Annotated in this window: 341 protein-coding genes, 3 tRNA genes, 28 pseudogenes and 1 riboswitch (1 of these 373 running past the window's edge); of the genes and pseudogenes, 207 read left to right on the top strand and 165 right to left on the bottom strand. The window is 61.8% G+C overall.

What is annotated here, in order from left to right:
- Positions 1–343, top strand: a pseudogene (gene istB / locus ACVJ19_RS43470) (IS21-like element ISFK1 family helper ATPase IstB); the annotation flags it as partial.
- A gap of 122 nt (positions 344–465) precedes the next feature.
- Positions 466–768 (top strand): hypothetical protein, encoded by a 303-nt coding sequence (locus ACVJ19_RS43465; protein ID WP_304567185.1) that lies wholly within the window; start codon positions 466–468, stop codon positions 766–768.
- 404 nt (positions 769–1,172) lie between these two features.
- Here ACVJ19_RS43465 and hemN read toward each other — a convergent pair whose 3' ends face one another.
- Both hemN and ACVJ19_RS43455 read right to left on the bottom strand, forming a co-directional pair.
- The gene (gene hemN / locus ACVJ19_RS43460) at positions 1,173–2,510 is read right to left on the bottom strand and encodes an oxygen-independent coproporphyrinogen III oxidase (protein ID WP_453947774.1); all 1,338 of its coding nucleotides are present in this window, start codon (positions 2,508–2,510) and stop codon (positions 1,173–1,175) included.
- A gap of 1,649 nt (positions 2,511–4,159) precedes the next feature.
- Complete coding sequence (locus ACVJ19_RS43455) at positions 4,160–4,876, bottom strand: sulfite exporter TauE/SafE family protein (protein ID WP_011084806.1); 717 nt, start codon at positions 4,874–4,876, stop codon at positions 4,160–4,162.
- Between the two features lie 1,245 nt (positions 4,877–6,121).
- Here ACVJ19_RS43455 and ACVJ19_RS43450 point away from each other — a divergent pair.
- A pseudogene (locus tag ACVJ19_RS43450) lies at positions 6,122–6,259 on the top strand (LuxR C-terminal-related transcriptional regulator); the annotation flags it as partial.
- 347 nt (positions 6,260–6,606) lie between these two features.
- On the opposite strand, the gene ACVJ19_RS43445 reads toward ACVJ19_RS43450, so the two are convergent.
- From ACVJ19_RS43445 to nodD1, 9 genes are all read right to left on the bottom strand, one after another.
- Positions 6,607–7,332: an outer membrane protein gene (locus tag ACVJ19_RS43445; protein WP_014497822.1), complete on the bottom strand. Its 726-nt coding sequence runs from the start codon at positions 7,330–7,332 to the stop codon at positions 6,607–6,609.
- An 821-nt stretch (positions 7,333–8,153) separates the two neighbouring features.
- Positions 8,154–8,399 (bottom strand): hypothetical protein, encoded by a 246-nt coding sequence (locus ACVJ19_RS43440; protein WP_011084811.1) that lies wholly within the window; start codon positions 8,397–8,399, stop codon positions 8,154–8,156.
- Positions 8,400–9,362: 963 nt separating this feature from the next.
- The gene (locus tag ACVJ19_RS43435) at positions 9,363–9,725 is read right to left on the bottom strand and encodes a hypothetical protein (protein WP_014497821.1); all 363 of its coding nucleotides are present in this window, start codon (positions 9,723–9,725) and stop codon (positions 9,363–9,365) included.
- Positions 9,726–11,203: 1,478 nt separating this feature from the next.
- A complete protein-coding gene (locus ACVJ19_RS43430; protein ID WP_245283467.1) occupies positions 11,204–11,803 on the bottom strand; it encodes an ABC transporter substrate-binding protein in 600 nt (199 codons plus the stop codon).
- 100 nt (positions 11,804–11,903) lie between these two features.
- Complete coding sequence (locus tag ACVJ19_RS43425; RefSeq protein WP_014497820.1) at positions 11,904–12,302, bottom strand: ABC transporter substrate-binding protein; 399 nt, start codon at positions 12,300–12,302, stop codon at positions 11,904–11,906.
- Positions 12,303–12,618: 316 nt separating this feature from the next.
- Positions 12,619–13,332 (bottom strand): MerR family transcriptional regulator, encoded by a 714-nt coding sequence (locus tag ACVJ19_RS43420; protein ID WP_026312621.1) that lies wholly within the window; start codon positions 13,330–13,332, stop codon positions 12,619–12,621.
- 122 nt (positions 13,333–13,454) lie between these two features.
- Positions 13,455–13,664: a hypothetical protein gene (locus ACVJ19_RS43415; RefSeq protein ID WP_014497819.1), complete on the bottom strand. Its 210-nt coding sequence runs from the start codon at positions 13,662–13,664 to the stop codon at positions 13,455–13,457.
- Between the two features lie 586 nt (positions 13,665–14,250).
- Entirely contained in the window at positions 14,251–15,243 is a 993-nt protein-coding gene (gene nodD2 / locus ACVJ19_RS43410) for a transcriptional regulator NodD2 (RefSeq protein ID WP_011084818.1), read from the bottom strand.
- Between the two features lie 633 nt (positions 15,244–15,876).
- Entirely contained in the window at positions 15,877–16,821 is a 945-nt protein-coding gene (nodD1, locus tag ACVJ19_RS43405) for a transcriptional regulator NodD1 (RefSeq protein WP_018646994.1), read from the bottom strand.
- Positions 16,822–17,614: 793 nt separating this feature from the next.
- On the opposite strand from nodD1, the gene ACVJ19_RS43400 reads away from it, so the two are divergent.
- The 14 genes and pseudogenes from ACVJ19_RS43400 to ACVJ19_RS43335 all read left to right on the top strand — a co-directional run bounded on the left by ACVJ19_RS43400 (position 17,615) and on the right by ACVJ19_RS43335 (position 35,903).
- Positions 17,615–18,247, top strand: a complete 633-nt coding sequence (locus tag ACVJ19_RS43400) for a NodA family N-acyltransferase (protein ID WP_011084822.1) — start codon at positions 17,615–17,617, stop codon at positions 18,245–18,247.
- Positions 18,244–18,903 carry a chitooligosaccharide deacetylase NodB gene (gene nodB / locus ACVJ19_RS43395; protein ID WP_011084823.1) on the top strand — a complete coding sequence of 220 codons (660 nt, stop codon included), beginning with the start codon at positions 18,244–18,246 and terminating at the stop codon, positions 18,901–18,903. Before ACVJ19_RS43400 ends, nodB begins: the two co-directional genes overlap by 4 nt.
- A gap of 14 nt (positions 18,904–18,917) precedes the next feature.
- On the top strand, positions 18,918–20,375 hold the full coding sequence (nodC, locus tag ACVJ19_RS43390; RefSeq protein WP_011084824.1) for a chitooligosaccharide synthase NodC: 1,458 nt from the start codon (positions 18,918–18,920) through the stop codon (positions 20,373–20,375).
- Positions 20,302–20,931 carry a nodulation methyltransferase NodS gene (nodS, locus tag ACVJ19_RS43385; protein WP_453947773.1) on the top strand — a complete coding sequence of 210 codons (630 nt, stop codon included), beginning with the start codon at positions 20,302–20,304 and terminating at the stop codon, positions 20,929–20,931. The genes nodC and nodS overlap by 74 nt, the downstream gene beginning before the upstream one ends.
- Before the next feature lie 13 nt (positions 20,932–20,944).
- A complete protein-coding gene (gene nodU, locus ACVJ19_RS43380; RefSeq protein WP_014497812.1) occupies positions 20,945–22,654 on the top strand; it encodes a nodulation protein NodU in 1,710 nt (569 codons plus the stop codon).
- 1 nt (position 22,655) lies between these two features.
- Positions 22,656–23,576: a nodulation factor ABC transporter ATP-binding protein NodI gene (gene nodI, locus ACVJ19_RS43375; RefSeq protein WP_011084827.1), complete on the top strand. Its 921-nt coding sequence runs from the start codon at positions 22,656–22,658 to the stop codon at positions 23,574–23,576.
- A 3-nt stretch (positions 23,577–23,579) separates the two neighbouring features.
- Entirely contained in the window at positions 23,580–24,368 is a 789-nt protein-coding gene (locus tag ACVJ19_RS43370; protein ID WP_011084828.1) for an ABC transporter permease, read from the top strand.
- 255 nt (positions 24,369–24,623) lie between these two features.
- Positions 24,624–26,650, top strand: a pseudogene (locus tag ACVJ19_RS43365) (carbamoyltransferase family protein).
- A gap of 165 nt (positions 26,651–26,815) precedes the next feature.
- A complete protein-coding gene (locus ACVJ19_RS43360; RefSeq protein ID WP_011084832.1) occupies positions 26,816–27,928 on the top strand; it encodes a nodulation protein NodZ in 1,113 nt (370 codons plus the stop codon).
- A gap of 728 nt (positions 27,929–28,656) precedes the next feature.
- Positions 28,657–29,493 (top strand): SDR family NAD(P)-dependent oxidoreductase, encoded by an 837-nt coding sequence (locus ACVJ19_RS43355; protein ID WP_453947772.1) that lies wholly within the window; start codon positions 28,657–28,659, stop codon positions 29,491–29,493.
- 252 nt (positions 29,494–29,745) lie between these two features.
- Positions 29,746–31,494 carry a nif-specific transcriptional activator NifA gene (gene nifA, locus ACVJ19_RS43350; RefSeq protein ID WP_014497807.1) on the top strand — a complete coding sequence of 583 codons (1,749 nt, stop codon included), beginning with the start codon at positions 29,746–29,748 and terminating at the stop codon, positions 31,492–31,494.
- 517 nt (positions 31,495–32,011) lie between these two features.
- Entirely contained in the window at positions 32,012–32,878 is an 867-nt protein-coding gene (locus ACVJ19_RS43345) for an electron transfer flavoprotein subunit beta/FixA family protein (RefSeq protein ID WP_011084835.1), read from the top strand.
- Positions 32,879–34,089: 1,211 nt separating this feature from the next.
- A complete protein-coding gene (locus tag ACVJ19_RS43340; RefSeq protein ID WP_453947771.1) occupies positions 34,090–35,241 on the top strand; it encodes a GFA family protein in 1,152 nt (383 codons plus the stop codon).
- Entirely contained in the window at positions 35,226–35,903 is a 678-nt protein-coding gene (locus tag ACVJ19_RS43335) for a 2OG-Fe(II) oxygenase (RefSeq protein WP_014497804.1), read from the top strand. The genes ACVJ19_RS43340 and ACVJ19_RS43335 overlap by 16 nt, the downstream gene beginning before the upstream one ends.
- Positions 35,904–36,446: 543 nt before the next feature.
- On the opposite strand, the gene ACVJ19_RS43330 is transcribed toward ACVJ19_RS43335, so the two are convergent.
- The 6 genes from ACVJ19_RS43330 to trpD form a co-directional block, all read right to left on the bottom strand.
- Positions 36,447–36,914 (bottom strand): hypothetical protein, encoded by a 468-nt coding sequence (locus ACVJ19_RS43330; RefSeq protein ID WP_018647484.1) that lies wholly within the window; start codon positions 36,912–36,914, stop codon positions 36,447–36,449.
- Between the two features lie 469 nt (positions 36,915–37,383).
- On the bottom strand, positions 37,384–38,694 hold the full coding sequence (locus tag ACVJ19_RS43325) for a preATP grasp domain-containing protein (protein ID WP_453947770.1): 1,311 nt from the start codon (positions 38,692–38,694) through the stop codon (positions 37,384–37,386).
- Between the two features lie 27 nt (positions 38,695–38,721).
- A complete protein-coding gene (locus ACVJ19_RS43320) occupies positions 38,722–39,357 on the bottom strand; it encodes a hypothetical protein (protein ID WP_223153701.1) in 636 nt (211 codons plus the stop codon).
- Positions 39,358–39,497: 140 nt separating this feature from the next.
- Positions 39,498–39,758 (bottom strand): hypothetical protein, encoded by a 261-nt coding sequence (locus tag ACVJ19_RS43315; protein ID WP_133415003.1) that lies wholly within the window; start codon positions 39,756–39,758, stop codon positions 39,498–39,500.
- A gap of 872 nt (positions 39,759–40,630) precedes the next feature.
- Complete coding sequence (locus ACVJ19_RS43310) at positions 40,631–40,816, bottom strand: hypothetical protein (RefSeq protein WP_014497801.1); 186 nt, start codon at positions 40,814–40,816, stop codon at positions 40,631–40,633.
- A gap of 239 nt (positions 40,817–41,055) precedes the next feature.
- Positions 41,056–42,069 carry an anthranilate phosphoribosyltransferase gene (trpD, locus tag ACVJ19_RS43305; protein ID WP_014497800.1) on the bottom strand — a complete coding sequence of 338 codons (1,014 nt, stop codon included), beginning with the start codon at positions 42,067–42,069 and terminating at the stop codon, positions 41,056–41,058.
- A 1,196-nt stretch (positions 42,070–43,265) separates the two neighbouring features.
- On the opposite strand from trpD, the gene ACVJ19_RS43300 reads away from it, so the two are divergent.
- From ACVJ19_RS43300 to ACVJ19_RS43290, 3 genes and pseudogenes are all read left to right on the top strand, one after another.
- Positions 43,266–43,499, top strand: coding sequence for a hypothetical protein (locus tag ACVJ19_RS43300; RefSeq protein WP_014497799.1), 234 nt, complete (start codon positions 43,266–43,268; stop codon positions 43,497–43,499).
- Positions 43,500–45,007: 1,508 nt separating this feature from the next.
- A complete protein-coding gene (ltrA, locus tag ACVJ19_RS43295) occupies positions 45,008–46,252 on the top strand; it encodes a group II intron reverse transcriptase/maturase (protein WP_014497798.1) in 1,245 nt (414 codons plus the stop codon).
- Between the two features lie 176 nt (positions 46,253–46,428).
- Positions 46,429–46,539 (top strand): annotated as a pseudogene (locus tag ACVJ19_RS43290) (transposase); the annotation flags it as partial.
- A 98-nt stretch (positions 46,540–46,637) separates the two neighbouring features.
- Here the strand turns inward: ACVJ19_RS43290 and istB (ACVJ19_RS43285) are convergent.
- Both istB (ACVJ19_RS43285) and istA (ACVJ19_RS43280) read right to left on the bottom strand, forming a co-directional pair.
- A complete protein-coding gene (gene istB / locus ACVJ19_RS43285) occupies positions 46,638–47,399 on the bottom strand; it encodes an IS21-like element ISFK1 family helper ATPase IstB (protein ID WP_011090937.1) in 762 nt (253 codons plus the stop codon).
- Between the two features lie 18 nt (positions 47,400–47,417).
- Positions 47,418–48,959, bottom strand: coding sequence for an IS21-like element ISFK1 family transposase (gene istA, locus ACVJ19_RS43280; protein ID WP_060907903.1), 1,542 nt, complete (start codon positions 48,957–48,959; stop codon positions 47,418–47,420).
- A 173-nt stretch (positions 48,960–49,132) separates the two neighbouring features.
- Here istA (ACVJ19_RS43280) and ACVJ19_RS43275 point away from each other — a divergent pair.
- The 5 genes and pseudogenes from ACVJ19_RS43275 to ACVJ19_RS43255 form a co-directional block, all read left to right on the top strand.
- Positions 49,133–50,132 (top strand): annotated as a pseudogene (locus ACVJ19_RS43275) (IS3 family transposase); the annotation flags it as partial.
- A gap of 89 nt (positions 50,133–50,221) precedes the next feature.
- Positions 50,222–51,267: pseudogene (locus ACVJ19_RS43270) on the top strand (IS110 family RNA-guided transposase).
- Between the two features lie 938 nt (positions 51,268–52,205).
- A complete protein-coding gene (locus tag ACVJ19_RS43265) occupies positions 52,206–52,367 on the top strand; it encodes a hypothetical protein (protein ID WP_014497793.1) in 162 nt (53 codons plus the stop codon).
- Entirely contained in the window at positions 52,349–52,768 is a 420-nt protein-coding gene (locus ACVJ19_RS43260; protein WP_011084853.1) for a DUF7694 domain-containing protein, read from the top strand. Before ACVJ19_RS43265 ends, ACVJ19_RS43260 begins: the two co-directional genes overlap by 19 nt.
- A 610-nt stretch (positions 52,769–53,378) precedes the next feature.
- The gene (locus tag ACVJ19_RS43255; RefSeq protein ID WP_453947769.1) at positions 53,379–54,275 is read left to right on the top strand and encodes a YopT-type cysteine protease domain-containing protein; all 897 of its coding nucleotides are present in this window, start codon (positions 53,379–53,381) and stop codon (positions 54,273–54,275) included.
- Positions 54,276–55,514: 1,239 nt separating this feature from the next.
- Here the strand turns inward: ACVJ19_RS43255 and groL are convergent.
- The gene (gene groL, locus ACVJ19_RS43250; RefSeq protein WP_011084855.1) at positions 55,515–57,155 is read right to left on the bottom strand and encodes a chaperonin GroEL; all 1,641 of its coding nucleotides are present in this window, start codon (positions 57,153–57,155) and stop codon (positions 55,515–55,517) included.
- Between the two features lie 82 nt (positions 57,156–57,237).
- Entirely contained in the window at positions 57,238–57,552 is a 315-nt protein-coding gene (locus ACVJ19_RS43245; protein WP_011084856.1) for a co-chaperone GroES, read from the bottom strand.
- A gap of 949 nt (positions 57,553–58,501) precedes the next feature.
- On the opposite strand from ACVJ19_RS43245, the gene ACVJ19_RS43240 reads away from it, so the two are divergent.
- Entirely contained in the window at positions 58,502–59,149 is a 648-nt protein-coding gene (locus tag ACVJ19_RS43240; protein WP_028144322.1) for an FkbM family methyltransferase, read from the top strand.
- Between the two features lie 1,022 nt (positions 59,150–60,171).
- On the opposite strand, the gene ACVJ19_RS43235 is transcribed toward ACVJ19_RS43240, so the two are convergent.
- From ACVJ19_RS43235 to tnpA (ACVJ19_RS43215), 5 genes are all read right to left on the bottom strand, one after another.
- On the bottom strand, positions 60,172–61,338 hold the full coding sequence (locus tag ACVJ19_RS43235) for a flavin-dependent monooxygenase (RefSeq protein WP_453947768.1): 1,167 nt from the start codon (positions 61,336–61,338) through the stop codon (positions 60,172–60,174).
- 411 nt (positions 61,339–61,749) lie between these two features.
- Positions 61,750–62,400, bottom strand: coding sequence for a UPF0149 family protein (locus tag ACVJ19_RS43230; protein ID WP_063712394.1), 651 nt, complete (start codon positions 62,398–62,400; stop codon positions 61,750–61,752).
- Positions 62,397–63,947 (bottom strand): IS66 family transposase, encoded by a 1,551-nt coding sequence (gene tnpC / locus ACVJ19_RS43225; protein WP_035681142.1) that lies wholly within the window; start codon positions 63,945–63,947, stop codon positions 62,397–62,399. Before tnpC (ACVJ19_RS43225) ends, ACVJ19_RS43230 begins: the two co-directional genes overlap by 4 nt.
- Before the next feature lie 50 nt (positions 63,948–63,997).
- Complete coding sequence (gene tnpB, locus ACVJ19_RS43220) at positions 63,998–64,354, bottom strand: IS66 family insertion sequence element accessory protein TnpB (protein ID WP_018273742.1); 357 nt, start codon at positions 64,352–64,354, stop codon at positions 63,998–64,000.
- Positions 64,351–64,773, bottom strand: a complete 423-nt coding sequence (gene tnpA / locus ACVJ19_RS43215) for an IS66-like element accessory protein TnpA (protein WP_424578819.1) — start codon at positions 64,771–64,773, stop codon at positions 64,351–64,353. The genes tnpB (ACVJ19_RS43220) and tnpA (ACVJ19_RS43215) overlap by 4 nt, the downstream gene beginning before the upstream one ends.
- A 1,403-nt stretch (positions 64,774–66,176) precedes the next feature.
- Between tnpA (ACVJ19_RS43215) and ACVJ19_RS43210 the strand changes: the two genes are divergently transcribed.
- Positions 66,177–67,445 (top strand): IS256 family transposase, encoded by a 1,269-nt coding sequence (locus tag ACVJ19_RS43210; RefSeq protein WP_038952271.1) that lies wholly within the window; start codon positions 66,177–66,179, stop codon positions 67,443–67,445.
- A 366-nt stretch (positions 67,446–67,811) separates the two neighbouring features.
- Here the strand turns inward: ACVJ19_RS43210 and ACVJ19_RS43205 are convergent, their stop codons facing one another.
- The 4 genes from ACVJ19_RS43205 to ACVJ19_RS43190 all read right to left on the bottom strand — a co-directional run bounded on the left by ACVJ19_RS43205 (position 67,812) and on the right by ACVJ19_RS43190 (position 71,773).
- Positions 67,812–68,555, bottom strand: a complete 744-nt coding sequence (locus ACVJ19_RS43205; protein WP_026312601.1) for a carbonic anhydrase — start codon at positions 68,553–68,555, stop codon at positions 67,812–67,814.
- A gap of 8 nt (positions 68,556–68,563) precedes the next feature.
- Positions 68,564–69,277 carry a thermonuclease family protein gene (locus ACVJ19_RS43200; protein ID WP_014497787.1) on the bottom strand — a complete coding sequence of 238 codons (714 nt, stop codon included), beginning with the start codon at positions 69,275–69,277 and terminating at the stop codon, positions 68,564–68,566.
- A gap of 1,134 nt (positions 69,278–70,411) precedes the next feature.
- The gene (locus ACVJ19_RS43195; RefSeq protein ID WP_014497786.1) at positions 70,412–71,137 is read right to left on the bottom strand and encodes a hypothetical protein; all 726 of its coding nucleotides are present in this window, start codon (positions 71,135–71,137) and stop codon (positions 70,412–70,414) included.
- Between the two features lie 345 nt (positions 71,138–71,482).
- Entirely contained in the window at positions 71,483–71,773 is a 291-nt protein-coding gene (locus ACVJ19_RS43190; RefSeq protein WP_131234261.1) for a hypothetical protein, read from the bottom strand.
- Between the two features lie 351 nt (positions 71,774–72,124).
- Positions 72,125–72,326, top strand: a riboswitch (cobalamin riboswitch).
- Between the two features lie 101 nt (positions 72,327–72,427).
- Between ACVJ19_RS43190 and metE the strand changes: the two genes are divergently transcribed.
- The 14 genes from metE to ACVJ19_RS43120 all read left to right on the top strand — a co-directional run bounded on the left by metE (position 72,428) and on the right by ACVJ19_RS43120 (position 94,781).
- A complete protein-coding gene (metE, locus tag ACVJ19_RS43185) occupies positions 72,428–74,773 on the top strand; it encodes a 5-methyltetrahydropteroyltriglutamate--homocysteine S-methyltransferase (protein WP_011084864.1) in 2,346 nt (781 codons plus the stop codon).
- A 2,029-nt stretch (positions 74,774–76,802) separates the two neighbouring features.
- Positions 76,803–77,009 carry a hypothetical protein gene (locus ACVJ19_RS43180; protein WP_026312600.1) on the top strand — a complete coding sequence of 69 codons (207 nt, stop codon included), beginning with the start codon at positions 76,803–76,805 and terminating at the stop codon, positions 77,007–77,009.
- A gap of 702 nt (positions 77,010–77,711) precedes the next feature.
- Positions 77,712–78,584: a glycine amidinotransferase gene (locus ACVJ19_RS43175; RefSeq protein WP_197535737.1), complete on the top strand. Its 873-nt coding sequence runs from the start codon at positions 77,712–77,714 to the stop codon at positions 78,582–78,584.
- A gap of 2,302 nt (positions 78,585–80,886) precedes the next feature.
- On the top strand, positions 80,887–82,428 hold the full coding sequence (gene istA / locus ACVJ19_RS43170; protein WP_060907903.1) for an IS21-like element ISFK1 family transposase: 1,542 nt from the start codon (positions 80,887–80,889) through the stop codon (positions 82,426–82,428).
- Positions 82,429–82,446: 18 nt separating this feature from the next.
- A complete protein-coding gene (gene istB / locus ACVJ19_RS43165; protein ID WP_011090937.1) occupies positions 82,447–83,208 on the top strand; it encodes an IS21-like element ISFK1 family helper ATPase IstB in 762 nt (253 codons plus the stop codon).
- Between the two features lie 1,296 nt (positions 83,209–84,504).
- Complete coding sequence (locus ACVJ19_RS43160; protein ID WP_011084869.1) at positions 84,505–84,852, top strand: sulfotransferase; 348 nt, start codon at positions 84,505–84,507, stop codon at positions 84,850–84,852.
- A 201-nt stretch (positions 84,853–85,053) separates the two neighbouring features.
- On the top strand, positions 85,054–85,569 hold the full coding sequence (locus tag ACVJ19_RS43155; protein ID WP_244442032.1) for a NoeE-like protein: 516 nt from the start codon (positions 85,054–85,056) through the stop codon (positions 85,567–85,569).
- A 1,746-nt stretch (positions 85,570–87,315) separates the two neighbouring features.
- Entirely contained in the window at positions 87,316–89,223 is a 1,908-nt protein-coding gene (locus ACVJ19_RS43150) for a 2-aminoethylphosphonate--pyruvate transaminase (RefSeq protein ID WP_453947767.1), read from the top strand.
- A 45-nt stretch (positions 89,224–89,268) separates the two neighbouring features.
- Positions 89,269–90,029 (top strand): IS5-like element ISBj2 family transposase gene (locus ACVJ19_RS43145; protein WP_110115815.1). Its coding sequence is split into 2 segments (ribosomal slippage): positions 89,269–89,608 and positions 89,608–90,029, totalling 762 coding nucleotides; the frame shifts between segments, so codons are not numbered across the junction.
- Between the two features lie 42 nt (positions 90,030–90,071).
- Positions 90,072–90,563, top strand: a complete 492-nt coding sequence (locus ACVJ19_RS43140) for a PLP-dependent transferase (protein WP_231088513.1) — start codon at positions 90,072–90,074, stop codon at positions 90,561–90,563.
- Positions 90,564–90,594: 31 nt separating this feature from the next.
- Complete coding sequence (gene rtxC, locus ACVJ19_RS43135; protein ID WP_038959893.1) at positions 90,595–91,653, top strand: dhydrorhizobitoxine desaturase; 1,059 nt, start codon at positions 90,595–90,597, stop codon at positions 91,651–91,653.
- Positions 91,650–92,465: a gamma-glutamyl-gamma-aminobutyrate hydrolase family protein gene (locus tag ACVJ19_RS43130; protein WP_011084876.1), complete on the top strand. Its 816-nt coding sequence runs from the start codon at positions 91,650–91,652 to the stop codon at positions 92,463–92,465. Before rtxC ends, ACVJ19_RS43130 begins: the two co-directional genes overlap by 4 nt.
- A 163-nt stretch (positions 92,466–92,628) precedes the next feature.
- The gene (locus ACVJ19_RS43125; RefSeq protein WP_453947766.1) at positions 92,629–93,498 is read left to right on the top strand and encodes an EamA family transporter; all 870 of its coding nucleotides are present in this window, start codon (positions 92,629–92,631) and stop codon (positions 93,496–93,498) included.
- Complete coding sequence (locus ACVJ19_RS43120) at positions 93,495–94,781, top strand: ATP-grasp domain-containing protein (RefSeq protein ID WP_011084878.1); 1,287 nt, start codon at positions 93,495–93,497, stop codon at positions 94,779–94,781. Before ACVJ19_RS43125 ends, ACVJ19_RS43120 begins: the two co-directional genes overlap by 4 nt.
- A gap of 108 nt (positions 94,782–94,889) precedes the next feature.
- Here the strand turns inward: ACVJ19_RS43120 and ACVJ19_RS43115 are convergent.
- Positions 94,890–95,650 (bottom strand): IS5-like element ISBj2 family transposase gene (locus ACVJ19_RS43115; RefSeq protein WP_110115815.1). Its coding sequence is split into 2 segments (ribosomal slippage): positions 94,890–95,311 and positions 95,311–95,650, totalling 762 coding nucleotides; the frame shifts between segments, so codons are not numbered across the junction.
- Between the two features lie 113 nt (positions 95,651–95,763).
- Between ACVJ19_RS43115 and ACVJ19_RS43110 the strand changes: the two genes are divergently transcribed.
- Entirely contained in the window at positions 95,764–96,954 is a 1,191-nt protein-coding gene (locus ACVJ19_RS43110) for a glutamine synthetase (RefSeq protein ID WP_453947764.1), read from the top strand.
- Positions 96,955–97,111: 157 nt separating this feature from the next.
- On the opposite strand, the gene ACVJ19_RS43105 is transcribed toward ACVJ19_RS43110, so the two are convergent.
- From ACVJ19_RS43105 to ACVJ19_RS43095, 3 genes and pseudogenes are all read right to left on the bottom strand, one after another.
- A complete protein-coding gene (locus tag ACVJ19_RS43105) occupies positions 97,112–98,788 on the bottom strand; it encodes an outer membrane beta-barrel protein (protein WP_049813249.1) in 1,677 nt (558 codons plus the stop codon).
- A gap of 958 nt (positions 98,789–99,746) precedes the next feature.
- Positions 99,747–99,890: pseudogene (locus ACVJ19_RS43100) on the bottom strand (IS91 family transposase); the annotation flags it as partial.
- A gap of 37 nt (positions 99,891–99,927) precedes the next feature.
- Positions 99,928–102,606 carry a DUF5695 domain-containing protein gene (locus ACVJ19_RS43095; protein WP_453955051.1) on the bottom strand — a complete coding sequence of 893 codons (2,679 nt, stop codon included), beginning with the start codon at positions 102,604–102,606 and terminating at the stop codon, positions 99,928–99,930.
- 460 nt (positions 102,607–103,066) lie between these two features.
- Between ACVJ19_RS43095 and ACVJ19_RS43090 the strand changes: the two are divergent.
- A pseudogene (locus ACVJ19_RS43090) lies at positions 103,067–103,261 on the top strand (IS701 family transposase); the annotation flags it as partial.
- A 49-nt stretch (positions 103,262–103,310) separates the two neighbouring features.
- On the opposite strand, the gene ACVJ19_RS43085 reads toward ACVJ19_RS43090, so the two are convergent.
- From ACVJ19_RS43085 to ACVJ19_RS43045, 9 genes are all read right to left on the bottom strand, one after another.
- Complete coding sequence (locus tag ACVJ19_RS43085; protein WP_063712394.1) at positions 103,311–103,961, bottom strand: UPF0149 family protein; 651 nt, start codon at positions 103,959–103,961, stop codon at positions 103,311–103,313.
- Complete coding sequence (gene tnpC, locus ACVJ19_RS43080; RefSeq protein ID WP_035681142.1) at positions 103,958–105,508, bottom strand: IS66 family transposase; 1,551 nt, start codon at positions 105,506–105,508, stop codon at positions 103,958–103,960. The genes ACVJ19_RS43085 and tnpC (ACVJ19_RS43080) overlap by 4 nt, the downstream gene beginning before the upstream one ends.
- Positions 105,509–105,558: 50 nt before the next feature.
- Positions 105,559–105,915 (bottom strand): IS66 family insertion sequence element accessory protein TnpB, encoded by a 357-nt coding sequence (gene tnpB / locus ACVJ19_RS43075; protein ID WP_018273742.1) that lies wholly within the window; start codon positions 105,913–105,915, stop codon positions 105,559–105,561.
- Complete coding sequence (gene tnpA, locus ACVJ19_RS43070; RefSeq protein ID WP_424578819.1) at positions 105,912–106,334, bottom strand: IS66-like element accessory protein TnpA; 423 nt, start codon at positions 106,332–106,334, stop codon at positions 105,912–105,914. Before tnpA (ACVJ19_RS43070) ends, tnpB (ACVJ19_RS43075) begins: the two co-directional genes overlap by 4 nt.
- Positions 106,335–106,456: 122 nt before the next feature.
- Positions 106,457–106,915 (bottom strand): hypothetical protein, encoded by a 459-nt coding sequence (locus tag ACVJ19_RS43065; protein ID WP_456739517.1) that lies wholly within the window; start codon positions 106,913–106,915, stop codon positions 106,457–106,459.
- 748 nt (positions 106,916–107,663) lie between these two features.
- Positions 107,664–108,260 carry an anthranilate synthase component II gene (locus ACVJ19_RS43060; protein ID WP_014497769.1) on the bottom strand — a complete coding sequence of 199 codons (597 nt, stop codon included), beginning with the start codon at positions 108,258–108,260 and terminating at the stop codon, positions 107,664–107,666.
- The gene (gene pabB, locus ACVJ19_RS43055; protein ID WP_028144144.1) at positions 108,257–109,651 is read right to left on the bottom strand and encodes an aminodeoxychorismate synthase component I; all 1,395 of its coding nucleotides are present in this window, start codon (positions 109,649–109,651) and stop codon (positions 108,257–108,259) included. Before pabB ends, ACVJ19_RS43060 begins: the two co-directional genes overlap by 4 nt.
- A 153-nt stretch (positions 109,652–109,804) precedes the next feature.
- Positions 109,805–110,122 (bottom strand): Dabb family protein, encoded by a 318-nt coding sequence (locus ACVJ19_RS43050; RefSeq protein WP_011084888.1) that lies wholly within the window; start codon positions 110,120–110,122, stop codon positions 109,805–109,807.
- 135 nt (positions 110,123–110,257) lie between these two features.
- Positions 110,258–110,893, bottom strand: coding sequence for a GntR family transcriptional regulator (locus tag ACVJ19_RS43045; RefSeq protein ID WP_011084889.1), 636 nt, complete (start codon positions 110,891–110,893; stop codon positions 110,258–110,260).
- Between the two features lie 114 nt (positions 110,894–111,007).
- Between ACVJ19_RS43045 and bioB the strand changes: the two genes are divergently transcribed.
- The 9 genes and pseudogenes from bioB (at position 111,008) to ACVJ19_RS43000 (ending at position 119,753) form a co-directional block, all read left to right on the top strand.
- Positions 111,008–112,003 carry a biotin synthase BioB gene (gene bioB, locus ACVJ19_RS43040; RefSeq protein ID WP_453947762.1) on the top strand — a complete coding sequence of 332 codons (996 nt, stop codon included), beginning with the start codon at positions 111,008–111,010 and terminating at the stop codon, positions 112,001–112,003.
- Positions 112,004–112,053: 50 nt separating this feature from the next.
- Positions 112,054–112,407 (top strand): aspartate 1-decarboxylase, encoded by a 354-nt coding sequence (gene panD / locus ACVJ19_RS43035; protein WP_018646905.1) that lies wholly within the window; start codon positions 112,054–112,056, stop codon positions 112,405–112,407.
- A gap of 75 nt (positions 112,408–112,482) precedes the next feature.
- Positions 112,483–113,638, top strand: a pseudogene (locus ACVJ19_RS43030) (8-amino-7-oxononanoate synthase).
- Entirely contained in the window at positions 113,635–114,270 is a 636-nt protein-coding gene (gene bioD / locus ACVJ19_RS43025) for a dethiobiotin synthase (RefSeq protein WP_011084893.1), read from the top strand. Before ACVJ19_RS43030 ends, bioD begins: the two are co-directional and overlap by 4 nt.
- Positions 114,267–115,532, top strand: coding sequence for an adenosylmethionine--8-amino-7-oxononanoate transaminase (locus ACVJ19_RS43020; protein ID WP_018646903.1), 1,266 nt, complete (start codon positions 114,267–114,269; stop codon positions 115,530–115,532). Before bioD ends, ACVJ19_RS43020 begins: the two co-directional genes overlap by 4 nt.
- 1,246 nt (positions 115,533–116,778) lie before the next feature.
- On the top strand, positions 116,779–117,657 hold the full coding sequence (gene panB, locus ACVJ19_RS43015; protein WP_026312929.1) for a 3-methyl-2-oxobutanoate hydroxymethyltransferase: 879 nt from the start codon (positions 116,779–116,781) through the stop codon (positions 117,655–117,657).
- A 3-nt stretch (positions 117,658–117,660) separates the two neighbouring features.
- A complete protein-coding gene (panC, locus tag ACVJ19_RS43010) occupies positions 117,661–118,512 on the top strand; it encodes a pantoate--beta-alanine ligase (protein ID WP_453947760.1) in 852 nt (283 codons plus the stop codon).
- Between the two features lie 12 nt (positions 118,513–118,524).
- Entirely contained in the window at positions 118,525–118,884 is a 360-nt protein-coding gene (locus ACVJ19_RS43005; protein WP_011084898.1) for a hypothetical protein, read from the top strand.
- Between the two features lie 668 nt (positions 118,885–119,552).
- Positions 119,553–119,753 (top strand): hypothetical protein, encoded by a 201-nt coding sequence (locus tag ACVJ19_RS43000; RefSeq protein ID WP_014497761.1) that lies wholly within the window; start codon positions 119,553–119,555, stop codon positions 119,751–119,753.
- Between the two features lie 345 nt (positions 119,754–120,098).
- Here ACVJ19_RS43000 and ACVJ19_RS42995 read toward each other — a convergent pair whose 3' ends face one another.
- Entirely contained in the window at positions 120,099–120,302 is a 204-nt protein-coding gene (locus tag ACVJ19_RS42995; RefSeq protein ID WP_014497760.1) for a hypothetical protein, read from the bottom strand.
- 396 nt (positions 120,303–120,698) lie between these two features.
- On the opposite strand from ACVJ19_RS42995, the gene ACVJ19_RS42990 reads away from it, so the two are divergent.
- The 8 genes and pseudogenes from ACVJ19_RS42990 to ACVJ19_RS42955 all read left to right on the top strand — a co-directional run bounded on the left by ACVJ19_RS42990 (position 120,699) and on the right by ACVJ19_RS42955 (position 132,377).
- Complete coding sequence (locus ACVJ19_RS42990; RefSeq protein ID WP_018648581.1) at positions 120,699–120,977, top strand: hypothetical protein; 279 nt, start codon at positions 120,699–120,701, stop codon at positions 120,975–120,977.
- 732 nt (positions 120,978–121,709) lie between these two features.
- Positions 121,710–122,097, top strand: a pseudogene (locus tag ACVJ19_RS42985) (ectoine synthase).
- Between the two features lie 571 nt (positions 122,098–122,668).
- Positions 122,669–124,663 (top strand): non-ribosomal peptide synthetase, encoded by a 1,995-nt coding sequence (locus tag ACVJ19_RS42980; protein WP_453947759.1) that lies wholly within the window; start codon positions 122,669–122,671, stop codon positions 124,661–124,663.
- Positions 124,614–126,131 (top strand): condensation domain-containing protein, encoded by a 1,518-nt coding sequence (locus ACVJ19_RS42975; protein ID WP_453947758.1) that lies wholly within the window; start codon positions 124,614–124,616, stop codon positions 126,129–126,131. Before ACVJ19_RS42980 ends, ACVJ19_RS42975 begins: the two co-directional genes overlap by 50 nt.
- Before the next feature lie 151 nt (positions 126,132–126,282).
- Positions 126,283–127,824 carry an IS21-like element ISFK1 family transposase gene (gene istA, locus ACVJ19_RS42970; RefSeq protein ID WP_060907903.1) on the top strand — a complete coding sequence of 514 codons (1,542 nt, stop codon included), beginning with the start codon at positions 126,283–126,285 and terminating at the stop codon, positions 127,822–127,824.
- An 18-nt stretch (positions 127,825–127,842) separates the two neighbouring features.
- The gene (istB, locus tag ACVJ19_RS42965) at positions 127,843–128,604 is read left to right on the top strand and encodes an IS21-like element ISFK1 family helper ATPase IstB (protein WP_011090937.1); all 762 of its coding nucleotides are present in this window, start codon (positions 127,843–127,845) and stop codon (positions 128,602–128,604) included.
- 72 nt (positions 128,605–128,676) lie between these two features.
- Positions 128,677–129,846, top strand: a complete 1,170-nt coding sequence (locus ACVJ19_RS42960; protein WP_453947757.1) for an AMP-binding protein — start codon at positions 128,677–128,679, stop codon at positions 129,844–129,846.
- Complete coding sequence (locus ACVJ19_RS42955) at positions 129,843–132,377, top strand: condensation domain-containing protein (protein WP_453947756.1); 2,535 nt, start codon at positions 129,843–129,845, stop codon at positions 132,375–132,377. Before ACVJ19_RS42960 ends, ACVJ19_RS42955 begins: the two co-directional genes overlap by 4 nt.
- A gap of 103 nt (positions 132,378–132,480) precedes the next feature.
- Here the strand turns inward: ACVJ19_RS42955 and ACVJ19_RS42950 are convergent.
- Both ACVJ19_RS42950 and ACVJ19_RS42945 read right to left on the bottom strand, forming a co-directional pair.
- Positions 132,481–133,610, bottom strand: a protein-coding gene (locus ACVJ19_RS42950) for an IS3-like element ISRj2 family transposase (protein WP_085967575.1) whose coding sequence is annotated in 2 segments (ribosomal slippage) — positions 132,481–133,358 and positions 133,358–133,610 — 1,131 coding nt in all. Because the reading frame shifts where the segments join, the coding sequence is not laid out codon by codon here.
- A 168-nt stretch (positions 133,611–133,778) separates the two neighbouring features.
- On the bottom strand, positions 133,779–134,063 hold the full coding sequence (locus ACVJ19_RS42945; RefSeq protein ID WP_038945511.1) for a hypothetical protein: 285 nt from the start codon (positions 134,061–134,063) through the stop codon (positions 133,779–133,781).
- A gap of 862 nt (positions 134,064–134,925) precedes the next feature.
- On the opposite strand from ACVJ19_RS42945, the gene ACVJ19_RS42940 reads away from it, so the two are divergent.
- Positions 134,926–135,843 carry a TauD/TfdA dioxygenase family protein gene (locus ACVJ19_RS42940; RefSeq protein ID WP_011084919.1) on the top strand — a complete coding sequence of 306 codons (918 nt, stop codon included), beginning with the start codon at positions 134,926–134,928 and terminating at the stop codon, positions 135,841–135,843.
- A 909-nt stretch (positions 135,844–136,752) separates the two neighbouring features.
- Here ACVJ19_RS42940 and ACVJ19_RS42935 read toward each other — a convergent pair.
- From ACVJ19_RS42935 to ACVJ19_RS42920, 4 genes are all read right to left on the bottom strand, one after another.
- Positions 136,753–137,535, bottom strand: a complete 783-nt coding sequence (locus ACVJ19_RS42935) for a hypothetical protein (RefSeq protein ID WP_011084918.1) — start codon at positions 137,533–137,535, stop codon at positions 136,753–136,755.
- Positions 137,532–138,119, bottom strand: a complete 588-nt coding sequence (locus ACVJ19_RS42930) for a S1 family peptidase (protein ID WP_453947755.1) — start codon at positions 138,117–138,119, stop codon at positions 137,532–137,534. The genes ACVJ19_RS42935 and ACVJ19_RS42930 overlap by 4 nt, the downstream gene beginning before the upstream one ends.
- Positions 138,120–138,224: 105 nt before the next feature.
- Entirely contained in the window at positions 138,225–138,413 is a 189-nt protein-coding gene (locus tag ACVJ19_RS42925; protein ID WP_456739516.1) for a M12 family metallopeptidase, read from the bottom strand.
- Between the two features lie 203 nt (positions 138,414–138,616).
- On the bottom strand, positions 138,617–139,135 hold the full coding sequence (locus ACVJ19_RS42920) for a hypothetical protein (protein WP_011084916.1): 519 nt from the start codon (positions 139,133–139,135) through the stop codon (positions 138,617–138,619).
- A gap of 674 nt (positions 139,136–139,809) precedes the next feature.
- Here ACVJ19_RS42920 and tnpA (ACVJ19_RS42915) point away from each other — a divergent pair.
- The 5 genes from tnpA (ACVJ19_RS42915) to ACVJ19_RS42895 all read left to right on the top strand — a co-directional run bounded on the left by tnpA (ACVJ19_RS42915) (position 139,810) and on the right by ACVJ19_RS42895 (position 143,767).
- Positions 139,810–140,232, top strand: a complete 423-nt coding sequence (gene tnpA, locus ACVJ19_RS42915) for an IS66-like element accessory protein TnpA (RefSeq protein ID WP_424578819.1) — start codon at positions 139,810–139,812, stop codon at positions 140,230–140,232.
- Positions 140,229–140,585 (top strand): IS66 family insertion sequence element accessory protein TnpB, encoded by a 357-nt coding sequence (gene tnpB, locus ACVJ19_RS42910; protein ID WP_018273742.1) that lies wholly within the window; start codon positions 140,229–140,231, stop codon positions 140,583–140,585. Before tnpA (ACVJ19_RS42915) ends, tnpB (ACVJ19_RS42910) begins: the two co-directional genes overlap by 4 nt.
- A 50-nt stretch (positions 140,586–140,635) precedes the next feature.
- Complete coding sequence (gene tnpC / locus ACVJ19_RS42905; RefSeq protein WP_035681142.1) at positions 140,636–142,186, top strand: IS66 family transposase; 1,551 nt, start codon at positions 140,636–140,638, stop codon at positions 142,184–142,186.
- Positions 142,183–142,833 (top strand): UPF0149 family protein, encoded by a 651-nt coding sequence (locus tag ACVJ19_RS42900; RefSeq protein WP_063712394.1) that lies wholly within the window; start codon positions 142,183–142,185, stop codon positions 142,831–142,833. Before tnpC (ACVJ19_RS42905) ends, ACVJ19_RS42900 begins: the two co-directional genes overlap by 4 nt.
- Before the next feature lie 727 nt (positions 142,834–143,560).
- Complete coding sequence (locus tag ACVJ19_RS42895; RefSeq protein WP_011084914.1) at positions 143,561–143,767, top strand: cold-shock protein; 207 nt, start codon at positions 143,561–143,563, stop codon at positions 143,765–143,767.
- Positions 143,768–144,061: 294 nt separating this feature from the next.
- Here ACVJ19_RS42895 and ACVJ19_RS42890 read toward each other — a convergent pair whose 3' ends face one another.
- The 3 genes from ACVJ19_RS42890 to ACVJ19_RS42880 all read right to left on the bottom strand — a co-directional run bounded on the left by ACVJ19_RS42890 (position 144,062) and on the right by ACVJ19_RS42880 (position 146,678).
- Complete coding sequence (locus ACVJ19_RS42890) at positions 144,062–144,592, bottom strand: gamma-glutamylcyclotransferase (RefSeq protein WP_095425214.1); 531 nt, start codon at positions 144,590–144,592, stop codon at positions 144,062–144,064.
- Positions 144,593–144,637: 45 nt separating this feature from the next.
- Complete coding sequence (locus ACVJ19_RS42885) at positions 144,638–144,994, bottom strand: hypothetical protein (protein ID WP_223153695.1); 357 nt, start codon at positions 144,992–144,994, stop codon at positions 144,638–144,640.
- A gap of 554 nt (positions 144,995–145,548) precedes the next feature.
- Positions 145,549–146,678 (bottom strand): IS3-like element ISRj2 family transposase gene (locus ACVJ19_RS42880; RefSeq protein ID WP_085967575.1). Its coding sequence is split into 2 segments (ribosomal slippage): positions 145,549–146,426 and positions 146,426–146,678, totalling 1,131 coding nucleotides; the frame shifts between segments, so codons are not numbered across the junction.
- A gap of 103 nt (positions 146,679–146,781) precedes the next feature.
- Between ACVJ19_RS42880 and ACVJ19_RS42875 the strand changes: the two genes are divergently transcribed.
- On the top strand, positions 146,782–147,351 hold the full coding sequence (locus tag ACVJ19_RS42875) for a YopT-type cysteine protease domain-containing protein (RefSeq protein ID WP_304567195.1): 570 nt from the start codon (positions 146,782–146,784) through the stop codon (positions 147,349–147,351).
- Between the two features lie 583 nt (positions 147,352–147,934).
- Here the strand turns inward: ACVJ19_RS42875 and ACVJ19_RS42870 are convergent.
- Together ACVJ19_RS42870 and ACVJ19_RS42865 are read right to left on the bottom strand one after the other, a co-directional pair.
- Positions 147,935–148,716, bottom strand: a pseudogene (locus ACVJ19_RS42870) (IS5-like element ISBj2 family transposase).
- Positions 148,717–148,786: 70 nt separating this feature from the next.
- A pseudogene (locus ACVJ19_RS42865) lies at positions 148,787–148,956 on the bottom strand (IS5/IS1182 family transposase); the annotation flags it as partial.
- 457 nt (positions 148,957–149,413) lie between these two features.
- Here ACVJ19_RS42865 and ACVJ19_RS42860 point away from each other — a divergent pair.
- The 10 genes and pseudogenes from ACVJ19_RS42860 to ACVJ19_RS42815 form a co-directional block, all read left to right on the top strand.
- Positions 149,414–149,746, top strand: a complete 333-nt coding sequence (locus ACVJ19_RS42860) for a cytochrome P450 (RefSeq protein ID WP_269466507.1) — start codon at positions 149,414–149,416, stop codon at positions 149,744–149,746.
- Positions 149,747–149,762: 16 nt separating this feature from the next.
- Complete coding sequence (locus ACVJ19_RS42855; protein ID WP_018647443.1) at positions 149,763–150,968, top strand: cytochrome P450; 1,206 nt, start codon at positions 149,763–149,765, stop codon at positions 150,966–150,968.
- An 83-nt stretch (positions 150,969–151,051) separates the two neighbouring features.
- On the top strand, positions 151,052–152,341 hold the full coding sequence (locus ACVJ19_RS42850) for a cytochrome P450 (RefSeq protein WP_018647444.1): 1,290 nt from the start codon (positions 151,052–151,054) through the stop codon (positions 152,339–152,341).
- A 1-nt stretch (position 152,342) separates the two neighbouring features.
- Complete coding sequence (locus ACVJ19_RS42845) at positions 152,343–152,633, top strand: ferredoxin (RefSeq protein ID WP_018647445.1); 291 nt, start codon at positions 152,343–152,345, stop codon at positions 152,631–152,633.
- A gap of 4 nt (positions 152,634–152,637) precedes the next feature.
- Positions 152,638–153,483, top strand: a complete 846-nt coding sequence (locus ACVJ19_RS42840; RefSeq protein WP_018647446.1) for an SDR family oxidoreductase — start codon at positions 152,638–152,640, stop codon at positions 153,481–153,483.
- Positions 153,483–154,826, top strand: a complete 1,344-nt coding sequence (locus ACVJ19_RS42835) for a cytochrome P450 (protein WP_018647447.1) — start codon at positions 153,483–153,485, stop codon at positions 154,824–154,826. The genes ACVJ19_RS42840 and ACVJ19_RS42835 overlap by 1 nt, the downstream gene beginning before the upstream one ends.
- A gap of 154 nt (positions 154,827–154,980) precedes the next feature.
- Positions 154,981–155,979, top strand: coding sequence for a polyprenyl synthetase family protein (locus ACVJ19_RS42830; protein WP_026312706.1), 999 nt, complete (start codon positions 154,981–154,983; stop codon positions 155,977–155,979).
- 142 nt (positions 155,980–156,121) lie between these two features.
- Entirely contained in the window at positions 156,122–157,672 is a 1,551-nt protein-coding gene (locus tag ACVJ19_RS42825) for a hypothetical protein (protein WP_026312707.1), read from the top strand.
- Positions 157,669–158,571 carry a terpene synthase family protein gene (locus tag ACVJ19_RS42820; RefSeq protein ID WP_011084944.1) on the top strand — a complete coding sequence of 301 codons (903 nt, stop codon included), beginning with the start codon at positions 157,669–157,671 and terminating at the stop codon, positions 158,569–158,571. The genes ACVJ19_RS42825 and ACVJ19_RS42820 overlap by 4 nt, the downstream gene beginning before the upstream one ends.
- 103 nt (positions 158,572–158,674) lie before the next feature.
- Positions 158,675–158,961 (top strand): annotated as a pseudogene (locus tag ACVJ19_RS42815) (DDE-type integrase/transposase/recombinase); the annotation flags it as partial.
- Between the two features lie 1,104 nt (positions 158,962–160,065).
- On the opposite strand, the pseudogene ACVJ19_RS42810 reads toward ACVJ19_RS42815, so the two are convergent.
- Positions 160,066–160,546, bottom strand: a pseudogene (locus ACVJ19_RS42810) (transposase); the annotation flags it as partial.
- Positions 160,547–160,719: 173 nt separating this feature from the next.
- On the opposite strand from ACVJ19_RS42810, the gene istA (ACVJ19_RS42805) reads away from it, so the two are divergent.
- Both istA (ACVJ19_RS42805) and istB (ACVJ19_RS42800) read left to right on the top strand, forming a co-directional pair.
- Complete coding sequence (gene istA / locus ACVJ19_RS42805; protein WP_060907903.1) at positions 160,720–162,261, top strand: IS21-like element ISFK1 family transposase; 1,542 nt, start codon at positions 160,720–160,722, stop codon at positions 162,259–162,261.
- Positions 162,262–162,279: 18 nt separating this feature from the next.
- Positions 162,280–163,037: pseudogene (istB, locus tag ACVJ19_RS42800) on the top strand (IS21-like element ISFK1 family helper ATPase IstB).
- A 98-nt stretch (positions 163,038–163,135) separates the two neighbouring features.
- Here the strand turns inward: istB (ACVJ19_RS42800) and ACVJ19_RS42795 are convergent.
- The 3 genes and pseudogenes from ACVJ19_RS42795 to ACVJ19_RS42785 form a co-directional block, all read right to left on the bottom strand.
- Positions 163,136–163,945, bottom strand: a pseudogene (locus ACVJ19_RS42795) (IS256 family transposase); the annotation flags it as partial.
- Between the two features lie 988 nt (positions 163,946–164,933).
- Positions 164,934–165,539: a hypothetical protein gene (locus ACVJ19_RS42790; protein WP_131234258.1), complete on the bottom strand. Its 606-nt coding sequence runs from the start codon at positions 165,537–165,539 to the stop codon at positions 164,934–164,936.
- Between the two features lie 566 nt (positions 165,540–166,105).
- Positions 166,106–166,687 (bottom strand): hypothetical protein, encoded by a 582-nt coding sequence (locus tag ACVJ19_RS42785; RefSeq protein WP_131234259.1) that lies wholly within the window; start codon positions 166,685–166,687, stop codon positions 166,106–166,108.
- 168 nt (positions 166,688–166,855) lie between these two features.
- Here ACVJ19_RS42785 and ACVJ19_RS42780 point away from each other — a divergent pair, with 168 nt between their 5' ends.
- Complete coding sequence (locus ACVJ19_RS42780; protein ID WP_018647455.1) at positions 166,856–167,398, top strand: hypothetical protein; 543 nt, start codon at positions 166,856–166,858, stop codon at positions 167,396–167,398.
- A gap of 22 nt (positions 167,399–167,420) precedes the next feature.
- Here ACVJ19_RS42780 and ACVJ19_RS42775 read toward each other — a convergent pair whose 3' ends face one another.
- Together ACVJ19_RS42775 and ACVJ19_RS42770 are read right to left on the bottom strand one after the other, a co-directional pair.
- On the bottom strand, positions 167,421–168,461 hold the full coding sequence (locus tag ACVJ19_RS42775; protein WP_224516920.1) for an IS4 family transposase: 1,041 nt from the start codon (positions 168,459–168,461) through the stop codon (positions 167,421–167,423).
- Positions 168,462–168,682: 221 nt separating this feature from the next.
- A pseudogene (locus ACVJ19_RS42770) lies at positions 168,683–168,856 on the bottom strand (IS4/Tn5 family transposase DNA-binding protein); the annotation flags it as partial.
- A gap of 132 nt (positions 168,857–168,988) precedes the next feature.
- On the opposite strand from ACVJ19_RS42770, the pseudogene ACVJ19_RS42765 reads away from it, so the two are divergent.
- The 3 genes and pseudogenes from ACVJ19_RS42765 to ACVJ19_RS42755 all read left to right on the top strand — a co-directional run.
- A pseudogene (locus ACVJ19_RS42765) lies at positions 168,989–169,323 on the top strand (transposase); the annotation flags it as partial.
- 287 nt (positions 169,324–169,610) lie between these two features.
- The gene (locus tag ACVJ19_RS42760) at positions 169,611–170,765 is read left to right on the top strand and encodes an acyltransferase family protein (protein WP_231088510.1); all 1,155 of its coding nucleotides are present in this window, start codon (positions 169,611–169,613) and stop codon (positions 170,763–170,765) included.
- A gap of 145 nt (positions 170,766–170,910) precedes the next feature.
- Entirely contained in the window at positions 170,911–171,135 is a 225-nt protein-coding gene (locus ACVJ19_RS42755; RefSeq protein WP_018647460.1) for a hypothetical protein, read from the top strand.
- A gap of 81 nt (positions 171,136–171,216) precedes the next feature.
- Here ACVJ19_RS42755 and ACVJ19_RS42750 read toward each other — a convergent pair.
- Both ACVJ19_RS42750 and ACVJ19_RS42745 read right to left on the bottom strand, forming a co-directional pair.
- Positions 171,217–171,566: pseudogene (locus ACVJ19_RS42750) on the bottom strand (SOS response-associated peptidase family protein); the annotation flags it as partial.
- Positions 171,567–171,597: 31 nt separating this feature from the next.
- Positions 171,598–172,785: an IS256 family transposase gene (locus ACVJ19_RS42745; RefSeq protein ID WP_453955321.1), complete on the bottom strand. Its 1,188-nt coding sequence runs from the start codon at positions 172,783–172,785 to the stop codon at positions 171,598–171,600.
- A 572-nt stretch (positions 172,786–173,357) separates the two neighbouring features.
- On the opposite strand from ACVJ19_RS42745, the gene ACVJ19_RS42740 reads away from it, so the two are divergent.
- From ACVJ19_RS42740 to ACVJ19_RS42730, 3 genes are all read left to right on the top strand, one after another.
- Positions 173,358–174,422 (top strand): IS630-like element ISRj1 family transposase, encoded by a 1,065-nt coding sequence (locus ACVJ19_RS42740; RefSeq protein WP_039228620.1) that lies wholly within the window; start codon positions 173,358–173,360, stop codon positions 174,420–174,422.
- 527 nt (positions 174,423–174,949) lie between these two features.
- Positions 174,950–175,710, top strand: a protein-coding gene (locus ACVJ19_RS42735; RefSeq protein WP_110115815.1) for an IS5-like element ISBj2 family transposase whose coding sequence is annotated in 2 segments (ribosomal slippage) — positions 174,950–175,289 and positions 175,289–175,710 — 762 coding nt in all. Because the reading frame shifts where the segments join, the coding sequence is not laid out codon by codon here.
- 52 nt (positions 175,711–175,762) lie between these two features.
- Positions 175,763–176,065, top strand: coding sequence for a hypothetical protein (locus tag ACVJ19_RS42730; RefSeq protein WP_014497718.1), 303 nt, complete (start codon positions 175,763–175,765; stop codon positions 176,063–176,065).
- A gap of 426 nt (positions 176,066–176,491) precedes the next feature.
- On the opposite strand, the gene ACVJ19_RS42725 is transcribed toward ACVJ19_RS42730, so the two are convergent.
- The gene (locus ACVJ19_RS42725; protein WP_014497717.1) at positions 176,492–176,695 is read right to left on the bottom strand and encodes a hypothetical protein; all 204 of its coding nucleotides are present in this window, start codon (positions 176,693–176,695) and stop codon (positions 176,492–176,494) included.
- Positions 176,696–177,367: 672 nt separating this feature from the next.
- Positions 177,368–178,264: a LysR substrate-binding domain-containing protein gene (locus ACVJ19_RS42720; RefSeq protein WP_011084956.1), complete on the bottom strand. Its 897-nt coding sequence runs from the start codon at positions 178,262–178,264 to the stop codon at positions 177,368–177,370.
- 108 nt (positions 178,265–178,372) lie between these two features.
- On the opposite strand from ACVJ19_RS42720, the gene ACVJ19_RS42715 reads away from it, so the two are divergent.
- The 5 genes from ACVJ19_RS42715 to ACVJ19_RS42695 all read left to right on the top strand — a co-directional run bounded on the left by ACVJ19_RS42715 (position 178,373) and on the right by ACVJ19_RS42695 (position 184,113).
- Positions 178,373–179,122: an SDR family NAD(P)-dependent oxidoreductase gene (locus ACVJ19_RS42715; RefSeq protein WP_011084957.1), complete on the top strand. Its 750-nt coding sequence runs from the start codon at positions 178,373–178,375 to the stop codon at positions 179,120–179,122.
- A 24-nt stretch (positions 179,123–179,146) separates the two neighbouring features.
- Positions 179,147–179,998 (top strand): transketolase, encoded by an 852-nt coding sequence (locus ACVJ19_RS42710; RefSeq protein WP_011084958.1) that lies wholly within the window; start codon positions 179,147–179,149, stop codon positions 179,996–179,998.
- Positions 179,995–181,005: a transketolase family protein gene (locus tag ACVJ19_RS42705; RefSeq protein WP_014497715.1), complete on the top strand. Its 1,011-nt coding sequence runs from the start codon at positions 179,995–179,997 to the stop codon at positions 181,003–181,005. Before ACVJ19_RS42710 ends, ACVJ19_RS42705 begins: the two co-directional genes overlap by 4 nt.
- 193 nt (positions 181,006–181,198) lie before the next feature.
- Positions 181,199–182,224: a TRAP transporter substrate-binding protein gene (locus ACVJ19_RS42700; protein WP_453955050.1), complete on the top strand. Its 1,026-nt coding sequence runs from the start codon at positions 181,199–181,201 to the stop codon at positions 182,222–182,224.
- Complete coding sequence (locus ACVJ19_RS42695) at positions 182,221–184,113, top strand: TRAP transporter large permease (protein WP_018646980.1); 1,893 nt, start codon at positions 182,221–182,223, stop codon at positions 184,111–184,113. The genes ACVJ19_RS42700 and ACVJ19_RS42695 overlap by 4 nt, the downstream gene beginning before the upstream one ends.
- Before the next feature lie 45 nt (positions 184,114–184,158).
- On the opposite strand, the gene ACVJ19_RS42690 is transcribed toward ACVJ19_RS42695, so the two are convergent.
- The gene (locus ACVJ19_RS42690; protein WP_340671435.1) at positions 184,159–185,049 is read right to left on the bottom strand and encodes an SMP-30/gluconolactonase/LRE family protein; all 891 of its coding nucleotides are present in this window, start codon (positions 185,047–185,049) and stop codon (positions 184,159–184,161) included.
- A gap of 34 nt (positions 185,050–185,083) precedes the next feature.
- Entirely contained in the window at positions 185,084–185,422 is a 339-nt protein-coding gene (locus ACVJ19_RS42685; protein WP_340671433.1) for a P-loop NTPase family protein, read from the bottom strand.
- Here ACVJ19_RS42685 and mmsA point away from each other — a divergent pair.
- The gene (mmsA, locus tag ACVJ19_RS42680; RefSeq protein ID WP_340671431.1) at positions 185,351–186,544 is read left to right on the top strand and encodes a CoA-acylating methylmalonate-semialdehyde dehydrogenase; all 1,194 of its coding nucleotides are present in this window, start codon (positions 185,351–185,353) and stop codon (positions 186,542–186,544) included. The two genes, ACVJ19_RS42685 and mmsA, sit on opposite strands and share 72 nt — an antisense overlap.
- A gap of 507 nt (positions 186,545–187,051) precedes the next feature.
- On the opposite strand, the gene ACVJ19_RS42675 is transcribed toward mmsA, so the two are convergent.
- Positions 187,052–189,046, bottom strand: coding sequence for a PAS domain S-box protein (locus tag ACVJ19_RS42675; RefSeq protein WP_453955049.1), 1,995 nt, complete (start codon positions 189,044–189,046; stop codon positions 187,052–187,054).
- Between the two features lie 210 nt (positions 189,047–189,256).
- Between ACVJ19_RS42675 and ACVJ19_RS42670 the strand changes: the two are divergent.
- Together ACVJ19_RS42670 and ACVJ19_RS42665 are read left to right on the top strand one after the other, a co-directional pair.
- A pseudogene (locus ACVJ19_RS42670) lies at positions 189,257–190,778 on the top strand (ATPase domain-containing protein).
- Positions 190,765–192,447, top strand: a complete 1,683-nt coding sequence (locus ACVJ19_RS42665; RefSeq protein ID WP_453955048.1) for an ATP-binding protein — start codon at positions 190,765–190,767, stop codon at positions 192,445–192,447. Before ACVJ19_RS42670 ends, ACVJ19_RS42665 begins: the two are co-directional and overlap by 14 nt.
- A 438-nt stretch (positions 192,448–192,885) precedes the next feature.
- Here the strand turns inward: ACVJ19_RS42665 and ACVJ19_RS42660 are convergent, their stop codons facing one another.
- The gene (locus ACVJ19_RS42660) at positions 192,886–193,119 is read right to left on the bottom strand and encodes a response regulator (protein WP_014497706.1); all 234 of its coding nucleotides are present in this window, start codon (positions 193,117–193,119) and stop codon (positions 192,886–192,888) included.
- Positions 193,120–193,489: 370 nt separating this feature from the next.
- Here ACVJ19_RS42660 and ACVJ19_RS42655 point away from each other — a divergent pair, with 370 nt between their 5' ends.
- Complete coding sequence (locus tag ACVJ19_RS42655; RefSeq protein ID WP_014497705.1) at positions 193,490–194,686, top strand: sensor histidine kinase; 1,197 nt, start codon at positions 193,490–193,492, stop codon at positions 194,684–194,686.
- A 179-nt stretch (positions 194,687–194,865) separates the two neighbouring features.
- A pseudogene (locus ACVJ19_RS42650) lies at positions 194,866–195,068 on the top strand (transposase); the annotation flags it as partial.
- 741 nt (positions 195,069–195,809) lie between these two features.
- Here ACVJ19_RS42650 and ACVJ19_RS42645 read toward each other — a convergent pair.
- The 10 genes from ACVJ19_RS42645 to ACVJ19_RS42600 all read right to left on the bottom strand — a co-directional run bounded on the left by ACVJ19_RS42645 (position 195,810) and on the right by ACVJ19_RS42600 (position 202,449).
- Positions 195,810–196,106 carry a DCL family protein gene (locus tag ACVJ19_RS42645; protein WP_018646984.1) on the bottom strand — a complete coding sequence of 99 codons (297 nt, stop codon included), beginning with the start codon at positions 196,104–196,106 and terminating at the stop codon, positions 195,810–195,812.
- An 18-nt stretch (positions 196,107–196,124) separates the two neighbouring features.
- Entirely contained in the window at positions 196,125–196,568 is a 444-nt protein-coding gene (locus ACVJ19_RS42640) for a hypothetical protein (protein ID WP_026312617.1), read from the bottom strand.
- Positions 196,569–196,612: 44 nt separating this feature from the next.
- The gene (locus tag ACVJ19_RS42635) at positions 196,613–197,236 is read right to left on the bottom strand and encodes a hypothetical protein (RefSeq protein WP_370180461.1); all 624 of its coding nucleotides are present in this window, start codon (positions 197,234–197,236) and stop codon (positions 196,613–196,615) included.
- 83 nt (positions 197,237–197,319) lie between these two features.
- Positions 197,320–198,093 (bottom strand): IS5 family transposase, encoded by a 774-nt coding sequence (locus ACVJ19_RS42630; protein ID WP_014498128.1) that lies wholly within the window; start codon positions 198,091–198,093, stop codon positions 197,320–197,322.
- A gap of 7 nt (positions 198,094–198,100) precedes the next feature.
- Complete coding sequence (locus ACVJ19_RS42625) at positions 198,101–198,445, bottom strand: DEAD/DEAH box helicase (protein WP_453955047.1); 345 nt, start codon at positions 198,443–198,445, stop codon at positions 198,101–198,103.
- Positions 198,446–198,496: 51 nt separating this feature from the next.
- Positions 198,497–198,877 (bottom strand): hypothetical protein, encoded by a 381-nt coding sequence (locus tag ACVJ19_RS42620; protein WP_011084976.1) that lies wholly within the window; start codon positions 198,875–198,877, stop codon positions 198,497–198,499.
- Positions 198,874–199,752 (bottom strand): HamA C-terminal domain-containing protein, encoded by an 879-nt coding sequence (locus tag ACVJ19_RS42615; protein WP_340671410.1) that lies wholly within the window; start codon positions 199,750–199,752, stop codon positions 198,874–198,876. Before ACVJ19_RS42615 ends, ACVJ19_RS42620 begins: the two co-directional genes overlap by 4 nt.
- Before the next feature lie 453 nt (positions 199,753–200,205).
- Positions 200,206–200,280 (bottom strand) — tRNA-Val (locus ACVJ19_RS42610).
- A 148-nt stretch (positions 200,281–200,428) separates the two neighbouring features.
- On the bottom strand, positions 200,429–201,727 hold the full coding sequence (locus ACVJ19_RS42605) for a hypothetical protein (protein WP_453955046.1): 1,299 nt from the start codon (positions 201,725–201,727) through the stop codon (positions 200,429–200,431).
- Between the two features lie 116 nt (positions 201,728–201,843).
- Complete coding sequence (locus ACVJ19_RS42600) at positions 201,844–202,449, bottom strand: DUF1134 domain-containing protein (protein ID WP_453955045.1); 606 nt, start codon at positions 202,447–202,449, stop codon at positions 201,844–201,846.
- Positions 202,450–202,588: 139 nt separating this feature from the next.
- Here ACVJ19_RS42600 and ACVJ19_RS42595 point away from each other — a divergent pair, with 139 nt between their 5' ends.
- Positions 202,589–203,074, top strand: a complete 486-nt coding sequence (locus tag ACVJ19_RS42595; RefSeq protein ID WP_453955044.1) for a YHS domain-containing (seleno)protein — start codon at positions 202,589–202,591, stop codon at positions 203,072–203,074.
- On the opposite strand, the gene ACVJ19_RS42590 is transcribed toward ACVJ19_RS42595, so the two are convergent.
- Positions 203,068–203,895, bottom strand: coding sequence for a 3'(2'),5'-bisphosphate nucleotidase CysQ family protein (locus ACVJ19_RS42590; RefSeq protein WP_453955042.1), 828 nt, complete (start codon positions 203,893–203,895; stop codon positions 203,068–203,070). The genes ACVJ19_RS42595 and ACVJ19_RS42590 overlap by 7 nt on opposite strands.
- A gap of 185 nt (positions 203,896–204,080) precedes the next feature.
- On the opposite strand from ACVJ19_RS42590, the gene chpT reads away from it, so the two are divergent.
- From chpT to ACVJ19_RS42560, 6 genes are all read left to right on the top strand, one after another.
- On the top strand, positions 204,081–204,734 hold the full coding sequence (gene chpT / locus ACVJ19_RS42585; RefSeq protein ID WP_271583559.1) for a histidine phosphotransferase ChpT: 654 nt from the start codon (positions 204,081–204,083) through the stop codon (positions 204,732–204,734).
- 198 nt (positions 204,735–204,932) lie between these two features.
- Positions 204,933–207,713, top strand: coding sequence for a hybrid sensor histidine kinase/response regulator (locus tag ACVJ19_RS42580; protein ID WP_453955041.1), 2,781 nt, complete (start codon positions 204,933–204,935; stop codon positions 207,711–207,713).
- 27 nt (positions 207,714–207,740) lie between these two features.
- Positions 207,741–208,211, top strand: a complete 471-nt coding sequence (locus tag ACVJ19_RS42575) for a chemotaxis protein CheW (protein ID WP_283023883.1) — start codon at positions 207,741–207,743, stop codon at positions 208,209–208,211.
- A gap of 72 nt (positions 208,212–208,283) precedes the next feature.
- Positions 208,284–208,649, top strand: a complete 366-nt coding sequence (locus ACVJ19_RS42570; protein WP_007600538.1) for a response regulator — start codon at positions 208,284–208,286, stop codon at positions 208,647–208,649.
- 75 nt (positions 208,650–208,724) lie between these two features.
- Positions 208,725–209,924: a protein-glutamate methylesterase/protein-glutamine glutaminase gene (locus ACVJ19_RS42565; RefSeq protein ID WP_453955040.1), complete on the top strand. Its 1,200-nt coding sequence runs from the start codon at positions 208,725–208,727 to the stop codon at positions 209,922–209,924.
- Entirely contained in the window at positions 209,921–210,793 is an 873-nt protein-coding gene (locus tag ACVJ19_RS42560; protein ID WP_453955039.1) for a CheR family methyltransferase, read from the top strand. The genes ACVJ19_RS42565 and ACVJ19_RS42560 overlap by 4 nt, the downstream gene beginning before the upstream one ends.
- A 159-nt stretch (positions 210,794–210,952) precedes the next feature.
- On the opposite strand, the gene ACVJ19_RS42555 is transcribed toward ACVJ19_RS42560, so the two are convergent.
- From ACVJ19_RS42555 to ctrA, 4 genes are all read right to left on the bottom strand, one after another.
- The gene (locus ACVJ19_RS42555; RefSeq protein ID WP_453955038.1) at positions 210,953–212,113 is read right to left on the bottom strand and encodes a glutathionylspermidine synthase family protein; all 1,161 of its coding nucleotides are present in this window, start codon (positions 212,111–212,113) and stop codon (positions 210,953–210,955) included.
- Positions 212,114–212,116: 3 nt separating this feature from the next.
- Complete coding sequence (locus tag ACVJ19_RS42550; RefSeq protein ID WP_453955037.1) at positions 212,117–212,527, bottom strand: hypothetical protein; 411 nt, start codon at positions 212,525–212,527, stop codon at positions 212,117–212,119.
- Between the two features lie 15 nt (positions 212,528–212,542).
- Positions 212,543–212,947, bottom strand: coding sequence for a DUF350 domain-containing protein (locus ACVJ19_RS42545; protein ID WP_453955036.1), 405 nt, complete (start codon positions 212,945–212,947; stop codon positions 212,543–212,545).
- Positions 212,948–213,387: 440 nt separating this feature from the next.
- On the bottom strand, positions 213,388–214,089 hold the full coding sequence (ctrA, locus tag ACVJ19_RS42540) for a response regulator transcription factor CtrA (RefSeq protein WP_008138878.1): 702 nt from the start codon (positions 214,087–214,089) through the stop codon (positions 213,388–213,390).
- Positions 214,090–214,536: 447 nt separating this feature from the next.
- Between ctrA and fliI the strand changes: the two genes are divergently transcribed.
- From fliI to ACVJ19_RS42510, 6 genes are all read left to right on the top strand, one after another.
- A complete protein-coding gene (gene fliI, locus ACVJ19_RS42535) occupies positions 214,537–215,862 on the top strand; it encodes a flagellar protein export ATPase FliI (RefSeq protein WP_453955035.1) in 1,326 nt (441 codons plus the stop codon).
- A 133-nt stretch (positions 215,863–215,995) separates the two neighbouring features.
- Positions 215,996–216,415, top strand: coding sequence for a flagellar export protein FliJ (gene fliJ, locus ACVJ19_RS42530; RefSeq protein WP_011084990.1), 420 nt, complete (start codon positions 215,996–215,998; stop codon positions 216,413–216,415).
- Positions 216,416–216,732: 317 nt separating this feature from the next.
- The gene (locus ACVJ19_RS42525; RefSeq protein WP_453955034.1) at positions 216,733–217,278 is read left to right on the top strand and encodes a sigma-70 family RNA polymerase sigma factor; all 546 of its coding nucleotides are present in this window, start codon (positions 216,733–216,735) and stop codon (positions 217,276–217,278) included.
- A 37-nt stretch (positions 217,279–217,315) separates the two neighbouring features.
- The gene (locus tag ACVJ19_RS42520) at positions 217,316–218,374 is read left to right on the top strand and encodes an anti-sigma factor (protein ID WP_453955032.1); all 1,059 of its coding nucleotides are present in this window, start codon (positions 217,316–217,318) and stop codon (positions 218,372–218,374) included.
- A 343-nt stretch (positions 218,375–218,717) separates the two neighbouring features.
- The gene (locus tag ACVJ19_RS42515; RefSeq protein ID WP_453955031.1) at positions 218,718–219,677 is read left to right on the top strand and encodes an AraC family transcriptional regulator; all 960 of its coding nucleotides are present in this window, start codon (positions 218,718–218,720) and stop codon (positions 219,675–219,677) included.
- Between the two features lie 130 nt (positions 219,678–219,807).
- Complete coding sequence (locus tag ACVJ19_RS42510) at positions 219,808–221,034, top strand: NAD(P)/FAD-dependent oxidoreductase (RefSeq protein ID WP_453955030.1); 1,227 nt, start codon at positions 219,808–219,810, stop codon at positions 221,032–221,034.
- 66 nt (positions 221,035–221,100) lie between these two features.
- Here the strand turns inward: ACVJ19_RS42510 and ACVJ19_RS42505 are convergent, their stop codons facing one another.
- Positions 221,101–222,024: a LysR substrate-binding domain-containing protein gene (locus ACVJ19_RS42505; protein WP_453955029.1), complete on the bottom strand. Its 924-nt coding sequence runs from the start codon at positions 222,022–222,024 to the stop codon at positions 221,101–221,103.
- A 109-nt stretch (positions 222,025–222,133) separates the two neighbouring features.
- On the opposite strand from ACVJ19_RS42505, the pseudogene ACVJ19_RS42500 reads away from it, so the two are divergent.
- Both ACVJ19_RS42500 and ACVJ19_RS42495 read left to right on the top strand, forming a co-directional pair.
- Positions 222,134–222,223 (top strand): annotated as a pseudogene (locus ACVJ19_RS42500) (alpha/beta hydrolase); the annotation flags it as partial.
- Between the two features lie 88 nt (positions 222,224–222,311).
- The gene (locus ACVJ19_RS42495) at positions 222,312–223,130 is read left to right on the top strand and encodes an alpha/beta fold hydrolase (protein WP_271582596.1); all 819 of its coding nucleotides are present in this window, start codon (positions 222,312–222,314) and stop codon (positions 223,128–223,130) included.
- A gap of 1,121 nt (positions 223,131–224,251) precedes the next feature.
- Here ACVJ19_RS42495 and ACVJ19_RS42490 read toward each other — a convergent pair.
- The 8 genes from ACVJ19_RS42490 to ACVJ19_RS42455 form a co-directional block, all read right to left on the bottom strand.
- Positions 224,252–224,452, bottom strand: a complete 201-nt coding sequence (locus ACVJ19_RS42490) for a hypothetical protein (protein ID WP_453955028.1) — start codon at positions 224,450–224,452, stop codon at positions 224,252–224,254.
- Between the two features lie 293 nt (positions 224,453–224,745).
- Positions 224,746–226,887 (bottom strand): flagellar biosynthesis protein FlhA, encoded by a 2,142-nt coding sequence (gene flhA, locus ACVJ19_RS42485; RefSeq protein ID WP_453955027.1) that lies wholly within the window; start codon positions 226,885–226,887, stop codon positions 224,746–224,748.
- Positions 226,888–227,222: 335 nt separating this feature from the next.
- Positions 227,223–227,525 carry a copper-binding protein gene (locus ACVJ19_RS42480; protein WP_453955026.1) on the bottom strand — a complete coding sequence of 101 codons (303 nt, stop codon included), beginning with the start codon at positions 227,523–227,525 and terminating at the stop codon, positions 227,223–227,225.
- 16 nt (positions 227,526–227,541) lie between these two features.
- A complete protein-coding gene (locus ACVJ19_RS42475; protein ID WP_453955025.1) occupies positions 227,542–227,997 on the bottom strand; it encodes a cupredoxin domain-containing protein in 456 nt (151 codons plus the stop codon).
- Positions 227,998–228,029: 32 nt separating this feature from the next.
- The gene (locus ACVJ19_RS42470; RefSeq protein ID WP_453955024.1) at positions 228,030–229,367 is read right to left on the bottom strand and encodes a copper oxidase; all 1,338 of its coding nucleotides are present in this window, start codon (positions 229,365–229,367) and stop codon (positions 228,030–228,032) included.
- Between the two features lie 13 nt (positions 229,368–229,380).
- Positions 229,381–230,784 carry a TolC family protein gene (locus ACVJ19_RS42465; RefSeq protein ID WP_456739515.1) on the bottom strand — a complete coding sequence of 468 codons (1,404 nt, stop codon included), beginning with the start codon at positions 230,782–230,784 and terminating at the stop codon, positions 229,381–229,383.
- Positions 230,785–230,793: 9 nt separating this feature from the next.
- Positions 230,794–231,078 (bottom strand): hypothetical protein, encoded by a 285-nt coding sequence (locus ACVJ19_RS42460; protein ID WP_453955023.1) that lies wholly within the window; start codon positions 231,076–231,078, stop codon positions 230,794–230,796.
- Between the two features lie 73 nt (positions 231,079–231,151).
- Positions 231,152–231,595: a hypothetical protein gene (locus ACVJ19_RS42455; RefSeq protein ID WP_453955022.1), complete on the bottom strand. Its 444-nt coding sequence runs from the start codon at positions 231,593–231,595 to the stop codon at positions 231,152–231,154.
- A 151-nt stretch (positions 231,596–231,746) separates the two neighbouring features.
- Here ACVJ19_RS42455 and ACVJ19_RS42450 point away from each other — a divergent pair, with 151 nt between their 5' ends.
- Positions 231,747–233,012: an MFS transporter gene (locus ACVJ19_RS42450; RefSeq protein WP_453955021.1), complete on the top strand. Its 1,266-nt coding sequence runs from the start codon at positions 231,747–231,749 to the stop codon at positions 233,010–233,012.
- Here ACVJ19_RS42450 and ACVJ19_RS42445 read toward each other — a convergent pair.
- The 3 genes from ACVJ19_RS42445 to ACVJ19_RS42435 all read right to left on the bottom strand — a co-directional run bounded on the left by ACVJ19_RS42445 (position 233,009) and on the right by ACVJ19_RS42435 (position 235,747).
- Entirely contained in the window at positions 233,009–233,416 is a 408-nt protein-coding gene (locus ACVJ19_RS42445) for a DUF4864 domain-containing protein (protein ID WP_453955020.1), read from the bottom strand. The two genes, ACVJ19_RS42450 and ACVJ19_RS42445, sit on opposite strands and share 4 nt — an antisense overlap.
- Positions 233,417–233,917: 501 nt before the next feature.
- Positions 233,918–234,901 carry an ABC transporter substrate-binding protein gene (locus ACVJ19_RS42440; protein WP_453955019.1) on the bottom strand — a complete coding sequence of 328 codons (984 nt, stop codon included), beginning with the start codon at positions 234,899–234,901 and terminating at the stop codon, positions 233,918–233,920.
- Positions 234,902–235,108: 207 nt separating this feature from the next.
- Entirely contained in the window at positions 235,109–235,747 is a 639-nt protein-coding gene (locus ACVJ19_RS42435) for a TetR/AcrR family transcriptional regulator (RefSeq protein ID WP_453955320.1), read from the bottom strand.
- 239 nt (positions 235,748–235,986) lie between these two features.
- On the opposite strand from ACVJ19_RS42435, the gene ACVJ19_RS42430 reads away from it, so the two are divergent.
- The 3 genes from ACVJ19_RS42430 to ACVJ19_RS42420 are packed head-to-tail and all read left to right on the top strand — an operon-like array spanning position 235,987 to position 239,790.
- Positions 235,987–236,484, top strand: a complete 498-nt coding sequence (locus ACVJ19_RS42430; protein WP_027562563.1) for a (2Fe-2S)-binding protein — start codon at positions 235,987–235,989, stop codon at positions 236,482–236,484.
- Entirely contained in the window at positions 236,481–237,536 is a 1,056-nt protein-coding gene (locus ACVJ19_RS42425) for an FAD binding domain-containing protein (RefSeq protein ID WP_453955017.1), read from the top strand. Before ACVJ19_RS42430 ends, ACVJ19_RS42425 begins: the two co-directional genes overlap by 4 nt.
- Positions 237,529–239,790, top strand: a complete 2,262-nt coding sequence (locus ACVJ19_RS42420) for a xanthine dehydrogenase family protein molybdopterin-binding subunit (protein ID WP_453955015.1) — start codon at positions 237,529–237,531, stop codon at positions 239,788–239,790. The genes ACVJ19_RS42425 and ACVJ19_RS42420 overlap by 8 nt, the downstream gene beginning before the upstream one ends.
- A 44-nt stretch (positions 239,791–239,834) precedes the next feature.
- On the opposite strand, the gene ACVJ19_RS42415 is transcribed toward ACVJ19_RS42420, so the two are convergent.
- A complete protein-coding gene (locus tag ACVJ19_RS42415) occupies positions 239,835–239,987 on the bottom strand; it encodes a hypothetical protein (protein WP_453955013.1) in 153 nt (50 codons plus the stop codon).
- A 188-nt stretch (positions 239,988–240,175) separates the two neighbouring features.
- Positions 240,176–240,724, bottom strand: coding sequence for a cupin domain-containing protein (locus ACVJ19_RS42410; RefSeq protein ID WP_018646206.1), 549 nt, complete (start codon positions 240,722–240,724; stop codon positions 240,176–240,178).
- A gap of 148 nt (positions 240,725–240,872) precedes the next feature.
- On the opposite strand from ACVJ19_RS42410, the gene ACVJ19_RS42405 reads away from it, so the two are divergent.
- Together ACVJ19_RS42405 and ACVJ19_RS42400 are read left to right on the top strand one after the other, a co-directional pair.
- Positions 240,873–242,201: an aminotransferase class III-fold pyridoxal phosphate-dependent enzyme gene (locus tag ACVJ19_RS42405; protein ID WP_453955011.1), complete on the top strand. Its 1,329-nt coding sequence runs from the start codon at positions 240,873–240,875 to the stop codon at positions 242,199–242,201.
- A gap of 70 nt (positions 242,202–242,271) precedes the next feature.
- On the top strand, positions 242,272–243,537 hold the full coding sequence (locus tag ACVJ19_RS42400; protein WP_453955010.1) for a D-amino acid dehydrogenase: 1,266 nt from the start codon (positions 242,272–242,274) through the stop codon (positions 243,535–243,537).
- Between the two features lie 116 nt (positions 243,538–243,653).
- Here the strand turns inward: ACVJ19_RS42400 and ACVJ19_RS42395 are convergent, their stop codons facing one another.
- Complete coding sequence (locus tag ACVJ19_RS42395) at positions 243,654–244,298, bottom strand: helix-turn-helix domain-containing protein (protein WP_453955009.1); 645 nt, start codon at positions 244,296–244,298, stop codon at positions 243,654–243,656.
- A gap of 19 nt (positions 244,299–244,317) precedes the next feature.
- Positions 244,318–244,455, bottom strand: coding sequence for a hypothetical protein (locus ACVJ19_RS42390; RefSeq protein WP_453955007.1), 138 nt, complete (start codon positions 244,453–244,455; stop codon positions 244,318–244,320).
- Between the two features lie 24 nt (positions 244,456–244,479).
- On the opposite strand from ACVJ19_RS42390, the gene ACVJ19_RS42385 reads away from it, so the two are divergent.
- From ACVJ19_RS42385 to ACVJ19_RS42370, 4 genes are read left to right on the top strand one after another with little or no spacing between them, the layout of a single operon-like run.
- Complete coding sequence (locus ACVJ19_RS42385) at positions 244,480–245,238, top strand: ABC transporter substrate-binding protein (RefSeq protein WP_453955006.1); 759 nt, start codon at positions 244,480–244,482, stop codon at positions 245,236–245,238.
- A gap of 32 nt (positions 245,239–245,270) precedes the next feature.
- Entirely contained in the window at positions 245,271–245,924 is a 654-nt protein-coding gene (locus ACVJ19_RS42380) for an amino acid ABC transporter permease (RefSeq protein ID WP_135165066.1), read from the top strand.
- Positions 245,921–246,652, top strand: coding sequence for an amino acid ABC transporter ATP-binding protein (locus ACVJ19_RS42375; protein WP_211406609.1), 732 nt, complete (start codon positions 245,921–245,923; stop codon positions 246,650–246,652). Before ACVJ19_RS42380 ends, ACVJ19_RS42375 begins: the two co-directional genes overlap by 4 nt.
- 12 nt (positions 246,653–246,664) lie before the next feature.
- Positions 246,665–247,948: an NAD(P)/FAD-dependent oxidoreductase gene (locus ACVJ19_RS42370; RefSeq protein ID WP_453955003.1), complete on the top strand. Its 1,284-nt coding sequence runs from the start codon at positions 246,665–246,667 to the stop codon at positions 247,946–247,948.
- 49 nt (positions 247,949–247,997) lie between these two features.
- Here ACVJ19_RS42370 and ACVJ19_RS42365 read toward each other — a convergent pair whose 3' ends face one another.
- Both ACVJ19_RS42365 and ACVJ19_RS42360 read right to left on the bottom strand, forming a co-directional pair.
- On the bottom strand, positions 247,998–248,216 hold the full coding sequence (locus ACVJ19_RS42365) for a hypothetical protein (protein WP_453955002.1): 219 nt from the start codon (positions 248,214–248,216) through the stop codon (positions 247,998–248,000).
- 193 nt (positions 248,217–248,409) lie between these two features.
- Positions 248,410–249,999, bottom strand: a complete 1,590-nt coding sequence (locus ACVJ19_RS42360) for a gamma-glutamyltransferase family protein (protein ID WP_453955000.1) — start codon at positions 249,997–249,999, stop codon at positions 248,410–248,412.
- A gap of 116 nt (positions 250,000–250,115) precedes the next feature.
- On the opposite strand from ACVJ19_RS42360, the gene ACVJ19_RS42355 reads away from it, so the two are divergent.
- Positions 250,116–250,889: an enoyl-CoA hydratase-related protein gene (locus ACVJ19_RS42355; RefSeq protein ID WP_453954999.1), complete on the top strand. Its 774-nt coding sequence runs from the start codon at positions 250,116–250,118 to the stop codon at positions 250,887–250,889.
- An 87-nt stretch (positions 250,890–250,976) separates the two neighbouring features.
- Here ACVJ19_RS42355 and ACVJ19_RS42350 read toward each other — a convergent pair whose 3' ends face one another.
- Together ACVJ19_RS42350 and ACVJ19_RS42345 are read right to left on the bottom strand one after the other, a co-directional pair.
- Complete coding sequence (locus ACVJ19_RS42350) at positions 250,977–251,153, bottom strand: hypothetical protein (protein ID WP_453954997.1); 177 nt, start codon at positions 251,151–251,153, stop codon at positions 250,977–250,979.
- A gap of 10 nt (positions 251,154–251,163) precedes the next feature.
- Positions 251,164–251,397, bottom strand: coding sequence for a DUF6894 family protein (locus ACVJ19_RS42345; protein WP_183245921.1), 234 nt, complete (start codon positions 251,395–251,397; stop codon positions 251,164–251,166).
- 199 nt (positions 251,398–251,596) lie between these two features.
- Between ACVJ19_RS42345 and ACVJ19_RS42340 the strand changes: the two genes are divergently transcribed.
- The 3 genes from ACVJ19_RS42340 (at position 251,597) to ACVJ19_RS42330 (ending at position 255,784) form a co-directional block, all read left to right on the top strand.
- Entirely contained in the window at positions 251,597–253,669 is a 2,073-nt protein-coding gene (locus tag ACVJ19_RS42340; protein ID WP_453954996.1) for a PQQ-dependent sugar dehydrogenase, read from the top strand.
- Positions 253,626–254,564 carry an SMP-30/gluconolactonase/LRE family protein gene (locus ACVJ19_RS42335; RefSeq protein ID WP_453954995.1) on the top strand — a complete coding sequence of 313 codons (939 nt, stop codon included), beginning with the start codon at positions 253,626–253,628 and terminating at the stop codon, positions 254,562–254,564. Before ACVJ19_RS42340 ends, ACVJ19_RS42335 begins: the two co-directional genes overlap by 44 nt.
- Before the next feature lie 194 nt (positions 254,565–254,758).
- Positions 254,759–255,784 carry a histone deacetylase family protein gene (locus tag ACVJ19_RS42330; protein ID WP_453954992.1) on the top strand — a complete coding sequence of 342 codons (1,026 nt, stop codon included), beginning with the start codon at positions 254,759–254,761 and terminating at the stop codon, positions 255,782–255,784.
- A gap of 422 nt (positions 255,785–256,206) precedes the next feature.
- On the opposite strand, the gene ACVJ19_RS42325 is transcribed toward ACVJ19_RS42330, so the two are convergent.
- From ACVJ19_RS42325 to ACVJ19_RS42310, 4 genes are all read right to left on the bottom strand, one after another.
- The gene (locus tag ACVJ19_RS42325; protein ID WP_453954990.1) at positions 256,207–257,187 is read right to left on the bottom strand and encodes an LLM class flavin-dependent oxidoreductase; all 981 of its coding nucleotides are present in this window, start codon (positions 257,185–257,187) and stop codon (positions 256,207–256,209) included.
- Positions 257,184–257,915 carry a 4'-phosphopantetheinyl transferase family protein gene (locus ACVJ19_RS42320; protein WP_453954988.1) on the bottom strand — a complete coding sequence of 244 codons (732 nt, stop codon included), beginning with the start codon at positions 257,913–257,915 and terminating at the stop codon, positions 257,184–257,186. The genes ACVJ19_RS42325 and ACVJ19_RS42320 overlap by 4 nt, the downstream gene beginning before the upstream one ends.
- Before the next feature lie 246 nt (positions 257,916–258,161).
- Positions 258,162–258,332: a hypothetical protein gene (locus ACVJ19_RS42315; RefSeq protein ID WP_453954986.1), complete on the bottom strand. Its 171-nt coding sequence runs from the start codon at positions 258,330–258,332 to the stop codon at positions 258,162–258,164.
- A gap of 142 nt (positions 258,333–258,474) precedes the next feature.
- Complete coding sequence (locus ACVJ19_RS42310; protein ID WP_453954985.1) at positions 258,475–264,918, bottom strand: amino acid adenylation domain-containing protein; 6,444 nt, start codon at positions 264,916–264,918, stop codon at positions 258,475–258,477.
- Positions 264,919–265,054: 136 nt separating this feature from the next.
- Here ACVJ19_RS42310 and ACVJ19_RS42305 point away from each other — a divergent pair, with 136 nt between their 5' ends.
- The 3 genes from ACVJ19_RS42305 to ACVJ19_RS42295 all read left to right on the top strand — a co-directional run bounded on the left by ACVJ19_RS42305 (position 265,055) and on the right by ACVJ19_RS42295 (position 270,358).
- The gene (locus ACVJ19_RS42305) at positions 265,055–268,522 is read left to right on the top strand and encodes an ATP-binding protein (protein WP_453954984.1); all 3,468 of its coding nucleotides are present in this window, start codon (positions 265,055–265,057) and stop codon (positions 268,520–268,522) included.
- Positions 268,519–269,313, top strand: a complete 795-nt coding sequence (locus ACVJ19_RS42300) for a protein-L-isoaspartate O-methyltransferase family protein (RefSeq protein ID WP_453954983.1) — start codon at positions 268,519–268,521, stop codon at positions 269,311–269,313. Before ACVJ19_RS42305 ends, ACVJ19_RS42300 begins: the two co-directional genes overlap by 4 nt.
- Positions 269,314–269,407: 94 nt before the next feature.
- On the top strand, positions 269,408–270,358 hold the full coding sequence (locus tag ACVJ19_RS42295) for a DUF6492 family protein (protein WP_453954981.1): 951 nt from the start codon (positions 269,408–269,410) through the stop codon (positions 270,356–270,358).
- Positions 270,359–270,361: 3 nt separating this feature from the next.
- Here the strand turns inward: ACVJ19_RS42295 and ACVJ19_RS42290 are convergent, their stop codons facing one another.
- Both ACVJ19_RS42290 and ACVJ19_RS42285 read right to left on the bottom strand, forming a co-directional pair.
- Complete coding sequence (locus ACVJ19_RS42290) at positions 270,362–271,429, bottom strand: endo-1,4-beta-xylanase (protein ID WP_453954978.1); 1,068 nt, start codon at positions 271,427–271,429, stop codon at positions 270,362–270,364.
- A complete protein-coding gene (locus ACVJ19_RS42285) occupies positions 271,426–272,514 on the bottom strand; it encodes a glycosyltransferase (protein WP_453955319.1) in 1,089 nt (362 codons plus the stop codon). The genes ACVJ19_RS42290 and ACVJ19_RS42285 overlap by 4 nt, the downstream gene beginning before the upstream one ends.
- Before the next feature lie 262 nt (positions 272,515–272,776).
- Between ACVJ19_RS42285 and ACVJ19_RS42280 the strand changes: the two genes are divergently transcribed.
- Positions 272,777–274,213, top strand: coding sequence for a lipopolysaccharide biosynthesis protein (locus ACVJ19_RS42280; protein WP_453954975.1), 1,437 nt, complete (start codon positions 272,777–272,779; stop codon positions 274,211–274,213).
- Positions 274,214–274,435: 222 nt separating this feature from the next.
- Here the strand turns inward: ACVJ19_RS42280 and ACVJ19_RS42275 are convergent, their stop codons facing one another.
- Positions 274,436–274,699 carry a hypothetical protein gene (locus ACVJ19_RS42275; protein WP_456739537.1) on the bottom strand — a complete coding sequence of 88 codons (264 nt, stop codon included), beginning with the start codon at positions 274,697–274,699 and terminating at the stop codon, positions 274,436–274,438.
- On the opposite strand from ACVJ19_RS42275, the pseudogene ACVJ19_RS42270 reads away from it, so the two are divergent.
- A pseudogene (locus ACVJ19_RS42270) lies at positions 274,584–276,066 on the top strand (L,D-transpeptidase family protein). The gene ACVJ19_RS42275 and the pseudogene ACVJ19_RS42270 overlap by 116 nt on opposite strands.
- A gap of 150 nt (positions 276,067–276,216) precedes the next feature.
- Here the strand turns inward: ACVJ19_RS42270 and ACVJ19_RS42265 are convergent.
- The 4 genes and pseudogenes from ACVJ19_RS42265 to ACVJ19_RS42250 form a co-directional block, all read right to left on the bottom strand.
- A pseudogene (locus tag ACVJ19_RS42265) lies at positions 276,217–276,622 on the bottom strand (VOC family protein); the annotation flags it as partial.
- Between the two features lie 25 nt (positions 276,623–276,647).
- Entirely contained in the window at positions 276,648–277,616 is a 969-nt protein-coding gene (locus tag ACVJ19_RS42260; RefSeq protein WP_453954971.1) for a Bug family tripartite tricarboxylate transporter substrate binding protein, read from the bottom strand.
- A 13-nt stretch (positions 277,617–277,629) separates the two neighbouring features.
- Positions 277,630–278,523: an MBL fold metallo-hydrolase gene (locus tag ACVJ19_RS42255; protein ID WP_453954969.1), complete on the bottom strand. Its 894-nt coding sequence runs from the start codon at positions 278,521–278,523 to the stop codon at positions 277,630–277,632.
- A gap of 3 nt (positions 278,524–278,526) precedes the next feature.
- Positions 278,527–279,738, bottom strand: a complete 1,212-nt coding sequence (locus ACVJ19_RS42250; RefSeq protein WP_453954967.1) for an ABC transporter substrate-binding protein — start codon at positions 279,736–279,738, stop codon at positions 278,527–278,529.
- A gap of 139 nt (positions 279,739–279,877) precedes the next feature.
- Here ACVJ19_RS42250 and ACVJ19_RS42245 point away from each other — a divergent pair, with 139 nt between their 5' ends.
- From ACVJ19_RS42245 to ACVJ19_RS42235, 3 genes are read left to right on the top strand one after another with little or no spacing between them, the layout of a single operon-like run.
- Positions 279,878–280,576 carry a TetR/AcrR family transcriptional regulator gene (locus tag ACVJ19_RS42245; protein ID WP_453954966.1) on the top strand — a complete coding sequence of 233 codons (699 nt, stop codon included), beginning with the start codon at positions 279,878–279,880 and terminating at the stop codon, positions 280,574–280,576.
- The gene (locus ACVJ19_RS42240; protein WP_453954964.1) at positions 280,554–281,114 is read left to right on the top strand and encodes a carboxymuconolactone decarboxylase family protein; all 561 of its coding nucleotides are present in this window, start codon (positions 280,554–280,556) and stop codon (positions 281,112–281,114) included. The genes ACVJ19_RS42245 and ACVJ19_RS42240 overlap by 23 nt, the downstream gene beginning before the upstream one ends.
- Position 281,115: 1 nt before the next feature.
- A complete protein-coding gene (locus ACVJ19_RS42235) occupies positions 281,116–281,961 on the top strand; it encodes an SDR family NAD(P)-dependent oxidoreductase (protein ID WP_453954963.1) in 846 nt (281 codons plus the stop codon).
- A gap of 28 nt (positions 281,962–281,989) precedes the next feature.
- Here ACVJ19_RS42235 and ACVJ19_RS42230 read toward each other — a convergent pair whose 3' ends face one another.
- The 6 genes from ACVJ19_RS42230 to ACVJ19_RS42205 form a co-directional block, all read right to left on the bottom strand.
- Positions 281,990–282,508, bottom strand: coding sequence for a DoxX family protein (locus ACVJ19_RS42230; RefSeq protein ID WP_453954960.1), 519 nt, complete (start codon positions 282,506–282,508; stop codon positions 281,990–281,992).
- Positions 282,508–283,287 carry an HvfC/BufC N-terminal domain-containing protein gene (locus tag ACVJ19_RS42225; RefSeq protein ID WP_453954959.1) on the bottom strand — a complete coding sequence of 260 codons (780 nt, stop codon included), beginning with the start codon at positions 283,285–283,287 and terminating at the stop codon, positions 282,508–282,510. Before ACVJ19_RS42225 ends, ACVJ19_RS42230 begins: the two co-directional genes overlap by 1 nt.
- A complete protein-coding gene (gene bufB / locus ACVJ19_RS42220; protein ID WP_453954958.1) occupies positions 283,277–284,194 on the bottom strand; it encodes an MNIO family bufferin maturase in 918 nt (305 codons plus the stop codon). The genes ACVJ19_RS42225 and bufB overlap by 11 nt, the downstream gene beginning before the upstream one ends.
- A 45-nt stretch (positions 284,195–284,239) precedes the next feature.
- A complete protein-coding gene (locus ACVJ19_RS42215; protein WP_453954956.1) occupies positions 284,240–284,545 on the bottom strand; it encodes a BufA1 family periplasmic bufferin-type metallophore in 306 nt (101 codons plus the stop codon).
- A gap of 219 nt (positions 284,546–284,764) precedes the next feature.
- Positions 284,765–285,142, bottom strand: coding sequence for a hypothetical protein (locus ACVJ19_RS42210; RefSeq protein ID WP_453954954.1), 378 nt, complete (start codon positions 285,140–285,142; stop codon positions 284,765–284,767).
- Positions 285,118–285,642: a MarR family winged helix-turn-helix transcriptional regulator gene (locus tag ACVJ19_RS42205; RefSeq protein WP_212346909.1), complete on the bottom strand. Its 525-nt coding sequence runs from the start codon at positions 285,640–285,642 to the stop codon at positions 285,118–285,120. Before ACVJ19_RS42205 ends, ACVJ19_RS42210 begins: the two co-directional genes overlap by 25 nt.
- Before the next feature lie 94 nt (positions 285,643–285,736).
- Between ACVJ19_RS42205 and ACVJ19_RS42200 the strand changes: the two genes are divergently transcribed.
- From ACVJ19_RS42200 to ACVJ19_RS42165, 8 genes are all read left to right on the top strand, one after another.
- Positions 285,737–286,684: an alpha/beta fold hydrolase gene (locus tag ACVJ19_RS42200; RefSeq protein WP_453954951.1), complete on the top strand. Its 948-nt coding sequence runs from the start codon at positions 285,737–285,739 to the stop codon at positions 286,682–286,684.
- A gap of 37 nt (positions 286,685–286,721) precedes the next feature.
- Positions 286,722–287,930, top strand: a complete 1,209-nt coding sequence (locus ACVJ19_RS42195; RefSeq protein ID WP_453954949.1) for an ABC transporter substrate-binding protein — start codon at positions 286,722–286,724, stop codon at positions 287,928–287,930.
- Positions 287,931–288,030: 100 nt separating this feature from the next.
- Positions 288,031–288,615, top strand: coding sequence for a HutD/Ves family protein (locus tag ACVJ19_RS42190; protein ID WP_453954948.1), 585 nt, complete (start codon positions 288,031–288,033; stop codon positions 288,613–288,615).
- A 110-nt stretch (positions 288,616–288,725) separates the two neighbouring features.
- On the top strand, positions 288,726–289,916 hold the full coding sequence (locus ACVJ19_RS42185) for an adenylate/guanylate cyclase domain-containing protein (protein ID WP_453954946.1): 1,191 nt from the start codon (positions 288,726–288,728) through the stop codon (positions 289,914–289,916).
- A gap of 129 nt (positions 289,917–290,045) precedes the next feature.
- Entirely contained in the window at positions 290,046–290,843 is a 798-nt protein-coding gene (locus ACVJ19_RS42180; protein WP_453954945.1) for an adenylate/guanylate cyclase domain-containing protein, read from the top strand.
- 640 nt (positions 290,844–291,483) lie between these two features.
- A complete protein-coding gene (locus tag ACVJ19_RS42175) occupies positions 291,484–295,035 on the top strand; it encodes a DUF5801 repeats-in-toxin domain-containing protein (RefSeq protein WP_453954944.1) in 3,552 nt (1,183 codons plus the stop codon).
- 105 nt (positions 295,036–295,140) lie between these two features.
- On the top strand, positions 295,141–297,081 hold the full coding sequence (locus ACVJ19_RS42170; protein ID WP_453954943.1) for a type I secretion system permease/ATPase: 1,941 nt from the start codon (positions 295,141–295,143) through the stop codon (positions 297,079–297,081).
- Complete coding sequence (locus ACVJ19_RS42165) at positions 297,078–298,388, top strand: HlyD family type I secretion periplasmic adaptor subunit (protein ID WP_453954942.1); 1,311 nt, start codon at positions 297,078–297,080, stop codon at positions 298,386–298,388. The genes ACVJ19_RS42170 and ACVJ19_RS42165 overlap by 4 nt, the downstream gene beginning before the upstream one ends.
- Positions 298,389–298,436: 48 nt before the next feature.
- Here ACVJ19_RS42165 and ACVJ19_RS42160 read toward each other — a convergent pair whose 3' ends face one another.
- The 3 genes and pseudogenes from ACVJ19_RS42160 to ACVJ19_RS42150 all read right to left on the bottom strand — a co-directional run bounded on the left by ACVJ19_RS42160 (position 298,437) and on the right by ACVJ19_RS42150 (position 301,341).
- On the bottom strand, positions 298,437–299,435 hold the full coding sequence (locus ACVJ19_RS42160; protein ID WP_453954941.1) for an SIS domain-containing protein: 999 nt from the start codon (positions 299,433–299,435) through the stop codon (positions 298,437–298,439).
- 11 nt (positions 299,436–299,446) lie between these two features.
- The gene (locus ACVJ19_RS42155) at positions 299,447–300,397 is read right to left on the bottom strand and encodes an N-acetylmuramic acid 6-phosphate etherase (RefSeq protein WP_453954939.1); all 951 of its coding nucleotides are present in this window, start codon (positions 300,395–300,397) and stop codon (positions 299,447–299,449) included.
- Positions 300,398–300,416: 19 nt separating this feature from the next.
- Positions 300,417–301,341 (bottom strand): annotated as a pseudogene (locus tag ACVJ19_RS42150) (BadF/BadG/BcrA/BcrD ATPase family protein).
- A 118-nt stretch (positions 301,342–301,459) separates the two neighbouring features.
- On the opposite strand from ACVJ19_RS42150, the gene nagA reads away from it, so the two are divergent.
- Positions 301,460–302,638 (top strand): N-acetylglucosamine-6-phosphate deacetylase, encoded by a 1,179-nt coding sequence (gene nagA / locus ACVJ19_RS42145; protein WP_453955318.1) that lies wholly within the window; start codon positions 301,460–301,462, stop codon positions 302,636–302,638.
- Positions 302,639–303,841 (top strand): aspartate kinase, encoded by a 1,203-nt coding sequence (locus ACVJ19_RS42140; protein ID WP_453954937.1) that lies wholly within the window; start codon positions 302,639–302,641, stop codon positions 303,839–303,841. It begins immediately after the preceding gene.
- Positions 303,842–304,005: 164 nt separating this feature from the next.
- On the opposite strand, the gene ACVJ19_RS42135 is transcribed toward ACVJ19_RS42140, so the two are convergent.
- The 4 genes from ACVJ19_RS42135 to ACVJ19_RS42120 form a co-directional block, all read right to left on the bottom strand.
- Entirely contained in the window at positions 304,006–304,464 is a 459-nt protein-coding gene (locus tag ACVJ19_RS42135) for a nuclear transport factor 2 family protein (RefSeq protein WP_453954936.1), read from the bottom strand.
- 40 nt (positions 304,465–304,504) lie between these two features.
- Positions 304,505–305,374 (bottom strand): SDR family NAD(P)-dependent oxidoreductase, encoded by an 870-nt coding sequence (locus ACVJ19_RS42130; RefSeq protein ID WP_453954935.1) that lies wholly within the window; start codon positions 305,372–305,374, stop codon positions 304,505–304,507.
- A gap of 195 nt (positions 305,375–305,569) precedes the next feature.
- The gene (locus ACVJ19_RS42125; RefSeq protein WP_453954934.1) at positions 305,570–306,175 is read right to left on the bottom strand and encodes an isochorismatase family protein; all 606 of its coding nucleotides are present in this window, start codon (positions 306,173–306,175) and stop codon (positions 305,570–305,572) included.
- A 73-nt stretch (positions 306,176–306,248) separates the two neighbouring features.
- Positions 306,249–306,668, bottom strand: coding sequence for a DoxX family protein (locus ACVJ19_RS42120; protein WP_453954932.1), 420 nt, complete (start codon positions 306,666–306,668; stop codon positions 306,249–306,251).
- Between the two features lie 131 nt (positions 306,669–306,799).
- On the opposite strand from ACVJ19_RS42120, the gene ACVJ19_RS42115 reads away from it, so the two are divergent.
- Positions 306,800–307,666, top strand: coding sequence for a LysR family transcriptional regulator (locus ACVJ19_RS42115; RefSeq protein WP_453954931.1), 867 nt, complete (start codon positions 306,800–306,802; stop codon positions 307,664–307,666).
- Between the two features lie 65 nt (positions 307,667–307,731).
- On the opposite strand, the gene ACVJ19_RS42110 is transcribed toward ACVJ19_RS42115, so the two are convergent.
- From ACVJ19_RS42110 to ACVJ19_RS42100, 3 genes are all read right to left on the bottom strand, one after another.
- The gene (locus tag ACVJ19_RS42110; protein WP_453954930.1) at positions 307,732–309,153 is read right to left on the bottom strand and encodes an alginate export family protein; all 1,422 of its coding nucleotides are present in this window, start codon (positions 309,151–309,153) and stop codon (positions 307,732–307,734) included.
- A gap of 445 nt (positions 309,154–309,598) precedes the next feature.
- Positions 309,599–309,674: transfer RNA gene (locus ACVJ19_RS42105), tRNA-Ile, on the bottom strand.
- 55 nt (positions 309,675–309,729) lie between these two features.
- On the bottom strand, positions 309,730–310,041 hold the full coding sequence (locus ACVJ19_RS42100) for a hypothetical protein (RefSeq protein WP_453954929.1): 312 nt from the start codon (positions 310,039–310,041) through the stop codon (positions 309,730–309,732).
- A 302-nt stretch (positions 310,042–310,343) separates the two neighbouring features.
- Between ACVJ19_RS42100 and ACVJ19_RS42095 the strand changes: the two genes are divergently transcribed.
- Positions 310,344–311,144 (top strand): DUF3313 domain-containing protein, encoded by an 801-nt coding sequence (locus ACVJ19_RS42095; RefSeq protein WP_453954928.1) that lies wholly within the window; start codon positions 310,344–310,346, stop codon positions 311,142–311,144.
- A 58-nt stretch (positions 311,145–311,202) separates the two neighbouring features.
- On the opposite strand, the gene ACVJ19_RS42090 is transcribed toward ACVJ19_RS42095, so the two are convergent.
- The 3 genes from ACVJ19_RS42090 to ACVJ19_RS42080 are packed head-to-tail and all read right to left on the bottom strand — an operon-like array spanning position 311,203 to position 313,348.
- A complete protein-coding gene (locus tag ACVJ19_RS42090) occupies positions 311,203–311,850 on the bottom strand; it encodes a sensor histidine kinase (RefSeq protein WP_456739514.1) in 648 nt (215 codons plus the stop codon).
- Between the two features lie 42 nt (positions 311,851–311,892).
- Positions 311,893–312,639, bottom strand: a complete 747-nt coding sequence (locus ACVJ19_RS42085) for a hypothetical protein (protein ID WP_456739513.1) — start codon at positions 312,637–312,639, stop codon at positions 311,893–311,895.
- Positions 312,626–313,348: a response regulator gene (locus tag ACVJ19_RS42080; protein WP_453954922.1), complete on the bottom strand. Its 723-nt coding sequence runs from the start codon at positions 313,346–313,348 to the stop codon at positions 312,626–312,628. Before ACVJ19_RS42080 ends, ACVJ19_RS42085 begins: the two co-directional genes overlap by 14 nt.
- A gap of 222 nt (positions 313,349–313,570) precedes the next feature.
- On the opposite strand from ACVJ19_RS42080, the gene ACVJ19_RS42075 reads away from it, so the two are divergent.
- From ACVJ19_RS42075 to ACVJ19_RS42060, 4 genes are read left to right on the top strand one after another with little or no spacing between them, the layout of a single operon-like run.
- A complete protein-coding gene (locus ACVJ19_RS42075) occupies positions 313,571–314,737 on the top strand; it encodes an HlyD family efflux transporter periplasmic adaptor subunit (RefSeq protein ID WP_453954921.1) in 1,167 nt (388 codons plus the stop codon).
- Entirely contained in the window at positions 314,734–315,915 is a 1,182-nt protein-coding gene (gene devC / locus ACVJ19_RS42070; RefSeq protein WP_453954920.1) for an ABC transporter permease DevC, read from the top strand. The genes ACVJ19_RS42075 and devC overlap by 4 nt, the downstream gene beginning before the upstream one ends.
- An 8-nt stretch (positions 315,916–315,923) precedes the next feature.
- Positions 315,924–316,739 (top strand): ATP-binding cassette domain-containing protein, encoded by an 816-nt coding sequence (locus ACVJ19_RS42065; RefSeq protein WP_453954919.1) that lies wholly within the window; start codon positions 315,924–315,926, stop codon positions 316,737–316,739.
- A complete protein-coding gene (locus tag ACVJ19_RS42060; RefSeq protein ID WP_453954918.1) occupies positions 316,736–317,101 on the top strand; it encodes a hypothetical protein in 366 nt (121 codons plus the stop codon). Before ACVJ19_RS42065 ends, ACVJ19_RS42060 begins: the two co-directional genes overlap by 4 nt.
- Here the strand turns inward: ACVJ19_RS42060 and ACVJ19_RS42055 are convergent.
- Positions 317,091–317,384: a hypothetical protein gene (locus ACVJ19_RS42055; protein ID WP_453954917.1), complete on the bottom strand. Its 294-nt coding sequence runs from the start codon at positions 317,382–317,384 to the stop codon at positions 317,091–317,093. The genes ACVJ19_RS42060 and ACVJ19_RS42055 overlap by 11 nt on opposite strands.
- Before the next feature lie 395 nt (positions 317,385–317,779).
- Between ACVJ19_RS42055 and ACVJ19_RS42050 the strand changes: the two are divergent.
- Positions 317,780–318,541, top strand: a pseudogene (locus ACVJ19_RS42050) (Bug family tripartite tricarboxylate transporter substrate binding protein); the annotation flags it as partial.
- 37 nt (positions 318,542–318,578) lie between these two features.
- On the opposite strand, the gene ACVJ19_RS42045 reads toward ACVJ19_RS42050, so the two are convergent.
- On the bottom strand, positions 318,579–319,169 hold the full coding sequence (locus ACVJ19_RS42045; protein WP_453955317.1) for a TetR/AcrR family transcriptional regulator: 591 nt from the start codon (positions 319,167–319,169) through the stop codon (positions 318,579–318,581).
- Between the two features lie 124 nt (positions 319,170–319,293).
- On the opposite strand from ACVJ19_RS42045, the gene ACVJ19_RS42040 reads away from it, so the two are divergent.
- From ACVJ19_RS42040 to ACVJ19_RS41960, 17 genes are all read left to right on the top strand, one after another.
- Positions 319,294–319,782 (top strand): tautomerase enzyme, encoded by a 489-nt coding sequence (locus ACVJ19_RS42040; protein WP_453954916.1) that lies wholly within the window; start codon positions 319,294–319,296, stop codon positions 319,780–319,782.
- A 15-nt stretch (positions 319,783–319,797) separates the two neighbouring features.
- Positions 319,798–320,577 carry a crotonase/enoyl-CoA hydratase family protein gene (locus tag ACVJ19_RS42035; protein WP_453954915.1) on the top strand — a complete coding sequence of 260 codons (780 nt, stop codon included), beginning with the start codon at positions 319,798–319,800 and terminating at the stop codon, positions 320,575–320,577.
- 232 nt (positions 320,578–320,809) lie between these two features.
- Complete coding sequence (locus ACVJ19_RS42030; RefSeq protein WP_453954914.1) at positions 320,810–321,862, top strand: NAD(P)-dependent alcohol dehydrogenase; 1,053 nt, start codon at positions 320,810–320,812, stop codon at positions 321,860–321,862.
- 1,723 nt (positions 321,863–323,585) lie between these two features.
- On the top strand, positions 323,586–325,256 hold the full coding sequence (locus ACVJ19_RS42025; protein ID WP_453954913.1) for an aromatic/alkene/methane monooxygenase hydroxylase/oxygenase subunit alpha: 1,671 nt from the start codon (positions 323,586–323,588) through the stop codon (positions 325,254–325,256).
- An 84-nt stretch (positions 325,257–325,340) separates the two neighbouring features.
- A complete protein-coding gene (locus ACVJ19_RS42020; protein WP_453954912.1) occupies positions 325,341–326,381 on the top strand; it encodes a 2Fe-2S iron-sulfur cluster-binding protein in 1,041 nt (346 codons plus the stop codon).
- A 60-nt stretch (positions 326,382–326,441) separates the two neighbouring features.
- Positions 326,442–327,512 carry an aromatic/alkene monooxygenase hydroxylase subunit beta gene (locus ACVJ19_RS42015; protein ID WP_453954911.1) on the top strand — a complete coding sequence of 357 codons (1,071 nt, stop codon included), beginning with the start codon at positions 326,442–326,444 and terminating at the stop codon, positions 327,510–327,512.
- 6 nt (positions 327,513–327,518) lie between these two features.
- Positions 327,519–327,890, top strand: a complete 372-nt coding sequence (locus ACVJ19_RS42010) for an MmoB/DmpM family protein (RefSeq protein WP_194467787.1) — start codon at positions 327,519–327,521, stop codon at positions 327,888–327,890.
- Between the two features lie 135 nt (positions 327,891–328,025).
- Positions 328,026–329,048, top strand: coding sequence for an amidohydrolase family protein (locus tag ACVJ19_RS42005; protein WP_453954910.1), 1,023 nt, complete (start codon positions 328,026–328,028; stop codon positions 329,046–329,048).
- Between the two features lie 5 nt (positions 329,049–329,053).
- The gene (locus tag ACVJ19_RS42000; protein ID WP_453954909.1) at positions 329,054–329,887 is read left to right on the top strand and encodes an iron-sulfur cluster assembly protein; all 834 of its coding nucleotides are present in this window, start codon (positions 329,054–329,056) and stop codon (positions 329,885–329,887) included.
- 105 nt (positions 329,888–329,992) lie between these two features.
- Positions 329,993–331,624: a chaperonin GroEL gene (groEL, locus tag ACVJ19_RS41995; RefSeq protein WP_453954908.1), complete on the top strand. Its 1,632-nt coding sequence runs from the start codon at positions 329,993–329,995 to the stop codon at positions 331,622–331,624.
- 298 nt (positions 331,625–331,922) lie between these two features.
- Entirely contained in the window at positions 331,923–332,417 is a 495-nt protein-coding gene (locus tag ACVJ19_RS41990; RefSeq protein ID WP_453954907.1) for a hypothetical protein, read from the top strand.
- A 102-nt stretch (positions 332,418–332,519) separates the two neighbouring features.
- Positions 332,520–334,586, top strand: a complete 2,067-nt coding sequence (locus ACVJ19_RS41985; RefSeq protein ID WP_453954906.1) for a sigma-54-dependent Fis family transcriptional regulator — start codon at positions 332,520–332,522, stop codon at positions 334,584–334,586.
- A 15-nt stretch (positions 334,587–334,601) separates the two neighbouring features.
- Positions 334,602–335,051, top strand: a complete 450-nt coding sequence (locus ACVJ19_RS41980) for a hypothetical protein (protein WP_453954905.1) — start codon at positions 334,602–334,604, stop codon at positions 335,049–335,051.
- Positions 335,048–335,356 carry a hypothetical protein gene (locus tag ACVJ19_RS41975; RefSeq protein WP_453954904.1) on the top strand — a complete coding sequence of 103 codons (309 nt, stop codon included), beginning with the start codon at positions 335,048–335,050 and terminating at the stop codon, positions 335,354–335,356. Before ACVJ19_RS41980 ends, ACVJ19_RS41975 begins: the two co-directional genes overlap by 4 nt.
- Positions 335,357–335,364: 8 nt before the next feature.
- Positions 335,365–336,480 (top strand): WD40 repeat domain-containing protein, encoded by a 1,116-nt coding sequence (locus tag ACVJ19_RS41970; RefSeq protein WP_453954903.1) that lies wholly within the window; start codon positions 335,365–335,367, stop codon positions 336,478–336,480.
- Positions 336,481–336,527: 47 nt separating this feature from the next.
- The gene (locus ACVJ19_RS41965) at positions 336,528–336,710 is read left to right on the top strand and encodes a hypothetical protein (protein WP_212248849.1); all 183 of its coding nucleotides are present in this window, start codon (positions 336,528–336,530) and stop codon (positions 336,708–336,710) included.
- A gap of 50 nt (positions 336,711–336,760) precedes the next feature.
- Positions 336,761–338,044: a methyl-accepting chemotaxis protein gene (locus ACVJ19_RS41960; RefSeq protein WP_453954902.1), complete on the top strand. Its 1,284-nt coding sequence runs from the start codon at positions 336,761–336,763 to the stop codon at positions 338,042–338,044.
- A gap of 48 nt (positions 338,045–338,092) precedes the next feature.
- Here the strand turns inward: ACVJ19_RS41960 and ACVJ19_RS41955 are convergent, their stop codons facing one another.
- Positions 338,093–341,212 (bottom strand): ATP-binding protein, encoded by a 3,120-nt coding sequence (locus ACVJ19_RS41955; RefSeq protein WP_453955316.1) that lies wholly within the window; start codon positions 341,210–341,212, stop codon positions 338,093–338,095.
- Positions 341,213–341,616: 404 nt separating this feature from the next.
- Between ACVJ19_RS41955 and ACVJ19_RS41950 the strand changes: the two genes are divergently transcribed.
- The 3 genes from ACVJ19_RS41950 to ACVJ19_RS41940 all read left to right on the top strand — a co-directional run bounded on the left by ACVJ19_RS41950 (position 341,617) and on the right by ACVJ19_RS41940 (position 342,811).
- Positions 341,617–341,823 carry a hypothetical protein gene (locus ACVJ19_RS41950; protein WP_453954901.1) on the top strand — a complete coding sequence of 69 codons (207 nt, stop codon included), beginning with the start codon at positions 341,617–341,619 and terminating at the stop codon, positions 341,821–341,823.
- Between the two features lie 87 nt (positions 341,824–341,910).
- Positions 341,911–342,639: a sulfite exporter TauE/SafE family protein gene (locus ACVJ19_RS41945; RefSeq protein ID WP_453954900.1), complete on the top strand. Its 729-nt coding sequence runs from the start codon at positions 341,911–341,913 to the stop codon at positions 342,637–342,639.
- Between the two features lie 49 nt (positions 342,640–342,688).
- The gene (locus ACVJ19_RS41940) at positions 342,689–342,811 is read left to right on the top strand and encodes a hypothetical protein (RefSeq protein WP_453954899.1); all 123 of its coding nucleotides are present in this window, start codon (positions 342,689–342,691) and stop codon (positions 342,809–342,811) included.
- Between the two features lie 146 nt (positions 342,812–342,957).
- Here the strand turns inward: ACVJ19_RS41940 and ACVJ19_RS41935 are convergent, their stop codons facing one another.
- Positions 342,958–343,065, bottom strand: coding sequence for a DUF992 domain-containing protein (locus tag ACVJ19_RS41935; RefSeq protein ID WP_453954898.1), 108 nt, complete (start codon positions 343,063–343,065; stop codon positions 342,958–342,960).
- A gap of 87 nt (positions 343,066–343,152) precedes the next feature.
- On the opposite strand from ACVJ19_RS41935, the gene ACVJ19_RS41930 reads away from it, so the two are divergent.
- Positions 343,153–344,282 (top strand): IS3-like element ISRj2 family transposase gene (locus ACVJ19_RS41930; protein WP_109866565.1). Its coding sequence is split into 2 segments (ribosomal slippage): positions 343,153–343,405 and positions 343,405–344,282, totalling 1,131 coding nucleotides; the frame shifts between segments, so codons are not numbered across the junction.
- A 78-nt stretch (positions 344,283–344,360) separates the two neighbouring features.
- On the opposite strand, the gene ACVJ19_RS41925 is transcribed toward ACVJ19_RS41930, so the two are convergent.
- Positions 344,361–344,867 (bottom strand): DUF992 domain-containing protein, encoded by a 507-nt coding sequence (locus ACVJ19_RS41925; RefSeq protein WP_453954897.1) that lies wholly within the window; start codon positions 344,865–344,867, stop codon positions 344,361–344,363.
- A 268-nt stretch (positions 344,868–345,135) separates the two neighbouring features.
- Entirely contained in the window at positions 345,136–346,536 is a 1,401-nt protein-coding gene (opgC, locus tag ACVJ19_RS41920) for an OpgC domain-containing protein (protein WP_453954896.1), read from the bottom strand.
- A gap of 567 nt (positions 346,537–347,103) precedes the next feature.
- On the opposite strand from opgC, the gene ACVJ19_RS41915 reads away from it, so the two are divergent.
- Complete coding sequence (locus ACVJ19_RS41915) at positions 347,104–347,766, top strand: response regulator transcription factor (RefSeq protein WP_453954895.1); 663 nt, start codon at positions 347,104–347,106, stop codon at positions 347,764–347,766.
- Here the strand turns inward: ACVJ19_RS41915 and ACVJ19_RS41910 are convergent.
- Positions 347,761–349,881, bottom strand: a complete 2,121-nt coding sequence (locus ACVJ19_RS41910; protein ID WP_453954894.1) for an MASE1 domain-containing protein — start codon at positions 349,879–349,881, stop codon at positions 347,761–347,763. The genes ACVJ19_RS41915 and ACVJ19_RS41910 overlap by 6 nt on opposite strands.
- 818 nt (positions 349,882–350,699) lie before the next feature.
- Between ACVJ19_RS41910 and ACVJ19_RS41905 the strand changes: the two genes are divergently transcribed.
- Both ACVJ19_RS41905 and ACVJ19_RS41900 read left to right on the top strand, forming a co-directional pair.
- Positions 350,700–351,284: a hypothetical protein gene (locus tag ACVJ19_RS41905; RefSeq protein ID WP_453954893.1), complete on the top strand. Its 585-nt coding sequence runs from the start codon at positions 350,700–350,702 to the stop codon at positions 351,282–351,284.
- Between the two features lie 145 nt (positions 351,285–351,429).
- Complete coding sequence (locus ACVJ19_RS41900; protein ID WP_453954892.1) at positions 351,430–352,281, top strand: response regulator transcription factor; 852 nt, start codon at positions 351,430–351,432, stop codon at positions 352,279–352,281.
- Here the strand turns inward: ACVJ19_RS41900 and ACVJ19_RS41895 are convergent.
- From ACVJ19_RS41895 to ACVJ19_RS41875, 5 genes are all read right to left on the bottom strand, one after another.
- The gene (locus tag ACVJ19_RS41895; protein ID WP_453954891.1) at positions 352,278–353,750 is read right to left on the bottom strand and encodes an HlyD family type I secretion periplasmic adaptor subunit; all 1,473 of its coding nucleotides are present in this window, start codon (positions 353,748–353,750) and stop codon (positions 352,278–352,280) included. The genes ACVJ19_RS41900 and ACVJ19_RS41895 overlap by 4 nt on opposite strands.
- Positions 353,747–355,483: a type I secretion system permease/ATPase gene (locus tag ACVJ19_RS41890; protein ID WP_456739512.1), complete on the bottom strand. Its 1,737-nt coding sequence runs from the start codon at positions 355,481–355,483 to the stop codon at positions 353,747–353,749. Before ACVJ19_RS41890 ends, ACVJ19_RS41895 begins: the two co-directional genes overlap by 4 nt.
- Before the next feature lie 141 nt (positions 355,484–355,624).
- A complete protein-coding gene (locus ACVJ19_RS41885) occupies positions 355,625–356,083 on the bottom strand; it encodes a hypothetical protein (protein WP_018643963.1) in 459 nt (152 codons plus the stop codon).
- A 239-nt stretch (positions 356,084–356,322) separates the two neighbouring features.
- On the bottom strand, positions 356,323–357,627 hold the full coding sequence (locus tag ACVJ19_RS41880) for a hypothetical protein (protein ID WP_453954889.1): 1,305 nt from the start codon (positions 357,625–357,627) through the stop codon (positions 356,323–356,325).
- Between the two features lie 652 nt (positions 357,628–358,279).
- A complete protein-coding gene (locus tag ACVJ19_RS41875; RefSeq protein ID WP_453954888.1) occupies positions 358,280–359,173 on the bottom strand; it encodes a LysR family transcriptional regulator in 894 nt (297 codons plus the stop codon).
- A gap of 308 nt (positions 359,174–359,481) precedes the next feature.
- Here ACVJ19_RS41875 and ACVJ19_RS41870 point away from each other — a divergent pair, with 308 nt between their 5' ends.
- The 5 genes from ACVJ19_RS41870 to ACVJ19_RS41850 all read left to right on the top strand — a co-directional run bounded on the left by ACVJ19_RS41870 (position 359,482) and on the right by ACVJ19_RS41850 (position 364,170).
- Complete coding sequence (locus ACVJ19_RS41870) at positions 359,482–360,222, top strand: SDR family oxidoreductase (RefSeq protein ID WP_453954887.1); 741 nt, start codon at positions 359,482–359,484, stop codon at positions 360,220–360,222.
- 91 nt (positions 360,223–360,313) lie between these two features.
- The gene (locus ACVJ19_RS41865) at positions 360,314–361,216 is read left to right on the top strand and encodes an SDR family oxidoreductase (RefSeq protein ID WP_453954886.1); all 903 of its coding nucleotides are present in this window, start codon (positions 360,314–360,316) and stop codon (positions 361,214–361,216) included.
- A gap of 187 nt (positions 361,217–361,403) precedes the next feature.
- Positions 361,404–362,447 (top strand): alpha/beta hydrolase, encoded by a 1,044-nt coding sequence (locus tag ACVJ19_RS41860; protein WP_453954885.1) that lies wholly within the window; start codon positions 361,404–361,406, stop codon positions 362,445–362,447.
- A gap of 173 nt (positions 362,448–362,620) precedes the next feature.
- Complete coding sequence (locus ACVJ19_RS41855) at positions 362,621–363,208, top strand: Dps family protein (RefSeq protein WP_453955315.1); 588 nt, start codon at positions 362,621–362,623, stop codon at positions 363,206–363,208.
- Positions 363,208–364,170, top strand: coding sequence for a helix-turn-helix domain-containing protein (locus ACVJ19_RS41850; protein ID WP_453954884.1), 963 nt, complete (start codon positions 363,208–363,210; stop codon positions 364,168–364,170). The genes ACVJ19_RS41855 and ACVJ19_RS41850 overlap by 1 nt, the downstream gene beginning before the upstream one ends.
- Before the next feature lie 190 nt (positions 364,171–364,360).
- Here ACVJ19_RS41850 and ACVJ19_RS41845 read toward each other — a convergent pair.
- Positions 364,361–364,436, bottom strand: a tRNA-Ile gene (locus tag ACVJ19_RS41845).
- A 419-nt stretch (positions 364,437–364,855) separates the two neighbouring features.
- Positions 364,856–365,830: a Bug family tripartite tricarboxylate transporter substrate binding protein gene (locus ACVJ19_RS41840; RefSeq protein WP_453954883.1), complete on the bottom strand. Its 975-nt coding sequence runs from the start codon at positions 365,828–365,830 to the stop codon at positions 364,856–364,858.
- A gap of 107 nt (positions 365,831–365,937) precedes the next feature.
- Between ACVJ19_RS41840 and ACVJ19_RS41835 the strand changes: the two genes are divergently transcribed.
- The gene (locus ACVJ19_RS41835; RefSeq protein ID WP_453954882.1) at positions 365,938–366,903 is read left to right on the top strand and encodes a TAXI family TRAP transporter solute-binding subunit; all 966 of its coding nucleotides are present in this window, start codon (positions 365,938–365,940) and stop codon (positions 366,901–366,903) included.
- Between the two features lie 129 nt (positions 366,904–367,032).
- On the opposite strand, the gene ACVJ19_RS41830 is transcribed toward ACVJ19_RS41835, so the two are convergent.
- Both ACVJ19_RS41830 and ACVJ19_RS41825 read right to left on the bottom strand, forming a co-directional pair.
- Positions 367,033–368,247, bottom strand: a complete 1,215-nt coding sequence (locus tag ACVJ19_RS41830; protein WP_453954881.1) for an ABC transporter substrate-binding protein — start codon at positions 368,245–368,247, stop codon at positions 367,033–367,035.
- 104 nt (positions 368,248–368,351) lie between these two features.
- Positions 368,352–369,245 carry a substrate-binding domain-containing protein gene (locus ACVJ19_RS41825; protein WP_453954880.1) on the bottom strand — a complete coding sequence of 298 codons (894 nt, stop codon included), beginning with the start codon at positions 369,243–369,245 and terminating at the stop codon, positions 368,352–368,354.
- A gap of 328 nt (positions 369,246–369,573) precedes the next feature.
- Between ACVJ19_RS41825 and ACVJ19_RS41820 the strand changes: the two genes are divergently transcribed.
- Genes ACVJ19_RS41820 through ACVJ19_RS41805 form a run of 4 tightly spaced genes read left to right on the top strand, consistent with a single transcriptional unit; the run spans position 369,574 to position 374,701 of the window.
- Positions 369,574–370,407, top strand: coding sequence for a substrate-binding domain-containing protein (locus ACVJ19_RS41820; protein ID WP_453954879.1), 834 nt, complete (start codon positions 369,574–369,576; stop codon positions 370,405–370,407).
- 54 nt (positions 370,408–370,461) lie between these two features.
- Positions 370,462–371,568 carry a molybdopterin-binding protein gene (locus ACVJ19_RS41815; RefSeq protein WP_453954878.1) on the top strand — a complete coding sequence of 369 codons (1,107 nt, stop codon included), beginning with the start codon at positions 370,462–370,464 and terminating at the stop codon, positions 371,566–371,568.
- 1 nt (position 371,569) lies between these two features.
- Positions 371,570–373,531 (top strand): molybdopterin biosynthesis protein, encoded by a 1,962-nt coding sequence (locus ACVJ19_RS41810; RefSeq protein ID WP_453954877.1) that lies wholly within the window; start codon positions 371,570–371,572, stop codon positions 373,529–373,531.
- A gap of 42 nt (positions 373,532–373,573) precedes the next feature.
- Positions 373,574–374,701, top strand: coding sequence for an FAD-dependent monooxygenase (locus ACVJ19_RS41805; RefSeq protein WP_453954876.1), 1,128 nt, complete (start codon positions 373,574–373,576; stop codon positions 374,699–374,701).
- Here ACVJ19_RS41805 and ACVJ19_RS41800 read toward each other — a convergent pair.
- Complete coding sequence (locus ACVJ19_RS41800; RefSeq protein WP_453954875.1) at positions 374,668–374,889, bottom strand: hypothetical protein; 222 nt, start codon at positions 374,887–374,889, stop codon at positions 374,668–374,670. The genes ACVJ19_RS41805 and ACVJ19_RS41800 overlap by 34 nt on opposite strands.
- A gap of 110 nt (positions 374,890–374,999) precedes the next feature.
- On the opposite strand from ACVJ19_RS41800, the gene ACVJ19_RS41795 reads away from it, so the two are divergent.
- Positions 375,000–375,299, top strand: a complete 300-nt coding sequence (locus ACVJ19_RS41795; protein ID WP_453954874.1) for a hypothetical protein — start codon at positions 375,000–375,002, stop codon at positions 375,297–375,299.
- A gap of 5 nt (positions 375,300–375,304) precedes the next feature.
- On the opposite strand, the gene mobA is transcribed toward ACVJ19_RS41795, so the two are convergent.
- Positions 375,305–375,961, bottom strand: a complete 657-nt coding sequence (gene mobA, locus ACVJ19_RS41790) for a molybdenum cofactor guanylyltransferase MobA (RefSeq protein ID WP_453954873.1) — start codon at positions 375,959–375,961, stop codon at positions 375,305–375,307.
- Positions 375,942–376,833, bottom strand: a pseudogene (fdhD, locus tag ACVJ19_RS41785) (formate dehydrogenase accessory sulfurtransferase FdhD). The gene mobA and the pseudogene fdhD overlap by 20 nt, the downstream one beginning before the upstream one ends.
- 107 nt (positions 376,834–376,940) lie before the next feature.
- Between fdhD and mobB the strand changes: the two are divergent.
- The 10 genes and pseudogenes from mobB to ybaK all read left to right on the top strand — a co-directional run bounded on the left by mobB (position 376,941) and on the right by ybaK (position 390,418).
- Complete coding sequence (mobB, locus tag ACVJ19_RS41780) at positions 376,941–377,468, top strand: molybdopterin-guanine dinucleotide biosynthesis protein B (protein ID WP_211412841.1); 528 nt, start codon at positions 376,941–376,943, stop codon at positions 377,466–377,468.
- Positions 377,469–377,477: 9 nt separating this feature from the next.
- Entirely contained in the window at positions 377,478–378,734 is a 1,257-nt protein-coding gene (locus ACVJ19_RS41775) for a molybdopterin molybdotransferase MoeA (protein ID WP_453954871.1), read from the top strand.
- Between the two features lie 46 nt (positions 378,735–378,780).
- The gene (locus ACVJ19_RS41770; RefSeq protein WP_018643991.1) at positions 378,781–379,014 is read left to right on the top strand and encodes a sulfurtransferase TusA family protein; all 234 of its coding nucleotides are present in this window, start codon (positions 378,781–378,783) and stop codon (positions 379,012–379,014) included.
- Between the two features lie 128 nt (positions 379,015–379,142).
- Entirely contained in the window at positions 379,143–380,573 is a 1,431-nt protein-coding gene (locus ACVJ19_RS41765; protein WP_453954870.1) for a sigma-54-dependent transcriptional regulator, read from the top strand.
- Positions 380,566–382,590 (top strand): sensor histidine kinase, encoded by a 2,025-nt coding sequence (locus ACVJ19_RS41760; RefSeq protein WP_453954869.1) that lies wholly within the window; start codon positions 380,566–380,568, stop codon positions 382,588–382,590. Before ACVJ19_RS41765 ends, ACVJ19_RS41760 begins: the two co-directional genes overlap by 8 nt.
- Positions 382,591–382,934: 344 nt before the next feature.
- A complete protein-coding gene (locus tag ACVJ19_RS41755; protein ID WP_018643994.1) occupies positions 382,935–384,587 on the top strand; it encodes an OFA family MFS transporter in 1,653 nt (550 codons plus the stop codon).
- 88 nt (positions 384,588–384,675) lie between these two features.
- Positions 384,676–384,958: pseudogene (locus tag ACVJ19_RS41750) on the top strand (hypothetical protein).
- Between the two features lie 285 nt (positions 384,959–385,243).
- A complete protein-coding gene (locus ACVJ19_RS41745; RefSeq protein ID WP_453954867.1) occupies positions 385,244–386,947 on the top strand; it encodes an NADH-ubiquinone oxidoreductase-F iron-sulfur binding region domain-containing protein in 1,704 nt (567 codons plus the stop codon).
- Positions 386,944–389,712: a formate dehydrogenase subunit alpha gene (gene fdhF, locus ACVJ19_RS41740; protein ID WP_453954866.1), complete on the top strand. Its 2,769-nt coding sequence runs from the start codon at positions 386,944–386,946 to the stop codon at positions 389,710–389,712. The genes ACVJ19_RS41745 and fdhF overlap by 4 nt, the downstream gene beginning before the upstream one ends.
- Positions 389,713–389,944: 232 nt before the next feature.
- A complete protein-coding gene (gene ybaK, locus ACVJ19_RS41735; RefSeq protein WP_453954865.1) occupies positions 389,945–390,418 on the top strand; it encodes a Cys-tRNA(Pro) deacylase in 474 nt (157 codons plus the stop codon).
- Between the two features lie 9 nt (positions 390,419–390,427).
- On the opposite strand, the gene ACVJ19_RS41730 is transcribed toward ybaK, so the two are convergent.
- Positions 390,428–391,111 (bottom strand): GntR family transcriptional regulator, encoded by a 684-nt coding sequence (locus ACVJ19_RS41730; protein WP_453954864.1) that lies wholly within the window; start codon positions 391,109–391,111, stop codon positions 390,428–390,430.
- A 158-nt stretch (positions 391,112–391,269) separates the two neighbouring features.
- On the opposite strand from ACVJ19_RS41730, the gene tcuA reads away from it, so the two are divergent.
- The 5 genes from tcuA (at position 391,270) to ACVJ19_RS41705 (ending at position 395,639) form a co-directional block, all read left to right on the top strand.
- Positions 391,270–392,661, top strand: coding sequence for an FAD-dependent tricarballylate dehydrogenase TcuA (gene tcuA, locus ACVJ19_RS41725; protein WP_453954863.1), 1,392 nt, complete (start codon positions 391,270–391,272; stop codon positions 392,659–392,661).
- A 30-nt stretch (positions 392,662–392,691) separates the two neighbouring features.
- The gene (locus ACVJ19_RS41720) at positions 392,692–393,720 is read left to right on the top strand and encodes an esterase (protein ID WP_453954862.1); all 1,029 of its coding nucleotides are present in this window, start codon (positions 392,692–392,694) and stop codon (positions 393,718–393,720) included.
- 4 nt (positions 393,721–393,724) lie between these two features.
- Positions 393,725–394,831 carry a tricarballylate utilization 4Fe-4S protein TcuB gene (gene tcuB, locus ACVJ19_RS41715; protein WP_453954861.1) on the top strand — a complete coding sequence of 369 codons (1,107 nt, stop codon included), beginning with the start codon at positions 393,725–393,727 and terminating at the stop codon, positions 394,829–394,831.
- A gap of 72 nt (positions 394,832–394,903) precedes the next feature.
- A complete protein-coding gene (locus ACVJ19_RS41710) occupies positions 394,904–395,062 on the top strand; it encodes a DUF5993 family protein (protein WP_453954860.1) in 159 nt (52 codons plus the stop codon).
- A 10-nt stretch (positions 395,063–395,072) separates the two neighbouring features.
- Positions 395,073–395,639, top strand: coding sequence for a disulfide bond formation protein B (locus ACVJ19_RS41705; protein ID WP_453954859.1), 567 nt, complete (start codon positions 395,073–395,075; stop codon positions 395,637–395,639).
- Here the strand turns inward: ACVJ19_RS41705 and ACVJ19_RS41700 are convergent.
- Complete coding sequence (locus ACVJ19_RS41700; RefSeq protein ID WP_453954858.1) at positions 395,632–396,315, bottom strand: esterase/lipase family protein; 684 nt, start codon at positions 396,313–396,315, stop codon at positions 395,632–395,634. The two genes, ACVJ19_RS41705 and ACVJ19_RS41700, sit on opposite strands and share 8 nt — an antisense overlap.
- A 5-nt stretch (positions 396,316–396,320) precedes the next feature.
- Positions 396,321–399,725: an acyl-[ACP]--phospholipid O-acyltransferase gene (locus tag ACVJ19_RS41695; protein ID WP_453954857.1), complete on the bottom strand. Its 3,405-nt coding sequence runs from the start codon at positions 399,723–399,725 to the stop codon at positions 396,321–396,323.
- Positions 399,726–400,398: 673 nt separating this feature from the next.
- Between ACVJ19_RS41695 and ACVJ19_RS41690 the strand changes: the two genes are divergently transcribed.
- Positions 400,399–401,034: a TetR/AcrR family transcriptional regulator gene (locus ACVJ19_RS41690; protein ID WP_453955314.1), complete on the top strand. Its 636-nt coding sequence runs from the start codon at positions 400,399–400,401 to the stop codon at positions 401,032–401,034.
- Positions 401,035–401,044: 10 nt separating this feature from the next.
- Here the strand turns inward: ACVJ19_RS41690 and ACVJ19_RS41685 are convergent, their stop codons facing one another.
- From ACVJ19_RS41685 to ACVJ19_RS41670, 4 genes are all read right to left on the bottom strand, one after another.
- Positions 401,045–403,567 carry an autotransporter outer membrane beta-barrel domain-containing protein gene (locus ACVJ19_RS41685; RefSeq protein ID WP_453954856.1) on the bottom strand — a complete coding sequence of 841 codons (2,523 nt, stop codon included), beginning with the start codon at positions 403,565–403,567 and terminating at the stop codon, positions 401,045–401,047.
- Positions 403,568–404,026: 459 nt separating this feature from the next.
- Positions 404,027–405,340: a GGDEF domain-containing protein gene (locus tag ACVJ19_RS41680; RefSeq protein ID WP_453954855.1), complete on the bottom strand. Its 1,314-nt coding sequence runs from the start codon at positions 405,338–405,340 to the stop codon at positions 404,027–404,029.
- Between the two features lie 236 nt (positions 405,341–405,576).
- The gene (gene pncB, locus ACVJ19_RS41675) at positions 405,577–406,881 is read right to left on the bottom strand and encodes a nicotinate phosphoribosyltransferase (RefSeq protein ID WP_453954854.1); all 1,305 of its coding nucleotides are present in this window, start codon (positions 406,879–406,881) and stop codon (positions 405,577–405,579) included.
- A gap of 80 nt (positions 406,882–406,961) precedes the next feature.
- A complete protein-coding gene (locus ACVJ19_RS41670; RefSeq protein ID WP_453954853.1) occupies positions 406,962–407,891 on the bottom strand; it encodes a LysR family transcriptional regulator in 930 nt (309 codons plus the stop codon).
- A gap of 96 nt (positions 407,892–407,987) precedes the next feature.
- Between ACVJ19_RS41670 and pcaH the strand changes: the two genes are divergently transcribed.
- A complete protein-coding gene (pcaH, locus tag ACVJ19_RS41665; protein ID WP_212346785.1) occupies positions 407,988–408,776 on the top strand; it encodes a protocatechuate 3,4-dioxygenase subunit beta in 789 nt (262 codons plus the stop codon).
- A gap of 4 nt (positions 408,777–408,780) precedes the next feature.
- Positions 408,781–409,407 (top strand): protocatechuate 3,4-dioxygenase subunit alpha, encoded by a 627-nt coding sequence (gene pcaG, locus ACVJ19_RS41660; protein WP_212346783.1) that lies wholly within the window; start codon positions 408,781–408,783, stop codon positions 409,405–409,407.
- Positions 409,408–409,431: 24 nt separating this feature from the next.
- Here the strand turns inward: pcaG and ACVJ19_RS41655 are convergent, their stop codons facing one another.
- Positions 409,432–410,043, bottom strand: coding sequence for a LabA-like NYN domain-containing protein (locus tag ACVJ19_RS41655; protein WP_453955313.1), 612 nt, complete (start codon positions 410,041–410,043; stop codon positions 409,432–409,434).
- A 301-nt stretch (positions 410,044–410,344) separates the two neighbouring features.
- Complete coding sequence (locus ACVJ19_RS41650; RefSeq protein ID WP_453954852.1) at positions 410,345–411,250, bottom strand: helix-turn-helix domain-containing protein; 906 nt, start codon at positions 411,248–411,250, stop codon at positions 410,345–410,347.
- Positions 411,251–411,300: 50 nt separating this feature from the next.
- On the opposite strand from ACVJ19_RS41650, the gene pobA reads away from it, so the two are divergent.
- Positions 411,301–412,473 (top strand): 4-hydroxybenzoate 3-monooxygenase, encoded by a 1,173-nt coding sequence (pobA, locus tag ACVJ19_RS41645; protein WP_453954851.1) that lies wholly within the window; start codon positions 411,301–411,303, stop codon positions 412,471–412,473.
- Between the two features lie 47 nt (positions 412,474–412,520).
- Here the strand turns inward: pobA and ACVJ19_RS41640 are convergent, their stop codons facing one another.
- The 3 genes from ACVJ19_RS41640 to ACVJ19_RS41630 form a co-directional block, all read right to left on the bottom strand.
- Entirely contained in the window at positions 412,521–414,671 is a 2,151-nt protein-coding gene (locus tag ACVJ19_RS41640; protein ID WP_453954850.1) for a CHASE2 domain-containing protein, read from the bottom strand.
- A 19-nt stretch (positions 414,672–414,690) separates the two neighbouring features.
- Positions 414,691–415,359 carry a hypothetical protein gene (locus tag ACVJ19_RS41635; protein WP_453954849.1) on the bottom strand — a complete coding sequence of 223 codons (669 nt, stop codon included), beginning with the start codon at positions 415,357–415,359 and terminating at the stop codon, positions 414,691–414,693.
- A 188-nt stretch (positions 415,360–415,547) separates the two neighbouring features.
- A complete protein-coding gene (locus tag ACVJ19_RS41630) occupies positions 415,548–416,687 on the bottom strand; it encodes an HD domain-containing phosphohydrolase (RefSeq protein WP_453954848.1) in 1,140 nt (379 codons plus the stop codon).
- Positions 416,688–416,974: 287 nt separating this feature from the next.
- Here ACVJ19_RS41630 and ACVJ19_RS41625 point away from each other — a divergent pair, with 287 nt between their 5' ends.
- The 3 genes in view from ACVJ19_RS41625 to ACVJ19_RS41615 are tightly spaced (each overlapping or abutting the next) and all read left to right on the top strand, a layout consistent with a single transcriptional unit that may run on beyond the window.
- Positions 416,975–417,298, top strand: a complete 324-nt coding sequence (locus ACVJ19_RS41625) for an STAS domain-containing protein (protein WP_453954847.1) — start codon at positions 416,975–416,977, stop codon at positions 417,296–417,298.
- A complete protein-coding gene (locus ACVJ19_RS41620) occupies positions 417,298–417,663 on the top strand; it encodes a response regulator (protein WP_018644022.1) in 366 nt (121 codons plus the stop codon). Before ACVJ19_RS41625 ends, ACVJ19_RS41620 begins: the two co-directional genes overlap by 1 nt.
- Positions 417,660–418,951, top strand: the 5' portion of a protein-coding gene (locus ACVJ19_RS41615) for a chemotaxis protein CheA (protein WP_453954846.1). The gene runs 784 nt beyond the window's last position; only the first 1,292 of its 2,076 coding nucleotides appear in the window; its start codon is at positions 417,660–417,662; its stop codon lies beyond the right edge, outside the window. The genes ACVJ19_RS41620 and ACVJ19_RS41615 overlap by 4 nt, the downstream gene beginning before the upstream one ends.

Below are 418,951 nucleotides of genomic sequence, written 5' to 3'. Positions count from 1 at the left end.
GGCGCTCGCGCTCGCGCGCGGAGACGGACGTTACGCTCGGCTCCTCAAAAGCCTCGGCCGCGCTCAGCTTCTGATTTTGGATGATTGGGGACTATCGGTGCTCACCGCCGCGGAACGCCGCGATCTGCTCGAAATCCTCGAGGACCGCCATGGCCGCGCATCCACCATCGTCACAAGTCAGCTCCCCGTGGACACCTGGCATGGAGCCATTGGGGACCCCACGGTCGCCGACGCCATTCTCGATCGCCTCGTCCACAACGCCCACCGCCTCCAGCTCACCGGAGAAAGCATGCGAAAACGCAGCGCCAAAACCATCACCCTTGACGGCCAACCAGAACACTGACTCTATCTCCCATCGGCCGTAGCGGGCTGCTCACGATCGTCTGAATTCAGTGCTCACGATCGCGCGAAATCGATGCTCACGATCCGTGAAATCCGCACCTGCCACCGGAGGACAGGGCATCCTTGTCCGAGATAAAGTGGGCACAGCAGAAAAATGGTGATGAGATCGCAGAACTCAACCGCCGGATCGATGCCCAGCGGGATGTCCTCAAAGGGGTCCTGGATCAGATCACCATACTGACTTCGCGGATCGATGCGCTGCAGAGTTCAACACCTGTCCCTTCTGCTGCTTCCGAGCCTCCTTTGTCGCCAGCCCGGGCTGTTTCGAGCGCCGCCAGGAAACGCTTCGGGCGGTCCAAACCACAGGGACCTGTTTCCGTCGGAGGCGCGCCAGTGATCGCCGGACCGAAGACAGCCGAGCCTTGAGTCTGGGACGCTGCAGGCGTCGTCGAGTGTCCAACTGTGCTCGAGGAGGTGGACCGTAGCTTCGCAAAGCTGCCTCCAGCCGTAAATTTCCCGAAGCTGGTGCGGGCGCCGGCGTCTCCAGCGGCACGTCGCTGAGGCCGTCACCATCATCAAGAGCAGGGGGAGGTGGGGCAGAGCCCTTTCGGCATGATCGAGCCGTGGCCCTGAACGGCGGAATCCGCTGCGCTTCTCCTTCAAATCAGCTTCCCTTTAGTCAGCCCTCCCGGTTTGAGGCCATATCTGAAAGATCGTTGTCATGACACCGCCGCTGCATCCTCGAAATCTGGCCTGTCTGCCGGAGGTGCCTCTTCAGATCATTCCGTCGCGAAGAGCTTAAATGTTTGAGATCTGCTCACATGCGCGGCTTAGTTAATAGGGATACGGTCGAGATAGGTGTCGAATGCGGCAGCAACAGCACGAACGAGAAACCGGTGTTCCTGCTTGACCCGAATGAATCCCTCTTCAATGTCCACTATCCCGTCTTCGGCGAGCATTCCCAGCCGGTCGGCCGAATTGAGAAGAGGAATTGGATCAAATCCGTGAGCAGCACAGATCGCTGGTACGTCGGCCTGCAAATCGCACATCAGACGCTCGATAATTGCGACGCGGAGGCGATCTTCGGGGGAGAGGCAGTAGCCTTTTGAGGTTGCCGGACGACCAGCCTGAATGTGTTGGTGATAGGAAGCGGTTGCGCTCTCGTTCTGAACGTAACCCTCACGCAGACGGCCGATGGCTGACGGACCTAAGCCGATCACGGTTTTGCAGGTATCAGCCGAATAGCCCAGGGAGTTGCGGCGAAGCTGACCGGCTTTCTGCGCCAGCGCGAGCTCGTCGTTGGGCAGGGCGAAATGGTCGAGCCCGATCTGGCGGTAGCCAGCCGAGACCAGCGTATCTGCGATAGCCGCGGCTTGCTCGGCGCGGGCGAGATTATCCGGCAGCGCCGTCTCATCGATCTGGCGCTGACGTTTCATATAGGAGGGGACGTGAGCATAGCCGAAAACTGCAAGCCGGTCTGGCCGCATGGCCAGAGCCGTCCGTGTAGAGTCCACGCAAGATCGCACCGTCTGATGCGGCAGTCCGAAGAGGAGGTCGAAATTGATGCGGCTTATCCCATGCTGGCGAAGGCTTTCGACGACAGACGCCGTCTGCACCTCGCTCTGGACGCGGTTGACCGACCTCTGAACCACCCCGTCGAAGCTTTGCACGCCGATGCTCGCGCGATTGACGCCGGCCACTTGTAATGTTTCAACCATCTCGGCCGTGAACGCACGTGGGTCGATTTCTATGGCGATGGTAGCTGATTTGCTGAACGCGAAGCAGCGTCGCAGGAGTGCCATCAAGGCGAGAAAATCGGCCGGTGCAATAGTAGTCGGCGTCCCGCCGCCGAAATGCACGTCGCTTACCGGCAGCGCGCGAGGCGCTTGCTCTGCGACCAAACGTATCTCGGCATGCAGCGTCGCCAAGTACTTGCGGATCGGTCGCTCGCTGCGAGTGAGGCTTGTAGGGAAGCCGCAATACCAACAGATAGCACGACAGAACGGAACGTGGATGTATAGCGACACGGGATCGTCGGGCGGCAGCCGCCTCAACCATGTCTCACAAGTCTTGGCACCGACGGTCGCGGAGAAATCCGGCACGGTCGGGTATATGGTGTACCAAGGCAGGCGAGCGTCGCAATACTTGTTCAGGAGAGACGTCTGCAAAGCCTAACTTTCTCATGGTCGAGCGGCATAAAGCTGACCGATGCCCACTGTTATGTCTTTGCGTTATGTCAAACGCGTCTAACGGTTCCTGAGATCTGGCCTGCTCTCGACGTCACGGCCAAACGCAGCGTTGGGGTTCATGCCTGGAAGTGAGCGCCGCTCGTCCGCAATTATTCGGACGTTTATGGTGGCATATGAATTTCTACGAGGACGCTCGAATTAGCGCGGTGTACCGCGACTAGCCGTGCGCAGTATCAATCGCTCATCGGGCAGCGTCGTTTCCGCATTCCCCCTGGCGTGCTGCCTTTTTGCGACGGAAACAGGGATCTTAAAACCTCAGCAGGGCAGCTGAGCTTGTTGCTGGACTTCCGAGGAAAGGCCGACGTGGTTGCTCCGCAATCGACGGATGCCTCCCGTTCAAGGCCGGAGCGTCACGGAGATAAGTGACTTGCTAGAGCAGAGCGCGATGTGCGATGTGCGATGTGCGATTGCAGCACGTGACGCTGCGTGCGATTCAAGTCTTTTGTAGCAGCTCACGAAAAACTTTTTTGGTTTCCAGCATAAAATCAATGAGCCTCAATTCCGCCACGCTGCTTGTCTCATTGCCGCAAGCATCATCACGGATGTACTGATGATGTTGGGGTGGCCCCGGCGCACTTCACGCCCCCGGCAAAGTGCGTCGGGACGCCTTGGTTCGCCGGCGTCTCGTTCAGATCCAAATACATGTCACTAACTCACAACGAGTTGGACGTCGTGCTGATGGCAAACGCGAGCTCGGAACGATTTGCTGTACTTTCTATTCTGCTTCATCGGTTGAGGCGTTTTTTTTCTGATAACGCCGTTGCAGCTGTTGATCGGCCAGATCGCATATCTATGCAGCGAGTCTTCATTGGCGTCGCATCAATGCGATGGACCTCCAGATTCGGTTCCACATAAGTCGCCTGGTGAGGCGTCGATCATCCCGTCACAAAACATTCCTACGCTGCGAGCTGGAGGCCATGTATGCAGGAGCCGGGGTGTAAGGTTGTGCCTCATGATTACAGAAAATGGGATTCGCATCCTGGCGTTCCAGTCCATTCACACTGGATCGATAAAGTGTCTGTTTCGAAAACCAATCGAGCGTGGACATCATCTTCGTAATATTCTCCATGAGGACGCAGCCCACACGCGCGCGAGAAAGGAGATTGCGCGGCCTTGCAGAAATACTATATTGAGAGTTCATCGCCCTATCGCTCCTAACCAAGTCGAATGCGCACCCTGGCGCGGTCCTCAGGGTAGTGAGAGCTTGCCGGATCGCCATCGATCAGGTGCTCTTCGTCCGGCACGCTTGATTGAAGCGTCGCGCCAGGCCATAGCCGAGATCGGCGTACGCCTCGTTTGCTCGCCCGGCCTGCCCGACGTTGATCCTGCAGGTCGATTGGAAGCGCGAATCGGATGCGATCTAGTACTGACCGTCCGCCTCAGGACGATGCGGAGCGCGCTCGGATCCGCCTCACCCTCGCTCGACCCTACGGCTTTTCGCGATCGTGTTGGCGGCTTTCAGTGTTGGGCAAGGCGCTCGGACCAGGCTTGAGCCGCGGCTCGCAGAAACCTTGTACTTCGATCTGACCGCGCTGGGATCGCCCGCATGAAAGATGCGCGTTTCCACTTTAAGCGCGAACCAATTGAATGCCGGCAACGAGCAGAACGGCCGCCAGTATGAATCTGATGGCTGTCTGGCTCAACCATTTCAGGCCGATTACTGCTCCAGCGACCGCCCCCGCCAGCGTGAAGATAGCGTATAGAGCCAAATCCGGAGAGGGAAATTGCCCGGTGAAAAGAGCTCCGACGAAGCCGACTGTGGAATTGGCCAGGATAAAAGGGGGTGATAGCGCGACGGTCTGCCTCGGTGATGCCCAATTCAGTGCGATGAGCGTCGGGGCGAGGAACACACCGCCGCCCACCCCAGTCAGGCCAGAAACGAGGCCAAGGACCGCGCCAATGCTCACGCTTTCCCGGAGCGGAATTTCGCCGACGCGATCGACAGCTCGTCCCCGCTGCATGATCATCACTGCGCTCGCCAGAAGAAGAACGAGTCCGGTTAGTGTTTTGTACATGTGCTCCTCGAGCACAATCAAGCCACCGGCAAGCGACGCTGGCATTGACGAAAAGAGAAGAGGGCGCAGGATTGTCCAGTCAACGACCTTGTTGCGGTTGAACAGCCAAGTAGAATAAGCCGCGACGACAATGTTGAGACCAAGCGCCGTGGGGCGCGTCTCTGTCGATGACATACCAAAAAAAGCCATTAGCGAGAGGAATGCAGTCCCGCCAGCCTGGCCAACGCTCGCATATAGCAGGGAGATGATCGCGAAGAGCAGGGAAGTCATGCTTCACATATCTTGGCGACGATCTTCGCCCGTTTTATTAGCAAGCCCATCATGATTCGTGCATCTGGTGCGGCCTAATTGTATTTCCGCTCGGGGCGGATCTAAGCGGTTCGCCGGAATCGTGCGGCCGGAGGTGTAGTCAGTTCAAGTTCCTTAGCGAGTGCCATGTGTGGACCCTCCCATCAATTGCCGAGGTTGGTAGTTGACTGGGCCCCAATAGGGGGCGTTTGAGGCCCTGAGAGGACGGCACTCGAGGGGGCGGCCGAGGTGAGCTGCCGAGGTGAGCTGCATTTGTTGCTGTAGCTTACCCCGTGCCGCAGCTCGCAATGGTACTGTCGCCTTCCCTCCCCATGTCATGAATGCTTCGAGGCACCTACCTCGCAACCAACCGTCCGCATTCGAAGTCCTTTTGCGACGATTGATTTTGGCGAAATCAACAGTTGGTATGGCACTTGCTAGTCCGATCCGGGGGCCTCTCCTTCTGGAATGCGCATGCAAAGTGTCTTCCGCATCAAACAGGTTTCGCGACTGCGCCTATCGCTTGTTGCGTTTTTGACGTGGCCCATTTCTGTCCGTTCGGTTCGTTTGTACCGGGCCTGCCGGACGGGCCCGATGAAATGCCGGACAACGATGCGGGGAGTATGGCGTCTGCATCGGATCTTCCGTTCAGCTCATCGATCGCGTCACCGACGCTGTCACACGCCGAGAATCAGCGACAGGTTAGCGATGGATGATTCGCAAGATTGGGAAAAAAGATGACACTTCTGTTGTCTTCATCTCAAAGCAGGGAATTGGTACTGACAAGACGCAGATCGAGTCTCGCACTGAAAGGTGCGTGCTCTACCTTACGTGTAGTTCAGAGCCCAAGATCTCCTCGTGCTCGCCCGAGAGACAAAGCGAAGCACCGTTCGGACGCGACTGCGTTTTCTCGCCATGCAAGCTAAACCGACCCAAGCATCTAGCCGTGCGTGCGCTCGGTTCTTGTCGCCAGCACAGTCCCGGGGCCCTCGGCCCTTCTATCACTGCCGGCATGAGTAAGATGGAGCATCCTTGTGTTCGCATGGAGTCGATCCGCACGGACGACAGGCGATGATCTCCGAGTTCGCCAGCTCGCCATCAGCGAGCACTTTGTCGATCGCCTCGGAGCAAGGATGATGACGCTATTCGGTTGTTTGACGATGCGATCATCCTGGCGCAGTCGCCGGCAGAGCAACGAATGCGGCCAATGGCGTCAGAGAAGGAAAATCGTTATGGGAAATTGGGATGATCCTGGAAATCAGCGAGAATGCAGTCAATTTTCATGTCAAGAATACGATGGGAAAGCTGGGTGCGACCAGCCGGATTCAAGCAGTCGCGATAGCTATTCGCCTCGATGTTCTTTGAATTCAATTGAGGAACGACCGCCAACTGTCACATCTTTGGCTTCCAGCTTCTGGCAAGTTGAGCACGGTGCTTTCGGTGAACTCGCAGATATAACCCTCCTTTGGGCAAGTCTGCATCTCGCGCTGGGTGAGGTTCTGGGGCTTCGTAAGGTCGGTAAGATGTGGAATCGGCCGATCTAATGCTCACTGGTCGGAGCATGGCTCTCTCCACCAGCGGGTGATTCTTTGCTCAGATGAGCCCGCACCGCTTGCTCGGGACGTCGGACAGGGGTCTAGGGAGAGGAACAGCTGAGGAAAGAACCCCGACCGCGGGCCGGGGTCCCGATTCATCCAAACGCGTGGAGATCTTTATCTGGCGAACGGCCAGCCAAACTTGTAGTTGAGCCGTGCCGTGATGAGATCGACGTCCTGGTGCGCGCGATCCGCGCCAAGGGCCGCTGGGAAGCTTATGTTGCTGCGCTGCATGAACAAGTGGTTATACTCGACGCCCGCTGACCAGTTCGGCGTGAGGCTGACTTCGGCACCGGCGCCCAGCACGCCACCCCAACGCACATCATTGTTTTTGCCAAGCTCGGTGCCGGTTGCCACCGAGTTGACGTAATAGGTGTTGCTGGTCACCGCAGCACCGCCCTTGCCATAAAGGAGCACAGCATTGAACGCGTATCCGATATGGCCCGTGAGTAGGCCGAATGCATCTGTCGTGGTGCCAACGGTGTCTGTCGGGAAGGCGGTGCTGACATTGGAGCCGCGGAAGTCGGCCCAGTTGCCCTGGCCTTCGAGGCCGTACACCATGTTGAAGATTTGCCAACGATAGCCGATCTGGCCGCCAACGGTACCGCCAGTCGAATTATGGCAGCCCTCGGAAGTGATGCCATTGAAATCCCAGCAATTGTGGCTCGTTCCCCAGCCACCGTTTGCGCCCATATAGTAGCCGGACCAATCGATAATCGGGGCCGCGACCGGCAGCGGTGCCGCCTTGACCTTGACGGGCTGCCCGGCCAGATCCGTGCCGAATGAGGGGGCGGCCGCACAGAGTGCGCCGATGCATGCAGTCAGAATAAGAATCTTTTTCATTCGCGTGTTGTTTCCTTTAGGTGCCCCAGGCACCGTGCCGTTTAACAACATGAACGCGAATTGCTGTAACTGGCGCACAACATGTCTTGGAAAGAAACGTGCCCAATCGCCCGCGGCGTCAGATTGCGGAGCTCGCGGTTTCCGCTGCTTTGCTTCTACCGAGACACTGTGGCTCGGCAGTGGTCGCCTCGCGCGGATCATCCTCTTTGAAAATGATCGTTCATGATCACCTGCGACGCGGAGCAAAGCCAAAAGGTGTTCGGCTCCTTCCGTCGCTAAGCTGCGGCAACGCCCAGCCGCACTTACAGTACTGGATCGATGGCACGCCTCAGGCGCTTAAGGTCATTCTTCCGGCAACACGGACGTGCTATCGCTTGCAATCGCGAGCAACGCGATGCCGATCGATTGCAGGCTCGATCGCTTTGGCTCTGGAACGACCACAAGTCTAGCTCGATGGTCCGTCAACTTCGACCTTGATTGATGGGTCGGGAAGCCCACTGCGTGCTAGACAGTGCTCTTGCTTGAAGTTGCGCAAGATCGTGCCGAGCTCAAGGTCACCGTGGTCGGTTTCCTGGCGCGAGCGAATACCAGCGCGGCGCCCCGTCTCGCCGCCGTCTGGGCCTGGTGTTCAGCTTCCTGGTCTCGGCCGCCAGAGGAGCTGCAGAGGCAACAGCTTTCTCGAGCGCTCTCGTTTCAGCGGGGCCGCACATGATTAGAGAAAAGTCTGCTCGACCACGCACTGGCCCGAATTTTCCACCGTATGAGGCGCCCTAAATGCCTTAACGGCGCCGGATGCTCTCGCCGCAATAGGCACAAGCGAGTCATTGCCCGGTCGACGGTGCCAGTTCAGCCCGCAAGTTGCGTATCGCCTCGTTGGCCAGATTCAAAGCATTCCGTTCGCCGTTTCTTATCGAGCACTCGAGGTAAGTGCGCAATCGGCTATGAAGGACGGCCTTCAGATTATGTGCCAGCAGCGGATCCTTCTCGACAAAGCTCCAAGCCTTGTCAAATGCGACGCTCACAACGGCATCTGGCACCTGCACCTGCTCGGAAAAGATCTGATCCATCTCTAACGCTCCTCGACATCCTGATACAAGGAAGTACCTTCTCAAAAGCAACCGGATTGTGTTGCGTGTCTCAGCACGAAAGACATCTGCTCTTCAACCTCTTCCACGCTACTCCCGGGACTTCAGGAGAGGATATAGATGCTTGTTGAAGTTGCGATGACCGAACGCCGTAATGCCCGCGCAATTCGAAGAAATTCTGAAAAGAGTGAAGCGAGTACGAGTTGTCGTGCCCTTCATTGCCGTCGTGGGCCTCTTGGTCGGTCACCAAATTGTGGCTTTTCCTTCATTCGGAAGATCGGCCCCCACGGGTTGCGGTTAAAGCCCAGCATGATGAAAAAGGCCGCCTACTCTTTTCCCACTCTCAAGAAGCGTTCAAACCGCAATGGCGCTTGTGACGTCGGATTTGGGGTGATGTAGCCTGTTCCGGATGAGACTTGTCTGCTTTGCGACAAGTCTCGACGCCTATTGCCGTGTGATATTCACCTGCGCGTGGCTTTCTGCTCCGGCCGTGGTGTTTGTTACCGGTCAGGCGCCTAAGAGAGGGAACGAGATGCAAGGGCAATTGCACTTTCCCCACGGCGGATTCTTAGTCGTTTGGCAAAGAAGGGCCGGGCGCCGTCGGTGTGGGTTCAATACGGAGTTGCGTAGGAAAGCCGGCGCAGCGTGGGATCGGCGGCGCGCTTCCGAGCTTTGGATACTTGCAGCTCGTGAAAGGCGTCGAGGGACAGCAAGGCCCAGCTAGATCGAATGCGTCGCCGGCGGCGTGAGATAGAGCAAGCCTGATTTCGAAAGTGGTGGCGAACTGTTGCCATATGAAAGGCCAGCGGAAGCGGCGCGCTTACGGACGGTGAGCCCATAAACAGCAAATGTCGATCCCTGGTGTGTGCGGCCTAAGTGTAACTGTCAGCCCAGCCATAAACGTCCGCTCAACGCCATCAATCTCCAAAAAGCGCAAATGAAATCTCAGTCCGCTGCCGCACGTGAAAGAATGAGCTTGGCGATCGTCAATCGATTGGCGGAAGTCCGCAGCGCGGCCGGTAATGCCGCCACAGTCTGATCAAAAAGGCGTCCCAGAATCTGAAGGTCCTCGGGGTGGTAAACGCCACGGTCTTGCGACAATCGCATTCGTCCGTGGCCGGTTCTTGTATCGCCAAGCTGGCCGAGCTCCAGTTCCGCGGTGATCATTTGGCCTATGAGGGCATTAAGTAATCGGATCGCTTCCAGCTCGTTGCCTTCTTCGCGCATGAGCCCAGCCACGATGTCGAGTTGCAGGTCGACGCGATCCTCGAGGTTTTGTATGCGTGAATTGGAAGGGTCAAGTTCCACGGTATTTCTCCAAAGTGGTGAAATGCAAGACAGGCGGAGTAGAGGTATCGTTTCCCGTTCGCCAAACGGCGGACGCTTCGCTGGACAAATGACTGCTGCACAGGAGGCGCTTCCGGTCCCCTGGAAGAGGGGGCACATATGTGCCGCGAAAGGATTGCAAAAGTGCAATGAGCGTCTAGGGAAAAACGAAAAGCGTTGCCGATGGCGCGGGATTTGAATGGATTCTCGAGCCGCCCAGTGCGTTCGGCAACAGCGGTGACTCTGTTCGGGGCCACACAGCTGATTGTACTGCTCTGCTTGGAGCCGCGGCAACAGCGCCGGACTGTTGAGGCGACCCGCCTGGTCAGAGCGAAAGGTCCAGCCCGCACCCCTGCGAAGGCCAACTCACCTGCCCGAGTTCTACGCTGCGGAGGCATTTACCATCGCCGAGTGTGCGTGATAGCTGTCTTCTTAGAGCAATCAAGTATCATGCCCAAAGGGGCAGGCAACGTCGTGTAGATTGCGCGCCAACTGCGACTGGTCACCGCACTGCATTCGTGCCCCCACGTGTCTTGCCGTCAAACATTGCTCGAAGCAGCCAAGAAGCACGTGATTTGCTCTGCGACCAAGTGATCCATTATCACGCGACATTCGTGAACACTGCCTTCCGTAAGCCGGCGATCGACTTATGCGGTGTTTGGCTTCAATTAGTAAAATAGAAAGTGTTGATGGGATGCATCCAGTTCGTTGATAGCGCAGGCGAGCAATCTCACCGCCTTCATCGGAGCCGGTTGATTGGTTCTCCTGCTATCCGGGCTAGGAAGCATAGGGAATGCCCGGGCAGGCGGCTGAGCCGCTGATGACCCGCCATGCTTGAGAGCGCACGAAGTAGCGGAACGAGTAGCGTTGACTTGGACGCCAAAACCTTGGTGCCCCCGCGGCCAAGAGAGACATGCATCCCGGCGCCGGCTATCCACCAGTTCTCGCTACCCGTATACTCGGCTATAGTCTAGGTAGTGGGCCTGATTGCTTCGTGCCGTCCCGCTGTCTCTTCCATTCGTGGATCTGAGATTGCGCGATATAATCCAGGCTAGAGAATGCGTAGATGCTGGTCGGGCACGAATCTGACAGAAGGCGAACGTCTCCAACAAAATCCGTGCTTGTCCATAAAGAATCGTTAGCTTCGCTTTCCTAGTCCTCAACCTTCGATCACTGGCTGCATAAGGGGCATGCCTTCAAACCTAGCAGAACGGTAAATGGCCGCCTCCGAGGCCAGTGCTGCAGACGGGATCAGACAAGGGGGCTGCTATTTGTCTATCATCGGGCGTAGCACCTTCGGCAGGGCGGCGCTCGGTAGCTCTGCGAGCGCCGCAGCGAGCGCGAAAAACGCTGCAAAAGCAGCGAATATAAAAGCGCTAGCGAGCATTGCTGCGACAACGTTCTGAGGGCGTCTCATCATTCGAGATACTTCGCGTGGGGAATGCTGCGTTGCATGAAAATCAGTACTTCTTGACACGCTCGACATGACCGTCGCGCCAGCGATAAACCAAAAATCCAGAAGCCGAGTTGTCCCTCCTTTTGTCGAACCGGTCGATCGGTCGGGAACGAAGCGCGCTGGCGACCCGGTCAGCATTGAAGGAGCCGCTCCGGTTCACCGCCTCTGCCCAGGCTTGCACAGCGGCACAAGCGTATAGTGTGTAGCCTTCACCGGGCAGCCCGGAAGCTTTGAGTCCGGCGACCGCACTGGCAGCATTGGCGTTCCCAGCGGGGTTGGGCATGAAGGTAAACAATGTGCCATTCCCAGCGCTGCCGGTAATGGCCCAGAATTCGGAGGTCATCAGCGGATCGTTCGCCATGACCGTGAGGTCTGCTTTTGCTTCTGCTGCCTGGCGTACCAACAATCCGACTTCGGTGTGGTAGCCGCCGATATAGGCGACGCGCAGCCGGTCCTTCTCCATTCTTGAGAGCAAGGCTCTGAAGCCCCTTTCACCGGCAACATAGCTTTGCCGGCTCACCTGCCGTCCCAATCGATGAAGCCGGGCTTCAACCACGTCGACAATCCCCCTGCCAGCAGTCCTCTTGTCGTCCAGCACCGCGATTTTCTCGAGGCGATAATTCGTGTGAATGTACTCGGCGGCAACGGCTCCCTGTTGGTCGTCGGGCCGCAGATCCGAAAGACAGTCTCAAGGCCGTGCTCTGTTAGTTGAGGAGTTGACGAGCCTGGTAACACCTGGACGATGCCAGCTTCGCGTAGATGTCGGAGGCCGGGATCGACGAAGAGGAACAAAAATGGCCAACCACCAACAGGATCCGCTCTGTCGTGAGCTTATTCGCGACTGCGACAGCTTGCCTAGGGTCGCAGGCGTCGTCAGCGACGCTCAATATAGTTTTGGCATTATCGGGAAGCTGGCCTGAGGCGTTCAGGACCTCGACCGCCGCAGCCGCACCATCGCGCATTTGCGCGCCGAATGCAGCGCTGCTTCCGGTCATTGGGCCAGCCACGGCGATCTTTATTTCAGAGCCGCGCGCAGACGGAGCGACGAGAGCGCAGAAGAGAAGCGCCGCAGGCGCAAGAGAGGCATGCCGCTTATTTACCATTGTAGAGCTTCCAATGCTCACCTGAAGTGAACCGCAACTGGTTGTAGTCAACCACGCCTGTAGACAGGCGTTGCTTGCTGGGCAAACCTGCGTTGGCCGGGCGAGCCGCCAACTACGGTAAGATCTACAACTTGACGTTACGTGCGGATCAAGCCCTTTTGGGAAGAGCGATGGAGGCGTCAGGGACGCGGATCGACCGGCGGTGACAATCCTTCCGTTTGATTCCGTAAAACTCCAAGCCGCGTCGGAGAGCGGCCGGTTCACCTAGCGTTTCTTAGCTTGCCCTAACCGGCGTGTGGAACCCGCCATGAATGCGTCAGTAAGGCTGATCCTCCAATCCGCCAAGGGCAAGATCGAGATATTGCATTAGACAGGGATCCCAACCAGCCAGACTGCGGGGCGCGCTTAATCGTGCAAGTACCTTCAGGATCATCGAAACACGTGAATCGTCGCCGGCGATTTCGCTGATCAGCAAGCGTGCTGCAACCGCGACAGCCTTTGCGCGCTCTCCGCAAGGGTGCTCGCCCCCATCCATGCAGTCGCGAAGATCATCACGGATTCGCCGCCAGCGGTCCTCTCGCTCCGCAGCTAAATTGCAGGTGCACCGGGACGTCTGACTCCGCGTCTCGGCGCGCGACATGGCGTTCAGGGTGGCAGGCAGCTCATCCACACTTACCTGCGCCTCGCTGTCGATGGTCATGTTGCGCAAACGGTCGCGCAACAGAGTTGTGCGCGCGACTTGGACTTCTATGCGCTCTAGATGTTTGCGCAGCAAGTCCGTGAGTGAGGTCGTCCCCTCCATAGCTTTACGGATCTCCACGAGCGAGAAGCCAAGCTCACGCAGCGCGCGAATCTGATGAACCCGTTGCCCGCTTTCGCGGTCATACATCCGGTGACCGCCCTCAGTGCGCTCTGTCGCTGCTAGCAGTCCAGTGTGCTCATAATGGTGCAGCGTGCGCACCGTTACTCCGGTCGCCTCTGCAAGTTCGCCAATGCGCCATCGACGCCGTCTTGGTGTAGCTCTGTTCATGTTGTTCAATTTCAAAGCCTACAACCTGACGTCACGTATGATTCAAGCGGATTTCTAAGCTCCAGTTGAATCGCCTTTAATTCATGCGCGCGAGTGGTGACTATCCTTAGAATGGCGGCTGATCAACCCTCAGGAGAAAGGGTGATCAACAAGTTCGCCAGGCGTGCCAGTTCAGCCTCGCCAGCCGCCGTACGCTCCAGGATAAGTTTGGCGATTGCTGCGCAGTTTTCTGGACTCCGCATCGACGGAGGTAGCGCGTCGACGGCGCCGTCATAAAGCCGTCCGAGGGCAGATAGCTCTTCTGGATCGAACACCCCGCTGCAAAGCTTCAACGTTCAGCTCCTTGTTTGAAATTGAGTCAAGCGCAGCGCACGTCGTCAAGACGTTTGGCTGCGGTAGGGCCAAAAGAAGTCATACCTGCGGCGCAAAGCGATGAGGATGTGATGTGCTGCTGTGTGATGCGTTCAGGCCACACGCGTTCGCGATGCTAGCTTCGACGGCACGGCAAGTCCGACGATCTCTATGCTCACAATGAACGGTGGTAGGAATCCGAATAAGCTGATCATCTCCGTTCATCGGGAGCAACTACCGACCCAGGGAGTTGACGGCAAGAGCTCCGTGCCTGGCCTACCTTCTTGAGAGAGCTGCGCCCTGCCGCGGCCGTTGCAACGTAAACGCCTAGCTTCAGTGCGAAGGCATTGCTCCGTCGCTCGCCGGCCCCGTTCCGTTCCCGTCCCTAAAAGCATCAAGTCGGCAGTCTGCCGTTTCTCGCCCCCGAGGCGGAGGTGCGAAGAGCGAAAGCGCCTCTTGCCTGCCGCAAGGATCCTTTCCCCCGGCAATAAGAGCAAGCCAGGCGAGCAGGAATTGTGTGTTGAGACAAGTGTTGGAATGTGAGGTTCGTAGACTTCGCGAATGTGCTTACGGCAACGGTGAGACGGATCGCACGAAATGTCCCGGGGGCTCCGCGTCTTCCGGGCTGCTGGTCACACGGAGCTCTTGTGTAGTTGCCATGCGGGTGGCCTCCTGAAACAAAATGTCCCTCATCCACAGACTTCCCGGGTCGCTGTTGTGAAGTGAGGGCCATTGGACCGCCTCGGTGAAGGCGGGGAATGGATGCGGAAGCTCAACGATCCGAAGGGGCATCGTTCTTTGGAAATGCCTCACGAGCCCTAATGGCATCGTGCCTATGCGGTTCGTCCCAACTATGAGAGGCGGGATCATGCTGAAGCTCTGCACGAGGATGTCGATGCGCCGCGTGGGTCCGAGATCAGTCAAAAAGGAATGCTCAACTGGCGTCCGGGGCGCACCTCCGTGCTTAACTGCAACGTGACCCATCGACATATATCGATCGAATGTAAGCCGGGGTTGTAATTCCCTATTGGTGCAGCAGCCTACGCAGACGAGTCGCTCCTCGAATAGGGCCGCTCTGGGGTGCGTGCTGGACATGAAAAAATCTGGCCGGATAACAAAATCGACTTCACCGCGGCGGAGGAGCAGCTCGTGTTCATCGGTCGGCGCAGCCAATTCGAAGCTGACGGCGGGGGCTTCTCGCGTGACGCGTGCTACGACATTTCGGAAGAGCACAACTGTTACGAAGTCAGAAAGGACGATCCTGAATCGGCGGTTCAATCGAGCTGGGTCGAACGGATGTCGGGCCATAATCGAGAGTTCAATGTGCATCAGAGCCTCGCGCACAGGAGCCGCGAGCCCTTCCGCGCGTGAGCTCAAGACAAGTTCGCGCCCCCTCATTCCAAACAGTTCATCACGGAAATGCTTGCGCAGCCGGGCAACGGCTGCGCTCATTGCCGGCTGACTAAGATTGATCTTGCGTGCGGCTGACGAGAGGTTGCGCTCAGTTATTAGAGCATCCAGCGCGACCAGAAGATTTAGATCCAGACCTTTGAAACGCATCTCTTCCTATCCGGCACAAACGTCGTTGCTGCGCAATAGCGTGCGGTGGCGCCAGCGCCTGGAGCAATCGTCTTGGCCCGCCCCAATGGACATCGGCTCATTCCTGCGCCCGGGAAAGGAAGCTTGCGAGATGACCGCAACAATGGAGAGCAGGCGGAAAGCCGATCGGCAGCGGCGGGAAAGCGTCGGGAGCTCCAAGCTAATTGGTCTTGCCGGTTCCGGCCGGCCACGCAGCAGGGTCGTTCAGTCCGCTGATGGCAGATCAGCCCAGTGTTCGTCAGCGTGCCAAAGCGCGGTGTCGACAGCTGGGTCGTGCAGCGCTTGTCACGAGAGCAACCTACAACCTGACGCAATGTGCGGTTCAAGACATTTTAGTGATAGAGCCAAACATTTGCACGGCAGGCATATTCTTCTCCGATGGTTGCCGGACGTAGCCTGAATGCGTCGTGAGCGCATCAAACCGCACCTTCGAGGTCACCACGCGCACAACTGGAAAAGGCTTCGCGACCGATCGTCGCATTGCGCGTCTGTGGCTCCTTCTCACCTCCATACCCTGGAGAGACGAAAGAAAACGGGGCACGTCGAAGGTTCTACAGTGTGCCGGGGATGTTCAGAGCGCAGCTTAAGGTAAGCCTAACAGCGCCTGCGAGTTGGAGGCTCCTGGTCCCCAGATGCCATGTTGGATGCTTCCTCGAGCAATATCCGACGCATCCAGATGCTCGCGGGGTCGGTATTGTGGAATGAGGGCCACTGCAGGGCCTCTGTGAATGTGGGCAGGGGGAGGGGCGGTTGGATGATCCGCAACGGCATCCGCTTTTCGAAGTGCCTGGCCAGTCGTAAGGGCATCGTGCCGATACGGCTCGTGTCTAGCAACAGGGGCGGAATCAGGCTAAAGCCCTGCACGACGACCTCAATTCGTCTCCTCAGGCCGTGCTCAAGCAAAAACCATTCTTCGAGGTTCGGTCTCAGTGCGCGTCCGAACTTGGCAGTAACGTGCCCCATCGAGATGTATTGTTCGAACGTAAGCTGCCGGGATAGCTGCTTGTTCGCGCGGCATCCGACGCATACGAGGCTCTCGTCGAACAGCGTCGCCTTAGGGTGCGCGCTCGACATGAAAAGTTCCGGCAGAATGAGAAAGTCGACCTCGCCCCGCCGCAGCAGCTCATCCGGTTCATCAGAAAATGGCAGCAGTTCGAAGCGCACCGCGGGGGCTTCTTGCGCCATGCGGTCCACAATTCTGCGGAAAAAAACGATCGTCATGAAATCTGAGAGAATGACCCTGAAGCGTCGGCTCGATTGAGCAGGGTCGAGCGCGTCCCGCGATATGATTGAGAGTTGGATGTGCAGCAGGGCCTCGCGAACCGGACCTGCAAGCGCTTCCGCGCCAGGTGTCGGGACGAGTTCGCGACCTCTCATAGTAAAGAGTTCATCGCGGAAATAGGTGCGCAGCCGTGCGATCGCAGCGCTCATAGCAGGCTGGCTCAGATTGATTTTGCGAGCCGCCGCTGTGAGGTTGCGCGCCGTCATCACGGCGTCGAGCGCAACGAGAAGATTTAGATCAAGTCCCTTGAACCGCATGTGATGAGTCTATCCATCGTGTGGATGTGTTCTATCGAAACAATCGATTTTACCAAACTGGGGGAGGTTGGATAGCAAACTGAAGTTTGGAAAAAGCAATTAGACGCGCCACGATGGTTTCCGGTCGTTCACGTGAGCTAAGAGAAGAGCTCCCAGACGTGGGAGCGCACCATGGGCGCGCGTTGTTGTTTCTCCTTAAGCGTGGCCGTTCGAACGCCAAGCGCGTCCCGATAAACGTTGGTATGCGGATATCATCCGTTTCCATATTTCAGGTTTACCCGCGTACAATTGAGGGCGCGTTCAGCCTCATTCTAGTGTCGAAGAATAGAGGCAGACGCAGGTTGCGGATGCCAAGAATTCCAGGCGCCGTTCCAAATGGCTCGCCTGTCCAGTGCATGTGGGGCGTGTCGAAGATGTATAAAAGCCAGTGTGATCTGATGCCGCTCCGATGCGCCATCGATGAGGCTTGCGCGCCGATGGCCGGCCCTCAGACGTCAAAGCGCCGGAGGGCGATGCGACTGCAGGCACAAAAGCTCGCTGGTGCAGACAGGTTCTGGCTAGCCCAACCGCCTCGTCGGCAGCTTCCGAGTTATCGTGAGCGCGGCATCAACCGCACGAGGGTGCAATCAAGCGAACGCTCCGTCGCGCAAAGGCCAGCGGCGCGGAGTAGGCGAGCAGTGCCGAGCTCCGACAGAGCATGGCGGCGCATCTCAGCATTCATCGGCGGTTCGGCGAATAGCGAATTGACGTGACCATCCCCGCTCTTCATTCCACCGGCGCAAGGAAGCTCGCCATGAACATTGCCGTCTCCCCGACTGCGGAAGGATCTTCTGGGCGCGCTCAAGTGCAGTGGAGCCTTCGTTGGGAAAGTGAACTGCAGCTCGCCGATCATGCCGAGCTCGCGGAGTTCTTCCGCAAGAGTTACGGACCGACGGGTGCGTTCAATGCGCAGCCGTTTGAGCGGAGCCGAAGTTGGGCTGGAGCAAGACCCGAGCTCCGCGTAATTGGTTACGACGCGCGCGGGGTAGCGGCTCACATCGGGCTACTGCGCCGCTTCATCAAAGTTGGTGAAGTCGATCTCCCTGTGGCCGAACTGGGGTTGTATGCGGTGCGCCCCGATCTCGAGGGGCACGGGATAGGCCACGCAATGCGCGTGATGTATCCCGCACTCCAGGAGCTCGGCGTTCCATTCGGATTTGGCGCGGTTCGCTCGGCCCTCGAAAAACATTTGACCCGACTGGTCGAAAGGCAGGGGCTCGCCACCCTGATGCGTGGCATTCGCGTCCGCTCCACCTTGCCGGATGTCTATCCAAATTTATCGCCGACGCGCATCGAAGACGTGATCGTCGTGGTGTTTCCGGTCGGACGCTCGATAAGCGAATGGCCGGCCGGGACTGTCATCGATCGTAACGGGCCTGAGTTGTGACAGAGCGTTCCACCCTATCTACTGTCCGCTGCGACTACGCTGACGCGGGCGGAAGTCGAGCTGTCCATTTGACCTTTGACGATGGGCCAAATCCATTTTGTACGCCAGAGGTGCTCGATGTCCTGGCGCAACATCGGGTCCCCGCGACATTCTTCGTCATCGGGACGTACGCGACGGAGCATCCTGAACTCATCCGACGAATGATTGCGGAAGGGCATGAGGTTGCGAACCATACGATGACCCATCCTGATCTATCCAGATGCGGACCTACGGAGCTACACGACGAGGTGCTGACGGCGAGCGAAGCCATCCGTCTGGCGTGCCCGCTGGCCTCGCCCAGGCATATGCGAGCGCCTTACGGCATATGGACGCGAGATGTGCTCGCAGTGGCGGCGAGCGCTGGTCTCACGGCTCTGCACTGGTCGGTCGACCCTAGAGATTGGTCCCGCCCCGGGGTTGATGCAATTGTGAATTCCGTACTGGCGAACGTACGCCCGGGTGCAATTGTGCTCCTGCACGACGGATATCCTCCCGATGAGGAGGGATTGCCCAGTGGCTCTACGCTGCGCGATCAGACCAGGACGGCGCTGGCATATCTCATTCCAGCACTACAACGGCGCGGGTTTGTAATCCGTCCACTCCCTCAACTCCACTGAAAAAACGACACCCCATGGACCTGCTCGCGACGACCAGTGCTGCCGCCGTTTCATCTTATGCGCTCCTATCGACGATCTATAAGAGCGTGCAAGCGCTTTATGCTCAGCCGGCGATCAACTCATCGCTGGACAACCTTGGACAAGCCGAGGTGGTCGTTCCTGCTGTGGACGTGATCGTGCCGTGCTTCAACGAGAATCCGAACACACTCGCCGAATGTCTGGAGTCGATTGCCAGTCAAGACTACGCCGGAAAGATGCAGGTATATGTGGTCGATGACGGATCGGCAAACCGCGACGTTGTCGCGCCTGTACACCGGATATATGCGAGCGATCCGAGATTCAGTTTTATCTTGTTGGCGAACAATGTGGGAAAGCGCAAGGCGCAGATCGCAGCGATACGCAGCTCATCCGGTGATCTGGTTCTCAACGTCGATTCCGATACGATACTTGCTGCCGACGTCGTCACGAAGCTTGTATTGAAGATGCATGACCCGGGAATCGGTGCGGCCATGGGTCAGCTGATCGCGAGCAATCGCAACCAGACCTGGCTGACCAGGCTGATCGACATGGAATATTGGCTCGCGTGCAACGAAGAGCGCGCGGCACAGGCGCGCTTCGGTGCCGTCATGTGTTGCTGCGGCCCATGTGCCATGTATCGGCGTTCCGCGCTCGCCTTGCTTCTTGATCAATATGAAGCCCAATTCTTTCGTGGGAAGCCGAGCGATTTCGGCGAGGACCGCCACCTAACGATACTCATGCTCAAGGCGGGGTTTCGAACCGAATACGTTCCGGACGCCATAGCAGCCACAGTCGTCCCGCACAGTCTTCGGCCATATCTACGACAGCAACTCCGCTGGGCGCGAAGTACCTTTCGAGATACGTTTCTTGCTTGGCGCCTGCTGCCAGAGCTCGATGGTTATTTGACGCTAGACGTTATCGGGCAAAATCTCGGCCCATTGCTCCTCGCCATTTCATCACTTGCTGCGCTCGCACAGCTCCTGATCGATGGCTCTATACCCTGGTGGACGGGATTGACGATTGCTGCAATGACTACGGTCCGGTGCTGTGTGGCAGCGCTTCGTGCCCGCGAGCTGCGGTTTATCGGCTTCTCGCTCCACACGCCGATCAATATCTGTCTCTTACTGCCTTTGAAGGCCTATGCGCTTTGTACATTGAGCAATAGCGATTGGCTATCTCGGAAAGTCACCGATATGCCGACGGAAGAGGGGAAACAGCCTGTCATCCTGCACCCGAATGCCGGACGAAGTCCTGCTGGTGTAGGGGGGCGCCTGCTCCTATTCGTAAGGCGGCGTTATCGCAGCCTCCATCGAGCCTGGCGGCGACGGAGAGTGTTTCCGGTCGCGATCGTTCGACTGTCTACAAATAAGTGGTCGGCTGATGACTCAGGACGAAAACCATCAGTTATTAGAGCGAGAGTTGGCTGTCGACGACCCGTGGCGCCTCGACACTAGTGCGTTCGAGCAGCAGCGATACGCGCAAATGCTCCGGATGTCGCGCCGCGACGGAGATGCGGCGTCTGCGCTCGAAGTAGGATGTGCAGCCGGTGCATTCACGGAGATGCTGGCGCCGCTATGCGAGCGACTTACGGTCGTGGATGTCATGCCGCAGGCAATCGAGCGAACGCGACTGCGGACCGGGAAATGGTCACATATTAGTTGGGTGACCTGCGACATTCAGCGGTTCTCGACCACTAAGCAATTCGATTTGATTGTCGTGGCTGAGGTTCTTTACTACCTCAGGGACGTCGTCGAGATGCATGCGGCTATCCGCAACCTGGTGAGTATGCTTGCGCCAGATGAGACTCTCATTTTCGGGTCTGCGCGTGATGAAATATGTCAACGCTGGGGGCATGCTGCCGGTGCTGAGACGGTGATCGCTCTCTTCAATGAGAGCCTATCAGAGATCGAGCGCCGGCACTGCTGCACCGGGTCGGCGAGCGAAGACTGCTTGATCGTCCGGTTTCTGAAGCCGGGCGGCGCGTCGGCACAATCAAACGCCGGTCATTAGGCCAGGAGGACGTATGCGCATCTGCGGAATAAAGTTGACACATGACGGAGCAATTGCTGTCGTCGAGGACGGTCGGCGTCTTTTTTGCGTCGAGCAAGAGAAGCGCGGCAATGGTCCTCGCTATCAGTCCGTCGACAATCTCGATGCAGTCGTCTTCGCCTTGGCGGAGCATGGCCTGAATCCGCGCGACATCGATCAGTTCGTGATTGATGGCTGGGACGGGGAGAATGAATCGCAGTTCCAGCTCCTAAGCGGAGCGGTGCCGGTCGCGCTAAAAGGCGCGCCATATGTCGAGCGTCATGCTGAGGGCCTCCTTGATTCCGTCGACGGCTATGGCCTCCTCCTCGGAGGCGAGGAGTTTCCATATAAGAGCTACCCGCATGTCACGGGCCATGTCGCCTCAGCATATAGCACCAGTCCTTTCGCCAGCGCGGGGAAACCCGCGTTGTGTCTGGTATGGGACGGCTGTATCTTTCCACGCCTTTACTATGTCGAGCCCCAGGGCGCGCGGCTCATCGGATCGCTGTTTCCGATGATTGGCCATGCCTATGCCGCCGCGGGCCTTCACTTCGGCCCATACCGGCAGCCGAACCGCTCCAGTTGGGATTTGGGCATTGCTGGCAAGCTGATGGCCTACATCGAGCTTGGTTCCGTGGACGAAAGCATCGTGGAAGTGTTCCAGGAGCTTTATGAAACGCGCTCAGCGGCTGACACGGAGCAGGCTCGTCGCTACCGCGAAAACATCAACAATGCGGAAGCGTCTCTCGCAGTTATTCACGACTTCTTCGAGTCAAGCGCATTGCGCCTGAAGGCCAAGCGCGCGGAGGACGTCCTCGCGTCGTTTCATGTGTTTCTGGAACGTCTTCTCGTTAAGGAGATCGCGATGGTTCTGCTACGGCACTCGTCGCTTCCGGGAGCGCGAAATCTATGCATCGCCGGAGGTTGCGGTCTCAACATCAAATGGAACAGCGCGCTTCGCGCGACCGGATTATTCGATGATGTCTGGGTGCCGCCGTTTCCAAATGACAGTGGCTCGGCAATCGGCGCGGCGTGCGGCGCTATGGCAGCGCAAGATGGCTTCGAGCCGTTGGAATGGTCAGTTTACAGTGGCCCCGCCCTGCAGGAGAGCGAGGTTCCGCCGGACTGGGAGGCGGCGCCGTGCAGTCTGCCTGAACTTGCCTCGATTCTTGCTGACAACAAGCCCGTCATCTTTCTTTCCGGGTGTGCCGGGCTCGGGCCGCGGGCGTTGGGCGGTAGAAGCATTCTTGCGGCCCCAACGTCCCCGGAGATGAAGGATCATCTCAACGACATCAAACGGCGCGAACACTTCCGGCCGGTGGTGCCGATCTGTCTGGAAGATCGTGCGCCGGAGATCTTCAGCCCGGGTACGCCAGATCCTTACATGCTATTCGATCACCAAACCCGGGCGAATTGGCGCGACAAGATCCCGGCAGTGGTACATCTCGACGGCTCGGCGCGGCTGCAGACAATTTCCCGCAACTCTCCTCACAAAATTGCTGCGCTTCTCATCGAATTTGAGCAACTCACCGGCATTCCGCTGCTCTGCACCACGAGCGCCAACCTCCATGGACGGGGATTCTTTCCCGATGCTGCGGCGGCATGCCAATGGGGGCGCGTCGAGCATGTGTGGTGCGAGGGCATGCTCTGGAGCAAAACGGTCATCAAGAAGTCATCGCCTACGGAACGACTTCTGTCAGCCTAAGATGAACATGTCCAATATGGCGATCGACCTTGTCGGCGTGAGAAAGTCATTCGGGGACAAGGTTATCGTCAATGACCTGTCGTTCTCGGTTGCGCGCGGAGAGTGCTTCGGGCTGCTTGGGCCAAATGGAGCTGGCAAAAGTACGATTGCACGCATGCTCCTCGGCATGATTTCCCCCGATCGAGGCAAGATTACGGTCCTCGATGAGCCTGTGCCTTCCCGCGCTCGTGCGGCGCGCGTGCGCGTAGGCGTGGTGCCGCAGTTCGATAACCTTGAGCCCGAGTTCACCGTGCGGGAGAACCTGCTTGTGTTTGGCCGCTATTTCGGCATGAGCGCTCGCACGATCGAAGCGGTTGTGCCCTCGTTGCTTGAGTTTGCGCGGCTTGAAAGCAAGGCGGACGTGCGCGTCTCCCTTTTGTCCGGTGGTATGAAGCGGCGGCTGACGCTGGCGCGCGCTCTGATCAATGATCCACATCTACTCGTGATGGACGAGCCGACGACGGGGCTCGATCCGCATGCTCGCCACCTGATCTGGGAACGCCTGCGGGCTCTTCTTGCGCGCGGCAAGACGATCCTCTTGACCACTCACTTCATGGAAGAGGCCGAACGCCTTTGCGATCGGCTATGCGTGCTTGAGAGTGGATGCAAAATCGCCGAAGGCAAGCCAGACGCCTTGATCGACGAGCATATCGGCTGCAACGTGATCGAGATCTATGGCGGTGATCTAGATCAACTCCGGGAGCTGATCAGGCCGTATGCGCGGCATATCGAAGTGAGTGGAGAGACGCTTTTTTGTTACGCGCGATGTCCGGACGAAATCAGCGTGCACCTGCGCGGGCGAACGGACCTTCGCGTTCTGCAGCGCCCCCCGAATCTCGAAGACGTGTTTTTGCGGTTGACCGGGCGCGAGATGGAGAAATGAGCGATGGATGATGGTTATGCGTCGGTCATGCCGGCTAATGCGTACAATTGGACCGCGGTATGGCGTCGAAATTACTTGGCATGGAGGAAAGTCGCGCTTGCATCGCTTCTCGGCAACCTCGCAGATCCCATAACCAATCTGTTTGGCCTTGGCTTTGGGCTCGGACTCATTGTGGGACGGGTTGAGGGGACTTCGTACATTGCGTTTTTGGCGGCGGGTATGGTCGCGATTAGCGCTATGACATCCGCGACCTTTGAAACTCTGTACGCAGCCTTTGCTCGGATGGATGTCAAGCGCACCTGGGAGGGAATTTTGTTCACACAGCTCACGCTTGGCGATATCGTTCTAGGTGAGTTGGTGTGGGCGGCCAGTAAGTCCGTTCTAGCCGGGACAGCAATCGGGATTGTCGCTGCCACCCTGGGTTATGCATCCTGGACGTCGGTTCTTTGTGCGATACCGACAATCGCCCTTACGGGCCTTGTCTTCGCCAGCCTGGCAATGGTCGTCATATCTCTTGCGCCAACTTACGATTACTTCGTGTTTTACCAGTCGCTCGTCCTTACGCCCATGGTGTTCTTGTGTGGCGCGGTCTTTCCGACGAGCCAAATGCCCGACTCATTTCAGCACTTTGCCGGCTTGTTGCCGCTGGCACATTCGGTCGACCTTATTCGCCCAGTGATGCTTGAGCGCGGCGCCGACAATGCCGCCCTACACGTAGGCGCGCTCTGCGTTTACGCGGTCTTGCCCTTTTTCGCGTCGATCGCGTTATTTCGGCGCCGCCTGCTGCGTTGACGTGAGTTCAGCGAAACGGAGAAGTCAAAGCGATGCAGTGTCATGATGCGTTCCGCGGTAGCTCGCGAGTGACCTGGTCTGTCAGAGCAGCTTGTGAAACGGCCTTGAGAAGCCGCGATCGAGCCAGCTCTACGGCCGCCTGTTCGGCCGATCGGACCTTGCAAAGTCGTGTTGTGCTGCCTGGCACGCGCACCGGCTGCGCGTGACTGTACAGATTAGATCGGTGGGACGGCATGGCCTTCCATGGAGAACGGGATGTTGAGCATAGGACTGAGTGGCGGCCTTGACAGAATCTATGAAAGCTCTCCGGAGCTGCCGAATACATTTCTTCACGATGGCGCTGCGGTACTTGTGCAGGACGGCCGCGTAATTGCTGCTGTCGAAGAGGAGCGCCTCAACCGCGTCAAGCACTCCAACAAGTTCCCCAGCAATTCGATCCGATACTGCCTTTCTACCGCAGGAGTCGAGCTCGGCGACATCGACCGTATCGCGTTCTACGCGACTGAAGCTTACTGCAAAGCCATGCTCGAGCGCCTTTCTGTTTCTCAGCCCGTTCCGTTGGACCCCAAACTGTTGCTGCGGCAGCTGTTGGCACGGGAATTCGGGGCCGAGATCGATCCGTCCGGGTTTCCTTCGTGAATCACCACGAAGTACATGCCGTGAGCGCGTTTGCCATGTCCGGGTTCGAGCAAAGTCTGGTGTTTGCGATCGACGGCGGGGGCGATTTTCTCTCAGGCTTAATGGCGGTAGGGTCCGGGACCGTAATTGCGCAGCTTGTAAGTTTCCCGGAACACAACTCTCTTGGGCTGTTCTATCTCGAGACGATCCGATATCTCGGCTGCGGGATGTTCGACGAATACAAAGTGATGGGGCTTGCACCGTATGGTGATCCCGATCGCTATCGCGAGCTCTTCGCGCAGTTCTACGAGTTGTTGGACAGCGGTGGCTATCGCGTTCACCTGGATCGAATCGGACCAGCCCTTTTGCGCAACATCCAGGTTCGGCGAAAGGGAATGCCATTCACCCAACAGCATCGAGATGTCAGCGCGTCGCTGCAGGAAGCGCTGGAGCGGATCGTGTTTCACACCCTGCGGCACCATCGTAAAGCGACGGGCATGACACGCCTGTGCCTAGCTGGCGGGGTGGCCCATAATTGCACGCTGAACGGTAAGCTGCTTTATTCCGGGCTATTTGACGACATCTTTGTTCAACCCGCGGCGCACGACGCCGGTTGCGCACTCGGCGCTGCATTAATGGTATCAAGCGAGCTAGGCAGGCCAGCGCCGCGCGAGCGACTGCCGGACGTTTATTGGGGGCCCGATCTTGGGAACGAGCAAGCCACAGAGCTTGAGCTCAACGCATGGTCAGGCCACCTCGACATTCAACGAAGTGATGACATAGCATCCAGTGCGGCGGACTGGATGGCAAATGGCGCTGTAATCGGCTGGGTTCAGGGGCGCTCTGAGTTCGGCCCACGTGCGCTTGGTAACCGCAGCATTCTAGCGGACCCGCGGCCTGCGGAAAACAAGGATCGCATCAACGCGGTGGTCAAGAAGCGCGAGAGCTATCGCCCCTTTGCGCCATCTGCATTAGAGGAGGATGCGAGCGAGTTCTTTGAGCTCCCCGACGGCACGCGGCAGCTCCCCTTCATGAACTTCGTAGTTCGCGTGCGTGAAGCCAAGGGTAACGTGCTCGGTGCGATCACGCACGTTGATGGGACGGCTCGGCTGCAGACCGTATCGCGCAAGACAAACCCCGCCTACTGGGACGTCATTAATGCGTTCAAGAAGCGAACGAGCCTTCCGATTCTTCTAAATACCTCATTTAACAACAATGCCGAGCCGATCGTGCAGTCCGTGTCAGATGCGATCACCACGTTTTTGACGACTGATCTGGACGGACTTGTTGTTGGGCCGTTCCTCGTCAGGAAGCGGCCAGCATCACTGCAGGATTGGAGTGCGCTGGCTGCGTCATTGCCGCCGTACGCATCCCTTCATCGTGTTCGCTCCCACATAGCGCCAGATCGGCAGGAAACGGTCTGCGAGATCCGCATGGGACATTCCGCCCACTCTAGTATGCGTATCTCACCTGAGCTTTTCGAGATCTTGATGCGAATCGAGGGCGAGGCGTCGCTCGGGTCGCTTTTCGACACAGCCCTGCTGGACCAGGCCAAGCGTGAAGATCTTGTGAAGGAATTGCGGCTCGTATGGGAGCTTCGGGGCGTTCGCCTGCATCCGCTGCACGCGGCTTGCCGTCACGATAATGTACAAAGCGGAACATAGCCATGACTCATGCGCATGGCCACGCCCATGCGTGCATGTGAGGGGACCAGGCCATCCGATGCAGAGCGGGGCATCGGGCTTCGGGCTTCGGGCAGGTCGATGCAACACCGTTGAAGAAAGGACGATCGTATTGAGAGAACGCGGCCCGTCACGGATAGCCCTGCTATGAAGTTCTACCGATGCAGCTCGCCGGCACCGCGATTTCAGGCCGTGACGCCGGGCGAGAAGATACGCGAGACGTCTGTACTGACGTCTCTTGTCCAACCAGGAGCGCGCGAAAAGGCAAGGCAGATGGTTAGCGGTTCGAGCAATGATCGGTTCGTAGTGTCCCGGCGACGTACGGGGTTTGGCGACTGTCTGTGGTCACTCGCGGCAGCCTGGCGATTTGCAAAGCAGACAGGACGGACGCTAGCCATTGATTGGCGGGGATCTTGTTATCTTGATGAACCATTCACCAATGCCTTTCCAGTCTTCTTCGAACCGGTTGAAGACATTGGCGGAGTGCGAGTAATTTGCGATGACGACATCAATACGCGTTCGTTTCCAGGACCATTCTTTCCAACATGGTGGAACAAGCCATCTTTCGATTGCATCTATCGACCGGACGAGCAGATTTTCAGGGAACGCGATCAACTCGATCAACTGTTCCAAAGTCAGAGAGATAGTGACGCTAACACGGTTGTGTGTGATGCCTGCCTGATGTGGCGCTGCGATCAGGAAGCGGAACGCGAAATCTTCCGGAGTATTAAGCCGCGGCCTGAAATTCAGGCCCGGATTGATGCTATCTACCGCGAGCACTTTGAGCCGTACAGCGTAATCGGCATTCATGTCCGGCATGGCAATGGCGAAGATATTATGGGGCATGCCCCTTACTGGGCGGACACGGAGCGCGCCTTGCGGCAGATCTACAATGCCATTGATGAGGCCAGGAGTTTATCCCACGCAAAACCTGTGAGGGCGTTCCTGTGCACGGACAGTGCGCTCGTCCTCGAGCAGGTTTCGGTTAAATTTCCCGATGTCTTCGCGATTCCAAAGCAGTTCCAGGCGCCTCAAGCGGGCCCATTGCACCATCCCGCCCTCGGAGCTGAAGGCGGCTTTTCTGCCCTCACCGAGATGTATCTCCTTGCCCGCTGCGACACGGTGATCCGTTTTCCGCCAACGAGCGCTTTTACGCGCTATGCGCGTCTTTTCGCCCCACGCGTTATAGAATTCGATTTGAACGATCCGGGCCGGTTGATCCTGATTGAAGACAACTCGCAAGCGCTTATGGCTTCGTGAAAGTCGCAAACCCGCGTGATCGATCTCACCGCCGCTCTTTACGTCCGATAGCCGTGGAAGTTCTTCTCCGGGCGACGATTTTCTGGCCCGCGGGCTGTCATTGCCGCAACGTTCCAGGGGCGAAGAGAACGAAGCCGCGGCCGAATGCGTTCGGCTAAGGCGCGGCTTCGACAACAACGGCCCTAAAGTGCCGCTGCGTTTTACAGAAGGAGCACGCCTTCGTCTTCGCTTCGGGCGGGCCGCAGACGGAAGCTAAACAACGCTCAATCACGGATGAACATTTCAGCTCGCCAGCTCATGCTTGGAACTAGCGCCGCGAAATCCAGTGCCGCTCAGAGCATGGCGCGATAGATCAAAAGTGGCCGCCGACGAATCTAACGTGCAAGCTTGGTACATCAGTTTTATGTTGGGGCGGCTAATGGCCGTGGCCGTTATCCCCGGGCATTTTTCGACTTCGACGAGAGGCGCCGGCCAGCCGCAGGCTCGTACGGTTGTGCGATCGTGAAAGCGAACGCGGGCTGGGTAGCCCTTTCATGAAGCGGGCGAGTGCTCGCGAACTTACGTAGCAGAGTCACCATCGCTGTCAGAAAGCTCACCTCCGCTGTCTTGAATGCGCCAAGCATTCCGCGTGCGCGACATTAGGACGCAAAACGGAAGCGCATTTACGTACATCGCAGTGGCGCAAATCCTGCTACGCGTGCGCGGGCGCAAAAGTAGAGGAGGCGGCCGTGGGTCTCGATCTGCCAAATGACAATCTGATCCGAGGTCCGCTGCCCGAAGCACATTTGGATCGCCTCGTTGACGCCGTTAATGCGCGCGTTGATCGTGGAGAACCGAAGGTGATGTTACTCACCGGCGCATCGCGCGGAATTGGCCATGCCACTGCCAAGCTATTCTCGGAGGCAGGCTGGCGCATCATTTCTTGCGCACGCCAACCGTTCGACGGCGAGCGATGCCCCTGGGAGGCTGGGAATGACGATCATTTCCAGGTCGACCTCGGCGATCATCGAATGCTGCCGCGCGCAATCACCGAGGTTAAGAAACGCTTGGCCGGTGCGCCCTTGCACGCGCTGGTGAATAATGCGGGTGTGTCGCCGAAAACGCCCACAGGCGATCGGATGACATCGTTGACCACCTCAACCGATACCTGGATGAGGGTCTTTCATCTTAATCTGGTGGCTCCGATCCTGCTGGCGCAGGGTTTGTTTGATGAGCTAAGAGCCGCGTCAGGATCGATCGTGAATGTGACTTCAGTCGCGGGCTCGCGGGTGCACCCATTCGCCGGTAGCGCCTATGCGACCTCGAAAGCTGCGCTTGCGAGCCTCACACGCGAATTGGCCCACGACTATGCGCCGCATGGCATTCGCGTCAATGCGATCGCGCCCGGCGAAATCAGGACCGACATGCTGTCGCCCGACGCGGAAGCGCGCGTCGTGGCAAGTATCCCGCTGCGCAGAGTGGGTACTCCGGACGAAGTGGCCAAGGTCATCTTCTTCCTATGCTCGGATGCGGCGAGCTATGTTACGGGTGCCGAGGTGCCGATCAACGGTGGCCAGCATCTGTGAAGCGGCCGGCCCGGCGGCGAAGCTGACTTGAGCTTCCCAACGGACTCACGTTCTCCGCTGACCACGCGCATACAATCAACAGAAAATGAATCGAAGGCACACGGCAAGTTTACTGTCGTGCCATGAAAAAGTGTCACGGTTCGATGTCATCTCGTCAACACTTGGCGCTAGATCGAGAGTGACATGCAAAACGAACCTCGCCAATCCGGACATGGGTCCAGGGAGGATGATCAAGGAAACGGAGACAGGCTTATGCTGCATATCCCCTCCTCGAGCGAAAGACCTGCCTCGCAGCCGGAACCGGAGCGTGCCCCCCCGGGGGAGCCGTCGCATGAGAGCGCGCTGGCCGGCATCTACGAAATATCGAAAATACTAAATGCTCCCGGCCGGCTCGAAGTCACCTTGGCCAACGTTCTCGGTCTTCTGCAATCGTTTGTGCAGATGCGACACGGCCTCGTCTCGCTGTTCAACGATGACGGCGTTCCAGAACTTACAGTTGGCGCCGGCTGGAGCGAAGGCACTGACGAACGTTACCGGACGTGCGTGCCGCAGAAAGCAATCCACGAGATCGTAGCGACAGGCAGGTCTCTTATGGTCGAGAATGTAGCCGCCGAGACGGCCTTCAGCGCTGCCGACCGGGAGGTTCTCGGCGCCTCTGATAGTATACCGGTAGCGTTCATCGGGGTCCCGATTCGCGTTGATTCGACGGTCGTTGGTACGCTGACGATCGACCGTATCCCGGAAGGCAGTTCAAGTCTTCTCGAGTACGATGCGCGGCTGCTCGCCATGGTCGCGAACGTGATAGGACAAACGATCAAGTTACATCGCTTGTTCGCCGGCGATCGCGAACAATCGTTGGTGGACAAGGACCGGCTAGAGAAACAGACAGTTGATCGTGGGCCGCCCGCTCGCGAGCGCAAGCAGCTTCAGGCACACGGGATCATTGGCGACAGCCCGGCGCTGAGCGCACTGCTTGAGAAGATTGTCGTTGTAGCCAGATCAAACAGCACGGTTCTGCTGCGTGGCGAATCCGGTACCGGGAAGGAGCTGGTAGCCAAGGCCATTCACGAGTCGTCCGTTCGTGCTAAGCGGCCGTTCGTTAAGCTGAATTGCGCGGCGCTCCCCGAGACGGTCCTGGAATCGGAATTGTTTGGCCATGAGAAAGGTGCCTTTACCGGTGCTGTCAGCGCCCGCAAGGGGCGCTTCGAGCTTGCTGACAAAGGGACGCTATTTCTTGACGAGATCGGAGAGATCTCACCTCCGTTCCAGGCGAAGTTGCTGCGAGTTCTGCAAGAGCAGGAGTTCGAGCGCGTCGGCAGCAATCACACGATTAAAGTCGATGTTCGGGTGATAGCTGCAACCAACAGGAACCTTGAAGAGGCTGTGGCAAGGAGCGAATTCCGCGCGGACCTCTACTATCGTATTAGCGTAGTTCCCTTGTTGTTGCCGCCGCTTCGCGAAAGACGCAGTGATATTCCGCTGCTCGCAAGAGAGTTCCTCAGAAAGTTTAACAGCGAGAACGGCCGCTCTCTTACTCTGGAGGCGAGTGCGATCGATGTACTGATGAGCTGTAAATTTCCGGGAAATGTCCGCGAACTCGAGAACTGCATCGAGCGGACCGCGACACTCAGTGCCGGAACATCGATTGTAAGAAGTGACTTTGCATGCAGCCAAGGCCAATGCCTTTCCACGACGCTTTGGAAAAGCACATCGTATGGCAAGACAGACCCGGCGGCACCGATGCAACCGGTGCCTGCAAAGTCCATCATCCCGCTGGCTGAAACGGCCCCTCCGCCGCAGGCTGTCTGCGAACCGGGCTCATTGGCACCTTCCGGCACAGTTCTCGTTAGTGGTGCGAGAATGGCTGATCGCGAGCGGGTCGTTGCGGCTATGGAAAAGTCTGGCTGGGTGCAGGCCAAGGCAGCGCGCCTACTCGGGCTAACCCCGCGCCAAGTCGGCTACGCGCTGAGGAAATACGGAATCGAGATAAAGCGGTTCTGAGCGCCCCGCATCGGCCTGGACTGATTCCGCCAAATCGATAAGTGAAGACGGTCCGCGTAGTTAATCTAGCAATCTGAGGGGAATGGACCGCCGGGGGCGTCGGCTTGCCACGACCCCGAGAAGGGCTCAACTATTCAGCGACAGATGGGGCGGAGAGCCTCACTTGCGAGTCGCACAATCGCGAACCGCCGGTTGCTCGAAATGCAAAGAGCTATCATCCTTATCTCAATCAAGCCGGATTGGCGAACGCAATGCTTAATGACCCTCGACCGGTCCGGGCCTGCAGGGGATTAGCGGCAGTCAATCCGCAAGCAGTCCCGCCGCCACTTGCCAGCGTGGTGCTGCGAAACAGCGCTGTCCGAGCCTGCTTTGTGCCGGCATCCCTTTCAGGAAGCGCGGGGTAGAGAGGGCGCACTACCCGGTGTTAAGCCTTGTGACAGCGAGCGGTCCCAAGCGGCGGGGATGGTACAAGACTTGCTGTTCTCTTCCCAACTGACGTAACTTTAGGAGCAACACCTTGCATAATATTGTCTGCATCAAGCAAGTTCCGGACTCGGCGCAGATCCGCGTGCACCCCGTGACCAATACAATCATGCGTCAGGGAGTGCCGACCATCATCAACCCGTATGACCTATTCGCGCTCGAGGCCGCGCTGGGGCTGCGCGATCGGTTCGGTGGCGAAATTACCGTGCTTACCATGGGGCCGCCATCGGCAGAGGAGTCGTTGCGAAAGGCGCTGACTTATGGTGCTGATCGCGCCGTCCTACTTACTGATCGCTGCTTTGCGGGCTCGGATACGCTGGCCACTACGTATGCGCTTGCAACAGCGATCCGGAAAATTGGCAAGGAATATGGTCCGGCAAACCTCATCTTCACGGGAAAGCAGACCATCGACGGCGATACAGCGCAGGTTGGTCCTGGCATCGCGAAGCGACTGGGCGTAGGGCAGCTAACTTACGTTGCGAAGGTCAGATCCGTGGACGTCGCCAATGAAACAATTGAAGCGGAGCGGCGCTCGGAAGGCGGTGTGCAGGTTCTGCACACTAGGTTGCCCTGCCTCATCACCATGCTTGAGGCGACGAATCAGATTCGGCGAGGCGCGATGGCGGATGCCTTGCGTGCCGCGCGAGCCAAAATCGTGAAATGGAGCGCGCAAGATGCAGGTGTCGAAGACATCTCCAAATGTGGGCTCAAGGGCTCGCCGACTGTCGTCAAACGTGTGTTCGCTCCCCCTGCGCGGGCCGAGAGGGCGGCGCTGGTTGAGTCCGCCGAGCAGCCGGCGCAGGCGCTAATAGACGCAATCTTCTTGAATCAACCGAAGCTCGAAACCGATCTGGCGACACTTGCTCGTGACGCCCGATCTGGACTGTCCGGGCAATGTTAGCAACGCGCTCCAAGAAATGTATCAACGCTCGCACCCGAGTCGATGAGAGCGCAACATGTCGTTGTGCAACGCGGTAAGCTACCATAAGAGTTTGCTATGCCATCCGTCGATCTCGCCATCGGCTGAGGCCGCATGTTCCGTAGAGCACGTTATCGCTACGATCGAGTCCGGAGCCGCCCAGGATTGCCGGGGCACGGCCAAACAGGCCTGCGCATATTTCAGATCTTCCGTTTTGTCGTGTTCGACCGTGGAAGACCATTGCTTCCTCCGTACCGGTCGCGAGCAAAGACGGAATACGTCAGCAACCCGGGTCACCATGCTAGCGCTGCCGTCTGCACGTCCAAAGCCCTGTCGCTGGCTTTAAGGAGCAAAGCCAACCTATGCGGCGCCTTTGAAGCAATCCGCCAATTCAGCAGCCGTGTGTATGTGAACAGCCGCTGTTTCGTTCCTGACGGCGGTGCGCAGCCTCTCAAGTGCTATGCACTTGCTATGAGGATAGGTCACAAGTGTTATACCAGCTTCTTCGGAATCTGACGGAGCAAATTCAAGAGTTGGCATGATGGTTGCTGTTAGCCAGTAAAAATTAAGAGGGGGTAACCGCGAATGCGAAGAACAGGCGAGCGGCATGCCACGAACGACCTGAGGCCCTGTGAGGTCGGTAGGCACGAATTGGATTTCACAATGCTGTACCAAGTTGACAGCGGTTCGATGAAATGGCGGCAGCAGCAACCGCGAGGGCTTCATTCATTTGCTCAGGCAGCCAAAGCTGCACCGCGCGACTAGGCGTGTCATTCGCGCATGCGGCATTAGCATCAGAATGGCATGCGCGGCGAAGTATCCAAGACGATTCTCCGCGCGCATGCTCGCCGTGGCTGCCATTGCGGCATCGGATTGCTGCTGGACTGGAAGCCAACCGGATCCTCGCCGCTCCCTCAATGAACGAAGTCCCTTCGATGCGCATGACCAGGACAGAGAAGACCGCAATCTGCCGTGGCCAGGAGAACGACGAAAGTTTGCGTGAAAGGTGAACGCAACATTAGGCCCTTTGAAGCCAATGAACTCAGCGCGGTCAATAGTCGGCCCGGACATGAAGGTAGCTTCGTCAAGGACCGTTTCGCTTCTCATCTGCAGGGAGTCAAATGATATCTCAAGCGTCTCGATTTGCACCGGATCAGCCTCCGAAGTTATCCTGCGAGTACTTGACTGAGCGAGTGCGAGCCTTGTTCGGCCCGCATCCGTTCGCCTCCCAGATGTCCGGAGACCAGGTCGCCAGCCTGCTGCCTGAATACCTAGCGATGTCACAGGCGTTCCCGTACCTGCAGGCAGGGTCGCAAAGGGACCTCATATTCGATGCAATGCATCAAAATCGGGACATTGGGAGGGACATTGAACTGACCAGCGTGGTCGCGAATTTTATCTGCTGGGATGAGACCGGTGGCCATGGCGGGATTCTCCGGGGCGGCAAGGCGGCGTTGCCCGATATTCTTTTGACAGAAAACTTTCACTCCAACCTCTTGAGAAAGGATGCTGCACGACTACTCGGCAGAGCGATAAGGCCCAACTATAGCGACAGGACGAAGCAGTACCTGCATTCTCTCTATGCCGGATTGTCATCGAAAGACCCCCTGGTTCGTTGCGCCTACATGGTCGCCTTTGAGCTCCATGCTGCAGACATGATCCAGTCGCTGTGGACCACTCTGGTCAAAACCTTCAAGGCGCGGCCGGACGATCTTGAGTATTTTCGCGGCCATGTCGGCGGAGAAGATCCCGCGGAGAAGTACCACGGAGAAATGACAGGCCGGCTGATTGGTGAACTTGTGCAGCCTGGCCTTAATGATCGCTTTTTGAATGAATTCGGCCGAGCCTATCGGCTCAGCGTCCAGTGGTGTCGCGATCTGCTCGGAACGGCGGCGCGTACGGGAGATGATCACTCCGAGATGCAACATCATGGCCGTTGTCATTGCGGCGCTATCAAATTCTACGTCAATGCACCTCGAGAGCTCTCTGCAGTTCGATGCAATTGCTCAATTTGTCAAATGTCTGGATTTGTCCACTTGCTCGTACCTGGCGATAAGCTGCGCATCGAGTGCGGCGAAGAGTTCCTCACGACATACCAGTTCAACAAGAATATTGCGCGGCACACGTTTTGCCGGCTTTGTGGCGTAAAGCCATTCTATAGGCCGAGGTCGAATCCCTCCGGGTACAGCGTAAATATCCGATGTCTGGATAAAAAGACCATCGAGCATTTAAGAATATCTGAGTTCGATGGCGCGCATTGGGAGCAAGCATTCCTGTCAATGCAGCAGGACCCGGAGTCATGCTTCGAAGATCAAAGGAGTGAGCTCGAATGGCGCGCGCAATGAAAGATAAATCCTGTCTTCTTTCAGAAGAAGTCCTGACAAAGTACCGGATTGAGCTGCTAGTAAAGGGGTCCGTCGTAATCGCCCCGCAAATGTTATTCACTCAAGACGACATAGCCAGGATCGATCAGCTGCAGGCTGAGATTCCGGAAGAAGAAGTGCGGGAGGGAGATGCGGGCGACTTGCACAGCGTCTTTGTCCAGCGCGTGAGGGTAGACCCGCCCGGCCACGCGCCTAGCAACGTGAGTGGTACTGCTTCGGGTCAGATCATGGAGCTGCTCGAAAGTAGAGATCGCAGCTTCGCGCTAAGAAAGATCTTCGGAGCATCCGCAGATTACGTGGTTCGCCGATGCCAGATGCATCGTATGCCGCCGGGGTCCTTTATCGGCATTCATTTGGATGCGGCGAGTGATCCGGATTTCGAGTACTCGGTGATTGTGCAGCTAGCGAGAGACTTCGACGGCGGTGAATTCGTGGTATATCCAACCGGGTACGAACAACACGTATTCCGGCCGCCATTTGGCGCTGTGCTTGTCACAACCTGTAAGGTCCGGCATGAGGTAAAGCCGGTATCAAGCGGGGAGCGCCGATCCCTCGTATACTTCTGTTCAAAACGCAGCGGCGTGAACCGCCGGATCATCGAGGGTTCTAACGCTCGGCCCTAGCGTGCCGCGCCTGGTATGGGTCTCTGCAAATCGTGGGCTGAGCGAGCTCTCCGGGGAATTGATGGCTTTCCCATCTTGCGGGTCCTTCGTGAGGTCCGACACGAGTCTGGTCGCAAGCGATGGCTTACATTGATCGTACGCGTCCGGTGACGGCCCCTAGTTGGGCGTCTTGAGCGGATGGCCGACCTCGCTCATGGGGCATGAGCGACGTTCTGAGGTTACCAATTCCGGGCGTGAGTTCGTGGACGCGCTTGGCGAGATGATCCAGCAGGCAGGCCAGCACAAGCCTGTGGATCTAGGGCTTGGCTGTGGCGATGAAGTGATCGCTTTGGTCGTGTCATTGTTACTCCAAGCTCTGCGCCCCGATCCGGGCCTTTTCCTCGCCCGTCCATCGTCGGCGACGATCCCAGTGATCACCTCGACGCGACGATCACCTTGCTACTGGCTCGAGCATGGTATTTGCCATCGTTCCTCCTCCACGGATCCGCTCATGCCGAGCTGTATCGCGGGCGCCGAAAGGGGAGCGGTTGGGGCCTCACGCCGTTACAATGGGCCGAATATTTCCACCACAATCACCACAATCACGAGGAGAGTGGTCGCAAAGGCCATGATGACCATTCCGCTGCCCGCAGGTAGGAGGCTGAGAGGCGAGGCGATAGGATTGCAGATCGACGGCATCACACGGGGCGGGAGATTGAGCCTCTCAGTGCTATCGAAGATATAGCTAGTCGGGCGTCGGGACTCACGGACCACACATCCAAAGCTGGGTTGCATCCCCGCGGAATTGTCAGCCAGCTGGTCCCGACCGGGGTTGTCCGGCGGCTGCCCGGGAACGAGCGGCGTTTGGCTGTAGTAGGGACCACCATGCTTGGAGCTCGGTGCCACCTCGCGCAGAGCAGTCTGCCTGACAAATGCGGAACTTGCGCCAGCGGCCACATTCATGGCTTTTGCAACTCCAGATGCAAGCAGAATCAAAGCCAAGTCGAACAAGATCAATCGGATCAGCCTCATTGGGGCTCCGAAGATAGCTGCTGCGGCCGCGTTCTTTGCGGCAACTCCTGCTCCTATGCAGCAATTTACGTGCCGGCAAAGTGCGGTCTTTTGGGGCCGCTTATTTCATAGTGAAACTCGCATAAACCCAAGCCAGCGAGTGCAATCGCCCATCGTATTGTCGAGTTTCAACGTAGGCGTCGCAAATCGGCCAAGCAGGACGTGCAATGCGATTAGCTTTTGGGGTCGGCAACTGCGCTGGCAGCCTTACGCCATGACGCTCGTCGCTGTACAAGCTTCGGCGCACCGCTGGTCTCGTCCGGGCCGAACAAGAGCACTCTCATAGGGCCACCATTCATCGTCCGACCAAAGCTTGCTCGGTGATTGGGGCACCTTCGTCGCCACGTGAAGGAAGGGAGGCGCGCGTTCCCGGTGCGCGATGGTGTATCCCAGGCTTCGAAGCGATGAATTGAGCGGCTGACGATGTTTGCTACGACTTCAATAGTCGGTGTTGCTGATCGTGGGCCGCGGGCCTGTTCGGCGCAATCACAACGCACTCCACAGTGCCAGCCTTTTCATCGGCAGCAAGCGGGATCACGCCCTCCTTACGTGTGTGGTCGAATATAAGTCCATCCTTGACGAGACGATCATGCGCCGCCCGGAAGGATGCTGATCGCACATTTCTCACAGATAAAATAACGTTACAGCCGAAATAGTCGACGCCTAGCAGCCGGACGGCAATGTTGTGTAACACCGAGCCGCCACCCCAGCGGCCGTTCGCTTCATTGAACAGCAACCGCCCGTCTTGTGCGAAAATGGCGTCGATGTTGATCATTCCGCGATACCCCAGGTCTCGCGCGAGTGCCACAAAACGGTAGGCATGGGCCTGGGCAGCTAACAATTGCTCTTCCTCCAAGTCGCTTGGAAGCTCAAGTCCCGTCCGGATCAGAGCTCTTTCGGATCGGTCTGCGCTTTTACGCAGACGTATGCTTCCACTATTGACAAAAGCGATTGATGCATCATCCTGGATTGTATACTCGAGATAGAATAAAGATCGGGCCAAGTGGTACGATTCCACGACCAGCGTCTTACACGAGGCTGTTGTCATCTCAGACCACAATGCTTCGGGATCAAACGACGGCCACGAAACCCACCGAGTATCTCTGGCTCCAGGTAGCGGATCGCTCTTATTGCTGGTCAGGATGACGTTTCCAACTCCACCAGCTCCATTATCCAACTTTACAATGACCGTGCCGGTCTCGGATTTGAGGGAGGTGACGGCTTTGAACAGTCCATTTGGGTCTGTCGCGACTGATCCATGGGGGAGCGGAAGTGCAACGCTTGTTGCCAATTGACGGAAGTGGCTCTTGCGATTCAACAGATCAGGCCCGCGCTGCAAAGCGAAGTCGTCACCGGTCTTCGGTATGCCTAGAATGGCCGCCAAGCGTGCGACGCCTTCAGTAGAGTAGCAGGGATACAATTGCCAGTCTGATTTCTGGCGAATATGTCTTTTGAGCCGCTCGACAACAGTTTTGGACAGTAACGTACAATCATCGAGGATTGTCGATTGGCGGCTCGCAGGTACAAGCAGGCGAAGAGCCGATGAATGGAAATTGAGCGTTTCGCCAATGAAGGATAACAGATCGGCCGGGATCACTACCGGAGAGACTATCAGGTCGCCCTCCTGAGCAAACCACGCTGAACGAAATGCCGAGTTGGCGGCCAGCGAAAGTTGAGCTTTTGTTAGGTGGGCGCCCGACATCTGAGGTGTACCGGCATTCATAATCAGGATTCGCGGCATTCTCGACCTCCGGACATCTGGTCGTGATCAGGATGGGATCGTCATGGCAACCACGAAGTCGTTGCCATGCCGTGGCAAGGCTCTGGGAGAGGGGAGAATTTGCGCCATCTCGATGTCACCTGCGATGCAGCGGGAGAGAACGGCCCGCCTCGAATCTGCCGATCTCAATTTATGGCTCGGCCGCGTATGAAATGATCTCGCAGAGCCCGATAAACGGGCTCTGACCAAACATGGGCGATCAGCGCTTGCGCCTCGATCCGGCAGTCGCCGCCGCTTGGTCACATAAGCGGCGGGTGCGTCTTCCCATCGAGCAACGGCTCGACCGACCAGCATTCGGCTACATTTGGATGTTCCGTAAGCACTCGCTCTATTCTTGCTGGAAAGATATTCTCGCTTGAAATAATCGAGAGTTGTTTTGCCGCGGTGAAGCGGAATAGATCCATCGGCCTCGCAGTGTCCATTGTCGCCGGCGAGGCTGGGGATCTCGAGTCGGGCTCCTCTCAGGGCACCAAACTGGCTCTCCAAGGCGCGAGCGATCCGCTCAATGTATCGATTGAGGATGACATAGCTGGACGGCTTCCGTTCGAAATGAATCGCGGTCTTGTCAAAGGTATAGGTAGCGCTTCCCTCGGCCGGGGTGGAAAAATTCAGCTTGCTATTCATGCGTGTCAGGTCCGCGCATTCTGTTTGCGCCACCCGCAACGGCCTCCCAAATCCTGACGAGGCCCCGGTCATATGCTTCGGCTGGCGCTTGTACAGGCTGTGCTCACACGGTCTTGGCGGAAGCCTTCTTTTAATGGCTGTCATGGGGTGCGAACGATGGATATCGCTCGAGGGAAATCTGCCGATCGATCGATCACTCCGCTCTGCTCAGCTGCGGTGTGCATCTTCCGGTAATGATCGGCACACCACGAAGAGGTCTTCTTGCCGCGTTTTTGATATACAGGCTCGCCGCACATATAGGCCGCTCTCATATCTCCATCTTTGAAACCGATGATGCAACGGCACTGGCCTTCAACATGATGAACTAACAGGACCTTCTTAAGGCCATCGCGGTCTTTCAACTTGCTGCTCCAGCCTGCCAAACAATTTCTTCCGATGCCGCGCTGGTCACGCGGAGTCGCCCGCGCGGGCCACTCGTCGAAACCCGCGCGGGCTCACCATCTGCCAAACCTTGCACGGTCGAAACGCCTTGCCAGGTGCGGAAAGGAGCTTGAAGGTGGCGGGTTCGGCGAACTGAGTTTTGTGCGTTGCTGCGCGAGACGAGCAGCTTCAGGAAGCGGGCGCCACCTAAGCGCTTCCGATAGACTTCCACGTCGATCAATTCTGACCTTATCGGCTCCCGTGGCGAAGTGGCCGCCGGCGGCCATATTGTCAGGATCAGAAATGCCGAACCATTTAGAGCTACGTGCGAGCTCTGGCGCCGCGATCGGAACTCGCTGCACAGCCCTCCCGAGCGAGGGACTATAGACAATGAGGAGCATGACCGGCCATCGGTCAGCGGATATGACCAGCTGAGGCATTCGCAGTCCCTCACACGATAGGTGCCACGCCCGAGAGCGTACGATTTAACGTTACGTCAGATTCAAGCCCCTTTTTTGCGGCCTATGAAAACGTGACCAAGGTAATGCTGGCCCAAGCAGTCCCCCAAGGGGCTATCGCGAACATGTAGCGCCGCCGTGAGGGGGGCGAGCCCCAGTTAATGAGGGCCATTGAGGAGAGATCCAGCGAACGCGTCGGCGGCGTACCCAACGCACGTCGCCGCTCGCTTCCGGCGAAATTTGGAGTTGCTCAGGGGGCGTATGCGGGAATCACCATCGGCGGTCAGTCTGAGAAGGCGAGATATCGAAGCCAAGCTTGGCAAGTGTTTTTGGCGTTTGCGTAAAGCGCCACGCTGGCCTGCCAGTCTCTCGGCATGTAGGCGGCAACGGCGCACCTAATGCGCTCTCAGCAGAACACGTCGTTTTGCCTCGAAAAGATGCTCATCCAGGGTATCGTGCAGCGCACGCCGCAGCTCTGGCGGGATGGAGCTATCTGTATCGATCAATTCCCGAAACTTCCGGATGATGTGTTCTATTGTTGCGATCGTTCCCAGTGTTTCCATCCTCTGCCAGGGCATCATCCATTGTCTCCTTTGGCGCGTAACGCACGTTGCGCCGCGGGTCCTCACCTCAGCAACCGGGCCGAGAACAGCCTCTAGTCGGCAAAGGGGTGGCTGTCGGACACCTGCTCAGCGCGAGTTGTTTCGTCAGCGGCGCTCACTCAAATTCCGCAGAAGTGGCGCGCATTTGCAGCTGCAATATTCTTGCGCACGTAAGCTGCACTCTTGATCGCATTAGTCGAGCCTCAGCCAGCTCAGCTTTAGGCGTTTGAAACCGCAATCAAGCGAGTCAGCCGGGCGGCTGCAGCGCCGTGATCAAGTGATTCTTGGCCAAGTGCCACGCCTTGCTGTAGGTTCGAGGCACGACCGGCCACCACCAGTGCCGCCGCCGCGTTCAAAAGTGCGGCATCACGAAAAGGGCCTGGGAGGCCGTCGAGCACTTTCTCTAACGCAATGGCATGAGACTCGCAATCACAGCTCTCCAGCGCATCGGCGCGGTAGCGGGGGAGCCCGGCTTCTTCCGGCGTCACTTCGAACGTGCGGACTGTACCGGCCTCGACCGCAGCAACAAAGCTTGTCCCGGCGAGGGATATTTCATCGAGCCCGTCCGAGCCATGAACAACCCATACCGAATCGGCACCCAGGTTCTTCAAGACGTACGCCAATGGCTGCACCCATTTGCGAGCGAAAACTCCAAGGATCTGCCGCTTGACGCCGGCCGGATTAGACAAAGCCTCGATTAGATTGAACATTGTGTGGGTTCCAAGCACGCTTCGGATCTGGCTGATGCGCTGCATCGCAGGATAGCCGGCTGACGCAAACATGAAGCCAATGCCGGCTTCGTGCACACAACGTGCGATCGCATCAGGCTTGAGATCGACCTTTACGCCTAGACTCGCCAACACGTCTGCGGTGCTTGAACGCAAAGTCGCAGCGCGGTTAACATACTTGGCGACAGGAACGCCGGCCCCGGCGACGATGAAGGAAGCGCACGTCGATACGTTGAGCGGACGCATCGCCCCGTCGCTCGCACCAGTGATATCGATGGGGTCGCATTGCATTTCCACCTTGGGCATTAAATTCCGCATTGCGGACGCGGCGCCGGTGACTTCTTCGACTGTTTCGCCGCGGACTCTCATCCCAATCAACAAGCCACCGATCTGCGAGGGAGTTGCGTCACCCGACATCATGCTGTCGAACGCTGACGCAGCCTCCTCGCGCGTCAGTATGGCGCCCGTGGCAACTTTCGCGATGATCGACTTGAGCGGTTCCATCGAACTGTGCACGTCCCTTGTCCAATCTGAGCTGCGACCGTTCAGCCAGACGTCTTTGCAGCCGAGTGCCTTGTTGCAGCTGCCTGTCTATTCGCACTCGCTATGCCGCACTTGTCCAACAGGCGGCCGACAGATGAAACGTGAGCATCTGTGGCGACGCTACAACCTGACGCTACGTGAGGGTCAAGCCCTCTCCATTCGATGGTGCCCTAGATAGGACGCCGGCGGCTGGTCAGAGGACTGCAGTCGCTTGATACCAGAACAATAGCGTCGTCTCGAGCCTGCTTGCCGGCGATATTAGGAGGGTCACAAGGCTTTTGGCTTCCGGCGCCGCCGTGGCGGGGGCCGCCGGTTAACCTTCGTGCGATGTGCTGCACGTGAGCTGGGACGACTTCTGGTAAGGAGCCGGGCGGACAAGTCGTAGCACCTTCACTTCGATCTGCTGCTCTGATTGCCGATGTCCCGCCCGGAGATCACGTATCGGCATTGCTGACTGAGGCGATCTTGCTTGGATCTGAGGCAGACAGTGATAGCAAAGCGATCTGGTATATGACTACTACAAAGGCGTAACACGTCTTCCATACAGGCCTCTTTCTCCTCTGCGGTCGGCGCTTGATCAAGCGCGTTGGCTGGCGCGAGCATGACCGTTGTCATTGCCAGGCCAAGAGCGATGGCGCCGTAGCGAAGTCCGAGGTCCGAAGCCAACTTAGTTCGTTGTTTCTGAATCATAACATTCCTTCAATTCGGGTGGGGTGACGTTTTGTTCTTGCTGTGTGCGGAGCGCATCATCTGCCAACCGGAAAGCTGCGGATCTGCTTAGCTGGCTGTCGGCAAGCTCGTTATTCTACTTTGCGGTTCTCATTGTACGGAGCCCGTCATCCGCCGGGAATGACATTCGATGAATCGGGGGTAGGCCTGCACCGGATGGTGTTAGGCTCTCTATTTCGTCGTCCTGGGCTAGCGTACATATTTGAAGCATTCGCAAATGTCGTGATGTCAGGAATCCCCTGGCTCTCAGTGGTGATCCCCACTTGTCCCAACTCGTACAATCTAACGATGCATGCGATTCAAAGTCTCTTCATAAGACCGATGGTCTAAAGCTGTCGGGGGCTGTGGACTAGGGATCGACCGCTTCGGCAGCCGAGCCACGAGCGTCGCTCCTACGTGATGATACGGAGCGTAGGTGTCGCAATTGTTTGATCTACGAATTGCATGCTCTCGGCATGAATCCGAAAAGCAAACTCTACCAACCCGATCACTGGCGAGGCCGCGCGCAAGCAACGCGAAAGAAGGCGGCAGCGCTCGTTGACGGGAAAGCAAAAGACAGGTTGCTTAAGATTGCCTTCGAATACGACAAGTTAGCGCAGCGCGCCCTCGTGTGGCGGATGCGCAAAAATGAGGACGATACGTGGCCTGAGCAAGAGCTGTAAGCGCTGCTACGGCCAATCAAGGCTTCAGCCTTTTGAACTATACCCAACCCAAGGGCGAGGCTGATATCGCTCAACAAGCAAGTCAATCCCGCCTGCTCCGAGCGTTGCGGGAGCGAGGAGCGAGGCGGCCGGGCCGTCCTATGCCATAGGACGTGAGGGCGGAGCCGGCCGCTTGCCCAACGTTCCTTCAGGTCTCTTTGCTTCGTCAGCTTCTCGAAAGCTAGCTTTCACATAACGGTAATGCGGAGTACCAGTTCTCACTTGCAGTCAATCCGTTGCGCCTAACGAGGAAGCCCGGATGCCACCTGCGCGGTACGTCGAGCTGCTACTGGTCATTTTTGGCACTTAGCCGCGGCCGCAACGGCATATCAGTGTCTTTCATTTCAGACATCTGGGTTATGCGTCGGAATTCCTATTGCGGTCGCCGGAACAGCGCACTCTAAATCCAGGTCGCAGCGCGAATTGCGCGCCGGCATCAGGTTATTCGCAGCCGTGGCGGCTGCAGCATGCGATAGGCCCTAGAAGCCTCGCGCGGTCGCCATGCACGGGAGGCTGTCAGAAGAAGGCTGTGATGACCAAGTAGATTCCAGCCCAAAGCACCGCATTTATGAGAAGTGCGACGAGGAGCTCCCAGTTCCACCTTCTCTGCGGTTGCAAGGAGGGACGATCGGCGCCGAAATGCTTGATCATTGGGGGCTTTGTTGCGCGCGAATGTACGTCTCATTGCGCTGAGCGCCGGCCAACAGAAATATGCCAAGCTTTGCATGCCTCCTATCACTCATAAGCTAGCAGTCCTCTCTTCATAGGGCGGTAGGAGAAACGATGTTCGTTGCGTCGCGACCACTCGGCCGATTGATTGCTCGTGTATCTTCGGAACGGCAAGGTCGCGTTCGGCCCACGCAGCAAGCTACATGCCAGAAGGTAGAACTGTCGGCAGCGCCTTTCATTTGATGGGTTGGTCAAACGGAGCCGCTGCGCGACGTCGGAGTCGCGACATTCCTGTCGGAAACAAAACCCGCATTACCGTGTGCAACGAACACCGGCGGCGACGCCGGTGATGCTGTGTTGAAGATGGGAGTTTGGCCTCCCGGAGCCGGCCTTCAGGGGCAGGCTTCAAACCACCTCATGCTGCCGCGTTCAAAAGGCGCGGTGGTGAGCGATGAGGAAAAAGGCGGTGAATGAAACCGTCAGGTAAGTGACAAGAAGATGAGTGCAAGCGAACCGCCGATGACGTATCGAAATGGGTTCAAGATGCTGTCAAGACGGGCGTGGGGTAGTAGCGCTCGGAGGAGTGTGGGCGGAGCCTGTTTACGGCCCACGCGGCAGCCGGTGCATAGGCGGCATGATCTCGTCACAGGCTTCAACACGGAACGTCGGAACCTGACGCAATGCGTCAGGGGCGGAGCAACCCGTAATAGTGAGGAAGCGGCTGTAATGGCCGTGGAGCAAAGGGGTTGCGTTATCCTGCCGGCGTCACTGCGCCAACCGGGAAGACCGGGAGGAGCACGGTGAACTCCGGCAAACCGTTGCCCATCACCAAGCGGATGGTGTGGGAAGCCTATAAGCTTGTGAAGAAGGGAAAGGCGGCGGGCGTCGATGGCCAGAGTCTCGAAGACTTTGCCGGCGATCTTGAGAACCACCGCTACCGGCTGTGGAATCGGTTGGTGTCAGGAAGTTACTTCCCGCCACCAGTGCGGCGGGTCGAGATTCCTAAGGCCGGCGGTGGGATTCGTCCTCTTGGCATACCGACGGTCGCGGACCGTATCGCCCAGATGGTGGTCAAACGGTGTCTGGAGCCGGTGTTGGATGGAGAATTTGATCCGGACTCCTACGGCTACAGGCCCGGAAAATCGGCCCATCAGGCCATAGAGCAGGCGCGTAAGCGGTGCTGGCAGCACGACTGGGTCGTAGATCTCGACATCAAGAGCTTTTTCGACACGATCGATCATGAACTCTTGATGCGCGCGGTCTATCGACACACGAAAGCTGACTGGATCCGGCTCTACATTGAGCGGTGGCTTAAGGCTCCGGTCGAGATGCCCGATGGATCGGTTCGGGCGAGGACGACAGGCAGGTCTCAAGGGGGTGTGGTCAGTCCAATCCTGGCAAACTTGTTCCTGCACTACGTGTTCGATGTTTGGATGAAGGGGTCTTATCCCCACATTCCGTTCGAACGCTACGCCGACGACATCATCTGCCATTGCCGCACGCGGCAGGAAGCGGAGGAACTCAAATCGGCGCTGGAACGACGGTTTGCTGACTGCCATTTATTGCTGCATCCGGAGAAGACTAAAGTGGTCTACTGCGCTGACAGCAATCGACGGCGGTCCTACCCGCAGATCCATTTTGACTTCCTGGGCTTTAGCTTCCGCCCCCGTATGGCGAAGAACCGGTGGGGCAGGATCTTCACCTGCTTCCTTCCGGGCGTGAGTCCGAACTCTCTCAAGGAGATGAGGGCTCGCATTCGAGGATGGCGCTTGCCTCAGCACTCGCCGCTTCCGCTTGAAGACATCGCGCGTAGTCTCAGCCCCGTCCTTCGGGGCTGGGATCAATACTACGGGCGATTCTACCCGACGGAACTGCGTAGGCTCTATGAGTACTTCGATGAGCGCCTCGGCGCGTGGCTTCGGTGCAAGTACAAGCAACTGAAGGGCCATCGGGGACGGTCGTTGCGGAAACTCAACGAGATGGCGAAGCAAAATCCAAAGCTCTTTGTCCATTGGCAAAAGCTTGGACGGGCTACGGTTGGATAACAGGAGCCGGATGATGCGAGAGTATCACCTCCGGATCTGTGAGCGGCCGAGGGTGAAACTCCCTCGGCCTACTCGACAGCAAAAGGTGAGCGCCTCGCGAGCGTCATGCCGTATGACCTTGCCCCGTGGACTTAATCCAGATTGAAGTTCGCTCTGGCCGATATGAGGACCAGAGCATGAAGCGCAGCCGCTTTACGGAAGAGCAGATCATCGGGATTTTGAAGGAGCACGAAGCTGGCGTGTCGGTTGCCGATCTGTGCCGGAAGCACGGCGTCAGCGATGCCAGCATGCGGATTTCACGGATCGTGAGCATCGATTTCGCGCGATCGTGAGCACTGAATTCAGACGATCGTGAGCAGCCCGCTACGGCCGATGGGAGATAGAGTCAGTGTTCTGGTTGGCCGTCAAGGGTGATGGTTTTGGCGCTGCGTTTTCGCATGCTTTCTCCGGTGAGCTGGAGGCGGTGGGCGTTGTGGACGAGGCGATCGAGAATGGCGTCGGCGACCGTGGGGTCCCCAATGGCTCCATGCCAGGTGTCCACGGGGAGCTGACTTGTGACGATGGTGGATGCGCGGCCATGGCGGTCCTCGAGGATTTCGAGCAGATCGCGGCGTTCCGCGGCGGTGAGCACCGATAGTCCCCAATCATCCAAAATCAGAAGCTGAGCGCGGCCGAGGCTTTTGAGGAGCCGAGCGTAACGTCCGTCTCCGCGCGCGAGCGCGAGCGCCTCGAACAGCCTTGGAACGCGATGATAGAGGACTGATCGGTTGTCGCGGCAGGCCTTGTGGCCGAGCGCGCAGGCTAACCAACTTTTGCCCAGGCCGGTTGCCCCGGTGACGAGCAAATTCTCGTGGCGATCGATCCAGCGACCTTCGACGAGTTTGGCGAAAACGGCGCGGTCGATGCCCCGCGGGGTGCGCAGATCGACGTCCTCGACGCAAGCAGTCTGGCGCAGTGCGGCGATCTTGAGGCGCGTGGTGAGCCGCCTGGTGTCGCGTTCGGCGGCTTCGCGGTCGACCAACAGGCCGATGCGATCTTCGAACGGCAGGGCTTCGAGATCGGGCGATCGGCGCTGCTCCTCGAAGGCCTTGGCCATTCCGGTCAGGCCAAGCTCGATCAGCCGTTCGTGGGTTGGGTGGTTAAGCATGCCGGGTCTCTCCTTGCTTCAGTGGAAGTAGTCGCGTCCGCGGATGTTGCCGTGGCGCAGGGGCTGGTGCTCGAAAGATTCGTCGAAGAACGTGCGATCGAGGCCGTTCTGGAGGATCGATCTAATCGAGGCGACGGAGCGCGCCTTGATGAGGATGCCCCTCCGGCAGGCTGCGTCGAGGCGTTCGGCGCCGTAGCTTTTGACGAGCGCCAGAATGCCAAGGCAGGTTCGAAAGCCTTGTTCTGGATGGGGCCGGGCGTCGATCACGGCCTGGAAAAACGCTGCTGTCGAAGGACCGATCCGCTCGCCGGCGGCGATCACCGCGGCGGGGGTCCATTTGCCGTAGCGGCGATGGGCGCTGGGCATGTGGTCGGCGATGGTGGTGTGTCCGCGTCGGTTGGGCGCGCGGGCATGGCTGGCGATCCGCTGGCCCTTGTGGAAGATCTCGACCGTCCGATCGTCGATACGGGCATCGACCAGCTCGCCAATCAGACGATACGGCGCGGAGTACCAATGGCCGTCGACCTCGACATGATAATCGGGAGCGAGGCGGCAGCGCTTCCAGCGTGCGAAGGCATAAGGCTGATCTGGCAGCGGGGTTAGCTTGGGTTTGTCGAGTTCGGCAAACAGTTCGGCGCGGCTTGAGCCGAAGCCACGCATTTGACGAGCATTGAGTTCGTCGACGAGTGTCTTGATGGCGGCGTTGAGCTCGGCCCGGGAAAAGAAGCGCTGATTGCGCAGCCGGGCCAGAATCCAGCGCTGGGCGATTTGCACCGCGACCTCGACCTTCGCCTTGTCTTTTGGGCGCCGCGGCCGTGCGGCGAGAATGGCCGTGCCGTAATGGCTCGCCATCTCGGCATAAGTGCGATTGAGGCCGGGATCGTAGCGGTCGGGGTTGCTGACGGCGGCTTTGAGGTTGTCGCAGACCACGAACGTCGGCGTTCCGCTCAAAAACGTGAACAAGTTGACGTGGGCCCGGATCCAGTCGGCCAAGCTCTCGCTGGGGCAGGCCTCGGCGTAGGTGTAGTTCGAAGCGCCCATCGCCGCGACGAACAGCTTCATCGGCTGCACTTCCCCGGTCAGGGGATCGACGATGTCGATGGTGTCGCCGGCGAAATCCACGAACACCTTCTCGCCGCCCAGATGAATCTGCCGCATCGAAGGTCGGACCCGCCCCTTCCAGGCCTCGTAGGTAGTGCAGAACCACGTGTACCCGAAACCGTCGGGATTAACGGCGCGATACTCCTCCCAGAGCAGGCGACGGGTTACGTTGCGCCGGCGGAGCTCTTTATCGATGTAGCTCCAGTCGGGCACCGGCCGCTGCGGGCTCTGAGACGCTGGTCGTGGGGCCGGGAAAAGCAAAAGCTCCAGGTCTTCATCGGTCATTCCCTCCGGAAGCGGCCAGCTCAACCCAGCAGAGCGGGCGCGGCTCAGGTAGCTGTGCACAACGCCGTTGCTGACGCCCACGCTCCGCGCGATGGCCCGCTCTGGCAGGCCTTGAAAATGTTTTAACCGAAGGACTTCCTTGATCCGGCGCATCGACAATCTCTGGGTAGGCATTGGACTTCCTCGTTAACCACGAGGTCATCCCTAAGCCGGTTGAGTTGTCGGCCGAAGCGCTGCAAGGCTCCGAAAGCCTTGCTCACGATCCCGCGAAATCGTTGCTCACGATCGTCTGAAATCTCTGCTCACGATCCCCTGAAATCCGCGCTCACGATCCCGCGAAACGCGCAGCCAGCATCTACAAATGGAAAGCCAAGTTTGGCGGGATGGAGGTCTCGGAGGCCAAGCGGCTGAGGACGCTGGAGGATGAGAACACGCGGCTGAAGCGGCTTTTGGCCGATCGTGGACGCCCACGGGATGAGCGAACGGCGGGCGTGTAAAGCCATCGGCTGTTGCCGCATGACCATCAGATATCGGACGACCCGGGCGGACGACGCGGCCCTACGCCAACGCATGAGAGCGATTGCCGAGGTGCGCCGTCGCTTCGGCTATCGGCGCCTGCATGTTCTGCTCAGGCGGGAGGGCTATCTGGTCAACCACAAGAAACTGTTCCGGCTCTACCGGGAAGAGAGGCTCGCGGTCCGTCGCCGTGGTGGCCGCAAGCGGGCGCTCGGGACCAGGGCGCCGATGGTGGTGCCGATAGCGCCGAATGACCGCTGGTCGCTCGACTTCGTCTCGGACCAGCTCACCGATGGCCGCCGCTTCCGCATCCTGACCGTGGTCGACGAGTGCACGCGCGAATGCCTGGCGTTGGTGGCCGACACCTCACTCTCCGGCACCCGTGTGGCGCGGGAGCTGGACCGGCTGATGATTGAGCGCGGCAAGCCCAAAATGGTGGTCAGCGACAACGGCATCGAATTGACCAGCAACGCCATCCTGACATGGGCCGACCAGAGCCGTGTCGACTGGCATTACATCGCGCCCCGCAAGCCGACGCAGAATGCCTTCATCGAAAGCTTCAATGGCTGTCTCCGAGACGAATTGTTGAACGAGACGCTGTTCACGTCGCTGGCCCAGGCCCGCGTCGAACTCGGACATTGGCGGGCCGACTACAACGATACGCGACCTCACTCGCAACTCGGATGGAAAACACCATCGGAGTTTGCCTTCACCTGCAACCCGCGACGGGATCTGGCGCTGCGCTATGCCGATGGCTCCGCGCCAGCTCCCGCCGCTGCCACCGCCCAACCGAGCAAATCCAACAGCCGGGGCGAACTCAGGACCGGATAAAACTTGATGTGGTGGAACGGCCCGCTCCAACAGCATCAAAGTGCTAGAACGTGGTCGTTGTTCGAACGCCACAAAGGAGGGACCGTTCCGTGAAACAGGTTATCACCATCGGGCTGGATCTGGCCAAGCACGTTTTCCAGGTTCACGGGGCGGATGCCGAGGGCTCACCCGTGTTCAACCGGAAGCTACGGCGCAGCGAAGTTCTGCGTTTCTTTGAGAAGCTGCCAGCATGCCTGGTGGGGATGGAAGCATGCGGTAGCGCCCACTATTGGGCGCGCGAGATCGCAGCTCTCGGTCATGAGGTCCGGCTCATTCCGCCGGCTTATGTCAAACCCTTCGTCAAGCGTGGCAAGACGGATTCGGCGGACGCTGAGGCCATCAGCGAAGCGGTGACCCGAAAGACCATGCGCTTCGTGCCGATTAAGACGGCTGAGCAACAGGCTGCCGCGATGGTGCTGAAGACCCCGCGCTCTTCTAGTGCGGCAGCGAACGCAATCGGTCAACGCGTTGCGCGCGCATCTGGCAGAATTGGGGATCATCGCCACCGCCGGCCTGGCAAAGGTTGAGGCGCTGGTCGCAATCATACGGGATGAGACAGATGCACGCCTGCCCGCAGCAGCGCGCTTCGCGCTGATGGCTATTGCCGACGAGATTGAAGCTTCAGCCGACCAGATCGAGAGGCTCGAGCGCGCAATCGTCGCGGAGGCCAAGCACGACGAAGGACATGCGTCGGTTGACCACGATCCCTGGCGTCGGCGCCATTACAGCGGCGACCATCAAAGCGCTTGTGCCGGATCCCGGCGGGTTCAAGTCGGCTCGCCACTTTGCCGCCTGGCTGGGATTGACGCCGCGGCCTCATTCAAGCGGAGGCAAAGAGCGGTTGGGACGAATATCGAAGATGGGAAATCCAGAACTCCGCTCTATCCTCGTTGTCGGGGCAACGGCCGTCTTGCGGCTTGTCCGAAACGACGTTCGGGCGCGGCCGTGGCTGAAGGCGCTTCTCGCCAGACGCCCCTTCAAGGTTGCCGCCGTCGCGCAGGCCAATAAGACGGCGCGGATCATCTGGGCGCTCCTGGACAAGGGTGAAATTTATCGGCGTCCCGACCCATTGGCGATTGCCGCGGTGACGCAGTGACCGCCAAAACGATCTGACCGGCGCAGGCCGGCAGAGGGCGAGGTGCAACAACAGGCGATGAACCCATGGGACGAAATCCCGAAACGAGTGAAGCTACTGCCCCCAATGCGCTCAAGCGCGTAAACTTGATTTAGCTCCTCGTTCCGCGGATCTCATCGAGGCCAGCGGCCATATTGTGCCGCGCGCAAAGGCCGGACATATGACCGCACCGTTCCAATGTGTGAAATCGACTGAAAAAGCTCTTGCCTCGCGGGCCGTTCCACATATGGGGGCAAGGTCACGTAGCCAACGCGTTAAGGGCCGCATCTTAGTGAGGCCTATAAATCGAGCGATATTTGCAGTGGCAGCCAATGAGATCGGTTAATCATTGTTCCTGACCGTTAGCTGACGATCGAGGTCGCAGCGGTCCGCTGGATGTGCCAGCTAAGAAGTGCATTCCAGACGTCTGCGGCTATGTACGAGCCGATTTGGACGCCATAAAACTGAATGGTTTTCACATAATTGACGCATTAGGACTGTTCAGCCTTTGCGAGAAGGCCGCAAGGGATCAAGTACACTCCCGCAGAAGCAGCAATGTCGCCCGGAGCTATCTGGTGCGGCAACTGCGAGCATCATGAAGTCTGGATTCCGCCGCCAATAGGAGAGCATGGCATGATGAGGGACAATTCATTGAAGACGAGATGAGGCCTCAAGAGCCGCCGACTTCGCATGCTCAAGCGTGATGTGCGCTCTGCCGGCGATGAGCAGTGAATGCCTGGCACCGATCAAGACTGCTTCGCCGCGGAGAGGCTCAATGGCGGACTTACATAAGTAGCGGGAAGATTCGATCGGCGGGTCGCCTAACTCAACGTACAGATCGTGCCGCCGCCCGTCCTCAGGCAACCGGCGGCACCGAGCGCAATTCGAGCACCAGAGGCATAACTAGAGGAGCGTGAGTGATGATAGACATCTACCGCTTTTGCGGATGGTGCGTTGTAGAGTGGTTCAGGAAAGCTGGGCCGAGAATCGCGGAGGTTGACTTGTTGCGCGACAACGTCCTCTACGTAGAGTTCAGGGCTATCCGAGAGGCAAAGGAGCGGGCGTGCGAGCGCAGGTGGTAGACAAGCTGGAGGCGGGCCGGGTGCAGCATGGCCGGTTCGCGACTGCTCCGGGATCAGGCCCTTGCGGTCTCTTCTTTGTGCAGGGGCCTTGCGGGTGTGAACTAAAGATAAGTGCATTTGTCCGTCCTGGGTGGGAGCATGTCGCTGTTTCGACACCGCGGCGTTGTCCAAACTGGGAGGAGATGTGCTTTGTCAAAGACATGTTCTGGGATGAAGAAGAGTGCGTCATGCAACTGCATCCGCCACATTCGCGTTATGTGAATAACAGCCGATATTGCCTTCATTTGTGGAGACCCATTTATCGAGACATTCCGATGCCGTCTCCGAGCTTCGTAGGCGTCGTTGGATTGAGTCCCTCAGATGCGGCAACGTTGTTCGCGCGGATGAGCGCGACAGCATGACGGACTGAGTTTACAATATCCGAGCACAAGGTGAGGCCGAGCGGGTGCACAAGCACCGGTTCGGCGTCCCGATGAGATGTCACAAGCGGGTGTATGTCAGGCTCGCTCGGCCGTTGCGGCGTGCAAGGCGGGCTGAGATGAAATGCCGCTGTCAAACAGGAGCAGCCTCAGAGCGAACAACAGCATCTCGCTCGCTGATAGCCGATCACGGGGCGAACTGGGGACGCGAATTGCGCGCTCTTTGGAGGCGAAGTTTTGGGCGCCGGGCGGCGCGGCACGATGAGGGTGAGATCGATCTCAAGCCCACGACCGAGCCTGGTTTGGTGAAGGCATCGTCTAACGCAGCCATCATCCTGACTGAAGCTGAAATTACACGAGCGCGACCTCTTTCACTGTGCAAGAGTCACTAGCTGGTCGGCCACCGCCTCACACCTGCAGCAGCGCCCGGAAGCTGGGACTGTCGCACAGCCAATTTGCCATGACGGCGATAGCTTCCCTAAGCTTGTGTGGTGGCCAGCTCCTCGTCAGTTTGCCGCGATATCGGTCGCAGGCAAGATGTGAGCAGCGCGCCCTCTGAGGAGACGCACGCGGAAGAAGCCGGTGAACCAGCATGTATAATCGAGTCGATGGCGAATACGCACATACTGAGCAAGCTGAGGAATCGAGTTGGCCCGCAGACGGTAGCGAATGTGCCCAAACACTCACCGAAATCGCGCGGCTGGAGAGCCTGGCGCCCGGCGAATTGTTCGATAGAATGGGGCTCTGCTTCAGCAAGCCGCATACCTCAGATGCAATCGATGATAGTTCAAACACCTCGGGCCTCAGCACATCCTCTCTGTCCTCCAGCTCCGAGTTATCCGTTGCCACTAGCCCTGTCCGTCCTCTGTTCGATTACAGGACGGCGGAATTGCCCCAAGCCAATGTCAGTGGAATCTGTGTTGGATTGGCCGCGGAGTGGCTCCTTGATCTCCCAAGCAGCGCTTCCTCCCGAATGGGGGTTCTGCTCCCGGGCACGGAAAATCACCGCTCGGCGGCAAGACGGCAGGAACAGTCTGAAAAGCTTAAGACTCAATTGAAAGAGGATAAGGCGGAAGGGTCTCACAATTTCCAGGCAAAAAGCACAATCTTGCGTGACGCCGGCCTAGAACCATCTGCTGAAGAGACGCGATATAGGTTTGGTACATCTTCGTGCATCGACAAGATCGTAAACGAGCTTGCGCAGGATCCATCCGTCCATTTGGTCAGCTTGAAATTCGTCCAACCTGGCGCCGGCACCCACACGATTGCAACGGCAACGTCGAATGGAACGACGATCCTCTCTGATCCTAACTATGGCGAATTTACTGTTCCGTCAGATCAGGTCGGAGGGTTGTTTAAGAGTCTTGCCGAGCGCTATAGCACCCTGAACAAACGTGATATTTCGGCGGTCGTCACACAAAGGATCAGGTATGGGCATCCCAATGCAACGGACCTTGCCCTATTCCCGCGCGCGGAACCTCATCGGTAGACACGAGGCAGCCGCATCGCCCGCCTTGTTTCACCCGCCGCGGTTTCTGTGGATGTTCAATCGATGCTCTCGATGGAAGTTCTCTGGAAGTAGTGCAGAGAGGGGAATGTTTAGCGACATAGGTTCGCCGGTCACTGAGGTTTGTGAGCCCCGCGCCATCGCGTGTCAGAGCAATCGCCTGCGCTTCCTCTCAGGCCGGACCGGCGGCCCGTTAGGCTAACCTCCTCGTAGGGTTGCGTTACCCGACGCCCAATCGCGCTCAGGGGGCCGGTCGGCAACCAAGCATCCACAGAGTCGGCACTAGCTGGAGCCGATCTGCTTCGGAATCACCGCCAGCCGCTTTTATAGTGAACTCACCAACCAAATAGCTGCTGCCGGGGGCATCGGCTTGCCGTCGCACCGGCGCCTCAAAGCCAGTCATCGCTCGCCACGAGCTCCGCGACAATCCGCCTTCTCTCGTCGCTGGACTTGATTGACGGCTTCGGTGAGGACCTCATCCGCGATCTGACTCAGTGATATTGCAGCGCTGTGTTGTTCCAAGCTTCTCAATGGAATTGTGCGCCGAGCTGGAGCACTCTTTCACGGATTAAAGTGCCGAATAGTGCGAGTGACATCGCGAAGTTTGGACGAGGAGTTCCTGCGCGGAGCGCTCGCATGGGGGGTATTTAGCTAATTCGGATGACCGGCGCCCGGTAGCGTGGATCCGATTACGCGGGAAGCAGCGGGGGCGCTGGTCGGGTGGATGGATCAGACGCTGTCTCTGCCGCGCATGCGCGACTGGTTGAAGTTAGCAGGAGCGTGACTCGGCGCCGAAATCCCCACGCATACTCGGGGCGAGCGCTGTCCCTACCACGCGCCGCTAACTTCAAGAGTCATTGTACACCGAATAGCTGTCCAAAAGCTGACGAACCCGACGGCATGCATCCGGCGAGAGCGCCTGCGCGGGTTCATGCCCTGCTGCCTAGCACCCAGCCATCTGCCTAGTGGACGACCAACGTAAAATATCGTTAGCATAGACACATTCCATCCCCTCAGCGCGTCGTGCCGGACGCGGTCCTGTCGCCGCCAAGGAACGGTCACAAGCAAGTTGAGCCGGGGCCTGCCGCCGCGCACATGGATAGGCCGATAGGCCCATGGGCTGTATTCTTCGTCGACTGGCAGGCTACAGACCGCTCGCTGCAAAAAACCCTGACATTATCGCCAGGGTTTTGCATGCCATCGAGAATTTAAGGAGGCCGATCAGAAGTCCATACCGCCCATGCCGGGGGCCGCAGGCATTGCTGGACCAGCCGTAGCCTTCTTCGGCAGCTCGGCAACCATCGCTTCCGTCGTGATCAGCAGCCCGGCCACCGAAGAGGCGTTCTGGACCGCGATGCGCACGACCTTGGCCGGGTCAATGATACCCTTGGAAACGAGGTTGCTGTACTCGCCTGTCTGGGCGTCGAAACCAAAAGAGTACTGCTCGTTGTCGAGGACCTTGCCGACCACGATCGAACCGTCCTCGCCGGCGTTGATCGCGATCTGGCGGGCCGGCCAGGACAGCGCCTTACGCACAATCTCGACGCCGGTCTTCTGGTCGTCGTTCTCGGTGCGCAGACCCTTGAGCTGCTCGGAAGCACGGAGCAGGGCGACGCCGCCGCCCGGGACGATGCCTTCCTCGACCGCCGCGCGGGTCGCATGCATCGCGTCATCAACGCGATCCTTGCGCTCCTTCACCTCGACCTCGGTCGCGCCGCCGACGCGGATCACCGCGACGCCGCCTGCGAGCTTGGCGAGACGCTCCTGGAGCTTCTCACGGTCGTAGTCCGAGGTGGTCTCCTCGATCTGCGCCTTGATCTGGGCCACGCGCGCCTCGATGTCGGCCTTCTTGCCGGCGCCGTTGACGATCGTGGTGTTCTCCTTGTCGATCATCACCTTCTTGGCGCGGCCGAGCATGTTGAGCGTGACGTTCTCGAGCTTGATGCCGAGATCTTCCGAGATCGCCTGGCCGCCGGTCAGGATCGCGATGTCCTGCAGCATGGCCTTGCGGCGATCGCCGAAGCCCGGAGCCTTGACGGCCGCGACCTTCAGACCACCGCGCAGACGGTTCACGACCAGGGTCGCAAGCGCTTCGCCTTCGACGTCCTCGGCGACGATGACCAGCGGCTTGCCGGTCTGCACCACGGCCTCGAGCAGCGGCAGCAGCTCGTTCAGCGAGGAGAGCTTCTTCTCGTTGATGAGGATGTAGGCGTCGTCCATCTCAACGCGCATCTTGTCGGCGTTGGTGACGAAGTAGGGCGAGATGTAGCCGCGGTCGAACTGCATGCCCTCGACGACGTCAAGCTCGGTCTCGAGCGACTTGGCTTCCTCGACGGTGATGACACCCTCGTTGCCGACCTTCTTCACCGCGTCGGCGAGGAACTTGCCGATCTCCTGGTCGCCGTTTGCCGAAATTGCGCCGACCTGGGCGATCTCGTCGTTCGAGGTGACCTTCTTGGAGTTCTTCTGAAGGTCCGCAACCACAGCCTCGACCGCAAGGTCGATACCGCGCTTGAGGTCCATCGGGTTCATGCCGGCGGCAACCGACTTGGCGCCTTCTCGCACAATCGCAGCGGCCAGGACGGTCGCGGTGGTGGTACCGTCGCCAGCAGCATCCGCAGCCTTCGAAGCGACCTCACGCACCATCTGGGCACCCATGTTCTCGAACTTGTCGTCGAGCTCGATCTCCTTGGCGACGGCAACGCCGTCCTTGGTAATTCGAGGTGCGCCGAACGACTTGTCGAGCACGACGTTGCGGCCTTTCGGACCGAGCGTGACCTGCACGGCGTTGGCGAGAATGTCGACACCGCGCAGCATACGGTCCCGCGCGTTTACTCCGAACTTCACTTCTTTGGCTGACATAGAAAATTCCTTCAGTCCCTATTAAGTCATCCTTTGGCGCGCCCGATGGGCTCTCCTCAGGAGGGGTGAGCTTTGCTGTGAATTAGGCGGCTTTCTTCTTGGAGAAGACATCGGTGAGAACACCCATCACGTCGCTCTCCTTCATAATCAACAGGTCTTGCCCATCGATCTTGACCTCGGTGCCGGACCACTTGCCAAACAGCACGCGATCACCGACTTCGATGTCGATCGGAATTAGCTTGCCGCTATCATCGTGGCCGCCCGGGCCAACTGCAATGACTTCGCCCTGCGATGGCTTTTCTTTGGCTGTGTCGGGGATGATGATGCCGCCGGCGGTCTTCTCTTCTGCGTCGATACGCTTGACCACGACGCGGTCGTGAAGCGGACGGAATTTCATAGAGGTCTCCTGAGCGTCTGAACAAGTTGGAGTTAAGCACAATGTGACAAGCAGCCCGTAGCAAGAGTCAGGCCAGAAATGCGCTAAGCGATCTGCCCTTCCAGTTCCGCTGAAGCATTCAGCGGCTGCGCGTGTGTTGTCCAGAAGCAAACGCGTAGAGGTGCACCAGCCCGCCCGCTGTCGTGAAAATGACATTGCGTTTCTTCGAATACTGCTTTGATCCCGGGAACACTTCAACGCTGCTCCGGGGGCCGTTGGACAGTTCGGAAGACTGCGCGTGTTGGCGGCGGTGCCGGCATTGCACGTGATCGCCTGACGGCACCATCTAGCAGCTGTGGCGGACAAAGCGTGCGGTCCACAAGCGGTGTCCAGCGGCGGCGCTCAAACCCTATTGAATTCACCCTGGTCATCGTGCCGGCAGCACTTGAAGAAATTTGCACGCGCCGCGAAAGCTTGATTGCGCCGGACATCGCGTACCGCTGTGCTTTCACGGTTGCGTTCCTCGCCTGCGTTTCCGAGGAAGAGAGTGCCGGGAGCTACTATCTGAGATGGCGGCCATGAGCCGAGAGCGCGCATTTTTGCGCAATTGTCATCGAGATGAGGGGCTGTTGCTATGCACGAGGGGCCACTCTGCTCGGCACGTGCCATAAATCATATCCGGCAGGTGGCGCTTGAACCAAGGCGTTCTTTCGGCTGGCAAAAAGCCAAGACGGCGATCTGACTCACTGAGGCCGCATTTTCCGGCGATAGGGTCGAGAATTGCATCGCGAGGTGCTCGATAGACTCCCTCCTTTTGATGTCGATGGCATCCAAACAGCTGTCGAGGATCGAAGGGATTGGCGGATTTAAGAGCAATATACCTTGATATACGTTGTGCAGCTGCTTCCGGCGTGTGATCGACTTCCAAGTCAAAATTCATCCGATCTCCGCGCACCATGGAAGAGCATCTGTGTCGTCCGTAGAAGTACATCAGCACATCGTCTCACTTCTGCAGAAGCCGAATCCGGTCATCCTGGATATTGGCTGCAATGATGGGACTGATACGCAAAAGTTCCTCGAGCTGTGCCCGCAACCCGAGCTTTACTGCTTTGAGCCGGACCCCCGAGCGATCGCGCGCTTCAAGAAGAAGCTCGGTCCATCCCTCAATAAGGTGAAGCTGCTAGAAATTGCCATCAGTGACCGAAACGGGACGATCGACTTCCATCCGAGTAATGCAGATGGGGATGCGAAAGATTGGGACCTGTCCGGTTCAATACGCCGCCCAAAGAATCATCTTACCGAGTATGATTGGGTCCGGTTTGATCGGCCTGTCTCGGTTGAAACACGGCGGCTTGACGACTGGTGCAGCGAAGCCAAATTGGACGGAGTCGATTTCATCTGGATGGACGTTCAGGGAGCCGAAGCCGACGTTATCGCCGGCGGTATGCGGACCTTGAGCAACACGCGCTTTATCTACACCGAATATAGTGATCGCGAGCTCTACGAAGGGCAGTTGAGCCTGCAAGCCATTCTTAGCTTATTGCCATCATTTGAAGTGGCGGCTCACTATCCGCGCGCAGTGGAAGGTGATGTATTGCTCAGGAATACGCGTGTCTAGCAGCTACTCATATCTAGCGTCTCATTCATGCCGCGCCTGATCAACGGACTCTGTGATGGCCGCACCCGCACAACGGTGATCGTCAAGGCGGGCGGCTATCGTTAGCCCGATTGGTGTGCGGTTTCGGGCCGGCGTGAGCGCCAGCCGGTCCGTAGGGTGCGGCCAGCGCCATGGCAGTCAGCGGGTCCATCCGATCCTGAGGAGCTAAGGCCGTGGCGCCGTGGCGCTGCCGTGGCGATCGGACAGCCGATGTAGCAGCAAGGCGTTCGCACATTCATGACGCCGCTTCGTCGGTTCCGCTCTACCGGCAGTCGCCAGGATCTACTGCCGATCACGCCAATCCATCGCGCGGCCTCGTCGGCGCGCCCCAAACCGGGTCTAGCTTGCTAATGTCACTCCATCCCAACGGCAGAGGGCTGGCTGTATTGGAGGGCTGACATGGGTCTCTTCAGCCGGAAGATGGCCGGTTAGGCGATGCGCGATCTCATGCGGCCGCAGCGTCTCTTCCGCGCCGTCGATGCCGATCCGCCAGCAGCGGCCAAGAGCCAGATTGATCCATCATTCCGATGGAGGTGCACGGTACGCTTCACATCAATGTCGTACTGCCCTTGCCAGTGTCGGCGTGCCGCATCGATAAGCGGCAAGGTCGAGTGCCAGGATATTGCGCCGTGCAGTGCTGCACCGTGCGCCCAGGCGGCACAGCCCGCGAGAGTCGAGCCCCGTCGCTCGGTGATTTGGAAAGTTCGTCGGTTGAACCGCGAGCCGTTGCGCAGAAATTCAGGTAGATCCCGCTCGGCACGTCAATGATCGGGCAGGGGCGTAGAGGCTCAAAAAACATCGCCGTGTTTGGATGACGAACGAATGGTCCAGGATACGAGGTTTCGTTTTGAAGGAGGGAGAGCCCAGTAGTGTCTTTGTTCACATTGAAACAAGGTCGCCACGTCCTCAGCAGCAGACCACTTCATGACGCCGGTCCGGTAATCCATTCGCGTGGCCTGTTGCCCGCGCCTGATCCCCTTACTTCATGGAAAGCCGGGCTGTATTGCAGTTCCGAGCAGGGCGAGGCCAGCACTCTGAAGCGTTCCCTCGTTTAAAGCTGCGTGCTGGGCAACCACGAAGCTGTCGCACATGGCGCGTGCTAGATTGCTGCTGGTATAGAGCGCCTCAGTTCCAGCAAGACCGCTCGAGATCCTGCAGACCTCAGCGCCCTGCCGCGCGGCGTTCGTCGCGGCGAGCCGCACTTGCATCGTGGTGCTCAGATTTACCTCGCCCGTGAGCGCTTGCTTCCACAGCTCTTCCGTGGCCTCGTAAAAGAAGGAACGAGCGGAACGTAGCATGGATTCGGCTTTGGCGATTTCAAGTTGGACATAGCCGCGCTGAGCCATCACGGGCGCTCCAGTGATCGAGGCGCGGCTTCCGGCCATGGCGATCACCTCGTCTATTGCGGCTCGCGCAATCCCGATGCCGACGATCGCATGCGCTTGCGCAGCGAAAGCGACGGACGGATAACGATAGATCGGCCCATCAAGTGTCACCGGACCGCCGCGGATCAAGGTCCATTGCTCTGGCACAATGACGTCGCTGACGACAACGTCGTGGCTTCCGGTGCCTCGTAGTCCGATGACGTCCCAATTGGGCCGGATTGTCACCTTCTCTGCCGGAATCACCGCTACACGCGGGAGGTCTCCGGCCGGATCGTCTTCCAGTGTTATACCAACTCCTATCAAATCCGCCCCGGGCGAGCCGCTAGCGAATGGCCACACGCCGTTCACGACAAATCCGCCGGCGCATCGCCTGGCGGGCTGGAGCGGGAAGAGCGCACCCGCCAATACGACGTCAGGTCCATTGGCGTACACTTTTCGAAGCGTGTCGTCCGGAAGAGCAGCGAGGTAGCGAGCTCCATCCCCGAAGCTGGCGACCCAACCGGCGGATCCGTCGGCCTCGGAGATGCGCTCGATCTGGCGGCAAAATTCGGCTGGTGTTCGCTCCTCGCCGCCGAATCGCTTCGCGACCATAGCCCGATAGATACCGATGCGCCTGAAGCCGTCGATGATCTCTTTTGGAATTTCCTGCGCGGGGCCAAACTCGTTGCGACGCGCACGGATCTCGACAAGTAGCGGCGACAGATTATCCCAGGTCGCAGCCGCGGTGTGGGATACAGGACATTGCTTTTCGGGTGAAGCGTTCATAGATCGTCCTCCGCGTCTTGTGCCGACCATGGTCGTGCGTCAGCCATTGACTGCGCACGGGGCGAAGCTGGGTGATACGATACCGGCTGGAGGACATTCTCAGAGCTGTCGCAGTTGATATCGCTTGCATGAGATTGCGCACGGTAGCTTCCCAATTTAAGGGCCGGGAAGCCAGACTGAGATGTAGCTGTTGCCGTTGCATGGAGGCTGGCCGGCAAAACAGCCGGTAGACGGCGGCGCGACATCGGCCCGTGGTTGCCGGGCTGGATCTCCGGCGGCTGGTCGGGGGGGCATGCGATGTCATGTCTTCTCCATGGACGTGTGCTCATACGTCGGACAAGCCGGGTCGAGCCAAGTTTGGAGGTAAACGGTACGAGAGGCCCACGGAGCCACGGACTTGGTGCGGACGGCCTACGCACCGCGCTTGAAGCGTATAGGCATCCAGAACTGCCGGAGGGCCTCGACGGTTGCTGGAATGTTGCGCCAGGCGTTTTGGATGATGGGCTGCGTTCCCAGCGTGCGCCGGGCCGGGGGTAGCAAGGGTCGACCGGCGTCGTCGATGCAATGGACCAAGATCGGCCGCAGCATAAGGTGTTCGGTTCCATTCGGGGGGAGAAGCCGCGACCAGACGAGAAGCCGAAGCTTCATGACGGCGTAGAAGCCCATGCACCAGGGCTGCGGGTCGACTTCGCCGTCCGGTGATCGCACGAACAGCGGCTCGAAGCTCTCCGGTCTCGTCGACAGCGTCTCGCTGATAGCGTTGTGGCGCATCAGCGTGGCGGCGATTGCCGAGAACTCCTCGGTGTCGTGATTGAAGGCGTCGGGATCTACGCCGAGGAGCGGGCACACCCATTCCTCGGACGCCATCGAGACCGGCCCGGCGACGACCGCGGCCACCGCGCCATCGAGCATGGAGAGCGACGTCGCCCGCGGATGCCGAAGCGTCGGCGACCTGGCGCGCTTGCTGATCCATTGCCCGAGCCGTTCGAACGACATGGCATAGTCCGCCATCGTCGTCTTGCGTGCTTTTCGCGTTCCCCGCCCTTGCTTCGGCTTCGTCATGCCACGGCCCGCTTTTCGGCTTCGCGTGCGGCCTTCCAGTTCCAGGCCAGAAGTTCGTGAAGCTGGTTGGTCTTCGTGGCGCCGCTCACCATGCGATCGAGAACGTCGACGAGATACGCCTCGGGGTCGAGGCCATTCAATTTCGCTGTGTTAAGAAGCGAAGCGAGTATCGCCCAGGTCTCGCCCCCGCCTTCGTCACCACTGAACAACGAGTTCTTTTTTCCGATCGCAATTGGCCTGATCGATCGTTCGACCGTGTTGGTGTCCGGCTCGAGCCGCCCGTCATCCAGGAACGTCGTCAGGCCCTGCCAGCGTTCGAGCATGTAGTCGATCGCCTTGATGAGCGTCGAGCGGCGGGAGATCCCGTCCTTCACCGCGATCAGACGGGCCCTCAACGCCTCCATCAGCGGCTTCGTCTCGGCCTGTCGCGTCGCGCGGCGTTCCCCAGCATCGAGACCGCGGATCCTCTCCTCGATCGCGTAGACGGCCGCAATGCGCTCGATGACCTCCGCGGCGAAGGGTGAGTTCGTCGTCTTGTGCACCCTCACGAAGTTGCGGCGCGCGTGAACGAGACAATACGCCAGCTGGATCTGGCCCGACATCATCGCATCGCCCGCCAGCGAGGCGTAGGCGGCATAGCCGTCGACTTGCAGCACGCCTTCGAAGCCGGCTAACTGCGCCACGATCTCCTTTTTGCCGCGACCACCTGCGAACACGTAGGCGACCGCCGGCGGCGCCGGCCCCTTCCACGCCCGATCGTCCGTCGCGTGCGCCCAGAACTGGCAGATCCTCGTGCGGCCGCGTCCCGGATCGAGCACTGGCATCGGCGTCTCGTCGCAGAACAGCCGCTCGAAGCCGTGCATAGTCTTCAGTTGCAGATCGTAGAGGCCCCTGACCAGCCACGCCGCGCTCCCCATCCAGCGCGCCAGCGTCTGACGGTCGACGACGACACCCTGACCCGCCAGGATCTGCGTCTGGCGATAGAGCGTCGATTGCCAGGCATATTTGGCCGCGGCGATATGCGCGATCAGCGCCGTCGTTGCCATGCCGCCCTCGACGAGCCGCGCCGGTGCCGGGGCCTGGACAATCGGGCCCTCACAGGAGCGGCAGGCGTATTTTGGACGGATCGTGCGGAGCACGCGCAGCCACGCGGGAACCCGATCGAGCGCTTCGCTGCTCTCCTCGCCGATCCGATGCATCTGACCCGTGCAGCACGGGCACAGCGTGGACGCCGGCTCGATCACCCGCTCGACCCGAGGCAGATGCGCCGGCAGCGCGCCGATGTTGCGCTTCGCTTTGCGCCGCTCCGGCCGCGGCGCGTCCGGTTTGTCGTCATTGGCCGGGAGCTGTGAGCCGGCGGTCCGTTCCAGATCAAACGCGATCTGTTCGGCGCAGACGATCGCCGCGCGCTCCGATCGTGCGCCGAAGATCAGGCTCTTCAACGTGGCGATCTCTGCGCGCAGATCATCGTTCTCGCCTTCGAAAGCCAGCACCATCTCGGCAAGAGCCGCAGGGTCAGAGGGGAGATCTTCGGGGCGAAGCGCCATATCGCAGAGCTACACGAACGCACTCGCAATCGCCAGCAAAACAAGACGCTTCAGGCAACCTTCGTCGGCCGCTTCGTCACCTTCGGGACCACACGCGACCACTCCGCAAGACCTTCAATCAGCATCGCCAGTTGCGCCCCCGTCACCGGCATCGTACCCTCGCGAACAGGTGGCCAGGCAAAGCCCCCATTCTCCAGCCACTTCGTCGCTAGAACCATTCCCGAGCCGTCAAAAACCAGTAGCTTCAAACGATCCGATCGCTTCGATCGGAAGACATAAACGTCACCGCTGTAGGGCTTGCCGCCTAATCCCTCCGCTACCAGCGCGACAAGGCCATGAACGCCTTTACGAAAGTCAATCGGCTGCGTCGCGACGAACACACGGACCATTGGACCGAAAGAGATCATCGCGTCGATCTCACCGCCGCCAGCACGCGCTCCAGCGTCGCGGCGTCGACGCCGACGGGCACGCGCACCGTCGCGCCCGCGATCATCACCTCGATCCGCTCGGCCGGATCCGTCAGAACATGCGCCTTATCGATCGCGTTCGGCTGCGCCTCGACGGCGGCCTGGAGCCTGACTTGCACGAACTGCGGCGCTTCGCTCGACGCGAGCCGCGCCTGGCGCCGCCACACACTGAGCAGTCCCCGGTTCACCCCGTTGCGTCGAGCCACCTCGGAAATGCTCGTCTCCGGATCGGCACTCTCGGCCACGATCCGCGCCTTCTCCGCATCGCTCCAACTGCGCCGTCGCCTCTCCCCTGTGATCACCTCGATCCGCTGATAGGAGGCGGCATCATGCCCGTCTTGATGTCTGTCTTGATGCATGGAACGAGCGTCCCTCGCGTTGTCAAATCCACGCGCGAGTCTCGCTCATCCCGTCCACCTAAACGAGGTGGGGTCGTCGTACCGCTATCGTTTGGAGTTCCTGAGCTATGCTCGGGAGGGCGCTCAAGCCTGCGACTTAGTTTTCCATCGTCTCAGCAATCGGCGTGCCATTAAGCATGTCTGCCGGCCTTGTCCGAATCTCGCGAGATCATTCCGCCGCGCCGTGCCACACATGCTCGTGTCTTCGTGTATACTTTCCGCCAATGTCATTGACTCAACAAGCCGCAAGCAAACCGACAGAAGCGGACCTCGATCGCCGACCGGCCAGATTCAACGTTAGTGCCAAAATTAAGACCCGCTCCGATCTCCCGATGCTACCAACAGCCCAATAGCTGTTCGTGCGACTGCGGGGAGCGCCTGGTTAGAAGCGGACCTCCAGACAGCTGGTGTTCAGCAAACGCACGGAGCTCAAGACGCTGAATTACGCGATCAAATCTGTTCGAGGCACTGCAAGAGTACCCGGCTCATGCAAGCAAAGACAAGGCGCGCTTCGAAGAGGCCCCGGGGAGCTTAGGAGGCTCGTTGCAGCACACGAGCCGTCTACCTTCTGTCCTACAGGACGCAAGAAATTCGGGCAGAATTCTGACCTGTCGACCTCTTTTGCAGCCGCCGGCGCCTCCCTCTTCGGCGGTTTTCCAATGCTGAGATTTTGGCCGAGCTTGCCAAATTCGCGCAGCATGCCTGCGCCACGAGCGTTACGACTGATGAGGGATCCACGTTCTGAAGCTAGTCTTCTGTTTCCTACTGAGCGACGCCGTGGTTGAAGAGCTTGCTTGCCAAATCTATCGGTTGTTAGATGATTTCTGGCTGGCAGACGCGGTGCGCAACATTTGAATCATTGTTCTGGTATTCGCCTGGGCGGACAAATCTGGCACAACTTACTGTGTCCGCAGCGACTAACAACCTGATGGGTTTCGCGTACACGCTATGCAATTTGCGAGCTGCCAGTTTCGTCTCGTGTCGAACTCGTTATGGAGGACGGATAGTAAATTGTCCAAAGCGGGCGGGTCGCGCGACTGTGTGCAATATCAGGCAGCGCATGCGAGATCGTGGTGAAAACAACCATGCTTTCAACGGCCTTATCATTGCGGGCCGGGTCCTTGGCGGCGAACGAGACTATCATAACGAATGATGGCAGTCCTGCTGGTTGTTCTATGTGATCTGCAGCCCTGGCTGAGCTTGGTGATAAAGCAACACCATTCATGGCGTGCTCGATCGGAGCTAGAAGATCTCAGGATCGTCGCCGGAGCTATGGCGGAATCTGGGTGATGACGGTGTGAGGAAGGCGGCGTATCGAGGCGGGTGACGAGCCTGCCAGAACCTCTCGAGGAGAGCGATACGCCATGACCGAGACTACCAATGTTCTTGCTTTCCGTCAGCCGTCCGCGGTTGATGATCCACTGACCGATATCGTTCGTGCCGGCGCGCGGGACCTGCTTGCCAGGGCGATCGAGATCGAGGTTGGCGCGTTTCTGGCCAGCACGGCCAATCTGACGCTGCCCGACGGTCGAGCGCGCCTGGTCCGACATGGGCACGGTCCGGTGCGCGAGATTGCGACCGGCATCGGTCCGGTGGAGGTCGCTCGTCCCAAGGTCCGCGACCGCGGAGCGAGCGGGCCAGGCGACCGCCTCCGCTTCAGTTCGGCAATCCTGCCGCTATGGGCGCGGCGGACGAAGAGCCTGGATGCCTTGATCCCGGTCCTCTATTTGCGCGGCATCTCGACCGGCGACTTCCAGGAGGCGCTCTCGGCGCTGCTCGGCAAGGATGCGCCGAACCTGTCGCCTTCGGTGATCGCCGGCCTGAAGGCCGATTGGCAGGTCGAGTACGAACGCTGGCAGAGACGCGATCTGTCGGCGCGTCGCTATGTCTACATCTGGGCCGATGGCGTGTACCTGCAGGCCCGCATGGAAGATCACAGCGAATGCATGCTGGTGCTGATTGGCACCACGCCGGAAGGCAAGAAGGAGCTGATCGGCTTCCAGGTCGGCGTGCGCGAGAGCGCGCAGAGCTGGCGCGAACTCCTGATCGACCTGCGGCAACGCGGGTTACGGATTGCCCCGCAACTCGCCATCGGCGACGGCGCCCTCGGCTTCTGGAAGGCACTGGACGAGGCCTTTCCCGGCACGCGGCACCAACGATGCTGGTGCCATAAAGTGAGCAACGTACTCGACAAGGTCGCCAAATCCGTGCAGGGCCCCATGAAGAACGACCTGCGGAACATCTATCTGGCCCCACACCGGGCCGAAGCTGAAACCGCGATCGACGTCTTCGTCGAGAAATACCACGTCAAATACGGACGTGCGGTGGAGTGCCTGATCAAGGATCGCCATGCGCTGCTCGCCTTCTTCGACTTCCCTGCTGAGCACTGGATCCACCTACGCAGCTCGAACCCGATCGAGAGCGTCTTCGCCACGGTGCGCCACCGAACGGTGCGGACCAAGGGATCGCTGTCGCAACAAACTGCGAAGCTGATGGTGTTCAAGCTCATCGACGCCGCATCGAAGACCTGGCGGCGATTGAAGAGCACGAACCAGTTGCCGAAAGTCATCGCCGGTGTAAAGTTCATCGACGGAATCGAAGTCATTCCGAACACTGAAAGCCACGCCGCCTGATCAGGCCGCGTCACCCAAAATCAGCCATAGCTCTCGTCGCCGGCTCTGGAGTTCACAGCCAGGCAATGCGCTTCATCGCTATCTGCTACCGGAACCACGCTATTGGGTTTGCAACTCAATATGGAGGCATGAACGCTGTCGGACGCGTTAGGTGCGTTTCTTGATGCTCGCCGCGTGTTGCTAACATGAGTAGGTAGAACATGAGGAGAATCAAGACGCCACGCATACCGAAGGACTTCCCGAAGTGATCATTATTATGGAGCGGATGGTATCCGGGGCATTTGTCGCAGACGGTGGACCAAACAGCGGAACGGAAGGGCCGTATCACACGGCAGATGATTCGCCTCGGGTGTGAATGTGCTAGCGTCAGCTGACAATATCGACCTTACCGGTGCCGATCCGATACAGGCCTCCGACGACTTTCAGCCGGTTCTGCTCAACTGCAGCCGTCAGAATCGGGCCCGTCGATCTGAGTTTGTTCACATTGTCGATCACATTTTTTCGGGTTGCGTGGGCGGATATATCGCCGGCTTGCCCTAGAGATGCGTTCACCGCGGGAGCAAGTGCGGTCACCAGGGATGAAATGTGCCCTGGCGGCGGCTTATCTTGATGGAGCGACTTGATCGTAGCGTCTATCGCGCCGCAATGATCGTGGCCTAGTACGAGGATTAGCGGCGTGTTCAGTACTGCGACCGCATATTCCATACTGGCGAGCGTATCATCATTAGCGAAGTTGCCGGCGACGCGGCAGACAAACAGATCACCGAGCCCGCTGTCGAACACAAGTTCGGGCGCCACGCGAGAGTCGGCGCAGCTCAAAACCGCCGCATATGGATTTTGGCCTTCGACCAAAGCCGAACGCTCGCGCCTGAAATCGTCGGCTCGCGATGTACCCTGGACATAACGATCGTTTCCCATCAGCAGCCGCTTCAGGGCAGCATCTGGCGACAGCAGGTTATCTGGCTTGGGCGTGCCTTTTGCTTCCCTTGCATCGGCAATTTTATTGCCGAATCGTAGGAAAACTGTCGAAGCAGCAAACAACAACAGCGAACGGCGCGAACGCGCAGTGCTGGTTAAATGGTTCATATTTGGAGAATTGGCTGCATGCATGTGTCGCCTCATCGCACGGCCTTACGCCACCCGGTGGCTTCGGCTTCCGCTTCGCTACAAAGCCAGCGTTCGCTGCGCTTCTTCGTCATATCGATTAGTTCGTAGCTGGCTTGCCCTGGCAGGTGATAAATCCGCTCGCCGCTGCGCTCGACAGTGCCTTTTATCAGGCACTCGGGGGACGGTGGTTCCGACAGCAGGACTGATCCGAGCAGTACTTCCTGCGCGTCGATCGGAACCGACCACGCGCCGATGATCATCGTGCCCTTATTGCGGCGAGGCCAGTCCCACGGAGCGATGAACGCTCCCGACCACAGTCCGGCATGGGCTGTGCTTGCCGACAACTCATAGACAGCGTGAGATGCAGCAGCCGATAGTGCCCAGCCCGAGCGTACCATCCAGACATTCACATTCTCGCCTTCGATGAAGCAGTTACCGAGGGCTCGTCTGTACTCATCGACTCTCTGGGTGTGACAATCCCAGGTTCGCCCATTTGAATGCTTGATAAGCTCGTCGCGAGCAGCTACGCCGCAGGCCCATTTGCGACCGTTGGTGTCGAGACAAATCTGGTCCGTCTCAGGAGCTTCGATGCCTGAGAGCCGAACGTTGGTTTTCTCGATCTCGATCGTATTGCCGTCGAGGATGCGCGGAGCACCGCTGAGCGTCGCGGCGCAGACCGGAGATGTGACGAGAGCGAGCAATGCGAACATAATTCCGCGGTTCACCGACAATAACCTTTCGCTCCTGATCCACGTTTCACGCACGATACGGTGCCGATACATTCGACTGCTTGACAGCATTATGTGCGTTATTCCGCCGGCATTTCCGAGCGCTCTATGAGCGCTTCGCCGGAACGCGAACCTACGGCCTGACGCTGCGTAAGGATCAAGTGATTTCTTCGGGGCGGGCGGCGGTATTCTTCGAGCATCGGCTCTCTCACTAGGACCGCGCTGTACCCTCCACCTGAGGGGGAAATCCTCGCGGGCGGGCCGAACGGGCGATGCTGAACAAACCCGAACCCCGGAATGTTGTGTTTTGCAAAAAAGGAGACCGACTATGAAGCGCCGGCGCTCGCGGTGGAGTCAGGCGTTGAGGAGCAACCTTGTTCTGGTCGGCCACGGCTCCCAGCGGCAATCTTGCCGCTGCCGACGGTTCTGCGATGAAATTTCGCATTTCACACGAAAAGATGTGAAAAATCTTGTCTGGCTCGCTCTGACCGATTTAGAAGAAGACGCAATGGAGTTCAGCGTAGACGCCCGCGCATAACTTAGCTCCTTGCGCGAGCAAACCGCGCAAATCCGATGCCTTTTCCGCCCGGCAGGATGATCGTTGATGTCGACCAGGGCAGGTGGAGCACAGTTATAGAAGTGTTTTCCATGCTTCGAAATCCGGATCTATGACGTGCAGACGAATGGGTGCCAGATAAGCTAGGGCCGAGCCAGTCTGGTCCTCGACGTTCTTGCGTACGGCTCTGAGCTTCCCGGTCTGCACGCTCCGAAATGCGCAAGCGCCCAGCGGTATGCTGGGTTGCTACCGGTGAACGGTTTCCGGTAACTTCCTCGCCGGCTTCGTCTCAGCACTCATTTCCTGGTGCCTTCGACGTTGCTACGCAAACTGATGTCCTCACACCGGGTGGAGTGAAGGCGGGAAAACCACATCTCGCAAGCTCGTGCGCGCCGCTGACACTAGGCGGAACAAACGGAATCGCGCGGCCCGACCTTCTTGCGACGGGACGGACTGCTGCGAGAAAGGCACCCGGACCGTTGCGGATGCTAAAACAAAGCAAGTGTAGAGCGCGTATGTCTTGCAATAGGTTCGAGGCGCTCCGCCACTGCGGCAAGATGTTGCTCTGCGGCGGTTTACTCAGGCCTTGGCTCTCCTAAGTCTTCCTCTTCTTTTGGCTCGGTGCGTTGGAACCAGGAGCCAGGGGGAAATTTCGCGATGCGTTTGGCAAAGGAGGATTGTGGCTCCCAATCCTGTCCTTCTCTCTTCTCGAAAGTGATGACCCCGTTGTGTGTAAAATAACGTGGTCCTTGGATACTACAATTCACCAAGAGCAGAACGCGCCACACGCCACCCTTCTCGGCCGGTTTATCATTCCGCTTCGGTAAGTAGTCCACTCCAACTGGTTCAATGATAGTGCAGCGGCCCTGCCGCAGAAGATCGCCGAGCCGGCCTTGCGGGGTAGTCACAAAGTTGAAGTTGGCCGGATCATGCAGAAAGCGAAGATTTGCGTCCCTTTCGCCATCTGCGACTTCACTGGCGATTAGGGAGAGCGCCAGGGCGCGCCAGCCCAATTCCATCGGCTTCGCATAAGTCGACGCAAGTTCAAGCGTGCCGTCGAGGGCGATCTTCCAGGCGATAACGTACTGTTCGTCCGATTTGTTGTCCCGGTGTCTGGTCCACGAAACGAAAATAAAGTCGTTTTGGCCAAGTTCAACAACGCCCCACATTTGAGGCACGAACTGTGCCACCTTCGAGACATTGGAGATAATTTGTTCTATCGTCTCACCATCTTGCGCTCGCCAAGTTGACTTCAGTCGTTCGACAAGGGGACTGTCGCTGGCCCGAATATTATTGCTCATGGCAGCCGGCCAGGCGAGGCAGATTAAAAATCCGACCACGCTAAGCCATAGCGCGGGTCTTCCAGGCATTCTCTTCATAACCCTCGGCCTATCGCGTTTCATCCAAATATCTTGTGAAGCAGGCAACCTCGAACCTGCTATGCCATCGCAAGAAGTTTACGGGGATGCACCCGCTAGCTGTCCCGCGCGAGCAGGCGCTCCCCTCTATGTCATGCGCAGCTAACTTCCCCGGCAGCGACTGCGTCAATTGGCTGAGCTGGACCTGCCCAGAGGAGGAGACTGGGCATTCCGAGGGTCTGCATTCTTCGTGCCAGGCAATAGGCGGAAAATTTCACGGAGTTTGTGTCACTCTTGTCGACTTTCCGACCTTTGCATGTTTTCGATGTTTCTGTTTGGCGTATCCGCCGCAGCTTGTGCATCCATGTCCCGCACCGGATATTTAGCAGAAGAGTTGAACGCCTCGATGCCGGATGCCTGTGGACGGAAGTGGGTTTGCCGCCATTGAGCTGTGTGGTTCGCTATCGTGCCGCCCGCGTTCGAGCTGCGTGATTGCCAAGCACCAAGCCGGCTTGATCCCAGCTCTGAAGTCTGGGTGGCACGCAAATCAACCCCTCGCCAGTTGCTAAATTTCGCCACGTGCCTTGGCCTATTCGCCGCAGATCCTTTAGTTGAGCGAAGAGCTGGCTAGCTGAGGTGCTGGGCGAACCTCTGGAAATCGCAAAGCCGCATTGAAAGCGCTCTGATATAACGTCGGTACTCCCGCCGGCAGGCTGCTTCTGTCCCTTTCATCAATTTAGCGTGCGGCTCCGCCTCAAGGCAGCTCCGATGCTTATCCGGCATCTGAGAAGGATATGTCTGATTATGACATCTCTGATGAGAGAATGTTTCTAGATGGTGAAGTCACAGAGATGCACGGTCATTCGGCTAGCGGATGTCGCAGATTAGCTTGCACATAATCTGAGAGGTTGACGGAAGAGTTCTCCTGCCGATAATCCAAGTCGTCGAGGTTCTCCGGTTCCCATTGATCCGGAGCTAAGAGGGAAGCCGGTGCAAATGCCGGCTCTGCCCCCGCAACTGTGAGCGGCGAGCCGCTGTCCGACGATGTCGCTGAAGCCTGCACGGCTTCGGGAAGGCCGGACAGCAGCGATGACCAGCAAGCCAGGAGACCGGCCCCGACAATATATTGGTCCACGGGCGGGGTGTCTCGGTGGTGCGCCAAGCAGCCGTCGCACGCGCGACTTCTCCTGCCTGCGTCCGCCATGGCCTTTGTCCCCAACAGGGGTTAACGCTATGTCTCCTCTCTCTCTTCCAGTTGCTACGCTCGGAACGCCACGCATCGGCCCAAGGCGTGAGCTCAAGCTCGCTCTAGAAAGCTACTGGGCTGGAAAGATTAGTGAACAGCAGTTGCACGAAGACGCATTCGGCCTACGCGCAGCGAACTGGGCTCGTCAAAAATCGCTCGGCGTCACGATCATTCCGTCAAACGACTTCTCGCTGTATGATCAGGTGCTCGATACAAGCGTCATGGTTGGCGCAATCCCGGAGATCTACGCCGCGAACGGAGAATCCGTTTCGCTCCAAACGTACTTCGCCATGGCCCGCGGATCGCAATGCGGCGAGCAGGATGCGAGTTGCGCCCAGAGCCCGCGGGGATCTGGCGTGCCCGCGCAGGAAATGACCAAGTGGTTCGATACCAACTACCACTACATGGTTCCTGAGTTTTACCGGGGACAGGCGTTCAGACTGTGCTCTCGCAAACCCGTCGAAGAGTATGAGGAAGCGAGGGCTCTTGGCTTTCAGACCCGCCCTGTCCTGATCGGGCCGGTCACATTTTTAAAGCTCGGCAAGAGTACCGATAGTGCGTTCCAGCCCCTCTCTCTCCTCGATGATCTGATACCCGTCTATATCGACCTTCTGCATGAATTAGCCAAACGAGGGGCAAGTTGGGTTCAGTTTGACGAGCCCTGCCTGGTCCTTGATCTGGATGAGGCGGCGCGAAATTCGTTGCTGCACGCCTATAACCGGTTCGCAAAGGAGGGACCCGCTATCAAGATCATGCTTGCGAGCTATTTCGGCGCCCTAGGCGACAATCTGGATACTGCCTTGAGCCTGCCAATTTCCGGTCTGCACGTCGATTTGGTTCGAGCGCCAGAACTATTGGATCAGATCGTTGCTGACGGCCGAAGTGATCTCGTCATGTCGCTCGGTGTCATCGACGGCCGGAATGTGTGGCGGTCGAACTTGCCGTCGCTCCGTCAGCGGCTGAAGCCCTCGATTGCGAAGCTTGGCAGGCACCGTGTACAGCTCGCTCCATCCTGCTCGCTGCTTCACGTGCCGGTCGATGTTGAACTCGAGACCGGGCTCGCGTCCGACGTCAAGAGCTGGCTTGCTTTCTCGGTTCAGAAGATGCGTGAGCTTGCGATCCTGGCGCGGGTACTCGCAGGCGACCAGAATGTTGGGCTAGCTCTTGCCGAGTCGGAATGCGCTGCGACTGCCCGCCGGACCTCGCCGAAGATCCATAATGCCAACGTCGCTGTCCGAATGAGGGCGATCGATCAGACGATGCGCCAGCGCGCCACCCCGTTTGCCCGTCGTTCCGAGATCCAAAGGGAACGCTTTGGACTACCGGCTTTTCCCACCACGACGATAGGATCGTTTCCGCAGACCACAGCGGTGCGAAATGCTCGCGCGGCGCATGCGCGAGGTGCGATGAGCGAGGAGCAATACGACAGGTTCCTCAAAGAGGAGATAGCCCGCGCCGTACGTTGGCAGGAGGACATCGGTCTTGACGTCCTCGTTCATGGCGAATTCGAGCGTAATGACATGGTGCAGTACTTCAGCGAGCAACTCGCCGGCTTCGCATTTACAAGGAATGGATGGGTTCAGTCCTATGGTTCGCGCTGCGTTAGGCCCCCGATCCTGTTTGGCGATGTAGTGCGGCCGAAGCCGATCACCGTGGAATGGTGGCGCTACGCGCAATCACTAACTAGTAAGCCGATGAAGGCGATGTTGACCGGACCGGTGACGATCCTGAACTGGTCGTTTGTTCGCGATGATATTCCTAGAAGCGAGGTCTGCCGTCAGCTTGCGCTCGCGATGCGCGATGAAGTCCGCGATCTCGAGAATGCCGGTGCGGCGATGATACAGATCGACGAAGCTGCACTTCGCGAAGGATTGCCATTGCGCCGGTCGGACTGGAAGGCATATCTCGATTGGGCCGGAGATTGCTTCCGCATCTGCTCATCGGGCGTTACCGATCAAACGCAAATCCATACACATATGTGCTACTCAGAGTTTAACGACATCATCGGTGCGATCGCTGCAATGGATGCGGATGTCATTTCAATCGAGACGTCGCGATCGAAAATGGAGCTGCTGGATGCGTTCAGGAGGTACGAATATCCAAATCAAATCGGACCGGGCGTGTACGACATTCACTCTCCGCGCGTTCCCGAGACGGACGAAATGAAGGAGCTGATCGTGCTAGCTCGGACGCGCTTGCAGGATTCTCAGCTCTGGGTCAATCCGGACTGCGGCCTAAAAACGCGCAAATGGGAGGAGGTTCGGCCTGCGCTCGCCAACATGGTCGCTGCCGCGCGCGAACTGCGCGCTGCATCCGATCCGCAAATCCGTTGATCCCGAGCTCCGGTCTGTTCTCGACAAAGCTAATTGGGTTATGGTGATTTACGCTTTCCACATTATCGAGGCTATCCTTGCCGCTGACAAAATGCCCGGTCCACTTCGTGGACCGGGGAAGGTACGGTCTCGGAGAAAAGATGGTGACGCGTTACGCTAGTTTCGTCGGCCGCGGGAGAATTGCCGGCTGCTCGATCAAGGCGACGACATTCGCCGAAAATCTGCGACCCATTCAAGCAGAAGTGCCGCAGCTCAATCATGCCATGGTACGCGGCCGTCTAGGCTGTGATTTGTCGCTCATGGGCACGTTGGCAACGGCCGCGACAGCAATGAGAAAACTAATGCTTGACGGACACCGCAAGGCACCGGCGCGGATTCGGTCCGCTCGGAGATGCCGTCAGGCTCCCTCAATCAATCCACGCTAGATAGTTTCCGAAGAGAGGACGTCAAAGGCACTCCGTACCCCAACTCACGCCAATCCATTTGGAATAACGGCTATCCGGGCCAGATACGCCAATGCGTCGGCCGCACAGCGATTTGCTCTCCGGTATTCGCGTTGATCCATCCGCCGAAGATCCGGCGGCAAGGAAAGACCACCCGGTGAATTGAATTACCCTCGATCACGGCAATCTCCAGATCCTGATCGAAGGGCGGCGCCTTTCCAAGCTGCTCCCATGTCAGATCATTAGATGCTGGGCGGTGTTCATAGCTGCGGGGTGACAAATTCAGATAACCTTGTTAACACCGCGCACATCGCTTGGGTTCTGCGCGGACGGGCCCAAGCCGATAACGTTCGGATGGCCCGCGTTCTCGATCGCGTCAGCCGCGGCGGAGGGCTATCGGCCATGCGCTGTTGTGACGAAACATGATCCGCTCGCGAACTGAAATATTTAGATCTGCGCCACGAAACGACATCTGAGCTTTGGTCGAATTGATTTGGATCAGCTCAAGGCCTCGGCCGTTGATATTTGTAGCTGTGCTGCACAAGTTAGACTGGACTCCAGCTCCAGTAATCCGGCCCGGAGCAGGGTAAATGGTCCGGCCGTCTGTCATATCACGTCCCTTGTTGGTGAGACACATCTCCTTATCCTCCGGCGTCATCGTGTTGGTTGTGTGTGGGGGGCCTCCCTCACGCGCGCATTTTCTTAACACCGTTAGATGGGCGGCATCGCTCTGAGCCCATAGCAGGGCCGTCCCGCAGGCCGATAAAGTAGATGCCGTCGCAAGTCGGCGCAATTTATCATGTGGCCGGTCATTGGCCGCCGCGCGGCTGCGGCTGCGTCTGGTAGCAGTCCTAGGAACGGCAGCGGGTACCCGGGCAAGAAAGCATCATGGGCGTCAAGCATTTCGGTCCGCCGTGCGTCTGACCTTACTAGAAGACCACTTCTATCAGAGGCAGCCGCTGCAGCATTGATGCTTGTCAAAAAGTTGTGCGCGTCCGGGATCGGAGGCTCGTGACCGCTACCAGCCGCAGACGCTCGTCGACATGTTCCGAACTCGCGCTTCAGCCAGCGCCTCGCGTTCTCTGCAACAGACCAACGCGTTGAATTGAGGTGCAACCCACGCCCATGGCTAGGACAACTTTTCGCCATTGCTCCGTGCACGCCGACGGTCAATTGATGCTTCGCCTTTCACTCGGTGGCCTTGCCGGGCGCTGATAGACCTTAAGCTCCGGCGCTGAAGTCCTGGACCGGGCTTATCGAAACGTGGGCTAGGACAAGCGTGATGAGCGGCTTCTGCAATCGCGTCTTCAGGTGGACCGCCGATGCAAGTTCGGGGTTCTTGGTGCCCAGCGATCGCTTGCGCGCATAGCCGCCGGCGCATGGCAGAAATCAGCCCGCGATAAGCCTGCACTTGCGGCAGTCGTTCACAAGACTATCGCGGACAACTCGTAAAGTTCACGGCGGACTTTCTTGGCCTATCTTCGGAGGATCAGACAGACCTCTTGGGATGCTCCTTGAGGCAAATCAAATACTCCCCGCGCGAATGGCAGAATAGTGGATAAGCAAACCACACAAAGAGAGGGGGCATGCCTTCATTTAGCGTCCGGTTTATGAAGATCGTTTGCGACGATGCCGGCGGCGAGCATCGTGCGTGCCAGGCAGCATTCAAGGTCGATGCCGCCTCGCTGAGTGCTGCTGCTCAGCAGGCGGAGACCGATTTCTGCCGGCAAAGGCGGGTCCGCGATTGGACAATCTTCGCCGATGTACTGGAGCTTCGAACACCGCCTGCATGAGCCAATCCGTCCACATCATCTTCGAGCATTCCGCGAGGACGAGCTCTCCTGAGTTGCAAGGGCGTCGCACTTTCCGGGTTTCCAAGGAAGTTTAAGGTCTTCAACTCCGGCCAATGCTCTCAGTTCACGCCCGTGACATTCACCGGCGTCCTCGCCAGTCATGGTATTCTTCGGCTATGGCATCCGGCGCGACGACGTGTTCGTCGAGCATGCCTACGACATTGTGTCCGGCTCCGCGTTTCAATCGGATGAGACTTTGCCCTTTTACAGTGACCGGCGTCCACTTCGAACCTTGGCAGCGGTGCTCCGCATCAGCCTTACTTCCGCCCGCTGCCATTCCGTGCGGTAGCCTTACTGTGGCAAACGTTCCAATTATACAATTTGAACCACGCCGGCAGCCGTATATGGAATCCCGAAGGGACGGCAAATACGTCATCCGCCGGCGAACCTGCCAGGTCAGATAGGTTGAATTCGTGGTGTAGAGCACGTATCCGGCAATGGTGTAGAGCGCATCTGACCAGCCGGCCAAGGCGGGATCATCCCAGTGGGTAGAGAACAGACGATCGCGCTGCTCCGCGTCTGTCCTCTGCGGCAGCGGGCACACAAGCTGGCACGCGGGTCCGCCATCGGATCAAGGACCGCTACCTGGACGAACTGAATGAGGACGTCGAAGGAATTGTGAACACGTTGCGGAAGCTTAACGTGACCGTGCATCGACCGATGACACTCGATGCGTCCACCGTGGAGGTTCGCACCCTTGCTTGGTTGGCCGCAGTCGTGCCGCCGCTCAATGTCCGCGACATAGCGTTAGTGGTTGGAGACGAATTGATCGAGACCCCTCCTATGCTCCGCTCACGATACTTCGAGACGCAATTTCTCAAGCCAATCTTCGCGTCCTATTTCGACCGAGGCGCGCGATGGTCAGTGATGCCGCGCCCGTTGATGACTAACCGTTCATTTGACCGCTCCTACGCCCTGTCAACGACCGGTGGTCCAACGGAACCGATCCACCATCCCGGAACACATCCCTATGACGTTGGCCTCGAGATGATGTGGGACGGTGCGCAGTGTTTGCGTGTTGGACGCGACCTCGTCGTAAATATCGCTACCAAGAATCACGCGATGCCATGTGATTGGCTTGAGCGCCATTTGCAAGGACGATTTCGGATCCACCGTGCCTACAAGCTCTGCGATAGCCATATTGATAGTATGGTCATAGCGCTTGCGCCGGGGCCGCTGCTCGTGCGGTCTCGCGAGGTGGCGGACTATTTGCCAGAAGCAATGCGCAACTGGGACATGATAGTAGCGCCCGAGCCAACCAAAAATAGTTTTCCGGCTTACAACGACGACGATCTGCTGTTGTCCAGTCTTTACATTGATGTCAACGTCCTCTCGGTCGCTCCTGACGTCGTCTTAGTCAACGACGCCTGCCCCGAGCTGGCTCGGATCCTTGAACAGTTCAGCTTTCAGGTTGTCCCGGTTCGGCGCCGCCATAGACGGATCTTCGGCGGTGGGTTCCATTGCGTTACTCTCGACACGGTTCGCGAAGGCGGGCCGGAGGATTACTTCAGCTAGTACCGACGATCGTCTGCTTTCCGGGCAACGATCTGCTAAGCCGCTGCTTTGGGAGCCTCATACCTGGCAAAGCTTATGCTGCATCAGCTAGTTGGGAGAAAAATCGTAGCGTAGGCTGGCATTGCCGTAGTTGAGCCACCTAGATAGACTCTCCGCCGCGTTTGAGGTCGACATTGACGGGTGCCTCTCCGGGCGCCGTAAGTCGGGACGTGCACACGCTCACATCTTGCGGCACCATTGTGCGCGTGACCGTCTTCCCTTATCAGGACGGGAGCTTTTGAATGTCATTTGATCGTCCAGTGACTTAAAGGAAACTGTTGCTTCGATGTCACCAGATCGGTGAACAGCCGATCTACGCTTGTGCGAAAAAGAGCCACCACATGTTCGATATCTATTTGAACCAAAGAAACGATCTTTTGGTCGTGCCGAGAGGCTTTGCGATCCCCGCGGGATTGGGCGGGAATTGGAAACGAAAGAAGCGGGCGGTTCGTTTCGTGAGCGACGTCATTCGTCAGGATGTACAACGGCGTGGCTACTACCGACGTCGTTTGATCTCAAGTCGGTCGAAGTCGGCAGTCGAGACCACCTCACGCTCCTAGTCAACGCAGCTATCTAATGCTGAACCGTTCTTCGGAAGAGTCCTGGCAAGATGCAGTCGAAAAGCGTTGCTTACCGCGGCGACGGCAGGCGGGTGTCGTGCAATCGGCTTTAGGAGGAAGCTCTCTTTTGAAAAGCGGCTCGCAGCTCTGGAGCTTACCTCAAAATATGTAATATGGGCTTTTCCTTAAGTCGATGGCGTGCGCGAGTTTTCAGTTGTCGATACTGAAGATACTCGCCTGCAGCCGCACGGTCTGGCGAGTATCGAAGTCGTTAAGCAGCATTTGGCTATCTATTTTAGCAGCGGCCCGGAGTGGACGGACCGTATGAAGCGGATTGCGAGCCGCGCGACCCCACTCGATGTTTTCGGCCAAAAGCTGATCGAGCGGAAGGCCGGGTGCTGGATTATCACCGAAGAGGGAAGAGAGTACTTGAGGCGCTCGAAAACTTAGATCGGGGTACTATGCAGGCGCAGGTTGAGCGAGAGATCGCGCAAGAGCCGAAAGCTGAGCTGCCGCTCCCTTTGGTTTCTCGGCTGGAAGCGAACACGGGCAGAAAGCGTCCCACGGCATGCGATTGAGCCGACGTAAACCGATGTCGACGTGGAGGAAAGCCGCTTGAACCCTTGCTGGTGGTGATGCAGTTCGACTGGATTGCGAAGTTCAATCTAGAAACAGTGTCGTTGTAATCAGTGTTGTGGAGTCGTTGAACGCGACCAAAGATATTGACCTGAGGGACGAAGGATTTGGCCTCTTCGTGCACATCAGTGTCATCGAGACGGTCGGCTAAACTGATTTCCCGGAAGGCATCCGGGTCAAATACGAGAAGGGGACCAAGAACCCCATGTATTGGTTGGCGAAGGCAGCCGACGAAGGTCTCTGCTCGTCTTTAAGCGGTCTACGCCTGTGGTGTCCTGATCGGCGGTGGACGCCAGTCGTGCTGGATTTTCAGCAAATTTCTTATCCCGAAAATTGGGCATGATGATCTTGCACTGGAATTGAGGGCATCACTGGCAGCGGGCTGCACTCGGAGAACGAGCTCGACATATGAGCATTTTGGATGTGAGGCGCGGCGCGCGTGAACTTCACCAATAACCTACCACTTCAGTCGAGGCCATCAAGCGGCGGCGCTCTTTGCGCGAGTTGAATACGACCAAAAGCGAACTTGACAAAGAGCGCGTGATCAAAGGTGAGTGTGCCTTTAATCATTCTCGTCAGCCACCTCTCTAAGCAATATCGCGGAGACACAACATCTTTCCGTTCTCTGGGCGCACCTCCTTATTTGGACCTGTTGATCTCTATCGCGATTTGGCTCTCGCTTATTCGAGAGCGTGTCGGTTGTTTAGCTCCGGATATAAAGGCGTCGATTGGAACGCTATCAGAACGCGACGTGCGTATGAAGTTTACAATTGCGCAGCTGCAACAGTGCAGACACCTCGCTTCGGAAGACATGCCAAAGCTTACACTTGGCGCGATGTCCTATAATATTGTCTATTTTTTTACCGTCGTCGCGCCGAGAAAACTATGTTACAATGCGCGTTTCGCGGGATCGTGAGCGCGGATTTCAGGGGATCGTGAGCAGAGATTTCAGACGATCGTGAGCAACGATTTCGCGGGATCGTGAGCAAGGCTTTCGGAGCCTTGCAGCGCTTCGGCCGACAACTCAACCGGCTTAGGGATGACCTCGTGGTTAACGAGGAAGTCCAATGCCTACCCAGAGATTGTCGATGCGCCGGATCAAGGAAGTCCTTCGGTTAAAACATTTTCAAGGCCTGCCAGAGCGGGCCATCGCGCGGAGCGTGGGCGTCAGCAACGGCGTTGTGCACAGCTACCTGAGCCGCGCCCGCTCTGCTGGGTTGAGCTGGCCGCTTCCGGAGGGAATGACCGATGAAGACCTGGAGCTTTTGCTTTTCCCGGCCCCACGACCAGCGTCTCAGAGCCCGCAGCGGCCGGTGCCCGACTGGAGCTACATCGATAAAGAGCTCCGCCGGCGCAACGTAACCCGTCGCCTGCTCTGGGAGGAGTATCGCGCCGTTAATCCCGACGGTTTCGGGTACACGTGGTTCTGCACTACCTACGAGGCCTGGAAGGGGCGGGTCCGACCTTCGATGCGGCAGATTCATCTGGGCGGCGAGAAGGTGTTCGTGGATTTCGCCGGCGACACCATCGACATCGTCGATCCCCTGACCGGGGAAGTGCAGCCGATGAAGCTGTTCGTCGCGGCGATGGGCGCTTCGAACTACACCTACGCCGAGGCCTGCCCCAGCGAGAGCTTGGCCGACTGGATCCGGGCCCACGTCAACTTGTTCACGTTTTTGAGCGGAACGCCGACGTTCGTGGTCTGCGACAACCTCAAAGCCGCCGTCAGCAACCCCGACCGCTACGATCCCGGCCTCAATCGCACTTATGCCGAGATGGCGAGCCATTACGGCACGGCCATTCTCGCCGCACGGCCGCGGCGCCCAAAAGACAAGGCGAAGGTCGAGGTCGCGGTGCAAATCGCCCAGCGCTGGATTCTGGCCCGGCTGCGCAATCAGCGCTTCTTTTCCCGGGCCGAGCTCAACGCCGCCATCAAGACACTCGTCGACGAACTCAATGCTCGTCAAATGCGTGGCTTCGGCTCAAGCCGCGCCGAACTGTTTGCCGAACTCGACAAACCCAAGCTAACCCCGCTGCCAGATCAGCCTTATGCCTTCGCACGCTGGAAGCGCTGCCGCCTCGCTCCCGATTATCATGTCGAGGTCGACGGCCATTGGTACTCCGCGCCGTATCGTCTGATTGGCGAGCTGGTCGATGCCCGTATCGACGATCGGACGGTCGAGATCTTCCACAAGGGCCAGCGGATCGCCAGCCATGCCCGCGCGCCCAACCGACGCGGACACACCACCATCGCCGACCACATGCCCAGCGCCCATCGCCGCTACGGCAAATGGACCCCCGCCGCGGTGATCGCCGCCGGCGAGCGGATCGGTCCTTCGACAGCAGCGTTTTTCCAGGCCGTGATCGACGCCCGGCCCCATCCAGAACAAGGCTTTCGAACCTGCCTTGGCATTCTGGCGCTCGTCAAAAGCTACGGCGCCGAACGCCTCGACGCAGCCTGCCGGAGGGGCATCCTCATCAAGGCGCGCTCCGTCGCCTCGATTAGATCGATCCTCCAGAACGGCCTCGATCGCACGTTCTTCGACGAATCTTTCGAGCACCAGCCCCTGCGCCACGGCAACATCCGCGGACGCGACTACTTCCACTGAAGCAAGGAGAGACCCGGCATGCTTAACCACCCAACCCACGAACGGCTGATCGAGCTTGGCCTGACCGGAATGGCCAAGGCCTTCGAGGAGCAGCGCCGATCGCCCGATCTCGAAGCCCTGCCGTTCGAAGATCGCATCGGCCTGTTGGTCGACCGCGAAGCCGCCGAACGCGACACCAGGCGGCTCACCACGCGCCTCAAGATCGCCGCACTGCGCCAGACTGCTTGCGTCGAGGACGTCGATCTGCGCACCCCGCGGGGCATCGACCGCGCCGTTTTCGCCAAACTCGTCGAAGGTCGCTGGATCGATCGCCACGAGAATTTGCTCGTCACCGGGGCAACCGGCCTGGGCAAAAGTTGGTTAGCCTGCGCGCTCGGCCACAAGGCCTGCCGCGACAACCGATCAGTCCTCTATCATCGCGTTCCAAGGCTGTTCGAGGCGCTCGCGCTCGCGCGCGGAGACGGACGTTACGCTCGGCTCCTCAAAAGCCTCGGCCGCGCTCAGCTTCTGATTTTGGATGATTGGGGACTATCGGTGCTCACCGCCGCGGAACGCCGCGATCTGCTCGAAATCCTCGAGGACCGCCATGGCCGCGCATCCACCATCGTCACAAGTCAGCTCCCCGTGGACACCTGGCATGGAGCCATTGGGGACCCCACGGTCGCCGACGCCATTCTCGATCGCCTCGTCCACAACGCCCACCGCCTCCAGCTCACCGGAGAAAGCATGCGAAAACGCAGCGCCAAAACCATCACCCTTGACGGCCAACCAGAACACTGACTCTATCTCCCATCGGCCGTAGCGGGCTGCTCACGATCGTCTGAATTCAGTGCTCACGATCGCGCGAAATCGATGCTCACGATCCGTGAAATCCGCAGTTACAAGCCGCTCCGCTAAAAAGGAGCATTCATCGTGAAGAAAGCAACTAAGAAAAGCGTTAAGCGGCGCGAATGGACGAAGGCAGATATCAAGGAGCTCAAAGTCCACTCGAAGGCCAGGACCCCGGTGATAAAAATAGCAAAGATGACCAAACGCAGTGTCGGTGCGCTCCGCCAGAAGGCCTTAAATCTTGGAATCGGACTCGGACATCAGCGGTAGCTTGGGCCGCGCTGGTACTTGCACGGTAGGGCGGCTCGCAGGCCGCCCTCAGTGCCCATAGAAGGTTCTCTAGCAAATTGGGTTTGCCGATTCGCGCTGAGGGGTTTTTTGGATGGCGTTTCAATGTGGCGGTGGGGCTCCAGCATCCTCATTGATGGACTTTGTTAGAAAGTGTTGGTCTAAAAGGTTATGTCCGGTCGTGATTCATAATCGGCATTGAAGACATTGTCTTGCTCGTAGCCCTACCAAGGATGTTCCACATGAACGGCGGAAAAATCTCGTCTTCGTGAGTAGAGACGCGGCCAAGCGCGCTTGCTGATCGCGTTATCCCGTGGCATGTTGGATCAGGTCCGTCATTCAGCCTCCTTAGCCCCTGTCAGGGGAAGAGCGACGTTGCGGATCCGCTAACCCAAATACTTCGTGCGGCTTGGACGATTGCGCTTGTCGAAAGAAAGTTGGCCGGAGCTATAATCCAATGTGTTGACCGGCTAGCCGCGGCGCTCACTCAAGTGTGACCCCCGCGATATGACCTGATTCTTTGCAGCACTCCGCTCATATCCCGAAATGTCTTGGAGTATGCCGAGAATCAGCGAGGTGCAGTCGCATTTACATACGTAGCAACCTGCCATGTGCTCGCGCGGTCTTCGGCAAACGTCCGTATAGTTCTTTCCAACCTTCCTACATCCGAGTCAATCTTGCTGCAATTGAGCAGTTGCTTAATTTCGTTCTATTGGTCGAGCAATCGGAGGCGCGATTGCAGTTACCCTTCTGTGATCCCGCCCGATCAAAGTGAATGGGTCTTAGGTCATGAGTAGCAGCCAAAATTCTGTCGTTTCGTCGCTTTGTACGCAAGCTGTTGGTCCTCATGCGATCGGGCGGCTCGCTTTGCTTCGCCCAATCGAGCTAGCGCCGACAGGGGGGCGCGTGCCCAGCACGAGCGCCTGACGATAAGCGGACGTTTTGGTCGTTCACCTGAGTGTGCTTTCTCTCGGTCTTCCACGATCTGGGACCACACTCCTGGCTCATTTGCTGAAGCTCCATCCAGACATTGTGGCTCCGCCTGAACCCTGGTTAATGTTGGCGCTCGAGGCGTTTGGCAAGGTGGATCGGCGCCATCCGGGGGGCAGCGCACTGATTGAGGCCGCAACCTCCGAATTCTTAGGACGGATAGACCGCGCGATCGTTAGCCGCGCTTTTGCAGAAGCAGCATACGATCAGTATCTGGCAGAAGCGGGTAAGCGCATCATCATAGATAAGACACCACGCTATGGACGGTCCTTGACTTTGTTGAATCCGTCTATCCAGAAGCGCCACACATCCTTCTGATGCGCAATCCCTACGCCATCGCCGCTTCATTGAAATCGACCTGGGATTCCATGGCGGGCAGACAGCTCGCAGCCGGTCAGCGTTTCCAGTCTCACTGATCTCATGCTTCGTCTGCCCGATGGCATAATATCTTCACTCCCCGATTTGGTTTTGGGTCTTCCTAGGCTCGCCGAGCAACGTACTCGCCCGCAGGCCCATTTGGTGCAATACGAACTGCTCGTGGCGCGTCCGGACGAGGAAATCCAACGTGTACTGACAGGGCTCGGCTGTGATCCAGATGGCGTCGCATCGGCTAGCATAGGACGAGCAGATTATCTTCAAGCCAGCAGCTTTGGGGATCGAAAAAACGTGGAACGAAACGCCATCCACGGAAGCTCAGTCAAATCACGGCAATCTCAATTGTGCGTCGAGGAGATGCAAACCGTGACCGATCTGGTCGGTGCCGAGCTTTTGCTGGAACTCGGATATGAGCAGGAACTGCTGCATGCCCAGAAATCCGGAGTTCTAGACAGGGGGCGGGAGGTAACTGAACCCTATCGCCGTATATTCCGCACCTGGTGGGATATGCGAAGTACCAATGCGGGAGGATTGCCCGGCTCATCTTACGCTGGAGAGCCGGTCCACACTGCTTTGAACATTTCGGAGAACCGAGACGTGGCTATCGAGACGTTGCGAGGGGAGGTCCCGCGGCTTGAGCAGATCCTCAGCATCTCCTAAGGACGCTGGCGATGGTAACGTCTGGCAAGCTTTCTTCCCTTTTTGGCCGCCGCTCGTCGGCGAATACCTTCGGCGTAGGCCTGTACCTTCGCATCGCGAGGCAATGCTGTCACGAACATGCGCCATCCTGAGCTACGAAGCCCCGCCGCGTGTTCGGGTCATGCTCCGTTCCGCCTTTCCTGGTTGATCGCCATGAAGGCGCCATAGGCGCAGCCGAAAAGGAAGCGAAGCTCATCCTTGGCAAGCGACAGAGATGATCACTTGATGATCCGCTCTGGTCAACCGCTGGCGTGCTCGACCGCGCCCGTAGACCACGTCGGACGCGAGCTCGCATCAACGAGCCGGCCTGCAGAGGAGAGAGCAGGACAAGTACGAAGTGCGACCGTCGTCCAACCAGAGTGCCTCATCGGCGAGGTAGTTGCGCGCAACGAGCGCTGGGATGCCGGCAACTTTTGCTCGCCGCCCACGCCTTGGAACCGCCGTAAAACCGCACGCTCACCGCCGCCATATCGCTCGGTGAGACGTCCCGCGGCGAAGCGGCGTTAAGTAACTGAGATGCTGAAAGCCCAGGAATCGCTTCCAAGATAAAGCGCGCAACTTCATTGGACTTGGCTCGACGTACTCCCGGCAAATCGAGGCGACATGTTGTGTCACAAGGCCGCTCGCCAAAAGGTGTCGAACTGATTCCTGCTCGCGCAAGCATCCAAGATCGCTGGATCGCCATCAAGTGTGGCTCGCCGCGGGCTGCCAACGCCGCTCCATTGCGAGCGCAATGACGTGACACAACAGCTATGGCGGAAGGTTTAAACCGTCATGCACAGCATCCAGTAGGATCTCGCCCGGGCTGCCGAGAAGCTTCGTACCTCCATATGGCTCTTTTGGCCGGATTGCACGTAAACGGAACGATCCCGTCATTTCGCCGCAGAATCGCGCTCGCACGCGGAATACTCACGCTCGATCCAGATCTAACGTTCAAACTATTGAACCTCGCTGTGAATCCCTCGTACTCCGCTGCTTGCGTCGACTTGTCGCTGCCAAACGGGAGTACGTGAGGAAAAAGTCCCGCGAGAAAAATTCCGGAGAGGGTTGAAACGCCCGTAACGTCAAGTTGTACGATCTTCGAGCTCGCCCAGACAGCCATGTGCGTCCCAATCCCTCCACGAGCGACGGAGTGAAAATGTATCAAGTCCCAAGCAAACGCATTGGACACCCGCTGCGAACGAAGACTATCGAGTGTGCCTGCCTATCGTCCGGGCGCGACGATCTAGGCTGCATCGCCTTTCTGGCGGCAAAGCTTGCCTGACTGGGCAGTCTTACAGGTAGACCGCCGGCCGACCGGCGCCTCATAGCGCCAGAGGCGACCACGCCCAAGCCTGCACATGCGTGACAGTTGGATGAGAGCGAGCGTCGGCGCCCACTTGCGCCCGAGCGTTCAGCGCAAAAAGGCTATCTGGGAGGTCTGAAACGCATCAACGGGGAGCTTTGTGAAGGATTGCTCTCCATCCGCAATGAGAAATTGAAGGTTGTCATCCGGCGGCCTTTTGGAGCGGTCGACGCGAAACGAGACCGCGTTTCAAGGCGCTTCATTCGAAGCTATCGATGAGGAAGGCATACGCGCGCCTCCGGGGCGATGGCGCGCGTACGGCAGGTCATCGACGAACACAATGTAGGAGGAATGGTTTGACAAGACAGCGCTCTTTGCTGACGCCTGGTCCATTGTCGCTATCGTTGGCGGTGAAGAGCCAGATGCAGCTTGATCTCGCATCTCGCGATGACGAGTTCAAGGAGGTGACCGCCTGCATGAGGCGGCTGATGCTCAACTTGCTGGGAAACGCTAAGGACTATTCGGTGGTGCCCATTCAAGGAGGGGGCTCCTTTGCAATGGAGGCTGCCCTCTCTTCATTTGTGTCCCGAGCCGACAGGCCGCTCGTCTGCGTAAACGGCATCTATGGCGAGCGTGTTCTACAAATTTTGCGGCTGTGGGGGGTCGAAGCGCTGAAGCTCGTCAAGCGCGCAACCGATCCTTTGGATCCGCAAGAAATCGGCGAGTATCTGAGCCGAAATCCTGGCGTTACGCACCTGTGTTTCGTGCATTGTGAGACGACAACCGGAATCGTCAACCCTCTGCAAGAGATCGTGGAAGAGGCGAGGCGTTGTGGCGTAAAAACCATCGTTGATGGAATGAGTTCCTTCGGCGCTCTCAATATCGATCTGAGCCAGCGTGGACCAGACGTACTGGTCACATCGAGCAACAAATGCATAGAAGGGCCGCCGGGAGTAGCGTTTGTAATTGCGTCGCGCGAGCTGCTGGAGAATGCGGCTCAAGAACCGAGATCGTTTGTGCTCGATGTGAGAGATCAATGGCGCTCGCTCGAGCGCACGGGTGAGTGGCGGTCGACCCCTCCCACCCACATCGTTCAGGCAACGACAATGGCTTTGAAGATTCTGCATGAGGAGAGCATTGATGCCAGACGCTTCCGGTACGAGAAGGTCAGAGACGACCTCATCAAGGAACTCGAAGGGACAGTGTCTCCGCTGCTGTCCCCCGAGTTGCAGTCGCCGGTCTGCGTTGCGTTCAGTGCGCCGCCCGGCATAGTAGACCAGGAAGGATTCGATGGGCTGTATCGCCACTTGGCGGCCCACAATCTTTACGTCTACTCGAAGCTGCACCTTGCGACGCGAAGCTTTCGCGTCGGTTGCATTGGGGAAATCCAATCCAGCTGGATTGAGCGGTTGGGATGCGCTTTTCGTTCATATTTCCGGTCCGGTCAGGCCCGGTCAGCAAGGCCGGCGCCGGACCAAGAGGCATATGCCGCGCGCGTAAAGATGCCGGCTCAGGCAGTTGGAGACCGGCAGCTGCCGTTTTCCGCCGAGACTGCTGTTCTGCATGCGGGTTATCGGCGCGACCCGGTGACGAAAGCCGTCGCAGTGCCGATCTACCAGAATACAGCTTATGAACTCGATGGCGATCTCAACCACATCGCGGACGTCTACAACGTCAAGGCCGATGGGTTCACCTACACGAGGATTATCAATCCCACGACCCGCGCGCTCGAGAAGCGCTACGCCGCTGTCGATATGGGCAGCGACTCGCTCGCCGTTGCGTCAGGTCAAGCGGCGACGTTCCTTGCTATCGTCAATCTTTCAAGTGGCGAAGTAGGGGACAATGTCGTTGCCTCTCCATATCTATATGGCAATACCTGGAACCTGCTCCACAACACCCTAAAGCGTTTGGGAATCAGCGTGAGGACAGCAGATCCTCGAAGGCCCGAGACGTTCGAGCGAGCGATCGATGATCGCACCATCTGCCTGTTCGGAGAGGTAATATCGAATCCCTGTCTGATTCCGCTTCCCGTTAAACAGCTTGCGGAGATCGGCCGGAGGTACGGCGTGCCTCTGGTCGTAGACAACACGACTACGCCGCTGATATGCCGGCCGTCAGACCTGGGCGCTGCAGTTACAACGTACTCTGCAACAAAATATATCTCCGGCCACGGCACGACCCTCGGCGGACTAATCGTTGACAGCGGTAAATTTAGCTATCGCGGAGCTTCTCGCTTCCCCTTGTTCAATGGTCCCGACGAAGCGCATGGCGGAATTGTCTGGCACAACGCCGTGCGCGATGTCGATGACCTAGGGTCTGTACCTAAATAGCGCCACGTGATTCTCTTGCCTACGTGTTGATTCGGGGGCGAGAGAATGCGCGCTGGTTTGTTTTGGCTGAACGACAGGCAATGGGCGCGTATCGAACCGCATCTGCCGAGGGGACTGACGGGGCCGGATCGGGACGACGACCGACGCATCGTCAGCGGCATCATTCACATGCTGCAATCGGGTGCACGATGGCGTGATTGTCCACGTGAATACGGCCCTTACACGACGATCTACAATCGCTTCAATCGCTGGGCCAAGCGAGGACGATGGTGCGCAATCTTCGAAGCGCTGGCCAAGCCTGGCGAAGACGGCGTCGTACTGTCGCTCGACTCGACCTCGATTAAAGCTCACCGGTGTGCCTCCGGCGGAAAAGGGGGGAGCACAATCAAGCAATCGGCCGCTCGCGCGGAGGCCGCACGACAAAAATCCATGCGCTGAGCGATCCGCTCTGCCGGCCGGTCGTCCTGCATCTGACTCCAGGCCAGGATGCCGATATCGCTGCGGCTCCCGATGTCCTGGCGCTCGCGCCACCCATGAGCGTGCTCCTCGCCGACAAAGGGTATGATGGCGACAAGCTTCGCGGCGCAATCATTCGTCGCGGCGCCAAGCCCGTAATCCCCAATAAATCTAACCGTGTCGTCATCCATCGCTTCAACAAACGCGCCTACAAAGGACGAAATGTCATCGAACGCTGCTTTTGCAGGCTCAAGGACTTCCGGCGCATCGCCACGCGATATGACAAGCTCGCCCGTAATTTTTTGGCCGCTGTTCATCTCGCCGCTCTCGTCGCATATTGGCTCAATTGAGTCTGGACCCTAGGAAAGAGCGAGTTTCTCCTCAAGGCTCGCATGACCTGGTTACGCGATACCGGTGCAGCCATCTCCCCGTTTGCGAGCTTTCAACTGATCCAAGGGCTTGAAACGCTGCCGCTTCGCATGAAGCAGCACTGCGCCAATGCCAGGATCGTGGCTGGAGTTCTAAAGGAGCATCCAAAAGTGCGTCGGGTGTTTTACCCGGGTCTCTTCGAAGGCGCCGATCGGGAAATCGTCGAACAGACACTCAACACCGCATATGGACACGGGGCGATGGTCATGTTCGAGGTGGAAGACGAACTGGCCGGGCGAAAGTTCATCCAGAACATTGACTTGATGTATCACGTTTCCAATGTGGGAGACGCCCGCACGCTCGTGACTCATCCTGTCTCGACGACTCACACCACCGTCCCGCGGGAAAAGCGCGAAGCCGCCGGCATATTTGGCGGCTCAATCCGGCTTTGTGTCGGCATCGAAGATGTCAATGACATCTTGCGCGATCTGGACAAGGCGCTTTCCGCAATCTGACAACCTGCAAGGCAATTAGGAAGAGGTTCTCATGAATCAGGCAGACGCTTGGAAACTGAGGTCATCACGCTATGAGGCCGTTCAATTCAGCCGGGAGATCAATAAGCAACTTTCGGAGCTAAGGCCCGACAACATCACAGGGGCCGCCTACATTGCGAAAGATTACGCTGTTATCGCAGCGTGCACGCTTGCGACCGTGTCTGTTTCGTGGTGGCTCTACCCGCTGGCCGTTCTCCTGATTGGTGCCTATCAGCGCGGATTGACAACCATCGCTCACGATGCAGCTCACCGCACGCTCGCGAAGAACACCACCTGGAATTATGTTCTTGGCATTCTGTTCGCCTCCTATCCCTTGTTCCAGCGACACTGGGCCTATCGGATCTCACATGTCTACTTGCATCATCCCTATCTCGGCGACCCCGACAAGGATCCCGACCTGAAGTTTTTCCTGGCCAGCGGCGTTTATGACGTGCAGCGTCCAGAGAGATACGCTTTCAACATCATCTGGAAGCCGATCTTCGGCGGCGCGACAGTGGCCTATCTGAAGTATCTCTGGACCAACCGGTTTTCGGTCGAAGATACCGAGGATCAGAGCCGCTCAGGCATACTGATTGACAGGTATGGCTTCTATCTCTTCTGGATCAGCATCTTGGCCGGGTCATATGTTCTTGGGCTGCTCCATATTGTCGTCCTGTTCTGGATCGTGCCCTATCTCACCACATTTCAGGTCCTCGGCTGGTTCGTCGAACTCGCCGAGCACTCGCCAATGTGCGAAACCGAGACGCAGAACGTCTATCTCACCAGAAATCGGAAGGGAAGCTTCCTCGAGCGAGCCATTCTTGGGCAGAATCTGGATGAGTACCACCTTGAGCACCACCTTTCGCCCGGTATCCCGTTTTGGCTGTTGCGCAAGGCTCAGAAAATCCGAATGCAGGATCCGAACTACGCGAAGGTCGCCGCGACTTGGGGCGGGCTCTTTGTCAAGGGACCTCAAGGTCAGCCTAGCGTCATAAGTCAGTTGAAAGAGCGAAATCGACGGCTGTATGAGCAGTCCGTTGCCGCCGTCCGGACGCGGGGCCAGGTGGCGTGAGTCTGCAACAGCCCGAGCGCGCGCGAGCCGTTGTCGGCGTCACTTCGAACCGTCTTCTGGTCGACGGTGTGCATCGCGACTGGTTACGCCGTAAGTACGTGCAGGCACTCCATCGTCATGGGGGAGTTGCTTGCGTCGTATTGCCGACCGTCGACGCGGAAGATGCTGGGGAGGCGTTCGCCACGGCCATCATGCGCCGGCTGGACGGTGTGGTCTTGACAGGTGATGAATCGAACGTCGACCCCGCCGTCCTGTCAGCGCCTGCATCCTTAGTTGATCCTGATCGGGACGTTGAGGCTGGGATCCTTGACCGTCCTAGGGACCGGCTTTCTGCCGTAGCCATACAGAGCGCCATCGCGCTCGGAATGCCTATTTTGGGCATCTGCCGTGGGCTTCAGGAGCTCAACGTCTATTTCGGCGGCACACTCCGCCCATCGCTTGCGGAGTGGAGCCTCGAAAGCGGTGCTATGCATGCCGAGAAGCCAGACCGTCCCAGGGACCGTCAGTACGATGCCGCGCACAGCGTCAGGATATCTTCCGACGGCGCGCTCTTCCCAATCGCCCGGACGATCGAAGCCCAAGTCAACTCGCTGCACAATCAAGGCATCGAGGCGCTTGCCCCGGCGCTGAGGCGGGAGGCGTGGGCGCCTGACGGTCTTGTTGAGGCGGCTTCGGTGATTGGCGCGCCGACGCTGCAAATCGGGGTGCAATGGCACCCCGAATGGCACGTCTCAACCGATCTCCTCGGCAAGCAACTCTTCAAAGCATTCGGAGAGGCCTGTGTTGTGTACCGCGGAACGAAGAATCACTAGGGCAGATCGTGAGATTTCAAACCAAACGTGGTCAGTACAGGCCGAAAGTTGAATGCCTCAAAATCGATGCGCGCGGCCCGGTCCCTGCGAGGGCCGCGCCCCGTCGCGCGGGCACGGGAAGGGTAGACGATTGACGAATAGGTTCGCGCTGGGAGTGCTCTTTGTGGCCCTCTATGTCCTCGTGAGTGCGGCAGGCGAGGTTTATGCCGCAGCGTATTTTCAGCGAGCAGATGCGTTCGTCGCGCTCCTGCTGTCATTTACCGTGGTTTGTCTGACGTTCAATCTCTTGGCGCGCCACGACACAAGCAAGGCAGGAGTGGGGAATCGGTCCCTTTTGGTCTTCGCCGTACTCAACGTCGTGACAGCAATCAGCTGGATCGGCCTATTTATCGGCTTGAAATACGTTGAACCTGCGATCGTCGTCGCGTTCATGGTGGCGTTGGGGCCCACCGCAACTGTGTGGCTAAACGCCGTGATCAGGCGCCAGGGAGTTCCGCCAGCATCCGACATCGTCGTCAGCGCTTCGATCGCGATGATCGCGAGTTACATGATTTGGATCTCGGCCAGCGGCAACGCAGGCGTGGAGTGGGGGGCTCGATCGTCCTTTGGAATAGTCTTGGCCATCGTGGCCGGCCTATCGCTCGCCCTCACAAATGTACTTGTCAAACTGCTTTTCGACCGTGGGTTTTCCGGCCGGCAAGTGCTGGCGCATCGGTTCTATGGAACGATTATCTTGCTGCTGGGACTGGTGGACTATTCATCCATCGTGCCTGAGATCTCGCAGCATTGGTTTGCGATCGCAGCAGTTGGCGTTTCGACGATGATTGTTCCTTTGCTCTTGATCCAGCAGGGCATTCGTTACGTCGAGCCCTTCACCGTCAACATGGTCCTGTCCACCGCCCCTATCGTCACCTTCCTGTTCCAGTACTTCGATTCTCGCATCGTGCCTTCGTCACATACGTTCCTTGGAAACATTCTCATTACGGCTGTCGCCGTCAGCAACATCTACTTGCAGTATCGGAGATCCGCATGAAAGAACGGAATTGTGTAATCGTAGACGCATACTCTACCGGCCGATATCTACCGGAACAGTTCAAGCGCTATGGCATTGGAACCGTGCATGTGATGTCGGCCGCACAGATTCCACCCATATTCCAAGCGCACTTTGATGCTAACCTGTATGATGAAGTCATTCGCCCCAGCGAGCGCATGGGGTATGACGACATCGTTGAATATCATCTTCAGGCCCTCCATGGCAGAGAATTTGAGTTCGTTATCGCCGGCTGCGAGTCTGGAGTCGAACTCGCCGATTCGTTGTCGGAGCGGCTGGGCTTACCTTCAAACGGCACCGCTCTATCGGCTGCTCGGCGTGACAAAGCGCGATTGTCTTGCGCGCTGACCTATGCCGGTGTGCGATCGATCAGACAAGTCGTGTCTGACAATGCTGTAGAAATCGCAAGCTGGAAGCGCGAAGCGAACTTCGACGAGATCGTGATCAAACCTCTGAACAGTACGGGAACCGAGGATGTATTCTTTTGCACGACAGATGCTGACATTCAGCGGGCACTAAGCGCGATTGTCGGGAAGACCAACCGTGTCGGAGCGTTGAATCGTTTTGCCCTCGGGCAGGAAAAAATAAACGGTCAACAATACACCGTAAACGCCATCTCGATCCACGGGAATGCCTTCGTTACGGAGGCCTGGACGTATGACACCGTTCCTATCGAGCGAGCATCATCGGTCTGTTCACTCGAGAGATTGTTGGACGGCAGCGAACCAATCGTTCAGGAGCTGTCCGACTACCTGGAACGAGCGTTGCAGGCGCTTCAGATCGCCGAGGGACCGGCTCATGCTGAGATCATCGTCGATCATCGGGGACCAGTTCTGGTTGACTTCGGAGCGAGGCTTCAAGGGACCATGTCGGCAAAAGCACGAACGATGGCGTTGGGGCACAACCATATGACCCTGACGGCCTGGTGCTACGCAGATCCCAAGGGCTTTGGTGAATATATGAGGCTGCGCGGGCCCTACAAGCGGCAGGCTCACGCACTTTGCGTCTCGTTGATCTCAGATATGGGCGGTGTCGTCGCCGGTTACCCGGGACTCGAAGCAATCCGCAAGCTGCCGAGCTTCGCAGACGCCATTGCATTCGTTCCGATTGGTCAAGAGCTTGTTCCCACGATCGACTTGGCGTCGACACCGGGCATCGTTTATCTCGTGAATAGCGACTTGACTACGCTTGAGAATGACTATCGCAAGTTGCGAGCAATGCGGATGGACCAGGTGTTCGATTTAGTGATGCAGGATCGCGACTAATGCCAACTGATCCCAGGTTCACCGGAGCGAATCCAGCCCGCGCGGCGATGGTCGGCGTCAGCGACTTCGATGGCGTTCTGCGAGGCAAACACGTCTTAGGGTCCAGACTCAATTGAGCCAATATGCGACGAGAGCGGCGAGATGAACAGCGGCCAAAAAATTACGGGCGAGCTTGTCATATCGCGTGGCGATGCGCCGGAAGTCCTTGAGCCTGCAAAAGCAGCGTTCGATGACATTTCGTCCTTTGTAGGCGCGTTTGTTGAAGCGATGGATGACGACACGGTTAGATTTATTGGGGATTACGGGCTTGGCGCCGCGACGAATGATTGCGCCGCGAAGCTTGTCGCCATCATACCCTTTGTCGGCGAGGAGCACGCTCATGGGTGGCGCGAGCGCCAGGACATCGGGAGCCGCAGCGATATCGGCATCCTGGCCTGGAGTCAGATGCAGGACGACCGGCCGGCAGAGCGGATCGCTCAGCGCATGGATTTTTGTCGTGCGGCCTCCGCGCGAGCGGCCGATTGCTTGATTGTGCTCCCCCCTTTTCCGCCGGAGGCACACCGGTGAGCTTTAATCGAGGTCGAGTCGAGCGACAGTACGACGCCGTCTTCGCCAGGCTTGGCCAGCGCTTCGAAGATTGCGCACCATCGTCCTCGCTTGGCCCAGCGATTGAAGCGATTGTAGATCGTCGTGTAAGGGCCGTATTCACGTGGACAATCACGCCATCGTGCACCCGATTGCAGCATGTGAATGATGCCGCTGACGATGCGTCGGTCGTCGTCCCGATCCGGCCCCGTCAGTCCCCTCGGCAGATGCGGTTCGATACGCGCCCATTGCCTGTCGTTCAGCCAAAACAAACCAGCGCGCATTCTCTCGCCCCCGAATCAACACGTAGGCAAGAGAATCACGTGGCGCTATTTAGGTACAGACCCTAGGTGAAGATCTCTCGGATGGAGATAAAGTTATCAAGTTCTCTGAAGCGGTGCTGGCGTGGGATTGTACGGACCGGGTCATTCCGGCGAGTTTCACGCAAAAGCCGCTATCAGCGTTCGGAGATGCTGACCTGCGGATTCTATCAGGCACCGGCCGTTCGGTGTCTCATCTCGGCTCTCAATATCTCTACCTCGCGGAGTTCACGGGCGCGCATGAGAACATCTGCCCGCGCGGCGTTCTGCGTAAGGTCCTACGAAGGGCTGCTGACCACGGATACGACTGCACTGCCGGGTTTGAGTTTGAGTTTATACTATTTAAGGAGAACGCAGACACGATTGAAGAAAAGCCGTTCGGTGAATGGGCTCCTTTAACTCGCGGCCCGTTCGGCTACTCGATTGCGCGCTCTATCGCGCAACATGAGCTGTTCGGTGAGATCTTGGCGCTTTGTGAGAAGGCTAGAGTACCTCTCAGCGGACTACACTTTGAAACGGGACCTGGCGTGGTCGAAGCGTCACTTCGTCATTGTGATGCGCTGGAAGCCGCCGATCGAGCAACCATATTCAAGTCGATGATAAAAGCCTGGGCGCAAACGCGAGGCATGATGGCTACATTCATGGCCAAGGTTTCCGAGAAATGGCCTGGCCAGTCCGGCCATATTCACATCTCCATGTCCTCGGATAGTCAAAATGCGTTTTACGACGGTGATGCGTTCGGCAACGTCTCCGATCTTATGAGGCAATTTATCGCCGGACAACTAGAATACATGAATGAGTTCTGTGTGCTCGCTGCGCCAAACTTCAACAGCTACAAGAGATTGGTACCTGGCTCCTGGGCACCAATCTGTCCAAGCTGGGGAGACGACAACCGCTCCTGCGCGGTTCGCGCCATTCCGGGAGAGCCATCTGCCCATCGCCTGGAGTATAGGCTGCCTGGCGCAGACGCGAACCCATATCTCGCGCTAGCATGTGCGATTGGTTCGGGAATATTGGGCGTCGAGACAGGTCCGGCACTACCGGCTTCGATCGTCGGTGATGCAAGCGTGGAAATGTGTCGTCCGTCCGCGAGACTGCCTCAAAGCCTATCAGAGGCAACATCTCGGTTTGCAGAGTCTGCAGCGGCCAGTGATGTCTTTGGAGAAAGGTTTGTTGGAGCGTTTTCTTGCTCGCGCCATTGGGAGTGGCAAGCCGTTCAACATCGGGTCACCGACTTTGAACGTCGGAGATACTTTGAGATCATTTAGCTTGGGCTCTTCGACAGTTCTGGAGATCATTCTTCTGGCCGGTGCCGGCAGGGCTACTGCGGGGGTCTGTGCCGCTAATGTTGGAGTTCATGCAGAGAAAATGTGCGTTACTCGTAGCGTTGAAGACGCCCGGCGCTTGGTTTGAGGTGTGATCTTTTCAATCAAACTTATAGGAGGCCTGAAAGAACGTACCCCAGCGCTCCATGCTGTACTTCGCGAATATGGCCGGATCACCGACGCAGCCGCTGCTGCTGCACAAAGAGTCGCCCCGCTTTTTGGTCCACATGGACCAGTAGCGCCCGCCGACGCCGACGCTGAAGTTCTTGGTGAAGAAGTAGGACAGCACGCCTTCAACCTGGACGCCGCCGCCACCGTTGCCCCGCTGTTCATCGAAGGTGGTCTCGTCGCGCAAGAGATGGTGGTCACGCCCTTTGAAATCGGTCCAGGACAGGTAGGCGACATCGGTGTTTAAGCGCCAGCGCTCAGAGAGCATGGTTTCGGCGCTTAGGCCGACACGAGGTGCATTCCACTGAGTATTCTGGCTGCCGATGATAGTGTCTGGGTTCGCCGGACAAGTGTAGCGGGGGTGGGCAATCTGCGTGCAACCGATGGAGTCGGAACTCTGTTCGTAGTAGGTCCAGCCGATAAATCCGCCGACCTTGTAGTTGGCGCCGCGCAGGAAATCGTAACCTAAGTCTGCGGTAAAATAGGTGAACCGTCCGTTTCGTTGCCGTGATGCGTTGTTGATATAGGAGAGTTCCCGATCGGCGAGCCAATCTTCATTGTTTATGTTTCCTTTATCGAAGCGCCCGAGGCCAATGTTGCCCTTCAGGAACACTCCCGATGGGCTGTCGACACGGCCAAATAGCTCTCCCGAAAGTCCGTCAAGGCCATGATAGGTGAGCCTCGATACAAGGACGCTGGGGTCTAGAGGCAAGTAGGGCGCTACACTGTGGTCCCATTGGAATCGTCCGCGGCTGAGCCAGAGCCGCGATCCGCCTTCGAACGACCAACCATCCGAATAAGCAATCGGCGGCGCGCCGACTGGAGCCTTCGCGTACTGCGGCACATAGGACCATTGCGCCGTCCACGGGTCGGCGCCAAAATGGTAATTCAATCCAATCTTTCCGATGTGATAGTTGCTGGACGGGCTCGTTGTGTTCGCCGGAACAATTGCGAACGGCGGACCCTGCACCGTCGGAGGTGTCGCGACACTCGGGCCACCGAAATTCAGATAGTCATACTCAGCTGCGACCGACCATGCGGGCGTAAGCGCCTGCTCGACGCCCAGCCCGATGATGCCACCGATGCGACCGTAGTCGAAATGGGTTTTCTCCTGTGGCACGAGTCCGCCTTCATGGTTATTGATGACGTCGCCCTGATTGTTTTGCCAAGCTGCACCTCCCTTGAGATAGGCCAGCGTGCCACCCGACGCGCCAAACGTGTAACCGACACGACCGGTCGCGGTGGCAAAGATGTTCGGACCTGCCTTGCAGTTTGCACTCACGACAAAGCCGGACGACGCGAGGCAGGTATTTGTGCCGTCTGAGACAGCACCGCTGACATCGAGTTCGACGCCAAACACCCAGCCGTTCTTCTGCCAATTGTAGCCGATCTGGCCACCTGCGAGGAACGTCGGCGTATCGACTATGCCGCCATAGATTGACGGACCGTAGGGATTGCTGAAGGAGGTTCGGCCGTACCCGCCGCCGACGTGTCCACCAATATAGCCTCCGGACCAGTTCCACACCGCCGCGGGCAGTTTCACTTCCGGCTCAAGGTCTGCCGCATTCGCCGCACCATTTGCGACGAGCGCAATTGTCGTGGCTCCCAAAAGAAGAACTCCAGGTCGCATTCAACACGTCCCCTGCAGTTTCTCGGTCCATAACCGAGCGTCCATAAGCTATGGCCGCAGCAAACCGTCGGGGCGGAGCAGACGCTAACAGCGACACGCGCCGAGTCCGTCCCGAAGACCATCGCGCTGCGATTGGTGATGATGCCGCAAAGAGAGCAAGTCGCGTGCCGAAGTGAATTCGCAGGCTTTGCGGGCACTTCGTCGCGGCGTGTGTCGTCAAGCTGCTGACATTTGTCTCAATACCGACAGCCGCGCGGCCACTGCCCCACCAATACTTGGCTAGCGCGGTGTCATGGGCCGAAGCGCACGATGCGCCGGTCTCACTTTGGCTACCGGAAGCCTTGCTGCCTCAACAGGTGGAAAGACAGTGCGGAACGGGCTCGTCGCTTCGAAGATATTTGAGATCGATCTGTGCTCCCGAGCGCTCTCATCGAGAGCACTCTTCATTTGACGCCGCTCTAGTCTTCAGACGATATCCTTGCTCCTGCGGGTTGGGATCGAGGCTCTCACAGGTCTCTCCGGCGATTACACGTTCTGCGTCACTCCACAGAGTATCGGCACTGGCGTGTTTTCGGGGATAGATTGCGGCCCCTCTATACCAGCTCATCGGCTGTATCATTTATTGCGGTGTAGATTTCGTCGAGGTCTGCCGCTGTGACGCAAGACGGGGGCACGACGTAGATCGTATTCCCCAAGCGGGCGCAGCAGTAAATTTCGATCGTTTAAGAACGCCAGAAGCGGCACGCGAACGCGTAAGCCGACCGGGACCGATATTGGCGAGGTATCCTTCGTCAGCGACTTTCAGTTTAAGTTCTGTGATTCCAGGTGAACCGCGCGGACCTGTTTGCTGACGCGGAGATCGCCTTGCGCGGCCGTCGTCTCGTAGAGCGCGTATAGTTGGGCTAACGCAGCGCCGGTCAGGTCGTGGAGATCCGGCGCCTCCTCCGGCGAGAAAAGCGTCCACGGGCGCTGAACCCGAGGTATGCAGCACGGCGGTGATGCGGATACGTGCGCCGAGATGCTCGGGATTTGCCGGGATGATCGTCATCGGCTCGGAAGCCGCGTGGAACAGCAGGCCATAAGTGCCGATCGCACCCCATAATCGGCAACACTAGAGTCTAGCGAACCTGAACCCGCGGTAAGCGCGCCGCAGGCAAGCGGACGACGAGCTGGCTGTCCGTGATGTCGATGACTTCCTTGCGCTTTCTCCCGTCATCGTACCGCAATTCGAACGACACTCCCGATCCAGATGGGGCAAAGGGCTCAGGCGTAAGGCTGATCCACCCCGCCCCCAAATTCAGAATGATCGGTCGATCCGCCCGGAATCGCGCGTCGAGCAGCACCAAGTCCAATCGAAGAGACTGGAGCCGCACGTTGAGCCGTCGCCGCACGCCATCACGTGGCCAGATACGCAGGGTGTGAGCGAACGTCTCCATGATGCCACCGTGACAAACCTGCCCAAAGATGGGATCGTCGGCAACGATCGTCGCAGCAGCGCGGACCGCCCCACAAAATCCCAGGTCGATCTCGCACGAGTAATACCACGTTCCACGGTGATGCGGCTGACCGAGCCATGTGGTGCCGCTCGGCGCCGGCTCGAAGCCGCCACCGGCCGCGCCGTCATTCTCCTCGCCCGGATACCAATAGCCATGACCCGCCGACGCAGGGCCGCTGTTCAGCAAAGCCCACGCGCTGAGTTGTGAGGCATAGCCGAGACGAAGGAGCGGATGCGGGTCGTCTGCATCGTTCAGCGCATGATCAAGCAGCGCCCAGCCACCCATCTGCGCCATGTAAGTCAGCGTATAGGCGTCGCCCGCAGTGTGGCGATAATCGCTGCCCAGATAGTAATAAGCAGGTTCCAGCCAGCCACGGCAGAACAGATTTGCAGCGATCTGACGCTCCGAGAAGGCACGCGCCGCCGCCTTCGAAACCCCCATGGCGACAGGGTCGTCAAGGGCCGAGCGCGCCAGTGCCTGCGTTGATTCGAAGGCTGTGGAATCGAACGGATATTCAGACTTGAACAGGTCCGCCTTCGGATCGACGAAGGCGCGCACCTTACGCGCCCAGTGCGCCTCCAACGTCGCCGCCCCGCGTGTCAAGCCCGCCGTCGTGAGCGCCGAAACCAGTTCGGGGATCACACATTCGTTGTAGAAGCCGGTGCGGTAGGCAGACCACATCACCACGCGCATCGGCACCGTGAACATGGCCAGCGCCGTACCGTAGGCGCGTACCAAATAATCTCGTGCGCTCTGGCGGGTGGGTATCGCGGGATGGTCACGCGCGATGCGGTGCATGGCCAAATACATCGCGAAGATGTGCGGATAGTCATAAGGCCGCCAGATATGCAGGCGACCCTTCGGGCCGGGATCGCTGCTTTCCCTGTTCTGCTTCCAATCGGGTATGCCGTAGAGGCCGTAGGCGTATGCCTCCTGTGTGGTACGTTGCAGCCCGCCCCAGACGAACGTGTCTATATACCGATCCAGCGCCGCCACTTCCGCCACATCAGGATGCTCGGCATTCTTGGTCGCGAGGTAAGCGGGCTTGCTCAGCCCGGGATCATCACACGTCACCTCGTAGATGCGCCAACCCTTGATCCGGTCGTAATTGTCCGGGCCAAGCAGGACCTGCGTCTCCATATTCCACTCGCCAAACAAACCGTCGTACCATTTGGACGGGTCACGATGCTGCCGCTTCACGATGAAGGTTGCGCGCTTCTTCATCATCGTCTCGACGGGCTCGGTAGCGGAGAATTCAAGAAATGTCTGGCGCGCACCCGGCTGGTGCAGGGTCAGCCGGTTCTCGCCCAATCGCGAAAAGCGAACCCGCCACAGGCGCCTGCCAGCCCGATCCGGCAACCGTTGCACCACCGTGTCGCCGGTAAATTCCGCTTCGATTCGCTCCACCGGAATGGAGGACGCGAGCGCGATGTCGACATGCAGGTCATTGGGAACCGTCATGCCCGGCATCACTTCCACGTCCACCAGACCGGCGTCCGCGATAGCCCTGCGCGCCGCCTCGTAATTGGCAACCCATTGGAAGCGGAGACGGTAACGCCGTTGCTCGGCCGGCGACAGGGACAGGGAATGCGTCGGCTGTCGCCAGCGAGTCCCCGCCGCCACTGCCTCGCCGGCGGCCGCTCCGCCCAAGATGTAGGCGCACCACGTCCCACTGGCTTCGGCCGAATCCTTGTGGACATCCCAATATTCCAGTGACGTGTCCGCTTCCGGTAAGAGCATGAGGAAGGGGCCGGTGCTGTTGCCGCGAATCCAGAAGATGTGCGATCCATGCCCCGAGACGAAGCTGTGCTTCAAAACAGCCACCGATGCCGGTTGCCCTGCCGGAAATTCGGTGTTCATCGGCATGGGAAAATAGAGGTCGCCAACCTCCACGCTCGCCATGCCGTCGTTCCGCAGCATGATCTCCCACGTCAATCCAGCCTCGTCGACTGCGAGGCGGGTCGTGAGAAGGACGCCGGCATCGCGGGCTGCTAGTTCAAGGGCCGCGCTATGCATCGGCTTCGTTGCATCAACGCCGGTTCGAAGCGTATGCCACTCGGATCCGGCACGCCGAACTCTAGCGTGAGCCGTCCCCAGCACGGCTCCAGGCAGAACATAATCCGTGTCATACGCATCGTTACGATAACGCAAGGAGGTAATGCCGTCTTGTGTGCACCCAACGACGAAGGGAGAGTCGACCGCCTTCAACACCATGGCAACCTTGCGCTGCGGCCGATTGGGTGTAGGCAGCGTAACGCCCCCGAAAAACGCGCTACCCAAGAAGCTACTGCCCAACAGCATCGTACGACGCGTATACGTCCAGGCTTTAGACATGGCTTTAGACTTCGTCATCAACCGTATCCGGGATCGCTCCATACGGATGATCAAGGCGTGCCGTTTCCCGCCGTAAACGTCAACGCGACAAAGCGACATACGTTCTCAAGTACCCAGCGTTCGGTTGCCACCGCTTCGTCACCATCGGTCCTCACGGTGCCCTTGGACACCAGAGCTTGCTCGCAAGGAGGCCAAGCTGCTCTTGGGCCTAGTTGCCAATGGCAAAGACCCGGTCGATGACAAAGTTCACGGCGCGCCTGAGGCATTCGGCCGAGCGCCGCCCCTCGACATTGCGCGGCTTCCACTGCCTGCTCACTACTGCGTAGTCTTACTTAATCAGAGTGTCGCGGCTTTTACCGAGAAGATTCCTATTTTTGAGAAGACTCATCTATTCGGCGTGCGGAGAGGCTGAGATGGGTCGGGTAAAATGGGGGACGTCGCGTCGAGGTTTTCGGCGTATGTTGAGGGTTTTACGAGCGTGATCGGGGACGGAGGCCGAGCCAAACCGCTTCGCGATTACTCCGCCGGTCTGATGATGCCTTGCGATCGCAAGAGTGTCGAGCCGATGGCCGCCATCACGGCTCCTGAACGGAGAGCAGCGCAACACCAGTCGTTGTTACATTGTAAACGGTACGAGAGGCCCACGGAGCCACGGACTTGGTGCGGACGGCCTACGCACCGCGCTTGAAGCGTATAGGCATCCAGAACTGCCGGAGGGCCTCGACGGTTGCTGGAATGTTGCGCCAGGCGTTTTGGATGATGGGCTGCGTTCCCAGCGTGCGCCGGGCCGGGGGTAGCAAGGGTCGACCGGCGTCGTCGATGCAATGGACCAAGATCGGCCGCAGCATAAGGTGTTCGGTTCCATTCGGGGGGAGAAGCCGCGACCAGACGAGAAGCCGAAGCTTCATGACGGCGTAGAAGCCCATGCACCAGGGCTGCGGGTCGACTTCGCCGTCCGGTGATCGCACGAACAGCGGCTCGAAGCTCTCCGGTCTCGTCGACAGCGTCTCGCTGATAGCGTTGTGGCGCATCAGCGTGGCGGCGATTGCCGAGAACTCCTCGGTGTCGTGATTGAAGGCGTCGGGATCTACGCCGAGGAGCGGGCACACCCATTCCTCGGACGCCATCGAGACCGGCCCGGCGACGACCGCGGCCACCGCGCCATCGAGCATGGAGAGCGACGTCGCCCGCGGATGCCGAAGCGTCGGCGACCTGGCGCGCTTGCTGATCCATTGCCCGAGCCGTTCGAACGACATGGCATAGTCCGCCATCGTCGTCTTGCGTGCTTTTCGCGTTCCCCGCCCTTGCTTCGGCTTCGTCATGCCACGGCCCGCTTTTCGGCTTCGCGTGCGGCCTTCCAGTTCCAGGCCAGAAGTTCGTGAAGCTGGTTGGTCTTCGTGGCGCCGCTCACCATGCGATCGAGAACGTCGACGAGATACGCCTCGGGGTCGAGGCCATTCAATTTCGCTGTGTTAAGAAGCGAAGCGAGTATCGCCCAGGTCTCGCCCCCGCCTTCGTCACCACTGAACAACGAGTTCTTTTTTCCGATCGCAATTGGCCTGATCGATCGTTCGACCGTGTTGGTGTCCGGCTCGAGCCGCCCGTCATCCAGGAACGTCGTCAGGCCCTGCCAGCGTTCGAGCATGTAGTCGATCGCCTTGATGAGCGTCGAGCGGCGGGAGATCCCGTCCTTCACCGCGATCAGACGGGCCCTCAACGCCTCCATCAGCGGCTTCGTCTCGGCCTGTCGCGTCGCGCGGCGTTCCCCAGCATCGAGACCGCGGATCCTCTCCTCGATCGCGTAGACGGCCGCAATGCGCTCGATGACCTCCGCGGCGAAGGGTGAGTTCGTCGTCTTGTGCACCCTCACGAAGTTGCGGCGCGCGTGAACGAGACAATACGCCAGCTGGATCTGGCCCGACATCATCGCATCGCCCGCCAGCGAGGCGTAGGCGGCATAGCCGTCGACTTGCAGCACGCCTTCGAAGCCGGCTAACTGCGCCACGATCTCCTTTTTGCCGCGACCACCTGCGAACACGTAGGCGACCGCCGGCGGCGCCGGCCCCTTCCACGCCCGATCGTCCGTCGCGTGCGCCCAGAACTGGCAGATCCTCGTGCGGCCGCGTCCCGGATCGAGCACTGGCATCGGCGTCTCGTCGCAGAACAGCCGCTCGAAGCCGTGCATAGTCTTCAGTTGCAGATCGTAGAGGCCCCTGACCAGCCACGCCGCGCTCCCCATCCAGCGCGCCAGCGTCTGACGGTCGACGACGACACCCTGACCCGCCAGGATCTGCGTCTGGCGATAGAGCGTCGATTGCCAGGCATATTTGGCCGCGGCGATATGCGCGATCAGCGCCGTCGTTGCCATGCCGCCCTCGACGAGCCGCGCCGGTGCCGGGGCCTGGACAATCGGGCCCTCACAGGAGCGGCAGGCGTATTTTGGACGGATCGTGCGGAGCACGCGCAGCCACGCGGGAACCCGATCGAGCGCTTCGCTGCTCTCCTCGCCGATCCGATGCATCTGACCCGTGCAGCACGGGCACAGCGTGGACGCCGGCTCGATCACCCGCTCGACCCGAGGCAGATGCGCCGGCAGCGCGCCGATGTTGCGCTTCGCTTTGCGCCGCTCCGGCCGCGGCGCGTCCGGTTTGTCGTCATTGGCCGGGAGCTGTGAGCCGGCGGTCCGTTCCAGATCAAACGCGATCTGTTCGGCGCAGACGATCGCCGCGCGCTCCGATCGTGCGCCGAAGATCAGGCTCTTCAACGTGGCGATCTCTGCGCGCAGATCATCGTTCTCGCCTTCGAAAGCCAGCACCATCTCGGCAAGAGCCGCAGGGTCAGAGGGGAGATCTTCGGGGCGAAGCGCCATATCGCAGAGCTACACGAACGCACTCGCAATCGCCAGCAAAACAAGACGCTTCAGGCAACCTTCGTCGGCCGCTTCGTCACCTTCGGGACCACACGCGACCACTCCGCAAGACCTTCAATCAGCATCGCCAGTTGCGCCCCCGTCACCGGCATCGTACCCTCGCGAACAGGTGGCCAGGCAAAGCCCCCATTCTCCAGCCACTTCGTCGCTAGAACCATTCCCGAGCCGTCAAAAACCAGTAGCTTCAAACGATCCGATCGCTTCGATCGGAAGACATAAACGTCACCGCTGTAGGGCTTGCCGCCTAATCCCTCCGCTACCAGCGCGACAAGGCCATGAACGCCTTTACGAAAGTCAATCGGCTGCGTCGCGACGAACACACGGACCATTGGACCGAAAGAGATCATCGCGTCGATCTCACCGCCGCCAGCACGCGCTCCAGCGTCGCGGCGTCGACGCCGACGGGCACGCGCACCGTCGCGCCCGCGATCATCACCTCGATCCGCTCGGCCGGATCCGTCAGAACATGCGCCTTATCGATCGCGTTCGGCTGCGCCTCGACGGCGGCCTGGAGCCTGACTTGCACGAACTGCGGCGCTTCGCTCGACGCGAGCCGCGCCTGGCGCCGCCACACACTGAGCAGTCCCCGGTTCACCCCGTTGCGTCGAGCCACCTCGGAAATGCTCGTCTCCGGATCGGCACTCTCGGCCACGATCCGCGCCTTCTCCGCATCGCTCCAACTGCGCCGTCGCCTCTCCCCTGTGATCACCTCGATCCGCTGATAGGAGGCGGCATCATGCCCGTCTTGATGTCTGTCTTGATGCATGGAACGAGCGTCCCTCGCGTTGTCAAATCCACGCGCGAGTCTCGCTCATCCCGTCCACCTAAACGAGGTGGGGTCGTCGTACCGCTATCGTTACATTTTGCCGGTCAAGGCGACTGGTTGGGTCAGCAAGTAAATTTTGTGATTTGTAGTGCGTCGGAAGGACTGGATGTAGGCCAGCTTGGGACATGAGGAACATTAATCGTGAGCTCCGCGCTCGCGAGGGCGCCATTCCGGCACCAGCGCGAGGCAGGCTGAGCGTCGACGACTTCTGTGCCCTCAAGGAAATCACCAAATATTGCCGATGCGGTTGCGGAGGCAGCGCGCGCTCTCTGCCGCGCAATCGTCTGATGCTTTGCGACGTCACCACGACTTTCACGAGATGGGCCTGCCGACATTTCGATGTCGTCGAAATCAACACTCTCTTGGGCCGAAATCTTCCGGACCTGGAAGCTCTCGCCGTTGCACAAGTGCAACGACATTTCTCTGCGATCGGCGAGGCAGACGAACGCTGGGTGGGCGATGGTATGCATCGCATCGAGGGCGAAGAGACTGAGATCTGTCCCTTCTGCGCTCAGGACCATGCGAATTCGCCGCGCATCGAGACTACCGCGCGTACTTCAGTGAGGGCTAAAGACGGCGGAGCAGAGCAATATTGTTGAAAGATACAAAAAGAGAAGGAAGGTTTATCGCGAAATGACAAGAACGCGTAGTCAAATAGCGGACCAAAGTAATGTGTTTAGTGAATGAGTGAAGGACTTGATTCCCTTTCCAGAAAGAACAAATGTTGCCGAGAAAATACAAGAGATTCTAACAAGCGCGGCGAACCGGGCGCCGGAGGAGCCTATTTTTTGACGAATATCGAAACGTTTGCGAGGCGCCGCCGGCGCACGAAGTCGTGCCTCGCGCGCTTTGCTTGTCACCTGAGCATAGGGACGTCCTTTTATGGATCCAATCAGGGCAGCAGAAGACAGCCGATGAAATTGCCGAGCTCAATCGCAACGTCGATGCGCAGCAAGCCGAGCTAAGGCGGATCTCGGATCAGATCGCAACCCTGACCCAAAGAATCGAGGGGCTGCAGAATCCGGCGCCTGTTGCTTCTCCTGCTCCTGCTGCTTCTTTGCCCCCCGCGCGCACCACATCCAAGCCGGCCAAGAGAGACGTCCGGTCCTCGAAACCGCAGGGGCTGGTTTCCGTCGGAGGCGGGCCGCTGACTGCAGAGCCAAGCACGGAACAGCGCGGATTACCACAAAATGCCTGCCATATGAGGCTTCGCCTTCCAACCACGTCGAAAACCGACGGTCCACCATCTTGATTGGCAGGCCGAGCCTCTCATTGCTCCGCGCGGTTTCGGAAATCCTGTGCGAGTCGCAAGAAGTTCTTAAGCAGGACGTGCCCCTGTGAGGTAAGTATCGACTCGGGATGGAACTGGACCCCATAGGTGGGATAATAGCCGTGCGTGAGGGCCATGATCTCGCCTTCCTCCGAACGCGCTGTCACTACGAGGTTCTGCGCACATGACTGATCAAGCGCGACGATAAGAGAATGGTAGCGTCCGACGTCAAGCGGGGTTGGCAGTCCCTTGAATAACCCTCGGCCGTCATGCGCAACGTATGAGCGCCGACCGTGCATGGGCCGACGCGCACGCGCCACCCGTCCTCCGAAAACGCTTGCAATACACTGATGTCCAAGGCAGATGCCGAGAATTGGTACGCGTCCTGAAAGTTCGCGAACCACTGCTGTCGATATTCCTGCCTCAGTTGGGGTGCAGGGGCCGGGCGATATGACCACCGCGCGCGGGTTGAGACCAACGAGCTCGCTGATGCTGATAGCGTCGTTTCGGATCACTTCCGTTGCTTCACTGAGCTTGTGGAAATAGCGGGCAATATTGAACACGAAGGAATCGTAATTATCGACGATGACAATCAAAATGCACCAGCTGGTTCAGTACCAAATGCATCAAAGATTCGCTCTGCCTTGGTGAGCGTTTCCTCGTATTCGGCCTCGGGCTTCGACAGGGCCGTTATACCGCTGCCCGCATGAAACACAGCCAGGTCGCCGTCGATCGTGACAGTGCGGATCGCAATACTGGTGTCCATGTGCCCGTTGAAGCCGATGAAGCCGATCGCCCCACAATAGACCTCTCGCGCTATGCGCTCGATTTCTGTAATAATTTCCATCGACCGCGGCTTTGGCGCTCCCGTAATGGAGCCGCCGGGAAAGCAAGCGCGGAGCAGGCTAACGGCGTCTTCGTCTCCGGCAAGTTTCCCCGTAACGATCGACACGAGATGGTGCACCGAGGCATAGGACTCGAGATTGCATAGGGCCGGAACCCCGACCGAATGCGCAGTGCAAACGCGTGACAGATCGTTACGCAAAAGGTCGACAATCATCGTGTTCTCGGCCTGATCCTTTTCGGAAGCGAGGAGAGCAGCCGCACGGCGGTGGTCTTCCTTGGGATCAGGCGAACGCGCTATCGTGCCCTTGATGGGGCGTGTCTCGACTTGTCGCCCCTCAAGTTTCAGGAATCGTTCCGGCGAACTTGATGCGATGGTCAGCTTTCCCCATCGCAGCAGGGCCGCAAAAGGCGCCGGATTCAATGATCGTAGCTGGCAATAGAAGGCGAGCGGATCAAACGAGGTCGACAGGCGGGTGCTGAAACGCTGCGCAATATTTGTCTGGAACACGTCACCCGCGAGAATCAAGTCGATCACGCGTTGTACCGCCGCAATGTAGCCGTCGCGGCTGAAGTTCGAGCGCCACGCGCCCGCTTTGCTGGGACAACCCTTCTGTGGCGCGTTTGGACCGGCAAGCAATGCTGCAAACTCGTCGGCTCGACGAAGCGCTCGTTCGCTCCGTCGCACGCGATCCTGCTCCGGCCATCCGGTCGAGACGATCCAGCATTTGTTATCCCGGTGGTCGAAGCTGATGACCACGTCATAGAAATGCAGGATGGATTGGGGCAAACCCAGACCGGCAATTGGCGGGGCAGACAATCGCTCCAATGTCCTGTTCATGTCGTAGGCAAGGTAGCCTGCCGCTCCTCCCTGGAATGGCGGGAGATCGGGACGATGCTCTTGCGGGTACTTCGCGAGTAGCGTGCGAAGGACCTTCCATGGATCGGCCTCGAGAGTCAGTCCGTTCCAACTGGCTTGGCCGTTCGCGACCCTGTAGGTGCTGAAGGGGTCGCACGTTAGATATGAGTAGCGCCCAAGCAGCTCGTGCCTTGCTGCGCTATCGAGAAACGTGAGATGCGATCGATGCCCAAGACGTCGCATCGCTGTGACAGGTTCAACCCACTGCAACTCGCGAACGTACATCGGGTTATCGGTCACAGGCGGCTGACGTCGTGAAAGTGCCGTTCCATCTGTTGCCCCACCGATGAGAATGACTCTTATCTGTGCTGGGCCGAAACATGAGGCCCATTGCCAAGTTACGCCGGCGGCGGACTTTTTGCTGCGACAGCACCAGGATCATCCTGCCGTGGAGGCGAAAGGGGTATCTGTTGATACATCGTAGTCGGCCGCGAACCGCAGCTCGCGGAGCGGTCGGACCCGTTTAATCGATTCCTGGTAGAGATCGTGCGCTTTGTACGCTGCGAGCTCTGTCTCGCTGTCGAACTCACCATAGACCACGATGTCGATATCGTTGCCGAGCTGATCGGTCTTGCGGTTACGGGCAACCTCAAGCCGGCGCGCATGCGGTATCGTGCTGAGAAGCGAAAGACCTTCGATGATCTGGTGGATATGCGCCTCGTCCTTGGCGCTGAAGAAAACGATGTGACGAATCATGGCCGTCCGTGGAGATGTCGCTAGCGGGTGCCATAACTATCTGGGAATAGATTCGGTTGCAATGAGGCTAGTCGCTTGCCGCATGATCGTCGCTTGCAACCGTCGGCGATCTGCAATGGAGCTTGCCAGATTTGCTCAGGACGCCGGAAGGGCAAGTCGCTCAATGGTTTGAATGTGCCGCGTGAGCAGGTTACAGGCGTGATCGACGTTGCGCGTTCGCAGGGCTTGCAGAATCAGGCGGTGATCTTGATTGGAGCGCGGTCGCCAGCCCACCGATCGCGCCATCGCGAACACCAATCGAGAATTGGCAAGCTGCAATCCATCGAGGCTCGCGAGCAGACGCGGCATTCCGCACGGCGCGACCAAGGCTTGGTGAAAGGCGCGGTTGGCCATCTCAAACTCCTCGATCGTCTTTGCATTGTCTCCTTCGATTAGGGCGAGCTCGATTTGAGCCAAATGAGCTGTTGTCAGTCTTGGCCCCGAATGGCGCAATGCCACCACCTCGAGCGCGGCGCGCATTTCGGCGATCTCCTTCACTGAACGGGTATCGAGCGGGGCAACCCGAACACCGCGACGCGGCACAGCGACAACAAGATGTTGTGCCTGCAGGTGCCGAAAGGCCTCGCGCACGGGGACGTGGCTGGAATTGAATTCTCGTGCAACGTGATCCTGACGGAGTGGTGCGCCTGGCGCTAAGGCGCCGCTGATAATGCGCTCAGCGATTGAGTCCGCGATGCGCGCGACCATCGTCATGTTGTCAGCAGTGATCATAGATTATCTACCGCAATAATCGGTGCATTTGCGAGGCAGCTCGATTAGCATCTCTTCGAGGGCGATGACTATAGATAATTCACGCGATTATCTACAACTGAGCGAGATTGGGTTATGGATGCTGCTGTGCAAGTCCAACGAAAGAAAGCTAGCAACGGGGCGCAGGTTCGTAATCATTGGAACGTCGAAGAGGCTAAGGCGCTCTACGACCTTCCTTTTGCCGACCTGATGCTTCAGGCGCAGCGCGCTCATCGCAAGAACTTCGATCCAAACCACGTCGAAACTGCGAGCCTGCTCAGCATCAAGACCGGCGGCTGTCCGGAGGACTGCGGCTACTGCTCGCAAAGCGCGCATTACGCGACCGGCCTGAAAGCGACCCGTCTGATGCGTTGCGCCGATGTGGTTGCGACCGCACAGCGCGCGAAGGATGCCGGCGCTACGCGCTTCTGCATGGCCGCGGCCTGGCGCACGCCAAAAGATCGCGATCTTGATACCGTCTGCGACATGGTCAACGCGGTCAAAGGTCTCGGCATGGAAACGTGTGTCACGCTCGGCACGCTGACACCGAAGCATGCCGCGCGCCTCGCCGAGGCCGGCCTTGACTTCTACAATCACAACGTCGACACATCGCCCGAGTTTTACAGCAAGATCATCACCACCCGCAGCCTCCAGGACCGCATCGATACGCTGGCGCATGTGCGCGATGCCGGCATCAAGATCTGCTGCGGCGGGATTATCGGCATGGGCGAGCGCGTCGAGGACCGCCTAGGTATGCTCGTGTTGCTCGCCAATCTTCCCAACTATCCCGAAAGCGTGCCGATCAACCTGTGGAACAAGATTGAGGGCGTACCGGTGGAAGACACCGCGGAGCCTCCCGATCCGATCGCGCTGGTCCGGCTGCTGGCGACCGCGCGGGTCATGATGCCGAGGAGTGTGGTTCGCTTGTCCGCCGGGCGGCAATACATGACCGATGAATTGCAGGCGCTTTGCTTCTTGGCCGGCGCAAATTCAATCTTTGTCGGCGACGTGCTCTTGACCACCAAAAACCCGAAAGTTGATCGCGACGCGGATTTGCTGGCCCGGCTCGGCATCACGTCCGGGCTCGCCTGACGGAAGCAGTGCGCGCAATATGTTGCCCCTACATCCAGCCTAGGTGAGAAATGCAGATAACTTTGATGAAGGGCGAGATCCATCGCGCCTCATTGACCGAAGCCGATCTGCACTATGAAGGCTCGATCTCGATAGATCGTACGCTCCTGGAGGCAGCAGGAATGGTGATCAACGAGCGCGCCGAAATCTACAATGTCGAAACGGGGACGCGCTTTGCCACCTACGTGATCGAGGCGCCGCCGATGTCTGGCACGATAAGCCTGAACAGTGCGGCCGCCCGACTGGTGATGCCCGGAGACAAGATCATTATCGTTGAATATGCCTCATTCGACGAGGCCGAAGCAAAGATGTTCAAGCCGCGCATTGTGCGTGTGGACCGAGACAATCGCATCCTGGCAAGTTGAACCTAACGGGCCATCCTTCCTTCTTAAACGGCCAACGCATTTTTGCGCGATTTGATGCGATCCTCGGAGTGATGAATGCGGTCGATCCAAATAGCTAGACTTAGTCCCTACGTCGCAGCGTTGAATGCCTTGAATGAAGATGAACGGCTGCGCTGCCTCAAGCCGCGCGTGGGGATCGATTTCGCATCGAACGACTATCTGGCGCTCGGGAACGCCTCGCGCATCAAAAAGGCGATGGTCGCCGCGCTCGAGGCGGGCACTCCGGTTGGAGCCGGCGGGTCGCGGCTTCTGCGCGGCAATTGCGAGGAGCATGAACGGCTCGAAACAGAAGCGGCTCAGTTTCTTTGGCGCGGAGGCAGCGCTTTTCTTTGGAGGCGGCTACATCGCAAATTTTGCCCTCCTGACAACGCTCCCGCAGCGCGGCGATCTGCTCGTTCTCGATTCGCTCGTGCACGCCAGTATTCACGAGGGGGCGCGGGCCGGTCGCGCAGAGTGTCGAATTCACGCGCACAATGATCCCCAGTCAGTCGAAGACGCAATTCGCGCCTGGCGAAACAAAGGTGGAGCGGGCCGCGTGTGGATTGTGGCCGAAAGTCTCTACAGTATGGATGGCGACTTCGCTCCACTCGAAGAGCTAGTGGCAATCGCCGATCGCCAAGACGCGTTTCTGATCGTGGACGAGGCACATGCCACAGGCGCTTACGGGCATCAAGGACGAGGGCTCACGGCCCCTTATGACAAGCGCGAAAATCTCATCGTCGTTCATACCTGCGGCAAAGCGCTCGGTGCGGCGGGTGCACTTGTTACGGCCTCCGGCATCTTGCGCGATTTCATGGTCAACCGCTGCCGTCCGTTTATTTTTGCCACCGCCCCATCACCATTGATGGCCGTTGCCGTTCGAGAGGCACTCCTCACCCTGCAGAAAGAGCCGGAGCGGCAGCAACGGCTGGCCAAACTCGTTGCGTTCGCGCATCGGCAGATCACCTCGCTTGGTTTGCGCACACCATCGACCTCTCAGATCGTGCCCTACATCGTAGGTGACAATGCTCATGCAATGCGACTTGCCTCTGCTCTGCAGGCGCGCGGCTTCGATATCCGCGGAATTCGGCCGCCAACCGTCCCTGCAGGCACCGCCCGCTTGCGAATTTCGTTGACACTCAATGTTGGCGAAGCGGACGTGCGCGCGATGCTCGATGCGCTGGTTGAGGTGACGAGGGGCTCGTTTCGATGAATAAACGGATCGTCGTGACTGGTACGGACACCGGCGTCGGCAAAACGGTATTCTCCGCAGGGCTCGCCGGGCTTCTCGGCGCGAATTACTGGAAGCCGGTCCAGGCTGGACTCGAACAAGAGATCGACTCCGAGTGCATCCGCCGCCTCGGTGGCCTCTCGTCCGATCGGATTGTCCCGGAGCTCTATCGACTTCGGACGCCCGCGTCGCCCCATCACTCAGCGGAGATCGACGGCGTTCGCATAGATACAGAGACGCTTGGACTGCCGGACAGCGGCGAGCGGCGACTCGTGATCGAAGGCGCCGGCGGACTCATGGTGCCGCTGACAGCGCGCACGCTTTACATCGACATCTTCGAGCGCTGGCAGCTTCCCGTCGTGCTTTGCGCAAGGACGGGACTGGGCACAATCAATCACTCCCTGCTCTCCATAGAGGCTCTGCGGAAGCGTCAGATTCGAATCCTTGGGATTGCGTTCATTGGCGAAAGAAACGCCGAAACTGAAAGCGCGGTTTGCGAGATCGGGAGAGTGCGTTGGTTGGGACGGCTCCCGTGGCTTGTTCCCCTCACAAACGATAGGCTGCAGGCCGCTTTCAAAGACTCCTTTGTTAGCAGCGATTTCCTGAACCTATGAAGACAGCTAAGAGGTCGCCGATCTGGCATCCGTTCACGCAGCATGCTCTACAGCGGGACATGACGAAGGTGGTCCGGGGAGAAGGGGCCTATCTCTACACCGAAGATGGCCGACGCCTTATCGATGCAATCTCCTCCTGGTGGGTCGTGACCCACGGCCATTGCCATCCATGCATCGTGAACGCGATCCGAGAACAGGCAGGCAAGCTCAACCAGGTCATCTTCGCCGGATACACTCACGACCCGGCTGAGCAGGTTGCGACGGAACTATTGAAGGTCACCTCCGCAGCGCTCGAACATGTGTTCTTCTCCGATAGCGGGTCCACCAGCGTCGAAGTCGCGCTGAAAATGGCGCTCGGCTACTGGCGCAATACCGGAAGAGAGCGAACCAAAATTGTGGTGATGCAGCACTCGTACCATGGCGACACGATCGGGGCGATGTCGGTAGGTAGCCGAGGCATCTTCAATGCGGCCTACGGGGCGCTGATGTTCGAGGTGACCTCGATTCCGTTCCCGGCAAGAGATTGTGAGCAAAGAGCTCTCGATGCGCTTGAAAACGCGTGTCGAAACGAACATCCCGCAGCCTTTATCGTGGAGCCCCTGATATTGGGTGCCGGTGGAATGCTGATGTATTCGCCCTCGGTGCTAAGAGAGATGAAGCGGATTTGCGAAGCCTTTGACGTCCTGTTCATTGCGGACGAGGTCATGACAGGCTGGGGCCGGACGGGTACCTTGTTTGCGTGTGAGCAGGCCGATGTCACGCCCGATATTGCTTGCTATTCGAAAGGCCTCACGGCTGGGGCGCTGCCGCTCGCCGTCACACTGTGTCGTGCCGATATTTTCGATGCGCATTATTCTGAAGATCGCACGCGTACGTTTTTTCATTCGAGCTCATATACGGCCAATCCAGTGGCCTGTGCCGCCGCCAAGGCTAATCTGGACCTATGGCAGGATCAGGAGTATCGCTGGCGGCTGGCATCCTTGGCGAGGATGCAAGAACAGGCACTCGCGCCGTTCCGCCTCGATTCACGGTTCGCAAACGTGCGGCGCACAGGAACAGTCACAGCGGTTGAACTCAACACGCGCGATGCCGGCTATCTGGCGGACATCGGTCCGAGGCTTTTGGCTTTCTTCCAAGCGCGGGATCTGCTGTTACGCCCACTCGGTAACACGATCTACGTGATGCCGCCTTACTGCGTTACGGCGGCCGATCTTGATGAAATCTATACTGCCATCCGCGACGCTGCTGACTTGCTGATGTGAGATGCACGAGACTGTGCGATCGTCTGCAGTGACAGGATCTTGGAAGGGAAAGTGCCCGTATTGCTGCTTTTGATAGTGCAACGAGGATGCAGCCCCCAACTTAAGCGCTCCCGATCCAACTGCCGCAGTAATTCTGCGGGCTAGTCATGCAAGGCGCAGCATTTGACCGAAATGTCGAGCGAATTGCGTAAATCACGATAGAGAAATCAATTATCTTGACCAAATTCTCGGCGAGGCTATCTGCGGAAAGTACTGCTTCGCGAGGCAGCCGCACATCAGAGTCAAGGCTCTTGATGGCTGCAACAACCAGGAAGACGGACCGCCGGGCGGGCCGCACCTTCGGTGCGCGCGTGGTGCTGTGGTCAGAGGGCAGCGGGGCTTCCCAGGTAAATGTCTGACAGGAGGCGAGAATGCACATTGGCTTCCGTAATTCCCTCGACCATTCAGCCACTTGCTGCGCGATATGCGGCGGAAAGTTTGGGCTGATCCGCCATTACTGCTGGCGAACGGCTCTTTGCTCGAAGAGATGCGTCAACCGCTTCAAGGCGCGGCGGGAGGCCGATCAGAAATGGCTTCGTTGGCTTCGAGCGGCTTAGGAATGGACTGAGTTGTGCCGGTACGGCCCTGGTCAGAGAATTCGAGTGGCCCTCTAGAGCACGTGGAAATCAAGTGACAGAAACATCGGCGAAAATAATCGACTTCACGGCCTACAGGGCCAGCAGGCTGGCGCGGTCTGAGCGCGTTCGCGACGACATCTACTCGACCGCGACTCTCGCTGCGCTTACGGCGGCCTGTCACCTTTGGACGTTCCTGGCCTGCCATCCGTTTGCTTTGCTCGGTGCGCAGGCGCCGAAGCAGGAGTCTCACGAGTCCCCCTAGCGGGCAGACACGGAGATGTGCCCTAAAGACGAAGTCCCCACTGCGCGCATCTGCGCTCGGTCCGGTCGCCGTCACCGTTTGGAGAGACTGCAATCAGCCCAGAAACGCGTGCAGATGGTGGCTCGTCGCGAGCGCCGCTCCTCGATTGAGGGCGCGGCTGGCATAGCCGCTGAAACTGCACGTGAAGACGAGCCATCGGGTGGTGAAATGGATGAGGAAGGTCTTGTCTCATGGTTGCGCGACCATTGGACTGTTTTTGCGCTGTTCCCCAGTTCTAGACAACTGGGATCTCCATCCTCCATGCCATTGACAGGTTTCTCCCGCGTTCTCTAGGAAGCGCCGACGGTGTGTGCGGAGCGGATTCAATATGAGCCACAGTTCAGAGCAGCCTCTAGAGCGTGTCACGATTCCGGCACTGCAGCAGTGGAAGGATAAAGGACGGCGTGTCGTGATGACCACCGCCTACGATGCGGTTGCGGCGCGCATCGCGGATCCCATTGTCGATATCATCCTGGTCGGCGATAGCGTTGGAAACGTCTGCCTGGGATTCGACAACACGCTGCCCGTCAGCGTGGCCATGATGAATCATCACCTGGAGGCTGTTGCGCGCACGAGGCCTCATGCCTTGCTTGTGGCCGACATGCCCTTTCTCAGCTTTCATGTCGGTTCTGAGGATACGATTCGCAATGCAGGAGGTTTTTTACAGCGTGGCGCCGATGCTGTGAAACTCGAGGGTGGTGCCAAACGCATCGAGATGGTACGCGCCTTGGTCGATTGCGACATTCCTGTGATGGGACATCTCGGTCTGACCCCGCAGAGCGTCAACGTCATGGGTGGATTCAAAGTGCAGGGAAGGACAACAGATACCGCCTTGCGGTTGCTCGATGACGCGCACCGTCTGCAGGAAGCCGGTTGCTTCGCGCTTGTCCTGGAGGGCATTCCTGCCGAGCTCGCGGCGCGAGCGACCGAATCTCTCACGATACCCACCATCGGGATCGGAGCAGGACCCGATTGCTCGGGCCAAGTGCTCGTGTTTCATGATGTCTTGGGGCTAACCGAAGGCCATCGCCCCAAATTCGTTCGTGCCTATACAAATGGATTCCAGTTGTTCCAGGAGGCGCTGTCGCGCTGGGCTGCCGATATCCGCAAAGGGGCGTTCCCGGGCTCAGAGGAGTGCTATCGGCTTCCTGATCAGCTTCGGCATGCCGTCGCCAACTGGGTGCCCTCCAGTTCAACCTCAAGGTAAGAAATGAAAGTAATTACGAAGGTGGCTGAGCTGCGTCGCGCCCTTGCAGACGTTCGCAATGCCGAAAAGCGCATCGGATTCGTTCCGACGATGGGATACTTGCACGGCGGCCACCTGGCCTTGATCTCGGCCAGCCGGGAACACTGCGACGTCACTGTCGTTAGCATCTTCGTCAACCCCACTCAGTTCGGCCCAAATGAGGATCTCAGCAGGTACCCCCGCGACTTCGCGCGCGATGAAGCGTTATGCGGCAGTGCCGGGGTCTCCATCATCTTCGCGCCAAGTGCAGAGGAGATCTATCCGGCTCAATTTGAGAGCTTTGTCGAGCCGGGCGAACTCGCAAAGCCGCTCTGCGGAGCTTTCAGGCCTGGACATTTTCGTGGTGTAGCGACCGTCGTCTGCAAGCTATTCAACATGGTGCAGCCGGACGTCGCGTACTTTGGACAGAAGGATTTTCAGCAATGCGCGGTAATACGCCGCATGACGGTTGATCTGAATCTTCCGATCGAGATTGTCACTGTGCCAACCGTGCGGGAGCCAGATGGGCTGGCAATGAGCAGTCGCAACCGTTATCTCTGCCCGGAAGAACGTGATCGGAGCTTGGCGATCAGCCGTGGCTTGTTCGCCGCAGCGCATGAGTTTGCCTCAGGGGAACGCGACGCCGCAACGCTGATTGCGCTTGCAAGAAGGCATTTGGAAAGGGTCGATCGACTACAGTACCTTGAGCTTGTCGACCCTGGGACTCTAAGGATTGCTGACAGCCCTCTGCGCTATCCGGCGGTGCTCTGTGTCGCAGCGTACGTCGGCTCCACGCGGTTGATCGACAATGTAGTCCTGTCCTGGTCGCCATCGTAGCGAGATCCGCAAGTGATTGCGCTCAGGAGCAGTCGAACCGGATGGGCTGGCCCTGAAATCCTCAACATCCTGGAAGAACTCTCGAAGACGATCCGGAACTGCCCTTTGCGTGCTGAACAACTCCCCCACGCTCGAGCTCATGATGTCGGTTGGAGATTGGCTCTGCCGCTGACGGGGTGGAGCGAGGCGGGGCCGCTCCACGCTGCCGAGATCATCCGCCTGCAAGCGGGCATCGCCAAAGGAGATTCGCTCAAAATCGTGTGCTGCCAATACGTGCGATTATGGATCAACAACCACGCGCCCATGACCATGAAATTACTTCACGATGGCGCAGACGACCTCGTCAAGCTGCAAAAAGCCGAAGCTCCCTAAGAGCGGCCAGGGGCGAGTCAAGGGGGCAGTGAAGCGCGGGCGCCGGATCCTGGCCCGATTTCGTCGCCAGACGTCGGGCGGGCGCTGGTTTTTGACGCAAAGATATGCTTCACCGCAAGAATTGGTCGCGATGTCCCTCTACAGTGTAGGATGCCAGGCGCTCGGGTTTGGAGCCGATAGGTGCCGTCTTGTGAAACGACATCGGAGCAGTGGCAAGCTATTTCTACCAACTCCATCGGGGCAGGTATGCCGAAGCGCAGCAGGCGCGATAAACGGCAAATCCTCTGGCCGCAATTGAACCTGATGAGGCTCGGCAACGAGCTAGCACCGTGCGAGCATTGGCCTGCGGCAGCCGCCCAGTCAGTCCGGCGCGCAATAGATGGCCGAGCATGCTGTACATCATCGCAGAGCATGATCGCAGGGAGCTCACATTGGCCTCTGAGCTCTAGCAAGCTTGTCTGCTAGGCCCAGACGGCCGACGAGAAGACAAACGCAGGCCGATCAAGCGAGCTGCCGCAATGGATCAGCGATCGCAGAGGTGCTGGACATTGCACCGCGCTGGAAATCGGCCGACCGGCAGTCGCGGAGGCTCATGCGATCCGATGTACTTGAGTTGCGGTCCAGCAAATGCCCATTATCTTCCCCGATGGTATGAGGGAGATCTCTCAATGCTGGACGTTGGCACGATCACGCTTCTGCGCACGATCCTGGATGAGGTTTGCGTGAGCGTCCCACCGTATGACGCCGGCGTCCGCGCCTACGTTGCCTCCAGAATCCTGGAGGCCGCCACCAGAGGTGAGACGCGCCCCGATCTGCTTAAACAGATCGGTCAGGAAGCTCTTTCCAGAGCACCAACGATGTGGCGATAGATCTAGGACATGGCTTGTCATTGAGGTGAATTTCCAAGTCACAGTGCTGAAGATCCAGCTCGCAGAGTGTATCGTGGTCGCAAATCGATGGTGGCCTAACGTCACCCAAGACGCGGCGTTATCTGATGTGAATCGGTTGGCGCGCTGCTCGGTGCCCGGCCGATCCTTGAAACGAGAGAGCAGCTCGCACAGCAGACGCCGCATCCAAGCCTTGGCGCACGCACCCTTGCGCGCCACGATGCCGGTGAGGCGACGCTCCAATAACCTTCGTCCGGAAACGGGGGCGAAGTCAGTGTTCGGCGCCGGAGCGCCGTCAACTCACGCGAGCCGGTGCGCCGTTGCTGTTTACTCCTGTGTGAGCGCCGCAAGTGCCCTTTCGATCACTGTGATGTCTTGACTGACCTGAGCGATCGCTGGCTTCGGATCAATGCCGGTAACGCAGTTCAACTGCTGCAGCAACTCCCGCCGATGCGCCAGAAGGTTCTCCAGCGCGCTGCGGTTGTTTAGTTTCACATAGCCGTCGACAATCAGTCCAATCGAAAGAGACATCGAAACTCTCAAACAAAGCTGTTCTCAACGAAGATGCGTATAGCACATCGGCAAACGATGTTCAGCTCCTCGGAAGAGAATACTGACGGGCGAGCTTGTTAGCGACAAGCGTCCGGCGCCGGGAGCGTGACCGACTATTCCTTGCGCCTTCCAAGCGCCCAGCTCTGTTTGAGCGACTAGCCGAGCAGAAAGACGGCGTATGGTGAGCCAAGAACGCTGCGGGTCGTGGCGATGGAAATGCTACGCTAGCGGAAGGAGTGTTGTCACGAACTGCCATTGTCCTTATCTGCCCGCCGAACGGCTTCCGAGATGCGATGGCGGGTGGCGCGTTGATCGACGACATGCTCGCCTGAATATCTCTTCGTAGAGATTGCGACGACCTCAGGAGCGTCCAGGATGCTCGATGAATATTTGGCCCGCATTCGTGCTCACCGCACAAACATCCACCGCTATCGTCGCCTGCTGAAGTCGAACCTGTCGGATGTCGAACGTCAGTTCATCGAAAAACGCCTCACCGAAGAGCAGACCGCGCTGGAGTTGCTTTCAGCCGAGACCTTCCCGCTCGCGTTTAGCCTCCGGAAGGGGCGGACATGCCGGCAAACTAGTCGCGGAGCCGCGAACGACGCGCGCGTTCCGGGCGGCCTGATCCGAGGCGCGGTGGGACCCCACGGCTGACCCTCCCAGCTGCGCATCCTCAAAAACCGCTCTGTACCGCGGGCTGTACCTAATTTGCGGGTTCTGATCGCGGCGGGCTTTGTCGAGTCCGATCGCCAAACACTTTCGAGCAGCATCACTGACTTCAATCCGGGACCTCTTCACCAGCGGATTAAAAAGCACCACTGTTCGACCGGTTCTCGCTCAGGACTTGTTTGTACTCGGCCATATCTCGGCAGTTTGTTAGATTGGCTACACGCCTAGCCAAATCGTTCTCACTAGCCAGCTGAGACAGCCACAACTTCATCGTTCATCGGTCTGCGACCACGGCATGAGATTTGCTCTGCTGGCTGAAACGCTGCGGAACCGTATTCGCGGCGAGAGGCACAGCAAGGAAGGAAACGACTTGCCAAATCTGCGAGTGGAGACAGTTTATGTCGGCGGCAGTATCTCCAGCAGCATTCTGGTGAATACACAGGCAAGCGGCGGTACCGCCCGAGACGTGGTACATCAAGTTGGTACGCGCCGATCGGCTGCGAAATACCCTCGTACCGATATTTTTACTAGTCGCCGTCGGGCAAATGGCAGGCCTTTTGCGTGTAGCCGATCCCGTAGGACTACTGCCCAGGTTCTCCGCGGCCGACGGTCGGTTGTTTCGACGGAGACCGCAGTCGGCCGCGCGACAGGGAAGGCGCCGTTCCGGAGCAGAACAACGGCCTCCAGCTTTTGGATCAATCAGAATCGGGCAACACCATGATTGTGCGTAGTCTGCACGACATTGAAGCAACCGATCACTTCGTCGATTGGGGGCAATGGTACGAGCCACCGCCTTCTGACGGATAAGGACGGCATGGGTTTTAGCATCTGCCACACCATCGTGCGCGCTAACACCGTTTCTCTTCTGCAATACCGGAATCATCTCGAAGCCTGCTTCTGCATCGGTGGAGAGGGCGAGGTCGAGGACATGGACGGCAATGTCTTTCCTATTCGCCGGGGCGACATGTATGTGCTTGACAAGCATGACAAGCATCTCCTGCGCGGGGGACCGGACAAGGACATGATCCTCGTTAGCATCTTCAACCCGCCCCTCACCGGAACCGAGCGCCACAAGCTGGACGACCCGGCAGGCTCCACATATTGAGCGATGCGAAGAAACGCCAATCCAATATGAACTGCCGCTAATTGCGAGAAACATTTACTCGAGCGATCCAGCACTGGCTCGTACCGCACGCGCGGACTTTTTACGAAATGCCCACGCGATGCGGTTAGGTTGAGCTGACAAATTTACTTTGGCATTCCAGGTCCCTTTTTTTCTTGTCCGGAATACCCGGCGGGCGGGGTCTTGTGCGATTGATAGCGCGCTCAGTTGTACGATGTCTGGCGACGCTGTTGGACAGCTGACACAGCACCGCTGTGGCTATCGCATTGATTGCACTCGATTTCACCTTTGGCCCGATACATGCGTAATCGTCTAAAGGGCGCCATAGAGGAGAAGTCGTTCGATGAGAACGCTTACCAGAAACGCTGACGCGCTTGAGTAGCAGCTGCGATACCGCCGCCACCATATTTGGTGGTGCGGAACGTTGGCGGAAGATTGAGTGATCCGCTTTGGCGAAGGGTTTCGTCACATCAATGCAGGCCAGCCAAAGCCCGAAAACAGATCCGAACCGATGTGAGCGATTTGCGTGAATCAAGGAAGACGCCTTCCGATCTTGAGCGATGATCAGGTGCAGAGCATATCTGCCGCGGATGAACTGCGGGCGCGTGGGGAGGAGTTTTGGCGACGGCGGCTCGAGCAGTTTAGCAGATTGCATCCTCCTTTCGTGTCATCGTCCGTGGCTGCGGCGCCGTCCCGATGGCAGTCGAGTTCATGGTTTAGCCCAAGCGGTTTGGCTATTTCCCCACAAGATCGCTCGGAATATTTGGTAGCAGCTTGGCTGATCTATCTCGCTCGGATCATGGGGCAAAAAGAGTTTCAACTGGGATGGAAGACTGCATGGGACCGATTGCAAACTGGCTCCAAACTCGTGATGGCCTCCGTCGTGCCGATGGATGTTCGCATTGAGCTTGCTCATGATTTTGAAGAAGTGCGCAAAACCGTAGCGGCCGAAGTCGCTCAGCTGAGGGCGCACGCAAGCTTTGCCCGAGATCTTATCGCGCGCTACCCGACATTGCGAGGAGTGGAGGCACTACGGGCGCGCCAGCCTTGGCCGATTGGCATTGCAATCACGACAGAGAGCTGTCCCGTCGCTGATGCTCTGACGACGAACCGCAAAGCTGGTCATGCCTTGTGCGGCGATTTGCTGACCTTTGAGGTTTGCGCTCTGGATGGGACGTTCCGCTGGCATTTTGATGCCGCTCGATTAGCTCCGAAGCAGATCGACCGCATGACGCAGCATTTGCAAACTTTGCTACGCGGCGTGATGGCCGATGCTGGTCAGCCTGTCGGCCGAATAGACATTCTGGCCGCCGACGAACGCACGTATCTACTTGAGGATTTGAATCGGACGGCGGCGCCTTATCCGTTTGAGCTATGTATCCATGAGCTGTTCGAGGCGCAGGTGCAAAAGGCACCGGAAGCGGTGGCGGTGGTCTATGAGAAGGAGAGACTGAGCTATGGCGAGCTCAATGCGCGGGCCAACCGGCTGGCGCATCATTTGATCGAGCTCGGGGTCAAGCCGGACCAGCCGGTGGCGATCTGCCTCGAACGCAGCCTGGCGATGGTAGTTGGTCTCTTGGCGATCCTGAAAGCGGGCGGCGCGTATCTGCCGCTAGATCCGGCTTATCCGTCGGCGCGGCTGCGGCAGATTGTTGGCGATGCAGAACCGAAACTGCTGCTTTGCGATGTCGCCGGTCGAACCGCATTGGGTGCCGAAGCCGTGGCCGGTGTGACGGTGGTCGATCTGGAGACGGCGACCCCGACTTGGGACGAGCGGCCGCCTTCGAACCCGGACCCGGGCGCGCTTGGCCTCACATCGCGCCATCTCGCCTATGTCATCTATACCTCCGGCTCAACCGGAATCCCCAAGGGCGTGGAAATGTCCCATGGCGCGCTTGTGAATTCGCTTGCGGGGATTGGCACGTCAAAACTGCGCACACTTCAATTCGCGACCCTGAACTTCGATGTGTCCTGTCAGGAATTGTTCATCTGTTGGAAGGACGGCGGAGTGCTTGTGCTCGTGCGGGAAGAGACCCGGAGGCACTTCTCCGACCTGCTGGAGTTTATAGAGCGGGAGGCGATAGAGCGGCTTTTCCTCCCGTTCGTGGCATTGAATCATTTTGCGGAAGTCTGGAGCGCGCAGCGCGTGCAGCTGCCCTCTTTAAGAGAGCTTTATACAGCCGGCGAGCGATTGCAGGCCACTCCACTGCTTAGGACGTTCTTCGAAGCACATCCGAACGCGAGATTGATCAATCAATATGGGTCCACGGAAATCAGCGTCATTTCCGAGCACCACCTTGCAGCTGATCCGTCATGTTGGCCCCAGATGCCTCACGTCGGGCGTCCAATCGTCAACACGCGGGTGTACCTGCTGGATGGCCATGGCGCGCCCGTGCCGTTCGGTGCGGTCGGCGAGCTTTACATTGGCGGGGCGGGGGTGGCACGGGGCTACCTGAACCGCCCTGAGCTGACCGCCGAGCGGTTCATCGCCATTCCCTTTGTCGAGGGCGATCGGCTGTACCGGACCTCGGGCGCGCAGACCACATAGGCGATCAGATGCTTGTGGCTGGCGCGCCAGAACGGCGCTGGCGCAGATCTGGGCCGAGCTCCTTGGTGTCGAGCGCATCGGGCGCAACGACCACTTCTTCGAACTGGGCGGCCACTCGCTCTTGGCCGTGCAGATGTCGAGCCGGCTGTCACAGGCTGTCGGGGTCGAACTGCCACTGTCGACGCTGTTCGCAAGGCCAGTGTTGAGTGACCTGGCGGCAAGCATCGTCGAGCTGTTGAGCTGCTCGGGTCCGCAAGAGCTGCCGTCGATTGCAGCCGTGTCGCGGCATGAGCCGCTTGTGCTGTCGTTTGCGCAGCAGCGGCTATGGTTTTTGGCTCAGCTGAACGAAGGCAGCACCAACTATCACATTCCGCTGGCCTTGCGATTGCGCGGGATGCTCGACCGCAGCGCCTGGCAGCGCAGCCTTAACCGTCTGTTTGCACGTCATGAGGCGCTGCGCAGTGTGTTTGTCGCGACCCAGGGCAAGCCCCGGGTTGAGGTTTTGCCGCCGGACGCGGGTCTGCCAATAGTTGAGCATGATCTGCGGGAGAGATCGGATGCGGAAGCGGCATTTTTGGATCTGTGCCATGATGAGGGGCGCACGCCGTTCGATCTTGCGCGCGGTCCGCTGATCCGCGGTCGGCTGATCCGCACCGCCGACGAGGAACACGTCTTCCTGCTGACCCAGCATCACATCGTCTCGGACGGTTGGTCGATGGGCGTGCTGCTGCGTGAACTTAGCCAGCTCTACCGGGCATTCCAGGCCGGGCAGGACGATCCTCTGCCGCCGCTTGCGATCCAATATCCGGATTACGCCGCCTGGCAACGCCAATGGCTGTCGGGGGAACGGTTGCAGCAGCAGGCGCAGTATTGGCGCAGCGCGCTGGCGGGCACAGCCCGTCTTGTCTTGCCGACGGACCATGCGCGGCCTGCCCAGCAGTCGTTTGCCGCGGCCGCGGTCCCGATCACCGTCGATGCGGATTTGACGCGGGAGCTGAAGCGGCTGAGCCTGCAGCATGGCTCGACGTTGTTCATGACGGTGCTGGCGGCCTGGGCGGCGGTGCTGTCGCGTCTGTCCGGGCAGGACGATCTTGTGATTGGCGTGCCGAGCGCCAATCGGGGGCACCGCGAGATCGAAGAGCTGATCGGCTTCTTCGTCAACACTCTGGCGCTTCGGCTGGACCTGTCGGGCAAGCCGCGCGTGTCGGAGCTTCTGGAGCGGACGCGGCGCACGGTGCTGGCTGCGCAGGAGCATCAGGACCTGCCGTTCGAGCAGGTGGTGGAGATCGTGCAGCCGCCCCGGGCTCTTGATCACACACCGTTGTTCCAGGTGATGCTGGCCTGGGAGAACAATGCGGTTGGGCCATTGGACCTGCCGGGGCTGAGTGTCGAAGCTGCCGGGGAGGAGATTGATCAGGCCAAGTACGATCTGGAGCTGAGCCTTGGTGCGCGTTTCGCGGGATCGTGAGCGCGGATTTCAGGGGATCGTGAGCAGAGATTTCAGACGATCGTGAGCAACGATTTCGCGGGATCGTGAGCAAGGCTTTCGGAGCCTTGCAGCGCTTCGGCCGACAACTCAACCGGCTTAGGGATGACCTCGTGGTTAACGAGGAAGTCCAATGCCTACCCAGAGATTGTCGATGCGCCGGATCAAGGAAGTCCTTCGGTTAAAACATTTTCAAGGCCTGCCAGAGCGGGCCATCGCGCGGAGCGTGGGCGTCAGCAACGGCGTTGTGCACAGCTACCTGAGCCGCGCCCGCTCTGCTGGGTTGAGCTGGCCGCTTCCGGAGGGAATGACCGATGAAGACCTGGAGCTTTTGCTTTTCCCGGCCCCACGACCAGCGTCTCAGAGCCCGCAGCGGCCGGTGCCCGACTGGAGCTACATCGATAAAGAGCTCCGCCGGCGCAACGTAACCCGTCGCCTGCTCTGGGAGGAGTATCGCGCCGTTAATCCCGACGGTTTCGGGTACACGTGGTTCTGCACTACCTACGAGGCCTGGAAGGGGCGGGTCCGACCTTCGATGCGGCAGATTCATCTGGGCGGCGAGAAGGTGTTCGTGGATTTCGCCGGCGACACCATCGACATCGTCGATCCCCTGACCGGGGAAGTGCAGCCGATGAAGCTGTTCGTCGCGGCGATGGGCGCTTCGAACTACACCTACGCCGAGGCCTGCCCCAGCGAGAGCTTGGCCGACTGGATCCGGGCCCACGTCAACTTGTTCACGTTTTTGAGCGGAACGCCGACGTTCGTGGTCTGCGACAACCTCAAAGCCGCCGTCAGCAACCCCGACCGCTACGATCCCGGCCTCAATCGCACTTATGCCGAGATGGCGAGCCATTACGGCACGGCCATTCTCGCCGCACGGCCGCGGCGCCCAAAAGACAAGGCGAAGGTCGAGGTCGCGGTGCAAATCGCCCAGCGCTGGATTCTGGCCCGGCTGCGCAATCAGCGCTTCTTTTCCCGGGCCGAGCTCAACGCCGCCATCAAGACACTCGTCGACGAACTCAATGCTCGTCAAATGCGTGGCTTCGGCTCAAGCCGCGCCGAACTGTTTGCCGAACTCGACAAACCCAAGCTAACCCCGCTGCCAGATCAGCCTTATGCCTTCGCACGCTGGAAGCGCTGCCGCCTCGCTCCCGATTATCATGTCGAGGTCGACGGCCATTGGTACTCCGCGCCGTATCGTCTGATTGGCGAGCTGGTCGATGCCCGTATCGACGATCGGACGGTCGAGATCTTCCACAAGGGCCAGCGGATCGCCAGCCATGCCCGCGCGCCCAACCGACGCGGACACACCACCATCGCCGACCACATGCCCAGCGCCCATCGCCGCTACGGCAAATGGACCCCCGCCGCGGTGATCGCCGCCGGCGAGCGGATCGGTCCTTCGACAGCAGCGTTTTTCCAGGCCGTGATCGACGCCCGGCCCCATCCAGAACAAGGCTTTCGAACCTGCCTTGGCATTCTGGCGCTCGTCAAAAGCTACGGCGCCGAACGCCTCGACGCAGCCTGCCGGAGGGGCATCCTCATCAAGGCGCGCTCCGTCGCCTCGATTAGATCGATCCTCCAGAACGGCCTCGATCGCACGTTCTTCGACGAATCTTTCGAGCACCAGCCCCTGCGCCACGGCAACATCCGCGGACGCGACTACTTCCACTGAAGCAAGGAGAGACCCGGCATGCTTAACCACCCAACCCACGAACGGCTGATCGAGCTTGGCCTGACCGGAATGGCCAAGGCCTTCGAGGAGCAGCGCCGATCGCCCGATCTCGAAGCCCTGCCGTTCGAAGATCGCATCGGCCTGTTGGTCGACCGCGAAGCCGCCGAACGCGACACCAGGCGGCTCACCACGCGCCTCAAGATCGCCGCACTGCGCCAGACTGCTTGCGTCGAGGACGTCGATCTGCGCACCCCGCGGGGCATCGACCGCGCCGTTTTCGCCAAACTCGTCGAAGGTCGCTGGATCGATCGCCACGAGAATTTGCTCGTCACCGGGGCAACCGGCCTGGGCAAAAGTTGGTTAGCCTGCGCGCTCGGCCACAAGGCCTGCCGCGACAACCGATCAGTCCTCTATCATCGCGTTCCAAGGCTGTTCGAGGCGCTCGCGCTCGCGCGCGGAGACGGACGTTACGCTCGGCTCCTCAAAAGCCTCGGCCGCGCTCAGCTTCTGATTTTGGATGATTGGGGACTATCGGTGCTCACCGCCGCGGAACGCCGCGATCTGCTCGAAATCCTCGAGGACCGCCATGGCCGCGCATCCACCATCGTCACAAGTCAGCTCCCCGTGGACACCTGGCATGGAGCCATTGGGGACCCCACGGTCGCCGACGCCATTCTCGATCGCCTCGTCCACAACGCCCACCGCCTCCAGCTCACCGGAGAAAGCATGCGAAAACGCAGCGCCAAAACCATCACCCTTGACGGCCAACCAGAACACTGACTCTATCTCCCATCGGCCGTAGCGGGCTGCTCACGATCGTCTGAATTCAGTGCTCACGATCGCGCGAAATCGATGCTCACGATCCGTGAAATCCGCAGCCTTGGCGAGCATGGCGAGGAGATCGCCGGAACGCTGGGTTATGCCACGGCGCTGTTTGATCAGGCGACGATCGAGCGGCAGCGTGGTTATCTGCTGGCGCTGCTGCGGGCGATGGCAGCCGATGCGCAGCAAGAGGTCCACCGGATTGAGCTGCTCTCGACTGCCGAGCGCACGTATCTGCTGGAGGAGCTGAACCGGACGGCGGCGCCGTATCCTGCGGAGCGGTGCATCCACGAGCTGTTTGAAGTGCAGGTGCACAAGGCGCCGGATGCGGTGGCGGTGGTCTGCGAAGATGAGCAACTGAGCTATGCCGAGCTCAATGTGCGGGCCAACCGCCTGGCGCATCACTTGATCGCCCTCGGGGTCAGGCCGGACCAGCCGGTTGCGATCTGCGTCGAGCGCAGTCCGATGATGGTGGTGGGGCTTTTGGCGATCCTCGAGGCCGGCGGGTCGTATATGCCGCTGGATCCGGCCTATCCGTCGGCGCGGCTGCATCAGGTGCTCGACGATGCGGCGCCGCCGCTGCTGCTGGCCGATGTGGCCGGCCGTGCCGCCTTCGGCGCGGATGTGCCGGCCAAGGTGAGCGTGGTGGAGCTCGATGCTGCGGCGCCGGCCTGGGCCAGCCTGCCGGAAGCGGATCCTGATCGGCGCGCGCTCAGCCTGACCTCCCGCAATCTCGCCTATGTGATCTACACCTCGGGATCCACCGGCAGGCCAAAAGGGGCACAGAATGAGCATCGGGCTATCGTTAATCGCCTGATCTGGATGCAGGACGCCTATGGTCTGAAACCAACAGACGTCGTGTTGCAGAAGACGCCATTTAGCTTCGATGTCTCGGCCTGGGAGTTCTTTTGGACTTTGCTTGAAGGGGCAACGCTGGTACTGGCGCCGCCCGGTGCGCACAGAGATCCCGATACGTTGGTCGACTTGATCGTCAGCCAGCGCATCACGACGGTTCACTTCGTGCCATCCATGCTGGTCAGCTTTTTGGATGCGAAGAGTGTTGACCGCTGCACATCGCTGCGGCAGGTTTTATGCAGCGGCGAGGCGCTCCCTGCCGCCAGTGTGTATAGGGTTCGGCGCGTATTGCCCTGGACGCCCTGCACAATCTTTACGGTCCGACTGAAGCCGCGATCGACGTGACATCCTGGAGCTGCCCGGCTGAGTTTGATGAGGCCATCGTCCCGATTGGCCGCCCTATTGCCAACACGCGGGTCTACTTGCTGGATGGTCATGGCGCGCCTGTGCCGTTCGGTGCGGTGGCCGAGCTCTGCATTGGCGGGGCGGGGGTGGCGCGGGGCTACCTGAACCGCCCTGAGCTGACCGCGGAGCGGTTCATCCCCAGTCCCTTTGTCGAGGGCGACCGGCTGTACCGGACCGGCGACCTGGCGCGCTACCTGCCGGACGGCAATCTGGAGTTTTTAGGGCGCAACGACGACCAGGTAAAGATTCGCGGCTTCCGCATCGAACCGGGCGAGATTGCGGCGCGGCTTTGCGAGCATGCCTCCGTGCGCGAGGCGGTGGTGGTGGCGCGCGAGGATGGTGGCGGCGAGCAGCGGCTCGTTGCGTATGTCGTTGCCGCCGGAGCTGAGGAATCTGATCTTGCCGGCGGTTTGCGGGCGCATGTGAGTGCGGGGCTGCCGGACTACATGGTCCCGAGTGCGTTCGTGCGGCTGGCGGCGCTTCCGCTGACGCTGAACGGCAAGCTCGATCGAAAAGCGCTACCGGCCCCGGGCGACGAGGCATATGCGCGGCGGACCTACGCGCCGCCTCAGGGCGAGATGGAGACGGTGCTGGCGCAGATCTGGGCCGAGCTGCTGGGGCTGGAGCGGGTCGGACGGCACGACAACTTCTTCGAACTGGGAGGGCACTCGCTCTTGGCGGTGCAGATGATGGAGCATCTGCGGCGGCGGTCACTGCGCATCGAGGTGCGCACCTTGTTCGTCAAGCCAGTGCTCGCGGATCTGGCCGCACGCCTGGGCCGCCATCACGAGGTGGCAGTCCCGGCCAACCTGATCACCGAGCGGAGCGTGGCGATAACGCCGGAGATGTTGCCGCTGATCGAGCTCGCGCAGGACGAGATCGACCGGATCATCGCCACGGTACCCGGCGGGGTTTGCAACATCCAGGACATTTACGGTCTGTCGCCGCTGCAGGACGGCATCCTGTTCCATCATTTGCTAGCGGCAAAGGGCGATCCATACCTCCTGGTGTCGCAGATGGCGTTTGCCGAGCGTGGGCTGCTCGCGCGCTATCTTGCCGCGATCCAGCGGGTGGTAGATCGGCATGACATCCTGCGTACCTCGTTTGTCTGGGAGGGGTTGTCGCGGCCGGTCCAGGTGGTGTGGCGGAAGGCGCGACTGGAGGTGATCGAGGTCCAGCTGGATGGCGCTGATGGCGCTGGCGCTGAGCAGCTCAGGAACCGGTTTGATCCGCGCCGGCACCGCATCGAGCTCGGCCGGGCGCCACTGCTGCGGTTTGTGATTGCGCGCGAGCCCGGCAGCGCGCGCTGGCTGTTGCTGGAGCTGCAGCATCATCTGATCGGGGATCACGCAACCCGGGACGTGATGCATGCTGAAGTCCGGGCCAAGCTGGAGGGGCGCGAGCATGAGCTGACGGCGCCGCAGCCATTCCGCAATCTGGTGGCGCAGGCGCATCTACGCGGTGATGCCAAGGCGGATGAAGCGTTCTTCCGGGAGCTGCTGGCCGGCATCGACGAGCCGACCACGCCCTTCAACTTGAGCGAGGTGCGCGGCGACGGCGGCGGGGTTCGTGAGGCGTATCGGATGCTGCCGCCAGCGCTCCATGCGCGGCTGGCGGAACAGGCGCGGCGGCTGGGCGTGAGTCTGGCGAGCCTGTGCCATCTGGCGTGGGGGCAGGTGGTGGCGCGCAGCAGCGGCCGCGAGCAGGTGGTGTTCGGCACGGTGCTGCTGGGCCGCCTGCAGGGCAGCGCCGGCGCCGACCGCGCCATGGGACTGTTCATCAACACCCTGCCGCTGCGGCTTGATCTTGATGGGACCGCCGTCGAGGCGAGCGTGCGGACCACGCACGCCCGGCTGGCCGAGCTGCTGACACATGAGCATGCCTCGCTGGCGCTGGCGCAGCGCTGCAGCGCTATTGCGGCGTCGGCGCCGCTGTTCAGCACGCTGTTGAACTATCGTCACAACAAGGCGCCGGCTGTGCCCGGCTCCGGGACGGATGATGTCTTGTCGGGTATGGAATGGCTGGGCGGGGAGGAACGCACTAACTATCCGCTGACCCTGTCGGTTGAGGATTTTGGCGAGGCGCTGGGCCTCACTGTGCAGGTGGCGGAGCCAATCTCGGCGGATCGGATCTGCGGCTACATGCAGCGGTCGCTCGAGCAGCTGGCAGAGGCGCTGGAGCATGCCCCGGATACGCCGGTACGCGAGCTCGACATCTTGCCGGCTGAGGAGCGCACCTATCTGCTGGAGGATCTGAACCGGACGGAAGAGGCCTATCCAACAGAGCAGTGCGTCCATGAGCTGTTCGAGGCGCAGGTGCAAAAGGCGCCGGAGGCGGTGGCGCTGGTCTGCGAAAACGAGCGGCTGAGCTATGGCGAGCTCAACGCGCGGGCCAACCGGCTGGCGCATCTTCTGATCGAGCTTGGGGTAGAGCTGGCCCCGGTTGTTTGGACAGCGCCCCGCTGGATTTAAGTGGATTCCTGCCGGGTTATGCTGAACGCGGGGCTTTACGATTTTGTCGTTGCGTCGGGAGGGCGTAGCCCGACCAGAGCGACGACAAAATCGTCGGCGACGGTCATGCGGCCATCACCATAGCTTGCGTGCCGAAGTAAGCCTCGTCGGGCGTGCGCCCGTCAAGGCTCGAGTGAGGGCGTCCCTGATTGTAGAAGGCCAGATACTTGGCAATTGACGCTCGCGCCTCGGACACGCTGTCGTAGGCGCGGAGATAAACTTCTTCGTATTTGACCGTGCGCCAGAGCCGCTCGACAAACACGTTGTCGCGCCAGGCGCCCTTGCCGTCCATGCTGATGGCGATCTTCGCGTCCAGCAGCACATCGGTGAACTCGAGGCTGGTGAACTGGCTGCCCTGATCCGTGTTGAAAATCTCGGGCCTGCCGTGCTTCGCCAACGCCTCCTGGACCGCTTGGACGCAGAAGGCCGCCTCCATTGTGATCGAGACGCGATGGGCCAGGACCCGTCGGCTGAACACATCGACGACCGCCGCGAGATAGACGAAGCCACGCCGCATCGGAATGTAGGTGATGTCCATTGCCCACGCATGGTCGGGCCGCTCGATCTTCAATCCGCGCAACAGGTACGGGTAGATCTTGTGACCCGGAGCCGGCTTGCTCGTGTTCGGGCGACGATAGACCGCCTCGATCCCCATGCGCTTCATCAGCGTCGCGATGTGGCGGCGACCGGCGTATACCCCCTCCCGCCGCAGCAACGATCGCAGCATCCGCGCTCCCGCGAAGGGATAATCGAGATGCAGCTCATCGAGCCGACGCATCAAGGCAAGGTCCTCGGCCGAAACTGGCCGAGGTTCATAGTAGACCGTGCTGCGAGCCAGCTTCAGGACCTTCGCCTGGCGCACGATAGAAAGATCATGACCGCGGTCGATCATCGCTTTGCGCTCAGCAGGCCCGCCTTGGTGAGCGCGCCGGACAAAAAATCGTTTTCCAACGCCAGCTCGCCGATCTTGGCATGTAACGCCTTCAAATCGACCGGCGTCTCGGCCGATGTCTTGTCATGCCCAAACACGCCGGCGGCGCCTTCCAGGAGCTGGTTTTTCCAGATCGTGATCTGGTTCGGATGAACATCAAACAGTTGCGCCAGCTCCGCCAGTGTCTTGTCTCCTTTGACCGCAGCCAAAGCAACCTTCGCCTTGAATGCCGGAGAATGCGTCCGGCGGCTCTTCTTCGTCATCTTCGCTCCTGATTCGCAGCAAGAATCCTCGCCGCTGTCAGGCAGAAAATCCACTCAAGCTACTGTCCGAATTTGCGGGGCCAGCTCTATATCGCGAGTAAGCTAGGTCACATTGTCCGCGTACGGAAAGAACACTACCGATCCGGCGACACTCTGTGAGTTGGGTCTTCATCGATATTTCTGCTCGGTCTCTCTTGGATAGCGCCGGATAACATTTTGGCGTTCCTGACTACGTCCGCGAAAACTCTTCGTAGATATCGAGTTCTTCATTGATTTTGCCCCGAGCTTGCGGCCGGCCTCGTCGAGGTAGAGCTGATTGATCAGGCCGCCGTTGTGGATCAGAAAATCGCGCGAAGCCTTCATTTCAACGTCGGTCGCGACAAGATCGGGCTTGAGCTGGATCGAAAGCACTTCCGCCGTCTTCGCCAGATACTCGGATGGATTACCGAACATCAGATCCTGGCACCGCAGGGCGATATAGGCTTCTTCTCCAAATAGCGGTACAGCGCCAAGGCGTCTTCTTCGACGACGCCAATGTGGCCGCGGAGAAGCACTTGCTCGAAAACCATTTCCACAACCAGCTCAGGGCCAGGCTACTTGGCTGCGAGGCGATCACCCAGCTCGTGCGCAGACCGCCATTGCCCCGCGCGAATACCTCAACAGCAAGGGCGAGCTTTCCCGCAAGATGCAGGATGACGCACCGTCGCGTGGAATCTCACGACTGGTGTCTATTACAAAGCGGGCGAGAAGCCGTGGTCTCTTGCCGACATCCGGGATGGCGTCTGCTACACAGTCCTCGTCTTCAAGCGTACAAACAACCCGGTCGAAGCGAAGGAGGCGTGCTGTGGCGCGCAGATGTTCCCTCATACCGGCGAAGGCATCGAACGCCGCGGCTGCGAAGACCGCCCCCGTCAATGGCCCGAACCTCGGCCGGCGTTCTCCGGACGCTGCCGTTCTATCGACGTTTTGCGGCGAGGAACGGGCAGCTCTTAGGGGACCTCTTATCGCTTCGGTGTCAGTGACCGTGCATTCGAACAGATTCCTATTCATCGGGCAGCGGACGCAAGAGCAAACGCTCAGCGAAATACAACGCTTTCGCCGCGGTCAACTACCACTGCTAGCAATTGATCGAACTAGGGATTTGTTCAATATTCGATGAAGCGGATGCTGCGGTAACCTTTTCGAAGTCGCGTGAGTTCAAACGGGAGCCACTCGCTACCCATAGATGATGACGGATCCAGCTAGCGGTCGCCGCTCGCGCTGGTCTGCCTGGTCGAGCGGATAGTGTGGCCTAGGGGCTACGCAAGATGGGACCATGACTGCAATGATCTTGTCGGACAATGTCATTCCTCGCGCCGATGTCATTAAACGCGCAGTGCGCATCGGCGCAGAAATCCGAAATGTCAAACTGTCAGGCGATTTACCGGAGCAGACGATTGCCTCGATCAATGGGCTGCTTTTGGAGCACAAGGTCATCTTCTTTCGCGGCCAGCTCCACCTCGATGATGCGGAGCAGGAGAGCTTTGCCATTCGTTTCGGAGAGTTGACACCTCATCCAACGCTCGGTGCGATCAAGGGAACAGCGTCGATCATCGAGCTTGATTCCACCCGTGCAGGTAGCCGGGCGGATCTCTGGCACACTGATGGAACCTTCGTCGATGCCTACCCTAAGATCGCCGTGCTGCGAGGCATTGTGATGCCACCTTTCGGTGGCGATACGGTCTGGTCAAACACCGCCTCGGCCTACCTCGACCTAGCGCCGCCGCTCCAAGGGCTTGCAGACAGGCTATGGGCCGTTCACAGTAATGCCTTTGACTACGCAATACTTGCCCGCGTCAGCGAGCTCGACAAGAAGCACTTGGACGAAGTCTTCACTAAAACAATCTATCGGACTGAGCATCCCGTTGTGCGCGTGCACCCGGAGACTGGCGAACGCACGCTCGTGCTCGGCGCTCTGGTGCAAAACTTCGTTGGCCTGCCGAAATACGATGGCCAGAAGCTGTTCGATTTGTTTCAGTCTCATATCACTGCGCTCGAAAACACTGTGCGTTGGAGTTGGAGGGATGGTGATGTAGCGATCTGGGACAATCGCGCTACACAACATTATGCAGTGAATGACTACGGCGACCAACATCGCCTCGTTCATCGCGCAACCGTCGCCGGTGAGGTGCCAGTCAGCATCGATGGTCGGAGTAGCGTAACGCGCATAACGGGCGACCACCAAGCTGTCTAGATAAGCGACAACATTGGCTACGACACGCACAATGGAAACTCTGCGGTTGTGCGCTCAATCGCTCTCTGCAATATTCGGCAGCTAGGTTCCCGTCGCAGTCAAAATATGAACCCGATGCGGCGCCTCTCAACTTGAAAAGCAACAACTGTTCTTCACAGGCCGCAAGAGGTTCAGCAGCTGCTCGTAGCGGTACAATAATCATTAGAGCGGCCGGGGAGTGTTCTCGTCGGCAGATGCTGAGTCTCGATCGGCCACATGGCCGGGGGCCTTTCCAGGAATGCTCCGCTCGTACGTTTTTGAGCAATCCCATACGATCTGTCCTTTCTTGGGGTAATGGCCGCGACATTATAGCTGGTTAGCACCGCGCTTTATCGTGCCTTACAACGCTAAGGAAGTTGGGATGCAATATGGATCTGCCTGCACCAGCATGCGTGAGGGATCTACCGTCTCGCCATCCGCAACAGTTTACTCTTACACCGATCGGTTCCTCCTCATGAACGCGGCTGGCGCACTTTCCCGCGCATCCTCAAAGCCGCAGCCCAAGGTCTCAGCGCCCAGTGACCACCCATCGTCTCGGAAGAGTTCTGGCGCAGACGCGCCTGCTTCCCTCGGCTCGGTCGGAGGAACGTCTAGCTGGTTATTGCCCGTTACGACCGTATCTGAGAGAGGCGGCTCAATTTATCGAAGATGAGGTCATCCACCTCTACAAGCACCACAGTGGCCGCCTCGCGTCTTATGGCGGTCCGCAAATGGCGTGCAGTGTTAAGCGTGAATTGCGGTTCCTCGATCAATAAGACTGACTTGTTGACCACAACGTCGGACCCGGTAGTGCTCTTGTCGGGAGGTGCCTCCTCGCTCGCCTCGCCGGCGGTGGGCCGCCACGTCCGATAACCATGATAGCGCCGAAAATCATGGTAATAGCCGGGGTCGTAGCGATAGCCATATCCCCTGAACGCGCTCACATGTTTCTGTGGTGCTTTGTGGATATGCGGCTTCGCCGGCTGCGAAGCAGGACCCTGGTGGGCGCAACCGGCCGCAAGCGCGCAGAAGAGGACAACGAGTATCGCCTGAACCTGCCGGAAAGCGGGGCCGAGCCGATGCAGCCCGTTGGAAGCGCAGGCCGGTAAGGAAAGCATGACCATCGATCGGCACCTGCGTCGCAAGGATCTGGGAAACGTTGACAGTGGCGCCGAGCCATCCGCGGTATCTGTCGACGGCAGGTCCGCTCGTGAGCTTGTAGGTGAAGCGAGCCTGCGCGCCGGTATCGTTGACCGCACAAGCGATATTGCTGGCGCCGTTTCCGGTCTCGACGTGCCACGTGCACCCTGCAATGCGATAGCCGGGCTCTGCAGGGAACGTCTCGGCATAGTCTGCAGTATGCTCTGCAAAGACGACGGGGTGGTCGTCCTTGGTTTTATCCACCGTATAGGAGCGCTCGATCTGCTTCGGTTCGTCAAGCTGTGATACCGGCACGTTCACGATAAGGCGGCGGTCTTCGGGCAGTATCGTGTGGATCGCTCCGGCAAGAATTTCGGGGATCTTCACCCCAGCGTTGGCTTGGGTCTGCACATGCGTGGAGTTCAGCTTGCTCCAGTTCTCAAAGAAGATCGTCGTGTCAACCCATTTCGTCCAGCAGACAGAGGGTTGTGGTAGGGCTGCGATCATGCTGTAGAGCGGGCTTGCGGTGATCACGGTCGCTGGAATGATGAAGTTGACACCGGAAACCTGCGCCTCGTTCCACTTGACGATGCCGCCACGCCGAACTCGTTGAATGCAGGTCCGCCGCTGTTGCCGACATTCATGATTGTGTCGGTCTGCCGTCGGCCGTTCGGGCTCGTCTGGCTGCTGATCAGACCGCTCGAAATGCTCAGATCCAGATCGAGAGGATAACCTAGCAAATAGATCGGGGCCTGCTGGTTGTCGTTGATCACAGGCATCGGGCAACGAGAGGCGCCACGGCTATTGCCGGCGGACTGCGACAGCTCCAGAAGAGCCAGGTCCCTGGCATCGTCGCGATGAACCGCAGTGACCTTGATGGGATTCGCATTGCGCGACCCGAGGCGGGCATTGACGTCGAAGCTCTTGTAGTTCTCCTCGCGTCCGATCACATGGCTGTTGGTCAGCACGAGGCTGTCGCCGATGAGCAGCCCGGAGCCGCCGCCGACTTCCTGGTTGTCGTTGTACATCACGCCAACGTACTGGACGTGAACCGTCCTGACATTGTAGCGCGCAGCAATCTGCACCGCCGCGCGATCGGCCAGCGCGGGCGCGCCCATGGATAGTAAGAGACCGAGTGTCGGGAGGGATAGAATTTCCTGACGGCGGCGATATCGAGTGGGCTGAGTTGTCCTTTCCGTTCCATGCTGGATTACAATAGTTCATTATTGAATCGAGATCGTATTGGGTGTGACCTTATAATCGCCGACCGAGCCGGAAGCTTTTTCGTTACGGCACGCCTCCGGCGCATCGTCGCGGTTCTGTTCATGCGTAAAACCGAGGGCATGTCCGAATTCGTGGACAGCGACAACGCGAATGCAGAACTCGCGCCGATCTCGGAGCCTTTGCTCCAATGATTGAAGCTGAAATTGAGAGTCATGCCTGACGGCTTGCGGTCGAGATACTCCACCCTCCTGTATACTGGCACCAAAACCAACCTTTGGACCCCCAGTATGGGTTGCTGGCAGTGCGTGGACGCGGGCAGACCGGGATCAGACGCACAGCCGACAAGCTTCAGGCGGAATTGGTTGAGGCGGAGATCCCCCAAGCGCTTCCGTCAATGCTGGCCAGATCCTGGCTCAGGGATCAGCGGCGCGCCGCCAACGGAAATTGGCCCTTCTGGCTTAGAGGGCTGGACCGCTCTTTTCGCCAGCTTCGAAGCTGATTGGGCTGCAGGCGGAGAAGAGACTGGCGGCGCAGACGCAGCAGCGAGTGAACTCTGCAAGGATTCGATCTTCGCGGTCAACGCTTCGATTTGGTCCGTCATCCGCTTCAAATCGGCTTGCTGCGCACCGATATTGCGATTGAGTTCTGCGATTACATCGCTCGCCCGTTGTTGCTCGGATCGAACCTCCAGCAGAGCTTCCCTAACCTCAGGTGACAAGCCATGCATCGGCGCGGGCCCAAGCACTTGCGACCTCGCCAAAATTGTCTCCATGTTAGTCCAAACACAGGCTGCCGCGGCACACAAACCAAAGAAGACCAAGAGGACGAGAATCCAAGACGAGCGCCGGGAGGATTTGTGCAAAATGCGCGGTAACTCCGAGGCGTTCGCCTCAGCAACCACATCCATCATTCTCAGCTGCCATTCCCAAATTTTGACGCCTCTCGTTCACGCAATAATGGGCATCAGTCAAGAGCTGCGGGCGAGGTACGATACTGAGCGCAAGCTCGCCGGAAGTCCCGCTATCGCTGTCGGCAATCGCCTTTCGCGTTTTTAGATCGGACTTTCGACCGAGCAGCTTACCGACCGATCATGGCTCGGGTCCGGCTGCTTAGGCCGACAGGCTAGCGGATGCAGGGCCGTGAAGCTGAAGCGGCGTCGAGATCCAGCATGAACTCGCCCATATGCGCCGCAATCCTTTGCTAAACGGGGGATAAGAGCAGGCAACGTCACCTCAGATTGTACCAGGCTCGACATCCGAATTACGATTTTGGCGAACACCTTTGGGGCATCCATTCGCGTTCGTATGGACGCGGCGACACTAGATCGAACACTCGTCCTCGAAACCTGTCTCTTTGAGAGGCGCAAACTCCGTTTTGCCAAGCTTTGGGCTGTCCATGATCAGGCCGGTTCGACGCTTGACAGCCCGACAGCCTTGCAGGAACGAGCGAGGAATAGAATCAAAGGGCCTCCCCAGCTCGACAAGGACGGTCTACAGATAGCGGTACGACGACCCCACCTCGTTTAGGTGGACGGGATGAGCGAGACTCGCGCGTGGATTTGACAACGCGAGGGACGCTCGTTCCATGCATCAAGACAGACATCAAGACGGGCATGATGCCGCCTCCTATCAGCGGATCGAGGTGATCACAGGGGAGAGGCGACGGCGCAGTTGGAGCGATGCGGAGAAGGCGCGGATCGTGGCCGAGAGTGCCGATCCGGAGACGAGCATTTCCGAGGTGGCTCGACGCAACGGGGTGAACCGGGGACTGCTCAGTGTGTGGCGGCGCCAGGCGCGGCTCGCGTCGAGCGAAGCGCCGCAGTTCGTGCAAGTCAGGCTCCAGGCCGCCGTCGAGGCGCAGCCGAACGCGATCGATAAGGCGCATGTTCTGACGGATCCGGCCGAGCGGATCGAGGTGATGATCGCGGGCGCGACGGTGCGCGTGCCCGTCGGCGTCGACGCCGCGACGCTGGAGCGCGTGCTGGCGGCGGTGAGATCGACGCGATGATCTCTTTCGGTCCAATGGTCCGTGTGTTCGTCGCGACGCAGCCGATTGACTTTCGTAAAGGCGTTCATGGCCTTGTCGCGCTGGTAGCGGAGGGATTAGGCGGCAAGCCCTACAGCGGTGACGTTTATGTCTTCCGATCGAAGCGATCGGATCGTTTGAAGCTACTGGTTTTTGACGGCTCGGGAATGGTTCTAGCGACGAAGTGGCTGGAGAATGGGGGCTTTGCCTGGCCACCTGTTCGCGAGGGTACGATGCCGGTGACGGGGGCGCAACTGGCGATGCTGATTGAAGGTCTTGCGGAGTGGTCGCGTGTGGTCCCGAAGGTGACGAAGCGGCCGACGAAGGTTGCCTGAAGCGTCTTGTTTTGCTGGCGATTGCGAGTGCGTTCGTGTAGCTCTGCGATATGGCGCTTCGCCCCGAAGATCTCCCCTCTGACCCTGCGGCTCTTGCCGAGATGGTGCTGGCTTTCGAAGGCGAGAACGATGATCTGCGCGCAGAGATCGCCACGTTGAAGAGCCTGATCTTCGGCGCACGATCGGAGCGCGCGGCGATCGTCTGCGCCGAACAGATCGCGTTTGATCTGGAACGGACCGCCGGCTCACAGCTCCCGGCCAATGACGACAAACCGGACGCGCCGCGGCCGGAGCGGCGCAAAGCGAAGCGCAACATCGGCGCGCTGCCGGCGCATCTGCCTCGGGTCGAGCGGGTGATCGAGCCGGCGTCCACGCTGTGCCCGTGCTGCACGGGTCAGATGCATCGGATCGGCGAGGAGAGCAGCGAAGCGCTCGATCGGGTTCCCGCGTGGCTGCGCGTGCTCCGCACGATCCGTCCAAAATACGCCTGCCGCTCCTGTGAGGGCCCGATTGTCCAGGCCCCGGCACCGGCGCGGCTCGTCGAGGGCGGCATGGCAACGACGGCGCTGATCGCGCATATCGCCGCGGCCAAATATGCCTGGCAATCGACGCTCTATCGCCAGACGCAGATCCTGGCGGGTCAGGGTGTCGTCGTCGACCGTCAGACGCTGGCGCGCTGGATGGGGAGCGCGGCGTGGCTGGTCAGGGGCCTCTACGATCTGCAACTGAAGACTATGCACGGCTTCGAGCGGCTGTTCTGCGACGAGACGCCGATGCCAGTGCTCGATCCGGGACGCGGCCGCACGAGGATCTGCCAGTTCTGGGCGCACGCGACGGACGATCGGGCGTGGAAGGGGCCGGCGCCGCCGGCGGTCGCCTACGTGTTCGCAGGTGGTCGCGGCAAAAAGGAGATCGTGGCGCAGTTAGCCGGCTTCGAAGGCGTGCTGCAAGTCGACGGCTATGCCGCCTACGCCTCGCTGGCGGGCGATGCGATGATGTCGGGCCAGATCCAGCTGGCGTATTGTCTCGTTCACGCGCGCCGCAACTTCGTGAGGGTGCACAAGACGACGAACTCACCCTTCGCCGCGGAGGTCATCGAGCGCATTGCGGCCGTCTACGCGATCGAGGAGAGGATCCGCGGTCTCGATGCTGGGGAACGCCGCGCGACGCGACAGGCCGAGACGAAGCCGCTGATGGAGGCGTTGAGGGCCCGTCTGATCGCGGTGAAGGACGGGATCTCCCGCCGCTCGACGCTCATCAAGGCGATCGACTACATGCTCGAACGCTGGCAGGGCCTGACGACGTTCCTGGATGACGGGCGGCTCGAGCCGGACACCAACACGGTCGAACGATCGATCAGGCCAATTGCGATCGGAAAAAAGAACTCGTTGTTCAGTGGTGACGAAGGCGGGGGCGAGACCTGGGCGATACTCGCTTCGCTTCTTAACACAGCGAAATTGAATGGCCTCGACCCCGAGGCGTATCTCGTCGACGTTCTCGATCGCATGGTGAGCGGCGCCACGAAGACCAACCAGCTTCACGAACTTCTGGCCTGGAACTGGAAGGCCGCACGCGAAGCCGAAAAGCGGGCCGTGGCATGACGAAGCCGAAGCAAGGGCGGGGAACGCGAAAAGCACGCAAGACGACGATGGCGGACTATGCCATGTCGTTCGAACGGCTCGGGCAATGGATCAGCAAGCGCGCCAGGTCGCCGACGCTTCGGCATCCGCGGGCGACGTCGCTCTCCATGCTCGATGGCGCGGTGGCCGCGGTCGTCGCCGGGCCGGTCTCGATGGCGTCCGAGGAATGGGTGTGCCCGCTCCTCGGCGTAGATCCCGACGCCTTCAATCACGACACCGAGGAGTTCTCGGCAATCGCCGCCACGCTGATGCGCCACAACGCTATCAGCGAGACGCTGTCGACGAGACCGGAGAGCTTCGAGCCGCTGTTCGTGCGATCACCGGACGGCGAAGTCGACCCGCAGCCCTGGTGCATGGGCTTCTACGCCGTCATGAAGCTTCGGCTTCTCGTCTGGTCGCGGCTTCTCCCCCCGAATGGAACCGAACACCTTATGCTGCGGCCGATCTTGGTCCATTGCATCGACGACGCCGGTCGACCCTTGCTACCCCCGGCCCGGCGCACGCTGGGAACGCAGCCCATCATCCAAAACGCCTGGCGCAACATTCCAGCAACCGTCGAGGCCCTCCGGCAGTTCTGGATGCCTATACGCTTCAAGCGCGGTGCGTAGGCCGTCCGCACCAAGTCCGTGGCTCCGTGGGCCTCTCGTACCGTTTACGGTCTACATTTGCGTCCCAATCTGCCGGATCCGCATCAGCATTTGTTTTGAGGTTCTTGTTTTAAAGTGGAGCGCGGGGTCCGGCAGGTGCCGCTAAGATTTGCGGCTTTGGTGCTACCGCGTTTGGTTGGAGAAAGTGAGTTTTCAGGTCTCGATACTTAGGATTCTCGCCGGCCAACCGGAGGGCCGGGCGAGCCTTGCCGTCCTCAAGGATTACCTGGCGGTGTTCTACACCAGCGGTCCGGAGTGGACGGATCGTACGAAGCGATTGGCGGCGCAGACGCCGGATCTCAATATTTTCGGACAAGGGCTGGTTACGCGGGAACCCGGACAATGGATCATAACGGACAAAGGGCGGGCCTTTCTTGCTCTTCTGGAACAGAAGAGCGTACCTGACTCTCAGGAGCGAACGCTCGAAGGCATGGTTGAGAAACCCCTTGCAAGTAGGCTTCCCGCGCTTGCGCCGGGCCGACAAGACCACAGTGCCAGTCGCCGGCACCTCCGCCGGAAGCCGCTGAGGGCGCGCGATGGGCGTTCCAGCTAGCCCCTCCCTAAGCTCACGCCCGGCGACGATGTTGCTCCATATCGTGCCGGAGCAACATTGCATACCCCGCGCACCGGCTTGATGCCCTTCGCAAACCATACTTAGATCGCTGTTGTTTGAGATGGAGACATTGTAGTGGCAACCGGTATTGTGAAGTGGTTCAGCGCGACAAAGGGTTATGGATTTATCAAGCCCGATGATGGCGAAGCCGACGTATTCGTGCACATCAGGTCAGTCGAGAAGGCCGGATACACCTCCCTTGCTGAGGGGGCCCGGATCAGCTTCGAGCGCAAGACCGGCAGCTCCGGCAAAGTGTCCGCAGACAATCTGCGTATAGGATAGCCTTCTTTCGCGACGAGGGGAGACATGGTTCTCTAAGGACCAAGCCACCACGATTCGAGACGGATGGTAATCGACGCAAGCAATTGAGATATCGTCACTAAATCAACGTAGAAATATTTCTGTGCTAGCATTTGTGCTAAATCAGCGACTTAGACCTGCCTGAATGTGATAGATGTCACACTTTGAGGCAGCATTCTTGACGAGGCCCCAGCCGGGACGGATGGTCTGCTATCGCCTCGCTACCGAGCTCATCTGCCGGAGCTATACCCTCTCCCATACCCTCAAAGGCAAATCCTAGCCCCGGAGAGCCTGCACTGCTTGCCATAGCTCGGTAACGGCCGGATCTTCTAAACCCACATCGTGCAGGCCTTCAAAATTCCTCCTCACATAATCCAGTGCACTGCCACTAGTGCCTCGGGCCTTGAGGATCATCTCTGCCTTCTTGGCAGTGCTTATCGTCGAACCGAGCGGGTTTACTCCCTCATAGATGTATACCTTGGCGTCTACCGAGCGCCCGTCGGCCAACAGCACCTGCAGATCTGTCGGATCACACGCTTCTCTTTTTCGCAGAGCACGTAAGAGGACCGGTATTTTGTCATTGTCCGGAAACTCAAAAGCGGCTCCCTCACAGCTGGCCCCATCAAACGGCTCCAGATTCAGCGTGATGCCAGGGTTCTCTTTGGTCCCCCAGTTAACCACTGACTTCTTATTGAAGGTTCGACGATAGCCACGAAGCGTTGCGCGCTGAGACCCCGCGCAGCCGAACTCGGACTGCCATCCATCAAAGGTGAGAGACCCGAAGCCAAAGACCCAGACCACGATCACGCCTCCATCTGGGCCAAGGTTTGCTCGAACAGCATACTCACCAGTCTAGTCCCGATAGGGCGTGCAAAGGTCGGAGGCTAGCTGATCAGACACGCCTGTAACCCGCTTCTGGATAAACTCCGGAGTGAAATCCTGAAACCTATCGCTATTCGCTCGCAGCTTAATGATCGCCTCAGGGTCAATCTTCAGAAGTTCCTCCACATAGCCCAACACCTTCACATAAGAAGGGGCGTTCACGTGCCTTGGCCCAACCAGGTTTGCAAACAGGGTGGCAATTCCCTCCTCAATGTTAAGGGCGGCGCCACCCCCGTTCGGGGTAAGGAGGTGCACTATTTCCTGAGACAGTTCGAAACGCGCTTGCTCTTCATTCGACTGACAAGTGTCGCTCAGATGAATCACCACGCATCTGCTTTCCTGCGAGTACTGCGGAAACCAAACACCAGGGCGAGGGCCTCCCACCTCAATTCCAAGGATCGTCCAGCTCCGATCACGCGTGCCGAATTGCCTCTCTGCCTGATTCAACCAATCCCCCAGTAAAGTTGTGAGGGTGTATGTCCAGCGCTTAGACTCCTCCTGCCAAGTCCTAACGAATCCAACCGTCGGCGACGTAAGCATCTATTCAGCCTCCCTTTTAGGGAACCCTACGCTAAAGCTCCGCAGCGGCCAACAGAGATACCCCTCAATCTGCGCACGCACTTGGGACGAAAGGCCGGACTTTACCCACTCGCTCAAACCGAAGCCCCACTCGTAACTCCCGATGCCTTCCTCTTCGCTTTCGCCCTTAGGATGGGAACAGGCGACACGATGGTTAGAGCTGGCCCCGGTTGTTTGGACAGCGCCCCGCTGGATTTAAGTGGATTCCTGCCGGGTTATGCTGAACGCGGGGCTTTACGATTTTGTCGTTGCGTCGGGAGGGCGTAGCCCGACCAGAGCGACGACAAAATCGTCGGCGACGGTCATGCGGCCATCACCATAGCTTGCGTGCCGAAGTAAGCCTCGTCGGGCGTGCGCCCGTCAAGGCTCGAGTGAGGGCGTCCCTGATTGTAGAAGGCCAGATACTTGGCAATTGACGCTCGCGCCTCGGACACGCTGTCGTAGGCGCGGAGATAAACTTCTTCGTATTTGACCGTGCGCCAGAGCCGCTCGACAAACACGTTGTCGCGCCAGGCGCCCTTGCCGTCCATGCTGATGGCGATCTTCGCGTCCAGCAGCACATCGGTGAACTCGAGGCTGGTGAACTGGCTGCCCTGATCCGTGTTGAAAATCTCGGGCCTGCCGTGCTTCGCCAACGCCTCCTGGACCGCTTGGACGCAGAAGGCCGCCTCCATTGTGATCGAGACGCGATGGGCCAGGACCCGTCGGCTGAACACATCGACGACCGCCGCGAGATAGACGAAGCCACGCCGCATCGGAATGTAGGTGATGTCCATTGCCCACGCATGGTCGGGCCGCTCGATCTTCAATCCGCGCAACAGGTACGGGTAGATCTTGTGACCCGGAGCCGGCTTGCTCGTGTTCGGGCGACGATAGACCGCCTCGATCCCCATGCGCTTCATCAGCGTCGCGATGTGGCGGCGACCGGCGTATACCCCCTCCCGCCGCAGCAACGATCGCAGCATACGCGCTCCCGCGAAGGGATAATCGAGATGCAGCTCATCGAGCCGACGCATCAAGGCAAGGTCCTCGGCCGAAACTGGCCGAGGTTCATAGTAGACCGTGCTGCGAGCCAGCTTCAGGACCTTCGCCTGGCGCACGATAGAAAGATCATGACCGCGGTCGATCATCGCTTTGCGCTCAGCAGGCCCGCCTTGGTGAGCGCGCCGGACAAAAAATCGTTTTCCAACGCCAGCTCGCCGATCTTGGCATGTAACGCCTTCAAATCGACCGGCGTCTCGGCCGATGTCTTGTCATGCCCAAACACGCCGGCGGCGCCTTCCAGGAGCTGGTTTTTCCAGATCGTGATCTGGTTCGGATGAACATCAAACAGTTGCGCCAGCTCCGCCAGTGTCTTGTCTCCTTTGACCGCAGCCAAAGCAACCTTCGCCTTGAATGCCGGAGAATGCGTCCGGCGGCTCTTCTTCGTCATCTTCGCTCCTGATTCGCAGCAAGAATCCTCGCCGCTGTCAGGCAGAAAATCCACTCAAGCTACTGTCCGAATTTGCGGGGCCAGCTCTAGTCCGGCCACCTCCTTGTTCGAATACAGAACGGCCGACCTGCGTGATGCGAATGTGGACGGCATCTGCGTCGGGCTGACTGCGGAGTGGTTCCGCAATCTTAGCAACAGCCCATCAACCCGAATGAGTGCGCTTACACCCGGATCGCAAACGCACGCCTCAGCGGCTGAACGGCAGCAGCAATATCAAGGTCTTAAGGATCAGTTACGAAGCAGGGGAGCAGGATCTTCTCAGGCCGACCTTCAGGCACAAAATACCATTTTGGAGGAAGCAGGCTTGGAACCGGCTGGAGAAGAGAAGAGATTCGCATTCGGCAAGTCTTCGAACGTCAAGTCCATGGTGAACGAAATCAATGAAGACGGATCGAACCATTTACTCAGCTTGTATTTCGCTGAAGGCGGCGCCCACACAGTGGCGACGTCGGCCTCGAATGGAACGACCACGCTTTTCGACCCTAACTATGGAGAATTTACTGTTCGATCAGATCCTGACCAGATGGCTTCATTGTTACAAAGCCTCGCCAATCGTTACAGGAATCCCAACGGGCAGCATTTGTCGACAATCACGACGCAAAGGATGCAGTGAGTTGGGCCTTCAGGCCGCGGTGATTGACGCCTTCTGTGAAGGCGCGGATGCGTCGGCCGGCGCTTGCGTTCGGTCGCGGCGGGGGCAAATCTGCAGCGGATAGGCGGCTGCGTGCCGGCTTGCGATTGTGCCGGCATCGAAAGCGGGGGGGCGGCACCCCGCTATCCATGACGGTCGGCACAAATTGCAATTCTGTTTCGCAATGGCCGCCTGCGGTTTGCTCAACTGACGTCGCCAAGAAACAATTGCTGCGGCGACAATCCATGCCGTCCGCTATCGAACCACGCGCTTGATCCAGACCGACTGTGCGCAGAATATGACTTTCCACGACATCAACTTTGAAGCACGCAAAGCCGGCGCATCGATATTGGTCCAGCTGTGACTCTTACAAGCAGCTTCATCCTGAAAAGCCAAAGTCTTGATTGACAAGGCACCTTATCTTCGAACGGTGAAAGCGTCGGAGTTTTCCAAATTGCCAGGGTGCTCCCTGCAGGACCTGAGGGGCGCGACTCCAGCGATTGCGCCGCTGCGGGCGGCGCCACAGAATGCACCCCGGCGCTGGTCGCTAATCTAGGGTCCAGACTCAATTGAGCCAATATGCGACGAGAGCGGCGAGATGAACAGCGGCCAAAAAATTACGGGCGAGCTTGTCATATCGCGTGGCGATGCGCCGGAAGTCCTTGAGCCTGCAAAAGCAGCGTTCGATGACATTTCGTCCTTTGTAGGCGCGTTTGTTGAAGCGATGGATGACGACACGGTTAGATTTATTGGGGATTACGGGCTTGGCGCCACGACGAATGATTTCGCCGCGAAGCTTGTCGCCATCATACCCTTTGTCGGCGAGGAGCACGCTCATGGGTGGCGCGAGCGCCAGGACATCGGGAGCCGCAGCGACATCGGCATCCTGGCCTGGAGTCAGATGCAGGACGACCGGCCGGCAGAGCGGATCGCTCAGCGCATGGATTTTTGTCGTGCGGCCTCCGCGCGAGCGGCCGATTGCTTGATTGTGCTCCCCCCTTTTCCGCCGGAGGCACACCGGTGAGCTTTAATCGAGTCGAGTCGAGCGACAGTACGACGCCGTCTTCGCCAGGCTTGGCCAGCGCTTCGAAGATTGCGCACCATCGTCCTCGCTTGGCCCAGCGATTGAAGCGATTGTAGATCGTCGTGTAAGGGCCGTATTCACGTGGACAATCACGCCATCGTGCACCCGATTGCAGCATGTGAATGATGCCGCTGACGATGCGTCGGTCGTCGTCCCGATCCGGCCCCGTCAGTCCCCTCGGCAGATGCGGTTCGATACGCGCCCATTGCCTGTCGTTCAGCCAAAACAAACCAGCGCGCATTCTCTCGCCCCCGAATCAACACGTAGGCAAGAGAATCACGTGGCGCTATTTAGGTACAGACCCTAATGCGCCCTACGCTAAAGGCCAGAACCGAGAGGCATCTCCGTAGCTACTTTTGGAAGCGTTTGGTTCAAGAATTGCGTCGCTCCCATGCGAGCCTTATCGTGCCGAACGGATGCTCGACTGTCTCGCGATGCTGGCGCATCGCCTCTGTGTTTGCATCAAGGCGCTGCTGCACGGCCTTGAGCAGACGCTCATGCTTGCGTGCTTCCAGAGTGCCGATCTTGTCCTTCAACTTCGCTGCCGGCACCCCCTCAAGGATAGCTTGAATCGCCTTATCTAGCTCGCGCTCAGTCCACTCCCGGCATCGTGACGCTGCGACCGCGCCCCGTCCCCGAGCTTCCGCATCTAGGTAACCAGAGCCACGAAGGCGGCGAGGTCTTGCCCTCCGGACAGGCTGACGCGATCGCGTTCGATGACCCCGGCGGCATCGGAGTGGTTTCCGGCGAACCACACCTGCTGCAGCCAATCCAGATGCTTGAAATTTCGCGCAAGGGCTGCCCCGCACATTCAGCGCGAGAGCAGGCCTTTGTCGGGCACTTGCTGCGCCCGTTGTCGGCATTGAGACTGAATGCCAGAAACCTGACACTACGCGCAGCTATGTAGTGCCTGCTGAGCCTGCGAATTCACTTCGGCACGCGATTTGCTCTGTTCACGGTGTGGGACTGGTCCGGAGGCTATATTGGCGGACACATCGGGGGCACGGTCGAACCTCCTTCACCAATCCGTACGGTCAGTCGATCTATGGCGATGCCGACAGGTTCGATGTCACCCGGCGGCGCAACCCGCACCTGTCGTTCGGCCAGGGGCCGCATTTCTGCCTGGGCGCAGCGCTGGCGCGTCTAGAATTGGGCTGCGCCTTCCCCGCGCTGTTCGTGCGGCTGGAGCATCTGGCGCTGACCATCGCCGCGGAGGACGTCGTCTACATGCCGTCTTACGTCATTCGCTGCCCGCAGCGCCTGCCGGTCACCTTCCGCCCTTCCATCGCTTAGAGAGTGAAGTGCCACCATGTCCGAACAACAACCCTTGCCGACGCTGCCGATGTGGCGCGTCGATCACATCGAGCCCTCGCCCGAGATGTTGGCGCTACGCGCCAGCGGTCCGATCCACCGCGTGCGCTTCCCCTCCGGGCACGAAGGCTGGTGGGTGACAGGCTATGACGAGGCCAAGGCGGTGCTGTCCGACGCGGCGTTCCGGCCCGCGGGAATGCCGCCGGCGGCATTCACCCCGGATTCGGTGATTCTCGGTTCGCCGGGGTGGCTGGTCTCGCACGAGGGGCGCGAGCATGCCCGGCTACGCGCGATCGTGGCGCCGGCCTTCAGTAACCGCAGGGTGAAGCTGCTCGTGCCGCAGGTCGAAGCGATCGCCGCGCACTTGTTCGAGACGCTGGCGGCCCAGCCCCAGCCCGCCGACCTGCGGCGCCACCTCTCCTTTCCGCTTCCGGCCATGGTCATCAGCGCGCTGATGGGCGTGCTCTACGAGGATCACGCCTTTTTCGCCGGGCTGTCCGATGAGGTGATGACGCACCAGCATGAAAGCGGCCCGCGCAGCGCGTCCCGCCTGGCCTGGGAAGAACTGCGCGCCTACATTCGCGGCAAGATGCGCGACAAGCGCCAGGATCCGGACGACAACCTGCTGACGGATCTGCTCGCTGCGGTCGACCAGGGCAAGGCGAGCGAGGAAGAGGCGGTTGGCCTGGCGGCGGGCATGCTGGTGGCGGGGCACGAGAGCACCGTCGCACAGATCGAATTCGGCCTGCTAGCCATGTTCCGCCATCCGCAACAGCGCGAACGCCTGGTCGGCGATCCGTCCCTGGTCGACAAGGCGGTAGAGGAAATCCTGCGCATGTACCCGCCGGGCGCGGGCTGGGATGGCATCATGCGCTATCCGAGGACCGACGTGACCATCGCGGGCGAGCATATTCCCGCGGAGAGCAAGGTGCTGGTCGGCCTGCCGGCAACGTCGTTCGATCCGCACCATTTCGACGACCCGGAAATCTTCGATATCGAACGCCAGGAAAAGCCGCACCTGGCTTTTTCCTACGGGCCGCACGCGTGCATCGGCGTGGCGCTGGCCAGGCTGGAGCTCAAGGTGGTGTTCGGTTCGATCTTCCAGCGCCTTCCCGCGCTGCGCCTGGCCGTGGCGCCGGAACAACTGAAGTTGCGCAAGGAGATCATCACGGGCGGGTTCGAGCAGTTCCCGGTGCTCTGGTGATGTCGCGGACGCCACGGGCGATCTCGATCTTCTCCGGAATCTGCCGCGCGCCGGTCAGATCAGCCCGCCAACAGGTAACCAGGATGGACGTGCAAGAAACCACGGCAGCATGCCGGGACGCCTTCGCCGAACTGGCGTCGCCAGCGTGCATCCACGACCCGTATCCGTTCATGCGATGGTTGCGCGAGCACGATCCGGTGCATCGCGCGGCGTCGGGCCTCTTTTTGTTGAGCCGCCACGCCGACATCTACTGGGCGCTCAAGGCCACGGGCGATGCGTTTCGGGGTCCGGCGCCCGGCGAACTGGCGCGCTATTTCTCGCGTGCGGCGACCAGCCCGTCGCTCAATCTGTTGGCGTCCACGCTAGCGATGAAGGACCCACCGACGCATACGCGTCTGCGCCGGCTGATCTCGCGCGATTTCACCATGGGCCAGATCGACAACCTGCGGCCGAGCATCGCGCGCATCGTCGCAGCGCGCCTGGACGGCATAACGCCCGCGCTGGAGCGCGGGGAGCCGGTGGACCTGCATCGGGAATTCGCGCTGGCCTTGCCCATGCTGGTTTTCGCCGAACTGTTCGGCATGCCCCAAGACGACATGTTCGAGCTCGCTGCCGGCATCGGCGCCATTCTGGAAGGCCTGGGCCCACACGCCAGCGATCCCCAGCTCGCCGCGGCGGACGTGGCCAGCGCCAGGGTGCGGGCCTACTTCGGCGACCTCATACAGCGCAAGCGCACCGATCCCCGCCGCGACATCGTGTCGATGCTGGTCGGCGCACATGACGACGATGCCGACACACTGTCGGATGCGGAGTTGATCAGCATGCTGTGGGGCATGCTGCTGGGCGGTTTCGTCACCACTGCTGCGAGCATCGACCATGCGGTCCTGGCGATGCTGGCGTATCCCGAACAGCGGCACTGGCTGCAGGGAGACGCCGTGGGGGTGAAGGCATTCGTCGAAGAAGTCCTGCGCTGCGACGCGCCCGTTATGTTCAGCTCCATCCCGCGTATCGCCCAGCGCGACATCGAACTGGGCGGCGTGGTGATTCCGAAGAACGCGGACGTGCGCGTGCTGATCGCGTCCGGCAATCGCGACCCGGACGCCTTCGCCGATCCCGATCGCTTCGATCCCGCGCGGTTCTACGGCACCAGTCCAGGCATGTCGACCGACGGGAAGATCATGCTGAGCTTCGGCCACGGCATTCACTTCTGCCTCGGTGCGCAACTGGCCCGGGTGCAGTTGGCCGAGAGCCTGCCGCGGATCCAGGCCCGCTTCCCCACGCTGGCATTTGCCGGGCAGCCGACCCGGGAGCCCTCGGCGTTCCTTCGGACGTTCCGCGCGCTGCCGGTGCGGCTGCATGCGCAGGGGAGCTGAGATGCGCGTCATGGTCGACCAGGATCTGTGCGGAACCAGCGGGCAGTGCGTGCTGACGCTGCCGGGCACCTTTCGCCAGCGCGAACCGGACGGCGTGGCCGAAGTGTGCGTGGCGACGGTCCCGCATGCGCTGCACGCCGCCGTGCGGCTCGCGGCCAGCCAGTGCCCGGTCGCCGCCATTCGGGTCATCGAAAGCGACGCTGGCGATGGCGAGCCCGCCAGCGCCGACCCTGCGCCTTCTCCAGCGGAGGCCGAGCGGCATGCCGCGAAAGACCAGCACAATCTAGGATGACACGATGGGACGGTTTGAAGGCAAAGTGGCCGTGGTGACCGGCGCCGGCGCCGGCATCGGCAAGGCATGCGCCCTCGCCATCGCGCGCGAGGGCGGCAGAGTGGTGGTGGCCGACATTGATGGCTCGGCGGCTATCGCCTGCACCGCGCAGATCGCGGCCGAAGCGGGCCACGCGCTCGCCCTGGCGATCGACATCGCCGATGCGCAGGCGGTGGCAGCGCTGTTCGAGACGGCGGAGCGGCACTTCGGCGGGGTCGACCTGCTGGTGAACAACGCGAGCGCGATGCATCTGACCCCGCGCGACCGCGCGATCCTCGAGCTGGAGCTAGCGGTCTGGGATCAGACCATGGCGACCAATCTGCGTGGCACGTTGCTCTGCTGCCGGCAGGCCATCCCCCGGATGATCGCCCGCGGCGGTGGCGCGATCGTCAACATGTCGTCGTGCCAGGGGCTCAGTGGTGATACCGCACTGACATCCTACGCCGCGTCGAAGGCGGCGATGAACATGCTGTCGTCCTCACTTGCCACCCAGTACGGTCATGCGCAGATCCGCTGCAATGCGGTTGCGCCGGGTCTCATCATGACCGAGCGACTCCTCGCCAAGCTGGACGCGTGCATGCAAACCCATCTGCGCCGTCACCAGCTCCTGCCGCGCATCGGCCGCCCCGAGGACGTGGCCGCGCTGGTGGCGTTCCTGCTCTCCGACGATGCTGCGTTCATCACTGGCCAGGTCGTGTGCATCGACGGCGGCATGCTGGCGCATGTGCCGACATACGCCGACGGTGGCAACAGCCGCGCCGCGCGGCCTGCCGGCGAGACCGCAGAAGCGGACGCGGCGCCGCGCTGCTGATGGACATGCTGCTCAACCCGCTGAACCGTCGGCATCGGCTGCGGCACGACATCCCGGTCGTGCCCGGCGCTTTTCCCTTGGTCGGGCATCTTCCCGCCGTCGTCTGCGACCTGCCGCGCCTGCTGCGGCGTGCGGAACGGACGCTGGGCAGCCACTTCTGGCTAGATTTCGGCCCTGCCGGACACCTGATGACCAGTCTGGATCCGGATGCTCTCGCACTGCTCCGGCACAAGGACGTGTCCTCGGCGCTGATCGAAGACATCGCGCCCGAATTGTTTGGCGGAACGTTGGTCGCCCAGGACGGCATCGCGCACCGGCAGGCGCGCGATGCGATCCAGGCGGCGCTTCTGCCCAAGGGGCTGACCCTGGCCGGCATCGGCGAGCTGTTCGCGCCCGTCATCCGGGCGCGCGTGCAGAGGTGGCGGGAACGGGGCGACGTCACCATCCTGCGCGAAACCGGCGATCTAATGCTCAAGCTCATCTTCAGTCTCATGGGAATCCCCGCGCAGGACCTGCCGGGATGGCATCGCAAGTACCGGCAACTGCTGCAGTTGATCGTCGCGCCCCCGGTCGACCTGCCCGGACTGCCCTTGCGGCGGGGCCGCGCCGCCCGCGACTGGATCGATGCGCGGTTGCGCGAGTTCGTCCGCGCCGCGCGCGAACATGCCTCGCGCACCGGGTTGATCAACGACATGGTGAGCGCCTTCGATCGCAGCGACGATGCGCTTTCCGATGACGTCCTGGTCGCCAATATTCGCTTGCTGCTGCTTGGTGGTCACGACACCACCGCCTCGACGATGGCCTGGATGGTGATCGAGCTAGCGCGGCAGCCTGGGCTGTGGGACGCCCTGGTCGAGGAGGCGCAACGCGTAGGCGCGGTGCCGACTCGGCACGCGGACCTGGCGCAGTGTCCGGTCGCCGAGGCGCTGTTCCGCGAGACGCTGCGCGTGCATCCGGCGACGCCGCTCCTAGTGCGTCGCGCACTGCGTGAATTGCGACTCGGCCAACAGCGCATTCCTACGGGCACCGATCTGTGCATCCCGCTGCTGCATTTCTCGACCTCGGCGCTGCTGCACGAGGCGCCTGATCAGTTTCGGCTGGCGCGGTGGCTTCAACGCACCGAGCCGATCCGGCCGGTGGACATGCTGCAGTTCGGTACCGGCCCACACTTCTGCATGGGCTACCACCTGGTATGGCTGGAACTGGTGCAGTTCTGTATCGCCTTGGCGCTGACCATGCACGAGGCCGGGGTGCGGCCGCGGTTGCTGAGCGGCGTCGAAAAAGGCCGGCGCTATTACCCGACCGCACATCCGTCCATGACTATCCGCATCGGATTCTCATGAGCTGGCATCGCATGCCCCGTGTGGTGAGGCAGCGGCGCCGGCGACGCGCGGCATTGCTGCACTCGGCGCGCGCGCTCGGTGCGAGGCCGGCAACACCGCGGCGGCTCGCCGCTCGCCGTGGCCGTCTCCTGGCAGGTACAAGGACATGAACAACATGCAGACTGGTTCCACGCCACACGACGACCGAGCTGGCGTTTCCGCGAACGGCATATTGGGCGCGCAGGCGCGCGGCGCATCCGGCAGGCTGCTGCCCGAGATCTGGATGCAGGACGGCGCAAAGCGGGTCGAAGAGGCGCTGGCGCGTCTTCTCTGCGCCGAAGACGACGGTGAGACCGAGCTGATGGCGGCGATGCGCTACGCCACCTTGCATGGCGGCAAGCGCACCCGCGCCTTGCTCTGTTTGGCTGCCGGCGCACTGGCCGACACGCCGGCGCACATGCTCGATGACGTCGGTGCCGCCATCGAGATGATGCACGCCTGTACGTTGGTCCACGACGATCTGCCCGCGATGGACGACGACGTGCTTCGCCGCGGCCTTCCGACCGTGCACGTCAAGTTCGGCGAAGCCACCGCGATCCTGGTCGGCGATGCGCTGCAGGCGCACGCCTTCCTGACCCTGGCGAGCCTGAATGCGCCGGGCGACACCCCTATCGCGCTCGTGCGCGAACTGGCGCAGGCGGTGTCCGCCGAGGGGGCCGCAGGCGGGCAGGCCATAGATCTGTCGCTGGTTGGAAAGCACGTCGAGCTGGACAGGATCGTGGCGATGCACCGGATGAAGAGCGGAGCGCTAGTGCGCGCGTCCGTTCGCATGGGCGCGCTATGCGCTGTCGGCGTGAATGCCGCGCACGCTGCACTTTACTGTGCGCTGGATCACTACAGCGCCTGTTTCGGCCTGGCGTTACAGGTGATCGACGACATTCTCGACGTGACAGCGGATACCGCGGCGCTGGGCAAGACCCCCGGCAAGGACGCGGCGGCGCAGAAGCCGACCTGCGCGTCGATCATGGGACTGCAGGAAGCACGCCAGTTCGCGCTGGATCTGTTGCGCGATGCCGGCGAGGCCATCGCGCCGCTGGGGCCGCGTGCGGAACGGTTGGCGCAACTCATACAGTGGGCCAACGCGTATCTGTTCAAACACGCGCCACGCGCATGAGCGCGCCCGTCCGCATCGAGTCGCCCCTGTGCCGCTGCGATCGGCCGGCGGCAGAGTGCATCCTGCACTGTGTCCGAGTCCGCGGCGCCGATCGCAGCGGTTGCCCGCCGCGGCGCACGTTTCTGCAAACGGAACATCCCGCGTGAACGCGCTGTCCGAACATATCCTTTCCGAATTGCGCCGCCTGCTGAGCGAAATGAGCGATGGCGGCAGCGTCGGTCCGTCCGTCTACGACACGGCGCAGGCGCTGCGCTTCCACGGCAACGTCACCGGTCGGCAGGACGCATACGCGTGGCTCATCGCGCAGCAACAGGCCGACGGCGGATGGGGAAGCGCGGACTTCCCGCTGTTCCGCCATGCGCCCACGTGGGCGGCGTTACTGGCATTGCAGCGTGCCGATCCTCTTCCCGGAGCTGCGGACGCAGTCCAGACTGCAACGAGGTTCCTCCAGCGCCAGCCCGATCCCTACGCACATGCGGTGCCAGAAGACGCGCCGATCGGCGCGGAGCTGATCCTGCCGCAGTTTTGCGGTGAGGCCGCATCCTTGCTGGGTGGCGTAGCGTTTCCGCGCCATCCTGCGCTGTTGCCATTGCGGCAAGCGTGCCTGGTCAAGCTGGGGGCGGTGGCGATGTTGCCGAGCGGCCATCCGTTGCTACACTCCTGGGAAGCCTGGGGGACGTCGCCGACCACCGCATGCCCGGATGACGACGGCAGCATCGGCATCAGTCCGGCGGCCACCGCCGCGTGGCGTGCCCAGGCCGTGACACGGGGGAGCACGCCGCAGGTCGGGCGCGCCGATGCGTATCTGCAGATGGCATCGCGGGCGACGCGCAGCGGCATCGAAGGTGTCTTTCCCAACGTCTGGCCGATCAATGTGTTCGAGCCATGCTGGTCGCTGTACACCCTGCATCTGGCCGGGCTTTTCGCGCATCCCGCGCTCGCGGAGGCGGTTCGCGTGATCGTCGCGCAGCTCGACGCCCGTCTGGGCGTGCACGGTCTGGGCCCGGCCTTGCACTTCGCGGCTGATGCGGACGACACCGCCGTTGCGTTGTGCGTCCTGCACCTTGCAGGCCGTGACCCGGCGGTCGATGCGTTGCGCCATTTCGAAATCGGCGAGCTGTTCGTCACCTTCCCCGGCGAACGCAATGCCTCGGTGTCGACCAACATTCATGCCCTGCATGCGTTGCGACTGTTGGGAAAGCCCGCCGCGGGCGCCAGCGCGTACGTCGAGGCCAATCGCAACCCGCACGGTCTATGGGACAACGAAAAATGGCACGTTTCGTGGCTGTATCCCACCGCGCATGCGGTCGCTGCGCTGGCGCAAGGCAAGCCCCAGTGGCGAGATGAGCGCGCGCTGGCGGCGCTGCTGCAGGCGCAGCGCGACGACGGTGGCTGGGGCGCGGGTCGCGGGTCCACGTTCGAGGAAACCGCCTATGCGCTGTTTGCGTTGCACGTGATGGATGGGAGCGAAGAGGCGACAGGGCGCCGGCGCATCGCGCAGGTGGTGGCGCGTGCGCTGGAGTGGATGCTCGCCCGCCATGCGGCGCATGGATTGCCGCAGACGCCGCTGTGGATCGGCAAGGAACTGTATTGCCCCACTCGGGTCGTGCGCGTGGCCGAACTCGCCGGGTTGTGGCTGGCGCTTCGTTGGGGGCGGCGCGTCCTGGCCGAGGGGGCAGGAGCGGCGCCATGATCCAGACTGAACGCGCGGTGCAGCAGGTGCTGGAGTGGGGACGTTCCCTGACCGGATTCGCCGACGAGCATGCCGTGGAAGCGGTCAGGGGCGGCCAGTACATCCTGCAGCGCATCCACCCGAGCCTGCGCGGCACCAGCGCCCGCACCGGTCGCGATCCGCAGGACGAAACGCTGATAGTGACGTTCTATCGCGAACTGGCGCTGCTGTTCTGGCTCGACGATTGCAACGACCTTGGCCTGATCTCGCCGGAACAGCTCGCCGCGGTGGAGCAAGCGCTGGGGCAGGGCGTGCCGTGCGCGCTCCCCGGATTCGAGGGTTGCGCTGTGCTGCGCGCTTCGCTGGCCACGCTCGCCTACGATCGTCGCGATTATGCTCAGCTTCTCGACGATACCCGGTGCTACTCCGCGGCGCTGCGCGCCGGACACGCGCAGGCGGTAGCGGCGGAACGCTGGTCCTACGCTGAGTACCTGCACAACGGCATCGATTCGATCGCCTACGCGAACGTGTTCTGTTGCCTGTCCTTGCTGTGGGGGCTGGATATGGCGACCTTGCGCGCGCGTCCGGCGTTTCGCCAGGTCCTGCGGCTCATCTCCGCGATAGGGCGTCTGCAGAACGATCTGCATGGATGCGACAAGGACAGGTCGGCCGGCGAGGCCGACAACGCGGTGATCTTGCTGCTGCAGCGCTATCCAGCTATGCCTGTGGTGGAGTTCCTCAACGACGAGCTGGCCGGCCATACGCGCATGCTGCACCGGGTGATGGCGGAAGAACGCTTTCCCGCGCCGTGGGGACCATTGATCGAGGCCATGGCGGCCATCCGCGTGCAGTACTACCGGACCTCGACCAGCCGCTACCGCAGCGACGCTGTGAGGGGAGGCCAGCGCGCGCCGGCCTGAACGCGCAGGAGGCGGCGGCGTGCGCGCGCTGCCGTCGGCCCGATCCGACGCAACGCCGCCGCCCGATGGAGCGAGCATGAGCGACACCGCCCTGAGACTGCACGTCCACGACCAGTTCGCCAACGGCCGGCGCTTCCGCATTCTCAACATCGTCGACGACGTCACTAAGGAATACCTGGGCGCCATTCCGGAGACGTCAATCCGGGGCGGCGGGTGGCCCGCGAACTGAAGGAAATCGTTGAGCGACGCGGCAAGCCAGGAATGATCGCGTCCGACCATGGCACCGAGTTCACCTGCAACGCCATGCTGGCCTGGAGCAAGGACACGGTCATCGACTGGCACTTCATCGCGCCGGGAAAGCCGATGCAGAACGGCTTCATCGAGAGATTCATGTATAGACGGCCGCGCGGATGCAAGGGATTTCAGCAGCAATTTGGATATCGGTCGGGTGCGTTCATGTATACGGCCTATCATTGCGACCGATAGCATGGCCGCTCGCCCTGATGGAGATCGCGGATCGAGGCCTCATCAACGGGTCGCGCTTGTTGCGCTTAAAACTCTTCTGTCAATCGGCCCTTTAATTGCGGATTATTGTCAACTCTCTTTTTTTGAAGCCATTCGGCAAGACGGTAGCGCTCGACCTCCCCGTCGGCCCGATTCGGCGCGCGCCAATTGTGCACACAATCGGCGAGAAATGGGGGAGCGTGCTACGACCTGTTCACAGCCCTTTCTGTCGCGGGCCATGTCGCGCCGAGCAGCCGGGAGTTGTTGGCAATCGCTGGAATTATCGGGTAATTTTGCGCAACAGGCGCAACACGATGTCGACGAACAAATGCGGACTAAGTTATTGAAATAATTGGTGATCCCAGCAGAACAAGCACATCAGCCGGTATCAATGGCTTAGATTGGCAAACCGCCCGTTCGGGCAAGATTGATCCGCAAGCGCTTTTTCGCGCACTGGCAATCAAAAGCCGCCGGATGGTGGGCCAAAAATGCGAAGGGCCGCCTCGGCTAAGGCAGCCCCAGATCGCAATCAAAAGTCCAGTAGCCTCGAATTTAGCACCCAGTCTCCCGAGCCGCAATCCGGAACCGCCATGCAAGCTGCCTTCGCCGCTGCCCTGGCGCGGAAGATGGTGCGGCCGTGAGTGCAATTCTCGACAAGGACCGGACCCGGCGAAAGCTCCATCTGTTAACGCGCGCAAATGGCGATCTACGCATTACCGATCAAGACTTCCGGGTGCTTTGGTATATCGCCGATGCGATCGATCACGAGACCGATCTAGCCCGCCGCAAGCAGGCCACCATCGCTAAAGATCTTGGGAAGAAGGGCGTCCGCGGCGTGCAGTTGAGCCTCGGACGGTTAGCCGAGTTCGGCTACCTCAAGTTCGAGGTCAAGGAAGGCGGGACCTACGTCAATGCCTATCGCCTTCTTCTCGAAGAGGCGAATGTGGGTTCGCCTGAGCTATCGCCAAATTTTGGTGACGGCCGGGCCGGTCAGGCGGCGGCGGTTTTGGGCTCACGGTCAGCCGTGCTTGGCGATGACCTCAATCCCGTCGTTGAATGTCACACCGAGCACGAGTTTTGGCAACTGGTTGTGACCATCGAGTCGACGCCAACTTTTCTGCGCGGCCTCGGCCAGTTTGAAGACCATCGCGAGCGCCGTCCTGTTGGACAGGCAACCCTTCGATCGGATCGTGCGGTGGCGCACGGTGGCGAAGGTGCTTTCAATGGGATTGGTCGTCCGCAGGTGTTTCCAGTGCTCGGCGGGGAAGTCGTAGAAAGCCAGCAGCGTGTCCCGATCCTTGCCGAGGCAGTCGGCCGCCTTTTCGTATTTGGGTGTGTAGCTCTCGATGAAGGCGTCGAATGCCAGCTCGGCGGTGGCCTTGGACTCCGCCATCCAAATCTCCTGCAGCGCGCGTTTGGCTTTCGGCTGCTGGCTCTTTGGCAGCTTGGCGAGCACGTTGGTGGTCTTGTGTGCGCGTTTCGCGGGATCGTGAGCGCGGATTTCAGGGGATCGTGAGCAGAGATTTCAGACGATCGTGAGCAACGATTTCGCGGGATCGTGAGCAAGGCTTTCGGAGCCTTGCAGCGCTTCGGCCGACAACTCAACCGGCTTAGGGATGACCTCGTGGTTAACGAGGAAGTCCAATGCCTACCCAGAGATTGTCGATGCGCCGGATCAAGGAAGTCCTTCGGTTAAAACATTTTCAAGGCCTGCCAGAGCGGGCCATCGCGCGGAGCGTGGGCGTCAGCAACGGCGTTGTGCACAGCTACCTGAGCCGCGCCCGCTCTGCTGGGTTGAGCTGGCCGCTTCCGGAGGGAATGACCGATGAAGACCTGGAGCTTTTGCTTTTCCCGGCCCCACGACCAGCGTCTCAGAGCCCGCAGCGGCCGGTGCCCGACTGGAGCTACATCGATAAAGAGCTCCGCCGGCGCAACGTAACCCGTCGCCTGCTCTGGGAGGAGTATCGCGCCGTTAATCCCGACGGTTTCGGGTACACGTGGTTCTGCACTACCTACGAGGCCTGGAAGGGGCGGGTCCGACCTTCGATGCGGCAGATTCATCTGGGCGGCGAGAAGGTGTTCGTGGATTTCGCCGGCGACACCATCGACATCGTCGATCCCCTGACCGGGGAAGTGCAGCCGATGAAGCTGTTCGTCGCGGCGATGGGCGCTTCGAACTACACCTACGCCGAGGCCTGCCCCAGCGAGAGCTTGGCCGACTGGATCCGGGCCCACGTCAACTTGTTCACGTTTTTGAGCGGAACGCCGACGTTCGTGGTCTGCGACAACCTCAAAGCCGCCGTCAGCAACCCCGACCGCTACGATCCCGGCCTCAATCGCACTTATGCCGAGATGGCGAGCCATTACGGCACGGCCATTCTCGCCGCACGGCCGCGGCGCCCAAAAGACAAGGCGAAGGTCGAGGTCGCGGTGCAAATCGCCCAGCGCTGGATTCTGGCCCGGCTGCGCAATCAGCGCTTCTTTTCCCGGGCCGAGCTCAACGCCGCCATCAAGACACTCGTCGACGAACTCAATGCTCGTCAAATGCGTGGCTTCGGCTCAAGCCGCGCCGAACTGTTTGCCGAACTCGACAAACCCAAGCTAACCCCGCTGCCAGATCAGCCTTATGCCTTCGCACGCTGGAAGCGCTGCCGCCTCGCTCCCGATTATCATGTCGAGGTCGACGGCCATTGGTACTCCGCGCCGTATCGTCTGATTGGCGAGCTGGTCGATGCCCGTATCGACGATCGGACGGTCGAGATCTTCCACAAGGGCCAGCGGATCGCCAGCCATGCCCGCGCGCCCAACCGACGCGGACACACCACCATCGCCGACCACATGCCCAGCGCCCATCGCCGCTACGGCAAATGGACCCCCGCCGCGGTGATCGCCGCCGGCGAGCGGATCGGTCCTTCGACAGCAGCGTTTTTCCAGGCCGTGATCGACGCCCGGCCCCATCCAGAACAAGGCTTTCGAACCTGCCTTGGCATTCTGGCGCTCGTCAAAAGCTACGGCGCCGAACGCCTCGACGCAGCCTGCCGGAGGGGCATCCTCATCAAGGCGCGCTCCGTCGCCTCGATTAGATCGATCCTCCAGAACGGCCTCGATCGCACGTTCTTCGACGAATCTTTCGAGCACCAGCCCCTGCGCCACGGCAACATCCGCGGACGCGACTACTTCCACTGAAGCAAGGAGAGACCCGGCATGCTTAACCACCCAACCCACGAACGGCTGATCGAGCTTGGCCTGACCGGAATGGCCAAGGCCTTCGAGGAGCAGCGCCGATCGCCCGATCTCGAAGCCCTGCCGTTCGAAGATCGCATCGGCCTGTTGGTCGACCGCGAAGCCGCCGAACGCGACACCAGGCGGCTCACCACGCGCCTCAAGATCGCCGCACTGCGCCAGACTGCTTGCGTCGAGGACGTCGATCTGCGCACCCCGCGGGGCATCGACCGCGCCGTTTTCGCCAAACTCGTCGAAGGTCGCTGGATCGATCGCCACGAGAATTTGCTCGTCACCGGGGCAACCGGCCTGGGCAAAAGTTGGTTAGCCTGCGCGCTCGGCCACAAGGCCTGCCGCGACAACCGATCAGTCCTCTATCATCGCGTTCCAAGGCTGTGGCGCTCGCGCTCGCGCGCGGAGACGGACGTTACGCTCGGCTCCTCAAAAGCCTCGGCCGCGCTCAGCTTCTGATTTTGGATGATTGGGGACTATCGGTGCTCACCGCCGCGGAACGCCGCGATCTGCTCGAAATCCTCGAGGACCGCCATGGCCGCGCATCCACCATCGTCACAAGTCAGCTCCCCGTGGACACCTGGCATGGAGCCATTGGGGACCCCACGGTCGCCGACGCCATTCTCGATCGCCTCGTCCACAACGCCCACCGCCTCCAGCTCACCGGAGAAAGCATGCGAAAACGCAGCGCCAAAACCATCACCCTTGACGGCCAACCAGAACACTGACTCTATCTCCCATCGGCCGTAGCGGGCTGCTCACGATCGTCTGAATTCAGTGCTCACGATCGCGCGAAATCGATGCTCACGATCCGTGAAATCCGCATCTTGTGCACCCAGCAGCGCTGCTCGCGCGTTGTCGGCCAGACCTCACCGGCGGCCTTCCAGAACCCGAGCGCGCCGTCGGCAATGACGAGCCGCGGCGACACGTCGAGCCCACGCCGCTTCAGATCGAGCAGCAGATCGCGCCAATCGTGCGCGCTCTCGCGGGCGCCATCGGTGAAGCCGACCAGTTCCTTGCGGCCTTCCGGCGTCGCGCCGATCAGCACCAGGATGCACTGCTTCTCGTCCTCGAGGCGAGCTTCGAGATGGATGCCATCGGCCCAGATGTAGACATAGCGCCTGGCCGAAAGATCGCGCTTTTGCCACGCGGCGTACTCGTCGAGCCAGCCGTCCTTCAGGCGACCAACGGCGGATGCCGACAACCCGGCAGCATCCTTGCCGAGCAGCGCCGCCAGCGCCTCGGAGAAGTCGCCGGTCGAGATCCCCTTCAAATAGAGGATCGGCAGCAGCGTCTCGATCGACTTCGACCGCCGCATGTAGGGCGGCACGACCGATGGCGAGAACCGGATACGGTCGGGATCGGCGGCGGCGGCCTCGCGATCGCGCACACGCGGCTGGCGGACGGAGACTGGACCGATCCCGGTCATCACCTCGCGCTCCGGCAGGTGACCGTGGCGGACCACACGCTGCTGGCCGTCCTCGGTCTTCACATCGGCATGCTTGCCGAGAAAGTCCGCGACCTCGGCCTCGACCGCCTGCGCCAACAGAGCGCGGGCCCCGTTACGCAAGATTTCGGTGAGTTGGTCGTCGAACACTCCTGGCTGAATCAGCTTGGTGACGTTATCGTTGAACACGGCATATCGCTCCTTCGGTGGAGAAGTGGAGGCGTCAAGCACCCCCACGATATGCCGCCTTCCCGATTCCCGCCGTCACCAACTTTCAGCGATAGCTCGGTTCGCCTTCTTCTGACCAGAAGGCGAACAATGGTGAGCCTTTGGATGACCAGAAGGCGAACGTCGGTGCGCTTTCTGCCGGTGCAGTCCCCAAAAAGGCGAACGAGCGTGACGAAAAAGGCGAACCGTCATTCGTACATGATCCCTTATCTGTCCCTGAAGTAGCTGCAGCCGCGCGCGATGACTACGAATTCTATGCGGCGGGGGCGATGCATTGCACTAACTAACCCCCATGCGGCTCGTAGTACGCCCGCATCGCCTTCAGATGCTCTGCCTGCTGGCGGGAGTAGTGCCGGATCGAACGAAGCTCACCGACCATCTGACCGAATGCGAACAGGATGACAGCTGGGATCGAGAAGCACACCGCAGCCAGGAATACTCCCAAGTGGAATAGTAGGTCTGAACCTATGGTCGGTGGTGCTGGAGTGCGAAGCGCGCCAACAAAGACGAGCCACACGACAAACAAATAGACCCCCGAAACAACCTTCAAAAATGTAGCCACCGGTGCCCCCCTTGGCGGCGATCATTCAATCGCAACCAAAGCGCGAGCGCAAGCCGTAGCGCACTAGATCTCGCTTTCCGCAGCAACGGACTTGCGATATGACGGGCGATGCCGCGGAACACAAACCGTACCCTGCCGAATTCGGCAGATCTCTGTTGGTTGCCAAAGACGAGCTATTTGCTGGTCGCCGGATAGTCGTTGCCCTGTCAGCAGGGCCTCGCCTCAGTGGCCGGAAAGGGGTCATCCTTGGACCGGGAGCGACTGCCACCCAAGTCAAGGTGCTCCTAGACGGTGCCAAGGGCTATGTGACCCTGCATGTACCTCGATCTTCTGGAGGATCGTCCCAGGTAGCGCACCGAGGCCGTCGGCTGCCCGCGTTCTGCGCGATTAAGCTGTCTGATGGGCTTTCATGTACGGTCCGAAAAGGCGTGGAGCTTCTTCGTAGAACTTGGTTATCGCCATGAACTCGTCTCCGCGCTTTTTGACCCATGTCGGACGCTCCGGATCGATGAGATTTTGCATCATCGAGTTGGCGAGGTTTAGGTTGATTAGATGCAGACGGATCTTTTCCAGGTATTTCTGAACGTCCTCGCCGAAGAAATAGGGCACGCGATCGATCGCTCGTCCGTACCGAAAGAATAGCTCGTCAGGAGCGGTGCCGCTACGGCATGCCTCACCGACTATCCCTCTAATCTCCTCGAAAATGGCGAGCCGCTTATCAAAGAGATCAAGCACTATCTTTTCGTTCGATGTTTTCCAATTTCGTTCTGCGATATCCGCTTGAACCTTGGCGACCGCGATTTGGCTCTGACCAAGCCGGTAGGCAATCCAGCCAGCAGTAATTGCAGCGAAGACCGTTGCGGCCGGGCCGGCGAAGTCTTTGAAGCGTGCAGGATCGCCCACCAGTAGGCCTACTATCAACCAGAAGGCAGTAGCCACTAGTGCCCCGAGCGCGACTTCAGAGACGCCTTTATGCTTCATCGTCGTGCTCAAGATAGCCCTCGATAAGGCGATCCAGGTCAATCTTTCTAATCGACGCCGCGATCAATCGGTCCACCTTCATATCTATTGGGGCTTTCCACAGAACTCAATCAGATAATTGATTAGAGCTCCCCCAACTCCTGCGGTCTGAAGGTTAGGACGGGTCGAAGCAAATGCGCGAACATTGTCTGCGAGCTGGACGTTTGTCATTTTGCTCTTCGAAATGCAATTGATAATGCGTGCCTGCCTTGGCATCTTGCTCGTCAGAGGCAACGCTAATCAGCGCGTCGTAGAAACCGGCCATGTAGGCAGCGCGGATCTGCGCAGGTAACGACTCCCATCGGAAGTAAGTGAAGTAAACGGCATTCGCAGGCGCGGTGATCACAAGCGGAGCCGCTACCAATATGATTCTAATCAAATCTGCCTCGTGATGCCGTGGATTAACAACTGATCGCCGTTGCGTCGCCCCGACTCGGGCGAAGATCATCCGCCCAGCAGACGTGCGCCTCAGTTTTCGCGGGGGTGGATCGGATAGTTGGGTCAAGCTCCGGTGCAGCACTCGTTCACAAACTCTGAGGCTAGCCCACCGTTACGGCATCCGCAGCAAGCAGGTCATCGATCAGCTCGGCAAAGCCCTCTCGTACAAGAAAGCGCCGGCTAAATGCCAGGCGCTGATGGTAGGGAATTAGATATCGATCGAAGCGGTCAGATTGAAGTTGGCGTGCCTCGCGCGCCAGCTCGTCCGTTTCAGGTAGGCCTTGTTCCTTGATTGCGACCAGGAGGTCCTTAAGGTCGGCCGCAGATGTTTTTTCGACAAAGACGGCAAAGTTTTCGATCGAAGCCTTTGCGCCCTCTCGACGTAAAGCCAGCACCATTGTCTGAGCGAGGCGTGCACCTGACCAAGGAAATACAATGACGTCCTGACCGTATTGCAGAAAGCGGTGCCTATCGAGATGGTAGTCGCGGTAGGCTTTGCGCCCTTCCTTGATCATAGCTGCTGTTGCCTCATTCACATCGAGGCCTTTCGAGGAATGACCGTCGTAGATCGATTTCATACGCGCAGCAACCAAGCCGCTTGGCGCTTGGGCTGTACCGCCATAACGGGGCGCGCCAGCAGATGAGGCTTTGGTGACCGTCAACCTGCGGCCGGAATCGTTCACGTTCAGAACGCGCCAGCGCCCGCCAGATTCGACGCGACCATAAAGATTTCTGCACCAGGCTTTTCCAGCACCGAGAACTGGGCGATGGTTTGCAGAGGCGCAACGCTGATCATGCATGGACCAGAAAGCGAATTTGCGGCTAAGGCCGCGTCTTAACAGGGCGACGTCATGATCCCCACACCCTATAATTTTGAGCCAGCCCTCACGGATGCTGAGTACGCCAAGCTCGGCGTCCTGGCTTTGCGCTGGTCCCACATCGAGCACATCCTGGGAAATTGCCTGAAAGTCATTCTTCGCCTCACCGATGATGAAGCAGTAATAGTCGTTTTCACCCTGAGTGCAGACCAGCGGGCGGAAAAGATTCACCAGCTGTCGAAGCTTTCCGAATTACCGGCCCCAGCGCAGAAGGCTTTCGATGAACTAAGGCCAATACTAAAAGGCATCCACTACGTCAGAAATAACGTCGTTCACTCTATCGCTGGGGAGTATGAAGGCGACGACTTCGTCTTTCACCTTCGCTCGAAAAAGCGATCTCTGACCAAAGCCCAGGTATTCAGCACTGAAGAACTAACGAATTATGCCGCACACCTCGTCATCGCCTTCCGCTATGGCTTGGGTTTCAAGGATGGCGCCCCACCGACTGAGTATGCGTGTCCCACGCGCCCTGAGATGCCCGAGTTCCTTCGCTCGATTATCCATTTCAAGCCGTAGACCATTAGCAAGCTAACTCCTTTCAATTACCCATAGTTGTTGCCTCGATTGCGGCTCCAAGTTCGATGTCGTTCAGCCGCGAGAGTCCGCGCCAGATCACGGTACTTCCTGGAGGCGGATCGTTGGCTCGGGCCAAGTATCCTCCGAGCCGCGCGATCTTGACGACATAGTACGAGAGCGTGCTTCGTCGAGAGCAATTACCACCCCGGTCTTTCACCAAATGATCAAGAAGCTTGATTTCGGGATCCGTCAGCGCCGTTTGCGGTATGGCATTCGGCGAGGAGCGATTGAGCATCGTCATCCAGAACACGCGCCAACTCACAATGCAGAAGACCGCGATCAGATTGACCAGACGCTCAGCAGTTCGCAATTTTGAGTCCTCTGCTTTGCAGCCCGATTTGAGGATCTTATGGAAGACTTCGATCTTCCACCTCAACGCGTACCATTCGATCTTCTCGATGGCGTCCGTGCGCGATTGGACCGGGAGATCGGTGAGGAGCTTCCACTCGATTTTCTTTCGCCGCTTCGGCCTTCCCCGCTCTTGAGCATGGATCACGGTCAGAGTGAGTGCGGGATATTTCGTCTGTTTGCCGATCGGCGGCAGGACGCGTATCTTGCGATACCTGATCTCAAGAACGGCGTCGTCGGGATCGCCTTTGTCGTCCTTGACCTTGATCCGATGCAGACCCTTGATCGTAACCTCGTCCATTTCGTCGGCAATTGTATGATTGCCGTCCCCGGCAAGCCGATCAACACAGGTTCGCACCAGGAAATGCGTTCCAACCTCCTCGGCCAGGCAAAACAGCTCATAGATGTCGCTCTCGCGATCACCAATATGAACGCATCGTCCAGGGGCAGCAAGAAGGTCGGTCGATTGCCGTAAATTCTCGAGCCAGCGGATGCTCTCCTTCTGCTCGATCGGCACCCGTGTGTCGGATTGATCCTTCGCTTCAGCGCCGTCGTCCCCTTGAACTTCTTGCGGGTCCAGAACTTGATTGCCGACAGTCCTAGCGGAAGCCCCTCGGTCGTCACGGCGAGACTCGAATGCATCAGGATGCCGCACTGCGTGCGTCCTGCCGTCTTGCCCGTAAAGCCGATCAGATCCGGCTTCTCGCGCTTGAGGCTGAATTCCGTCGTGTCATGGAGGACGAGGATCGGTCCCTCCCTCGCCGCTACGCGCTCGCGCGTCGCCTCGAAATGACCGCCAAGAATATCCGCCTCGTCGACCCGCTCGTTGGAGAAGAATCGATAGGCGGCCTTCGTGTTGGCCCAATCCTGACAAACCAACGGGATGCTTTGACCCATGTCGCTCCCGATTTGTGCGAGCAATTTGCAGAACCGGCGACCAAGCCGCTCATCCTTAAACTCGCATCCCGCAACTTCCCGATCAACCCACGTCTCGATACCGGTCGTCAATCGCTGAGCACGCGCCACCGCGCGTTCCTTCACCAAGCCCATCGAGCACCCCGCACTTCCGAATCAGGTGCTCAACAACGAATCACAACAGATTCTACTGATTCAAGATTTCGGCCGCGGCGCCCCGCTCAAATCCGACGTCAAGTGTGGGTAATTGAAAGATCTCTTTGCCGCTTACAATGCGCGCGCGGCCGAGCCGAGAATCTGATCAAGCTGCATATGACGCAGCTCGCCTCCGACCGCACCAGCTGCCGTTCGGCGCTCGCCAACCAGGTCCGTCTCGCGCTCCATACGGCCGCTTATTGGCTGATGCTGACCGTGCGCGAGGCGATTCCCAAAGTCCGGGAATTGGCCGCTGCCGAGTTCGCGACGCTGCGTCTTCGTCTCTTGAAAATCGCTGCCCGTGTGGTCGAGACCACGAGCCGCATTCGCCTTGCGTTTGCCGCGGCATGTCCCGAGCCGACCTGATCCGCCGTTTGCCAGGCGCGCTGCTGCCGCTCGGTCCTTGACCGGCGGGGCGTCCGCCCCCCGTTCACCCACCCCATCCCTCAAGCGCGTTGCAAAGTACGGGTCGTCAGGCGGTGAAAAGCCGAAGGCAATCCTGTGCGCCTCGCCAGACAAGATGTGCGGCCGCATCAATCGGGCCCAAAAGCCGCCCTCTGACGAATAGGCCGGGCTAGCAGTTGACGGTGCTCAGACCGTGTAGCGGCACACGGTATATGCATGTATATGCATGTATATGCATGTATATGTAAAGAAATGCGACAGATGCGTTAATAGAATTGCAGAATCCTACATGTCGAACGCGATGCTCAAATCCAGCTGCGCCTCCCCGAATTTACCGCCCCCCAACGCCTTTCCCGAAGACCCCGGGTCGCTGGCTGCCAAAGAGGTCGCGCGACTGAGCATTCTTGACGGCATGCGGGGAATTGCTGCCATCTGTGTCGCCGTTTTACATTTTTATGAACCCTTTCAGTTCGGTCCTCAGAACCGGATTCCTCACGGTTATCTCGCTGTAGATTTTTTCTTTTGCTTGTCAGGGTATGTAATGGCATTTGCCTACGACCCTTCTCGCGTAGAATTGTCACCCACAGAACTTATTAAAAGGCGTCTGATACGACTGCATCCGCTCGTCGTAATTGGCTCCTTGTTGGGCTTCGTTGTGGTTGTAATCGGACGATTCTATGCGCCTATGGCTGCCGCGTTATTCAATTTTAGTGTCACGGAGTTTTTTATTCTCCTCACCTGCAGCGTACTTCTGTTGCCGCACTTATTTGTCCACGATCCCAGCTTTCCTATTTTTCCTTTTGTCGCTCCCGCCTGGTCATTGCTTTGCGAGTATGTGGCGAGCCTAACGTTTGCTCTTTGTCTGCGCCAACTATCGCTTCGATGGTTGCTAGCGATGCTCGCCTTCGCCGCGGTTGCAACGGCATACACGTGCTACGATTTCGGAAGCCTAAACGGCGGTTTCGACCGCAGAACCTTCTGGATTGGCTTTGTACGGGTAGGTTTTTCATTTATCGCGGGCGTTGTTGCTTGCCGTATTGGCAGGCAACCGCTGTTGCCAGGGGCAGCATATTACCTTCCGCTTATCATGCTTGCGACCTTTTTTTGGCCCTTCCTTTGGAAGCCCTACGATTTCCTGATCGTCACAATCGTATATCCGCTCCTTGTTTGGCTGGGCGCTAATGCAATCGGGAGTCCGTCGATCAACCGTTTTAGCGAGTTTATCGGAGATCTTTCATATCCGCTTTATATGACCCACTACGTTCCACTCATGCTATTGTTCGGCGGAACTTCGGCAGGTTGGGTTGCGCAGATCCATGCAGCGCTAGCGGTACCAAGCATGACTCTAGTTGCAATCGCTTTTAGCTTTCTTGTTAAGCGATATATCGACGAACCGATCCGTGCCACTTTGCGTCGCAGATCATTTGAGCACCTCAAAGGCTAATGCAGGCACTGCCGCAGGTATGCACGGATGTGCTTATCCTGTTCTGCTCTCAGAAGCGCTTTCGCCCCCTCTGGCCTTCCAGCTTCAGGGTAATTAGCTAGGTATGAGATGTGGGTAATTGAAAGAGCTAACTCAGGCAGACCACATGTTTCCCATTCACAATATCTTCCCGAAAGAGATGGCGATAATCGGCCGCACCCTGCTGAATTACGGCGAGCTTGAACTCGACCTGATGAATTGCATCCAGGTCGTCCGCCAATACGACATGAACTCCATCTTGAAGGCGTTTCAGGATTCGGGGAGAGAAGAGCCGCATTCAGATCGCGGACGCTCTGGGCCGCGTACCCGAGCAGACACACATGCGACCTAGACGGGACGTCAGCGTCTCAGTCGCATTCCCGCGAGCGCTCCGGCAAAAAGTACATTCAACTGGTGCCCGTGCAAATGCAGCCTACGCAGCGATCTTGTCTTCCTTGTCTGCGCCGCGCATGACGATCCTCAGGGCGTCGTTGGGCAGCGGGCGCTGCAGCGCCTTTGCCTCATCCCAGGGAGTGTGCATCCAGATGTCGCGCTCCTCCTCGGTGGTCAGGATCACGGGCATTGCTTTCGGATGGATCGGCTCGACGACCGCATTGGGTGACGTCGTCAGGAAGCCGTAGACAAGGTGGGGCCGGGGATCGGCTTCGACTTGGTGCCGCGGTCGCCTCTGAACTCGGTCCAGATGCCGCCGAAGCAGAACAGCGGCCGGCTCTCCTCGAGCGCGAACCAAACCACATCTTTCTTCTTCGTCTCGGGATTTGGCGGTACTGTCCAGAATCTTTCGCACTTTTGATCAGGCGACGGCTCCGGTTTCAGAGAGTTGTGGCTGATAGAGCGGTCGCATGTTCATGTAGCATTTGGTCGACCACGCCGTTCCGGCAATGTGCCGCAGCCGGGCCGCCGCCAAATTGAGACAGGATTGACCGTCGGGGAAGGCGCCGACGACACGGGTTCGTCGCCGGATCTCCTTCATGATGCGCTCGAGCGGATTGTTCGTTCGAATCTTCCGCCAATGGATGTCAGGAAAGGCATAGTAGGCGAGCGTCTCGTGAACCGCCTGCTCGACGAGATCAGCAGCTTTGGCCATACGGCTTGCCCGCAGATCCGCGATGACGGTCCTGGCTTTCTCGTCGGCCGCGGCGCGGCTCTCCTGGGCATGAATGGCCTTGAGCATGTGGCTCACCTCGTGGACCCGGGTCGACGGCACGTGGCTGAAGACATTGCGATAAAAATGCACCATGCAGCGTTGATAGCGGGCCTCCGGCAGATAATCCGCAACGCTTTCGACAAGACCTCGGCACGCATCGGAAACCACCAACTGCACGCCCCCGAGACCGCGATCGACGAGATGCCGCAGAAACGAGGACCAGCCGGATTTGTCCTCCTTGGCGCCCTCACAGATGCCGAGGATCTCCCGGAACCCCTCAGCATTGACCGCCGAGGCCACTAGCAGCGACACGTTGCGAACCTCACCAGCCCAGCTGCGCTTCATCACGATGCCGTCGAGGTAGAGATACGGATGCTCGCCTTCGATCCTGCGATTCCGCCGCGCCTCGATCTTGGTATAGATCTTCTTGTTCAGGTTCGACACTGTGCTCGGGCTGACCCGGGTGCCCCACAGCGCCTCCGTGATGTCTTCGACCCGCCGAACCGAAATCCCGGCCAGATACATCTCGATCAGCGCCTCCTCGACCGAGCTCTCCCGCCTCCAGTAGCGCTCGATAATCGCCGTCTCGAAGGTTTGCCGACGTAGCTTCGGAACCTTCAGATTGACGTCGCCCGCCTTGGTCTGCAGCGTTCGCTCGTAGCTGCCTGCCCGCGTGTCCTGCCGGGCCGGGCTGCGCTCATAACGCCCAGCACCGCACAGCTGGTCCGCTTCGGCCTCCAGCATGGCGTTCAGTGTCTCTTCCACCGTCCCGCGGACCATCTCGCCCAGGTGATCTCGAATCCGGGCCTCATCAATTTGGATCACCTGACCCATGGCATTCCCATCGTTCATTCAAAGCTCCTTCATTCTAGAGGAAGCCGTCAATCCTGAAAGTGCGAAAGACTCTGTACGTTACCGAATGCAAAGCAGTTTTGAGATGGCGTGCAATCTTTTGACAAACATTTACGGGGCAATGCAATGAGTTCGAAAAACATCAGAATTTCATCGACATCGGTGACCAGACAGGAATGGCGTGCTGTCGACGCAGTCGTTAACACCAAGGGCAGAGATGCAACATCGTTTCATGCCGAACCGAGTGCCGCAGTAGTTACCGAACGCAGATTAGCAAGTCTGGGGCCTTCACAAAAATTACCGTCTCAATCGAGCCGGCCAATGTGTCGACGCGACAAGCGATCCGCCGGCTGAATGATGAACTGGAGGGGCGAGTCTCACCTTCGGATACGTTCGCATCCAAAACTGCATCCTGATCCGCGCTCATGCTTGGCCCATGCACTTTGCATATGAGACAACGGCGTTCTCGAGCACGGAGTTGATGCAAGGGGACGTTCTGCGAAGGACGCTAGTACCCACTTTTCTTGGAACGTGAGTCGTGATTCAAGGTCGGGATGATACCCGAAGCAAGAGAAGTCCACCTTTCGAGGAAAGATCGCAAGGTGCTTGAGGCGTGCTGTCGCTCACCGGTGACGTTGCAGCGCGATTTGAAGCGGGCGCGGATAGTTCTGTTGGCGGCGGATGGGCGCAGCACCCGGTCGATCGCCAAGGAAGTTGGGGTCCAGCCGCGGATTGTCAGCCTTTGGCGGCATCGCTATGCCGACCATGGCCTTGAAGGGCTGCAAGACAAGCCGCGGCCTGGCAAGCAGCCGATCTATACGAAGACGACCGACAAGCGGATTCTGAAGCTGCTGGATAAGCCGCCACCGCAAGGGTTTGCGCGCTGGACCGGCCCCCTTCTGGCCGAGGCGCTGGGCGATGTCGATGTCCAATATGTCTGGCGGTTCCTGCGCAGCCACAAGATTGACCTGGTGGCTCGCAAGTCCTGGTGCGAGAGCAACGACCCGAACTTTACGGCCAAAGCCGCCGATGTTGTCGGCCTCTATGTCGCGCCGCCGGCGAAGGCCATTGTGCTGTGCGTGGACGAGAAGCCCTCGATCCAGGCTTTGGAGCGAGCGCAGGGTTATCTGAAGTTGCCCAATGGCCGCGCCTTGACCGGCCAAAGCCACGATTACAAGCGGCATGGCACCACAACATTGTTTGCGGCGCTCGAAGTCGCCACCGGAAAGATCATCGCGACCCATTCAAAACGCCGGCGCCGCGTCGAGTTTCTCGATTTCATGAACAGCGTCACCGCGGCTTTTCCGAACCGCAAGCTTCACGTCATCCTCGACAACCTCAACACCCATAAAAAGAACGAGGACTGGCTCAAGGCCCACCCCAACGTGCAATTTCATTTCACGCCGACAAGTGCGCCATGGCTCAATCAGGTCGAAGTATGGTTTTCCATCTTGCAGGGGCAGTCGCTCAGCGGCACCTCCTTCACGAGCCTCAAGCAGCTTCAGGAACACATCGATGCCTACGTCAACGCATACAACGACAGAGCCGAGCCCTTCGTCTGGACCAAGAAAAAGGTCCGTCAACGCCGTTTCAAAGGCCGCCGTATCACTCAGCTCTGATTCCGGGTACTAGAGCTGGATGCTCTACTGGAGGCAGTTCATCCTCATTTTTTCCACCATCCGAAGAACTTATTCTTCATCGTGCTAACGCAAAGTTGCGACCTAGTACCTCGCGGGCCAGCGGGCGGATGCAAGGCACCGTACATTGCCATTGCACCGGTGCGCAGTCTCGAATTGGTCGTAGAACGACAGGTCGGTCAATTCCAGGCTCCTGCTGTGAAATCCGATCTCCCTATCGTTGGACTTCGGGCGAGAAATAAGATCTCGGAGTTTATGGGCCGGCTTTTGAATTACAACGAGCCTGGCTATTTCTTTCTGGATTCCGAGGGCACAGATCTCAGGTAGACTGCATAGCGTTTCTCAAACTTTCCATCGCTGTGAAGGCCGATCTCCACCTAGCAACCTGCGTTGCGGCGAAGATCTTGCAATTGACAGACACGTTTCAGGCAAAACTTGGTTGGCTAGGGTCTGTACCTAAATAGCGCCACGTGATTCTCTTGCCTACGTGTTGATTCGGGGGCGAGAGAATGCGCGCTGGTTTGTTTTGGCTGAACGACAGGCAATGGGCGCGTATCGAACCGCATCTGCCGAGGGGACTGACGGGGCCGGATCGGGACGACGACCGACGCATCGTCAGCGGCATCATTCACATGCTGCAATCGGGTGCACGATGGCGTGATTGTCCACGTGAATACGGCCCTTACACGACGATCTACAATCGCTTCAATCGCTGGGCCAAGCGAGGACGATGGTGCGCAATCTTCGAAGCGCTGGCCAAGCCTGGCGAAGACGGCGTCGTACTGTCGCTCGACTCGACCTCGATTAAAGCTCACCGGTGTGCCTCCGGCGGAAAAGGGGGGAGCACAATCAAGCAATCGGCCGCTCGCGCGGAGGCCGCACGACAAAAATCCATGCGCTGAGCGATCCGCTCTGCCGGCCGGTCGTCCTGCATCTGACTCCAGGCCAGGATGCCGATATCGCTGCGGCTCCCGATGTCCTGGCGCTCGCGCCACCCATGAGCGTGCTCCTCGCCGACAAAGGGTATGATGGCGACAAGCTTCGCGGCGCAATCATTCGTCGTGGCGCCAAGCCCGTAATCCCCAATAAATCTAACCGTGTCGTCATCCATCGCTTCAACAAACGCGCCTACAAAGGACGAAATGTCATCGAACGCTGCTTTTGCAGGCTCAAGGACTTCCGGCGCATCGCCACGCGATATGACAAGCTCGCCCGTAATTTTTTGGCCGCTGTTCATCTCGCCGCTCTCGTCGCATATTGGCTCAATTGAGTCTGGACCCTAGTTGGCCAAATGTATTCGCCCGTCGGAACGCAGGATATGGATGCTGACAAAGCGACAAAAAATTGCGGACTCTCAGAAGAGCGTTGCTCTGTGGTTCGATGACTCAAAAATCAAAGCGGTTGAATCAAGGTTCGCCGAACTCCGTCAGTTGGATCCCAATAAGAGTATGTCAGAGGCTGAAATTGCGGCGATGATCCGCGCCGTCCCATCCGTCCGAAAAGAGGTGATGACCCGAGCGACGGAAATCATCAAAGATACGCTTGGCGAGAACCAACAGGGAGCGGCTCGACGCTTAAGTTCAAGATTAGCGAGCGACGCTGCGCTAAAGAAGCTTTTGCGGTAGATGTCACATGTCGCGGTGACGTGACAGTCGAGCGAGCAACCAGTAGCTGGATTTCGCCGCGCAGGGCATGATCACGATCACGGATTGGTCACCTCACGCTTCGTTCGGCTCCTAGGACGCAAAGCGTCTGTGGACCCATCACGACTACTGACTTCGTAAAGTCACATAGGCGACCGACCTAGAATACTGAACCTTGTGCGCTGGTGCTGATGGCGATGACATCGCCACGGCGGCAGATCTTCGCGACGGCGGCGATGTCGCCGTCCGAAGCTCCACCCTGAAAGAGTATTTGCGCAGAAGATCGACAATAGGCCGACGGCTCAGGAGCGGCTTTGGGCGCGGCCGGAGCAGGCGCCTGACCATAAGCCGAACCCACGAGGGCCATGCAAAGCGCCGCAGGCCAATGTCTCAGCATGATCTCCGTACCTACTTCTTCGTGCCGTAGGGGCTTTGGTTCGTCGGAGCCAGTGAGATTCCTTCCTCAGATGCTTTGTTGTAGATCGCGTTTTCGGTTCGGCCCAACTTCAGGCCGATCACTCGCGTCGGTGTGTTGCCCTTCACAAGTTGTTTGAGTTGGCTCACTTCGCCTGACGTCGACTGCTTGCCGCTATTCCGGGTCGACTTCGCCATTGCGCTTCCTCTTATTGGTGGGTGCCGTAACGGTTCCCGGTGTTTGAATTCACATAGGTCCCGCCGCGGTGCAACGATCCCGAGCCGCCTGAAAAGCTGCCGCCGTGGCTTGAGGTGTGGTGTCCGCCGCCATAGCTGACACGGCCCCCGTGACCTCCTCCGCGAGCATCGGCCGGTCCAATTATTCCGATTGCCAAAAAAAGCCCGGCAACGAGCGTTGCTGCCCTCATATTGTTCCCCCTCAAAAACGTCTCTTGTAAATTCGCTCCTCTATCCAACTGCAACCGATGCGGGAGCGCAAGCCGTAGTGCCCCGATGACACTTTCTCCACTGGTGTGTGGATGTGAGACTTTGGACCTAGGGAAAAATACGGGTAAGGGGCGACCTTAAAGGTGCAGACCGATGATAAACCGGATGGCAAAGAAGGCGCGCCCCCGGCGACCACGGCAGTGGCGCTAATCGCGAACACTACTCTCCAACCCTCGTCCATTGTGCCTCGCGATAAAACGACCCCCGCGGGGGCAACGCGGAGGCCGCTGTTGGGGCGCTCCAAGGCAGGGGGTCCTGAAGCGATACGGCAACGTGCACGCGGTCGGAGGGGTTCCTATGAAGGGCAGATCCTCAAAACGCGGTGGATTTCCGCATCAGCTTCAGGAATATCTCGATGAGGTCTCACTGCGAGGAGCGAACATCTCCGCCGCCGAGTTGGGCCACCACCCAATCCGCAAAAGCTCGTACCGACGATCTTTGTCGGCTTGCGCGCGGGTAGATCAAGCGGTGACCGACGTAGCGGATATCGTTGGCGCGTCCGGCCAATGGAGCGACCAAGCGCCCGCACGCCAGTTCGCGTTCGGCCAGAAGCGTTGATTCCAAGGCCACGCCCAATCCCTCTGCAGCCGTCGCGATCGCAAGAAAGCTTCGGTCGAATCTCATGCCGTGAAGCGCAGGTGCTTCTAACCCATTCGCGGTGAACCATTGATGCCACTGCACCCGCTTCACGTCGGAGCGGATGAGCGTCTGATCGAGGAGATCGGCAGGCTTCCTGATCGATTTTGCGAGCGAGGGCGAGCAGAGCGGCGTGACCGTCTCCTCCGGCAGAGGGACAATTTCGACGCCCTCCGCGCGTGGCGGACCGTAGACGATGTCGATATCGAAATCATCGTTGCTGAAGCGCGCATAGTCCGTGCTTGCAGCCAGCCGAACCTCGAGCTTCGGGTAAGCAGCGAGAAACTGTGCAAGCCGTGGTGCCAGCCATTGCGCAGCAAAGCTGGGCGCGGAATGGACGCGCACCAATTGTGGTCCGCGCGCGGCAACTTCCTCTAGGCCACGGCGGAGCTGATCGAATGCCGCTCCCGTGTGACGCATCAGGTTCTCGCCGGCCGGCGTAAGTCGCACGGATCGTGCGCTGCGCTCGAACAAAGCGGTCCGAAGGGTGCCCTCCAGCTTGCGGATGGCATGACTAACGGCACTCGGTGTCAGGTGAAGCTCATTCGCCGCATCGCGAAACGATCCGGTGCGGGCAGCCGCTTCAAAGGCACGAATTGCCGATATGGGGATATTCGACAGCATCCCATAAGTGAACCAGATTCATCGATCCGTGACAACTGCGCGTTTGTCCGTTGGCGGTCGGCGGGTCATTCCTAAGCGCCAAGGAAGAACAATTTGCGGGAGGAACTGATGCTGCTCAGCGGTAAGACGGCCATCATTTCGGGCGCGGCCTCGCCGCGCGGGATCGGGCTTGCCACCGCCCGGCGGTTCGCCGCCGAGGGCGCTCGGGTCGCCATTCTGGATATTGACGCCGGCGCTGCGACGGATGCTGCGGCATCGCTCGGAAATTCCCATATCGGACTAGGGTGCGACGTCGCCGACAAATCGTCCTGCGAACAGGCGGTCGCCCGCGTGATCGAATCCTTTGGCGGCACCGATGTTTTGATCAACAATGCCGGCATCACCCAGCCGGTGAAGTTCCTGGAGATCTCGGCAGCCGATTGGGATCGCATTCAGGACGTCAATCTCAAGGGCATCCTGTTTCTCTCCCAGGCGGTGATCCCGCATATGCGCGGACGGAAAGCCGGATCGATTGCATGCATGTCGTCGGTCTCGGCCCAGCGCGGTGGTGGAATTTTTGGCGGCCCGCACTATTCGGCCGCGAAGGCCGGCGTACTTGGTCTCGCCAAGGCGATGGCCCGAGAGTTCGGCCCGGACGGCATTCGCGTCAATTGCGTCACGCCCGGCCTGATCGGCACCGATATCACCGCGGGCAAGCTGACCGACGAGATGAGGGCGAAGATCCTGGAAGGCATTCCGCTCAATCGTCTCGGTACGGCCGAAGACGTCGCCGGTATCTACACCTTCCTGGCCTCGGATCTCTCCGCCTACGTAACCGGCGCCGTGATCGACGTGAACGGCGGCATGCTCATCCACTGAGCCAGCGAGACAAGGGTCAGATCGATGGAAACCTCGACCAACGCGCTTACGAACACGCCCAAGCTGACGGACCGCGCCCACAATATTCGCCGCAATGCCCTGCGCATGGGCGAAGTTCAGGGCCAAGGCTATATCGCACAGGCGCTCGACATCTCTGACGTTCTCGCCGTCGCCTATTTCCATGCGATGCGCTACAGACCCGAAGATCCGTCCTGGGAGGAGCGAGACCGCTTTCTGCTCTCCAACGGGCATTATGCCATCGCGCTCTACGCGGCCTTGATCGAGGCGGGGATCGTCCCCGAGGAAGAACTCGAAACCTATGGCAGCGACGAGAGCCGCCTGCCGATGTCGGGCATGGCCTCCTACACACCGGGAATGGAAATGTCGGGCGGCTCGCTCGGGCTCGGACTCAGCATCGCCGTCGGCATGGGCCTGGGACTCAAACGCAAGAAATCCGGAGCGCGGGTATACACCTTATTTTCCGATGGCGAGCTTGACGAAGGCTCGGTCTGGGAGGCGATCCAGTCGGCAGGCCACTACAAGCTCGACAATCTGATCGGCATCGTCGACGTCAACAATCAGCAGGCGGACGGTCCTTCCACGCAGGTCATGGCGTTCGAGCCGCTGGTCGAGAAGCTTCAGGCCTTCGGCTGGTTCGTGCAGCGCGTCAACGGCAACGATCTCAATGCCGTGGTCGCCGCCTTCGACGCGGCCAAGTCCCATCCCGAACTCAAGCCGCGGATCATCGTCGCCGACACGCTGATGGGGAAGGGTGTTCCCTTCCTCGAGCAGCGCGAGAAGAGCCATTTCATCCGCGTCGAGCCGCACGAATGGCAGCTCGCGCTTGCCGCGCTGGAAGCCGGGAGGCAGGCATGAAGACCGTCAGATCAGCACCGCAGCCGGGCAAGCCGCGCCTGACCACCTCAGCGATGATCGCATCGATCGCAGCCGAGGGGCAGAAGACCAGACCGGGGCCGTTCGGACACGCGCTCGTCGAACTCGCGCGCCACCGCCCTGAGGTGGTCGGCATGACGGCCGATCTCGGCAAATACACCGACATGTACATCTTCGCAAAGGAGTTCCCGGACCGCTATTACCAGATGGGCATGGCCGAGCAGCTTCTGTTCGGCGCCGCCTCCGGCCTCGCTGCCGAAGGCTTCATGCCTTTCGCGACCACTTACGCGGTGTTCGCGTCTCGGCGGGCTTACGATTTCATTCACCAGACGATTGCGGAGGAAGACCGCAACGTGAAGATCGTTTGTGCTTTGCCCGGCCTGACCTCGGGCTACGGCCCGAGTCACCAGGCCGCAGAGGATCTCGCGCTATTTCGTGCCATGCCAAATATGACGGTCATCGATCCCTGCGATGCCCACGAGATCGAGCAGTTGGTGCCTGCCATCGCGGCGCATCAGGGGCCAGTCTACACCCGCCTGCTGCGCGGCCAGGTGCCGGTCGTTCTGGACGAGTACGACTACAAATTCGAGCTCGGCAAGGCCAAGCTGATCCGCGACGGGAAGGACGCCCTGGTCATCTCATCCGGCATCATGACCATGCGCGCGCTCGAAGCCGTACAGACCTTGAAAGACGACAGCATCGATATTGCGGTGCTGCATGTTCCAACCATCAAGCCGCTCGATACCGAGACGATCTTGCGTGAAGCCGGCAAGTCGGGCCGCCTGGTCGTCGTTGCCGAAAACCACACAACGATTGGCGGTCTCGGCGAGGCGGCTGCCGCGCTTCTGATGCGTTCCGGCGTCCATCCGCCCTTCCGCCAGATCGCATTGCCGGACGAGTTTCTTGACGCCGGCGCACTTCCGACCCTGCACGACCGCTACGGGATTTCCACCGCAGAGGTCGCACGGCAGATCAAGCGGTGGCTTTAGTGTACCGGCGCTAAGCGCCAACTTAGCCAAGCCCAGGTGAGGAGCTACGCCCGTCGCATGTTGCGGCGGCGAGTGATTGCTCCTGCCCAAATGCCGGTGGTCGAGAGCCGGCAAGCGAAGAACCCGGAAAGCTGCACGTCAGCCTGCGCTGATGCAACGGGCAGCAACGTCAATGAAGGACCAGGAGGAAAACATGACTGCATCGAAGCCCGGAAGCATCAGTCGCCGTTCGCTGTTGATGGCCGCCACCACCGTTCCTCTCTGCGGGATTCTCACCCGCCCGGCGTCTGCCGCCGAGTTCGTCTACAAGTTCGCGACCGGACAGGACCCAACGCATCCGGTGAATATCCGGGCGCAAGAGGCGATCGACCGTATCCGCGAAGCGACGAGCGGTCGGCTGGAGATCAGGCTATTTCCGGCCAACCAGCTCGGCTCCGACACCGAGCTTTTGACCCAAGTTCGCAGCGGCGGCGTCGAGTTCTTCAACCAATCGTCCTCGATTCTTGCCACCCTCGTACCTAGCGCAGGCATTGTGAACACCGGCTTCGCATTCGCCGACTACGACAGCGTATGGAAGGCGATGGACGGCGACCTCGGCACTTACATCCGGGCGCAAATCGCCAAGACGCCAATCATGGCGGTTTCGAAGGCCTGGGACAACGGCTTTCGTCAGGTGACCTCGTCGGGCCGCGAGGTCCGGACGCCGGATGATCTGAAGAATTTCCAGATCCGCGTTCCGCCCGCGCCGCTGCTCACCTCGCTCTTCAAGGCGCTCGGCGCCGGGCCGACGCCGATCAACTTCAACGAGGTCTATTCCGCGTTGCAGACCAAGGTCGTCGACGGCCAGGAGAATCCGTTGCCGATCATCGCGACCGCGCGTCTTTACGAAGTGCAGAGCACGTGTAGCCTCACCGGGCACGTCTGGGATGGCTACTGGATTCTGGGCAACAAGCGCGCCTTCGAGCGCCTGCCCAAGGATGTGCAGGAGATCGTGACGCGCGAGCTCGATCGCTCCGCGGTCGATCAGCGGGCAGACATCGCAAAGCTCAGCCAGTCCCTGCGCGCCGATCTGTCGACCAAAGGTCTCAAGTTCATCGACGTCGATCGTGCCGCTTTCCGCCAGGCGCTGTCTAAGACCCGCTTTTACGCCGACTGGAAGGGCAAGTTTGGCGAGGAGGCATGGTCTCACCTTGAAAAAGCCGCGGGCCAGCTATCATGACCAGCGTGAGCCATACGCCGCATGTGGATACCGGGCTCGCGGCCGGCAGATCTCAAGCGAATTCGCGCCGATGGGTGGTGACAGCGAACATGGTGCTTGGCCACGCTGTCGCAGTCCCGGCGGCCTTGCTCGTGCTGGCGGAGATCGTGGTGCTGTCCGCGGGCATCGTGGGCAGATACGTATTCCGCTCGCCGATCGTCTGGTCCGACGAGTTTGCCGGCATTCTCTTCCTCTGGCTCGCCATGCTCGGGTCTGTGATTGCGTTCCAGCGCGGCGAGCACATGCGGATGACCGCCATCGTCGGCGTGCTCAGTGCGGAGCTCCGCGCGTTCCTGGATGTCATAGCGGCCGCGGCGTCGCTGGCATTTCTCGTGCTCGTCGTTTGGCCGGCCTATGAATTCGCCGCCGACGAGGCCTTCGTCACCACTCCGGCGCTCGAGATCGTCAACACCTGGCGTGCGGCAGCGCTGCCGATCGGCATCGGGCTGATGCTGATCGCAGCCGTCCTCCGGCTCATCCGCATCGCGAGCCTGCGCAGCTTGCTGGCCTCCCTGGCGATCGTCGCAGGCATCATCGGAACGTTCATTCTGCTGGCGCCGGTCTTGAAGGCACTTGGCAATCTGAATCTTCTGATCTTCTTCGTTTTCGTGGTCGGCGCGATGGTCTTTGCGGCCGTGCCGATCGCGTTTGCATTTGGCCTCGCCACGGTCGGCTATCTCGCCCTGACAACCAGCACGCCCGACGTCGTGATGATCGGACGAATGGACGAGGGCATGAGCCACTTGATCCTGCTTGCCGTGCCTCTCTTCGTCTTTCTCGGCCTTCTGATCGAGATGACGGGCATGGCGCGCGCCATGGTCAGCTTCCTGGCAAGCCTTTTGGGCCACGTGCGTGGCGGACTGCACTACGTGCTGGTCGGGGCGATGTATCTGGTCTCAGGCATCTCCGGCTCCAAGGCGGCGGACATGGCTGCGGTGGCTCCAGTGCTGTTTCCCGAGATGCGGCAGCGTGGGGCCAAGCCCGGCGATCTCGTTGCGCTCCTGGCCGCGACGGGGGCGCAGACCGAGACGATTCCCCCGTCACTCGTTCTGATCACGATCGGCTCGGTGACCGGTGTGTCGATCTCGGCGCTGTTCACCGGCGGGTTGCTTCCGGGCGTGGTGCTCGCGATCATGCTCGCGGCCGTGGTGTGGTGGCGATACCGCCGCGAGGACCTGTCTCACGTCAAACGGGCGACGGGGCGGCAGATTGGCCGCGCCTTTGTGATCGCGATACCGGCCATCGCGCTGCCATTCGTGATCCGGACCGCCGTCGTCGAAGGCGTTGCGACGGCAACGGAGGTCTCGACCATCGGGATCCTGTACTCGGCCTGTGCGGGACTCTTCATCTATCGGCAGTTCGACTGGCGCCGCATCTATCCGATGCTGGTCGAGACGGCTTCGCTGTCGGGGGCGATCCTGCTCATCATCGGCGCGGCGACGGGCATGGCCTGGGCGCTGACCCAGTCGGGATTTTCTGCCTCTCTTGCAAAGTTCATGACCAGCCTTCCCGGCGGAGTACCTGTCTTCCTTGCCGTGACGATCGTGACCTTCGTGATCCTGGGCAGCGTTCTGGAAGGGATCCCGGCCATCGTCTTGTTCGGCCCGCTCCTGTTCCCGATCGCGCGGCAGGTCGGGGTGCACGATGTCCACTACGCGATGGTGGTCGTTCTCGCGATGGGCATCGGCCTGTTCGCGCCACCGTTCGGCGTCGGCTACTACGCGGCTTGCGCCATCAGCCGCATCAACCCGGACGAGGGCATGAAGCCGATCGTGGGCTACATGATCGCGCTTTTGATCGGCACGCTGATCGTCGCGGCCGTGCCCTGGCTATCGATCGGCTTCCTTTGACGCATCTGCGGGACGCCTTGCGGGACAAAACCGCGAGGCACCTCGTCAGGCGAACTTCGGCAGATGCAGCGGCAGGCCCTCGCAGGGCATATCGATCTCTTCGACTTGCCCCTTGCCGACTTCAGTCACGCGTAGCTTCTTGCCCTCGAGCGTGAAGGCACAATTCGTCGGCTGCGGCCCATCCAGGATCAGCCGGTCGACGACTTCACCCCGTCGGTCCAGCACCCTGACGTTCTTCTGGTTGTAGACCGTGCAATAGAGGCGGCCATCCGTGCCGAAGGCCATCCCGTCCGGACCTTTGAAATCGGGATTGGCATTCGGTTGCAGGACGTTGCCGAAGACCTCGCGTCTAGGCGAGGCTTCGCCGAGCACGTCATATCGGTAGATCTCGCCGGTGAAGGACGCGTTGGCATAGAGGTGATTGTCGGAGCCGAAAGCAATGCCGTTGGTGAAGCGGATCTTCCGATCGAGCACGCGTAGCACCTTCATGGCCGCCGGATCGATCTCATACACACGGCCGTCCCAATCAAGGTCCATATAGCCGTCGACGAAGGCCTGGCCGTTGATGAAATCTTCGGCCGCCATGCCGGAGTCGGTCAGGTAGAGCAGTCCGTTCGGGCCGAAGCAAAGATCGTTCGGAAATAGAAAGCGGTCCGTACCTTCGCCCTGCATGCGCCGGATCTCGTTTCCGCCGTCGTCGATGCAGATCAGCGCCCGGAGGCCTGCTTCCGCGATCCAGATCCGGCCGTGGCCATCAGTCGTCAACCCGTTCGGACGCCCGCCAGTCGTCCGGATCACCCTGCGATTGCCGCGAGAGTCAAGCCGTGTGATGCAAAGGGTCGACGCGGACATTTCGGTCACATGCATCGATCCATCGGGCAGGCACACCGGCCCCTCCGGAGCTCCAATTCCGGTGGCAAACAGTCTCGACGCCATTTTTTCCTCCCGTTCTCCAGATTGCCGGCGCTCGTTACGAGATGACCAGGCCGCTGGCCGGATCGATCAGCACCACGCGATTGAGGTCGATGGCGAGGTTGATCCGCTCGCCATGGCTGCTGACGTCATGAGCCTGCAACTCCGCGACCGCATCGACGCCGCCGATCTTGATGGTGGTGAATGTACGGGTCCCCGTCGGCTGAATGAGGTCGACGACGGCCGAATAGGAGACCACCCCGTCGCGCGGAGGTCCGCCGCCAGCCCGGCTGAAGTGCTGGGGTCGAATGCCCACCAGAACTTCTTGGCCATCCGCACCTGTCCGCAATTTGGCTCTTGCATTCGGAAGCGTCAGCGCACCGCCGGACTGAAACACAACTGCGGCGCAGCCGCCGCTTGTCTTGAGGTCGCCGGGACGAGGTTGATCGACGGAGACCCGAGGAAGCCGGCCACAAAGCCCGTACGAGGCTGCTCGAACAGTTCAAGCGGAGCCCCCTGCGGAAACACCTTCATCCTGAAGCCGTCGGAACGTGATCCATCCGCTTCGCTAATCATGGCGGAATGGCTGAAGGAAGCCGGCCTGCCGGATGGCGTCTTCAACGTGGTGCAGGGTGATAAGGAAGCCGTCGACGCGCTACTGCATCATCCGAACGTCTCGGCGGTCAGCTTCGTAGGGTCCACGCCCATTGCGCAGTACATCTATTCGACCGCCGCGAATACCGGAAAACGCTGTCAGGCTCTCGGCGGCGCCAAGAACCACATGATCGTGATGCCCGATGCCGACATGGATCAGGCGGTTGATGCACTGATGGGTGCCGCTTACGGCTCCGCCGGCGAACGCTGCATGGCGATTTCTGTTGCCGTGCCGGTCGGCGAGGGGACCGCGGACAAGCTGATCTCAGCCTTGGAGCCGAAGGTTCGAGGCCTGAAGGTCGGGCCGGGTACCGATCCCGAGGCCGAGATGGGTCCTATCGTCACGAAGCAGCATCTGGACAAGGTCCGAAGCTACATCGATGCGGGCGTTGCGGACGGCGCGAAGTTGCTCGTCGACGGACGCAAATTCAAAATGCAGGGCTACGAAGACGGCTTCTTCCTGGGCGGGACTTTGTTCGATCACGTCAAGCCGAGCATGAAGATCTACAAGGAGGAGATCTTCGGGCCAGTGCTCTCGGTCGTGCGAGCACCGGATTATGCGACGGCCGCGCGGCTGATCAATGAGCACGAGTTCGGCAACGGGACATCGATCTTCACACGTGACGGCGATGCTGCTCGTGAATTTGCTCACCAGATCAAGGTCGGCATGGTCGGCATCAACGTTCCGATTCCGGTGCCGATGGCCTTCCACTCCTTCGGTGGATGGAAAGCGTCGATCTTCGGCGATCATCACATGCATGGACCGGAAGGCGTCCGCTTCAACACGCGAATGAAGACAGTGACAAGCCGCTGGCCAACCGGAATACGGGCCGGTGCCGAATTCGTCATGCCGACCATGTCATGACGGCTGCCGGATACTGCTTTTGTCTGTTCTCCCAGACTGCGAGGGCCATCGGCCCTCGTTCTTTTCATAGGTCATTCTAACGGCCTCTGTCTTAGAGAAATGCTCGAGCATGCCGCAGACAGTTGTGTTCGGCCGTAGCTCGAATGGCGGGTTTTGGCGCCCAAGAAACTTAAAAATGCTTTATCTTTCATTTGGGATTGACTGACACTCTCTCCGTCATTGGCGCGATTTTGTACGCCTCCGCATTTCGACTGAGGTCGACCGCGGGCGCCGAAAAAGTTGGGGTGCGGCCACGCATACTCGGGCCACAGCGACATACGCCTTGCGGCGGCCGATCTTGTCCGAAAGACTGACGAACACGACATACAGAGGCACGGTGATGATAGTCGCGCCGATAAGCATGTAGTTCGCCGTCAGATTCTCGACGCGGAGCACTTTGGCCAACAAGAAGAGCGAATAGAATTGACCTGTGTACCGGATCACGGCCTGCGCTGGCGCGAATTCAATTCAGTATTGGTCAAGCCGGTCTAACATTTCGCGCACACGAAAAGCGAGTTTTGCCTGAGAGATCGGCTTCTCTAATAGCTCGACGCCCTCATCAAGGCGCCCTTGGTGGACCACGGCATTTCGCGAGTAACCTGTCATGTACAGGATCTTGATGCCTGGGCGGATCTGCTGTGCGCGCCGGCCCATCTCCCGTCCATTGATTCCCGGCATGACGACATCCGTCAGCACAAGATCAACCTTCGGCTCTTCCTGCAGAAGGATGGTCAAGGCAGCCTGGGCGCTGGATGCCACAACCACGCGATAATTTAAATCTCGCAGAAGCTCAGAAACATATGCACGCAGGTCCGTATCATCTTCGACGACGAGTATCGTCTCCAGTTTCTCACCTTCCGGGCGAAACTCGTCTGCATTACCCTCGGCGGGTCGAGTATCTCCATGGTAGCGGGGGAAATACATTCTGATGCTGGTACCTTGGCCGACTTCGCTGTAGATCTTCACGTGCCCACCCGACTGCTTTACGAAACCATAGACTTGGCTAAGTCCGAGGCCTGTCCCTTGCCCGAGCTCTTTCGTGGTAAAAAAAGGCTCGAAAGCATGATTGAGGACGTCCGCGGTCATCCCGGTCCCAGTGTCTGTTACGCAAACGATGACATAATGGCCCGGGGAGAGCTCAGGATTCACTCGGCAATAGTCCTCGTCAGCTAATACGTTCATAGCCTCGACCGTGAGTTTACCGCCATCCGGCATCGCGTCGCGTGCGTTGATACCGAGATTGATAATGGCAGACTCGAGGTGGTTGGTATCAGCCTCGATCGACCAGAGACCCGCACTTCCGACGGTTTGAACTTCGATGCGTTCACCGAGGGTACGTTGCAGAAACTCCTGCAATCCATTCAGAAAAATATTCAGATTGATAGGCTGCGGATCCAGCGCTTGCCGACGGGAGAATGCGAGCAGGCGGCTAGTCAGTGCTGCGGCACGCTGCGCGCCCCGCTTGGCATTGGCGAGTGCCCGCTGAAGATTCGTGCTGTTAGTCAGGCCGCGGCTGTTCCGCTCCGCGGTCTCAAGGTTGCCAAGCACGATCATCAGGAGATTATTGAAGTCGTGCGCGATCCCGCCGCTGAGCTGGCCTACCGCTTCGAGCTTCTGAGAGGCGGCTAACTGCTGCTGAGTGCGCTGGAGTTCGTCCTGGGCCTGCTTTCGCTCGGTTACGTCACGCGTTACTTTTGCAAACCCAACCAATTCGCCGGCCTCGTCGGTGATGCGATCGATGACAACTGACGCCCAAAAGCGACTGCTGTCCTTTCGCACTCGCCAACCTTCAGCCTCGAAGCGTCCCAATTTGGCCGCTTCGGCGAGCGCCCGTTTCGGTACGCCAGTTTGAATATCTTCAGGCGTGTAGAAGCGACTGAAGTGCTGACCGATAATTTCATCCGGATCGTAGCCTTTGATGCGCTGTGCACCCGGATTCCAGGTGGTTATATTGCCGGCAGGATCCAGCTGAAAAATCGCATAATCGACAACAGCCTCGATCAATCGACGGTATCGTCGCTCGCTCTCCAGCAGATCGTTGTGGGCCTGCTGACGTTCTGTGATGTCGCGCGTGACCTTTGCAAAGCCGATCACCTGACCTTGCTCGTCGCGGATCGCATCCACGACGACTAACGCCCAAAAGCGGGTCCCGTCTTTGCGGACGCGCCACCCTTCGGAACTGAACCGGCCGGTCTCTGCCGCAATTTTCAACGCTGTTTGGGGAAGCTCTTTCGCGCGATCCTCGGGCGGATAAAACAATGAGAAGGACTTGCCGATGATCTCGTCCGCTGAGTAGCCCTTCAATCGCTCGGCACCGGAGTTCCAACTGCGCACGGTGCCATCTACATCGATCATGTAGATGGCGTAGTCCACGATGGAGTCGATGAGCAGTTGAAGCGGCCGCGCGTCGGCGACCCCGTCGAGCTTTGTTTGCAGTGTTTTCAACGGGTGGAGCGCTCCCAAACAGGTTCAACGTATTTGGATGCGGGATTGTTCCGTACACCGTGGCATTGTGCCCCTGTCGCCGTGGCCGGCCGAGCAATGCTTAAGACCACAGGATCGCAAGTGGTGAGTATCGCCGTCGAGGCTCCGGCTTGGCCGGGGAACCCTGCCCGGGAGCAGAAGTTTCCATAAATCAAAGGCGGCTCCGCCTGCGGCGAAACGGGGGTTGATATGGATGAGGAAAAGCGGTTGCTCGACGGCTGTGAGCTCCCGAGGATTTCCACCGGAAATTTTGGTCTAGATGACATTCTCGGAGGCGGCTTTGATCCCGAGAGAATGTATCTGTTTGAAGGCCAACCCGGTTCAGGCAAGACAACCCTCGCTCTGGAATTTTTGCTGGAAGGAGTTCGCGTCGGCGAACCGACCCTCTACATCACGCTATCGGAGACTGAGCAAGAATTGCGTCTGGTCGCAAAGCGTCATGGGTGGTCGCTCAACGGCATTACAATCTTTGAATTGATCCCGCCTGAGACCACGCTGGATCCGAGCCAGGAACTCACGGTGCTGCATCCGGCCGAGATGGAGCTTAGCGAAACCACGCAGATGATCTTTGACCGGGTCGAGGCACTGGCGCCGGCGCGAATTGTACTCGATAGCCTGTCGGAGCTTCGCCTGCTGGCACAAAGCCCCCTTAGATACCGCCGTCAGATCCTCGCGTTGAAACACTTCTTTTCAGGTCGCAAGTCCACTGTGGTTTTGCTTGATGACCTTTCATCACAGCAGAACGATCTGCAATTGCATTCGATCGCCCATGGCGTTGTGCTTCTTGAACAGTTGGCAATCGATTACGGCGCGCAGCGGCGACGCCTTCGTGTCGTGAAGATGCGTGGTATCGAATTCAAGGGGGGATTTCACGACTTCACCATCCGGCATGGTGGTCTCATGGTTTACCCCCGACTTGTCGCAGCAGAACATCATAAGGAATTCGACAGCGACGTCGTCTTGAGCGGCAATCCGGAACTGGACACTCTTCTGGGCGGTGGCCTTGAGCGCGGAACGAATGTGCTCCTCATCGGTGCAGCGGGCGTTGGAAAATCATCGCTGGCGCTTACCTATGCGATCGCAGCCGCAGCCCGAAACGAACGCTCCGTGATTTTTGCCTTCGACGAAGGACGCGGCACTGTGAGTGCGCGAGCGAAGACGTTTGGGACTTCCACTTCAAGACGGGCTCGATAAAGGCTTGATCGATTTTCAGCAAATCGACCCTGCTGAAATGGCGCCAGGCGAGTTTGCCGACGCGGTGCGGAGCAGCGTAGAACGTGCTGACGCGCGGGTAGTGATAATCGACAGCCTCAATGGCTATCTCAATGCGATGCCGGATGAGCGCTTTTTGATTCTTCAGATGCACGAGCTGCTGAGCTATCTCAGTCATCGCGGCGCCCTGACCATCCTCGTGCTGGCTCAGCATGGCCTCGTCGGACCGATGGATACGCCGCTGGACATTAGTTATCTCGCCGATGGCGTGCTGATGCTGCGTTATTTCGAGTTTGATGGCAGCGTGCGGCGCGCACTGTCCGTCGTGAAAAAGCGAAGCGGCAATCACGAACATACGATCCGAGAATTCAAACTGAGCCACCAAGGCATCACCGTCGGACCCCCGCTAAAGGGTTTCAGTGGCATTTTCGGCGGTACGCCGGTGTACAAGGGGGAGGAGGCACCTTTGATGCCTCGGGACACCGATGGTCCGGCCTGAAACGCCAAAAGGCGTGGTTTTGGTCCTGATGCCCATTGGACGGGACGCGGCAACTGTTGCCAAGTTGATCGAAAGGGCAGGCTTACGTCCCGTGGTCTGCAACACGCTTCAGGAAGTGATAGAGAATCTCGAGTGGGTCATCGAAGTCGTGGTTGTGGCGGAGGAGGCGCTCTACGGCAATAATGCCCGCGTTCTGGAGGACTGGGTGGGCCGTCAGCCACCGTGGTCCGATCAACCCTTTGTCGTACTGACCAACCGCAATGAAGGTGGCATGTTTGCCGCGTTCAGGCGGGAGTTGGTCATTCGCCTGCGTAACGTGGGCTTTCTCGAGCGCCCCTTGCAGGCCATCACGCTTCAGGCCACGGTACTTTCCGCAGAGCGCGCTCGAAGACGACAGTATCAAACTCGTGCGTACCTTGAGGCGCAGCGCGGCGCCTCTGCCGAACTGGAGCGTTTGGTTGCGGAGAGAACGGCTGACCTTGAGCGGGCGAACAGTCAACTCCGGGAAGAAATTGCGGGTCGCGAGCGGGCCCAGGCAGCGTTGCTGCAGGCACAGAAAATCGAGGCGTTGGGCCAACTTGTCGGCGGGGTCGCGCACGATTTCAATAACCTGCTTATGGCTGTCATCGGCAACCTCGACCTGCTTTCGAAAAAACTAGGTGAAGATGCTCGACTTCACAGGCTCCTGGATGGCGCCATGGAGGGCGCCCGCCGTGGCGCCACTCTAACACAAAGGCTACTCGCTTTTGCGCGCAAGCAGGAACTGAAGGCGCAAGCTACAGACGTCCGAAGTCTTGTGGAAGACATGATAGGCCTCATAGATCGTTCGGTGGGTCCGATGGTTCGGATCGAGCTTCACGCCGAAGACAATATGCCGGTCGTCGACGTCGACCCGAACCAGCTCGAAATGGCTCTGCTCAATCTCGCCGTGAATGCCCGGGACGCTATGATTACTGGCGGCGTCCTCACGATCGGGCTGTCCGAGCAAATTGTCGACATCGACGATCAGCTTGGTGTCCAACCAGGCCGATACGTGGTGCTCTCGGTGCGAGATACTGGAGAAGGAATGGACGCACAAACGCTGGCCCGGGCCGTAGAACCTTTCTTCTCAACGAAGGGAGTCGGCAAGGGCACGGGTTTGGGTTTGTCCATGGTGTTCGGCCTGGCGCAACAATCCGGAGGTGCCCTGCGGCTCGAAAGCACCCCCTCAAGCGGGACAACCGCCAGACTTTGGCTTCCCGTTGCCAGTGAAACGTCGCCGCCTTCCGGACGCGCGCCGAACATCGTTACCCAAGCCTCGGCGCCAGCGAAGATTCTTTTTGTAGACGACGATCTTCTGATCGCCGGCAGTACTGTCGATCTGCTGGAAGACCTGGGACATCAGGTGATTGAAGCGCATTCCGCCATTGAGGCGTTGCGGCTTCTTGAAAGTGGCTTAGCTGCTGATCTTTTAATAACCGACCACGCGATGCCAGGAATGACAGGAATCGAATTGGCCCGAGAAGTGCGCCGCCAATATCCTCGACTTCCGATCTTGCTTGCGACGGGGTTCGCTGAACTGGAAGGAAGCGAAGTGGTAGACGTCGCACGTCTCGCGAAACCTTACACGCAAGCTCAACTTGCGACGGAGATCGCGCACCTCCTGCCGAATGGAAGGGATGGCTTCTAATGCCGCTCAGCGGCAGCGTGCACCTGCCGGGTAGACGGATTTCGAGCCGTCCCTTCAGGTGGTTTGTGCGCGCGCCGTAGAAAAGCGGCGCTGCGGCCTTCCGCCGGGCGGGTTCATCGTTTCCCCCATTCGATGACGAGTGGGGGTAGTGCCTGAAACGCCGGGCCGTTATACGCGTTCGCTCAGGCCGCCTTGGACTCGATCTGGTGCACGTTGGCCTGCGCCGCGCCATTGATGGCGATGCGCAACGGCGGCGGCGTGAACTATGTTTTTTGGGGCCCGGCGCGCGGCGAAGTTCAGCTTGTGCTTCTGCTTCTCCCAACGGGCGTTGCTTACGAGCGCCCTCCAATGCGGCCCGCTCGGCCTCGATAGCCTAGTCGAACTAGCCCAGCGAGGCTTGATTGGTTCTTCAGCTTTCTCGCCCATGAGACCGGCTCGCTAGTCTGCGGGCGGGATCGGCGGGGCCGCGTTAAGAAGCTGCGATATCGCGGTTACGATCTGAGCAGGGGCAAAGGGCTTTGCAAGCAGTAGGCTGTTTGGGACGCCCTCGGACGCCCATTCCTCCCCGTGAGTGCCGGTCATGTAGATGATGGGCATCGTCGGATCGATCTCCCGGGCAGAGCGACCGACCTTCCATCCATCGAGCTTTCCCAGCAGGTTGATGTCGGTCACGACCGCCCGGAATTTGGATTCGTCGTCCTGCCTGCAAAAGAGTAATGGCTTCCTCGCCAGACGCCGTCAGGGTGGACGCAAAGCCGCCGTCTGAAAGAGCTTCTTCGACCATAGGCCCGAATAAGCTTGTCGTCCTCGACGACCAGAATCTTAACCGCATCGGTCAAAGCCAATCTCCCCCTGGCTGCCTCGTCGCAGTCGCGCGGCAGGGTAAGACGTGGTGGAACAGTAAGTTCCATAATTGAGATCCTACTAGGGTATTTTCCAGCAAGGCCGCGCCAAGCACTAGACGCTAGGAAAGAGGTTAGGCGCGTAACTTATCATGCTACAAGCCGAAGGCGGGCCAGCCAGGGTTCGAAGGGACGAGTTCATGCCAACCCTCACGGGGACAGAATCCGTGACGTCTCCCGTCGCATCGACCGGGGCAACCAGACAGGAACTTCCGTACCGGTTGAGGCAACAGTCCTTGCTGGGCGAGTTCGGCCGAACCGCGCTGCAGACCCGCGACATCGGCCAGATACTCCAACGAGCGACGCAGCTCTGTGCCCAGGGTCTCGAAACACCTTTTGCCAAGGTCCTGGAGTACATGCCGGAGGAAAAACGGTTGCTGGTGAGCGCAGGCGTCGGATGGGCGCCGGAGACGATCGGCCAGATATCCCTGGGCGTCGATCTGGAGTCTCCCGCCGGCTACGCGTTCCATACCGGCCAAATCGTCATTTCCAACCACCTGCAGGAAGAAACCCGCTTTCGAACGCCGAAACTACTGTCGGAGCACGGCATCAAGCGCGCCATCAACGTTCTCATCGCGCGGGGCGGCGAAGGTCATCTACCGTTTGGTGTTCTGGAAGTCGACAGCGCTGACTCGGGTCAGTTCGATCTCGCGGATGCTGATTTCCTTGCCGGCTTTGCGGGCCTGCTCGGCATCGCCATTGAGCGGCAGCATGCCGACGCCGAGCTCCAAAAAGCCCTCGAGCACCAAGCCATGTTGACTCGAGAGATGAGCCACCGTGTCAAGAACAGCCTGGCGTCGGTGGTAGGCCTGCTCCGCGTCCAGTCCCGCAGCGCACAGTCCGAGGAAGTTCAAAACGCGCTCAAGGACGCCGCTTCCCGCATCACGACGATCGCCCAGGTTCACGACCACCTGTGGCGCAGCACCAGGATCGGGTTTGTCGATATTGCGGACTTCGCGGGCGAGCTTTGCAGGAAGCTGCAAGAAACGCTCGCCTACAAGATTGACTGTAAGTTCGACCACCTGATGATTCCGGCGGACAAGGCAATTCCGCTTGGCCTCCTGATCAATGAGCTTGTCACGAACGCGGCGAAGCACGCCTACTCCGACAAGTCCGGCGAAATCCAGGTGGCGGGCGCGGGGCGCGGAGCCGATTTGCATGTCGTGGTAGCGGATCAGGGCGTGGGACTGCCGGCGGATTTCGATATGGACCAGCCGCGAGCGAGCCTGGGCTTCAAGGTGATCAAGAGCCTGCTTGCCCAACTCAATGGACGCATCGCGGTCTCATCAAACGAGCCAAAGGGCACAACAATCCAACTTGATGTGCCGCTCGATTAGAGGAAGTTCCGTCCATCCTACATCCCGGACCTGTCATGGCTTCACGAACTGATAGGCGAAGCGATCGGTCTCGCCCTTGATCGAGGGATCGAACACCTTCATCGAGTGCGGATCGTCCTTGTTCGCGAGCATTGTGCTTTCCGCGTCCAGTACGAAGCCGGCCGCCTCCACCTCCTCGCAGTGAGATTCATGCACTCGTGGATGCCAACGGCCTGCCGGTCCGGCTGGCGCTGACGCCCGACGAGGCTCACGAGAATCGGCTTGCCAGAAAGCGACTATCTTGTCTGAAGCGCGGATCGATGCAGCTTTCTGACGTGGCTACGACGCCGACTGGATTAAGGAGCTCGCCACGAAGAACGGCGCATGGGCCAACGTCCCGCCAACCCGATCTGCTTCGCTCACCGTGCACCAAGATGGTGCACCATGTTTTGCCGGCGCCCCACTGACCCGACAGCAAGCCATGCCCCACCGCTGGCATCAGCCGTTTGATTAGCCATGCCTTGAGCGGCCGCGGATCTGCATCCCCGTGTGAATTGTGAATAAAGTGCGGCAACTTCGGATCCTGCCGCGACGCCTCATCGATTTCGTCGAGATCATCCTCAATATCGTCTTCGTCTGGATCTGGCGCCGGTGTCTCCGGTTTAGGCGAAATTGGCTTGAGTATCTCCCGCGGCGCGTTTCGACAATTTTCTCGGGCGCCTTCATGCCGTCGAGCAGCGGCAACGCCCTATCAGTGTACTTGCTGGCGCTCCTGGAGATCTCGCGGGAAGTCGACCCTCTGCGAAATAGCGGCCGGCAACCTACTCGTTGCGTTGCCACACGCACGCTCGATGTTTCAGCGAGCGCCGTTCTCGTTGCGAAAGGCAGCAATGAAATCGCAACGAATTGGGTGAAACGACCGTGAACAAAACGGGACGAGGACGATCACCACACCAAGAAAGATCAATAACTTAGAAGATGCTCACTGCGTTCGGGACGCCGTGGTCTTAAGCCATCAGATCGCAACTTGAACCGAATGTCGGTATCGGTGGTTGCGCCTCCGCAATTTGAACCTGCGAAAATCTTGCCCGACCAGGCCGAGAACTGCGCACCGCTATGCAACCGAGCTCGGCGAATTGCTTAGCTAGGTACCGTAGATACAGGCCCTATGAGAAAACTTTTCGGTCGCTCCGTCAGTACGGTTCAACCAGAAGCATTTCGTACCGAAGTCAGCAGTTCGGACGTTAAAGTGGGTAATTCCGCATCCCTTCTTGGCCTCGGCATCGGGATGGTGCTCCAGTGCCGCTCGTAGAATCACTGTGTCATTGGCGCCAACCCGATCGCCCACGTCGTACCGGTGAAGCATGTCATTCAAATAAGCAACGGCGTCACCTCTTTTGGCGAAGTGCAGTGGGCCGAGGTCGATCGGCTTCGCGGGCATGTGAAACCTCCATTCCAATCAAGCGGTAGAATTGCTGTCCACGTCGTCGAGCGGCAGAAGCCGCTCGCGTAGCTCGCGGACGATGATGACCGGGAAATCCATGGCTTCGAGCTGACCTTCGCGTTCGGTGACCCACGCCACGCATTCCTCCTTACTGAGATCGGTCTTCTCGTACAAGGCAACCGCGCTCATGCGGGAGAGACCGAGTTCCATGAGTGAGAGGAGGGTCCTCGACGAAATACCAAACTCAAGTTGTGTGCCGATGTCCAAGCCGTGATCAATCAGGTCCTCACGGTTGATCTGGCGGAGATGCATGTGCAGGACATCCATGTAGGCGGACAGATACTTCGGCGCCTTGAATCGCGCGACTTGCTCGACCAGCTCCATCGTGTTGCGGATCTGCACCGGAAGGCTGTAGGTCCTACCGGTGGTACGGTGCCACTCGATGTTCCCGCGGATCATCTCGGCCAACCTCAAGGACTCGGGCGCCTATCTGCTCACCACATTCATGCGGCTCGGGTCCATTTCGGCGGCCAGTCTCTCGAAGCGCCACGATGCCGCGTCGATGGCATATTGCCGAAGTGGAACGCGACCCCGCGTTCAACGAGCGGTGCAAGGCGGAAGTTGGGGCGTACGCCCTTCCGGGCGAGGTCGGCGAGCTGTGCAAGCTCCGGATCGATTGAGCCAGGCTGAGGCAGGAGCTGGCTAACCAGATCGGCGACATCCTCCGACTCTCCGGCGCCGTTCGTGTAGACGAGCGTTCCGCCTCTCTGGCCCGCCGCTGCGGCGATGAAGGCGAGGCGCTTCCTAAGTCCCGCTGGCGTGCTTGCGAGCTGGAGCGTTCCGACTGGAAGTGTCGAACCCTGCTGTCGGACGGTCAGGTTCCAGAGCTTCGGCTTGCGTGGGGTTTGGTTCGCGACGATCAGGTTCTGGAGAACGGTGGGAGCGTCGCTGTCGACGGCGACAGTCTGCACACCGTCGGGCGCGTCCGTTAGCAATGCCTCCGGGTTCTGTGTCGCGGGGCTGATGAATACGACCTTCAGCTTCGAGTTCGCACGGCTAGCCCGCTCTACGGCGTCCTGCAAGATCACGCCGCGTTGGCTGTCCTCGATTTTGTGCGCCTCGTCCACGATAAGCAGGTCAATTGAGAACGCGTCGCCGAGCACGTTGGCGAGAAGGTGCAGCCGCTCCTGCGTGGAGACTAGAACCTATCTCAAAATTGTCGAAACAGGATCAGCAGGCAAGCGAGCTGGACGAAGCCGAGGAAGTTTTGCGGATAGAACTCCCAGCGGACCAGCAGGCGCCGCCGCCACTGTATCCAGGCGAAGAAGCGTTCGACCAGCCAACGCCGAGTATAACGACGGAGCCTGCGGCCGTCCTGGGTGAGCGACCTCACTCGGTTTGAACGATGTGGCGCGATCATCTCGATGCCTTGTGAGCGCAGTTCATCGTCGAGCGAATCGCTGTCATAGGCGCGGTCGCCGATCAGGTTCTCTGGCTTGGCCTCGATCATGTAGAAGTCGAAGCAGAGCTGTACCAAGCGCACTTCGTGATGGTTCGCGGCATGCGTGCTCACTGAAAGCGGCAAACCGTGGCGATCCACAATCGCCATGATTTTTAAGCCTTTTCCGCGCCTCGTTGGGCCGATCTCTGCACCGCCGCCTTTGGCCATCGCAAAGGTCGCGTCGATGAAACACTCCTCTTCGTCGAGCAAGCCTTTCTCACGAAGTTCGTTGGCTATATCGGTCAGAACGCGCCGCAACACTTCATTGCGACACCAGTTCTGAAAGCGACGGTGTACGGTCTTATAGTTCGGATAGCACTGCGGCAGCATGTGCCACTGCGCGCCCGTGTTCAAAATCCAAAGAGCGGCTTCGAGAACCTGACGTGTCGCAATCGGCTTCCGGCCCGGCCGGCCGTCGGCAATGTGCTCTTCCGGAAAGTGTTTCCGGATGCGCTCCCATTGCTCGTCCGTCAGCCGAATCATCTTTCCTTTATAGCCGATCGACGCTGATCTTCAATTTTGAGATAGGTTCTAGAATTACTTGCGCGCCTCCAGCGCGCGCCGCTTCGTACTTGTCACGGAGGGGAAGGGACGACACCTCGATGCGCTTGGTCTTGCCGAGAAGACCTTGGAGAGTGGTCTCGATCTCCGAAACTAACACGCGGGTAGGGGCGAGGTAGACTGCGACCCGGGTGTCACCCGCGCTTAGTTGGTCGATCAACCACTGAAGGACGAGAAACGTCTTCCCGGAGGCAGTGGGGGCGGACGCCGAGAGCCAACTTCCTCCGCCCGCATTGGCCAGAAGCGTTGCTGAAAATCGTTCACCTGCAGCCAAGCGCCGCTCGATTCCACCAGGATGGAACGGTCCATCTCGCGCCGCTGGGATTCAAGGCGCAGCGCCACACCTAGCCGTCCGGTCGAGACCGGCCGTCAGTAGGTGGCGATCGTTGGCTAGCGTGATGGCCCGGTAATTGGAGAGCTTGCCCAACAGGACAGCGCCCGCGTCCTTGAGTGCTTGATCGTCCGTCAGAGAGATCGCCGCAGTTGCGATCCGGAGCGCGGCCTCCTGGTCGATCCGTTGATCGGACCGCGCCAATATGCTGCCGGCGAGCAGCAGCCTTGGCCAATCGATCGCCACGGCAGAGGGGGCGGCGGGTTCGGGCACTAGGTTGTCAAGTTCGGTGCGCACGGTGAGTCGAATGATCGCATCGAGATCGTCGCGAATTCCTTCCTGAAGAAGCCACGACTGGAGACCGACTAGGCTCATTCCGTCTTAATCCCCATCGCTCTGAGAAATGCGGCGCGGAAGCCGTCGGCCGACGGCAGCGGGATGCAAAACAGCTCGATTTCCATCTGGTCGAGCTTCTCCGACTTGAGCCGCTCGCCGATCCTTTTGCTCCAAACGGCCAGTTCCGCGCGTGAGGCCTCAACGATCTCCTCCGCGATCGCCTTTACGTCATCTTTCGGATAGAACGGCGCGTCGAAGCCCACCAGGGCCACGCCGCAGTATTGGACCCGCTTGGACATCGCCGACGACTTGTCAAAATACTTCTTCAGCGCGTCGGTGAGCGTCGCATCACTGAGGTCGGCCTTGTCGCTCAGGAGCACCAGATCGCGTTCCCTGTCGGTTTCCTCGTGTTCTGGTTCAATGAGGAAGGGAGCGAGTGAGGCGAGGCAGTCGCGGATCGCGGCTCCCGCGTCCTTGTAGATTTTGGATTCACCCCAGTAGAGCTTCGGGATGCCTTCCGGCATCACGCCAGCGTACACCCCATCGGCTCCATGGTAATGTAGGCGCGTGTCTGTCTTGAGATCCATCTTGCACAGAATCTGAGGCAGCTTGAGGAAGCGCTCGGCCAATAAGAACAGCAGCATCTCGCCGCCCTCTCCGGTCTTCGCCAAATCGGTGAACGACCGCTTGGCGCGCTCGACGAGTTCGGCGACCGCCTCGGTGCTATTGTACTTGGCGTCGCGCGCTTTCGCTGCAGCGAGCTTCGAGCGCGGTATCGCATAGTCGACTACGGCGTTCCGCATGAACTCCGCCAGCCGGTGCGGCTGGACGCGGCCGTTTCCATCCACTGTGAGGCAATGACAGTGGATCTTGACCGAATGACCCTCGATGAGGACGTCGCGCTCCACCAACATGAGGTGAACGTCGAGTGCTTCCGGATTCCCTGTCAGCGCGGACGTGAGATCAGTCGCGGTGATGGTCGACAGACGGCCTACCCCCTTGTTCGTACGCCCGTCTGCCCCCAGACGAGTCAACCCATAATTGTAACCACCTAGACCTCCGCAGTCCATGTTCGGCGGGAATTGCCATCGAATCCGCGATGATCGCGAGCGGCGCTTTCATGCGCTGCGGACTAGACCAAAGCCTTCACGCGCGTCGTCGCTGTTGCTCGCAAGTCTAGAGCAGCATCGCATGCTCTTTACGAAAACATGCTCGGCAATAACGCGCCTGCCGTCTGCTCTTGGATGGTTGGCTTCTCGGAAACGACTGACCAAGGTAGGAGCCGATGTGCCCCTATTGTGCCCCCGCTTTTTTGGGGCACATTACAGGGGAAGCCAGCGACTAAATCATTGAATTCAGGTTTGAAATGGTGGGCGCACAAGGGATCGAACCTTGGACCTCTCCCGTGTGAAGGGAACGCTCTCCCGCTGAGCTATGCGCCCGGGACCATCATGGAGGCGGCCGGACTTTCGGCCGGCCGACGCATTGGAGCCCGCGATTTAGAAGTGCGGGCTTGAGGTGTCAAGTTTCCAGGCGCCTTGGGACCGGAAAACCTTGCCTCGGCCAGAGAAACCCGCCTTTTCGGCCCGCTTACGCGCCCTGCTGGCGGGCGCGGGAGGCATGGGCCTGCAGCGCGCGGATGCGCTCGGCCAGCGTTCCGCCGCCCTCGGGCAGGGTGGCTGCGGCCGCGCCATTCGTCGCGGCATCGTTGGCCGGGCGGGGCGCCGGCTTCGGCGGCTGGCCGGCCTCGGCCGCGAGCAGCGCCTCGATCGGAGAGTTCGGGCCTTCGAGCTGCATCGCCAACTTGGCGACCTCGGCGGCGATGTCGTTGATGCGCTCGCGCAGCAGCGCGTTCTCCATGCGCTCGGTCGCCCAGGAGCTTTCCGCCTGCTGTTGGATCGCGTTGATGTCGCGCTGGAGCTTTGCGCGCTCGTCGCGCGCGGAGCGGAGCTGCTCTTCCAGCGCGGTCTTTTCCGCGCGCAGCCCTTCGAACGCGGCCGACGACTTGCCGCCGCTCAGGGCGGCGATCTCGACGCGCAGCTCCTTGACAGTGCGCTCCGAAGTCTCATTGGCCTGGCGGAGCTGGTTGTTCTCGTAGTCGCGCTCGGCGAGCAGCTTGCCCTGCGTGGCGAGACGGCCTTCGAGATCGGCGACGCGGCCCGACAGCATCTCGGCCTCCTTGACCTGCACGAGGAGCTGGCGATCGAGCTCGGTGACGCGCTGGCCGAGATTCTCGACCCGGCCGCGCGCATCGCCGAGCTCGCGCGAGGCGGTCTCGGATTCGGTGCGCTCGTGTGCGAGACGCGCCTGCGTGGCGGCGAATTCCTTCTCGGCATCACCGACGCGGTTCTTCAGTTCCTCGATCTGCGTGCGCACCGCGACCAGCTCGACCTGGCGGCTCTCCGCCATCATCGAGCGGTCGGACAGTTCGGAGTTGATCTTGGCGAGCTCGTGCTGCTTGTCGGCCAGCGCAATCTCGGCGGCGCGCAAGCTTTCAGTCTTGGCGTTGAACTCCTCCTCGGTGGCGCGGAGCTGCTCCTTCACCGCCTTCTCGCGCGCCTCCAGCGCGAAGATCGTGGCGTTCTTCTCGCCCAGCTCGATCTTCATGCGGTTGATGGCGTCGCTCTTCTTGCCGAGCTCGGCGAGCTGACTCGTGGTCTTGTTCTTGAGCTGCTCGACGCTCATCTCGAGCCGGCGGGCCGACATGGCGAATTCGGCGCGGAGCTGGTCCTTGTCGGCCTGGATCTCGGCCATCGACAGCGGGGTTGCGGCCTCGAGCCGGCGCGTGGTCAGGCGCACCGCGCGGTTATGCACCAGCGGCACGATGGCCAGTCCGCACAGCATCGCCAGCAGGAAACCGATCGCCAGGTACATGATCGGTTCGACCATGGGCCAGAACTCCCAAAGCTAAGGAAAAATTTACCAACGACAATGCATGCGGGGCCGGCAAAAAGCCAGCCCCGGCCTGTCGTTAACCTTGATCCGTCACAGGATCAGAAGGAGCCCTAGAACGGGTTCCAGGTCGCGCGCGGCGTGTATTTGAGATAGCCGATATTGGCGCCCAGCCGTAGCCCAAGGCCGGAGCGGATCGGCACCAGCACGATGTTGTTGGCGGTGAGCGCGGTCATGCCGAAGCCGCCGATGATATAGGCCGAACCGTCGAGGCCGGCGAAGCGCTGGTAGATCGCGTTGGTGGCGGGCAGGTTGTAGACCAGCGTCATGGTGCGCGCGCCGTCGCCACCCCAGTCGAAGCCGAGCGAGGGGCCCTGCCAGTAGACGCGGAGGTCGCCGGCGTTCTTGGTGTAGAGCGTGCCCTCGCCATAGCGCAGGCCGGCGACGAAGGCGCCGGAGCCTTCCTCACCCAGGATGTAGCCGTTCGGCAGGCCCCATTGGCTGACCGCCTTCTCGATGATCGAGGCGAGCCCGCGCGAGACATTGCCGAAGAAGCGGTGACCGGCCGTCACCAGCTCGTCCGGCCCATAGGTGTTGGGCGTCGGGGTGCGCTGCGGCGGCGGCAGGTTGGGCGGCGGCGCCTGCTGGGCCGAGGCCGGCGCGATCCAGCCGACCATGGCGGCAAGCGCGAGCGCAGCAAGGCGTGATGCGAAAGTCATAAAAGAACCCCTGGTATCGAATCCGGTTGCTTCCTTAACCTGACGCCAACAGGCACGGCCCTAGGTTGCGCCGGATGTCCCCTCGACTCGGATGTTATCCGCAGCAACTATGACGGCACAACGGCAGGAAGATAGCCCTTTGCGCCCCGGAATTGCCTTGATCGGCCGGGTCGTCTGCCTGCTGGCGGGCATCTGGTTCGCCTGCCTGGGGTGGCCGGTCGAGGCCGCCACCACCGAGCGGATCGTCGTCAACCGTTTCTCGGGCGTCGCCATCGAGGGGTTCGACCCCGTCGGCTATTTCGTCGACGGCACCGCCGAGCAGGGCACGGCCGAGTTCGAGGCCAACCTCTGGGGCGCGGTCTGGCGCTTCAGGAACGAGGGCAACCGGGCCTCGTTCCTGGCCCATCCCGAGGTCTATGGCCCCCAGTACGGCGGCTATGACCCCGCCGACATCGCCCGCGGCGTCACCGTCGCCGGCAACCCCCGCTTCTTCGCGATCGTGGCGCAGCGGCTGTACCTGTTCAGCCGGGAAGCCAATCGCGACGCCTTCGCCGCCGATCCGGAGCGCTTCCTCTACGAGGTCGGCAAGCGCTGGCCGGCGCTGCAGCAGCAGCTCAGTCAGTAGCAACCTGGCGCCTGCGGGTCGCCCCAGGCGATGAACTCCGGGATGATGAAGCCGGTGTCGCTTCGCTGGCCGAAGCTGAGCGCGCCGCCCTTGCCGTCGGTCACCCTGCCGCCGGCCGCGGTCACGACCGCGCAGCCGGCCCCGACGTCCCATTCCGAGGTCGGCCCGAACCGGGGATAGATGTCGGCGCTGCCCTCCGCGATCCGGCCGAATTTCACGGCGGAGCCACAGGTCTTTCGCACCGCGTTGGCCCGGCCGTCGATGAACGCTTCGCTTCTGGGATCGCCGTGCGAGCGGCTCACCGCCGCGACCCAGGGCTCGCCCTGCGCCGGCAGCCTGCGGGTGTGGATCGGCTCGGCGGCACCGATGGTAACGCCGTCAAACCGCACGCGCTCGGCGCCGCGACCGACGATGCCGCGCCAGAGCAGCCCGAGCGCGGGGGCGCTGACGATGCCGAGCAAGGGAACGCCCTGGGTCACGAGCGCGAGATTGACGGTGAACTCGTCGCGGCCGGCGACGAACTCCTTGGTGCCGTCGAGCGGATCGATCAGGAAGAAGCTGCCCTGGAACGGCGGGGAGGCGAGCTGGGTCCGCTCTTCCGACAGCGTCGGGACGTCGCCCGCAAGCTGGGCCAGGCCGTCGGCGATGATGCGGTCGGCGGCAAGGTCCGCTTCAGTCACCGGCGAGCCGTCCTGCTTGCCGTCGACCCGCATCGCCGCGCGGTTGACGCCAAGGATCGCGTCGCCCGCCTTCACCACCAGCGCAGTGAGCGGCTCCATCAATCCGGATGCGGCCTCGGCGTCGATGATCCTCACCTGCATGCCTCATTCATCGGCAACTCTCGCCCCTCAGTTGATTCGCCCGCAGCCTTTATGGCCGCTTCGAACCTATCGCAAGCTAGCTGGCATAGGCTGGCGAATGTTAGAACCCGCAGCATCCGTCAAGCATGCGTGATTCGCGGCGTCCAGCGCCGTGCAATTCCAGGAACCCTCCAGGACCCCATTATATGTCTGACGCCTCGTCGCCCGCGACCGCTACTGCTCCCGATATGCTCGAACTCGCCGCGCTCCTGTGCTCGCGGGTCTGCCACGATCTCATCAGCCCCGTCGGCGCCATCGTCAACGGGCTCGAAGTGCTCGACGACGATCCCAAGCCGGAAGACCGCGAGTTCGCGCTCGACCTGATTCGCAAGAGCGCCAAGACCGCCTCCGCCCGCCTCCAGTTCTGCCGTCTCGCCTTCGGTGCCGCCGGATCCTCCGGCGCCCAGATCGACCTCGGTGACGCCCAGACCATGGCAAGGGGCCACATCGAGGACGGCAAGTGCTCGATCACCTGGAATCTGCCGCGGCTGCTGCTGCCGAAGAATCGCGTCAAGCTGCTGCTCAACATGCTGGTCGTTTCCCAGCATACGATCCCGCGCGGCGGCATGCTGACGGTCGATCCGATCGGCGAGGGCGAGACGATGAGTTTCCGCATCACCGCGACCGGACACAATGCGCGCCTGCCGCAGAACATCTCCGAGCTCCTGAGCGGCGAGCGCGGACCTGCCGCGGATGCGCACGCGATCCAGCCTTATTACACGCGGCTGCTCGCGCAGGCCTGCGGGCTCACCGTGACGCTCAAGCCCGAGGGCGAAGCGATCATCGTTACCGCTTCGTAAACGCGCAAAGCGCGCGCTCAGAGGTTAAGCCAATCTTTACGAGGCGCTTCGGCTTGTCCGGAGCGCCTTATCTCTTTGTTGGTTCCGTTCTTTTCCACATACTCAACCATTATTAAACGCTTTGCGGTGAAGCTGGCCCCATTCCGAAATGGCGCATCACGCCTCGTGCGCGCGCTCCCTGTATGAAGGCCTGTTTTCATGGATGATCTGTTGCGGGAGTTCTTGACGGAGACCAGCGAGAGCCTGGACACCGTCGACAATCAGCTGGTGAAGTTCGAGCAGGAGCCGAACAACGCCAAGATCCTGGATAACATCTTCCGCCTGGTCCACACCATCAAGGGTACCTGCGGCTTCCTCGGCCTGCCGCGGCTCGAAGCGCTGGCGCATGCCGGCGAGACGCTGATGGGCAAATTCCGCGACGGCATGCCGGTGACCGCCGAAGCGGTGACGGTGATCCTGTCCTCGATCGACCGCATCAAGGAGATTCTGGCTGGGTTAGAGGCAACCGAAGCCGAGCCCGAAGGCAACGACCGCGACCTCATCGACAAGCTGGAAGCGATGGTCGAGCAGGGCATGGCGGCGATGGCCGCGGGTTCGGCTCCCGTTGCCGAGGCGCCGCCGCTGGTGCCGGAAGCCCCTGTTGCCGTTGCGCCCGCAAAAGAGATGACCACGGGCACGCTGATCGATCAGACGCTGGAGCGCCCCTTGCGTCCCGGCGAAGTCTCGCTCGACGAGCTCGAGCGCGCCTTCCGCGAGACCGCGATCGAAGCGCCGGTCCCCGCGCCCGTCGCCAAGGCCGAGCCCGCGCCCGTTGCTGAAGCGCCGGCACCTGCTGCGAAGGAAGCGGCAAAGCCCGCCAAGGAAAAGGCCGCGCCGAAGAAGTCGATGGCCGACGAGACCGCCGTCGAGGGCGATCGCATCGCCAACCAGTCAATCCGCGTCAACGTGGATACGCTGGAGCATCTGATGACCATGGTCTCCGAGCTGGTCCTGACCCGCAACCAGCTCTTGGAGATCTCCCGCCGCAACGAGGACACCGAGTTCAAGGTGCCGCTGCAGCGCCTCTCCAACGTCACCGCCGAGCTGCAGGAAGGCGTCATGAAGACGCGCATGCAGCCGATCGGCAATGCCTGGCAGAAGCTGCCCCGCATCGTCCGCGACCTCTCGAGCGAACTCGGCAAGCAGATCGAGCTGGAGATGCACGGCGCCGACACCGAGCTCGACCGCCAGGTGCTCGATTTGATCAAGGACCCGCTCACCCACATGGTGCGCAACTCCGCCGATCATGGCCTCGAGACCCCCGCCGAGCGCCTGGCCAGCGGCAAGGGCGAGCAGGGCACCATTCGCCTGTCCGCCTATCACGAGGGCGGCCACATCATCATCTGCATCGCCGACAACGGCCGCGGCCTCAACACCGAGAGGATCAAGGCCAAGGCCATCTCCTCAGGTCTCGTCACCGAGGCTGAGCTCGAGAAGATGAGCGAAGCCCAGATCCACAAGTTCATCTTCGCGCCGGGCTTCTCCACCGCAGCCGCCATCACCTCGGTGTCGGGGCGCGGCGTCGGCATGGACGTGGTGCGCACCAATATCGACCAGATCGGCGGCACCATCGACATCAAGTCGGTGGCCGGCGAGGGCTCTTCAGTCACCATCAAGATCCCGCTGACCCTCGCCATCGTCTCGGCCCTGATCGTGGAGGCCGCCGGCGATCGCTTCGCCATCCCGCAGCTCTCGGTGGTCGAGCTGGTCCGCGCCCGCGCCAACTCCGAGCACCGCATCGAGCGCATCAAGGACACCGCGGTGCTGCGCCTGCGCAACAAGCTGCTGCCGCTGATCCACCTCAAGAAGCTCTTGAAGATCGATGATGGCGCCGCCAGCGATCCCGAGAACGGTTTTATCGTGGTGACCCAGGTCGGCAGCCAGACCTTCGGCATCGTCGTCGACGGCGTGTTCCACACCGAAGAAATCGTGGTCAAGCCGATGTCGACCAAGCTGCGTCACATCGACATGTTCTCCGGCAACACCATTTTGGGCGATGGCGCCGTCATCATGATCATCGACCCCAACGGCATTGCCAAGGCGCTCGGCGCCGCCGGCTCCTCGGCCCATGACATGGGCGACGAGAACGGCGCGCATCACATCGGCTCGGGCGAGCAGACCACGTCGCTCCTCGTGTTCCGCGCCGGCTCGTCGCAGCCCAAGGCGGTCCCGCTCGGGCTGGTCACCCGCCTCGAGGAGCTGCCCGCCGACAAGATCGAGTTCTCGAACGGCCGCTACATGGTGCAGTACCGCGAGCAGCTGATGCCGCTGGTGGCCATGGAAGGCGTCACCATTGCGAGCCAGGGCGCCCAGCCGATCCTGGTGTTCGCCGACGACGGCCGCTCCATGGGCCTCGTCGTCGACGAGATCATCGACATCGTCGAGGAACGCCTCAACATCGAGGTCGGCGGCTCCAGCCAGGGCATTCTGGGCTCGGCCGTGATCAAGGGCCAGGCCACCGAAGTGATCGACGTCGGCCACTTCCTGCCCATGGCGTTCGCCGACTGGTTCACCCGCAAGGAGATGAAGCCGTCGATGCACTCGCAGTCGGTGCTCCTGGTCGACGACAGCGCCTTCTTCCGCAACATGCTGGCGCCCGTGCTGAAGGCGGCCGGTTACCGCGTCCGCACCGCGCCGACCGCGCAGGAGGGCCTCGCCGCCCTGCGCGCGCAAAACTTCGACGTGATCCTGACCGACATCGAGATGCCCGACATGAACGGGTTCGAGTTCGCGGAAGTTGTCCGCTCCGACAACAACCTCGCCGCGACGCCGATCATCGGCCTGTCGGCGCTGGTGTCGCCGGCGGCGATCGAGCGCGGCCGTCAGGCCGGCTTCCACGACTATGTCGCCAAGTTCGACCGTCCCGGTCTGATCGCGGCGCTGAAGGAGCAGACCGCGGGCGCCGCCGGCGCCTCCGAGCTGAGCCGGGCCGCGGCGTAAGCAGGACAGGGATCAGGAGATAAGCTTATGACCAAGAAGACCCAATCCAGCGAAGGCGCCATGGTCGAATACGTCACCGCGATGATCGGCGGCCAGCTGTTCGGCCTGCCGATCTCCCGCGTCCAGGACGTGTTCATGCCCGAGCGCGTCACCCGCGTGCCGCTGTCCTCGCGCGAGATCGCGGGCGTGCTGAACCTGCGCGGCCGCATCGTCACCGTCGTCGACATGCGCTCGCGTCTCGGCCTGCCCAGGGACGAGGACGGCAAGACCCCGATGGCGGTCGGTGTCGACCTGCGCGGTGAATCCTACGGCCTCCTGATCGACCAGATCGGCGAGGTGCTGCGCCTGCCCGAGGCCGGCATGGAAGAGAACCCCGTCAATCTCGATCCCCGCATGGCCAAGCTCGCCGGCGGCGTCCACCGCCTCGACGGCCAGCTCATGGTCGTGCTCGACGTCGATCGCGTCCTCGAGCTCGCGCCCGAGATGATGGCGGCCTGATACGGCGGCATTGCCGCCGACGTGCCAGTAATTGGAAGTGTCCCCGCAAGGGGACAGGAAGCAGAGGTTCACATGCGAACTTGTCTCGTCGTTGATGATTCCAGCGTCATCCGCAAGGTTGCGCGCCGGATCCTGGAGGGCCTCGACTTCCAGATCCTCGAAGCCGAGGACGGTGAGAAGGCGCTGGAGGCCTGCAAGCGCGGCCTGCCCGACGCGGTGCTGCTCGACTGGAACATGCCGGTCATGGATGGCTACGAATTCCTCGGCCATCTCCGGCGCATGCCCGGCGGCGACCAGCCCAAGGTGGTGTTCTGCACCACCGAGAACGACGTCGCGCACATTGCGCGTGCTCTGCACGCCGGCGCCAACGAGTACATCATGAAGCCGTTCGACAAGGACATCGTGACGGCGAAATTCCAGGAAGTCGGCCTGATCTGAGCGAACGCCCGGAGGCTGAACGGATCCTTCGGCGATTGTTTTCAACTGAACCGTTTCAGTCTGAGTTGGTGAGTAATGAGTGTTGCGTTCGCAGGTAATTCGACCACGGGCACGTCGCGCGAAGCCGGGCCGCTGCGGGTGATGATCGTCGACGACTCCGTCGTCATTCGCGGTCTGATCTCGCGCTGGATCGGCGCCGAGCACGACATGGAGGTCGCCGCTTCCTTGCGCACCGGGCTCGAGGCGGTCAACCAGCTCGAACGCATCAACCCCGACGTTGCCGTGCTCGACATCGAAATGCCCGAGCTCGACGGCATCTCGGCGCTGCCGAAATTGCTGGCGAAGAAGCGCGATCTCGTCATCATCATGGCCTCGACCCTGACCCGCCGCAACGCGGAGATCAGCTTCAAGGCGCTGTCGCTCGGCGCGGCCGACTACATTCCGAAGCCGGAATCGACGCGCGAGGCGTCGGCCGCCGACACCTTCCATCACGATTTGATCCAGAAGATCCGTCATCTCGGGGCGCGGCTGCGCCGCAAGTCTGCCGTTGCGAGCCCGCCGCTCGCGCCGGCAAGCCCGGCCCCGGCTGCACGCGCACCGGCCGTCGTCCGGCCTGCCGCGCCTGCGCCCGTTCCGGCCGTGCATGCCCCGTCGTCGGGAGCGCTGTCGACGCGTCCGTTCTCGACCCAGGCGCCGAAGGTGCTGCTGATCGGCTCCTCGACCGGCGGTCCGCAGGCGCTGATGGCGCTCGTCACCGAGCTCGGGCCTGTCATCGACCGCTTCCCGGTGCTGATCACCCAGCACATGCCGCCGACCTTCACCACCATTCTTGCCGAGCATCTGGCGCGCTCGAGCCGCCGCCCGGCAGCCGAGGCGGTCGACGGCGAGCCGGTGAAGCCGGGACGCATCTACCTCGCGCCCGGCGGCAAGCACATGCGCCTCGCGCGCAGTGGCGTGGACACGCTGATCGCGCTCGACGACGGCCCCGCGGTCAATTTCTGCAAGCCCGCGGTCGATCCGCTCTTCACCTCCGCCATCGACATCTGGCACGGCGCCATCCTCTCGGTGATCCTGACGGGCATGGGCTCGGACGGCATGCGCGGCGGCAAGGACATCGTTGCGGCCGGCGGCAGCGTCATCGCGCAGGATGAAGCCTCCAGCGTCGTCTGGGGCATGCCGGGCGCGGCCGCCAATGCCGGCATCTGCGCGGCGATCCTGCCGCTCAACCAGATCGGCGCCAAGGTCAACCGCCTGTTCGCGGGAGACCGCTCGTGACGCCCGCGGATTACGATTATCTGCGCAAGTTCCTGAAGGAGCGCTCGGGCCTCGATCTGTCGCCCGACAAGCAGTATCTGGTTGAGAGCCGGCTGCTGCCGCTCGCCCGCAGGGCGAGTCTTCCGGGCATTCCCGATCTCGTGCTGAAGATCAGGAACGGCGACGGCCGGCTTGCGACCGACGTGGTCGAAGCCATGACCACCAACGAGACCTTCTTCTACCGCGACAAGATTCCGTTCGACCACTTACGCGACACCATCCTGCCGGGCCTGATCCAGGCGCGCGCAGCGCGCAAGAGCTTGCGCATCTGGTCGGCGGCCTCGTCGACCGGGCAGGAGCCTTACTCGATCGCGATGTGCGTGAAGGAGATGGGCGCGGTCCTCGCCGGCTGGCGCATCGAGATCGTCGCCACCGATCTGTCGCAGGAGGTGCTGGAGAAATCCAAGGCCGGCGTCTACAGCCAGTTCGAGGTGCAGCGCGGTCTGCCGATCCAGCATTTGATGAAATACTTCGCGCAAGTCGGCGAGCTCTGGCAGCTCAATGCCGACATTCGCGCCATGGTGCAGTTCCGCCAGCTCAATCTGCTGCAGGACTTCTCCCATCTCGGCACGTTCGACGTGATCTTCTGCCGCAACGTGCTGATCTATTTCGATCAGGACACCAAGGCGGTGATCTTCGAGCGCATGGCGAAGGCGATGGAGGCCGACGGCACGTTGCTGCTCGGCGCCGCCGAATCCGTCGTTGGCATCACCGACGTGTTCCGTCCCATCACCGAGCGCCGCGGCCTCTATCAGCTCAATCCCGCGCGCTCCGGTCGCGCGATGGGCGGACTGATGCCGCAGCTGCTGAAGGTTGCCGCGGCGAGGTGAGCTTCTCTTCGTCATTCCGGGGCCGCGCGTCAGCGCGGAGCCCGGAATCCATAACCACAGGCCATTGAAACAGGCAGGCGGTTAGACGTGGGGCTGTTCGATCCGCCTGTGGCTATGGATTCCGGGCTCGCGACTTTGTCGCGCCCCGGAATGACGGCTTCACAAAATCGCATGCGGCAGAAACCGCGAGCCGTTGCCCGTAATCGGGCTCTCGTCCTCGCGGATCGACAGTCCGCACGGCTCGTGATTCACCAGCCAGCTTCCGATCACCGGATAGAAGCCGGAAAAGTTCGGCAGCGGTGACAGCGCCTGTCGTATGAAACCTTCAGCGCCATAGGGGCCCGACTGCTCGTCGAGCGGCGTGCCGCCCGAGACCAGCGTGACATTGGCGCCTTCGCGCGACAGCAGCGGCTTGCGTACATACGACGTTCCGAGCTCCGCCGCCCGCGCGTCATCCTCGAAGAAGGCCGGCAGCAGGTTGGGATGGTTCGGAAACATCTCCCAGAGCAGCGGCAAAATGCCCTTGTTGGAGAGCACCGCTTTCCATGGCGGCTCGATCCATCGCGTCGGGGCGTCCTTGAGCTTTGCGCCGAAGGCGTCCTGGAACATCCATTCCCAGGGATAGAGCTTGAAGGCGAGCGCGATGTCGCCATCGTCGAGATCGACGAAGCCGCCGTCCTCATCGCGACAGCCGACCTGCTCGATGTCGAGCAGCGTGGTCGAGAGTCCGGCCTGGCGCGCCGTGTCTTCGAGATAGGCGAGCGTGCCGGCGTCCTCGTCGTTGCCTGTGGTGCCGGTGAGATGCAGGTGACGGCCGGCGGCGATCGTCTTCCAGGCCTCGATCAGCCGCTCGTGGATGGAGTTGAACTGATCGGCACGCGACGGAATGATGCGGCGCTCGATCGCCTGTTCGAGCCAGGTCCATTGGAAGACGGCGGCCTCGAAGATCGAGGTCGGCGTATCCGCGTTGTATTCGAGCAGCTTTGCCGGCCCCTTGCCGTCGAACTTCAGGTCGAGCCGGCCATAGAGGCTGCGGTCGTCGCGCGCCCAGCTCTCGGCGATCAGGCTCCAGAATGCCTCCGGAATCTTCAGGCGCCGCAGATGCCGCTCGTCGCCGATCACGCGGCCGGCAAGCTCAAGGCACATCGCGTCGATCTCGCCGGTCGGCGTCTCGATGCTGCGCTCGATCTCGTCGAGCGTGAAGGCGTAATAGGCGCGCTCGTCCCAATAGCGGTCGCCGCCGATGGTATGGAAGACGAAGCCGCATTGCGCTGCGGTCTCCCGCCAGTCGTCGCGCTCGAGGCAGGTGATGCGCTGCATAGGTCAGCCCCCGCCCGAGAAACCGTGGCCGAACGCGCCGAAGCCGCCGCGGCTCACGCTGCTGTGGCCCGAGTCGTATGACGTGCTGGACGAAGAATGGCTCGAGGAATCGCTGCTGAAGAAGCTCGATCGTGACGACGAGCCCGAGCCGCCGCTGCCGCCTGAGGAGCTGCTTCTGCTGCTGCTGCAGGCGGTGCTCGTCTGCACCGTTGGATCCGTCCCGGGAGGAGGGGGCTCGCACGTCTGCCGCGGCATCAGCGTGTAGGCGGTGGTGCCGACCGCGATCGTGCCCATCACGAGGAGGGCGACATGGCCGGAGCGCTTCACCGGCTGCTCCCTCGGCGGCAGCGGCAGGTCCGCCGGCAGGCGCGGCCGGCGCCTGCTGAACTCCTTGCTGGTGGGTTTGTCGGCCATATCACTGGATCATTGTCAGTAGATCATGCAGGCGGCGTTGAGGAGGCCCGCGGCGAGCGAGGACAGGCCGAGCCAGATGGCGGGCGCAAGCTCGCCGGCGGCGATCCGCGCCGACAGGTTCGGCACCGGCACCTTGACGAGAAAGAACACGATGACCTGCACGACCAGCGCGATCATCGCCCAGATCAGGCAGTCGAGCACATTGGCCGAATGCGCGATGGCGCTGACCAGCGGCGCCACGAAGCCGAGCAGGCTGAGGCCGAGCGCGATCGCGGCGGCCGGCTCGTCGTCGCGGATCAGCTGGAACTCGTTGTAGGGGGTGATGCGGGTATAGACGAACAGATACGCCACGATCGCGATCAGCCCGGTGCAGAAATAGACCAGGAAGGCGGGCAGGCCGGCGAGTGATTGCAGGATCATCGTTCCCCCATCGTGCAGCGACCATTCGTCGGCGGGGAGAGCGTAGCGGTTCAACGTTAGAGAGGGATGAAGTCGTATCGGCAGCGGTTGCTGCACCTCTCCCGCTTGCGGATAGGCTATCGCATATGAGGAAAACGTGGCGGGAAGCTCGCCTGCGGCCATCCTTCGAGACGCCCGCCTTCGGCGGGCCCTCAGGATGAGGACAGAGTATGTGGCGGCAATTCGGCAGCCAAAGCTGCCGGTCAGCCTCATCCTGAGGAGACCGCGGAGCGGTCGTCTCGAAGGACGAGGCGCTTGCTCAGGCCCCACCAGCCCATATGCGATGGCCCTGCGCTTGCGGGGAGGGCGAAGACGTCCCCAAAAACGAAAACCCCGCCATTTGCGGCGGGGTCCAGGCTGGGAGGAGCAAACCCGGGAGGGCTTGCGACGTAAACCCAGGATCAGGCGGGGATGCGCTCTTCGTGCTCGTGCGGCTCGCGCAGCACGTAGCCGCGGCCCCACACGGTCTCGATGAAGTTGCGGCCTTCGGAAGCGTTGGCGAGCTTCTTGCGGAGCTTGCAGATGAAGACGTCGATGATCTTCAGCTCCGGCTCGTCCATGCCGCCATAGAGGTGGTTGAGGAACATTTCCTTGGTGAGGGTCGTACCCTTGCGCAAGCTGAGCAGCTCCAGCATCTGGTACTCCTTGCCGGTCAGATGCACGCGCTGGCCGCCGACTTCCACCGTCTTGGTGTCGAGGTTGACGACGAGGTCGCCGGTCTGGATGACCGACTGGGCATGGCCCTTGGAGCGGCGCACGATCGCGTGGATGCGGGCCACCAGCTCGTCCTTGTGGAAGGGCTTGGTCATGTAGTCGTCGGCGCCGACGCCGAGACCCTTCACCTTGTCCTCGATGCCGGCGAGGCCGGAGAGGATCAGAATCGGTGTCTTGATCTTGGAGACCCGGAGCTGCTTGAGCACGTCGTAGCCGGACATGTCGGGCAGGTTGAGGTCGAGGAGAATAATGTCGTAATCGTAAAGTTTACCGAGATCGACGCCTTCTTCCCCCAAATCGGTCGTGTAGACGTTGAAGCTCTCAGACTTCAGCATCAGCTCGATCGACTGCGCGACGGCGCTGTCATCTTCAATCAGCAAAACGCGCATGCCAGTTCCCCATAGTCGCCGCTCCTGGGCGTCAGGTCGGCCGCATTCGCGGCACTCAACAAAACGCCTTTGAACAACTGATTCGGATCCTGACAACAGATGGTTAACAAACTCTGATTCTGGAACGCAAGTCCCCCCGGTGCAATTTTTGTCGAATCGCCGTAAGGTCTTGCGCAGGAAGCAGCTTTCGTTACTCCGATCCGTTCAAGCTCCACTTTAAGAGACGGGCCTAACCGACTCCCGCGACTCAGCCTTCTTCTGAAGGGGAGTCACGCTCAGTCACAAAGACAGTGACGCAATGATTAATGATGCGGGTAAACACGAAGTTAAGCGCCGTTCAGAAATATGGCGAAACTTAAGAGTTTCACCGTGAAGGCCTGGGGGCACGACGGCGATCACCTCATGAAAGCCCTCTTATGAAGGCGCGCCCCTTATGAAGGCTCTTGCATGAAGGCCCTTGCCGAACAGATCGGCGACATCGACGGCGTCAACATCTATGGCCGTGTGGTCGGCGTGCGCGGCCTGATGGTCGAGGTGGCAGGTCCCATCCATGCGATGTCGGTCGGCGCGCGGCTGGTGATCGAAACCGGCGCCAACCGTTTCATCCCCTGCGAGGTGATCGGCTTCTCCGGCAACAATGCCGTGGTGATGCCGTTCGCCGGGCTCGATGGCGTGCGCCGCGGCTGCAAGGCCGTCATCGCCAATGCCGCCAACCAGGTGCGGCCCTGTGCGGCCTGGCTCGGCCGCGTCGTCAATGCGCTGGGCGAGCCGATCGACGGCAAGGGGCCGCTGCCGCAGGGGTCCTCGCCGATGCCGTTCCGCAATACGCCGCCGCCGGCGCATTCGCGCAAGCGCGTAGGTAGCCCGCTCGATCTCGGTGTGCGTGCGATGAACACCTTTCTCACCTGCTGCCGCGGCCAGCGCATGGGCATCTTCGCGGGCTCCGGCGTCGGCAAATCGGTGCTGCTGTCGATGCTCGCGCGCAACGTCGATGCCGCGATCAGCGTAATCGGGCTGATCGGCGAACGCGGCCGCGAGGTGCAGGAATTTTTGCAGGATGATCTCGGCGAGGAGGGCCTGGCACGTTCCGTCGTCGTGGTCGCGACCTCCGACGAGCCGGCGCTGATGCGCCGCCAGGCGGCCTATCTGACGCTCGCGGTCGCCGAGTATTTCCGCGACGAGGACCAGGACGTGCTCTGCCTGATGGACTCCGTGACGCGCTTTGCCATGGCCCAGCGCGAGATCGGCCTGTCCGCCGGCGAGCCGCCGACCGCCAAGGGCTATACGCCGACCGTTTTCACCGAGCTGCCGAAGCTCCTCGAGCGGGCCGGGCCGGGCCTCGGCGAGGGCGCCATCACCGCGATCTTCACGGTGCTGGTCGACGGCGACGACCACAACGAGCCGATCGCGGACGCCGTCCGCGGCATCCTCGACGGCCACATCGTGATGCAGCGCTCGATCGCCGAGCGCGGCCGCTACCCCGCCATCAACATCCTCAAATCCGTCTCCCGCACCATGCCCAAATCGGCCGACCCGCAGTTCTGGCCGACCATCCAGAAGGCGCGGGCGGTGATGGCGACCTATGCCGACATGGAGGAATTGATCCGGCTGGGAGCCTACCGGGCCGGCTCCAGCCCCGAGGTGGACGAGGCGATCCGGCTGCACGAGCCGCTGGAAGCGTTCTTGCGGCAGCGCAAGGACGAAAATGCCTCACTGGCGGACGGCTATCGGCAGTTGGCGCAAATCCTCGGCAATTTGGAAACGGAACGCTAACTTTGTCAGTTCATCATCCGATCCCACAGAGTAGCAGAGCCGGTCTTGGCCCTAATCGGGCCTGTGGGGAGACCGGTGCCGTCCCAATGTGTGTATGTCTTGCAGCTAGGGGACTTCTGGGGAGTACGAGTCGATGAAGTCACGTGATACCCTCATCCGCCTGAAGAAGTTCCAGGTCGACGAGAAGCGCCGCCGGGTCACCCAGATCGAGACCATGATCGCCGACTTCCAGCGGATGTCGGTCGATCTCGAACGCGAGATCCAGACCGAGCAGGAGCGTGCCGGGATCAACGATCCCTCGCACTTCGCCTATCCGACCTACGCCAAGGCCGCGATCCAGCGCCGCGAGAACCTGACCCGCTCGGCCGACGAGCTGAAGGGCCAGCTCGACGAGGCCAAGGCCGCGCTGGCCGAGGCCTTCGAGGAGCTGAAGAAGGTCGAGCTCCTCGACGAGCGCGACCAGGCCCGCGAACGCGCCGAGGAAAACGCCCGCGAGCAGGCCGACCTCGACAGCATCGGCCTGATGCGCGCCCGCATCGGCGCCGTCGCCTGAGGCGTTAGCCGCAAGAACTGCCGAGGATTTGCCAAACCCGGACCCGCAAGGTCCGGGTTTTCGTATGGGCTGTCCACAGCGCGGCGCCACGCCCCTTGGTGGTCGGCTTTGCCGCGCGCTATGGTAGCGGGAATGAATGCTGTGCCAGCGACGGCGGTGCCCACCTCTCCCTTGGGAGAGGTCGGCGCGGGGCGCCGGGTGAGGGGTGACGGTCTGCCGTTAGTCCTGCGCCCCCTCACCCGATTTGCTGCGCAAATCGACCTCTCCCCGTCGGGGAGAGGTGAAGGGAAGCGACGGGCCGCGTTTCAGGGGGCTGAATGCTGACGCCAGCAGAGCTGGTCGGGCTGATCGAGGCGGTCGCCGGGGGCGATCAGGCCGCGTTCGAGCGCCTCTACGTCGCGACGCGCGCGAAACTCTATGGCGTCGTGCTCCGTATCTTGCGTCGGCAGGATCTCGCAGAGGAGGTCATTCAGGAGACCTACGTCAAGATCTGGAACAGCGCCGGCCAGTTCAATCCGGCGCTCTCGTCGCCGATCACGTGGATGGCGTCGATCGCGCGCAACCGTGCGATCGACATCGTGCGCAAGAAGTCGGAAGCCTCCATCGAGGAGGAGCCTCAGGCGATGGAGGTTGCGGCCGACAGTCCCGATCCGCTGGCGCGCCGGGAGATGACCGAGGAGCTGAAGCGGCTCCTGGAATGCATCGGTCGGCTCGAGCCGGACCGTCAGAAGCTCGTGCTGCTCGCCTATTACAACGGCTGGAGCCGCGAGCAATTGGCGGAGAAATTTGTCGCGCCCGTCAACACGGTGAAGACGTGGCTGCGGCGCAGCATGCTGGATATCCGGGAGTGCCTCGGATTGTGATGGCTCGGACGACGAGGAAGGTTCTGGACTGCAAGTGATGGCCTACACGGAGGACCATATCGCGCTCGCCGCGGAATATGCGCTCGGCACGCTCGACGCCGACGAGCGCGCGCAGGTCGAGACCATGATGGCGGTGGACAAGGCATTCGCCGAAATCGTGCAGGCCTGGTCCTATCGGCTCGGCGTCCTCAACCAGATGGTCGGCACGATCGAGCCGCGTCCGATCGTGTGGGAGAACATCAGGGCCGAGCTCGCGCGGACGGAATTCGCACAGGAGCCGCCCGCGCAGGCCGAAGCCTCGCCGCCTCCCGCGCCTGAAGCTTCCTCGTTTGAAGCCGTGTCGCCGCCGCCTTCGGACAGCGCGCCGCCGGCCGAGCCGCAGCCTTCGGCCGCGGAGCAGCCGGAGGCGGCGCGGCCGGCCTCGGATACGCTGTCCGACGTCGCGCCGATCTTCATGCCGCAGGTCCACGCGCCCGATCCGGACGTGGTGCATGCGCCGCCGCCGCCGGTCGTGGACAACAGCAATGTGATCCGGCTCGAAGGCCGCGTGAAGCGCTGGCGCACCATCGCATCCGCCATCGGCGCGCTCGCGGCCGCGCTGCTGGTGACGCTGTCGCTCCAGATCTTCCAGCCCGACGCGCTGCCGGGCGCGTTGCGTCCCACTCCGCGGATTCAGACCGTCGAGGTGAAGGCGCCGGCGCCGCTCGCCGCGTCCGCGCAATATGTCGCGCTGCTGCAGGGCCCGGGCGGCGGCCCGGCCTTCATCCTCACCATCGACGGCGCGACGCGGAATTTCACCGTGCGCAAGGTCGGCGCCACGCCGGAGCCCGGCAAGAGCTTCGAGCTCTGGCTGATCTCCGACAAGCTGCCGCGCCCGCGCTCGCTCGGCGTGATCGGCGCCGGCGAGTTCACCGCGCGTCCGCTGCTCGCCGGTTACGATGCCGACCTCGTCAACGGCGCGACCTACGCCGTCACCGTCGAGCAGGCCGGCGGCTCGCCGAGCGGCCAGCCGACCTCGGCGCCGGTGTTTTCCGGCAAGCTGATCGAGACCGTGCCGCCGGCGCAGCCGCAGCAACAGCCGCCGGCGAAGAAGTAGGTGCTTCATCGTCGTCCTGGCGAAAGCCAGGACCCATTACCCCAAGAGCCCGTGGTAGCAGTGAGCTGTGGCCATACCGGCGAACAACCACTCGATCCTGTGGCAATGGGTCCTGGATCGGCGCTCGCTCCGCTCGCTGGTCCAGGATGACGCTGGAATGTTCGGAGGCCCGCGACAAATCATTCATCGGTTCCTGTCGCCGCCGTCCATCCCGCCGTCGCATTTCGACAAGCCCGGCCAAATCCCATCCCGGTTTGAACCTCCCCGCAATTCGCCGCGTCAAATCCCCGGAATTTGCAGTCGGCGCGGCCGATCATTGTGCCGAAGAGGGGCGAGACATCAGATGGATGCAGCGAGAACGCCGGGCATCTTCATTCACCAATATGCAGGCCTGCCGCACGGCCCGGCCTTCGAACATTGGCGCGAGCGGGCCGTCGGAGCCTGCGGCCTCGACATCGGGCCGAGCCAGGGCGACAGCATCGATTGCCGGCTCCAGGTCAGCGTGGTCGACAATATCGTGCTCGCCATTCCCGAAGGCGCCTCCGCGCAATATTCGCGCACCCAGAGCCACCTTGCCGATGGCAGCGACGATCTCGTCCTGATCGCGGCACATGCGGGCCTCGTCCGCGTCGGGCAGAACGGCCATTCCGTGGAGCTTGCGCCCGCGCAGATGGTGCTCGTCGACATGGGCATCACCGGCACCGTCGGCCACACCATTGAGGATCGTTTCACCAGCATCCGCATGCCGCGCCGCGCGCTGCTGGACATCAATCCGCGCGCCGAGGACAAGCTCTCGCAGGTGCTCTCCGACGGCGCGGTCGCCGAGACCATCTTCCGTTACCATGCACTGGCCGCCAATCACGCGCCGCATCTCGACGCCGTCGGCCAGCGCCTGACCGCGCAGCACATGGTCGATCTCGTCGGTCTCCTGCTCGGCACCGATGCCGAGCACGCAAGCCTCGCGCGCGGACGCGGGCACGCGGCGGCCCGCCTCGACCTGATGCAGGCCGACGTGATGGCCGCGCTCGGTCGCAACGATCTCTGCCTGGCCGAAGTCGCGACGCGCTCGGGGCTCAGCCCGCGCCAGGCGCAGCGGCTGTTCGAGCAGGCCGGCACCACCTTCACCGAATTCGTGCTCGAGCAGCGCCTGCTGCTCGCGCGAAAGCAGCTCGGCGATCCCCGGGCGAGGGCGCGCAAGATCAGTGACATCGCGCATTCCTCGGGCTTCTCCGACCTGTCCTATTTCAACCGCGCCTTCCGCAAGCGCTTTGGTGCGACGCCGTCGGAACTGCGTGAGGCCTAGGCCTGCGATTTTGGGCCTGCGATTTCGTGCAGCGGCCTTGCGCCGCCGCAGTTGGTCGATCCGATCGAATGGGCTATATCTACCTGCGCGGGCAGGCCGCAGGATCCTTGGAAAGTGCGAGTAGGCGGACATGGCGCGTATCGTCGTGCTCGGCGCCGGGTTTGCGGGTCTGTGGGCGGCCATCGGCGCCGCGCGCAAACGCGACGAGATGGGTGCGGCGGGGCGTGACATCGAGATCCGCCTCATCGACCGTAACCCCTATCACAACATCCGCGTGCGCAATTACGAGACCGACCTCAGCGAGGTCGCGCTTCCGCTTCCACAACTGCTCGATCCGATCGGCGTCACGCACGGCCTCGGCGAGGTCGAAGCGATCGATCCGGTGCATCGCAGGATATCGCTCGTCACCAGCGGCGGTGAGGAGACGCTGAGCTATGATCGCCTCGTGCTGGCGCTCGGCAGCGAGGTGATGCGTCCCGACATTCCGGGCCTTGCCGACCATGGGTTCGACGTCGACACCTATGCTGCAGCGCTTCGCCTCGAGGATCATTTCGCATCGCTCGGACGCAGCGCGCCGTCGCCGGGGCGTTCGACCGTCGTGGTGGTCGGCGCCGGCTTTACCGGCATCGAGGTCGCGGCCGAAATGCCGGACAGGCTGGCGCGGGCCGGCATCACCGGCAGCCGCCGCATCATCCTGGTCGATCCCAATCCGGCCGTGGGCGCCACCATCGGCGCGCATGCGCGTCCCGTCATCGCGACGGCGCTGGCTTCGCTCGATGTCGAGACGCGGCTCGGCGCGCGCGTCGTATCGATCGAGGCCGCCGGCATTCGCCTGAGCTCGGGCGAGTTCATCCCGACCCAGACCGTGATCTGGTGCGCCGGCATGCGTGCGAGCCGGCTGGCCGAAAATTTTCCGGGTGCGCGCGATCGCCTCGGGCGCCTGCTGGTCGATCCCTTCATGCGCGTTGCGGATCTGCCTTGTGTGTTCGCGGCCGGCGACGTTGCCTCCAGCGTCGTCGATGGGCTGCATCCGACCGTGATGTCCTGCCAGTTCGCCCGGCCGATGGGCCGCTTCGCCGGCCACAATGTGGTGGCCGATCTCGTCGGTGAACCGATGCTGCCGCTGCGGATCGACTGGTACGTCACCGTGCTCGATCTCGGCGGCTGGGGTGCGCTCTATACGGAAGGGTGGGATCGCGAGGTCCGCACGACCGGCGCGGCTGCGAAGGCAACCAAGCAGACCATCAACTGCAAGCGCATCTATCCGCCGCTCACCGGCAGCAAGGATGAACTCTTCGCCGCCGCCGCGCCGACCGTGCAGGCGCCGCCGCCGACTTATGGGGCGCCGCGCCGTTGAGCCGGGCCATGCGTCCATCGGCCAATCGTCGGCAAATGACCCGAAGCAGACGTCCAACGCCGCCAGCTATTGAGCTTCAACGTAGCGTATGATGCTCTGGTTCTGGACGTTTGCGACCAATTCATCCGCGCGGGACAAGAGACGGCGGAGCAGGGGCGACGGATTGGCCCGATTGTATCCCAGCGCCAAATCGACTGTTGGCGTGCCGCCCTCGAGCGCTCTGGCAACGACGTTCGGTGCCAGCATGTTCTGCGCATAGAGCGGGACGAGGCTGATTCCGCCCGTGGAGGCCACGAGCGACATGGCTGACGATATGTTTTCGCCTTCGTACTTCGCCTTCAGGGTAATACCGACCCGGGATGCGTAGTTCTGTATGACCTCCTGCAAGACGGGCGACGTTCTTGCCGAGCTGACATAGATCTCGCGGGCGAGATCCTGGGGACGGATCTTCTTGCGCGAGGCCAGACGATGTTCGGCCGGCAGCACGGCAATCAAGGGCTCCTTCGCCAATATCTTGAAGACGACGCCCTCGTTGTCTTTCTCGGGACGAAGGAAAGCTATGTCCAACTTTCCCCGCATCAACGCGAGCGCGAGTTCTGGTGAAGATTGCGTGCTGAGTGTGACTTCAACATCGGGTGCTTCCTCGCGGAGGATGCGCAGAAGCTGGGGGAGCCACATCACCTCCAACCCGACGAGAAAACCCATCGAAAGAACGGGCCTTTGCGGTTGCGCCGTCTGCCGGGCCGCCTCCGTTGCAGCCTCAACCTGCAGCAGCGCCAGCCGCGCATGATCAAGAAACACTCTTCCGGCGGCGGTCAGCGTCACGCCGCGCGCCTGGCGCTCCAATAACTGTACGCCGACTTCGGCTTCCAGATCGCGGATCTGCCGGCTCAGCGATGGCTGCGAGGTGTTCAGTCGCCGCTGGGCGGCGGTCAGCAGGCTGCCTTCTTCAGCGACGGCAACGAAATAGCGCAGGTGCCGGAGTTCCATGACCCCTCGTATATCTTCCAGGCATAGCTCGAAGCCTACAAGGTCTTGGTCATCGGCCAAAGGGAGATTTACCGTCTCGCAGTCTGCAACCAAAAAGGGACAAAGAACAATGTCGACGCCGAAGCCCAGCATCGTCTTCTGCCATGGCCTTTGGGCCGATGGCTCCTGCTTCAGCAAAGTGATCCCCGCGCTCGAGGCCAAGGAAAGGGCTCGCTGGGGGCTTTGACTCTAAAATTCCGGCCGCAAACTTTTCGATGAATGTCTAACAGCGCAGATGGAGCGACTCGATGCCCACGATCACGACGACAGACGGCGTAAAAATCTTCTACAAGGATTGGGGATCAGGTCAGCCAATCGTTTTCAGCCACGGTTGGCCGCTGACAGCGGACGACTGGGACGCCCAGATGACCTTCTTCCTTCGCCACGGCTACCGGGTGATCGCCCACGACCGGCGCGGCCACGGCCGGTCCGACCAGCCCGGCACCGGCAACGACATGGACCACTGGGTTGCCGACCTCGCGGCCCTGACCGAGCATCTCAACCTGCGCGATGCGATCCACATCGGCCACTCCACAGGTGGCGGTGAGGTGGCTCGCTATGTCGCTCGCCACCAGGAGCGCGTCGCGAAGGCGGCGCTGGTCGCTTCACTGACGCCGAACATGTACCGGAGCGAGGACAACCCGTCCGGTCAACCGCCGGAGTGGTTCGAAGCGATCCGGGCAGGCGTGCTGGGCAACCGGTCGGAGTTCTACCGTTTCGTCCCTGAGAATCCGTTCTACGGCTACAACCTGGATGGGGCGAAGCCTTCGGAGGCGATCATTGCCAACTGGTGGCGCCAGGGCATGGCCGGCGGTGCCCTCGCTCATTACGCAACCGTCGACTCCTGGCTTGAAGATTACACCGCAGACCTCAAGAAGATCACCGTGCCGGTGCTGGTAATGCATGGCGAGGCTGATCAAGTCGTCCCGTTCGCAAGTTCAGTGCCGCGCGCGGTCGACCTGCTGAAGAGCGGGTCACTGAAGACTTACCCCGGCTATCCCCACGGCATGCTCACCACGCATGCGGATGTCCTCAACCCCGACCTGCTCTCGTTCATCAGGTCGTGACGACATCTCTCATCCATTATCGCCTAGGAGTTTGGGGATGTAGATTGAGGAGGGTTCGGGTTTCGTCGGGTCGGCCCAGCCACAAGCCCTCGCGGTGCCCGACGGGCAAAACACGCTAACCGTGGGGCAACCCCCACCGACAAAAATATTCTACTTTACCGAAATTCGGAGACGGCGTATTTGTCGCGCAACCCGGCCCAAGGAAGAGGGGCGTATCGCGATCGTCACGAACGTGGGCCGGGCGGCGGTGGACGTGGGTCACATCGGCGCGAAGGTTTTTGCAGGGCGGGCGACCGTGAGCAAAAACGTCGCGCACACGACCGGTGCGATCTGCGTACGGCAAAATCGTGTGGTCCTGGCGCCCGGGGTCTGTGCGCCAAGTCTTGCGGTGATGCGTGCGGCCCAACCGGGTCCTCGCATCGATCATCCGCAAGGCGACGGGGGCAATAGTGCATCGCTCCCCGGGGAGAGCGCGACATAAGCCGTAAGCCCACTGCGCAGGGAAGGCCGGATGTTCAGGCTTCACCTGTATGCCGCTGTGCAGATCTTCTCACTGTTACCTCGCACAGTGGACCGCGGGTGCCAGCCGGCACCCGGTCTTCCCTGCGCCCTCTTTCAATCGAGGGTGAGTTGATAGGCAAAGCTCGGGCGAGATGAGCCGCGAGAAGGCGAAGACGTGTCTAACGTTTCAGACGTCCAATGTTGCGGCGAGCGCTTACCGATCTCCGTCACCCTGAGGCGGCCGCTCCTTCAGCGGCCCTCGAAGGGCGACGGCCCAGCTGCGTCTCGGCCGTTCATCCTTCGAGGCTCGCGACGCAGTGCAGGTGCACTGCGCCACTCGCACCTCAGGATGACGGAATGGACACCGCCGCCGCGGAAAGATCCTGGATTGCTTCGCTGCGCTCGCAATGACGAAGATGATGATGCAATTGTGCCCTCGCAGCGCGGCTCGGAGACGAGAGGAGAGAACGGTGCAACATACCCCCAGACGTGAGAAAGCGCCCGTGGGGGGCGGGCGCTTTCTGTAGTCGACTTGGGGTTGGGGTCGTCTACATATCCACGTGGCGACTTTGGGGGGCTGGTAAAGGGCCGCGTGAATTCACAAAACTTGTCAGATCTCCTTATCGAACGAGGGACGCGTTCGAGCTGGTGATAACGACCGGCTTGCCGGCCTTGATGACGCGGGCCGTCTGGGTCAGACCTTCATCCGAACCCGAGCGTGCCGTGATGCTGAAGCCCGCCACCGCGATCCCTGCGACGAGGGCGACGACCACAATCTTCAAATGGGTCGCGCGATCGGCGCTGTAGATCGAGTGGTTCATGGAAGCCTCCTGCCGCCACCTACCCGAAGTAGTCGCCGGCCGTTTGAGGCAGGTTCATGCTTCCGGTGCCCAACAACCTAGTATTGGGCGGATCGTTCCCAAGAGGCGATCACAAGGGCGTGACACGACGTGAAAGATCGCGATCAAAAGCGGCGCTTGATCGTTCTTTTTTATAATTATTTCAAAGCTGTAATGTGCTTTCCGAGCGCCCTTCTGGCCTTTGGTCCACAAGGCACCAGGAACTCAAAAACCATTTGCCTGTGGCCGAAAAACACACGGCTTCTTAAGGCAAATCAGATGCTTCCGACCGTTTTCAACCTCGCTCTGGGGTGGATTTCAGCCTGCGACAGCACGGTGGTCTGGGCGCGGAACCGCTCGACGAGTGAGCGGACGAACGGACGAATTGCCGCAGAGGTGACCAGCACCGGCGCCTCGCCTTCGCGGGCGGCGCGCTCGAAGGCCTCGCGCACTGCGGTCATGAATTCCGACAGCTTCGAGGGCTGCATGGCGAGGCTGCGCTCCTCGCCTTGGCCGATGATGGATTCGGCGAAGGCCTGCTCCCAGCGCGCCGACAGCGCGATCAGCGGCAGATAGCCATTGTAGGAGGTGTTTTGCGCGCAGATCTGCCGGGCGAGGCGGGCACGGACATGCTCGACCATGGTGGACGGATTGCGCGAGAAGGCGAGCGAGTCCGCGATGCCTTCGAGGATGGTCGAGAGATCGCGGATCGAGATGCGCTCGGCGAGCAGCAGCTGCAGCACGCGCTGGATGCCGGAGACCGTGACCTGGCCGGGCACGATGTCCTTGACCAGTTCGCTCTGCTCCTTCGGCAGCTCCTTGAGCAGCTTCTGCACCTCGCCATAGGAGAGCAGGTCCGACATGTTGGCCTTGAGCAGCTCGGTGAGGTGGGTCGAGAGCACGGTCGCGGCGTCGACGACGGTGTAGCCCTTGAGGGAAGCCTCCTCCTTGAGGCTGGCATCGACCCAGGTCGCGGGCAGGCCGAAGGTCGGCTCGGTGGTGTGGATGCCGGGCACCTGAACCTGGCTGCCGCCGGGGTCCATGACCATGAACTGGTTCGGCCAGATCTTGCCGGTGCCGGCGTCGACCTCCTTGATCTTGATGATGTAGGTGTTGGCCTCGAGCTGAACGTTGTCGAGGATACGCACCGCCGGCATCACAAAGCCCATCTCGATCGCGAGCGAGCGGCGCAGCGCCTTGATCTGCTCGGTGAGGCGGTCGGTGCCGTCGGGCCCGTTGACCAGCGGCAGCAGGGCATAGCCGAGCTCGATCTTGAGGTCGTCGATCTTGAGCGCGGCCGAGATCGGCTCTTCTGCCGCGGCCGCGCCCGGCGCACCCGGCATGCCCGGAGCGGGCGCGGCGTTGGCGGCTTCCTCGGCCTTGACCGCGGTGCGCTTGTGGTTGCGGGCGTGCCAGGCCAGCGCGCCGGCGCCGGCGCCGAGCGCAAGGAAGGGGATGGTCGGAATGCCCGGCAGGGCCGCCAGCACCAGCATCACCGCCGAGGACATCGCCAGCGCCTGCGGATAGCCGGAGAACTGCTTCATCAGCGCCTTGTCGGCGGCGCCGGAGACGCCGGCCTTGGAGACGAGCAGGCCGGCCGCGGTCGAGACGATCAGCGCCGGCACCTGGGTGACGAGGCCGTCACCCACCGTCAGCAGCGTGTAGCTGCGTCCGGCGTCGGCGAAAGACATGCCTTGCTGCGCCACGCCGATGATCATGCCGCCGACGACGTTGATGAAGACGATCAGGAGGCCGGCGATGGCATCGCCGCGGACGAATTTGGAGGCACCGTCCATGGCGCCGAAGAAGCCGCTCTCGTCCTCCAGCTCCTTGCGCCGCTGCTTGGCGACCTTCTCGTCGATCAGGCCAGCCGAGAGATCGGCGTCGATCGCCATCTGCTTGCCGGGCATGGCGTCGAGGTGGAAGCGGGCGGCGACTTCGGCGATACGGCCCGAACCCTTGGTGATGACCACGAAGTTGACGATGATCAGGATGGCGAAGACGATGATGCCGATGACGAAATTGCCGCCCATCACGAAGCTGCCGAAGGCCTCGATGACGTGACCGGCGGCGTCCGTGCCCTCGTGGCCATGCGACAGGATCAGCCGCGTCGAGGCCATGTTGAGCGACAGGCGCAGCATGGTCGAGATCAGCAGGATGGTCGGGAAGGCCGAGAATTCCAGCGGCGCCTGGATGAACAGCGACGTCATCAGGATCAGGATCGAGAGCGTGATCGAGATCGCCAGGAACAGGTCCAGCACGATCGCGGGCAGGGGGAGGATCAGCACCACCAGGATGGTGAGGATGCCGAGCGCCAGCGCGATGTCGCCGCGCTTGAGGACGTTGACGATCTCGTTGAGGGAGGGGACGCCGGGCTTTCCGCCGCCTACGCCCTGTCCCGCGGTGACGTCGACCATGGTAGCTGCCTCCCCGCGCGACTGCCGGCCGCGCGCCCCAAACGTCTGCGCGGCGGCCGATGGGCCGCCGTTCCGAAAGTGAGGCACCGCACTGGCGTCCACAGGGGATCCCCCGTTCTAACGCGGCCGACGACACTCGACTTCACCCGGCAACTTTTGCCCGGTGTATGGTTAGCAAAGGGTTAACGGAGGGTGCGGCAAGACTGCTGGGAGGGGCGTTTCGGGGGGCGGGCGTCATTCCGGGGCGGTGCGAAGCACCGAACCCGGAATCTCGAGCTTCCGGGTCTGGTCCTGCGGACCATCCCGGAATGACGGGGCAGGTGGCAAAGCGCCCCTTACTTCGCCTTCTCCATCTTCGTCACCGTGTACCCCGAAGACGCCTCCTCGGCCTCGAAGGTCACCTTGTCGCCGACCTTCACCTGCTTGAGCATCGCGGGGTCCTTGACGCGGTAGACCATGGTCATGGGCTCCTCCATGCCGAGGCTCTTGGCCGGGCCGTGCTTGAGCGTGATCTTGCCCGCGCCCTCGTCGATCTTCTTGACCTCGCCGCCGATCGAAGCGCTCTGCGCCGCGACCGCGCCGAAGGTCAGGCCTGCGCTCAGGGCGAGCGCCGTGGCGATGTGGATGGTCTTGTTCATGGCTCTCTCCTTTGGCTCATTTCACGGTGACGCGGCCGACCATGCCGTACTCGCGATGATCGGGGATCAGGCAGGAGAATTCGAATGTGCCGGCCTTGGTGAATTTCCAGACGATCTCGGCCGTCTTGTTCGGGGCCAGCCGCACCCCGTTCGGATCGTCATGCTCCATGTGCGGATGCTTCTTCATCACCTCGGCATGCGCGAGGTTCTCCTTGGTGGTCGCGAGCAGGAACTCGTGGTCCTCCTTGCCGACATTACGCAGCACGAAGCGGATCTGCTCGCCGCGCTTCACATTGATCTTCGACGGCTCGTACGACATCTCGCTCAGCGCGATCTCGATGGTGCGCGCCGGCTTCTTGGGATCGCCGGGCTCGCCCGCTGAAAAGGTCGTATGGCCGTGATTTTCGTGCGCGCCGGCGGACGAAATCGAGAGCGCTGCCAGCGCGAGGACGAAGGTGACGGTCTTCTTCATTGTGGTCTCCAGTTGGTGGTTCATCGAAACGCTCACATCTTCATGTTCTTCATCGGCGGATTGCCTGGTTTTTGCCGCGCCGGCTCTGCGGCCGGTGCGGTGACTTCGTAGGCGACGGTGCCTTGCGGGAATTTGTACGGACCGGGATCGCGGTAATCGTCGCGCGCGAGGTCCTCGCGGATCTTCACGACCGTGAACATGCCGCCCATCTCGATCGGCCCGAACTGGCCGGTGCCGGTCATCATCGGCAGCGTGTTGTCGGGCGCGGGCATCTCCATGTTGCCCATCGCCATGCCGGTCGAGCCCATCGCCATCGCATCCGGCGCGAGCTTGCCGACGGCCTTGGCGAGATCCTTGCGCGACACGCCGATCAGGTTGCGCACGTCGTGTCCCATCGCGTTCATGGTGTGGTGCGACTTGTGGCAGTGGAACGCCCAGTCGCCGGGATTGTCCGCGAGCACGTCGAACACCCTGACAGCGCCGACGGGCACGTCGGTCGTCGTCTCCGGATATTGCGCGCTCTCCGGAATCCAGCCGCCATCGGTGCAGGTCACCGCAAAGCTGTGGCCATGCAGGTGGATCGGATGGTTGGTCATGCTGAGATTGCCGATGCGCACGCGCACCTTGTCGCCGAGCCGCACCGGCATCGGATCGATGCCCGGAAACACCCGCGCATTCCAGGTCCACATGTTGAAGTCGGTCATCTCATTGACCTGCGGCAGATAGGTGCCGGGATCGACGCGATAGGTGCTCATCACGAAGACGAAGTCGCGGTCGACGGGCCGGAAATTCGGATCGCGCGGGTGCACGACGACCATGCCCATCATGCCCATCGCCATCTGCACCATCTCGTCGGAATGCGGGTGGTACATGAAGGTGCCGCTCTTCTTCATCTCGAATTCGTAGACGAAGGTCTTGCCCGGCTCGATGTGCGGCTGGTTCAATCCGCCGACGCCGTCCATGCCGCTCGGAATGATCATGCCGTGCCAGTGCACGGTGGTGTATTCGGGCAGTTTGTTGGTGACGAAGATGCGGACCTTGTCGCCCTCGACCGCCTCGATGGTCGGGCCCGGCGACTGGCCATTATAGCCCCACAAATTCACCTTCATGCCTTCGGCGAACTCGCGCACCACGGGCTCGGCGACGAGATGGAATTCCTTCCAGTCGCCGTTCATGCGGAACGGCAGCGACCAGCCGTTCAGCGTGACCACGGGGCGATAGTCGGGCCCGCTGATGGGGTGCAGCGGCGGCTGCATCGTCACCTTGTCCATGTGCGGGGCTTCCGGAATCGAAGCGGCCTGGACGCGACCGCTGATGGCCGACGCGCCGGCAAGCGCGGCGCTGCCCAAAAATCCTCGGCGGGAAAACATCTTGGCCTCCATCTCAGTGGCCGCCATCGGCAGGGGCTGCCGCGGCGATGGTGGTTGACGTCTCGCCGCCATTGACGGCGGTCTGCAGGTCGGCCTGGGCGAGAAAGAAGCTTTGCCTGGCGTCGATGGCGCCGCGCAGCGACGCCAGGCGCTGCCGCGCCTCGGTCAGAAGCGCGAAGATATCGACCTGCATGCTGGAGAAGCGCAGCTGCATTTCCTCGGTGATGATCTTTCGCAAGGGGATGATCTCGCGCTGATAGTGGCTGGCGATGTCGTAAGCGGACCGGTAGGTGCGATAGGCGTCTCGCGCCTCCGAGCGAACGTTCACGGCCCGCTCGGTCAGACGGTTGAAGGCGAGATTGTAGGTCTCCGCCGCCTGCCGCACGCGGACCTCGCCGCCGTCGAAGATCGGAATCTGGAACTGCACGTCGAAGCCGCGTTCGCGGAACGGCGGCCCTTCCGGATCCTGCGTGCGGCGGGAGATGCCGGCGAGATCGAGCAGCGTCACGAAGCGCGTCGCCTCGGTGAGGTTCAACGCTTTTGCCAGCGCCGCCAGTTCCAGCCGCGCGATCTGCAGATCGATGCGATGCGCCACCGCGTCGACCTCGATAGTGGGCAAGGCCTGCGGTCGTCGCGGCAGCGGCGGCAGTTGATTGGGCAAGCGGAAGTCGAGACCGTCGTCCCACAGCCCCATCAGGCGCGCGAGCCTTTCGCGCGCGCTCGTTGCCGTCTGCCGCGCGGTGGCGAGATCAGCGGTGGTTTCGGCGTAAAACACCTGCTCGCGGGCCTGGTCGAGCTTGTTGAGTGAGCCGGTCTCGCCGAGCTTGACCGCAAGCTGCGCGGTCGATTCCGCCGTCGCCTTCGCGTCGGTGAGCAGCACCACCATCTCGTTGGCGGCAACGGCGCGGACATAGGCGCGGCGCACGTCCGCGGCGAGCCGCAGCGTCGCCAGGGCCGCGCGCAGCTGCGCTCCGCGGAAGCGCTCGCGGGCGATGTCGGAGCGGAACGGCAGGGTGGCGAGCGCCAGGATGTCGCCGACGACCTGGCGCTCGATCTCGCTCGCGCCATTGCCCGAGATTCGCGAGATCGAGAACACCGGATTGGGGGGCAGGCTTTGCTCCACCAGCTCGGTTTCGGCCAGCGCCAGCTCGTTATAGGCGGCCTGCAGCCCCTTGTTGTTGAGCAGCGCGATCTGCACGGCCGCCTCTGCGCTGAGTGTCCGCGCCAGCAACTGGCGAAGGCGCGCGTCGACTGCGGCAGCCCCTTCCGCCGTTCGCACGAAGGCGACGTCCTTGTTGATGGTCTGGCTCGTCAGGTCCGAGACCGCCGTCATGCCGCTGTCGGGCGAGAACGCGGCGCAGCCGGAAAGGCCGAGCGCGCCGAGGACGAGCAGGCCCCGCGAAAGATGGTGTGCCATGGCGCGGTCCTACCGGTCTTGCTTCGGCTGCGGCGTGACGGCGTCGTTGCGGCCGCGCCACGGCGCCGGCGTCGCAGGCCGCAGGCTGGTATAGGGCGCAATGGTCGAGCGATAGCCGACGCGTGCCACCTTCGCCGCGGGATCGGCGGGGTCGGCGCTTGCGACTTGTGTCGTCGCCGGCATGCAGCCGGATAGCGCGAGCGCAATCGCGGCCAGCAGCGGCCAATTCAATGGAAGGTGTCGTCCACGCGCTGCGGATGCGGCGGCGGACTTCGCCCCGGAAAGCGTAAGCATGATTCATCCCTGATCTGGAGACCACAGGTTCGCGCGCGCAAAAGCGCGCTCGGACCGACGTCGTCGCGTCAGATCAGGCGATAGGGGGGCGGTAGTGCCGGGGCGGCGCCGCGCTGTGCAGGCTGGCCACGATCTCGGGCGCGCAGGTGGACGTCGGCTGGACCGGTGTGGCGACGATCGGCAGATCGGCCGGCAGCGCGCTGACGCACATCATCGCACAGCACGGACCGACGGTTCCCTTGCCGCCATGATTGTGCGGAGCGGGTGCGTCCTTCGCAGCGGTCTGGTGATGAGCGTGGGTTCCCGCATGTTCGTGCGAGGCATCGCCGTGCTGATGGCTCGCCATCTGGTGATGCACCGGCACGAGATCAGCCAGCACAGCCTCGTCACCAAGGCACGGTGCCGGACCATTGCCCCAAGCAAGGCTTGCGGCCGGCGCGAGCACGCAGAACAGATAAGCGAGGGCGATGATCCGCCCCACCTTCATCCGCATCGATCGCGTCAACCGCAACAACATTCCGCCGATAGGCTCCTTGCGCGGCAAGATTGCACACGCTGATTGCAAACTAATGGCAAAACGCGCATTCGCCAAGCTCCTTCTTACCGCAGCGCACCGCGCATGCCCAATATATCGCCACGTTGGTTGACCGTGCGGCGACCCGCGGGTCATGGTCGGGCCCGTGCGCGCGCCAAATCATCCCGAACAAAGACCTGATTCGTTCAGCCCTGATTCCCGTCAGGCCTGGATACGGCTCGTCATTGCGCTGGTGATCGGCTCGATCGGCGCCGTCGGCATGTGGGCGGTCGTGGTTGTGATTCCCGTGGTGCAGGCGGAATTCGGTGCAACGCGCGGCGCAGTGTCGCTGGCCTTCACGCTGATGATGTTCGGCTTCGGGCTGGGGGGCGTGATCGCCGGCAAGATCACCGACCGGTTCGGCATCGTACCCGCAATGGCGATCAGCATCGCCTTCCTCGGCGTCGCCAACGTACTCGCGGGGCTGTCGACCCAGCTCTGGCAGTTCGTGGCCGCCTACTTCCTCATCGGTCTCGGCACCTCCGCGACCTTCGCGCCGCTGATGGCGGAGGCCTCGCACTGGTTCGAGCGCTATCGCGGGCTTGCCGTGACCATCGTCGCCAGCGGCAATTATGTCGCCGGCACGATGTGGCCGCCGATCGTGAGCTGGGGCACGCAGACCGCCGGCTGGCGCTACACCCATATCGGCATCGGCATCGTCTGTGCCAGCACGATGGCACTTCTGGTCCTCATTCTGCGCGCGCAGTTGGGTGACGACCATATACGCGACCACGCCAAGGCACCGCCGCCGCGGGTCGATCTCAAGCTCTCGACCAACACACTGACGGCGCTGCTCTCGATCGCCAGCATCTCCTGCTGCGTCGCCATGGCGATGCCGCAGGTGCATATCGTCGCCTATTGCGGCGATCTCGGCTATGGCGTGGCGCGCGGCGCCGAGATGTTGTCGCTGATGATGGGCTGCGGCATCGTCAGCCGCATCGGCTCGGGCTATCTCGCCGACAAGATCGGCGGCATCCGCACGCTGCTGGTGGGATCGCTGGCGCAGGGTTTTGCCCTGGTGTTCTATCTGTTCTTCGACAGCCTCACTTCGCTCTATCTGATCTCCGCGATGTTCGGCCTGTTCCAAGGCGGTATCGTGCCGAGCTACGCCATCATCGTGCGCGAGGCGATGCCGGCGAGCGAGGCGGCGACCCGCGTCGGCATCGTGATCTTCGCTTCCGTGTTCGGCATGTCCTTCGGCGGCTGGGTCTCGGGTGTGATCTTCGATGCCACCGGCTCCTACGGCGCGGCCTTCGCCAACGGCGTCGCCTGGAACGCGCTCAACATCGGCATCGTCGTGCTGCTGCTGATCCGCTCGCGGATGGGCTCGGTCAAGACCGGTCCGGGTTTTGCCACCTAAACTGCCTGCCCCGCCTTCAGGAGCGAGCAGCCGGTGATCTTGTAACTGCCGTCCGGCTGCTGCTCGAGCGTGTACAGAGCTTCCCACGCTTCGCCATTGGCATCGACGATGTGGACACGCTGCGCGATCCAGGTCCCTTCGCTCTTGCTCTCGCCAAATTCGAAACTCTTGTGACGATAGACCGGCGCGTAGCCGTTCTGCACCATCGACATGAAGATGTCGGGTGCGGGGAAGATTTCCTTGATCGCCGGTGCGGCATAAGAATAGGCGGCCGTGGCATCGTCGCGGACGAACGCCTGCTCCTGGGCGCGGATGACGCTTTGAGCCGTCGCGACATCGTCGGCAAACGCCGAAACGTGACTACAGGCAACAATGAGAGCGACCAGCAAGGCTGCGATGCGCATGACAGGCTCCGCGTGGATATCCCGACGGAGGCGATCCTAGCACATCTGCGGCGCCAGGGCGTGTACTCATAAATCACGCGCTTGGCTTGGTGCTCCCGATGCCCGCTCATCCCTCAACGGCGGCACAAACAGCAGACATCGTTGAAGGTCGCCGATGGGCCAGGTGCGGACATCAACAGGACGATGCTAGAGTCTTGGCAGTGTCGTCGGGCAATCCGCCAATAATGCCGAGAGACCAACCGCCAAAGAGAGAGACAATAAGCATCGCTTTCATCCTTCACCAGGTGATCGACGTAACAGCACAATTTGCCCGCCGGCATCGGGAGTCTGCCTAGGCTCTTTGCACTTGCAGCGGGACCGGCCAGCTTGATCTGTCCAGCTTCAAACCAAAGCTATTGTGCCGCACCCTGCTGCTTGCTTGCGACAGGATGGCTGCTTCGGTCACGGGCTGCCCTTGGCAGCTCCATGACGCTACCGGACTCATTCACCACAGCAATCATCTCATTCGATAACCTCGTCGGCGCGGGCAAGCAAGGTTGGCGGAACAGCGATGCCGAGCGACTTTGCGGTGGTGAGATTGATGATGAGTTCGAATGTCTTTGGCAGCTCGACTGGTAGATCGCTTGGATGCGTACCCTTTAGAACTCTATCGACATAATAGGCCGCGCGGCCATAGTTCTCACAAAAGTTCAACCCATAGGACATCAAGCCGCCGGCTTCGACATATTCTCTGACCTGGAAGATCGTCGCCAATTGGTTTTGTACCGCAAACTCTGCGATCTGCTTCCGATAGGCAAAAGTGAGCGCCTCCTGTAGTGTGATGAGTGCTTGGCAATGGAAATGCGAGCCCGCAGACAACAGCCTCTCCAGATCGTCAGTTGACCGGACTTCAATCGGCTCGATAAAGACCCCGGAGGCCTGTCCACCGGTTTTGAGCTCCAGCAGTTCCAACATCTTGCCAGCGTTGCCGGGATTATGCAGGACACATACGCGCGTGAGGTTCGGCGCGACCGCCTTCAACAATTCGATCAGTTTGGCGCTTGTTGATGGCAGGAAATTCGACACTCCGGTGATATTTCCGCCGGGACGCGCCAAGCTCTCCACGATACCGCTGGCCACTGGGTCACTTACCGCCGCAAAAACGATCGGAATACGGGTCGTTGCCCGTTTGGCGGCCTGGGCTCCAGGTGTAGATGTTGCGACGATCAGGTCCGGATTCAATCGGACAAGTTCGGCGGCAAACTGGGAATATCGATCAACGATGCCTTCCGTCCACCGAAGCTCCAGCTTGAAATCTCGTCCCTCAGTCCAGCCAAATTTGCGCAAACCGGACAGAAAACAAGCAAGCAGAGTCTGGCCGACAGGCGACGACGTACCGCCAAGAAATCCTACTCTCGCCGGTACTGAGCGCTGCGCCCTCGCAACGAATGGCGACACCGACACGCATGCGGCGCCAACCATCCCGATGAACTCGCGACGTCCCATGTCGGCCTCCCGACTGCGCCGGCAACATCAGAGCAGGCTGAAGATACCATAAGTCCCTAGTAGAGAATAAGGCTCTCAAGCCCCTTACGAATAATTGGTCGCAGCGAGGCGACTGTCCGCTTCGGGTCACAGGCAGCAATGCTCAGGCCGATCAGCAGATTTCCGCTGGGCCCTCAGGAGCCGACATTTCTTTTATGAGTACACGGCCTAGCGCTTTCGCTTCGTCGCCGGCTTCGTCGTCTTGGACGGGCGCGCCTTGACCTTGCTGGGCGGCTGCACCCGCAAACCATCCACGAACACGTCGAGCATGCGTAGCACCGACGACTGCCAGCCGGGCTGATCGTGCATGTAGCACATGCCGATCAAGGCCCTCAGCAGATCCTCCGGGCTGATATCGGCGCGCATCTGGCCGGCCGCGACCGCGCGGTCGAGCAGTGAGCCGATCGCCTTGGTCAGCCGGTCCATCGAGAAGGCGGCGAGCTCGGAAGTACTCTGATATGTCAGCGCCAGCGCAGCCGACATGCCCTTCTTGGTGGCAACGAATTCGACACCGGAACGCAGCCAGCGCCTGAGCGCATCGACCGGGTCCTTCGTAGTCTTCAATTGCTCGGCAAGCTCGCTGAGCTGCTCGACCTCGCGCCGGTAAACCGCCTCGTACAGATCCTCGCGCGCCGGAAAATGCCGATAGAGCGTGCCGATGCCGACGCCGGCGCGTTTCGCCACGGCTTCAAGGCTCGCCTCTGGGCCGCCGGCGCTGAACACGGCCTTCGCCGCTTCGAGCACGCGCTCGCGATTGCGCACGGCATCGGCGCGGGGCTTTCGGGTCTGGTCGGTGTGGTCGTCCATATCAGGCAATGTAGATCACGAATTGGTTAGGTTGAACCCTCGACTGGCTTCATCGCGTTGTATGCGCACGCCTTTGATGAATTCCAAATATTTTCCAGCGGCCCTTGTTAAGCGGAGGGTGCCTCCGTATCTTTGCTGAAGTGCCGGCCCGGATCGTGTTCGGGCGGCGCCATTCGACGGCGGTCACGGCGGTGGCGCGCCGAGCGATGACTTATGTCCATATCTGATCGGAGCCTTGTATGAACCACTCCATCAGCCTCACCGTGAACGGTGCGCGGCGCGACTTCGTCCTCGACGATCCGCGCGTCACGCTGCTCGATCTCCTGCGTGAGCGCCTCCATCTCACCGGAACCAAGAAGGGATGCGACCGCGGCCAGTGCGGCGCCTGCACCATTCTCGTCGACGGCAAGCGTATCAACTCCTGCCTCGCGCTCGCCATCAGCCATGACGGCGCCGACATCCTCACCATCGAGGGCGTGGCGCGCGGTGACCAGCTGCATCCGGTGCAGGCGGCCTTCATCGCCCATGACGGCTTCCAGTGCGGCTTTTGCACGCCCGGCCAGATCATGAGCGCGATCGGCATGATGCAGGAGGCGCAGGCCGGCAATGATCCCGAACGCATCCGCGAATGCATGAGCGGCAATCTCTGCCGCTGCGGCGCCTATGCCGGCATCGTCGATGCCGTGCTCGAGGCGCAGGCGGGGATGGACGAAACCAACCAGAGGCGCTCCGCATGAAACCGTTCGATTATGTCAGGCCGGCCACGGTCGCTGATGCCGTTGCCGCCGCCGCACAGCCGGGCGCCGTCTATCTTGCCGCCGGCACCAACCTGCTAGATCTGATGAAGGGCGGTGTCAGCCGTCCGGATCGCCTGGTCGATGTCACGCATCTCTACGGGCTCGACGCAATCGAGACGCTCGCCGACGGGTCGTTGCGCATCGGCGCGCTGGTGAGCAATGCCGATCTCGCGCATGACCCGGAATTCGCGCGGTCATATCCTGCCGTGGCCGAAGCGCTGCTCTCGGGTGCATCGGCGCAATTGCGCAATGCCGCCACCGTCGGCGGCAATCTTCTGCAGCGGACGCGTTGTGCCTATTTCTACGACACTGCCAGCCGCTGCAACAAACGCGAGGCCGGCTCCGGCTGCGACGCGAGAGACGGCGAGAGCCGCGGCCATGCGGTGCTCGGCTGGAGCGAGAGCTGCATCGCCACCCATCCCTCCGACTTCTGCGTGCCGCTGGTTGCGCTCGATGCCGTCGTCGAGATCGAAGGCAGGAACGGTCGGCGCGAGATCGCGCTCGATGCGCTGCATCGCCTGCCTGGCAATGCGCCCGAGCGAGAGTCGGCGCTGGAGCACGGCGACCTCATTGTCGCGGTGCGCCTGCCGCCTGCAGCGCGTGGATTTTCCGCGCATGCGCGTTACCTCAAGGTCCGCGAGCGCACGTCCTATGCCTTCGCCGTCGTCTCGGCTGCCGCCGCGTTGCGCATCGAGAACGGCAGGATCGCGGAGGCGCGGCTCGCGCTGGGCGGCGTCGCTGCCAAGCCCTGGCGCGCCAACGCTGCGGAGGATGTGCTCAAGGGCGTCGCGCCGACGGCGGACGCGTTCCAGGAAGCCGCCTGGCGCGCGCTCACCGACGCAAAGCCGTCCGGCGACAACGCCTTCAAGATCGAGCTCGCGCGCCGCATCGTCGTGCGCGCGCTGACCCTCGCCGCTGCCGGTACGTCTGCGCGTATCCCCGCGCTGCCGGCCTCTCCCTTTGCCTCCATGTCCGGAGCCATCCATGCCTGAGCTGAATCTCACCAGCGCTCCCGCCTATCTGCGGCACGGCTCGAACATCGGCCAGCCGCTGACCCGCCGCGACGGCGTCCTCAAGGTCAAGGGGCAAGCGACCTACGCCGCCGACAATCATCCGCCCGGCATGCTGTTTGCGGTGATGGCCGTCGCCAGCATTTCGCGCGGCCGGGTGGCCTCGCTCGATGTCGCGGCAGCCAAGCGCCATCCCGGCGTCGTCGATGTCATGACGCCGGACCACAAGCCACAGCTCGCGGTCGATCCCGAGATCAAGACCAATCCGTTCGTGTTCCGGATGGAGGTGTTGCAGAGCGACGAGATCCGCTATGCCAACCAGCCGATCGCCGTCGTGATTGCCGAGACGCTGGAGGCGGCGACGGAAGGCGCGCTGCTGCTGGCGCCGCGATATGAGGTGCAGCCCGCGCTCGTCGGCCTCGATGCCGGCGAAAGCTTCGTGCCGCCGGTCGTCGGCGTCGGCAATCCCACGGAAGTAAACCGCGGCGATGTCGAGGCGGGCCTCGCCTCGGCCGAGAAGCAGATCGACGCGATTTACGAGACGCCGCCGCAATATCACAACGCGATGGAGCCGCATGCGATCGTGGCGCACTGGGATGGCGACCGTCTGCAGATCGACATGCCGACCCAGGGCCTGATGCTGTCGCTGGCGCGCATCGCCGAATTGTTCGGCATCGCGCACGACAAGATCCACATCCGCAGCCCGTTCCTCGGCGGCGGCTTCGGCTCCAAGGGATTGATGGCCGGTCCGCCGACCCTCGGCATCATGGCGGCAAAGCTCGTCGGCAGGCCTGTGAAGCTGGTGCTGCGCCGTGAGCAGATGTACGGCCCCGTCGGTCATCGCGCGCCGACGCGCCAGCGTTTACGCATCGGCGCCGACGGCGAGGGGCGCCTCACCGCGCTCGATCATCACGCAAGGACCGTGTCGAGCACCTTCGACGATTTCTACGAGCCCGCGGCCGACGCCTCGCACACGCTCTATGCGGCGCCCGCGATCCGCACCTCGCACGATGCCGTGCGCGTCAACACCGGCACGCCGCTGTTCATGCGCGCGCCCGGCGAGGCGACCGGCTCGATCGCGCTGGAGAGCGCGATCGACGAGATGGCCTGGGCCTGCGGCATGGATCCGCTCGCCTTCCGCCTGAAGAACTACGCCGAGGTCGAGCCGATCTCCGGCAAGCCGTTCTCGTCCAAGGCACTGGGTGCCTGCTACGAGCAGGGCGCGGCGCGGTTCGGCTGGGCGAAGCGCTCGCTCCAGCCGCGGCAGATGCGCGACGACGCCGGTCTTCTGGTCGGCTGGGGCATGGGCACCGCGACATTCCCGGCGCTGATGTTCCAGGCGGAGGCGCGCGCAGCGATCCGCCGCGACGGCTCCGGTGTCATGGAGATCGGCGCGCATGATATGGGGCAGGGCGCCTGGACGGCGCTGGCCCAGATCGCGGCCGATGCCGTCGGTCTCGATATCGACCGCGTCGAATTCAAGGCCGGCACGTCCGACCTGCCCGATGCCGGCATCGCCGGCGGCTCGGCGCACACGGCAACTGCGGGTGCGGCGATTCATAGCGCCGGCGCGGCCGTGATCGCAAAGCTCGCCGATCTCGCCACGCACGATGAACGCTCGCCGCTGTTCGGCGCCGGCAATGCGGGGGTGATCGCACGGGACGGCAGGTTGATCCGTCGCGACGACGAGAGCCGCAGCGAGAGCTATGCCGAGATCCTGGCGCGCGCCAGCGTTGCCGAGGTCGAGGCCCGCGGTACCGGCGCGCCAAATCCTGCGGCAATGGAAGAATATGCGATGCACGCCCACGGCGCGGTGTTCGCCGAGGTGAAGGTTGATCCCGAGCTCGGCCAGGTTCGCGTCACCCGCATGGTCGGCGCCTTTGCCGCAGGACGCATCGTCAATCCGCACCTGGTGAAGAGCCAGCTGTTCGGCGGCATGATCTGGGGCCTGTCCTTCGCGCTGCACGAGGAAGCCATCACCGACCGCCGCACCGGCCGGATCATGAACGCCAATCTCGGCGAGTACCACATCCCCGTGAATGCCGACGTGCCGCCGCTCGACGTGATCACGGTCGAGGAGCACGATCCGCATGTCAACGCGCTTGGCATCAAGGGCGTCGGCGAGATCGGCATCACCGGCAGCGCCGGTGCGGTCGCCAACGCGGTGTGGCATGCGACCGGCGTGCGCGTCCGCCGTTTCCCGATCCGGATCGAGGAGTTGCTGACACAGCTCTGAGAGGTCAAAGGCGGGGCGAGACTGTCTCGCTCCGCCGCGCGTCGCTAATGCAGTTTCTTGCGAACCGCCTTCAGCGCCGCGCGCTGCATCTCGATGTAGTCGGCTATGGCCTTGCGCAGCTCGCGCGAATGGAGCTTGTCGGCATCGCACTGGACTTCGTCGAGCGCGGCTTCTGCATTGGCGAGCGTGATCTTCATCTGCGGGCCCAGTTACGAAGCGGCCCCGGAGTGCCTAGGAGTCCGGGGCCATAACCTCAGCACCTCTAAAGCCAGGCTGCTCGGCTACGGCTCCCAATATATAGAGCTTTGGCCCGCAGAAATTGAGCTGGCTCAAGCACCGTAAGATACCGGTGGCTCAGTATGATTGCGGAGGGGCTGATGGCTCGTCAGAACGTCGGCGGCGTGCAGGCCGAGATCACTTCGCACGGCTTGCCGCCGACGCAGCGGAAGCGATGCGGGCGGCGGCTCTCGAAATAATAGGCATCGCCGGGATTGAGGATGCGACGCTCGTCCTCGACGGTGACTTCGAGCTTCCCTGAGATCACGATGCCGCCTTCCTCGCCGTCATGGACGAGATGGACGCGTCCGGTGTCGCTGCCGGGCTCGTAGCGCTCCTTCAAGATCTGCAGGCTGCGGCCGAACAGATTGTCGCCGACTTGCCGATACGAGATCGGCTTCTTGCCGACCTCCGTCAGCTCCTCCGCGCGGTAGAAGATCTTGCGCCTGGACTCCGGCTCCAGCGCGAAGAACTCGGCGAGCCCCATCGGGATGCCGTCGAGGATGCGCTTGAGCGCGCCGACCGACGGGTTCATCTGGTTGGATTCGATCAGCGAGATCGTCGAATTGGTGACGCCGGCGCGTTTGGCGAGTTCACGCTGCGACAGCTTGTGGCGCGCCCGGATGAATCGCAGCCGTCCACCGATGTCGACGCTCATGGCCAAGTCCCGTGTTGCAGGTGTTGCGGATCGCGCAAATATGGACCACCCGCCCCAGCGAAATCAATGGCTTGCAGACCGCCAGAAAAGGACTTGTTGCGCTTTTGAAGCCGTGGCTCTGCTAGCGGGTCAGCAAAGGAGCGCGGCCGTGACCCTTCATCAGATTCCGAACACTATCAAGACCGACTCGTTCTGGATGCCGTTCACGGCCAACCGGCAGTTCAAGAAGGCGCCGCGCCTGTTTTCCTCGGCCGAGGGCATGCACTACACCACCGTCGACGGCCGCAAGGTGATCGACGGCTCCGCCGGCCTCTGGTGCGTCAATGCCGGCCACGGCCGCAAGCAGATCGCCGCCGCGGTCGAGCGACAGCTGATGACGCTGGACTTCGCGCCCACGTTCCAGATGGGCCATCCGCTGGCGTTCGATTTCGCTGAGCGCCTCGCCGAGATCGCGCCGAAGGGCCTCGATCGCGTCTTCTTCACCAACTCCGGCTCCGAGTCGGTCGATACCGCGCTGAAGATCGCGCTCGCCTATCATCGCGCCAACGGCCAGTCGAGCCGCACCCGCCTGATCGGCCGCGAGCGCGGCTATCACGGCGTCGGCTTCGGCGGCACCTCGGTCGGCGGCATGGTCGCCAATCGCCGCGCCTTCGCGACCCTGCTGCCGGGCGTCGACCACATCCGCCACACCCACGATCTCACCCGTAACGCCTTCGCCAAGGACCAGCCCGAGCATGGCGTCGAGCTCGCCGACGATCTCGAGCGTCTGGTCGCCCTGCACGGCGCCGAGACCATCGCCGCCGTCATCGTCGAGCCGGTGCCCGGTTCGACCGCGGTGCTGCCGCCGCCGAAGGGCTATCTGCAGCGCCTGCGCGAGATCTGCGACAAGCACGGCATCCTCTTGATCTTCGACGAGGTCATCACCGGCTTCGGCCGCCTCGGCACGCCGTTCGCCGCGAACTTCTTCGGCGTCACGCCCGACCTGATGACGACGGCCAAGGGCATCACCAACGGCTCCATTCCCTGCGGCGCCGTGTTCGCGAGCCGCAAGGTGCATGACGGCATGATGGTCGGCCCGGAGAACCAGATGGAGCTGTTCCACGGCTACACCTATTCCGCGCATCCGACCGCCTGCGCCGCCGGTATCGCCACGCTCGACATCTACAAGGACGAAGGCCTGCTGACGCGCGGTGCGTCGATCGCCGAATACTGGCGCGATGCGCTGCATTCGCTCAAAGGCCTGCCCAACGTCGTCGACATCCGCAATTGCGGCCTGATGGGCGCTGTGGAGCTGGCGCCGCGCGACGGCGTCGTCGGCGCGCGCGGCTATGACGTGATGGTCGACTGCTTCAACACCGGCCTTTACTTGCGCATGAGCGGCGACAGCTTCGCGATGTCGCCTCCGCTCATCGTCGAGAAGAGCCACATCGACCAGATGGTCTCGATCCTCGGCGACGCCATCAAGAAGGTGGCCTGATAATTGCTCTCGCCGTTGCGAGTTGTTTCCTTGCAGCGGCGAGCGTGATGCCGCGGGAGTTTGACGAAGCGTGAAAGTTCTGATCCTCGGCAGCGGTGTCATCGGTGTCACCTCTGCCTACTACCTCGCACGTGCCGGCCACGACGTGACGGTCGTCGATCGTCAGCCCGAGCCGGCACTGGAGACCTCTTTCGCCAATGCCGGCGAGGTGTCGCCCGGCTATTCCTCGCCCTGGGCCGGTCCCGGCGTGCCGGTGAAGGCGGTCAAGTGGCTCTTGATGAAGCACGGCCCGCTGGTGATCCGGCCGAAGCTCGACCCAGTCATGTGGGTCTGGCTGCTCAAGATGCTGCGCAACTGCACCAGTGAGCGCTATGCGGTCAACAAGAGCCGGATGATCCCGATCGCGGAATACAGCCGCGACTGCCTGCGCGATCTGCGTCGCGACATCGGCATCCAGTATGATGAGCGGTCGCAGGGCACGCTGCAGCTGTTCCGCTACCAGTCCCAGCTCGACGGCACGGCTGAGGACATCGCCGTGCTCAAGCAATATGGCGTGCCCTTCGAGGTGCTGAGCCGCGAGGGCTGCATCGCGGTCGAGCCGGCGCTCGGCGGCGTGAAGGAGAAGTTCGCCGGCGGGCTTCGCCTGCCGCAGGACGAGACCGGCGACTGCCACATGTTCACGCAGGCGCTGGCCAAGCATGCCCAGGCGCTTGGCGTGCGCTTCATGTTCAACACCGGCATCGATCGCATCGTCACCGACGGTGCGCGCGTCAGCGGCGTTGCGACCAGTGCCGGCCTGTTGCAGGCAGATAGCTACGTGCTCGCGCTCGGCAGCTGGTCGCCGCGGCTCGTCGCGCCGCTCGGCATCTCGCTGCCGGTCTATCCGGTGAAGGGCTATTCGATCACGGTGCCGATCAAGGACGCCTCCGGCGCGCCGGAATCGACCGTGATGGACGAGAGCTACAAGGTCGCGATCACCCGCCTCGGCAATCGCATCCGCGTCGGCGGCACTGCCGAAATTTCCGGCTATTCGAGCAAGCTGTATGACGCCCGCCGCGCCACGCTCGATCATTCCCTGACCGACCTGTTCCCGCGCGGCGGCGACCTGTCCAAGGCGACGTTCTGGAGCGGCCTGCGTCCGATGACGCCGGACGGCCCGCCCGTGATCGGCCCGACCCACTACGCCAACCTCCACCTCAACACCGGCCACGGCACGCTCGGCTGGACCATGTCCTGCGGTTCGGGACGCGTGCTCGCCGACATGGTGTCGGGCAAGAAGCCGGACATCGATGTGAGCGCGCTGTCGGTGGAGCGGTACAAGTATCGGTTTGGGTGATTGACGCTGTCATTCCGGGGCGCCTCGAAGAGGCGAACCCGGAATCTCGAGATTCTCAGGTGCGCAATTGCGCACCATAGTTCGGCTCTTGCGAGCCGCCCCGGAATGACCGTGAGCTACCCCGCTCCCGTCACGCAATTCACCCACAACACCACGGCCTTCGCATCCTGCGCCGGATTGGAAAACCGGTGCGGCCTTCGGCTTGCAAATCGAAAGCTGTCGCCGGTCTTCAGCGACCACGTCTCGCTGTCCACCGTCAGCATCATCTCGCCTTCGAGCACCAGGCCGGCCTCTTCGCCGTCGTGGGTGTAGAGCTCATCGCCGGTGGAGCCGCCGGGCTCCAGATGCACCAGGAACAGATTGAGCCGGTTGTCGGCGCTGGCCGGGCTCAGCAACTGCTTCGATACGCCGGTGCGCCAGAGCTTCAGCTCGGGGCGCTGCAGGCCGCGGGTCACCACCTGGTCGGATGCGCCATCGGCGCTCGGGCTCGCGCCGAACAGCGCGGCGATGCCGACGCCGAGCACGTCGGCGAGCGTCGCCAGCACGCGCAGCGACGGCGACGACAGGCCGCGCTCGATCTGGCTGAGGAAGCCGATCGACAGCTCCGTTTGTGCCGCGACCGTCTCCAGCGAGAATTGCCTGACGCGCCGGAGGTCGCGGATGCGGCGGCCGACCGCGACGTCCATCGCAGGCTCGGCCGGCTTGGCGACGGCCTTGGCTTTCACCTTCCTGGCCGGCTTTGCGGCGGCCGGTTTGCGCATTCTTTTGCCACCGCTCACGTCAAACCGCTTCCTTCATGTGCATGAAAACCGCTTGCATCACCTGCAAAAGTGTGACCAAATTTTCATATTGGTGAAAATAGGCCGAAACGGCTTGGCCCGCAACGTCTGCGATCAAGACATCCGCGAGCGCCGCCATGGGCCGGACCCAAAGGGGGATGTGATGAAGCGTTTTGTTCAGGCCGCCGTTGCGGCGCTCGCGCTGTTTGCCGCCGTGCCCGGCTCGGCGCAGCAGGTGCTGAAGGTCGGCTCGACGCCGACAGGCATTCCCTTCACCTTCCTCGACACCAAGACCAACACCATCCAGGGCATCATGGTCGATATCATCACCGAGGTCGGCAAGGACGCCGGCCTCAACGTGCAGATCGAGCCGATGGCGTTCTCGGCGCTGATCCCGTCGCTGACCTCGAGCAAGATCGACATCATCGCGGCTGCGATGTTCATCACCGCGCCGCGCAAGGAGGTCGTCGACTTCTCCGACCCGATCTACAGCTATGGTGAAGGCCTCGTGGTGCCGAAGACCGACACCAAGGCTTACACCACCCAGGAAGACCTGAAGGGCGAGACCGTCGGTGCCCAGGTCGGCACCGCCTTCGTCGATGCGCTGAAGAAGTCCGGCCTGTTCGCGGACGTCAAGGCCTACGACACCATTCCGGACATCCTGCGCGACGTGAACACCGGCCGTCTCAAGGCCGGCTATGCCGACTATCCGATCCTTGCCTACAATCTGAAGCAGGGTGGTTTTCCCGAGGTTCGTCTCGTCGACGGATACAAGCCGGTCACCGTCGGCTCGGTGGGCATCGGCGTGCGCAAGGGCGAGACCGCGCTGCTCGGCAAGATCAACGCTTCGCTGGCAAAGCTGAAGGCCAACGGCACCATCGACAAGATCCTGGAGAAGTGGGGCCAGAAGGCGCAGGGCTGATTGGAAAGACCTGATCGATCGAAGGCAGCCCGATGAAAGGCTTCTGGCACGACGCCGCCGAGTTCTTCCCGATCCTGATGAACGGCGTCGCACTGACGATCGTCGTCACCATCGGCTCGCTGCTGCTCTCGACGGTGCTCGGCCTGATCTGGGCGATGATGCGGGTCTCCGGCATCAAGGCGCTGTCGATGCTCAGCGCCAGCCTGATCAACGTGATCCGCGGCATCCCGATCATCGTGCTCCTGTTCTACCTCTACTTCGTGATGCCCGATCTCGGCGTCACGCTGTCGGCCTTGCAAGCCGCCATCCTCGGGCTCGGCATCGCCTATTCGGCCTATCAGGCGGAAAACTTCCGCGCTGGCATCGAGGCCATCGACAAGGGCCAGATCGAGGCAGCGCAGTCGATCGGCATGGGCTGGTGGCTCACAATGCGGCGCGTGGTGCTGCCGCAGGCGGTGCGCATCGTGCTGCCGCCCTACGGCAACGTCATGATCATGATGCTGAAGGACTCCTCGCAGGCCTCGACCATCACGGTCGCCGAGCTTGCGCTGCAGGGCAAGCTGATCGCGTCCTCGACCTTCAAGAACACCAGCGTGTTCACGCTGGTGGCGCTGATGTATCTCACAATGAGCATCCCGCTGATCCTGCTGGTTCGTCATTTCGAGAAGCGGGCCGGCAAGCGATGATCGAGCTGAACGACGTCCACAAGAGTTTTGGCAAGGTCGAGGTGCTCAAGGGCATCACGGCTTCCGTCGAGAAGGGCGAGGTGGTCTGCATCATCGGGCCGTCAGGCTCCGGCAAGTCCACCATCCTGCGCTGCATCAACGGTCTCGAAAGCTACGACCGCGGCGAAATCAGCGTCGAAGGCTTGAAGGTCGACCGCGACGCGCCGTCGATCGTGAATATCCGCACCCAGGTCTCGATGGTGTTCCAGCGCTTCAACCTGTTCCCGCATCGCACCGCGCTGGAGAACGTGGTCGAAGGTCCGCTCTTCGTGAAGAAGGAGCCGCGCGCCCAGGTGCTCGAGCGCGGCCGCGCGCTGCTCGCCCAGGTCGGCCTCGCCGAGAAGGCCGACGCCCATCCGCCGCAGCTCTCCGGCGGCCAGCAGCAGCGGGTCGCGATCGCGCGGGCGCTGGCGATGCAGCCCAAGGCCATCCTGTTCGACGAGCCGACCTCGGCGCTCGATCCTGAACTGGTCGGCGACGTCCTCGGCGTGATGCGCAAGCTCGCCGACGACGGCATGACCATGGTCGTCGTCACCCACGAGATGGGCTTTGCCCGCGACGTCGCCGATCGCGTGCTGTTCATCGACGGCGGCGTCATTGTCGAGCAGGGGCCCGCAAAATCGGTGCTCAATCAACCGCAGCACGCGCGCACGCAGGACTTCTTGCGCCGCGTGCTGCATCCGCTCTGACCGGACTTCGCCATGACGCGCCTGCCTCTGCCGTCCTCGCTCTACGCCGACACCGCCGTTGCGCCGGTCGCGACGCCGCCGCTCGATACGGACAAGAGCGTTTCCGTCGCGATCGTCGGCGGCGGCTACACCGGCTTGTCCACCGCGCTGCATCTCGCCGAGCAGGGCGTCGAGGCGCTGGTGCTGGAGGCGCAGGAGCCGGGATGGGGCGCATCCGGCAACAATGGCGGCCACACCAATCCCGGCCTGAAGCACGACCCCGATCAGATCGAGGCGGATTTCGGCGCCGAGCTCGGCCGCCGCATGATCGAGTTCTCCTACGGCACGACGAACTTCACGCACGATCTGATCCGTCGCTACCAGATTCCCTGCGAGGCGCGACAGAACGGTACGCTGCGCGCGGCCTACAACGGGGCCAGTGCTGCCGCGATCGAGGCGACCGCGCAGCAATGCATCCGCCGCGGCATGCCGGTGACCTATCTGAACCGCGATCAGCTGCGCGAGATGACGGGCACCGACCGCTACATTGGTGCCATGCTGGACACCCGCGGCGGCGATCTGCATCCCCTCAGCTATGCCCGCGGCCTTGCGCGCGCCGCGATTTCGGCAGGCGCGAAAGTTCATGGCGAGACGCCGGCGCTGTCACTGCGCCGCGACGGCAGCCGCTGGCGTATCGAGACGCCGCGCGCGGTCGTGCATGCGGAGAAAGTGCTGCTTGCGACCAACGGCTTCACCGACGATCTCTGGCCGGCGCTCCGCCGCACCATCGTGCCGGTATTTTCCTCGATCGCCGCCACCGCGCCGCTCTCCGACGCGGTCGCCCGCTCCATCATGCCGACGCGCCCCGTGCTCTACGAGAGCGGCCACATCACCGTCTATTATCGCATCGACCAGCAGAACCGCCTGCTGATGGGCGGCCGCGGCCCGATGCGCTGGATCTACTCGCCGCACGACGTCGCCTATCTCATGCGTTATGCGGAGAGGCTGTGGCCCCAGCTCAAGGGCGTCGCCTGGACCCACGGCTGGAACAGCCGGCTCGCCATCACCGGGGATCATTACCCCCATGTGCACGAGCCCGCGGAAAGCGTCCTGATCTCGCTCGGCTGCAACGGCCGCGGCGTTGCGCTCTCGACGGCGATGGGTGCGCAGCTTGCCCGCCGCCTGATCGGCGGCGCCAAGGCCGAGATCGACATGCCCATATCAGGCATCAAGCCGATCCCGATGCACGCGTTCTGGCCGGTCGGCGTGACGACCGCCGTGATCGCGGGCCGCGTGCGGGACCGGCTCGGCCTATGAAGAAGGCGCCGCCCTGTGAGGGGCAGCGCCTTGGGAATTGCAGATGGCGTCAGCAGCGGCCCTGCTTCCACAGTCCGGGCGGGCACCCGTGACCGCGCCAGCCGACCTTGCGCCCATGGTACCATCCGGGCGGCGTGCCATGGTAATGATGGCCCATCGAATGGCCATGACCGTGGCCGTGTCCATGACCGCCCTTGGCCATCACGGGACTGGTGAGTGTGAGGCCAGCTGCAACGATCAGCGACGCGGCGAGCGCAAGTTTCTTCATGTGTCCTCCAGTGGGGGCGAGCGCACTTGTCCGTTCAATGAACGAACGATGTGCAGCTAAGTTCCCTGCAAATGTGGAGGAGTCGTGACGCTCGTAGAGATGCGCAATCGCGCATCGGCTCAACGCGTGCTGGCACATTCTCAGCTGCGACGTGCCCGCAGTTCACCACTGGCACGCCCTCTCGTCAGCGGACTCAGGCCTCCACCACCGCATCGGCCCAGGGCTGGAAGATCTCGACTGCGCCGGAATTGACCTCGCCGTCGCGCATCACCGCGCTCGGGCAGGCGAACTTCTGCGGCAGGGTCTGCACCGGCGCCTCCTTGTAATCGAAGCGCGCCGCGAGAGCCTTACGTGCATCCGCCGGCAGCCGCGTGTCGCCGAGCACGATCGCGCCTTCGCTGCAATCGATGCGCGGCTGGTGGATGGCGGCATCGAGGTCCATGCCGAAATCCATCGCAAAGGACACGAGTTGCATGACCGAAGGCAGGATGCGGCGGCCGCCGGAGGCACCGACCGCAAGGCGCTTGCCGTCCTTGGTCTCGGCGATGACGGGCGTGTAGTTGGTGAGACAGCGCTTGCCGGGGGCCAGCGAGTTAGTGGTGCCCGGCGTTGGATCAAACCACATGATGCCATTGTTCATGGGAATGCCCGTGTGCGGCGTCACATATTTCGAGCCGAAGGACGAGAGCAGCGTTTGCGTCACCGCCGCAATGTTGCCGTCACGATCGACCACGGAGAAATGCGTGGTGCAGGCGGGCGCGAGATATTCGGCGCCGAGCGAGCGCTTGCCGTCGGCATCGCCCATATCCTTGAGCCGCTCGCGATAGGCCGCCTGCAGGGCGAGCGCATACTCGCTGTAGGCGGCCGCATCGGGCTCGCGTCCCGGTCTCAGATTCTGCTGCAGCAGGCGCAGCGCATGCGCCATGGTCGGTCCGGCCGTAAGTTCCGGCGTCGCAAACACCTTGCCGCCGCGATAGGGGATCGCCAGCGGCTCGCGCAGATGGCTGCGGAATGCTGCGAGATCCTCCACCGACAGCGAGCCGCCATCGGCCTTGATGTCGGATGCGATGCTCTTGGCGAGATCGCCTTGATAAAAGTCGCGCGGTCCGGCCTCGGCGAGGTGCAACAGCGTCGCCTTCAAATTGTCCTGCGGCAGCCGTGTCTCAGCCTCGATGCTCCAGGGCGGGCTCGGGGGCAGGCCATCCTTCAAAAACATTGCCGCGCTCGCGGGATAGCGCCGTAGATCTGCGGCCGAACCCGCGATCGTCAGCGTGGTCCACCAGTCAGCCAGCAGACCCTCGCTGGCGAGTGCGACTGCAGGCGCAACCAGGTCTTTCCACGGCATCCTGGCATGGCGACGGTGCGCCTCTTCCATGCCGGCGACCACACCAGGCACCGCGATCGCGGCGGGACCGTGAACGTTGCGATCGTCCTTTACCCGCGGCCACGGGAACAGATCCGAAGCGATGCGGTCTCCGCTGATAGGATAGTCGGCGGCGCGCAGGCTCTGCGGCGCACACATGCCGTAGTCGATCACCTCGTAGCGATTTTCCTTGGCACGGTAGAGCACCATCGCGCCGCCACCGCCGATGCCGCTGTTCCAGGGCTCCAGCACGTTCAGCGCCATCGTGGTCGCAACGATCGCGTCCACGCAGTCGCCGCCTGCCGCCAGCACCTGCGCCCCGACTTCAGCCGCCCGTCGCGACTGCGAGGCGACAATGCCGCCCTTGGACTTGATGGCGGGTTTGCGGACGGTTTGGGCGAGGCTGAACTGGTGAGGCATGATGTCGTCTTGATCCGTGTCTTGCTTCGTTGCGTTGACGTCGACGCTTCGCATTGGCGGAGCGCGCGGACAATGGCACATTGCCGCCAACGAGAACATCCAAAGGGAGACGCGACATGGCAGGTGTGAAACAAGCGCGGGATGGTGCGGTCGGGATTTTGACCCTCGACGAGCCCGCGAGCCTGAACGCGATGACGCCGGACCTGCTCGGCGCGCTCGCCACCGCCATCGCCGAGATGACGCAGGACGAGGACGTGCGTGCCCTGGTCCTGACTGGCGCCGGGCGCGGCTTCTGCTCGGGCCAGAACCTGAAGGCGTCCGAGGCGCTCGGCGAGGACATCGCGGCGGGCGTGATGCGCTTCTACTGGCCGGCCTTCAGGGCACTCCGCGAATGCCGCGTGCCCGTCGTCGTCGCCGTCAACGGGGTTGCGGCAGGCGGCGGCTTCAGCCTTGCGATGGCCGGCGACATCATCGTTGCGGCGCGCTCGGCGAGCTTCATTCAGGTGTTCAGCCGCATCGCGCTGGTGCCTGATCTCGGCTCGACCTGGCTGCTGCCGCGCCTGATCGGCCGGCAGCGCGCGCTCGAGCTGATGCTGCTCAACGAGCCGCTGACGGCCGAGCGCGCCCAGGAGATCGGCCTGGTCCGGCAGGTCGTCCACGACGCGAAGCTGATGGACGAGGCGTTGGTGCTGGCGCGCCGCCTGGCGGAGGGCCCGACGCGCGCTTTGGTCGCAACCCGCGCGCTGGTCGAGGAGAGCGAGCACGCGAGCTACGAGGCGCAGTTCCGCCGCGAGATCGAGCTTCAGGCCGTAATCCGCAAGAGCGCCGATGCCATCGAAGGCCGCACCGCCTTCGTCGAGAAACGCAAGGCGAGGTTTACGGGACGGTGAAGGGCGCTGCCGTCCCCCAAAACGCATCATGGCCGGGGCGAGCCCGGCCATGATGATGAGGAGCTGGAAAGCGGGACGGACCTGCGCTCAGAGCGAGCGGTCCAACCGGCTGGCCTGATATTTGGCGCGCCATTTCGGGCCAGGGCCGCGCATGTAGTGAAGCTCGGGGCGGTAGGGGTTGCCGGCGACCTTCACCAGCGTCTGCCATTTGCTGGCGACGAAGGTCAGGGGCTGGCGGAGCAGGCTCAGTGAAGCGAGTATCATGACATCGACCTCAATGCGGCTTGCCGAGCATGGCGGTGAAGGGGAGATCGAAGATCTCCTCGCCGTCGTCATCGCTGACGTGGATCACCCAGTCGCGCCAGTCTTCGGCACCGGGCGTCTGGATCATCGAGTGCATGATCTGGGCAGCGCGGTCGCGCGCCTCGGTCAGACTGGCGACGGCGGCGCCGTAGCGGTCGATCAGCGTGCCCTCGGTGTTGGAGCAGTGAAAGTAGACCTGGACCATAAGCGCCTCCTGTAGAAAGCGGGACGGCAAATCGATACCACCCCAAGCATTCGCGAAACATTCGGGTCGAGCCCGGTAAGGGAATTTACGGAGATTGGTCGGCACCAAGGTCGTTACAGGTTTAATCACAGGCGAGTGATGACTGGACGTCGCCCAGGCGCCATGGAACAACGTCCCCGGGAAGTCGGGGGGGGCGACCGTGAACCAGTTCACATTCGGGAGCGAACGGCGAAATCTGCGCTTCCTGGCAGCGGTTCTGGCCGTCGCGCTGCTCGGCTTCGCCCCGGCTTCGTCCGAGCCGGTCCGGAAAAGCGGCTACGCGATCGGTACGGATAGCTGCGGCAGCGGCGACCTCGCTTTTCCCAGGATCCAGATCGACATGAAGGCGGGATTTTGCGCCGGCCTCGTCGCCAGCGAAGAGGACCGCCTCAAATTCCCGCGTTCGATCATCCAGGTGCCCGGCCGTGACCTGTTCGTGGTGGCCGACATGGGCGGCTGGGGCCATACCGACGGGCGGCTGCTGCTGCTTGATCCGCGCGCGTCCCAGGGGCAACGCTTCAAGGAGCTGCTGACGGGGCTCGAATACCCGTTCGGCCTCGTCATCGGCCCGGACAGGAAGCTCTATGCCTCGACCGCGGAGGCGATCTTCCGGTTCGATCCGCTCGCGGATAATCCGCGGAGCACGGTCGAGACCATCATCCGCCACATGCCGGGGCGCCGAATCACGCTGCCTGACGGCACGAAGCTCGACGAGAGCGCGCATCCGCTGAAGCAGTTCGTGTTCGATCGCAACGGGCGGCTGTTCGTCAATGTCGGCTCGCACAGCGACGACTGCATCACGCCGGCGCCGATCGCGAAGCCCTGCGCCGCGGCCGAAGGCGGCTCGGCGATGGCCGCGATCTGGTTGTTCACGCCGCCCGCAGGCGGCGTCTTCCCGGCATTGAAGCCTGGCGACCCCGACCCGCCACACACCGTCTACGCGCGTGGCTTGCGCAACTCGATGGCGCTGGCGCTGCACCCGAACTTTCCGGATGCCGGCTACGCCTTCCTGCAAGGCGAGAACGCCCGCGACCTGCCCGACATCTTCAAGCCGAACGAGGAAATCAACGCGATCGAGCCGGGCAAGCACTATGGCTGGCCCTATTGCTACGACCTGTCGACGCCGAGCCCCGAATTCAAGCTCGTGCTGCAATCGGGGATCTACAAAGCGCTCTGCTCAGCCAATGCGCTCTACAAGCCGCCGCTCTCGCTGATGCCGCCGCATGGCGCGCCGCTCGCGATGCTCTACTACCACGGCGCCAAATTTCCGGAGCTGGAGGGCAAGCTGCTGGTGGGCCTGCACGGCTATCGTCCGACCGGCAGCCGCGTTCTCATCTATGATGTCGACGATCACGGCTTTCCCAGGCCGAGCGCTCCGCCGGTGCGCTATCGCGTCAGTTGCGCGGCCGATCCCACGCGCAGTTTCCAGACCGACGCCGGCGAGGTCGCCGCCGCACCGTTCGACGAGCTGATCGCAGGCTGGCACCGCGTCAACGGTGCGCGGCCGCAAGGTGCTCCCGTCGGCATGACGGTTGCGGAGGACGGCGCGATCTGGCTGGTCGAGGACAAGAACCAGACTGTGATCCGGATCGATCGCGCCGCGGGCGATCCGCCTCAGCCGCTGCCCTGCGACACGCGCAGCCAGGCGATGATCGACCAGCTCGCGGCCTTCGTCGCCAGGGATGCACAGAACAGCGTTCGCCTCACCACCTTGCGCAAGGGCCTCGTCGAGAAGTACTGCCTCGGCTGCCATTCCGATTTCGGCCTGAAGGCAGGCCAAACGGACGCGGAGAAGGACAGAGCGGCGCTCCGTTTCATGCTGTCGCAGGACGGCTGGATCTATCCTGGTGATCCCGACGCCGGCAGGCTGCGCACGCGCCTGCGCGGCCTCGGGGCCGAGAAGCTGATGCCGCCGGGCGGCGAGAGCCTGCCCAAGACCGAACCCGGCTACACGCGCCTGCTCGATACCGCGGACCTGCTCGTCGCCAAAATGGTTCCGGGCACGCGGATGCGGATCAAGCCTGGCCCGCCGCAGCGGAAGTTTTTCAGCAAAACCAACAAGGAATGCGGCGAAATACCGGCCGCCAAGGTCGTCGTCGTGACACAAAGGAGCGCTGTAGACAGACCCGGCTTCAGCCGCTTCTTCCGGCCGGCCGATCCCTATCTGAATGGCGAGTGCACCGACGACGATGGCTATTACATCCGGCAGGAATTTCTGGTGCCTGTGCAGTAGCATCCTGCTTGTCGCGACGCCGCCGGCCGCTGCCGAAACAAAACTGTTCGACAGCGTGCAGGTGTCGCCCGCCAGCGAATACACCTTCGGCATCGAAGGGCCCGCCGCCGATCTCGACGGCAATCTGTTCGTCGTCAATCTCGGCAAGCCCGGCACCATCGGCAAATTGCCCGCGGGCGCCGCCGCTTCGGAGCTGTTCACGACCCTCCCCGAAGGCAGCGTCGGCAACGCGATCCGCTTCGATCGCAGCGGCATCATGTTCATCGCCGACTACAAGAAGCACAACATTTTCGCGATCCCGAGGGGCGCGAGCGCGCCCGTCGTCTGGTTTCACTCCGACGAGATGAGCCAGCCCAACGACATCACCATCGCGCGCGATGGCACGATCTATGCGAGCGATCCGAACTGGAAGGGCCGTGAAGGCCACATCTGGCGCATCGCCAAAGCCGCTGACGGTTCTGTGCAGGGGCAGGTGATGTCGGCGCCGCGCGCGATGGGCACCACCAACGGCATTGATCTCAGTCCCGACGGCAAGACGCTCTATGTCGGCGAATCCAGCAGCGGCCAGATCTGGTCCTATGCGATCAGCGGCAACGAGCTCACCGCGGCAAGACTGGTCAAGGCGTTTCAGCCCGACACCATCGACGGCCTGCGCACGGACGTTGCCGGCCGTCTCTATGTCGCGCGCATTCTCAAGGGCACGATCGCGCTGATGAGGCCGACCGGCGCGGTCGAGCGCGAGATCCCGCTGAGGGCCAAGGAGCCGACCAACCTTGCCTTCGGCGGCAGCGACGGCAAGACCGTCTTCGTCACCCAGCGCCAGGGCGGCTTCATCGAGGCCTTCCGCACCGACCAGCAGGGCCGCGAGCACTGCCTCCAGCGCGGCCGCTGTTGAGCCCGAGCCGCTTAAAGGCGGTCTGCTTTCCGTGCGGAGCAGTGTGGCAAGGACGGCATTCTTCTTGCTTGCATCTGGCCGCCGCAGGCATCAAGACATCTGTGGCACTAGAGCGTTTTCGAGCGAAGTGGAAACCGGTTCGCGTAAAGAAAACGCGTCAAAACCAGAGTCCTCAGCGACCACGGAGTGTTTGAGTGAAAGCCGTCCATACCGAACTGCACCGCAGCCACGATCCGCAATTCTTCCTGGTTCGCGGCGTCGTCAAGCGCACCACCGAGCAGCCCGAGCGCGCCGACCGCCTGCTCAAGGGCCTGAAGGACGGCAAGCATCAATTGGTCGAACCGACGACGTTCGGGCAGGGGCCGCGCGCACGCATCCACAGTCCGGAATATTTGTCGTTCCTGAGCGAAGCCTGGGACGCCTGGACCGCGCTTGGCGATTCCGGCCCGGAGATGATCGGCAACATCCATCCCGTGCGCCACGCCGCGACCTATCCCACCCACATCGTCGGCAAGCTCGGCTGGCACACGGCCGACACCGCGGCGCCGATCGGCCCGGGCACCTGGGCGGCGGCCTGTGCCGCAACGGACGTTGCGGTCACGGCGGCGCAAATGGTGATGGATGGCGAGGATGCGACCTATGCGCTCTGCCGTCCGCCCGGCCATCACGCCTATCGCGACATGGCCGGCGGCTTCTGCTTTCTCAACAACAGCGCGATCGCGGCGGCACATCTGCGGCTGAAGCACGAACGGGTCGTGATCCTCGACGTCGACGTCCATCACGGCAACGGCACGCAAGGCATCTTTTACGCGCGGCCCGACGTTTATACGATCTCGATCCATGCAGATCCCGTCGCGTACTATCCCTATGTGTGGGGCTATGCGCATGAGCGCGGCGAAGGCCTGGGCCTCGGCGCCAATCTCAACATTCCCCTCGCCATCGGCACCGGTGACGACGGCTACATGCAGGCGATGGACGTCGCCCGCAAGGCGATCGAGTCCTTTGCGCCCGGCGCCCTCGTCATCGCGCTCGGCCTCGACGCCTCCGAGCACGATCCGCTGAAGGGCCTTGCCGTCACCACGCCCGGCTTCCGCCGCATCGGCCAGGCCATCGCGAAGATGGGCCTGCCGACCGTGTTCGTGCAGGAGGGCGGTTATCTCTCGGATATCCTCGGCGCGAATTTGACTTCGGTGCTGGCCGGATTCGAAGAGGCAAGGTGAGGTTAACCTCTCCCCGCTTGCGGCAGGGGAATCGCATATGAAGATGCGTGGCGGATAGCTCGCCCGCAGCGCATCCTTCGAGACGCCCGCCGATGGCGGGCCCTCAGGATGAGGGCGGAGTGCGCGGCAGCAATTTCAACGGGGGCAATGCTGCTTAGCCTCATCCTGAGGAGACCGCGGAGCGGTCGTCTCGAAGGACGAGGCGCTTGCTCTGGCCGTCACCAAGAAGCCATCTGCGATAGCCCTGCCGCTTGCGGGGAGAGGCCGGATCGCACTTGCGATCCGGGTGAGGGGGTACAGGTCTCGCGGCAACCTAACGTGTGGAGAGAGGCCCCTCACCCCAACCCTCTCAGCGCGAGCGAAGCTCGTCGCGACCCCGTAAGAACGGGGAGAGGGAGAAGAAGCAGCGTCGCTCGGGACCTCTAGAACATCCCGCTTGCCGCCAGCGCCTTGCAGACGTGCTGCATCTCGGTCTCGTCCGCGACCATGTCGAGCATGATCGTGGTCAGGCCCTTTGCCGCAAACGCCCTCAGCTTTGCGCCGATCTCCTCGTAGCTGCCGACGAGATAGGGGCAGTCCGCCTGGAAGGTCAGGAACGGCAGCAGCCAGTAGCCATTGTCCGCAAGCTCGCCGCTTTGCCCCTCATACAGTCGCCGCTTCCACACGGAGTCGCTGTTCTCCACGGTGAGCGCGAGCAGCTCGCGATCATCGGGGTTGTCGCGGAAGCGTGCCTTTGCTGCTTGCCGCGCTTCCTCGCGGCTCTCGCGTGCGAAAATTCCAAAATTCATGCCTGATGCATCGAGGCCATGATCGAGATCGGGCGGCAGCATCTGCATCTTGATGCAGCCGGTCTCCCTGGCCACGCGCTGTGCCGCCTCGGACTGGCCGGCGACCAAAAATTCCGGCATCAGCTCCGCCGGCAGACGCGGACGAAGCTGCAGGTTGCTCGCGCGGTAGAACCGGCCCTCGATAGTCACCGGCCGCGGGCTCGAGAGCAGCTGGCGCATCAGCGCGACGAACTCGCCGAGCCTGATGTAGCGGTCGGCATGGGTCTGCTCGTCGCCGAGGCCCTGCAAGTCGCTGACCGCGGTCCCCGTGATCATGTTGAGATAGACCTTGCGGCCGTAGAGCTGCGCGAGCGAGGAGACGAATTTCGCCGCCGTGAACGGGTGCATGTAGACCGGGTTGACGGCGATCAGCGGCGAACTCCGGGTCGTTTTCGCCATGATGTGCTGGGCCATGGCCCAGGGCTCGACGAACACGTCGTTGCCTTCGAACAGCAGAATGCCTTCGAAGCCGCTGCGGTCGGCGAACTCTGCCACCCGCATGAGCTCACCGACATACTGCTTGGGATCGCGGTTGCGCGAGATCGCGGGAAAGACGCGCAGCCGCGAGGTCGTCATTCAGCCGCTTCCTGGAGCGGCCAGGCATTGCGAGTGATGGGAAGGCCGCCGTCCGCCCGGGAGCCGTCGGCGATCGCGAGGCGATGCGAGGGGGAGGGCGAGCACAGCGAGAAGCGCCATCCCGAGGGATCGTCGGCGATATCAGGCTTGAAGCTGATCTCGATGGCCTCGCGCGACACCTGCATCGCGAAGGCGTCGAGCGGCAGGTTGAGCCCGAAGCCCCTGGCCTTCAGATAGGCCTCCTTGAGCGTCCAATAGTCGAAAAAGCGCTCGATCGCCGCCGGCTCCGGCAGCCTGCGCAGCGTTTCGACCTCTTCCGGCGCAAAGAAGCGATTCGCGGTGGAAAGCGGGGCGACGCGCCGTGACACGGTTTCGACGTCGACGCCGACAGCCTCGTGCCCGGATACGACGCAGGCAACGCAGCCGTCGGCGTGCGACAGGCTGAAATGCAGCGCGGTCGAGGTTTTGGGCGATGCAACAAACGGCCGCCCATAGCGGCCGGTCCCAAAGGACCAGTCGGTGGGAGCGACATTCGGCGCGACCCGCGACAGCGCCAGACGGAGCATGGCGTGTGCAAAAATATATTGTCGCCGATGCCGCTCGAACATGAAGCGGTCGGCGCGGATTCGTTCGTCGACCGAAAGCAGCCGTCGGCACGCATCGGCCGCCCCCGGCGCGTCAATGGTCGCGATCAGTCCGACAAACAGTTCAATTCTGTCGTCTGCCATCAATTGGGCCTTTGGCGTCAGGCAGAGGCCAAATCCCCAGCTCTGACGGAAGAATCAACTGAGCAAGAATCAACCAAGCGGACCGGTCTTAGCGGTCCACCCAGGCAAATTCTTGTCGATTTGCAGGCCGGTTTACAGGCGCAAGCTTGTGCGAGACCCCAGCCCGACGAGCGAGCGGCCCAATTTGAAAACCGGAGGCCGAAAAATGAAGCCTGAAGATTCGTGCGGCGTCCCTGCCGACTAGTCTTACTTTTTCTTCTTCTTGGCCTTCTTCAAGCCGCCCAGCATCGAAAGGCTGGCGTCGACGTCCTTCAGCGCGGACTGGAGCTTCTTCTTCTCGCCGGCCAGCAGCTTTTGCAGGGCCTTGCGGTCCTTGTCGCTCAACGAGGCGCCCTTGGTAAATTTGATGAAACCCATAACACACTCCCCCGGTTGAAAATAATCATCCAAATCAAAAAGGCGGGAATAATCTTGCGCGGTGGCGCCAAATAATCAAGATGCAACTTGATCATGCACAGCTTTGACGAGTGAACCTGTATTCGCCCTCGTGTACGGCCGGTCATGCCGCCTTGCGCGCGAGCAATCGGCCGAGTGGTTTGCCGGGCTGAGCGACGGCCGCCTCCAGCAGCGCGACGAGATCCGCCATCCATGTACGGACCGTGCCGCCGTCGAGCAGCTCGTGCTTGTAATTGCATGAACCCGTGATTCCGGTCGGGCGCTCCTTCAGCATCAGCGACAGCCAGGTCTGGTCGATCGGCAGCACCGGCTGGCCCTCGCGCGCGACGTTTCCGATCGATTGCACCGCAATCTCCGGCAGATCGAGCGGCTGGCGCAGCGGATTCTGCAGCGTGAAATAGACCTGGAGCAGCGCGGCCGGGTCGATCCCCTCCCGCTCCAGATGCTCGGCCAGCATGTTGAACGGCAGCTCCTGCCGTGCATGCGCATCGAGCACGCTCTGGCGCACCCGGCTCAGGGCCTGCGCGAACGACAGATCCGGCGTGATTGTCGTGCGGACGATCACCGTGTTCTCGAACGGGCCGACGATCCGGTCGGTGTCCGGCTGGGCGCGATTGGCCATGGCGGTGGCGACCGAGATGTCGGTGCGGCCGGTCTGCGCCAGCAGCAGGGCCTTCAGGCCAGTCAGCAGGCACATGAACAGCGTGCCATTGTGCTGACCGGCGAACGCGGTGAGCCGTGCGATCAGATCTGGCTCGAGCCCGAGCGGATAGTGCCCGGTGGACGCGCCCGGGTCCGCTTCGCCCTCGAAGATCGCAGCCGCGCCGCGCAAATTCTCCGTCCAGTCGGCGGCCTGGCGGCGGGCTGCGTCGGTGCCGCACCACCAGCGCTGCCAGCGTGCGACGTCCGAAAAGGCCGGCGGCGGCCTCAGTAGCGGCGCCGCGGGGCGCCCGGCAAGCGCCGCATAGCGGCCGGACAATTCCTCGAACAGCACGCCGATCGACCAGCCGTCGGCAATGGCATGATGCAGCGTCAGCAGCAGCACGTGGTCGTCGGCATGGAGCCGCAACAGCCGCGCCCGCAGCAGCGGCGGCCGCGCGGTGTCGAACGGGGTATAGGTCTCCTGCTGGATCAGCAGATCGATCTTCCGCAGTTCGAGCGCCTTGCGCCGCTTGTTGTTGTGCGGCCGCCCGTCGCCGACGACCTCGACGGTGAGGACGGGGCCGAGCTCGCTGGGGGTGGCGATGCGGCTGACAGGCTCTTCGCCGTTCCAGCCGAAACCCGTCCGCAGCGATTCGTGGCGGCGCACGATGTCGCCGAATGCTTGCGCGAGGATGGCCGGATCGAGCGGGCCATCGAGCCGGAAGGCGAAGGGCAGGTTGAACAGCGGCAGGCCCGGCAGGTTCTGCTCGATCCGAATCATCTGGTCCTGCGCGATCGAGAGCGTCGGCGGTCCGCTTTCGATCAGCCGCGAGACGCTTGCGGCAGGCTTGTGCGGTTTCGCTGCCACGGCCTCATCGACCCGACGGGCAAGCTCTTCGACCGTCGGCGCCTCGAAAATGGTCTTGATCGGCAGCGACACGCCGAGCGCGCGCGCGACACGCGCCATCGCCTGGCCCGCCAGCAGCGAATGGCCGCCGAGGTCGAAGAAATTGTCGGTGACACCGAGGCTCTCGACCTTCAGCAGGTCGATCCAGATGTCGGAGAGCACTTTTTCGGTGAAACGCCGCGCCGGCACGGTGGCATCCGGGCCGGTCGTTTCCGGCTGCGCGGGCGCGAGCAGCGCGGAGCGATCGATCTTGCCATGGGCGTTGAGCGGCACTTGGTCCACGAACAGGAAGGCGGACGGAATGGCATGGCCGGGCAGCCTGCTCTTCAGGAATTCACGCAGTTCGCTGGCGCTGACCCGGCTGCCGGGCTTGGCGAGGATATGGGCGATCAGCCTGACATCGCCGCCGGCCTCGCGGCGCGGTTCGACGATGCCGGCACGCACGTCAGGATGGTCGGCAAGCGTGTTCTCGATCTCCTTGAGCTCGATGCGGTAGCCGCGGACCTTGACCTGATGGTCGGCGCGGCCGAGGCATTCGATCGTGCCATCGGTGCGGCGGCGCGCGAGGTCGCCGGTGCGGTACAGCCGGCCGCCGGCCTGGCGCGAAAACGGATCGGCCAGGAAACGCTGCCGGCTCTGCGCGGGATCGTTGACATAGAAGCGGCCGACGCCGGCGCCGCCGATGCAGAGCTCGCCGGTGACGCCGACCGGCTGCGGCTGCAGGTTTGCGTCGAGCACGTAGAGCTGGGTGTTCGGCAGCGGCGCGCCGACCGGAACGTTGCCCGTCGCGATCGCCGGCGCCTTGGTCAGACGGTGCAGCGACACGTCGTCGGAACATTCCGACGCCCCATAGGCATTGATCAGCGGCACTTTCGGACAGCGGGCGAACCAGGCGCGGCAGAGATCCACCGGCAGCGGCTCGCCGGTCGAGATCAGGACGCGCAACCTTGCAAAGGCGCGCCGGATGGGGACTTCGTCCATGCGATCGAGGATCAAGCGTAGCAGCGACGGGACGATCTCGAGCACGGTGATGTGCTCGCGCTCGATCTCCCGCGCGAGCAGGATCGGGTCCGGCACGATCGTGGTGCCGCAGACATGCACGCGCGCGCCGACCATGGGGCCTGCGAGGAACTGCCAGACAGAAATGACGAAACTCTGCGGTGCGGTCTGCGCGATCACGTCCTTAGGCGACAGCTTCAGCTCGGTAATCAGCGACGCCAGATGGTTCGACAGGCCGCGCTGCTCGATCATGACGCCCTTCGGCGCGCCGGAGGAGCCGGACGTATAGATGAGATAGGCAAGGCTCGAGGCTGCGCGCCGCGCGGCGCGGGCCGGCTTGGTCATCCCTGGCGCGATGGTGTCCTCGAGTTGGGCCACCTGGATGCGTTCGACCAGCGGCTCGAGCAGCGCCTCGACCATGGCCGATTGGGCGCGCCCGGTCAGCAGCACGCGGGCGCAGCTCGATCCGAGGATGGTCGCCAGTCGCGCGGTCGGCTGGTCCGGATCGAGGTTAAGGAAGGCCGCACCCACGCGCTGCACCGCAATCATGGCGGCAAGCAGATCGAGGCCGCGCTCGGCGAGCAAGGCGACCACCGTCTCGGGCCCGACGCCCTCGCGCAGAAGCCAGCGCGCGATGGCCTGGCTGCGGCGCGCCAGCTCGCGATAGCTCAGAGATGCGCGGCCGTCCGACACCGCGATCGCGTTCGGCATCTTCTTCGCTTGGCGCTCGAATCGTTCGCTGAGATTTCCGCGCGAGGCGAAGTTGGCCGGCACGCCGTGGCCTTTCGCCAGCAGCTGCCGGCGTTCGGCCGCGGTCAGCAGCGGCAGGCGCGAGATGCGCTGTTCCGGATCGGCAATGACGGCCTTGAGCAGCGTCCTGAACTGCGTGGCCATGCTTTCGATTGTTGCCGCGTCGAACAGATCGGTGGCGTATTCGAAGAAGCCGGTGAAACGCCCATCGGCCTCGACCAGCTCGAGCGTGATGTCGAAGCGCGCCACTTTCGGGTCCACCTCCAGCGGCCGGGTGGACAGGCCGGGGAAGCGTGCCGCCTCGATCGAGGCGTTCTGGAGGATGAACATGATCCGGAACAGCGGATTGCCGTCCGTCCTTCGCGCGATCTGCAGCGCGCGCAGCACCTCCTCAATGGGGAGGTCCTGGTTACGGTAGGCGTCCAGCGTCACCTGACGCACCCGCCGCAACATTTCGCCAAAGCTCGGGTCGCCGCCAAAATCGTTGCGCAGGATCAGGGTGTTGGCGAACAACCCGATCAGGCGCTCGCTCTCGATCTGGTTGCGGTTGGCGATCAGCGATCCCGTCGCGACGTCTTCGTGTCCAGTATGGCGAAACAAGAGGCACTGGAAGGCCGCGAGCAGGGTCATGAAGGGCGTGACGCCCTGGGCCTGGCTCAGCGCACGGACGTCGCCCGAAAGCGTCCTGGAGAACTCGAAATAGTGACGGGCGCCATGACCGCTCCAGACCTCCGGTCGTGGCCGGTCGGTCCGCAGCGGCAGTGTGGTGACGCCCTCGAGCTGCGTCCGCCAGTAATCGAGCTGCTCCTTCGCCGCCGGCGTCTGCGCCCAGCCCTGCTGCCAGAGTGCGAAATCGCGATACTGGAAGGTGGGCGAGGGCAACGCCGCCTCGTCGTTCTTGTGTGCCGGGGCATAGTGGGCGGCGAGCTCCTCCCAGAACAATCGCTGCGACCAGCCGTCGGTGACGAGGTGATGGACGTTGACGACCAGTGCGTGGCTGGATTTGTCGAACGACAGCAATGTGACTTTCAGCGGCGGCTCGTGCGCCAGATCGAACTTGTATTGCGCGAGCTTGAGCGCCTTACGCCGGATGATTGTCGCCCGCTTGTCCGCAGGGCAGGGCTTGAGCTTGATCCGCTCGAGCCGCGGTGGGGATTGCAGCACGCGCTGCGCCGGCTCGCCCTGCCGCTCGATGAACACCGAGCGCAGCGCCTCGTGGCGCGCGCAGATCGCGGTGAGGCTCGCAGATAGTGCGGCGACGTCGACCCGGCCTTTGAGCATCGCGACTTCGACGACATTGTAATTGTAGCGCGTCGGATCGAGCCGCGAGAGCAGGTACATCCGCTGCTGCTGAAACGACAGCGGCGCGTCCGCCGTCACCGCTGCCGCCTGGCGCCAGGCCGGCAGCGCCGCATCGCGATGCGTTGCAGCGGTCTCCAGCCGGGCTGCAAGCGCCGTGACCGTGGCGCAATCAAAAATGTCCTCGAACGAGAAGTCGACGCTGAAGCGTTCGCGCAGGCGCGAGCGCATCTGCGTCACCGCAAGCGAGTCCGCGCCGAGCGCGAAGACGTCCTGATCGATGCCGACCTGCGGCAGCTCCAGGAGGCCGGCCCAGATCGCGGCGAGCTGCCTCTCCAGCGCATTGCGCGGCAGGCGCGTCTCGCCGGCATCCGTCGTCTCCGCGATCAACCCGGCCAGCGCGTTACGCTTGACCTTGCCGCTGGCGCCCTTCGGCAGCGCGGCCACGCTGCGGATCAGGCTCGGCACTTTGTAGGCCGCAAGACGTTTTCGCGCGAACTGGCGCAGCTGGTCCGAACTCGCCTCGGAATTTTGCCGCAGCACCACGACGGCGGCGACGTTCTCGCCGAGCTTGGGGTGCGGGACGGCGAACACCCCGGCCTCCAGCACCGCCGGATGGCCGAGCAGCACGTCCTCCACCTCGAGCGGCGAGATCTTCTGGCCACCGCGGTTGATGACGTCCTTGATGCGGCCGACGATGAAGAGATAGCCGTCGGCGTCGAGATAGCCGAGATCGCCGGTCCGGAACCAGCCGTTGCGGAACGCGGCCTCTGTCGCCGCCTCGTCGTTATGGTAGCCACGCGTCATGTTGGCGCCGCGCAGCACGATCTCGCCGTGCTCGCCGCTCGCAAGCGCACGGCCCGCCTCATCCATGATCGCGATCTCGGGGCCCGCGGCGCGGCCGACCGATCCGACCTTGCGCAGCTCGAACGGATTGGCCGCGATCTGCGAGGCCGCCTCCGTCATGCCGTAGGTTTCGAGCACGGGAACGCCGAACGCCGCCTCTAATCCGGACAAGATCGCGGGCGCAAGCGAGGCCGAGGCAGAGCGGATCACGCGCAGCGACGAGGCCCGGACGCGGCCCGGGTCGGATTCCGCCGCCGTCAGCAGCGCGCGATGAATGGTCGGCACCGCCGTGTACCAGGTTGGTTGCAGCTCGTGCATCCAGCCGAAGAAGGAGGAGGCGTCGAAGCCGTCGGTGCAGATCACGCTCGAGCCCGCGGCTAATGCCGTCAGAAGACCGGAGATCAAGCCATGGGCGTGAAACAGCGGCAAGACGTTGAGCAGGCGATCATGGGACGTGAGCGACAGCACGCGGCCCGCATTATAGGCAGAGAGGCACACGTTGCGATGCGTCAGCGGCACCATTTTCGGCCGCGCCGCCGTGCCCGACGTCAGCAGGATGAAGGCATCGTCGTCGCCGCGCGAGGCGCCACTCGTGCTCGCAGGTCCGATCTTCGGGCCCATGAACGTGCAGCCGCCGAGATCGTCTTTCGGCCCCGGCACGAAATCGATCACGGCGATGCCGAGCGCCTTGGCGACGTCGCGACTGGGCGAGTTCATGTCGGCGCGGGTGACGAGCGTCGTCAGCTTCAATTCGCTGAAATAGCGTTGCAGCTCGTCCGCGGTCAGATCGGGATTGACGGGGATGCAGGCGCAGCTTGAGGCGACCGCGATCAGCGCCAGCGCGCTGTCGGCGCCGCGCGGCAGCGCAACGGCGATCCTGTCCGCAGGCGCGATGCCGAGCCCACGCAGCGTGTGCACGAGATCGTGCGTCCGCTCGCCAAGCGCGCCATAGGTGAGGGCCGGCCGTCCAGGGGCGAGGATAGCGGGCGCCTCAGGAATCCTGCGGGCGTGGAAGTCGAGAAGGCCGCCGATATGGGAAAAGGTCTTCGTTTCCAGGCTTGCGCCGACCGATCCCGCTGCGGATGCAATGTCCGACAATGCCATTCCCTTTTGATCTGATTGGGCTATTCTTCTCAAGAGTTAGGGAACGCGTCCAGTCTGAGGTGAAGTTCGGGCCCCAAAATCTGTGGTTGAGGGGCCCCAAAGCCCTTCGACGGAGTGAAGGTCGGGCAGAATCACCATGCTGGAGAATGAGCCGGGCACGGCAACGGAAGGCGGGCTGAAGCGCTGGCTCGAGGGAGTCGGCCTCGGCCACTACTCCGATCTTTTCGAACAGCACCGCCTCGATCTCGACGTCCTGGGAGATCTCACCGAATCCGATCTGGTCGAGCTCGGATTGCCGCTTGGCGATCGCAAGCGGCTCCAGCGGGCGATGGCGGCGCTATTCCAGGCTGAAACGGCGGAGGCTCCGGCGGCGGCACGCCCGCAGACCCGGGCGGAGGTCGGGGCCGAACGGCGCCAGCTCACCACCATGTTCTGCGACATGGTCGATTCCACCTCGCTCTCGGTGCAGTTCGATCCGGAGGACGTGCGCGACATGATCGCGAGCTTCCGCGAGACCTGCGTCCGCGTGGTCAAGCATTACGAGGGCTTTGCCGCCCGTTTCGTCGGCGACGGCATCCTCGTCTATTTCGGCTATCCGACCGCACATGAGGACGACGCCGAGCGCGCGGTGCGTGCGGGGCTCGAGATCGTGCGGGTGCTGTCGACCGCGCGCGCGGTCGAGCCGCGGGGCGCGCTCAACCATTCGCCCGCCGTCCGCATCGGCATTGCGACCGGCCTCGTCGTGGTCGGCGACCTCGTCGGGCAGGGCACCGAAGAGCGCGACTCCGCGGTCGGTGAAACCGTCAATCTCGCGGCGCGCCTGCAAGCCCTGGCGCCGCCCAACGGCGTCGTGATCTCCGCCTCGACGCAGTCGCTTCTGAAGGGAAAGTTCGACTACCGCAGTCTCGGTGTCCATGCGCTGAAGGGCATCTCGGAGAAGGCGCAGGCCTGGCACGTGGTGCGCGCCTCGCGGGTGGAGACCCGCTTCGCCGCCGCGATGGGCGCGCGGCTGACGCCGCTCGTCAACCGCGAGGAGGAGATTGCGCTGTTGATGGGCCGCTGGCAGCAGGCAAAGGGCGGCGACGGCCAGGTCGTCGTCAAGTTCGGCGAACCCGGCATCGGCAAGTCGCGCATCATCCAGGAAATCTTCGAGCGGATCTCGGGCGACCGGCATGCGCAAGTCTCGTTCCAGTGTTCGCCCTACTACACCTCCACCGCGTTCTATCCGTTCGCCGAGCAGCTCAAATTCTCCCTCGGGCTCGACCGCGAGGATGCCTCCGCGCTGTCGCTGGCGAGCCTGGAGACCGCGATCGCGGCCGCGCATGGCGACATCGAGCAGGTCACGCCGCTGTTTGCCGCGCTGCTGTCGATACCGACCGGAGACCGCTATCCACCGCTCGACCTGTCGCCGCAGCAGCAGAAGGATGCGACCGTTGCGGCGCTGGTCAATCACTTCCTGGGCCTTGCGCGCGAAATGCCGCTGGTGATCGCGTTCGAGGATCTGCACTGGATCGACCCGACTTCCCGTGAGGTCATCGACCTGCTCGTCGACCGCGTACAGAACCGGCCGATCCTCGCCATCATCACCGCGCGCTCCGAATTCCAGCCGAGCTGGAACGCGCATTCGCACATCACCACCCTGGTGCTCAACCGCCTGAGCCGGCAGCTGCGCACGACGCTGGTCGAGCGCGTTGCCGGCAGGGAGCTGCCCAAGGAGGTGGTCGAGGAGATCATCGTCAAGACCGACGGCGTGCCGCTGTTCCTGGAGGAGCTCACCAAGACGGTGCTGGAATCCAATCTCCTGACCGAGCGGCACGGACGCTACGTGCTGTCGGGTCCGTGGCGGCAACTGGCGATCCCGGCAACGCTGACGGACTCGCTGATGGCGCGGCTCGACCGGATGGGCCCGTTCAAGCGGATCGCGCAGATCGGCGCCACCATCGGCCGCGAGTTCTCCTACGAGACGCTCCAGGCCGTCGCCAACACGCCGGCGGAGCAGATCGAGGCCGCGCTGAACCATCTGGAGGAAGCCGGGCTGGTCATGCGGCGTGGCCATCCGCCGGATGCGCTCTACTCCTTCAAGCACGTGATGATCCAGAACGCCGCGCATGCGAGCCTGTTGCACAGCGAGCGCCGCAAGCTGCATGCGCGCATCGCGCAGGTGCTTGGCGAGATGTATCCGGAGAAGACCGATCGCGAGCCGGAGCTGCTGGCCCATCATCTCACCGAATCAGGCCAGAGCGAGGGCGCCGCCAGCTTCTGGCTCAAGGCCGGCAAGCAGGCGGCCAGGAGCGGTGCCAATCTGGAGGCGATCGGCCATTTGCGCCGGGGCTTGAGCGTCGTGCAGGCCAATGCGCGCATGCAGGGCGCCGACGAGATGGAGCTCGAGCTGCGCATCGCGCTCGGCATCGCACTGATCGCCGCCAAGGGCTATGCGGTGCAGGAGGTCGAGGAGAATTACATCCGTGCGCTCGAGCTCGGCCAGCAGCTCGACGACGACGAGAAGGCTTTCGCCGCGACCCGCGGCCTCTGGGTCTGCCATTTCATCCGCGCCGATCTCACCCGCGCGCATGATCTCAGCGTCGAGCTCCTGAAATTCGCCAAGCGCCAGCGGCTCAACGAGCGGTCGCAGCCGGCCCAGCAGACCGGCTATCTGATCGAGGCGCACCGTTCGATCGCGATGACCATGCTCTATCGCGGCCGCTTTGCCGCCTCGCAGCATCATCTACATCGCTGCATCAACCTCTACAGCCCCGATTTGCATTCCGATCTGATGGAGCGGCACGGCACCGATCCCGGCGTCGTCTCGCTGTCCTATCTCGGCTATCTGCTCTGGTTCCTCGGCCGGCCCGACGCGGCGCGCCAGCACAGCGAGCAGGCGATCGCCAATGCCGAGAAGATCCGCCATCCTTTCACACTCGCCTTCGCACTCGTGTTCGGCGCCTATCTCTGCCAGCATTTGCGCGACGTCGAGGGCACGCGCGACCACGCCAACCGTGCCATGATCATCGCCACCGAGCACAATTTCCTGCACTGGAAGCAGCAGGCCGCGATCCTGCGCGGATGGGCCCTGACGCAGCTCGGCGAGGCCGACGAAGGTCTCAGCCAGATGCGCTTCGGCCTCGACGAATACGAGGCGATGGATTCCTGGCTCGCCGGCTGCTGGTTCCGCTGCCTGCTGGCGGAGGCCTATGCCAAGGTCGGGATGCGCGATGCCGCCTTGCGCGCGCTGGACGGCGCGCTCGCGACCGCGCGGCGGACCGGCGATCATTCCTACCTCGCCGAGGTCTATCGCCTGCAAGGCGAGATCACGCTGTCGGACGGCGATCCGGCCTCGGTGCAGGAGGCCGAGGACCTGTTCGGCCAGTCGCTGGAGGTCGCACGCAAGCAGGGTGCGCTGTCCTGGGAGCTTCGCACTGCGGTCAGCCTGGCACGCCTGTCGCACCAGGCCGGCAAGCGTGAGCACGCACGTCTCCTGCTCGTGCCGATCGTGGGCAGGTTCAGCGAGGGTTTTTACACGCCGGATCTCAAGCAGGCGATGCAACTGGTCAACGAGCTCGATGCGGATGTGCCGCTTCGTGAACAGGCCGATGTGGCGAAATGAGCGATCTTGCCGCCGCGCGTGCGCGCTATGTGGAGTTGATTGCCAGGCGCGAGCGGATTTCCTCGAAGCGTCTGATCGACGCGCTCGCCGCCGTTCCGCGCGAAAAATTTCTGGCAAGGGGACCCTGGCGTATCAAGAGCGAGGCGGCGCGCAGCTACCGGCAGACGCCGGATGCAGATCCCGTTCACCTCTATGATAATGTGCTGGTCGCGATCGACGCACGCCGCAAGCTCGACACCGGCCTGCCGAGCCTGTGGGCGCATCTGATCGACGTGCTCGACGTCAGGGAGAAGGACCGCGTGGTCCAGATCGGCTGCGGGCTCGGCTATTTCTCGGCGGTGCTGTCGAAGATGGTCGGCCCGAAGGGCAGCGTGCATGGGATCGAATGCGACGAGCGTCTCGCGTCCCGCGCTGCAAGTTTCCTTCACGCCTATGACAACGTCGAGGTGGCCCATGGTGATGGACGTGATCTGATCGGCGAACCCGCCGACGTGATCATCGTCCACGCCGGCTTCCCGCACCCGCATCCGCTCTGGCTCCAGTCGCTGCGTCCGCGCGGCCGCCTCCTGATCCCGCTGACGCAGCGGGACCGCGAAGGCGCGGTGATCAAGATCACGCGGCGGGCGAAGGGCTTCGAGGCCGAGGCGGTGCAGCAGATCCGGATCTTCCCCGGCCAGGGCCGCGGCGTGACCGCGCTCGACGACCGCGTCGCCGACTGGTGGCAGCGCGCCTCAGCCCTGGCGCCGCTGCGCTTTCGCAGGCTCGAGCAGGGGCTGCCGTCGGATGGCTAACGCTTCGTTTCATTTTACCTTGATTCCGTTTGTGAGTTTCCAGCATCTCGCGGTGCGGCTATGAGTGCGGTCTGATCGCCATTCGAGCGCGCCCATGCATTCCGTTGCCCTGCTGACTGCGAGCTATGCCAAGGATATCGAACGCTTTTCGCTGCTCAGCGAGAGCATCGACACCTGGCTGACGGGATACACGCGGCATTATGTTCTCGTTAACGATGAGGACGTGCCGCTGTTCGCGCGCTTCGCGTCCGACAAGCGCGTCATCGTTCCGGCCTCGCGTTACTTGCCGAAATGGCTGTTCGCGCTGCCGCCGGCGCTCCAGTTCATCAGCAAACGACGCGTCTGGGTGTCGCTGCTGTCGTCGCCCGTGCACGGCTGGCACATCCAGCAGATCCTGAAGATCGCCGGCGTCCTCAACGCGCCCGAGCAGCGCGTTTGCATCCTGGATTCGGACAATCTGTTCTTCCGCGAATTCGACGTCGGCCGGTATGCCGGCGGCGAGAAGACGCCGCTCTTCGTCACGCGCAAAGGGATCGACGCCGACCATCCCTTGCATGTGCTGTGGCTCAACACCGTCGATCAGCTTCTCGGTGTCAAGGAGCGCTCGTTTCCGGCCGACGATTATGTCGGCAACGCGCTGATCTGGGACAAGGACACCGCGCGCGCGATGACCGGCGCCATCAAGTCGGCGACGGGCCTGAGCTGGGCTCTGGCACTGTGCCGGAAGAAGAAGTTTTCGGAGTATCTGCTTTACGGAAACTTCGTTGCCAGTTCGCCGAAGCATCTGGCAGCGCATCGGGTGACGGAAGACAGCATCGCGGTGTCGCACTGGGACGACACGCGCCTCGACCGCCCGGCGATCGAAGCGATGATGCGCGTCGCTTCGCCCGAGCAGGTCGCGCTCTGCATCCAGTCCTATTCCTCGACCTCGATCGACGACATCCGCGACGTGTTCAGGCTGAACTCGGCTGACAGGCGCAGTCCGAGCCTGGCTCCCGATCAGATCGGAGACGCGCCCGCGTTCGAAGCGCCGAAGACACGCTAGGCTTCAAACGTCCTTCGTGAACTTGCTGATGACGTCCATGAACGGTTTTGGCTTGAACTCGCCGTCGAGCGGCAGCGGACGGTTCGGCTGCTTGTCCTTGCGGGCGAAGGTGCCGTTGATCCAGCTATAGCGATCCGAGATACCCCAGGTCAGGATCGAGCGCACCGGGCCGCTGGCCGAGATCGCGGTCAGGAGATCATCGACGCGCTTGGCGACGATGGCGTCGCGCTCGGCCGGATTGCCCGCCAGTTTCTGGTCGTCGACGTCGAGCTCGGTGACGAGCACCTCGAGGCCCCAGGAGCGCAGCTCGGTGACGAATTCGGCGAGGCCATGCGTGTCGATCTCGAGCTCGGCATGCAGATGCGATTGCAGCCCCACGGCGTGCAGCGGAACGCCCTGGTCGAGCAGCTCCATGATGAGGTTGCGGTAAGCCGCGCGCTTGGCGATGAAGGAGTCCTTCGCCGACTCGATGTCGTATTCGTTGATCGCGAGCTTCACGTATGGATCGGCCGCGGCCGCCGTGCGGAACGCCAGCGGAATCCAGCTCTTGCCGAGATGCTGCGTCCAGAACGTATCGCGCCGGTCGGTGATCCCCTTTGGATTGTCCGGAATCGGCTCGTTGACGACGTCCCACGACGTCAGCTTGTCCTTGTAGTAGGACACGACGGTGCCGATGTGGTCGAGATACGCGCGCTCGACGCCCTTGGCGTCCTTGATCTGCTTGGTCCAGTCCGGAATGTCGTGATACCAGGCGAGCGTGTGTCCGCGCATCGTCAGATCGTTTGCCCGCGCGAAATCGAGGATGGCATCGGCGCGCTCGAAGGCAAAGGTGTGCGCGTCCGGCCGCAGCATCGGCCATTTCAGCTCGAGCACCGGCACCACCTGCGTGCAATAGGTGCTGATGGCGTCGCCGAGCCTGGGATCGGCTTGCAGGTCCCAGAGCGTGGCCGCGGCACCAAAGCCCGGACGGCGCTGGGCGAGCTTCGAGGCCGGTAGTGCTGACGCGGAGACGCTCGCCGCAAGCGTCGCGGCGCTGCCGAGGAGAAATTGGCGTCTGTCGAGCCTGGTCACGCGTGGTTCTGCATCACGGCTTCTGCGATCTCGTAATAGTGAAGCGCGCCCTTTTCGAGCGTCAGGTTCTCGATCACATAGTCGCGCGGCGCGAAGTCGCCGGCGCTGACATGCGACCAGAACGCGCTCCAGCCGGAGATGAAGCCGGCCGCATCGGTGAAGGTCATGCCACAGCGCGCGTCGAAATAAGGCACGGAGGACACGCCGCCTTCGTACCTCACCTTATCCGGAAAATACTTCGGATCCTGCCAGGGCCCGCCGCGATCCCATGCAAAGACGGGAACGCCGCTCGACAGCGCCTGCTGGCAGGCGATGCCCTGGCTCTCATGCTCGCACAGGAAGATCATGCTGCGGCAACGCGCCAGCGCCGCCTTGAAGTCGTCTTCCATGTAATGACCGTAGCGGATCACCTCGACCGTGCGGCCGCTGGCCTCGAGATGCCAGCGGATCGGTTCGATCAGTTCGGGCTCATATCGCCCGTAATCCCAGCGAATCTTGTCATAGAGCAGCACGTCCACGCTCTTGCGGTCGGCCGGCGTCGGCGTCCACAGATCGGTGTCGATGCCGACGGGCCAGGCATCGACATGGGGCCAGTGCGGACGGAACATGTCGGCGTACCAGGCGCACGGCACCAGGACGCGCTTCACCTGCAGGTCCTTCAGGCGCTCCGGTGCATCGACCGGGTGGTCATACATGGCGACGCCGAGCAGGAGCGGGTTCGTCCACTTGAACCAGTCGAGCACGAACGGCCGCCCGATGATGCAGGCGAGTTCCTCCGGGTGCTTCTGGATGTAGCGATAGTCGTTGACGCGATAGCGGATGCCGAGCCGGTCGAGGCCCGCGCACAGATTGAGGAGGACGCGCCGCTGTCCGCTGATGAAGGACTCGCCCTTGACCAGGCGCCGCAGCAGCGGCCGGATGTGGCGATCCCCGGGAAACCAGCGGTCGTCCCGCTCTTCGAAGAAGAGGTTGAGGACCATCCTGTCGCGCCTTTGCGTGCCGAAATCCCCCGGAACAAGCGGAGCGTCGGTGCCGCCATGCGGCCGGGAGGTCGGGTGTGCCCGCGTTCGTTCGGCAACGTCCATGTCAGTCACGTCCACGCATCGGATGGGTCGGGCGACCTTTTGATATCATTGCTTCTTTTCTGTGATCCCGCCGGTCCCTTCAAGGACAGGGCAAATTTAACGCTAACGCGCGATAACCGCTGACACGTTTCATTCGCGATCCGATTTGCAGGCTTATGCGACTATCTTGACCGGTGCTGGCGGCCCAGTGCGGCTGCCGCAGCAAAGGCCAACTGTTTTAACGCCCCGTTAATCCTCAAGGCGCCGCCGGTCCCGTGTTCGCATGCTGAACCGCCATTTCTCGATCTATCTCGTGGCCTACATCCTGCCGGCAGCGGTGGGCTTCTTCGCGGTCACCGCCTACACGCGGCTCCTGAGCCCGGCGGAATACGGCGTCTATGTCGTCGGCATCAGCCTTGCCGGCATTCTCGGCGCGATCTTCTTTGCCTGGATCAAGCTGTCGGTGTCGCGCTATCAGGCGATGTCGGCGGAGGTGGATTTTCGCGGCACGGCGATGGTCGCCTTTGGGCTGACGGTCGCAGTGCTTTGTGCCACCACCCCGCTGGTGTTCCTGTTCCGCAGCGATGTCAGCGTCGAGCTGCTGCTCGCCAGCATGTTCGTCGCGATCATGGCCAATGCGGTCGATGTCGGCCAGGAGTTCGAGCGCGCCAAGCTGCGGCCCTATCGTTTCGCCGCGATCTCGATCGTGCGCAGCGTCGCGAGCGTCGGTTTCGGCCTCGTCGGCATCTGGCTCGGCTGGGGCGGCCTGGGCCTCTTGGCGGCATTCGGCCTCGGCTCGCTCACCGGCATCGTTCTCAATCTCGTTGGCGACCGCACCAGGATCGCGCGCTTCCAGCGCAGCCAGTTCATGCAACTCGCGCGCTACGGCCTGCCGCTGACGCTGGCCGGCCTCTCGGTCGCGCTATATTCGAGCTGCGACCGTCTCATCGTCGCGTATCTCCTCGGCAAGGACGCTGCCGGCATCTTCGGCGTTGCCGCCGACCTGCCGCGCCAGTTCATGGTGATGATCGCGTCCAGCGTCGCCGCGGCGACCGTGCCTCTGGTGTTCCGGTCGCTGTCTGAGAACAACAATGAAATCACGCGCGAGCGGTTGAACGAGAGCCTCGAGCTGCTGCTCGTCGTCGTCGCGCCCGTCGCGATCTGGTTGGCGCTCGCAAGCGACCAGGTTGCGGGCACGCTTGTGGGCGTCGATTTCCGCGCCGGCGTGTCGGCACTGCTGCCGACCCTGGTGCTCGCCCGCTTCTTCGGCATCGCCAACCAGTTCTACGTCCAGATCAGCTTTCAGCTCGCCGAGCGTCCCTTCATGCTGGCGGCGCAGTCCTTCCTCACGCTGGCGGTGAGCGTGGTGCTGATGTTCGCGCTGGTGGCGGGCTACGGGATCTATGGCGCCGCGCTGGCGACGCTCGCGACCGAGGCGATCGGCTTCGTCGTTGCGGTCGTCCTGATGTACCGCGCCCATCCCGTGCCGTTCGACGCGAGCCGCCTTGCCGGCGTGGCCGTCTCCGCCGCGGCGATGGCGGCTGCGATCCTGGTCGCGCGCTCGCAGGCCAGTGGCACCGGCCCCGTCGCGCTGATCATCGTGAGCCTTGCCGGCGGTCTCGCTTACGCGGCAGTGGCCTGGCTGCTCAACGTCGCGAATGTGCGCACGCTGTCGCTTCGTGTCCTGCGGACCTTCAACCGGAAGGCGCTGGGTGCCTAGCGCACCCCCTGACTGGCGTGGCCTTGCCGCCCTGACGTCAGGCCAGGCAGGCTGCAACCGCCGCCAGGCCCCGGACATTCTGCCGCAGCGGTGGACCGCCGGCTCCGGACCAGCCTGGACGCAAGCCGCACTTCCGCCCGTGCGGGCCGTCGTATATGAGAGATTTGCCGCCGGAGCGTGCCGAATCTCGCCACAGACGGAACGTATGGCGACTGTGATTTCTTAATTCAGAGATCGCAAACTGAGATTTGACCGGCACGCGCGGACTGGCATTTCGACCGAGGATGGCATGAAAAACCTGATGACGACGGCGCAATCCACCGTGGCGATGCGGCGTTGGGGGCCTCCCGGAATTGTGACGCTGGCGGCGATGGTCGCATTCGCGACGCTGGGCCCGGCGTCCGCAGCCAAGCAGGTGCGCCAGGCGGCCGAGGCGGTGGCGCAGCGCGAGGCCGGCGAGCCGATCATGGCGATCGTGTCGATCAAGGGCCAGCAGGTCACCTTCTACGACGCCGACGGCTGGATCATGCGCGCGCCGGTCTCGACCGGCACCACCGGGCGCGAGACGCCGGCCGGCGTCTTCGCCATCGTCGAGAAGGACAAGGACCACCGCTCGACCATGTATGACGATGCCTGGATGCCGAACATGCAGCGCATCACCTGGAACGGCATCGCGCTGCATGGCGGGCCGCTGCCGGGCTATGCCGCCTCGCATGGCTGCGTGCGCATGCCGTTCGGCTTTGCCGAGAACCTGTTCGACAAGACCAACATCGGCATGCGCGTGATCATCTCGCCGAACGATGCGGCGCCGGTCGATTTCTCGCACCCGTCCCTGTTCGTGCCGAAGCGGGAGGCCATCGCGGCGGTGCCGAGCCGGGCCGACAAGCTCTCGTTCGAAGCCGAGGAAGCCACACGGGCCGCCGACGAGACCAAGAAGGCTGCGGCCGCGGCTGCGAAAGAGGCGGCCTCGCTCCCGGCATCGCTGCGCAAGCTGGAGCAGCAGAAGGCCCGCGCCCGATGCCGAGCTCGCCTTCGCCGACAAGACGCTTGCGAATGCAAAGACCGATCAGGCCCGCGCCAAGGCCGAAGAGCTGAAGCAGAAGGCGGCCGCGAAGGCTGCCGATGCGACGACGCAGCTCGACGCCGCCAAGGCCGCGGCGCAGCCGAAGCGCGATGCCGTCGCCGCCACGAAAGAGGCCGCGAAGGTGGCTGCGACCAGGAAGGCCGACGCGGTGAAGGCCGCGACCGACGCAAAACTCGCGCTCGAGCCGGTGTCGGTCTACATCAGCCGCGCGACACAGAAGCTCTATGTGCGGCGGAACACGCACAAGCCGGCGCCGGATGGCGGCGGCGAGGTGTTCGACACCAGCATCGAGGTCCCCGTCACGATCCGCAATCCCGACCAGCCGCTCGGCACGCACATCTTCACGGCGATGGCGAAGACCGATACCGGCCTGCGCTGGAGCGTGGTCACGATCGAAAGCGGCGACGATGCCAAGAACGCGCTCGACCGCATCGCCATCCCGCAGGAGGTGTGGGATCGCATCGGGCCGACCGCGCTGCCGCGCTCCTCGATCATCGTCTCGGACGAGCCGCTGAGCAGCGAGACCAACTACCGCACCGAGTTCGTCGCGGTGCTGAGCAACCAACCCCAGGGCGGTTTCATCACGCGCAAGCCGACCGCGCCTTCGATGGACATTGCCAGCGACGACGGCTGGGACAATGGCGGCAATAATTTCGGCTTCTTCTTCCAGCAGCGCGATCCGTACGCGCAACCGGTCAATCCGCGCCGGCAGCGCGGCCAGTACCCGTACTATCAATCGACGCAGCCGATGCAGCGGAACTGGTGGTAAGGCGCGCGGCCTAAAGCGCGATGAGATTTGGATGAACCGTCATCGCGCTTTAGGTTGTTGTTTACGCATAATCTTTTCGGAAAACCGCGTCGCACTTTTCCGGATCATGCTTTGGGCCCGCCAGGCCGAGGCCCGCAACTACCGACGCGGCGCCTGTGTGTCGAAATAGGCAAAGCGTCCCTTGTCCGCCGATCTGGCCCTCGTGGCCGACCTTGTAGCCGAGCCCGGTCGCCTTGTCGTAGAGCGCCTGATAGTCGTGGCTCCAGTAGGACATGTGCTGGAGGCCTTCGTGTCCGGCGTCCAGAAACTCCTTGTACAACGAGGCGGCGTCGTTGCGCTGCTGGATCAGCTCGATCTGCAGATCGCCGGAATTGGCGAGCGCAATGCTCATCTCTACGCGAGAGTCCTGGCCGCGGTGGCGGAACCAGTCGGTCTTGACCCGGTCCATGTAGTACCAGGGACCGACCCCCATCACCTCGATCCAGTGCTTCATCGCGGCGTGGATGTCTCGCACCACATATCCGTTCTGGCGCACCGCGCCGAAGATGCGGCTCATGCCCGCGCTCCCCTTGTTACGCTGATCACTTGACCTCGATGCCCGCGTCCTTGGCAACCTGTTTCCAGGCCGCGATGTCGCGGGCGTTGATGTCGCGCTGCTCCTCGCCCGGGACGAATTGCGGGGTGATGCCGAGCTTCAACAGCTTCTCCTTGACCTCGGCATCGCCGAGCGCGTCCTGCAGCGCCGCCGAGAGTTTCTTCGCGATCGGCGGAGCCACGCCCGCCGGTGCATACATCGCCCAGGACAGGCTGCGGTCGAACGGCACGCCCTGCTCCTTGTAGCTGGCGATATCGGGCAGGCTCGGCGAGCGCTCGCCGCAGGCGGCCAGCGCCCTGATCGAGCCGTCCTTCACCAGCGGCGTTGCGGTCGCAACGTCCAGCGTCGCCAGCGAAATGTGGCCGCCGAGCAGGTCACCGGCGAGCTTTGCGATGCCGTTGAAAGGCACGTGCTCCATCTTGATGCCGGTCTGCTGCATCAGGATTTCCGCGCAGAATTGTCCGGTCGAGCCGATGCCCCAACTGCCATACTGGATCGGCTCGCCCTTCCTGGCGAGCGCAATCAGGCTCTTGATGTCATTGGCGGCAAAATCCTTGGTCGCCACCAGCATGATCGAAGACGTCCCGATGCGGCCGATCGTCGTAAAATCCTTGATCGAATCGTAGGGCAGTTTTGGGTAGATCGCCGGCGCCAGCACATGCGTGGTCATGCCGCCGACGGTGATGGTGTAGCCGTCATTCGCAGACGTCGCGACCATCTGCGTGCCGAGCGTGCCGGCTGCTCCCGTGTGGTTCTCGATATAGATGCTCTGTCCGAGCGTCTTGCCCATCCTGTCGGCGAGCAGCCGGCCGACCACGTCGCCGCCGCCGCCGGCTGCATAGGGCAACAGCATCTTGATCTTGCGGGTGGGATAGGCGGCGGGGTCTTCCGCTTGCGCCGGCAGTGCGGCCGACAGCAATGCGAGAAATGAAAGCGTGACGGTCCGCAGCATCATGATGTGTTTCCCCCTAATTCTCGAAACGAAATCTGTAGGCATCGCCGTGCCGGATCACACGGCCCGCCGTCGGTGCCGGAAAATGGCCGGTCAGCAGATAGCTCGGCGTATCCGCGAGCTCCTCCAGCAGCGCCATCCGCGTTGCGACCGCCGCGGCCGGATCGACATCGGCGGCGTTCGACAGCCACGGCGCCGCGCACTGGATCGGATGATGGATGACGTCGCCCGACATGACAGCGTGATCGTGGCCGCCATTGAGGTGGATCTGCATGTTGCCGGCGGTATGTCCCGGCGCCGGCGCAAAGCGCAAGGCGGCGTCGCGATCGCTAAACAGGCGGTGATCAGTTTCGACAAGCTCGGCGAGGCCCGCGGCGACCACCGGCAGCACCGAATCCTCGAACGAGCCATGGTTCACCGGGCTCTTTGGTCCGGCGTTGTGCGCGGCCTCGAAGTGCCGGTACTCCTCGCGCCCCATCAGATAGCGCGCGTTGGGGAAGGTCGGCACCCACCGGCCGTCGAGGAGGCGCGTGTTCCAGCCGACGTGATCGACATGCAGATGCGTGCACATGACGAAGTCGACCTGTTCAGGGGCGACGCCCAGCGCACGCATGTTCTCGAGATAGGGCTGGTTCAGGTTGTTCCACGCCGGCACGCGCGGCCGATGCTTGTGATTGCCGCAGCAGGTGTCGACGATGGCGGTCCAGCGCGGCGTGCGCACCAGATAGGAGTGATGGCTGAGGATGAAGCGGCCGGTCTCCGGCTCGATATAGCGGTGATCGAGCCAGCTCCGGTTCTCCGCGACGTCAGCGTCGGTGACGTTGGCGAACAGCCAGGTCTTCTCAAAAGCAAGCGCGGGGATCTCGCTGACGAGGTCGACCCGCATGCTGCCGATCCTGACCTGCCGCATGCTTCAGTTCTTCAGGAGCTCGCCGAACGGCACCCAACGCGTGCCGTCGAAGCGGATCAACTGGAGGCTCGTCATCGGCGTGTAGCGCTCCGGCGAGTTGTTCACCGCGGTGCCGTTGATCAGCATCGGCAGGCGCACGTCCTTCAAATTCGTTGCCTGCTTCATCACATTGGCGCGGGTGAGGTCATTGCCTGAAGCTTTCAGCACCGTCACCAGCGTCTGCGCGATGGTGTAGCCGTAGACGTTGAGCCAGTCGCTCTTGTTGGCCTCGGGCAGGTACTTGTCCATGAACGCGGCCCATTCCTTGGTGCCGGCATCGTCCTTCAGCGCGGGATCGGTCGCGTCCTTCAGATACTGGCTGGAGATGACGCCGGTGGAATTGTCCTTGCCGGCCGGCTCCAGCACGCCGCTGATCGAGGCCGAGACGTTGGAGATGATGGTCACAGGCTTCCAGCCGATCTCGCCGATCTTGCGGATCGCCTGCGCCGCGAACTTCGGCGTCGCCGCCACCAGCACGATTTCGGCGCCCGCGGTCTTCAGTTGCAGGATCTGGGTGTCGACGGTTGGCGCCGAGGTCTCGTAGGCCGCGCGGGCGACGATGGCTTCGCCGCTGCCGAGCCCTTCTTCCAGCGCCTTCAGATAGTCCTTGCCGAGATCGTCGTTCTGGTAGAGGACGCCGATCTTCGCATGGGCGTGGCTGGACTTGATGTATCTGGCGTAGGCGATGGCCTCGTCGCGATAGGTCGGCTGCCAGCCGACGGTCCACGGAAAATTCTTGGGATCGTCCCACTTCGCTGCGCCTGACCCGAGGAAAAGCTGCGGCACCTTGCGGTCGTTGAGATATTTGTGCACGGCGCTGTTGGTCGGCGTGCCGACGCCGCCGAAGATCAGCAGCACGTCCTCGCTCTCGACCAGCCGCCGCGTCTGCTCCACCGTCTTCGGCGGGCTGTAGGCATCATCGGCGATGATCATCTGGATGCGCCGTCCGTTGACGCCGCCGTCGTCGTTCACCTTGCGGAAATAGGCTTCCGCCGATTTCGCGATCTGCGCGAAGGCGGAGACCGGTCCGCTCAGCGGCGCCGTGGTGCCGATCTTGATGGTCTTGTCGTCGGCGCCGGGATCGTATTTGGCGGTTTGGGCAGAGGCGGTGCCTGCCGCGAGCAGCGGCAACAGGATGCAGGCCGCAACGAGGCGAAGGCGGGCAAAGCGCGCCATGAGGTCGTCTCCCCAAATTGCTCTCCGCCTCTCGATGGAGCGGAGTTGAAACGCGAAAACAGCACCCGCGTGAAGCTTGCGGGCCGCGCCCGTTGCCGCCAGACTGGCGAAACGAACGATCGTTCGTTAGTCAAGCATCATGGCTGTCCACACCTCCAGCGCAGCGGAAGCGGCTGCGCCCACGACGCGCGAGCGCATCCTCTCCGAGGCGCTCAATCTGTTCGCGCAGAGCGGCTATGGCGGCGCCTCGATGCGCGAGTTGGCTCGCCGCGTCGGCATCCGTGAGAGCAGCCTCTACAATCACTTCCCCGGCAAGGCCGCGATCCTGGAAGCGATCGTCAGCGAGCACGGCCCCGCCAGTTCGGCGAGCCGGCTGGAGGAGCCGCGCTACAAGCAGCTCGCGCGCCAGCCCGCCGCATTCTGCCGGCAGTTTGCCCTGGACCTCGTCGAGCAATGGTCCGATCCGCGCGAGCACCAGTTCCAGAAGGTCATCACCGCCGAGCGCAACCGCGTGCCCGGTATCCGCGCCAAGTTCGCCGATCATTTCTATGCGCGCGAGCAGAGCATGATGACGGACTATTTCCGGGGCTTCGCGCTCGCCGGCCTGATCGCGACCACCGATCCGCGCGAGACGGCACGGCTGTTCGCCGCCGGGCTCATCTACATCCGCCTCGAGCATTACGTGATGGGCGCGGTGCCGTCGCCGCGGCCGAAGGTGATCGAGGCGATCGACCGCTATCTCGCCTTCTTCCTGTCGCTGATCGCGGCAGGCAACGACACCGACAACAAGAAACGAAAGCCCAAGGGAGAAACGCGTGGCAAGGCTGCCCCTGATTGATCCGGAGACGACGAGCGGCGACATTCGCGCCTCCTTCGACCGCATGCCGGTCAAGCTCAACATCTTCCGCATGATGGCCCATGCCGAGGCCAACATGATCCCGGCGATGCGGCTGGGCAATTCGATCCTGCACAAGCAGAAACTCTCTTCCGTCAACCGCGAGCTTTTGATCCTGCAGGCCGCGCAGCTCGAGGGCGGCGCCTATGAATGGCGCCAACACGTGCCGATCGCGCTCGGCGTCGGCTGCACGCAAGCGCAGATCGATGCGGTGGAGCGCAGCGACTACGATGCCGCCGCCCTGAGCGAGGCCGAGCGCGCGTTGCTGAAGTTCGGCCGCGAGGTGGTCGAGAACGTCCGCGTGCCCGAAGCGACCTTCGCGGCGGCTCGCAAACATTTCAGCGACCAGGAGATCGTCGAATCCATCATCGCGCTCGGCTTCTACATGATGATGGCCCGCCTCACGGAGGCGACCGAGACCGATCTCGATCCCGCCGCCGGCATGAAGGTCTATGACGGCGGCAAGAAGCAGGGCGGCTGAGATGACGGATACTGATAGCAAGCCGGAGCGTTACGTCCGTCCGCCGAGCGCGGAGTCCTCGGGCGAGGCGCCGGGCAGGGGACGCCTGAAAGGACGCCGCATTCTCATTGTCGGCGGCGGCCAGCGCGTATTCGATGCCGCAACCGACCCGATCGGCAACGGCCGCGCGATGAGCATCTTGTGCGCACGCGAGGGCGCGAAGGTCGTGGTCGCCGATCTCAACCGCACATCCGCCGAGCAGACCGTCAAACGCATCACCGACGAAGGCGGCGAGGCCTTCGCCATTGCCGCCGACGTCACTCGCGAGGCCGACGTCGTCCGCATGATCGACGAAGCGCACCGCGCCATGGGCGGCCTCGACGGCATGGTGCTGAACATCGGCACCTTCGGCAAGACCGGGCTCGATGCCGTCAGCCCGGAGGAGTGGAACAGGATCTACGACGTCAACGTCCGCGGCCCCATGCTGTGCTGCCGCGCTGCGATGCCGAGATTCGACAATGGCGGCGCCATCGTCTTCATCTCCTCGATCGCCGCGTTGAAGGCGGGGTCGCAGATGGCGGTGTATGATTCATCCAAGGCGGCGCTCGGCGGCCTCATGCGCAACATCGCCCATCTCGGCGCGCGCCGCGGCATCCGCGCCAATCTCGTCTATCCCGGCCTCGTCGACACCCCCAACGGCCGCGAAGCCGGCGCCGGCCGCCCGTCGCGCGGCAAGGGCCACATCCCGTTCGGCCGCCAGGCGACGGCCTGGGAGATCGCCTATGCCGTGCTGTTCTTCCTGTCGGACGAGAGCGTCTACGTCACCGCGCAGACGCTCGCGGTGGATAGCGGTTTGAGTGGGATGTAAGAGCTGGGATCGCGCCGCCTCTTCGCTGTCAGCGAGACTCGTGCGTCAGCCCGAGCGCGCGGCTGATCAGATGGTCGAGCGAGAGCCGACCCGGTCCGTAAGCGATGATAGCCAGTGCCATCGCCGCCCAAGTGATGTGAACCGGCCAGCCATCGGGCACCGTGAGCTCGACGATCACCGTCATGAACAGGAGTCCAAGCCCGGCAAGCCGTGTACCGAGCCCAAGGACCAGCAGGACCGGAAAAACGACTTCTCCAGACCCCGACAGGAAGGCCATCACCGTCGGCGCCGGGAAATGATAGGGGCCGCCCGGCAGATGCAGCATGAATTCATCGCTGAACAGCGTCACGGCGGTGTCGTTGAGCTGCAGAAAGCCGTCCCATTTGAGGATTCCGGAGCGCCAGAACGGGACCGCAAGGGCCACGCGCAGCACGAGCTGAACGAGGGAAGGTGAGGCGAGTGTCTGCACCAGATGATTGGCCTTGTCGGCCAGGAGCCCGAGTGACGGGAGGCCGCCACCCGCCGTCATGCGTTGGTGCGTGATCATCATGCGTCTCCAGAAGTCACCGAGGTGAACGCGCCAGCCTCGATCAGACCGGCGATGTTTGCGGCGAGGTCGAAGCCGGGGCATGCGTCCAGCGCTGACGCGGCAGCTTCGCCAAGCGGCCGGCCCGACATCAGGCAGGTCGCGAAAGCCGCGCCGCCGGGCGGAAGATGTCGTACGACGACGTCGAACTCGGCTCGCGTGATCACAGCATCTTCCGGTGTCGAGGCATCGATGCGTTCCACGGGCGCAGTGCCGCGGTTGGCGGCAAAAATCGTCGCCGCCGAGAATTGCGAGCGCACGATCCGGGTTGCCGGGTGCGGCGTGAAAACGAGATCGGCCAACCGGTCCGGCGCCACTGCGGAAAGCCGGACAGGCGACAGCGGCGCGGCGTCGGCGGCGTGATAGGCATCGAGCCACGCCCGCTCGATACGGGCGACATCGGCGAGCCAGGGAAACGGCCGCGCATGTTTATACGCTTCGATGAAGCCCGGAAAATCGCGACCATATTCGAACAGCAAGGGCGAGGTCGGCGGGGTGCAGCGAATATGGGTGCGCGCCATGGCGCGGAAGAAGTCCGGGCCGGTGATGCGCTGCACGGCCGGATAGATCGCGGCAAGCGCATCGATCAGGCTCACCGTGACGTTGTTGCGGTAGACGTCGTAGCGCTTTCCGGCCGGCTTGCCGTTGGGACCGGTGACGGCCGGTGGCGGACCTCTCGTCGGATCCAGCAGCGCCGGTGCGAAGTCCGCGGCAAAGCTGAGCTGCTGCTCAAGCGGCATGACGATCCTCCGCCAGTGCGGTCGATTGATGGCGATCGAGGATCGCCTGCGCGGCCTCGGCCTCGGCTTGCAGGACCGGCCAATCGGGAATGTTGCTGTCCCACTCGATGAGTGTCGGCACCGGGCCGCAGCGCTTGACGACGATCTCGAACAGCTTCCACACGGCGTCCGCGACCGGGCCGTCATGGCTGTCGACCAGTAATAACGCGCCGTCGTCGTCCGTCTGCTCGGCATGACCGGCAAGATGAATTTCCCCGACGCGCGACAGCGCAAAGTCCGCCAGGTACTCCAGAGCAGAGAAGCCATGATTGGTCGCGGACACGAAGACGTTGTTGATGTCGAGCAGGAGCCCGCAGCCGGTACGCTCCGCGACGCTGCGGATGAAATCCGTCTCGCTCATCGTCGACGATTGAAAGGCGACATAGGTCGATGGGTTTTCGAGCAGGAGGGGGCGCCGGATCGCTTCCTGCACCTGATCGATGTGATCGCAGACGCAGCGAAGCGTCGCCTCGGTGTAGGGCAGCGGCAGGAGATCATTGAAGAAGCTGGTCTCGTGCGTCGACCAGGCGAGATGCTCGGAGACCAGCGCCGGCTGGTAGCGCGCGACCAGACCGCGGAAGCGCGCCAGATGTGCCTTGTCGAGCGGCTGTGGTCCGCCGATCGACATGCACACGCCGTGCACCGAAAGCGGATGATCGCGACGTATCGTCTCCAGGGCGCGATGCGGCGCACCGCCCGAGCCCATATAGTTCTCGGCATGGACCTCGAAGAAGCCGCGTTGCCGGCCCGCATCGAGGATTGCCGGAAGGTGCTCATGCTTGAAGCTCGTCCCGGCAACGCCGCCGATAGGAACGGGAAAGCGGAGTGGCACGGCCAAAGGCGCGCCTGGCCTGATCGCCGAACTCATGTTGCTCCTCCGCTCTCTGTTATCGTGATGTGCTGACCGGCCGCGTCAGACCGGCGTGAGCGAGCCCTTCTTGCCGTTCGGCAGCTGGATGTTGGTGCAGGTGCCGCCCTGCACGAACTTCCATGCATTGCCCTGGAAGTCGGTGGTCGACGTGCCCTGGCAGGTCGTGCCCGGTCCTGCCGCGCAATCGTTCTGGCCCTTCAGTGCAACGCCGAAGCATTTTTCCTTCTTGGCGGCCATGGCGGCGTCGGCCTCGGCCTTGGTCAGCGGAGCTGCCATGGCAAGTGTTGCAAGCGCAGTGGATACGGCGCCGGCGAGAGCGAGTGAAGTGACGATATTCTTGGCAGACATCAGAATTCTCCTCTCGGGATTGGCATCGCTTGGCAAGCGAATACGCGTCATTGGTTCGTTCCGTCCGCGGCCGTTGTTACTGCCCGGGCCGCTCACGAGTGCGTGAGATCGTGGTGCGGCGCACAGCCCGTGCGCTTGAGTCGCGATTAGCGGGCAAATGGCGGGACAAATCCAATGCACTGCGTCTATCGAGACGTTAGCTGGAGAGCATTCCCAGATTCAGATTGCGCCCAATAAATAGAATTGTACGAGGGAATAAATATGGCGGTCGGGCACTGAAAAGTCCCGCCGTGGAGGACCAGCCGTGCGCGCGCATTCGCTGCGCCGGCGGCCTTCAACAATGACGGCAACGGCCAAGTTCGACAGCAAGCCCTTTGGCGCGGCCATGAAGGGCCTGACCCTGACGCCGGACAAGGCGCCCGGCATGCTGACGGAAGCCAGCTGGAACAGAACGGCGACATCGACCGCGCCAGCTTCCTCGCCGAGATCATCGACGGCAAGCAGAAGATCGTCGAGACCCTGCGGAAGCTGAAGGCCGGCAAGGACGTTTGCTTGCCCCGCCTGCTCCGAACTCAGAGCTCGTCGAGCGCGGCCCATTGCGGCACGTGCGCGGCGAGCTTGTCGAGCAGGCGCTCGAATTCGTTACGCTCGGCCCGCGTAAGGCACGCGAGCATGGCGCGCTCGCGCTCGCGCAGGGCCGGGATGTATCGCGCGTAGAGCGCGCGGCCGGCCGCCGTCATGAACAATTGCTGACGGCGGCTGTCGGTCTTGTCGGCGGCGCGCCGTATCAGCTTCTTCTTCTCCAGCGCGATGATGCCGCGACTGATGTTGGCCTTGAGATGGCCGGAGAATTCGCAGATCTCGCTCGCGGTCACGCCTTCTCGGAAGTTCAGGAAGATCAGGGTGACGATCTCCGGTCGCGTCAGACCGAGCTCCATCTCGATCCGCCGGAACGACGGCTCGCGGTAGAAGTTCAGCACGTATCCCATCCGGTACGCGATCTGGAGCTCGGTCCCCCCGATCACCGCCGCGAGCGGCTCCCGCTCCGCCTGGAGGCCTTTGGTCGTGCCGTTCGACGATTTTCGAGATGGTCTCATATGAGACTTTCTGGTTGCTTTTCGATCCGGCATGATCTTAACATCGCCGCGCGGTCCGCAAGAACGGCCGTCGTCGATAGTTGTGGAGGAGCGGATGGAGGCGACGCCGGCCGGGCGGAGCGCTATAGACCCGTCGTGCGAGCGCGAGGTTCGGTGCTTCTATGCGGGAACGGGCGCGCATCCGGTCTATGTCGATCATGTGCCATCGCCGCGCGCGGCCACGGGCCGGGCGCCCGTCGTCATGGTTCACGGCGGCGGTCACACCGGGACCTGCTATCTGGCGACGCCGGATGGGCGGCCGGGCTGGGCGGTGCGGTTCGCCGCGGCCGGCCGCGACGTGTTCGTGCCCGACTGGCCCGGCCACGGCCGTTCGCCGCAGCCGGCGGATTTTCCACGGCTGGGCACCGCCGACGTCGCCACCTCGCTGCTGGCGCTGGTCGAGCAGATCGGCCCTGCCGTGCTGCTGGTGCATTCGGCGAGCGGGCCGATGGCATGGTGGATGGCGGAGCGGCGTCCCGATCTCGTCCGCGCCGTGGTCGGCATCGCGCCGGGGCCGCCGGCCAATCTGCTGCGCGATCTGCCCGACGATCCAGCATCGATCCTCGCCTTGCGTGACGATGCCAGCGCCGGCCACCCGGTCTATTCGGATGAAACCATGCCGGTGCGGCTGACGGCGGAGTTTGCCGCGGCCTATTGGGCCAATGCGCCGCGCTTTCCGCAGGGCGCGTTCGAAAACTACTGCCGCTCATTCGCGCCGGAGAGCGCGCGCATCCTGAACGAGCGCTTCAACATCGGCGGCCGCGGACTCAGGATCGACGATCCCATGCATCTGCGGTCCACGCCGATCATGATCGTGACCGGGGACCGCGATCCGCGCCATCCGCGCGAGGTTGACGCGGCGACGGCCGGCTATCTCGGCGCGGAATTCGTCTGGCTTCCGGATCGCGGTATCGCGGGCAACGGCCACATGATGATGATCGAGGACAACAGCGACGATCTGGCCGCCATGATCCTGGCCTGGCTCGACGCCGTCAACTGCTGAGATATCGGTCATGCCAGCGCATCGAAAGGAACGGCAGATGAAATGGATTGCGCGCGCCCTGCTGCTGTTCGTGTTTCCGGTCGGCGCGCAGGCGCAGGTCAGCGGCGACGTCGTCAAGCTCGGTGTGCTCACCGACATGGCCGGCGTGACCGCCGACATCACCGGCAAGGGCTCGGTGGTCGCTGCGGAGATGGCGGTCGATGAAATCGGCGGCAAGGTTCTGGGCAAGCCGGTCCAGATCATGTCCGCCGATCACCAGCACAAGGCCGATGTCGGCTCGGCGATCGCCCGCCGCTGGTTCGACGTCGAGGACGTCGATGCGATCGTCGATGTGCCGAATTCGGGCGTTGCGCTCGCGGTCCAGGGCCTGGCCCGGGAAAAGAAGCGGATCGTCCTCTATTCGGGTCCCGGCACGACCGCGCTCACCAATGAGCAATGCTCGCCCTATGGCTTCCACTGGACCTACGACACCTACGCCGTCTCCCACGGCACCGCGTCTGCCGTGGTCAAGGCCGGCGGCAGCAGCTGGTTCATCCTGGCCTCGGACTATGCTTTCGGCCATCAGCTCCAGCAGGACGCGACCAGCGTGATCAATGCCTCGGGCGGCAAGGTGCTGGGTGCGGCCCGCCATCCGCTCAACACGCCGGACTTCTCCTCCTTCCTGCTGAGCGCGCAATCCTCCGGCGCCAAGGTCATCGGCCTCGCCAATGCCGGCAACGACACGGTCAACGCGATGCGGCAGGCCGGCGAATTCGGCCTGACGCAAGGTGGCCAGAGCCTCGCCGCGCTGATCCTGTTCCTTCAGGACGTGCACGCCCTCGGTCTCAAGGACGCGCAGGGCACTTATCTGACCACGGCGTCCTACTGGGACATGAACGAGGCGACGCGCGCCTGGTCGAGGACGTTCTTTGCGAAAACCGGGATGATGCCATCGATGCTGCATGCCGGCGTCTATGGCGCGGTGCGCCACTATCTCAAGGCCGTCGCCAGCGCCGGCACCGACGACGCCGACAAGGTTGCCGCGGCCATGAAGGCGCTCCCCGTCGAGGACGTCTTCTCGGAGGATGCGCACATTCGCGAGGATGGCCGGGTGACACGCACCATGCATCTGGTCCGCGTCAAAAAGCCGTCGGAGTCCAGGTACCCTTGGGACTATTTCGAGATCGTGCGCAAGATTCCGCCGGAAGAGACGGTCTGGCCGCTTGCGGAGAGCAAATGTCCGCTGGTCAAGGCCTCCGGCCGCTGAATCCGGGACAGCCGTCGAACGGGTTGGCAAAGCGAGCTCGCCACGGGCATGATGCGGGCGTGATATCTCCCCCGCTTGCGATCCCGGACGACCCAGGACCATGAAAACCACGCTGCTCAGATCCGAAGACTACACCCGCTCGCCCTGGAAGAACGGCGGCGGCATCTTCACCGATATCGCGGGCGCCCATCGTGCAGACAGCCCGGTGAAGGATTGGAACAGCCTGCTCTGGCGCTTCGCATCCACCCCGATCGTGACGCCCGGTCCGTTCTCCTACATGCCCGGCATCGATCGCCTGCAGATGGTCGTCAGCGGGCGCGGGCTGGTGCTGAGGGCGCCGACGCAGGAATTCGACGAGCGTGAACCTTTTACGACGGTGCGCTTCACCGGGGAGCTCGAGATCGTCACCGTGCTCGAGGAAGGCCCCGTCGAGGTCGTGAACCTGATGGCGCGGCGGGGCGCTGCAGAGATCGCGCTCGTGGCGCTGAGGGAACCGGGCGAGCGGCCATTGTCCGCCGGCACGCATCTGGTCTACGCCGCGCTCGGCGATTGCCGCATCCGTCTCGGCGGGGAGGATTTTGCGATTTCGCACGAATGTACGCTGAAGGTCGAGCTGACCGAGGCGTCCAGCCTGGCGCTCGTTTCAGGCATGGCGGTGTTGGCGTCGATCCAGCTCGTCGGCTAGGCTGCAACCGCCCTTCGGATGGGCACAATCCGTGCAACTGGCTAGGTTGGCGCGGCGCGGCCGGCGCACTATATCTGCCGTCGATGCAGACCGCCGCGAAGGGGCCGGATATGAACGCGCCACACCAAAATCCCCCCACGCTGTCCGACGGCGTCGTCCACTGGTTGACCAACGGCACGCGCGACGAGCGCTTCATCGACAATATCTTCGCGGAGATGTGCATCCGTCTCCAGCAGGCGGGCATTCCGCTCAAGCGGTCGACGATGCACGTCCGGATCCAGCACCCGCAATGGCTCGGCGCCGGTTTCATGTGGTCGGACGGCATGCGCGAGGCGAAGATAACGCGGGTCGACTTCGACGTGCTCGAGCGATCCGAGTTCATCGGCAGTCCTGTCAACGAAATGATGGACGGCGCGACCGAGCTCCGCGAAAAGCTCGAAGGCGATCCGTCGCTCGGCCGCAAGCACGCGCTCTATAACGAGATGCGCGCGAAAGGCTTGACCGACTATGTTGCCTGGCCGCTCCACCACACGCTCGGCAAGCGCCACTTCATCACCTTCGCCACTGATCGGCCCGGCGGTTTCGAGGATGCGCATATCGCGGCCCTGAAGAACGTGCTGCCGGTGCTGGCGCTGGTCAGCGAGATCCGCATCAAGAATCGCCTGGCGCGAACGCTGCTGGAGACCTATGTCGGCGCCCATGCCGGCGAGCTGATCCTGGCCGGCGCCACCAGGCGCGGCACCGGCACCACGGTGCGCGCGGCGATCATGATCTGCGACTTGCGCGATTTCACGAAAATCTCCGACAACTGGCCGCGTGACGACGTCATCGATCTCCTCAACGACTATTTCGACGCGATGTCGGAGCCGATCGCGCGGCACGGCGGCGAGATCCTGAAATTCATCGGCGACGGCCTGCTGGCGATCTTCCCGCTGAGCCGACCCGATGCCTGCGCAAGCTTGCTGCATGCCGTGAGCGAAGCGAGGGGAGCCATGGCCGCGTTGAACGAGCGCAACAAGAGCAGCGCCCGCGCGCCGCTGAACTACGGCATCGGCGTCCATGTCGGCGACGTCATGTACGGCAATATCGGATCATCGAGCCGGCTCGACTTCACCGTGATCGGCCCCGCCGTCAACATGGCCTCCCGTCTCGAAGCGCTTACCAAGCAGCTCGGACGAAACGTGCTGCTGTCGCGCGATTTCGCCGAGCAGGTCCAGCCGAAGTTCGAGCTTGAGCGCGTCGGCAAATACGAGGTGCGCGGCTTCAGCGATCCGATCGAGCTGTTTGCGTTTCAGGGGTGAGGCGGGCCCGGCTGCGCAGGCCGGCGGCACTTTTCTCGCGATCGAGGCTTGTCCGGTTGCCAACGCGAGCATGTGCCACTACGCTTGACCGCAAGCCGCCCAGACGGTCCTGCGATCAGCCGCCCGTTCATGCCCAAATTTCTTCGCATCGGTGTCCATCAGTCGAACGTCTCCGGGTACACGTCGAAGGCGTGGTGCATCAGGCGTGCCGGCTCGACGATCTTCCTGAAGTGGGGCGCCGTGGAGGTGCACGGCGCAGGTAGCGGGCGAAAGGTCTACTGGGCGCGGGTGCCTCAGGAGAAGACGATCCGCTGCCGCACGGCGCAGCGCGCCCAGGACTATGTCAAGGCCGCGATCGCGCGGCGCCGCAACCATCGCTATGAACCGCTGGCCGGGGCCATCGCGAACCGGCGCCCATCGGCCGCACCCAGCGCCGAGCTCAAGCAGGCGCTCGCCACCATCCTGATCGTCGACATCGTCGGTTCCACCGCAAAGGCCGCCAAGCTCGGCGATGCGCGCTGGACCAAGGTGATGGGCCACTATTACGCCGCCGTGCGCAAGGAGCTGAAGAGTTCGCGCGGCAAGGAAGTCGTGACGACCGGCGACGGCGTGCTGGCGACCTTCAGGGCGCCCGCCGCCGGCATCACTTGCGCGACCGCGATCCAGAGGGCCGTGCTCACGCTGGGCCTCGAGATCCGGGTCGGCCTGCACGCCGGCGAGTACACGATCAGCGGCGGCGAGATGGTCGGCCTCGCCTTCCACATCTGCACCCGTATCGCCGCCAAGGCGCGCGCCGGCGAAGTCCTGGTCTCGAGCGCGGTGAAGGAGCTGCTGAAGGTGCAGTCCGCGATCAGCCTCAGGGATCACGGCGTGCACCGGCTCAAGGGCGTGCCGGAGCGGTGGAGGCTGTGGCGGGTGGAAGGGTGATGGCACTGCAGGCCGTGGAGCGCGCATCCAGTACTATTCGCACGCGTGTACAGCGCCGCCCCTGTCATTGTGCGGCGATGCGACCCACCTCGAAGTTGGTACCACTTTTTTCCCCATTTACTGGGAACCTTCTTATCTTTTACTAGGGAACTTCGAACGCGTAGGCCCAGCCTCGAATTTCTTCCGGGAGCACTGCGCGTCGACGATTGATGATTGTGCATTTTGATCATGCGGGCGCGGCGCGCTGCGCAACGCGTTGATGTCGCGATTTCAGCCACGGCGTCCCGTTTGCTTCTCCACTTGCCTTCGAAGCGGTTTGCAGCAGATCGAGGGAGCATAGCATGCAAAAGTGTTTGATCATTTTCTTGCCGGTACCTCTCTCTCCGACGGCCCCTTCAAGCAGGGTAGAAAGGGCGAACGCGGAGTAGAAACAAGCTCCCGTTACGCCCCCTTTTCATGGATTGCCAGAAGCTGACGACCCTCACGGCGAGCGCGACAGCTCGCCGGAAAGCGGGCGCATGGAATTTCGATCACGCAGGAATTTTCGGCACCGATCGCGGGCCAGGGCGCGATCGGGCGGCCACCCAAATGAGGATCTTATGGCTCTCAGCAGCCAATTCGGAACCGATAGGAGACGACAATGGCACTGACCATCAATGTCAGCGGAAGCACGAAAATCGATGAAACGGCCGGCTTGACGGATAATGACATCTTGCTAGCCGACGTGCCGACGAATGTCTCGACCGCGTTCAGCGCCGCGGGAGTCAGCCTCGCGAGCGCAATTCAAATCGCAGGCGGAGGGGGCGATGATGTCACCGTCACGCCTGACACAGGTTTTACCGTCAATGGCCTCGGCTTTGTGGACGCGACCAACGGTGCGCTTAACGGGGATCCCAGCGGGCTTTTCACCCTCGAGAACAGGCAGATCTTCCTCTACGCCGACCCCAATAACGACAACGTCGTCCTCGGCAGGGAGGGCACGGCCGGAGGGCTGGCGGATCCGAGCGGCGCCATCGTTTTTGCGATCTATCTCGAAGAGACCACGACCAATTCCCTAGTCACTGGCGGCAAGTTCTGGACCGCGCTCTTCGAGCCGCTGAAGCACACGGACAACAACGATCACGATTTCACTGTCAATCTCGACAACAACATCAAGGTCGCGGCGATCCAGTCAACGACCTTCGTCTTCGACAATGCGCCATCGGGCGCCAACGAGTTCATGATGTTCGGCAACAACCCCGGGGGCGTCAGCACCAGCGGCATCGTGGTGACCGGGCGTGCCCCCGACCCGAACACAGAGGACAATGACCATTCAGGCGACACGGTCAGCAGCAGCCAGGCAGGCCCCCACGCGACTGTTGGAGTGAACGGCCAGCATCTCGCGCCGGGCAATGGCTTAAGTTTCACTTTCGTAAGCAATCCGGCCGAAGATTTCACGGTAGCCCCAAACCCCGATCCACACCTGCCCCAAGGTCTCGATTCAACGGAGGCCGACCATGAGGGCAATATCCAGTTTGGCGGCTATACCCCAGGCGTCACCTCGGCTTCGTTCACGGTCGCCCAAATCAATCCGACAGGTAGCTTGGTCACAGTCAAGATTTCCGCCTTCAATGATCCGAATGCGGCCGAAACAGGCACAGGTTTTGTCGAGGGATTCGCTGATGACGTCGCGGTCAACATCACCCAGGTGAAGGTCAATGGCGTTGTGGTCAACGCGAACCTCAGCGGTGATACGGCGATCGTCTCGGGCATCAAGAACGGGGATGTTGTTGAATACACCACCACCGGCGCCCACACCCGGGTGCTGATCGAAAACGTCCAACCGACGAAGGGGCCGGGTTCGAACATCACCCTCGACATCGGCGGATTCACGATCTTGAGCGCTCAGGGCGCGAGCGAGTTTGCCGGCACGCAACTTCAGTTCGACGATGACGGGCCGACGATCGCCGCGGTCGCGAGCACGGCGTCGGTTCGCCACGATGAGACGCCCGGGGTGGACAGCGACACCGATGTCCTCGGCTCGGCCATCGCCTTCGGTTCGACGACGATCGCGTCGCTTTTCACCAACGTGCCGTCGCCTGGCGACGATCCGGATGTGACGGGCAGTGGCGCAATCGGCTTCGCCCGCAGCACCGCTTCGCTGCTGACCGTGACGGGCAGCGCCGGGGCCGACGGGCCGGCGGCGCAGCAGCTCAGCTATGCGCTGAGCGTGGCTAACGGCACCGATTCGGGGGTGGAGACCACCGCGGGCACCAAGATCTTCATGTACAACGGCACCGGCACGGCCGCGGGCTTGATCCTCGGCCGCGTCGGCACCGAGAGCGCGAGCGGTGACACCGCCGATCCCGCCGGCACCGTGGCCTTCGCGCTGGCGACCAACCCGGCCAATGGCGAGGTCTTCCTCACCCAATATCTGTCGCTGAAGCATCCCAATCCCGGCGCCTCGCATGACGAGACCATCACCCTGGCGGCGGGCGCGGTGCAGATGAGCGTCACCCGTACCGACGGCGACGGCGACACCGCCACCGACTCCGGCAACGACATCGGCCTGCTCGTCAAGTTCGACGATGACGGGCCGACGATCACCGCTGCAGCGAGCGGCACCGCCTCTGTGCGCCATGACGAAACCGTCGGGGTGCAGGCCGACACCGATGTCCTCGGCACGGCGATCGCCTTCGACGCGACGACGATCGCGAGCCTGTTCACAAATGTGCCGTCGCCTGGCGACGATCCGGATGTGACGGGCACTGGCGCAATCGGCTTCGCCCGCAGCACCAACCCCCTGGCGACGGTGACCGGCGGCGATGCCGGGGCCGATGGACCGGCGGCGCAGGAGCTCAGCTACGCGCTGAGCGTGGTCAACGGCACCGATTCGGGGGTGGAGACCACCGGCGGCACCAAGATCTTCATGTACAACGGCACCGGCACGGCCGCGGGCTTGATCCTCGGCAGGGTCGGCAACGAGAATGCGGGTGGCGATACGGCCAATGCCAACGGCACGGTGGCTTTCGCATTGGCGACGAACGCAACCAATGGCGAGGTCTTCCTCTCCCAGTACCTGTCACTGAAACATCCGACCGGCGGCGCCTCGCACGACGAGACCATCACGCTGGCGGCGGGAGCGGTGCAGATGAGCGTCACCCGCACCGACGGCGACGGCGACACCGCGACCGACTCGGACAACAACATCGGCCTGCTCGTCAAGTTCGACGACGACGGGCCGACGATCAGCCCGGCCATTGCGGACGGACAGGTCGCCTTCACGGCCAATTCGTCCGACAGTGACACAGGCTTCCTCGACTATGGCGCGGACGGCCCCGCCTCGGCGGGTCCCTTCAAGATCACCAGCTTCGAGGCGATGCCGGACAACACCCCGCTCGGGACGATCACCGAGACCTTGTCGGCAGGCGATACAGTGCTGACCTACTCGAGCGCGACTCATGGCGACCTGTTCCGCCTGACGCTCGATGCGGCGGAGCCCGGCGGCTACACGTTCACCGTGCTGCGAGATGTCCCGAACGTGCTCAATTTCCTCGATTTCGGCTCGGTCAATCCGGGCGGCCCGGTCGAGGAGATCACGATCAATGCGCCAGGGGGAACCGGCGTCACCTTCGATGGCTTCCTCGCCAGCGATTTTGATGGCAACCCTACCTCCCTCAAGGCTCAGTTTGGGGCAGCCAGCGGCGACCAGAACGCCAATCCCATTGAAGATGTCAACGTCAGCACGCAAGGGATCGGCCTGAAGGACAACCAGATGGATCCCAACGTCAGCGGTACCCTGGACGAGGCTCTCAAGATGAGCTTCAGCCAGGATGTGGATGGCGTTCAGGTCGTGTTCGATGGAGCGACCGGCGGCGGGAACACGTTCAGTGCCACGTTCGAGGCCTATGACGACGGTGTGCTTGTCGACACCATCACGTTCAGCAACCTCGCAGCGCCGAAAGGCAGTGCAACAACGACCGTGACGTTCACTCCGGACCCGGCCCATGACTTCGACGAGCTCTACATCGGCCTGAATCTCGCCGACAAGAGCGGCCTGCGGATTCACCAAGTGGCCACGATCGAGAAGGCCGACATCCCCGATTTCGCGCTCGACTATACGGTGCAGGCCACCGACGGCGATGCCGACACGGCAAGCGACACGTTCACGGTCAAGATCGACAGCAATCTCGACGGTGTCCTCAATGTGTGATCGCGGACTCGTCGGCTGGGCCCCTTTCGGGGGGCCCAGCGGCGATCCCACGGCCACGGTCTTCGATCTCCCGGAGCCGCGCCGTCCGCTAGCGGAGCAAGATTGATGTCGGATGCATCCGCCTCGTGGTGCCGCGATCTCGGCCCGCACCCGACCGAATGGTGCGGTCGGGTCATCGACTACGTCGAGGGCCTGCGCAGCACCAGCGCAGTGGAATTTGCCATGCAGGTGGGCCCGTTCGTTGCGGCCGCGTTTATTCTGAGCCTGCTGGCATGGCGCGTTCGCGCGCGCCCGCCGGCGCAAGCGGACGATCGTGCCGGCCCGTCGGCCCAACCACAAAACCTGTCCTCGCTGTTTCACGCCTGTCGCGGCGTGTTGGTCGGGCTCGGCCTGATCACCGCCATGCTGAACGTGCTGTACCTGACCGGCTCGTTCTTCATGCTGGAAGTGTACGACCGCGTGGTGCCGAGCCACAGCGTGCCGACGCTGATCGGCCTCGCCGCGCTGGTCGGCGCCCTCTATGTGTTCCAGGCATTCCTCGACATTCTGCGCGGACGCATCCTTGTCCGCATCGGCGAATGGCTCGACCGCGCATTCTCGGCGCGCGCCTATGACATCGTCGCGCGCTGGCCATTGCGGGCGCGTGCGAGCGGCGACGGGCTGCAGCCGGTGCGCGATCTCGACCAGGTGCGCAGCTATCTCTCCGGGCTCGGCCCGACCGCGCTGTTCGACTTGCCGTGGATCCCGTTCTACCTCGCGATCTGCTTTCTGTTTCATCCGCTGATCGGGCTCACGGCGACGATCGGCTCGCTGGTGCTCGTGTCCCTGACCCTTCTCACTGACCGCCTGACGCGTGCGCGCACCAAGGAAGTCACCGGGCAGATCGCGCAGCGCAATGCGCTCGCCGAGGCCAGCCGCCGGAACGCCGAGGTCTTGCAGGCCATGGGCATGCGCGGGCGGCTTGCCGCGCGCTGGGCGGAGGCCAATGACAGCTACATGGCCACCCAGCGCAATGCCGCCGATATCACCGGCGGCTTCGGCGCCGTTTCCAAGGTGCTGCGCATGGTGCTGCAATCGGCGGTGCTCGGCGTCGGCGGCTATCTCGTCATCATCCAGGAGGCGACCGCCGGAATCATCATTGCCGGCTCGATCCTCGCCTCGCGCGCGCTCGCGCCGGTCGAACTCGCCATCGCCCATTGGAAGAGCTTGATCGCGGCCCGGCAGAGCTGGAAACGCCTGCAGCAGCACTGGGCGCAACTCCCGGCCGAGGAGGAGAAGACGCCGTTGCCGCCACCGTGCAAGACCCTCGCCGTCGAGGCCGTCTCGGTGGTGCCGCCGGGCGAACAGGCCGCCGTGGTCCTGGAAGCCTCCTTCGCATTGAGCCCGGGAGACGGGCTCGGCATCGTCGGCCCGAGCGCATCGGGCAAGTCGTCGCTGGTGCGCGCCATCGTCGGCGTGTGGGTGTCGGCTCACGGCAAGGTGCGGCTCGACGGCGCCGCGCTCGAACAATGGAGCTCCGAGGCGCTCGGCCGCCACATCGGCTATCTGCCACAGGATGTCGAGCTGTTCGCCGGCACGGTGGCGCAGAATATCAACCGCTTCGAACCGGCCCCAGACGCGGAGGCGATGATCGCCGCCGCGGGCGCGGCCGGTGTGCACGAGATGGTGCTGCGATTGCCCAAAGGCTACGACACGCCGATCGGCGAAGGCGGCGCGGCGCTCTCCGCCGGGCAGCGGCAGCGCATCGCGCTCGCCCGCGCGCTCTATCGCGACCCCTTCCTGGTGGTGCTCGACGAGCCCAACTCCAATCTCGACGCCGAAGGCGACCAGGCCCTGACGCGAGCCATTCACGGCGTGCGCGCGCGTGGCGGCATTGTCATCGTCGTCGCACACCGCACCAGCGCGCTTGCTGCCGTGGATCAATTGGCCGTGATGGCCGAGGGGCGCGTGCAGACGTTCGGACCCAAGGACGCGCTGCTGGCCAAGATGATGCAGCCGCGGCCGGCAGTGCCGCTCAAGATCGTAACCGAGGGGGCAAGCCCGTGAGCCGCGAGCCGGTCAACGTGGTTCCGCACACCATCCGCCAGCACCTGCGCGCTGGCCTGGTTGGGGTTATCGTTCTCGCCGGCGGCGTCGGCGGCTGGGCGGCGACCACGGAATTGGCCGGCGCCGTCATCGGCTCCGGCACGCTGGTGGTCGACAGCTACACCAAGAAAGTGCAGCACCCGACCGGCGGCGTGGTCGGCGAACTCAACGTGCGTGAGGGCGCCCGGGTGAAGGCCGGCGACGTGATCGTGCGCCTCGACGAGACGGTGACGCGGGCCAATCTGCTGATCGTTGTAAAGAGCCTCGACGAACAGACGGCGCGCCGGGCGCGGCTCGAGGCGGAGCGCGACGGCCAGGACTGGCTCGGTTTTCCCGCGGAGCTCGTTGCACGTGCCGCTGACCCGGACGTCGCTCGCTTGATCGTCGGCGAGCGCAAGCTGTTCGAGCTGCGCCGCACCGCCCGCGCCGGCAAGAAGGCCCAGCTCAACGAGCGCATCGGCCAGCTTCGGGAGCAGATCCGCGGGCTCGACGAGCAGATCCAGGCGAAAGACCGCGAAACCACCTTCATCGACCAGGAGCTTCTGGGCGTGCGCGATCTGTGGCGGAAGAATCTGGTCCAGATCACGCGCCTGACGACGCTCGAGCGCGACGCGGTGCGCCTGCATGGCGAACGCGGTGCATTGGTCGCCGCCATCGCCGAAGCTCGAGGCCGGATCACCGAGATCACGCTGCAAATCATGCAGATTGATCAGGATCTGCGTAGCGAGGTCGGAAAGGATCTCGCCGAGATTCGCGCCAAGACCTCGGAGCTGGTTGAGAAACGCGTGGCCGCCGAGGATCAGCTCAAGCGCATCGATATTCGCGCGCCGCAGGACGGCACCGTGCATCAGCTGTCGCTGCACACCATCGGCGGCGTCATCGGCGCCGGCGAGCAGATCATGCTCATCGTCCCCGCCAACGATGCGCTTGTCGTCGAGGTGCGGATTCCCCCGCACGAGATCGATCGCCTGTCGGTCGGCCAGCCGGTGCTGCTGCGCTTTACGGCCTTCAACCAGCGCACCACGCCTCAACTCAACGGCGAGGTGAGCAACGTCTCTGCCGACGTCACAATCGACCAGAAGAGCACGACGAGCTTCTATGTGGCCCGCATCGCCGTTCCCGAGGCGGAGATCGCGCGCCTGGGCGACCTCAAGCTGATCGCCGGCATGCCGGTCGAGGCCTTCATTCAGACCGGCCAGCGCACGGTGATGTCGTACCTCGTCAAGCCGCTCTCCGATCAGCTGATGCACGCCTGGCGCGAGCGCTAGCTCGGACGACCTCGGCCTCGGGTCAAAAGACCCGCGACCAGTCAGCTGCTAGAATGTCTCGGTAATCTTGCTCAGGCGAGGGGGACGATCCGGGTCAAATCCGCGGGCGCATGCCGCCTGCTCGATCATCCGATAGGCCGGAACGAGCATGGTGATCGGGTCGGTGGCAGGGTCATCCTCGGCCAGCCAGGGCAGCGAGCCATGCGGTCCGCCGCAGAGATGCAGCGCGACCTTCTGCTCACGCAATTCCTCTGCAAGTGCGTCCACCGTGGCCGCAGTTTCATCCATGAGGCGCATCATGACAACGGGCGTGCGCGACGATAGCGCGGCACGTGGCCCATGCTGCAGCTCGGCGGCGCTCAAGCCGATGGAGGGCAGGCGCAGGATTTCCGAAAGCTTGAGCGCGATCTCCCTCGCCGAGCCCAGGGCCAGGCCTCGCGCTGCCACAAACACAGCTGACGCCTTGTCGAGATCATCGGCAATCTCGGACCAGTCGAGCGCGAGCGCACGGTGCAGGCGCTCGGGCAGCCGGTCGAGGGCCGACCGCAGCGCGGGATCCTGCGCCAGCTCGGCAACCAGTCCGGCACTGGCGGCCATCGAGCCGATGACGGTCTTTGTCGCCGCTACGGAATGCTCCTGGCCGGCTTCGATCGGAACGACGAACTCCGCTTCGTCAGCCACCGGCGACGAGGTCGTATTGACGATGGCAATGGTGCGGGCGCCCGAAGCGCGCGCCGACCTTGTCGCCGCGACGAGATCCGGGCTGCGCCCGGATTGCGAGATCACGATGAACAGCGCATCGCGCAGCATCAAGGGTGTGCGAAATGCCGTGATCACCGAGGGAGCACTTGCTGAAACGGGAAGGCGAAGCCGCGTCTCGACAAGGTATCTCAGGAAAACCCCGGCATGCCCGGAGCTTCCCCGACCGCATACGACGCACAGGGGGGCGGAGCCTGTCTCAATTCGCTGCGCGATGTCGCGCGTGGCGGGACGGCTGCGAACGATTTTCGCGACGGTATCGGCGCTTTCCAGGATTTCACTCGCCATCGCGGATGTCGTCACGACTTGACCGCTCCGCCTTGCTTGCGTGCCGCCGGTGCCTTGGGATGCTGGTCACGATGCGAGTCCCTGGCGAGCTCGGCAAACACGCGCCGGAGATTGCCGTCGCCGTCCTTCAGAATGGTCTCGGCATCAGCCCTGTCGACGCCCAGCGCCAGAAGGACCGCCGTCTTGACGTCTCCTTCGGCCTGCTCGAGCGAGCGTGCCGCGTGCGACGGATCGCAGTGCGCGATTTGCGCCACCATGGCCTCGGCGCGCCGCTTCAGCTTGGCATTGGTCGGCTGCATGTTCACCATCATGCCGCGATACACCCGGCCAAGACGCAGCATGATCCCCGAGGAGATCAGGTTGAGCACAACCTTCTGCGCAGTGCCGGCCTTCATCCGCGTGGAGCCGGCGATCTGCTCGCGGCCAGTCTCGATCAGGATGGGAAACCTGGCCGATGCCAGCAGTGCGGTACCAGGATTGTTGGCGATACCGACCGTCACTGCACCGCAGGAGCCTGCCTGCTGCAGCGCCGCGACCGTGAACGGCGTTGTCCCGCTGGCGGCTACCGCAATCACCACATCATGCGCCGTGAGCCGCGCCGCATTGATCTGCGCGACCGCATCGTCAATGTCATCCTCCGCGCCCTCGATGCTGGTGACGAAGGCACTGTCTCCGCCGGCGACGATGAAGCGGACGCGCTCTTTGGGCCAGGCGAAGGTCGGCGTCAGCTCGGCGCCGTCCTGGACCGCCACGCGCCCCGAGGTGCCGGCACCGACATATACGAGGCGACCGTGATCGCCCAGCGCCTCTTTGGCCGCTTCGGTCGCCGCGGTGATCGAGGGGAGAGCCTGGCCGATCGCAGCGACTGCCGCAAGCTGGCCCTCCCACATCGCTTCCATCGCCGTGGCCAGCGACCATGCATCAAGATCGGCAAAGCGGGGATCGACTTCTTCGGTGGCCATATCGTTGATCCATGCGCCATCAAACGCGGAACTTTGAAGCCGGCTCATGCTCGGTTTCCATTCTGGGTAGCTCAAGCCGCCCTCGCGCCACCAGCAGCGCGCCGGCCGCCGCGTCGCCGTCAGGACGCTTCAGGCGGACGCGCAGGTCGGGCGTCAGCCAGGGCGTAATGGCATCCGCGAGCCCACCCACCAGCGAGAGCCGGTCTATTCCTCTCGCGAGGAAGAGATCGAGCAGATCGCCAATGGCATCGGCCGCGCGTTCGACAATGCGGCGGCCGACCGGATCGCCCCGGTTGGCGTGCCGCATCACGATCGGTGCGAACGCGGCGGTAGTCTGTGGCTCTGGCTTCTTCGGACCAGGCCACCGCCTGATAGGGATCATGGTCGAATACGCCCAGCACCTCCGAAAGCAATGGCGTCAGCTCGCCGCGGCGATCCGCGGCCCGCAGCGCCAGTCGGACAACCTGCAGGCCGATGTCGGCGCCGCTGCCTTCGTCCGACACGGGAAAACCGTAACCGGCGAGACGGATCTCGCGGCCGTCGACCAGGCCGACACCGACCGACCCTGTGCCGGCCACCACGATAGCCCCATCCGCGCCGCTATGGGCGCCAAGACAGGCCGCGAGGCCGTCGCTGATGAAGTTAACGGACGCAAAGGGATGCGCGATCTGGCTGAGCGCCGCTTTCGCGCCCCGGCGCCCAATACCGGCAAGGCCAATTCCGGCGTGCATTTGGACGAAATCCTCGCGGCTCAGTCCGGCCTGTGCGGCCGCCGCTTCGGTGGCCTCCATGATAGACCGCCAAGCCTTGTCGACGCCGATCCGCGTTGTGGCCGGTCCCGAGCTCGCTTCTCCGAGCGCCGTACCGTTTTCGTCCTCGATCCGGGCGCGGCAACGGGTTCCGCCGCCATCAATGCCGAGATACGTGGTACCTTTTGTTCCCATGGAAAGTTAACGCGAAGGTTTCGCTTGGGGTCCGCACAAGGTCCCCATGGCGTACATATGAACTCTTGTGCGAGACTCGCCTCACGAGTCCGTGACGGCAATTCCCGGATCGATCCTGATGGGCCACGCTGGTTCTGCCTCTCTCACGCTTGCTGCGCAGCACATCTTCGATGGGACCGACATGCGCGGACCCGGGTCGGTCAGGATCTCGCAGGGACGGATTGAAAGCGTCGGCTTCGGCGAGGCCGCGGGGGCGTCAATCCGCCTTCCCCGAGATGCGATCCTCGCTCCCGGATTCATCGACATCCAGGTGAACGGAGGCGGGGGCGTGCTTCTCAACGACCAGCCGACCGAGGCCGGCGTTCGCCGCATCGTCGAGGCGCACCGCAAGGCCGGGACCACGGGCTGTTTGCCGACCCTCATCTCCGATCGAAGCGAGGTCATCGAACGATTGGCTGCAACAGCCGAGGCGTGCCTCGAAATTCCCGGCGTGCTCGGTTTTCATCTGGAAGGTCCGGCCCTCAACAGGTCCCGCAAGGGCATTCATCCGGAAGCCGAGATACGCGTGCCCGATCGGCGCGACCTCGCCGCCATCAAGAGTTTCGGGCACCGCGGTCGCTCCATTGTGACTTTGGCCCCGGAATGCGTGCCCGCGTCCATGATCGATGAATTGATCGGCGCCGGATTGCGTATCGCGGCCGGCCACAGCGACGCCACCGCGGCCGAGATCGGGCAGGCGGTCGATCGCGGTGTCTCGGGGGTGACCCATCTGTTCAATGCCATGTCGCAGCTGACCGCCCGAGAGCCGGGCTTGGTGGGGGTCGCGCTGGGGGATGACCGGTTGTTTGCAGGGATCATCTGCGACGGCATCCATGTCGACCGCGCCGGTTTGCGTGTTGCCTTCCGCTGCAAGGGTCGCGATCGATTGATGCTGGTCACCGACGCCATGCCATTGGCGGGCACGAACGACCGGCAATTCATGCTCCAGGGAAGACAGATCACGTTGCACGACGGTCGCCTGACCGACCGGGATGGCACACTCGCGGGCGCTCACCTCACCATGATCGAGGCGGTACGCAACGCTGTTGCCCTCATCGGAATCTCCCTCATCGATGCCCTTATCATGGCGTCCCGGACGCCCGCGGCATTTCTGGGCCTTGGGTCCGAGCTTGGACGGATCGCGCCGGGATACCGCGCGGATCTTGTCGCCTTTGATCCGAATTTTGAGGTCGTCGGCACATGGATAGGCGGTGTCGGTTCGATGGGCGAGGCGAGCAAGGCTTCCGAGCGAGGTTAGATGCGCAACCATCCCATCATCGTGCAGAAGTATGGTGGTGTCTGCCTGGAAACACCGGCGAAGATTCGCGCGGTTGCGCGCAGTCTCGCCGACCTGCACGGCCGCGGTCATCGTGTCGTGGCGATCGTCTCCGCCATGGGCACGACCACCGACCAGTTGATTCAGATGGCTCATCAGGTCAGCCCGACTCCCAACCGCCGCGAGCTCGATATGCTGCTGACGACCGGTGAGCGCATCAGCATGTCCCTGATGAGCATGGCGCTTTCCGATCTCGGCGTGCCGGCGATCAGCTTCACCGGCAGCCAGGCCGGCGTGATGACCGACGACTCCCATTCCTCCGCACGCATTCTGGATGTACGGCCCATTCGCGTGCTCGAGGAACTCGATCGCGGGCGCGTCGTGGTGCTGGCAGGATTCCAGGGCGTGAACCCGGCGACCAGGGAAATCACCACGCTCGGCCGGGGCGGCAGCGACACCACGGCCGTCGCGATGGCCGCTGCGCTGAAAGCCGAACGCTGTGAAATCATCAAGGAGGTCGACGGAATTTGTTCGGCCGATCCGCGCATCGTGCCGGATGCAAGGCCCCTGCGGCACGTGGACTTCGCATCCCTGTCGGAGATGTGCTTCTGGGGTGCGAAGATCCTGCATTTTCGCAGCGTAGAGCTGGCGCAAAGTCAGGATGTGCCTCTGGTCCTCAAGCGGTGGGGCGGCGTCGAGCACAGCACGCAAGTGATGAAAGAGGTTTCAGGCATGGAAAACGGGAAGGTTCTCGCCGTCAACTCGATCGCTCGCATTGAGCATGTGGAAATCGATTCCAGGGATCTCAATCACGGTTTCGAGAAACTCGCGCAGCATCTCAGGCAAAACAGCCTGCCCTGGCCGCAGCTCCTCGCATCACACTTCGCCGCAGGAAAAACCAGCATCACCGTGGCGTGCGATACGGAGTGGCTGGATGCCCTGTTGCGCACGCTGGAGCACACTGAGGATCTGCGCAAGCAGCGCGAAGCTTCAAGCTCGGTGAGTCTCACCTGCTTCGGTGGCGTCTCATCGGAATTGCCGTTTAGCGCGTTGCAGGTTCTCAAGGATCACGGGATTATCCCTGACAGCTATGTGTTGTCACCGCATTCGGTCAGCCTGTTTCTCCCTGTGGAGGATCGGGAGGCCGCCGTCAAAGCGTTGCACACGCTTGTCCAGCAAGCCTAGGATCTGAGAAGCATCGTTGGCAAGGGCGACGTCGATGCCCTTGGCAACGAAACGTCGGGCGAGCGCGGTACCGATCGCTCCCGATCCAAGGATGATGGCGCAATTCATTTCGGCCCTTCCCGATGCGATATCTTTCGTAGGCGCAGGTGGTTCGACTTACTTCTTCAGAACATTCCGTTCGCATTGGCGCGCGGAATGTTGGGCGCGATCAAGGGGGCCGAGTTCTTTGGGTCTCCGACTACCTGCAAGGTGTCCCAATGTTCGATCGCTTTGCCGTCGGCGTCCATTTTGTAGATGTCGACACCGGCGATCCCGGTGTCATTCGGATCGTCATTGAATAGGTTCAGGAAATTCACGTGTGCCCAGACATAGTCGCCGACGGCGATGATCTTGTGGACGACAACGCGTGCCTGGGCGCGTTCCCTGGCAATCTTGCCGAAGAATTTCCCCAGCTCTACAGGGCCGTCCGGAATGAGCGGGTTGTGCTGGATGTACGCTGGACTGACGTATTTGGCCGTCGCTTCCTCCGATTTCTTCTGGTTGATCATCTGGTCATAGAGAGCAAGTACGTTGTTCTTGTTGCGAACGGCGCGGCTATCATTGGCATCCAGAAGTTCGATCATGGTCTTCTCCCCGGTGTGCATGAAGGTTGACGAGATTGTCTTAGCTCAAGCCCGCGAGCTGAAGGCGCAATGCATCCTGCTCAGAGTCAGGCTTTTCGCGAGCCACCCGCAGCATCTCTTCGGCGTCCGAGCCCACCGGCGCACGGCTCGGTGCGGGTACTTGCTCGGCGATCTCGATTACTCTCTTGGCAGCGGAGGCTGAATCGAGCCCGCTGTTCTGCATGCTGTTGAGAGCGGTTGCGAAGGCGCCGAAAGTCTCTCCGTACAGCTCGCGTTGTTCGGGCGTCATCGTGTCGGCGACTTGCTTGAGGGCGTTGGCCGTCTTCGCCGGACCGCCGGTTCTCATATTGCCCGCGGGAGCCACGACGACATCGATGCCAAAACGTTTGAGCTCGGCGCGATAGACGGTCAAGAACACCTCCATCGCCGCCTTCGATGCGCCGGATGGTCCGTTGAATGGCAGGGGCAAGCTCGCCGTCCAGGTGCTGATCTGGACGATTCGGCCACGGGCCTGTCTGAGCGCTGGCAGAAGTGAGTTTATGACAGAGAGGGCCCCGAACACGTTGACTTCGAATTCGTGCCGGATGGCGCTCGGCTGCAGAACTTCGAGAGGTCCTGGCGTCAAGATACCCGCGTTGTTGATCAGGAGATCGAGTCCGGCATCGCCGAGAGCGTCGGAAACGCCGCCGGCCCAGGCCTTTACCGCGTGTTCCTTGGTCATGTCGCAGACTGTCAAGCTAACGCGTCCACGGGAAGCATCCTTTAGATCCTGCACTTCCACGGTGGTCATGGCCGTGCCGAAAACAATATAGCCTTTGGCCGCCAGTCCGAGCGCGATGTCGCGGCCAAGACCGCCACCGGCACCGGTGACTGCTGCGGAGCGGCTCGGCTGTTCAGAGGGTGTTGGCATTTGAGTTCTCCTTTTCTGGCGGCAGTTGGCACCTGCGCCGCGACGCGCGGACGATGGGCGCAACTTCGGTTCCAGGAAGCTCGATCGAGCGCCTCATCGCTGCGGTTCGAGAGATGCCTACTCGTCTGGAAGGTGAGCCTTGAGGGCATCCCTCGCATCGAGCATTGTTTTAGCGACCGTGGTCCGGATCGCAGATCAAACAGCGAGCTTGTGAGCCTCGGGCATGTACCACTTGATGATGTCCCGGACTTTGTCGGCGAGCGGCGACTTCCAGTCACGAAACAGCTCCGTGACCAGGGCGAGGGACGTATTGGGGATCGCGCCAGCGGCAGTCAGACGTTCGATCGCTGTGCGATGGGCGAGCTGCGACATACCGCCAACCGCATCAACGACGAACATGGCGTCGTAGCCGCCGCGCAGTGCATCGACGATCGGAAATGCCAGACATATCTCGGTGTAGAGCGCACCAAAGATCAGCTTTCTTCGGCCCGTCTTCTCGATGGCGGCCCGGAATGCGGCGTCTTCCCAGGCATTCATCGAGCTGCGGTCGATGACCTCGACGCCGGGTAATTCGTCCGCAATCGACGCTCTTGTCGGACCATTCACGCCCATCTTGACGCCGACAGAACTCAGCACCACTGGGATATTGAAAGCCTTGGCGACCCTGATCAGAAAGCGGACATTCAGATCGATCCGGTCCGAGGTCGTCTCGGACTTCACGTTCTCGAACATTTCCTTCTGATAATCAATCAGAACGAGCGCGACCTCTTCCGAGGACCAGACACCATGGGGTCCACTCATGACAACCTCCCTTTTTGTTTATGGCCTTGGAAAACAGAATGCGCGAACGGGCTCGCCCGCGCGCCGCGGCAAGTCATCGGCTTGCCTGGATTGGTGCTTGGGACTTCAATCGGCGTGCGTCCAGACTCAACGAGCCCGCGCCGAAGGCGGCGATCTGAAGCAAGCCACCCGCAATCGCGACGTTCTTGAGAAAATGAATCGTCTGATTTTGGTCCGCGAAATCGCGATGAAACGCCAACCCGGCCGCCAGCGCAAAGACCGCCAAGATCAGAGCGACGATTCGTGTCTGATATCCAATGACGAGCAATACTCCGCCTCCGGCTTCGATGAGGATCGCGATCAGGTAGCCGAGAAGCGGAGCCGGAAGGCCCGCCGAGGCGATATAGCCTTGTGTCGCTGCGGGCGCTGCGATCTTGCCGAGGCCGCTCAGAAGAAAGAGAAGAGCAATCAGGACGCGGCCGGCGGCTGCAAGTGTCGTGGTCTGGTTTTGCATCGGGAGAGCCTGCGCAGTTCGACAAGGGACGCGTCAGAGGCCAAATGGCGACAAGAACTTGAATACCGTTCCCATCTGCGGTCTTCTAGCCTAGGTTCTTGCCTAGCTGTGTCGCGGAAAGTGGAACGCCGATGTTTGACCTGGAAGACCTGCAAACGTTTGTCGAAGTGGCCAATGCTGGTGGCGTCTCTCCGGCCGCCCGCCGGCTCGGGGTCTCCAAGTCGATCGTTAGCCGGCGGCTGCTGAGGCTGGAAGCGGAGCTCGGCATCCAGCTTCTCGCGCGAACCACCCGAGGGGCCGCGCTGACCGAAGCCGGCGTCACGTTCCGCGACCACGCGGCCAGGATTTGCGCCGAAATGGATATCGCGCGGGAGACCATTTTGCCGGCTGGCGAACTGCGCGGGCTCTTGCGAATCGCGGCTCCGCTATCCTTCGGGACCACACATTTGGCGCCTGTCTTTGCTGAATTGGCGCGGAGCCACCCGATGCTCTGTGTGCATGCATCTTACAGCGATCGCTTCGTCGATCTTGTTGGAGAAGGTTTCGATTGCGGCGTACGGGTTGGCTATCTTCCGGATTCCAACCTGGTCGCCCGTCGCATCGGGCCGCTTCGGGGAAGCCTCGTCGCGAGCCCGGATTACATCAAGGAGCATGGCGCGCCAGAGACGCTCGACGACCTTCCGATGCACCAGGCCTTGTTGCAGGGCACGGAAGTTTGGAAACTTATCGACGGCGATGAGACTGTTACCGCCCACCCGCAGGGACGATTCAAGGCGGACAACGGCGTCGCGCTTGTCGCGGCGGCAGTGGCAGGCCTAGGGATTGCCGCGCTACCGGATTTTCTGGCCAAAGAGCATTTGGCTTCTGGCGCTTTGGTGCCCGTGATGACACGTTATCGATGTCCGCCAGCCGGCGTATATGTCGTTCGACCGCCGGGTCAGCATCCGGCGCGAAAAGTCCGTGTACTCACCGAACTGTTGATCCAACATTTCGGATAGCGCCGATGCCCTGCGGTGTCGGTCGAGAAGCGATCCGCAAGCTTCCGAGCCGAGGTGACCTGATCCTAGAACTTGAAGCGTGCGAATGCGGACGCGTACTGAACGTTGCGTCCGGGCGTTGCGCTATCGGTTAGGAACGGACCTACGGTGAAGTACGCGTACGCCAGCGAGAGGTCGACGTGCCGGGTGGCGTGCCATACGATCGACGCCGAAAGCTGGTCTCCGATGTATCGCTCGCGGTTCTCTTGCCCCGTTCGCAACAGATTGCCTCCCAACCCGTAGACGCCGTCGTTGAGGCTATTTCTCCAGAACCAGTCATAGTCAATTCCGAACTGAACTGAATCTGACAGGTGTGCTTGGAGCGAGACGCCGAGACGCAACATATTGGAAGGGCCGTTCAGGCTGATGGCGGCTTGTCCGAAGTAGATGCCGCTCGGAAAGAGTGGATTGAACGTTCCGAAAGTGCGGCTTCCTGCGCCGCCATCGCCGCTTGTTGCGCCTGCCTTGAGACTGACCCGAGGTGAGAATTGTGCCGACTTGAAGCTATATCCCGTGTCGGTGGCGAATGAGTAGGCGCTCAGGGGCAGGCCTGCGAAGCTGCCGGTCTGATACGTCAGCTCCCAGTCGTAGTCCCAGTTTTCCTGACGGCCAAAAGCCCGCACACCGAGTGTATGGCGATTCTCGTCGCCTGTACCGCGATCAAACGTGGTCTGGCGATTGTTGATTCCTAGATAGTAAAGGTCGAAGCCGCCACCGATCGAAGGAAGCGGCTTCGTCGTATAGATGCCCCAGAACGTCGTGCGTGTGTCCGTCGGATCGTCGAACACCTGCGAACGGTTCAGCACGGGTTGAGTGACGAATGCCGTTGCGCGCCAAGAGCTACCGTCGAGGATCGATGAGAATCCATCGAAAGCACGCCGGACATTCGGTCCCTCGCGCACGTCTACCAACCTGCCGGAGCCGAACTCAAATTCCTGTCGGCCGAGGCGAAGCGCGACTTTCGCATCAAAGGATGTTGGTACGTCGAATTCAGCAAACGCTTGTTCGATCCACAGGCGATCCTCGTCCACTGGACGGGGGCCGCCGTTGCGTCCGAGTTCGATCGCGCTAGAGAGTTGGCCGAACAGGCGGATTCCGCCCAAGTGCCGGTCCGCATACGCCGAAACGCGCTGAAGCAGGTAGCCGTCGCGGTCCTGCGGTCCCACTCCCCAATTGGCGTTGCGAAATACTTCGTACCACTCGCGCACCTCGCCACCGAAGGTCAGATACTGGTCTTTCCGAGAATCCAGGGGAATGAATTTGATGGCGTCCATGGAGTCGCGTCTGCATGTGACATCTCGGAGATAACCGTAGTCTTCGTCTTGACGCAGCAATGCATAGGGAGGCGGTGCCGGGCAGATCGCGCCTGCCGATGCGCCGATCGGAACTGTGCTGAGGATGAACGTCCAAAGCGTCGAGCGGCCCCAATATTTCGTCGGTGTCCTCATTGACGCGGCCCCACCATTCAGGAGGTCATTCGCGCGAACAATGATCGGGACCCGACTACACGTCCTACCGCGTGGTCAAATTCGTGCCGTGACACTCCGCTTCTCTGCCATATCGGTCTGGCTGAAGGCGGGCTAGTCCCGCAATCTGCCGATCTGTGTCGCGAAATATCGAACGCTGGGCGTCGCCAAGGAAGCCGACGATCCTCTTAAAGCCGGAGATCGAGTCACTCTTATTGGGGGGGCGAGCGCATTTGACATCGCGCCAAGTCGAAAAAGCCCCCTCGACTCCTTCGCGCTCGCGCTTTGGCGTCAGAAAAAATCAGGCGAATAACCGAGCGGCATCAGCGGCCTATGAAATCGAGTCACTCTTAAAGGTGGAAATCGAGTCACTCTTATAGAGGAATCGAGGCACTCTTTCGGTGTCCGCACAACGCGATCGATTTCGTGGTGGGCCCGGCAGGACTCGAACCTGCAACCAGACCGTTATGAGCGGCCGGCTCTAACCATTGAGCTACAGGCCCCCGCCTAAGACCCGGAGCGGACACTCCGTGTCCACCTCCCGGATATGGCGCTGTTTCAAGCCTCTGGCTTTCTGACAAAGCCAAAATACAGACAAAGCAGGAAGAGCATGAAATGGACGATGGATCGGCCACCGCTGATCTCAGGCGTTTCGACGAAACCGGTCCCCAACAGAGGCACCGAAACATCCGCGAGATAGAGATAGAAAAGGATGCCGGATGACACGAAGAACGCACCTGCCAGAAACTTGCGAAAGTCTCTGCTATGCCACGCGAAATAGAGGCTCCCGACAGCCATGATGACAGCTGCAACGATGTAAAGGGCAATTGTCATCGGTTTCTCCTGGTCCCGTTGATCGCGACGCTGCATGGACAGTTTCCTTGCCGCCCGACCTGCTCGCCGAAATTTTTCGTAACATCCCTTAATCCAATGTCATGCGTCCGCATCGTATTCCTTTTCCGAGCGCCGGAGGGAGTTTGAAAGTCTCGTCCTGCGTAGCGTAGGCCCTTGTGGCGTCGAATGGTTATCAGGGACAGGCTGTCGGTGCAGTGCGCGCTGCTAACTGGCTTGGCCGGGCAGGTGCGGCAATGATCATGGGAGTCTGTCGGCGGCGCGGTGCCGCCGTGTCGCACGGCTGTGCTTCGAAGACATCCTTTGCTCCGGTGGCGGCGATGGCCGCCGTATTTCTGTTGTCTGGGTGCGCCACCGCCCCCTTGACCAGAGGCGGCTCGCTTTCGTCGTACGACAACATGGCGCCGTCTGACGGCGTGCTGGCGAAGTCGCTGGTCCGTGTCAGCAAGGACTATGTGCTGGCTGCCAGGACGGTCCGGATCGCTCCGGCGACATTCCCGAAAGCCGCATCGCCAACGCTGTCACAGGAACAGCGTGCGCTCGTCGCGAATGCTGTGGATCGCGCGCTGTGCATCGGCCTGAGCGAACGGTTTCAGGTGGTCGGGCCCGATCAGCCGGCGGACCTGACAACCCGTGTGATCGTGACCCAGGCCGCTCCAACGAACGAGGTCGCGGCGGGCGCATCCAAGGTGGTATCGGTCGTGCCGGCCGCATTGGGGGTGATGGCGCCGATACCGCGCCTGCCGGTCGGGCTCGGCAGCCTGACGCTGGAAGCGGAGGCGCATGATCGCGCAGGGAAGCAGCAGGCCGCGATGATCTGGGCGCGCGGCGCCAATTCGTTCACCAATTCGCCGATGGTCTCGACTGCCGGTGACGCTTACGACCTCGCCGGCGTATTCGCCGGCGACTTCGGCGAATTGCTGATCAAGGGCGAATCGCCGTTTGGAAAAGCGCCGAGCCTGCCCTCGCTCGACAAGCTTGGAGCGTCACTGGGCGGCAAGCCGAAATACGAAGCCTGCGAGGCGTTCGGGCGAGGACCAGGAGTCGCCGGGATGGTCGCCGGAGGGCTCGGATTGCCACCGGAATGGTCCGACAAAGGTGCACCGGGCAACAACCAATAGCCGAGAAGGTCATTGCGTCGCGGCAATCTACCGGCGCGGTACAAGATGCCGCCCGGATCTATTTGGGCAGCAGAACCGTTGCCGTGAACCCGCGATCATCCTGGGTCTTGAAGCTGATCGACCCGCCATGGCTCAGGATAACGTCACGCACGATGGTCAGGCCGAGGCCCGTGCCGGGAATTTTTGCGCTTCTGGCCTGATCCAATCGACGGAATGGCGCCATGGCTTCCTCGAGCCTGTGCTCGGGGATGCCGGGTCCGTTGTCGCTGATGCTGACTTCGACTTGTCCTGAGCCTGCTTCGAGGCTCACGCGCGCAGCCTGGCCATATTTCACGGCATTGTCGATCAGGTTCCGGAACGCCCGCTTGAGAGGTATCAGGCGCCCGGCAATTTCAAGATGATCGGGTCCGACGTAGCTGCAGTCATGTCCCTTGTCCGCGGCTTCGTCGACCAGGCTGATGAGCAACGCCGCCAGATCGATCGGCTGGGTGGTCCCTTCGCTTGCTTCCCCGCTTGCGAAGGCCAGCGTGGTGTCCACCATGGCGGTCATATCGTCTATTTCAGACATGATGCCGCTGCGGTCATCATCATTGTCGAATTGCTCGGCGGAAATGCGCATTCGCGTCAGCGACGTTCTCAGATCATGCGAGATCGCCGCGAGCATCTGCGTGCGCTCCCTCACGAACAGCAAAAGGCGGCGCTGCATATCCTCGAACGCCCGGGCAACGACGCCAAATTCATGCAGCCCCTAGTCGGAGACCGCGACGAAATCCCGCGTCTTGCCGATTTGATCCGCGGCTTCGACCAGCCTGTCGAGCGGCGCAACGATCCTGCGAGTCAACAACGTAGAGATTGCCGCGATGATCAAACCGCCGCCGATCAAGGGGAGCAGCGGGACGAAGGAGTTGAAGCCGGCAACCGTCGGCTCGGCAAACGATACGCTGATCCAGGAATTGTCGACACCCTGAACGACGATCCGCAGGCTGGCGGGTACGAGCGTCTCCGGCTCGCCCGAGGTCAGAGGCCATGAGCCCAATGAAAGACCGATAGACGGGGGCTCCAGCTTGGTCTTGAGACTTTCAAACGGTGCCACGACCGAAAAGCCGGCGTCGTACACCTCGACGGTCCGAATGCTTTGCCCAAGCATGGTTTTGATCGTCGCGCCGAGCCTGGCAAAGATGGGTTCCTGGCTCTTGTCGGATTTGTTGGTCGGTCTCTCCTTCGACCAGGTCACGGACAACCGCGAGCTCAGCTGCTTCGATTTCGCCGTGCGCTCCGCAACCGGCTGCGAGAAGATCTCCGTGGCGATATGGCTCGTTTGTTCGGCCAGCCACCGGGCTCCCGTCAACCGCACTTCCGGTTCTGCAAAAAGCCAGACCTGAAAGGCGGCCTGCGCCTGAATGACAACCAGGCTCAGGACCATGGTCACGGCAATCCGGCGGCCGATCCCCGGGCGCCAGAGCCAGCTGAGCGGCTGTTCCCTAGCCGACATCATTTTCGACGACCGGCGTGAAGATGTACCCGCCGTTCCTGACTGTCTTGATCATCGCCGGATTTTCCGGATTTTCTTCCAGCTTGCGTCGCAGACGCATGACCTGAACGTCGATGGTGCGATCGACCGACGTGCTGGTCCGTCCCCTTGCCAGATCCAGCAGCTGGTCGCGATTGAGCACGCGGTTTGGGTGTTCGACGAAAGCCTGGAGCAGGTCGTATTCGCCGGAGGTGAGTTCGACCAGGGCGCCCGATGGCGATTTGAGCGTCCGGGCCCGGATGTCCAGCGTCCACTTGCTGAAGACGAAGACGGTCGAGCGTCCGCCGCTTTCGTTGCGACCGACGGCGGATCGGCGCCGCAGTACGACGCGGATGCGCGCCAGGAGCTCGCGCAGGCTGAACGGTTTGCAAACGTAGTCCTCGGCGCCCAGCTCCAGACCGATGACCCGATCGGTCTCTTCGGCAACCGCCGTCAGGAGTATGACCGGTATCGGGTTGTCAGCCTGCGTCTGGCGCAAGAGAGAAAGTCCGCTTTCGTCAGGCAGCATCACGTCGAGAACGATCAGGTCCAGTCTGGAAGACGCCAGCCTTTCCCGGAACTGCTTGCCATCGCTGGCAACGGAGACGCGCAAGCCTTGCTGCCCCAGGAACTTGGCCAGGCCGGACCGGATTTTCGGGTCGTCATCCACGACAAGGATATGCGGCGTCGTCATGATCGGCGCACTTCTTGCGAGGTTTTGCCGGCCTCTCAAGCCTTTTCGCGTTACATCTTGTAACAGGATCGCCTGTTTACCACGATTTTGGATCGACCGGTCGCTTGACGAAAACCGTAGATTTCCGGGACGGCCGCGCCGTTCGAGCGTGCGTAACGGAATGAAATAAACCGAAACCTGCCGCTTATCCCCCTGACACCGAGGGGTCCTAAACAGTGCGGCATGAACAAGCAACTCAATGCCGAATTCGAAACTGCCCCGGCAACCAAGGTACCGCACCCGGACGTTTGGGTCGCACCGACCTCGAAGCGATCGAAAAGACTTGGACCGAAAAGACTCGGACTCAAGATACTCTTGATCGCGCTACTGGGTGGAGTCGCGGCCGGTTCCGTTTGGTTTGTTTCGATGGCCCGGAAGCCCGCGCCGCGAACCGATAGCGCCGTCCCCGCGGGGCAGACAGAGCCTGCCGCAGTGGTCGGCCTGGGCTATCTCGAACCCTCGACGACGGTCGTCAAGCTCGGCGCGCCCGGCAACCCCGACTCTTCGAGGATCAGCAGCCTGCTCGTATCCGAGGGGCAGTGGGTCGAGGCCGGCCAATCGCTCGCGACCATGGACAGCGTGGACCGGTTGAAGGCCCAGGTCGCGCAATCCGAGGCGCAGGTCGAGCTGAAGAAGCTGATGCTGGAGCGCCAGCGGCGGGAGATAGCCAACACGACGCAGGCGCGCCGCTCCGCGCTCGACCGGGCTCGCGCGGACATCGATCAGAGTCAGGCTGAATACGATCGCCAGAAGACTCTGGTCGACCGCAGCTTCGCGACCCTGTCCAACCTGGAAAAGAAGGCCAAGGATCTGCAGACGGCACAAGCGACCAGGATCGAAATGGAGGCCGCGCTCGAACGGATCGAAGCCAAGGTGCCCGGAACGGACAAGTCGCTCGACATCGCCTTGACCGAGCAGGAGCTCTTGTGTGCGCAGGCAGATCTGGCCGTCACCAAAGCCTCGCTCGAGCTGGGGATCATTCGAGCCCCGTTCAGCGGCCGCGTTCTGAGTCTCAAGGCACGCGCTGGAGAACGCGTCGGAAACGACGGCGTGCTCGAGTTCGGCGCGACCGACGAGATGCGCGCCGTTATCGAGGTCTATCAGACCGACGTCGATCGGATCCGCGTGGGGCAGTCCGTCGAAATCCGCGCCGATGCGATTTCCACGAGTCTGCAGGGGCGTGTCGATCACATCGGCGATGCAATCGCGCGCCAGACCGTCGTCAACAACGATCCCGCATCGTCGACGGACGCGCGCGTCGTGCAAATCTACGTCGCGCTCTCGAAGCAGGACTCGGAGCGCGTGGCGAAACTGTCGCGTCTTCAGGTTCGGGGCGTGTTCGCGAAATGATCGATCGGATCATACGAAGCCTTGCCAACAGGACACCGTTGGGATGGCGGCAGCTCCGCCATAGCAAGACCCGTCTCATCGTCGCGCTCGCCGGCGTCGCCGTAGCCGACGTCCTGATCTTCATGCAACTCGGGATCATGGGCGCGCTGTTCGAGACGGCCGTCACGCCCCTTCGCATGTTCAAGGCGGACATCGTGCTGCTCAGCCCCGAGGTGCGGGCATTGGGGCAGTCCGGAACCTTGCCGAGACGGCGGTTGTATCAGGCGCTGGGAGTGGAGGGCGTCGCCAGTGGCTCCGTCCTGCAGATCGGCGCGGCTTCTTTCCGAAGCCCTAGCAGCATTCGTCAGGCCAACGTGATGGTGTTCGGGGTGGATCCGGACTTCGACGGCTTCTCCAGGCCCGAAATCGCGAGCCAATTGTCGAAACTGCGTGTCGCCGATGCGCTGCTCTTCGACCGGTTGACCCGCCAGCCGTTTGGCGCGGTCGTCGCCAGGGCCGAAGGCGGAAACGCGGTCCCGGTCGAAGTGACCGGAAGAACCGTTTCGATCGTCGGCTTGTTCTCCCTCGGCGCGTCGGTTGAAAACGACGGGTCGGCGATCGCGAGCGACCAGACGTTCCTGCGCCTGTTTCCGCGCAATTCCGCCGCTGCTGCCAGCGCGATTCTCCTGAAAGTAGCACCCGGCGCCGATGTCGAATCGGTCGCCGAACGCATCAGGCGGGTGCTTCCCGCAAGCGACACCAAGGTCATGACCACGGAGCAATATGCGGACTACGTCAAGGAGTTCATGCAGGACAATACGCCGATCGGATTCATATTCACCTTCGGCGTGATCGTAGGTTTCTTCATCGGCTTCGCCATCGTGTACCAGATCCTGTCGGCCGACGTGAACGACCATTTGCCCGAATACGCGACGCTGAAGGCGATGGGTTACACCCATCGCTACCTGCTTGGCGTCGTGTTCGAGGAGGCATTCCTGCTGGCGGCACTGGGCTTTGTCCCGGGCATCCTGCTCTCCTTTGTCCTCTACTGGTTGTTGGGCGCGGGGACGGAACTGGCCATCGCGATGCCGGCAAGCAGGCCTGCGCTGGTGCTGGCGATGACACTTGCGATGTGCCTGTTCTCGGGCGCCGTCGCGACGAGACGCCTGAAGGCCGCAGATCCTGCGGACGTTTTCTAGAGGACGATATGATCGGGCGTCATCATCGAGACATCGTGCATCAGCACGAGCGGAGTGGCCCGGCCATCGAGGCCGCTGCCGTGAGGCATACATTCGGATCCGGCGACACCGCCAGGCAGGTCCTCGTCGATTTCAACATCGAAGTGGCGCAGGGCGAAATGGTCCTGCTGATGGGGCCTTCGGGTTGCGGCAAGACCACGGTGTTGACGCTCGTTGGAGCGCTTCGGTCGTTGCAGTCCGGTCTCATTCGGACGCTCGGAAAAGACCTGCGTGAAGCTGACGAGCGCGCCATGATCGAAGTGAGGCGCCGCATCGGGTTCATCTATCAGGCCCACAATCTGCATCAAAGCCTCACGGTGCGCGAAAACATCGGCATGGCGCTTGAAGTTCATCGACCAGGAGTATTTGCGGACGAGGCCGACCTGATCGATGCGGCGCTCGATGACGTCGGCATGTTGGGTTGGGCCGATGCTCTCCCGGCCACGCTATCGGGGGGACAGAAGCAACGTGTGGCTATCGCGCGTGCGGTTGTCGCGTCTCCCCCGCTGATCCTCGCCGACGAGCCCACCGCGGCTCTCGACAAGGCCAACGGCCGCCAGGTCGTGGATTTGCTCCATGACCTCGCAAAGCGCCGCGGAAGCGCGATCCTCATGGTGACGCACGACAGCCGAATTCTCGATGCCGCCGACCGCATCGTCGAGATGGAAGACGGCCGGATCGTCAACGTCGAAACGCGTCAGCGGCCGTCCGCGAAGAGTTTCAACCAATCAACTGTCAAAGATCGAAGGGACCAGCAGGCATGCGAACCACAGCAGCAAAAATGATCAAGATCGTCCGCCTTGGAGCAGCCATCGTTTCCGCGCTCACGCCGACTGGCGGCATCGTAAGAGCCCAGGCGGAGCGAGAGTTCCTGCGTCCCGCCCAGGCGGCAAAGATGCTCGCTGACTCGCGCCCTTGGTCCGCGACGAAGAGAGACGGTCGCGACGCGACCGTCAGCTTCAATCCGGATGGTTCAGGGACGTTCCAGGGCGGCCCCTTCGCGCTGTCGACGAAGTGGGAGATCAAGGGCGAGGACATCTGCATCACGATGAGCGTCGTCGGCGTCACGTGTCATCGCTTCACCAAGGTTGCGGGAGGGCTGGATGGCTACACCAATGGCGCATTGGACCTGCAGCTCAGGCGATAGCGATGCCGCTGGCGCGCCATGAGTTGGTTTGAGCACGAGCGGTACCGCAGAGAGAGAGTTGAGCCTCTGCGGTCAAGCCACCGGCGGGATCATCCGACATGCGAACGGGCCTGAAAGCGTGATCAAGCGACGAAGGACCATCGAGGACGATTTCGGTCGGCGATAGATGCCACACGGCCTGTCGAATGCGCAAAATCTCCATGCCGCACAGAGCAAACTGCCGCAACGAGAAGGTCAGCGACCAGGGGATCGGTGGCACCGGGATCAGCGGCGGCGACCGCATGTCTGGCGCGGTGGGTCATAGGGGTGCTGAAGCAACACGGACCAAGCCCTTGTGGGGCCACTTTGAGCGCGATTCGGCTATCCCTTTGATTTTCCATTCCTCTAACCGACCTCGTTCTCGATGCCTGACAGAGGTCGTACGATGCTCGCGCTCCTGAACGATCTCTCCACTTCGGACCAGACTGCAAAAATGGGAAGCCCGGTTTGCACTGCTGTTTACGAACGTTTGATATGCCCTGGAATGACCAGCCGGGCTGGAAGATGAATGGTTGAGCGGCCCCAAATGGAAACGCGCGATTGATATGACGCGCTGATCGCGTCAGGCGAGCTCGGCAAGGTCTTCCTCCGTGAGCAAGATGTTGCCAGCGGCGACGTTTTCTTCCAGCCGGCGCCGGCGCCAACGTCGGAGCCGACTTCGTCGCGAACGCGCCGGCCGACGGTTACACCCTGCTGTTCGGGACGTCGGGCCCGCTCGCCATCAATGTGAGCCTGTACACGAAGCTCAGCTACGATCCGATCAAGAGCTTCGATCCGGTCATCATGATCGGAAAAATGCCTAACGTGCTCTCGGTGCATCCTTCTGTTCCGGCGCAGAATGTGCAGGAGTTGATCGCGTATGCGAAAGCGAATCCGGGAAAGTTGAGCTTCTCTTCGTCCGGCAACGGCGCATCCACTCACCTCGCCGGGGTCATGTTCAACGCCGCCGCCGGCACCGACATCCTGCATGTGCCCTATCGCGGTGGCGCACCTGCGATAAACGATCTCATCGGCGGCCAGGTCCAGATGAGCTTTGCCGACATTTTCGTGTCAGCCCCTCACATCAAGGCCGGAATCCTTCGTGCGTTCGGCGTCACGACGATCGAGCGGACGCCGGTGCTGCCCGACGTGCCGACGTTCGATGAGCAGGGTCTGAAGGGTTTCGACGTCAGCGTCTTCTTCGGCGTCGTCGCGCCGAAGGGCGTACCTGAGCCGATCATCGAGAAGCTCAATGCCGCCTTCGTGGCCGCCATGAATGACAGCTCGATCAAACCGATTCTCGATGCACAAGGGATCATCCCGACGCCGTCGAACAGTCCCGCATATCTGGGGAAGTTCATGGCAGAGGAAATTCCCAAATGGCGGGACGTCATCAACTCGATCGCGTTGCGGATCGAATGAGCACAATCCTTTTAAATCTCCAGATGTAGCTCGCCAGCTATCGCCCTTCGATCGCGCTCTTCAGCAGGAGTTCGAGTTCGTGGCTAACCTCCTCCAGGGGCTGGGCGCTGCGCGCGGCCCTGCACATCGCGACTGTGCCTTCCACCGATGCGACGATCAGCGTGGCAAGGCGCCGCGCGCGCGACGCAGCGAGGCCTTCCTGCTTCAGCGCAGCGGACAGGATCTGTTGCCAGTCCGCAAAGATGCCTTGAGCGAGATCGAGCAGATGGCGCTGGACCGCCTGTCCGCCGGCGGTGTCCTGATCGGAGGGGTCGCTCACATATTCTTCGACGGCGACTGCCAGGATCGGACATCCGGCCTGATAATTCGTCTGCTCCAGCGTCCTCTTCCAAAGGGTGATGAAGGCGCGGAGGCCGGCCATGGCCCCCCGTTCGCTGGTGAGATGCCGCAGGGGACCGCTGACCTGGGCGCCTGCAAAGACAATGGCGTCTTCGATGAGCTGCCGTTTGCCCCCTGGGAAATGATGGCTGATCGATCCGCGCGGCGTGCCGGTGTGACGCACGACTTCCCGCATGCTCGTCGCATTCACGCCGCGGCGGCTCATCAGATCGGCGGCCCCGGCCACCATTTTCGCTCTCGTGTCAGACGTCATCAGGCACCTCGTTCACATTGGAAGCTACAATATGACAGTTGACATAGCCAGCGCCTTGTGGATGTATGTCACGTGACATAGTCGGCCTGGAGAGATTGCGATGACCTTTATCCATGTGATGACCCCGCAAGGACGATTGACCGGTCAGCAGCGTCGGGTACTTGCCAAGACGCTGACGGATGCCGTGCTGGTGCCTGAGGTCGGCCGGCTCGTTCCTCAGGCGCGGCGAGGTTACCAGGTGCATTTCCTCGAGCGGCCGCTCGACATGATCGCGCACGGCGGAGAGTTGTTGTCGGACCAGCCGAGCGACGTCATCGTGGTGGATGTTGTCGTGATGGACTGCTGCTGGACCCGCGAGGACCGAGCCACTGTCATTCGCAACGTTCTCAGAGCCCTCGCGGATGCCTGTGAGATGACGGAGCCTGCTCCGGGCTGGTGGGTCAATTTCCGTATCATCGAAGAGGGCAACTGGGGCTCACGCGGTGGCGTGTTGTCGTTCCTCGACATTCTCCAGGAAGGAGCAGCGGCATTCCCGCCGGAGCGGGCCGCGGCCATTCGAACCGCACTTGCCATCAAGAACGATCGATAAACAGGAGACGCTCGAATGACCACCGAAGGCACGATCCGCACCGAGGCGCACGATCACATCCTGAAGATCATCATCGACAATCCCGCGAAGAAGAACTCCTTCTCGCCGGCGATGATGGACCAGCTTTCGGACGCGTTGACCGAGTTGCACAACAGCGACAGCTACTGGGTCGGCGTGATCTGCGCCGAAGGCAAGGACTTCACCGCTGGACTCGACATGCCGAAATTCTTCGGTCCGAACGCGGAGAAGCGGAACATCAAGGAAGGCAATGTCGACGTCTTCGGCCTCACCAAGCGTTGTAAGAAGCCGATCGTGACGGCGACGCAAGGCATCGTCTACACCGTCGGCATCGAGCTGATGCTGGCAGGCGACATCGTGGTGGCCGCCGACGACAGCCGGTTCTGCCAGATGGAGGCAAAGCGCGGCATTGCCCCCTTGGGCGGCGCGCACTTCCGCTACCTGTCCCGCGCAGGCTGGGGCAATGCGATGTACCACCTCTTCCTCTGCGATGAATTCACCGCGCAGCGCGCTCGTGAGATCGGTCTCGTCCAGGAGGTCGTGCCGGCGGGGCAGCAGGTCGCCCGCGCCATGGAGATCGCGGCGATCATCGCCCGCAACGCGCCGCTTGGCGTTCAGGTGACCAAGGAGGCGGCCGCGAAGTATACCGAGCAGGGCGAGGCGGCTGCGATTGCCTGCATCCCCGCGATCCGGGACCGCGTGCTCAAGAGTGCTGATGCGCGAGAAGGTATTCAGTCCTTTATCGAGCGGCGTCCGGCGGTCTTCCAGGGGCGGTGAGGCTATAACGATTCCCGATGATTGAGGACTTTAGATGACGCCGATCCATGCTTGGTAGTAACCGGTTGTTTCATCATGGATGAACAGTGACGTGCGCTGCAACGCAGAAAGGCTGTCGCGCGTCTCGGACAATGGCCGTTGGCGCCGCGACACAAATCTACTGGCACAAAAAATGCTGAGGCTCGCATGACCCGATGGCGCACCGAAGATCGCCGGGGGCACGGAGGAGAAAATGAGAGCCCAAGTATTGAGAGCCTATGACGAGAAACTTTCCAACGACCTTTGGGTCGGGGAAGAGAAGGTGCCTGATCCGAAGTTGACGAAATCAACCGACGTCATTGTCCGCATAGGTGGTGCGGGCGTCTGCCGAACCGACCTTCACATCGTCGAAGGCGTGTGGAAGCCGCATATGGATCCGAGCGGTGACAAGCTGCTTCCCCTCATTATGGGGCACGAAAATGCAGGCTGGATCGAAGAAATTGGCAAGGAAGTCGAGGGACTGAAGAAGGGCGATCCTGTCATCGTCCATCCGAAGATCAGCGGCGGGACGTGTCTCGCCTGTCGCCGAGGATTCGATATGCATGGTCCCGGAACGTTTCCAGGCCTCGATTGCAACGGCGGCTATGCAGAGTTCCTTTGCACCTCAGAACGCAACATCGTCCCGCTGCCCCGAACTTTGGCGCCAAAGGATGTCGCGCCATACGCCGATGCAGGCCTCACCGCCTATCGCGCTGTCAAGAAGGCCACGCGTCACCTTTTGCCAGGCGAATCTTGCGTTGTTATCGGTGCGGGCGGGTTGGGCCACATTGGAATCCAGTGCCTCAAAGCGATGTGTGCGGCCGACATCATTGTCGTCGACAAGTCCGAAGCATCGCTGAAACTGGCCGAAAAATCGGGCGCCGATCATCTCGTGAAAGCTGACGGCAACGAAGTGGCAGCCGTTCTGGGCCTGACCGGTGGAAACGGTGCGGAAGCGGTGATCGACTTCGTCGGCGAGAAGGGCACGACGTCGAAGGGCCTGGCAATGACCCGTCCGATGGGCAGCTACTACGTCGTCGGTTACGGCGAAGACATTCGCGTGCCGACAGTCGACATGGTGATCACCGAGAAAAACATTATCGGAAATCTGGTCGGCACGTGGGCCGAACTAACCGAGTTGATGGCCCTTGCGGACCGAGGTCTGGTTGAGCTTGCCACGACCGAGTATCGCCTAGCGGAGGCCAACAAGGCCTTGCACGATCTCAATTCCGGCAAGATTCACGGGCGCGCAGTTTTGATTCCCTGAACCCGATGCAGCCCAATCCATCGCGGGCATGCACTTGCTCGCGATGGATTTTTGAGCGGCTTTCCCTTTGATATATCGTGACCTTATTTCGGCAGCGCTCGACTGAAACGCTCCTGTAAGCTCGTCTGCCCCTTTGCACGCCAAGCCGGGACGGACCTCAATAATCAAATCCGGCGCCTGCGCAGGCTGCCACCGCGCAAGAGCCGTGGGAAGCAAACGCTCGGACCTGGAGAGTCTCATTTTGCGTCGTTGTCGCAATTTGCGTCGCGAACAGTCGCAGATCGACGTCGCAATCCGCTCAACATCATCCTTCTGTCGTCCGTCAGTTCAAGACGATATTCCGAAACGCTCCAAGCGGATTTGGCACGGGTGTTGCAAATATCCGGTAAAGGCATCGTTCGGCAAAACAAACCGATAGCGGCCAAAGCGGAGCCCGTTCAGCGAATGCGCATGTCAGACCGTTGCGCCAGCTGGTCCATGCCTGCCGCGAGACTTGTCAAGCAATGCTATCGCCAACGTCGCGCTTCCCGCGCGGAGCGCGTGCTGTGCGGAACAAGATGCCTGGGAATCCGTCGACCAAAGCGTCCAGGAGGCCAAAAATGCGCACAGACTTCCAGAGCCCTCACCACGGCGAGACCACATGCTGCGCAATCTGCGGCGGGAAGTTCGGGCTTGTCCGCTACTATTGCTGGCGCACGGCGCTGTGCTCCAAGAGGTGCGTTGATCGGTTCAAGCAGCGTAGGGAAGCCGACCAAAGGTGGCTTCGCTGGTTGCGAGCCGGATAGTCCGATCAGGAATGGCCAAGCAGAATCGTATTGCTTCGCTTCGGGAGCGTTACATGAGATTCGTTCTGGTGAATGGTAGAACGCCGTGCTCAAAGACGCTCTGCATGCATTGCTGTGGGCCAATTCATGCAAACTATCTGAGAGAACTCAGCACCGGGCTGTCGTTCTGCGATCATGATTGCTACGGCTTCTATTCCAGTCGCTGGACTTTGAATATTGGACAGCCAAAGTGCTCACTTGCTGCGGAGAGCTCTCGCTAGTTCGAGCATGCAAGGTGTCTGCTCGGATGTTGACGCTGACTAGCTCGAGGAGCCGCTGCAGTCTCTGTTGATCCAGTGATTTCGATCCGGCGCCGACAAGATGCGCAGGCGTCCTGGGATCAACGCCCAACGATACAGTTCTAGCATCCGGGCGAACACTCGCTGCTGCACTGCAAATAGTGCGGCGCAAACTCGCGCTTATGATTTGCCGCGAGTCTCAATCTGCGATTTCTGTCGCAATTTGCATCCGCCGCGATCGCAAGCTGGTGGCCGTACCGCGTCCATTTGCATTTATCTTGGCGTCCAAGCAGTCAGCAGCCGATCTGAAGAGCCCTTTCGACTGCTGGCACGACCGTTGCAAAGCTCCCGCTACAAGAACGCTGACTGCTCCGTACGGGGTGAGCCGCGAAAAGAACGAGGGAAGGGGATGTCCAGCTGAGGGCGCACCTTGTGCGGGATGATGCATTGCGACCGGAAGCCCGTTGGGTCCGCACATCGCTCATGATCATCCTCAGGTGCCCAACAGTCATCCTGAGACCCTTGCCGATATCAAACGTCCGGCCGTGCAAACGGTCGCGAGGTGGCCCGTAACGCACGGGTAAGCACTGCTCGGTCCGCGAAGGTCCAGGCAGGCGGAATATCGATGTGGTTTCTGACCCGATCAGGAGGAAAGACGAGATGTCTGGAACGCTAACACTCAACAAGATCACCGCCCAGCGCGGCATTTCCGTCGGTGAGGCTGCAAAGAAGATTGCAGATCTCGGATGGAATCCGTCCTACGTCCAGGAAGCGATGACCTTCCCCACCGACTACAAGATCACGAAGGCGCCGAAGGATCCGATGAAGCAGGTGCTTCGCTCCTACTTCCCGATGCAGGAGGAGAAAGACAACCGCGTTTACGGCGCCCTCGACGCGGCGCTCCGCGGCGATATGTTCCGCAACGTCGAGCCGCGATGGGTCGAATGGATGAAGCTGTTCCTGGCGATCATCCCGTTCCCGGAAATCTCGGCGGCACGTTCGATGGCGATGGTCGGGCGCCTTGCACCCGGCGAAGATCTCCGCACCGGCTTCACCATGCAGATGGTCGACGAATTCCGTCACTCGACCATCCAGATGAACCTGAAGAAATGGTACATGGAGAACTACATCGACCCGGCCGGCTTCGACATCACGGAGGAGGCGTTCGGCAAGTGCTACGCCACCACGATCGGTCGCCAGTTCGGCGAAGGCTTCATCACCGGTGACGCCATCACGTCGGCGAACGTCTACCTGACCGTCGTCGCCGAGACGGCGTTCACCAACACGCTGTTCGTCGCCATGCCGTCGGAGGCGGCGCGCAATGGCGACTATGCGCTGCCAACCGTGTTCCTTTCGGTTCAGTCGGACGAGAGCCGCCACATCGGCAACGGCCACTCGATGCTGATGTCGATGCTGAAGGAGCCGGAGAATCACCTGCTGCTCGAGCGCGACATGCGCTATGCCTTCTGGCAGAACCACGCCATCGTCGACGCGGCGATCGGGACGTTCATCGAATACGGCACCACGAACCGCGACAAGAACAAGGAGTCCTACGCGGAGATGTGGCACCGCTGGATCTTCGAGGACTATTACCGGACCTATATGCTGCCGCTCGAAAAGTACGGCATCAAGATCCATCATGACGACGTGCAGACCGCCTGGAAGCGGCTGACCGAGAAACACTACGTCCACAAGGTCGCGCAGTTCTTCGCGGTCGGCTGGTCGGCGAACTTCTGGCGCATCGAGGCGCAGACCGAAAAGGACTTCGAGTGGTTCGAGCACAAGTATCCGGGCTGGTATGCGCAGTTCGGCGAATTCTGGAAATGGTACGAGAAGCTGTCGCACCGCGGTCAGACCAACATCCTGTTCAACAGCGACGTCGGCTACGTCTATCCGCATCGTTGCTGGTCGTGCCTCGTTCCGTGCCTCATCCGTGAGGACATCGTCACCGACGAGATCGATGGCAAGCTGCACACCTTCGCCCATGAGCTCGATCGGTGGACGGCCGTCGAAGCGTTCGCCGGCGAGTACCAGGGGCGCCCGACCCCGGCGATGGGGCGGTTCAGCGGCCGTCGCGAGTGGGAAAGCGTCTACCACAATGTGGATATCGCCGACGCCATCAAGGATCTCGGCTTCGTGCGCACGGACGGCAAGACCCTGGTCGCGCAGCCGCACCTGCGCTTCGACCAGAAGGAAATGTGGACGCTCGACGATGTCCGCGGTCACATCCTCAAGAGCCCGCTACAGACGCTGCGGGAGATGAGCCCGGCCGACCGCGAGAAGCATCTCGCCGACTATCGCAAGGGATTCACTATCAATCCCTGCAACTAAGTGAGACGGAAGGGGCCGGCTGCGGCCGGCTCCTTCCCGATCGCTCCCCGGAAGATATGAAAGTGTTCGTTTGAGGAGGCCCCTATGGGCGCGCCCGCTAATGTCGTTCGCCTGCAACCGGTAGGCATAGAGTTCGAGGTCGAGGAGAACGAAACTGTTCTCGACGCCGCGTTCCGCCAAGGGATCGCGCTGCCGCATGGTTGCAAGGAAGGGCAGTGCTCGGCGTGCAAATGCGTCCTTACCGGAGGCGATGTCGAGTTGAAGAAATACTCGACGTTTGCCCTCAACGAGATGGAGCGAGGCCAGGACTACATCCTGCTCTGTCGGACCTTGGCATACTCGGATCTCGAGGTGGAGCTCCTCAACTATGACGAGGAAGTGCTGTCGAAATCGATCCCCGTCAAGGAGTTCACGGGCACTGTTACGAACGTCTCTGCGCTGACCCAGGACATCCGCCGCCTCGAAATCACACTGGAGCAACCTCTGAAGTTCTGGGCGGGTCAATATGTCGACATCACGCTCCCGGGACCAGAGGCGATTACGCGCTCGTTTTCCATGGCAAATTCGCCGGGCGAAAGCCAAAAACTCGCGTTCATCATCAAGAAGTACCCCAATGGGCGCTTCTCCTCACGACTCGACGGAGATCTCGCCGTCGGAACCGAAGTCGGAATCAAGGGACCCTACGGGACCTGCTTCCGACGAGAAAACAAAACGGGAGCCATGATCCTGGTCGGGGGCGGATCCGGAATGTCGCCGCTGTGGTCTATCCTGCATGATCACATCAGCTCCGGGGAAGTGCGTCCGGTGCGCTTCTTCTACGGAGCCCGGACGCAGAACGATCTCTTCTATCTCGACCATCTCGCGGAGCTCGCCGCCAAGCATCCGGAGTTCACCTTCGTCCCGGTTCTCTCCCATGCGGCCGACGACGCGGACTGGGGCGGAGCAAAGGGCTTCGTGCATGAGGCAGTCGGAGAGCACCTTCGCGGCGCGGACTACGGCGAAGACGTCGACGTCTATGCCTGCGGACCATCGCCAATGATCGAGGCACTGACGCCGGTGTTGCAGATGAACGATGTCGAGTCGGACCGCATCTTCTTCGACAAGTTCACGCCGGCGAACAACTAAGACGCCTCGACCGCTCAACAAGCAGTTCTAGAGCCCAACAACAGGAGGAGGAAGACGACCATGACTGCCGTTCAAACCGTATCAGCCAAATCCGGTGCAGCAGGTTCTGCGGTGTTTCCGGATTCGGATAGCCGCAGATACCGCTATTTCGAGCCTCGCAGCAAGCGCGCCACGCACTACGAAGACGTGACAGTCGACGTGCAACCGGATCCGGAACGTTACCTGTTGCAGGACTGGATCATCTCCTTCCCCAACGGCAAGGGTGCGTACACCAAGGACAACACGGCGGCCCTCAGCGCGAATTGGCATGCGTTCCGCGCCCCCGACCAGGAGTGGGAGCGCACTCACTACCAGCGCCAGTCCAAAATCGAAGCCATGGTCCAGGCCGTGATCGCCAACGGTCGCAAGTCCGGGGCACCGAAGAGCTTCGACAAGGCGTGGCTCAAGGTCCTGCAGAACCATCTCGGTGCGTGGAAGCACGCCGAGTTCGGTCTCGGCACGTCGCTGATGCAGGCTCAGCGTTACGGCTACACCCAGATGATCAACAACGCGACGCTGACGAACTCGTCCTACAAGCTTCGCCTTTCACAGGACATTACGCTGTATCTCGCCGAGATCGGAATGGACATTCCGGGCTTCGACGACACGGCCGGCAAGCGCGTATGGCTGGAAGACAAGGGCTGGCAAGGAACGCGGGAAGCGATCGAGTCGATCATGGGCTCGGCCGACTATCTCGAGCAGTATTTCGCCACCAACATCGTGTTCGAGCCGCTGGTCGGCGAACTGTTTCGCAGCGGCTTCCTGATGCAGGTAGCCTCGTCGAACGGCGACTTCATTACGCCGCCGGTGATTTCGTCCGCGGAAGCGGACTACGAGCGCAATCTCGCGAATACGATCGACCTGATGCACCTTCTGGTGACCGACAATCAGCATGGCGCCCACAACAAGAAGCTGTTCCAGGGGTGGGTGAACAAGCATGTCGCGCTCGCCAACAAGGCGGCCGCCGGCCTGCAGCCGATCTGGTCGCAACCGCATTCGAAGCCGGTGCAGTACGCCGACGCGCGTGCGCAGTCGGTCGAACGCATCAAGAAGATTCTCGGCGAGCTCGGCCTCACCCTTCCCAAGGAGTAAATTGCAATGTCCGTCGTTTCCAGATCTGCGACCAACCAGAATATCTTCCAGAAGATGGGGGACCTTCGTTTCGAGCAAACGATTTCCCATCAGTGCGGCGTCACCATGAATGACAGCGTCGAGGCGCGCGCCATCGCCGAGTTCATGGCGAAGAAGCCGAACGTGACAGTGACCTATCAGCCGGCCCTGATCCGCATCGACGGCGAGGGAAAGCTGATCTTCAAGATGGATGAAATCAGCGAAATTCTCGGAAAGGAAATGACGGCCGAGATCTTCGAAGTGAATACCTCGACCCACTACGGACGGATGGTGCGTATCGACGACAACACGGTGACGCTGTTCGGCAACATGGACGAGGTCTTCGAATACATCGAGTGAGTCTCCATCGCCTCCCTGACTGGGCGGGGCCGCATCCCCAGCGGCTGTGGCCCCGCCGCTTCTCGAAGTGGTCCCGCCCGACCACCGCGTTTCGTTTGATCGACTAGAGCCAACCAGGAATTTCCGGAGAGCATCATGTTCATAACTCCCAGTGGCGAGGAAGTGTTCGTTATCGACGGCCATACCCATTTTTGGGACGGAAGTCCGGCGAATCAGCTCAACGTCCACGGCAAGCAGTTCATCGACTGTTTCTACGCCTACCACACCTCGCTCAGCCCGAAGGACAAGCTCTGGCCGAAGGAGAAGTTCGAGAAATACAGCGCCGACCAGATGTACCACGATCTGTTCGTCGACGGTCCTGACGACATGGCGGTCGTCCAGTCGACCTACCTCACGGAGTTCTACAAGAACGGATTCAACACCATCGATCGCAACGCCGAAATGGCGAAGAAGTACAAGGACCGCTTCATCGTCAACGGCGCCTTCGATCCACGGGACGGCGAGAAGGCGCTGGAGTACATCCACTACATGAAGGAGACGTTCGGCATCAAGGGCGTCAAGCTCTATACCGCCGAGTGGAAGGGTGATTCGCGCGGGTGGAAGCTCACGGATGCCAACGCCTATCGCTGCCTCGAGCTCTGCCAGAAGCTCGGCATCACTAACATCCACGTCCACAAGGGGCCGACGATCATTCCGTTGGACAAGGATGCGTTCGATGTTCACGACGTCGACCATGCCGCGACCGACTTCCAGGGGCTGAACTTCATCATTGAGCATTGCGGTCTGCCGCGCCTCGATGATTTTTGCTGGATCGCGGTGCAGGAGACGAACGTCTACGGCGGCCTCGCGGTGGCGTTGCCATTCATCCACGGACGGCCGCGCTATTTTGCCGAAGTGATCAGCGAACTGCTGTTCTGGGTCGGCGAGGACAAGCTGCTTTTCGGGAGCGATTACGCGATCTGGACGCCGCGCTGGCTGGTCGAGAAGTTCTGGAATTTCGAGCTGCCGGAGGATCTGAAGCAGGAGCACGGCGTCGACCTCACCCCGCAGGCAAAGAGGAAGATTCTGGGCCTCAACGCCGCGCGTCTCTATGGAGTCGACGTCGAGGCGCAGAAGGCGAAGCTTGGGCAGAAGACCCACGCGGCGGCAGCGGAGTAGAGCCTATGAACGCGCTCCATCAGCATGATCGCAAGACCAACCAGGTGTGGGAGCGCCTCGCGCTGGTCACGGATCCCGAGCTGGATGAACCGGTCACCGAGCTCGGATTTGTCGAACGGGTCACCGTTGATCATGTTGATGGGGTCGACATCGTGTTTCGCCTGCCGACCTACTGGTGTTCGGCGAACTTCGCGTTCCTCATGGCCGATGATATGCGACGGTCGGTTTCCTCATTGCCGTGGGTTCGCGAGGCGCGCCCGCAGCTTCGTGACCACATGGTCGCCGAGGAGATCAACCGCGGTGTCCGTGAGGGCAGGTCGTTTGGCGAGGCGCTCAAGGATTTCGCAAGCGGCGGTTCACTTGACGAGCTGCGGGAGAAATTCCGCCGCAAGGCGTTCGAGCGGCGCCAGGAGGTCATGATCCTGGCGTTGCGCGGGCTGGGTTACGAGGATCCTGCGATCTGCCGGATGAATCTCGGCGCCTTTGATGCGATCGACTTCGGCTCGGAAGAAGTTGCGCGCCAGAAGCCGCGTTATCGCGAGCTTCTGGTCGAGCGGCGCCTCGCCGATCTTCCGGCCGACCCCGCCTTTGTCACCTACGATGGGTGCCCCATCAAGCGCCACGAAATGGCTTCGTATTTGCAGCGCTTGCGGGGCGTGCGCATCAACATGGAGTTCAACAGCTCGTTGTGCCGGGGCCTTCTTGCGGTGCGGTATCGCGAGCTCGGCGGGGATCGCGCGGAGCAGACGCCAGCTCCGTGCGGAGGTTGCGGCAGTGGCTGCGCCACGCGGTCTGCCGGATCGTCCGCAATGAACAAGCATTCCGCGGCGCTTGCGTGAGGTCGCGCTGATACGCGTGCGACCGGTGAGTGCCGGAAAACTGAGCGGACATCAAGTCCGCCGAGCCTGATGAGCAAGAAACGACCACGTGGGGAGTGAAACGCAATGCCAAAAGTTCTGCTGCATGACATAGAAGCTCGCCGCGCTCTTGCGCGTGGAGTCCAGAAGCTGGCCACCGCGGTCGAATCGACGCTCGGTCCCAAGGGCATGAACGCGATGGTCGACAGGCCGATCGGCACGCCCATCGTGTCACGCGATGGTGTGACCATCGCCTCCGAGATCGAACTGCCGGATCGCTTCGAGAACATGGGCGCCCAGGTGGTGCGTGAGGTCTCGATGCAGACCAACGAAGTCGCCGGCGACGGTACGACGACGGCGATGGTGCTCGCGAACGGTCTCATTCAAGGCGGTGTTGCGGCCCTCGAGCGCGGCGTCAGGGCCGTCGATCTATGCAAGGGGATCGACCGGGCCGTCGAAGTCGTCGTCGAGAGCCTGAAGGGTGCGGCAATTCCAGTATCGGACCGCAAAACGCTACAGGCCGTGGCAACGATTGCGTCGACCGACTCTCATCTGGGCGGCCTCATCGCCGAGGCGGTCGAGCGCGTCGGCAAGGACGGCATCATCAGTTCGGACTACGGGTTGACGACGAGCACAACGCTCGAGGTGGTCGAAGGCATGTCGTTCGACCGTGGCTACATCTCGCATCACATGGTGACGGACGTGGAGAAGATGGAGGTGGTGCTGGATCAGCCCTACATTCTCCTCACGGACCTTAAAATCAAGGCGCCGGGCGAGCTGGCGGCGGTGCGTGCCAGGGTCGCGGAGACCGGGAAACCGCTTGTCATCGTCGCCGAAGAGATCGCCCCGGAAGTCGTTGTCACGCTGCTCGGCGAAGGCAATCGCGGCAGGATCCTGGTGGTCAATCCGCCCGACTACGGCCACTGGCGCAAGGCCATGATGGATGACCTCGCCATCATCACCGGGGGACGGGTCATCGCCCGGGAGCTCGGGGGCACGCTGGAAGAGGCGAGCCTTGCCGACCTCGGCACTGCGCGGCAGGTTCGGGCCAGTGCGCGCGAAACGGTGATCATCCGGGGCGGCGGGGACGATGCGGCGATCGCCGCGCGCCGACAGCAGGTGGCGAAGCACCATGATCTGGCACCGCCGAACATCGAGCAGGACAAGCTCAAGGAACGCCTGGCCAAGCTTTCGGGTGGGACTGCCGTGATCTTTGCGGGCGGCGTCACGCCGGTCGAGCAGAAGCGTACGATCCAGCTGATCGACGATGCGCTCAGTGCTGCGCGGGCCGCGGCCGAGGAGGGTATCGTGCCGGGCGGCGGGACAGCGTTGGCGCAGTGTGCGCCGGTGGTGGCGCGCGCCCTCGGCAACATCAATGGAGACCTGGGTGAAGGCATCAAGCTGGTACGCGAAACCCTGTCGCGTCCCGCGGCTTTCATCGCCCGAAATGCCGGCCATGATGCAGCGAAGGTTGTGGCCGAGCTGCAAAGTTCACGGGCCGGGGTCGGGTTCGACGCTGCAAACGGCGTATTCATCGACATGGTATCTGCCGGCATCGTCGACCCGGTCAGGGTGACATATACCGCGCTTCGAAACGCCGCTTCCGTGGCCACGCTGGTGCTGACGACCAATACGCTGGTTGCCGATGTGCCGGAGTATGTTGATCCGACGCAGGGACCTGCGCTGGGCGGCGGGGCAGAAAAGCTTGGGCGGGCCTGAAGCACATGAGCGCGGTTCGCGTTCCGCCAGGGCGCCTAAGGACCGGCGCCCGGAGGATGCACCATCACAGGTGGCTCTTTTCTGTGGCGCTGTGCTTCCGAGCCGCAACTTCCGGTTCCGTCTTCGAGGTCGGGGTGAAGCGCCAGATGGTGGCGACGCCCTGACCATCGCGGACTGATTGGACGGTGACAACGGTCTAGAACGAGTTACAATCTTGGAAGCTCAGGCGTGGGCCGAAGGAGGCGATGCAACAAGCCTTCACGGTCATTCGACCAGCCGGGGCAGGAGGAAACGGGACATGGCCTACATCATCTCCAAGCGCGACGGTCCGCACCGCGAAGAGCTCAAGGCGAAGGACTTCCTTCAGAAGAACCGCACGAAGATCAACTCGCTCGCCAATCATCTGACGCTCGGGCGTTGGCAGGAGTTGCGCAATCCGACGCCGCCCTCTGAGCCCCAGCCATCAGGGAAGCTCTGGTCCACGCCTCCGGCTCGTCCGAAAGAGGTCGAACCCTATGTGCGGATCAGCTACAACGGCCGCGTCGTGATTGCCGATCTCGCGTCGGGGCGGCAACTCCATTTTGTCGGTGAATTGCGCGGCAGCAGGCAATCGCGACATTTCGCTCTGGCAACGCGCGAGAATGGGATCTTCGAGCCGCTCGACGACGAATTGTACAGGGTCCTGATCGACCTCGAGGGAGTGAGCGTGCCCGACGAGGCGTCGGAAGCGCGCCTGGAGCAGATCATCTCAGGCCGTCTCGGCTTGGACGCTATCGCCAGAACCGTCGAATGATCTTCGTAAGCCGGGGCCGCCGAGAACATCGATCTCGTTGGCCCGGCTCATGTCGTTTCTGCCGATCAAGCTGCTGTTTGCCAATATAGGTTTGGTGCTCCAATGCTGACGGAAACCTTCATGGCTAAGCCGCCGTTCTCCCTGGAAGGCTACAAAATTCCGGATGCCGCGGATGCGGAGCAGGGACGGCCGTACGATGAACGGGAGACCAACAGAGCGTGGGAAAACTTCCTGACGTTCGGAGACGCAAAGCGCGAGAACGCTCTGGTGCGAGGCGTCATCGAAGAATCATGGCAGCGCAGCGTCAAGTCGGGAGTCAATGCACATTGCAAGGGCAGCAGTTTCATCACTTCCCCGGACGATCTCTATGAGCTGCGTCTGAAGAATGATGATCTACTTGGCTCCAGCGCCCAGACTTTCCGCCGCGTTGCGGAGGTCCTTGGCGATGCGGCCACCATGCTGGTCATCACCGACAGGAATGGCGTCGTCCTCGACGTCGGCGGCGACCAGCGAACGATCGATGCCGGGCACGATATTCGCCTCGAAGTCGGTGCCGCCTGGGGGGAGACGGTGACCGGCACCAATGGCATTGGCACGGCGCTCGTTACAGGAAAACCGGTTCATGTCCACGCCGCGGAGCATTTTTCCGAGGGCATCAAGGCCTGGACCTGCGTCGGTAGCCCCATTCGTAGCCCGATCGACGGCAGCATCATAGGCATCATAGATTTTTCCGGACCCCAGGCGATCTTTCACCGGCACAATGTCGCATTGGCGGTGATCGCCGCAAACCACATCGAACTCGCACTCTCGGAAAAGCTCCGGCTCGAAAGAATACGCCTGCTCGAGGCAAGTATTTCTCGAATGCCGGGAATGGGCAGCGCCGACGGCGTGGTGATCCTGGATCGCTTTGGTCGGGTTATCCATCACAATGACATGGCGTCGGCGCGCTGGCGACGGACCGAGCAATCTCGCGAGTTGAGCATCGGGTCACAGATTCTCCCAAGTCGTGAAGGTCTGTTGGGCAAAGACCTGGCAGAGGGGTTGCCCGAGGAGCTGCGCGAGCAGCGGATCGAGCCACTGGTCGTCGACGGGGTCGTGAAGGGCGCAATGCTCGTGCTTGCTTCGAAGCCGCGAACACATCCTGCTGCATCCGAAATGTCGCCGACGGCCCGCACGGCCCTGATGTCGGCAAAGGAAGCAATCGTCGGATGTAGCGAGGCATTGCTGGAGGTGGTGCAGAAAGTTGAGCGGGCGGCCCTCGGCCGGACCGCGATCCTGCTCGAGGGCGAGACGGGCGTCGGCAAGGAACTGTTCGCCCGTCTGGTTCATGCCGCCAGTCTGAAGACGGGCAAGGAGCCGTTCGTTGCCTTCAATTGCGGTGCGGTGTCGAAAGAGTTGCTCGGCGGCGAATTGTTCGGGCATGCTCCGGGTGCTTATACCGGCGCTACGCGCGAGGGAAGGCCCGGGCGGTTCGAATTTGCCAATGGCGGCGTGCTCAGCCTGGACGAGATCGGCGAGATGCCGATGGACCTGCAACCCTACCTGCTCCGTGTGCTGGAAGAGCGCGCGGTGTACAGACTGGGTGACAGCAAGGCGCGCCCGGTGGACGTCCGGCTGGTGGCGTCGACCAATCGGAATCTGAAGCAGGAAGTGGCCGAGGGACGTTTCCGCAAAGATCTGTACTTCCGGATCGGCGTCGTCAAGTTCACCATCCCGCCGCTCCGCGAGCGGCTGGGCGATGTCGAGATCCTGATCGATCACTTCAACAGGCAATTCGCGACGATCTACAGCACTCAGCCGCTGCGCTTCGAGGCGGCCACCATGGAGTTGCTGCGCCGCTATTCCTGGCCGGGAAACGTCCGCGAGCTGCGCAATCTGATTGAGAACCTCGTGCTGATGACGATAACCGGCATCGTCACTCCCAGGGATTTGCCAGAGGATTTCGTGGAGGTGGCGCCGGCTCAACCTCCCTCAATCTCCGTGCAGTCGGAGAATAGCGCGACGGGATCGGAGGGTGACGAGATCGCGCGCTTTGACGAGATGGAGCGTCGTGCCATCGAGAGGGCCGTCGCAAACGCCGGCGGCAATATTGCCGCTGCCGCGGAAAAGCTCGGGCTTTCGCGCGCTACGCTGTACCGCAAATTGCACCAATACCGTTCCCGGACCTAGCGATCGGGGGCTGGCATGGCGGCTGTCTGGGATGAACAAAAGGGCGGGGAAGGTCCGGCCCCCGCGGCGACGTTGGCCTCGCAGATCCTTGCGCGCGCCGACCGCGACGTCACTTTCGTAGTGCACCTGGTTGGTGAAAGCCAAAGCTTGCTGGTACGACATTTCATCATGTTCATCGAGACCGAGCTCGCAAAGCGCGGCATGAGCTACGGCGTACATCCGCTACTGCGACCTTTCGTCGAAACGCACGCACGCGAGCTTTCGGATTTCGTATTGCAGGGTATCGGCTTGCGGCATCAGTTTGGCCTCCAGACCATCGAGACGATGGCGGGCGATCCGGCGCGGTTGCTGAGGGTCGATCTGTGGGACTCGCTGCAATCTTACGTCAATGACGCGCAGCGACACTTCGTATCCGATGCCCGGGGCCTCCAGCGGATCCTGGATCAAATCGAGTCGAGCGCATGAGTGTCGATCCGGAAGTCCTTGTCGAAATGCTGAAGGAGCGGCTGTTCGTCGTTCAGCAGATATCGGCCGCTCAATCGTGGAACCTTCTGAACCGTCAGCTTGCTGGTGGAGCAGAATTCGAGATTCAGAGGATTGAGCAGGAGATTGCGGCGACAGGCGGTTCGCATGCGTTCGCCTACGCTATCGAGGAAGCGCACGAGCGCTTGAAAGAAGCTGAGGCCGGAATGGCAGCGTGCGACGCCCAATGCGCCGCGCTGGAACGACGCCTTGAAGAACTCGACAGGTGTATTGCGACCGGCAGGTGAGACGACCGATGGACACGATGGAAGCTGAGACCGCTACGCTCTATGACTTGCTTGGTCGGCATTGGACCATGGGGGCGCCCGTTACGAACGCGGCGTTCGACGCTGCGGGACAGGCAGTGGCGTTCGCGCTTGCCGATGGCTCTCTGGCCATCGCTCCGCTGGCCGACAGCGAACCGCCGAAGGATCGCTATCGTATGGCCTTGGACGGCGGCCGATCGACGATCTCACCGCGGCGGAATCCGGTCCCGCCGTTGACGAAAGTCGTCATCAGCGATGCTTCCCTTCATCTCGCCTCGATCGAGCCTGAAGGCTTCATTGCAAGCGATGGCAGTCAGTTGCTGCACGTGTCGGCATCCGGCGTCACTCGACAGGCCGCAAAATTAGGGGCACCGATCGATCTCGTCGCCCCGGTGCACGCCGGCGGCATTTTGGCTGCCTCCGGCGGGTCGGTCATATACTGCGATTCCAACGGCGATGTCGGATGGCTCCAGGAGCGTGCTGGGGGGCGTTCATCCGCGATAGCCGTTTCGCCAGATGGTCGGAGCTTCGCGATAGGAGCCGACGGTTGCCTGCTTGTGCGTGCCTTCGGACCCCGACCTGAGCCCACCATCTCGATGGCTTTGGGCTCGATCTCCAGCTTGGCGTGGCGTCCCGATGGAAGCTGGTTGGCAATGTCCGTCGCAGAAGGTGGCATCGTATTGCTGCGCCTTTCCGATGCGCGCGCCGTTCGGATTCCGAGCTATCCTGCAAGCGTTGGGTCTCTCTCGTGGAGTGCAGACTCCCGCGTTCTTGTGACGAGTGGAGCCTATCGGATGATCGCATGGGACATTTCCAGTCTCGACGACGGTCGCGAACAGCCGACGAGCCTCAGCACCGGCCGCGGTGGATTCGTCCTCGTCGAGGCAGTGGACATGCATCCGGGACGCCCGTTGGTCGCGGCCGGGTACAGCGACGGCAGGGTCGTAGTCGCCAGGATTGGCGACCCCGACGAGCTGGTCATCAAACCGCCGGGCCGGAGCGCGGTCCAGGCCGTCCGCTGGTCCGGTGACGGCCAGCATCTTGTCGTCGGAACACGTGGCGGCGAGGCGGCGATCGTGACGTTTCCGCCGCAGATCTTCAAGTAACGGCGAGCTGGGCGACGAGCCTTGCCGCGAGCTCCAGGAGGAAATTCATGACAGTCACCGAAGCGTCAAACGAAGCCGCAAGCAAGGATCAGTTCTTCAAGGAGCTGGCGGAGCTCTCCGAGCGCATGATTGCCGCGCACGGAAAAGAGTTCTCGATGGGCGCCCTGGTGTTGGCGGCGAGGTTCATCGCCGAAAACAAGCCCTTCGAGCGAAGCGCAACAACGCAGTGACGTGTCGTCTAACTGCACACGAAATCCGAGCGAAGGGGCAAGGGGGCAGCATGTTGAAGGGACTTATTCGGGACAACGAACTCGTCCACAAGGCTGAGTGGCTCGAGACGCTGTCACTGCATTGTGGCATCGGATTGTGGGATGCGATCCTCTATGAGGGGGATGCGATGCACGCCAAGGCGCGGTGGACCTGGTCGAGCGAATTCCGGCGCTTGTGCGGGTACAAGACGGAAGCCGAGTTTCCCAACGTCGTGCAATCTTGGTCTGATCGCCTTCACCCGGATGACGCTGCAGCGACATTCGCCGCGTTCGGTTCGACTTGCCAGACCGGCGTCGGCTACGATGTGAAGTACCGCTTGAAGGTCAAAGACGGCAGCTACCGTTGGTTCCGAGCAACAGGTGGAGTCGTGTTGGACGAGAAAGGCCGGCCGCGGCGCGCCTGCGGATCGTTGGTCGATATCGACGAGCTCATGAAGGCGGAGGACGAGAAGAGCCGGATGGTCCGTCGATTGGCAAGCGACTTTGAAAGCGCGATCGGAGAAATCGTCGATACCGTTTCCTCAGCTTCAAATGAACTCGAGAGCTCTGCGAGCAGTCTAAGCAGCACGGCCGAACGCTCGCAAAAATCAACCACTGTCGCCGCTGCGGCCTCCGAGACGGCATCCAGCAACGTCCAGTCGGTTGCTTCTGCGGCCGAACAGCTATCGTCATCTGTCAGGGAAATCAGCCGGCAGGTGCAGGAGGCCGCCCGGATCGCCAACGAGGCAGTTAGCCAAGCGCAGAAAACCAACGAGCGCGTCAGCGAATTGTCGAAGGCGGCCGCGCGAATCGGGGACGTGGTCGAGCTTATCAACGCCATTGCGGGTCAGACCAATCTGCTGGCCCTGAACGCGACGATCGAGGCGGCGCGCGCCGGCGACGCCGGTCGGGGGTTTGCGGTGGTGGCCTCTGAGGTAAAGGCCCTGGCGGAGCAGACAGCCAAAGCGACAGGTGAAATTGGTCAGCAAATCGGGGCCATCCAGACTGCGACGCAAGAATCGGTGAGCACAATTGGCGAGATCACTGGTACGATAAGAAAGCTGTCGGAGATTTCGTCGGCCATCGCGGCAGCCGTGGAAGAGCAAGGTGCGGCGACGCAGGAGATTGCGCGCAACGTTCAGCAAGCTGCAAGCGGCACCCAGCGCGTCTCCACCAACATCATAGATGTGCAGCGCGAGGCCTCCGAAACTGGTTCTGCCTCCTCGCAAGTCCTGTCGGCAGCTCGGTCGTTGTCGAGCGAGAGCAATCGCCTCAAAGACGAAGTGAGTCGGTTTCTCAAGACGATACGTGCTTGATGACACATTTCGCTCAACACCAGTCCAACGGACTGCCGGCTCCGCCGGCTAAGCGGGCCGCGAAGGCAGCGAGGTCATCGCTTCCAGTTGCGCTGTCCGCGTTGCCAACACAGCGAGCAAGCTCTTGTGCAACCGATCCTCGGGTTCGAAATTTTGCGCGAGCCTCCCGACGGTCTCTGCAAATCGCAAGCGATAAGTCGCCGCCCTGTCGACGTCTCCGTACCTCGCGAAGATCTCGGCGGCCGTGCGGTACACCCGCCAGGAAGCAATCGGGAAGTCGGCACTGTCGACGATCTCCAGCGCGCGGGACAGGTGCAACTGAGCCTCCGCTGAATCGCCCAAGGCAAGCGCAGCGCGCGCGAGCAGTCCGTGGGCCTGGGCCAGGTGATTGAGATCTGGAGCCGTTGCCACATAGTCGTGGAGCTGGCGTGCACAGCTCCGAGCCTGCGTAAAGTCTTCAACCTGCAAGTAATATTCGCCGAGGCAATGATACACCTGCGTCGCGGCGGTAAATTCGATGTCGATGCCTTCTTCATGCCTGCGGCGCTCAATATCGTCAAATTGCCTGCGAGCTCCCGACGGATCGTTCAGGCCGACATAGGCCTTCGCAAGGACGGCCCGCTTGTGGAAGTATGTCGACTGATCGCCGACCAGCAGACTATCGTCGACGCGTTCGCAGATCTCCCGGGCTCCATCAAAATCCATCGCTTCGACGTGCAACCACGCAAGCGTCAGCCGGCACAATGCGCTGCTGGGGCCGTTCGCGTTCCTGACGGCCAGTTCGAGGCCGGCCGTGATTTCACGCCGCAATTCGCGCCATTCGCCCAGATGAATGAGCGCGATTGATTCAAGAACATTGAACAGAACGAACGTGTAAACGTCGCCAGCCAAACGCGCCAGCCGCTTTCCTTCCGTGCCGGCGCGGCGGCACTCCTGGTACTGCGACCTCCAGCAATCAACGATACCGGATATTCCATTGCGCCTGATCAAGATGCCATAGTTGGTGGCACTTGCACTCAGCTCGATTGCCCTGTCGCAGAGCGTGGCGTCCTGTTTGCGCCAGCCGTTGAGGAACAGATTGACGCTCGCGCTGCTGCCCTGGACCAGAGCCTTGAATGTGTCGTCCGCAAGCGCCTGGCTTCGCGACAGTACATCTTCAGCGGCCTCGAGGCAGGCGTGGCGATCCACGCGCAAGCAGAGACTGCTCACAGCCGTGAGGCCGTTGAGCTGTTGCTTGATTTCGCCCGCTTGTTCGGCGCAGGCAATCATGTCTCGCAGATCACGGATGGAGCCGACGAGGTCCCCGCACGAGCGAAGAGCCCAGCTTCGCTGCCGCAGAAGCGCGATGCGGGTTGAGAATTTGTCGGCAGCATCGAAACGATCAAGTATGCCAAGCGCGCGGGTGAGATAGCTTGCGGCCTCCGCATGGCCGAGGCGTCTCGTCGAGTTCCTGGCCGCTTCCTGGAGGTAGCACAATGCGCTCGGAAAGTCGCGCCCCTGCTCAAAGTGAAGTGCGAGCGCGGGCGCTATTTCATGGGTGCAGCCGGCATAGGCTTCTTCCAGCCTCTTGCCCAAGCGCTTGTGCGTTTGGGCGCGGTGCCCGGGCGGCAGATTCTGGTAAATGATATTTTGATAGAGGATGTGACGGAAAGCGTAGGAGCCTGAATACGTTCCATCGGGCCATTCGGAAACCCCCGAACGAACGAGGATTTGATGCTTCCGGATCGAGGCTTCAATGTCCCTTTCAACGTCGATCGCGTCGTCGGACAGGCCGGCCGCAACGAGGGCCGCAGAAAAGTCTTCGCCGGCAACGCTGGCGACATCGAGCAGACGCCGCTCGTTGTCGGTGAGGCGATCGAGCTCGTGGCCGATCATCTTCAGGAGGCTGTCTGGAATGCGATCTTGGGTAAATACCGGCTGTGGGGGCAGGCGCCATCCGTCGTCCATTTCGACGATCGACTCCTGGTCGATCAAGTGTTTGAGCAGCGAGGCAACAAACAAGGGATGTCCCAGCGTTCGCTCGAATACGGGCTTTGACAGGCTGGAGGCAAGCTCCTCGTCGTCGAAGCGCAATGCCAGGTAACGCTCGACCTCCGAACGCGACAATCGATCGAGGCGCAATTCGCTGCAGTAGCCGTGAATCTCGAGATCCCCGTGCAGGCGACGGATGGGATGCCCGCCGGCGGAACTGTCGGCCGAACGATAGGAGCAGAGGACCAGCACGCGCGCCTTGCCGTTCCCGCGTGCGAAGCGAGACAGCACGTCGAGTGTCGCGAAGTCGCTCCAATGCAGATCTTCGAGAACAAGGACCCAGGGGCGGCCGGTGCTCAGCGCTTCCAGAAGATCGCAAAATTCGCGCAGCATCCGCTCGCGCGTCGCGCCGAACACTTCATCCTGGAAAGCCGCGCGTTCCGATGCGTCGATGACGCCCGGCAATTGCAGGATCCAGGTGGGTGCGTGCGCGCGAACTGCCGAAATCAATTCCGGACCGTTTGCGCGATAACGGTTCACCAGTGCATCGATCAGTGGAAGAAAGACTTCGTCCGTTCCGAATCGTTCGGTGCAGCGCCCATAGAGCTGATCGAAGCCCTGTTCGGTCAGTTGCTCGAGCGCCTTGGCGATGAAGGCCGTCTTGCCGATCCCGGCTTCTCCGGTGATAAAAGCCATCTGCCGCTTGCCGGACAAGACGTGCCGCGTCATCTGGTCGACCATCTCGAAGGGGGCCGTCCGGCCGACCACCAAGGCGGAGATTTCGGTCTTCAGAGGTGCGACCGCGTTCTCGACCTCCCTGGGGGCTTCCCGCACCGTGCCGATAAAGCGGACGCCTTTGCGCGGTAAGGTCTTGATCAGCCGTTGCGCCTCGCCGGAATCGCCTATTCCCGTCCGGGCTGCGTTGATGCGGGTGGTGAGTGCCGACTCCGAGACGATGCGCCCGCCCCAAATTGCACCGATCAGATCGTCCTTGGTCACCACCCGGGCGCGGTGGCGGATCAGATATTCGAGGAGGTCGAAAACCTGAGGCTGCAACGGAATCGTACGTCCGTCACGGCGCAATTCCCGCTGGTCGGTGTCGAGGACGAAATCGTCAAATAGATACAGCAAAACAATGCCTTCGGAGGTGCGCGCGAGGCGAATATTCAACCGGTACACCGGCCCGAAATCAAGCACGGCGTTCAAAATGAAGGAAACGATAAGGACAAATTAAGCTCGCATTAAAGCGTGGCGCGGCGTCCCGTTCGATAGTTCCGGCCGTATCCAGTCACTCACACAAGGTGTTCGTGTCATGCGCTTGGAAGAAAAGGCGCGGCGTCTCACTCGCGTGTTCTATGGGGTGTTGCTTCACAAGATGTTTCAGTCGATCGCTGCATCCACCGTGCCATTATTCAACAGCAGGGCGCCAGCCAGAGGCGATGCGTCATTTTCAGCGCATTCGTTTGTTGCCCCCACGAGGTCTGCTCGAAAAGAAAACTGGTCTGGGCGCCTCCTTCAGGCGCTCCACCATTCGCGACGGCTGCAGGCAGAGCGCACCCTTCGACAGTATCGCCTGCTGATCCAGTTTGCCTCTCGGTCGGATGCTGGAGGACACGACGATGTCGGTCAGTGAACAGTCGTCCGAACGCAAATTTCGGATTCTGGCACCGAGCGAGAATACGCTGCTGGCGACGATCGCCATCTGCTTTGTCATTTTGCACATCCTTGCAGCCGCGATGCTGACTTCGACCCGCCAGAACGATGCCGTGGCGGCGCCCGAGCCGCCCGGACTGTCGTCCGGGGACTGATCGCCAAGTCACCATTCCAAGTCATCATTCCAAGTCGCCATTCAAAGTGGCCATTCCAGGATGCGACCGACCAAAAAGGGTTAGCTCATGGGCGACGTTGCGTCGTTCTGCCTGCTCAGTGTCGCTGTGTTTTGCGGCGCTTTCGTCTCGGGCCTCGCGGGCTTTGCCTTTTCGGCGGTGGCCGGCGCGATTCTCCTTCACGTTCTCCCGCCACTGGAGACGGTCCCGCTGATGATGGCCTGCAGCATCACCGTGCAAGCCGCGGGTCTTTGGGCCCTGAGAAAAAGCATCCCCTGGAAACAGAGCTCGGGACTCGTCGTCGGCGGATTGCTTGGCGTTCCGATCGCCGTGTGGCTGCTGCAAGCTGCGGACGCGCGGATCTTCAGAGAGAGCTTCGGTCTCGCCGTCGCCTGCTATGCGGCCTACACGCTGTTCAGGCCGGTGCTTTCTCATCGCTTGCAGATGAATGCGGCACGCAATGCATTGATCGGCTTCGGCGGAGGCTTTGTCGGCGGGTTGACGGCGATGCCGGGTGCAATACCGACCATATGGTGTGACATCCACGGCGTGCCAAAAACCGAGCAGCGCGGAATGGTTCAACCCTTCATCGCCGCCATGCAGATATTCGCACTTGTTCTCATGCTGGTCCGAGGAGATCTGTCGACAAAGGTCCTGGTTGACTTCGCAGTCAGCATCCCGGCACTCCTCGCAGGAACGGCGCTCGGGATTCTTGTTTTTCGCTGCGTCGATGATGCGCTGTTCCGGCGAATTATTCTCAGTATCTTGCTGGTTTCGGGACTGTTGCTGGTGTTGTAGAGCGGTCACCTGCGAGCGGCCGCTGTCCCGTCCCACCAAGACTCAGCGCATGAAGACCTCGCGCAGCCAGATCGGGCGCCTGCTCGACTCAAAGGACGGCAATGTCACGCTGACCATGCTACCGCGTGCGGCGCCCATGGTCGGACGGTCGCTTCGGCTGGAGCTGGTTTGAACGGGCGAGTCGTGGCTCCGGACCGGGAAGTTCTGGTTTTCCTTCGAACCTGCACGCGGCCGGAGCTATTGGGTGCACTGCCATCGTAATCCCCGGCTACACCTAACGGATGCCTCCGGTTCTGCGACTCGTCAGCGATGGCGTGGTCACTGCGCTCTGCCACGCACAGGAGCGGCGACTGGCCGCAATTCCATTCTGGATACGCCCGCCGCAACATTCACGCCTGTCTGCGCTTGGACGGATACCGGCTGCAAGAGCTGGCCCCGCAAATTCGGACAGTAGCTTGAGTGGATTTTCTGCCTGACAGCGGCGAGGATTCTTGCTGCGAATCAGGAGCGAAGATGACGAAGAAGAGTCGCCGGACGCATTCTCCGGCATTCAAGGCGAAGGTTGCTTTGGCTGCGGTCAAAGGAGACAAGACACTGGCGGAGCTGGCGCAACTGTTTGATGTTCATCCGAACCAGATCACGATCTGGAAAAACCAGCTCCTGGAAGGCGCCGCCGGCGTGTTTGGGCATGACAAGACATCGGCCGAGACGCCGGTCGATTTGAAGGCGTTGCATGCCAAGATCGGCGAGCTGGCGTTGGAAAACGATTTTTTGTCCGGCGCGCTCACCAAGGCGGGCCTGCTGAGCGCAAAGCGATGATCGACCGCGGTCATGATCTTTCTATCGTGCGCCAGGCGAAGGTCCTGAAGCTGGCTCGCAGCACGGTCTACTATGAACCTCGGCCAGTTTCGGCCGAGGACCTTGCCTTGATGCGTCGGCTCGATGAGCTGCATCTCGATTATCCCTTCGCGGGAGCGCGTATGCTGCGATCGTTGCTGCGGCGGGAGGGGGTATACGCCGGTCGCCGCCACATCGCGACGCTGATGAAGCGCATGGGGATCGAGGCGGTCTATCGTCGCCCGAACACGAGCAAGCCGGCTCCGGGTCACAAGATCTACCCGTACCTGTTGCGCGGATTGAAGATCGAGCGGCCCGACCATGCGTGGGCAATGGACATCACCTACATTCCGATGCGGCGTGGCTTCGTCTATCTCGCGGCGGTCGTCGATGTGTTCAGCCGACGGGTCCTGGCCCATCGCGTCTCGATCACAATGGAGGCGGCCTTCTGCGTCGAAGCGGTCCAGGAGGCGTTGGCGAAGCACGGCAGGCCCGCGATTTTCAACACGGACCAGGGCAGCCAGTTCACCAGCCTCGAGTTCACCGATGTGCTGCTGGACGCGAAGATCGCCATCAGCATGGATGGCAAGGGCGCCTGGCGCGACAACGTGTTTGTCGAGCGGCTCTGGCGCACGGTCAAATACGAAGAAGTTTATCTCCGCGCCTACGACAGCGTGTCCGAGGCGCGAGCGTCAATTGCCAAGTATCTGGCCTTCTACAATCAGGGACGCCCTCACTCGAGCCTTGACGGGCGCACGCCCGACGAGGCTTACTTCGGCACGCAAGCTATGGTGATGGCCGCATGACCGTCGCCGACGATTTTGTCGTCGCTCTGGTCGGGCTACGCCCTCCCGACGCAACGACAAAATCGTAAAGCCCCGCGTTCAGCATAACCCGGCAGGAATCCACTTAAATCCAGCGGGGCGCTGTCCAAACAACCGGGGCCAGCTCTGCAAGGCGACCGTGCGATCCGAACCTCCGACCAGGAGGTTGGCACCAACTCCGGCGCCTACCGTGCCGCCGGCCGTCGCGCCCGCATAGGTTCCCGCCAACGCCGCGCGGCGTAGCGTCGTTGGTGCAAAAACGGCCCAGGTCAGTTGACCGCCGGACGTGGCGCCTATGTCGAGGCCAAGCGTGCTGACGGTGCCTTCGTAAGCCTCGCGCGTGCGGCCTCGTGCCGATGCATAGATGCAGTTCAACTGCCGCTGTCCCCCGACAATCATGCCGACTCCGGGCGCTATGTTGCACGTGAGCGTGCCGACCCGGGGGCGCCCGGCCTCCTGTGCTGTTGCCGGAACCGTGGCAAGAGCGAGCGCCAGGGCGGCGCATGCGGTCGCGAGATTGCTCAGCTTTGTTCCATTCAGTGTTGCTCTGATCATGGAGTCCTCCATCGACATCCCCTGATGGTGTCTGATGGTCCTTCTATGCGCACCGACGCGATGATGTTCCCGTCGCCGGCAGGGGCACGGCCAAAAAAAGCACAGTCAGCGTCATCAAGATACCGATCGCCAGGTCGGCTGCTGCCAGGCAGACGGCCCTCGCCGGGGGGCATCCCTGCTTGCCGCCCGCGGCGCCGCATTTTCGCGCCTTGAAGTGCTCATGCTGAAGAGGTTTCGAAACAGCGTGCGCTGCGAAGTCCAATCGACGGCGTGGTGTCTTCTATGCCAAGCGAGTATCGAAACGATCAGAATGACCTTGCGGCGACGCCGCGATGACGTCTGCCTTGAGCCGTAGCAATTCGTCTGCGAGGAGAGGCACTCGGTGGGATTGCCGCTCCGCGAACTGGCAATCGACGATGGGGATCTTGCCGCCGGCCCAGCCGAACTCGCGCAGTGCTCGGCGAAACGCCTGCAGGGGACGCCAGCCAGCGGTGCCCCAGGCGTCTTGTTGGACGCGCACACCCATCGGCAGTGCAAGGGTCGGCTTCGACCTGGGTTTGATGTTGATCAAGTTCAGCAGCGTCGCCGCCACGATCATCGTTAGGACGCCACCAACGCTGAGCGCGATCTGCATCGCAAGCCCGTCCGATATGTCGAGCAGCGCCAGGAGGCTGGCGAGCGTAAGCAGGACGCCGAGGCAGAAGATCGGCAACGAGTGCTTGCCACAGAGGATGGCGCCGCGCATCACCGCAGTCGTCAATGCTTGCCGGTTGGGCGGCACGAACCATACCGCTACAATCGCAAGAGCCAAGAAATGCAACAGACGCAACGGATCGAGATTCGATTTCTCCGTCGGGTAAGCCAACTTCGTCAGCCCCTGCGGGATCAACGCTTCCAGCGGCTTGATTCTCCAGCTCAATGCGATGACGAGGCTGAAGACCAGGAAGAGAACGGCAGGCACGAGCGCCGTGCGTGAGGTTAGCCAGGGGCGCACTCTTTCACCCTCGATTATCATCCACGCGCCAAGGACCACCAGCAGCTGCCAGGCCAGTGGATTGAAAGCCCAGTGGCCGTTCGGCCACGCCGGCATGGACCACCCGAAGATATGCACCAGCGCATAAAGCGCCAGCGAGGCGCCAAGCGTCACGTTCGGCATTCGGAGCAGCAACCACAGCAACGGCGCGAACAAGAGGTGAAGAAGCACGAAGATCGGCAACACGTCGGTATTGACCGGCCGGTATTGCAGGATGGCTGCGTGCGCGAGCGTCGCACCCGGCTGGTCCAACAGAATGCGCGTATTGCTCTCGTCGGCAAGACGGTCGCCGCCTGCGAGATAAACCAGGACGGCGCAGGCGAGCGTGAGCAGCAGAAATGCGACATAAATGTCCCAGCTTCGCCGGAGGGTCCGGCGGATCACGCTGGTCCATCCCTCGCAGCTCCACACCTTGCCGTAGGCCAGTGCGCAGGTGACGCCCGAGACGAACATGAACACTTCCGCGGCATCGCTGAAGCCGTAGTTCCGTGGCGTCAGCCAACTTCCGATGTTATTGGGGACATGATCAAGAAAGATGCACCAGAGCGCGATGCCGCGGCAGGCATCAATGCGCAGGTCGCGGCCGTTGGCCGTGAACTCCGGCAGCGCGCCTGCCACTGGCTTCGGGATTGCGGTCCGATCATGCATTGGCTTGCCTCGTCCAGCGTGCGCGCACGCTTCAGGAGGAACGGTCGAGAGCCACCGAATTTGACAAAAAGCGCGACCACGCTGCGGGATCGTGACAGCGCCGCAGTCCAGAGCACCGACCCGGCTACCACAGCAATTGCGGCACCGATCATATGGCCGCGCCGGGTAAAAACCCTGCTGGTGGAGAGGCTGACCGTCGACATCATCGTTCAAGCGGCGCAGCGTGTAAATCGGCCGGAGGTCGCTACGGAGAAGTGCCTAGGTCCTATGACCAAGGTACTGTCGGGGCCGCAGCGTCTATCTGGCATCATTCAGATACATGATGAGCAATTCACAGCTCGCATGGACGAAGGCGCCGGCGAGCCCCGCGCGTCACGTAGTCCGCGCTCTTTCCATACCTGTTGTGTGCCGATTGCAACCATAGAACACAGCAGCGCTCGGCTCCTACTTTGAGTGTCTGACGGCGAGCCGCTGGTTGGACCAGAGATAGAAGATGGACGGTTTCGAACATGGGTGTATGATTTTTCTATTGAATCTCCGGGCGGTCAGAGAACGGAGAGCTTTTTTATGAAAGTGCTTATTGTTGACGATCACACATTGATTCGCGAGGCATTGCACGCTGTCCTGAAGCAACTGAAGCGAGAAGCCATCATACTCGAAGCTTCGAACAGTCGAGAGGCCATGCACATCGTCGAGGAGCATCCGGACATCGGCCTCATTCTGCTTGACATCAATTTGCCTGATCGCGACGGCTTCTCTGTCCTTCGCGAACTGCGCAATCGCTATGCGACGATCGCTATCATCATTCTCTCGTCCTCAGACGATCAAGACACGGTCAGGCGCGCTTTCAAACTCGGCGCGCTGGGTTTCATTCCGAAAACCACGGAACGCGAGGTGATGCTCAACGCCATTGAGCTGGTATTCTCCGGCGGAGTTTACATTCCCTCGGAGATTCTGGAGGAAACAGCGGGCCCGCGGCTTGCAAATAAGAAAGTGGCGTCCGACTCGCTCAAGGGGCTCGGGTTGACCGATCGGCAGATTGACGTACTTGCGCTCCTGATTGAGGGAAAAAGCAACAAGGTCATTGCCAAGATGCTCAATATGGCAGTGCCGACAGTGAAGAATCACGTCACGGTCGTTCTCAAGGCGCTCGGGGTAGCGACGCGCACCGAGGCCGTCATAAAGGTCGGAAAAATGGATTGGGAGTGGCCGCCGAAATCTGGATCATGAGACTGCCCCAGCGTCCCTTCCACCGTCATGATTTCTAAAGAGCTCGTGCATGACAGCGCGGAGCTGCATCGGATCGACGGGCTTGTGCAGCAAGATGTACCCTCTATCCTTGGCGTCCCGCAGTGGTTCAGCGGCCGTATCGCCGCTGACGAGAATGGCGGGAATTGACGAGCCAAACGCCGCATTGATTTGTTCAATTGCCCGGATTCCGGTCTTCCCGCTTGCGAGATGATAGTCCGAGATTATGAGGTCGGGGCGTTGCTGGCGCTCAGCAAGTCGGACAAGCGTAGCTTCGTCGGATCCGGCGGCAAGAACCGAGCATCCCCATTTGCTAAGCAATCCGCCCGTTCCCTCCTGCATGATTGGGGCATCGGCAATAACAAGAATCGCCTTGCCGTCGACTGCAAAGGCGCCGGGGCGAGGCAAGTCCGTGGCTGCTGCGGATTTGACGCTTTCATCGACCGTCGGAACCAGGATCGCAAATCGCGAACCTCGACTCACGGTCGAAGCCAGGTCGATTTGATGGTTGAGAAGCAGGCAAAGCCTGTCGACAATGGCGAGGCCAAGCCCGAGTCCCCCGGATTTGCTCTGGTCTGAGGCAGGAATTTGAAAAAACTCGCCAAAGATATTCCGCCTCTGGTCCTCGGGAATGCCGGGACCGGTATCCCATACTTCGATGCGCAGCAATTCACCGCGCCGACGACATCCGACCAGAATACCGCCCCGCACCGTGTAGCGTACGGCATTGGATACCAGATTCAGCATGATGCGTTCGAGCAGCATGGCGTCGCTCCGCACCCAGGCGTCACTTGGCTGGATGCGTAGCCGCAGGCCTTTTTCCCGCGTCGCCTGATCGAACGCCGTTTCGATCTTTTGAAGCAGGCGCGCGATCGGGAATTCGGTGAGCTTGGGGGTAAGCATCCCGGCATCGAGCCTGGAAATGTCCAGGAGCGAATTGAACATGTCATCCATTTCCTTGCGGGTTGCGTCGACCCGTTCGATCGTCTTGGTTCTTTCCTCCGGTTTGAGCGGCGTGCGCAGCTGGGCGACGAACAGCCCCAATGCATGTAACGGCTGCCGCAAATCATGGCTTGCCATGGCCAGAAAGCGCGATTTTGCGGCATTGGCGAGCTGCAGTTCCTGCGTACGCTCTGCGACCTTCCGCTCGAGTTCGACGTGCGCGCGGCGCAGGCTTCCTTCCGCTTTCTTGCGCACCTCGACATCGGCGCTCAGCAGCAGGCTCGGAACGGTAATGCTGATCAGGAACATCAACACCAGCAGGAACGACGCGTTGGTATCAGGGGTCGCGAAGGGGCCGCCGCCCATGTGCGTCCCCCAAATCGTGATGCCCGCAAGTACCAGGGCAACCGTTGCGGTATCGCGTGGACCGCGACGCAGCGCTGCCCACAACATGGGCAGGATAGCCAGAAAACCCAGTGAATCTCGGCTGGGCGCTTGCTCGATCAGGGGACTGAAAGCAATGAGTCCAACAGCCGCCGCCGTCGTGAGGACGCCGACCGTCTCCAGAAATTCATGGCGGTTGAAGGCACGATAGCTGCTTGATGCCCAAAGCACGATAACGGGGGCAATGACCAGTGCGCCGGTCACATCTCCCAGCCACCAGGTGATCCACGCATCCGCGAAATTCTTCGGTTCGATGTACCCGAAGATTGCCAGACTGCTCAGTCCAATGCTGGCGCTGATCGGTGTCGCGATCACGACGCAAATCACAGCAAACTTTGCGACAGAATTGGGCCTCGAAAACGTGTTACGCCCGCCCGCCCACCGATTGATGAGATAAGCGCCGGCAACTGCTTCAAGAGAGTTGCCCGTCGCAATCGCAATTGCTGTGGCAATAGAGCCTGCCGTCGTCGCATTAGCGATCATCGCCGCCACGAAAATCGCTGGCCAGGTCCGATATCCCCGCAACAGCACCGCCGCCAGCGCGACACCCGTCGGTGGCCAAATTGGCGTTGCGCTGGGATGAACAGAGGCGAGAGCAAGCCCGCCTTTTGCCGAGACGAGATAGATGGCCCCAATTGCGACCAGACCGCCGATGTAGCTGATGACTCGGCTGGAATTTGTCGCGGGAGCTGGTGATCGTGGATCGGACATCGTCGATCCCTCGACTAGGCAATTGGTTCGTCCACTAAGACTGACTTTTGAATTCTTGGTCGAAGATCAAAGATCGCTAGGTCGATACGGCAGATGCGCTCACATCCAATTGATCACCGCAGTCTGCTGGCGGACTAGGAGACGGCGCGTGCGATGGAGCATCTGGCCGACTTGCTGTTCAATCCCTGCGGATCAGTCAGCACCACTGGACAACCGGCCGGCGTTACGCCCCGAGGAATTCGCGCTGTCTCGTGTTCACCCCGAGCTTTCGGGGAACGCATCGTACGACGAAGATAGGCTCTCCGAAAGGCCGGATTTGTTGGACCCGGACAAGGTCGCTGTGTGCGACAAAAGCCCTATCTCTCGTTGGAGTCTCGGGACTGAACCACTTGCGCGATTGCTTGCTGCGGCGGACGAGGGAGCGCAAGCTTCACTCAAAAAAGAACCATCCCATGATCGATGAGGCGATGAGTTCGTTGCGTCGGCGGTGACGTTTGCGATGAGCGACGTAATTCTCCTTTGATCGAACGATCGCCAACTCGAATTCATCGCCGAATTTACGATCAAGGAGAGCTCATGGCCTGTCGGTGCTCCGGAACTGGCGGTGATCGGCAGCTTTTGGTGGTGCAAGGCGGACCTTCGAACACTCAAGTTGCAGAGGAGGCCAAGAGCGGACCAAATCGGCCATGCTCGCTTTCACGATTGGCCTTTTGCGCGCGCGCTTAATGGGCGTTTAACGCTTTTGCGCAACAGATGGATCACCAGCGCGGAATTAGTCCTAGTTACAAGCGAGCCGAGCTCCCAGGGAGGGGAATCGGATGGGACTGCTTTTTGTTGGAGTGCTGGCAGGAGTCCTGATCGGCTTTGGCTGGTTCGCGCCTTCCCGAGGGTATTTCCTTGGGTGTGCGTCACGACCCTGTTTCGACCGGGTTGCGGTCGCCCGACCCGCGCGGCCACCGCCGACGGCATTGGCGCCGAATCCCGTGATCGTCGAATCGAATTCTGCAACTCCGGGAAGGTCCGGCAAGAAATCGTCTCCAAAGAAGAGCAAATCGGTCGACCTCGCCAAAGCGGCGTCACCGCGGACGAGGACCAGCGTCCCGGCATCCGAACGGCCCGCGGAAGTATCAGATCCTGTCCTAGAAAAGGCGAAGGTCACCATCGCGACGAAGATGGAGGATCCAGGATCGGCCGAATTCACCGAAATGAAGCGCACGATGCGAAAGAACACGCTTGGACGCCCCGTGGATACGATTTGCGGGCGTGTGAAAGGAAGAAGCGCATCAGGCGGCGAGACCGGAGAGAGACCGTTTCTTTATCTCGTGAAGGAGGATGAAGCATATGTCGTCGACGGCAAGTCGGGGTCGGCGGCGTCAACGGCCTATCGAAATATCTGCAATTAGGGAATGCGTCGACTGCGTCACCGCGCGGTACGCGCCGAAATGAATTTGAGCGGAAAGAATTTCCACCCAGGCGCCAGGTAAACCCGCAGTGGACAAGGCACTGGCGGCGGCACTGCGCCGCTCTCGTGATGATCATTCAGGATGAATGCAGCAGCAGGGAAGAAGCAATAGGGAATGGGAATATCGCGGAAGCTCTTTTTATCTCGAGGAAATCATGGACGACATAACCAACTCCTCAAAGCGGTTCGATGGATCGCTTCACTTGCCGGTTCTGGTGATCGTCGAACCGGTCCTGCTGCCTCGTACATGTATCCTGAACATCCTCAGGCGGGAATTGGCGGAATTCGAGATCCTCGACATGGCAACGGTCGAAAGCCTGGACTGCACGTCAACCCGCGATGTTCGTCTGGTGGTGCTGAGTATCGCAGACAAGCCCATCGACGATCCCTCGGTTGAGGCCAGTCTCGCCTTCATTGCGGAGTGTTGTCCCAACGCCGCCGTTGCAATCCTGTCAAACCATGACGACGAGCCGACCGTGCAGGCCGCGATGCAGCGGGGCGTGCGCGGCTTTCTTTCTACCTCGCTGCCGATCGAGATCGCCATAGCTGGCCTGCGCCTTGTCCTTGTCGGCGGCGTCTACAGGCCGTTGCCCGCCGCCGGGATGAACAGGATACCGGATTTCGAGCCGCCAGATGCACGCGGGCTTGCGCGCGCATATCTTGTGAACGAGGGAGCCGGAGTGACTATCGAAAGGAGCGTGACGGATCTCACGCCTCGTGAGCAACAGGTTCTGGCGGAATTGGAGCTCGGCCGGCCCAACAAGCTGATCGCCGCCAAATTGAACCTGTCGGAAAGCACAGTCAAAATGCACATCCAGCATATCATGAGGAAATGTGCTGCGCACAATCGGACGGAAGCCGTGCTCCGCTGGCGCGGCCGGTTGCCGGCGCAGGGTCGCGATCACGATCCCGGCGCAGGTCCGATGCAGGAGACTTAGTCTTCTCTGAATGCACCACGGAAGCTGTCGAGCAGGGGCCTGAGCGCGTAGAGAGCCACGGTACCGCGCCCTGTCGTGATGAACACTTGAACCGGCATGCCGGGGACGATCTGGACGTCGTTTGCGACGATCTGCGCGTCGTCGATCCGGATTTTGGTCGCGTAGTATGGCTGGTCGGTGCGCTTGTCGAGGAGCCGGTCTGCGGACACGTGCACGACAGTTCCCCCCAGGCGAGGCACGCGACGCTGATTGTACGGTACGAGGTGAACCTCGGCATTGAGGCCGGGATGAACCACATCGATATCCTCGGGCCTCAGGCGCGCGGTCACGATGAGACGGTCTTGCCGGGGTACCAGGTCCATGAGCGGAGCGCCCGCTCCGATGACGCCGCCGGCTGTATGAATCCGCAAATCGGTTATCACGCCGTCCTCTGGCGCCTTGACCTCTGTTCGCGATAGCTGGTCCCTGGCCGCAAACAACCGCTCTCGGAGCTGGAATATCTGATTCTGTGCTTCACGAAGCGACTGTGCGATCTCGTTCTGCCTCTCGCTCTCGAGCTTGAACAATGTGGCCTGCTGTTCGCTGATGACTTGCGCGGCGCGGGAAATCTGCGCGGCGATCTCGCCGCGGCGGCCCTCAACGTCGGCCAGCTCCCGCTGCAGGTTCAGAAGTCGCGGCCTCCGTTCGAGACCCTTGTTGACGAGTGTCGTGACCATATCCAGTTCCTCCCGGACGATGCCGATCCGCTGCCCGGTGGCGCTCTCCTGCGCCGTGAGACCTTCGATCTCCTTTTCGACTTGACGCCTTCGTTCGCGAATGACCGCAAGCTGCGACTCGTGAACCTGCAGCCGCGCCTGGAAAATGAATTGCTGCGCCGACACTGCAGCGGCGGCCACTCCGCTCTGCCTGCTGTCCTGTTCCAGCGCGTCCGGAATTGCGATCCTCTCGAACCTCTGCTGCTCGGCTTGAAGCCGAGCGGCACGAGCAGCCGCATCCCAAAATTGGCCTTGAAGACTTTGTACCTCCGAGCTCGCCCGGGTGTCCTCCAGCGCGATCAGCGTTTGGCCGCTGCGCACGATGTCGCCATCCGAAACCAGGATCTTGCTGACGATACCGCCTTCCAGATGCTGGATCGTCTTGCGACTTGATTCCGATTCCACGACGCCGGACGCGATCGCGGCGCTCTCGAGAGGCGCGAGGCTCGCCCATGTACCAAGCCCCAGCATGAAGCAGAGCACCAGCAGATTGCCCGCAACGGTAATACCGCGAAGCCTTCCGCTCGGAGAGGTCGGCGTCGGCGTCGAGCACCATGGAAATTCCAGAGGCTCGAAATCGTCGATCGCGGTCACCACGACGCCAGATCGCCGGGCGGGCGGGGGGCGCGCCGGCGCGCGCATGAGCCGGTCCCAGATCATGGGAAGTCTTGAGACGGCGGGATGCTTCCAGATGGTGAGAGAATTCCAGATCATGGCGCAACCTGCGAAGTAACCTGGGGTCGGCTCAGGTGCCGTTCAAAGATGTCCTCGCTGTCGCCGAACGCGGCGACCGCACCGTCTTCCATGATGGCAATCTTGTCCGTGGCGGCGAGGAGACCCATCCTGTGAGTGACGACGACAAGGATGACGCCTGCGAGCTTCATGCGCTCGATGGCATCCAGGAGCATTCGCTCGCCCCCGTAGTCGAGGCTGGCGTTGGGTTCGTCGAGAACGATGAGGCGTGGGCTGCCGAAAAAGGCGCGGGCAAGACCGAGGCGCTGCCGATACCCGCGTGAGAAGATTGTTTCACTGTGAACCACCGTGTCGTAACCCTGCGGCAGGCGCATGATCGCCCCATGGATTCCGGCGAGCTTGGCCGCTTCGACGACCTTCCGCCGGTCGGCATCTTCAAGGCGTGCGATGATGTCGTTGATGGTGTCGCCGATCAGATTGATGTCCTGGGGGAGATATCCGAGGCCGTCGCCGTTTCGGCCCTCGCGAAGCAGCGAGACGTCGGTATTGTCGAGGAGGACACGGCCATGCGTCGGCATCGACAGCCCGGCGATCACCTGGCCGAGCAAGGACTTGCCTGACCCGGACGGACCGATAATGCCAAGGCATTCTCCGGGCATGAGGCTGAAGGAGACGCCGTTCAGCAGAAGATGGTCGGTCCCCGCAAGCCACACGCCCACATTGTCGACGACGAGGCCGCTTCGCGCCTGCGGCGGGAAAACCCCCGCGCTCTCCTGCCGGGCGACGGGGAATGCGGCGAGAAGCGCGCCGAGCCGCTGACAGGCGCTCACGGCCGTCACGAGTGATTTCCAGCCTGCGACCGCACTTTCGACCGGCGCGAGCGCCCGGCTGAACATCAGCGTAGAAGCAAAGATGATTGCCGGACTTTTCCCGTGATCGAGGACGAGCCACGCGGCAGCCCCCATGATCAAGACCTGCGACAGCGCGCGAACCGGCTTGGCGGACAGGGAGACGATCTCGCCGCGCCGGAGTGCGACATCGTGCTCTCTGCGCGCGTGCTGCGAGTCACGGTGGATCATGCGCGCGGCGCTATCGAACATTCCCATGGCGCGGATCATGTGGATGTTGCTCGCGGCAGTCTGGAGGCGACCGTAGCTTCTGGAGAGCGCGGCGCTGGACCTGAGCAAAACGTCTTCCGTGACCAGCTCTCCGGCGACCGTGAGTGCGAACAGGAAGGTGACGCAGCAGGCGCCCACCACGCCAAGCAGGGGATGGATCAGAACGAGGACAAGGAGGAACAAGGGCGCCCAGAGCGCGTCGAACAGCATCGTACATGAGCCGGACTCGACGAACTGGCGCAGCACGGTGAGGTCCCGATATGCGCCCGACGCTTGCGTCCAATCGCTGCGAAACGCCGATTCGAGGCCGGCCGAAAGCACGCAGGGACGAAGGCGATCGTCGAGCCAGGCGCCGAGGCGTCCAAGGACGGCGCGCCGCAATGCATCGAACACGCCGCCGACGACCACTGTGATCGCGACTATGAGCGTGAGCAGGAGCAACGTGTCGCCGCTCCGGCTCGACAACACCCGGTCGTAGATCTGAAGAAGATAGATGGAGGGCGCAAACAGTAGCAGATTGTAACTGCAGCTATATGCGAATACGAGACCTAGCGGTCCCACGCAGGACCGGAGGGCTGTGTGCAGTGGCGTCCGGATCTGCGGCAGGATGGGCAACCGAATGGGCGGCATCAGCATGATCGTCACCGCCTGAAATCGAGGTCCGGCGCACTTGACTGATGGTCAACGCAATCCGGCAACGGTATCGGTAGATCTTTGGCGCGAAATCCGGGACCGGCGGCCGCGGCAGCCGGTCCCGCCAGTCGGACGAGCGGCTCGTCAGAGCGTGTCGAGATGGAAGGTCACTCCGCCACCCCATGCGAAGTTGCCGTCTCCGCCATCGCCGCCGATGCCGGCGACAACTTCCTGGTGCTGGTCCACCGCGAGCTTGTTGATCTGGGTGGCATCCGTATTGGCGTAGACCTTGGAGGTATCGTAGCCGCTGTAGGACTTCTGGCTTCCGTTCGACTCGGCGTCTCCGCCATGAGCCTTGGAGAACACCGAGGCCTTGGCGTTGGCGCCGCCGGCATCCCAATCCGCCGTCTGTTTGACGTGATCGCCGGTGCTCACGTGCACGTCGGCGCCTTCCGCCTTGTTGGTCGGATCGTAGTTGACAGTCGGCTTGCTGATGATGGCTCCCTTGAAAGTACCGTCGCCGCCATTTCCGGCACTTTGACCACCGGTGTCGATCGATTTGAATTTGATCGTATCCGAGATGTTGATTGCCTTTGGCATCATTTGAGGCCTCCGTCGTTTTGTTGGCTGTCGTGCAACATCCATCCCGATCAGGCGGACGCGCACGGCAAGTCTGGCCCGCCCGTGCGCGAGCGCGATAGATGTCAAATCGAACAACGTTCGGTTTGGTGGGCTTACGTACGAAAGTACGACATTTCGTCAGGGGATGGCGCCTCTGCGCGGGCTTTGCATGCGAAGAGCGGCGACGGCGCGTGCCGCGATGCGATCGATGCGACGTTTCGCTATGCCACCAGGTGAAGATCCGACAGGAGATGCGCGGCATCGCCACCTAGCGCGAGGTTGCCGTAGCCGCCGTCCCCGCCAACGCCGGCGATCTGGGTCGCACTCTGGTCGATGTGCACGTTGTTGACCTGATCGGCCACGGCCGTCGAATGTGGACCTGCGATTGCTATGTTGATGGGTGCATAGATCGTAACGCTGACGTCGATCAGACTGCCCGCAAAATAACCGTTGCCGCCATTGCCTGCGCTGTTCGAACCGGTCGCGATCGTATCGGACCCGCCCCACAGATGATGGGAGAGAAGGTTTGCATGGCCGCCCGCTGCGGCGTTGTCGTTGCCGCCGTGCCCGCCAATGCCAGCGATCTGAACCGCGGATTGATCCACGGAGACATCATTTATCTGGACCGCGTAAGCGCTGGAGCCATAGCCCGCGATTGCGATGTTGATCGGGTTGTACACGACAAACGAGGTATGGACGAGTTCCCCGTAGAACATGCCGTCACCGCCATTGCCGGCCTGGCTTCCGCCCGTTTGAACGTCAAAGACGCTCGATCCCCAACTGGGGTCTAGCGTGAGGACGCTGCCGCCGGCGGCCACATTGCCATGTCCGCCACTTCCGCCGACGCCCGCGATCTGCGTGGCGGATTGGTCGATGTCGACCGTGTTCGACTGACTTGCATGTGCAGTGCCGCCCGAACTCGCCAACGCAATATTGATCGGATGATAGATCACCACGGGAGCGTCCACGATCGCACCCGAGAAATAGCCGCTGCCGCCGTTTCCGGCGCTGCTGTCGCCGCTCGCGATCGCGCCGGAGCCTAAAAACGGACTGATGCTCCCACCCGCTGCAATGTTGTCATTGCCGCCATGGCCGCCGACGCCGGCCATCTGAAAAGCGGATTGATCGACATTCAGATTGTTGGACTGGTTGGCCAGGGCGACCGAGCCGTATCCCACGCTGATCGAAATGTTGATCGGTTCGTAGAGCAACAGGGACGCGTGAATGATACCTCCGTAAAAATGGCCATCCCCGCCGTTCCCTGCCGTGTTCGCCCCACTCTCGACCGAAGCAATGCCCTTCTCGGGAAAGGATGCGCCGGCAGGAGACTTCGTGGACGAAACATCCAGGCCCGCTGCAGCGTGGTTGCCGGCGTGGCCGCCCATCTCGCCCCCCGATGGGGGATGTTTGGATTGAACCGGGTCGGAGTCTTTATGCTGGCTGTTCGCGGTCGCGGCGTTTGCTCCAGGACCAGCAAACAGGCCGGGACGATGGACCAGGGCGCTACCGCCGACCGGGTCAGCCACGAACGGAGCTCTCGACGCAGGGCCCAATTCGTCCGCGCCATCGTACCCATCGTGGTGATGAGAGGCGTGATGCAGCCGGATTCCATCCGACATTCGCGTAAAATCCATCGTAGCCTCCCTCATCGCAATCGCTCCGCGCGATCGGACGGGTTCTGCACTCCGGACAGAATGTCGTCCCGGGAAGGTCGAATGGCCAGCCGTCAGTTCGGATATAGCGCTCGTCTGGCAGCCGTAACATCGGCTACATCCGTTCGGGTGCGGTTACAGCCTTTGCATCAATTCCCCCGGTCCGCGCACTCATCTCGCCTGCGGCCAAAATGAATCCGCCGCATTGCCGGATTTGAACCGTATTGCGCCTAGGTCGCCGCCAAAGCTCGTGTCCGGCCAGGGGAGCAACACCGGGGGCTTTCACTTGGGACAGGCTGAGCCACTTTAGAGCGACGGCACGGTTTTGCCGTAGATATGCATCGAAAGCCTGCCAAGTGATCGATTTATTGGTGGGCCCGGCAGGTATGAGCGGCGGGATACTGGACGCGTTCGTTGATTTTCTTGTTTTCGTTCAGGTTTGATTGCGTTCGTCGTGCTTCGTTCACGCCGTTTTTGGTGCGAAGCTGGTGCGGTGCTCCTGGAGGCATCCCATCGCGAAAGCGGTCTATTGGGTGTGTCTAGCATAGACCTTCGTTATCCAGTCGATGAACACGCGGAGCCTGAGGCTCAGTTGGCGACTTCGCGGGTAAAGGAGGTAGACCGGCGTGGGAGACGGTGGGGTGTCGTCTAGCAGCTCGATTAATGTACCGTTCGCGATATCGTGCTCTACCGAATAGCGTGGCACCTGGATCAAGCCCAATCCTGCCAGAGCGGCGACTTGGTAGGTATCGCCGCCATCGACTGACAGAGTCATGGGCAACGTCACGGTCTGGCGAACCCCGTCGACGGTGAATTCCAACGGGAGCACACCGCCGGTTGCCGATGAGCGGAAGCCGACCATGCAATGTCCCTCCAGAACATCCCAGCGCCGAGGTAGGCCGAAACGCGCGACATAGGCGGGCGATGCCACTGTGACCTCGCGCAGCAGTGCTACGCGTCGTGCAATGAGGTCGCTTTCTTCCGGATTCCCGGTGCGCAGTGCGCAGTCGACGCCTTCATGGACGAGATCAATAAATCGATCTCCCTCGCTCAGGGAAAGCTCGAGATCCGGATATTTCGAGAAGAATTGGGGCAGAGCAGGCACAATGAAGCGCCGCGCTTGGGTGCCCTGAACCTCCACTCGCAATAGCCCACGTGGCTTGGCGCCGCTGAAGGCGCTCTCCGCCTCCTCGATATCCGCGAGAATGGAAAGGCAGCGCTGGTAGTAAGCCTCGCCATCGGGCGTCACGCGCACCTGCCGCGTGGTCCGGTGCAGAAGCCGAACCTTGAGCCGGGATTCGAGATGTTTCACTGCATCCGTCACGGTGGACGCCGGGAATCCGAGATCCTCGGCAGCACGAGTAAAGCTGCGACGTTCCACGACGCGGGCAAACACCCGCATCGAATCAATTCGATCCATTATTCGCTCTTCTCGGATAGTGTTCGCGAAAGCTGCCAGATTATCTGTGAGATTTGAAGTGTCATGTTGATGGCCCGTTCGGAGCCAGAAATCAGCATGACGCGATGGCGAACAGCAGCGCGATCATCGGACTAAGCCACCGGGTTCAGCCGCGGCTGGGTCACACCAAGCATCTGGCCTGGCAAGTTCGGTCAACACAACAGCAGCCACGGGATAGAAGGCCCTCGGCAGGGATCATAAAGGTCTACTGCAAGCCTCAAGAAAACATCAGCGCCTCAACAGCAGAAAATCGAGCAGGATAAATCGTCGTGAGCCAATCATCAAATAAAGTCGCCATCGTTACTGGTTCGTCACGCGGCATCGGCGCCGAAGTCGCGCTGCGTCTCGCACATGACGGCTTCAACGTCGTGGTTAACTTTGTAGGCAAGGCAGCTCCCGCTCAAGAAATTGTCACCAAGATCGAAGCAGCGGGTGGCAAGGCGATCGCAGTCAAGGCGGACGTTGCAGATTCCGGCGCGGTGGTATCGATGTTCGACGCGGCCGAAGCGGCGTTTGGTGGCGTCGACGTGGTCATCAACTGCGCCGGTATCATGAAGCTCGCCAAAATTGCCGAGGTCGACGATCAAACCTTCGACCAGATCATCGCGGTCAATCTGAAGGGTACGTTCAATCCCTGCCGTGAAGCGGCGAAGCGCCTGCGCGAAGGAGGGCGCATCGTCAATTTCTCGTCCAGCGTCATCGGCGTCCGTCTGCCGACCTACGGCATCTACATCGCAACCAAGGCCGCGGTCGAAGGCCTGACGCAGGTTCTGGCGCAAGAAATGCGTGGCCGAGGTATCAGCGTCAACGCCGTGGCGCCTGGCCCAGTCGCGACCGAACTCTTCCTTCAGGGCAAGAGCGATGAGCTGATCGGGCACATGGCGAAGATGAATCCACTCGAACGGCTCGGGCAGACTGAAGACATTGCTCGCGTTGTGGCGTTCCTTGTCGGCCCCGAAGGCGGTTGGATCAATGGCCAGACGATCCGTGCGAACGGTGGCATGTGCTGAGTACCGCGACGGTCCACGGCCACCGGCAGCATCATCCCACCCTGAGCCGCTATCAACGGCAACAACATCCTGCAATTGAGGAAATTTCGTCGTGAGCAAGAAGGTGATTCTCATTACTGGCGCGTCCAGCGGCTTCGGCCGCATGACCGCCGAAGCGCTCGCCAAAGCCGGACACACCGTTTACGCCTCCATGCGTGACGTCGCCGGCCGCAACGCCGAGAACGCTGCCGAGTTGGCCAAAATCTCAAAGCGCGACGGTGTCGACCTGCGCGCGGTCGAGCTTGACGTTCAGTCCGAAACGTCTGTCGATGCCGCGGTCCGGAAGATCGCGGCCGACAGCGGCAGGATCGACGTGCTGGTCCACAACGCAGGTCACATGATGTTCGGCCCCGCAGAGGCGTTCACGCCCGAGCAGTTTGCGCAGCAGTATGACGTCAACGTGCTCGGCACACAGCGCGTCAACCGCGCAGTCCTTCCTCATATGCGCGCGGCGCAACAGGGGCTGATGGTCTGGGTGTCGAGCAGCAGCTCGGCCGGTGGAACGCCGCCTTACCTTGCTCCCTACTTCGCGGCCAAAGCCGCCATGGACTCGTTGGCTGTCCTCTACGCGCGCGAGTTGTCGCGCTGGGGTATTGAAACAACGATCGTCGTGCCGGGTGCGTTCACGAAGGGCACGAACCACTTCGCGCATTCGGGGCGCCCCGCCGACGAAGCGCGTGTCGCGGAATACGAAGCGGGCCCCTACGCTGGCTTCGGCGAGGAGATACTGAAGGCCTTCGCTGCCATCGTACCCGACGACGCTGATCCCAGCGGAGTAGCCGATGAGATCGTCAAGGTGGTCGACATGCCTTTTGGCAAGCGTCCGTTCCGCATCCACTATGACCCGACTGAGGACGGCGCGAGCGTCAGCTTCGCCGTGATCGACCGCGTGCGCGCCGAGATGCTCCATCGGGTTGGGCTCTCCGACCTTCTGAAACCCAAGGTGCTCTTGTAGTCGGCCGATGCCAACTGGCCTCTCCCAACCGGGCGAGTGGCAGATTCCGGTAGATCGGTCGGTGGAGACCGCCGCGAGAGCAATCTCGGTCAATACAACAGCAGCCACGGGACAGAAGGCGCTCGACAGGCCTCGTAGATAGCCGCTTGGAAGCCTTTCACACGTCTCCAAACATTCGGAGCAATCCATGAACCGTATCCGCACCCTCGCAACCTTCATGATAGGAGCAACCCTTTTGAGCGCGACCGTCGCTGCAGCAGCCGACGTCAATAATGATACCCGGATCGATCCTCAGATCCGCTCATTCCTGGCCAAGATCAATAAGGACAGCAGTCCCTTCTGGGAGCTGCCGCAACCGAAGCCACAGGAGGTCCTGACCGGGCTGCAATCCCAGACGCCGGTCGACATGACCGGGGTGACGACGACGGAGAAGACGATCACTCAGGATGGTCGCTCGGTGAAGCTGTACATCATGAGGCCCGAGCATGTGAGCGGAAAGCCCGGCGTGCTGTTCTTCATCCATGGCGGCGTCTGGATCGTCGGCAATTTCGAGAACCATCAGCGCCTGCTGCGCGATATCGTCGTCGGCTCAGGGCAGATCGGCGTGTTCGTCGAGTACACTCCGCTGCCGGCGGCAAAATTCCCGACGCAGCTGGACGAGTGCTACGCTGCACTGAAGTGGGTTTCCGGGCACGCCGACGAGTTTGGCGCGGATGGCAGCCGCATCGCCGTGGCGGGCAACTCGGTCGGCGGCAACATGACCGCCGCGCTTGCTCTCATGAGCAAGGACCGCAAGGGGCCAAAGATCAGCTATCAGGTTCTCCTCATTCCGGCGACGGACGCCAGTGTCGATACAGCGTCTTATCACGAGTATGGGACTGGCCGCTTCCTAACGCGCGCGTTCATGAAGTATGGCTGGGATCTTTACGCTCCCGACGCAAAGACCCGCAACAACCCCTATGTATCACCGCTCCGCGCAGCCGCCGACGAGCTCAAGGGCTTGCCGCCGGCGCTCGTCATTACGGCCGAGAACGATCCGCTGCGCGATGAAGGCGAGGCCTATGCCCGCAAGCTGAAGGACGCGGGGGTTAGCGTCGATGCCGTTCGCTACAACGGCACGATTCACGATTTCGTGCTGCTGAACGCCCTGCGTCATCTGCCATCAACCGAAGCGGCGATCGATCAGGTGAATCACGGCGTCCGTCGATATCTCGAAGCTGCGACCAACTAACTGCCCTGGCGCGGTGGCGAGCGCCACCGCGCCAGATCCCGTCGGGGCGCACCGCAAGCGTCCACCGCTGATCGGTGGGGTGGCCGATCCTAAAGTTCGTGCCGCGTGGACCGCGGGCGAGCCAAGAAAATAGCGGACCAGGCAGAGGCAATCTCCAAGATAGGGTGTTGAAGATGACCGCAGCAGGTCAGCGAAACAATATCTCAAACGCGCAATCAAGCGGCCTGACTGCCTCAATTGGAAGCAGTGCTCGAAATGGTCGACCACAGGAGCCCAACGATTTGCCGGTCAGTGCCGCCAGCGAAATCAGCGCTGCGCTTAATGAGTTGTTGGCTGACGTGTTTGCGCTATACATAAAGACGAAGAATTTCCACTGGCACATGAGTGGATCACATTTTCGAGACTATCATATCCTTCTCGACGAGCAGAGTAGCCAGATCCTCATGATATCCGATCCGATAGCGAAGCGAGTTCGTAAGCTTGGAGGCACCACCATTCGTTCGATTGGACACATCGCCCGCCTCCAAAGCATCATCGACAGCGAAGTTGAGGGCATCGATCCGCGAGATATGCTTTGTGAGTTGAGAGAGGACAATCTGCGGCTCGAATCGGCGATGCGTCGTGTCCACAGAAAGTGCGACGATCGACACGATGTTGCGACGACGAGCCTGCTTGAGGGGTGGATTGACGAAGCAGAAGGGCGCAGTTGGTTCCTCTATGAGACCGTGCGCGGATCGTTAAAATCAGAGGAGCGGATGTAATGGCCTTGAGACCGGGGAAGAACGAGGTCGGCCGCAATACGGCACCGCTTTCAGCCCTGGCGAACACCCGCGCCTCAATACAAGGCTTCAGAAAATATCCAGCCTCCCGACTCCTCAAGTCATCGGTCGATTTGGAATGGTCGACGCTCTTCGCGGAGCTTCGATCTCACTCCAGCTGTGAAGGGCCTGGCGCTGAAGGAGAAGACCTGGAGGTCGTCGTTGTCGTCAACGGTTCAGATGTGGGAGCTGTGACCTGCAAGGTCGAAGCTGAGTTGCGGCAAGTCCGTCCCTCTGAGGGGACGATCTGGCTAAATCCGATGGCCGCCAAACCTGACGCGATCCGGATCGTGTCGCCGGAACTGGAAGTCGCTCACCTGTACCTTCCAAAGCCAGCATTCAATCGCCTGGAAACGGAATTCAACCTGCCTCAATTCCCCGGACAATCAATCCGCTATATCTCCGGCGTACAAGACAGCGTCATCAACGAGATTGCGCTGTCGGTGCTGCGCGAAATGTCGGATCCGACAGCATCTGGGCGTATGCTAGTTGAAACTGCGTCCCTGTTTTTGGCCGCGCGGCTGCTGCACGAGCACGCAGAATGTCCACTAGGTCGCTTGAAACGCGAACCGAAGCTAGGGCTTGATAACGTTAGATTGCGGCGTGTTCTTGCCTACATCGAAGACCATCTCACCGAGGAAATCACGGTAAGCGATCTCGCGAGTATCGCATGTCTAAGTGTGTTCCATTTTACGCGCGCATTTGCGGCCAGCGTTGGAGTGCCACCGCATAGCTACGTCAGCGGCCTCCGACTGGAGCGCGCCAAAAAGCTCCTCAAGGCGGGGCGGCTGTCTCTCAGTGAGATTGCCTTTGATTGTCGATTCTCGTCACAATCCAGTTTCACGCGCGCATTTCGACGAGCGACTGGCGTGACGCCAGCGGAATACAAGCGAACCGTCCGCTAGCAATAATCACGGCAACGTGCGGCGAAACGGGGCGCTCCGGGTGCGATCCGGCGTGGCTTGCCTTAGCCGGAGTTCGCGTGCCCGGGCGCCCGCCTTCGCCCTTTGGCTTCGGCGCGGCAGCCTTCACTCGCTTTGCTTCTGGTGCGTGGCGCTGGCTTGCCTAGCCGAAGCTCGCAAAGCGAGCGAAGGCTGGTGGGCCCGGCAGGACTCGAACCTGCAACCAGACCGTTATGAGCGGCCGGCTCTAACCATTGAGCTACAGGCCCCGCCGCGGGACGGCCGCGGGAGTGCGGCCGGCAACGGTGCGCGGTTCGTTTACAGGGCCTGAGGCGGGGGTGCAATCCTCAAGCGTTTTCAAAGCGAAGTGGTCCTCGGTTCGCGTCAGGAAAACGGGCCAAACATTGTGCCGTGATCGAGGGAACGCCGGCGCTACGCGGAAAGCGCTGCTCGTCGGATGATTGCTGGATTCGGAATAATGGCATTTTGCCACTGTTTTGCCCGACGAGTCAAACGGCCTAACGCTCATCCGGCCGGTACCCATTTGGGCGCTTCCTTAAGCCCCTGTGATTGCTCACGTCTTCTACTGTGCATGGGGTTGTTTTCGCACGTTTTGTTTGAGAGGGCCTGTTGGCCCCCTCAAAGGTCTTGCCGGCCAGCGATGGACACCGCGGTGCGCCCGCCGCCACTAGTCCACCGACACCCCCGCGAACTCCACCACCTTGCGCCACTTCTCGGTCTCGTCAGTGACCAGCTTGCCGAACTCGGCGGGCGTCATTGGCCTCGGGATGCCGCCATTCTCGGTCAGCCGCGCGATCACCTTCGGGTCCTTGAGTGCTTCGCCGACGGCCTTGTTGAGGATCTCGATCACCTCGCTTGGGGTGCCCTTCGGCACGGAGATGCCGTAGAAGCCGACCGATTCGAAGCCCGGCACGGTCTCGGCGATCGCGGGCACGTCGGGCACGGTCGGCCAGCGCTGTGGCGAGGTCACCCCGAGCGCGCGGACATTGCCGCCCTTCACCTGCTCCAGCGCGGAGGGCAGGTTGTCGAAGATCAGCTGCACCTTGTTGGAGATGATGTCGGGGAAGGCGATCGCCGAGCCCCGATAGGGCACGTGGATCATGTCGCACTTGGTCATCGCCTTGAACAACTCGGCCGACATGTGCACCGAGGTGCCGTTGCCGGACGAGGCATAGGAGATCTTGCCCGGATTGGCCTTGCAATAGTCGATGAACTCCTGAACCGTCCTCGGCGGAAACGCGTTGGCGACGACCAGCATGTTGGTGAGCTGCATGATGCTCGCCACCGGCACCGTGTCGCGCAGGAAGTCGAACGGCAGCTTCTTGTAGAGCGAGGTCGAGATCGCGTTGTTCGGCGCGACGAACAGCAGCGTGTAGCCGTCGGGGGCTGCGTTGACCGCAGCCGCAGCCGCGATGTTGCCGCCGGAGCCGGTGCGGTTCTCGACGATGAATTGCTGGCCGAGGCGATCCGAGAGCGCCTGCGCCATGATCCGCGCCACGATGTCGACCGGGCCGCCGGCGGCGAAGCCGATCAGCCAGTGCACGGGGCGGTCGGGATAGGCGGCCGCGGCGGGAGGGGTGGTGCTGAAAAGACCTAAGAGGACTGCGAGCCCAAACAAACCGTGACGCAAAATTCGCAACATGACGCCTCCCATTGTTCTATTGTCGTTGCGCTGCATGCTTTCACAAAAACGCGCCGCTGCCTACATCGCCGCAAGTCGGTGTTGACGCGGGCCCGCCGGGAACGACCATGAGATTCGCTTCTTCTATCTTTCTTGCGGCGGCGCTGCTCGCCAGCCCCGCCGCTGCTCAAACCGGAGGCAACGCCATTCCCACCACGACACTCAGCCTCGGCACCGCGACACCCGGCGGCGGCTTCCCGCTCTATGGCAACGCCTTCGCCGAGGTGATGAACGCGGCCGATCCGGAAATTTCCATCGCACCCCGCAACACCAAGGGCAGCAACGAGAACATTCCGCTCCTGGAGAAGGGCGAGCTCGATCTCGCTTTGGTCGCGGGCGAGCCGGCCTATGAGGCCTTCGCCGGCATCGGCCGCGCGCCGGTGCGGCTGAAGATTCTCACGGCGATCTATTCCAACCCCGGAATGTTCGTGGTGCGCGCGGACAGTCCCTACAGGACGATTGCCGATCTCGTCGGACAGCCCGTCGCGTTCGGCGCCAAAGGCTCGGGCCTGCCGATCCTGGCGCGCTATGTGCTCGATGGTCTCGACCTCAAGCAGGACGAGGATTTTAGGGCGGTCTATCTCGACCGCGCCGGCGACGGCCCCGCGATGGTCGAGGATGGACGCGTCGCCGCATTGTGGGGCGCGGGCATCGGCTGGCCCGGCTTTGCGGCGGTGGCCTCGAGCGCATCAGGTGCCCGTTTCATCGCGCCCAGTGCGGACGAGATCGCGCGCATCCGCGCCAAGCACGCGTTCCTGAAGCCGCTCACCGTGCCGGCTGGCAGCTACCCCAAGCAGTCCGAGCCGATCGCCTCGCTCGGCTCATGGAGCTTTGTGCTGACGCGCGAGGACCTGCCCGACGATGTCGCCTATCGCCTCGCCAAGACGCTGCACGGCGTCGAAGCGACGTTCTGCAAAAAGCTCGCGCAGGCCTGCGAGACCACGGCCGCGAACACGGTCGCGGCCGCGCCGAAGCCGGAGCTGATCCATCCGGGGGTGATGAAGTATTTTCGCGAGATCGGGGTGGTGAAATGACGGTCGCCTAAAGCGACCGTCATTCCGGGGCGGTGCGTAGCACCGAACTATGGTGCGCAACTGCGCACCTGAGAATCTCGAGATTCCGGGTTCGGTCCTGCGGACCGCCCCGGAATGACAACTATGGAATCACTTCTTCACCAGCGGACACGCCGGGTCCGGCGGCCCGAACGCCTTGTCGCCGGAGATGGTGGTGAGGATCTTGTAATAGTCCCACGGATATTTGCTCTCCTCCGGCGTCTTCACCTGCACCAGCCAGAGGTCGTGCACCATCAGATTGTCCTCGCGCAGTTTGCCGTTGCGGGCGAAGAAATCCTCGATCGGCTTCTCGCGCATCTTTGCCGCGACCTTGAGCGGATCGTCGGTGCCGGTCTCCTTGATGGCGTTGAGATAGTGCATCACGCTGGAATAGACGCCGGCCTGCCACATCGACGGCATCTTGTTCATCTTGGCGAAATAGCGCTTCGACCATTCGCGCGTCTTGTCGTCCATGTCCCAGTAGAACGAGGTGGTCAGCAGCAGGCCTTGCGCGGCCTGCAGGCCGAGGCCGTGGATGTCGGTGATCAGCGCCAGCAGCGCCGCCATCTGCTGGCCGCCCTTGAACACGCCGAACTCCGAGCCGGTCTTGATCTCGTTCATGTTGTTGGGGGGACCGGCGGCAATGCCGATGATCTTCGCCTTGGAGGCCTGCGCCTGCAGCACGAAGGAGGAGAGATCCGGCGTTGCCAGCGGCGGCCGCACCGAGCCCAGCACCTTGCCGCCATTGGCGGTGACGACGCTGGAGGCATCGCGCTCCAGCGAATGTCCGAAGGCGTAGTCGTCGGTGATGAAGAACCAGCTGTCGCCGCCGCGCTTGACCACGGCATCCGCAGTGCCGACCGCGAGCGCGCGGGTGTCGAACACCCACTGGATCGCGTAAGGCGAGCAGAACTTGCCGTGGAAATCGGCGGTGCCGGTGGAGTGGGTGATGAACAGCCGCTTCTTCTCGTTGGCGACGTTCTGCACCGCGAGCCCGACCGCGGAGACCGGCACGTCGACGATCAGGTCGACCTGGTCGACGTCATACCAGCGCCGCGCGATCGTGCCGCCGATGTCGGCCTTGAGCTGGTGATCGCCGATGATGATGCTGATCGGCTTGCCGAGCACGGTGCCGCCGAAATCGTCGATGGCCATCTGCGCCGCGGTCACCGAGCCCTGGCCGGTCGGCGCAGAGGCCGGGCCGTTCATGTCGGTGAGCACGCCGATCTTGACGACGTTGTCGGACACCTGCGCCATGGCGGCGCCCGGCAGCAGGGCCGCCGTCAGAGCGGCCGCGACCGGCAGTCCAAATCTCGCTCGCTTCACGTTTGTCCTCCCCTGATCCGGCGCGTTGGCCGGTGTTGCTTTTTGCCGGGTACGGCCCGGCTGAATTGGTTTCTTTTGCAACTAATAGGGGGCGGGCGTCAATGTCACGCTGCGAAGCGGATTTGTCCGGCCGGCGAGGGATCGTAGCCGGTCAGCTCCTCGGCGCGCTGGCGCAGCCGTCTTTCGCTGAGAAACCGGATCAGCGCCTGCATCGCGGGGCGGAAATAGCTGCGCTGCCGCATCGCGAGATCAAAATTCTCCCAGACCAGCGGCACGAAATCGAGACCGGCCGAGCGCGCCGCCGCGCGCGTCGCGATGCCGCAATCGGCTTGTCCGGCGCGGACCATTTCGGCGAGATCCGGCCCGGTGAGGGCCGGCGTCTCCACCCGGCGCAAATCGCGCGTCGTGGCGTCCGCACGCTTCAGCAGCGCCTCGAGCAGCATCTGCGCGCCTGTGCCTTGTTGTCGCATCGCCATTCTGGCGCCGACCGCGAGCACGTCGGCGAGGCCGCGCAGCCGTTTCGGATTGCCCGGCGGCAGCACGAGGCCCTGCTCGCGGCGCACGAATGCGACCAGCAGTGCGTCATGCAGGTCCGGAGCGTCCCGCAGCGCCGTCACACTGGCGTCGGCGGCAAGATTGCCGGTGGCATCCGGGCTGTGGAAGTGCACGGCCACGGCCATCACCTCGTCGCGCTGCAGGCGCTCGAGCCCGCGCGCGCTGCCCTCGCTCATTGATCCCAGACCAGAGCCGGATTCGCGCAGGCTCCAATCGAGCAACTCGTCCTGGCTGCCGCCCATGACGGGCGGCGGCTCCGTGGTCAGCATGCCCGCCGGACGCGCGAGGCCCGAGAGGACCCAGAGGTCGAGCTCGTGCCGGGGGAAGAGCCACTTACCGGTCACCTTGCTGCAGGGGATCGCACCGGTGGTGACGAGTTCGTAGAGCTTGCGTTCGCCAAGTCGGAGATAGTCAGCGGCTTCACTGGTCGTCAGGAATTCCATCCTGCATTCCTATGCAAATTCTTGCTTCTTTTTGGACGTTCGTCGCAGGTGGAATTCTGCATTTCAATTAGTGTCCGCGGGAACCATGCCCGATCATCTCGTTGCTTTGCAACACATCCGCGCGCGCGATTTCTGCTTTGGTGAACGAACCTGAAGCGCTCGAATGGTGCGGGCCTTGCGGCTGTCGCGAACGCGCATGCGATCGGCGGTTTTGCAGTCGCCGTGCCGCGTCGTGCCTTGCCGAAATATCCCGAACGGCAGTGCAATGGCGTCACGAGTGCGGCGCAATCGATCATCATGATCGCGTCATATCGAAGGGAACCCGCTCATGGCCGCTCGCCGCCTGTCCATCGCATTCGCGCTTCTCTGCGGCCTTGCTGTAGGTGTTGCCGCCTCCTTCGCGGAGGATCGTGCGATCGTGCTGGCCACGACGACGTTGACGCAGGAGTCCGGCTTGCTCGATCATCTGCTGCCGATCTTCCGCGACAAGACCGGCATCGATGTGAGGGTGATCGCGCGGCGCGCCGACGAGGTGCTCGACGGCGCGCGAAAGGGCGAGGCGGACGTCGTGCTGGCGCATGCGCGGCCGCAGGAAGAAAAATTCGTTGCTGACGGTTTTGCCGTGAAGCGCTTTGACGTGATGTACAACGACTATGTGCTGGTCGGGCCGAAGAGCGATCCCGCCGGCGTCAAGGGCAAGGACATCGCGACCGCGCTCAAGGCGATCGAGGCCAAGGGCGCGCCGTTCGTGACGCGCGGCGATCGCTCCGGCACCCACGCTGCGGAGCTCGCGCTCTGGATCGTCGCCGGCATCGACATCGCCGCCGCCAAGGGCGCCTGGTATCGCGAGGCCAAGCAGGGCATGGTCGCGGCACTCGAGGCCGCGCGCGCCGCGAATGGCTATGTGCTGTCGGACCGCGGCAGCTGGATCGGCTTCAGGGATCGCGGCGATCTCGACGTCGTCGTCGAGGGCGACAAGCGGCTGCTCAACCAATACGGCGTGATGCTGATGAGCCCCGACAAGTTCCCGAACGTGAAGAAGGAGCTGGGGCAAACCTTCGTCGACTGGCTGATCTCGCCGGAGGGACAAGCTGCGATCGCTGCCTACAAGGTCGACGGCCAGCAGCTGTTCTTTCCAAATGCGGACAAGACGGGCGGCTGAGATCTTCATCTCCTGCGGTTGCCAAACCGGACGAGGCATGGTCCATCATGGCGCATGACCCAGCGCCTGCCGCTATCGCTGACGCCGCTCGACACCGCACTCGCCGCGTTGCTGCGAGGCGTTGATCCGGTCGCGCCGGTCGCACTGCCGCCGTCCGAGGCCATTGGCTGTGTCGCGGCGGGCGCGCCGCAGGTCGCGGCTTATCCGCCTCATGACATTGCTGCCGCGGACGGCTGGGCGCTGCGCGCCAACGATCTTGTCGGCGCCTCCGCCTATGCACCGCTGCCTTTGGCGACGGCCCCTGTCTGGGTCGATGCCGGCGATCCTATGCCGGAGGGATGTGATTGTGTGCTCGATGCCGACGCCGTGGAAGTATCGGGGCCGCTTGCGCAAGTGCTGGCGGAGGGCGTGCCGGGGCAGGGCATCAGGCGCGCCGGAGCCGACATTGCAGCCGGCACGACGGCCGGCGCGGAGGGATACCCGGTCGGTCAGGCCGACATGTTGCTCGCGGCCGTTGCGGCGGTGGACGGGCTGAGCGTGCGGCGACCGCGGCTGCGCATCGTCAACGTGCCGGGCGCGACGACGACGGCGCGTATGATCGCGGGCATCGCCCGTGCATCAGGACTGGATGTGAATGCGCTCGAGGCCGCCGCGCGCGATGAAGCGTCGGTCACCGATGTGCTCGATGCGTCCGCTTGCGACCTGTTGCTGACGGTGGGCGGCAGCGGCCTCGGTCGCCAGGATGCCGCGGTGACGGCATTGGGCCGGCGGGGCGAGGTGCTCGCCCATGGCCTTGCGCTTCAGCCCGGCCGCACCGCCGCGGTCGGACGGCTTGGCAAGGTTCCCGTCGTTGCCTTGCCCGGCTCGCCGGATCATGCGCTTGCGGCCTGGCTGGCACTGGTGCTTCCGCTTATCGATCGTCTGTCGGCACGGCAGCCGCGCCGACAAGTGACCCTGCCGCTCGCGCGGAAAATCGCGTCCACGGTCGGCATCGCCGAGATCGCGCTGCTGGCCCAGGAACATCATGCCTGGATGCCGCTTGCCGTCGGCGAATGGCCGCTCCAGGCCATCGCACGTGCGGATGCATGGCTGATCATTCCCGCCAGCCACGAGGGATTTGCGGCGGCTACGCCCGTTGATGCCTATCTGATGCAGGAGTGATATGGGTTCCGGCATGTCGATGATCCCGCAATCGCAAGGCCGCAGCGCGCTCGAACAGGAGCAGTTCCTCAAGATCCTCTCGCGCGAGGAGGCGCTGGCGCGCTTCGAGGCCGCGCTGTTCCCGCGCGCGATCCCGAGCGAGCTGCGCAAGCTTGGCGATACACTCGGCACCGCGCTCGCGGAAGATGTCACCGCGCCGATTGACGTGCCGCCGTTCGACCGTTCGAACGTCGACGGTTTTGCCGTCCGCTCGGCGGATCTCGCAGCGGCCGGCGAAGGTGCGCCCAGGCGCCTTGCGTTGAACGCCGAGACCATTCACTGCGGCACTGCGCCGAGGATGCAGGTCGCCGCGGGCACCGCCACACCGATCGCCACCGGCGGCCCGCTGCCGCGCGGCGCCGATGCCGTCGTCATGGTCGAGCATACCCAGCCGACCGGCCTGGATGCGATCGAGGTTCGCCGTGCCGTCTCGCCCGGTCAGTTCGTGTCCTACGCCGGCTCCGACATTGCGCGCGGCGAGGCGCTGCTGCGCGCCGGCACCATCATCGGCTCGCGCGAGATCGGCATGCTGGCGGCCTGCGGCATTGCCGAGGTGATCGTCGCGCGAAAACCGCGCGTCGCCGTCATTTCGACCGGCGACGAACTGGTCCAGCCCGGCGAGGCGCTCGCGCCTGCGGAGATCTACGACACCAACGGCGCGATCGTCGCGGCCGCGATCGACGAGAACGGCGGCGAGGCGATCTTCCTCGGCGCCATTCCCGACGATGAGGCCAAGCTCGAAGCCGCCATGCGGCGCGCACTTGAAGACGCCGACATGCTGGTGCTCTCGGGCGGCACCTCGAAAGGCGCGGGCGATCTGTCCCATCGCATCATCGGCCGACTCGGATCTCCCGGCATCATTGCGCATGGCGTCGCGCTCAAGCCCGGCAAGCCGCTGTGCCTTGCGGTGTGCGACGGCAAGCCGGTGGTGATCCTGCCGGGCTTTCCGACCTCGGCGATGTTCACCTTCCACGACATGATCGTGCCGGTGCTGCGCAGGATGGCCGGACTGCCGCCGCGCTCCGACGCCAAGGTCAGCGCGACCGTGCCGGTCCGTATCGCCTCCGAGCTCGGCCGTACCGAGTTCGTCATGGTCTCGCTGGTCGAAGGCAAGGGCGGCCTGATCGCCTATCCCTCCGGCAAGGGCTCTGGTGCGATCACGTCCTTCGCACAGGCAGACGGATTCCTGCGCATCGACGCGCTCGCCGACCAGATGCCGGCCGGGACCGAAACCGAGGTGACGCTGTTCACGCCGCATGTGCGGGTGCCCGATCTCGTCATCGTCGGCAGCCATTGCACCGGCCTCGATCTCGTCACCGCGCAGCTCGCACATGCCGGCCTGACGGTGCGCTCGATCGCGGTTGGCAGCCTCGGCGGCCTTGCGGCGGCCAAGCGCGGCGAATGCGATCTCGCGCCGATCCATCTGTTCGACGACAAGAGCGAGACTTACAACACGCCCTATCTCGTCGAGGGGCTCGAGCTCGTCCCGGGCTGGCGGCGGATGCAGGGCATCGTCTTCCGCGAGGGCGACACGCGCTTCGAGGGCCTGAGCGCAAAGGATGCTGTTGCCGCAGCGCTCGCCGATCCCGCCTGCATCATGGTCAACCGCAACCAGGGCGCCGGCACGCGCATCCTGATCGACCGGCTGCTCGGCGGCGCGCGGCCCGAGGGCTACTGGAACCAGCCGCGTTCGCACAACGCCGTCGCCGCGGCAGTCGCGCAGCACCGTGCCGATTGGGGCATGACCATTGCGCCGGTCGCCCATGCGGCCGGCCTCGGTTTCATTCCGCTCGCGGAAGAGCATTATGACTTCGCACTGGTGACGGCGCGCAAAGACCGGCCGGCGGTGCAGGCGTTTCTCGACGCGCTCGACTCGGACGAGGCGCGTGCGGCGCTGGAGCGGGCAGGCTTCCGGCCTGCGTAAAGTGACGCGGCATGCAAGCCGCGCGACAGGGTGGGGGACGCGATGGCAAGGCCGCTTTCGGTTGCGATCGTCGGTGCCGGCATGGGCGGGCTTGCGACCGCCGCAGCGCTTCGCCGTGTCGGCGTCGACGTCATGGTCTACGAGCAGGCCTCCCAATTCGCCCGTATCGGCGCCGGCATCCAGATCGGCTGCAACGCCATGAAGGTGTTGCGTGCGCTTGGCTTGGAACAGCGGATGCGCAGCCAGTCCTTCTATCCGCGCTCCTGGAATAATCGTGATTGGCGCAGCGGCGACGTCAAGTTCGACATGATCTTCGGCGAGAGCGCGGAAGAGAAGTTCGGCGCGCCCTATCTGCTCGCTCATCGCGGCGATCTGCACGCTGCACTGGCGAGCGTCGTGCCGAGTGAGTTCGTGAAGCTCAATCATAAGCTCGTCGGCCTCGACGAGATCCACAGCGGCATCCGGCTGACCTTTGCCGACGGCACCAGCGCCGTTGCCGATGCCGTGGTCGGCGCGGACGGCGTGCATTCGACGGTGCGCGACATCCTGTTCGACACCGCGCCGGCCAGGTTCACCGGCCGCATCGCCTACCGCACCACCTATCCGGCCGCTCTGCTCGGAGGGGAGAAGATCGACGACTGCACGAAGTGGTGGGGCGAGGACCGCCACATCGTGATCTATTACGTCAAGCCGGATCGCAGCGAGGTCTATCTCGTCACCAGCCAGCCGGAGCCTGACTTCCGCATCGAGTCATGGTCGGCGAAGGGCGATGTGCGCGATCTGCGTGCCTCCTTCGAAGGCTTCCATCCCCAGGTCGGAAAAGTGCTCGCGGCGTGCCCCGACGTGCACAAATGGGCGATCATGGACCGCGAGGCGCTGGAGCACTGGGCCGACGGCAAGGTGACGTTCGGCGATGCCTGCCATCCCATGACGCCCTACATGGCGCAGGGCGCGGCCATGGCGATCGAGGACGCTGCCGTGCTGTCGCGCTGCCTTGACGGTGTCGATCGCGACGGCGTCGCCGATGCATTCCGCTGCTTCGAGGCGACGCGAAAAGAGCGGACCACACGGGTTCAGGAGACCTCGCGCGCCAACATCTGGCTGAAGGAAAGGACCGATACGAGCTGGGTCTACGGCTACGACGCCTGGTCGACGCCGCTGGCGGCCTGATCGCGTTCGCGCTCGCGTTCCTCGGCCTCGGCCAGCGCGCGCTGCGCGGCGGGCGGCAGCGGCTTCGGGTCCGGTGGGACCTCGACGATGTCAGGCTTGCCCAGCTGCTTCGTGCGGTCGATCGTATCCGAGAGATCGAACACGAAATCGACGAATTCGAAGATGGTATCCAGGAGGGAGGCGGTCATGGTTCATCCGGGGCAATTCCCGATCGGTGGTCGCTGCCTTGCCCGGTCCGGTTCAAAGGCCCCGTGAACTCGCAGGGCCGCCGCCGCGACCAAGGCCGATGAGCCAGGCCATGACCGCGTCAAACCCCCTGAATTTCCGCAAGATCGCCACGTTCGTCGCAGCTGCCGGGACGCTGTTCTGGCTCTATACCTTCTATTTCATCGCCCATGTCCCGCCGGGCGACGGCACCGGCTTTCAATGGCTCGCGGTGTTCCCGCTCGGCATGATCTTCGGATTGTTCTTCCTGCCGGCCTGGCTGCTGGTCGCGATCGGGCGCCTCCCGCGATTCACCACAGCCGTCGGCCTCTGCGGCCTGATCGCCTTCGCGATCATCTGGGTGCAGCTCCTCAACGAGTTTCCCAAATCGTAAGTTCGCTACGACGCGTCATCCAGCGCCGCCAGGCGCTCCGCTTCGGCGATGTCGTCGACGGTGTTGGCGTTGAAGAACGGATCGAGCGGCTCGGCCGGCCAGGTCACCGTCGCGAGCGGATAGCGCGCGGTCCAGCGGTCGATCTTGCGGAGGTCCTCGACGACCAGTGCGTGGCGCAGCTCGTCACGCAGGGCAACACGCCATAGCCCGATCACCGGATGCGATTGGTCGCCGGATGCGGCAACAGCGAGCTGCGCGTTTTCTCGGCTCCGTGCTTCGTGCAGGCGTGCGACCAGGTCGCGCGGCAGGAACGGGCAATCGCCGGCGGCACTGAGCACCCATGCGATGTCAGGCCGGTTCGCAGCGGTCCAGTCCAGCGCGGCGAGGATGCCGGCGAGCGGTCCGGGAAAGCCGGGTACGTCGTCGGCGACGACCTGCAGGCCGAAGGCTGCGAAACGCGCGGGATCGCCGTTGGCGTTGAGGATCAGCCCGCTGCACTGGGGCGACAGGCGCGCGATCACGCGCGCCAGAATGGTGCGGCCGCCGATCGTGCGCATCGGCTTGTCGCCGCCGCCCATGCGCCGCGCCAGGCCACCGGCGAGCAGCACGCCAAGAGTTGGCGGAACGCTCGTGGCGGGAATTTCAGTCGTCACCACCTTCACCCTTGCGCTTGTGTTTCGCCGACTCCTCCTCGACGTAAGCGAGGTTCTGGTCGTAGACGATGCGCTCCTCGCCCGCGAGCACGATGAAGCGCTTTCCGCGCGTGCGTCCGACCAGCGTCAGCCCGACCTGCCTGGCGAGATCGACGCCCCAGGCGGTGAAGCCGGAGCGCGACACCAGGATCGGAATGCCCATCCGCACCGTCTTGATCACCATCTCCGAGGTGAGGCGTCCCGTGGTGTAGAGGATCTTGTCGGAGGGGGTCGACGCCGTGGCGGTACATCCAGCCGGCGATCTTGTCGACGGCGTTGTGCCGGCCGACATCCTCGGTGTAGCAGAGCGGCTCGCCCTCCTTGCACAGCACGCAGCCATGGATCGCGCCGGCCTCGAGGTACAGCGAGGGCATGGTGTTGATGGTCTGCGTCATCTGGTAGAGCCAGGAGGTGCGCAGCTCCGCCTTCGGCAGTGCGACGCTCTCGACCGCCTCCAAGAGGTCGCCGAAGGCGGTACCCTGCGCGCAGCCCGAGGTCTGCGTGCGCTTCTTCAGCTTAGCCTCGAAATTGGTGTGGTGCTCGGTGCGCACCACGACCACCTGGAGGTCGTCGTCGTATTCGACCTCGGTGACCACGTCATTATATTTCAGCATGTTCTGGTTCAGCAGATAGCCGAGCGCCAGATATTCCGGATAGTCGCCGATCGTCATCATGGTGACGATCTCCTGGGCGTTCAGGTAGAGCGTCAGCGGCCGCTCCATCGGCACCTTGATCTCGACCCTGGCGCCGGTTTGGTCGGTGCCGGCCACGCTCTGGGTCAGGCGCGGGTCGTCCGGGTTGGGGACGATCAGGGGCACCGGGGCTTTGTCGATCTTCATCATGGCCGCGACGTTAGCATGACATTCCGCTCAAGCCGATATAAGCATGCTCAAGACGATGGAGAAGGCGGTTCCGGCTGCGTCGTGCGGCTGGCGGAGATCGAGTTACGATGAAAGTCATCGGCCTTGCAGGCTGGAGCGGTGCGGGAAAGACCACGCTGTTGACGCGGCTGATCCCGCATTTCAACGCGCAAGGCCTGCGCGTGTCCGTCATCAAGCATGCACATCACCAGTTCGACGTCGATGTGCCCGGCAAGGATTCCTGGCGCCACCGCGAGGCCGGGGCGGCCGAGGTGCTGGTTGCCTCGTCGAATCGCTGGGCCTTGATGCATGAATTGCGCGGCGCGGCGGAGCCGCGGCTGCCGGAACTATTGAGCAAACTCTCTGCGGTCGATCTCGTCGTGGTCGAGGGGTTCAAGCGCGAGCCGCATCGCAAGATCGAGGTGCATCGCGCCGCCAATGGCAAGCCGCTGCTGTTTCCGGACGACCCCGGAATTGCCGGGATCGCGACCGACGCGGCGGTTGAAACCCGGCTGCCGACCGTCCATCTCGATGATATCCCCGCCGTGGCCGCGTTGCTGCTACGCGCGGCTATGCCGGTCGAGGAAGCGGTGGCAAGAAGCGCCGCGATACGCTGACGAGGCACCATGGCGCAACTGTCAGACGATTGCTTTGCCTTCGGCGGACCGATGATGTCGGTCGACGAGGCCGTTGGCCTGATCACGACGCGCGTCAACGCGATTGTCGATCTGGAATCCGTGGCGCTCGTCGATGCCGACGGGCGCGTGCTGGCGCGCGACATCGCGGCGCCCCTGCCGCTGCCGCCGTTCACCAACTCTGCGGTCGACGGTTACGCCGTGCGCAACACGGACCTTCCGCAAGCTGCGGAGCAGGCATTCCCGCTCGACGGCCGCATCCAGGCCGGCGGTCTTGCACAGGCACCGATCAAGCCCGGCCACACCGCGCGAATCTTCACGGGCGCGCCGATGCCGCCGGAGGCCGAGACGGTCTTCATGCAGGAGGATGTCCGCATCGACGGTTCGGGCAGGATCGTGCTGCCGCCAGGGCTGAAGCCAGGCGCGAATGTCCGCCCCGCCGGCGAGGACATTCCGCAGGGACACGTTGCGCTGCGCGCCGGCCAGCGCTTGCGGCCGCAGCATGTCGCGCTTGCCGCGGCGTTCGGCCTTGTCAGGCTCGACGTGGTCAGGCGCATCCGCGTCGCGGTGTTCTCGACCGGCGACGAGCTGGCTTCGCCGGGCGAGCCGCGCGCCGCCTCGCAGCTGTTCGATTCCAACCGCTTCATGCTGATGGCGATGCTGCGCCGGCTCGGCTGCGAGGTCAGCGATCTCGGCATTTTGCGCGACGAGCGAACGTCGCTTGCGAGTGGCCTGAAGCAGGTCGCAGGCGCGCATGATCTGATTCTCACCACCGGCGGCGTCTCGACCGGCGAGGAGGATCACGTCAAGGCGGCGGTCGAGAGTGTCGGCTCGCTCGTGCTGTGGCGGATGGCGATCAAGCCGGGCCGTCCGGTGGCGATGGGCATCATCGACGGCACGCCGCTGATCGGGCTGCCCGGCAATCCCGTCGCCAGTTTTGTCACCTTCGTCCATGTGGTGCGGCCGACGGTGCTGGCGCTGGCGGGGGGGCTGCCGGAGCCGCTGCTGCCGATCCCGGTGCGTGCTGCGTTTACCTACAAGAAGAAGATCGGCCGCCGTGAATATGTCCGCGTCTCCCTGCGCAGGGGGCAGGACGGTGCGCTCGAGGTAACCAAGTTTCCGCGCGAAGGGGCGGGGCTCCTGTCGTCGCTGGTCGAGACCGACGGCCTGGTCGAGCTCGGTGAAGCCGTCACGGGCGTCGAGCCTGGGCAGAGCGTCGGCTTCCTGCCCTACGCCGGCCTGATCTGATGCCCCACGCGTTGACGCCGCCGGCCCGCCCCGCCATGTTGCCGCGATGACCAGGACGACACTCGATCTCACCGGGCTGAAATGCCCGCTGCCGGCCCTCAAGACCCGCAAGGCGCTCAAGCCGCTCAAGGCAGGGGACCAGCTCGAGGTCCACTGCACCGATCCCCTCTCGGTGATCGACATCCCCAACCTGATCCGCGAGACTGGCGACAAGGTCGAGATCACCGAGCGCAACGAGGCGCGCATCGTGTTCCTGGTCGAAAAGAGCGACGGCCCGTAGAAAGGCGAATGTTCACCGCCGCAGCGCTTGACTATGCTGCGCCCACGGGGGAAACGGCCGGAGCTTCGCTGCAGTGCGAAAAGGCCCCGGTTGTTGCGGTGGATGATCTCAAACCTAAGACGTCGGGCATGACTTTCTCAACATCGAAAGCAAGCGCAGCCGCAGGTTCCGCGGCCCGCGAGCCTGCCGTCAAGCTCGGCAAGACGGCCACGGGTCCCGAGTTCAGCGTACTGGCGCAGGCCTCCATCCTGATCGTCGACGACGAGCCGGGCATGCGCAATTTCCTGGTGCGCACGCTCGCGCCGCGCTGCAAGCTGGTGGACGAGGCGGCCGACACGGATCAGGCCTCGCGCAAGCTCGATTCCAACCGCTACGACGTCGTCATTCTCGACAACATCATGCCGGGCAAGAATGGTGTCGATTGGCTCGCAGAGCAGCGCGCTGTCGGTTTTTTCGCCGACGCGATCCTGATCACCGCCTATGCCGACCTCGACACCGCGATCCAGGCCCTGCGCGCCGGCGCGGCCGATTTCGTGCTCAAGCCGTTCCGCTCCAACCAGATCCTCAACGCGGTGGCGCGATGCCTCGATCGTGTCCGCCTGCAGCGCGAGAACTATGTCCTGCGCTACGCTTTGCGCGCCTCGTCCGACCGCACCTTCCTGCGCGACAACCTGATCGGACAGTCGGCGCCGACGCTGCGCGTGCGTGAGACCATCGCACGCGTCGCGCGCCTGCCGACCTCGGTTCTCCTTACCGGCGAATCCGGCACCGGCAAGGAAGTGGCAGCGCGCTCGATCCACTCGCTGTCCGACCGCGCCGACAAGCCCTTCGTGCCCGTGAATTGCGCGGCGATCCCGCCCGAGATGATCGAGGCCGAGCTGTTCGGACACATCAAGGGCGCCTTTACCGGCGCCGATTCCGGGCGCGAAGGCCTGTTCCTGTATGCGCATGGCGGCACGCTGTTCCTCGACGAGATTGGCGAGCTGCCGCTGCCGATGCAGAGCAAGCTGCTCCGCGTGCTCGAGGACCGCCGCGTCCGTCCCGTCGGCTCCGAGCGTGAGGTTCCGGTCGACCTGCGTTTCATCTTCGCAACCAATGCCGAGCTCCAGAAAGAGGTCGAGAAAGGGCGCTTTCGAGCCGATCTGTTCTACCGCCTCAACGTGATGCAGATCCACCTGCCGCTCCTGAGGGATCGCGGCGACGACGTGCAGGAGCTCGCCGCCATCTTCATGAGCAAGCTGTCGACCCAGCTCGGCATGCCGCCGGTCCCGATCGACGCTTCGGTGCGCGCGGCGCTCGCAAGTTATGACTGGCCGGGCAATGTGCGCGAGCTGCGCAATTTGATCGAGCGCACGCTGATTCTCGGCGCTTTCCCTGACGACTTCGCCGGTCCCCGCAACGACGGCCAGTCGGCGCCCGCCGACAGTCTCGCGGAGCTCGAGCGCCGTCACATCCTCGGCGTACTGAAAGAGGTCAATGGCAATCGCGAGGAGGCAGCGCGGCGGCTCGGTATCTCGCGCAAGACCATCGACCGCAAATGCGCGTTGTGGGATGTCTGATGCGGCCGGCCGCAGCGATGAACCCGTGCGGGGACGCTCCGTGCGCTTCCGGCTGCTCGCGATCGCGCTGCTGCCGATGCTGGTCATCCTGCCGCTCTTGCTCGGCGTTGCGATCTATCGCTGGAACGCAAAATTCGACGCGACCTTGATCTCCAAGGTGAACGGCGATCTCACCATCGCCCACCAATATCTCGCCCGCATCCTCGAAAAGACCGGCGTCCAGCTCCGGGCGCTCAGCCTGTCGGCCCGCTTCCAGGAGGTGCTGGCGCCGGATGCGCGCGGCTCCCTGCGCGATCTGCTCGACGAGACCCGCAAGGAAATCGGTCTCGACTTCCTGTATCTGACCAACGGCCGCGGCGACATCCTGGCCTCATCGCCGCCGTTGCAGCATCAACCGAGAAATGACTGGCCGATCATCATGTCGGCGCTGTCGGGTCAGGTTCCGGCGACGGGCATCGACATTTTCGGCAATGACGAGCTCGCCGCGATCTCGCCGACCCTGGCTGAGCGCGCGCGCCTGGACCTCGTGCCGACGCCGAACGCGGTGCCGACCGACCGCAGCACGGAGACGCGCGGCATGGTCGTGCATGCGGCGAGCCGCGCGATGCTGCCCGACGGCGGCGCCGCGGCGCTGGTCGGCGGCACGCTGCTCAACCAGAATCTCGAATTCATCGACACGATCAACGACCTCGTCTATCGCGCGGCGAGCCTGCCCGAGGGCAGCCAGGGCACCGCGACGCTGTTCCTGGAGGACGTACGGATCTCGACCAACGTCCGTCTGTTCGAGGGACGGCGCGCGCTCGGCACGCGCGTCTCAGCGGCGGTACGCTCGGCCGTGCTGGGCGAGGGACGCACCTGGCTCGACAGCGCCTTTGTGGTCAATGACTGGTACATCTCCGCCTACGAGCCGCTGGTCGACAGTTATGGCAAGCGCGTCGGCATGCTCTATGTCGGGTTTCTGGAAAAGCCTTTCAGCGAAGCCAAATACCAGACGCTGGTGATCATCATCGTGGCGTTCATCGCGATCACGGCCGCGACCGTGCCGATCTTTCTGCGCTGGGCGAGCTCCATCTTCATGCCGCTGGAGCGCGTCACCGCGACGATTACCGAGGTGGAGCGGGGGAACCTCTCCGCCCGCACAAAGATGCCTGTCTCGGGTGACGAGATCGGCCGCGTCGCGGTTAATCTCGACAGCTTGCTCGACCAGATCCAGGAACGCGACCGGCAGCTCCGGGAATGGAACGAGGAACTGAACGTCCGCGTGCGGGAGCGGACCCGGGACCTCGAGCACGCCAATCTCAAGCTCGAGACAACCACCAAGCAGCTCATCATGTCGGAGAAGCTGGCTGCGATCGGCGAGATCACCGCGGGCGTCGCACACGAGATCAACAATCCGATCGCGGTGATGCAGGGCAATCTCGACGTCATCCGCAGCGTGTTCGGGGCCGATGCCGACAAGGCGAAGGTCGAGTTCCGCCTGCTCGACGAGCAGATTCACCGCATCAGCCAGATCGTGACCAAGCTGTTGCAATTTGCAAGGCCGGAGGAATATGCCGGTTATGTCGAGCGCCACGCGCCGGCGAGCATCATTTCGGACTGTCTGCCGCTGGTGCAGCATCTGCTGAACAAGACCGAGATCGCCGTCATCAGGGATGACCACGCCAGCCGGCTGGTGCTGATGAACCGCAACGAGCTGCAGCAGGTACTGGTCAATCTGATCGTCAACGCGATCCACGCCATGCCGGATGGCGGAACCCTGACGCTGCGCGCCTTCGATGCCGAGCGCGACGGCCATCAAGGCGCCGCCATCGAGGTCGCCGACACCGGCATCGGCATGAGCGCCGAAGTGATCGAAAAGATCTTCGATCCCTTCTACACGACGAAACGGCGGCAGGGCACCGGGCTGGGCCTCTCCATCAGCCAGACGCTGATCAAGCGCCAGGGCGGACAGATCACGGCGGAGAGCCGCGTCGGTTCCGGCAGTACATTCACGGTGTGGCTGCCCGAGGCGACTTGATTGGACATTTTGTCCGAGGATTTCAGGACATTTTGTCCCGCGCAGCACATTGCGCTGCGGGAAGTCGTTGATTCATCACGGTGCGACATCTGGCACGCGCGTTGCTCATCCCGAGACAGGGTGTTGAGGGGGATGAGGGCGCGATAGCCGTCACTGCAAACGCTGCTTGCGAGGCGAAGGGACATCACTCGCGATCAGCTGCTTGCTCGGCGCACACGACGAGATGCGCACCAGACGATTCCACTTCGGCATGAAGCTCGACCGGTCATGCGCGGCTGCCAGGCGCGCGTGCGACCGGTCTCAAACCGATGTGCCGGCAAGGCCACGCTTTGGAGGTAATGCTTATGACAACTGCCGATACCGTTCTTGCACCTGTTGGTGCCTCCGGCTTTCTCGATCGTGAACGCACGATCGCGACGGCCGGTTTCAATCGCTGGCTGGTGCCGCCGGCGGCGCTGTGCATCCATCTCTGCATCGGCATGGCCTACGGCTTCTCGGTGTTCTGGCTGCCGCTGTCGCGCGCGATCGGCGTGACCGCACCGAAGACGTGCGGGGACATTTCGCTGTTGCAGGAGCTGTTCACGACCAGCTGCGACTGGAAGGTCGCCAGCATGGGCTGGATGTACACGCTGTTCTTCGTGCTGCTCGGTATCGCGGCCGCGGTCTGGGGCGGCTGGCTGGAACGCGTGGGCCCGCGCAAGGCCGGCTTCGTTTCGGCGCTGTGCTGGTGCGGTGGCCTGTTCCTCGGTGCGATCGGCGTCTACACCCATCAGCTCTGGCTGTTGTGGCTGGGCTCCGGCGTGATCGGCGGCGTCGGCCTCGGCCTTGGCTATATCTCGCCGGTGTCGACGCTGGTGAAGTGGTTCCCGGATCGCCGCGGCATGGCGACCGGCATGGCCATCATGGGCTTCGGCGGCGGCGCCATGATCGGCGCGCCGCTGGCGAACCTGCTGATGAACTATTTCAAGACCCCGACCTCGGTCGGTGTCTGGGAGACCTTCGTCGCGATGGGCGTCATCTACTTCGTGTTCATGATGATCGGCGCATTCCGCTATCGCTTGCCGCCGCCCGGCTGGCAGCCCGAGGGCTGGACCCCGCCGGTCAAGGCCAACGCGATGATCTCGAAGAACAACGTCCATCTCAACGACGCGCACAAGACCCCGCAGTTCTGGCTGATCTGGTGGGTGCTCTGCCTCAACGTGTCGGCGGGTATCGGCGTGATCGGCATGGCCTCGCCGATGCTCCAGGAGATTTTCGGCGGCAAGCTGATCGGCCTGCCGGACGTCGGTTTCAACGCGCTCGATGCCGGGCAGAAGGCGCAGATCGCGGCGATCGCCGCCGGCTTCGCCGGATTGCTGTCGCTGTTCAACATCGGCGGCCGCTTCTTCTGGGCGTCGCTGTCTGACAAGATCGGGCGCAAGAACACCTACTACACCTTCTTCATCCTCGGCATCGTGCTCTATGCGCTGGCGCCGACCTTCGCGGCGATGGGCTCGAAGCTCCTGTTCGTGCTCGGCTTCGGCATCATCCTGTCGATGTATGGCGGCGGGTTTGCCACCGTGCCGGCCTATCTGGCCGACATGTTCGGCACCCAGTTCGTCGGCGCCATCCATGGACGGTTGCTGACGGCGTGGTCGACTGCGGGCATCATCGGTCCGGTCGTGGTCAACTACATCCGCGAGTTCCAGCTCGCGGCCGGCGTGCCGCGCGACCAGCTCTACAACACCACCATGTACATCCTGTGCGCGATGTTGATCGCGGGCCTGATCTGCAACTATCTGGTCAAGCCGGTCGATTCGAAGTGGCACATGAAGGACGCCGATGTCGCCAAGTTGCAGGCGGCGAGCGCCAGCGCTGCAGCCGCGGGGCCGCACGGCTCCTATGGCATCGGCTTTGGCGGGCTCGACGCCAAGGCGGCGCTGTTCTGGGCTTTCGTCGGCGTTCCCTTGGCTTGGGGTGTCTGGAAGACGCTGGAGAGCGCGGTCAAGATTTTCTGATCGCCCGTTCATCGCGAGCGGGAGCGCACCATGCGCGCGCTCCCGCCGCTCGTTTCGCTTGTTTCAAAATGACCCCTGGGGGAATTCGATGATTCGTAAACTCGTTTGTGCAGCCGCCGTGCTGCTCGTCGCCGGGCGCCCTGCAATCCGCATCCGCACAGACCGCCGCGGCACCGGCCGTAACGCCGCCCGCCGCGACCGAGGCCAAGCCCGGCAAGATCAAGCTGACCGTGCAGAAGCTCAAGGACATGAAGGCCAAGTGGAGCGCCAACAAGCCGAAGCTCAAGGAGTGCCGTAAGGACGTGAAGGCCAAGGGCCTCGCGGGCGACGATCGCTGGTTCTATATCGAGGAGTGCATGGGCAAAAGCTGACCCATCAGCATCGGGGCATCGAGGGTCACCTCTAGCCTCGGCGCGGGAGCTCGATACGACTTCGCTATCGCAGCATAGGACGCCTTTATTGATCTTCGGGCCAATTCAGGCTTCGTTCTATCAGTTGGCGCGTTGGACGAACGCAAGGCCGTGTCCGGGCAGCGATCCAGGGTTGCCCTAGGGACTGCGCTTAACTGCTTCCGCGAGCATCATAATTCGCTTGGCATCTGGCATGCCAGAAGCTAGAACTAGAGCTGTTCTAAAAGACGAGATCGAGACGAATCGATGAGCCACGACGTGCACGAGGTCCGAACGTTCGAACATCCGGGCGAGGGACGGAAGCGAGCCAAGGCCACGCCCAAAGGGCGGCAGGTCGATCCGACCGCCGCGCACGAGATCGAGCAATTGCTCGGCGACCGGCCGCGGCGGCGCGATCTCCTGATCGAATATCTGCACCTGATCCAGGACAAATATCACCAGATCTCGGCCGCGCATCTCGCCGCGCTCGCCGACGAGATGAAGCTCGCTTTCGCCGAAGTGTTCGAGACCGCGACCTTCTACGCGCATTTCGACGTGGTGAAGGAAGGCGAGCCCAACATTCCGCCGCTGACGATCCGCGTCTGCGATTCGCTGACCTGCGCCATGCTCGGCGGCGAGAAGCTGCTGGAGGATCTGCAGAGCGCGTCCGGTCCCGGCATCCGCGTCGTGCGCGCGCCCTGCGTCGGTCGCTGCGATACCGCGCCTGCTGCCGAAGTCGGCCACAACTTCGTCGACCATGCGAGCGTCGCCAATGTGATGGCGGCCGCCAAGGCCGGCGACACCCACGCGCATCTGCCTGATTATATCGACTATGACGCCTATGTTGCCGGCGGCGGCTACAAGCTGCTGGGCCGCCTGCGCTCGGGCGAGCTGTCGAAGGACGATCTCTTGAAGTCGCTCGACGATGCTTCGCTGCGCGGCCTCGGCGGCGCCGGCTTCCCGACGGGACGCAAATGGCGCGCGGTGCTGGGCGAGCCCGGCCCGCGGCTGATGGCGATCAACGGTGACGAGGGCGAGCCCGGCACGTTCAAGGACCGCTACTACCTTGAGACCGATCCGCACCGCTTCATCGAGGGCATGCTGATCGGCGCACATGTGGTGCAGGCTTCCGACGTCTACATCTATCTGCGCGACGAATATCCGGCGTCGCGCGAGATCCTGGAGCGCGAGATCGCAAAGTTGCCCGCAGGCGGCCCGACGCTGCACATGCGCCGCGGCGCCGGCGCCTATATCTGCGGCGAGGAATCCTCGCTGCTGGAAAGCATCGAGGGCAAGCGCGGCCTGCCCCGCCACAAGCCGCCTTATCCGTTCCAGGTCGGCCTGTTCGGCCTGCCGACGCTGATCAACAACATCGAGACGCTGTGGTGGGTGCGCGACATCGTCGAGAAGGGCGCCGATTGGTGGAAGGGCCATGGCCGCCATGAGCGTCACGGCCTGCGCAGCTTCTCCGTGTCGGGCCGCGTCAAGAATCCCGGCATGAAGCTCGCGCCTGCGGGGATCACCGTGCGCGAACTGATCGACGAATATTGCGGCGGCATGGCCGATGGCCATCAGTTCTATGCCTATCTGCCCGGCGGCGCCTCGGGCGGCATTTTGCCGGCATCGATGGACGACATCCCGCTCGATTTCGGCACGCTGGAGAAGTACGGCTGTTTCATCGGCTCGGCCGCGATCGTCATCCTGTCGCAGAAGGACAGCGTACGCGCAGCCGCACTGAACCTGATGAAGTTCTTCGAGGATGAGAGCTGCGGCCAGTGCACGCCGTGCCGTGTCGGAACCCAGAAGGCAGCGCTGCTGATGCAGAAGCCGGTCTGGAACCGGGCATTGCTGGAAGAATTGAGCCAGGCGATGCGCGATGCCTCGATCTGCGGGCTCGGACAGGCAGCATCGAATCCGCTGTCCTCCGTGATCAAATATTTCCCTGACGAGTTCAAGGAAGCGGCCGAATGACGAAGATTACGTTCGAGCTCGACGGCAAGCAGGTCGAGGCCAAACCCGGCGAGACGATCTGGCAGGTCGCCAAGCGCCAGGGTCGCGACATCCCGCATCTCTGCTACTCACCTGCGCCGGATTATCGTCCCGACGGCAATTGCCGCGCCTGCATGGTCGAGATCGAGGGCGAGCGCGTGCTGGCGGCATCGTGCAAGCGAACGCCGTCGGTCGGCATGAAGGTGAAGACCGAGAGCGCCCGCGCGACTGCTGCGCAGAAGATGGTGATGGAGCTGCTCGTTGCCGACCAGCCGGCGCGCGAGACCTCGCACGATCCGGATTCCAAGTTCTGGCACTGGGCCGAGACCACCGGCGTCACCGAGAGCCGCTTTCCCGCCGCCGAGCGCTGGGAGACCGACGCCAGCCATCCGGCGATGCGCGTCAATCTCGATGCCTGCATCCAGTGCGGCCTGTGCGTGCGGGCCTGCCGTGAGGTCCAGGTCAACGACGTCATCGGCATGGCCTACCGCAACCATGGCTCGAAGATCGTGTTCGACTTCGACGATCCCATGGGCGAGTCCACTTGCGTGGCCTGCGGCGAATGCGTGCAGGCCTGTCCGACCGGCGCGTTGATGCCGGCCGTGATGCTGGACGAGAAGCAGACGCGCGTTGTCTACGCCGACAAGAAGGTGGATTCACTGTGTCCGTTCTGCGGCGTCGGCTGCCAAGTGACCTATGAGGTCAAGGACGAGAAGGTGATCTATGCGGAAGGCCGTGACGGCCCCGCCAACCACAATCGCCTCTGCGTGAAGGGCCGCTTCGGCTTCGACTACATCCATCATCCGCATCGCCTGACAAAACCGCTGGTGCGGCTGCCGAATGCGAAGAAGGACGCCAACGACCAGGTCGATCCGGCCAATCCGTTCACGCATTTCCGTGAAGCGAGCTGGGAGGAGGCGCTCGACATCGCCGCCAAGGGTCTCGTCAAGATCCGCGACGAGAAGGGCGTGAAGGCACTGGCCGGCTTCGGCTCGGCCAAGGGCTCGAACGAAGAGGCCTATCTGTTCCAGAAGCTGGTCCGCACCGGTTTCGGTTCGAACAATGTCGATCACTGCACCCGTCTGTGCCACGCTTCGTCGGTTGCGGCGCTGTTCGAAGGCCTGAGCTCCGGTGCGGTGTCGGCGCCATTCTCCGCCGCGATGGATACCGAAGTCATCATCGTGATCGGCGCCAATCCGACCGTGAACCATCCGGTCGCCGCGACCTTCATCAAGAACGCGGTCAAGCAGAATGGCGCCAAGCTGTTCGTGATGGATCCGCGCCGGCAGTCGCTGTCGCGTCATGCGACCAGGCATCTGCAGTTCAAGCCCGGCTCCGACGTCGCGATGCTGAATGCGATGATCAACACGATCATCACCGAAGGCTTGACCGACGACCAGTACATCGCCGGCTACACCGAGGGCTTCGAAGACCTCAAGGAGAAGATCAAGGAATTCACGCCGGAGAAGATGGAGCCGATCTGCGGCGTCCCGGCGCAGACGCTGCGCGAGGTCGCGCGCACCTACGCGCGGGCAAAATCGTCGATCATCTTCTGGGGCATGGGCATCAGCCAGCATGTCCACGGCACCGACAATGCGCGCTGCCTGATTGCGCTGGCGCTGATCACCGGCCAGGTCGGCCGTCCCGGCACCGGCCTGCATCCGCTGCGCGGCCAGAACAACGTGCAAGGAGCGTCCGATGCTGGCCTGATCCCGATGTTCCTGCCGGACTACCAGCCGGTCGGCCGCGACGACTTGCGCGGGGCCTTCGAGAAGCTGTGGCAGCAGGAGCTCGATCCCGTTCGCGGCCTGACCGTGGTCGAGATCATGAATGCGATCCATGCCGGCGAGATCAAGGGCATGTATATCGAGGGCGAGAACCCCGCGATGTCCGATCCGGATCTGCAGCATGCGCGCCACGCACTGGCCATGCTCGATCATCTCGTGGTGCAGGATCTCTTCGTTACCGAGACCGCTTTCCACGCCGACGTGATTCTGCCGGCCTCGGCATTCGCGGAGAAGGACGGCTCCTTCACCAACACCGACCGCCGCGTGCAGCTCGCGCGCCAGGTGATCAAGCCGCCGGGCGATGCGCGGCAGGATCTCTGGATCATCCAGGAGATCGGCAAGCGCATGGGCCTGCCCTGGAATTATGCCGGCCCCGGCGACGTCTATACAGAGATGGCGGAGCTGATGCCGTCGCTGAAGAACATCAGCTGGGAGCGGCTGGTGCGCGAAGGTGCCGTCACCTATCCAGCCGACGATCCGAACAAGCCCGGCAACGAGATCATCTTCACCACGGGCTTTCCGACTGCGAGCGGCCGCGGCAAGATCGTGCCGGCCAAGGTCATTCCGCCGGACGAGCTGCCCGACGCCGAATACCCGATGGTGTTGTCGACCGGCCGCGTGCTGGAGCACTGGCACACCGGCTCGATGACCCGCCGCGCCCAGGTGCTCGACCAGATCGAGCCGGAGGCGGTCGCCTTCATGAGCCCGAAGGACATGCGCAAGAAGAAGCTCGCGCCGGGCGATTTCATTCGCCTCGAGACCCGCCGCGGCGCCGTCGAGGTCAAGGTCCGCTCCGACCGCGACGTGCCGGAGAACATGGTGTTCATGCCGTTCTGCTACGCGGAGGCGGCGGCGAACCTGCTCACCAACCCGGCGCTCGATCCGTTCGGCAAGATCCCCGAGTTCAAGTTCTGCGCGGCACGGGCCGAGCGCGCGGAAATGCGAGACGCGGCGGAGTAGGGGGCAGTCGTCGTCGTTTGGCGGCATAAGGCCGGACCTAATTTCGGTGTCGTCCTGGCGAAAGCCAGGACCCATACCGCGTGATCTATCGATTGGGGTCGGTCATAGTACCGCGCACCACGAGTCTTCGCCAAACGCTATCCTGGGGTAATGGGTCCTGGCTTTCGCCAGGACGACAGCTGAAGGTGCGGCGGCACTTCGCCGCTGGCCGCACCGATGCTACACATCACCCATGTCCAAAGTCACCCCAGCTACGCGCACGCTTGACGCCGCCGGCGTTGCCTTCACCGTCCACACCTACGACTACGATCCCGACGCCGAAAGCATCGGGCTGCAGGCCGCCGCCGCGCTCGGTGAGAACCCGGCGCGTGTCCTGAAGACGCTGATGGCGCTGGTGGACGGCAAGCCGGTCTGCGTGGTCGTGCCGTCCGACCAGGAGGTCTCGATGAAGAAGCTCGCGGCGGCGGCGAGCGGCAAGTCGGCGCAGATGATGAAGCCGCCGGAGGCCGAACGCGTCACCGGTTTCAAGGTCGGCGGCATCAGCCCGTTCGGGCAGCGCAAGCCCGTGCGCACCGTGATCGAGCAGAGCGCGCTCGCGCATGACCTGGTCTATCTCAATGGCGGCCAGCGCGGCTTGCAGGTGCGGCTGAAGCCCGGTGACGTCAGGGATGTTTTGAAGGCGGTCGTTGCGGACGTGCTCGCGTGAGCCTCTCGTCTATTGTTTCTGCAACAGCTTCAGCCGGCAGCGTAGCGCTTCCCGGATATGCGCGCGTGCCAATTGCTCGGCCTTGTCGCCGTCGCGCGCGGCGATCGCGTCGATGATGGCCTGGTGCTCGCCGTGGCTGGTCTTGGGGCGTCCGGTCACGGTGAAAGTGGTCGGGCCGAGCAGGGCGATCCAGTCCTGCAACTCCCGCGAAGCGCTGTCGAGATAGCGGTTGCGCGCGGCGCGGCAGATGGCCTCGTGGAAGGCGCGGTTGAGTCTTGCCATCTCGGCGGCGTCGGTCTCTGACGCCTCGACAAAGGCCTGCTCGATATCCCTGAGTGCGTCGATTTCCGTGGCCGAGGCATGCTCGGCGGCAAGGCGCGCGGCGGCACCCTCCATGATCTCGCGCATGGCGTAGAGCTCGAGCACCTCGGAGATGTCGAGGTTGCGCACGATCAGGCCGCGGCCGCCGGCGGGCTCGACGAAGCCGCGCGCCGCGAGCCGGCCCAGCGCTTCCCGCACCGGCGTCCGGCTGACCTTGAGCCGCTGCGCGACCTCCTCCTCGCGCAGGCGGTCGCCGGCGCGGTAATTGCCGGCCTGCAGCGCCTCGCAGAGCGAGCGGAACACGGCTTCACCGAGCGCCACACCGCCGCCGCGTCCGATTGATCCGCCTGTCTTTGCCGGGCGTCTGGCCATGCATCCTCGTCGGCCGCCGAGCGCATCCTGCCCATGCAGAGATGTCGCTTGCACCGTTTCTGTATATCTTTGTATACAAAAGTACGCAATGGCGGCGCGGTTGATCCGCGCCGGCGGGCGGCAGAATGTCTCCAACTTCGTCGCTTCGGACAGACGGCATGAGCAGCAAATACGACGTGCTGGTGATCGGCGGCGGCAACGCGGCACTGTGCGCGGCGATCAGCGCCCGGCGCGGCGGTGCCTCCGTCCTCGTGCTCGAAGGCGCGCCAAAATTCTACCGCGGCGGCAACACCCGCCACACCCGCAACATGCGCTGCGCCCATGACGCGGCGACCGAAATCCTGACCGGCCCCTACACCGAGGAAGAGTTTTGGGAGGATCTGCTGCGCGTCACCGGCGGGCAGACCGACGAGGTGCTCGCGCGCCACATGATCCGCGAGTCCAAGGACATCCTGAATTGGATCGTGGAGCAGGGCGTGCGCTGGCAGCCCTCGCTCGGCGGTACGCTGAGCCTCGGCCGCACCAACTCCTTCTTCCTCGGCGGCGGACGCGCGATGCTGAACGCGCTGTACCTGACCGCTGAACGGCTCGGCGTCGACGTCGAATACGACGCCGAGGTCACCGACCTCGTGATCGAGGACGGCATGTTCCTCGCAGCGCGCCTCGAGCGGCCGATCAGGGGCGAGACCGAGATCCGCGCGACCTCGCTGGTCGCCGCGGCCGGCGGCTTCGAGGCCAACATCGAATGGCTGAAGCAATATTGGGGCGAAGCCGCCGACAATTTCCTGATCCGCGGCACGCCCTATAACCGCGGCTCGATCCTGAAGATGCTGCTGGACAAGGGCGTGCAGGAGGTCGGCGATCCCACGCAGTGTCATGCGGTCGCGATCGACGCCCGCGCGCCGAAATTCGACGGCGGCATCATCACCCGTCACGACTCCGTCGTGTTCGGCATCGTCGTCAACAAGCACGCCCAGCGCTTCTATGACGAGGGCGAGGACATCTGGCCGAAGCGCTACGCGATCTGGGGCCGGCTGGTCGCGGCCCAGCCCGACCAGATCGCCTACATCATCTTCGATTCGACCGTCGTCACGAGCTTCATGCCGACGTTGTTCCCGCCGATCGCCGGGCAGACGATTGCCGAGCTTGCCGGAAAGCTCGAACTCGATCCGGCCGCGCTGGAGAAGACCATCACCGAGTTCAACGCCGCGGTGCGCCCCGGCACCTTCGACCACACGATCCTGGACGACTGCGTGACCGAGGGCATCACGCCAGCCAAGACGCACTGGGCGCGCAAGATCGAGACGCCGCCTTATCTCGCCTATCCGGTGCGGCCCGGCATCACCTTCACCTATCTCGGCACGCGCGTGAACAAGGAGGCGCGGATGCTGATGGCCGACGGCAAGTCGTCCGCGAACATGTTCGCGGCCGGCGAGATCATGGCCGGTAATGTGCTCGGCAAGGGCTATGCGGCCGGCATGGGCATGACCATCGGTAGCGTATTCGGCCGGATCGCCGGACGGGAAGCGGCGCGCCACGCGAAGAACTAGGGATCAACAAAAAAGACAAAGGGAGAAACCATGTCGCGCATTGCCATTGCCTCGATCACGGCGCTGCTGATCGCCGGCCACGCCCACGCTGCCGAGCCGATCACCCTGCGCGACATGGGATCGTTCCATGTCGGCGGGCGTCTCGTCGAAATCTCCGGCAAGCCGGTGAAGGAGGTCATGTTCACGCCCGGCGGCGTGCCGGCCAAGGTCGATCCCAACGGCACGTACCAGGTCGAGCAGATGTACGTGCAGTATTTCCTGCCGGCCAACGAGAAGGGGAACTATCCGCTGCTGATGTGGCACGGCGGCGGACTGACCGGCGTCACCTACGAGACCACGCCCGACGGACGCGAGGGCTGGCTGAACTACTTTCTGCGCAAGGGATGGGCAGTCTACAATTCCGACGCGGTGGAGCGCGGACGCGCAGGCTGGGCGCAATATCCAGATATCTTCAAGAGCGAGCCGGTCTTCCTCACCACGGCCAACCCGTTCGAGCGTTTCCGCATCGGCGATGGGCCAAACTCCTACGATCCCGATCCCGCCAAGCGGAAGGTGCTGCCGGGCAACCAGTTTCCGGTCGCGGGCTACGAGAACTTCGTCAAGCAAAGCGTGCCGCGCTGGACCACGACGGATGATGCGACCGTCGCCGCCTACATCGCCGAGATCGATCGCGTCGGTCCGTCGGTGATCCTGTTCCACAGCCAGGCCGGCAGCTTCGGCTTCAAGGTGGCGCAAGCCCGGCCCGACAAGGTCAAGGCACTGATCGCGATCGAGCCGGCCGGCATCGGCGATCCCGCCAAGGCGGATGTGCTGAAGAACATCCCGACCCTCATCATCTATGGCGACTATATCGAGCGCGATGCCCGCTGGCCCAAGATCCGCGCCAACGGCGTCGCCTTCGCGGACGCCATCAGGGCGGCCGGCGGAAGCGTCGACATCGTCGACCTCCCGCAGGCCGGCATCAAGGGCAATTCGCATATGGTGATGATGGACAAGAACAACCTCGAGGTCGCTGGCCTGATCCAGAAATGGCTCGAGGCAAAAGGCCTGGCAAAGTAGACCCATGCACGGAACCAGAATCCTCGACGAGGCCGACCGTCTGATGACGGTCTGCAATTCCTGCCGCTACTGCGAGGGATTGTGCGCGGTGTTTCCAGCGATGGAGATGCGGCGCGCCTTCTCCGACGGCGATCTCAACTATCTCGCCAATCTCTGCCATTCCTGCGGAGCCTGCTACGTCGATTGCCAGTTCTCGCCGCCGCACGAGTTCGACGTCAACGTCCCCAAGACGCTGGCGGTCGCGCGTGCCGAGTCCTATGCGGCCTATGCCTGGCCGCAGGCTCTCTCTGGCGCCTTTGCGCGCAACGGCCTCGTCATCAGCATCGTCGCCGCACTCAGCATGGCGGCCTTCATCCTCGGCTTCGCCGCGCTCAACGACCGCAGCGTGCTGTTCGGTGTTCACACCGGCCCTGGCGCCTTCTACAAATTGATGCCGCACAATGCGATGGCGGCGCTGTTCAGCGCCGCGTTTCTCTATGCCATCCTGGCCCTCGTCATGGGCGTGCGCGCGTTCTGGCGCGCCATCGGTTCGCCGATCGGCGGACGCGCCGACGGGGGCTCGATCTTCCAGGCGATCGGCGATGCCGGCGAGCTGCGCTATCTCCATGGCGGCGGTGTCGGCTGCTACAATGAGGACGACAAGCCGACTGACCGACGCAAGCTGTATCACCACCTGACCTTCTACGGCTTCCTGCTGTGCTTTGCCGCGACCTCGGTCGCAACGCTCTATCACTATCTGCTGGGGCGCGAGGCGCCGTATCCGTGGTGGGACCTGCCGGTCGTGCTCGGCACGCTGGGCGGCATCGGTCTGATCATCGGGCCGATCGGCCTGTTCGCAGCCAGGATGCGGCGCGATCCGGCGTTGCTCGACGAGAGCCGTTACGGCATGGACGTCGGCTTCATCGCCATGCTGTTACTGACCGGTATCACTGGCATGCTGCTGCTCATCTTGCGCGAGACTGCCGCGATGGGGCCGCTGCTCGCGCTGCACCTCGGCGCCGTGTTCGCGCTGTTCATCACCATGCCCTATGGCAAGTTCGTGCATGGCATTTATCGCTTCGCCGCGCTGGTGCGTTACGCGCAGGAGCGCGGCAGCGAAGCCGGCTCTTGAGGGGGACGCGGCGCTGACGTATCTCTTGGCTCCGTTCCCGCGATGCGCGAATCGCGCAAGGAGCCTGCGCCCATGTACATGTTTCTGCCATTCTTGTTGGCTCTCGCAGGCTGCGCGTGCGTCTGGCGTTCGCGTGCGGGACTGAGCTATGCGCTCTGGAGCGCAACGCTCGCCGTCACAGTCGCCTGGTTCTTCCACCATGCGACCGATCCCCTGAAGTTCTCTTTCTGACGGTGTCGAGATGAGCACCGTGGAGACGAGCGAGCTACGACCGGTCGGCCTGATCCTGAATATGCTGGGATTGCTCGGGATCTCGTTGATCCTGATGGTCGCGTTCACCTACCAACTTGCGCTGGGCGAATTGCCTTGCCCGCTCTGCCTGCTGCAACGGGCTGGGTTCATCACAATCGGCATGGGCTTCCTGTTCAACCTGCGCCTCGGTGAGCGCCCGTCGCACTATGCGATGATCCTCATAGCCAGCCTCGTCACCGGCTTCGTTGCGATGCGACAGGTGTCGCTGCATCTGGCGCCCGGCGATCCCGGATATGGCTCGGCCTTGTTCGGGATGCACTTCTACACCTGGGCGCTCGTCGCGGCGGTAGGTGTGGTGTGTTATGTCGCGCTGGTCTTTGTCCTGAAGGATGCGACCGGCGGGCGAGAGGGGGACGCGCCCATGACCGGGCTCGCATCCAACACGGTCTTCGCAATCTTCGTGTTGCTGGTTGCCGCAAATCTCCTGTCCACCGTGCTGGAGTGCGGGGCGGGCCAGTGCGACGACAACCCGGTCCGCTATCTCCTGCTCAGGTGACAGAGGCGGCGCGGAAGCGGCCGTCGCGCAGGAAGGCGATCGTCTGTTCGATCGCGGCGGCGTGACGCGGAAGTCCGGTATGGGATGCCTTCACGACGACATGGTCGGCCATGACGGCCAGCATTGTGCTTTGCACCGATACGCGCCCGTCATTCGGTTTCGGCAGAACGAAGAGGCCGGCGACGGGATCGATGAAGCGATTTCCGGCGATCACGCCGACCGGATAGTCGATGGCGGGGAGGGCATTCGGCGCGGTCGCAGGGGTGGTGGTGAGCTCGAGGCCGGCTGGCCCGTAGAATGCGCGGTAGGGCAAAAATTCCCGCAGGAGATCGGCGACCTCGCTGCCGCTGTTCGGCGTGCCCAGCATGACGAGGCGGCCAAGCCGGGCCGGGCGGTGTCTTGCGATATAAGCGCGCGCGACGAGGCCGCCCATCGAATGCGCGACGAAATGCAGCGGCGCGTCACGTTCGGCGAAGCGCGCGATCGCCGGATGAATGTCGTCCGCGATGGCCGCGATCGGCTTGCTGCGGCTGGAATAATCGATGTTGAGTGTCGTGAACCCGCTCGCCTGGAGCGCCCGCTCCAGCTTCGTCAGGGATGCCGAGGTCCGCGCGATGCCGTGAAGCAGAACCACTCCGGGGCATCGCGCGTCGCCTGATTGAGGCGCCTCGCGCATCTGATTTATGCCACCTCGCGCTCCGGCGAGGACGCCTGCTCACGGGCCATCGTCGTCGCCGTGACATAGTCGGTCTTGCCGGTGCCGAGCAGCGGCACCTTGTCGACCACCATGATCGTTGCGGGCACGGTCAGCTCGGAGGCTCCGATCGTCTTGGCCTGGCCCTGCATCGCGCTGCGCTCGGCATTCTTCTCCGTCGTCAGCAGCACGATGCGCTCGCCCTTGCGCGGGTCCGGGATCGACACCGCGACCGAAGCGGCCTGCGGCCACAGCGCCGTCGCGACGGCTTCGACCGCCGACAGCGAGACCATTTCGCCCGCGATCTTGGCGAAGCGCTTGGCGCGGCCCTTGATGGTGATGAAGCCCGCGGAGTCGATCGCCACGATGTCGCCGGTGTCGTGCCAGCCTTCGGGAAGCTTTTCGAGCACGCCGGGATTTTCGGCCCGCAAGTAGCCGAGCATCACGTTCGGCCCGCGCACCGAGAGGCGCCCGCCTTCCTCGATGCCCGGGACCGGATCGAGGCGGCTTTCCATCAGCGGCGACAGGCGGCCGACGGTGCCGGGGCGGTTGGCCATCGGCGTGTTCATCGCCAGCACCGGCGCCGTCTCGGTGACGCCATAGCCTTCGAGGATGCGGATGCCGTAACGCTCCATGAACACCTGCCGCGTGCGGTCCTTCACCGCCTCGGCGCCGGCGATCACCAGGCGCAGGGTGCGGAAGTCGTAAGCATGCGCCGAGCGAGCATAGCCGGTCAGGAACGTGTCGGTGCCGAACAGGATGGTGGCGCCGGTCTGGTAGATCAGCTCCGGCACGATCCGGTAGTGCAGCGGGGAGGGGTACATGTAGATCGGAATGCCCGCGAGCATCGGCATCATCATTCCGCCGGTCAGCCCGAAGGAGTGGAACACCGGCAGCACGTTGAACACCTTGTCATCGGCGTTGGCGTCGACCCGCGCCAGCGCCTGCGCCGCGTTGGCGAGGATGTTGCGGTGGGACAGCACCACGCCTTTCGGCGTGCCTTCCGAACCCGAGGTGAACAGCACGACGGCCGGATCGTTGGCCTGGCGGGACACGCGCGGCGCGGTGCCTGCGAGCAGGCCCTTGATCTTGTCGGCTGTGCCGATCGAGGCGCGAAAGTCCTCGAGATAGACGACGCGGGCCTCCGCGGAGATCGCGGCCATCAGCTTGTCGAGCTTGCCCTTCTCGATGAAGGCTTTTGAGGTCAGCACGGTCTTGACCTGCGCCGCCTTCATGGCAGCGAGGACGTTGACCGGGCCGGCCGAGAAGTTGAGCATGGCCGGGACGCGGCCGATGCTCTGCAGCGCCATGAAGACGACGGCGACGCCCGCGGAGTTCGGCAGCAGCACGCCGACATTCTCGCCGGCCGCGGTGCCAGTCTCCAGCTTGCGGCTCAAAACCTGTGCGCCGAGGATCAGCTTGCGATAGGTCAGTTTGGTGCCGAGCGCGTCCTCGATGATCACCTTGCCGGTGTCGCGATCGCGATAGGCGTGTCCGAGTGCCTCGAACAGGGTGTGATCGAGCATGGCGTTCTTCACCATCGCATCGATCATCACGTCCTGAAGCGCGGCGCCGGCGGCATTGCGGCGCGCCTTGCCCTTCAGAGATGCATCGACCGGCAGCTTGACCGGAGGCAGGATGGTGACCGTCACGCGCGGAAACCACGAGCGCTTGATCTGGCTGCTGTTGAGGTAGCTGAGATGCGAGCGCTGTGCGCCTTCGATGCGGACCGGAACGACCACCGCGTCGGCCTTGTCGGCGATCATCGCGGTGCCGTCATAGACCTTCATCAGCGAGCCGGAGACGGTGATGCGCCCTTCCGGGAAGATGACGACAGGCTCGCCGGCGGCAACGAGCTTGATCAGGTCACGTGCGGCCAGCGGCTTGCTCGGGTCCATGGTGTAGTGCTTGACCACGCGCAGGAACGGCTTGGCCCACCAGGCCTTCGCGATGCCGGTATCGACCGCAAAACTCGCGTCGATCGGCAGGACGGCGTGCAGCAGCGGGCCGTCGATCAGGCTGACATGGTTGGGCGCGATCAGCATGCGCGTGCCCGGAGGCGGCAAATTCTCGAGGCCACGCACCTCGGTACGGAACAGCGCGCGGAACAAAAGTCCGCCAGCATCGCGCACGCCTTCCTTGCCCCACTTGGTCAGCACGAACCACACCGCGCCGAAGCTGGCAACGCCGAGGCCGAAGAAGATCCAGCCGACATGCAGCCCGCCCGCCTGCAGCAGCGCGACGAACAGCGAGCCGATCACCATGAAGGCGGCTTGCAGCACGTTGCCGGCGGCGATGATGCGGGCGCGCTCGGAGGGGACCGACCAGGCCTGGACCGCAGCGAAGGACGGGACCACGAACAGGCCACCGCCGAATGCGAAGGCGACGAAGTCGGCCAGCATGCGCAGCCCCGCGAACGAGGTCGCGAAATCGACCGCGGTGATGTCCTGGCCCTTGGTGGTCACACCGATGGCCCAGGCGAGATCGAGGCCGGCAAACCCCATGATGATGGCGCCGATCGGCACCAGCGCGAGGTTGGGACGAACGTGGCTCAGGCTTGCGGCAAACAGCGAGCCGATCGCGATGCCGATCGCGAAGATCGCAAGACACAGCGTCACCACGCCCTCGGTACCACCGACCACCTCCTTGATCAGCGCCGGCAGCAACGACAGCACGATGGCGCCGACCAGCCAGAACCAGGAGACGATCACGGTGCCGTCCCACAGGCGGTGGTCGGCGTAGAGTGTCTTCAGCAGGCTGAGCGTCGAGGTCCAGGGATTGGCATCGACGGGCAGATCGGGCGCGGACGGCGTTGTCTGCGGAATGCGGGAGGCGAACGCCCAGGACAACAGGGCCAGCACGACCACGGCCGATGCGACCCAGCCCATATGCGCGGAGCCCGCCACGAACTGGCCGCCGGCGACGGTGCCGAGCAGGATCGCCATGAAGGTCGCGCCTTCGACCAGCGCGTTGCCGGTCGCGAGCTCGCCGAGCTCGAGCTGGTCCGGCAGCATGGCGTACTTCACGGGGCCGAACAGGGCGGCGATGGTGCCGAACAGCGCGAGCGCTGCGAACAGCAGCGGCACCGAATGTAGGAAGAAGCCGGCGGCGGCAAAGCCCGCGGCGAAGATCTCGACGAATTTGAGCCGCCGCGCGACGACGGATTTGACGTATTTGTCGGCGAGCTGGCCGCCGAGCCCGGACAGGATGAAATAGGGGAAGATGAAGACGGCGCCTGCCACCGTCACCAGCGCATCGCCGTGACCGGTCGCGGCGCTGTAAAGCAGGATGATGACGAGTGCGTTCTTGAGCACGTTGTCATTGAGCGCCGAAAAGAATTGCGCCCAGAACAGCGGCGCGAAGCGGCGTGACGACATCAATTCCCTGATCATGACTAGTCCTGTTTTGGAAAGGCAGCCTGAGGTTGATACGTTGGCGGTGAAAGTGTCACGACCGGAAGGGCGTGGGACGAACGATTGCAGAGTGACTGTTGTCGTCGGTCTGCTCTGTCCCCTTGGTCCCTCTGATCCTGTTGGTCTCCAAATGGTCTCGTTAGGTTCGCAAATTCCTGACGCGGCCACGTCGGCTTTGGGCGGAAAGGGCCGCGCTGACCCGGATATGCGACGGGCCGTGAGCAAAAACTGAACCGCATTGGTAAGGCCCGCGACATCGGCTGCGAATGTCGGGACATGGTAAGTCCTTCATTGCAGCCTTTTCTTGCATTCGAACCGCTTCATCCCGCGCGTTTCAGGTGAGATGGGCGAGGTGGCGAAAGGGCGAGAGGCGACCAAGCAGGCTGAACCTGTGGCCATCGCGACGGGCGCGGCCGCGGTTGGCGCGCCACATCCGGAAGGTCGCGCGCCGCTCGGCGAGCACGCCGGCAATGTCGCAGGCGTTGGCGATGCGATCGATCGGCGCCATCGCGAACTTGAGCAGGGCCCGGCCGAGGCCGGTCACGAGGGCTGCGGCGTCATCGATGAAGGTGGCGGCGATATCAACAGCGAGGGTTTGCATTTTGCAGGTCTCCGGGTTAAATTGAACAATGTTCACATGAGTAGCTTGAAAATGAACAATGTTCAAGAAGAATCGCTGCGAGATCAGAAAAAAAATCGGCGCCGGCTCCAGATCCTGGAGATCGCCCGCGGCATTATTGCATCTAAGGGATTGAAATCACTAAAGGTTCGGGACGTCGCGGAGGCCGCAGGGTGCTCGGTCGGCAGCGTCTATAACGAGTTCGGCGACTTCGACGGGGTGATCCTGACGGTCAATCGGGAGACCGTTCAGGCGCTCACGGCGCGGCTGCGCGGGGTTCCGGCGGAGAATCCCGTTCGCCAGCTCTACGGGCTTGCCGAGACCTATCTCGAATTCTTCGCGGAGCATGCCAATCTGCTGCGGTCGCTGTTCGAGCACCGCATGGAGGACGATCGGCCCTATCCGGACGACATCCTTCAGATGGTGATGGACGCCTTCGCGCTGATGCACCCGCCCCTGGTGCGGGTGCTACCGGATGCGGACGACGTCAAGATCGCGCTGCTGTCGCGCACCCTGTTCTCCGCGGTGCACGGCATCATCTCGCTCGGCCTCGAGGAGCGCATGGTGGCCGTGCCGCCCCAGATGCTGCGCCAGCAGGTCGAGCAGTTCGTGGACGCCCATCTCGCCGGCCTCGGCATTCTGCCGGTCGGCGCACGGCTGTCTCGATGAGGCGCCGCCACTACCAGGCGTATCGCAGGCTGGCAGTGCCGGAATAGGTCGTGCTGCGCGCCGCGAACTCGCCGTCGAACTTGGCGGATAGCGCGACGCCGTTCGAAAACTTCAGCTCGGCGCCGGCGGACGCGAGCGCGGCGTCCTTTGCCGGCGTCGCGCCATTGACGATGAAGCTCGCGCCGGGCAGCGTCTGGAATGCAGCGACGAGCGTCGGATCGCTGACCCAATCATGCGCCCAGGCCGCGCGACCACGCAACGTCAGGACCGAAGTCGGCGTGACCAGCGTCGCGCGATCGAAGCGCGCGCCGACCTCGCTCCGCGTGCTGCTGGCGGTGCGTCCCTGATAGGTCAGACCGAAGCCGCTGCCGGCCAGATCAGTCTCGGTATAGGTCGGCGTGCGAAACGCCTGCGCCTGCGCTGCCGCGTAGGGCGTGATGCCGCCGACCGGCGTCGCGAAGCGATAGCCGCCCTCGATGCGGCCGCCGACGGTCTGAGCCTCGAACTTTGCAGTGAGCTGGTTGCCGAACGGCGCGAGGCGATCGGTCGACATCCAGTGATTGGCCACGGCGAGCGAAGCCGCGAAATAGGCCGGACCGGTACGCACCGCGGTGTAGACGCCCGCCTGCATCGCATCGCTCTTGCCGCCGCCGATCGCCTGCGCAAGATCCCATTTGGTGCCGCCGCCCGAGAGCGCGAAGCCGACCAGCGCGTCGCGGCTGAAATGGTAGTCGGCGCCGGCCGCGACGCCGGCCGCGCGCGCGTTGAGGTCGTGGCTGCCGATGACGACGGGGTCGCCGCTGGTGCGGTTGGTGCCGCCGAACGCCGTGCCCCAGGCCGTCCAGCGCTCCGCAAAGTTCGGAGCCTTTGCCGCCGGCGCGCCCAATACCTTGTTGTAGGCGAGAGCGATATCGCCCGGCATCGCAGCGCGATCGGGGCTGAAGCCGAGTGCGGCGTCGCCCGTGCCGATGTTCACGCCCCCGCGTCCGCTGACGAATGGATCGAGCATGAGGCCGAGGAATTGGCTCGTGAACTGGAAGGCGCCCTGCTGGGCCCCGGTCGCGGCTTCTCCTGAAAGCTGGTCCAGATTGTAACGGAGTTGGGCGTCGCTCTGGCCGGCAAGAGACGAGAGAAAGGGCAGGTTGGAGCCGAACGCACTCAGCGCGCCGGCCACGGCCTTCTGGTTCTGCGTCTGAGCGACCGAGAGGAACGCGGCATTGTTGTAGTTGAGCGTCAGAAAGACGTTGAACCCGTCATAGCTGAGGGCGGAGGTGAAGAACTGCGGATTATAGCCGCTGATCGTCACACCGGAGAAGGCGCCGGTGAGGCCGCTCGGCGTGGTCAGGATCGTATATTGCGTCGATGCGCCGTAGGCGCCCGCAAGCGTGGTGACGGCGACTGTGCCGCCGTTCAGCGTCGCGCTCACCGCAGCGATCTTGCCGGATTGTCCGGCCGCGTTGACGGAGATCGCATAGGTCGAACCGGCGTTGAAGGTGGCATTGCCGTAGCTCGCGAGCGCATCGAAATTGCTGGGCGCGACCCTGCCGCCCGACAGCACGACGAGATCGCCGACATTGCCGTTGCCGCCAAGCGTGCCGCCGCTGCTGACCGTCGTCACAACATTAGGCATTGCGCCGTTGACGATGAGGGTACCGGCCTGGACGTTCATGATCGCTGTGTCTGTCGTCGAGCCGGTCAGTGTCCAGGTGGAGCTGCCGGTCTTTTCCAGCGCCTCGAATTCCCGGAACTGACCGGCCGCGCCGAATATGCTGAGATTGAACGCTGCGTTGGCGGCCCCGCCCAAGCGCAGCGTGTCCGTTCCATTGCCGCCCAGGACCCAGCCCGTGATGCCCGATCCGGCACGCAGCTCGAACACGTCGTTGCCTCCTTTGAGGTCGGCCGCCGTGCTGACGCCACCGCTGCTGATGGTGCCTGAGTTGATGATGGTGTCCTGATTGGCCGAGCCGATGATTGCCGTGCCCGAGGCACTCGATATCGTGCCGGCATTGGTGATGATATTGCCGTCGGCTGCGCCGCTGAGATCGACGGCCGCGACATTGATGGCATGGACAAAGCCGCTCGACAGGATACTCGCCTGATTATTCGCCGACCCGGCGCCGATGCTGATGCCGATGGCTCCGGTAAAGCCGTTTCCGACCGTACCTCCGATTGCGATGACGTTGTTGCTCGAATTGGCCAGAGCTAGCGCCGACGTGCCGAGGCTCGATGACCCAACGATAGCGCCGGCGTCCACGGTGATGGTATTGCCGCCACCGCCGATCACTGCGATGCCGTCGCTGTTGGCGGACGTGACCGTTGCGTTGTTGAAGACCTTGATGGCGCTATTCGATGCCGCTTCGAAGACAATGCTCGCAAAGGTGGGGTCGTTCAGGGACGTCGCAGTGCCGTCGCCGATGTTGACGGTCACACCGCTGACCACGGGTGCCGTCTTGACCTGGGTGTTGCCCGCCCCGGTGCAGGTGATCGAATCGCCTGACTGAAGCGTCGTCTGAGAACCGCTTCCGCTAATCACACAGGCCGCTGCAGCGGGGGCGGTAAACCAGGTCAGCGTGCTAGCCGTGGCAAGAGCACTGATTGCGGTGCTCACAAGAAACGCAGGCCGCCGATACGCCTTCGCGCGAGGGACATCCGGCGGGGTGAACGAAGCATTCCAAGGCACCTGCGAATTCCTTTTATCGTTCGGGCCGGACGGAATCCGGCCGCAACGCTGGGCAGTTGCCATGCTTAGTGGTGGAGGCCCTGGCCTTCTTGGACCAGCGCGCAAAGCGATGTGTCGAAATGCGAAAGAGGCAACCTTTCCGGAAAAATGTGGCCAGGGCGCCACAACGGGGCCGTCCCGCAGCGTTTGCCCCTCATGCCAGACCTGATCAGGGCGCCATTACGTATGGCTTGGAGCGCACTCGGCCTGATCTCACGTGTCCGAGCGGTGGGTCCTCGTGCCCGACGAGATGCAGCAGCTCGCGGACGGCTATCAGCCCCGTGCCGCGACGGCTTCGCGCGCCCGGGCGGCAACGACGACGACGTCCGGTCTCACGCTGTCGACCTGAACCCGGTTGCGGCCCTTTTCCTTGGCGCGATAGCAGGCGGCATCCGCGCGGCGCATCGCCTCCTCGAGCGTGGTGTCGCGGTCGGTGATGCAGGTGACGCCGACGCTGGCGGTCACCGCGAAGCAGCGATCGTCCCAGGCGAAGTTGAACAGCTCGAGCGACCGCCGTAGCCGTTCGGCGATATCGACGGTGTTCGACGGCGAGCACTGGGGCAGGATCAGGCCGAACTCGTCGCCGCCGAGCCGGGCCACCAGGTCATGCGGCCGTCGGTCCTGTTGCAGGAGGCTGGAGACCTGGCAGAGCAGGCGGTCGCCTGCGAGATGGCCGCAGCTGTCGTTGACGTTCTTGAACTGGTCGAGGTCGAGCAGGATCAGTCCCAGCGGACCCGCCGCGACATTGTCCAGCTCGCCCTGCAGGCGCGCCTCGAAGGCGCGGCGATTGGAAAGGCCTGTCAGCCAGTCGTGCGACGCCTGCCAGGCGAGACGCTCCTTCTCGGCATAAAGTGCGTCCTCGAAGGCCTGTCGTTGCAGCACCAGTCGGCGTGTGTGCCAGATCAGGAGCAGGATCAGAGACGCCGCGGTCGCGATATTGATGCAGGTGAGCGTCACCTTGATGGCGCGGGAGCCTTCGCCGAGCACAGTGGAGAAGCGCTTGGCATGCACCGTGAACTGGGTGTTGAGCTCCGAGAGCCGCGCCGACAGGAATTGCAAGCGGCCGTTGTCCTGAACGGGGCCCTTCGCCAGCTCGGACCGGATGACCTCGCCGAAGACGCTCAGCTCCAGCAGCATGGGATCGGTGGCGGCCCACTCGCGGATCGCTTCCTGGAGGAAGCTGACGCCATTGAAGTAGCGAAACAACCAGATCAATCCCGGAACGTCATCAGGATGGTTGCCGCCTTGCAGGAAGCCGATGCGGGCGGCCTCGACGTCGACCGGATCGCGCTCGAGCGCCCAGCGTGCGAACTCGTCGCCGATGGGAACGGCGAGCGAAGCCTGGTAGTGCGCGAACTGGCTCGGTTCGCCCGAATGCAGATAGAGATTGAGGAAATAGACCGCGTTCTTCTGCGAGCGCGACCATAGCGCTTCGCCCGCGACATAGGCGCGGACCGATGACATCACTTCGAGGCTGAATCCCGCAATCGTCGCCTGGAGCACGACGACCATCACGAAAGGCGAGACGAGCTTGATGACGTGAAGGAAGCTGCGTCCCTTCGTCGACGACGCTGTTCTGCGAAACACCCTGCGTTCCCCAAATCGCTCAACGACCCCAGCGGAGCGTTGCGCCTGCAACGCAAAGTAGAGGAGAAGGTTGCTTAACCCGAGCTGAAACAGCGCAGGACCACATCGCAGGGTGAAGGCGCTGTGAAGCGCATGGCCGCAGATCGCTTCAAATACCATTGAAGCGGAACTGGCGCGGTCTCGGCGAACCAATGCCGCGCATTCGTCGCGTGCGATTTACCCGATCGAGAGAATTGCTAGACCAGCACCGGCTTGCGCACGCGGCCGACGTCGCCGAACACGCGCAAGTAACGCTCGATCTCCGAGGGCAGGCCGGTTGCCTTCTCCGGATTGTCGGAGAGCTTGACGGCCGGATGGCCGTCGACCGACGACACCTTGCAGACCAGCGAGATCGGATCGAGATTGAACGAGCCGTCCGGGGGGCAGCCGACGAAGTCGTTGGTGAGGTTGGTGCCCCAGCCGAACGACAGCCGCACGCGGCCGGTGAAATGGTGATAGGTCTCCTCGATCGAGCCGACGTCCATCGCGTCGGAAAAGACGAGCAGCTTGTCCCTGGGGTTGCGGCCCTTCTTCTCCCACCAGGCGATGATCTCCTCGCCGGCCTGGATCGGTGGTGCGCTGTCGGGGCGGAAGCCGGTCCAGTCGGCGACCCATTCCGGCGCATCGCGCAGGAAGGCCTTGGTGCCGAAGGCATCGGGCAGTGCGATCAGGAGGTTGCCGCCATAGGTCTGGCGCCACTGGTCGAGGATGCGATAGGGCGCCCAGCGCAACTCCTCGTCGTCCTTGGCAAGCGCAGCCGCGACCATCGGCAGCTCATGGGCGTTGGTGCCGATCGCTTCGAGATCGTTGTCCATCGCGAGCAGTACATTGGACGTGCCGATGAAGGAGGAGCCCAGGCCTTCCTTCACCGCCTCGACGCACCAGCGCTGCCACAGGAAGCCGTGGCGGCGGCGGGTGCCGAAGTCGGAGAGCCGCAAGTTCTCCAGCTTGCGCAGCCGCTCGACCTTGGTCCACAGCTTGGCCTTGGCGCGGGCATAGAGAACGTCGAGCTCGAAGCGGCCGCGGCCCTTCATCGCCGCGCGCGAGCGCAGCTCGTTCAAGATCGCGAGCGCGGGAATCTCCCACATCGAGGTGTGGGTCCACGGTCCGTGGAAGTGCAATTCGTACTGGCCATCGACCTTGCGCAACTCGTATTCGGGAAGGCGGAATTCGGCGAGCCAGCGGATGAAATCCGCCGAGAACATGTGGGTCTTGCCGTAGAACGTGTTACCGGCAAGCCAGATCAGCTCTTTCTTGGTGAAGCGAATGGTGCGGGCGTGGTCGAGCTGGGCGCGCAGCTCGCCTTCGTCGATGATCTCGGCGAGCCGCACATGGCGCGAGCGGTTGATGACCGAGAAGGTCACCTGCTGATCCGGGTAATCTTCCCGAATCATTTGTAACATCAATAGCTTGTAGAAGTCGGTATCAAGCAGGCTGCGGATGATGGGATCCAGCCGCCAGCTGTGATTGTAGGTCCGGCTCGCAATGTCGGTCACTGTCATGGGGCAATTCTAGCGTGGCGGCCCCCGCCCAACCAGTGGGTTTGGCGAGGGGCTGGCTTCCGCGAAATTGGAGCGGGGGCTCAGTCTCCGGCTGCCGTCGTCGCGACGGTCTCGAGCTGGCTTCTTATCCAGCGATGCGCCGGGTCTTTCTGGTAGCGCTGGTGCCAGACCATGAACATCGGCAGCTCGGCCAGCGTCCGTGTGCGCGACGCCAATGGAATGCGCGTTTGCGCGAAGCCGCCCATCACGCCGGACGCAAGCAGGCTCGGCATGCTCGCGAGCATCTGCGAGCCGCGCAGGAACGAGGGCACGCCGGAAAAGCTCGGCACCGAGATCGCGATGTCGCGGTGGAATCCATTGGCGGCCAGGCGGCGGTCGAAGTCGAGCCGCTCGTTGTCGGTATAGACGACGGTGATGTGGCGCGCCGCGAGATAGGCATTGCGGTCGGAAGGCGCCGCGCGCGCCTTGGGATCGTAGTAGCAGACGTAGTGATCGCTGAGCAGCCGCTTCTGCACGATGTCGACGCCGGACGGCGGCAGCGGCGTGATCATGAGATCGCAGCGGTTTTCGCGCAGCATGGCGGGCGAGGGGGATTGCGAGGGGATGACCCGCAGGTTCAGGCTCTTCACCTGGCCGGCGACATGATCGAAGAAGCGCGGCAGCAGAAGGTCGCGCTGGAAGTCGTTGGCGGCGATCGTCAGCGACAGCTGCGCCCGCGCCGGCGCGAAGCTGACGCCGCCGGCGAAGCTGCGCATCTCGTCGATCAGCGCGCGCGCCTTCGCCGCGAGGGCCTGGGCGTGCGCGGTGGCGACGATGCCACGGCCGGACTTGGCGAACAGCGGATCGCCGGCGATCCGCCGCAGCTTGTTCAGGCCGTGGCTGACTGCCGATTGCGTCAGGTCGAGCCGTGTCGCCGCCGCCGTCACCGAGCCTTCCTCCAGCACCGCGAGGAACAATTCGAGGGCGTGGCCGTCGAGGGCCAAATGATCGATTTCTTTCATGGGATTCATTATAATCGATCTATTTATCTTGAGAATACATCGTCTCATGATCTCCCGATAAGCCGCGCGCCCGGACCCGGGCGCCCCCAGGGAGAGACAACGCCGATGAATGCCCAGGCGCCAGCCTTGCAGGATCCCCGCCTCAACCGCCCCGAGCCGTTCGCGTCGCCGCTCGGCGATGGCGGCTTCTTCCAGCGCGACCGTTCCATCCATCCGCCGGCGCACGCGCCCGGCTACAAATCCTCGGTGCTGCGCTCCCCGCGCCAGGCGCTGTTGTCGCTGGAGAACTCAGTCTCGGAGATCACCGGGCCGGTGTTCGGCCACAACGATCTCGGTCCGCTCGACAACGACCTGATCCGCAACTACGCCAAGGACGGCGATCCCGTCGGCGAACGCATCATCGTGCACGGCCGCGTACTGGACGAGACCGGCCGGGGCGTTCCGAACACGCTGGTCGAATTCTGGCAGGCCAATGCCGGCGGCCGCTACCGGCACAAGAAGGACACGTATCTGGCGCCGGTCGATCCGAACTTCGGCGGCTGCGGCCGCGCGCTGACCGATGACACCGGCTATTATTATTTCCGCACCGTGAAGCCGGGTCCCTATCCCTGGCGCAACTACGTCAACAGCTGGCGCCCCGCCCACATCCACTTCTCGGTGTTCGGCTCGGGCTTTGCGCAGCGGCTGATCACCCAGATGTATTTCGAGGGCGATCCCCTGATCCCGGTCTGCCCGATCCTGACGACGATTCCGGACAAGGATGCGCTCGACCGTCTGGTCGCGCCGCTCGACCTCAACGCCTCGACGCCGTTCGACTCGCTCGCCTATCGCTTCGACATCGTCCTGCGCGGCCAGCGCTCCACCTATTTCGAAAATCGCACCGCGGGGAACTAAGTCCATGCCGCAGCCGCTCAACTATCTCAAGGAAACCGCCTCGCAGACCGCCGGGCCCTACGTCCATATCGGCCTGATCCCGGCCATGGCCGGCTTCGACATCTTCGAGAAGAACTTTTCCAACGTGCTGGTGACGCCGAACACCAAGGGCGAACGCATCACGCTGGAAGGCAGGGTGCTCGACGGCAGCGGTACGCCGCTGCGCGACGTGCTGCTGGAAATCTGGCAGGCCAATGCGGCCGGCCGCTACAACCATCCGGCGGATCGCTCGACCGGCGCGCTGGAACAGGAGTTTCGCGGCTGGGGCCGCGCCGGCTCCGACTTCGACAGCGGCCTCGTCACCTTCGAGACCATCAAGCCCGGCGCGATCACCGACAAGACGGGGCACAAATGCGCGCCGCACGTCAATGTCTGGATCGTCGCGCGCGGAATCAATATCGGTCTCAACACGCGGCTCTATTTCTCGGACGAAGAGGCCGCCAATGCCGCCGATCCCGTGCTCAACCTGATCGAGCAGCCGGCGCGCCGCAAGACGTTGATCGCGACGCGCAGCGAGCGCGCCGGCAAGGTCGTGTATTCCTTCACGATCAACTTGCAGGGGCCGGAGGAGACGGTGTTCTTCGACGTGTGAGGATCCGGCGGTCGTCGCGCAGGGTCACTCGACCCGGTCGTCGCGTTTGATCGTTCCGCGCGCGAGGAATTGCGGTGGCTGCCGCACCTCGCGCGATCCCGCGCGCTCGACCGGATCGCGCCCCACCTTTTGTTTCAGCTCAGCCAGATCGATGAAGACGTCCGCCTGCCGGCGCAGGTCGTCGGCGATCATGGGGGGCTGGGTGGAGAGCGTGGAGACGACCGTCACGCGGACACCGCGGCGTTGCAGGGATTCCACCAGCGAACGAAAATCCCCGTCGCCCGAGAACAACACGATCTGATCGACATGTTCGGCAAGCTCCATCGCACTCACGGCGAGATCGACATCCATGCTGCCCTTCACCTTGCGGCGGCCGGTGGTCGCGTCGACGAACTCCTTGGTGAGCTTGGTGACGACGGTGTATCCGTTGTAGTCGAGCCAATCGATCAACGGACGAATTGACGAGAACTCCTGATCCTCGACGACGGTCGTGTAGTAAAAGGCACGCAACAACGTACCTCGGCTTTGAAATTCGCTGAGCAGGCGCCTGTAATCGATGTCGAAGCCGAGCGCCTTGGAGGTGGCATAGAGATTGGCGCCATCGATAAAGAGTGCGATCTTCCCAATTGAAGACATTATGCACAAATCTCCAGTTCCGCACGAAGCCCGCCTGTTCGGCCGCAGGGCACCGTGTGTCGGCGGGAAACACTGAAGGCGCCGATGGCTTGCGGAAAAAGCGGCGCCGGCGACCGGACAGGGGTGGCCGCCTTGCGCCAAGGTTAGGGAGGGTTCCATGCCACCAGCGCCAGGGCGCCGAATGCAGCCACGCTAAGGCGAGCGCATTCCCTGCTCAATTGTACTGAGGTAAGGGGCCTCTATCCAAAGGATAGCACCGCATATACGAAGGTAAGTGGGGCGCGCCGGCAACGTCCGATGGTCACCCTTCGCCGTCATGCAGCTGCGCGCGAAAGGCGCGCGGCGACAGTCCTGTGGCGGCCGCATAGACCCGGCTGAAATACGCGGGGTCCTCGAAGCCGAGCGCGTAGGCGATCGTCGAGACCGGCAGGTTGGTGTAGACGAGGTTGCGCCGCGCCTCGCGGATCAGCCGGTTGAGGATCAGGTGCGAGGCGGTGTCGCCCGTTGCCGTCCGTGTCACGCGGTTGAGATGGGTCGGCGTGATCGACAGCGCGTCTGCGTAGTCCGCAACGCTCCAGCGCTCCAGATGATGCTGTTCGAGCAGCGCCTCAAAGCGGCGGAACAGGCCGCTTTCCGCCGTACCGTTGCCGCCGCTCCCGCTGGTGAGCGCGCGGGCGACGAGACCGATCATGGCTGCGGACAACGCACGCAACACATGGGCGCGGCCGTAGTCGCGTCCCGCGTGCTCGGCGAAGATCTGCTTCATGGTGGCGCGGATCTGCGGCGTGCCGCGCACCACGCCCGATTGCGACAGGACTCCGCGCAAGCCTTCGGCGGCGAGCAGCGCCTCGTCCAGGATCTCGGCGGCGATGGTCAATACCCAGCCCTGGGTATCCGGTTCGAAGCGGAAGCCGTGGACGTGTCCCACCGGTACGTTGACGATCTGCATCGGTTTCAAGGGCACCACGCGCCCGTCGAGCGTCGCCTCGCCGCCGCCGCGCTCGATCAGCAGCACCTGGTGCAGCCGGGCATGACGGTGTACGGCCAGGGTCCAGTCATGCAGCACCGAGCGGGACGCAATCGTCTCGCAATGCACGACGTCGGGCAGATCGCCGGACTCGCCGAACAGATTGTAGACCCGGATCGCCGGGGCAGGGGCCGTGCTTCTCATGTTCGAATAGTACAAGACAATGACGAAACCCTCCATCGGTCTGCAGCACCAAATCTGCAAAAAAGTGCCGACGGGAGGACGCAAAAATGAAAGTTCAGGTCTGTATCATCGGCGGTGGGCCCTCCGGGCTGCTGCTGTCCCAGCTCCTGCATCTCAAGGGCATCGACACGATCGTGCTGGAGAAATACAGCCGCGACCACGTGCTGGCCCGGATCCGCGCCGGCGTGCTCGAGCACGGTTTTGCAAAGCTGATGCGCGAGGCGCAATGCGGCGAGCGGATGGACCGCGAGGGCGAAATCCATAACGGGTTCGAGATTGCCCATGACGGCATGCTGTCCCATATCGACCTGCACAAGCATTCCGGCGGCAATTCGGTGCTGGTCTACGGCCAGACCGAACTCACGCGTGATCTCTACGAGGCGCGGGACCGCTTTGGCGGCAAGGTCGTGCACAATGCCGAGGATGTGACGCCGCACGAGCTGACCTCGGACCGGCCTTACGTGACCTACCGCTCGAACGGCGAGACCATCCGCGTCGATTGCGACTACGTCGTCGGCGCCGACGGCTTTCACGGCGTCAGCCGCAGGTCGATCCCGAAGGACGTCCTTCGCGAATACGAGAAGGTCTATCCGTTCGGCTGGCTCGGGGTGCTGTCGCGCACGAAGCCGGTGTCGCCCGAGCTGATCTATGTGAAGCACGAGCGCGGCTTTGCGCTCTGCTCCCTGCGTTCGCAGGTGCTGAGCCGTTACTACATCCAGGTGCCGCTGACCGACAAGGTGGAGGACTGGAGCGACGATGCGTTCTGGGCCGAGCTGAAGCACCGCCTGCCGGAGGAGGTCGCCGGCCGCCTGATCACGGGGCCGTCGATCGAGAAGAGCATCGCGCCATTGCGCAGCTTCGTCGCCGAACCGATGAGCTATGGCCGCCTGTTCCTCGCCGGAGATGCCGCCCACATCGTCCCGCCGACCGGCGCGCGCGGACTGAACAGCGCCGCCTCCGACATCTACTATCTCTACCACGCCATGCTCGCGCACTATCAGCGCGGTGACGATTCCGGCCTCAAGGGCTACTCGGCCAAGGCACTGGCGCGGATCTGGAAGGCGCAACGCTTCTCCTGGTGGATGACGATGATGCTGCATCGTTTCCCCGACCGGATCGAGTATGAGGATCGGCTGCAACAGACGGAGCTGGACTATCTGCTCTCGTCGGAGACGGCGCAGCGCCTGCTCGCGGAGAATTATGTGGGCCTGCCGTTTTAGGCGGTCGCCACTTTCACCCTCCCCCTCCTGGGGAGGGTAAGAGGCCACTACTTCCCTTCCAGCGTATTGACGGGCGTCCAATCCGGCGGCGGCGGACTTGCAGCGAGCGCCTTCGCGCGCTTCGCGAACAACGTCGACGCTGGGTCGGCCGCGGCCGCTTGCCCGAACGCATCAGCCGCTTTCGCAAAATCCCTTGCCCGCCAGCAGGCCAACCCCTCCGCATAAGCGGCCGCCACCTTCGCCTGTGCGGCGCTCTCCCCGCCCTTGTCCGCCAGCGGCTCGAACACCCTGATCGCTTCGCCGCGCCCCATCACCCTGATGGCGTCCAGCTCGCGCCAGGCGAAAATGTCGCCGGTCTGCGCGACCGTCGCTTCCGATGCCATGATCGCGGTGCCGTAATATTTGTTGGCGCCTTCGAGCCGCGAGGCGACGTTCACGGTGTCGCTCATCACGGTGTAGTTGAAGCGGCGGCGGGAGCCGATATTGCCGACCACGGCTTCGCCGCTGTTGAGCCCGATGCGGTGCGACAGGCCGTGGCCGGCGAAGGCGGGGTTGCCGGCATTGAGCTCCGCCAGCTTCTCATGACATTTCAGCGCTGCGTGAACCGCGTTGCGCGCGTGGGCAGGATCGTCGGCGGGTGCGCCGAACATAGCGACGATGGAATCGCCGATATATTTGTCGACGTAGCCGCCATGGCCCTCGATGATGTCGGTCATGGCGGAGAGATATTCGTTCATCAGCGTGACCAGTTCGCCCGGCGTCATCGTCTCCGCGATCGAGGAGAAGCCGCTGAGGTCGGAGAAGAACATCGTGACGTTGCGCATCTCGCCGCCGAGCGCCGGCATCTTGCCGGAGGCGACCATGGTCTCGATCACCTCGGGCGCGAGATAGAGCGCAAAACTCTTGCGCAGGAAACGCTCGTCGCGATCGGCCAGCACGAAGCGATAGCCGATCATCATCGCCAGCGACGCGAGGCTTGCCAGCGCAGGTTCAGTCAAGGGTAGTGCCAGCGCATGCACGAACACGCCGACGGCCACGGCGGTGTAAAGGGCGATGAAGGCGAACCATGCGATTAACGCGCCGGCAGGTGCGAGCATGCAGGCCGCGCAGGCGATGATCGCTGCGAGCGCAAACGTGAGAATGGTCCGCACGGGAAAACCGAGCTCGGTCACGGCGTCGTGCTCGATCAGGTTTCGGACCACCGTGGCGTGCACGAACACGCCGGCGATGTCGTTGCGGGCCTTCTGCGCGGCGCTGGCGGGGGCGGGCAGGGCGCATCGTGGCGCGGGCGAACCGTCATGGCCGCCGGACAATCGCGTCGAGGTGAGCTTGCGGTCCTCGAAATTGAGGATGGTGCCGAGCAGCACGACCTTGCCCTCGAAGGCGCGGCGGAAGAAATCGCGGTCGCCCTTGTCGGCGCAGGCGTGCAGGTCGGCGAATGAATAGGCCGGGACGTCGCGGCCCAGGCCGCGAAAGTTGAGCGTCAGTGTATTGGCTACCGCGCTGGGAATCGCATAGCCGGACAACTCCATCGCGCCGGATGGCCCGGTCTCGGGCCTGGTGCCGAGGGCGCGCGCGGCGAGCTCGACCGCCATCGCCGGAACGGGCTTGCCGTCGATGGAGAAGCTCAGCGGCATCCGCCGGATCACGTCGTCGGGGTCGGTGTGGACGTTGAGAGCGCGGATATTGTTCTTCACCGCCAGCTGCTGCGCGCGGTAGGGCCTGTCCGGATGGTCGTTGCTCAGGATTTCACCGAGCACCAGCTTGCCGCTGTCGGAGAGCTGCCGCAGGGCGATGAGGTAGTCCCGGTCAAAGCCCTTCATTCGCGTGCCGAGCGGCGCTTCGCCAAAGGGAATCTCGGACTGCTCGATCGAGCTCGGAAAGATCACGTCGAAGCCGATCACCTTGGCGCCGCCCTCGGTGATGCTGCCGAGCACGCGGCCGATCTCGCGCGTCCAGGTCTGCGTCGGCGATCCCTTGAAGGGCGGGGTGTTATACGTCTCGCCGTCGATCGCGACAACGACGACCGGCGACGTCGCGGGATCGCGGCGGTCGCCAATGATCTTGCCGCGCAGCGCCGTGAGGATGTCGAGCGAGAGGCCTTGCAGCGTTTGAAGCGGTGGTGACGTGAAGACCGCGCCCGCAAGGAGCGCGATCAGGATCGCCGCAACGATGTCCCGCCTGCCGAGCCGCCGCATCGCGCCTTCGCGGAGCCGCTTATTCGAGCCGCAGCAGGCGGCCGACGATCGGCGTCGGCGATGACGTGGCGCTGGCATCGACCTGGAAGGCGTAGCGCTTGGCGCCGAGGATGGCGAGATAGCTGCCGCCCGGCGTCAGCGACTTCCCGGCCTTGGCGAAGTCATAGAACTTGCCGCCGATCATGACCTCGTTCTTCAGCGGCACGGTGATCGTGGGTTCCTTGCCATCGGTGCGCTCGATCACCAGCGTACTGCCGCTCTTGGCCTGCACCAGCGGGGCCGTGCCGTAGAGCGTCGGCAGCTTGGCCGGGGCGCCCTTGGCATCCGAGCGCATCGTGCGGAAGGTGGTCGCGGCGCTCTGGTTGGCCTCGCGCTCGGACAGTTTCGCCGCATTGGTGTCGCAGGGCACCTTTTCCCGCTTGACCTCGCCGAGTTGCACGGTGCTCTGCTCGGCACCGACCAGCACGACGCCTTCGCTGATGGTCTCGCGCTGGCAGGATTTCAGGTAGCTGAGCGTGATGCTCGCCTTGGGCCCGAGCTTGATGATCTTGCCCGGCGCCACGTAGTCCATGAAGGCGATGCCGTCGACCTTGCCCTGGACGTCCTCGACGATTGCAGCCGGAGTCTCCGCCAGGGCGGGAGTCGCAACACAGAACGCGCCGACAACGGCACCGATCAGGCTTTTCATGGGAATTCTCATCCAATTCGACCGATATATGACCGGTCCCTGTCCTGGTTCGATGCTTAGCAGCGGCGCGCCCAGGCAAGTGTGACCAGAATCACTCTTTATTCTTGGTGCCACCTTAGCAGGAACAGGTTCAACCCGGCGACCGGAGAAAACAGAGCTGCGGCAAGCTGTTGCCCGGATGGATAGTGTCAGCTGGCCGGGACGGCCTCGGCTGAACGGTCCTCGGCGGGACGGCTCTCCGCTGTGCTCTCTCTCATGGGAACGAGCGTGACCTCGGTCTTCTGAAATGGCGTTGACTGCTGCCCGGCGGCGATCTTCACGACCTCGTCCCAGCGCGACAGAAAGGCCTCGACGCAGGCGGGATCGAACTGCCGTCCCGCGTTCTCGATCAGGTAGTTGCGCGCCATCTCGAGCGGCATCGGCTCCTTATACGGCCGCCGCGTCGTCAGCGCGTCGAATACGTCGGCGACCGCGACCACGCGTGCGGCGATTGGGATCTCGTCCGTCTTGAGGCCGTTCGGATAGCCCATGCCGTCCCAGCGCTCGTGATGGCCTGCGGCAATTTGTGCGCCGAGCTGGATCAGCTCGCAGCTGGAGTCCGCCAGGATCCGTTCGCCGATCCTGGCGTGGGTGCGGATCACCGCCATCTCCTCGTCGGTCAGCTTGCCGGGCTTCAGCAGGATGTTGTCGGGAATGGCGACCTTGCCGACGTCATGCAGGGGCGCGGCGAGATAGATGTCGCGGCAGAGCCGGGCCGGCAGGCCGAGCTGCTCGGCGATGATGCGGCTGTAGCGGGCGACCCGCAGCGTGTGCTCGCCGGTGTCATTGTCGCGATACTCGACCGCGAGCGCGAGCCGCAGGATGATCTCCTCCTCGCGCTCGCCGAGCTTTCGTGTCGCGGCCGCGACTTCGCTGGCGAGATGCGCGGCGCGATCATTGAGCTTGCGCACGGCTGCACCAAGCTGAATCAAATTCCGCAGGCGCACCGTCATCTCGACGCTCTGCGGCGCCTTGGGCAGGAAATCGGTTGCACCAGCCTGCAGCGCTTCCATCTTCACGTCGTCGGTCTGCCGGGACGTGATCATCGCGATCGGGATGTCGGCGCAGCCGGGAAGGGTGCGGAGCGTGCGGATGAAGCTGATGCCGTCCATGTGCGGCATCTCGTAATCGACCAGCACGAGGTCGAAGACGCGCTCGCGCGCGCAGGCCAGCGCGTCCACGGGATCGAGGAAGGTGGTGGCCTCGACCAGACCTTCGGCCTCGATGTGCCGTTTCAGGAAGTTGAGGACGGAGCGGCTGTCGTCAACCAGAAGCGCTTGGGTCAGCATCGGCGGCCGGGCTTGTTCGGAAGGCGAGGCATGACCTCAACAACTAGCGTTTGCGATTTAACGCGAAGCAAACGTTTCACCGGTGGCAAGCTGCCTGACGACTGCGCGCGGCGCATGAGATTTGAGCGGGCCATGCACGTCTGCATGCGGACGCGAAGTTCTTCGAATTGTGACCCGTAGTTGTACGGAGGTATCCATTAGGGGTTTGCACACTCTCCATACCGAATAGTCGTCGCGCGGGATTCGCGCCATGCGTGCAGTGAGTCCCCGAGAATTTTGGGGGACGAATGTCGTCTGATGTCACTGAGCCGAAGTGGTCCCTACGGCTGCCTGCAGACTGCAGTATCGCTGCGATTCGCAATGTCTATGACCTGATCCGCGACGCGTTCGGCCGCCAGGAGCGGCTCGAGATCGATTGCTCCAGCGTCGACAAGGCCGACGTCACCTCGATCCAGCTTCTGCTGTCGACCGCCAAGACGGGCGAGGCCCAGGGCCGCCCGGTGGTGCTCACCTCATTCTCCCAGTCTCTGCGCAACACCCTTCGCCGCGCCGGCTTCGCCAGCGAGGCGATGATCGATCAGCACTTCCCGCAAAAGAAAGATGGCACCTAATGGCCACGATTCTCACGGTCGACGATTCCCCCAGCATCCGGCAAATGATCAAGGTCGTGCTCGAGCCGGCCGGTCACAGCGTGATCGAGGCCGGTGACGGCGCGCAAGGGCTCGCGAAGGCCCAGGCCGGCAAGCTCGACCTCGTCATCACCGACCTCAATATGCCCGTCATGAACGGGCTGGAGCTGATCCGGGCGTTGCGCAAGCTGCCGAGCGCGGTCGGCATGCCCATCGTGTTCCTGACCACCGAATCCAACGATGCGGTGAAGCAGGAAGCCAAGAGCGCCGGCGCCACCGGCTGGATCACCAAGCCGTTCAAGCCGGAGCAGTTGCTCGCCGTCGTCGGCAAGCTGGTGCGCGCATGAGCGCGATGGACCCGACCGAGGTCTTCCGCCAGGAAGCCAGCGAGCTGTTCGAGGTCCTGGAAGGGGCCCTGCTCGATCTCGGCCAGCGTCCCGACGACCGCGAACTGGTCGATTCCGCCTTCCGCGCCCTGCATACGATCAAGGGTTCGGGCGCCATGTTCGGCTTCGACAAGGTCGCCTCCTTCACCCACGAATTCGAGACCGCGTTCGATCGCGTCCGCAAGGGCGAGATCAAGCCGACCCAGGAGCTGATCTCGGTCGCGCTCGCCGCCAAGGATTACATCCGCGCGCTGATCGAGGATCCCCAGTCGACCGACGATATCATCGGCGAAGCCATCCTCGACGACCTCAGGCGCTTCGTGTCGGCGGATCAGCCCGCAGCTCCGGTCGCCGCGATCGCGGAAGCGCCGCCGCTGACGCCGGCTGAGAGCAAGCAGGCCGGCTGGCATCTTTATCTGGAATTCGAATCGCACATCCTGCGCAACGGCTCCAACCCGCTCGATCTGCTGGAAGATCTCTGCAAGCTCGGCCCCTGCTTCGTCGTGCCCGTCACTGACGGCATCCCGTTCCTCGAAGAGATGGAGCCGGAAGACTGCTATCTGAAGTGGGACGTCAAGCTGCACGCGGCCTGCGACAAGGACGCGATCGACGACGTCTTCATGTTCGTCCAGGACGAGATGAAGCTGACGCTGTTGCCGCTCGCGCAGGTCGAAGCGCCTGCCCCGGCGCCGATGTTCCAGCTCTTCGACGAGGAGCCGGCGCCCATGGCCGAGATGGTTGCGCCGGTGGTCGAGATTGCTGCCGCGCCGGTTGCCGAGCAGCCTGTCGCAAAGGCAGAGCCGAAGCCCGAAGCCAAGCCGGAGCCGAAGCCCGAGGCCAAGCGCGAAGAGCGCGGCATCGCCACCGTCCGCGTCCAGGCCGAGCGCCTCGACGAGCTGATGGACCGCGTTGGCGAGCTCGTCATTGCCCAGGCGCGGCTGAGCCAGCTCGCCGCCTCCGGCTCCGACCTCTCGATCAAGATGATCGCCGAGGAGATCGAGCGTCTCGCGTCCTCCTTGCGCGATACCACGATGGGCGCCCGCATGGTGCCGATCGGCTCGCTGTTCGGCCGCTTCCGCCGCCTGGTGCACGATCTCTCGCGGGACCTGTCGAAGCCCGTCGAATTCGTCACCTCGGGCGAAGACACCGAGCTCGACAAGACCATGATCGAGTGCCTGGCCGATCCGCTGGTGCACCTGATCCGCAACGCCATCGACCACGGCATCGAGGACACCGCAACCCGCGCCGC

The sequence above is a fragment of the Bradyrhizobium sp. USDA 376 genome, assembly GCF_054063675.1.
The sequence above is the reverse complement of the archived record's forward strand: the minus strand, read 5'-3'. Positions and strand labels throughout refer to the sequence as shown.

Coding starts and splice junctions, on each gene's coding strand:
- ACVJ19_RS43455 (WP_011084806.1), bottom strand. CDS start 4,876: ATGACTTCCCTGCTCTTCGCGATCATCTCCCTGCTATATGCGAGCGTT.
- ACVJ19_RS43445 (WP_014497822.1), bottom strand. CDS start 7,332: ATGAAAAAGATTCTTATTCTGACTGCATGCATCGGCGCACTCTGTGCG.
- ACVJ19_RS43440 (WP_011084811.1), bottom strand. CDS start 8,399: ATGGATCAGATCTTTTCCGAGCAGGTGCAGGTGCCAGATGCCGTTGTG.
- ACVJ19_RS43425 (WP_014497820.1), bottom strand. CDS start 12,302: ATGGTAAATAAGCGGCATGCCTCTCTTGCGCCTGCGGCGCTTCTCTTC.
- ACVJ19_RS43420 (WP_026312621.1), bottom strand. CDS start 13,332: ATGAACAGAGCTACACCAAGACGGCGTCGATGGCGCATTGGCGAACTT.
- nodD2 (WP_011084818.1), bottom strand. CDS start 15,243: ATGCGTTTCAAAGGTCTGGATCTAAATCTTCTGGTCGCGCTGGATGCT.
- nodD1 (WP_018646994.1), bottom strand. CDS start 16,821: ATGCGGTTCAAGGGACTTGATCTAAATCTTCTCGTTGCGCTCGACGCC.
- ACVJ19_RS43400 (WP_011084822.1), top strand. CDS start 17,615: ATGAACATTGCCGTCTCCCCGACTGCGGAAGGATCTTCTGGGCGCGCT.
- nodC (WP_011084824.1), top strand. CDS start 18,918: ATGGACCTGCTCGCGACGACCAGTGCTGCCGCCGTTTCATCTTATGCG.
- nodS (WP_453947773.1), top strand. CDS start 20,302: ATGACTCAGGACGAAAACCATCAGTTATTAGAGCGAGAGTTGGCTGTC.
- nodU (WP_014497812.1), top strand. CDS start 20,945: ATGCGCATCTGCGGAATAAAGTTGACACATGACGGAGCAATTGCTGTC.
- nodI (WP_011084827.1), top strand. CDS start 22,656: ATGAACATGTCCAATATGGCGATCGACCTTGTCGGCGTGAGAAAGTCA.
- ACVJ19_RS43370 (WP_011084828.1), top strand. CDS start 23,580: ATGGATGATGGTTATGCGTCGGTCATGCCGGCTAATGCGTACAATTGG.
- ACVJ19_RS43360 (WP_011084832.1), top strand. CDS start 26,816: ATGAAGTTCTACCGATGCAGCTCGCCGGCACCGCGATTTCAGGCCGTG.
- nifA (WP_014497807.1), top strand. CDS start 29,746: ATGCTGCATATCCCCTCCTCGAGCGAAAGACCTGCCTCGCAGCCGGAA.
- ACVJ19_RS43335 (WP_014497804.1), top strand. CDS start 35,226: ATGGCGCGCGCAATGAAAGATAAATCCTGTCTTCTTTCAGAAGAAGTC.
- ACVJ19_RS43330 (WP_018647484.1), bottom strand. CDS start 36,914: ATGAGGCTGATCCGATTGATCTTGTTCGACTTGGCTTTGATTCTGCTT.
- ACVJ19_RS43325 (WP_453947770.1), bottom strand. CDS start 38,694: ATGCCGCGAATCCTGATTATGAATGCCGGTACACCTCAGATGTCGGGC.
- ACVJ19_RS43320 (WP_223153701.1), bottom strand. CDS start 39,357: ATGAATAGCAAGCTGAATTTTTCCACCCCGGCCGAGGGAAGCGCTACC.
- ACVJ19_RS43310 (WP_014497801.1), bottom strand. CDS start 40,816: ATGATGCCCTGGCAGAGGATGGAAACACTGGGAACGATCGCAACAATA.
- trpD (WP_014497800.1), bottom strand. CDS start 42,069: ATGGAACCGCTCAAGTCGATCATCGCGAAAGTTGCCACGGGCGCCATA.
- istB (WP_011090937.1), bottom strand. CDS start 47,399: ATGCTTAACCACCCAACCCACGAACGGCTGATCGAGCTTGGCCTGACC.
- istA (WP_060907903.1), bottom strand. CDS start 48,959: ATGCCTACCCAGAGATTGTCGATGCGCCGGATCAAGGAAGTCCTTCGG.
- ACVJ19_RS43265 (WP_014497793.1), top strand. CDS start 52,206: ATGATAGACATCTACCGCTTTTGCGGATGGTGCGTTGTAGAGTGGTTC.
- ACVJ19_RS43255 (WP_453947769.1), top strand. CDS start 53,379: ATGTATAATCGAGTCGATGGCGAATACGCACATACTGAGCAAGCTGAG.
- groL (WP_011084855.1), bottom strand. CDS start 57,155: ATGTCAGCCAAAGAAGTGAAGTTCGGAGTAAACGCGCGGGACCGTATG.
- ACVJ19_RS43245 (WP_011084856.1), bottom strand. CDS start 57,552: ATGAAATTCCGTCCGCTTCACGACCGCGTCGTGGTCAAGCGTATCGAC.
- ACVJ19_RS43235 (WP_453947768.1), bottom strand. CDS start 61,338: ATGAACGCTTCACCCGAAAAGCAATGTCCTGTATCCCACACCGCGGCT.
- ACVJ19_RS43230 (WP_063712394.1), bottom strand. CDS start 62,400: ATGACGAAGCCGAAGCAAGGGCGGGGAACGCGAAAAGCACGCAAGACG.
- tnpC (WP_035681142.1), bottom strand. CDS start 63,947: ATGGCGCTTCGCCCCGAAGATCTCCCCTCTGACCCTGCGGCTCTTGCC.
- tnpB (WP_018273742.1), bottom strand. CDS start 64,354: ATGATCTCTTTCGGTCCAATGGTCCGTGTGTTCGTCGCGACGCAGCCG.
- tnpA (WP_424578819.1), bottom strand. CDS start 64,773: ATGCATCAAGACAGACATCAAGACGGGCATGATGCCGCCTCCTATCAG.
- ACVJ19_RS43210 (WP_038952271.1), top strand. CDS start 66,177: ATGACCGAGACTACCAATGTTCTTGCTTTCCGTCAGCCGTCCGCGGTT.
- ACVJ19_RS43205 (WP_026312601.1), bottom strand. CDS start 68,555: ATGCATGCAGCCAATTCTCCAAATATGAACCATTTAACCAGCACTGCG.
- ACVJ19_RS43195 (WP_014497786.1), bottom strand. CDS start 71,137: ATGAGCAATAATATTCGGGCCAGCGACAGTCCCCTTGTCGAACGACTG.
- metE (WP_011084864.1), top strand. CDS start 72,428: ATGTCTCCTCTCTCTCTTCCAGTTGCTACGCTCGGAACGCCACGCATC.
- ACVJ19_RS43180 (WP_026312600.1), top strand. CDS start 76,803: ATGCCTTCATTTAGCGTCCGGTTTATGAAGATCGTTTGCGACGATGCC.
- istA (WP_060907903.1), top strand. CDS start 80,887: ATGCCTACCCAGAGATTGTCGATGCGCCGGATCAAGGAAGTCCTTCGG.
- istB (WP_011090937.1), top strand. CDS start 82,447: ATGCTTAACCACCCAACCCACGAACGGCTGATCGAGCTTGGCCTGACC.
- ACVJ19_RS43150 (WP_453947767.1), top strand. CDS start 87,316: ATGCAGCTTGATCTCGCATCTCGCGATGACGAGTTCAAGGAGGTGACC.
- ACVJ19_RS43140 (WP_231088513.1), top strand. CDS start 90,072: ATGACCTGGTTACGCGATACCGGTGCAGCCATCTCCCCGTTTGCGAGC.
- rtxC (WP_038959893.1), top strand. CDS start 90,595: ATGAATCAGGCAGACGCTTGGAAACTGAGGTCATCACGCTATGAGGCC.
- ACVJ19_RS43120 (WP_011084878.1), top strand. CDS start 93,495: ATGAAAGAACGGAATTGTGTAATCGTAGACGCATACTCTACCGGCCGA.
- ACVJ19_RS43095 (WP_453955051.1), bottom strand. CDS start 102,606: ATGCTGTTGGGCAGTAGCTTCTTGGGTAGCGCGTTTTTCGGGGGCGTT.
- ACVJ19_RS43085 (WP_063712394.1), bottom strand. CDS start 103,961: ATGACGAAGCCGAAGCAAGGGCGGGGAACGCGAAAAGCACGCAAGACG.
- tnpC (WP_035681142.1), bottom strand. CDS start 105,508: ATGGCGCTTCGCCCCGAAGATCTCCCCTCTGACCCTGCGGCTCTTGCC.
- tnpB (WP_018273742.1), bottom strand. CDS start 105,915: ATGATCTCTTTCGGTCCAATGGTCCGTGTGTTCGTCGCGACGCAGCCG.
- tnpA (WP_424578819.1), bottom strand. CDS start 106,334: ATGCATCAAGACAGACATCAAGACGGGCATGATGCCGCCTCCTATCAG.
- ACVJ19_RS43065 (WP_456739517.1), bottom strand. CDS start 106,915: ATGGTCCTGAGCGCAGAAGGGACAGATCTCAGTCTCTTCGCCCTCGAT.
- pabB (WP_028144144.1), bottom strand. CDS start 109,651: ATGTACGTTCGCGAGTTGCAGTGGGTTGAACCTGTCACAGCGATGCGA.
- ACVJ19_RS43050 (WP_011084888.1), bottom strand. CDS start 110,122: ATGATTCGTCACATCGTTTTCTTCAGCGCCAAGGACGAGGCGCATATC.
- ACVJ19_RS43045 (WP_011084889.1), bottom strand. CDS start 110,893: ATGATCACTGCTGACAACATGACGATGGTCGCGCGCATCGCGGACTCA.
- bioB (WP_453947762.1), top strand. CDS start 111,008: ATGGATGCTGCTGTGCAAGTCCAACGAAAGAAAGCTAGCAACGGGGCG.
- panD (WP_018646905.1), top strand. CDS start 112,054: ATGCAGATAACTTTGATGAAGGGCGAGATCCATCGCGCCTCATTGACC.
- bioD (WP_011084893.1), top strand. CDS start 113,635: ATGAATAAACGGATCGTCGTGACTGGTACGGACACCGGCGTCGGCAAA.
- ACVJ19_RS43020 (WP_018646903.1), top strand. CDS start 114,267: ATGAAGACAGCTAAGAGGTCGCCGATCTGGCATCCGTTCACGCAGCAT.
- panB (WP_026312929.1), top strand. CDS start 116,779: ATGAGCCACAGTTCAGAGCAGCCTCTAGAGCGTGTCACGATTCCGGCA.
- panC (WP_453947760.1), top strand. CDS start 117,661: ATGAAAGTAATTACGAAGGTGGCTGAGCTGCGTCGCGCCCTTGCAGAC.
- ACVJ19_RS43000 (WP_014497761.1), top strand. CDS start 119,553: ATGCTGGACGTTGGCACGATCACGCTTCTGCGCACGATCCTGGATGAG.
- ACVJ19_RS42995 (WP_014497760.1), bottom strand. CDS start 120,302: ATGTCTCTTTCGATTGGACTGATTGTCGACGGCTATGTGAAACTAAAC.
- ACVJ19_RS42990 (WP_018648581.1), top strand. CDS start 120,699: ATGCTCGATGAATATTTGGCCCGCATTCGTGCTCACCGCACAAACATC.
- istA (WP_060907903.1), top strand. CDS start 126,283: ATGCCTACCCAGAGATTGTCGATGCGCCGGATCAAGGAAGTCCTTCGG.
- istB (WP_011090937.1), top strand. CDS start 127,843: ATGCTTAACCACCCAACCCACGAACGGCTGATCGAGCTTGGCCTGACC.
- ACVJ19_RS42960 (WP_453947757.1), top strand. CDS start 128,677: ATGCTCACGATCCGTGAAATCCGCAGCCTTGGCGAGCATGGCGAGGAG.
- ACVJ19_RS42945 (WP_038945511.1), bottom strand. CDS start 134,063: ATGTTCGGTAATCCATCCGAGTATCTGGCGAAGACGGCGGAAGTGCTT.
- ACVJ19_RS42940 (WP_011084919.1), top strand. CDS start 134,926: ATGACTGCAATGATCTTGTCGGACAATGTCATTCCTCGCGCCGATGTC.
- ACVJ19_RS42930 (WP_453947755.1), bottom strand. CDS start 138,119: ATGGGCGCGCCCGCGCTGGCCGATCGCGCGGCGGTGCAGATTGCTGCG.
- ACVJ19_RS42920 (WP_011084916.1), bottom strand. CDS start 139,135: ATGATGGATGTGGTTGCTGAGGCGAACGCCTCGGAGTTACCGCGCATT.
- tnpA (WP_424578819.1), top strand. CDS start 139,810: ATGCATCAAGACAGACATCAAGACGGGCATGATGCCGCCTCCTATCAG.
- tnpB (WP_018273742.1), top strand. CDS start 140,229: ATGATCTCTTTCGGTCCAATGGTCCGTGTGTTCGTCGCGACGCAGCCG.
- tnpC (WP_035681142.1), top strand. CDS start 140,636: ATGGCGCTTCGCCCCGAAGATCTCCCCTCTGACCCTGCGGCTCTTGCC.
- ACVJ19_RS42900 (WP_063712394.1), top strand. CDS start 142,183: ATGACGAAGCCGAAGCAAGGGCGGGGAACGCGAAAAGCACGCAAGACG.
- ACVJ19_RS42855 (WP_018647443.1), top strand. CDS start 149,763: ATGTCCGAACAACAACCCTTGCCGACGCTGCCGATGTGGCGCGTCGAT.
- ACVJ19_RS42850 (WP_018647444.1), top strand. CDS start 151,052: ATGGACGTGCAAGAAACCACGGCAGCATGCCGGGACGCCTTCGCCGAA.
- ACVJ19_RS42845 (WP_018647445.1), top strand. CDS start 152,343: ATGCGCGTCATGGTCGACCAGGATCTGTGCGGAACCAGCGGGCAGTGC.
- ACVJ19_RS42840 (WP_018647446.1), top strand. CDS start 152,638: ATGGGACGGTTTGAAGGCAAAGTGGCCGTGGTGACCGGCGCCGGCGCC.
- ACVJ19_RS42835 (WP_018647447.1), top strand. CDS start 153,483: ATGGACATGCTGCTCAACCCGCTGAACCGTCGGCATCGGCTGCGGCAC.
- ACVJ19_RS42830 (WP_026312706.1), top strand. CDS start 154,981: ATGCAGACTGGTTCCACGCCACACGACGACCGAGCTGGCGTTTCCGCG.
- ACVJ19_RS42820 (WP_011084944.1), top strand. CDS start 157,669: ATGATCCAGACTGAACGCGCGGTGCAGCAGGTGCTGGAGTGGGGACGT.
- istA (WP_060907903.1), top strand. CDS start 160,720: ATGCCTACCCAGAGATTGTCGATGCGCCGGATCAAGGAAGTCCTTCGG.
- ACVJ19_RS42780 (WP_018647455.1), top strand. CDS start 166,856: ATGATCCCCACACCCTATAATTTTGAGCCAGCCCTCACGGATGCTGAG.
- ACVJ19_RS42760 (WP_231088510.1), top strand. CDS start 169,611: ATGTCGAACGCGATGCTCAAATCCAGCTGCGCCTCCCCGAATTTACCG.
- ACVJ19_RS42755 (WP_018647460.1), top strand. CDS start 170,911: ATGTTTCCCATTCACAATATCTTCCCGAAAGAGATGGCGATAATCGGC.
- ACVJ19_RS42745 (WP_453955321.1), bottom strand. CDS start 172,785: ATGGGTCAGGTGATCCAAATTGATGAGGCCCGGATTCGAGATCACCTG.
- ACVJ19_RS42740 (WP_039228620.1), top strand. CDS start 173,358: ATGATACCCGAAGCAAGAGAAGTCCACCTTTCGAGGAAAGATCGCAAG.
- ACVJ19_RS42730 (WP_014497718.1), top strand. CDS start 175,763: ATGCTGACAAAGCGACAAAAAATTGCGGACTCTCAGAAGAGCGTTGCT.
- ACVJ19_RS42725 (WP_014497717.1), bottom strand. CDS start 176,695: ATGGCGAAGTCGACCCGGAATAGCGGCAAGCAGTCGACGTCAGGCGAA.
- ACVJ19_RS42720 (WP_011084956.1), bottom strand. CDS start 178,264: ATGCTGTCGAATATCCCCATATCGGCAATTCGTGCCTTTGAAGCGGCT.
- ACVJ19_RS42715 (WP_011084957.1), top strand. CDS start 178,373: ATGCTGCTCAGCGGTAAGACGGCCATCATTTCGGGCGCGGCCTCGCCG.
- ACVJ19_RS42710 (WP_011084958.1), top strand. CDS start 179,147: ATGGAAACCTCGACCAACGCGCTTACGAACACGCCCAAGCTGACGGAC.
- ACVJ19_RS42705 (WP_014497715.1), top strand. CDS start 179,995: ATGAAGACCGTCAGATCAGCACCGCAGCCGGGCAAGCCGCGCCTGACC.
- ACVJ19_RS42700 (WP_453955050.1), top strand. CDS start 181,199: ATGACTGCATCGAAGCCCGGAAGCATCAGTCGCCGTTCGCTGTTGATG.
- ACVJ19_RS42695 (WP_018646980.1), top strand. CDS start 182,221: ATGACCAGCGTGAGCCATACGCCGCATGTGGATACCGGGCTCGCGGCC.
- ACVJ19_RS42690 (WP_340671435.1), bottom strand. CDS start 185,049: ATGGCGTCGAGACTGTTTGCCACCGGAATTGGAGCTCCGGAGGGGCCG.
- ACVJ19_RS42665 (WP_453955048.1), top strand. CDS start 190,765: ATGGTCCGGCCTGAAACGCCAAAAGGCGTGGTTTTGGTCCTGATGCCC.
- ACVJ19_RS42655 (WP_014497705.1), top strand. CDS start 193,490: ATGCCAACCCTCACGGGGACAGAATCCGTGACGTCTCCCGTCGCATCG.
- ACVJ19_RS42645 (WP_018646984.1), bottom strand. CDS start 196,106: ATGCCCGCGAAGCCGATCGACCTCGGCCCACTGCACTTCGCCAAAAGA.
- ACVJ19_RS42640 (WP_026312617.1), bottom strand. CDS start 196,568: ATGATCCGCGGGAACATCGAGTGGCACCGTACCACCGGTAGGACCTAC.
- ACVJ19_RS42630 (WP_014498128.1), bottom strand. CDS start 198,093: ATGATTCGGCTGACGGACGAGCAATGGGAGCGCATCCGGAAACACTTT.
- ACVJ19_RS42620 (WP_011084976.1), bottom strand. CDS start 198,877: ATGAGCCTAGTCGGTCTCCAGTCGTGGCTTCTTCAGGAAGGAATTCGC.
- ACVJ19_RS42615 (WP_340671410.1), bottom strand. CDS start 199,752: ATGTTGGTGGAGCGCGACGTCCTCATCGAGGGTCATTCGGTCAAGATC.
- ACVJ19_RS42605 (WP_453955046.1), bottom strand. CDS start 201,727: ATGGTCGAACCGATCATGTACCTGGCGATCGGTTTCCTGCTGGCGATG.
- ACVJ19_RS42600 (WP_453955045.1), bottom strand. CDS start 202,449: ATGACTTTCGCATCACGCCTTGCTGCGCTCGCGCTTGCCGCCATGGTC.
- ACVJ19_RS42590 (WP_453955042.1), bottom strand. CDS start 203,895: ATGCAGGTGAGGATCATCGACGCCGAGGCCGCATCCGGATTGATGGAG.
- chpT (WP_271583559.1), top strand. CDS start 204,081: ATGTCTGACGCCTCGTCGCCCGCGACCGCTACTGCTCCCGATATGCTC.
- ACVJ19_RS42580 (WP_453955041.1), top strand. CDS start 204,933: ATGGATGATCTGTTGCGGGAGTTCTTGACGGAGACCAGCGAGAGCCTG.
- ACVJ19_RS42575 (WP_283023883.1), top strand. CDS start 207,741: ATGACCAAGAAGACCCAATCCAGCGAAGGCGCCATGGTCGAATACGTC.
- ACVJ19_RS42570 (WP_007600538.1), top strand. CDS start 208,284: ATGCGAACTTGTCTCGTCGTTGATGATTCCAGCGTCATCCGCAAGGTT.
- ACVJ19_RS42565 (WP_453955040.1), top strand. CDS start 208,725: ATGAGTGTTGCGTTCGCAGGTAATTCGACCACGGGCACGTCGCGCGAA.
- ACVJ19_RS42555 (WP_453955038.1), bottom strand. CDS start 212,113: ATGCAGCGCATCACCTGCCTCGAGCGCGACGACTGGCGGGAGACCGCA.
- ACVJ19_RS42550 (WP_453955037.1), bottom strand. CDS start 212,527: ATGGCCGACAAACCCACCAGCAAGGAGTTCAGCAGGCGCCGGCCGCGC.
- ACVJ19_RS42545 (WP_453955036.1), bottom strand. CDS start 212,947: ATGATCCTGCAATCACTCGCCGGCCTGCCCGCCTTCCTGGTCTATTTC.
- ctrA (WP_008138878.1), bottom strand. CDS start 214,089: ATGCGCGTTTTGCTGATTGAAGATGACAGCGCCGTCGCGCAGTCGATC.
- fliI (WP_453955035.1), top strand. CDS start 214,537: ATGAAGGCCCTTGCCGAACAGATCGGCGACATCGACGGCGTCAACATC.
- fliJ (WP_011084990.1), top strand. CDS start 215,996: ATGAAGTCACGTGATACCCTCATCCGCCTGAAGAAGTTCCAGGTCGAC.
- ACVJ19_RS42525 (WP_453955034.1), top strand. CDS start 216,733: ATGCTGACGCCAGCAGAGCTGGTCGGGCTGATCGAGGCGGTCGCCGGG.
- ACVJ19_RS42520 (WP_453955032.1), top strand. CDS start 217,316: ATGGCCTACACGGAGGACCATATCGCGCTCGCCGCGGAATATGCGCTC.
- ACVJ19_RS42515 (WP_453955031.1), top strand. CDS start 218,718: ATGGATGCAGCGAGAACGCCGGGCATCTTCATTCACCAATATGCAGGC.
- ACVJ19_RS42510 (WP_453955030.1), top strand. CDS start 219,808: ATGGCGCGTATCGTCGTGCTCGGCGCCGGGTTTGCGGGTCTGTGGGCG.
- ACVJ19_RS42505 (WP_453955029.1), bottom strand. CDS start 222,024: ATGGAACTCCGGCACCTGCGCTATTTCGTTGCCGTCGCTGAAGAAGGC.
- ACVJ19_RS42495 (WP_271582596.1), top strand. CDS start 222,312: ATGCCCACGATCACGACGACAGACGGCGTAAAAATCTTCTACAAGGAT.
- ACVJ19_RS42490 (WP_453955028.1), bottom strand. CDS start 224,452: ATGAACCACTCGATCTACAGCGCCGATCGCGCGACCCATTTGAAGATT.
- flhA (WP_453955027.1), bottom strand. CDS start 226,887: ATGGTCGACGTCACCGCGGGACAGGGCGTAGGCGGCGGAAAGCCCGGC.
- ACVJ19_RS42480 (WP_453955026.1), bottom strand. CDS start 227,525: ATGAACAAGACCATCCACATCGCCACGGCGCTCGCCCTGAGCGCAGGC.
- ACVJ19_RS42475 (WP_453955025.1), bottom strand. CDS start 227,997: ATGAAGAAGACCGTCACCTTCGTCCTCGCGCTGGCAGCGCTCTCGATT.
- ACVJ19_RS42470 (WP_453955024.1), bottom strand. CDS start 229,367: ATGTTTTCCCGCCGAGGATTTTTGGGCAGCGCCGCGCTTGCCGGCGCG.
- ACVJ19_RS42465 (WP_456739515.1), bottom strand. CDS start 230,784: ATGGCACACCATCTTTCGCGGGGCCTGCTCGTCCTCGGCGCGCTCGGC.
- ACVJ19_RS42460 (WP_453955023.1), bottom strand. CDS start 231,078: ATGCTTACGCTTTCCGGGGCGAAGTCCGCCGCCGCATCCGCAGCGCGT.
- ACVJ19_RS42455 (WP_453955022.1), bottom strand. CDS start 231,595: ATGTTGTTGCGGTTGACGCGATCGATGCGGATGAAGGTGGGGCGGATC.
- ACVJ19_RS42450 (WP_453955021.1), top strand. CDS start 231,747: ATGGTCGGGCCCGTGCGCGCGCCAAATCATCCCGAACAAAGACCTGAT.
- ACVJ19_RS42445 (WP_453955020.1), bottom strand. CDS start 233,416: ATGCGCATCGCAGCCTTGCTGGTCGCTCTCATTGTTGCCTGTAGTCAC.
- ACVJ19_RS42440 (WP_453955019.1), bottom strand. CDS start 234,901: ATGGGACGTCGCGAGTTCATCGGGATGGTTGGCGCCGCATGCGTGTCG.
- ACVJ19_RS42435 (WP_453955320.1), bottom strand. CDS start 235,747: ATGGACGACCACACCGACCAGACCCGAAAGCCCCGCGCCGATGCCGTG.
- ACVJ19_RS42430 (WP_027562563.1), top strand. CDS start 235,987: ATGAACCACTCCATCAGCCTCACCGTGAACGGTGCGCGGCGCGACTTC.
- ACVJ19_RS42425 (WP_453955017.1), top strand. CDS start 236,481: ATGAAACCGTTCGATTATGTCAGGCCGGCCACGGTCGCTGATGCCGTT.
- ACVJ19_RS42420 (WP_453955015.1), top strand. CDS start 237,529: ATGCCTGAGCTGAATCTCACCAGCGCTCCCGCCTATCTGCGGCACGGC.
- ACVJ19_RS42415 (WP_453955013.1), bottom strand. CDS start 239,987: ATGAAGATCACGCTCGCCAATGCAGAAGCCGCGCTCGACGAAGTCCAG.
- ACVJ19_RS42410 (WP_018646206.1), bottom strand. CDS start 240,724: ATGAGCGTCGACATCGGTGGACGGCTGCGATTCATCCGGGCGCGCCAC.
- ACVJ19_RS42395 (WP_453955009.1), bottom strand. CDS start 244,298: ATGCGCAAACCGGCCGCCGCAAAGCCGGCCAGGAAGGTGAAAGCCAAG.
- ACVJ19_RS42390 (WP_453955007.1), bottom strand. CDS start 244,455: ATGGCGGCGCTCGCGGATGTCTTGATCGCAGACGTTGCGGGCCAAGCC.
- ACVJ19_RS42385 (WP_453955006.1), top strand. CDS start 244,480: ATGAAGCGTTTTGTTCAGGCCGCCGTTGCGGCGCTCGCGCTGTTTGCC.
- ACVJ19_RS42380 (WP_135165066.1), top strand. CDS start 245,271: ATGAAAGGCTTCTGGCACGACGCCGCCGAGTTCTTCCCGATCCTGATG.
- ACVJ19_RS42375 (WP_211406609.1), top strand. CDS start 245,921: ATGATCGAGCTGAACGACGTCCACAAGAGTTTTGGCAAGGTCGAGGTG.
- ACVJ19_RS42370 (WP_453955003.1), top strand. CDS start 246,665: ATGACGCGCCTGCCTCTGCCGTCCTCGCTCTACGCCGACACCGCCGTT.
- ACVJ19_RS42365 (WP_453955002.1), bottom strand. CDS start 248,216: ATGAAGAAACTTGCGCTCGCCGCGTCGCTGATCGTTGCAGCTGGCCTC.
- ACVJ19_RS42360 (WP_453955000.1), bottom strand. CDS start 249,999: ATGCCTCACCAGTTCAGCCTCGCCCAAACCGTCCGCAAACCCGCCATC.
- ACVJ19_RS42355 (WP_453954999.1), top strand. CDS start 250,116: ATGGCAGGTGTGAAACAAGCGCGGGATGGTGCGGTCGGGATTTTGACC.
- ACVJ19_RS42350 (WP_453954997.1), bottom strand. CDS start 251,153: ATGATACTCGCTTCACTGAGCCTGCTCCGCCAGCCCCTGACCTTCGTC.
- ACVJ19_RS42345 (WP_183245921.1), bottom strand. CDS start 251,397: ATGGTCCAGGTCTACTTTCACTGCTCCAACACCGAGGGCACGCTGATC.
- ACVJ19_RS42335 (WP_453954995.1), top strand. CDS start 253,626: ATGGCTATTACATCCGGCAGGAATTTCTGGTGCCTGTGCAGTAGCATC.
- ACVJ19_RS42325 (WP_453954990.1), bottom strand. CDS start 257,187: ATGACGACCTCGCGGCTGCGCGTCTTTCCCGCGATCTCGCGCAACCGC.
- ACVJ19_RS42320 (WP_453954988.1), bottom strand. CDS start 257,915: ATGGCAGACGACAGAATTGAACTGTTTGTCGGACTGATCGCGACCATT.
- ACVJ19_RS42315 (WP_453954986.1), bottom strand. CDS start 258,332: ATGGGTTTCATCAAATTTACCAAGGGCGCCTCGTTGAGCGACAAGGAC.
- ACVJ19_RS42310 (WP_453954985.1), bottom strand. CDS start 264,918: ATGGCATTGTCGGACATTGCATCCGCAGCGGGATCGGTCGGCGCAAGC.
- ACVJ19_RS42305 (WP_453954984.1), top strand. CDS start 265,055: ATGCTGGAGAATGAGCCGGGCACGGCAACGGAAGGCGGGCTGAAGCGC.
- ACVJ19_RS42300 (WP_453954983.1), top strand. CDS start 268,519: ATGAGCGATCTTGCCGCCGCGCGTGCGCGCTATGTGGAGTTGATTGCC.
- ACVJ19_RS42295 (WP_453954981.1), top strand. CDS start 269,408: ATGCATTCCGTTGCCCTGCTGACTGCGAGCTATGCCAAGGATATCGAA.
- ACVJ19_RS42285 (WP_453955319.1), bottom strand. CDS start 272,514: ATGGACGTTGCCGAACGAACGCGGGCACACCCGACCTCCCGGCCGCAT.
- ACVJ19_RS42280 (WP_453954975.1), top strand. CDS start 272,777: ATGCTGAACCGCCATTTCTCGATCTATCTCGTGGCCTACATCCTGCCG.
- ACVJ19_RS42260 (WP_453954971.1), bottom strand. CDS start 277,616: ATGATGCTGCGGACCGTCACGCTTTCATTTCTCGCATTGCTGTCGGCC.
- ACVJ19_RS42255 (WP_453954969.1), bottom strand. CDS start 278,523: ATGCGGCAGGTCAGGATCGGCAGCATGCGGGTCGACCTCGTCAGCGAG.
- ACVJ19_RS42250 (WP_453954967.1), bottom strand. CDS start 279,738: ATGGCGCGCTTTGCCCGCCTTCGCCTCGTTGCGGCCTGCATCCTGTTG.
- ACVJ19_RS42245 (WP_453954966.1), top strand. CDS start 279,878: ATGGCTGTCCACACCTCCAGCGCAGCGGAAGCGGCTGCGCCCACGACG.
- ACVJ19_RS42235 (WP_453954963.1), top strand. CDS start 281,116: ATGACGGATACTGATAGCAAGCCGGAGCGTTACGTCCGTCCGCCGAGC.
- ACVJ19_RS42230 (WP_453954960.1), bottom strand. CDS start 282,508: ATGATCACGCACCAACGCATGACGGCGGGTGGCGGCCTCCCGTCACTC.
- ACVJ19_RS42225 (WP_453954959.1), bottom strand. CDS start 283,287: ATGCCGCTTGAGCAGCAGCTCAGCTTTGCCGCGGACTTCGCACCGGCG.
- bufB (WP_453954958.1), bottom strand. CDS start 284,194: ATGAGTTCGGCGATCAGGCCAGGCGCGCCTTTGGCCGTGCCACTCCGC.
- ACVJ19_RS42215 (WP_453954956.1), bottom strand. CDS start 284,545: ATGTCTGCCAAGAATATCGTCACTTCACTCGCTCTCGCCGGCGCCGTA.
- ACVJ19_RS42210 (WP_453954954.1), bottom strand. CDS start 285,142: ATGGGCCGCGCTCGACGAGCTCTGAGTTCGGAGCAGGCGGGGCAAGCA.
- ACVJ19_RS42205 (WP_212346909.1), bottom strand. CDS start 285,642: ATGAGACCATCTCGAAAATCGTCGAACGGCACGACCAAAGGCCTCCAG.
- ACVJ19_RS42200 (WP_453954951.1), top strand. CDS start 285,737: ATGGAGGCGACGCCGGCCGGGCGGAGCGCTATAGACCCGTCGTGCGAG.
- ACVJ19_RS42195 (WP_453954949.1), top strand. CDS start 286,722: ATGAAATGGATTGCGCGCGCCCTGCTGCTGTTCGTGTTTCCGGTCGGC.
- ACVJ19_RS42190 (WP_453954948.1), top strand. CDS start 288,031: ATGAAAACCACGCTGCTCAGATCCGAAGACTACACCCGCTCGCCCTGG.
- ACVJ19_RS42185 (WP_453954946.1), top strand. CDS start 288,726: ATGAACGCGCCACACCAAAATCCCCCCACGCTGTCCGACGGCGTCGTC.
- ACVJ19_RS42180 (WP_453954945.1), top strand. CDS start 290,046: ATGCCCAAATTTCTTCGCATCGGTGTCCATCAGTCGAACGTCTCCGGG.
- ACVJ19_RS42175 (WP_453954944.1), top strand. CDS start 291,484: ATGGCACTGACCATCAATGTCAGCGGAAGCACGAAAATCGATGAAACG.
- ACVJ19_RS42170 (WP_453954943.1), top strand. CDS start 295,141: ATGTCGGATGCATCCGCCTCGTGGTGCCGCGATCTCGGCCCGCACCCG.
- ACVJ19_RS42160 (WP_453954941.1), bottom strand. CDS start 299,435: ATGGCGAGTGAAATCCTGGAAAGCGCCGATACCGTCGCGAAAATCGTT.
- ACVJ19_RS42155 (WP_453954939.1), bottom strand. CDS start 300,397: ATGGCCACCGAAGAAGTCGATCCCCGCTTTGCCGATCTTGATGCATGG.
- nagA (WP_453955318.1), top strand. CDS start 301,460: ATGGGCCACGCTGGTTCTGCCTCTCTCACGCTTGCTGCGCAGCACATC.
- ACVJ19_RS42140 (WP_453954937.1), top strand. CDS start 302,639: ATGCGCAACCATCCCATCATCGTGCAGAAGTATGGTGGTGTCTGCCTG.
- ACVJ19_RS42135 (WP_453954936.1), bottom strand. CDS start 304,464: ATGATCGAACTTCTGGATGCCAATGATAGCCGCGCCGTTCGCAACAAG.
- ACVJ19_RS42130 (WP_453954935.1), bottom strand. CDS start 305,374: ATGCCAACACCCTCTGAACAGCCGAGCCGCTCCGCAGCAGTCACCGGT.
- ACVJ19_RS42125 (WP_453954934.1), bottom strand. CDS start 306,175: ATGAGTGGACCCCATGGTGTCTGGTCCTCGGAAGAGGTCGCGCTCGTT.
- ACVJ19_RS42120 (WP_453954932.1), bottom strand. CDS start 306,668: ATGCAAAACCAGACCACGACACTTGCAGCCGCCGGCCGCGTCCTGATT.
- ACVJ19_RS42115 (WP_453954931.1), top strand. CDS start 306,800: ATGTTTGACCTGGAAGACCTGCAAACGTTTGTCGAAGTGGCCAATGCT.
- ACVJ19_RS42110 (WP_453954930.1), bottom strand. CDS start 309,153: ATGAGGACACCGACGAAATATTGGGGCCGCTCGACGCTTTGGACGTTC.
- ACVJ19_RS42100 (WP_453954929.1), bottom strand. CDS start 310,041: ATGCAGCGTCGCGATCAACGGGACCAGGAGAAACCGATGACAATTGCC.
- ACVJ19_RS42095 (WP_453954928.1), top strand. CDS start 310,344: ATGGCCGCCGTATTTCTGTTGTCTGGGTGCGCCACCGCCCCCTTGACC.
- ACVJ19_RS42090 (WP_456739514.1), bottom strand. CDS start 311,850: ATGCAGCGCCGCCTTTTGCTGTTCGTGAGGGAGCGCACGCAGATGCTC.
- ACVJ19_RS42085 (WP_456739513.1), bottom strand. CDS start 312,639: ATGATGTCGGCTAGGGAACAGCCGCTCAGCTGGCTCTGGCGCCCGGGG.
- ACVJ19_RS42080 (WP_453954922.1), bottom strand. CDS start 313,348: ATGACGACGCCGCATATCCTTGTCGTGGATGACGACCCGAAAATCCGG.
- ACVJ19_RS42075 (WP_453954921.1), top strand. CDS start 313,571: ATGAACAAGCAACTCAATGCCGAATTCGAAACTGCCCCGGCAACCAAG.
- devC (WP_453954920.1), top strand. CDS start 314,734: ATGATCGATCGGATCATACGAAGCCTTGCCAACAGGACACCGTTGGGA.
- ACVJ19_RS42065 (WP_453954919.1), top strand. CDS start 315,924: ATGATCGGGCGTCATCATCGAGACATCGTGCATCAGCACGAGCGGAGT.
- ACVJ19_RS42060 (WP_453954918.1), top strand. CDS start 316,736: ATGATCAAGATCGTCCGCCTTGGAGCAGCCATCGTTTCCGCGCTCACG.
- ACVJ19_RS42055 (WP_453954917.1), bottom strand. CDS start 317,384: ATGCGGTCGCCGCCGCTGATCCCGGTGCCACCGATCCCCTGGTCGCTG.
- ACVJ19_RS42045 (WP_453955317.1), bottom strand. CDS start 319,169: ATGGTGGCCGGGGCCGCCGATCTGATGAGCCGCCGCGGCGTGAATGCG.
- ACVJ19_RS42040 (WP_453954916.1), top strand. CDS start 319,294: ATGACCTTTATCCATGTGATGACCCCGCAAGGACGATTGACCGGTCAG.
- ACVJ19_RS42035 (WP_453954915.1), top strand. CDS start 319,798: ATGACCACCGAAGGCACGATCCGCACCGAGGCGCACGATCACATCCTG.
- ACVJ19_RS42030 (WP_453954914.1), top strand. CDS start 320,810: ATGAGAGCCCAAGTATTGAGAGCCTATGACGAGAAACTTTCCAACGAC.
- ACVJ19_RS42025 (WP_453954913.1), top strand. CDS start 323,586: ATGTCTGGAACGCTAACACTCAACAAGATCACCGCCCAGCGCGGCATT.
- ACVJ19_RS42020 (WP_453954912.1), top strand. CDS start 325,341: ATGGGCGCGCCCGCTAATGTCGTTCGCCTGCAACCGGTAGGCATAGAG.
- ACVJ19_RS42015 (WP_453954911.1), top strand. CDS start 326,442: ATGACTGCCGTTCAAACCGTATCAGCCAAATCCGGTGCAGCAGGTTCT.
- ACVJ19_RS42010 (WP_194467787.1), top strand. CDS start 327,519: ATGTCCGTCGTTTCCAGATCTGCGACCAACCAGAATATCTTCCAGAAG.
- ACVJ19_RS42005 (WP_453954910.1), top strand. CDS start 328,026: ATGTTCATAACTCCCAGTGGCGAGGAAGTGTTCGTTATCGACGGCCAT.
- ACVJ19_RS42000 (WP_453954909.1), top strand. CDS start 329,054: ATGAACGCGCTCCATCAGCATGATCGCAAGACCAACCAGGTGTGGGAG.
- groEL (WP_453954908.1), top strand. CDS start 329,993: ATGCCAAAAGTTCTGCTGCATGACATAGAAGCTCGCCGCGCTCTTGCG.
- ACVJ19_RS41990 (WP_453954907.1), top strand. CDS start 331,923: ATGGCCTACATCATCTCCAAGCGCGACGGTCCGCACCGCGAAGAGCTC.
- ACVJ19_RS41985 (WP_453954906.1), top strand. CDS start 332,520: ATGCTGACGGAAACCTTCATGGCTAAGCCGCCGTTCTCCCTGGAAGGC.
- ACVJ19_RS41980 (WP_453954905.1), top strand. CDS start 334,602: ATGGCGGCTGTCTGGGATGAACAAAAGGGCGGGGAAGGTCCGGCCCCC.
- ACVJ19_RS41975 (WP_453954904.1), top strand. CDS start 335,048: ATGAGTGTCGATCCGGAAGTCCTTGTCGAAATGCTGAAGGAGCGGCTG.
- ACVJ19_RS41970 (WP_453954903.1), top strand. CDS start 335,365: ATGGACACGATGGAAGCTGAGACCGCTACGCTCTATGACTTGCTTGGT.
- ACVJ19_RS41965 (WP_212248849.1), top strand. CDS start 336,528: ATGACAGTCACCGAAGCGTCAAACGAAGCCGCAAGCAAGGATCAGTTC.
- ACVJ19_RS41960 (WP_453954902.1), top strand. CDS start 336,761: ATGTTGAAGGGACTTATTCGGGACAACGAACTCGTCCACAAGGCTGAG.
- ACVJ19_RS41950 (WP_453954901.1), top strand. CDS start 341,617: ATGCTGGAGGACACGACGATGTCGGTCAGTGAACAGTCGTCCGAACGC.
- ACVJ19_RS41945 (WP_453954900.1), top strand. CDS start 341,911: ATGGGCGACGTTGCGTCGTTCTGCCTGCTCAGTGTCGCTGTGTTTTGC.
- ACVJ19_RS41940 (WP_453954899.1), top strand. CDS start 342,689: ATGAAGACCTCGCGCAGCCAGATCGGGCGCCTGCTCGACTCAAAGGAC.
- ACVJ19_RS41925 (WP_453954897.1), bottom strand. CDS start 344,867: ATGGAGGACTCCATGATCAGAGCAACACTGAATGGAACAAAGCTGAGC.
- opgC (WP_453954896.1), bottom strand. CDS start 346,536: ATGCATGATCGGACCGCAATCCCGAAGCCAGTGGCAGGCGCGCTGCCG.
- ACVJ19_RS41915 (WP_453954895.1), top strand. CDS start 347,104: ATGAAAGTGCTTATTGTTGACGATCACACATTGATTCGCGAGGCATTG.
- ACVJ19_RS41910 (WP_453954894.1), bottom strand. CDS start 349,881: ATGTCCGATCCACGATCACCAGCTCCCGCGACAAATTCCAGCCGAGTC.
- ACVJ19_RS41905 (WP_453954893.1), top strand. CDS start 350,700: ATGGGACTGCTTTTTGTTGGAGTGCTGGCAGGAGTCCTGATCGGCTTT.
- ACVJ19_RS41900 (WP_453954892.1), top strand. CDS start 351,430: ATGCAGCAGCAGGGAAGAAGCAATAGGGAATGGGAATATCGCGGAAGC.
- ACVJ19_RS41895 (WP_453954891.1), bottom strand. CDS start 353,750: ATGATCTGGAATTCTCTCACCATCTGGAAGCATCCCGCCGTCTCAAGA.
- ACVJ19_RS41890 (WP_456739512.1), bottom strand. CDS start 355,483: ATGCTGATGCCGCCCATTCGGTTGCCCATCCTGCCGCAGATCCGGACG.
- ACVJ19_RS41885 (WP_018643963.1), bottom strand. CDS start 356,083: ATGATGCCAAAGGCAATCAACATCTCGGATACGATCAAATTCAAATCG.
- ACVJ19_RS41875 (WP_453954888.1), bottom strand. CDS start 359,173: ATGGATCGAATTGATTCGATGCGGGTGTTTGCCCGCGTCGTGGAACGT.
- ACVJ19_RS41860 (WP_453954885.1), top strand. CDS start 361,404: ATGAACCGTATCCGCACCCTCGCAACCTTCATGATAGGAGCAACCCTT.
- ACVJ19_RS41855 (WP_453955315.1), top strand. CDS start 362,621: ATGACCGCAGCAGGTCAGCGAAACAATATCTCAAACGCGCAATCAAGC.
- ACVJ19_RS41850 (WP_453954884.1), top strand. CDS start 363,208: ATGGCCTTGAGACCGGGGAAGAACGAGGTCGGCCGCAATACGGCACCG.
- ACVJ19_RS41840 (WP_453954883.1), bottom strand. CDS start 365,830: ATGTTGCGAATTTTGCGTCACGGTTTGTTTGGGCTCGCAGTCCTCTTA.
- ACVJ19_RS41835 (WP_453954882.1), top strand. CDS start 365,938: ATGAGATTCGCTTCTTCTATCTTTCTTGCGGCGGCGCTGCTCGCCAGC.
- ACVJ19_RS41825 (WP_453954880.1), bottom strand. CDS start 369,245: ATGGAATTCCTGACGACCAGTGAAGCCGCTGACTATCTCCGACTTGGC.
- ACVJ19_RS41820 (WP_453954879.1), top strand. CDS start 369,574: ATGGCCGCTCGCCGCCTGTCCATCGCATTCGCGCTTCTCTGCGGCCTT.
- ACVJ19_RS41815 (WP_453954878.1), top strand. CDS start 370,462: ATGACCCAGCGCCTGCCGCTATCGCTGACGCCGCTCGACACCGCACTC.
- ACVJ19_RS41810 (WP_453954877.1), top strand. CDS start 371,570: ATGGGTTCCGGCATGTCGATGATCCCGCAATCGCAAGGCCGCAGCGCG.
- ACVJ19_RS41805 (WP_453954876.1), top strand. CDS start 373,574: ATGGCAAGGCCGCTTTCGGTTGCGATCGTCGGTGCCGGCATGGGCGGG.
- ACVJ19_RS41800 (WP_453954875.1), bottom strand. CDS start 374,889: ATGACCGCCTCCCTCCTGGATACCATCTTCGAATTCGTCGATTTCGTG.
- ACVJ19_RS41795 (WP_453954874.1), top strand. CDS start 375,000: ATGACCGCGTCAAACCCCCTGAATTTCCGCAAGATCGCCACGTTCGTC.
- mobB (WP_211412841.1), top strand. CDS start 376,941: ATGAAAGTCATCGGCCTTGCAGGCTGGAGCGGTGCGGGAAAGACCACG.
- ACVJ19_RS41775 (WP_453954871.1), top strand. CDS start 377,478: ATGGCGCAACTGTCAGACGATTGCTTTGCCTTCGGCGGACCGATGATG.
- ACVJ19_RS41770 (WP_018643991.1), top strand. CDS start 378,781: ATGACCAGGACGACACTCGATCTCACCGGGCTGAAATGCCCGCTGCCG.
- ACVJ19_RS41765 (WP_453954870.1), top strand. CDS start 379,143: ATGACTTTCTCAACATCGAAAGCAAGCGCAGCCGCAGGTTCCGCGGCC.
- ACVJ19_RS41760 (WP_453954869.1), top strand. CDS start 380,566: ATGTCTGATGCGGCCGGCCGCAGCGATGAACCCGTGCGGGGACGCTCC.
- ACVJ19_RS41755 (WP_018643994.1), top strand. CDS start 382,935: ATGACAACTGCCGATACCGTTCTTGCACCTGTTGGTGCCTCCGGCTTT.
- ACVJ19_RS41745 (WP_453954867.1), top strand. CDS start 385,244: ATGAGCCACGACGTGCACGAGGTCCGAACGTTCGAACATCCGGGCGAG.
- fdhF (WP_453954866.1), top strand. CDS start 386,944: ATGACGAAGATTACGTTCGAGCTCGACGGCAAGCAGGTCGAGGCCAAA.
- ybaK (WP_453954865.1), top strand. CDS start 389,945: ATGTCCAAAGTCACCCCAGCTACGCGCACGCTTGACGCCGCCGGCGTT.
- ACVJ19_RS41730 (WP_453954864.1), bottom strand. CDS start 391,111: ATGGCCAGACGCCCGGCAAAGACAGGCGGATCAATCGGACGCGGCGGC.
- tcuA (WP_453954863.1), top strand. CDS start 391,270: ATGAGCAGCAAATACGACGTGCTGGTGATCGGCGGCGGCAACGCGGCA.
- ACVJ19_RS41720 (WP_453954862.1), top strand. CDS start 392,692: ATGTCGCGCATTGCCATTGCCTCGATCACGGCGCTGCTGATCGCCGGC.
- tcuB (WP_453954861.1), top strand. CDS start 393,725: ATGCACGGAACCAGAATCCTCGACGAGGCCGACCGTCTGATGACGGTC.
- ACVJ19_RS41710 (WP_453954860.1), top strand. CDS start 394,904: ATGTACATGTTTCTGCCATTCTTGTTGGCTCTCGCAGGCTGCGCGTGC.
- ACVJ19_RS41705 (WP_453954859.1), top strand. CDS start 395,073: ATGAGCACCGTGGAGACGAGCGAGCTACGACCGGTCGGCCTGATCCTG.
- ACVJ19_RS41700 (WP_453954858.1), bottom strand. CDS start 396,315: ATGCGCGAGGCGCCTCAATCAGGCGACGCGCGATGCCCCGGAGTGGTT.
- ACVJ19_RS41695 (WP_453954857.1), bottom strand. CDS start 399,725: ATGATCAGGGAATTGATGTCGTCACGCCGCTTCGCGCCGCTGTTCTGG.
- ACVJ19_RS41690 (WP_453955314.1), top strand. CDS start 400,399: ATGAACAATGTTCAAGAAGAATCGCTGCGAGATCAGAAAAAAAATCGG.
- pncB (WP_453954854.1), bottom strand. CDS start 406,881: ATGACAGTGACCGACATTGCGAGCCGGACCTACAATCACAGCTGGCGG.
- ACVJ19_RS41670 (WP_453954853.1), bottom strand. CDS start 407,891: ATGAATCCCATGAAAGAAATCGATCATTTGGCCCTCGACGGCCACGCC.
- pcaH (WP_212346785.1), top strand. CDS start 407,988: ATGAATGCCCAGGCGCCAGCCTTGCAGGATCCCCGCCTCAACCGCCCC.
- pcaG (WP_212346783.1), top strand. CDS start 408,781: ATGCCGCAGCCGCTCAACTATCTCAAGGAAACCGCCTCGCAGACCGCC.
- ACVJ19_RS41655 (WP_453955313.1), bottom strand. CDS start 410,043: ATGTCTTCAATTGGGAAGATCGCACTCTTTATCGATGGCGCCAATCTC.
- ACVJ19_RS41650 (WP_453954852.1), bottom strand. CDS start 411,250: ATGGAGGGTTTCGTCATTGTCTTGTACTATTCGAACATGAGAAGCACG.
- pobA (WP_453954851.1), top strand. CDS start 411,301: ATGAAAGTTCAGGTCTGTATCATCGGCGGTGGGCCCTCCGGGCTGCTG.
- ACVJ19_RS41640 (WP_453954850.1), bottom strand. CDS start 414,671: ATGCGGCGGCTCGGCAGGCGGGACATCGTTGCGGCGATCCTGATCGCG.
- ACVJ19_RS41635 (WP_453954849.1), bottom strand. CDS start 415,359: ATGAAAAGCCTGATCGGTGCCGTTGTCGGCGCGTTCTGTGTTGCGACT.
- ACVJ19_RS41630 (WP_453954848.1), bottom strand. CDS start 416,687: ATGCTGACCCAAGCGCTTCTGGTTGACGACAGCCGCTCCGTCCTCAAC.
- ACVJ19_RS41625 (WP_453954847.1), top strand. CDS start 416,975: ATGTCGTCTGATGTCACTGAGCCGAAGTGGTCCCTACGGCTGCCTGCA.
- ACVJ19_RS41620 (WP_018644022.1), top strand. CDS start 417,298: ATGGCCACGATTCTCACGGTCGACGATTCCCCCAGCATCCGGCAAATG.